At 44.2% G+C, this 461,373-nt stretch carries 368 protein-coding genes, 8 tRNA genes, 7 rRNA genes and 13 pseudogenes (2 of these 396 only partly in view); 217 read left to right on the forward strand and 179 right to left on the reverse strand.

What is annotated here, in order from left to right; all coding sequences use genetic code 11:
- On the forward strand, positions 1–916 hold the 3' portion of the coding sequence (locus tag ACZ5QV_RS05505) for a hypothetical protein (protein WP_464601585.1). Its footprint begins 1,037 nt before the window's first position; 916 of the gene's 1,953 nt are visible here — the last part of the coding sequence; its start codon lies off the left edge, out of view; its stop codon occupies positions 914–916.
- A gap of 283 nt (positions 917–1,199) precedes the next feature.
- On the opposite strand, the gene ACZ5QV_RS05510 is transcribed toward ACZ5QV_RS05505, so the two are convergent.
- Positions 1,200–4,694 carry a disaggregatase related repeat-containing protein gene (locus ACZ5QV_RS05510; RefSeq protein WP_464601586.1) on the reverse strand — a complete coding sequence of 1,165 codons (3,495 nt, stop codon included), beginning with the start codon at positions 4,692–4,694 and terminating at the stop codon, positions 1,200–1,202.
- Positions 4,695–5,549: 855 nt separating this feature from the next.
- Here ACZ5QV_RS05510 and ACZ5QV_RS05515 point away from each other — a divergent pair.
- A pseudogene (locus ACZ5QV_RS05515) lies at positions 5,550–5,788 on the forward strand (IS21 family transposase); the annotation flags it as partial.
- 290 nt (positions 5,789–6,078) lie between these two features.
- Here the strand turns inward: ACZ5QV_RS05515 and ACZ5QV_RS05520 are convergent.
- The 28 genes and pseudogenes from ACZ5QV_RS05520 to ACZ5QV_RS05655 form a co-directional block, all read right to left on the reverse strand.
- Positions 6,079–7,218 carry a glycosyltransferase family 4 protein gene (locus ACZ5QV_RS05520; protein WP_464601587.1) on the reverse strand — a complete coding sequence of 380 codons (1,140 nt, stop codon included), beginning with the start codon at positions 7,216–7,218 and terminating at the stop codon, positions 6,079–6,081.
- A complete protein-coding gene (locus ACZ5QV_RS05525) occupies positions 7,218–7,883 on the reverse strand; it encodes a PHP domain-containing protein (RefSeq protein WP_464601588.1) in 666 nt (221 codons plus the stop codon). Before ACZ5QV_RS05525 ends, ACZ5QV_RS05520 begins: the two co-directional genes overlap by 1 nt.
- Positions 7,883–9,046 (reverse strand): carboxylate--amine ligase, encoded by a 1,164-nt coding sequence (locus ACZ5QV_RS05530; RefSeq protein WP_464601589.1) that lies wholly within the window; start codon positions 9,044–9,046, stop codon positions 7,883–7,885. The genes ACZ5QV_RS05525 and ACZ5QV_RS05530 overlap by 1 nt, the downstream gene beginning before the upstream one ends.
- A complete protein-coding gene (locus ACZ5QV_RS05535; RefSeq protein WP_464601590.1) occupies positions 9,009–10,076 on the reverse strand; it encodes a polysaccharide deacetylase family protein in 1,068 nt (355 codons plus the stop codon). Before ACZ5QV_RS05535 ends, ACZ5QV_RS05530 begins: the two co-directional genes overlap by 38 nt.
- A gap of 36 nt (positions 10,077–10,112) precedes the next feature.
- On the reverse strand, positions 10,113–11,141 hold the full coding sequence (locus ACZ5QV_RS05540) for a DUF354 domain-containing protein (RefSeq protein WP_464601591.1): 1,029 nt from the start codon (positions 11,139–11,141) through the stop codon (positions 10,113–10,115).
- 5 nt (positions 11,142–11,146) lie between these two features.
- Positions 11,147–12,175, reverse strand: a complete 1,029-nt coding sequence (locus ACZ5QV_RS05545) for a GNAT family N-acetyltransferase (RefSeq protein WP_464601592.1) — start codon at positions 12,173–12,175, stop codon at positions 11,147–11,149.
- Complete coding sequence (locus ACZ5QV_RS05550) at positions 12,172–12,885, reverse strand: hypothetical protein (RefSeq protein WP_464601593.1); 714 nt, start codon at positions 12,883–12,885, stop codon at positions 12,172–12,174. Before ACZ5QV_RS05550 ends, ACZ5QV_RS05545 begins: the two co-directional genes overlap by 4 nt.
- 814 nt (positions 12,886–13,699) lie before the next feature.
- A complete protein-coding gene (locus ACZ5QV_RS05555; RefSeq protein WP_464601594.1) occupies positions 13,700–14,851 on the reverse strand; it encodes a glycosyltransferase family 4 protein in 1,152 nt (383 codons plus the stop codon).
- 656 nt (positions 14,852–15,507) lie between these two features.
- Positions 15,508–16,632, reverse strand: coding sequence for a glycosyltransferase (locus ACZ5QV_RS05560; RefSeq protein WP_464601595.1), 1,125 nt, complete (start codon positions 16,630–16,632; stop codon positions 15,508–15,510).
- Between the two features lie 114 nt (positions 16,633–16,746).
- Positions 16,747–18,630, reverse strand: a complete 1,884-nt coding sequence (locus ACZ5QV_RS05565; protein WP_464601596.1) for an asparagine synthetase B family protein — start codon at positions 18,628–18,630, stop codon at positions 16,747–16,749.
- A gap of 9 nt (positions 18,631–18,639) precedes the next feature.
- Positions 18,640–20,082 (reverse strand): MOP flippase family protein, encoded by a 1,443-nt coding sequence (locus tag ACZ5QV_RS05570; RefSeq protein WP_464601597.1) that lies wholly within the window; start codon positions 20,080–20,082, stop codon positions 18,640–18,642.
- A complete protein-coding gene (locus ACZ5QV_RS05575) occupies positions 20,079–20,270 on the reverse strand; it encodes an oligosaccharide flippase family protein (RefSeq protein WP_464601598.1) in 192 nt (63 codons plus the stop codon). Before ACZ5QV_RS05575 ends, ACZ5QV_RS05570 begins: the two co-directional genes overlap by 4 nt.
- Positions 20,271–20,459: 189 nt before the next feature.
- Entirely contained in the window at positions 20,460–21,113 is a 654-nt protein-coding gene (locus tag ACZ5QV_RS05580; RefSeq protein WP_464601599.1) for a class I SAM-dependent methyltransferase, read from the reverse strand.
- Between the two features lie 212 nt (positions 21,114–21,325).
- On the reverse strand, positions 21,326–22,024 hold the full coding sequence (locus ACZ5QV_RS05585) for an acyltransferase (protein WP_464601600.1): 699 nt from the start codon (positions 22,022–22,024) through the stop codon (positions 21,326–21,328).
- Entirely contained in the window at positions 22,011–23,306 is a 1,296-nt protein-coding gene (locus ACZ5QV_RS05590) for a DegT/DnrJ/EryC1/StrS family aminotransferase (protein WP_464601601.1), read from the reverse strand. The genes ACZ5QV_RS05585 and ACZ5QV_RS05590 overlap by 14 nt, the downstream gene beginning before the upstream one ends.
- Before the next feature lie 159 nt (positions 23,307–23,465).
- Positions 23,466–24,677, reverse strand: coding sequence for a DegT/DnrJ/EryC1/StrS family aminotransferase (locus ACZ5QV_RS05595; RefSeq protein ID WP_464601602.1), 1,212 nt, complete (start codon positions 24,675–24,677; stop codon positions 23,466–23,468).
- A 494-nt stretch (positions 24,678–25,171) separates the two neighbouring features.
- Positions 25,172–26,722 carry a DUF362 domain-containing protein gene (locus ACZ5QV_RS05600; RefSeq protein ID WP_464601603.1) on the reverse strand — a complete coding sequence of 517 codons (1,551 nt, stop codon included), beginning with the start codon at positions 26,720–26,722 and terminating at the stop codon, positions 25,172–25,174.
- A 186-nt stretch (positions 26,723–26,908) separates the two neighbouring features.
- Positions 26,909–28,381 carry an IS66 family transposase gene (gene tnpC, locus ACZ5QV_RS05605; RefSeq protein ID WP_464599339.1) on the reverse strand — a complete coding sequence of 491 codons (1,473 nt, stop codon included), beginning with the start codon at positions 28,379–28,381 and terminating at the stop codon, positions 26,909–26,911.
- A gap of 190 nt (positions 28,382–28,571) precedes the next feature.
- Positions 28,572–29,540: an NAD(+) synthase gene (gene nadE, locus ACZ5QV_RS05610; protein ID WP_464601604.1), complete on the reverse strand. Its 969-nt coding sequence runs from the start codon at positions 29,538–29,540 to the stop codon at positions 28,572–28,574.
- Between the two features lie 35 nt (positions 29,541–29,575).
- On the reverse strand, positions 29,576–30,886 hold the full coding sequence (gene iscB, locus ACZ5QV_RS05615) for an RNA-guided endonuclease IscB (RefSeq protein ID WP_464601605.1): 1,311 nt from the start codon (positions 30,884–30,886) through the stop codon (positions 29,576–29,578).
- 368 nt (positions 30,887–31,254) lie between these two features.
- Positions 31,255–32,274, reverse strand: coding sequence for an adenine nucleotide alpha hydrolase family protein (locus ACZ5QV_RS05620; RefSeq protein ID WP_464601606.1), 1,020 nt, complete (start codon positions 32,272–32,274; stop codon positions 31,255–31,257).
- The gene (locus ACZ5QV_RS05625; protein WP_464601607.1) at positions 32,255–33,733 is read right to left on the reverse strand and encodes a class I adenylate-forming enzyme family protein; all 1,479 of its coding nucleotides are present in this window, start codon (positions 33,731–33,733) and stop codon (positions 32,255–32,257) included. The genes ACZ5QV_RS05620 and ACZ5QV_RS05625 overlap by 20 nt, the downstream gene beginning before the upstream one ends.
- A gap of 5 nt (positions 33,734–33,738) precedes the next feature.
- Positions 33,739–33,984 (reverse strand): acyl carrier protein, encoded by a 246-nt coding sequence (locus tag ACZ5QV_RS05630; RefSeq protein ID WP_464601608.1) that lies wholly within the window; start codon positions 33,982–33,984, stop codon positions 33,739–33,741.
- A 135-nt stretch (positions 33,985–34,119) separates the two neighbouring features.
- Positions 34,120–34,248: pseudogene (locus ACZ5QV_RS05635) on the reverse strand (zinc ribbon domain-containing protein); the annotation flags it as partial.
- A gap of 719 nt (positions 34,249–34,967) precedes the next feature.
- Complete coding sequence (locus tag ACZ5QV_RS05640; protein WP_464601609.1) at positions 34,968–35,645, reverse strand: 4'-phosphopantetheinyl transferase family protein; 678 nt, start codon at positions 35,643–35,645, stop codon at positions 34,968–34,970.
- A gap of 72 nt (positions 35,646–35,717) precedes the next feature.
- Positions 35,718–35,990: pseudogene (locus tag ACZ5QV_RS05645) on the reverse strand (IS1634 family transposase); the annotation flags it as partial.
- 54 nt (positions 35,991–36,044) lie between these two features.
- Positions 36,045–36,266, reverse strand: coding sequence for a zinc ribbon domain-containing protein (locus tag ACZ5QV_RS05650; RefSeq protein WP_464601610.1), 222 nt, complete (start codon positions 36,264–36,266; stop codon positions 36,045–36,047).
- Entirely contained in the window at positions 36,224–36,373 is a 150-nt protein-coding gene (locus ACZ5QV_RS05655) for a zinc ribbon domain-containing protein (RefSeq protein WP_464601611.1), read from the reverse strand. The genes ACZ5QV_RS05650 and ACZ5QV_RS05655 overlap by 43 nt, the downstream gene beginning before the upstream one ends.
- A gap of 483 nt (positions 36,374–36,856) precedes the next feature.
- Between ACZ5QV_RS05655 and ACZ5QV_RS05660 the strand changes: the two genes are divergently transcribed.
- The 10 genes and pseudogenes from ACZ5QV_RS05660 (at position 36,857) to ACZ5QV_RS05705 (ending at position 47,487) form a co-directional block, all read left to right on the forward strand.
- Positions 36,857–37,144, forward strand: coding sequence for a hypothetical protein (locus tag ACZ5QV_RS05660; protein WP_464601612.1), 288 nt, complete (start codon positions 36,857–36,859; stop codon positions 37,142–37,144).
- Between the two features lie 250 nt (positions 37,145–37,394).
- Positions 37,395–38,312, forward strand: coding sequence for a hypothetical protein (locus ACZ5QV_RS05665; RefSeq protein ID WP_464601613.1), 918 nt, complete (start codon positions 37,395–37,397; stop codon positions 38,310–38,312).
- Between the two features lie 278 nt (positions 38,313–38,590).
- A complete protein-coding gene (locus ACZ5QV_RS05670; RefSeq protein ID WP_464601614.1) occupies positions 38,591–39,979 on the forward strand; it encodes a TIGR04279 domain-containing protein in 1,389 nt (462 codons plus the stop codon).
- Positions 39,980–40,680: 701 nt separating this feature from the next.
- Positions 40,681–41,901 (forward strand): RNA-guided endonuclease IscB, encoded by a 1,221-nt coding sequence (iscB, locus tag ACZ5QV_RS05675; RefSeq protein WP_464601615.1) that lies wholly within the window; start codon positions 40,681–40,683, stop codon positions 41,899–41,901.
- A gap of 184 nt (positions 41,902–42,085) precedes the next feature.
- Positions 42,086–42,574: a helix-turn-helix domain-containing protein gene (locus tag ACZ5QV_RS05680; protein WP_464600751.1), complete on the forward strand. Its 489-nt coding sequence runs from the start codon at positions 42,086–42,088 to the stop codon at positions 42,572–42,574.
- 23 nt (positions 42,575–42,597) lie between these two features.
- Positions 42,598–43,122, forward strand: a complete 525-nt coding sequence (locus ACZ5QV_RS05685; RefSeq protein WP_464602039.1) for an IS630 family transposase — start codon at positions 42,598–42,600, stop codon at positions 43,120–43,122.
- A gap of 56 nt (positions 43,123–43,178) precedes the next feature.
- Entirely contained in the window at positions 43,179–44,135 is a 957-nt protein-coding gene (gene rfbB, locus ACZ5QV_RS05690; RefSeq protein ID WP_464601616.1) for a dTDP-glucose 4,6-dehydratase, read from the forward strand.
- 17 nt (positions 44,136–44,152) lie between these two features.
- Positions 44,153–44,971: pseudogene (gene rfbD / locus ACZ5QV_RS05695) on the forward strand (dTDP-4-dehydrorhamnose reductase).
- 300 nt (positions 44,972–45,271) lie between these two features.
- Entirely contained in the window at positions 45,272–46,492 is a 1,221-nt protein-coding gene (iscB, locus tag ACZ5QV_RS05700) for an RNA-guided endonuclease IscB (RefSeq protein ID WP_464601617.1), read from the forward strand.
- Between the two features lie 248 nt (positions 46,493–46,740).
- Positions 46,741–47,487 carry a lysostaphin resistance A-like protein gene (locus ACZ5QV_RS05705; protein ID WP_464601618.1) on the forward strand — a complete coding sequence of 249 codons (747 nt, stop codon included), beginning with the start codon at positions 46,741–46,743 and terminating at the stop codon, positions 47,485–47,487.
- 17 nt (positions 47,488–47,504) lie between these two features.
- Here the strand turns inward: ACZ5QV_RS05705 and ACZ5QV_RS05710 are convergent, their stop codons facing one another.
- The gene (locus ACZ5QV_RS05710; protein WP_464601619.1) at positions 47,505–48,410 is read right to left on the reverse strand and encodes an NAD-dependent epimerase/dehydratase family protein; all 906 of its coding nucleotides are present in this window, start codon (positions 48,408–48,410) and stop codon (positions 47,505–47,507) included.
- Between the two features lie 174 nt (positions 48,411–48,584).
- Between ACZ5QV_RS05710 and ACZ5QV_RS05715 the strand changes: the two genes are divergently transcribed.
- The 11 genes and pseudogenes from ACZ5QV_RS05715 (at position 48,585) to ACZ5QV_RS05765 (ending at position 60,604) form a co-directional block, all read left to right on the forward strand.
- Positions 48,585–48,791, forward strand: a complete 207-nt coding sequence (locus tag ACZ5QV_RS05715; protein ID WP_464601620.1) for a hypothetical protein — start codon at positions 48,585–48,587, stop codon at positions 48,789–48,791.
- A gap of 634 nt (positions 48,792–49,425) precedes the next feature.
- Entirely contained in the window at positions 49,426–50,709 is a 1,284-nt protein-coding gene (locus ACZ5QV_RS05720; RefSeq protein WP_464601621.1) for a UDP-glucose dehydrogenase family protein, read from the forward strand.
- A gap of 404 nt (positions 50,710–51,113) precedes the next feature.
- The gene (locus ACZ5QV_RS05725; protein ID WP_464601622.1) at positions 51,114–51,803 is read left to right on the forward strand and encodes an archaellin/type IV pilin N-terminal domain-containing protein; all 690 of its coding nucleotides are present in this window, start codon (positions 51,114–51,116) and stop codon (positions 51,801–51,803) included.
- A 531-nt stretch (positions 51,804–52,334) separates the two neighbouring features.
- Complete coding sequence (locus ACZ5QV_RS05730) at positions 52,335–52,901, forward strand: FmdE family protein (protein ID WP_464601623.1); 567 nt, start codon at positions 52,335–52,337, stop codon at positions 52,899–52,901.
- Between the two features lie 12 nt (positions 52,902–52,913).
- Positions 52,914–53,957 (forward strand): annotated as a pseudogene (locus ACZ5QV_RS05735) (4Fe-4S binding protein); the annotation flags it as partial.
- Positions 53,958–53,959: 2 nt separating this feature from the next.
- The gene (locus ACZ5QV_RS05740; RefSeq protein WP_464601624.1) at positions 53,960–55,714 is read left to right on the forward strand and encodes a formylmethanofuran dehydrogenase subunit A; all 1,755 of its coding nucleotides are present in this window, start codon (positions 53,960–53,962) and stop codon (positions 55,712–55,714) included.
- Between the two features lie 4 nt (positions 55,715–55,718).
- Positions 55,719–56,528, forward strand: a complete 810-nt coding sequence (locus ACZ5QV_RS05745; RefSeq protein WP_464601625.1) for a formylmethanofuran dehydrogenase subunit C — start codon at positions 55,719–55,721, stop codon at positions 56,526–56,528.
- Between the two features lie 10 nt (positions 56,529–56,538).
- Positions 56,539–56,928 (forward strand): molybdopterin dinucleotide binding domain-containing protein, encoded by a 390-nt coding sequence (locus ACZ5QV_RS05750; RefSeq protein WP_464601626.1) that lies wholly within the window; start codon positions 56,539–56,541, stop codon positions 56,926–56,928.
- 2 nt (positions 56,929–56,930) lie between these two features.
- Positions 56,931–58,247 (forward strand): formylmethanofuran dehydrogenase subunit B, encoded by a 1,317-nt coding sequence (locus tag ACZ5QV_RS05755; protein ID WP_464601627.1) that lies wholly within the window; start codon positions 56,931–56,933, stop codon positions 58,245–58,247.
- A 726-nt stretch (positions 58,248–58,973) separates the two neighbouring features.
- Positions 58,974–59,936, forward strand: a complete 963-nt coding sequence (locus ACZ5QV_RS05760) for a hypothetical protein (RefSeq protein ID WP_464601628.1) — start codon at positions 58,974–58,976, stop codon at positions 59,934–59,936.
- The gene (locus ACZ5QV_RS05765) at positions 59,933–60,604 is read left to right on the forward strand and encodes a hypothetical protein (RefSeq protein ID WP_464601629.1); all 672 of its coding nucleotides are present in this window, start codon (positions 59,933–59,935) and stop codon (positions 60,602–60,604) included. Before ACZ5QV_RS05760 ends, ACZ5QV_RS05765 begins: the two co-directional genes overlap by 4 nt.
- A gap of 497 nt (positions 60,605–61,101) precedes the next feature.
- Here the strand turns inward: ACZ5QV_RS05765 and ACZ5QV_RS05770 are convergent, their stop codons facing one another.
- The 9 genes from ACZ5QV_RS05770 to iscB (ACZ5QV_RS05810) form a co-directional block, all read right to left on the reverse strand.
- A complete protein-coding gene (locus tag ACZ5QV_RS05770) occupies positions 61,102–61,935 on the reverse strand; it encodes a Rossmann-like domain-containing protein (protein ID WP_464601630.1) in 834 nt (277 codons plus the stop codon).
- A 375-nt stretch (positions 61,936–62,310) separates the two neighbouring features.
- The gene (locus ACZ5QV_RS05775; protein ID WP_464601631.1) at positions 62,311–63,102 is read right to left on the reverse strand and encodes a beta/alpha barrel domain-containing protein; all 792 of its coding nucleotides are present in this window, start codon (positions 63,100–63,102) and stop codon (positions 62,311–62,313) included.
- A gap of 281 nt (positions 63,103–63,383) precedes the next feature.
- Positions 63,384–64,508, reverse strand: coding sequence for an ATP-binding cassette domain-containing protein (locus ACZ5QV_RS05780; RefSeq protein ID WP_464601632.1), 1,125 nt, complete (start codon positions 64,506–64,508; stop codon positions 63,384–63,386).
- On the reverse strand, positions 64,505–65,296 hold the full coding sequence (locus ACZ5QV_RS05785) for an ABC transporter permease (protein WP_464601633.1): 792 nt from the start codon (positions 65,294–65,296) through the stop codon (positions 64,505–64,507). The genes ACZ5QV_RS05780 and ACZ5QV_RS05785 overlap by 4 nt, the downstream gene beginning before the upstream one ends.
- On the reverse strand, positions 65,284–66,129 hold the full coding sequence (gene modA / locus ACZ5QV_RS05790; RefSeq protein WP_464601634.1) for a molybdate ABC transporter substrate-binding protein: 846 nt from the start codon (positions 66,127–66,129) through the stop codon (positions 65,284–65,286). Before modA ends, ACZ5QV_RS05785 begins: the two co-directional genes overlap by 13 nt.
- Positions 66,130–66,362: 233 nt before the next feature.
- A complete protein-coding gene (locus tag ACZ5QV_RS05795; RefSeq protein ID WP_464601635.1) occupies positions 66,363–67,004 on the reverse strand; it encodes an NAD(P)H-dependent oxidoreductase in 642 nt (213 codons plus the stop codon).
- Positions 67,005–67,178: 174 nt separating this feature from the next.
- On the reverse strand, positions 67,179–67,754 hold the full coding sequence (locus tag ACZ5QV_RS05800; RefSeq protein WP_464601636.1) for a flavodoxin family protein: 576 nt from the start codon (positions 67,752–67,754) through the stop codon (positions 67,179–67,181).
- 58 nt (positions 67,755–67,812) lie between these two features.
- Entirely contained in the window at positions 67,813–68,064 is a 252-nt protein-coding gene (locus tag ACZ5QV_RS05805; protein WP_464601637.1) for a nitroreductase family protein, read from the reverse strand.
- Between the two features lie 44 nt (positions 68,065–68,108).
- Positions 68,109–69,410 carry an RNA-guided endonuclease IscB gene (gene iscB, locus ACZ5QV_RS05810; protein ID WP_464601638.1) on the reverse strand — a complete coding sequence of 434 codons (1,302 nt, stop codon included), beginning with the start codon at positions 69,408–69,410 and terminating at the stop codon, positions 68,109–68,111.
- Positions 69,411–69,884: 474 nt separating this feature from the next.
- On the opposite strand from iscB (ACZ5QV_RS05810), the gene ACZ5QV_RS05815 reads away from it, so the two are divergent.
- Positions 69,885–70,259 carry a winged helix-turn-helix transcriptional regulator gene (locus ACZ5QV_RS05815; protein ID WP_464601639.1) on the forward strand — a complete coding sequence of 125 codons (375 nt, stop codon included), beginning with the start codon at positions 69,885–69,887 and terminating at the stop codon, positions 70,257–70,259.
- Positions 70,260–70,681: 422 nt separating this feature from the next.
- On the opposite strand, the gene ACZ5QV_RS05820 is transcribed toward ACZ5QV_RS05815, so the two are convergent.
- Together ACZ5QV_RS05820 and ACZ5QV_RS05825 are read right to left on the reverse strand one after the other, a co-directional pair.
- A complete protein-coding gene (locus ACZ5QV_RS05820; protein ID WP_464601640.1) occupies positions 70,682–71,533 on the reverse strand; it encodes a DUF5803 family protein in 852 nt (283 codons plus the stop codon).
- Positions 71,534–71,734: 201 nt separating this feature from the next.
- Positions 71,735–71,989 (reverse strand): hypothetical protein, encoded by a 255-nt coding sequence (locus ACZ5QV_RS05825; RefSeq protein WP_464601641.1) that lies wholly within the window; start codon positions 71,987–71,989, stop codon positions 71,735–71,737.
- Between the two features lie 714 nt (positions 71,990–72,703).
- Here ACZ5QV_RS05825 and ACZ5QV_RS05830 point away from each other — a divergent pair.
- The 3 genes from ACZ5QV_RS05830 (at position 72,704) to iscB (ACZ5QV_RS05840) (ending at position 75,004) form a co-directional block, all read left to right on the forward strand.
- Positions 72,704–72,991 (forward strand): signal recognition particle protein Srp19, encoded by a 288-nt coding sequence (locus tag ACZ5QV_RS05830; protein ID WP_464602040.1) that lies wholly within the window; start codon positions 72,704–72,706, stop codon positions 72,989–72,991.
- Between the two features lie 166 nt (positions 72,992–73,157).
- Positions 73,158–73,439 carry a hypothetical protein gene (locus tag ACZ5QV_RS05835; RefSeq protein WP_464601642.1) on the forward strand — a complete coding sequence of 94 codons (282 nt, stop codon included), beginning with the start codon at positions 73,158–73,160 and terminating at the stop codon, positions 73,437–73,439.
- Positions 73,440–73,783: 344 nt separating this feature from the next.
- Positions 73,784–75,004, forward strand: coding sequence for an RNA-guided endonuclease IscB (iscB, locus tag ACZ5QV_RS05840; protein WP_464601643.1), 1,221 nt, complete (start codon positions 73,784–73,786; stop codon positions 75,002–75,004).
- A gap of 175 nt (positions 75,005–75,179) precedes the next feature.
- On the opposite strand, the pseudogene ACZ5QV_RS05845 reads toward iscB (ACZ5QV_RS05840), so the two are convergent.
- The 3 genes and pseudogenes from ACZ5QV_RS05845 to ACZ5QV_RS05855 all read right to left on the reverse strand — a co-directional run.
- Positions 75,180–75,506 (reverse strand): annotated as a pseudogene (locus tag ACZ5QV_RS05845) (ribonuclease P protein component 4); the annotation flags it as partial.
- A 48-nt stretch (positions 75,507–75,554) separates the two neighbouring features.
- Positions 75,555–76,214 (reverse strand): MBL fold metallo-hydrolase, encoded by a 660-nt coding sequence (locus tag ACZ5QV_RS05850; protein WP_464601644.1) that lies wholly within the window; start codon positions 76,212–76,214, stop codon positions 75,555–75,557.
- Between the two features lie 63 nt (positions 76,215–76,277).
- Positions 76,278–76,421 (reverse strand): helix-turn-helix domain-containing protein, encoded by a 144-nt coding sequence (locus tag ACZ5QV_RS05855; RefSeq protein ID WP_464601645.1) that lies wholly within the window; start codon positions 76,419–76,421, stop codon positions 76,278–76,280.
- A 172-nt stretch (positions 76,422–76,593) separates the two neighbouring features.
- On the opposite strand from ACZ5QV_RS05855, the gene tnpC (ACZ5QV_RS05860) reads away from it, so the two are divergent.
- The 4 genes from tnpC (ACZ5QV_RS05860) (at position 76,594) to ACZ5QV_RS05875 (ending at position 82,873) form a co-directional block, all read left to right on the forward strand.
- Positions 76,594–78,066 carry an IS66 family transposase gene (gene tnpC, locus ACZ5QV_RS05860; RefSeq protein WP_464599339.1) on the forward strand — a complete coding sequence of 491 codons (1,473 nt, stop codon included), beginning with the start codon at positions 76,594–76,596 and terminating at the stop codon, positions 78,064–78,066.
- 256 nt (positions 78,067–78,322) lie between these two features.
- Positions 78,323–80,674, forward strand: coding sequence for a hydrophobe/amphiphile efflux-3 (HAE3) family transporter (locus ACZ5QV_RS05865; RefSeq protein ID WP_464601646.1), 2,352 nt, complete (start codon positions 78,323–78,325; stop codon positions 80,672–80,674).
- Positions 80,674–81,819: a COG1361 S-layer family protein gene (locus ACZ5QV_RS05870; RefSeq protein WP_464601647.1), complete on the forward strand. Its 1,146-nt coding sequence runs from the start codon at positions 80,674–80,676 to the stop codon at positions 81,817–81,819. The genes ACZ5QV_RS05865 and ACZ5QV_RS05870 overlap by 1 nt, the downstream gene beginning before the upstream one ends.
- The gene (locus tag ACZ5QV_RS05875) at positions 81,812–82,873 is read left to right on the forward strand and encodes a COG1361 S-layer family protein (RefSeq protein WP_464601648.1); all 1,062 of its coding nucleotides are present in this window, start codon (positions 81,812–81,814) and stop codon (positions 82,871–82,873) included. The genes ACZ5QV_RS05870 and ACZ5QV_RS05875 overlap by 8 nt, the downstream gene beginning before the upstream one ends.
- A 197-nt stretch (positions 82,874–83,070) precedes the next feature.
- On the opposite strand, the gene ACZ5QV_RS05880 is transcribed toward ACZ5QV_RS05875, so the two are convergent.
- The 4 genes from ACZ5QV_RS05880 to wtpA all read right to left on the reverse strand — a co-directional run bounded on the left by ACZ5QV_RS05880 (position 83,071) and on the right by wtpA (position 87,305).
- On the reverse strand, positions 83,071–83,637 hold the full coding sequence (locus ACZ5QV_RS05880) for a TOBE domain-containing protein (RefSeq protein ID WP_464601649.1): 567 nt from the start codon (positions 83,635–83,637) through the stop codon (positions 83,071–83,073).
- 558 nt (positions 83,638–84,195) lie between these two features.
- Positions 84,196–85,251 (reverse strand): ATP-binding cassette domain-containing protein, encoded by a 1,056-nt coding sequence (locus ACZ5QV_RS05885; RefSeq protein WP_464601650.1) that lies wholly within the window; start codon positions 85,249–85,251, stop codon positions 84,196–84,198.
- Positions 85,238–85,993, reverse strand: a complete 756-nt coding sequence (locus ACZ5QV_RS05890) for an ABC transporter permease subunit (protein WP_464601651.1) — start codon at positions 85,991–85,993, stop codon at positions 85,238–85,240. The genes ACZ5QV_RS05885 and ACZ5QV_RS05890 overlap by 14 nt, the downstream gene beginning before the upstream one ends.
- Before the next feature lie 226 nt (positions 85,994–86,219).
- Positions 86,220–87,305, reverse strand: coding sequence for a tungstate ABC transporter substrate-binding protein WtpA (gene wtpA / locus ACZ5QV_RS05895; protein ID WP_464601652.1), 1,086 nt, complete (start codon positions 87,303–87,305; stop codon positions 86,220–86,222).
- Positions 87,306–87,777: 472 nt separating this feature from the next.
- Between wtpA and ACZ5QV_RS05900 the strand changes: the two genes are divergently transcribed.
- The gene (locus ACZ5QV_RS05900) at positions 87,778–89,709 is read left to right on the forward strand and encodes a sodium:solute symporter family protein (protein WP_464601653.1); all 1,932 of its coding nucleotides are present in this window, start codon (positions 87,778–87,780) and stop codon (positions 89,707–89,709) included.
- 128 nt (positions 89,710–89,837) lie between these two features.
- On the opposite strand, the gene ACZ5QV_RS05905 is transcribed toward ACZ5QV_RS05900, so the two are convergent.
- Positions 89,838–90,653 (reverse strand): sugar phosphate isomerase/epimerase family protein, encoded by an 816-nt coding sequence (locus ACZ5QV_RS05905; protein ID WP_464602041.1) that lies wholly within the window; start codon positions 90,651–90,653, stop codon positions 89,838–89,840.
- Between the two features lie 1,148 nt (positions 90,654–91,801).
- Between ACZ5QV_RS05905 and mtrE the strand changes: the two genes are divergently transcribed.
- From mtrE to ACZ5QV_RS05950, 9 genes are all read left to right on the forward strand, one after another.
- Positions 91,802–92,713: a tetrahydromethanopterin S-methyltransferase subunit E gene (mtrE, locus tag ACZ5QV_RS05910; RefSeq protein WP_464601654.1), complete on the forward strand. Its 912-nt coding sequence runs from the start codon at positions 91,802–91,804 to the stop codon at positions 92,711–92,713.
- Positions 92,713–93,438, forward strand: a complete 726-nt coding sequence (gene mtrD / locus ACZ5QV_RS05915; RefSeq protein WP_464602042.1) for a tetrahydromethanopterin S-methyltransferase subunit D — start codon at positions 92,713–92,715, stop codon at positions 93,436–93,438. Before mtrE ends, mtrD begins: the two co-directional genes overlap by 1 nt.
- 1 nt (position 93,439) lies before the next feature.
- On the forward strand, positions 93,440–94,249 hold the full coding sequence (gene mtrC / locus ACZ5QV_RS05920) for a tetrahydromethanopterin S-methyltransferase subunit MtrC (protein WP_464601655.1): 810 nt from the start codon (positions 93,440–93,442) through the stop codon (positions 94,247–94,249).
- Positions 94,246–94,572, forward strand: a complete 327-nt coding sequence (locus tag ACZ5QV_RS05925) for a tetrahydromethanopterin S-methyltransferase subunit B (RefSeq protein WP_464601656.1) — start codon at positions 94,246–94,248, stop codon at positions 94,570–94,572. The genes mtrC and ACZ5QV_RS05925 overlap by 4 nt, the downstream gene beginning before the upstream one ends.
- Before the next feature lies 1 nt (position 94,573).
- Positions 94,574–95,293: a tetrahydromethanopterin S-methyltransferase subunit A gene (mtrA, locus tag ACZ5QV_RS05930; RefSeq protein ID WP_464601657.1), complete on the forward strand. Its 720-nt coding sequence runs from the start codon at positions 94,574–94,576 to the stop codon at positions 95,291–95,293.
- A 6-nt stretch (positions 95,294–95,299) separates the two neighbouring features.
- The gene (locus ACZ5QV_RS05935; protein WP_464601658.1) at positions 95,300–95,527 is read left to right on the forward strand and encodes a tetrahydromethanopterin S-methyltransferase subunit F; all 228 of its coding nucleotides are present in this window, start codon (positions 95,300–95,302) and stop codon (positions 95,525–95,527) included.
- A gap of 9 nt (positions 95,528–95,536) precedes the next feature.
- Positions 95,537–95,755: a tetrahydromethanopterin S-methyltransferase subunit MtrG gene (mtrG, locus tag ACZ5QV_RS05940; RefSeq protein WP_464601659.1), complete on the forward strand. Its 219-nt coding sequence runs from the start codon at positions 95,537–95,539 to the stop codon at positions 95,753–95,755.
- A 14-nt stretch (positions 95,756–95,769) separates the two neighbouring features.
- Positions 95,770–96,720, forward strand: coding sequence for a tetrahydromethanopterin S-methyltransferase subunit H (gene mtrH / locus ACZ5QV_RS05945; RefSeq protein ID WP_464601660.1), 951 nt, complete (start codon positions 95,770–95,772; stop codon positions 96,718–96,720).
- 389 nt (positions 96,721–97,109) lie between these two features.
- Positions 97,110–98,279 carry a hypothetical protein gene (locus tag ACZ5QV_RS05950; RefSeq protein ID WP_464601661.1) on the forward strand — a complete coding sequence of 390 codons (1,170 nt, stop codon included), beginning with the start codon at positions 97,110–97,112 and terminating at the stop codon, positions 98,277–98,279.
- A 116-nt stretch (positions 98,280–98,395) separates the two neighbouring features.
- On the opposite strand, the gene ACZ5QV_RS05955 is transcribed toward ACZ5QV_RS05950, so the two are convergent.
- From ACZ5QV_RS05955 to ACZ5QV_RS05975, 5 genes are all read right to left on the reverse strand, one after another.
- Positions 98,396–99,907, reverse strand: coding sequence for an RtcB family protein (locus ACZ5QV_RS05955; protein WP_464601662.1), 1,512 nt, complete (start codon positions 99,905–99,907; stop codon positions 98,396–98,398).
- Positions 99,908–100,169: 262 nt separating this feature from the next.
- Entirely contained in the window at positions 100,170–100,616 is a 447-nt protein-coding gene (locus ACZ5QV_RS05960; RefSeq protein ID WP_464601663.1) for an archease, read from the reverse strand.
- A 313-nt stretch (positions 100,617–100,929) separates the two neighbouring features.
- Positions 100,930–101,541 carry an archaetidylinositol phosphate synthase gene (pgsA, locus tag ACZ5QV_RS05965; protein ID WP_464601664.1) on the reverse strand — a complete coding sequence of 204 codons (612 nt, stop codon included), beginning with the start codon at positions 101,539–101,541 and terminating at the stop codon, positions 100,930–100,932.
- A 190-nt stretch (positions 101,542–101,731) separates the two neighbouring features.
- A complete protein-coding gene (iscB, locus tag ACZ5QV_RS05970; protein WP_464601665.1) occupies positions 101,732–102,952 on the reverse strand; it encodes an RNA-guided endonuclease IscB in 1,221 nt (406 codons plus the stop codon).
- 456 nt (positions 102,953–103,408) lie between these two features.
- Entirely contained in the window at positions 103,409–103,987 is a 579-nt protein-coding gene (locus ACZ5QV_RS05975; RefSeq protein ID WP_464601666.1) for an aldolase, read from the reverse strand.
- 192 nt (positions 103,988–104,179) lie between these two features.
- Between ACZ5QV_RS05975 and ACZ5QV_RS05980 the strand changes: the two genes are divergently transcribed.
- Positions 104,180–104,253: transfer RNA gene (locus ACZ5QV_RS05980), tRNA-Thr, on the forward strand.
- Between the two features lie 174 nt (positions 104,254–104,427).
- Positions 104,428–104,940, forward strand: a complete 513-nt coding sequence (locus ACZ5QV_RS05985) for a metal-binding protein (RefSeq protein WP_464601667.1) — start codon at positions 104,428–104,430, stop codon at positions 104,938–104,940.
- A 290-nt stretch (positions 104,941–105,230) separates the two neighbouring features.
- Here the strand turns inward: ACZ5QV_RS05985 and ACZ5QV_RS05990 are convergent, their stop codons facing one another.
- The 9 genes and pseudogenes from ACZ5QV_RS05990 to larE all read right to left on the reverse strand — a co-directional run bounded on the left by ACZ5QV_RS05990 (position 105,231) and on the right by larE (position 115,118).
- Positions 105,231–106,463 carry an RNA-guided endonuclease InsQ/TnpB family protein gene (locus ACZ5QV_RS05990; RefSeq protein WP_464601668.1) on the reverse strand — a complete coding sequence of 411 codons (1,233 nt, stop codon included), beginning with the start codon at positions 106,461–106,463 and terminating at the stop codon, positions 105,231–105,233.
- 229 nt (positions 106,464–106,692) lie between these two features.
- A complete protein-coding gene (locus ACZ5QV_RS05995) occupies positions 106,693–108,663 on the reverse strand; it encodes a type II secretion system F family protein (RefSeq protein WP_464601669.1) in 1,971 nt (656 codons plus the stop codon).
- A gap of 9 nt (positions 108,664–108,672) precedes the next feature.
- A complete protein-coding gene (locus ACZ5QV_RS06000) occupies positions 108,673–110,367 on the reverse strand; it encodes a type II/IV secretion system ATPase subunit (RefSeq protein ID WP_464601670.1) in 1,695 nt (564 codons plus the stop codon).
- 17 nt (positions 110,368–110,384) lie between these two features.
- A pseudogene (locus tag ACZ5QV_RS06005) lies at positions 110,385–111,092 on the reverse strand (RAD55 family ATPase).
- A 152-nt stretch (positions 111,093–111,244) separates the two neighbouring features.
- Positions 111,245–112,429, reverse strand: coding sequence for a cysteine desulfurase (locus ACZ5QV_RS06010; protein WP_464602043.1), 1,185 nt, complete (start codon positions 112,427–112,429; stop codon positions 111,245–111,247).
- 41 nt (positions 112,430–112,470) lie between these two features.
- A complete protein-coding gene (locus ACZ5QV_RS06015; RefSeq protein ID WP_464601671.1) occupies positions 112,471–112,632 on the reverse strand; it encodes a hypothetical protein in 162 nt (53 codons plus the stop codon).
- Positions 112,633–112,903: 271 nt separating this feature from the next.
- Positions 112,904–113,440, reverse strand: coding sequence for a DUF531 family protein (locus ACZ5QV_RS06020; protein WP_464601672.1), 537 nt, complete (start codon positions 113,438–113,440; stop codon positions 112,904–112,906).
- A 362-nt stretch (positions 113,441–113,802) separates the two neighbouring features.
- Complete coding sequence (locus ACZ5QV_RS06025; protein ID WP_464601673.1) at positions 113,803–114,288, reverse strand: GNAT family N-acetyltransferase; 486 nt, start codon at positions 114,286–114,288, stop codon at positions 113,803–113,805.
- Positions 114,285–115,118, reverse strand: a complete 834-nt coding sequence (gene larE, locus ACZ5QV_RS06030) for an ATP-dependent sacrificial sulfur transferase LarE (protein ID WP_464601674.1) — start codon at positions 115,116–115,118, stop codon at positions 114,285–114,287. The genes ACZ5QV_RS06025 and larE overlap by 4 nt, the downstream gene beginning before the upstream one ends.
- Positions 115,119–115,892: 774 nt before the next feature.
- Here larE and iscB (ACZ5QV_RS06035) point away from each other — a divergent pair.
- Positions 115,893–117,314: an RNA-guided endonuclease IscB gene (gene iscB, locus ACZ5QV_RS06035; protein ID WP_464601675.1), complete on the forward strand. Its 1,422-nt coding sequence runs from the start codon at positions 115,893–115,895 to the stop codon at positions 117,312–117,314.
- 209 nt (positions 117,315–117,523) lie between these two features.
- Entirely contained in the window at positions 117,524–118,873 is a 1,350-nt protein-coding gene (gene glmM / locus ACZ5QV_RS06040; RefSeq protein WP_464601676.1) for a phosphoglucosamine mutase, read from the forward strand.
- 187 nt (positions 118,874–119,060) lie between these two features.
- Here the strand turns inward: glmM and ACZ5QV_RS06045 are convergent, their stop codons facing one another.
- The 3 genes and pseudogenes from ACZ5QV_RS06045 to ACZ5QV_RS06055 all read right to left on the reverse strand — a co-directional run bounded on the left by ACZ5QV_RS06045 (position 119,061) and on the right by ACZ5QV_RS06055 (position 121,733).
- Positions 119,061–119,282, reverse strand: coding sequence for a hypothetical protein (locus ACZ5QV_RS06045; protein ID WP_464601677.1), 222 nt, complete (start codon positions 119,280–119,282; stop codon positions 119,061–119,063).
- A 584-nt stretch (positions 119,283–119,866) separates the two neighbouring features.
- Positions 119,867–120,190: pseudogene (locus ACZ5QV_RS06050) on the reverse strand (sugar phosphate nucleotidyltransferase); the annotation flags it as partial.
- Between the two features lie 811 nt (positions 120,191–121,001).
- Entirely contained in the window at positions 121,002–121,733 is a 732-nt protein-coding gene (locus tag ACZ5QV_RS06055; RefSeq protein ID WP_464601678.1) for a glucose-6-phosphate isomerase family protein, read from the reverse strand.
- Between the two features lie 618 nt (positions 121,734–122,351).
- On the opposite strand from ACZ5QV_RS06055, the gene ACZ5QV_RS06060 reads away from it, so the two are divergent.
- Complete coding sequence (locus ACZ5QV_RS06060; protein ID WP_464601679.1) at positions 122,352–123,323, forward strand: Cdc6/Cdc18 family protein; 972 nt, start codon at positions 122,352–122,354, stop codon at positions 123,321–123,323.
- On the opposite strand, the gene tnpC (ACZ5QV_RS06065) is transcribed toward ACZ5QV_RS06060, so the two are convergent.
- The gene (gene tnpC / locus ACZ5QV_RS06065) at positions 123,315–124,877 is read right to left on the reverse strand and encodes an IS66 family transposase (protein WP_464599444.1); all 1,563 of its coding nucleotides are present in this window, start codon (positions 124,875–124,877) and stop codon (positions 123,315–123,317) included. The genes ACZ5QV_RS06060 and tnpC (ACZ5QV_RS06065) overlap by 9 nt on opposite strands.
- Positions 124,878–124,988: 111 nt before the next feature.
- On the opposite strand from tnpC (ACZ5QV_RS06065), the gene ACZ5QV_RS06070 reads away from it, so the two are divergent.
- The 19 genes from ACZ5QV_RS06070 (at position 124,989) to ACZ5QV_RS06160 (ending at position 143,925) form a co-directional block, all read left to right on the forward strand.
- The gene (locus ACZ5QV_RS06070; protein WP_464601680.1) at positions 124,989–125,318 is read left to right on the forward strand and encodes a hypothetical protein; all 330 of its coding nucleotides are present in this window, start codon (positions 124,989–124,991) and stop codon (positions 125,316–125,318) included.
- Between the two features lie 243 nt (positions 125,319–125,561).
- Positions 125,562–126,518: an NAD-dependent epimerase/dehydratase family protein gene (locus tag ACZ5QV_RS06075; protein ID WP_464601681.1), complete on the forward strand. Its 957-nt coding sequence runs from the start codon at positions 125,562–125,564 to the stop codon at positions 126,516–126,518.
- 732 nt (positions 126,519–127,250) lie between these two features.
- Positions 127,251–127,739: a helix-turn-helix domain-containing protein gene (locus ACZ5QV_RS06080; protein WP_464600751.1), complete on the forward strand. Its 489-nt coding sequence runs from the start codon at positions 127,251–127,253 to the stop codon at positions 127,737–127,739.
- 23 nt (positions 127,740–127,762) lie between these two features.
- Positions 127,763–128,287, forward strand: coding sequence for an IS630 family transposase (locus ACZ5QV_RS06085; RefSeq protein WP_464602039.1), 525 nt, complete (start codon positions 127,763–127,765; stop codon positions 128,285–128,287).
- A gap of 4 nt (positions 128,288–128,291) precedes the next feature.
- The gene (locus ACZ5QV_RS06090) at positions 128,292–128,468 is read left to right on the forward strand and encodes a hypothetical protein (protein ID WP_464601682.1); all 177 of its coding nucleotides are present in this window, start codon (positions 128,292–128,294) and stop codon (positions 128,466–128,468) included.
- 119 nt (positions 128,469–128,587) lie between these two features.
- Positions 128,588–129,769 carry an AAA family ATPase gene (locus ACZ5QV_RS06095; protein WP_464601683.1) on the forward strand — a complete coding sequence of 394 codons (1,182 nt, stop codon included), beginning with the start codon at positions 128,588–128,590 and terminating at the stop codon, positions 129,767–129,769.
- A gap of 109 nt (positions 129,770–129,878) precedes the next feature.
- Positions 129,879–130,352 (forward strand): hypothetical protein, encoded by a 474-nt coding sequence (locus tag ACZ5QV_RS06100; protein WP_464601684.1) that lies wholly within the window; start codon positions 129,879–129,881, stop codon positions 130,350–130,352.
- Between the two features lie 28 nt (positions 130,353–130,380).
- Positions 130,381–130,740, forward strand: coding sequence for a hypothetical protein (locus ACZ5QV_RS06105; RefSeq protein ID WP_464601685.1), 360 nt, complete (start codon positions 130,381–130,383; stop codon positions 130,738–130,740).
- A 315-nt stretch (positions 130,741–131,055) separates the two neighbouring features.
- Positions 131,056–131,445, forward strand: a complete 390-nt coding sequence (locus tag ACZ5QV_RS06110; RefSeq protein ID WP_464601686.1) for a GxxExxY protein — start codon at positions 131,056–131,058, stop codon at positions 131,443–131,445.
- 929 nt (positions 131,446–132,374) lie between these two features.
- A complete protein-coding gene (locus tag ACZ5QV_RS06115; RefSeq protein WP_464602044.1) occupies positions 132,375–133,235 on the forward strand; it encodes a mannose-1-phosphate guanylyltransferase in 861 nt (286 codons plus the stop codon).
- Between the two features lie 407 nt (positions 133,236–133,642).
- Complete coding sequence (wecB, locus tag ACZ5QV_RS06120; protein WP_464601687.1) at positions 133,643–134,710, forward strand: non-hydrolyzing UDP-N-acetylglucosamine 2-epimerase; 1,068 nt, start codon at positions 133,643–133,645, stop codon at positions 134,708–134,710.
- A 54-nt stretch (positions 134,711–134,764) separates the two neighbouring features.
- Positions 134,765–136,024 (forward strand): nucleotide sugar dehydrogenase, encoded by a 1,260-nt coding sequence (locus ACZ5QV_RS06125; RefSeq protein WP_464601688.1) that lies wholly within the window; start codon positions 134,765–134,767, stop codon positions 136,022–136,024.
- 11 nt (positions 136,025–136,035) lie between these two features.
- Positions 136,036–136,638, forward strand: a complete 603-nt coding sequence (gene rfbC / locus ACZ5QV_RS06130) for a dTDP-4-dehydrorhamnose 3,5-epimerase (RefSeq protein ID WP_464601689.1) — start codon at positions 136,036–136,038, stop codon at positions 136,636–136,638.
- A 13-nt stretch (positions 136,639–136,651) separates the two neighbouring features.
- Complete coding sequence (rfbB, locus tag ACZ5QV_RS06135) at positions 136,652–137,608, forward strand: dTDP-glucose 4,6-dehydratase (RefSeq protein ID WP_464601690.1); 957 nt, start codon at positions 136,652–136,654, stop codon at positions 137,606–137,608.
- Positions 137,581–138,390 carry a dTDP-4-dehydrorhamnose reductase gene (gene rfbD / locus ACZ5QV_RS06140; protein WP_464601691.1) on the forward strand — a complete coding sequence of 270 codons (810 nt, stop codon included), beginning with the start codon at positions 137,581–137,583 and terminating at the stop codon, positions 138,388–138,390. Before rfbB (ACZ5QV_RS06135) ends, rfbD (ACZ5QV_RS06140) begins: the two co-directional genes overlap by 28 nt.
- A complete protein-coding gene (locus ACZ5QV_RS06145; protein ID WP_464601692.1) occupies positions 138,387–139,115 on the forward strand; it encodes a sugar phosphate nucleotidyltransferase in 729 nt (242 codons plus the stop codon). Before rfbD (ACZ5QV_RS06140) ends, ACZ5QV_RS06145 begins: the two co-directional genes overlap by 4 nt.
- A 1,113-nt stretch (positions 139,116–140,228) precedes the next feature.
- The gene (locus ACZ5QV_RS06150) at positions 140,229–141,659 is read left to right on the forward strand and encodes a flippase (protein WP_464601693.1); all 1,431 of its coding nucleotides are present in this window, start codon (positions 140,229–140,231) and stop codon (positions 141,657–141,659) included.
- Between the two features lie 220 nt (positions 141,660–141,879).
- On the forward strand, positions 141,880–142,968 hold the full coding sequence (locus ACZ5QV_RS06155; protein ID WP_464601695.1) for a glycosyltransferase family protein: 1,089 nt from the start codon (positions 141,880–141,882) through the stop codon (positions 142,966–142,968).
- Positions 142,969–143,028: 60 nt separating this feature from the next.
- Positions 143,029–143,925: a glycosyltransferase family 2 protein gene (locus tag ACZ5QV_RS06160; protein ID WP_464601696.1), complete on the forward strand. Its 897-nt coding sequence runs from the start codon at positions 143,029–143,031 to the stop codon at positions 143,923–143,925.
- Here ACZ5QV_RS06160 and ACZ5QV_RS06165 read toward each other — a convergent pair.
- The 5 genes from ACZ5QV_RS06165 to ACZ5QV_RS06185 form a co-directional block, all read right to left on the reverse strand.
- A complete protein-coding gene (locus tag ACZ5QV_RS06165; protein WP_464601697.1) occupies positions 143,919–145,700 on the reverse strand; it encodes a DUF2206 domain-containing protein in 1,782 nt (593 codons plus the stop codon). The two genes, ACZ5QV_RS06160 and ACZ5QV_RS06165, sit on opposite strands and share 7 nt — an antisense overlap.
- 350 nt (positions 145,701–146,050) lie before the next feature.
- Entirely contained in the window at positions 146,051–147,373 is a 1,323-nt protein-coding gene (locus ACZ5QV_RS06170) for a glycosyltransferase (protein ID WP_464601698.1), read from the reverse strand.
- A 563-nt stretch (positions 147,374–147,936) separates the two neighbouring features.
- Positions 147,937–149,031, reverse strand: a complete 1,095-nt coding sequence (locus ACZ5QV_RS06175) for a glycosyltransferase family 4 protein (protein WP_464601699.1) — start codon at positions 149,029–149,031, stop codon at positions 147,937–147,939.
- A 112-nt stretch (positions 149,032–149,143) separates the two neighbouring features.
- Positions 149,144–150,268 carry a DUF1972 domain-containing protein gene (locus tag ACZ5QV_RS06180; protein ID WP_464601700.1) on the reverse strand — a complete coding sequence of 375 codons (1,125 nt, stop codon included), beginning with the start codon at positions 150,266–150,268 and terminating at the stop codon, positions 149,144–149,146.
- A 67-nt stretch (positions 150,269–150,335) separates the two neighbouring features.
- Positions 150,336–151,256, reverse strand: coding sequence for a glycosyltransferase family 2 protein (locus ACZ5QV_RS06185; protein WP_464601701.1), 921 nt, complete (start codon positions 151,254–151,256; stop codon positions 150,336–150,338).
- A gap of 273 nt (positions 151,257–151,529) precedes the next feature.
- On the opposite strand from ACZ5QV_RS06185, the gene ACZ5QV_RS06190 reads away from it, so the two are divergent.
- From ACZ5QV_RS06190 to ACZ5QV_RS06210, 5 genes are all read left to right on the forward strand, one after another.
- Positions 151,530–151,676, forward strand: coding sequence for a hypothetical protein (locus ACZ5QV_RS06190; protein WP_464601702.1), 147 nt, complete (start codon positions 151,530–151,532; stop codon positions 151,674–151,676).
- Between the two features lie 2,402 nt (positions 151,677–154,078).
- Positions 154,079–155,428: an RNA-guided endonuclease IscB gene (gene iscB / locus ACZ5QV_RS06195; protein WP_464601703.1), complete on the forward strand. Its 1,350-nt coding sequence runs from the start codon at positions 154,079–154,081 to the stop codon at positions 155,426–155,428.
- A 399-nt stretch (positions 155,429–155,827) separates the two neighbouring features.
- Entirely contained in the window at positions 155,828–156,067 is a 240-nt protein-coding gene (locus ACZ5QV_RS06200; protein ID WP_464601704.1) for a hypothetical protein, read from the forward strand.
- A gap of 348 nt (positions 156,068–156,415) precedes the next feature.
- A complete protein-coding gene (iscB, locus tag ACZ5QV_RS06205) occupies positions 156,416–157,765 on the forward strand; it encodes an RNA-guided endonuclease IscB (protein WP_464601705.1) in 1,350 nt (449 codons plus the stop codon).
- 127 nt (positions 157,766–157,892) lie between these two features.
- Positions 157,893–158,477 (forward strand): hypothetical protein, encoded by a 585-nt coding sequence (locus ACZ5QV_RS06210; RefSeq protein WP_464601706.1) that lies wholly within the window; start codon positions 157,893–157,895, stop codon positions 158,475–158,477.
- 491 nt (positions 158,478–158,968) lie between these two features.
- Here the strand turns inward: ACZ5QV_RS06210 and ACZ5QV_RS06215 are convergent, their stop codons facing one another.
- A complete protein-coding gene (locus ACZ5QV_RS06215) occupies positions 158,969–159,616 on the reverse strand; it encodes a hypothetical protein (protein WP_464601707.1) in 648 nt (215 codons plus the stop codon).
- 264 nt (positions 159,617–159,880) lie between these two features.
- Between ACZ5QV_RS06215 and ACZ5QV_RS06220 the strand changes: the two genes are divergently transcribed.
- From ACZ5QV_RS06220 to ACZ5QV_RS06235, 4 genes are all read left to right on the forward strand, one after another.
- Positions 159,881–160,792, forward strand: coding sequence for a DUF1616 domain-containing protein (locus ACZ5QV_RS06220; RefSeq protein ID WP_464601708.1), 912 nt, complete (start codon positions 159,881–159,883; stop codon positions 160,790–160,792).
- A 4-nt stretch (positions 160,793–160,796) separates the two neighbouring features.
- Complete coding sequence (locus ACZ5QV_RS06225; protein WP_464601709.1) at positions 160,797–161,684, forward strand: lysostaphin resistance A-like protein; 888 nt, start codon at positions 160,797–160,799, stop codon at positions 161,682–161,684.
- 422 nt (positions 161,685–162,106) lie between these two features.
- Positions 162,107–162,298: a hypothetical protein gene (locus tag ACZ5QV_RS06230; RefSeq protein WP_464601710.1), complete on the forward strand. Its 192-nt coding sequence runs from the start codon at positions 162,107–162,109 to the stop codon at positions 162,296–162,298.
- A 54-nt stretch (positions 162,299–162,352) separates the two neighbouring features.
- The gene (locus ACZ5QV_RS06235) at positions 162,353–162,628 is read left to right on the forward strand and encodes a hypothetical protein (protein WP_464601711.1); all 276 of its coding nucleotides are present in this window, start codon (positions 162,353–162,355) and stop codon (positions 162,626–162,628) included.
- Between the two features lie 578 nt (positions 162,629–163,206).
- Here ACZ5QV_RS06235 and ACZ5QV_RS06240 read toward each other — a convergent pair.
- A pseudogene (locus tag ACZ5QV_RS06240) lies at positions 163,207–163,335 on the reverse strand (zinc ribbon domain-containing protein); the annotation flags it as partial.
- A 297-nt stretch (positions 163,336–163,632) separates the two neighbouring features.
- Between ACZ5QV_RS06240 and ACZ5QV_RS06245 the strand changes: the two are divergent.
- The 9 genes from ACZ5QV_RS06245 (at position 163,633) to dapB (ending at position 174,227) form a co-directional block, all read left to right on the forward strand.
- Positions 163,633–164,886, forward strand: coding sequence for a hypothetical protein (locus ACZ5QV_RS06245; RefSeq protein WP_464601712.1), 1,254 nt, complete (start codon positions 163,633–163,635; stop codon positions 164,884–164,886).
- 681 nt (positions 164,887–165,567) lie between these two features.
- Complete coding sequence (locus ACZ5QV_RS06250) at positions 165,568–166,533, forward strand: hypothetical protein (RefSeq protein ID WP_464601713.1); 966 nt, start codon at positions 165,568–165,570, stop codon at positions 166,531–166,533.
- A 73-nt stretch (positions 166,534–166,606) separates the two neighbouring features.
- The gene (locus ACZ5QV_RS06255) at positions 166,607–169,483 is read left to right on the forward strand and encodes a TIGR04279 domain-containing protein (RefSeq protein ID WP_464601714.1); all 2,877 of its coding nucleotides are present in this window, start codon (positions 166,607–166,609) and stop codon (positions 169,481–169,483) included.
- A gap of 241 nt (positions 169,484–169,724) precedes the next feature.
- On the forward strand, positions 169,725–170,495 hold the full coding sequence (locus tag ACZ5QV_RS06260; protein ID WP_464601715.1) for a heparan-alpha-glucosaminide N-acetyltransferase: 771 nt from the start codon (positions 169,725–169,727) through the stop codon (positions 170,493–170,495).
- 285 nt (positions 170,496–170,780) lie between these two features.
- On the forward strand, positions 170,781–171,044 hold the full coding sequence (locus ACZ5QV_RS06265) for a hypothetical protein (RefSeq protein ID WP_464601716.1): 264 nt from the start codon (positions 170,781–170,783) through the stop codon (positions 171,042–171,044).
- A 663-nt stretch (positions 171,045–171,707) separates the two neighbouring features.
- Positions 171,708–172,004 (forward strand): hypothetical protein, encoded by a 297-nt coding sequence (locus tag ACZ5QV_RS06270; RefSeq protein WP_464601717.1) that lies wholly within the window; start codon positions 171,708–171,710, stop codon positions 172,002–172,004.
- 324 nt (positions 172,005–172,328) lie between these two features.
- Positions 172,329–172,526: a 30S ribosomal protein S17e gene (locus ACZ5QV_RS06275; RefSeq protein WP_464601718.1), complete on the forward strand. Its 198-nt coding sequence runs from the start codon at positions 172,329–172,331 to the stop codon at positions 172,524–172,526.
- A gap of 37 nt (positions 172,527–172,563) precedes the next feature.
- Entirely contained in the window at positions 172,564–173,439 is an 876-nt protein-coding gene (gene dapA / locus ACZ5QV_RS06280) for a 4-hydroxy-tetrahydrodipicolinate synthase (protein WP_464601719.1), read from the forward strand.
- On the forward strand, positions 173,436–174,227 hold the full coding sequence (gene dapB / locus ACZ5QV_RS06285) for a 4-hydroxy-tetrahydrodipicolinate reductase (RefSeq protein WP_464601720.1): 792 nt from the start codon (positions 173,436–173,438) through the stop codon (positions 174,225–174,227). The genes dapA and dapB overlap by 4 nt, the downstream gene beginning before the upstream one ends.
- A 154-nt stretch (positions 174,228–174,381) precedes the next feature.
- On the opposite strand, the gene ACZ5QV_RS06290 is transcribed toward dapB, so the two are convergent.
- The 5 genes from ACZ5QV_RS06290 to ACZ5QV_RS06310 all read right to left on the reverse strand — a co-directional run bounded on the left by ACZ5QV_RS06290 (position 174,382) and on the right by ACZ5QV_RS06310 (position 177,041).
- Positions 174,382–174,903 (reverse strand): hypothetical protein, encoded by a 522-nt coding sequence (locus ACZ5QV_RS06290; RefSeq protein ID WP_464601721.1) that lies wholly within the window; start codon positions 174,901–174,903, stop codon positions 174,382–174,384.
- 242 nt (positions 174,904–175,145) lie between these two features.
- Positions 175,146–175,541, reverse strand: coding sequence for a hypothetical protein (locus tag ACZ5QV_RS06295; RefSeq protein ID WP_464601722.1), 396 nt, complete (start codon positions 175,539–175,541; stop codon positions 175,146–175,148).
- 359 nt (positions 175,542–175,900) lie between these two features.
- Positions 175,901–176,404 carry a hypothetical protein gene (locus ACZ5QV_RS06300; protein WP_464601723.1) on the reverse strand — a complete coding sequence of 168 codons (504 nt, stop codon included), beginning with the start codon at positions 176,402–176,404 and terminating at the stop codon, positions 175,901–175,903.
- Positions 176,405–176,466: 62 nt separating this feature from the next.
- Entirely contained in the window at positions 176,467–176,796 is a 330-nt protein-coding gene (locus ACZ5QV_RS06305) for an ArsR/SmtB family transcription factor (protein ID WP_464601724.1), read from the reverse strand.
- A gap of 71 nt (positions 176,797–176,867) precedes the next feature.
- Entirely contained in the window at positions 176,868–177,041 is a 174-nt protein-coding gene (locus ACZ5QV_RS06310; protein WP_464601725.1) for a hypothetical protein, read from the reverse strand.
- Between the two features lie 412 nt (positions 177,042–177,453).
- On the opposite strand from ACZ5QV_RS06310, the gene ACZ5QV_RS06315 reads away from it, so the two are divergent.
- The 4 genes from ACZ5QV_RS06315 (at position 177,454) to ACZ5QV_RS06330 (ending at position 179,986) form a co-directional block, all read left to right on the forward strand.
- The gene (locus tag ACZ5QV_RS06315) at positions 177,454–177,909 is read left to right on the forward strand and encodes a hypothetical protein (protein WP_464601726.1); all 456 of its coding nucleotides are present in this window, start codon (positions 177,454–177,456) and stop codon (positions 177,907–177,909) included.
- A 33-nt stretch (positions 177,910–177,942) separates the two neighbouring features.
- Complete coding sequence (locus ACZ5QV_RS06320) at positions 177,943–178,551, forward strand: DUF1673 family protein (protein ID WP_464601727.1); 609 nt, start codon at positions 177,943–177,945, stop codon at positions 178,549–178,551.
- 79 nt (positions 178,552–178,630) lie between these two features.
- A complete protein-coding gene (locus ACZ5QV_RS06325) occupies positions 178,631–179,248 on the forward strand; it encodes a DUF1673 domain-containing protein (protein WP_464601728.1) in 618 nt (205 codons plus the stop codon).
- Positions 179,249–179,986 (forward strand): DUF1673 family protein, encoded by a 738-nt coding sequence (locus ACZ5QV_RS06330; RefSeq protein ID WP_464601729.1) that lies wholly within the window; start codon positions 179,249–179,251, stop codon positions 179,984–179,986.
- A gap of 36 nt (positions 179,987–180,022) precedes the next feature.
- Here ACZ5QV_RS06330 and ACZ5QV_RS06335 read toward each other — a convergent pair whose 3' ends face one another.
- The 3 genes from ACZ5QV_RS06335 to pyrB all read right to left on the reverse strand — a co-directional run bounded on the left by ACZ5QV_RS06335 (position 180,023) and on the right by pyrB (position 182,336).
- A complete protein-coding gene (locus tag ACZ5QV_RS06335; RefSeq protein WP_464601730.1) occupies positions 180,023–180,469 on the reverse strand; it encodes a DUF5788 family protein in 447 nt (148 codons plus the stop codon).
- Between the two features lie 473 nt (positions 180,470–180,942).
- Positions 180,943–181,413, reverse strand: coding sequence for an aspartate carbamoyltransferase regulatory subunit (gene pyrI, locus ACZ5QV_RS06340; protein WP_464601731.1), 471 nt, complete (start codon positions 181,411–181,413; stop codon positions 180,943–180,945).
- Complete coding sequence (pyrB, locus tag ACZ5QV_RS06345) at positions 181,410–182,336, reverse strand: aspartate carbamoyltransferase (protein ID WP_464601732.1); 927 nt, start codon at positions 182,334–182,336, stop codon at positions 181,410–181,412. Before pyrB ends, pyrI begins: the two co-directional genes overlap by 4 nt.
- A gap of 643 nt (positions 182,337–182,979) precedes the next feature.
- Between pyrB and ACZ5QV_RS06350 the strand changes: the two genes are divergently transcribed.
- Positions 182,980–183,939 carry a type IV pilin domain-containing protein gene (locus tag ACZ5QV_RS06350; protein ID WP_464601733.1) on the forward strand — a complete coding sequence of 320 codons (960 nt, stop codon included), beginning with the start codon at positions 182,980–182,982 and terminating at the stop codon, positions 183,937–183,939.
- 57 nt (positions 183,940–183,996) lie between these two features.
- On the opposite strand, the gene ACZ5QV_RS06355 is transcribed toward ACZ5QV_RS06350, so the two are convergent.
- Positions 183,997–184,491, reverse strand: a complete 495-nt coding sequence (locus ACZ5QV_RS06355) for a DUF5788 family protein (protein ID WP_464601734.1) — start codon at positions 184,489–184,491, stop codon at positions 183,997–183,999.
- Between the two features lie 956 nt (positions 184,492–185,447).
- On the opposite strand from ACZ5QV_RS06355, the gene iscB (ACZ5QV_RS06360) reads away from it, so the two are divergent.
- From iscB (ACZ5QV_RS06360) to ACZ5QV_RS06370, 3 genes are read left to right on the forward strand one after another with little or no spacing between them, the layout of a single operon-like run.
- Complete coding sequence (gene iscB / locus ACZ5QV_RS06360; protein WP_464601735.1) at positions 185,448–186,773, forward strand: RNA-guided endonuclease IscB; 1,326 nt, start codon at positions 185,448–185,450, stop codon at positions 186,771–186,773.
- A 16-nt stretch (positions 186,774–186,789) separates the two neighbouring features.
- Complete coding sequence (hxlA, locus tag ACZ5QV_RS06365; protein ID WP_464602045.1) at positions 186,790–188,061, forward strand: 3-hexulose-6-phosphate synthase; 1,272 nt, start codon at positions 186,790–186,792, stop codon at positions 188,059–188,061.
- 29 nt (positions 188,062–188,090) lie between these two features.
- Entirely contained in the window at positions 188,091–188,888 is a 798-nt protein-coding gene (locus ACZ5QV_RS06370; RefSeq protein ID WP_464601736.1) for an A24 family peptidase C-terminal domain-containing protein, read from the forward strand.
- Between the two features lie 315 nt (positions 188,889–189,203).
- Here ACZ5QV_RS06370 and ACZ5QV_RS06375 read toward each other — a convergent pair whose 3' ends face one another.
- The gene (locus ACZ5QV_RS06375) at positions 189,204–190,379 is read right to left on the reverse strand and encodes an RNA-guided endonuclease TnpB family protein (protein ID WP_464601737.1); all 1,176 of its coding nucleotides are present in this window, start codon (positions 190,377–190,379) and stop codon (positions 189,204–189,206) included.
- 212 nt (positions 190,380–190,591) lie between these two features.
- On the opposite strand from ACZ5QV_RS06375, the gene ACZ5QV_RS06380 reads away from it, so the two are divergent.
- Positions 190,592–190,918: a hypothetical protein gene (locus ACZ5QV_RS06380; RefSeq protein ID WP_464601738.1), complete on the forward strand. Its 327-nt coding sequence runs from the start codon at positions 190,592–190,594 to the stop codon at positions 190,916–190,918.
- Positions 190,919–190,970: 52 nt separating this feature from the next.
- Here ACZ5QV_RS06380 and recQ read toward each other — a convergent pair whose 3' ends face one another.
- From recQ to ACZ5QV_RS06395, 3 genes are all read right to left on the reverse strand, one after another.
- Entirely contained in the window at positions 190,971–193,619 is a 2,649-nt protein-coding gene (recQ, locus tag ACZ5QV_RS06385) for a DNA helicase RecQ (protein WP_464602046.1), read from the reverse strand.
- Positions 193,620–193,992: 373 nt separating this feature from the next.
- The gene (locus tag ACZ5QV_RS06390; RefSeq protein ID WP_464601739.1) at positions 193,993–194,565 is read right to left on the reverse strand and encodes a DUF1847 domain-containing protein; all 573 of its coding nucleotides are present in this window, start codon (positions 194,563–194,565) and stop codon (positions 193,993–193,995) included.
- Between the two features lie 394 nt (positions 194,566–194,959).
- Positions 194,960–195,553, reverse strand: a complete 594-nt coding sequence (locus ACZ5QV_RS06395; RefSeq protein ID WP_464601740.1) for a plasmid pRiA4b ORF-3 family protein — start codon at positions 195,551–195,553, stop codon at positions 194,960–194,962.
- Between the two features lie 510 nt (positions 195,554–196,063).
- Between ACZ5QV_RS06395 and guaA the strand changes: the two genes are divergently transcribed.
- The gene (gene guaA, locus ACZ5QV_RS06400; RefSeq protein ID WP_464601741.1) at positions 196,064–196,978 is read left to right on the forward strand and encodes a glutamine-hydrolyzing GMP synthase; all 915 of its coding nucleotides are present in this window, start codon (positions 196,064–196,066) and stop codon (positions 196,976–196,978) included.
- Between the two features lie 512 nt (positions 196,979–197,490).
- Positions 197,491–198,531, forward strand: coding sequence for an archaeosine biosynthesis radical SAM protein RaSEA (locus ACZ5QV_RS06405; protein ID WP_464601742.1), 1,041 nt, complete (start codon positions 197,491–197,493; stop codon positions 198,529–198,531).
- Positions 198,532–198,650: 119 nt separating this feature from the next.
- Here the strand turns inward: ACZ5QV_RS06405 and argB are convergent, their stop codons facing one another.
- Both argB and ACZ5QV_RS06415 read right to left on the reverse strand, forming a co-directional pair.
- Positions 198,651–199,547 (reverse strand): acetylglutamate kinase, encoded by an 897-nt coding sequence (gene argB, locus ACZ5QV_RS06410; RefSeq protein WP_464601743.1) that lies wholly within the window; start codon positions 199,545–199,547, stop codon positions 198,651–198,653.
- A gap of 270 nt (positions 199,548–199,817) precedes the next feature.
- Positions 199,818–200,102 (reverse strand): non-histone chromosomal MC1 family protein, encoded by a 285-nt coding sequence (locus ACZ5QV_RS06415; RefSeq protein ID WP_464601744.1) that lies wholly within the window; start codon positions 200,100–200,102, stop codon positions 199,818–199,820.
- Positions 200,103–200,844: 742 nt separating this feature from the next.
- On the opposite strand from ACZ5QV_RS06415, the gene mptA reads away from it, so the two are divergent.
- Entirely contained in the window at positions 200,845–201,810 is a 966-nt protein-coding gene (gene mptA / locus ACZ5QV_RS06420; RefSeq protein WP_464602047.1) for a GTP cyclohydrolase MptA, read from the forward strand.
- Positions 201,811–202,130: 320 nt separating this feature from the next.
- Positions 202,131–202,448 (forward strand): DUF2098 family protein, encoded by a 318-nt coding sequence (locus ACZ5QV_RS06425; protein ID WP_464601745.1) that lies wholly within the window; start codon positions 202,131–202,133, stop codon positions 202,446–202,448.
- A gap of 91 nt (positions 202,449–202,539) precedes the next feature.
- On the opposite strand, the gene ACZ5QV_RS06430 is transcribed toward ACZ5QV_RS06425, so the two are convergent.
- Positions 202,540–203,973 carry a methanogenesis marker 14 protein gene (locus tag ACZ5QV_RS06430; protein WP_464601746.1) on the reverse strand — a complete coding sequence of 478 codons (1,434 nt, stop codon included), beginning with the start codon at positions 203,971–203,973 and terminating at the stop codon, positions 202,540–202,542.
- Between the two features lie 489 nt (positions 203,974–204,462).
- Here ACZ5QV_RS06430 and ACZ5QV_RS06435 point away from each other — a divergent pair, with 489 nt between their 5' ends.
- Entirely contained in the window at positions 204,463–205,626 is a 1,164-nt protein-coding gene (locus tag ACZ5QV_RS06435; protein WP_464601747.1) for a Coenzyme F420 hydrogenase/dehydrogenase, beta subunit C-terminal domain, read from the forward strand.
- Between the two features lie 72 nt (positions 205,627–205,698).
- Here ACZ5QV_RS06435 and ACZ5QV_RS06440 read toward each other — a convergent pair whose 3' ends face one another.
- Both ACZ5QV_RS06440 and ACZ5QV_RS06445 read right to left on the reverse strand, forming a co-directional pair.
- The gene (locus ACZ5QV_RS06440) at positions 205,699–206,079 is read right to left on the reverse strand and encodes an OsmC family protein (RefSeq protein ID WP_464602048.1); all 381 of its coding nucleotides are present in this window, start codon (positions 206,077–206,079) and stop codon (positions 205,699–205,701) included.
- On the reverse strand, positions 206,076–206,333 hold the full coding sequence (locus tag ACZ5QV_RS06445) for a hypothetical protein (RefSeq protein WP_464601748.1): 258 nt from the start codon (positions 206,331–206,333) through the stop codon (positions 206,076–206,078). The genes ACZ5QV_RS06440 and ACZ5QV_RS06445 overlap by 4 nt, the downstream gene beginning before the upstream one ends.
- Before the next feature lie 376 nt (positions 206,334–206,709).
- Between ACZ5QV_RS06445 and gatC the strand changes: the two genes are divergently transcribed.
- Genes gatC through gatB form a run of 3 tightly spaced genes read left to right on the forward strand, consistent with a single transcriptional unit; the run spans position 206,710 to position 209,929 of the window.
- Positions 206,710–206,991, forward strand: a complete 282-nt coding sequence (gene gatC, locus ACZ5QV_RS06450) for an Asp-tRNA(Asn)/Glu-tRNA(Gln) amidotransferase subunit GatC (RefSeq protein ID WP_464601749.1) — start codon at positions 206,710–206,712, stop codon at positions 206,989–206,991.
- A gap of 16 nt (positions 206,992–207,007) precedes the next feature.
- Positions 207,008–208,441 carry an Asp-tRNA(Asn)/Glu-tRNA(Gln) amidotransferase subunit GatA gene (gatA, locus tag ACZ5QV_RS06455; RefSeq protein ID WP_464601750.1) on the forward strand — a complete coding sequence of 478 codons (1,434 nt, stop codon included), beginning with the start codon at positions 207,008–207,010 and terminating at the stop codon, positions 208,439–208,441.
- Complete coding sequence (gene gatB, locus ACZ5QV_RS06460; RefSeq protein WP_464601751.1) at positions 208,442–209,929, forward strand: Asp-tRNA(Asn)/Glu-tRNA(Gln) amidotransferase subunit GatB; 1,488 nt, start codon at positions 208,442–208,444, stop codon at positions 209,927–209,929. It begins immediately after the preceding gene.
- Between the two features lie 163 nt (positions 209,930–210,092).
- Here the strand turns inward: gatB and ACZ5QV_RS06465 are convergent, their stop codons facing one another.
- A complete protein-coding gene (locus ACZ5QV_RS06465; RefSeq protein WP_464601752.1) occupies positions 210,093–210,893 on the reverse strand; it encodes a nitrilase-related carbon-nitrogen hydrolase in 801 nt (266 codons plus the stop codon).
- Positions 210,894–211,178: 285 nt separating this feature from the next.
- Between ACZ5QV_RS06465 and ACZ5QV_RS06470 the strand changes: the two genes are divergently transcribed.
- The 12 genes from ACZ5QV_RS06470 to ACZ5QV_RS06525 all read left to right on the forward strand — a co-directional run bounded on the left by ACZ5QV_RS06470 (position 211,179) and on the right by ACZ5QV_RS06525 (position 224,733).
- A complete protein-coding gene (locus ACZ5QV_RS06470) occupies positions 211,179–211,907 on the forward strand; it encodes an ArsR/SmtB family transcription factor (RefSeq protein WP_464601753.1) in 729 nt (242 codons plus the stop codon).
- Positions 211,908–211,996: 89 nt separating this feature from the next.
- Positions 211,997–214,261: a CDC48 family AAA ATPase gene (locus tag ACZ5QV_RS06475; RefSeq protein WP_464601754.1), complete on the forward strand. Its 2,265-nt coding sequence runs from the start codon at positions 211,997–211,999 to the stop codon at positions 214,259–214,261.
- Positions 214,262–214,388: 127 nt separating this feature from the next.
- The gene (gene hsp20, locus ACZ5QV_RS06480) at positions 214,389–214,907 is read left to right on the forward strand and encodes an archaeal heat shock protein Hsp20 (protein ID WP_464601755.1); all 519 of its coding nucleotides are present in this window, start codon (positions 214,389–214,391) and stop codon (positions 214,905–214,907) included.
- A gap of 50 nt (positions 214,908–214,957) precedes the next feature.
- Positions 214,958–215,467, forward strand: a complete 510-nt coding sequence (locus tag ACZ5QV_RS06485) for an Hsp20/alpha crystallin family protein (RefSeq protein WP_464601756.1) — start codon at positions 214,958–214,960, stop codon at positions 215,465–215,467.
- Positions 215,468–216,621: 1,154 nt separating this feature from the next.
- Positions 216,622–219,021: a hydrogen gas-evolving membrane-bound hydrogenase subunit E gene (gene mbhE / locus ACZ5QV_RS06490; RefSeq protein ID WP_464601757.1), complete on the forward strand. Its 2,400-nt coding sequence runs from the start codon at positions 216,622–216,624 to the stop codon at positions 219,019–219,021.
- Entirely contained in the window at positions 219,018–219,470 is a 453-nt protein-coding gene (locus ACZ5QV_RS06495; RefSeq protein ID WP_464601758.1) for a monovalent cation/H+ antiporter subunit B, read from the forward strand. Before mbhE ends, ACZ5QV_RS06495 begins: the two co-directional genes overlap by 4 nt.
- The gene (locus ACZ5QV_RS06500) at positions 219,467–219,883 is read left to right on the forward strand and encodes an NADH-quinone oxidoreductase subunit K (protein ID WP_464601759.1); all 417 of its coding nucleotides are present in this window, start codon (positions 219,467–219,469) and stop codon (positions 219,881–219,883) included. The genes ACZ5QV_RS06495 and ACZ5QV_RS06500 overlap by 4 nt, the downstream gene beginning before the upstream one ends.
- Positions 219,880–221,448, forward strand: a complete 1,569-nt coding sequence (locus ACZ5QV_RS06505; RefSeq protein WP_464601760.1) for a proton-conducting transporter transmembrane domain-containing protein — start codon at positions 219,880–219,882, stop codon at positions 221,446–221,448. Before ACZ5QV_RS06500 ends, ACZ5QV_RS06505 begins: the two co-directional genes overlap by 4 nt.
- Entirely contained in the window at positions 221,445–221,942 is a 498-nt protein-coding gene (locus ACZ5QV_RS06510) for a Na+/H+ antiporter subunit E (RefSeq protein ID WP_464601761.1), read from the forward strand. The genes ACZ5QV_RS06505 and ACZ5QV_RS06510 overlap by 4 nt, the downstream gene beginning before the upstream one ends.
- On the forward strand, positions 221,939–222,211 hold the full coding sequence (locus ACZ5QV_RS06515; protein ID WP_464601762.1) for a cation:proton antiporter: 273 nt from the start codon (positions 221,939–221,941) through the stop codon (positions 222,209–222,211). Before ACZ5QV_RS06510 ends, ACZ5QV_RS06515 begins: the two co-directional genes overlap by 4 nt.
- Entirely contained in the window at positions 222,212–222,550 is a 339-nt protein-coding gene (gene mnhG / locus ACZ5QV_RS06520; protein ID WP_464601763.1) for a monovalent cation/H(+) antiporter subunit G, read from the forward strand. It abuts the gene before it with no gap.
- 227 nt (positions 222,551–222,777) lie between these two features.
- Complete coding sequence (locus tag ACZ5QV_RS06525) at positions 222,778–224,733, forward strand: hydantoinase/oxoprolinase family protein (protein WP_464601764.1); 1,956 nt, start codon at positions 222,778–222,780, stop codon at positions 224,731–224,733.
- Positions 224,734–224,806: 73 nt separating this feature from the next.
- Here the strand turns inward: ACZ5QV_RS06525 and mtaA are convergent, their stop codons facing one another.
- Positions 224,807–225,841: a methylcobamide:CoM methyltransferase MtaA gene (gene mtaA / locus ACZ5QV_RS06530; RefSeq protein WP_464601765.1), complete on the reverse strand. Its 1,035-nt coding sequence runs from the start codon at positions 225,839–225,841 to the stop codon at positions 224,807–224,809.
- Positions 225,842–226,115: 274 nt separating this feature from the next.
- Between mtaA and rbcL the strand changes: the two genes are divergently transcribed.
- The 4 genes from rbcL (at position 226,116) to ACZ5QV_RS06550 (ending at position 232,666) form a co-directional block, all read left to right on the forward strand.
- Entirely contained in the window at positions 226,116–227,396 is a 1,281-nt protein-coding gene (rbcL, locus tag ACZ5QV_RS06535; protein ID WP_464601766.1) for a type III ribulose-bisphosphate carboxylase, read from the forward strand.
- A 93-nt stretch (positions 227,397–227,489) separates the two neighbouring features.
- Positions 227,490–228,581, forward strand: a complete 1,092-nt coding sequence (locus ACZ5QV_RS06540; protein ID WP_464601767.1) for an L-threonylcarbamoyladenylate synthase — start codon at positions 227,490–227,492, stop codon at positions 228,579–228,581.
- Between the two features lie 92 nt (positions 228,582–228,673).
- The gene (locus ACZ5QV_RS06545; RefSeq protein ID WP_464601768.1) at positions 228,674–228,907 is read left to right on the forward strand and encodes a hypothetical protein; all 234 of its coding nucleotides are present in this window, start codon (positions 228,674–228,676) and stop codon (positions 228,905–228,907) included.
- Between the two features lie 312 nt (positions 228,908–229,219).
- Complete coding sequence (locus ACZ5QV_RS06550) at positions 229,220–232,666, forward strand: DNA polymerase II large subunit (protein WP_464601769.1); 3,447 nt, start codon at positions 229,220–229,222, stop codon at positions 232,664–232,666.
- Positions 232,667–232,836: 170 nt separating this feature from the next.
- Here the strand turns inward: ACZ5QV_RS06550 and mmp10 are convergent, their stop codons facing one another.
- Positions 232,837–234,075 (reverse strand): methyl coenzyme M reductase-arginine methyltransferase Mmp10, encoded by a 1,239-nt coding sequence (gene mmp10, locus ACZ5QV_RS06555; protein ID WP_464601770.1) that lies wholly within the window; start codon positions 234,073–234,075, stop codon positions 232,837–232,839.
- 435 nt (positions 234,076–234,510) lie between these two features.
- On the opposite strand from mmp10, the gene mcrB reads away from it, so the two are divergent.
- The 5 genes from mcrB to mcrA are packed head-to-tail and all read left to right on the forward strand — an operon-like array spanning position 234,511 to position 239,458.
- A complete protein-coding gene (gene mcrB / locus ACZ5QV_RS06560) occupies positions 234,511–235,815 on the forward strand; it encodes a coenzyme-B sulfoethylthiotransferase subunit beta (protein ID WP_464601771.1) in 1,305 nt (434 codons plus the stop codon).
- A 26-nt stretch (positions 235,816–235,841) separates the two neighbouring features.
- Entirely contained in the window at positions 235,842–236,354 is a 513-nt protein-coding gene (mcrD, locus tag ACZ5QV_RS06565; protein ID WP_464601772.1) for a methyl-coenzyme M reductase operon protein D, read from the forward strand.
- 6 nt (positions 236,355–236,360) lie between these two features.
- Positions 236,361–236,984: a methyl-coenzyme M reductase I operon protein C gene (mcrC, locus tag ACZ5QV_RS06570; RefSeq protein WP_464601773.1), complete on the forward strand. Its 624-nt coding sequence runs from the start codon at positions 236,361–236,363 to the stop codon at positions 236,982–236,984.
- Between the two features lies 1 nt (position 236,985).
- Positions 236,986–237,732, forward strand: a complete 747-nt coding sequence (gene mcrG, locus ACZ5QV_RS06575; RefSeq protein ID WP_464601774.1) for a coenzyme-B sulfoethylthiotransferase subunit gamma — start codon at positions 236,986–236,988, stop codon at positions 237,730–237,732.
- Positions 237,733–237,742: 10 nt separating this feature from the next.
- Entirely contained in the window at positions 237,743–239,458 is a 1,716-nt protein-coding gene (mcrA, locus tag ACZ5QV_RS06580; protein WP_464601775.1) for a coenzyme-B sulfoethylthiotransferase subunit alpha, read from the forward strand.
- 426 nt (positions 239,459–239,884) lie between these two features.
- Here mcrA and aroA read toward each other — a convergent pair whose 3' ends face one another.
- From aroA to ACZ5QV_RS06605, 5 genes are all read right to left on the reverse strand, one after another.
- Positions 239,885–241,180, reverse strand: a complete 1,296-nt coding sequence (gene aroA / locus ACZ5QV_RS06585) for a 3-phosphoshikimate 1-carboxyvinyltransferase (RefSeq protein WP_464601776.1) — start codon at positions 241,178–241,180, stop codon at positions 239,885–239,887.
- Positions 241,181–241,327: 147 nt separating this feature from the next.
- Positions 241,328–241,981 (reverse strand): thymidylate synthase, encoded by a 654-nt coding sequence (locus ACZ5QV_RS06590; RefSeq protein WP_464601777.1) that lies wholly within the window; start codon positions 241,979–241,981, stop codon positions 241,328–241,330.
- Positions 241,982–242,302: 321 nt separating this feature from the next.
- Positions 242,303–243,625, reverse strand: a complete 1,323-nt coding sequence (locus tag ACZ5QV_RS06595) for a methyl-coenzyme M reductase glutamine C-methyltransferase (protein ID WP_464601778.1) — start codon at positions 243,623–243,625, stop codon at positions 242,303–242,305.
- Positions 243,626–243,904: 279 nt separating this feature from the next.
- A complete protein-coding gene (gene htpX, locus ACZ5QV_RS06600) occupies positions 243,905–244,768 on the reverse strand; it encodes a zinc metalloprotease HtpX (protein WP_464601779.1) in 864 nt (287 codons plus the stop codon).
- A gap of 807 nt (positions 244,769–245,575) precedes the next feature.
- Complete coding sequence (locus ACZ5QV_RS06605; RefSeq protein WP_464601780.1) at positions 245,576–246,025, reverse strand: Panacea domain-containing protein; 450 nt, start codon at positions 246,023–246,025, stop codon at positions 245,576–245,578.
- A gap of 574 nt (positions 246,026–246,599) precedes the next feature.
- On the opposite strand from ACZ5QV_RS06605, the gene ACZ5QV_RS06610 reads away from it, so the two are divergent.
- Positions 246,600–247,721, forward strand: a complete 1,122-nt coding sequence (locus ACZ5QV_RS06610; protein ID WP_464602049.1) for an ATP-binding protein — start codon at positions 246,600–246,602, stop codon at positions 247,719–247,721.
- A 261-nt stretch (positions 247,722–247,982) separates the two neighbouring features.
- Here the strand turns inward: ACZ5QV_RS06610 and ACZ5QV_RS06615 are convergent, their stop codons facing one another.
- On the reverse strand, positions 247,983–249,161 hold the full coding sequence (locus ACZ5QV_RS06615; protein WP_464601781.1) for an RNA-guided endonuclease TnpB family protein: 1,179 nt from the start codon (positions 249,159–249,161) through the stop codon (positions 247,983–247,985).
- Between the two features lie 198 nt (positions 249,162–249,359).
- Between ACZ5QV_RS06615 and ACZ5QV_RS06620 the strand changes: the two genes are divergently transcribed.
- The gene (locus ACZ5QV_RS06620; RefSeq protein WP_464601782.1) at positions 249,360–250,529 is read left to right on the forward strand and encodes an AAA family ATPase; all 1,170 of its coding nucleotides are present in this window, start codon (positions 249,360–249,362) and stop codon (positions 250,527–250,529) included.
- Positions 250,530–250,550: 21 nt separating this feature from the next.
- On the forward strand, positions 250,551–251,147 hold the full coding sequence (locus ACZ5QV_RS06625) for an RloB family protein (RefSeq protein WP_464601783.1): 597 nt from the start codon (positions 250,551–250,553) through the stop codon (positions 251,145–251,147).
- Between the two features lie 119 nt (positions 251,148–251,266).
- On the opposite strand, the gene ACZ5QV_RS06630 is transcribed toward ACZ5QV_RS06625, so the two are convergent.
- From ACZ5QV_RS06630 to ACZ5QV_RS06645, 4 genes are all read right to left on the reverse strand, one after another.
- Complete coding sequence (locus ACZ5QV_RS06630; protein ID WP_464601784.1) at positions 251,267–251,641, reverse strand: hypothetical protein; 375 nt, start codon at positions 251,639–251,641, stop codon at positions 251,267–251,269.
- A gap of 108 nt (positions 251,642–251,749) precedes the next feature.
- Positions 251,750–252,232, reverse strand: a complete 483-nt coding sequence (locus ACZ5QV_RS06635; RefSeq protein ID WP_464601785.1) for a Zn-ribbon domain-containing protein — start codon at positions 252,230–252,232, stop codon at positions 251,750–251,752.
- A 220-nt stretch (positions 252,233–252,452) separates the two neighbouring features.
- Complete coding sequence (locus ACZ5QV_RS06640) at positions 252,453–253,127, reverse strand: phosphoribosyltransferase (protein ID WP_464601786.1); 675 nt, start codon at positions 253,125–253,127, stop codon at positions 252,453–252,455.
- A 20-nt stretch (positions 253,128–253,147) separates the two neighbouring features.
- A complete protein-coding gene (locus ACZ5QV_RS06645) occupies positions 253,148–253,321 on the reverse strand; it encodes a hypothetical protein (RefSeq protein ID WP_464601787.1) in 174 nt (57 codons plus the stop codon).
- Positions 253,322–253,625: 304 nt separating this feature from the next.
- Here ACZ5QV_RS06645 and ACZ5QV_RS06650 point away from each other — a divergent pair, with 304 nt between their 5' ends.
- The 7 genes from ACZ5QV_RS06650 to ACZ5QV_RS06680 all read left to right on the forward strand — a co-directional run bounded on the left by ACZ5QV_RS06650 (position 253,626) and on the right by ACZ5QV_RS06680 (position 257,939).
- A complete protein-coding gene (locus tag ACZ5QV_RS06650) occupies positions 253,626–254,411 on the forward strand; it encodes a helix-turn-helix transcriptional regulator (RefSeq protein WP_464601788.1) in 786 nt (261 codons plus the stop codon).
- A 186-nt stretch (positions 254,412–254,597) separates the two neighbouring features.
- A complete protein-coding gene (locus tag ACZ5QV_RS06655; RefSeq protein WP_464601789.1) occupies positions 254,598–255,419 on the forward strand; it encodes a protease inhibitor I42 family protein in 822 nt (273 codons plus the stop codon).
- A 534-nt stretch (positions 255,420–255,953) separates the two neighbouring features.
- Positions 255,954–256,028, forward strand: a tRNA-Met gene (locus ACZ5QV_RS06660).
- A gap of 93 nt (positions 256,029–256,121) precedes the next feature.
- Positions 256,122–256,196: transfer RNA gene (locus ACZ5QV_RS06665), tRNA-Met, on the forward strand.
- A gap of 93 nt (positions 256,197–256,289) precedes the next feature.
- Positions 256,290–256,364 (forward strand) — tRNA-Met (locus ACZ5QV_RS06670).
- A gap of 93 nt (positions 256,365–256,457) precedes the next feature.
- A tRNA-Met gene (locus ACZ5QV_RS06675) sits at positions 256,458–256,532 on the forward strand.
- 231 nt (positions 256,533–256,763) lie between these two features.
- On the forward strand, positions 256,764–257,939 hold the full coding sequence (locus ACZ5QV_RS06680) for an RNA-guided endonuclease TnpB family protein (RefSeq protein ID WP_464601790.1): 1,176 nt from the start codon (positions 256,764–256,766) through the stop codon (positions 257,937–257,939).
- Between the two features lie 296 nt (positions 257,940–258,235).
- On the opposite strand, the gene ACZ5QV_RS06685 is transcribed toward ACZ5QV_RS06680, so the two are convergent.
- The gene (locus tag ACZ5QV_RS06685; protein ID WP_464601791.1) at positions 258,236–258,376 is read right to left on the reverse strand and encodes a hypothetical protein; all 141 of its coding nucleotides are present in this window, start codon (positions 258,374–258,376) and stop codon (positions 258,236–258,238) included.
- A gap of 215 nt (positions 258,377–258,591) precedes the next feature.
- On the opposite strand from ACZ5QV_RS06685, the gene ACZ5QV_RS06690 reads away from it, so the two are divergent.
- Positions 258,592–260,364, forward strand: coding sequence for an IS1634 family transposase (locus ACZ5QV_RS06690; RefSeq protein WP_464600267.1), 1,773 nt, complete (start codon positions 258,592–258,594; stop codon positions 260,362–260,364).
- A gap of 173 nt (positions 260,365–260,537) precedes the next feature.
- Here the strand turns inward: ACZ5QV_RS06690 and ACZ5QV_RS06695 are convergent, their stop codons facing one another.
- The gene (locus ACZ5QV_RS06695; RefSeq protein ID WP_464601792.1) at positions 260,538–260,786 is read right to left on the reverse strand and encodes a hypothetical protein; all 249 of its coding nucleotides are present in this window, start codon (positions 260,784–260,786) and stop codon (positions 260,538–260,540) included.
- Positions 260,787–260,849: 63 nt separating this feature from the next.
- Positions 260,850–260,963 (reverse strand): annotated as a pseudogene (locus tag ACZ5QV_RS06700) (HNH endonuclease); the annotation flags it as partial.
- Between the two features lie 101 nt (positions 260,964–261,064).
- Between ACZ5QV_RS06700 and ACZ5QV_RS06705 the strand changes: the two are divergent.
- On the forward strand, positions 261,065–262,837 hold the full coding sequence (locus ACZ5QV_RS06705) for an IS1634 family transposase (protein ID WP_464600267.1): 1,773 nt from the start codon (positions 261,065–261,067) through the stop codon (positions 262,835–262,837).
- Between the two features lie 173 nt (positions 262,838–263,010).
- Here the strand turns inward: ACZ5QV_RS06705 and iscB (ACZ5QV_RS06710) are convergent, their stop codons facing one another.
- Entirely contained in the window at positions 263,011–263,658 is a 648-nt protein-coding gene (gene iscB / locus ACZ5QV_RS06710; RefSeq protein ID WP_464601793.1) for an RNA-guided endonuclease IscB, read from the reverse strand.
- A gap of 456 nt (positions 263,659–264,114) precedes the next feature.
- Here iscB (ACZ5QV_RS06710) and ACZ5QV_RS06715 point away from each other — a divergent pair, with 456 nt between their 5' ends.
- Positions 264,115–265,440 carry a signal recognition particle protein Srp54 gene (locus ACZ5QV_RS06715; protein WP_464601794.1) on the forward strand — a complete coding sequence of 442 codons (1,326 nt, stop codon included), beginning with the start codon at positions 264,115–264,117 and terminating at the stop codon, positions 265,438–265,440.
- Between the two features lie 93 nt (positions 265,441–265,533).
- Here the strand turns inward: ACZ5QV_RS06715 and ACZ5QV_RS06720 are convergent, their stop codons facing one another.
- Positions 265,534–266,103 carry a GMP synthase subunit A gene (locus ACZ5QV_RS06720; RefSeq protein ID WP_464601795.1) on the reverse strand — a complete coding sequence of 190 codons (570 nt, stop codon included), beginning with the start codon at positions 266,101–266,103 and terminating at the stop codon, positions 265,534–265,536.
- Positions 266,104–266,498: 395 nt separating this feature from the next.
- On the opposite strand from ACZ5QV_RS06720, the gene ACZ5QV_RS06725 reads away from it, so the two are divergent.
- The 7 genes from ACZ5QV_RS06725 to ACZ5QV_RS06755 all read left to right on the forward strand — a co-directional run bounded on the left by ACZ5QV_RS06725 (position 266,499) and on the right by ACZ5QV_RS06755 (position 276,255).
- Positions 266,499–267,296 carry a 2-amino-3,7-dideoxy-D-threo-hept-6-ulosonate synthase gene (locus ACZ5QV_RS06725; protein WP_464602050.1) on the forward strand — a complete coding sequence of 266 codons (798 nt, stop codon included), beginning with the start codon at positions 266,499–266,501 and terminating at the stop codon, positions 267,294–267,296.
- 66 nt (positions 267,297–267,362) lie between these two features.
- Positions 267,363–268,505: a 3-dehydroquinate synthase II gene (locus ACZ5QV_RS06730; protein WP_464601796.1), complete on the forward strand. Its 1,143-nt coding sequence runs from the start codon at positions 267,363–267,365 to the stop codon at positions 268,503–268,505.
- 27 nt (positions 268,506–268,532) lie between these two features.
- On the forward strand, positions 268,533–269,324 hold the full coding sequence (locus tag ACZ5QV_RS06735) for a type I 3-dehydroquinate dehydratase (protein ID WP_464601797.1): 792 nt from the start codon (positions 268,533–268,535) through the stop codon (positions 269,322–269,324).
- A 71-nt stretch (positions 269,325–269,395) separates the two neighbouring features.
- On the forward strand, positions 269,396–270,262 hold the full coding sequence (gene aroE / locus ACZ5QV_RS06740) for a shikimate dehydrogenase (protein ID WP_464601798.1): 867 nt from the start codon (positions 269,396–269,398) through the stop codon (positions 270,260–270,262).
- Between the two features lie 86 nt (positions 270,263–270,348).
- Positions 270,349–271,683 carry a prephenate dehydrogenase gene (locus tag ACZ5QV_RS06745; protein WP_464602051.1) on the forward strand — a complete coding sequence of 445 codons (1,335 nt, stop codon included), beginning with the start codon at positions 270,349–270,351 and terminating at the stop codon, positions 271,681–271,683.
- A gap of 196 nt (positions 271,684–271,879) precedes the next feature.
- Positions 271,880–273,583 (forward strand): HEAT repeat domain-containing protein, encoded by a 1,704-nt coding sequence (locus ACZ5QV_RS06750; RefSeq protein WP_464601799.1) that lies wholly within the window; start codon positions 271,880–271,882, stop codon positions 273,581–273,583.
- A 1,016-nt stretch (positions 273,584–274,599) separates the two neighbouring features.
- Positions 274,600–276,255 carry a HEAT repeat domain-containing protein gene (locus tag ACZ5QV_RS06755; protein ID WP_464601800.1) on the forward strand — a complete coding sequence of 552 codons (1,656 nt, stop codon included), beginning with the start codon at positions 274,600–274,602 and terminating at the stop codon, positions 276,253–276,255.
- 215 nt (positions 276,256–276,470) lie between these two features.
- Here ACZ5QV_RS06755 and tpiA read toward each other — a convergent pair whose 3' ends face one another.
- The 8 genes from tpiA to ACZ5QV_RS06795 form a co-directional block, all read right to left on the reverse strand.
- Complete coding sequence (tpiA, locus tag ACZ5QV_RS06760; RefSeq protein ID WP_464601801.1) at positions 276,471–277,139, reverse strand: triose-phosphate isomerase; 669 nt, start codon at positions 277,137–277,139, stop codon at positions 276,471–276,473.
- A 614-nt stretch (positions 277,140–277,753) separates the two neighbouring features.
- Positions 277,754–278,932, reverse strand: coding sequence for a bifunctional 5,6,7,8-tetrahydromethanopterin hydro-lyase/3-hexulose-6-phosphate synthase (locus tag ACZ5QV_RS06765; protein WP_464601802.1), 1,179 nt, complete (start codon positions 278,930–278,932; stop codon positions 277,754–277,756).
- Positions 278,933–279,399: 467 nt separating this feature from the next.
- Positions 279,400–280,014 carry an endonuclease III domain-containing protein gene (locus ACZ5QV_RS06770; RefSeq protein WP_464601803.1) on the reverse strand — a complete coding sequence of 205 codons (615 nt, stop codon included), beginning with the start codon at positions 280,012–280,014 and terminating at the stop codon, positions 279,400–279,402.
- Between the two features lie 153 nt (positions 280,015–280,167).
- Positions 280,168–280,239 (reverse strand) — tRNA-Cys (locus ACZ5QV_RS06775).
- A gap of 615 nt (positions 280,240–280,854) precedes the next feature.
- Positions 280,855–280,976: ribosomal RNA gene (gene rrf, locus ACZ5QV_RS06780) — 5S ribosomal RNA — on the reverse strand.
- A gap of 63 nt (positions 280,977–281,039) precedes the next feature.
- Positions 281,040–281,161: ribosomal RNA gene (rrf, locus tag ACZ5QV_RS06785) — 5S ribosomal RNA — on the reverse strand.
- An 83-nt stretch (positions 281,162–281,244) separates the two neighbouring features.
- A 23S ribosomal RNA gene (locus tag ACZ5QV_RS06790) occupies positions 281,245–284,157 on the reverse strand.
- A gap of 185 nt (positions 284,158–284,342) precedes the next feature.
- A 16S ribosomal RNA gene (locus tag ACZ5QV_RS06795) occupies positions 284,343–285,820 on the reverse strand.
- Positions 285,821–287,267: 1,447 nt separating this feature from the next.
- Between ACZ5QV_RS06795 and ACZ5QV_RS06800 the strand changes: the two genes are divergently transcribed.
- On the forward strand, positions 287,268–287,525 hold the full coding sequence (locus ACZ5QV_RS06800) for a hypothetical protein (protein ID WP_464601804.1): 258 nt from the start codon (positions 287,268–287,270) through the stop codon (positions 287,523–287,525).
- Between the two features lie 19 nt (positions 287,526–287,544).
- On the opposite strand, the gene rrf (ACZ5QV_RS06805) is transcribed toward ACZ5QV_RS06800, so the two are convergent.
- The 4 genes from rrf (ACZ5QV_RS06805) to ACZ5QV_RS06820 all read right to left on the reverse strand — a co-directional run bounded on the left by rrf (ACZ5QV_RS06805) (position 287,545) and on the right by ACZ5QV_RS06820 (position 292,424).
- A 5S ribosomal RNA gene (gene rrf / locus ACZ5QV_RS06805) occupies positions 287,545–287,666 on the reverse strand.
- Between the two features lie 83 nt (positions 287,667–287,749).
- Positions 287,750–290,661: ribosomal RNA gene (locus ACZ5QV_RS06810) — 23S ribosomal RNA — on the reverse strand.
- 125 nt (positions 290,662–290,786) lie between these two features.
- A tRNA-Ala gene (locus tag ACZ5QV_RS06815) sits at positions 290,787–290,858 on the reverse strand.
- 88 nt (positions 290,859–290,946) lie between these two features.
- Positions 290,947–292,424 (reverse strand): 16S ribosomal RNA (locus ACZ5QV_RS06820).
- Together the 16S, 23S and 5S rRNA genes with 1 tRNA gene alongside form the textbook arrangement of a ribosomal RNA operon.
- Positions 292,425–293,147: 723 nt before the next feature.
- Between ACZ5QV_RS06820 and ACZ5QV_RS06825 the strand changes: the two genes are divergently transcribed.
- The 4 genes from ACZ5QV_RS06825 to ACZ5QV_RS06840 all read left to right on the forward strand — a co-directional run bounded on the left by ACZ5QV_RS06825 (position 293,148) and on the right by ACZ5QV_RS06840 (position 298,411).
- Complete coding sequence (locus ACZ5QV_RS06825) at positions 293,148–294,683, forward strand: 2-isopropylmalate synthase (RefSeq protein WP_464601805.1); 1,536 nt, start codon at positions 293,148–293,150, stop codon at positions 294,681–294,683.
- A 125-nt stretch (positions 294,684–294,808) separates the two neighbouring features.
- The gene (locus ACZ5QV_RS06830; protein WP_464601806.1) at positions 294,809–295,567 is read left to right on the forward strand and encodes a TatD family hydrolase; all 759 of its coding nucleotides are present in this window, start codon (positions 294,809–294,811) and stop codon (positions 295,565–295,567) included.
- A gap of 76 nt (positions 295,568–295,643) precedes the next feature.
- Positions 295,644–296,288, forward strand: coding sequence for an MBL fold metallo-hydrolase (locus tag ACZ5QV_RS06835; RefSeq protein WP_464601807.1), 645 nt, complete (start codon positions 295,644–295,646; stop codon positions 296,286–296,288).
- A 320-nt stretch (positions 296,289–296,608) separates the two neighbouring features.
- Positions 296,609–298,411 (forward strand): YgiQ family radical SAM protein, encoded by a 1,803-nt coding sequence (locus ACZ5QV_RS06840; RefSeq protein ID WP_464602052.1) that lies wholly within the window; start codon positions 296,609–296,611, stop codon positions 298,409–298,411.
- 93 nt (positions 298,412–298,504) lie between these two features.
- Here the strand turns inward: ACZ5QV_RS06840 and ACZ5QV_RS06845 are convergent, their stop codons facing one another.
- The 3 genes from ACZ5QV_RS06845 to ACZ5QV_RS06855 all read right to left on the reverse strand — a co-directional run bounded on the left by ACZ5QV_RS06845 (position 298,505) and on the right by ACZ5QV_RS06855 (position 301,948).
- Entirely contained in the window at positions 298,505–298,765 is a 261-nt protein-coding gene (locus tag ACZ5QV_RS06845) for a hypothetical protein (RefSeq protein ID WP_464601808.1), read from the reverse strand.
- Positions 298,766–299,411: 646 nt separating this feature from the next.
- Positions 299,412–300,536, reverse strand: coding sequence for a (Fe-S)-binding protein (locus tag ACZ5QV_RS06850; RefSeq protein WP_464602053.1), 1,125 nt, complete (start codon positions 300,534–300,536; stop codon positions 299,412–299,414).
- A gap of 29 nt (positions 300,537–300,565) precedes the next feature.
- A complete protein-coding gene (locus tag ACZ5QV_RS06855; protein ID WP_464601809.1) occupies positions 300,566–301,948 on the reverse strand; it encodes an FAD-binding oxidoreductase in 1,383 nt (460 codons plus the stop codon).
- Between the two features lie 532 nt (positions 301,949–302,480).
- Here ACZ5QV_RS06855 and arcS point away from each other — a divergent pair.
- Both arcS and rimI read left to right on the forward strand, forming a co-directional pair.
- Complete coding sequence (arcS, locus tag ACZ5QV_RS06860) at positions 302,481–304,460, forward strand: archaeosine synthase subunit alpha (protein ID WP_464601810.1); 1,980 nt, start codon at positions 302,481–302,483, stop codon at positions 304,458–304,460.
- An 81-nt stretch (positions 304,461–304,541) separates the two neighbouring features.
- Positions 304,542–305,084: a ribosomal protein S18-alanine N-acetyltransferase gene (gene rimI / locus ACZ5QV_RS06865; RefSeq protein ID WP_464601811.1), complete on the forward strand. Its 543-nt coding sequence runs from the start codon at positions 304,542–304,544 to the stop codon at positions 305,082–305,084.
- On the opposite strand, the gene ACZ5QV_RS06870 is transcribed toward rimI, so the two are convergent.
- The 3 genes from ACZ5QV_RS06870 to ACZ5QV_RS06880 form a co-directional block, all read right to left on the reverse strand.
- Complete coding sequence (locus ACZ5QV_RS06870) at positions 305,068–305,346, reverse strand: UPF0058 family protein (RefSeq protein WP_464601812.1); 279 nt, start codon at positions 305,344–305,346, stop codon at positions 305,068–305,070. The two genes, rimI and ACZ5QV_RS06870, sit on opposite strands and share 17 nt — an antisense overlap.
- A 423-nt stretch (positions 305,347–305,769) precedes the next feature.
- The gene (gene dnaG, locus ACZ5QV_RS06875) at positions 305,770–307,398 is read right to left on the reverse strand and encodes a DNA primase DnaG (protein WP_464601813.1); all 1,629 of its coding nucleotides are present in this window, start codon (positions 307,396–307,398) and stop codon (positions 305,770–305,772) included.
- A 481-nt stretch (positions 307,399–307,879) separates the two neighbouring features.
- The gene (locus ACZ5QV_RS06880; RefSeq protein ID WP_464601814.1) at positions 307,880–308,194 is read right to left on the reverse strand and encodes a hypothetical protein; all 315 of its coding nucleotides are present in this window, start codon (positions 308,192–308,194) and stop codon (positions 307,880–307,882) included.
- Between the two features lie 957 nt (positions 308,195–309,151).
- Here ACZ5QV_RS06880 and ACZ5QV_RS06885 point away from each other — a divergent pair.
- From ACZ5QV_RS06885 to iscB (ACZ5QV_RS06895), 3 genes are all read left to right on the forward strand, one after another.
- Positions 309,152–310,531 carry an FAD-dependent oxidoreductase gene (locus ACZ5QV_RS06885; protein WP_464601815.1) on the forward strand — a complete coding sequence of 460 codons (1,380 nt, stop codon included), beginning with the start codon at positions 309,152–309,154 and terminating at the stop codon, positions 310,529–310,531.
- Positions 310,532–310,619: 88 nt separating this feature from the next.
- Entirely contained in the window at positions 310,620–311,645 is a 1,026-nt protein-coding gene (rtcA, locus tag ACZ5QV_RS06890) for an RNA 3'-terminal phosphate cyclase (protein ID WP_464601816.1), read from the forward strand.
- 285 nt (positions 311,646–311,930) lie between these two features.
- Entirely contained in the window at positions 311,931–313,166 is a 1,236-nt protein-coding gene (iscB, locus tag ACZ5QV_RS06895; protein WP_464601817.1) for an RNA-guided endonuclease IscB, read from the forward strand.
- Positions 313,167–313,293: 127 nt separating this feature from the next.
- On the opposite strand, the gene ACZ5QV_RS06900 is transcribed toward iscB (ACZ5QV_RS06895), so the two are convergent.
- On the reverse strand, positions 313,294–313,911 hold the full coding sequence (locus ACZ5QV_RS06900; protein ID WP_464601818.1) for an RNA 2'-phosphotransferase: 618 nt from the start codon (positions 313,909–313,911) through the stop codon (positions 313,294–313,296).
- A 552-nt stretch (positions 313,912–314,463) separates the two neighbouring features.
- Between ACZ5QV_RS06900 and ACZ5QV_RS06905 the strand changes: the two genes are divergently transcribed.
- The 8 genes from ACZ5QV_RS06905 (at position 314,464) to ACZ5QV_RS06940 (ending at position 324,134) form a co-directional block, all read left to right on the forward strand.
- A complete protein-coding gene (locus ACZ5QV_RS06905) occupies positions 314,464–315,918 on the forward strand; it encodes an OB-fold nucleic acid binding domain-containing protein (RefSeq protein ID WP_464601819.1) in 1,455 nt (484 codons plus the stop codon).
- Positions 315,919–316,187: 269 nt separating this feature from the next.
- Positions 316,188–317,960, forward strand: a complete 1,773-nt coding sequence (locus ACZ5QV_RS06910; protein ID WP_464600267.1) for an IS1634 family transposase — start codon at positions 316,188–316,190, stop codon at positions 317,958–317,960.
- 1,071 nt (positions 317,961–319,031) lie between these two features.
- Positions 319,032–319,652: a CBS domain-containing protein gene (locus ACZ5QV_RS06915; protein WP_464601820.1), complete on the forward strand. Its 621-nt coding sequence runs from the start codon at positions 319,032–319,034 to the stop codon at positions 319,650–319,652.
- Between the two features lie 254 nt (positions 319,653–319,906).
- The gene (locus ACZ5QV_RS06920; RefSeq protein ID WP_464601821.1) at positions 319,907–320,707 is read left to right on the forward strand and encodes a CBS domain-containing protein; all 801 of its coding nucleotides are present in this window, start codon (positions 319,907–319,909) and stop codon (positions 320,705–320,707) included.
- Positions 320,708–320,973: 266 nt separating this feature from the next.
- A complete protein-coding gene (locus ACZ5QV_RS06925; protein ID WP_464601822.1) occupies positions 320,974–321,978 on the forward strand; it encodes a CBS domain-containing protein in 1,005 nt (334 codons plus the stop codon).
- A 30-nt stretch (positions 321,979–322,008) separates the two neighbouring features.
- Positions 322,009–322,167 carry a hypothetical protein gene (locus ACZ5QV_RS06930; protein ID WP_464601823.1) on the forward strand — a complete coding sequence of 53 codons (159 nt, stop codon included), beginning with the start codon at positions 322,009–322,011 and terminating at the stop codon, positions 322,165–322,167.
- 18 nt (positions 322,168–322,185) lie between these two features.
- The gene (locus tag ACZ5QV_RS06935) at positions 322,186–323,049 is read left to right on the forward strand and encodes a CBS domain-containing protein (protein ID WP_464601824.1); all 864 of its coding nucleotides are present in this window, start codon (positions 322,186–322,188) and stop codon (positions 323,047–323,049) included.
- 308 nt (positions 323,050–323,357) lie between these two features.
- On the forward strand, positions 323,358–324,134 hold the full coding sequence (locus ACZ5QV_RS06940; RefSeq protein ID WP_464601825.1) for a CBS domain-containing protein: 777 nt from the start codon (positions 323,358–323,360) through the stop codon (positions 324,132–324,134).
- 122 nt (positions 324,135–324,256) lie between these two features.
- Here the strand turns inward: ACZ5QV_RS06940 and ACZ5QV_RS06945 are convergent, their stop codons facing one another.
- Complete coding sequence (locus ACZ5QV_RS06945; protein ID WP_464601826.1) at positions 324,257–325,051, reverse strand: TIGR00266 family protein; 795 nt, start codon at positions 325,049–325,051, stop codon at positions 324,257–324,259.
- A gap of 333 nt (positions 325,052–325,384) precedes the next feature.
- On the opposite strand from ACZ5QV_RS06945, the gene ACZ5QV_RS06950 reads away from it, so the two are divergent.
- From ACZ5QV_RS06950 to ACZ5QV_RS06975, 6 genes are all read left to right on the forward strand, one after another.
- Positions 325,385–326,650: an RNA ligase gene (locus tag ACZ5QV_RS06950; protein WP_464601827.1), complete on the forward strand. Its 1,266-nt coding sequence runs from the start codon at positions 325,385–325,387 to the stop codon at positions 326,648–326,650.
- 136 nt (positions 326,651–326,786) lie between these two features.
- Positions 326,787–327,377: an IS607 family transposase gene (locus tag ACZ5QV_RS06955; protein WP_464600711.1), complete on the forward strand. Its 591-nt coding sequence runs from the start codon at positions 326,787–326,789 to the stop codon at positions 327,375–327,377.
- A gap of 41 nt (positions 327,378–327,418) precedes the next feature.
- Positions 327,419–328,606: an RNA-guided endonuclease InsQ/TnpB family protein gene (locus ACZ5QV_RS06960; protein WP_464602054.1), complete on the forward strand. Its 1,188-nt coding sequence runs from the start codon at positions 327,419–327,421 to the stop codon at positions 328,604–328,606.
- A gap of 514 nt (positions 328,607–329,120) precedes the next feature.
- Positions 329,121–330,173 carry an EF-Tu/IF-2/RF-3 family GTPase gene (locus ACZ5QV_RS06965; protein WP_464601828.1) on the forward strand — a complete coding sequence of 351 codons (1,053 nt, stop codon included), beginning with the start codon at positions 329,121–329,123 and terminating at the stop codon, positions 330,171–330,173.
- Positions 330,174–330,494: 321 nt separating this feature from the next.
- Entirely contained in the window at positions 330,495–331,070 is a 576-nt protein-coding gene (locus ACZ5QV_RS06970; protein ID WP_464601829.1) for a gamma-glutamylcyclotransferase family protein, read from the forward strand.
- A 277-nt stretch (positions 331,071–331,347) separates the two neighbouring features.
- Positions 331,348–333,012: an IS1634 family transposase gene (locus ACZ5QV_RS06975; protein ID WP_464599431.1), complete on the forward strand. Its 1,665-nt coding sequence runs from the start codon at positions 331,348–331,350 to the stop codon at positions 333,010–333,012.
- 88 nt (positions 333,013–333,100) lie between these two features.
- On the opposite strand, the gene ACZ5QV_RS06980 is transcribed toward ACZ5QV_RS06975, so the two are convergent.
- From ACZ5QV_RS06980 to ACZ5QV_RS06995, 4 genes are all read right to left on the reverse strand, one after another.
- The gene (locus tag ACZ5QV_RS06980) at positions 333,101–333,874 is read right to left on the reverse strand and encodes a sugar phosphate isomerase/epimerase family protein (RefSeq protein ID WP_464601830.1); all 774 of its coding nucleotides are present in this window, start codon (positions 333,872–333,874) and stop codon (positions 333,101–333,103) included.
- Between the two features lie 158 nt (positions 333,875–334,032).
- Positions 334,033–334,578: an RNA-binding domain-containing protein gene (locus ACZ5QV_RS06985; protein ID WP_464601831.1), complete on the reverse strand. Its 546-nt coding sequence runs from the start codon at positions 334,576–334,578 to the stop codon at positions 334,033–334,035.
- Between the two features lie 118 nt (positions 334,579–334,696).
- On the reverse strand, positions 334,697–335,239 hold the full coding sequence (locus ACZ5QV_RS06990) for a dephospho-CoA kinase (RefSeq protein WP_464601832.1): 543 nt from the start codon (positions 335,237–335,239) through the stop codon (positions 334,697–334,699).
- A gap of 312 nt (positions 335,240–335,551) precedes the next feature.
- Positions 335,552–336,796, reverse strand: coding sequence for an ORC1-type DNA replication protein (locus tag ACZ5QV_RS06995; protein WP_464601833.1), 1,245 nt, complete (start codon positions 336,794–336,796; stop codon positions 335,552–335,554).
- Between the two features lie 1,089 nt (positions 336,797–337,885).
- On the opposite strand from ACZ5QV_RS06995, the gene putP reads away from it, so the two are divergent.
- A complete protein-coding gene (gene putP / locus ACZ5QV_RS07000; RefSeq protein WP_464601834.1) occupies positions 337,886–339,376 on the forward strand; it encodes a sodium/proline symporter PutP in 1,491 nt (496 codons plus the stop codon).
- A 250-nt stretch (positions 339,377–339,626) separates the two neighbouring features.
- Here the strand turns inward: putP and tnpC (ACZ5QV_RS07005) are convergent, their stop codons facing one another.
- Complete coding sequence (gene tnpC / locus ACZ5QV_RS07005) at positions 339,627–341,099, reverse strand: IS66 family transposase (RefSeq protein ID WP_464599339.1); 1,473 nt, start codon at positions 341,097–341,099, stop codon at positions 339,627–339,629.
- 821 nt (positions 341,100–341,920) lie between these two features.
- Between tnpC (ACZ5QV_RS07005) and mfnA the strand changes: the two genes are divergently transcribed.
- The 5 genes from mfnA to ACZ5QV_RS07030 all read left to right on the forward strand — a co-directional run bounded on the left by mfnA (position 341,921) and on the right by ACZ5QV_RS07030 (position 348,257).
- A complete protein-coding gene (gene mfnA, locus ACZ5QV_RS07010; protein ID WP_464601835.1) occupies positions 341,921–343,069 on the forward strand; it encodes a tyrosine decarboxylase MfnA in 1,149 nt (382 codons plus the stop codon).
- Between the two features lie 239 nt (positions 343,070–343,308).
- On the forward strand, positions 343,309–343,899 hold the full coding sequence (locus ACZ5QV_RS07015) for an IS607 family transposase (protein ID WP_464601836.1): 591 nt from the start codon (positions 343,309–343,311) through the stop codon (positions 343,897–343,899).
- Complete coding sequence (locus ACZ5QV_RS07020) at positions 343,899–345,128, forward strand: RNA-guided endonuclease InsQ/TnpB family protein (protein WP_464601837.1); 1,230 nt, start codon at positions 343,899–343,901, stop codon at positions 345,126–345,128. Before ACZ5QV_RS07015 ends, ACZ5QV_RS07020 begins: the two co-directional genes overlap by 1 nt.
- 166 nt (positions 345,129–345,294) lie before the next feature.
- Positions 345,295–346,389 carry a site-2 protease family protein gene (locus tag ACZ5QV_RS07025; RefSeq protein WP_464601838.1) on the forward strand — a complete coding sequence of 365 codons (1,095 nt, stop codon included), beginning with the start codon at positions 345,295–345,297 and terminating at the stop codon, positions 346,387–346,389.
- A 281-nt stretch (positions 346,390–346,670) separates the two neighbouring features.
- Complete coding sequence (locus ACZ5QV_RS07030; protein ID WP_464601839.1) at positions 346,671–348,257, forward strand: TraB/GumN family protein; 1,587 nt, start codon at positions 346,671–346,673, stop codon at positions 348,255–348,257.
- A 153-nt stretch (positions 348,258–348,410) separates the two neighbouring features.
- Here ACZ5QV_RS07030 and ACZ5QV_RS07035 read toward each other — a convergent pair whose 3' ends face one another.
- The 4 genes from ACZ5QV_RS07035 to ACZ5QV_RS07050 form a co-directional block, all read right to left on the reverse strand.
- On the reverse strand, positions 348,411–348,737 hold the full coding sequence (locus ACZ5QV_RS07035; RefSeq protein WP_464601840.1) for a DUF4405 domain-containing protein: 327 nt from the start codon (positions 348,735–348,737) through the stop codon (positions 348,411–348,413).
- 119 nt (positions 348,738–348,856) lie between these two features.
- Positions 348,857–349,750: a formylmethanofuran--tetrahydromethanopterin N-formyltransferase gene (gene fhcD, locus ACZ5QV_RS07040; RefSeq protein WP_464602055.1), complete on the reverse strand. Its 894-nt coding sequence runs from the start codon at positions 349,748–349,750 to the stop codon at positions 348,857–348,859.
- A 369-nt stretch (positions 349,751–350,119) separates the two neighbouring features.
- Positions 350,120–351,541, reverse strand: coding sequence for an RNA-guided endonuclease IscB (iscB, locus tag ACZ5QV_RS07045; RefSeq protein WP_464601841.1), 1,422 nt, complete (start codon positions 351,539–351,541; stop codon positions 350,120–350,122).
- Between the two features lie 144 nt (positions 351,542–351,685).
- Positions 351,686–352,036 (reverse strand): chemotaxis protein CheD, encoded by a 351-nt coding sequence (locus ACZ5QV_RS07050; RefSeq protein ID WP_464601842.1) that lies wholly within the window; start codon positions 352,034–352,036, stop codon positions 351,686–351,688.
- A gap of 41 nt (positions 352,037–352,077) precedes the next feature.
- Between ACZ5QV_RS07050 and ACZ5QV_RS07055 the strand changes: the two genes are divergently transcribed.
- The 5 genes from ACZ5QV_RS07055 to ACZ5QV_RS07075 all read left to right on the forward strand — a co-directional run bounded on the left by ACZ5QV_RS07055 (position 352,078) and on the right by ACZ5QV_RS07075 (position 357,019).
- Positions 352,078–353,427, forward strand: coding sequence for a GntP family permease (locus ACZ5QV_RS07055; RefSeq protein WP_464601843.1), 1,350 nt, complete (start codon positions 352,078–352,080; stop codon positions 353,425–353,427).
- 126 nt (positions 353,428–353,553) lie between these two features.
- A complete protein-coding gene (locus tag ACZ5QV_RS07060) occupies positions 353,554–353,979 on the forward strand; it encodes a metal-dependent transcriptional regulator (RefSeq protein WP_464601844.1) in 426 nt (141 codons plus the stop codon).
- Positions 353,980–354,158: 179 nt separating this feature from the next.
- Positions 354,159–355,226 carry a metal ABC transporter solute-binding protein, Zn/Mn family gene (locus ACZ5QV_RS07065; protein ID WP_464601845.1) on the forward strand — a complete coding sequence of 356 codons (1,068 nt, stop codon included), beginning with the start codon at positions 354,159–354,161 and terminating at the stop codon, positions 355,224–355,226.
- 25 nt (positions 355,227–355,251) lie between these two features.
- Positions 355,252–356,016, forward strand: coding sequence for a metal ABC transporter ATP-binding protein (locus ACZ5QV_RS07070; RefSeq protein ID WP_464601846.1), 765 nt, complete (start codon positions 355,252–355,254; stop codon positions 356,014–356,016).
- Positions 356,017–356,185: 169 nt separating this feature from the next.
- A complete protein-coding gene (locus ACZ5QV_RS07075) occupies positions 356,186–357,019 on the forward strand; it encodes a metal ABC transporter permease (RefSeq protein WP_464602056.1) in 834 nt (277 codons plus the stop codon).
- A 276-nt stretch (positions 357,020–357,295) separates the two neighbouring features.
- Here the strand turns inward: ACZ5QV_RS07075 and ACZ5QV_RS07080 are convergent, their stop codons facing one another.
- Both ACZ5QV_RS07080 and ACZ5QV_RS07085 read right to left on the reverse strand, forming a co-directional pair.
- The gene (locus ACZ5QV_RS07080; protein ID WP_464602057.1) at positions 357,296–357,580 is read right to left on the reverse strand and encodes a catalase-related domain-containing protein; all 285 of its coding nucleotides are present in this window, start codon (positions 357,578–357,580) and stop codon (positions 357,296–357,298) included.
- 18 nt (positions 357,581–357,598) lie between these two features.
- Positions 357,599–358,708, reverse strand: a pseudogene (locus ACZ5QV_RS07085) (catalase); the annotation flags it as partial.
- A gap of 656 nt (positions 358,709–359,364) precedes the next feature.
- On the opposite strand from ACZ5QV_RS07085, the gene ACZ5QV_RS07090 reads away from it, so the two are divergent.
- From ACZ5QV_RS07090 to ACZ5QV_RS07105, 4 genes are all read left to right on the forward strand, one after another.
- The gene (locus ACZ5QV_RS07090; protein ID WP_464601847.1) at positions 359,365–360,063 is read left to right on the forward strand and encodes a tetratricopeptide repeat protein; all 699 of its coding nucleotides are present in this window, start codon (positions 359,365–359,367) and stop codon (positions 360,061–360,063) included.
- Positions 360,064–360,394: 331 nt separating this feature from the next.
- On the forward strand, positions 360,395–361,180 hold the full coding sequence (locus ACZ5QV_RS07095) for a COG1361 family protein (protein WP_464601848.1): 786 nt from the start codon (positions 360,395–360,397) through the stop codon (positions 361,178–361,180).
- 180 nt (positions 361,181–361,360) lie between these two features.
- On the forward strand, positions 361,361–362,161 hold the full coding sequence (locus ACZ5QV_RS07100; protein ID WP_464601849.1) for a DUF7490 domain-containing protein: 801 nt from the start codon (positions 361,361–361,363) through the stop codon (positions 362,159–362,161).
- A gap of 34 nt (positions 362,162–362,195) precedes the next feature.
- Positions 362,196–362,543, forward strand: a complete 348-nt coding sequence (locus ACZ5QV_RS07105; RefSeq protein ID WP_464601850.1) for a hypothetical protein — start codon at positions 362,196–362,198, stop codon at positions 362,541–362,543.
- Positions 362,544–363,212: 669 nt separating this feature from the next.
- On the opposite strand, the gene ACZ5QV_RS07110 is transcribed toward ACZ5QV_RS07105, so the two are convergent.
- The 10 genes from ACZ5QV_RS07110 to ACZ5QV_RS07155 all read right to left on the reverse strand — a co-directional run bounded on the left by ACZ5QV_RS07110 (position 363,213) and on the right by ACZ5QV_RS07155 (position 374,039).
- Entirely contained in the window at positions 363,213–363,377 is a 165-nt protein-coding gene (locus ACZ5QV_RS07110; protein WP_464601851.1) for a hypothetical protein, read from the reverse strand.
- 35 nt (positions 363,378–363,412) lie between these two features.
- Positions 363,413–364,597, reverse strand: a complete 1,185-nt coding sequence (locus ACZ5QV_RS07115; RefSeq protein ID WP_464601852.1) for an SDH family Clp fold serine proteinase — start codon at positions 364,595–364,597, stop codon at positions 363,413–363,415.
- A 412-nt stretch (positions 364,598–365,009) separates the two neighbouring features.
- On the reverse strand, positions 365,010–366,311 hold the full coding sequence (gene iscB, locus ACZ5QV_RS07120; RefSeq protein ID WP_464601853.1) for an RNA-guided endonuclease IscB: 1,302 nt from the start codon (positions 366,309–366,311) through the stop codon (positions 365,010–365,012).
- Positions 366,312–366,648: 337 nt separating this feature from the next.
- On the reverse strand, positions 366,649–368,232 hold the full coding sequence (gene tnpC / locus ACZ5QV_RS07125; protein WP_464600643.1) for an IS66 family transposase: 1,584 nt from the start codon (positions 368,230–368,232) through the stop codon (positions 366,649–366,651).
- Between the two features lie 528 nt (positions 368,233–368,760).
- Complete coding sequence (locus ACZ5QV_RS07130; protein WP_464601854.1) at positions 368,761–369,651, reverse strand: thiamine pyrophosphate-dependent enzyme; 891 nt, start codon at positions 369,649–369,651, stop codon at positions 368,761–368,763.
- Positions 369,648–370,859, reverse strand: coding sequence for a pyruvate synthase subunit PorA (porA, locus tag ACZ5QV_RS07135; RefSeq protein ID WP_464601855.1), 1,212 nt, complete (start codon positions 370,857–370,859; stop codon positions 369,648–369,650). Before porA ends, ACZ5QV_RS07130 begins: the two co-directional genes overlap by 4 nt.
- A complete protein-coding gene (gene porD / locus ACZ5QV_RS07140; protein WP_464601856.1) occupies positions 370,859–371,122 on the reverse strand; it encodes a pyruvate synthase subunit PorD in 264 nt (87 codons plus the stop codon). The genes porA and porD overlap by 1 nt, the downstream gene beginning before the upstream one ends.
- On the reverse strand, positions 371,119–371,667 hold the full coding sequence (locus ACZ5QV_RS07145) for a pyruvate ferredoxin oxidoreductase subunit gamma (protein WP_464601857.1): 549 nt from the start codon (positions 371,665–371,667) through the stop codon (positions 371,119–371,121). Before ACZ5QV_RS07145 ends, porD begins: the two co-directional genes overlap by 4 nt.
- Before the next feature lie 573 nt (positions 371,668–372,240).
- Positions 372,241–373,305, reverse strand: a complete 1,065-nt coding sequence (locus ACZ5QV_RS07150) for a tRNA dihydrouridine synthase (protein ID WP_464601858.1) — start codon at positions 373,303–373,305, stop codon at positions 372,241–372,243.
- 164 nt (positions 373,306–373,469) lie between these two features.
- The gene (locus ACZ5QV_RS07155; protein ID WP_464601859.1) at positions 373,470–374,039 is read right to left on the reverse strand and encodes a S24/S26 family peptidase; all 570 of its coding nucleotides are present in this window, start codon (positions 374,037–374,039) and stop codon (positions 373,470–373,472) included.
- Between the two features lie 382 nt (positions 374,040–374,421).
- On the opposite strand from ACZ5QV_RS07155, the gene ACZ5QV_RS07160 reads away from it, so the two are divergent.
- The 5 genes from ACZ5QV_RS07160 to argS all read left to right on the forward strand — a co-directional run bounded on the left by ACZ5QV_RS07160 (position 374,422) and on the right by argS (position 382,681).
- Positions 374,422–375,600, forward strand: coding sequence for an RNA-guided endonuclease TnpB family protein (locus tag ACZ5QV_RS07160; protein ID WP_464601860.1), 1,179 nt, complete (start codon positions 374,422–374,424; stop codon positions 375,598–375,600).
- A gap of 291 nt (positions 375,601–375,891) precedes the next feature.
- Positions 375,892–377,793 carry a DNA-directed DNA polymerase II small subunit gene (locus tag ACZ5QV_RS07165; protein ID WP_464601861.1) on the forward strand — a complete coding sequence of 634 codons (1,902 nt, stop codon included), beginning with the start codon at positions 375,892–375,894 and terminating at the stop codon, positions 377,791–377,793.
- Between the two features lie 190 nt (positions 377,794–377,983).
- A complete protein-coding gene (gene twy1, locus ACZ5QV_RS07170) occupies positions 377,984–378,955 on the forward strand; it encodes a 4-demethylwyosine synthase TYW1 (protein WP_464602058.1) in 972 nt (323 codons plus the stop codon).
- Positions 378,956–379,612: 657 nt separating this feature from the next.
- Positions 379,613–380,860, forward strand: a complete 1,248-nt coding sequence (gene prf1, locus ACZ5QV_RS07175; protein WP_464601862.1) for a peptide chain release factor aRF-1 — start codon at positions 379,613–379,615, stop codon at positions 380,858–380,860.
- A 108-nt stretch (positions 380,861–380,968) separates the two neighbouring features.
- Positions 380,969–382,681 carry an arginine--tRNA ligase gene (argS, locus tag ACZ5QV_RS07180; protein ID WP_464601863.1) on the forward strand — a complete coding sequence of 571 codons (1,713 nt, stop codon included), beginning with the start codon at positions 380,969–380,971 and terminating at the stop codon, positions 382,679–382,681.
- 455 nt (positions 382,682–383,136) lie between these two features.
- Here the strand turns inward: argS and ACZ5QV_RS07185 are convergent, their stop codons facing one another.
- Positions 383,137–384,087 (reverse strand): DUF5655 domain-containing protein, encoded by a 951-nt coding sequence (locus ACZ5QV_RS07185; RefSeq protein WP_464601864.1) that lies wholly within the window; start codon positions 384,085–384,087, stop codon positions 383,137–383,139.
- Positions 384,088–384,559: 472 nt separating this feature from the next.
- Here ACZ5QV_RS07185 and ACZ5QV_RS07190 point away from each other — a divergent pair, with 472 nt between their 5' ends.
- Positions 384,560–385,072 (forward strand): DUF6398 domain-containing protein, encoded by a 513-nt coding sequence (locus ACZ5QV_RS07190; RefSeq protein WP_464601865.1) that lies wholly within the window; start codon positions 384,560–384,562, stop codon positions 385,070–385,072.
- Positions 385,073–385,082: 10 nt separating this feature from the next.
- Here the strand turns inward: ACZ5QV_RS07190 and ACZ5QV_RS07195 are convergent, their stop codons facing one another.
- Entirely contained in the window at positions 385,083–388,136 is a 3,054-nt protein-coding gene (locus ACZ5QV_RS07195) for a PAS domain S-box protein (protein ID WP_464601866.1), read from the reverse strand.
- 400 nt (positions 388,137–388,536) lie between these two features.
- On the opposite strand from ACZ5QV_RS07195, the gene ACZ5QV_RS07200 reads away from it, so the two are divergent.
- Positions 388,537–389,577 (forward strand): methionine synthase, encoded by a 1,041-nt coding sequence (locus tag ACZ5QV_RS07200; RefSeq protein ID WP_464601867.1) that lies wholly within the window; start codon positions 388,537–388,539, stop codon positions 389,575–389,577.
- A 236-nt stretch (positions 389,578–389,813) separates the two neighbouring features.
- On the opposite strand, the gene ACZ5QV_RS07205 is transcribed toward ACZ5QV_RS07200, so the two are convergent.
- Positions 389,814–390,023: a hypothetical protein gene (locus ACZ5QV_RS07205; protein WP_464601868.1), complete on the reverse strand. Its 210-nt coding sequence runs from the start codon at positions 390,021–390,023 to the stop codon at positions 389,814–389,816.
- A 28-nt stretch (positions 390,024–390,051) separates the two neighbouring features.
- Between ACZ5QV_RS07205 and ACZ5QV_RS07210 the strand changes: the two genes are divergently transcribed.
- Positions 390,052–391,086 carry a methionine synthase gene (locus tag ACZ5QV_RS07210; protein ID WP_464601869.1) on the forward strand — a complete coding sequence of 345 codons (1,035 nt, stop codon included), beginning with the start codon at positions 390,052–390,054 and terminating at the stop codon, positions 391,084–391,086.
- 50 nt (positions 391,087–391,136) lie between these two features.
- On the opposite strand, the gene ACZ5QV_RS07215 is transcribed toward ACZ5QV_RS07210, so the two are convergent.
- Together ACZ5QV_RS07215 and ACZ5QV_RS07220 are read right to left on the reverse strand one after the other, a co-directional pair.
- Positions 391,137–391,307, reverse strand: coding sequence for a ribbon-helix-helix domain-containing protein (locus tag ACZ5QV_RS07215; protein WP_464602059.1), 171 nt, complete (start codon positions 391,305–391,307; stop codon positions 391,137–391,139).
- Between the two features lie 361 nt (positions 391,308–391,668).
- Positions 391,669–391,745: transfer RNA gene (locus ACZ5QV_RS07220), tRNA-Lys, on the reverse strand.
- 430 nt (positions 391,746–392,175) lie between these two features.
- On the opposite strand from ACZ5QV_RS07220, the gene ACZ5QV_RS07225 reads away from it, so the two are divergent.
- The 5 genes from ACZ5QV_RS07225 (at position 392,176) to ACZ5QV_RS07245 (ending at position 394,329) form a co-directional block, all read left to right on the forward strand.
- Positions 392,176–392,382: a TRAM domain-containing protein gene (locus tag ACZ5QV_RS07225; protein WP_464601870.1), complete on the forward strand. Its 207-nt coding sequence runs from the start codon at positions 392,176–392,178 to the stop codon at positions 392,380–392,382.
- A gap of 29 nt (positions 392,383–392,411) precedes the next feature.
- Positions 392,412–392,627 carry a TRAM domain-containing protein gene (locus ACZ5QV_RS07230; RefSeq protein ID WP_464601871.1) on the forward strand — a complete coding sequence of 72 codons (216 nt, stop codon included), beginning with the start codon at positions 392,412–392,414 and terminating at the stop codon, positions 392,625–392,627.
- An 89-nt stretch (positions 392,628–392,716) separates the two neighbouring features.
- Entirely contained in the window at positions 392,717–392,923 is a 207-nt protein-coding gene (locus tag ACZ5QV_RS07235; RefSeq protein ID WP_464601872.1) for a TRAM domain-containing protein, read from the forward strand.
- A 50-nt stretch (positions 392,924–392,973) separates the two neighbouring features.
- Positions 392,974–393,180: a TRAM domain-containing protein gene (locus tag ACZ5QV_RS07240; RefSeq protein ID WP_464601873.1), complete on the forward strand. Its 207-nt coding sequence runs from the start codon at positions 392,974–392,976 to the stop codon at positions 393,178–393,180.
- A 333-nt stretch (positions 393,181–393,513) separates the two neighbouring features.
- On the forward strand, positions 393,514–394,329 hold the full coding sequence (locus ACZ5QV_RS07245; protein ID WP_464601874.1) for a bactofilin family protein: 816 nt from the start codon (positions 393,514–393,516) through the stop codon (positions 394,327–394,329).
- Positions 394,330–394,444: 115 nt separating this feature from the next.
- On the opposite strand, the gene ACZ5QV_RS07250 is transcribed toward ACZ5QV_RS07245, so the two are convergent.
- The 3 genes from ACZ5QV_RS07250 to ACZ5QV_RS07260 all read right to left on the reverse strand — a co-directional run bounded on the left by ACZ5QV_RS07250 (position 394,445) and on the right by ACZ5QV_RS07260 (position 397,248).
- A complete protein-coding gene (locus ACZ5QV_RS07250) occupies positions 394,445–395,215 on the reverse strand; it encodes an ABC transporter ATP-binding protein (RefSeq protein WP_464601875.1) in 771 nt (256 codons plus the stop codon).
- Positions 395,215–396,003 (reverse strand): ABC transporter permease, encoded by a 789-nt coding sequence (locus ACZ5QV_RS07255; protein ID WP_464601876.1) that lies wholly within the window; start codon positions 396,001–396,003, stop codon positions 395,215–395,217. The genes ACZ5QV_RS07250 and ACZ5QV_RS07255 overlap by 1 nt, the downstream gene beginning before the upstream one ends.
- A gap of 207 nt (positions 396,004–396,210) precedes the next feature.
- Complete coding sequence (locus tag ACZ5QV_RS07260) at positions 396,211–397,248, reverse strand: ABC transporter substrate-binding protein (protein WP_464601877.1); 1,038 nt, start codon at positions 397,246–397,248, stop codon at positions 396,211–396,213.
- Positions 397,249–397,578: 330 nt separating this feature from the next.
- Between ACZ5QV_RS07260 and ACZ5QV_RS07265 the strand changes: the two genes are divergently transcribed.
- Positions 397,579–398,100 carry a helix-turn-helix domain-containing protein gene (locus tag ACZ5QV_RS07265; RefSeq protein ID WP_464601878.1) on the forward strand — a complete coding sequence of 174 codons (522 nt, stop codon included), beginning with the start codon at positions 397,579–397,581 and terminating at the stop codon, positions 398,098–398,100.
- 81 nt (positions 398,101–398,181) lie between these two features.
- On the opposite strand, the gene ACZ5QV_RS07270 is transcribed toward ACZ5QV_RS07265, so the two are convergent.
- Positions 398,182–399,024 carry a hypothetical protein gene (locus ACZ5QV_RS07270; RefSeq protein ID WP_464601879.1) on the reverse strand — a complete coding sequence of 281 codons (843 nt, stop codon included), beginning with the start codon at positions 399,022–399,024 and terminating at the stop codon, positions 398,182–398,184.
- Positions 399,025–399,226: 202 nt separating this feature from the next.
- On the opposite strand from ACZ5QV_RS07270, the gene ACZ5QV_RS07275 reads away from it, so the two are divergent.
- A complete protein-coding gene (locus ACZ5QV_RS07275; protein WP_464599431.1) occupies positions 399,227–400,891 on the forward strand; it encodes an IS1634 family transposase in 1,665 nt (554 codons plus the stop codon).
- 17 nt (positions 400,892–400,908) lie between these two features.
- Here ACZ5QV_RS07275 and ACZ5QV_RS07280 read toward each other — a convergent pair whose 3' ends face one another.
- The 7 genes from ACZ5QV_RS07280 to ACZ5QV_RS07310 all read right to left on the reverse strand — a co-directional run bounded on the left by ACZ5QV_RS07280 (position 400,909) and on the right by ACZ5QV_RS07310 (position 414,585).
- Entirely contained in the window at positions 400,909–402,951 is a 2,043-nt protein-coding gene (locus ACZ5QV_RS07280) for an S-layer protein domain-containing protein (protein ID WP_464601880.1), read from the reverse strand.
- Between the two features lie 355 nt (positions 402,952–403,306).
- On the reverse strand, positions 403,307–407,386 hold the full coding sequence (locus tag ACZ5QV_RS07285) for an S-layer protein domain-containing protein (protein ID WP_464601881.1): 4,080 nt from the start codon (positions 407,384–407,386) through the stop codon (positions 403,307–403,309).
- Between the two features lie 187 nt (positions 407,387–407,573).
- A complete protein-coding gene (gene thiL / locus ACZ5QV_RS07290) occupies positions 407,574–408,587 on the reverse strand; it encodes a thiamine-phosphate kinase (RefSeq protein WP_464601882.1) in 1,014 nt (337 codons plus the stop codon).
- An 803-nt stretch (positions 408,588–409,390) separates the two neighbouring features.
- A complete protein-coding gene (locus tag ACZ5QV_RS07295) occupies positions 409,391–410,161 on the reverse strand; it encodes an anaerobic ribonucleoside-triphosphate reductase activating protein (RefSeq protein ID WP_464601883.1) in 771 nt (256 codons plus the stop codon).
- A gap of 85 nt (positions 410,162–410,246) precedes the next feature.
- Complete coding sequence (gene nrdD / locus ACZ5QV_RS07300; RefSeq protein WP_464602060.1) at positions 410,247–412,556, reverse strand: anaerobic ribonucleoside-triphosphate reductase; 2,310 nt, start codon at positions 412,554–412,556, stop codon at positions 410,247–410,249.
- Between the two features lie 150 nt (positions 412,557–412,706).
- Positions 412,707–412,958, reverse strand: coding sequence for a glutaredoxin family protein (locus tag ACZ5QV_RS07305; protein ID WP_464601884.1), 252 nt, complete (start codon positions 412,956–412,958; stop codon positions 412,707–412,709).
- Positions 412,959–414,438: 1,480 nt separating this feature from the next.
- The gene (locus ACZ5QV_RS07310; RefSeq protein WP_464601885.1) at positions 414,439–414,585 is read right to left on the reverse strand and encodes a hypothetical protein; all 147 of its coding nucleotides are present in this window, start codon (positions 414,583–414,585) and stop codon (positions 414,439–414,441) included.
- 384 nt (positions 414,586–414,969) lie between these two features.
- Here ACZ5QV_RS07310 and radB point away from each other — a divergent pair, with 384 nt between their 5' ends.
- On the forward strand, positions 414,970–415,566 hold the full coding sequence (gene radB / locus ACZ5QV_RS07315) for a DNA repair and recombination protein RadB (protein ID WP_464601886.1): 597 nt from the start codon (positions 414,970–414,972) through the stop codon (positions 415,564–415,566).
- Positions 415,567–415,642: 76 nt separating this feature from the next.
- On the opposite strand, the gene ACZ5QV_RS07320 is transcribed toward radB, so the two are convergent.
- Complete coding sequence (locus ACZ5QV_RS07320) at positions 415,643–416,746, reverse strand: inositol-3-phosphate synthase (protein ID WP_464601887.1); 1,104 nt, start codon at positions 416,744–416,746, stop codon at positions 415,643–415,645.
- 357 nt (positions 416,747–417,103) lie between these two features.
- Here ACZ5QV_RS07320 and ACZ5QV_RS07325 point away from each other — a divergent pair, with 357 nt between their 5' ends.
- The 9 genes from ACZ5QV_RS07325 to ACZ5QV_RS07365 all read left to right on the forward strand — a co-directional run bounded on the left by ACZ5QV_RS07325 (position 417,104) and on the right by ACZ5QV_RS07365 (position 432,640).
- Positions 417,104–418,123 (forward strand): S-methyl-5-thioribose-1-phosphate isomerase, encoded by a 1,020-nt coding sequence (locus ACZ5QV_RS07325; RefSeq protein ID WP_464601888.1) that lies wholly within the window; start codon positions 417,104–417,106, stop codon positions 418,121–418,123.
- A 433-nt stretch (positions 418,124–418,556) separates the two neighbouring features.
- Entirely contained in the window at positions 418,557–419,789 is a 1,233-nt protein-coding gene (locus ACZ5QV_RS07330; protein ID WP_464601889.1) for an RNA-guided endonuclease InsQ/TnpB family protein, read from the forward strand.
- 443 nt (positions 419,790–420,232) lie between these two features.
- Positions 420,233–420,400 (forward strand): preprotein translocase subunit Sec61beta, encoded by a 168-nt coding sequence (locus tag ACZ5QV_RS07335; RefSeq protein WP_464601890.1) that lies wholly within the window; start codon positions 420,233–420,235, stop codon positions 420,398–420,400.
- A gap of 30 nt (positions 420,401–420,430) precedes the next feature.
- On the forward strand, positions 420,431–421,450 hold the full coding sequence (locus ACZ5QV_RS07340) for an alpha/beta hydrolase family protein (RefSeq protein ID WP_464601891.1): 1,020 nt from the start codon (positions 420,431–420,433) through the stop codon (positions 421,448–421,450).
- Between the two features lie 220 nt (positions 421,451–421,670).
- Positions 421,671–422,855 carry an ATP-binding protein gene (locus tag ACZ5QV_RS07345; protein WP_464601892.1) on the forward strand — a complete coding sequence of 395 codons (1,185 nt, stop codon included), beginning with the start codon at positions 421,671–421,673 and terminating at the stop codon, positions 422,853–422,855.
- On the forward strand, positions 422,842–426,048 hold the full coding sequence (locus tag ACZ5QV_RS07350) for a tetratricopeptide repeat protein (RefSeq protein ID WP_464601893.1): 3,207 nt from the start codon (positions 422,842–422,844) through the stop codon (positions 426,046–426,048). Before ACZ5QV_RS07345 ends, ACZ5QV_RS07350 begins: the two co-directional genes overlap by 14 nt.
- Before the next feature lie 47 nt (positions 426,049–426,095).
- The gene (locus tag ACZ5QV_RS07355) at positions 426,096–428,213 is read left to right on the forward strand and encodes a MutS-related protein (RefSeq protein WP_464601894.1); all 2,118 of its coding nucleotides are present in this window, start codon (positions 426,096–426,098) and stop codon (positions 428,211–428,213) included.
- A 654-nt stretch (positions 428,214–428,867) separates the two neighbouring features.
- A complete protein-coding gene (gene ppk1 / locus ACZ5QV_RS07360; protein WP_464601895.1) occupies positions 428,868–430,997 on the forward strand; it encodes a polyphosphate kinase 1 in 2,130 nt (709 codons plus the stop codon).
- A gap of 26 nt (positions 430,998–431,023) precedes the next feature.
- The gene (locus ACZ5QV_RS07365; RefSeq protein WP_464601896.1) at positions 431,024–432,640 is read left to right on the forward strand and encodes a Ppx/GppA phosphatase family protein; all 1,617 of its coding nucleotides are present in this window, start codon (positions 431,024–431,026) and stop codon (positions 432,638–432,640) included.
- A gap of 115 nt (positions 432,641–432,755) precedes the next feature.
- Here the strand turns inward: ACZ5QV_RS07365 and ACZ5QV_RS07370 are convergent, their stop codons facing one another.
- Positions 432,756–435,602: a CYTH and CHAD domain-containing protein gene (locus ACZ5QV_RS07370; RefSeq protein ID WP_464601897.1), complete on the reverse strand. Its 2,847-nt coding sequence runs from the start codon at positions 435,600–435,602 to the stop codon at positions 432,756–432,758.
- A 239-nt stretch (positions 435,603–435,841) separates the two neighbouring features.
- Here ACZ5QV_RS07370 and ACZ5QV_RS07375 point away from each other — a divergent pair, with 239 nt between their 5' ends.
- Together ACZ5QV_RS07375 and ACZ5QV_RS07380 are read left to right on the forward strand one after the other, a co-directional pair.
- Entirely contained in the window at positions 435,842–436,948 is a 1,107-nt protein-coding gene (locus ACZ5QV_RS07375; protein ID WP_464602061.1) for an ORC1-type DNA replication protein, read from the forward strand.
- Positions 436,949–437,239: 291 nt separating this feature from the next.
- Positions 437,240–437,722, forward strand: coding sequence for a Cdc6/Cdc18 family protein (locus ACZ5QV_RS07380; RefSeq protein ID WP_464602062.1), 483 nt, complete (start codon positions 437,240–437,242; stop codon positions 437,720–437,722).
- A gap of 166 nt (positions 437,723–437,888) precedes the next feature.
- Here ACZ5QV_RS07380 and thsB read toward each other — a convergent pair whose 3' ends face one another.
- Positions 437,889–439,547, reverse strand: a complete 1,659-nt coding sequence (gene thsB, locus ACZ5QV_RS07385) for a thermosome subunit beta (protein ID WP_464601898.1) — start codon at positions 439,545–439,547, stop codon at positions 437,889–437,891.
- A 249-nt stretch (positions 439,548–439,796) separates the two neighbouring features.
- Between thsB and ACZ5QV_RS07390 the strand changes: the two are divergent.
- The 3 genes and pseudogenes from ACZ5QV_RS07390 to ACZ5QV_RS07400 all read left to right on the forward strand — a co-directional run.
- Positions 439,797–439,937, forward strand: a pseudogene (locus ACZ5QV_RS07390) (Hsp70 family protein); the annotation flags it as partial.
- Positions 439,938–440,354: 417 nt separating this feature from the next.
- A pseudogene (locus ACZ5QV_RS07395) lies at positions 440,355–441,062 on the forward strand (Hsp70 family protein).
- Between the two features lie 83 nt (positions 441,063–441,145).
- Positions 441,146–441,601: a DnaJ domain-containing protein gene (locus ACZ5QV_RS07400; protein ID WP_464601899.1), complete on the forward strand. Its 456-nt coding sequence runs from the start codon at positions 441,146–441,148 to the stop codon at positions 441,599–441,601.
- A gap of 528 nt (positions 441,602–442,129) precedes the next feature.
- On the opposite strand, the gene ACZ5QV_RS07405 is transcribed toward ACZ5QV_RS07400, so the two are convergent.
- The 5 genes from ACZ5QV_RS07405 to ACZ5QV_RS07425 all read right to left on the reverse strand — a co-directional run bounded on the left by ACZ5QV_RS07405 (position 442,130) and on the right by ACZ5QV_RS07425 (position 447,617).
- Positions 442,130–442,762: a DUF169 domain-containing protein gene (locus ACZ5QV_RS07405; RefSeq protein WP_464601900.1), complete on the reverse strand. Its 633-nt coding sequence runs from the start codon at positions 442,760–442,762 to the stop codon at positions 442,130–442,132.
- A gap of 48 nt (positions 442,763–442,810) precedes the next feature.
- Positions 442,811–444,430 carry an O-phosphoserine--tRNA ligase gene (gene sepS / locus ACZ5QV_RS07410; RefSeq protein WP_464601901.1) on the reverse strand — a complete coding sequence of 540 codons (1,620 nt, stop codon included), beginning with the start codon at positions 444,428–444,430 and terminating at the stop codon, positions 442,811–442,813.
- A 79-nt stretch (positions 444,431–444,509) separates the two neighbouring features.
- Positions 444,510–445,259, reverse strand: a complete 750-nt coding sequence (locus ACZ5QV_RS07415; RefSeq protein WP_464601902.1) for a translin family protein — start codon at positions 445,257–445,259, stop codon at positions 444,510–444,512.
- A 528-nt stretch (positions 445,260–445,787) separates the two neighbouring features.
- On the reverse strand, positions 445,788–446,060 hold the full coding sequence (locus ACZ5QV_RS07420; RefSeq protein ID WP_464601903.1) for a UPF0147 family protein: 273 nt from the start codon (positions 446,058–446,060) through the stop codon (positions 445,788–445,790).
- Between the two features lie 327 nt (positions 446,061–446,387).
- The gene (locus ACZ5QV_RS07425) at positions 446,388–447,617 is read right to left on the reverse strand and encodes an RNA-guided endonuclease InsQ/TnpB family protein (RefSeq protein WP_464601904.1); all 1,230 of its coding nucleotides are present in this window, start codon (positions 447,615–447,617) and stop codon (positions 446,388–446,390) included.
- Positions 447,618–447,901: 284 nt separating this feature from the next.
- Here ACZ5QV_RS07425 and ACZ5QV_RS07430 point away from each other — a divergent pair, with 284 nt between their 5' ends.
- Complete coding sequence (locus ACZ5QV_RS07430) at positions 447,902–448,534, forward strand: Sjogren's syndrome/scleroderma autoantigen 1 family protein (RefSeq protein ID WP_464601905.1); 633 nt, start codon at positions 447,902–447,904, stop codon at positions 448,532–448,534.
- Positions 448,535–448,556: 22 nt separating this feature from the next.
- Here the strand turns inward: ACZ5QV_RS07430 and ACZ5QV_RS07435 are convergent, their stop codons facing one another.
- The 4 genes from ACZ5QV_RS07435 to glyS form a co-directional block, all read right to left on the reverse strand.
- Positions 448,557–448,709, reverse strand: a complete 153-nt coding sequence (locus ACZ5QV_RS07435) for a hypothetical protein (protein WP_464601906.1) — start codon at positions 448,707–448,709, stop codon at positions 448,557–448,559.
- Between the two features lie 84 nt (positions 448,710–448,793).
- Positions 448,794–449,018 (reverse strand): hypothetical protein, encoded by a 225-nt coding sequence (locus ACZ5QV_RS07440; RefSeq protein ID WP_464601907.1) that lies wholly within the window; start codon positions 449,016–449,018, stop codon positions 448,794–448,796.
- 609 nt (positions 449,019–449,627) lie between these two features.
- Positions 449,628–452,039 (reverse strand): DEAD/DEAH box helicase, encoded by a 2,412-nt coding sequence (locus ACZ5QV_RS07445; RefSeq protein ID WP_464601908.1) that lies wholly within the window; start codon positions 452,037–452,039, stop codon positions 449,628–449,630.
- 592 nt (positions 452,040–452,631) lie between these two features.
- Positions 452,632–454,455, reverse strand: coding sequence for a glycine--tRNA ligase (glyS, locus tag ACZ5QV_RS07450; RefSeq protein WP_464601909.1), 1,824 nt, complete (start codon positions 454,453–454,455; stop codon positions 452,632–452,634).
- A gap of 367 nt (positions 454,456–454,822) precedes the next feature.
- On the opposite strand from glyS, the gene ACZ5QV_RS07455 reads away from it, so the two are divergent.
- From ACZ5QV_RS07455 to ACZ5QV_RS07480, 6 genes are all read left to right on the forward strand, one after another.
- Complete coding sequence (locus ACZ5QV_RS07455) at positions 454,823–456,694, forward strand: ATP-dependent nuclease (RefSeq protein WP_464601910.1); 1,872 nt, start codon at positions 454,823–454,825, stop codon at positions 456,692–456,694.
- On the forward strand, positions 456,695–458,356 hold the full coding sequence (locus ACZ5QV_RS07460; protein WP_464601911.1) for a UvrD-helicase domain-containing protein: 1,662 nt from the start codon (positions 456,695–456,697) through the stop codon (positions 458,354–458,356). It abuts the gene before it with no gap.
- Between the two features lie 36 nt (positions 458,357–458,392).
- Positions 458,393–458,806 carry a nucleotidyltransferase substrate binding protein gene (locus tag ACZ5QV_RS07465; RefSeq protein WP_464601912.1) on the forward strand — a complete coding sequence of 138 codons (414 nt, stop codon included), beginning with the start codon at positions 458,393–458,395 and terminating at the stop codon, positions 458,804–458,806.
- Positions 458,807–458,972: 166 nt separating this feature from the next.
- On the forward strand, positions 458,973–459,251 hold the full coding sequence (locus ACZ5QV_RS07470) for a nucleotidyltransferase family protein (protein WP_464601913.1): 279 nt from the start codon (positions 458,973–458,975) through the stop codon (positions 459,249–459,251).
- A 215-nt stretch (positions 459,252–459,466) separates the two neighbouring features.
- Positions 459,467–460,699, forward strand: a complete 1,233-nt coding sequence (locus tag ACZ5QV_RS07475; RefSeq protein ID WP_464601914.1) for an RNA-guided endonuclease InsQ/TnpB family protein — start codon at positions 459,467–459,469, stop codon at positions 460,697–460,699.
- A gap of 358 nt (positions 460,700–461,057) precedes the next feature.
- Positions 461,058–461,373, forward strand: partial view of a nucleotidyltransferase family protein gene (locus ACZ5QV_RS07480; RefSeq protein WP_464601915.1) — the 5' portion only. 5 nt of this gene lie beyond the right edge of the window; only the first 316 of its 321 coding nucleotides appear in the window; it begins with the start codon at positions 461,058–461,060; its stop codon lies off the right edge, out of view.

Genomic DNA, 461,373 nt, shown 5'->3' on the forward strand with positions numbered 1-461,373 from the left:
ATTTTTAGGAAGTATAACAAACATTACTATTATTTTCCTTCTACAGCACTGGTTTACATCTTTATATTCAAAAGATGGAAGGTCATTTTTTGATGTGATTGCTTCAACACTTATATTTTATCTAACCGAACATGCTGAAATATTAAACAGACCGGAAAGCTTTTCTGCGTATTCTACACTTCTTTCTCCATTCATAGAAAGATATGCAAATACACTGGGCCTATCAACACTGCTATTTTTTGCAATTATAGGGGGTCTATTCTGGTTTACCTCAGGATATATTTCTAAATTAAATTTTTCCTTTATGACCTGTATCATAGCCCTCTTATTCATAACGTTCATTTTTCCTTTTTTAGGAATAAGAAATATAATACCAAGTAGGTGGTTTGTGTTTGAATATTTCCTGTTAAGTATTATGGCAGCATTTTCAATCACTAAAATATTAGAGGTTTTAAAAAGAGATAATATTAAAAAAATATTTTTAGGATTTGTTTTTTTCATATTGGTTTTTTTTATGGTTTCAGACACCGTTTCAAATACAGATAGTCCCCTATGGTTAAAGGAATCAACAATTTCTACTACTTATACCCTGTCTGAAGTACAAGGGGGAGAAACATTATTACGTTTTTCAAATATATTGTGCACTGATAATAGATACGGGCCTGCCATATTAGTGTTTAATTCGGAACCCGGGGATTCATTTGCCGAATTAAAAGATGAAACTCTAAATAAAAATCAAACCGTTATCTGGAGAAATTACATGTTAGATAGGCCCATCCGTTATTTTACGAAATTAGAAGGCTATTATCAGCATATTGAAGTGAATAAAATTTTAGGCCCGAAATTTTTAGCCAAACTAAACAAAAACAATAAGATATATCAAAATGGAGAAATTAACGGATACTATATAATTTAATAGGAAGGGCATATCATTTTAAAAAATAAAAAATTTTACATGGTGTGATAATGGTTCTCTATGGTCAAAATACCAGAACCACGATAATCGTTATCACTAAAAAAGATAAAAATTCAGCGCAGAATGGGATTTTCTACTGCGCTGAGACCTATTTATTACATGCCGTACTGATATAATTTTTGAATTTTATCCGTTCCGACATTTACATTTTATTTGCGCATTCAATGTGTGGATGAAGCTTTAGTCATTTGCTTCATCCGGCCCTCTGATAAGGAACTTACATTTAAACTACGGTAATTGTAGTTTCTTCGGATTCAGTCAATTCCCCATCACTTACAGTGAATGTGAGTTTACAAACACCGACCTGCCCTTCTCTGGGAGTCCAGGAAAAGGATCCTGGATTGCCTTCAAGGTCAGGGACAGTGTATGACGCACCTGCAGGAATTCCTGTGATCGAGTATGTGAGCATGTCTCCATCTGCACCTGTAGCCTTTATATCAAAGGAAAGGGGGCTGCCCACTTCCCCGTTCTGGTTTTTGACTATGTCCAGCACAGGAGCGTTATTGCCTGCAGCATACTCCACATCCAGCTTTGGAACCTGCTCTTTATTACCTGCTTCACTGCTGTAGAAGGCAATATAGTTATCGTAGTTATTGTCTTCATTGCGGGCCTTTAGCAGGAAACCGGTGTTTTCGTAGCTTCCACTGACGTATTCATTTACAAGCTCGGTTACGTCCAGTTCATAGAAACTGTTTTCCGGAATGTCACTTCCCTTAATGGTCAAAGTCGCATAGGGTTCGCTTCCCTGGGCTACACCATTCTTATCAAACCAGTCCCCACCAGGGTTTGTCCAGGAGGTGCTGGCATCTCTGTTATTCCAGGTAACGGATTCAGGATCCCAGTCAAGAGGTCTGTATACATCTATCACCGTGTCCTGTGCCCTTGCCGTGTTTGAAGGATAATACCAGAACAGTGAGAGAGTTGCTTTATCGACCTCGTATTCTTCATATCCACTGAGATCGTACCATATGAGGTCTCTGTAACTTACTCCACTGGCTATATTTCCGATGTCGATATAGGGGCTACTTGAAATAACGTTGTCAGGGGAGGTATTTTTCAGACGGTTGTCGTACATACTGACAGGTACGGGAAGAGGACTTTCTCCAGATACAACGGTTATTGTTGCTCCCTTTGAATCAGTCAGTTCCCCATCACTTACCTCGAATGTTATATCGTATGAACCTTCAAGTCCTTTTTCAGGGATCCAGGCAAAGGCTCCGGTTTCACTATCCAGGCTTGCGCCGGTGGGCAGGTTCATTGCAGAATACGTCAGGTTGTCTCCATCGACATCCGCAGCTTTTATGCTAAAGGCAAGTTCGCTTCCTTCTTCTACGGTCTGGTCAGCAACAGTTTCCATTACAGGAGCATTATTATTTATTGAAGCATACTCCACAAAGAGCTTTGGAACCTGCTCTTTATTGCCTGCTTCGCTGCTGTAGAAGGCAATGTAGTTATCGTAGCTATTGTCTTTATTGCGGGCCTTTAGCAGGAAACCGGTGTTTTCGTATTTCCCATTGACGTATTCATTTACAAGTTCGGTTACGTCCAGTTCATAGTAGCTGTTGTCAGGGGTATCACTTCCCTTGATGGTCAGAGTCGCATAAGGTTCGCTTCCCTGGGCTACACCATTCTTATCAAACCAGTCCCCACCCGGGTTTGTCCAGGAGGTGCTGGCATCTCTGTTGTTCCAGGTAACGGATTCAGGGTCCCAATCAAGAGGCCTGTATAAATCTATCACCGTGTCCTGTGCCCTTGCCGTGTTTGAAGGATAATACCAGAACAGGGAGAGAGTTGCTTTATCGACCTCGTATTCTTCAGATCCACTGAGGTCGTACCATATGAGGTCTCTGTAACTTACTCCACTGGCAATATTTCCGATGTCGATATAGGGGCTGTTTGAGATGGTACTGTCAGGGGAGGATTCTTTCAGACGGTTGTCATACATATTGTCGGGAACAGGAAGAGGAGCTCCTTCCTCAACCACGGTTATGGTTGCTTCTTTTGAATCAGCCAGTTCCCCGTCGCTTACCTCAAATGTTACGTCGTATGAACCTGCAATTCCTTTTTCAGGGATCCAGGTGAACAATCCCGTTTTACTGTCAAGGCTTGCACCTGTGGGGATATTCGTTGCCGAATATGTAAGAAGGCTATCTCCATCAGCATCACTGGCCGTTACCGTGAAGGAAAGAGTTGACCCTTCTTCTACGGTCCGGTCCGGGATAGTGCTCATTACCGGCGCTCGGTTAACTTGCTGGCCAACTCCGGATTTGGAGGCATATTCTGTATTCCCATATGCGCCAATATTGATTCTATCTCCATTGTCTTCAGGCTCATTTGAATAGACTGAACTCTTGAACCCGGCGTCAATACCAGGAGACTTTACCGAATCAATAACCCAGGAATTGCCATTCCAGTAGCCAGCCGTGGATTTGAGGTGATAGTCGCTGTTTGTCCGGTCGACAAACTGGGGGTCTACATGTATATCACTTGCAGAAGGACTTGTTCCTTTGTAGTCTCCACCTGCATTGTTGTAAATGATGTTGTTGTATGACTCAAAAGTGTGGCCACTCAAAGAATTCCAGAGACCAGCTCCAGACCAACCGGTTCCTGAATGGGCTTTTGTGTTGGTGATAATATTATTTCTTACAATTGTATTGTACCCTGTACTTACAGGAGCATACTTTGGCCTATCAAGTATTGCATGAGATATGCCTGCTCCGTAATTTCCATCAATTACGTTGTTTTCAATTAGAGTATCGTAGTAACCATTGATCATAATTCCGCCAGGGAAATATGCTTTTGAGTGACTACCACAGTTAGTAATTATGTTGTGATGGATGTAAATACCAGTTGCTTTTTCTTTAGAATAAATAGAGGAGGCCCGTAATTCAAGCCAAATCCCGACATTGGTAGTATCATGGATATAATTATAGCTGATTTCTATATCAGTAGTGGGGGTGGGTTGAACCGAATCAATATCGATTCCTGCACCACCACCACCTTCTGCAAAAATTTCGTTGTGGTGGATTTTACCATGACTTGCCAGCTGCATTCTAAATGCAGAGTTTGTCTTTGTTCCCATTACATTGTCATAACACTCTAAATATGAACCTTTAAAAAAATAAACTCCATCATGTCCGATATTGGTTACAACGTTATTGTAAAATTTGACGTTTGAAGTAGAATCAGATTTGAAGGCATCGTTTAATCCATTCCGGAGAAGCATATCATGAATGGTTACATCTTTACAATTATTAAGAGTGATTAGATTATCATAAGCCGCCCCCGTAGGCAATGAGTTCCCTGCTTTGTTTCCGTCAATCACAAAACCTGAAATGGTAATATCATGAGTTCCAGAAGCCTTTTCTTGAATCATTGACTTTGTAATCTTAGGCCATCCTGCGTTGTTAACCAGCTTAAGAACGGCATTAGAATCACCGGTAAGGATTGTATTGCTACTGATGTAAACAGGATCACTTATTATGTAGGTAGCGGACCCTTTGAGATATACAGTTGTATACTGTGAATTTCCGGCTACAAGATTAAGAGCCTGGTTAATTTGTACCTGGTCACTGACTCCGTCACAGTTGAAGTCTCCACTTCCATCTCTTGCCACATAAACTACTGAGTTCTCTGATGTGGCGGCCAGAGCACTGGGTATGCCTGCGAAGAACAGGCAACCTATCATGAATAAAGTCCATAACTTCCGTTTTAGCATTAAATCACCTTGGGATTGGATAATCAAAGGAATTCTTAAATGAGTTATACAAACTGATGCATATATTTTTAACAGAATCCCTGCGAAAAGAAAAGAAAAGATCTAACGACGCATCGAGAACTTATTCCAAACTGTTCGTGGGTTTTTAGTTGGGTTTTGGGTTTTTAGTTGGGTTTTGGGTTTTTAGTTGGGTTTTGGGTTTTTAGTTGGGTTTTGGGTTTTTAGTTGGGTTTTGGGTTTTTAGTTGGGTTTTGGGTTTTTAGTTGGGTTTTGGGCTATGTAAACTTATTATACACATAGCCACCATTGCCAAAACTAATTTGAAGTTTCAATGATCCGATTGAAAGTCGGACGCACATCAAGCCATGTTTTTTAAAATTAAAACATATAAAAACTGCAAATGATTTACTTTTCCCTATTTTTGAGTCAATAGCTTCTGATTACTCGAAATCTGGCATAGCTATAACGTAGCCAGATTAACTCAGAGAATATATTCGTACTCTGTTTTTATTATATTCCCCAAGTTACTTTACATAGATAATCAATGATAGTATAAAATTGTTTTGGTTTCCCTTGATGAAATTAAGACAGTTTTGAGATGTTTCTAAGCTTTTTGCCCATTATTATAAATTATTTTGTTGAGCAGGAAAAATAATTTCGCCATTTAATCACCTGGTTTTTAAACCTTGTAATGGAAAAAGAAGAAGAAGAAGAAGAAGAAGAAGAAGCCCTCTTTCAGTCAGGTGCAAAACGCTATGATAGGAAGGTATCAACGGTGGTAAATAATTCCCCATTTTCGTCGGTTTAAAATTTCCCAGCTCCCCACCATTAAAGAAAGTTATAGGGTTGAGGATAATGCTGAAAATGGAGGATTGGTTAGTGATACGAGATTATAATTCACAAAACCTGAACATAAGCAAAATCGCCAGAAGAACAGGACATGATAGAAAAACGGTGAGAAAATATCTCAACAAGAGGGCTCCTGAACCCCTGAAACGTCCGATAAGACAAAGCAAACTTGATTTCTTCAAACCTTATATCCTCAAAAAGCTTAGTGAATACCCCTAACAATGGCTCGCCTCTTTCATGAAATTTAAGAAACGGGCTAGTGTTACGTCAACAATCAAACGTTGGATAATTGCAAACAATTGTAATTGATTTGATACGACATTTAATGAATGACAGAACACTAGAAGGGTGGGGAAACCATCGTTAACCTTAGTTCCCAAATTTTAAGCGCAGATTAGCATTATTACAACTCCAAGGTCTCAATGGATGCCTATTTTAAAATACAACCAAAAGAATAATGTGCTTAAATTTAAGCGCGCATGATTCGACATCAAGAGATATTTATGCGCTTAAAAATGCGGAATACAGGTTCTACTCAATTTGAAGAGGATACATAAATGTCATAAATCTCTTTTGTGATATTTTCCCATATAAACCGTTGGCCATAATTCCTTATATCTTTAGAGCACCATTTTTTTTCGAGCGCCAGTTCGATATTCTTAGCCAGATCTTTCGAATTACCAGGTTCAACAATCATACCGTAATCTTCAGAAACTATAATTTCCGGAATACCACCAACTTTTGTACCAACAAATGGTTTTCCACAACCCAAACATTCAAACATCACTGTCGGGTTTCCTTCATTCAAGCTTGGCAGCACAAAAATATCACATGCATTCATCCATAAGGGGATCTCATCATGAGGCCTGCCACCTACAAGCTTAATATAATCTTGAAGACCTGCGAACTTTAGTTGTGTTTTCAGCTTATTCTCTAATTTGCCCCCGCCTACAATATAACAAATAACATCCTTCCGTGTTTTTACAACATAATCCATAGCTTTAACTAAATATATATGCCCTTTGACCTCTTCCAGATTTCCTACAGTAAGAATTATTTTTTTGTCAGAAGGCAAACCTAACGACCGTCTGCATTCATATGGATCTAATGGATAAAAAAGATCTTCTCTGTATCCATTTGGAATAACTGTTACAGGCGTTTTTACATCCAATTTTTTGATGCATTCAAGATTACTGTTGCTTACTGTAATAATGGCATCAGCAGCATTGAGAACATATTCAATTTTGGATTTCCATTCATCGTCCTTAAAAGGTAATTCATAGATATCGTATCCATGAGCAGTAACTACAAAAGGCACACCGTACTTTTCTTTTAACTTCGCACCAACATATCCAGATGACCAGGTAAAATGAGAATGAATTAAATCAAATTTAAGATTATTTTTTTTAATAATTTGATCTACAATTTTAAAATGTTTCTCGCCGAGAGCTCTATAGCCTGGATCTGTAGGAATATATATAATGGGGGATTTGATGCAATTTATATTTAAAGGTTTATTAGTTACATCTATTAATTTTTCTGGGAACAACGAATAATACCTATGAAACCTAACTAACACATCAATATTTCCAAAATTTTCAGACATTGTTTCAAACTGATCTTTTACAAAAGTTAAGTAATGATTTGAAATAACAAGTAAGCTTTTTTTACTCATTATAATACCAACCTAACCATATGAATAGGTATTTTGTGGAATTTATATAACTTAATATCTTTTATAATATAGCTCATAACTTTCTGGTAATTTTTTGAATATGTGTATTGAATATATTTATGATGATCGAAAATCTTGTTAAAATCCATAATCGAGTTCCCTATTTCTGAATAAACGTGAGCATCACTGCCTGCCACAGGAGGTTTATTAAATTTTAAAGCAAGATCCAAGCTTTTTTGATTTTCATAAATGTTAGAACGCGAATTGAATGCCTCTATAAGATCTACTTTATCTGAAATCATTTCGATGTCTTTATGCCCTCGAAAAGGATGAGGAAATATGGAAATCCCACCTTGATCTTTTATTTCCTCGATTACTTCAAAAAAACTTCTGCTTTTTATTTCTTCATTTAAATTTAATCCAATTATATCCCCTAAATCGGTCTTTACTTCTTCTCCAATAAATACCTTGACCCCAATTTTTTTTTCATATTTTTTAGCATTAATGGATCCTTTTATTGTATTATGATCTGTAATAGAGATTACATCAAAGCCTAGTTTTCTACAAATTTTCATTATTTTTAAAGGCTCCATTATCGAGTCATAAGAATATTTTGAATGAATGTGGAAATCGGCTCTCAAGAATACACCCATAAATATTTTCATTACTTTAATTTCCCATGAGGAAACTTCTTTGCATCATTAAAAATCATTAATATAGAATATACTAAACCATAAATTAGCTGAAATACAAAAGGCAAGGGGTCTATCCAATAAAAGTTAGTTCTTGTATTTTGATCTATTTTCAAAAATTCACATAAATTTCCAAAAGAGAACTGAGACATTAATACTTTAAACTCATCTGGAAATAGCCACCGATACTTAATATATTTATATGCTGGAGTAGAACTAATATACTCATTAAAAGCCAGGTTGACTAAAATCTCTGGAACATTAACCCCAGATTCAATTGTCAAGTCCAAAGAGCCCCATAATTTAGGATTTATTTCTATCAATTTATAATCGTCTTCTTCAGCATCATACTTGAACTCTACCATTATTGGACCATTCCACTTTAGAGAATCACAAAGAACTTTTCCATAATTAAACAATCTTTCATCAAAATAAGATTCAGCTACAGCACTTGGCCCCCCAGTAATCGGAAACTCTTTAATTCTTTTATGTAAAAAATGTGCAATTAATTTTCCATCAGAATACACACCGTAAAAACCACATCCAAAACCTTTTATATACTCCTGGCAAATAATATTAGTTTTACTGAAATTTTTAAGATTTTTGAAGTTGCTTTCTAACTCCTGTTCATTGTTACAATATTTAACAACATTTCGAGAGTCGTCAGAGGATTTAATTACAACCGGAAACTTTGTTATTTTATGTAAATCAGCTTTATTGTGCAAAGTTATTGTTTCTGGGATAGGGACTCCAAGCTTTTTTGCGAAATCCATAGAGATATCTTTATTGTAGGCAACTTGCATTTTATCCCAATCAGGAACCATGACTTTTGTATATTTTGTGAATTCGTCTTTATATTTTGATACCGCAAGATAGCTTTTTAACCCAACCGGAATTAAAACGTCATACATTTCTTTCTTTAGTAGATGTATTAATTCTGTTGCGTAATCATCTGTATTATCAAGATTTGATTTTAGACGATAAGTCTTATTACAATATCTTGAATATGAACCAAGAGTAAACAAAGGATGATAAATACTGACGAGATCAATTAAATATTTATTAGATTTAAGTGACCTTAATACTGCTAAAGTATTTTTATTTAGACCGTCGGTTACTAAAACTTTTAGAACCATGTTCCCACCAATTGTATATTTCGTTTCCACTCGTAATCCAGGCATTCTTTTCATAACAATATTTTAATATTTTATCATAAAGTTTTGCCCAATGATTTCGACAAGGATAAGAAAAAACGTGATTATGCCATAATAAAGTAATAACTCCATTGTATTTTTCTACATTATCAATGAGTTCTTTTGCATATTTCCACGCATCACCATAAGATTTTGTAAAGTCAAATAAAGTAGTATCCATTATAACTAAAGGTATTTCTAAAATCCCAATTTCCTGATTCAAATTTAGATTATAAGGTACAAATGGATGACACATGCCGTTCCTGAACCCAACCATGTCACTGTATCCAAAAGTGGTGTCATATTTGAATCCGGCTTTTGATAGTAACTCCCAAGAATCAGGAATTTTAAATTTTAAATAGTGATTCCTATATCCAATCACACTTTTACCAAAAGCAGCTTCCAATCGTTTTTTTTCTTTTCTAATCTCTTCAAGGTCATTATAAGAATAATATCCCCCATGAAGTCCAACCTCCCATCCATTATCAGCAATAAATCCTAATTCACTTTCAATATCTTCAATATCATATCTAAACCGAAGTGGATCCTTTTCTGTAGCAATAAAATAAAAGGAAGATTTTGCATTGTATTTTTCTTCAAGATCTATAATTTGTTTAAAATTCAGAAAAGGAGAATACTTTTTTCCCCGCGTTCTCCACAAAACATGGGACTTAAATTCAGAAAAATTTAAACTTTTAATACAAGATAAAGAAGCGAGAAAGGAATGTATGGAAGTAGGATAAATAGCATCAATGTCGTGAGTTAAACATACCGCAAATTTTCTTCCGTCGGGATACTCGACTCCCATCCCATTTTTTACTAAATATTTTGAAACCTCGGGTTCTAAAACACATTTATCTTTACTGTTCGCATAAATAAAACGATCATGTTTATCCAATTTATTTGGAAAATACTCTTCATTCTTTGTAAATAAATCCCACATTTTGGGATTTTGTTTTAGTAACTCATACATAAATCTCATCCAAAATTGACTTCTGCTTAATATTATTCAAAATACAGGGTAATTTTCTATGAACTTAATCATGAATTTTGTTAAATCAATTTTTTCAGCCAACATATGCTCATTCTTCAGTTTCCACATCTTTTTGATATTAGGATTTTGAAGGATATTTATCGCTTTATTAAACGCTTCATCAGAATTTTTATAATTAAAGATTAAACCATATTTATTATCGAGTTCGATAAGATTGCCCATAGTTCCAACAAGAGACGAGACATAAATAGAAGGTGTACCTACTAAAGCACTTTCAACTGCAGTCGTGGCCCCTTCACCAACATATAAAGAAGCGTAGTAAAGTAGATCATGCAACTTTTCAGGAGAAACTTTTAGTTTATATTTATTTAATTCAGGTTCAAGTTTTCCTTCGGAAGTAATAAATACATGTCCATATTTTTCGAGCTCTGTTACAAACTTCACCTTATTTTTTATTCCATGTTCCCCGATATCATGACTTGCATCCCAGGAAACAAACCTTAAAACGGTGAATTTTTCATCCTCACATAAACCAAGTTCACCCAAAACTGCAGGATTTGGGATAAAATAATTAGGGTGTAGATATGCCAATTCATGATACCCATTATATTGAACCTGTTTTTTCCCCAGATTTTTTTTGAAACAAGAGGGTGTTAAAATCTTAGTTGTAAAAGGAACATAAAGCAAATGTTGTTCTTTACAGTGTTCAGTATCTTCAAATATAATACATTTTTTGCGAAGCAAAAATGAAACGTGAGCTGCACGGATTGAACCTACCCCTAAAAAAACATCCGGTTCAAAATTTTTTATTGCAGAGTACATCTTAAAATCAATTATTGGAATATTAATTAATTTTTCAATAAATGATTTACCATAACTTCCCAGATTCACGTAATCAAAGTTGTAGTTATTTAATAATTCAAAAGTGACATCTTTTTCTGTTGCAGTAATCAGTATTTCATGCCCATTTTTTTGCATATTCCATATGAAATTCTTGAACATATGAACATGCCCTGGATGATTTACATCCACAACGATCCTCATTATAATTACCCCAAATGTTGAAACACACCGTCGCTAAATTTTTTGTAGATAGAATGCGGCATTTTTTGAATAAACATTTTCGCCATTTGATACTTGATATTATTCCGATCCCCATTCAATGTAGTAGAATCAGCTGGATAATTACTGTAGTACAATTTTACTTCAGCGGCACCCCATCTCTTTTTAAAATTAATTAACCCAGTATTGTCATAAGAAGTTCGTCCAAAATCGTATTTTTTATATCCAGAAGCGCACGCATCTTCAATGCTTTTCCATATGAATGCATTATAAGGATGCAAATTCAAATAATCAGGATCAGAAGCTCCATACCCATAAAGAACAGTATCTTTAAAATATTCCATAACACCCCCTCCAATAATTTCACCACTATATTTTGAAACATATAATGATACATACTTACCTAAAATATCAAACATATTTTTAAAAAATATCCATGGATGGCAGGGTACCCCAAGCTCTTTTTTTGTTATATCATTGATATTGGAAAATTCTTTTAAAACATTTATGTCTTGTGTTGCTTCTACAATAACACCCGATTTATGGGCTTTCTTAATTGCCCACCTGACACTCCCTTTACTGAGTTTGGGCCATACATCGCTTGTATTAGGAGATAATTCAAGAATATAGGTTGAGAATGAATTGAGATGAAGAAATCGTTCATTGTCAACAAGTGATCTAATCTCAAGAGAATTGGATCTCGATTTTTCATACAGTCGAATTGCTTCTTCAATTAAATTTATTGAAGCATTATTATTACCCAAAGGGCCACAAATATGAGAAAATGGTGCAGAACACAATCTATTTCCAGTTAATTTGCTTTTAACATAAAATAAAGGCAAAAATCCGATAATATTTTCAGATTCGTCTCTTGCAAAGAGATATTTTGATTCGTAACTGAATGTTTTCTCCAAAAACGTTTTCCACTCAGGAGTGTGGTATATAGTAGCATTATCACAGACACTTAAAAAAGAGTTCCATTCAACTTCAGGGACTGAAGATACAATCTCTATCATTTCCTCACCAAAATCAAACCTTTTTTTACAAAATTGACCGCAAAGTCTATTCCAAAATATAAACTCCAATCAATAAATTTTAAAGACCATCTTTCAGGATGTGTCAGAATATAAAAATTAGCAAGCTCCCCTCTGCCAACCAATTCAATAAGTTCATCTGTCTTTTCAGTGGAGAAATATTCCGTTTTTCCTGGGATAAAATCCCTGAGATTATTATTTAGACCCCAATTTCTTCCTGTATCTGAAAAATAATTTAGTTCTTTTCCAGTAGAAAGATAAGCTTCCCCAATAATTCCGAAATCCCTGAAATTGTAAACTTTCCAGAGGTCCCTATTGTCATGTTTTGAAAGAGGGCAACCATGCATGCAGATGGTTTTTACATTACAGATGTTTCGAAATTCATTCAGGTGTTTTTCAAATAACTCTATGGCTTTTTTGTAATTTCCCCCGGTTTCACTCAAAACCTCGTAATGGTACCCGACCTCATGGCCAAGATAAGAAATTTCCTTTATGATTTCAGAATTGAAAACATTTTTTGTAGTTCTGAAATAATAAGTAGCTCTTATTCCAAGTTCATTTTCTAAATGTGCTGTTTTCAGGGAATTTTCAGGAATTCTGTCCACATCATGCCTGATCAATGCAAACTTTTCGGGTAATTTATCAGAACACAGATACTCGCTCATGGAAATTGTGCTGTAGTTTTTTGCCACAGCATTCGAAAGTTGCCGGAACTTATTAAATGTAAAATCAAAATTGGCAAAATTAAACACCTGATTCCCCCAAATCAAAGTCATAAAAATAAGTCTCAATTTTTAGAGCTTTTAAGTAGCCTGTACATGTATTACCCCTAAAATCGTTTGCTTATGATCCATTTTAAGAGAAACGATCATTTTCAGAATTAACATCGATGTGACAGAAAGCAATATGCCTCGAAGAGGCAAGACCTGAACAAATTGCAGCCTTAACACTTTTATTCAAGAAAATATCCATTCCCCCGTCTATAAAATCAATATTCAGCTTCCCTTATCATTGCCCTCTTTAAATTGTGTTCAGTACTCCAATAATCAACACATTTGATGGGGTAGCGTTCGATAGACATGCCCTCAAGGAAGAATTGGGCTCTTCGTCAGACTCTATAAATTAGGGGATTTTCACTTCAAGCCTGTATTTGTTTTTGTGATGGCTTCACACACAAAACAACGAAGAGCCAAGAATATTGTTATTACCCCAAAGAAATGACACCCAAAATAGCAGTCATTTATGATAAAATAAAAGGCCCCCCGACCACCTTCATGAATCAGTCATAAAGTAAATATAATTGATATTATAGTTTAAATAACGGTGGATTGGAATATAAACATTTAGACAATAAAAAAAAGAATAAAGATGATGATTAGAAATAATCAAGCAAGAACACTCACATTTGACCCCCTTTCAATTTTACCATCTAATTATGGTTCATTGATCATCGGTTAAAGATTTACATCCCTCCCCTCATACTCTTTTTTTATATTGACACATCATTTATTTACCATGTTGACTGTCTAATTGTTTTTTGCAAATGTCGAATACCCTTTCTGTTACACTACACCATCTGTGATTATTTAAAACATATCTGTATCCGCTGTCACCCATCTTCATTCTATAATTTTTATCATTCAGTAACTTCACAATATTCTTTGCTAAATCTTTGTGGTCTTCTGGATTTACTAAAAGTCCACCACTTGAATTTAAAAATAATTCAGAAACTCCTGAGATATTGCTTGCTACAACAGGCTTCTTACATGCAAAGTATTCATATATTTTTAAAGGAGATGCTTTTCTACTTGATATAAAAGGAGCAACACACATATCCGCACTATTTATATATAAAGGAATTTTACCATAAGGAACATTGCCAGTAAAAATGAAGTTATTCGACAATTTGAGTTCATTTACAAGTTGAATCAATGTGTCTTTCATTTCGCCACTGCCCACTACTAAAAAAGTTGTATTGGAAAACTCTTTTAAAACTAACGGAGCTGCGTGAATTAAATATTGTAAACCCTGCCATGAATTAAGAGAACCTACATAACAAATGTGATTATTATTTAGATCTAAATTTAGTTTTTTTCTACATGATTGGAGATCCATTGGTTTAAATAAATCTGCATTCACACCATTTTCTACCACAAATAATTTATTTTCAGGTAAATTATATTCATTGCTAATTGCTATCTTTACTGAATCGGCAACAACTATAATTTTATCCACTAATAGATATGTGATTGTTTCCAATTTTTTTAATATTTGACGTAAAGGTCCTTTGAACTTCATTTCATCTAAATACATTCCATTAACTTCGGTAATAGAAGGAATTTTAAATATACTGGAAAGAATTCCACCAACATTAAACGGATTATGTCTTTCATAAATAATATCTTGTTTTGATGTTAAAAGGATATAAGATCCTAAAAAAAATGAATAAATGGAAAATGAAATTAAGCTCAAAAACGGTACATTAATAAATTTTGCTTTTTTAAATAAGACATTATTATAACTCAAATTAATCTCACTTAGAGTAATTACTGTCATTGAATCAGAATATTTTGAAAAATTTTGTATAAATTCTCTTACATGGGTTGAAGAACCCCTGCTATCATTCAGATTTACTGCAGCTATATATAGAACATTCATAATTTCCCCCACTATTTATTATTTTGAACCGTAGTACTATTGAGCAATTGTATCCTTTTCAAATTGAGTGGAAAGTTCTTCACTTTAAACTCAATACGCTTTTTTCTCTAATGAGTTGATCCAGAGATGGCATCTCAAATGTATTGCTCACTTGATCAAAGAGATAATTATATCCTGCATTCCGCATTTTTAGGCGCATAAAGGCCTTCAGATATTGAATCATGTGCTTAAAATATAAGCCCATGGTTTTTTTGAATGAATTTCAAAATCGGCATCAATTGAGACTATATAATGCTTATATGCGCTCGTTTTGAAGATGGAGGCAATTTATCACGATTCCTCACTTAGCCGAAGATGTATGGAGTTACATACAAAAAGTACTCGGCGTAACAAAAACGATAGCTTGAAGACGAATATTCAATTGAAAATTGACTTCCCAAACTCAACATTTCCAACCTCATAATGACGCCATAGCCTTAAATTGTATTTATTCAAATGGAGGTGTCTGTATCAATCTTAAATAATGTCTATGGTGGTAAGTAATTTCTCAGTTTCAGCATGATTCTCAAGGATTGAAAATTGGGGAATTTTAATCCGCCGAAAATAGGGAATTCTTAACCGTCTTTGATATAGGTGAAAAATATGAATATGCTGAATCAGAATCTATCATATATATTCTCTAATTTCTCAACCTGCACCTTCAAGTCATACTCCTGTTCTACATGCTCCCTCCCAATTCGGCCCATTGAAACCCATAGTTCTGGATGCTCAACCAGATACTCAAGATGCTTTGCCAACGTCTCTACATCCTTCTCTGGAGCAAGTAGTGCACTTTTCCCATCAACCACTACCTCGGGAATATCCGCATGATAAGAGGAAATCACTGGCAGGCCTGTGGCCTGTGCCTCTAGTATTGATACCGGGGCACCCCCCTCAGTATCTCCATTTTGGGCAGTTATGCTAGGTAACATAAATATATGAGCACTTGCAGCCTCATTCAAAAAAATGTTATGTGGTTGATATCCAAGCAATGTAACTGAACTGGATATGCCTAGCTTTGATATCAAAGATTCTATCTGATTCCTCATAGGACCATCTCCAAGTATTCTCAATTGAATATCTGGATGATCTATTTTAACCTTTGAAAATGCCTGAATTGCGTAAGGGATTCCTTTTTTCTCTCTAAAACTCCCCGCAATCAATATTGTTATATTTCCATCTTTGGGAAATGTTCGTGGAGTAAAATTGAATATATTGAGGTCAACTCCCAGATGCTGAACAATGATCTTATTTTCAGGACATCCAAGTTTGATCAACTCCTTTTTCATATTGTTGCCTTCAGTGAGAAATAGGTTTCCTTCCTGGAACAGTCGATCATATCGTTTTTTCCAGTACGGTATTTTGGGGGTTTTAGAAACATCAAATCCGTAAAAAGTTGTTATCATGGGAAGATTCAGCTTCTTTTTCAATTTAAGATAGTTGTATCCTTCTGTACCAAAATGGGCATGGAGTAATTGAACATTATTTTCCCTTATTATATTTTCAAAATATCTGGTTGGGTATAATCCGGTACTTCTTATGTTTATTTTGTCAAATATTTTTAAAATAATATTGCGCTCTGGAATGGAACAAATGTTCTGCGTTGGGAACTTATCCAGGTTCATTGTGCTTTGTGCCATTACTAGCGGTTCATAACGTTTCAGATTTACTATCTGATTGTAGAGCCAGGGCTCGGTTAGGGGCAAATACTGCCTTCTTAAATGAGCTACAACTGGTTTCATAATTTCATCTCTTTTCTGCTACAATTAAACGCCATCAAATGATTTATTTTCCCAACTAACAAAATTTAGGAATTGCCACTTATTAAAGGGATACATATTTTCTTCAAAAAATATTCATAATTTATCTCCATCAATAAACATTCTATTGAACAATTCAAATGTTAAAAATAATCCAAGGATTTGAGCATTATTTGTTTTCCCCTTCATGTGATCATCTATGACTTTTTTGATAAAATCTGAGTTGAAATAACCTCTATTCATTGATTTTTCACTCAAAAGAGTACTGTATATATAATTTCGTAGCTCTTTGTTATCTCGCATCCAATTGTTATAATCCACATAACCTGTATTATCTTTAAACACCGGGGGCAAACTTATTTTTCGTAATAAGCTATTGGTTAAGAATCTACACCCACGGTATAACCTATATCCTCTTATAATGCTTTTAGATGTGCCTATAGGCATGCCTGTTTTTTGCCACGGAATCGATTTAAATGTTGCTGGGAAGAATTTAATAAGCATTTTATTATAAATATAACTGTTCAATCTGATTTTATTTGGTAGACTATACACAAATTCAATAAAATCATTATCAAAAAATGGTTTGCGGTTTTCGAGTTTTGTTTGAGCAGAAACCGTGCCCATTAAAGTGAATCTTCTCACTCTGTTGTTCAAAAAGAAATAATCACTATCTTCAGAATTTTTTACCTCTTGTTTGATCTCCTTCTCTATAGAATTCCAAGATGATGTGCACAAAATATCTGATATATGTGAATTATAGATCTCCTTTCCACATGTGGAGCCGATGTGACCATTATTCATTTTTAAAAAAACGTCATTTAAATGGTCATCAATGTTTTTTATATTCGCAAAGTCGTTTGAGAGATAACTTCCCCCAATAACAAGGTCTCCTGCAAATCCATTCAAAATTATGTCCGAATTTTCATTCATTCTATCAACTGCATCCCAGGTATGTTGATGAATTACATTTAAAGCCCCCTCTGTAATCCAAACTGTTTTTTCTATCCCTGAAAACCATTTTTCTGCAGTTATCTCTACAAAATGGTGCTTAGTCTTTAATATCTCTGAAACCCTCTTCGCTATTGTATAATCATCACACTCCTTCTTTCCAAATGTTAGAGTATGGATAGGAAGATGTTTTGAGTCTATTGCAGAAACAATTGCTCTGGAATCCAATCCTCCACTTAAAGTTACACAAATTTTTCCATTTCCCTGCATTCTTCTTTCTACTGCCTGAAGCCACAGTCTGCCTAATTCGTCTACTATTTTTTCTTCATCTATGACATCTATTTTTTTTATTTCACTCCAATTCCAGTACTGTTTTATTTCGCATTTTGCATTAGAATAAGTATATATGGAGGCTGGGGGCAGTAGTTTAATGCCTTCTATTAAGGTGTTATTTCCCAATAGATAGCCAAATGAAAAAAACTCTGCCATTGCTCCCAGATTGACCTCTCTTTTGAAACTTGCATCCTGTAAAATTGCCTTGATTTCAGAAGAAAATAAGAGATAATCATGTCTGTCACACAAATATAGTGGCTTTAATCCATATCTATCGTTGCAAATAATTAATTCATGACTATTGAAATCATAAATTGCAAACAGGAATATACCATTTAAATCTTTTATTTTTTCTGCAAAATTGGATTTATATTCTTCATAAAAATGTAGAATGAATTCCGGGTCATTATTAACAACAAATGTGTGGCCCTTTGAGATCAAATCTTCTTTTAAATCCCCGTAATCATAGATTTCCCCTTCCATCATTATACATAGATTTTTATTTTTATTGAATATTGGCTGTGTCTCAGGGTTTAAGATCCCCAAACTAACCCTTCCCATACCAATGTTTTTATCTAAAAATCGATTTGTTTCATACCAATCCTCGTACCTTATTATCTCACACATTTTTGGCAGAAGTTGTTCAATATCAAGTGCATGCCCCTGTTCTTTAATGATTCCTGTAAGTCCTGGCATATTATCACTTCATTTTCTCATATCAGTAATTAAAATTTTAATCTCACTAAAAAGGTCTTTTGTTATTATTCTCATTGCAAGTATGTACACGAGAACCCCCAAAATTATCGAACTTGCCAGCGAAAATATATCTAAATGATTGTATATACTTAGTTTTTGATATATCAATAGAGAAGTTATTACAAGTATCGAACCGGTTGTTGCAGGATATAATGCTTTAAAGTAATCAGAAAACTTCAAATTAATTAAATTATTTGCAACACTTTGAATAATTAGAAATAGTAAAAGTGACATAATAGTTATTGCCATTGCAACCCCTGTAATACCATACCTTATTCCTATTAAAATAGCTATAGGTAACACAATTGCTGTAAATACATTCCATTTGAACTGAATATCCGAGCGTCCTTTACTTAAGAATATAGAACCTACTGTTGTCACAACCGATTTTAGTGCTCCGGCGACACATAGGATTTGTAATGGCACTATCATAGGTGCCCATTTTTCCCCAAATACTATTGGAATAAAATCTGGAGCAACCATAATCAATCCGGAAAGCAAAGGAAAAGTGATTGTCGAAATGTACTTAATCACTTTTAGATACGCAGATCTTAACGTATCGTTATCATCCTGGATAATTGAAAATGCGGGAAAAGTAACGCTTGTAATAATGCTAGATATCCTTGTGAGAGGGAACGTTGACAATTGATATGCAAGAGTATAATGGCCCAAAGCTGTTGCACTCAATAATTTTCCTATTAAGAGATAATCAATATTTGAATCAATATAATTAAGAAAGCGAGAGCCCATTACATGTGCCCCGAAGCTGAACAATTCTTTGAAACTTGTTAAATCAAATGTCATTGATGGTCGCCATGTGCAAACTTTCCATAATAACACCACACGAATAAAGTTACTTAGAATTGTTCCAAAAACAAGGCTCCACACACCAAATCCAAGCAGTGCCAGGATTATTGAAAGTGCGCCAGACATGGCTGATGCACTAATTTCAGTAATTGCTATTTTTTTAAACTCAATGTCTTTTTGTAGTAATGATCTATGTACAACGCCACATGACCCAAATATAAAGCCTATTGACAAAACACTTACTACAGGTCCAACCTGGTCATTTTTGAAGAAATCCGCTATATACGGTGAGATAATTACTGTTGTTATGAATAAAATTATGCCCAACCCAAGACTAATCCAAAATGATGTTGATAGATGATTGTCATTTATACTTTTTTTCTGTATTATTGCAGCGCTCAAACCCAACTCGTTAATAGTTTTTACTAATCCTGTGAAGATTACTGCCATTCCAATAATGCCGAAGTCTTCTGGGAACAGTAAGCGAGCAAGTATAGTTATTACTACTAACTGGTATATTTGAGTTGAAAATTGGGATATCCCAGACCAGAATACTCCTCTTGTGACAGATTTAATTAAACTCATTTATTATACAACCCAGTTTTTTGTACTATTGCAGAACCTGTTCCCATATCATTAAATATGGCTACCAATCCCCTGAAGACAAGTGTCATCCCTAAAAGTCCAAAATCTTCTGGCAATAATAATCTGGCTAAAATAACGGATGTTGAGGTCTGTGTGCCTATCGTATGAACCGGGATATACCACTTCATTTGACACCGCCGATGTTTTTTTGTTCGAAAATAGTGGTTCGAAACACCATGGACAATCATAATTTATTCTAATCATAGATTGAAAGCATCAGGATGAGTATCTAAATTAGAATTGATTCCAAGCGATGCCAGTGGGCAAATAACTTTGGTGGAACCCCCCAATTCCATAAGTAATTTGTGTTTATGTAGTTATTTTTTTTTTGCTATCGTTGTATAACCTGCAGTATCAGATTCATTTCTATCAAATTTATCAAAGATTAAGGATAGTATTTGTACCAAAAAAAAGATAGGGGAAAGAAAATACTTTAAGTAGCTTGTTCCAAATCTTGTTAAATTGTAGTTAAATCTTAAGCCTGCCATTGTCCAATAACCAGAATTAGCCTTGATCTCAACTACTTCAAATCCATTTTTTTCAAGTAAGTAGTTTAAACCATATCTTGTATATCGATAATAATCAATTGGTGCTTCATGAACCCCCCACATGAACGGCGTAGTAAGGATTAAATATTTATCTATTTTAAGAATCCTATGTATTTCAGCTAACATTTTATTTGGTTCATTAATATGTTCAAGTACTTGAAAAGAGACAACCGTATCAAAAGAATTATTTTTAAAAGGTAATCTGCAACCATCCCCTAACACATCTATTTTGTTATTTATATGAAGTGTGTTTGGATGCTCGAACCCAATATAATTATTAACAAAAGAATTTAAAACTTCTAAATAAGGTTTTTTTCCACAACCTATATCAAGAAGATCCCCTTCAACGTAATCTAATGTGCAAAGCACAGATTGCAGATTAATTTTGTGTACTAACCAATTATGAGATAAAAATTTCTTCATTCTCAAAAACCTCAATCTTCTGTAACTATTCAGACTGGGGAAACAATATCATAGCCATCTCTAGTAAAATTTAATGAGCAAATTTTTCTGAACATATTTTATTAAATTGTTGGCGATTGATAACGTTTATTCCGATTCCACCGGTTGATTCTTGCGTTTATCTATTGCATTGAAATCAATATCAATAAACCGATTTTACATAGGCTGAATAATTACCAAAACTTCTTTTTTATTACTTTCACAGGATTGCCTGAAGCGATTACATCGGCTGGTATATTTTTATGTACCACTGAACCAGCCCCTATCCAACTATTTTTGCCTATTGTAACCCCTGGCAATAAAACTGAATTTAAACCTATTGCAGAATTGGATTCGAGAACTACTGGCCCTGAAATTAAAGCTTGTTCTTTTTGAGGGGACATTGAACTAAAATTATAATCATAATTATCTGAAAGGTCTAATAAATTTCTATAATGATGAGAAAATGAAAAAATTCTTGAACCTGCTGCAACACCTCCACCTATGTAAGTTCCCCCCATTCCAGATATAATAGTGAAAGCTGATATATGTATGTCATTCGCTATAATAAGTTCTCCTTCCTCCCCCGTATAATTTTTATTAGACTTCCGATATATTTTCCTTTCTCCTACCATTGGTTTCCCCGCTAGGAGAATTACATGCTTGTCGATCCAGGTGTTACTCCCAATTGAAATGTATTCAGGGTTTATGATTGAGACCCCCACATCAATTTTGACATTTTCCCCTAAATACTTCATTTTTTTTCTGTAGTAATTATATCGAAGTTTTTCCCCAAAAAATCCAGGTACATAAAAGATCGGAAACAAAATCAATTCATAAAAACTTTTTATCAAAAATTTTGAAAAAATAATCAATCTTTTATATTTTTTCATAATCTCGTAACACCTCTACAATGCGTTCCGCATCTGCAAATGATATATTTGAATGTGTGGGGAAGTTGACGTTGTGGCCTGCCATATATTCCGCTATAGGACAACAACCCCACTCATAATGAAGATTTTTTAGAATAGAGCCTTTAGGATGAATGGGATTGTTGAACCATTCACCTAATTCAATACCTTCACTATTAAATATATTTTTTAATTTTTTGCGATTGTTGACAATAAACCAGTATCTTATGTAAGAAGGTTTATATTTTACATCGTTACGCTCTGGAATTTTATATTTAAGTTTTTGCAATGATTCCCTGTAAAAATTAGCTAGTTTACGTCTATGATTTAAGTTGAATTCAATATTTTTTAATTGATTTAACCCAATTTGAGCCTGAATATTTGACAATCTAACAGGATATTGATCTGGTTTGTCTCCTCGTAATTCATCTTCAGTTGTAGATACAATAAAGAAATTAAATCGATTCAGGAAATATCCAAGATACTTTCCAATAAAAGCTATATATGGGGAATAAAGCACTTTATAAAGCACAATTTGTAAAGCTATTTTTCGTATAATTTTTTTATTATGAAATTCAGATTCCCCTTGAATTTTCTGTAATCTTAACGCAAGTTTCTCATCACTGGTTACTGCAAACCCGCCCATGCCTGTAGATATTAATTTGGATTGTTCGGTTGTAAAGTATGCTGCATCGCCAAATGTTCCTGCTTTTTTGCCATCATACTCAGCGCCTAATGCATGCGCACAATCTTCAACAATTTTTAAATTATATTTTTTTGCTATTTTTGTGATAGCATCCATGTTGCAGAATGTTCCAAAAGTATGTTGTGCGTAGATCATTTTAGTTTTAGATGTTATTTTTGTTTCAATTTTTTTGACATCTATATTTAATGTATCCGGTTCAATGTCTACATATACGGGTTTTGCTCCGCAATAAATTATTGAATTAGGAACTACCACACAAGTATAACCTGGAAGAATAACCTCATCACCTTCACTTATGCCTAAGGCTTTCAATATTGAATAAAATGCCATTCTTCCTGCACCAAAACTATAAGCGTATTGCACTCCTAAATATTTACTAACTTCTGATTCATACTTTTTTATGTATTTTCCTTCCACTATATTTCTTCCATTAAAAATTGAAACTAGAATAATCAAACATTCTTTCCATGTAATGGTCCCTGAACTAAATCGAATCTTTTTGGAACGTTTTCTTAAAATGCTACTTTTTAAATTTAGGAATTTAGTATTTTGTGGCATTCTTGTATCCTTCGTAAATTTGAGATAAACCTTTTTTCTACTCCAATCAATAGATCAAACCAGAATATACGGATAAATTTATCAGTTGCCAATACAACTGCAACAACCCCAAAGTTAATCTCTAATATAGGTTCCAGATATGCAAACCCACATGGATATTTATGTACACATTAAAATATAATTTTTATTTTGGAGGCCGTTTAAAATGATTTTGACTGATTCTATAACATTCTCCACGTCTTCATCTGTCAATTTTGCAGAGATTGGTATTGAAACCGTCCTCTCAGAAATCCACTCCGCATTTGGGAAGTCCCCAATTTTGTATCCAAATGCATTCTGGTAAAATGGATGTAAATGTAGAGCAACATAATGTACTCCAATACCAATATTCCGCTTTGTCATCATATCCAAAAAATCATCCCTACTTATTTTCAACCTTTCAATATCAAGCAAAAGAGTGTAGAGATGATATGCATGTTTTGTATCTGATTCAACAGGTGCGGGAGTGAACACTGGTAAATCTTTAAACGCCTCATTATACATATTCCAGATTTCCTGGCGCCTATTCCATTGATTATTCACTCTTGGAAGTTGATGAATACCAATAGCTGCCTGAAGATCCATCATATTGTACTTATATCCAGCATAGAGGACTTGATAATGTTTATATCCGGAATCGCCAAATCTTTTCCAGGCATCTTTGCTCATGCCGTGCAAAGCCATTATTTTTATTGTGCTGGCATATTCTTCATTATCCGTAATGGCCATTCCTCCTTCTCCAGTCACAATATTTTTTGTAACGTAAAAACTGAAACAGCCCAAATCTCCAAAAGTGCCTGCTTTTTTCCCATGATATTCAGTTTCAATCGCATGAGCACAGTCTTCTATAACTTTCAAATTATAACATTCTGCAATCTCCATAATTGCATCCATTTCACATGCACGGCCTGCAAAATGAACTGGAATAATTGCTTTTGTTCTGGGTGTGATCTTCCTCTTGATATCTTCTGGATCAATATTCATTGTATCTTTTTTACAATCCGCAAAAATCGGAATTCCCCCGGTATGAATTACGACATTAGCAGTAGAAGTAAAGGTCATTGTTGGTACAATTACTTCATCTCCAGGTTTGATTCCTATTGCAAGGAGGGAAAGATGCAAAGCGGCAGTACAGGAATTTAAGGCCATTGCGTATTTTGATCCTTTGTATTCTTTATACATTTCTTCAAACTTGTGTACCTTCGGACCTGTACCCAGCCAGCCAGATTTCATTGATGCAACTACTTCTTCGATTTCAGGTTGCTCTATTATGGGGCTTCCAAATACCAGAAAATCTTTTCGCATGTTTTCCCCCTCTTCTCTACCAAACATCCGTTCCAGTCGGGACTGTTCATAATTATATTAATTGAATAAATTGGTAGATCCGGCTTTATTTATATATATTTGATATTTATTGAAAATGTGGCGGTGGCTCTTCCCCCATTTTGCCATATATTAAATAGTCTTCATATCATTAAAATTATTCCATTCCCTCTATAAAATTGTACAAATTTAAGAAGTTGCCGGGTATCCTTTCAATCTGGAAGTTAACTACCCCACCTTCTATTCTTTGGCTTTCGAGGACGGGACCCCCTTCTTCCGCCTAAAAAGTTAAAAATTTACCTTCTTTGCTCTAAACGCAATGTAATAATCAAACAAAATTCGAAAAACCTTTTGACCTCATAGAAATAGACCCTACTCAACTATTTATGAAACATTCTATGAGGCTTATGAAAATTGTGAACCTAAAGGTTCTACGGCTCCATTAACCTGAAGCTAACTTTTTTTGTTTGCTGTTTTTAACTGTTTAATAAAAATGTATATTATTATATTTGATTATCAAGATCTATCGGATGATAATCTATATAGGTATAATTTTCTTGATCATTCCAAGATTCTGAAACTCCCAGTCCCAGATCAGCTGCATAAGATTGAACGAGACCTGTCGCCTGAGAACCTACTTCTCTTCTGATATAATCTACCATAACCGAGTCTGTTGCCACTGGATCAACTCCAAAGAAAAGAGTTTCTGGTGGTTTATTTCCAAATGAATTCCACAAAGTCGGTGGCCCGTAATTTATATCAGGATTACCCATTATCCCATCCCCCACAACTAACCTTGTTTTGTCTCTAAATACTGAATTATTATTAATATCTGCCAAAAGTTTTGCAAATGGCTCTGCTTTATGCACTGGAGAACTTCCCAGGGCATCAGCACTATAATACACACTTCCAAAATTATTTTTTAAGCTTGCCGTTACTCTTCCAACACTTGGCATTCCATGTCCTTTTAACTGAGGCATATTAATGATATAGGTTGCATTAACAAATACCTGAGCAGGTCTTATTTTTTCAGCGTATGTTGTGCTTGTTGATGCATATACCGAACTATCAGAAACATAACCAGTTATCGAAACATTTGGTCTTCCTTCAATATATGCTTCACAATTGTGATTTATATAATATTGCACTCCCTTATCAGAAATTCTTTCTCTAAACTGGTCATGCACCGGTCTTGATGGATCAGTTAACCATATTTTATCTGAGGGAACGTCAATGGACTTCAATCCTCTTATTACAGAATTTACAACTGCGGGATAATTAAGCATATTTTTATTTGAATCTTCATTAAGATACAACCCCTTAGAATAATCCTGATTATTATTAAAATTTAATTTTATTGCAACTGATTGTCCATCAGTATATGGAATTATCTTTCTCCACCCTTCTTGAGGAGATGTTGTTCCAGTCAATTCCATTATTCCGAGATCTACCATTTTATCTATTTCAGTTTGATTCATGTAGTTATTAGGATTTCCTTCTCCTTCCCATGTGGAGGAATTTGAATCATGAACCGTTACAACTCTATGAGTAGAAGGTAAATCATATGCAGAGGAGATTGTTGCATATTCACTTTGAGTTCCCAGTTCTACTTGCTCAGATTGGGAGAGATTCTTTCCATATATTCCAGATTCAATCGGTGGATTTATTGATGTATTATAATAATTAACTATTAAAAATACCCCAAATATAACAGCTATAATTATTATAGATAAAAAAAATCTTCTTAACAGAAAATCCTGGGTAAAAAACATTTTAATTTTTTTACCATATGTATATGAAAATAATATTGCAAATATATTTAGATTTGCAGCAGCAGCTCTTTGACAGGGATAAACAATTCTAGAAGGCTTTGGCCCTGACTTATATATCAACCAAAAAAGGCTTGCAAGAGCTATGAAAAAAAAACTGTTTTCAATTTTATACCAAAAATGCTTTATCCTATATTTTAAAGGAATTTGTTCAAAATGACTACAATTATGAAAATGAGATTTATCATTAGAATTATGAAAATGGTTATTTTTGTCCTCTTTCATATAGGTCGTCCACCATTACATAAGTGATATTTTAAAAATACTAAACTGGAGCTTATCTTAAAACTCAAAATTTGCTCCTTTAAATCTCTTAATTTGGATAAGTAATATGGATCTGATTCCAAAAAGTCGTTCTAAATTCCAAAATTCTTTGTAACTATTCAGCCTACTGATAAAAAAAGCATAGTTTCAGCTAATGTTGCAACTATCGGATAATAGCGGCGCTCCATTGAGCGCCGCTCGAATAGCATCCATGACATTCAAGCTATTCTTTCTAATAGTGGATATGTATCCCCGAATTCTGCAGAAAGCTACCGCTCCTTCGATGCTTCGGAAAGTTCCCGAAATCTTCTGTTGTAGCTTCATCATTCTGATGTCTCGCTCTGCTTGATTATTATCAAATGGAACTCTCAGGTCATTGAGGAATTTCAGAATCCTATCCTTGTATTTTATGAACCTATCAAGGAGATTCTTTGCTTTTGTTTGTGCTGGTCTTCCTCTTTTTTTAACCTGTTTTGAGAGGTCAGGAGGTGGATTTTCTTCAATTCCCTCTTTAATTATTTTATCGTATATTTCCTCGAATGCCCTGACTTTTATTGGATCTATTGGAATTTCCATTTCTCTGCATTCGTCGGTATATTTTTTTACTTCACTCAGAAGTTCATTTACTTTTTTAGCCCATTGCTGCTCAAAATTCTCTTCAACTCCAGTGAGGTCCCTCTTAAGATGAGCATTGCAGAGAGCATGTTCACATCCATATTTGTTGTATGATGCCCAACCATCATGAACTACTACCCCCTTGTATTCTGGAAGAAAACCCAAAGCATTCATTGCCTCTGATCCTCTTTTTGGATGTACAAAATAGTATGTCCACAGACTGTTTGAAACAACATGGAGCCACCATTTTGTCCCTAAAACCCTCATTCCTGTTTCATCACAATGTACAGAATAGGCTACCCGTAGATGTTCGAAAACAGCTTTTTCGAAAGGTTCCAATTTCTGGAATAATTCCTTTTCAGCTCTTTTTATGGTAGCAGGGCTGATACGTATTCCATAAAAGTCCTCTGACAAATCACAAATCCGTTTATAAGGAATCAATTGAAAGTTCCTTAAATATACAAGAGAGGATAAAAGGCGAGGTCCATATTGAATAGGGAATTTTATAGAGTCTGGAAAAGTACCTTTGTTTATTTTCCCACAGTGAGGGCATTTCTTGGACTCAGCACGATGTTCGGTAAATATGATGTTCACAGGAGGAATATCAGCTTCTTGCCTGCGTTCACAGTCCCGAACTTCAGTATCTTCAAGATCATGACCACAATTTTCACAGCAGTGAGGGGAATGAAATATTATATGGTCAGGATCCCCAACCATTTCGAAAGTACTTCCAGAATGACCTTTTTGACCACCAGGTTTTTTCCCACTTCTTGTGCGGCTACTCTTAGGTTTAGGTTTTTCATTCACAAAAACGTCAGTAGAAGGAGGTTTACTGCTGTTTTGGCTGTTTTGATTTAGACGAGCCTCTAAAACCCTTACACGTTCCTCAAGTTCAGCAATTTGAGAAGCCTGTTTCTCTATGATAGTCTCAAGTCTCTGAATTACAGCAACGACTGCTTCAGGGCCTTCTTCATAGATTTCAAGAATCTCTTCACGTGTAAGCATGATACTGAAGAGATAGAGTTATTTTATATGCAATTTTTCCTCGAAACGAGGAAAAATTGCCTTTGTTCAAAGTATGGCTGAATAGTTACAATTCTTTTTAAATTAATGAATCTAAATTTTGATTACTGAAAAGCATATATGCAGATAACTGGGAGGTAAATAGAAAAAGCTGCAACCTAAAAGCTATGGCTTAGCTGTCCAGAGAGTAGATAGGTGCGGCTGCCCTCACATATTCGGTAGTATCTTTTATTCTATCAATATGCTTTTGAGCCTTGCTGATGGTCTCTTCGGACAGACCGGTGTTCTGCTCAATTACTTCTACGGACAGCCGGTGTTCCAGGGCATACAGTAACTGGTCCATAGTATGAATGGGCATGCGCCAGTAGAAGTCCTCATCAGAGGTATAGTGGCTCCAGGTGTCAGCACTTGGCGGCCGCTTTATAATCTCTTCGTTGACATTGAGGTGTTTTGCCAGGGCATAGACCTGGGTCTTATAACAATCCGCCAGGGGTTCAATATCCACTCCTCCATCCCCGTATTTCACGAACTGTCCAAGAGCCATCTCTGTCTTGTTGGTTGTGCCACAAACGAGGTAATTCATTTTCTCAGCATACATATACTGGACCATCATTCTGGACCTCTGTTTGACGTTCTGCAGTCCGATCAGTTCCAGATAATCGCTTGCCTTCAACCTGTATTTTCCAACTGGTTCTCCGTCTTTTATCAACTGTATATACGGAACGTTTAACAGCCCCTGGTTAAGGAAATCAGGCAGTACCAGGGACGTTTTGTGGATCTCCGGGTCATATTCGGGGCAGGTCCTCTTTATAAGTCGGTTTTTCTTCTCATAGATATCAAGTGATTCCAGTACAGGAGAGATGGGAACCTCTTCATAAGACACACCAAGGCTTTCACAAATTCCTGCTCCAAGAGTTCTACTCGAAGGAGCCGATTCTTTTTCAGGAAGGAGCAGACCGTAAACATTATCCTTTCCAAGTTCCTGTATGGAAAGCATAAGAATTACGGCTGAATCGACACCTCCCGAAACTCCTATGATTACACCCTTTTTCTTGAAACCGGCCACATGGTCCCGGATAAAGCCCCTTAGCTCCATTGCAAGCTTTTCAATGTTTCCATTAAGTTTGTCTATTATTTGCATGATCTTGCCCCCACAATGGTTAGAAGATTCACGGATCAACAGGCAGGAAGCCCGGTTGCTTTAGCGCCGGGAGGAATGCCGTACTCATCTGCCGAATATTCGTAGCCATCTCCTCTCTGTACCACTTTGAAGTATTTTTTATTAATTCCCTGTGCAATTCTTTTTCCTTCCTTGTTTTTAATGTCAAAACTGCCCGATTTCCTACAAGCAACGGAGCCAAACCAGATCCCTTTGTACTTCCCTCCAGTTACAACAGCTTTGATTGTATCGCCAGTTTGAAATCCGAAAAAGGTTTTTTGCCGGGGCAAGTATGACCGTGGAAAGCCGTACTTATCGAGATTTGTTCTTTTGTACTGCCCTCTTCCCTTTGCTTTGATGTGCAGTACGCTCTTTGTTGCAAACTTGATTGTTTCTGGTGTGGATTCGCCTACAAAAACAGCATCAAAATGGTGATCCTTTTGAATTCCTGCTTTGATCCTGTTCATTTTCGTTCTTGCGCCTGTACCGCATTCTACAGGAAGGCCCGTTCTATTCAACACTTCAAAAACCTTCCATCTGGTAGCAGTTACAATCGCGGCATCTTTAAGTGGTTTTTTGACCAGTTCGTGTACTTCCGGATGTCCGAATTCTTCCGCCGTTCTGTTTCCTTTCTTCTGGTTGCATTCTCTGCAAGCTAAAGTTAGGTTAGAAATCCTGCTTGAGCCGTCTCTACTTTTAGGAATTATATGCTCAATTTCTAAAGGAACATTTTCAGCTCCGCAGTACACACATTTTCTACCGAATTTTTCAAGCAGGTATTCCCGGACCTCATAACCTTGCAGTTCTCCCTGCTGATACTCAATTCCACTTATCTCAGGGTTTTGCATGAGTTGAGTATCAAACTTGCAGTTCTCATAGGAAATATGTGTCAGTGGGCAGAGTTTCCTGAGCCTATCGGCCCAATTTCCTATGTTATCTACACGGCTTTGCAGGGATGGAGGCAGCCAGCCTTCCCTTCTTTTCCGGTTCATGAACCTCGGCTTTCTGTATCTGGTTTTGCGGTTTCTTCGGGTTCTCCTCATTGCTCTTCTGTCATCAAGTTTCGTTTTAATTCCTGTCCTGTGATGCAGTTGGGCCGTCCAGATTACCGTTGAACCTTTCAGGATAGCAAGGCCAGTATGTCGGCTACCATAGTCTATTTTGAGCCGAAATTCGGAATTGTCCTTAGACTCTTTCAGCTCTTTGAGTCGGATTGTAAAGGGATATTTTTTGTGAATAACCGCTTTTCCCGCTTTAAGCAGTTTTCTTGCAACTGCTTCGTGGCAGGGACTTAAAGACTCTTTGTTCTTGTTTAGTACGAATGCCATATTTGGATTTCTCCGCTCTTCTTTGGAAACGAATTTCCGCGGCAGGTAACGCAATTTTTAAATTGTCTCCCCTCGCCAATGTTGGAAATGCTTGTCAGGCGTAGTACACCGTCCCTACCTCCCAGGACTTTTAATACTACACGATAGAGCTGCAAACTGAGGAAGCATTCGCAGGTATCATGACATTTTCAACGTCGTCAATTAAGACTTAGGCTGGTCAACCAGGGCTTATACAAGCCCCACTGCTTCACAGGCTGTCCGACAATTACTATCAGTAATATCAAAATTCTGTTTTTTTCGATTTAAAGGCTTTATATACCTTCTTTTTTACCGGTTTTTGCCTGAAATTGAATTGTCGGACAGCTTCTTCAGCGTGGGGTAGTTGACCTGTAATTTAGATTCTTTGCAGCTTCATCTATAAGTGGTTGTGACAGTTCCTGATGAAGTTTTTCAAGCCCTACTTCCCTTGACATATCCCCGCTTCGGACAATTCCCGCTATGTCAAAGGCATATGGGTGGATCCCGTATTTTTTTAGGTGGTTATAACAGGCAAAAGAATTCAATTTGCAGTTGGTAGAATTGCTGTCATTGAGATCCGGAGGGGTCCATCCGATCTCCACAAGAGCCTCCAGTATTTTTTCTTCGTTGTAATCCCACAGACATAGTGGATGAAGCATCTTCGGCCCTTCCTCACCCATGCTTTCAACAACATCATTTTTTAGCAGGAATTTTTCATTCGTATCCTCAATGCCCATTTTTAGAAGTTGTTTCTCAAAAAGGTTCCTGGACCATCTTATGAAATTAGCTGTCAGAGGAATTATGGGATTGGGAGACTGCCCCGGGGTGAATGCAAAAATAATGAACGGTGCATCCTGAACAATAGCCTCTTCTATCAACTTTTGTTTGATGATACTGATACAGGTATTGCATATGTCGCTTGCTCTGTATTTGGCAAACTTCGGGAATGCATCACGGGATTCCGCAGCTTTTCGGAACGTTTCGTACAGGTTCTCCTTTTCCATCGTCAGTTTAAAATAATCAGATCCCGTGAGTTCACACATATTTTTCGCGTTTTCTACAGCGTTGTCAGATATGAACCCGTTATCAAACTGGACGGCCAGAACCTTCAGGAAAGGATATTCTTTATTGAGTTTGTGAAGCGTGTATGAAGAGTCCTTCCCCCCGGAAAGCGCAAAGATCACGTCGTACTTACCCCTGCCCCCGTATTCCTTGAAGAGTTCTTCCATTTTCGCCAGATATTTGCTCTTTTCCTGTGCAGAAAGAGGAACATACGTTTCGCAAAAATGACAGAGACCACTTTCCTCATTGATATCTATGCCTGGCATATCCGAGTCCAGAACACACTTTTTACACACAATTTTTGACATTTTTGTACTCCCTTATAATTGATCGATTGGATATTTTCCCATTCTCGCTTAATGGGAGACAGTCGATGAAAAGAATCTCTCTGGGACACAGGTACCCGGGCAAATTCTTCCGGCAGAATGAAAAAAGAGCTTCGACTTCTGTCCCTTCTTTTGGAATGACCATGAGGCTAATCGCAGTCCCCATAAACTCATGAGATACCGGTACGACAAAAACCCTGGAAACCTCAGTGTTATTTTCTATGTGTTTTTCAATTTCCCTCGGATTCACACGATGATCGCCTATTTTTATGAGATCATCTTTTCGGCCGAGCAGCCTGAAATAACCGTTGGGCAATTTCTGTGCCAGGTCCCCCGTGCACATCCACCCATTTATGAATTTCTTCTCAGTGGCGATCTCGTCGTCCAGGTAACCTAATAGAATATTCTCACCCCTGGCAACCAGTTCACCCCTGATATTTGGCCCTACCGGCCTGCTTTCATCATCGAATACATCAAGCATGACGCCGGGAATCGGCTTGCCTATTGTATCAACGAACCTGCCCACATCCTCTGGTGGCAGGTAGGCCAACCGTGCTGTGGCTTCAGTCTGGCCGTACATTGGCAGAATAACCGTACTGGGACTCAGCTCCCTTATCTCTTTCACGGTTAATGCATCCATTCCCCCACCTGCGGACGCGGCAATCCTGACATATTCAAATGCTTTTTTGAACCTTTCAGGATAGCGAAGGAGGATACGATAAGTGCTGGGTACCCCGTAGAATATGGTCACTCCTGATTCAATCAGGCTGTAAGTAGATCCTATGAAATTCATACTCCCTATTCTGACAGACCCCCCGGCAATCAGGTGGGAATCGATAATGGAATTCCCAAAAGCATGATGTGGGGATATAACCAGTGCTCCCTTATCATTGGTTGTTATGCCGAGTACCTCGATTATCGATTCTCCATTTGCTACCAGGTTTCGGTCACTTAACATGACTCCTTTTGGAGTATCTGTTGTGCCGGATGTGTACAGAACCAGCCTCAGGTCCGGATTGTTGTTCTCGGTTATGATCATTTTACGCAAGGTATTTACAAAAGTATCATTTGAAACAACAATTACGGTCCCAAAACGCTCAAAAAAGTCCTCACCATATTTTGAGTACTGTGCCTCTGTTGCAATTATGTTATTGACATGGGCATTATCAAGAATTTGTTCCAGACTGAATCTCGGCATTTCGATCGGGAGAGGTATTGCAATGTTAGCTGACCGGTATATTGCCATGAGAATCTTTATATATTGTATTCCGGACTCCGCCAGGATTGCAAATCTGCAATGCCTGAAGTCCCCCATGGACGAAGCAATAGCATCTATATCCTCATCGAGACAGGTGTAGGAGATGGAGTTTCTTCCATCTTCAAGAGCAATTTGAGTAGGTGTTTTTCTGGCGTATTCTGTGATATAAGCATCGATTCCCATATCTCTCACTTTGTCAGTTTGACAATTAGGTTAGTGATCCCCTGCAGTGAATCAAAGTTTTCCGGCGTCAGCTTATCCTCGGGAATTTCGAGGGTATATTTTTGACAGATATAGTCCATCAGTTCAAGAAGCCCGATTGAATCCATGATTCCGTTCTGTGTGAGAGAATCGTTATCTTTCAAATCAATGTTAGTTTCCATAAAAGAATTGTCTTTCAGATAACTAAGTATATCATTCTTTATAGGTTCCATTTGACCTTAACCCCCCCCATTCATATGGCAAGTGAACTACCCGCTAAATCTAAAGATTTAATGGGCTTCATGCTTCATACCCCGGCGCAAATTCTACTAGTTCACAGACCATCCCACCGTTCCAGTGGAGTATCTTTATGTGTTCGCAAGTGCAAACTTTTTAATGTTAATTACGGCGTTAATGTCCCTATCATGGAACGTCCTGCATTCAGGACATTTCCATCCCCTGACTTCTAAAGTGATATCAGGGTTATGGAATCCACAAGTTTATAAAACAACAGATTGTAGCGTATCGGTTCCAAAATAAAAGATAAAATCACGGATAAACGCTGATGGACAAGGATGACGTAAATCCGTGTTATCTGTGTCCATCTGTGGTTCTTCACGTTGACCCACAGGTCTATTTCAAAGTCCGAATTTGGGTATATAATTTGGAATCGCAGTAGTATACACTTTCATCTTGTTAACGCCCCCGTGAATTTAGCTTCCCCATAAATATTTGAGTAATCCCCATTAGTATTTATGTATTATCAATTATTTATAATGATTCCTTTATAAATTGTTAATATTGTCTATTGTATCGTTTGTCATATTGTTTCCCGTGTCAGTTATCCCACTTTCTGCATGTGTCTTTTCAATTTATACGATCATTTCTAAGAGCGTGTCTTAAAATTTAACTTGGTTCTACAACTGGGAAAGAACTTACTCATTTGAACTGAAATAAATGGCTTGAATTTTAAGACAGCCTCGAATCAGGCTGGCTATAGTCCAAGAAAAAAATCAAAATCATTCAAAATAATTTTAGAAGAGCTTGACATAAAGCAAGCATCATTATTCTCTTTCTTGAACCTGGGAAAATACCTGTAATTTCAACAAAAACGTTATCAATAGGATTATTCAGTCCTTAGGCCTGGACTAACAAAGTCGATGGATCACGAAAAACCATGCACCTTTGAAAGTCAAGTCATAGATAAGTTAAGTTCTCATCGACAGTCTATTTTCTGAAGACGATTTATATTAATCATATGTCGGTTGTCACCGGTAATTATAGTAAGTATATACATTTTGTCTATAATATGGCTTGAATGAAAGAGGTTGTTGAGGTTCAGTTCTTTGGTAAAAGTGGAAAAAACACTCTCATTTGAAAACTTGCAATATGCTTCATTTAGGGTCCATCTAGTTAAAATATCAAGATTGTTTTCGGATTTACCATTTTGCAAAGTTTCGTTGTGCAGGAATTTTGAAATTTTAGAAAGAGACCGCTTTTTCCTAAACTCAACATCAATCCCGACCTCAACCTTTGATACTGCAAGGGCAACAATATTTTCAGTATATGAGATGCAGAGATGTAACTCTTCATGGGAGTATGTATGGATTTTTCCATATTCATCCTTATACATGGATATGTCAGATACGTACTTTTCCTTAAGGAGCCGGCACAGGACACATTTCAGAACCATTCTGGAAACAATATATCTTTTTTTAAAATAAGCTGTTTTTAATCTCTCAAGATATTCCTTCTCAATGCCGTCCAGGTGTTCCGTATCTAATACACCATAGTCATCTAGATCAACCAGAAAAATAAGAACATCATTTTGTCCCCATAAGCGAGGTATATGCTCCAAAGAAATGAGTGGTATCTTTAAATCTTTAGTTTGCATACCAGTTCACAAGATATCTGCTACAAACCTAACTTCCGCATTTTTAGGCGCATAAATTCAATATTTTCAAAATATATTTTTGATCTTTTCAAGTTCCAAAAGTAAACTTTCTACTGTATAGTCCTTGACAATCTCTTTCTCTCTCATTGTGTTCAATAGCCTCATTCTCATTATGAGCCCGATGAAACAAACGAATAAGAATCCTTTTGTAGTCGAATCTTTTTTTGTATTAAGTGGAAGTGATTGGATGTCATTCTTCATCGTTTTGAATCATTTTTCAACAACATCCCTTTCTCTGTATATGGTAAGACATTCCATCCAATCAAAGTTTCGCACTCCTGAATATACACAATTTTATATAATTATATACACATAGGTAAGAAAGTACCACTTTCTCGTTTAATTTATTAGCACATTAATTCGGGATTTATTAAATCTCCAATATGCTATATACAAAGGCTTTTCTAAATTACCTTCATAGTCCGTGCAAGACAAAGGTAGTTCTTTTTTAGCTATATTTATGGCACTGTTGATATCTCTTGATAACATTGTACCACATGATTTGCATGTGAATGTTCTTATATCTGGAGATTTTTTTCCAGATCCCCACAAATACAACATTCTTTAGTTGTATGGTATTCATCGACTTTTATAAATAATTTACCACATTTTTCAGCGACCCACTTAATAACATTTATCAAAGTTCCGATATGGGTGTTATTTAACATTTCTTCTCATGTTTTTAAATGGTGCTACGTCAATGGATGGTGTATAATCACCAATTAAAATTTTATCATAATGCTTACAAAGATAATTTGCTATCGTGAACATGGCCAACTTAATCTGTTCTCGTCGCCTATGTTCGGCTCTTTTTAAAGCATTATTAGGACTTACGCAGTTGAACAAAAAGCCAGTGGCATGAAGCACCAAACTGTCTAAAGCACAATATTCATGACAAGCTCTTATGTGCTTGTTTTTACATCTCAAGTGCGTAACTCATAAACATTATCAGTACCCAAAAAAACCCCCAATAAAAAAATAAACACCTTCAACAAATTTAAGATTTAGCATTCTAGAATATACACTCAAAAGGGCAAGAAAAGGATAAGAAAAAAATAAAAGGGATTCAAGATTGCAGAAAACCACATGGATTTTAAAAAAGACCTGCAATATTGAATACAAGCACTGCACAGAAGCACACTACCAGCGGAATGATTCCCATATTTAAAGAACTGTCCAGAGCTTTTCCCCAAAACTTAGATCCTGAAAAGATCTCCTTGAATGAATACAGGGAAACCAATGCGATTACAACTATGGACCCATATTCAGCAAGACCTGGTGCAGCCATCATAGAAAGTGCACTCGAAGATATCGCACTGGACGAAATTATACTAGTTAACCTGCTAACCCCCCCTAGCAAGAATATTTTTCGTTTTTTATGTAAAAATACGCATAATAATATAAATAGATACCCAATAGAACTAATCGATAAAAAATGAGACGGATCTCAAAAAAGTAAGTAACCCAAAACAAACCCTTATTCAAAAAGCACAAAAATCATTCAGGAAGAGAAAATCCTCTTTAAGAATATTGCATAAGCAAAATCAAATAAAAGATGAGAAGCATAAAATCCAGTGGTTTAAATAATTAATTGAATTTTTAAATCATTGTATAGCAGTATAAAACCGGAAAACGGGGAGAAGAGGAAAAAGGCCTGAAATAAAACACTGGGCCTTAGGGGGAATTCCTTTGAAACTCATTATATTCACAGCCGGCAGGCAGGAGACTGTAAAAACACTAATATTTCTGCTCTTCATGTCCTTGCTGATAGCCCAGACGACTGCCCCTGCAGCCGCTGAAGTAACGGAATGGAAAATATCACCTGAAAATCCGATCGTTGGAGATACGATAATAATAAGGGGAGACGCAGACCCTGACGAAAAAACCAACATCCTGGTTTCCTTTGAAAATGAAGTTGGGGTTTCAGAGGGGAGCTACGAGTATCCGTTAAATGACGTAATAATTCCGGATGGATTTGATAATCGCTTTACAGTAGAGGCCAGGGGAGCGGAAGACCTGAAAGTAAGGGTAAAGATGCTCATCTGGATAACCATGAGTTCGGAAGCAAATGGGGGGACTGCTACCGTGTCTCAGTCCAGGGTACCTCCCGGCAAGTATCCGATAAGGATCGACGGAAAGGCAAAAGGATCAAGTGTGGACCTGAAAATTACAGCCTTTCAGAGGATAGAAGCTGATTCGGAAGGGAAACTAAGCTATAGATATAACACGAAGTCCATCCCCGCCGGCAAGTTCGAGATAAACCTGGGCGGGGTCACAAAAGAAATCACCTTAAAAGATACCCTTGTTTCTGTAGAATCCGTCACTGTAGAGGAAGAAACAAAGGAATTGATCACTCCACCGGTAGATCAGATTTCGACTCCAACTGCTCTCGATGAAAGCACTCCTGCAGAAAATGGATCAAACAAAGATGAAAACATCTTCAAAGATAAAATGAACCAGGAAACCCTCCCAGTGAATGTGGGCGCAAGCACCGTGGAAGCAGAAAGGAAAGAAGACAAAAAAGAAAACGTATATTATACGATAGGGGGAATTGCCGCAGGTTTGATTGTTCTCTTTTCATATTCAAGGATCAAAAAAACAGGATAAATATGAGGTAGATATAAAGAATTCACAACAGATTTCATTTTTTCAAGATTGTTTTCCCATAGGCACCCGGATCAGAAAATAACTTAGTGAAGGAATTATAATTAAATAAATATATATTGTAAAAGATTATATACCGCAAAAACCGACTATTAGACATATAATAAAGGAAGGGGGCAGTTAAAATTCCATAGGGGGTATGGAAGAAAAAAATCCGGGATACCTGGGAAATTCACATTCATGGGGGGTATTAATTGAAGAAAAGATCAGGGATATTGTTAATGATACTCTTGTTCCTGTTGTCCACAATCTCCTTACAATCAACAGCTTGCGCAGATGGAGATAATTACATCGCAACTGTAGAGAAAAATGGAGATTCAATTTATTTTGCAGACCACAGCGAGAGTGCAGAAGAGGGAAATTGGATATTTCTTGAGGGGGGCAAGGCGATCAGGCTTCCGGAGCCTTTCAGCTTCACTTATAATGGGGTAAATAAGGTGGAATCTTCGGGAGCAAGCCTTGAATTAAATGTTGAGAACTACACGGACTACTCACTGACGTATCCATACGCCACCCACTCGTTTTATACAATAAATGAGAACGTGGTAATGGACTTCAATGGGTCAAGTGCCTTCAAGGATCAGGAAGTCAAGATTTACCTTGTTGATATGGAAAGTATGGGCCTGAGTTCAATCTACGACGTTTTCAAGCTCATCAAAGGAGAAAATCAGGAAAGCTTTAAGGACATTTTTAACGACACCGTCGATTCATACGCACAGGTGGAAACTCTGGCTCTGGACGAAAACGGGGACATGTCCTCATCATTGGATCTCGGCACCCAGCCTGCGGGAATCCATGGGCTCTTCATCCTGCTCAACGACACCAGTGGGGAGAATAAGATAATTTCCATGACCTGCTTTGAGGTTTTGGAATATGACCTGGGAATCAAAGCCAGCGAGACCCTTGAGGAAGGCAATAACCTCGATATAAACCTGGGCCTTGAGGGTGCGGATGACGGGACTTTCACCTACGGGGCCGTGCTTATAAAGGAAAGCGCTTACTATGCAGAAATGGAGCTCAACTCCGACGGAACCCGGGCCGGAACGGATGTGATAATGAACGGAATTGATATAATTGAAGAATTTGAGATCAATTCTTCTAATTATAAGTCCAAACTTGGCAAAGACGAACTCCAGACCGAGATCCAGACCCTGATAGGAGAAGGCAACGGTACAATAACCGTAGGAGAAGAAAACCAATATAATCTCTCTCTGACCACCTTCGATCTGTCCGCAGATGACTACCTGCTCTTTGCTGGGGTCTACGAAAAAGGAAAAGGTCTTGTGGGTATAGATCAGAAAGAGCTGACGATTGAAACTGCAGGGGTTTCAGACCAAAGTTCAACTTCGAGTTTGAGCAGTGACTCCAGCCCATCAAATTCCAATAAATTAAAAATAATCTCGAAGAATGATGATGGCGCAGTTGAAGGTAAAGTCACCATGACAGCTCCGTCTTCTCAGAAAGAAGAATATGAAGTGTCCTATTCCGAAGCAAAAGGAATCGCCAACGATGTCCCGAAAGAAGGAATACCTAAAGAAATAATGGGTTTCGTTGTAGGTTTTGCAGCAATCCTCTTTGTCGGAATGACTACACTTAAGAAACTAAAGTGAAAAAAAAAAGGAAAAGCGGAAATGCTTTTAAGATCTCCGCTTTTCCGGTTTATAATTTAAGCGTAAACGAAATCTTCACTGACTTTATTTCTGCCTCCGTCCAGATGATTATGATTTCAGATGACTCTGGTTTGAGACTACTTTTTTAAACAGACCAAGATGCTCTATGAGAACCAAAGGTAACCTGATGCTGGTAAAAACATTTTAAAATGTCTTAGAGATTTTTATTTATATACAATATTTATAAACACTGTTTCCAAAGTCATATATTTTTCTTATGCCCTATCAAAATAACAAATACTACTTGGGAATGGCTTGGTGTTGAACTGTCCGCCGAAAGTCAATAACCCCTCCCTGCCTCCTCACGGAGTCATGTTAAACCGTAGGTTTAACAGGAGTTTCTAATCTTCGATTAGAAACATCGAGGAAGGGGCTTGCTTGTAAAAGCAAGTCCCGATTGACCAGATCACTGAATAGGAGTTTAATATAGTCAGTAGCCGATAGGAAAGAATATTATAGTTACCCTGGAATGCCGTCTCAGTTCCAGGCTCTAAGGGTTTAAGTTAAACAGTTCTGAGAGGTAGGAACAGTGCTTGCATCATACAAAACCTTTCCATATCAGATCGAGAGGAAGACGAATTCCGAACTTGACTCCACAAGTTCAGATACGCATAACCCTATTTAATTGGGAGTAATTACAAATGTTTGTATATGTACTGAACAAGAACGGAAACCCGCTTATGCCAACAAATCCCGCGAAAGCCAGGATTTTGTTAAAAACTAACAGGGCAAAAGTGATGAAAACCACTCCGTTCACAATCAAATTACTTTACGATAGTAAAGAATATACTCAGCCGATTATTGCAGGAATGGACACGGGATCAAAACATATTGGTTGTGCTGCTGTTTCCAATAATCAGGTAGTGTACCAGTCTGAAATTGAGATCAGAGATGACATCTCTAAAAAGATGAAAACTCGATCCAGTTATAGACGTACACGAAGAAGTAGAAAAACAAGATATCGACCAGCAAGATTCAACAACCGTCATAACTCCAAAAAATCTGGTAGAATAGCTCCGTCAATCCGCAGCAAGATCGAATCTCATCGAAGAGAAGAACACGTCGTTGAGTCCATTTTACCGATAACAAAATGGGTAGTCGAACTTGCATCATTTGATATTCACAAAATAACCAATCCTAATGTATCTGGAGCTGAATATCAAAATGGTCCAATGAAAAACCTGTATAACGCAAAAGCATACGTCCTGAACAGAGACGGATATACATGTCAGCATTGTAAAGGCAAATCAAAAGACCGTAAACTAGATTGTCATCATATTATATTCAGATCGAATCGTGGTACAGATACTCCTGATAATCTTATCACATTGTGTCGTACCTGCCACGACGAGTTACATGCAGGTAAATTTGAAATTACAGGATCTCCCTCCAAAACAAAACACGCGATTGAAATCGGGATTATTAAATCTCAACTTAAAAAGTCATCATGGGAATTCGACGAAACATTTGGATACGAGTCAAAATTCAAACGAGAACAAATACTAAAACTGCCGAAAACTCATTATAACGATGCCATTGCAATATGTTGTACTGACAATCAACATGTTCAACTGGATGATACGGTATATTTCAAAAGACATGTTAGTGCGGGAGATTACCAGCAAACCAAAGGCAAACGATCCGAAAAATCAATAACAACTGGTAAAATATTCGGAATTAGAAAATTCGACAAGATAAGAACTAAAAAAGGAGACGGATTCGTAAAGGGTCGAATGTCCAAAGGATACGGAGTATTGTGTGACATCAACTGGAACACGACAATTACAAGTGTCACCATCAAAAAGAACTGTATCCGACTAACTGCAAGATCGACAACACTTATTCAAATAATTAAAATTTAAACCAATTTGTCGCATTCATTTCCCATCTGCCCGCCTACGGCGGTCGTGTTAAACCGCAGGTTTAACAGGAGTTTCTAATCTTCGATTAGAAACATCGAGGAAGGAGTCTTCTACGACACGAGATAAATATACTCGTTCAGGATTATAAATCCGAATTATATGTAATGAATTCATATATACATCAATGAAAAAAGGACAACGACTTTACAGGATAAAACTCACCCCCGAAGAGAGGCAACAGTTACTGGAGTTAGAAAAAACAACAGCTAACAAGAAACCTTACAAAAGAATTTTGGCAATTAAAATGCTTGATGAAAACAAGAAAAACAAAGAAGTTGCCGAAAGTTTGTCTATTTGTATTGATACAATTACTGATTGGGTAGAGATTTATCGAAAAGATGGTATTGAAGGTTTAGTTAATTTTCAATATAAGGGAAGGCCTTCGAAGTTAAGCGCCGAGCAAATCTCAAAAATTAAAGAAGAGGTTAATAAAGGATCATTTGCTGTTGCAGCGGATATACAGCATTACATTGCGGAAAATTTTGGAGTGGAGTATAGTGTAAAATATATCTCAGAATTGGCAAAAAAAATAGGATTATCTTACAAAAAAACGAAATCAATTCCTGGGAAAGCACCATCAATAAACACTCAAAAAAAACGATACATGAAATAACAAATCTTCTTGAAAGCGATTCTATTGTATTGTTCTTTGATCCATGCCATATGATACATAATCTTGTACCTGCAAGAATGTGGCAACTAAGAGGAAGAAAAAGAACCATTAAGATGAAAACAAATACGGGAAGACGAAGAATTAGTATTCTTGGTGCTCTCGATATTCTGGATTTATCAGTAATATCAACAATTACAGAAGAAAATTGCAATTCGGAAAGAGTAGTGGAGTTTTTTGCAAAAATAAGAGACATTTATCCAGACAAAAAAATAGTCATAATATTGGATAATGCACGCTATAACCATGCAAAATTCACAACCAAGTATGCCGAATGGTACAATATTGAACTATATTTCTTGCCTCCATATTCACCGAATTTAAATATTATTGAAAGGTTGTGGCGGTTTACCAAAAAGGAATTGGTAAACAATAAATATTATGAAAATTTTGAGAAGTTTTCAGGTAAAGTTAAAAGTTTCTTTGAAAACATTAATCAATATGAATCTGAATTGAAACAATTATTGACACTAAAATTCGAAATAATATAACTGAGTGAGTATACAATGTAACTTCTTATAAACCGGGGAACAGAGGGGGATAATATTTGAGACTATTGGTAACCGGTGGTTGTGGATTCATAGGCAGTAATTTTATCCATCATATACTGAAAAAATATCCAGACTACCGGATAGTTAACCTCGATAAACTGACCTATGCCGGAAATCCGGAAAACCTTAGAAGCATCAGGGATAATCCGAATTACACTTTCATAAAAGGAGATATTTGCGATCCGGCAGTTGTCAAAAAGGCTATGAAAAATGCGGATTGTGTCGTCCACTTCGCAGCCGAAAGCCATGTAGACCGTTCAATAGAGGACGGCTCGATTTTTGTCAGGACGAACATGCTTGGCACAAATACACTTCTTCAGGCTGCACTTGAAAACGGAATCCGGAAGTTTGTACATATTTCCACCGATGAAGTTTATGGGAATAGGAGGGAAGGTTCATTTGTAGAAACGGATATCCTTTCCCCTTCAAGCCCCTATTCCTCAAGCAAAGCAGGTTCGGACCTCCTGGCCCTCTCATTTTACAGAACATACGGCCTGCCGGTGATAATTACCCGGTGTACGAATAACTTCGGGCCGTACCAGTACCCTGAAAAGCTTATTCCTTTTTTCACAAGTCTCCTCCTTGAGGATCAAAAAATCCCGGTGTACGGCACAGGTCAAAACATCAGAGACTGGATTGATGTCAAAGACCACTGCTCGGCAGTGGACTTAGTGCTCCATAAAGGAGAAGATGGAGAAATCTACAACATCGGGGGTGGAAATGAGCTTACAAATATCGACATAACCCATCGCCTGCTGAAATTACTTGAAAAAGATGAATCCCTGATAGAGTACGTGGAGGACAGAAAAGGCCATGATTTCAGATACTCCCTTGATTGCAGTAAGCTGGGGAAAATGGGATGGACCCCGGAATACAGTTTCGATGAAGCCCTTGAAAACACGGTCAAATGGTATGTTGAAAACAGATGGTGGTGGGAACCATTAAGACGCTGATCCTTGGTGCCGGCGGGATGCTGGGCCAGGATCTGGGCAGGGCTTTTCCCGAAGCGGTCAGGCTGACCCAAAAAGACCAGGAGCTCACAGACCGGACCAGGCTGATAGCAAGCCTCGTAAAAATAAAACCGGATGTTGTAATCAACAACGCAGTCTACACTGATGTGGAAGCCTGCGAGGATAAGAGGGATCTGGCCTTCCGGATCAATGGGCACGGCCCGGGGCACCTTGCAGAAGCCTGCGCCGGAACAGGAGCCACACTGGTGCATTTCAGCACGGACTATGTATTTGAAGGTTCTAAAAAAGAGTCTGTTGAATCCGATTTCCCGAATCCTATTAATGCATACGGGTAGTCAAAACTGCTCGGAGAAACAATAATCGCTGAGAACATGAGCGATTACAGGATAATAAGAACATCATGGCTTTTCGGGATTGGCGGAAATAATTTTGTTGAAACCATGTTGAAATTATCCGAAAAAATGGATGTGGTAAAGGTTGTAAACGACCAGTTTGGAAAACCCACCTGCGCTTTGGACCTTGCTAATAAAACAAGGGAAATCATAGGATTGCGGCTTGGAATTTACCACATCACAAACGAAGGGGCGTGTCCCTGGTATGAGTTTGCTTCTTCTATCATAGAAAATACATTTCCCTGTACCAGTGAAGAATTTCCAAAAAAAGCAAAAAGTCCGGAATATTTGGCTCTCCTGAACACAAAAACGAACCCTATGAGACACTGGAAACAAGCACTTAAAGATTACCTTCTGGAAAGAAAAAACGTGGGTGAGGTCTCCAGAATTCCAAAAAAGGAGACACCGTCAACTACCCCTCCCTAAAACCTTCGCCTTCAGGCTAAGATTTTAGAGTAAGGGGCTTGTTTCGGTAAGTCCCTGGTTGACCAGATCGCCAGTAAAGAGCTTTGTAATACTGGCAGCCGATACGAAAGAATATTATAGTTACCCTGGAATGCCGCCTCAGTTTCAGGCTCTAAGGATGCTGGTTAAACAGTCCTGAGAGGTAGGGACAGTGCTTGCATCATACAAACCTTTCAGTATCAGATCGAGAGGAAGCCGGATTTGGTGGGTTGACTCCACAGCCCCCAATACGCATAACTCCAAAAAATGGAGGTGAACTCTATGTTAGTTTACGTAAAAAACCAGAACGGAAAACCACTAATGCCCTGTAAACCTTCAAAAGCCAGAAAGCTTTTGAGGGAAGGTAAGGCAAAGGTTTTGAGAACTACACCATTTACGATTAAAATGCTTTTTGGAAGTAGTGGGTACACTCAGCCCGTGATAGCAGGCATAGACTCAGGCTCTAAAGTTGTTGGCTGTGCTGCTATTGCTAACGGAAAAGTACTCTATCAATCAGAAATTCAGTTAAGACAGGATATTTCTAAAAAGATGGATCAACGGAGGATGTACCGAAGAAACCGGAGAGGCCGGAAAACAAGGTACAGGCCCACAAGGTTCAATAATAGGGCAGCTTCGAGGAAAGAAGGAAGGCTAGCCCCTTCAATAAGAAGTAAGCTGGAATCTCACATCAGAGAAAAGAACTTTGTGGAATCCATCTTACCGGTTACGAAGTGGAAGGTCGAAACGGCTTCCTTTGACATTCACAAAATAACGAATCCGGAAGTTTCAGGTATTGAGTATCAGGAAGGTCTACTGAAGGATTTCTACAACGCCAGGGCTTTCGTACTGGACCGGGACGGGTACACATGCCAGCACTGTAAAGGTAAATCAAAGGATAAGCATTTGCAGTGTCACCACATCATTTTCAGGTCTGATGGAGGGCCCGATAATCCAGAGAACCTTATTACTTTATGCCGAACCTGCCACCAGGCCCTCCATGCCGGAGAGTTTGAGTTAAAGAAAAAGCAATCAAAAACAAAACATGCAACCGACATGGGAATTATCAAAAGCCAGCTTAAAAAATCAAGTTGGAACTTTGAAGAAACTTTTGGATATGAGACAAAGTTCAAAAGAGAGCAGTTTTTAAAGCTCCCTAAAACTCACTATAATGATGCTGTTGCCATCTGCTGCGAGGACGGACAAACGGTAAAGCTGGATAATACGGTTTACCATAAAAAACACGTTTCTGCCGGGGACTTCCAACAGACAAAAGGTGCTAGATCAGAAAAGAAGATTCCAACCGGTAAAATATATGGAATTAGAAAATTTGACCGTGTAAAAACAGTTAAAGGGGAAGGGTTTGTGAAGGGAAAAAGAGCCACAGGCTTCTTTTCCATTCAAGATATATTTGGCAATGTAATTTCAAACAGTGTCAATGTAAAGAAAAACTGTATTCGCCTCTGTGCGAGAACTACAACTTTAATCCAGGAGGTGAATGTTTGAACGCATTCCTCCCCCACCTGCCAGTTCCGCCAAAGCCGGAACTGTCGAGGAAGGGGTCTCCTGCTGAGGTAAGATGAATATTCAGGAGGGGGAAACACATGGAAAATCCTGAAATAAATAATCATAACCTTCAAACGCTAGAAGGCCAGGAAAAGAAAAATTTGGGGAACTCCCGGATAACTACCCTGGAAAAAAGGGGCTTCACCGGTGCAAGTAAATTAAAAATTTATTTGACCAGCATAAAGGGATTGATTGGAATACCAGTCATAGGCATTGCCTTTGCTGAATTGCTGATCTATTTCGGAAAAATAAAAGAAGCGATTTTCCTGCACGCAATCATACTTATAGTCCTTTCCCTCTCCGCCACGGTCATGAAAGACGAGCAGGTACAGAAAAGTTACCAGGCCCTGCTCCTGCTGCCCATCCTTCGCCTGGTCAACCTCTCAATGCCTGTCTTTTTTGACCTGGCTCTTTACTCCTTTGTATTCATCTACGCCCCCCTGGCAATCCCGGTAGCGATTGCTGCTAAGCATCAGAAAATGACCCGTGAAGAGATAGGCCTGATCTTCGACAAAAAACTGTGGCTCTATATGTCTCTTGCAATCCCACTGGGTTTCCTGCTGGGATTTGGGGAATACTCAACCATCCAGACAGGCTACCTGATCCCGGATCTCTCCCCCCTGAATCTTTTGAAACTCACAGTCGTGATGCTCTTCTTCGTGGGTTTGATTGAAGAAATAGTTTTCAGGGCGATGTTGCAAACAAGACTTGTAGAAGTCTTTGGCACATTGACAGGAATCTTTGTTGCAAGCCTCCTTTTCGGGTTCATGCACTCTGGTTATGGCACTCCATACGAAATGTTTTACACTTTTTTCGTGGGGCTTATCATAGGCATCATCTTCTATAAAACACGAAGTTTACCTTTTATTATAGTACTACACGGATTAGTAAACGTGTTTCTTTTCGGAGTCATACCTCATATGGGCCTGTCCTGAATCTGCCTGATTTAAGTTCACTTTTGGACCAGCAAATCCAGCAACCCTTCCTTCAATTCAATTTTCCCTTTCCACCAGCCGGAGATTTTCGAGACATCCGCCCTTGAGTCCCGGACATCTCCTGCCCTGGGCTCTGCATACACGATCTCGGAAGAAGAGCCTGTGGCTTCAAGAACCGTCTCCGCAAGTTCCCGGACAGTCAAGCTTTTTCCCATCGCAACATTAAAAAAGTCCCCGTCCCCATGCTCAAGGGCCGCTACATTTGCCTGGACCACATCGCGGACGTGCACAAAGTCCCGGGTCTGCCCCCCATCTCCATAGATCAAAAGATCTTTTCCAGCCTTTGCCCGCTCGCAAAAGATTGGAATTACGGCGGCATAGGGAGATTTTGGGTCCTGCCTGGCCCCATAGACGTTGAAGTAGCGCAGGCAGGTGGTCCGAAGTCCATGCTCCTCATAAAACATGCGGGCCAGGTACTCGGTGTCCAGTTTGGAAATCGCATAGGGGGAAGCAGGTTCTGGGTACATGCTCTCACGTTTTGGAAGTTCCGGGTTGTTTCCGTAAATGGCTGCTGAAGATGCGGTTACGAATTTCTCAACCCCCGCTGCAACACAGGCCTGCAACACATTCAGAGTCCCGAGGGTGTTTATCCTGAAAGCCTCGGCAGGTTTTTCGCAGCTTAAGGGCACGGACACAAGGGCAGCCTCATGAAAGACATAGTCAATGCCCAGAACCGCTTTTGAAACTGTTTTCTCATCGCAGATATCTCCTTCCAGGAACTCGATGTTTTTGTGGAGGGGTACGTTTTTCAGGTAACCTGTTTCAAAGTTATCCAGGATCCGGACCTGATGTCCTTCATTTACAAAATATTCTGCAAGATGGGACCCAATGAACCCGGCCCCTCCGGTAATCAGCACATTCATGCTTTGAGAAAAGAGCAGAGAGGGACATATAATTTTCCATAGTATCAGAAAGGTTGCAGGAAAAGGATGAAAAAAAATAGAAAGGGGTTCCACTCATAAAAATAATGTCATAGAATTTCTGAAATCTTTAATACAACGATTGCAGAAAACGCGAGCAAAAGAGGGATAACTCCCATGTTCAAAGAATTGTTGAGAGTCCTACTCCACAGAGTTGACACTGAAAGAACTTCTTTGGAGGAAAGAAGCAAGATCAACGCTATTGTAGCAATAACTCCAAATTCAGGACTTGAAAAAGCCATACCAGTTAGCCTAATAACTCCCCCTCAGATGTGTACTGTCCGCACAAATTTCCAATTTGTGAGATTTTGTAAAGGAGAATAAAATATTATATTAAAATTATATTAATTGGGGGGAATTACAGTTTCTTATATAACATTCTGAGATGTATTCCAACCCTGGTCAATTGTCCTGACCTGCAAATCACAGGACGCTCTTAATCTGAGCTAATGTCAACGACCCCACGCTAAAGAAGCTGTCCGACAATTCAATTTCAAGGCAAAAACAGGTGAAAAAAAGGTATATAAAGCCTTTAAATCAAAAAAGAAGACGTTATGACATTACTACCAGCAATTATTAGACAGTTTATAAAGCATTGGGGCTTTCTGCTGCGTTCCTGTAATCCCCAGCCTGAAGGATCAACTCTTAAATAATTAAACGAATTTTTTCGTGGAATGCCTCCATTAGTGACCCAGAAAACCACAACCCCTATTTTGAACTATCAGGCGAGAATAAGAGGGGAAAGGGATCTCTGTCCTCGACAGCCAAAGGTCGGCAGATCGGAATAGTTGACGACGGGGAAACATCTAAATACTATTTTTTAAAGTTGAGTGTAGGCACCATTCCAAAAAAAGGCAATAGAAGCCTCCCGGATAACAATCAATTAATTGCAGGTTCTCAAAAAGAGAAGCAAGCCTCAAAAACAAAGAGACCATACGTTCTTTACAGAGGGATAAAAATGAAAGTTTCAGTCATCGGTTCAGGTTATGTGGGTCTGGTTACGGCAACTTGTTTTGCCGACATAGGGCATGAAGTTGCCTGTGTGGACATCGACGAAAAAAAAGTAGAACTTATCAATGCGGGTGTTCCCCCGATCTACGAAGAGGGGCTTGAAGAACTGTTACGGAAATATGCAGGAAAAAAAATCCTTGCGACAACAGATTATGATTACGCAGTCCAGAATTCAGAAATTTCCTTTATCTGTGTGGGGACCCCGTCCGATGATGCCGGAAACATCAATCTCGCAATCGTAAAGGCCGCGGCCAGAAGCATAGGTCAGGCCCTAGCAAAAAAAGCGGGCTACCATGTGGTGGTCGTAAAGAGCACGGTTGTCCCGGAGACCACAGAAAAGGTTGTGCTCCCTATCCTTGAAGAAGCCTCAGGAAAAAAAGCGGGCCAGGACTTTGGGGTTGCCATGAACCCGGAATTCCTCCGGGAAGGAAAAGCCATCGAAGACTTCATGAACCCGGACAAGATCGTTGTGGGCGCCACTGACGAAAAGGCTGGAGAAGTCGTATCCGAACTCTACAGGCCCCTGGACTGTGAAATTACCCTCACAAACCCGAGGACCGCGGAGATGATCAAATACACAAACAACTCCTTCCTGGCGACCAAGATCTCCTTTGCAAACGAAATCGGAAACATCTGTAAGAAACTGGACATTGACACCCACGAGGTCATGCAGGCCATAGGAAAGGACTTCAGGATCTCCCCGGCCTTTCTGAATTCCGGGGCAGGTTTCGGGGGCTCATGTTTTCCCAAGGACGTAAAAGCCCTCATCGGCAAGGCAAAAGAAATCGGATACAAACCAACCCTCCTGGAATCCGTAATTTCAGTAAACGAGACCCAGCCCCTCATGATGACCGAGCTCCTCCGGAAAAAAATCGGAGATATCGAGGGGAAGAAAATCACAGTCCTCGGCCTGGCCTTCAAAAATGATACCGACGACATCCGGGAATCCAGGGCAATTCCAGTCATTGCCGAACTCCTCCGCCTCGGGGCAGAGGTTGCGGCTTACGACCCCCTGGCAGCCGAAAACATGAAAAAGGTCTTTCCTGCAATCGGCTACCACGAAAAAGCAAAAGCAGCTCTTGAAGGAGCCGAGGCCTGTCTGGTAATGACCGAGTGGGACGAGTTCAAAGAACTGGACTCCGAGTTTGAAGGGATGAAGGAAAAGGTTGTAATTGACGGCCGGCGGGTTATCAAAGCCAGAAATATCGATTACGAAGGCCTTTGCTGGTGAACGCCCCTAGCAAATTTCCTTTTTTTGATTGGGGCCGGGGAAAAGGAGCCTCACCAGTCAATAGATCGTAAATACTATCAAAAGTCTGCCACGAAATTGTTTCTTGCGGCTTTTGTTGTCCTCTTCTTCGGTATCCTCCCGGTCTTTATATATTATTTCCAGAGCCAAAGAGAACTCAGAAAGTCCAGGGAGATTTTTGAACTCGAAAAAGGATCTGTAGAGGGCCAGAAAAAGCAAAAGAAATCAAATTGCGTGCTCTGAATCTGCCCCAATATATTTCAATTTTCTTTTAAAGATGTTTCCGGTTTTAAAAATTATGTTTTTATGAAATAAGCAGCTATTCTGTTTTAATTCTTTTACATCAATCCTAACTTATTTATGAAATCATAATAAATTATTTTCTTATGGGGGCAGAAAAGCCAGGGTATTTAAAATCCAGAATTTCACTAAAAGCTTCTACGAAGGCTTTAAGTCCTTTGATTGGGACTATTTTTCTTTTACTGATAGTTGTGGTCTTTGCGGCCGCTGTAGCTGCGGGAGCTTTTGGCGTTTGTGGGTCTTTAGTGGCCGGAAACCTGGAGCCTATCGGGGCCTGTATAGAAATCGAGCTTGTGGAAGGGGGGTTTACCAATTTTGGGCACAATGACGAAAGAGCCAGATTCGATGAAAACCAGATAATCTTGGTGCATGGGGGAGGCACTTCCCTTTCATTTGAATCCACTTCTATCAAAATTAATGGTTATGGTAATTCGTATAGTGGCAACGTGAGTGAAGGGGATCAGGCCATAAAAGGAAACACGTTTGTCACCTACGCCGATCTGACTCCAACCGGGAAAAACGAAATCTATTGGAATAGTAATCAGCAGATGTTAGAGGACGGAGTCTGGACTGCTGGAGAACGTCTGGTTCTTAATGGAGAAAACAGTCCTGAAGGTGATGCATATACAAGCGTGCACGTAAAGGTTAACGAAACTGAGGACACCTCGGATAATTATGCTTTTAAGGCAGGCTCTGAAATTACTATAACTCTTGTTGACAGGGACAGGCGGGTTATGCTTGCCAAAGAAAAAGCCATTGTGGATATTGTACCCTGAGATCAACTCTTCCATTTTCCTGTCTGCCCCATCCTCTTTTTTTTTGATGTTTATTTACCAACGATAATTTTATAAAAGATCTCATTATACTATTCAAAAAGCAAAATCCATACCATGCGATATGTTTAACTGAACATAACAAAAATATTAACTACTAATAAGGTCTGGAAGTGTTCTGGCCTGTCCCCCCGATTCAGATGTATTTCCGCTTAAAGGAAAGGGCCTGCTTAAAAGTTTCTGCCGGATCAGGTCCCTGTTTCCAGCGTTTTGGGGAATTCCTTTCCCTTAAATAAAATGTCTTTCGGCTTCCTCCAGAAGATTTATCTTTGCTGGATGGGATATTTTCGAATGTTATGTTCAGGTTAACATAATTCAGTTGAAGAAATATATGTTCCGTTTTCCTGTCTGTCGGGTTGAAGCATACTGTATTTCTTTCGGATATGTTTAAGTAAACATATCGAGGGGGCCTGAAAAATACGAAAATCGGAATGAAAAGTTCATAATTTAATTTAAGAGTTTAAGAGGTATCGGATGGAATCAATTATTAAACAGATTGAGGACCCTGAACTGCTTTCCCAGATCGAGAGGCTTGTTCCTTTCCACGGCTATCTGAGCTCCGGGGCCTTCATAGGGCTTCAGATGTTCAACATTGCCAGAAAAGTGCTTGATGTCCGGGAAGGAGAGCGGATTTACGTGACCAGTGAGACTCGAAACTGTGTCCCTGACCCCTTCCAAATTCTTGGAGGGGCGACTGCGGGAAACAACCGGCTGAAAATCAAAGAACTTGGCAAGATGGCTGTCACCGTGAACAAGCGGGGGGCCGAGGATGAATCCGTTAAGGGAGTCCGCATCATTCTCGACGCTGAGAAAACAAAAGCGTATCCGAAACTGCATGCCTGGTACCTGAATACCGCAAAACTCCCTCACACGGAAGTCCTGCCCGAACTGCTGGCCGCAGGAGAATACGTCTACTCCTGGAAAATGGTCGAACTCGAGGTCCCGGTCAGGGCAAAAAAGCGCATTCAGCGCTGTGAAAAATGCGGTGAGATGTTCATTCGCTATAATAATGAGCTGCTGTGCGGCACATGTACAGAATAATGTAGAGAGGAATATAATATGCAAAAAGAACCGCAAGAGGCTGTCTTTTCCGAAAAGAAAGACAAGCAACTTGTTTACCTGCCTGAAAAATGCATCGGCTGCGGGACCTGCGTGCAGGCCTGCCCGAAAGGGGTCCTTTCAGTCGGAGCCGTGGGCGCTATTGCCCGGGGCTTGCTTGACGAGGCATTCCTGGAAATAAAAGGAGAGGAATGCCTGGTCTGCGGGATCTGCGCAAAAGTTTGTCCCACCGGAGCCCTTGAACTGAGACAGGAAGGAAAGTCCCTGAAGGACGATTCCTACATATCAGGAGCCTTAAAAGCGACAACCGTCTCGGAAGAAAACTGTGTTCACTGCGGACTCTGTGAGGAAATCTGTCCCCAGAACTGCATCACCGTGACTCGGGAACCTGCCGAAGACGGAAGCCTGAAACTGGTCGGCAAGACCGTTGTAGACACCGAAAATTGTGTCCACTGCGGCTGGTGCGCGGCCGTCTGTCCTGTGGATGCAATCAGCGTTGAAAAACCCTTTGAAGGCCGCTGGGAGTTTAAGGAAGACGTCTGCCAGACCTGTCATACCTGTATTGAGGTCTGTCCTGCAGGAGCTCTCTTCAACAAAGACTGGGAAGCCGGGGAAAGAGTGGCTAAAATCTCCCACAGGCCCGAGGCCTGTATCTACTGTGGGGCCTGTGCCGTAGCCTGTCCGGTGAACGCAATTGATGTCCGAAAGACCGCAATCCTGCCGGAAATGCAGAAGAAAGGCCCACTTGAGAAAAAGCTGATTGAGGTCCCTGCCCCCGAGGCTGCCCTCCGTACCAGACTGGAAACCAACGAGGCCGCCTGTCTGGGCTGTGGAAACTGCGTGATTGTCTGTCCCGTAAACGCGGCAGAAGACGCTGAACTTGCCGCAGGGCATCTGAATAACCTGGAAAACAAAGCCATCCTTGAAGTGAGAAACGGCAGGATCGGAGTCGTTGACCAGGCCCTCTGCGGCGGAGACGGGACCTGTGCCCTTATCTGTCCCGTGGATGCTATCCGGCTTGTGAAAAGGGAGGAGTAAAAATGGCAGGAACAATTGTAATCAAGAATGGACACGTCTTTGATCCCCTCAACGAGCTTAAGGGGGACGTCATGGATGTCTTCATCAGGGACGGTAAAGTCGTTAGGGAACTCTCCCCTGCCGATATGAAAGACGCGAAAGTAATCGACGCCAAAGGCAAGACCGTCATGCCCGGAGGGGTTGACTCTCACTCCCACGTTGCAGGTGCCAAGGTCAACGCTGGCCGGCAGATGAGACCTGAGGACCACTACAAGACCAATCGCCTAAAGACCGATATCACCCACTCGGGCTCAGGTTACACAGTCCCTTCCGTTTATAAGCAGGGCTACGACTACGCGACCATGGGCTATACCACGGTTTTCGAGGCAGCAGTCCCGCCTCTTGAGGCCCGCCACACCCACGAAGAGATGCGTGCAACTCCCCTGCTCGACATGGGCAGCTACCTTGTTCTGGGAAATAACTGGTTCCTCATGCGCTACCTCAAAGAAGGGGACTTTGAGAGGGCCGCGGCTTACGTTGCCTGGATGATGAAGACCCATAAGACCTACGGGATAAAATGTGTCAACCCGGCCGGAGTCGAGAACTGGGGCTGGGGCGAGAACATTAACAACCTGGACCAGGCCAACATTCACTTCGAAATGTCCCCCCGGGAAATGATCAAAGGCCTGGCTGAGGTCAACGAAATGCTTGGAATGCCCATGCCTCTGCACCTGCACGCAAACAACCTGGGCCACCCCGGCTGCTGTGAAATCACCAAGGAATCCCTGAAAATCCCGGCCTCGGTCAAGCCCAAACAGAAAATGGGCGTTGAATGGGCCGAGACAAAAATTGACCCTGCCAGGGATCGCTCAGTTTACCTCACTCATCTTATGTTCAACAGTTTCGCGGGTACAAGCTGGAGGGACTGCGAGTCCGGGGTAAAGGACATCGCCTCCTACATCAACAGCAAAGACCACGTGGTAATCGACAGTGGCTGTACCCCCTTTGGAGAAGCCACGGTCATGACCGGAGACGGGCCCGCAATCCACGACCTTTATACTCTTACCGGAAACAAATGGTCAAACGCCGATATTGAACTCGAATGCGGGTCCGGGGTGATTCCCTTTACCTACCTCAAGTCCAACCCCGTGCACAGTATGCAGTGGGCCATGGGTCTGGAAACTCTCCTCCTCATCAAGGACCCCTGGAAAACCATCATGACCACGGACAGCCCGAACGGCGGCCCCTTCACGAAGTATCCGGAAGTCATGACCTGGATCATGTCCGAAGCCTACAGGAAACAGACCTTCGGCGAATGCCACAAATGGGCCAACGACCGCACCGAACTCGGCGGCGTAAACCGGGAACTCTCCCTATATGACCTCGCAATCCTTACCAGGGCTAACCCTGCCAAGACCATAGGCATGGCCCACCGCAAAGGCTCCCTCGGAATCGGCGCGGACGGAGATGTTACTGTCTATGACCTGGACCCACAGACCCTTAACGCGAACAACTCTGAGGATCTCCTCCGGGCTTTCAGGCAGGCAGCCTACACCGTCAAGGGCGGAGAAATCGTTGCAAAGAGCGGAGAAATCGTGTCCGTGCCCGAAAAGCGCACCTACTACTCCGATGTGCATGTGGAAGACGAGCGGGAAAAGGAAATGCTGGCCGATGTACAGAAGTGGTTCAGGTACTACACGATAGGGTTCGCAAACTACCCGACCCCTTTAAAGTACCTCGAAAACCCGACTCCCATTCAGATAAACCAGGAGAGCTGAAGCCATGGAAGAGCTAATACTCACTCTTAAAAAAGAAATCGATATCAAAATTGAGGCAGACGTAATCACCCCCGACAACTTTGCCGGGAAAACTGTCGAAGAAATCAAAAACCTGTCTGTCTGGCAGGGCCCGAACTCTGTTCCCCTCTCCGAATTTTTCGAGGTCGAAGGGAAAACCGGAACGACTGCGGAAGAGACCCTAATCCGCATAATAGGCGAAGCCTACAGGGTAAAGCAGATCGGAGCCGAAATGAGCGCGGGCCGGATCGAGATTGAAGGTTCGGTCGGAATGCGCGTCGGAGCCGGCATGAAAGGCGGCGAGCTCGTGGTTTTCGGAGACGCGGATTCCTGGGCAGGTATGGAAATGGAAGGCGGACTCCTTCACATCAAAGGAAACGCAGAGGACCATGTGGGCTGTGCTTACCGTGGTTCCTGGCATGGCATGAAAGGCGGCCGCATCGTAATCGATGGCTCAGCCAGGCACCAGCTCGGAGGCGGCCTGGACGGCGGGGAAATCCTTGTAGGAGGCAGTGTCCAGCACTTCTGTGGGATCCACCAGAACGGCGGGCTTATCGCTGTAAAAGGCGGAGCCTACCGTGGCGTTGGTGTCGAAATGAAAGGTGGAACTATCGTTATCTGCGGCAAAATCGAGCGTTTTTCTCCGGGTTTTGAGTCCACGGGAATGGAATCAGGGCTCAGTTTCGGGGAACTCGAATACGAAGGCGAGTTCAAGAAGTTCACCGGGGACTACGCAATCAGCAAGCGGGCAAAAGGCGTGCTCTACGTGGGCGCTTCTGCAAACCCGGAACTCTGAGGTGAGAGGTATGGAAGTAATATTCATTACAGGAAGTACGATTGAAGAGGGCAGGCTTGCCAAAGGCGGAGATAAGCTTACTGACGAGTACCAGGTCGAATGCGCAGTCTGCTGGCTCTCTCCCGCTGATTTCGAGACGCTCGGCTCGCCCGAGAAGGTGAGGGTTACAAGCAGGGACAAAAAGCATTCGGTTGCTGTCCGGACAAAGTGCACGGACTCGGTCGAGCCCGGCCACGTCTTCATGCCGAGGGCCATCTGGTCAAACGTCGTCGTGGACCCAGATACCTTTTCCACGGGCTCCCCTCTCTACAAGGGAGCCCCCGTGGACGTTGAACCGACGGATGCTGAGGTGCTGAGCGCCAGGGATGTTGTTTTGAAAGTGTATGCCGGAGGGCAATAAAAATGTTGTATAAAAACATTGTCTGTCCGGTCTGTGGGGCCGCCTGCGACGATATCCAGGTCGAGCTCGGGGACGGGACAATAGAAGTTAAAAATGCATGTAGAATGGGCAGTGCCAAGTTCAAGGAGGTTGTAAGTACCCACAGAATCAGGCAGCCCTTAATGAAAGCCGAAGGCGAAAAGGAACTCAGTCCCGCCGACTGGGACGCGGCCCTTGAAAAGGCAGCCGATATTCTCTGCTCGGCCAAACGCCCCCTGCTCTTCATGGGCAGCGAGACCTCCTGTGAAGCTCATGAAGTAGGGCTCCATATCGGGGAATACCTGGGTGGAGTCGTGGACTCAAACGCCACGATCTGCCACGGTCCAACCGCCATGGGAATCCAGGAAGCAGGAAAAGTCGGAGCAACGGAAGGCCAGAAGAAAAACAGGGCCGACCTTTTGATTTACTGGGGCACAAACCCTCTTGAGTCCATGCCCCGCCAGATGTCGAGATACGCAGCTTTTCCGAGAGGTTACTGGACCAAAAAGGGCCGCTTTGATCGGAAGATCATAACCATCGATCCGAGAAAGACCCCGACCACAGAAGCCTCCGACCTGCACATCCAGCTCAAGCCCGGCTCGGACTACGAACTGGCAAGCGCTCTCCTGACCCTTCTGCACGGAAAAGAGCCCCACCCCTCAGTCGAGGAGATTACCGGGATTTCCATCTCCGTCATGAAGGAAATGCTTGAAATGATGAAGAGCTGCAAGTTCGGAGCCATTTCCGTGGGTCTTGGCCTTTCCTCTTCCATCGGAAAACACCGAAACGCCGAGATTGCCATGAAGCTTGTCCAGGAGCTGAACGACTTCACGAAGTTCACCCTCGGAGCCCTCAGAGGCCACTGCAACGTCGCAGGTTTCAACCAGGTTGCCTCCTTCCTCTACGGCTACCCCTTCGGGCTTGACTTCACCCGGGGCTACCCCCGCTACAATCCCGGAGAATTCACTACTGTGGACCTCCTCAGGGAAAGAGACGTGGACGCCGCCCTCGTGATGTGTGCCGACCTGGTCTGCCACATCCCGGCCGACTGTGCCTCTTACCTGGCCAACCTCCCTCTGGTCTGCCTAGACATCGCCCCCTGCCCGACAACCGTGGCCTCGGACGTCGTCCTCCCCGGAGTCATCGACGCCATGGAATGCGACGGGACCTTCTACAGGCTCGACGACGTGGCCGTCCACTTTGAGCCCTTCACGGACTCCCCTTTCACGTTCACGAAGAGCAACGAGGACACCCTCAAACAGCTCTTTGCGAAAATTAAAGCAAGAAAAGGAAAAAAGTAAGTAGATAAGTAAGCTGTTTGCTCCATCGCTGCCAATGAAGGAGCAATGCAGAAAAAAAGCAATCATCTATCGGAAAAAGAGGAAGGGTTTTTTAAGGCCCTTCCGCTTTCCGGTTTTTGGGTGCTGGATTTTTAGTCTTTTTTAGCTTTTTAGATTTTTGGAGCTTGTTTTCGGGTTTTTGAACTTCTGGGATTCCTGGTCCGGTTTTGGTTTTTTGAACTTTTGGGATTCCTGGTCCGGTTTTGGTTTTTTGACCTTTTAGGATTCCTAGTTCATTTTAGAGTAACTATTCACATATTAGAAATATTTCAACTGATGCCGAAAAAATGTTTATTACTTCGGGAGTGCGGAGAGTCACGAATATTCTGATCTTCAGGCCGGGGTGGCCGCACGCAATTTTTATTCATATATAGCTTTTCTGGCCAAAGTATCAAAGATCTGATCATAATTAAAGACTGGATATGAGCATGAAAACAGTCAGTTTGATGATCTGGATAGAAAATTTATATAGAGTAACCATAAAGTAATTCATGGAGTTCAAATGTACTTTCCACGATCACCTGAACTCCATAATATCTACCCTAAGAGGTATTATTATGTTAGCTTTGCGAATATTTAAGGCTTGCATGGTTCTGCCTCCGTGGACAACTAAACCGTGAGGTAAACGATATAATGTTACGAAATAGAAAAGTTGCCGTTAATATATTAATTACAGCAGTTTTGATCATGGACATACTGTTCATGCCAGTGGCATCTGCTTATGAAACTCCTGTATATAGTTGGAAGCTGAAAAATACGGTATATTATGGTGGAATAAATGCATATACAGCTGCTACTGTTGGCCGTTTTGAAGCACCATATATTCCTTCGAGGAACGCATATGAATACAATTACCGTATAACTGGTGTGGGAGAAACACGTACTTCTAGCGGGGGATCTACCGCAGCGTGCAGGATTCAGGCTGTTGAAATAAAAGAAGTAGAAAATAAGGCAAACCAGGCAATGTGGACCAGCACGGACTCACAGTACATAGGCGCATGGCCCAGACCTAACGGTAACAGCGCTTATTATGCAAATGTTGCCTATACAATATCTTCTATTGCAATCAGTTATATTAACTCTTATGCAAGTTTTGCTATTTCAGCGGCAACTCTTGTATCTTCTATGCTCAGTGGCTGTGATGAGGAATCCAACGGGGAAACGATACGGCGAGAGTGGGAATATGATCAAGATAAAACAGACGTTGGACATTTTTTCTGGTGGCTTAATGACATCAAGCCAGGTCAAACTGTTAAATTTTCTGTGGGGGACTACTTATTTGGTCCATCCTATGAAATAGTAGGTGTTAAATGGACATTTACGGTAACAGCTCCAAGTCGTGCACCAAGTGAAATGACTGAAGCAGAAAAGGAAAAGTACGGGATAGAAGTAATTCCTTTAAATCAACTGAAGGCGCGTTCCAGTGAGCTTAATCTCGCACCGGAAACAGTTGAAGAGTTGATTGAATATGGAGAACCTGTGTATGTTGCACACAACCCTCCTGTAGAAGTGGTTTCATGTGAACCTATTGATAAAGAAGAAGTAATCTCTAAACTTCTGGAAGGTGGTAAGCATTCAAGGGAGGAGTTGTTCGGTCCTGAAAATCCGTTTGGTAATAAAACAAATAAAAGTGAGGAATCTCTCTCTTGAAAAATAAACTCTGGACTGTTTTAATAGTTGCTATATCCCTTGCAACTATCTTATTTTTCTTTCACGAAGTTGATAATCGTTCCAATAATCCTTCTGTAAATAATTGTGGTGGATTTGACAGGAGGCCTGCCTCGCAAGTACTTTATGAAATATGCATGAATGATGGCGAGTTTCAAAATCTGACAAAAGGAAACTATGCAGCTGTAAATGCAGATGGAAATATCTTCAATGAATCAGGGGAATCCATAGCATATATCCGGGTCAACGGCTCGTATATTCACGAAGTAATTATTGAGATGCAAAATGGTACATTAAAAACCATTGGACCGGATAGCTCTCTGGAGGGTCTTTATAAGGAAGCTGATTTCCTTCAAGGGTCCGTAATATCCATTCATTCGCAAATCACTGGTGGAGAAATCTACGTGGTAGCTATAGATACACCAAATGGGACCGTGAAATCTATAGAGAAGGTGAGCGAGTTGCCTGAATGGACAGGAACTGAAGAAGTGGTTTCAGAAAATGAACCTGCTGATAAAGAAGAATTAATTTTCAAACTTGTGAACATAACTGGTTACTCCAGAGAAGAGTTGTTTGGTCCTGTAAATCCGTTTGGCAATAAATCAAACAAAAGGGAGGAATCTCTTATGAAGTGTATAACTATAGAGTAACTATAGAGCATGATTTTTGGAAAACGCCACCTGTAATTTGGCATGAAAGTCGGGCGTACTTTCATTTTTTGTGCCTATGATTCGGGAATTTCATGTGCGTTTTTTCTGGAAAATCCGGCCGACTTTGCGGCCTGTGAGAGCCCCAGTCTCTCATACATCAATCCAAAAAACCCGAGCCCTGTTCTGAAAAAAACCGTAACTATTCAGCCTATCAAAATCAGGCTATTGATTATGATTTTGACGAATTAGAGAAGTCTTATTACTAACTGAGATAATATGAAAAAACACAATCAACCACCAACAATTAAAGAAAAGGCATATGCTGAAATTTGCCCATTGAATCTTACTAAAGATGGCTATTGATGTTGTTTTGCCTAGGCTGAATAGTTACAAAAAACCTCAAAACCTCTGCCGGCCCTGAAAAACTCAAATCCAAAAAAGAAAGATGGAAGCCCACTGAAAGTGGCTTCCAAAAACCAAAAAGACGGGAAAATAATTCAGTTTTCTTTCCTGAAAGCCACCTTTTCTCCGCACCCGCGATGAAGTTTTTTGGTTCCTCCACCTTCGCTGAGCACGGTTAACATACCCTCCGTATTCGTAATCTTCGTGCCCATAAGGGCCGTAACCCCTCTCTCAAAGAAGGGCCTCGGGTAAAGTGGTGCACTCGGCCCGAGCAGTATAACCTCCCTTGCTTTTCCGGAAACCGCAAATTCAAGAAGCTCGTCCACGGTCCCGTTTGCAAGGGTGCTTGCACTCAGGATTACAACGTCCGAGGCAGGCAAAACTTCCCCGGCCTTTTCGGATGCCAGGATTTTGACCTTCGGGCTTTCAACTTCCCGCTTTTCAAGCACTGTCAGGCTCCCGGCCTTTTTCAAAATAGCCGGAACCAGAGGCTGGAAGTACCCCACCATCGAGACTCTGTCCCCAGGCCTGATAAGGTCCAGAACGTCCAGATCTGAAACCGGGAATGTTTTTTCCTTGTCCACGTATTCTGAATCCAGCAGCCGGTGAGCAAGAGCATTAGCAGCCGCTATCCCCACGGCCGCCTGAAGGGGGCCTTTTGATAAGGCCAGTTCGAGCACCTCGTCTACGGGGCTGCCTTTCAGTTTTCCCGCAAACCCCACGGCCGGACAGCCGGAAAATTCGTAAAGCGGAGTACAGTCCACGCCTCCCCAGCCGCCGGAAATTTTCACTCCCGTATAAGCCAGACCGATACGGACGTCTTCGGCCTTAATCTCTTCCAGAGCCGAGCCGAATTTTTCCCTGAGTTCTTTTACAAGGGTGGGTATGACCCTGTTTTCTTCAATTTCCTCTTTTTCCTGTTTCTCCACAGCTTCTATATTTTCCGGTATCGCAATCCCTCCTTTATAATTTAAAAATGAGTTTTATATATTTCAAATATTTTTGTTTACGATTCCTTAACCACCCGAATTCCGCTTCGGGATCACAGGAAATCGAAGATTTCCTGGGAGTTGCGATGAAATCGCAACAGCACGGGGTCCTTTTCGCTCGCTTTGCGAGCTCAAGAGGACTGAAAAACGCCGGAAAACCGTAATTGCCGTCTTCCGGGAGTTCTTTTTCCGTGTGTTCCGTGTGTTCCGTGGTTTGAATGCACACACCAAATGTTTTTGCCAACAAAAACACAATCTATATGGCTATGAATCAATTCACAAACTGAAAATCTGAAGTTATATTTTTTCCATTCCTCAGATTCTTTCAATCTTCGTTGTAAAGTCCAGCGGCTGGGCGTAGTAGGGGGCGGTTGTAACTATTATATCCACGTAAGGTGCGTATTCCGGAATTTTATCCGCTTTTATCCCACCAACGGCCAGTTCGAGTTTAGGGTTGAGTTTCTTGAGTTCGGGCCCAAGCTCCTGAAGTTCCTCAGGGGAAAGGTGGTCAAGAAGCATTATATCTGCCATCTCGGCGTACTTGAAAGCTTCTTCCCTTGACCTGGGTTCGATCTCAATCTTTTTCAGGGCCCGGAGTTTTCCCAGATCTCCTGCAACACCCAGGTGGTTCTGGCTGAGCTGTATAGAGTCACTGAGGGAATTTCTATGAACATCGGCTCCTCCGGCTCGGACGGCTTTTATCTCATATTTGCGGGCTCCAGGGTGGGTTTTTCTGCTCGTTGCTATCATCACATCCGGGTTTGCCTTCCGAGCCGTGTCTGCGAAAGAGGCCGCTTTTCCGGCGATTGCGCACATGATGGAAAGGAAGGTCTGGGAGACTCTCCACATCTTAAAGAGGGTTCTAAGATCCCCTTCGGCTTCAAAAATAGTGGCTTCAGGCTCAAACGGCTGGCCGTTTTCAAGGTAGGCGGTGACTTTCAGGCCTCTTTTTTCGTAATAGGCGGCCAGATCGTCCGTGCAGGCCGAGACTCCTGCTTCCCTGGACCTAATTTTAAGGGTTCCTTTTCCTTCAAGTTTCAGCAGGTCCGCGCTTTCGTCCTGATAGGGACAGTCTTCAAAAAAATACAGTTCAAAAAGGTCTATCATATTTTTTGTGTCTCCCTGGTTCTTAGGTCTAATATGATCTCAAATATTTTTGTTTACCATTTATTAACCACGGAACACACGGAAATACACAGAAACCGGCCTGATGGCCGGTGGATTACCGGGTTCCTAAAATAACTATATTCAAAAGCAACTCTGGATAAAACACCAGAGTAACCGTAATTGGCATATCCATACATTTTTTTTTCCGTGTGCTCCGTGTGTTCCGTGGTTTCTTTTTTCGAGATTATTTGGAATATTCTGAACCTGACTATAATCTCAGGTCATCGAATTATTTTGACATTTGCTGCCTTGAATATGGCATAAACTTCTTTCCCGGCTCCAAGGTCCATAAGCTCACAGGACGTGGGAGTTATCACGGCTCTGAGTTCGAGGCCAGAGGCTGCTCCTGTTCCTGTTTCAAGTTCCAGGTTTACGCTTACAAGATGCTCCTTTTTAACAAGCGTTTTCACCCTGCCCTTCAGCATATTCCGGGCCGAGCTTTCAAGAGCTCCTCCGGCCAGGATAATTTCCTCCGGCCGGATTGATATGCTGAGCTCTTCTCCGGGCTCTCCGGGGTCGCTGGAGTAAAGGGTCAGGGAATGTTCCGACCCGATCCCCGGTCCCAACCCCGGATTTTCTCCTCCTGTTTCAAGAACAGTCAAATTTCCTTCTCTGGACTGGACTCTGCCTTTAAGCAGGTTCGTGCCCAGAAATTCAGCCACGAAATCCGGGGACGGGCGCTTGAATACGGTTTCAGGTTCCCCTTCCTGCATGACCTCTCCGTTTCTTATGATAAGCACCCAATCGGCCAGGGCCCAGAGGTCATCAAAGTCGTGGGTAACATGCAGCACGGTGGTGCTGTACTCTTTGATTGTTTTTTTCAGGACTTCCCGCAGCCTCTCCTTTGTCCTCACGTCCAGAGCACTGAAAGGCTCGTCCAGGAGCAGGAGTTTGGGCCGAACGACCAGGCCTCTCGCAAGGGCCGTCCTCTGCTTTTCCCCGCCGCTCAGGGTGGTGGGTTTGCGGGCCAGGAGGTGGGTAATTTCCAGAAGACCTGCAATGCGCCCGACCTCTGCTTCGATCCGCTTTTTATCCTTCACTTTTTTCCGGAGGGCGTAGGCGATGTTCTCAAAGACCGTCATGTGGGGGAAAAGCACATGGTCCTGATAGACGATGCTGATTTGCCTCTTATCAGGCGTAAAGTCCGTAATGTCCCTGCCTTCCAGGAAAACCCGGCCTTTTTTCGGGCTGTAAAACCCTATGAGGGTTTCCAGCAGGAGAGATTTTCCACTGCCTGAGGGGCCGATTACAGCCACGTAATCTCCTTCTTCAGCCCTGAGACCAATATTTTTTAGCTCAAATCCTCCCACGTCAAGGTCCAGGCCCCGGACTTCTAGAAAACTCATTGAGTGGCTCCTTCAAAGTGCTCGAAACAGAGTATTGCGAAAAACGCTATTGCCATGAGCAGGACCCCGCTTGTGATGGCCATCTCCAGGTTTCCGTAGGAAATATTCAGGTAAAGGGTGACCGGCAGGACTTCGGTGTGCATGTAGGAACCCCCGGCCAGGATCAACACGGCCCCAAAGGCCCCGATACAGCGAGCAAAGCTTATGACGGTCGAGGCAAAGAGCCCGCCTTTGGCCATGGGGAGAGTCACGTTCCGGAAAGTCTCAAATTCCCCGTAGCCGAAACTTCGCGAGACCTGTTCGTAGCGGCGGTCGATGCTTTCGAAGGTGGAGTAAATGACCCGGACCGCATAAGGGAAGGCCACGAAAAACTGGGCCACGACTATTCCGAGTTTGCTGAATGGGACCCTTATTCCAAGCTCTTCGAGTCCCATTCCCAGTGGGGTCTGCCCGAAAAGAAGCAGGAGGGCAAGCCCCAGCACGAGTTCCGGAAAAGCCATGGGGAGCCCCAGGATGGCTTTTACCAGGCTTTTCCCGAAAAAATCGAAACGAGAAAGAGAGTAGGCCGTGGGGATTGAGAAAAACATGACTGAAAAGGTTGAAACGGAAGCCGTGAGCAGGGAGAGCTTCATGGAGTAGAGCATCTCTTCCGAGAGGAGGGCCTCAAGGAGTTCAGAAGGTTTTAAAATAAAGGGGAGGGTCCCCACAGCCAGGAAAAGCAGGCAGGTAAAAAAACAGGCTATGCCTGTGCTTACGTTCCTGAACGCGGAATGCCTCATGAACTGCATGGCTTAAAGCCCCATTTTTCCCAGGCTTCTCCGGCTTCCTCGCTTGCGATGTAAGTGTTAAAGGCCTCCGCGAGTTCAGGTTCTTCGGAGCAGGTCGAAACCGCGGTTGGAATGGTCTTGATTGTGTTTTGTTCGGCCGTGATGGGGACCGTTTCAAGCTTTCCGGAAGCTTCGCCCCAGTTTGCCATGTCCTCCCAGATAATGGTCGCGTCGGCCTGTTCGGTTACGATGTAGATAAGGAGCTGGTTTACGGTCGCGGTCCGGACAATTGTGTTATTCTCGACCCCGACCAGGATCCCGCAGTTTCCACAGATCTTTTCCGCAACTTTTCCTATTGCAGGGCCTTTTGGGTCTCCGAGAGCCAGTTTCAAACCGGGGTTTCCAAGGTCTTCAAGCCTGTTTATGTTTCCGGGATTTCCCTCAGGGACCGCGATTACGGGGACGTGCAACGTTAGGTTTGTGACGCTTTCGTTGAGCACGTAGTGCCGGCTCATGGCCTGTTCCGTGTAGTAGTAGGCCCCCGGGATGAAGACGTCACACTGCCCGGCTGCCAGGATGCCGAAGATTTCAGCACTTCCCCCGTACCGGACCTGGATGTCGGCTCCGGTCTCGTTTTCAAACTTAGCGACCAGTTCGTTCATGGGTTTTATCAGCCCGGCCCCGGCACAGACCGAAAGTTCTTTTCCTTCAAACGGTTTTGCCGGATTTTCCGATATCTGGTCTGAAGCCGGATTTTCCGAAACCGGGCTGGTAGAAGCTTTATCCGCACAGCCTGACCCGGCCGCCGTAATCAGCAGTAATAAAATTAAAGTAAATGTGCAGAGTTTTTTCATAGAGACACCTTCATAAATATGAGCTTTACTTCCGCAGTATGAGATTTAAGGGTTATGTTTGAAAATACATAACGGGTTATAAAGGTTTTTATAAAAATAAGAGTGTCTAAAAATTGAGAAATAATTAAGGAAATAATTTAATCAGTTATGTCAAAAAAGTATTTTCTTCAATCTTCTTTTTCAGCGAATGTTTTTATTAAAAATTTTAAAATGGCGTTTTTTGAGAACTTTTTTCAGAGTTTTAATAATTTTTGTCTGTACCTTTCAAGCTCTTCCGTGCCCTTCTCCCTGGAATAGCCGCTCGCCTCAAAGTTTATGTGGGAGGGCAGAACTTCCAGCCCCACGTATTCGAAGATGCAGTGCGTGATGTATTTAAAAAGTTCGTGAATATCCCCATGAGCCCCGCCTTTTGAGTACCATTCATCAGAGGCTCCCGTGCTCATGACAAGCATTGCGGCCTTTCCTTTCAAAAGTCCGGTTTCGTAGGCGCTCTGCGTGATCGGGTTAAAGGCAAAGCCCGGGGCAAAGACCCGGTCTATCCAGCCTTTCATGATTGCGGGCATGGAGGTGAAGTAGACCGGGAACTGGAAAATAAGGAGGTCGGCCCATTCCACTTTTTCCATTTCGGCCTTGATATCAGCCGAAAAGGCCCCTGTTTTTGAGGCGTGGATTGCTTCAAGGAAAGGCTTGAAGACCTCTGGCTTTTTTCGATCCGGGAAGTCTTCGGCGTCAAGGATGGCTTTGAATTTCATTGCATAGAGATCCGAGACTTTTACTTCGTGACCCTTTTCCTTCAGGGCGGAAAGGGCTGTATCTTTTAAGGCAGCGTTAAATGACGTTGGTTCTTGGTGCGCATAAACGTAAAGAACTTTCATATTCTCCCCCGAATAGAGATTGGTGTGGGGGTATAAAAGAGCACTGTGCAAGGCCGGTTTCCTCCCTGCAAAGTGATACGGTAAAAAAAGGTAGGTAGAGGTCCTGCAATTGTTGCAGGGAGACCGGGGTCCCTATGAAAAAGGTTCGAGAATCCTGCTTTCGTAGCTGGAAATTTAATCATTAAGTTTCTTCAAAAGCCAGGCCATATTCTGGCCCAGGGTTTCCATGGTCTGGATGCCTTCCTCATCTCCTTCAACGTCCCCCTCGGCGAGGCCTATTCCCATGTTCCAGTAGCTGGAGCCCGGAATAATCATCTGGGAGATGGTGAAGAGGTGGTTTATGGAGTCAAAGGCATGGATTGAGCCGGCCCTTCTGACTGCCACTACAGCTGCTCCCACTTTCCGCTTAAAAAGGGAATCATTTGCAATTGCGACCATTCCCGCCCGGTCGATCAGGGCTTTGAGTTCAGGAGTAAGGTCTGCAAAATATGTAGAGCTGGCCAGGATAATTCCGTCGGCTTCTACCATCTTTGCGATGCAGTCGTTGATTATGTCTTTGTCAATGACACATTTTTTGTCCTTATTCTCGAAACATTTCATGCAGGCTGTGCAGCCATGAATGCTTTTTCCGCCAAGTTGCACCATCTCAGTTTCTATTCCTTCCTTTTCGAGTTCCGAAAAAACATGCTCTATGAGCTTTGCTGTGTTCCCCTCTTTTCGTGGGCTTCCGTTAAATGCTACTACTTTCATTTTATTTTCCCTCCACTCTCTTATAAAAAATATTGATGTCTACTAAATAGCTGACGTTTTATTCTTTTCTCTCGCCGTACCTGTTATGATAGACTTTTTCTTCCCTGTAGCGGTCCTGTGGCTCCGCTTCTTGGGCAGGATATCCTATCGGGACAAAACCCAGGGGGATTACGTGTTCCGGCAGCCCAAACGCTTTTCTGAAACCCTCTACCCTGTCTTCCATGGGATAAATCCCGGTCCAGACCGCCCCCAGGCCCAGGGCATGGGCCGCAAGCAAAAGGTTCTGAGTTGCTGCCGAACAGTCCTGCATCCAGAACCCGGGGACTTTTTCCTGAGTTGTATCCCCACAAAAATTCAGGCAGGGAGCCCGGTTGCTTTAGCGCCGGGAGGAATGCCGCACTTCTCTGTTGAATATTCATAACCATCTGTCCTCTGTAATACTTTGAAGTATTTTTTATTAATTGAGATCCTTTTCCCCTCTTTGTTTTTGATGTCGAAACTACCCGATTTTCTACAAGCAACGGAACCAAACCATGTCCCTTTGTACTTGCCTTTGGGTACAACCGCCTTGACTGTATCGCCAGTTTGAAAACCAAAAAAGGTTTTTTGCCTGGGAAGGTATGAACGAGGAAAGCCGTACTTATCGAGATTTGTTCTTTTATACTGCCCTCTTCCTTTTGCTTTGATATGCAGGACGGTGTTTGTTGCAAAATTGATTTTTTCTGGAGTGGATTCCCCTATACAAATAGCATCAAAATGGTGATCTTTGGGTAGACCTATCTTGATTCTGTTCATTTTCGTCCTTGCACCTGTACCACATTCTACAGGAAGTCCTGTTTTAGTCAATGCCTCGAACACTTTCCATCGGGTGGCATTTATAATTGCAGCATCTTTAAGCGGTTTTTTGACTAAATCATATACTTCCGGGTGTCCAAATTCTTCTGCGGTTTTATTACCTTTTTCCTGGTTGCATTCTCTGCAAGCTAAGGTTAAGTTGGAAATTCTGTTTGAGCCCCCTCTACTTTTAGGAACGATGTGCTCAATCTCCAAAGGAACGTTTTCGGCTCCGCAGTAAACACATTTTCTACCAAACTTTTCAAGCAGGTATTCCCTTACCTCATACCCTTGAAGCTCTCCCTGCTGATACTCAATTCCGCTGATCTCCGGGTTTTGCATAAGTTGAGTGTCAAACTTGCAATTCTCATAGGAAATATGTGTCAAAGGACAGAGTTCTCTGAGCCTATTAGTCCAATTTTCGATGTTGTCAACACGGCTTTGCAGGGATGGAGGCAGCCAGCCTTCCCGCCTTTTACGGTTCATAAACCTTGGTTTTCGATAACGGGTTTTTCTATTTCTCCGGTTTCTTCGCATTGCTCTTCTGTCCTCAAGTTTTGTTTTAATTCCTGTTTTATGGTGCAGTTGGGCAGTCCAGATTACCGTTGAACCGTTTAGAATGGCCAGACCTGTATGGCGGCTTCCATAATCTATTTTCAACCGAAGTTCTGACTGATCTTTAGAATCCTTTAGCTCTTTAAGCCGGATTGTGAAAGGATACTTTTTGTGGATAACCGCTTGTCCTGATTTGAGCAGTTTTCTGGCAACCGCTTCATGGCAGGGACTTAACGGTTCTTTGTTTCTGTTCAGTACGAATATCATGCTGGATTTCTCCACTCTGCTCTGGAAACAAATTTCCGTAGCAGGTAACGCAGTTTTTGAAACTGTCTCCCCTCGCCAATGTTGGATATGCTTTTCATGTGTAACACACCGTTCCTACCTCTCAGAACTTTTAATGCTACACGATAGAGCTACAAACTGAGGAAGCATTCGTAGGTATCATGACATTTCCAACGTAGTCAATTAAGACTTAGGCTGGTCAACCAGGGCTTTTGCAAGCCCCACTGCTTTAGCGTGAGGTAGTTGACCTTGTATGAATCGCTTCTAATGTGTCCGTATTCTGGCCTCCTTTCGTATTGAATTTCTGTTGAATAGTAGAGGGGCTTCTTTTTGGGAACTTATTTTATACTTTTAGTTTAGATTTTTGTCTTCCACTTGCTTATTTGAAGCAACTATATTTATATACCATACAATCAACCAGGATACTTACTTACAAAAATGATAGCAAGGGAGTTTATGGTAAGCGAAGAAAAGAACCTTAACGGAAGAAACGGCAAGCAGTACCACTGTCCCGTGGAAGCGACCCTGGATGTTATTGGGGGAAAATGGAAACCTCTGATCCTCTGGGCTTTAAAGGAAGATACCCTGCGTTTTTCCAGGTTGCAGAAAAATCTGCATGGAGTGTCCCCTAAAATGCTCACAAAACAGCTTAGGGAACTTGAAGAAGATGGACTTGTACTGAGGTTCGTATATCCCGAGATCCCCCCAAAAGTAGAATATTCTCTTACATATTTTGGAAAAACCGTGATTCCTGTCCTGGAATCCCTTTGTGACTGGGGAAGTAAGTACCTGGGAAAGGTTTGCTTTTTGGGTGAAAAACCAGAAAGTTAACTATGTTAATTCAATTAAATTTAAAAGATATGGCCAATGTTTCAAAATAGCGTCAACTACCCCCCACTAAAGAAGCTGTCCGACAATTCAATTTCAAGGCAAAAACAGGTAAAAAAAAAGGCATATAAAGCCTTTAAATCGAAAAAAACGGAATTCCGATATTACTGATAGTAATTGTCGGACAGCCTGTAAAGCCCTGAGGCTTTCTGCTGCGTTCCTGTAATCCGACTTCTTTTTTCGTTTTTTGTGGGTGAAAAACTTTGATAGTCAGGCTCAAACAACAGTTTTTCAATACATGAAGGGCCGACTCATATTTTCTATTATTATAGGCCAGGCCATATATAGTTTTTACACATTGCATTTCTTATAGGCTTTACTATATACTGGTGGGCCTCGGGATGTGAGAATTTTTGAGCATAAATTCATTTCTTTCGCTTTTCCTGGCTTTTCATATATTCTTTTTCAAGTTCAAAGATCTCTCTGGACTTTCTGAGTTCTTTTTTGCTCCGGGAATAGTAGGTAAGGATCAGCAACATGCCAAAGAAGAGGGCAACAAAGGCCGCAAAAAACAATTTCGTGGCGGACGTCTTATAGTATTTCACCTGGATGAGCTCCTCTTTTTTCAGGTCCCTCCAGAAAACTACCTGTCTGCCTTTGGAATCGTGACTCAAAGAAAATGAGTCAGGCCTGGGAATCCCGAATAAACGGTTGCCTGTGACATAAACTTCCGGGAGGACCACCCTTACGAACTTTGAAGGAGGATTGGGAGTTATGAAATTCTGGCTGGTCGGGAGTTTCATGGTGTATGCGAGATAACCGGTTACAGGTTCATTGAAGACCACCCTTACGAACTTCTGGTTCTGTTTTGTTTCCTTCAGGAGAGTATAATTTACGTCCGAAACCTCGCTCAGGTTAGAAAACTCTCCAAAGGTCTCGACACTTACAGCCGTCCGGTTTGCAGGCCCCACAAGCAAGACCAGGTTTTCAATGAGTTTCTCGGTGGGACCGCCCCCGAGGTTCTCCATAGGAATGATCTCAAATTCACTGCTGTTTATAAGCTGGCTGACGACCCGGATCTGCTTTTCCTTTTCCAGGAGGTAGTAAGTTGTGACGTTTGCGGGCACATTGTGGGAATCAGGGTCCAGAAAAAGCCCGAACTCATACTCTGAAACATTAACGGTTTCATTCAGGACAAGCTCCTCGGTTTCTTCCATGCAGCCCCCCGCAAAGACTGCAAGCAGGAGACACAATACAAATATGGCTTTCTTTTTCATAAATCCGAACACCTTTTCCTCTGCGACGCAAAAACCGACATGTTCAGCCGGCACGACCCTATACCGTTGTCAACCTGAGGTAATCATAATTTCCCGAAAGGAAACACTGTCCTTTTTGATGACTCTGGCCTTTAGACTATACACACCTTTATTAATAAATTTCCCGCAAAATATTCTTCAGTCTCTGAAATTACCACTATATTACTCTCCAGCCCCGCCGGAATTAAGGCCTCTTTCCACCATGGCCCAATCAATCATTTTTATGTACTTTGCCTGAAGCTTTGAGACATAGAGGATATTTCCCTCGATCAGGACCTTCAGGTCCGAAGGTTTCGGGGAAGCGGCCCCAAGAGGAAGCAGCACCGGTCCCGCCGGAGATGTCGAAAGCCTGAAGTCCTGCCCGCTTTTCCGGATGTATGCTCTGACCTTTTCGTCTATTGCGAATCCCTGAATCATATAAGACACCTTCAGAGAGATAGTCTAAAAAATATATATAACTGCATGTTGTGGCCTGGAACATGGATGAAACGGAAATCCCAAACTGCGAGAATTACAATTCTCTGAGATAATTCAGAAAATTGAGTGAATTCAGAAAATTGAGTAAATTCAGAAAATTGAGTAAATTCAGAAAATTGAGTAAATTCAGAAAAAAGAAGAGGGCATAAGCCCTCACTTCCGGGGCAGTTGTGAACTACCCCTTCCTGCCTCCTTCGGAGTCGTGTTAAACCATAGGTTTAACAGGAGTTTCTAATTTTCAATTAGAAACATCGAGGAAGGGACTTCTTTCGAGTGTTCGAGTCACACAGGCATTGGCTCTAAGAGCTCAATACTCATCATCAAGCCTTTTTGTCGAAGATTACCGGAAAACACCGATAGCCCGTCCACAAGGCATTCTGGTATAGAAAACCTGCGTTTTCAAAATACCAAATAATACAAATTTCATCAATTCGTATTTGTTTATTACCTGTAATACAGGTTAAGAATTCGAGGAAGGAGTCTTCTGCGACACGAGATAAAACTCAGTACATATAATAGATATGGTGGTGAAATGTGGTGAAATGTGGACTACTTTCATCCCCCACCTGCCAGCCTACGGCTGTCGATGAAGGGTATTTTCCTCCTTAAGAGTTAAATTCCATGAAAACAATCTAAAAGTCAGATACCATGATGATGAAAGATAAGGGTAAACTTGTAATCTGGCCCACCTATATCGACCAGACAAGGTCCAGAAGCGAAGGCCGGATTGTCTCAAAGAAAAATTCCATAAAAGAACCAAAACTGCAAGAAATTAATAAAGTGGCCAAGGAACTGGGGCTTAACCCGGAAGTCGAAGCCGAAAAAGCTTATCCCAGGTTCTGGTGGGAGGTCAGCGGAAGGGTGCTTGTGGACGATAAGGGCCCGAAGTCCGTTATCGCAAAACAGATAGCTTCCGGTATAAAAAAGATGCGTTCAAGCTAAAAATAGCTTTTTTTCAGGACAGGGGTGGGGGTCTCCCCTCCATCCCGCCGGTCTGATAACCTATCAGTATTTTCAAAATGGACCTGCTTCCACATTAAAAATATATAATAAAAGGCAATATATTAAAAACAACATTTATAAGTACGCAGTAGAAAAAGAGGCAAACATGTCCAAAAACAAAAGAATACTCCCTGTTATAAACCGGCCCTCCTCAAAAAACCTGAACCCTACCCTTAAACAGGCGTCTAAAAATCCGAACCATGAAATCCAGCTCGGCTGTGGCTGCGGGTCCGCTTCCTGTGACGGTTGTGCGGGATCTCTCGGAGTAATAGCCGGATCCGAAAAAGAAGTCGTGTACCGTAAAGTTATAGTATTCTTCACGGTAGCAGCCGTGATAATCCTGGGGACCCTGGCAACAAAATGGATTTTAACAACGCTTTTAGGCTAAAATTAATATAATTCAGCTAAGAGCCGTCAATTACCCCTCCCTAAAATCTTAGCCTTCAGGCCAAGATTTTAGAGTAAGAGGCTTGTTTTGGCAAGTCCCTGGTTGACCAGATCGCCAGTAAGGAGCTTTGTAATACTGGCAGCCGATACGAAAGAATATTATAGTTACCCTGGAATGCCACCTCAGTTTCAGGCTCTAAGGATGCTGGTTAAACAGTCCTGAGAGGTAGGGACAGTGCTTGCATCATACAAACCTTTCAGTATCAGATCGAGAGGAAGTCGGATTTGGTGGGTTGACTCCATAGCCCCCAATACGCATAACTCCAAAAAATGGAGGTAAACTCTATGCTAGTTTACATAAAAAACCAGAACGGAAAACCACTAATGCCCTGTAAACCTTCAAAGGCCAGAAAACTTTTGAGGGAAGGTAAGGCAAAGGTTTTGAGAACTACACCATTTACGATTAAAATGCTTTTCGGAAGTAGTGGGTACACTCAGCCCGTGATAGCAGGCATAGACTCAGGCTCGAAAGTTGTTGGCTGTGCGGCTATTGCTAACGGAAAAGTACTCTATCAGTCAGAAATTCAATTAAGGCAAGATGTTTCTAAAAAGATGGATCAACGGAGGATGTACCGAAGAAACCGGAGAGGCCGGAAAACCCGGTACAGGCCCGCAAGGTTCAATAACAGAGCAGCTTCGAAGAGAGAAGGAAGGCTAGCCCCTTCAATCAGGAGTAAATTGGAATCTCACATCAGAGAAAAAAACTTTGTGGAATCCATCTTACCGGTTACAAAGTGGAAGGTCGAAACGGCTTCCTTTGACATTCACAAAATAACGAATCCGGAAGTTTCAGGTATTGAGTATCAAGAAGGTCCACTAAAGAATTTCTACAACGCCAGGGCTTTCGTACTGGATCGGGACGGGTACACATGCCAGCACTGCAAAGGTAAATCAAAGGATAAGCATTTACAGTGTCACCACATTATTTTCAGGACAAATGGAGGCCCTGACACTCCGGAAAACCTTATTACTTTATGCAAAACCTGTCACAAGGCCCTCCATGCAGGAGAGTTTGAGTTAAAGAAAAGAAGCTCAAAAACCAAACATGCAACCCACATGGGTATTATCAAAAGCCAGCTTAAAAAGTCAGATTGGGAGTTTGAGGAAAATTTTGGTTTTGAGACCAAGTTTAAGAGAGAACAGTTTTTAAAACTTCCAAAAACCCACTATAATGATGCTGTTGCTATCTGCTGCGAGGATGGGCAAACGGTAAAGCTGGATAATACGGTTTACTACAAAAAACACATCCCTGGAGGCGATTACCAGCAAACAAGGGGTAAGCGATCAGAGAAAAAAATCCCTACTGGAAAAGTGTTTGGCCTTAGGAAGTTCGATCTTGTAATAACAGAAAAAGGGACCGGTTTTATCAGGGGCAAAAGATCAACTGGATATTTCACGTTGTGTGATATTTTCGGTAACATGATAACTACAAGTGTCAATATTAAGAAAAACTGCATCAGATTAAGAGCAAGCAGTACAACTTTAATTCAGGCTGTGAATGTTTGAACGCATTCCTCCCCCACCTGCCAGTTTCGCCAAAGCCGGAACTGTCGAGGAAGGGGACCCCCCTGCTGCCTGAGCTGAAATAATACATTTAGTCATCCGCTTATCTTTTTTGAGTAGAAGGGGCCTCCACACCTTTCTCCTTTCCTTTTAAAACCCGCTCGTCGGATTTTTTAGCTTTAATAGGTTTGAAAGGGTAACGCATCTCCTTTCCGCAAGTTTCACAGGAGATTATGAGAATCCCGTCCTTTAACCTGTAACGGGCGTTCTTGCCCGGGACCAGGAAAGCGTAGCAGTGCTTGCAGATCCTTCTTTTGATATATCCAGGGGCCCTTATCCTGTTTCGCATGGAGATTCCGCGGATAAGCTGGACATAGCGCTTGCTTCGTTCGGGGTGCTCTCCAAACTCCTGTTCCGCCAGTTCGAAGAGGCGCCACATGCGCTGTGTTGCGAGTTCTCGCATCAGATTTTTCTGTTTTTTCTTTTTCCGGATGGCTCTTGACATCTGACCAGTCCTGTATTTTGCCTGTAAAGGGAACTTTCCTGAAAGAGGTCAGGAATCAAGTATAATCACTTCAATATCCGGGTTCTTGCTGTGGACAAGGGTTTTAAACCTTTTGGGATCCGCCGAGCCTTCAAGACTTCCGTAGTGCATGGGAATCACAACCTTCGGAGCGAGGACCCCGGCCGCAAGGGCAGCTCTCTCCTCATTCATTGTATACGTGCCCCCTATAGGTAAAAGGGCCACGTCAACCCTGAGTCCCCGCATCTCAGGAATGAAATCCGTATCCCCCGCGTGGTAGATCCGAAGACCTCCGAGCTCCACGATATACCCGACAGCTGTTCCCTTCGGATGATCGGGATTTTCAGGGGAGTACGCTGGCACGACTTCGATCTTGACCCCCTTTATCTCAAGCCCGTCGGCCAGGACGTCCCCTTCGGCAATTCTCCGGGCGTCTCCCCGGAAGTTCAGGGAACATGCCTCGGGAATCAGGGTCGTCGAATCAGACCTCCGGACCATTCGGATATCCGCGGGACTGCAGTGGTCGGGGAGCTCATGGGTTATCAGAAGGATATCGGCCCTGTCATCGAAATCCGGTTCTTCCGGAAGACGGTAGGGGTCAATGTAGATTTTTATTCCATCTCCTTCCAGTAAAAAACCGGCATGACCCAGCCAGTGAATAGTTACATCGTCAATTGTTACACTCTTCATCTTACCTCAGCTATCAGATGCTTTTTCAGTATTGACCATCTGAGGGCTTTATCCCTTATGAAATTAAATAAACTCGTTTTTGATCTTTCCGATTACCAGTTTAGGATCAACCGCCTGGTAGTGGGAGGGAGAACACTGCCTGATTTCCACATAGCCTTTTTTTGCAAGAGTTTTCAGAATGTCGTAAATCCTGGCCCTTGGCCTCATTTTCAGTAAGCTCCAGCCTCACAAGGTTGCGGATAAGTTGAGGATTTAGCTCCGGATTTGTTACCCCTAAAGTAACAATAAACGTAACTATTCAGCCATACTTTGAACAAAGGCAATTTTTCCTCGTTTCGAGGAAAAATTGCATATAAAATAACTCTATCTCTTCAGTATCATGCTTACACGTGAAGAGATTCTTGAAATCTATGAAGAAGGCCCTGAAGCAGTCGTTGCTGTAATTCAGAGACTTGAGACTATCATAGAGAAACAGGCTTCTCAAATTGCTGAACTTGAGGAACGTGTAAGGGTTTTAGAGGCTCGTCTAAATCAAAACAGCCAAAACAGCAGTAAACCTCCTTCTACTGACGTTTTTGTGAATGAAAAACCTAAACCTAAGAGTAGCCGCACAAGAAGTGGGAAAAAACCTGGTGGTCAAAAAGGTCATTCTGGAAGTACTTTCGAAATGGTTGGGGATCCTGACCATATAATATTTCATTCCCCTCACTGCTGTGAAAATTGTGGTCATGATCTTGAAGATACTGAAGTTCGGGACTGTGAACGCAGGCAAGAAGCTGATATTCCTCCTGTGAACATCATATTTACCGAACATCGTGCTGAGTCCAAGAAATGCCCTCACTGTGGGAAAATAAACAAAGGTACTTTTCCAGACTCTATAAAATTCCCTATTCAATATGGACCTCGCCTTTTATCCTCTCTTGTATATTTAAGGAACTTTCAATTGATTCCTTATAAACGGATTTGTGATTTGTCAGAGGACTTTTATGGAATACGTATCAGCCCTGCTACCATAAAAAGAGCTGAAAAGGAATTATTCCAGAAATTGGAACCTTTCGAAAAAGCTGTTTTCGAACATCTACGGGTAGCCTATTCTGTACATTGTGATGAAACAGGAATGAGGGTTTTAGGGACAAAATGGTGGCTCCATGTTGTTTCAAACAGTCTGTGGACATACTATTTTGTACATCCAAAAAGAGGATCAGAGGCAATGAATGCTTTGGGTTTTCTTCCAGAATACAAGGGGGTAGTAGTTCATGATGGTTGGGCATCATACAACAAATATGGATGTGAACATGCTCTCTGCAATGCTCATCTTAAGAGGGACCTCACTGGAGTTGAAGAGAATTTTGAGCAGCAATGGGCTAAAAAAGTAAATGAACTTCTGAGTGAAGTAAAAAAATATACCGACGAATGCAGAGAAATGGAAATTCCAATAGATCCAATAAAAGTCAGGGCATTCGAGGAAATATACGATAAAATAATTAAAGAGGGAATTGAAGAAAATCCACCTCCTGACCTCTCAAAACAGGTTAAAAAAAGAGGAAGACCAGCACAAACAAAAGCAAAGAATCTCCTTGATAGGTTCATAAAATACAAGGATAGGATTCTGAAATTCCTCAATGACCTGAGAGTTCCATTTGATAATAATCAAGCAGAGCGAGACATCAGAATGATGAAGCTACAACAGAAGATTTCGGGAACTTTCCGAAGCATCGAAGGAGCGGTAGCTTTCTGCAGAATTCGGGGATACATATCCACTATTAGAAAGAATAGCTTGAATGTCATGGATGCTATTCGAGCGGCGCTCAATGGAGCGCCGCTATTATCCGATAGTTGCAACATTAGCTGAAACTATGCTTTTTTTATCAGTAGGCTGAATAGTTACCAATAAACTTAAATGTTTTCTATCTATATCGAAGTATAAGAACATTATCAAAGAATGATATATTTTAAACGAAAAAAGAAAGAAGGAAATATAAAAACAGAAATAAAAAACAGAAATAAAAAACAGAAATAAAAAACAGAAATAAAAGGCAACTTTACAGACTCGAGGTTTCAACCCCAAACCAGGGGCCGCTGGAAAAAAGACATGAAGGAAATATGCAATGAAAAATATTTTTGAAAAACTGGGAATTTTTATTCAGAACAACCGCCTTACCATACTTCTGGTATTTTTCATCTTCATCTTCGTAGCAATGCAGGGCGCCCAGAAGATCGAAATGGCCTCTGGAACCGAAACCTTTGTCGGAAAAGATTCTCAGCTGTACCAGAACTACGACCACTTATACAAGAACATCTTCCAGACCGAAGCCATTGTGGTGATGGTGGAGGGAAACGATGTAAAAACATCGGAGCTTATGAAAGCCGTGGAGCGGCTTGAACAGCAGCTAGATTCCACGGAAGGGGTTATCGAAACCACAAACCCGGCTTCCATTATAAAGAACATAAACTACCAGACGAGCGGCAGGTATAGAATCCCTGACACGGACGAGGGAGTCAGAGCAATAATCGACGCCAACCCGGACGCTTTCGGGGCCCTCATGCCGGACGAGACGCACATGTTCGTCATGGCGGTAATAGCAGGCTCGACAACGGATGAAAAAAAGATAGATATCCTGCACGCAAGCGAAGAGGCCGTCACACTTTCAGCTTTTCCTCCCTCATACAACATCATAGTAACGGGCGACCCTGCCTTCGAGATTTCAATGAATAACGAAATGAACTCGAGTATGGGCCCTCTCCTCGGAATTTCCGCCATTTTTATGCTCATTGTGCTGAACCTGGTCTTCCGGCACGTCCGCTGGAAACTGCTCCCCCTCCCGGTTGTCCTCCTCGGACTAATCTATACCTTCGGAGCCATGGGTTTTCTGGAAATACCCCTCTCCATGGTATCCATGGCAGCTTTCCCGGTCCTGATAGGGCTGGGGATTGATTACGCCATACAGTTCCACAACAGGCTTGAAGAGGAACTGCAGAAAAACGGAAACCGGGGCCAGGCAGTCGTAAATACCGTAAAAAACACGGGTCCGGCTGTTATTGTCGCCCTCGGGATGACAGCCCTCGGTTTTGTGTCCCTTTTTACATCCACCGTACCCATGATCCAGGACTTCGGAAAACTCCTCCTGATCGGGATAATAATGTGTTACATCTCGGCCCTATTTGTCGGCGTTATCACCATAGCTCTTTTTGACCAGTTTTCGGATAAAAATCCGCTGACGAAGATGAAAAAGAGGCTGAGACCCATCGGGCTAAAAGCCGAAAAAGCCCCGGAAGGGAAAGAAAACGGCCAGAAAATCGAAAAGATGCTGGAGAAGCTCACAGACTTTACAATAAAATATAAAGTAGTTGTGCTCGGCATTGCGGGACTGCTCTGTATCGGAGGGATTTACGCCGACCAGTCCGTGGGAGTCCAGACCGACGTTCAGACCTTTGTCCCGCAGGACATGCCCACCCTTGTAGACCTGAAACACATGGATAGTATCATGGGGGGGGACGATGAACTCAACATCATCCTGAAGGTAAAGGACAGTGCTGACCCGGCAGTCCTGAAGTGGATAGACGAGTTTCAGGGGCATGAAATCAGCAACATAGGACACATCTACAGTTCATCAAGCATTGTTCCTCTCGTAAAGGAATTAAACGACGGGACAATCCCCGAAAGTTCACAGGAAATAGAGGCGATTTACGAAAAAATCCCGGCCTACAGGAAAGACAAGTACCTCTATGGCAAAAATATGCTCCTCCTGAACTTTAACATAGGAAACGCCGTGGCTGACATAAAGATAACAGGGATCGAAGAACTAACTGACATAGTAAGAGAAGATATCCGCTGGATGCAGGCCCCTCCAGGCACCACTGTCACGATTACGGGCAATAACGTGGTTTTCACAGAGGTCATCGGGGCCCTTACAAGCGGCCGGATAAAGATGACCTTCATCGGGCTTATCCTGGTCCTGGGAGGGCTTTTCGTAATTTACAGGGACTGGCTAAAAGCCCTTGCCCCTATCATCCCCATGTTCATAGTGATCGGCTGGTCCGGTGGAGTGATGCATTACCTGAACCTTGACTATAACCCCATGACCGCAACGCTTGGGGCCCTGATCCTCGGGGTCGGGTCCGAATACGCAATTCTCATGATGGAGCGTTACTTTGAAGAAAAAGAAGCGGGTGCAACCCCCCTCGAAGCCATCCACAAGGCAAGCACGAAAATCGGGACTGCAATTGTTGCCTCGGGGGCGACAACGGTCTTCGGTTTTTCAGCTCTGATGGCCTCCCCATTTGGCATTGTAAGCGACTTCGGAGTCGTGACGGTAATCGATGTCCTGCTTGCCCTGCTTGCCACCTTTATGGTATTCCCGCCCCTGATAGTTGTCCTGGACAGCTGGCGGGATAAAAGAAGAGGCATACAGGCCTTAGAAAAACAATCAAAAAAACATACTCAGGGGGCCGATATCTGATGAAAGAGCCCGGAAATCAAAAAGTACAGAAAATAATAAAAACCCTTGTTGCAGTCGCAGTTCTCCTTGCAGTCTTCTCCGTAACTGCATCTCCGACCCTTGCAGATGATGACGATGATGATGTGAATTTACTCATACTCGGCCACGAGTACACCGTAGATTATTACCGGAGTTACGGAGGACCTGAAATTCAGGCCTCCATTAGCGGAGACCCGGAATTCGAACGAGGCGAGCTTGCGGACCTTCAGGTAAAAATCGTAAACAAGGGTGTAATAGAAGGGTTCAAACGGTTGAATGTAAACCAGAGCCTCATTTCCGAATCATCGGAAGAACTCGTTGCCCTCGATGAAATGGAAGAAGAAAAAGACTGTACCATCGCCAGAGGTATCAAAGCAAGCCTGGTTTCGGAGAATGAATATATTGAGGTAGAAGCCACGACAAGTATCCGGAACCTTGAGGAGCTTGAAAGCGGACATACCGATACCCTAAGGTTTACGATCCGCATCGATGACGATATTCCGGCCGGGGATTACGAACTTAAACTTCCGTTGAGCTACGAATACCAGAGCAACGTCAAAACCGTAACCTCAAAAGCCATAAACCTTGGGCTTGCGGGCACGGACTTTACGAAGGAATACACAAAAAAAGAAACCGTACTTACTCTGCCCATCTCAATTAAAGAGGAGCCGATGTTTGAGGTTAGCAAAGTCTCCGGAAGCCTGCAGCAGGGAGAGACCACCGAGGTCCGGGTAAGCTACACAAACCTGGGGAAAACCTTTGCAGAAGACTCGATGGCCCGGATTATTGTGATGAGCCCCCTGAGCACTGGAAAATCAGTTATCAGGCTGGGGACAATCGGGCCCGGGGAGAGCAGGACCGCGACATTTAATATCTCGGCGGAAAGTGACGCAGTGGTGAAAAATTACGGAATTGACAGTGAAATAAGGTACATTGATGAAGACGGGGAAACAAAATTTTCCGAAAATTTAAAAGTGGGAACCCCCCTCGAACCTGCCGAAAAAAAGACAAGCGTGCTCGGTATATCGCTTATACTTATAATACTGATTGCTATTTACCAGACAGTAAACGTGTTCCGGAACAGGAAAAAATACAGTGATAATAAATTAGGTGATGATAATGAATAAAAAAGGAATTACCGCTGCGGTCACGGTTCTGCTCTTTCTGAGCCTTGCAGCCCTGCCCGTACAGGCAACTTTGCCCGATTACTTTGATTTTGGGGATAACTACTACACCGTATACGGAGGCCCGGACCTCAGTGCCACCCTGCTCGGAGATGACGAATTTTCCAGAGGGGACACGGTAACCTTAAAGATAGACGTGATGAACAAAGGCGTTATCACCGGTTTTGAATCTGAAACTGAAGTTGACAGCGGGGACGGAACCGCGGAAGCCGTACTTCAGTCTTCCGAAATGGGGTATGAATCCGAGGTTGTGACCGCAGTCGGAATTCTTGCCACCCTCACATCCGATGACCCCAATATAGAGGTAAAATCCGGAGCTCAGGAAGCAGGGACCCTGGAACAGGGAAAAGACACGAAAATTCCCCTGGAATTTACCATTGAAATTAATGAGGATGCTCCCGCGGACAGCTACCCCTTAACCCTTGACCTCACATACACATACCAGAACAACGTGCAGGTCAGCGGGGACGATTATGACAGTAGCACGGGCCTTGTAACAAATCAGGAAGTCGGGCTCTGGTACGAAAATAAGACCCAGACCCGGACCATAGAGGTCAGTGTCAAGAAAGAACCCTCCTTTGAGGTCACGGAAGTTAAGGGAGAACTCTACCCTGATACGGGCGGGATGCTCTACGTCACATTTAAGAATACCGGAGAAGACCCCGCAAGGGATGCGACCGTCAGGGTCAGCGCTGGCGATCCCTTCAGTACCACGGACGACCAGGCCTATCTCGGGACCCTGAACCCGGGAGAGAGTGCCGTTGCTGTCTTTGATATGGACGTGGACGAGGACGCAACCCCGAAGCTTTACTCCATAAACAGTGAAATCCTCTATGAGGACACGGACGGGCACGACCAGATCTCAGACAGCGTTAAAATCAATACGGAAGTCCTGCCCGCAGAAAAGAAATTGCCAGGGTACAGCGCGGTCACTGGAGTATCCTTCATGGTCCTTGCAGCCTGTCTGATGCTGTGGAGAAAGAAGAATCAGGCCTGAAGAAAAGTTAAGCAGGTCTGAATAAAAAAGGGACTAAAAACCCAAAAAAAGCAAAAGCAAAACGTGACCATTCAGTACATCCTGCCATCAGGAATGGATGAATGGTTACTATTACTTTTTTAATTCAGGGCTTTACAGCCTGGATGCTTGCTTACTTTTTTAATTCACTCGTCTGGGAGAAACTCGTGTAGAACAGCTTAAAGAGATTCTTTTTCTCCGGCTTCCTCAGATACGGCTTTTGCGATCATTACTTCCGTGGACTTGATTACGGCATAGACCCGGTCTCCGGGTTTTATATCGAGCTTATCCACTGCTTCTTCGGTGATGATGGAAGTCAGGACTGCGGGGTCGATTTCAATCGTGATTTTTGAGACCAGGTCTCCTTTCTTGACCTCGAGGACTTTGCCTGAGAGCCGGTTCCGGGCTGTTAGCTTGAATCCAATGTTTTCCCAGGCAGTCTCATCTCCTACGGCCTCATTTACAAGCTGCCTGCTCACCTCGTATTCCGCAAGGAGTTTTCGGCCCATATCCGTAAGAAAGGTCCCCTGGTTTTTTCCCCCTCGCACAGTCACAACGGCAGGCTCTTCCAGTCTTTCGTTCATCCTTTTCAGCATGAGCCAGGCATGTTTATAGGAAATGTCGAGCTTTTTGCAGGCTTTTCGAAGGGACCTTTCCTCGTCAATGGCTTTGAGCAAACTGGCTTTTCCGGCCCCCATAACGGGCTTGCCGTCTTCCGTAAACCAGAGCTTGGTTTTAGCTTTCAAGTGGATTCACCTTTATCCGGAAAATTTTGAAAAAAATAATGGAATGATTCAAATATAATATCAAGGATTTTTGTTACAAGAATTGATTATTTAGGGAAATGGGACTATACTCACCTAGTTTTATCGTTTGAAGTTCTCGATCAAAAATCACTAGCAAGAGGACTTTCAACCGCGGAAGACACGGAAGGACACGGAAACCGGCCTTCGGCACCCGAGTTCCGCTTCGGGATCACAGGAAATCGAAGATTTCCTGGGAGTTGCACTGCAAGTGCAACAGCACGGGGTCCTTTTCGGGAGCTACGCTCCCTCAAGAGGACGAAAAAATGCCAGCACAACCGTAATTATCGTCTTCCGGCCGTTCTTTTTCCGTGTGTTCCGTGTGTTCCGTGGTTTGAGTGCACACACCAAACGTCTCTACCAACAAAAACACAACCTGTATGAGTATAGAGCAGTTCCTTATATAAAATCTGGAAATTATATTTTAACCATCCCTATATCTAAACTCATAGATTATCTATCTTAACAGAATATTAGCTATCATGGCACAGGAAAGAGATTTTACCTTAGTACATGAACCGCAGAGACCTTGAACTGGGCAAACACCGGACTTCCCGGAGCAAGTCCCATCTCAACTGCCGACTGCCGGGTAACCAGCACGTTTAAGATAAAACCGCAGTCTACCTTCACCCGCACAAGCGCCCCCAGTTCCTGGATTCCGGCAACCGTACCCTTTACCGAATTCCTTATACTGGCATCGGACTGGGGGGAGCTTTTACTTAAAACTATGTTTTCCGGCCTCAGCCAGGCATGTACCGTTTCTCCGACTTCGGCAAAGGCTGCAGCTTCCAGGAGGAAACCGTTAGATTCAAGCCTGATAATTCCGGCTTCTTCCGAGACCACCTTCCCCTTAATAACGTTTTCAAAACCCACGAAGCCCGCAACCCTGGAGTCCAGAGGCTGGTCGAAAATCTCGTCAGGGGTCCCCACCTGCACAAGTTTACCGTCCATGACCACAGCTATCCGGTCGGCCATGATTCGGGCCTCGGTCTGGTCGTGGGTGATGTGGAGTACGGTAAGTTTTGTTTTTTTGTGGAGGGTGGCAAGCATTTCCCGGGCACTGTCCTGAGTCCTGGGGTCAAGGGCGCTTAAGGGCTCGTCCAGCATAAGGATGTGCGGGTCGGTCATAAGGGACCGCGCAAGGGCCACACGTTGCTGTTCTCCTCCGGAAAGGGTGAGGGGGTAGCGCTCCAGCAGGGGAGTTATCTGCAGGTAGTCCGTGATTTCCCGGATTTTTTCAGGAGCTTTTTTGAGCTTTTTCATCCGCATCCCGAACTCGATGTTTTTCTTCACGTTCATGTGAGGAAAAAGCGAATAGTTCTGGTAAACAAAGGCAAGACCCCGTTTTTCCGGAGGAAGGTCCGTAACGTCCCGACCGTCAATCAGGATTTTCCCGGAATCGGGCCTGTGAAAACCCGCGATAAGTTCCAGGATCAGGGTCTTTCCAGCCCCTGTGGGCCCGAGGATCACGAAATATTCCCCGTCCCGAATCGTCAGGTCCAGGTCTTCCAGGGCAAAGGTCTTCCATTTTCGAGAAAGGGACTTAATCTCTATCATATATGCTCCAGCCTGCGGAAAAGATGCGGATTACCAGGAATATGGAAAGGGTGATGAGGATCAGAAGGACCGCAATCGGCCTTGAAGCCGAGAGCCCGTAGGAGAGAAAACGGTCGTAGATAAGGGTGGGTCCGATCATGGGGTAATAGGCAATCATCACCACGGCCCCAAACTCACTGATGGCCCTCGCCCAGGTCATGACCGAGCCCACAAGCAGGTAGCGGGCCGAAAGAGGGAGAGTCACCAGGAAAAAGGTCTTCCAGAGGGGAGCCCCGAGGGACCTGGCCGCGTTTTCAAGCCTTGGGTCCACGCTCTTGAAGCCTTCCCGAGCCGAGTTGGTCAGGAAAGGCAGGGAAACAAAGAGCATAGCGACCACGATTCCTGGAAGAGCATCCCTGAACTGGATATAGCCCTCAAGGGGCCTCCCGATCAGACCCTGGGACCCGAAAACCGTAAGAAGGGCGATTCCCGCAACCGTATGCGGGACCACCACAGGCACGTCGATAATACTCTCAACAAGGCGTTTTCCCGGAAACTCGTGCCGTGCAAGGATGTAGCCGGTCGGGATCCCGAGGAGGAGGGCAAAGAGAGTTGCAAGAAAACCCGCATAAAGGGACAGGGAAATGGAGGCCAGGACTGACCTGTTATGCATGGCGGCCACAAGCCCCGGAAAATCGGAAAGGACCTGCCCTATGATCATGTTTGCAAGGGTCACGGTAATAAAAAGAAAAAGGATAAGCATCAGGAGGGAAAACCCCAGTTTAAGGGGGTCCGGAGCTTTGAATCGCTTTTTTATCTGATTAATATAAAATCCCTCCAGCGGTCGTTTTTGTATTTTTAAAAGAGTGATAAGAATATATATTTTACCAGGTATATTTTGTATTTACAGATTATATTATCCTGTACTTGTGGAAGGAGAGAGGATTTCCCCTCAACCATTTCACAAGCCGATAAATTCCAGGGATCAATCACTCGACAAAGACCTGGAGTTCGGCAGGCATTGCTTCTTTTCCGCCGACCTGGGCCGGGACGATTGGAGGCTGCCCGTTCTCAACAAAAATCTCCTGGCCGGTTTCCCCGAGGAGGAGCTTTACGAACTCAATACCTAGTTCGGGATTTTCGGCATTTTTAGGGACAGTTACCCCGTAAACAATTGGGGATCCGATAGCTATGGTTCCGCTTGCCATTTCGACCTGCACACGGCTGTAGTTATCCGCATAGTCGATGGAGCTGAGGTCAATGGCTTCGGGAAGTTCTATAAACTCAAAGCCGTGCTGGACCGCGACACTACGGTAGATGTAGAAGTAGTCGATTTCCCCGATTTCAAGGGCGGAGGAGAGGTCAACTTCCTTGCTTCTCATCATGATCTTTGAGTTATCGGGGTTGATTGATTCGGAATCAGGGACATGCACGGTGTAGGTCCCGTTTTCTTCCGTGCCTGTCATGCCGGTCAGATCCAGGATGAGGTCGTCATAGATTTTGTTGTCCCCGTAATAACTTTCGGCAAGCTGGGTTACCATCTGGGTGCGGTAGCCGCAGGGGTCGTCGTTGGGGTTGGAAAACCCGTAGTTTACGTCCGTTCTCCTGAGGATTTCGTACCAGTTGTCCGTGGTGATTTCGTCGCTGTACGCGCTCTCGTCCGTGTAGGCAATCACAATTCTGTTTCTTGCAAAGGCCGCGTACCAGTCCGCATACTCCGGCATCATCATGGAGGGGATAAGGGAATAATCCGCAGAGGCCAGGATATCGGCTGTTTTCCCGAGTTCGGTGATTTTTCTGACGCACTTTGCGCTGCCTTCAGCTTCCCGCTGGACGTCCACTCCGGGGTGCTGGGCTTCAAATTCGGCCTCAAGCTCAGCGAAAGGCACACCGAGGCTTCCCGCATGGAAGATCTTCAGGACAGCCTCTTCTCCGGCAGGAGCGGCTACTGATCCGTTTTCCTCTCCGGATGGGGCTTCTTCGTCGGAATCACCGACACATCCGAGCCCGGCAAACGTTATTGCGAAAATCAGGGCAATAACAATTACTCTAAAAAGTTGTATTTTGCTGGTCATAGTTATGCTTTCATGAACACAACGATTAATAAAGTTTTTGAAACTTATTAATTAATTTTACCTAAAAAACCCCTCTAAAGGAAAACTGAGAAAAGAAAGGGGGATCAAAAAAGGAAAAAAGGAATAAGGCAGGTAAAAAACAAAAAAAACAGAAAAGATTGATGAAACAAAGAAAAAAACTAGCATTAGCCCGTATAAAAAAATGATAAATATAAGTAAAAACTAAAGGATACTTTATTCAGGGTAGAAAACAGGGAAAATTGATGAATATATTGAGGATGCAATTTCATAATTGCTTAAAAAGATATATTAAAAAAGATGGTGTTGTTAGTTACCTGGCTTACTAAATTATTTATTCACTAAATTCTGCAATAATTCGGCAGATTTCTATATCTATTTATTATAAACTATAAAAAAGAAAAAAACAGGATATATCTATTTTAATATTGACTATTCCTGTCAGGTGTATTTTATGAATGGTTATGAGATGTTTCTGGCATTACTCACTGTCTATCTGGCCGGCCTTGTAGGTATCGGCTGGTATTTCAATAAAAAACAAAAATCGCTCACTGACTTCTGGCTTGCGGGCCGGCAGATCGGGCCGTCCGGGATCGGGTTTTCAGCTGCTGCATCCTGGATTACCGCAGGAGGAATCCTTGCGGTCATCGGGTTTTACATGCTGCAGGGCATGGGCTCTATCTGGGGTTTTGTGGCCCCCAACATAATCGCCCTCCTGCTCATAGCGTTGCTTGTGAAAAAGATCAAGAACCTGCCCGCAATAACCCAGCCGGAACTCCTTGAACAGCGTTACGGCAGTTCGATAAGGCTCCCGGTAGCCGTGATTATCAGCGTTGTCATGGTACTTTTTGCCGTAGCTGACGTCCAGGGGTTTGCCCTCGTTCTTCAGATATTTTACGGCCTTGACAAGATCTATGCCGTGGCCTTAATCGCGGTTGTGGTCTCAGTTTACGTGACCCTCGGGGGGCTTTCGGCAGTCATCTGGACCGATGTAATCCAGTTCAGCATCCTTGCCCTCTTTACCATTGCAATGGCCTTTGCCACCATGGGCGCGGTAAGTGACGGAGGAATGGGAGGCATGGCCCTCAGTAGCTCCGAACTTTTCGGGAACGTAGCCGCAGGCTGGTGGAACCCCTTTTCAATAGGACTGCCCATGATCCTTATCTTTATCCTGGCAATTATTCCGGGCTGGATTACGGAACAGGACCCCTGGCAGAAAGTATGGGCCGCAAGAGATGAAAAGGCCGCAAGAAATGGAATGCTTATAGGAGCCCTCATGATCCTGGTGGTCTTCGGGGCCTGTGCGGTAATCGCAATCGCACTTAACGCCATATACCCGGAGATTGCCGTGCTGGGCTTTCCCGCAGGCATGGCACTTGCTGAACCCGCTCTGTTGACCTTTATCACCGAACGCTTTGCAACATCTCCCTTCCTGATATCCCTCAGCGCAATCGGGCTTGCGGCAGCCGCTATGTCCAACGCCGACACCTTCGCAACCTCCGGCGGGTCCAACATCTCCAGGGACATCTACCAGAGATACATAAAACCGGACGCGACCATGAAAGAGATGCTGGCCGTAAACCGGGTAAGCGTACTCATAATCGTGCTCGGAGCCTGCGCGGGCACCTTCTACATCCAGGGAATCATCGACGCCATCCACATAGCAACCTTCATAACAAGCGCTTCCTACTTCTTCCCCCTCATGGGCGGGCTTTACTGGAAGCGGGCAACCAGAGAAGGGGCTCTTGCGGCCATGGTCATCGGGGGAGTGACCCAGGTCGCCCTTGTGGTGTTCGACCTTTCCCAAACAGCTCCGATGGCCCCCTCCTATCTTGAAACCGTCCATCCGGTCCTCATGGGACACGGGGTTATCGTTGGGATGGGACTGAGTGCTGTCGCCTTCTTCGGGGTGTCCCTTATGACCAGGCCCTCAAGCATGGTCAACCTCGCACCCTTCTTTGAAGAAGAAGCAAAGGCCCTTTCAAAGAGCGAAGCAGGAAAGATCAATGAAAAGGACCCCTTATACAGTGTTTTCCTCAAAAACATCAGAGAAAAGGTCACGGGAGAACGGGCCCACCTTCAGCTTGACCTCCGGGCCTCCGAAACCCTCAACTGGAACGATATCGTTGAAAAAATGAAACATAACCCTGTGTGGGTAGCTCCCACCGGTCCGGATTCCGTGTACAGGCTCACCCAGGGAGACATGCTCGCCTGCGTCTCCGTCTGCCGGGGCAGCAGTGACAGGGATATCTGGATCAAGGCCGAACCGAGGGTTGAGGCTATGAAAAGCCAGAAAAAAGAGCTTTTCACAGCCTACAGGGAGCTTAAGGATATCCTGAAGCAAGAAGGGGTTTCCCTGAACTTCCAGAACAGCGCCGGAAAGTAAAAAAATAAGGAAATAAGAAAATAAGAAAAATCAGATTAAAAGGCCGGGAATGCATCGAAAAACAGTAGGTAATATATGTGTCCGGCCTACCCTATTTTTTACTTTTTTTGAACTTAATTTTTTAAAACTTAATCAACGTTTTTTAACACGTTTTCCAGCAACTCTTTGCCCGTCCGTACATCTTCCAGAGAAAAGACTTCCAGATTATAGATCCCCCGGTAGTCCGGAATAAGGTTCAGGACCGAGTAGTCCACACAGCCCTTTCCGGGGGCTAGGTGCTCATCCCCATCATAAACAGGAGTTTTCTGCCCGCTGTTGTCGTGCAGGTGGACGTGGACGATGTGTTCTCCGAGAGCCCGGACAAAGGCTCCTAATTTTACAGAGTCTCCTCCGCAGGCAAGGTTGGCATGTCCGATATCAAAGGTTGCTTTCAGGTGATCCGAATCGACGGCATCGATTGCTCGCACAAGTTCCCCGGCCTCGCAGCAGAGGTTGTAGGGGTCCGTGCTTTCCTTGTTTTCAAGCCCAAGCAGGACCCCGTAGTCCTCTGCGGTGGAGGCAAGGGCCCTGAGGTTCTCGATCATTGAGGAAAAGGCCTTTTTCCGGTCGGGTCCGATCCGGCCGGGGTGAAGGACCACGACCGACGCCTCAATCCGATTTGCGAGAGAAATGGAATCTTCCATAAGCAGAAACTCCCTTTTTCCCATGCTGGCAGTGTCCACAAGCAGGGCTTTGGAATAGGTGGGAGTATCTGCAAAATAGGGGGCGTGGACCGTAGTTGCAAAACCGTATACAGAAAGCTCGTCAAGTATACTCTCCAGGCGGGAGGCCTGCAACCGATTTCCCTCGTATATGCCAAGTTTCGGGATATATAATTCTATAGAACTAACATGGCCTTTAAGTTCCGCTGGGGAAGCGGCAAAAGAAGAAGCTCCGAATATCACATGCAAAAAATAGATTCTTTAATATAATAATATTTTCTCCCTTCGGAACTTCATTATAGAGAATTTTGTTAGTAATTGATGAACATTTTCTGAAGGAATCAGGTATTTTAAAAATGAAAATGGTCTAAAGGTGATTATAAGGCATTTTAAGAGGCAAATATTATATAATTAGTATTATTAAGCCTTTTTATTAATAATATGACTTTTAAAAGGCATATAATGTATTTTTAAGGATTAAAATAGCGTTATAATTGTAATTAGATATTTTAATTGACTAATAGTATATAATGAGGGGGATTAAGTCTTTAAATGTGGGAAGAGAATCTAATGAGGGAGATCAGACCTTCCGGATTTTTGTAAGCAACCGGAAGGTCAATCCGCGGAATCTAAAGATTTAATGGGTTTCCTGCTGAATTTTATGAATGCGTTGCAAGGGGGGATGAATAAAGGGGAAATGTGCCGCATATGAGGAAGGTAATGCAGGCAGACATATACATAATTGCAAACTTTCTCTTAAATATAACAGATAGTATCTATTTATAATGAACATATTTTTATATAATTAAGTGTTACCGGAGGTAAATATAAACTAATTTATAATATATTTTAGAAGTAACTAACTGTTTTTATGATAAAATTGGTAGAAACCCTATAAATATCTAAAATATATTTATACTATTACTGCCAGACGAAATGATAGAAAGAGATTTAAAGATAAAAAGATAATTAAGTGTGTATTAATTAATATTAAGTGAATTTTATTAAAAAATGATGAGAAAAATAAGCTTCAGAAGGATATATATAAAAAAATAGTTGTAATAAAAGGTGAAATAAAAGTCAATAACATATCGTAATCTTTATATGATATTGAAAAGCGTGTAATTTGGTTTTTTATATATATTTTACATTTTTTCTCAAATGAACGGCATCTGTTCATATAAAAATGTTTGTATATAATATAAACATCGAATAATATTTTAAATACGCTAAAATTTCGAAAGGTTTATGAAGGATTTTCTCTAATCCAAAAAATAGCGCTAGTCATCATCATTTTTATTTGCAATGATATGGCAATAACTTTTGAAAAATATACGGCGTGTTTTTGATCCAGTTTATTAACATATTAATAAAATAAAGGAGGAAAAGGAATGGAACCACTCATAGGCATGGGGGTGCTGGCACTTATGGGCGTAGCTGCAACCATTGCAGGTGCCTCAGAAGACCTCGAATCCGATGTCGGGTCTCAGAGTAACCCGAACTCGCAGGTCCAGCTAGCTCCTCAGATGATGTTTCCGCATCGAATCTATAACAAAGCGGTCTCTGGTGAACCACCATCAAATGCACTTATGTGTGCAATAGGTGGAACCGTTGCCGTAGTATTCATGGATGTCTTCAGTCTGTCTCCGCTTTTCGCCCTGGTGATCGGAGCTCTCATTGCTGCATGTATCCATGGAACCTTTGCCGTTACATCTGTACTGGGAAGAACCGCCAGTCAGAAGCGTTTCAAACAGCCGGTCTACATGGATATCATCTTGACCCACACCCCGGTTATTATTGGATATGCGTTCATAACAACGTTCTGTATCCTGGTCATCTCGTACCTGTTAAACGCTGTCCTCGGACACCCCTTCCCCTTACCCCTACTTGCATTTATCTGGGGTATCACGGTGGGTGCCATCGGCTCGTCTACAGGTGATGTCCACTATGGGGCAGAGCGTGAATTCCAGCAGTTTGAATTCGGTTCAGGTCTGAACGCTTCAAACTCAGGAAACATTGTCCGTAAAGGTGAATCCGGACTCAGAAACGGGTATGATAACTCCTGGTTCTGTGCAAAGTTCGGCGGACCCGTAACTGGAATCGCCTTCGGAATGACTGTCTTCCTGGGAAGCTGGATAACCACTGTTTTTGACCCTGCAAGAGGCCTTGGCTGGATTTCTGTTGTTGCAGGTGCTATCATTGTTTCGATCTTAATTATATGGAACAGGATGATCGAAGTCGCTGCCCGCAAAGCCTTCGGACCATACAAGGAAGATAAGGTGGAAGAGGAGGTCGCAGCATGATTCTTGACGCTATTACAGCAAACATCCTCTGGATGGCCTTAATCGTTTTAGGTGGCGTTCTGATTTCCTGGAGCGTTCACTTTGTGCCTGTGGGGGGAGCTCCCGCAGCTATGGCCCAGGCAACAGGTATCGGAACCGGTACCGTGCAACTCGCGGCCGGAGCCGGACTTACCGGGCTTATCAGTGCCGGGTACATGATGGATGTGATAGACAATCTTCCTCTGATTTTAGCCTCGGGGACGATTGGCGCAATGATCATGATCTCTGTGACCATGATGGTCGGGACCTGGGTCTACGTTTACGGTGTGGGCTGTGTGCCTGCTTCCGCAAAGGTTAAGATTGACCCCCTGACCCATGACCGCCAGGACCTCTACGTATCCCAGGGTACTGAAGGCCACGGGCTTCCAACCGTCTGCTTCGTAAGTGGAGTAATCGGTGGTGGACTTGGTGGCTTCGGCGGATCCCTCATCTACTACGCTCTCATGAAAGTAGGTCTTGCCGTAACAACAGTGGGCCCGAACCTTGTAGGAGTCGTAGCCATATTCGCGGTAGGTATCTTCTTCGTAAACGCCGTTATTCCTTCTTACAACATCGGCGGTACAATCGAAGGGTTCCATGACCCGAAGTGGAAGAAGTGGCCAAAGGCGGTAATTTCTTCCTTCGTAGCAACGATTTTCTGTGCCCTTGTTGCAGTGATCGCAATTTCACAGCTCGGAGGTATCTAAAATGTCTGCAGGTGGAGCAGGAGAAGCTAAAAAAAGTTATTCTCCTGAATCAATTATGGGAATCGGCATCGCCGGCGGACTTATAGGCATTTACCTGGGTACATTTCTTTCACCTATAAACCCCGTGTTTTCCGCCTTTGGTGGAATAGGCGCTATCTGTGCCATTGTCTGGGGGGCTGACGCAGTCCGCCGTGTGGCAAGTTATGGGCTTGGTACCGGGGTTCCGTCCATCGGTATGATCGCTCTTGGTATGGGAATTGTGACCTCCCTTTTCGGACTTTCCGTAGGTGGGATCGCAGGTCCTATAGTAGCCTTTGTCGCTGCAGGCGTCATAGGCGCAATCATCGGTTTGCTTGCAAACAAGGTGATTGGCATGGGAATCCCCATCATGGAAAAAGCCATGGTGGAAATCGCAGGTGCAGGCAGTCTGGTAATTATCGGATTCAGCGTCGTGATTGCCGGAACTTTTGAATACGGATCTGTTATCGAATATGTGGTTGCTCCCGGATTCATCGCCATGATTTTTATCTTCGGTGGTATGGGAATCCTGCACCCCTTCAACGCAAACCTGGGACCTGACGAAAAGCAGGACAGGACTCTCATAGTGGCCGTTGAAAAGGGTGCCCTCGCTTTGGCAATTGCAGGGCTTGCATCCGCAATCAACGAAGGACTGCTGGCAGCTTTCGTGACATTCCTTATAGGTGTCATTATCTGGTATCTATCCTTCAGCAAGTACTTCGCATTCGTAGTAAGAGACGCACACAAAGTTGTTGGAAGCGGACTGCTGCCCACTGAGGAGGAACTGCAATGAGTATAATTCGTATAGCCCCCGAAGTCCATCTGGTTATGGACCCGGACACCGCGCTGGTGGCAGAGGAACGCGAAGACGTAATCGCCTACTCTATGGAGCCGGTCTTTGAGAGGTTGGATAAACTGGACGAGATTGCAGATGACCTTGTGAACTCTCTCTCACCCGATTTGCCCCTTTTGAACACCTGGCCAGGGCGTGAGAACACAGCCCACACAGCCGGGATTTACGGCAACTCCTTCTATGGACTCATCATAGGACTTGCTTTTTCCGGGCTGCTGGCTCTGATAATGTACATCAGGAGTTTAATGGCAGGGGTGATCTGAAATGGTAGACAAAAGAGAACCCGCCCCAGGATGGCCTATCCTGAAAGGTGAATATGAAGTAGGAGACGTAAAGGGCTGCGTTGCAGTTATCACCTGCGGATCCCACCTTCCCGGAAAGCCGGTCCTTGACGCAGGCGCTGCAGTTACAGGCTCCTGTAAGACCGAAAACCTCGGGGTTGAAAAGGTAGTTGCCCACATTATATCCAACCCGAACATCAGGTACCTCCTGGTTACCGGGGCAGAAGTGAAAGGACATATTACCGGTCAGGCAATGCTCAGCCTGCACGCAAACGGGGTAAAGGAAAACAGGATCGTAGGCGCAATCGGGGCTATCCCATATGTGGAAAACCTGAACGAGGAAATAGTTGCCCGCCTTCAGGCACAGATCGAGACCGTTGACATGCTTAACACCGAAGATATGGGTGTCATTACCGCTAAGGTAAGGGAACTTGTATCAAAGGATCCGGGTGCCTTCGATGCCGACCCACTGGTCCTGGAGATCAGCGAGGAAGGAGAAGGAGACGAAGACGTCGGTGTAGCAAGGCCTATTTCCGGTGAGATCGCAGTGATCCGCAGCCGGATAAAAGGTATGGAAGCCCGGATGATCGAGATCGGGAACTTAAACAAGTTCCACTCGGGTGTCCACGCCGGCAAGATCGAAGGGGCAATGATCGGTATGACCGTGACTATAGCCCTGCTCGGTTTGTTCCTATTGAGGTGATCAGAAATGGCAGAAGAAAAGGAATACGGCCAGGGAGTTCCCATGTCGCTCAACCCTATGATGGGACAGATTGACGCTGATGTGGAAAGCATTCGCTACAGAGCCCAGCTGATTGCAAGGAACCAGAAACTGGATTCCGGGGTCATGTCAACAGGATTTACCGGAGTTGCTGCAGGTTTCATCTTCGCACTGGTGATGGTAATCTTGCTTCCTTATATGCTGGGGACTTTCTGAGGTGACACTATGAGTGACGGAAGAGCTCCCAATGTGATCGTAGATCAGACTGACTATACTGAGGTCTTGAATAAACTCAACAGAATCGATGAGAAGACTGAGTTTGTCAGCAGTGAAGTTGCACAGAGAATTGGAAAGAAAATAGGAAGAGACATTGGAATCCTTTACGGGGCAGTAATTGGATTACTGCTCTTCGTAATTTACAGCTACATAACTTCAATATTCTGAAGTGAGGGATCAAAATGTTTAAATTTGACAAAAAGCAGGAAATCTTTGAGGTCGGTGGAGTCAAGTTCGGCGGCCAGCCGGGGGAAAACCCAACAGTTCTGGTAAGTACCATGTTCTATGCCCGGCACAAGATTGTGACCGATGAGGACAAGGGACTTTTCGACAGAGCCGCCGCAGAAACCCTCTGGAACACCCAGGTGGAACTGAGCGACGCTACAGGAAACCCCTATGTAAATCAGATCGTGGGAGAAACCCCTGAATCCATCAAGAAGTACATCGACTGGTTCCTTGAAATCGACAACAAGACTCCATTCCTGATCGACTCTTCGGCAGGAGAAGTCAGAGCCGCCGCAGCCCAGTACTGTACCGAAATCGGAGTGGCTGACAGGGCAATCCACAACTCGATCAACGCAAGTATCGAGCAGGACGAAATCGATGCCCTCACAGATAGTGGCGTCACAGCTTCAATCGTGCTGGCTTTCAACGCAACCGACCCCTCCGTCAAAGGAAAACTCGACCTCCTTGAAATCGGAGGTTCCGGACAGAGTGTTGGTATGCTCGAAATCGCCAAGCAGAGTGGCATTACCGTCCCCCTGATCGACGTGGCAGCAATGCCTCTCGGAGCAGGTTCAGGTGCAACCATCCGCTCAATCCCCACAATCAAGGCCAAGCTCGGCCTGCCTGTGGGCGGTGGATTCCACAACATGGCCTCGGCCTGGGACTGGCTAAGAAAGTTCAAGAAAACCCAGCCTGACCCGAAGTCCATCTACATGCCTACCGACATCGGGACAAACCTGGTGGCCCAGATCGCAGGTTCTGACTTCCTGCTCTACGGACCTATCGAGAACGTAGGGAAGGTCTTCCCGGCTGTCGCAATGGTCGACATCATGCTCGGAGAGACCGCAAAGGAACTCGACATCGAGATCCAGGACATCGATAACCACCCGGTTACCAGACTCACATAAGTACAACACGAAATTAAAACCGGATGCAAAACATCCTAAAAGCAAGCGGAGAAATCCCTTTGCTTTCCTTTTTGTTTTTATTTAGCTGGCAGTACTTCTTCTTTTTCTAAACGGTGTTTACGTATTTGATTCTTCAATTTCAGTATCTGCCTTACGTATTCTATTTTCAATTTCAGTATCTACCTGCTCTTTTTGCCCTATGTTCGCGATTGTACGATAAAACCATTTGAGCAGACTTCTCAAAACATAGTACTAAACAGAAAAATTTAATACTTAATAGTACTTTATTGAAAACAGTTAAAGATAGATTTAATAGTTTTAATAATTTTAATTTGTGAAATATATAATTAGAAATGATTTTTGAAAGATGATCGTCCGCACGTTGTGCGGTGGGTGCTAACATGCTGATCCGGAAAAATATATCTCTCGATGACAAATATTTAAAAAAATTACAACCTCTTTTGGATATCAATGATGGAAACCTGAGTGCGGCAATCCGGGATACCATCGCCCTCACAGATACTGCATTAGAATACCATGACAGTGTGGATGAGGCGATTAAATTTTTAAAAAAATCCGCAGTCAGTCAGGAAGAGAATGATTTCATCCCGAATGAAGAATATAGCCTTATAAGCAAAACCATCCTTGACTGGCTTTTCAGACATATCCGGGGCAGGATTGCAGACGAAGAACTGGTAAACGAACTCATCAATCCCTTCGAAGTTCATGACATGAAGGAATTTGAGGGACAGCTTAACAGAACATCTGAACAAAACCACTGGGGTGTAAGAGTTTCCCTCAGCTGTGAAGATATTCACAACCCGGAATCCGCCCAGATTTTGTTCTCAAACGCCACCCCCAATAGTAGAGAATTCTTCACTCAGCTTGTGGCCCTTTTTCTTGCAAAATGGAAACGGCTTGATGTTGAACACGTTTTCAGAAGAGCAAATTCAACACAGGTTTCTTTCAAGAAAAACCTCTCCGTTTCACCTCAGGAACTCATGCCCGGAATTCGCAAGCATTTCGGATATCTGGATATCGTATGCAGGGAAATCGACGATAACCCCGATTTCTGGATTCAGCTCATGTACACATATAACGTGGAACGGTACAACCTGGTGACCCTGCACAGGAGCCAGTTTGAGACTTTTGCCACTGGAGTGGCCCCTAACCCCGCAAAAATAGTAGAACGTCTGAGCAAGCGGTCCATAAGTGAGATGGAACTTGCAGATCTGCTTATTGTAGTAAAAAGGATGTACCTGGTGACCCAGCTCGTAAAGAACATAGAACTTTCTCTGGAACCCGGCAAAGAATCTGCCACAATCATCCATGACTTCAAGAACGAAAAGGTAATCTCAAACCTTGTGGACTATTTCTCACATATATTCATAGAAAACGGCGCAAAATTCACAGTTTCTTCCTACGCAAGCATGATCGTTTTCAGGTTCAACAAAGAAGGACCCGAAGTGAGTTCGGATTATTATGACCTTTCGGAACTTCAAGATTCAGAATTTCATAAAAATGACGAAAAGGGAGATGCCATAAACACCATTAATTGAGGAAAAAAATTTAAAATTTCGGAGGGAGAGTGAAGAAAATAACGGAAGAGGCCCTCCGGAAACCCCTTCCTCAGCTTATAGGCCTTTTTTTCATTTTATAACATTTCTTAATTCGTTTAACCTTTTGCAACTCCCAATGGTCTCACTCTTGCAATCTTCCTGGCAATCCCCAGTTCATGCACTACATTGACCACTTCACTGCTGGACTTGTACACCTCGGGGGCTTCCTCGGCAATAACAGACGGGCGTGTTGCCCTGACAGTGATACCCTGTGCCTCAAGTCTTTCCTTTACGTTCTCACCCCGGAACTCCTTTTTGGCATGAGACCTGCTCATGACCCTGCCGGCTCCGTGGCAGGCACTCCCGAAGGAAACATCCATCGCTGCCTCTGTCCCGCAGAGGATGTAGGAAGAGGTACCCATGCTGCCCGGAATAAGGACAGGCTGCCCCACGTCTCTGAAAGCCTGGGGGACCTCAGGATGCCCCGGAGGAAACGCCCTGGTCGCTCCTTTCCGGTGGACGTAGACTTCCTTTTTTTTGCCGTCAATTGTGTGTTTTTCAAGTTTTGCCACATTGTGGGCCACGTCGTAGAGGAGGTCCATACCCAGTTCATCCGAATCCATTCCGAAGACATTTTCGAAAACCTCCCTTGTCCAGTGGGTAATGACCTGGCGGTTTGCCCAGGCGTAGTTTGCAGCACAGAGCATTGCTCCGAAATAACTCTGGGCCTCATTTGACTGGGCCGGGGCACAGGCGAGCTGTTTGTCCGGAATTTGAATCCCGTACTTCTTCACGGCCTGCCCGAGGATCTTGAGATGGTCCGTACAGATCTGATGCCCGGCCCCACGGGAGCCACAGTGGACCATTATCGTTACCTGGCCCTCCTCAAGCCCGAAGACCGAAGCCACCTCAGGCTCATATATCTCCTCCACGCACTGGATTTCCAGGAAATGGTTCCCGCTTCCCAGAGTCCCTAACTGGGGTTTTCCCCGTTTCCGGGCTTTATCGCTTACCTCGGACAGGATTGCCCCTTCCAGAAAACCGTTCCCCTCACAGTGTTCCAGATCGGCCTCCACCCCGTACCCCGCTTCCACGGCCCATCTGGACCCGTGCAGGAAAGCGTCATCAAGTTCCGCATCCGAGGCCCGGATACGGCTCTTTGAACCCACCCCCGAGGGGATATTTTTAAAAAGCCCCTCAGTAAGCGCCTCTATATGGGGCATAACGTCTTCTTTCCGAAGATTTGTCTTGATCAGCCTGACCCCGCAATTGATATCAAAACCGACCCCTCCGGGGCTGATAATTCCTTCCTCCCGGTCAAAAGCCGCAACCCCGCCGATGGCAAACCCATAGCCCAGATGGGCGTCCGGCATTGCCATGGAATATTTCTGTATCCCGGGAAGGGTTGCCACGTTTGCGATCTGGTCAAGGGTATCCGGATCAATCCCCTCAAGCAACTTTTCAGACAGGAAAAGGCGCCCTGGGACCTTCATATCGGGGGTGTGCCCTACAGGGATTTCCCAGCTGTTTTCGGAAAGTTTCCGGACCCTGTCCCGCACACTCGTCAGCAGACTTTCCGGATCGGTTTCTTTTTCAGTATCCGTTTCAGTTTCAATTACTTCTGCCATGATTATTATTCACCGCACCTGTATTCCACAATATCTGATGTAAATGAGAAAACTCGGATTTGTATTTGTTATAATATATGCAGTATATGAGGGGAATATATAAAATAAAATAATCTAAAATAAAACAATCTAAAATATAATAATCTAAGATAAAATAACATAAAATGAAACCCACTTCAAATCCCCTTTAAATAAGGAGATCTCTTTTCCACCCCTCACAAGTTTTTGAACCAGGATATTTCCTGGTCTCTTGTTGTCCTGTTTATAGATCCACAACGACCTGAGCGACCCACCCATCGTCCTTTTTTTCAAGCATTAGCTGATTGTAGGTTACAGCTTTGATTTCAGTTTCAAATGGGTGGACTTCCGGATTGGAGGGTTCTCCAAAAGCCAGGCCCGATAAAGAATACTCTCCATCTTCTCCTTTTTCCTTTATTTCCAGCACCTGGAATTTCCAGAATATTATCTCGTCCACTTCAAAGAGAAAGAGCAGTTCGGAAAGCCAGTCCACGAGCAGGTATTCAAGGTCAGGGGAGCTAACATGGACCTCCTTTGCAATTTCCCCAGAGACCTTCCCGGTGTCAATAATAACGTTGAACATGGCAAGAGCCGCGTTTTCGAAGGTTTCCTCAAGGCTCCTGCCAAAGGCCCGAAACTTTGCGTCCGCAGTGTGTTCCAGGTACTCATACTTCTCGTTTTGGGGCGGCATAATCCAGTATTAGGTTTTGTCTTACATTAAGTTTATCGGCTGCGGGAAATGGAAAAAAGAAGAAAAAAAGAGGAGAAAGGTTTTCAGTCCTCTTGAGCTCGCGCAGCGAGCGAAACGGGGGTCTCCGTGTTGTTGTGATTGCATCGCAACTAAAAGAAAAATCAACGATTTTTCGGGTCCCGAAGCAGAACTCGGTTTTTTAGTCCTCTTGAGCTCGCGCAGCGAGTGAAAAGGACCCCGTGCTGTTGCGATTTCATCGCAACTCCCAGGAAATCATTGATTTCCTGTGATCCCGAAGCGGAATTCGGGTGGTTCAGCCAAGCCGGTCCCAGATATAGAAGATGCGCTGGAAGGCGGTTATGTGGCTGGTAACCGCAATCAGGATGATGGCCCAGCCCAGGATGGAGAACCCGGCGATTGATGCGGGATAGGCAAAGTTTGCGAAGGCTGAAAGCATGAGGACTACCAGCCTGTCGGCCCGCCCCATTATGCCGCCGTAGTACCTGCCGAGGTTCAGAGCCTGGGCCTGAGTCCCGAGGTAGCTTGTCAGGAGCACCCCCACAATTGCGATGACCCCTATTTGCCAGGGCACGTAGCCTGCAAAAAAGATGCCACAGATGATAAAGACGTCAGCGTAACGGTCAACGATATGGTCCAGGAAATCTCCTCGAAGGCTTGTCCTTCTGGACTTTCTCGCAACTTCCCCGTCCAGAGCGTCCAGAACTGAGTTCAAGACAACGAATATACCGGCAAGCAGGGCGAATTCTGGCCAGGGTCCGGAATAAAAAAAGCAAAGCCCTGCAAGGAAGGCGCATAAAAGTGAAACTAAGGACACGGTGTTAGGGGAAATATTATTGCGAACAAAGCTCTCAGCTATCGGTTCAATTACTTTTGAGGCAACAGGTCTCAGGGCATCAAATGTCATGGGTCTCGAAAGGGTTCTTGAATTTTGGGTTGGTTTTTACAGGTTGAAACAAAGGAGTTATACACAGCCTGGAAATTCTGGAAATTGCGGCTGTAATAGGATCCGATAAGTTTCAGCTCAGGCAGCAGGGGGGTCCCCATCCTCGACAGTTCCGGCTTTGGCGGAACTGGCAGGTGGGGGAGGAATGCGTTCAAACATTCACAGCCTGAATTAAAGTTGTACTGCTTGCTCTTAATCTGATGCAGTTTTTCTTAATATTGACACTTGTAGTTATCATGTTACCGAAAATATCACACAACGTGAAATATCCAGTTGATCTTTTGCCCCTGATAAAACCGGTCCCTTTTTCTGTTATTACAAGATCGAACTTCCTAAGGCCAAACACTTTCCCAGTAGGGATTTTTTTCTCTGATCGCTTACCCCTTGTTTGCTGGTAATCGCCTGCAGGGATGTGTTTTTTGTGGTAAACCGTATTATCCAGCTTTACCGTTTGCCCATCCTCGCAGCAGATAGCAACAGCATCATTATAGTGGGTTTTTGGAAGTTTTAAAAACTGTTCTCTCTTAAACTTGGTCTCAAAACCAAAATTTTCCTCAAACTCCCAATCTGACTTTTTAAGCTGGCTTTTGATAATACCCATGTGGGTTGCATGTTTGGTCTTCGATCTTCTTTTCTTTAGCTCAAACTCTCCTGCATGGAGGGCCTGGTGGCAGGTTCGGCATAAAGTAATAAGGTTCTCTGGAGTGTCAGGGCCTCCATTTGTCCTGAAAATAATGTGGTGACACTGCAAATGCTTATCCTTTGATTTACCTTTGCAGTGCTGGCATGTGTACCCGTCCCGGTCCAGTACGAAAGCCCTGGCGTTGTAGGCATCCTTCAGTGGACCTTCCTGATACTCAATACCTGAAACTTCCGGATTCGTTATTTTGTGAATGTCAAAGGAAGCCGTTTCGACCTTCCACTTTGTAACCGGTAAGATGGATTCCACAAAGTTTTTTTCTCTGATATGGGACTCCAGCTTACTCCTGATTGAAGGCGCAAGCCTTCCTTCTTTCCTCGAAGCTGCTCTGTTATTGAACCTTGCAGGCCTGTACCTTGTTTTTCGGGCTCTCCTGTTCCTCCGGTACATCCTCCGTTGATCCATCTTTTTAGAAACATCCTGCCTTAACTGAACTTCTGATTGATAGAGTACTTTTCCGTTAGCAATAGCCGCACAGCCAACAACTTTCGAGCCTGAGTCCATGCCTGCTATCACGGGCTGAGTGTACCCACTACTTCCGAAAAGCATTTTAATTGTAAAGGGTGTAGTTCTCAAAACCTTTGCCTTACCTTCCCTCAACAGTTTTCTGGCTTTCGAAGGTTTACAGGGCATTAGTGGTTTTCCGTTCTGGTTTTTAATGTAAACTAACATAGAGTTCACCTCCATTTTTTGGAGTTATGCGTATTGGGGGCTATGGAGTCAACTCACCAAATCCGACTTCCTCTCGATCTGATACTGAAAGGTTTGTATGATGCAAGCACTGTCCCTACCTCTCAGGACTGTTTAACCAGCATCCTTAGAGCCTGAAACTGAGGCGGCATTCCAGGGTAACTATAATATTCTTTCGTATCGGCTGCCAGTATTACAAAGCTCCTTACTGGCGATCTGGTCAACCAGGGACTTGCCGAAACAAGCCCCTTACTCTAAAATCTTAGCCTGAAGGCTAAGATTTTAGGGAGAGGTAGTTGACCAGATTTAGTTGCAACGTGCTATTGATATTTTTTAACTTATATGTTCTGCTTTTTGCCTTTTTTAATTTAGTCTGTATATATATTTACAGCCATTTTTAAAGATATTCCATAATATATCAGATTATTCTTTATTAATTCAACGAAGGGAAGGACCCCCGAACTCTGCAAGCTCATAGAGGTATTTTACCCGGCAGGAGTGTTCCAGTTGTGTGGTCACGACGTAGGCCTCACTCAGGGCCTTTCCGACGGCAAAGGTCCCGTGGCTGTAGACCACGGCTCCCCTGTGTTCCGAGAGAGCCTGAGCCGTGTTTTCCGCAAGTTCCCGGCTTCCTATTCCCCCCATAAGCACAGGGATTTCTCCCAGAAAATACTGCCCCTCGCTATCCACGGGCAGGATCGAGGTCTTCTCCGCCTTTTTTGCCCTGAGGGACTCCACCACCGAATAAGGGCAGTGGGCGTGAATGATCGCAAGGGCGGGCGTCCTCCTGTAAATTTCCCGGTGGACCACGCTTTCCGAAGAGGCTATCAGGTCCAGGGAAGAAGTCTCTTCGATTTCGACCTCGACCACGCTGTCCTCACTTATCTCGTCCAGCGCACTTCCACTCCGGGTAATGACCATTTTGTCCCCGGCCCGGACGCTGATGTTTCCGAAACTGGACTCCACAAGCCCGTGCTCTACCAGTTTTCGGCCGTATTTCGCAATTTCCTGCCACATTTTAATTCAGATATAGCGGAAGTACCGCATAAGGTTTGTGTTCGGGAACCAGGGGCCCTTCTCAGGCAGGAGCAAAGGAAAAAAGTCGAAAAAGTTTCATAAAATCTGCAGAAAAAAAGCACATTTTAAGAATCCTGCCATAAGGTTTATCTGTAAGTATTGTATTTAGATAAATCTGTTAGCTGTAATCGTGCCTCGTTGGCTCAGCCCGGTAGAGCGAGTGATTTGTAATCACTAGGTCGCGAGTTCAAATCTCGCACGAGGCTTAATTCTTTTTTTGTTTCATTTTTCATTTTCTGTTTTTTTTGTAAAATCTGCTATGCCGGGTGCTTTCCTGCTGTATTCTTATAAAATACTGAGAATTCAACAATGCACAAATTTAAAAAAGTTATACAATAAAAACAAAAATTTCCTCCAAGAACAAAACGGAGCCCCCATAAATGCCAAACGGAAAGACGCATAACAAAATAAACATAGCAGTCTTATTCCTTACCTTGATAGGACTGCACTCTCCTCTCTTCAGTACAACCCTTCCCTCCGAATACCTGAGCACCGCCTCCATAGCTATATTTTCATTTTCATTCCTCTTTGGAACCTACTACCTGAGCCCCGACCTGGACATCAAAAGCGACCCCTTCAAACGCTGGGGCCCTTTCCGGTATATCTGGTGGCCCTACCAGAAAATCTTCGGGCACAGGGGGATGCTGCATAACCCCATATTTGGCCCTCTTATCATAATACTCACTGTAGGGGTCGTATTTGTAGCCCCCGTGGTCGTAGCCCTGGACCTGAGTGCAAAAGAAGTCCCGCAGGAATTGCTCGTCGCGCTGTTTACAGGTATAGTGCTATCAATTGAAATTCACATCGTGGCCGACACAATCTCGACAAAGACAAAAAGGACTTCGACCAAGGTGAAGAAAAAACTGAACGGCTCGAAGCGCAGCAAAAAATAATTGAATTCGGGTAGGGGGAGTCCCCACCAGGCGAAATCTGACGTTTTCGTTAGCTAAGATACACCGCCGGGACGGCGGGACGAGCGTGTGGCCTCGTGGAGGTTGCTCCGGGGTATGAAGCAGGAAGTTTCACTGCTTTAGCGTGGGGTAGTTGACTGTTATGGCAACCATGAGCACCAGATCCAGTACCTCTGAAACGGCATTGCATTCCATTGTTAATTTTTTTCTGAAACCACGCAAAGCAGACAGCTTCAATCATCCGATCATGCTATGAAAAGTCCTAATTAGTATCACCAACTATTATGAATTTGTGATATAAACTGTTCTTTGTATAGTGGATTAACACTAACAGGGTGAAGCACAACACCCTCTATCCCCTCTGCAAAGGCATTAGGGACTGCTTTTCTAATCATGTTGTATGCTGCATTTACATCAGCATTAAGGAGAACTCCGGTAGCACTCCGGAAAAGTCCTCTTTTTACCCGTTTTCCAATATATTTGTCCCGGTGCTCCATTGGTTCATTATCAAGGAAAGAGCATTTGCTTGTATAGGATTCTTCGATCCGTTCAACCGAAATTCCAACCTCTCCAGCCTTGTACTCGACCATTGAAATAAGGGTACTGTGGGGGATCTGAGCAAAATTCGGATTATTTTTCTTGCCCATGTTGGTTTTCTGTTTCCAGAAAGGATTGCTTCCGATAATGATATTCTCCACGTTCATTTCCAGAGCATAGTTGATTATTGCCCTGCTCAGTTTGTGGAGTACGTCTTTAATCCGTGAGTTTCGTTTATGGGTAAGTACTTCTACACCCTTTCCGGTCTTTATCCCATGTTTCTCATAAGTGCTCTGGAGCTTTGCTTTCTGCTTGTTGTAAAACTGGTTTACTGACTTGGCAACCCCGCCCTTAACAATAATAGGATTTTCTCCAAAATTGTTTGCAATAGTTGCAAGGTTGACAACTCCAAGATCAATTCCCAGGACTCGACCGGAAGTAAGAGGTATGGGATCTTCGATTTCTTTTTCAAAAACAATTTCACAGGTGTATCCTGCGTGTTTTGGAATGATCCTGACTTCTCTCAAATTAGTATCATCAGGAAGTCTTGTCTGAATGGATAACGGAACTACTTTGGGAAACTTGAGCACCCCGTCTTTGATACTGACCTGCTGATTTGTAAAAATTAACAGGTATTCCCCGTTTTTTTCCAGGTACTTTGGAGGCTTTGGTTTGCCTGTGAAAAGTTCAGGATTCTTTTTGTAAGATTTTAAAGCTTCGAAAAAAGATTTCCAGTTACGGTCAAGTACTTTTAGAGTCTGTTGAGCAGATTTAGCAGGAAGCTCTTTGTAAGGCTCAGAGGACTTCACAAGCCCATAAAGTCTATTGTACCTGATCCATTTTCCGTTATTGAAGAACTCCTGTCTGATAATATAATCAGAGAAGTTATACAGGTTTTTGGATTTATGGCACAAATCCCCTATTTCCCTGGAATGAAACTGGATTTGCTCAACACGTTTAATTATCAATTTGGCTCGACCTCGATTTCTAATCTTTCTTCTTTTCTTTTACTTTAATGCTTCATGGAATAGCAATGGAGCATTGAAATTATTTCGTCAAATATTTCTGATGCTTAATGTATTTCTTGATACCTTTAGCAAATTGAGCACTTCTTTTGCTTTTATAGTGGATACAATATAATTTATTATGGATACTAATTATATCTATTGGGTACTTTTACGTACTATACGAATACAGTCATACGAATACATTGAACACAATATATGCGATAATCGCCATACTGGCACTGTACTTGAGACCAAGATACATTGACCCGTGCCCCATTTTCCCTGCAACCATCCCCGAACAAATGCCCTGGATGACTGAAGAATGATACATTAACATCGTGTACTCATTGACATCAAAAACCGTGTTCGCAACACCTCCGGAAGACTCTTTAAAAGCAACTGTTTCCGGGAAGAAATAAACACTGAGCACATAGACAATGAAGAGGAATACGGCAAAGGAAACGTAGATGGTGAATATGTAAATTACCATCTGTGAAGCCCGTTCTTTTTTCATTTTTTCATTGCTATTGAACTGCTCCGAGGTAATGTAAAGCACACTTTTCAGGTCACTTGTGGACTCGTTTGCCCTGATCAGGGTATGTAGGATCCTACTTGCGGTTGCGGTCCCTATACGTGATTCAAGTCTGAGGAGTGCCATCGAAATGGAGGTGCCCCAGGAGATGTCCTCCCTTACTTTTTTCATTTCTTCGCTTAGTACTCCCAACCTGGAGTCAGCCATCAACACCAGAGCGTTTGAGAGGTGAATGCCGGAAGCGTTCATGCTGGCAAGGTTTTTCAAAAAATCAGGCATCAGGTCATCAAACAGCCTTTTTTTCCGGTCACTAAATTCATAAAAAATAATGAATGGGGTCAGGACAATAAGTGCGAAGATTATCAGATGGTCATCAATCCAGGTGATGAATTCTATATTCAATGCACTTATATTTGCAAAGTGCGGGGGGAATCTCAGGGAAAAAGAATAGCTTTGGAAAAATGACTTATAGGAAAGATACGGGACATTGACAAGATACAGGATTCCCAGGGGTACACTCAACAGGAAGCTGTACTTCGGTTCAGTTATCATAAAAGCGAAGGGATTTAAAAGGACTTTCTTGAACCTGTTTATTTTTATGTAAGAATGTATCTTTTTTATAAGTTCATCATCATCCACTTCTGAAACCTTCTCGGGAATGTCCCTGAGATTCAGATGAGAGGAAGGAATGGAGTCCTTATCGGGGTTTAAGGAAAGATCTCCCATCGTATCCAGCAGCACGAGGTAGAGCAGGGTCGCCAGCGGGACGATTGCATAGATCAGCATGTAGAGTAACTGGTTTGAAGAGGGCCTGAGAAATTGAAGCACGATAAGCGTGGTCATTATAAAAAGAGGCCCCGCTACGAGCGCCGTAACATAGACTTCGGCCAGGACGTCAAGTCTCTGAAGGAAGTCCTTGTTTGCGTGTTCTGCAAGATCCTGGTACTGGGTGGTCTTGTTATTAAGGTATTCTTTGACGTTTCCGCTGCTTGAAACAAAGATCAGGCCATCCAGGAATTCCTTGAAGTTTTCCGAGGGGGTCCGGGCTTTTGCAGCTTCAATTGCGCTTAAGATATCTTTTCCCAGATAATCCATATCCCTGACAATACATTTGATTTCCTCGGCCGAATCCCCCAGGATAAGGGTATGATGGCTCAGGGACCGAAAAACGGCAAAAAGGGGCATTCCCCCCCTTGTAAGGGCATACATATAGGTAATTGCAGGGAGAAGGGATCTGTCGATACCGGATTTACGGACGTCTGCCTGGAAAAAAGGCAGGAGGTATGCAGAGGTAATAATGACCGCAAAAACAGTAAGAAACGATAAGAACCCGCTGAGACCTGCAAATATTTCAAGATACTCTACAGTTACCCCGGGCCGGAAGGACTCAATTAACAGACTGAGAGGGTTCGCGGGATTGGAAAAGGCCCTCCAGCCCAGAAGCCCCCCCGGCACAGCTACAAAAAGGCCCCCGAGGAGGGCGTAGAGGAGGGTGGAGGCAAGATATTGGGAAATAGTTATGGGATAGTGGGCCTGCTGGAGTTTTATCCTGAAGGAAGCAAAGCTGGCTCCCCTTCTGTGGAAGGCCTCCCCAAAGGCCCGGTATGCAAAACTGTCAAGAAAGCTCATAATAGTCCGTCAGGTCATTGTCGAGATCATATCTTGCAGGGTATCGTCTTCGATTTTTTCAAGTACGAGGTCAGGGCTGTCCTGGTAGACCTGTACCGTCAGGGAAACTTCCACATAGTTCCTCATGTTTTTCTCGGCCAGGTAGGCCAGTATCTTTTTTCGGTTATTGAGTTCCTGCTGGAGCTTCCATGAGTCCCAATTCCTTACGTACATGATCTCTTTTAAAATGTAGGAGTCGCCGACCTGGACAAAACGGTCTTCCTGGGGGTCCCAGCTAAAGAGTTCATTAATTCCCAGGTCTCCGGTTTCGGGGTCCACGTTCATGACTTCCACGATAGTCCTGGTCCTCCTTACCCTTTTATCAGCAATGTAGACCTGTTCCTGGATGGAAAGCACGTTCAGAGACTGGAGCATCACCTGCGGCACGTTTATCGGGTCATGCGTAAGCCTGTTAATGACGGTCTGGACATCTCCCGCATGCATGGTGGAGCTGGTGGCGTGGCCTGTTGACATTGCCTGGAAAAGAGTCAGGGCTTCTTCACCCCGGACCTCTCCCACTATAATATAATCAGGGCGCTGTCTGAGGGCCGCTTTCAGGAGGTCATACATTGAGACTTCACCCGTTTCATCGGCGGAAAAACCCTTTCTGGCAATACCGGAAATCCAGTTGCTGTGGTGGAGCATCAGTTCCCGCGTGTCTTCGATGGAAATGATTTTTGCCAGGGAAGGCATGAAAAGGGAGGTCGCGTTAAGTATGGAGGTCTTGCCGGAAGCTGTCCCTCCGGCAAAAAGGAGGTTGGAGCCCCCTTCAATGACAATCCAGAAATACGCAAGCATTTCCAGATCACAGGTGTTGAAGTTTATGAGATCGATTGCGGTAATCGGGTCTTTCCTGAATTTTCGTATGGTAAAGGAACTGCCCCTGGGGGTAATTTCCCTGCCGAGGATGGCTTGAAGCCTGGACCCGTCCGTCATGGTAGCATCGACTATGGGCTGGCTTACCGAGATGTGTTTGTTGTTTAACTGGCACATCTTGACAACAAGCGAGTCCAGTTCCTCTTCTTCAAAAGAGATATTGCTCGTTATGGTACGGTATGTGCTGTGATAAACAAAAATAGGGATTTCGACCCCGTCACAGGAGATATCTTCCAGATAAGGGTCATGGAGCAGAGGGTTTACTTTTTCATACCCAAGAAGGTTCCTTTTCAGGTAATAAATAATTCTGTGGATCGAAGAAACTGAAATTTCCGCCCTGTAGCGTTCAAAAAGAAAAAGAGAGCGGTCAACAAGAAAAATTTCTTTTTCCAATTTGGAATTCGTGTTATTAAGAATCAGTATATCCTGGAGATCCTCATATATCCGGTCAAGCAGCTCTTTCTCATATTTTGTCAGAGAAGGTTCTATCATCCGGTAATAGCTCATCCTTCGGTCTTTCAGGACTACGACAAAGGCAAAGGGTTCATCAACCCAGTACCTCTCAATTTCCTCAAAACCTTCCGGGACCTCAAAGCTGACAAGAGAGCCATCTATCTCAGGGTCATACTCCGGCATAGACCGGAGAGGCTTTTTCAAAAGATTTTGAGCTTTTTCAAGCAACCCTTTGACAAAAGTAGCAGGGCCTGAGGCAGGGCCTGAAGTATCACTGTTAGAATCTGTTTTTTCATGAAGAGAAATCTTCATCGATATATCTTTATATATATCCATAATATAAAAACTTTAAATTACTTTTCGATTCGTACTCCTGCCGAAGTGATCGAAAAGCCTACACTTTCAAGGGAAAGTTCCATCCCTCTCATTTTCGATACCCTGAGGAAACGGGCAAGTTTTTCTTTTTGCAGGACCTCCCTGTGGTACAGTTCGATCTTTCCGAAAACCAGGTAGTCGGCAAAACCCTGCATATTTTTGTGAGCCCGGTCATCCATAAGGAAAAGCGACGTACAACCGTAGTCTGCAAGGACATTTTACAGGGGGTCGAACTTCTTAAGGGGCTCTTCTCCCACACAGTTCCAGGATTTTGAAAGGGCTGCCAGGCTGTCATAGACCACGACTTCCACATCCCTTGAGAGCGTTTTCACGGTACCTATCCGGTCCTTTTCGACCAGTTCAAGCCCTTTTCCAAGGCGCGAAGCGTTCTGGGTTTCCTTAAGCCTGCTCTCAAAAACATTATCAACAAGCAGCTGGCCGGAGTTTATATAAGGGGCAAGGTCAAGCCCCAGGCAACTTGCCTGCTGGAGCACGTCGTCCAGCCGGGACCGGGTGAGGACAAGTAGCCCTTTTTTTCCGGCGGCACAGTTACTGTGCAGGAAATGGATTCCGAAAATCGTCTTTCCGGAGCCTGTTGGGCCTGTGAGAAGAATGCCTTTTCCTTTAGGGTAGCCGCCCCCCAGAAGAGGGTCAAGGCCTTCTATTCCACTCGTGATTCTTTCCATTATGGAATCCTCTTTTCAGGGTTTTTTCAGTAAAATATCTATTGGGGTAAATTATACAAATTATATCTGATATAATATATTAGTAATTACTATCATAATACTTTACCCGTCTTAAACAAATAAAGAAATATGTGGAGTTGCATAAAAAGGGATCATGCAACAAGGGCTTTCAGGTCTGAAACCGCCTCTATAAGGGCGTCTACCTCTTCTTCCGTGTTGTAAAGCGCAAAGGAGGCCCTTACAGTGCTGTCCACTTTCAGGAAGTTTATGGAAGGGATGGCGCAGTGGTGTCCGCTCCGGACACAGATTTTCCTGCTCTGGTCAAGGATGAGGGCAACGTCATGGGCATGGAGCCCGCGCACGTTGAAGGGAACGACCCCCGCCCTTTCGACCGGTCCGTAGACTTCGACATGTTCCATTTCCGAAAGTCTGGCCGCGGTTTCCCGTGCAAGCCGGGTTTCGTGTTTTTCAATCTCGAAAACCCCTATGGTTTCCACGTATTCCACGGCCCTTCCAAGCCCGATAACGCCGGGAATGTTAGGGGTCCCGGCTTCAAAACAGGCGGGAGAGGGTTCAAGCACGTAATCGAACCCATCGACCTCGGAGACCATTCCACCTCCAACAAAGACTTTTTCAAGCAGGTCCGGTTCTTTGATGTAAAGGACTCCGGTCCCCTGGGGCCCAAGCAGCCCTTTATGGCCAGCAGTCGCAAAAAAATCACAGCCAAGGGTAGAGACCTCAACGGGCATGTGCCCTGCGGACTGGGCCCCGTCAATCAGGACCTTAACGTCGTTCCTGTGAGCTATTTTCGTGATCCTGGCAACATCCTGGACCGAGCCGAAGACGTTTGAGACCTGAGTTATCGCTACGAGTTTTGTCCTGTCCGTAAGAGCTTTTTCAATAGATTCCGGATTGATCAGGCCTTCCGGCCCATCCGGCTTTACGATTGTTACCTCTACTCCTATCTTTTGCAGGCGCAGCCAGGGAAGGAGGTTTGAGTGGTGTTCGATCAGGGTCGTTACGATGTGATCTCCGGCTTCAAAAGGAAAACTGTTTGCGACCAGGTTGATCCCTTCGGTCGTGTTTTTTGTAAAGACGGTTTTAGAGGGTTCGGTCTTAAGAAAAGCGGCAACCGTTTCCCGGGCGTTTTCATACCGGGTTGTGGTCTCTCGGGCAAGGCGGTGGGCCCCTCTCCCATGATTTCCCGCGTACTCATAGAAATATTCGTTCATGGCCTCCACGGCAGGCACCGGGGTCTGGGTGGTTGCCGTGCTGTCCAGATACACGACCTTACTTAAAACAGGAAAGTCTTTGCGAACCGCGTGCACGTCATACATGCTGGGTTGTAAGGAGCAGGAATAAAAAAACATTGTGCAGGTTATTTACCCTGCATTCCGCCTATCATAAAGCGGTAAAGCTCAAGTTCATCTGAGTCAAGACTGTCGGTACAGCCTTTAACAACGGCGTGGCATTTGTTTTCAGGACTGTTTTTTGCCTTTCCACACCTTTGTATTCCAGTACTTCTATTTAATTTACTCATTAAATGCCTCCTGTCTCTCGGGGATCGCGCATCCATGGAGTAAGCAGGAAACAATGTTTTAAAAACGTCGGAACCCCACCTGAGCGCGATAAATAGAAACTATCCATTCCCACAGTTACCATACTAATAAGCTGTCATTATATATATTTGTTCCGGAAAAAACTTCATAATTAAAGAAGATTTTTTTTTAAAAAAAAAGAAAAATGTGTTTAAAAAAGCCAGGGTTTTTCTTTAAAAGAAAAAACAAGCATTTTATTCGAAGTACGCGAACTTATTTGTTCCTCTCCAGGTTTTCCATGAGTCCCCTGATAAGGGCCGGGATTGCCCCGATGGCCGTGCAGGTCTCAAAGGAGAGCCCTTTTGAGCTTATGTCCAGGTGATACTTTCCTCTTTCAAAAAGTTCTTTGGGAAGCCCTTTTCGGCCCAGGCCCACCAGGAAAAGAAAAGAGCGGTTATGTAAAGCTTCTTCGGCGATTTTCAGAGGGGTTACCTGTTTTTTCGGGGCCGGTTTTGAACTGGTGACGATAACTTCCCCGAACTGGGCCTGGAAACCTTTTTTTGGCAGGTCGAAAACCGAAAGCCTGTCAGTCTCGTAGAGGGTCTTGAGGTAGCTTCCCGATTCCCCAATTGTGGTCTTGTCCATCACAAAATTCACCAGTTCCTCGGGGGTCATTTTGAAAGGAAAATCAAAAAGAGCAAGGTGAAAACCAAAGGCGTGGCAGATGGGGGCAGCCCTTGCAATCGTCCGGTAATGCGCGTCCAGGATTTTTATCTTATCATAGGTGTTTACTATTCCGAGAGTGAGCATGAAGTCCCTCATTGCCTTCTTTCATAAAATAAGCTTTCGTTGCTGTGCCAGAATTCCGTCCCGGCATTCAACCCCGGCATTAATCCCAACTATATAGGAAATAGATTAAATCAGTTACTACATTTATATGAAGAAGCGTAAAACCCCTGAGTCTTTAGCTCAGGGGATATAAGCGTCAACTTTCCAATATAAGGTTTAATACCATAACGTTAATATATTAATAATATATTTTAATCTTACTCACTTTTGCGATAACCAAGCAAAAGTACACTTTAAATTAGTTAACACCGCCGGAACGGCGGGAAGGGCCTGTGGACTCGTGGAGGTTGCTCCAGGGTATGAAGCAGGAAGCCGGTCGGTCTTTAGCCGAGCGGTAGTTCACATCTCAGTAGCGTCTGCCCACAACTCTCAAAGTGTTCGCAGTTCGCGCAGTCTTCCCAGAGTCCGGATTTTACGGAAGCCGGAAGTTTTTCAAACCCTATTTTTTCAAAAAACCGGGGTGCAGTCGTCCTTACATAGAGTTCCCGGCCCGGGGACAGCTTTGAGATAAGGGCTTCTACGAGCCTGGCTCCTATCCCTTTTCCCCTCCGGTTCGGATGGACAGCGATGGTGTGGAGTTCCAAGAATTCCAGGCCTTCAAAACTGTTCGGGACCAGAGCGGCACAGCCGAGCACCCGGCCGTCCCTTTCGGCAAGCAGGAAATCTTCACATTCCAGCCCTTCCATATCAAGGAAATAGGTGAAAAGGAGTTTTTGAATCTCGGGCAGGTCTTTTTTTTCGGCCTTTCTTATTAGAATCTCGGGCATCTTCCTCAACCAGTTTTTTTCGGGCATTTTTCGGGCGTTCACTTTTCTTCCTGCTCTGCACTTATTTCCCGTATGTGGGGCTCGTCCAGACTCCCGCTCCGGAAGCCTTCGAGGTCCAGAGTTACGTAGTCAAATTCCAGTTTCTTGAGGCGCTCGGAAATCTGTATACTTTTCTCTAGAATAAGAGGGAACTCTTCCGGCGGGACCTCTATACGGGCGATGTTGGCGTGCAGCCTTACCCTTGCCTGTAAAAAGCCCAGGGAAAAGAGGTATTCTTCGGCCTTTTCAATTTTCTGGAGAGCCTGGGTGGTTATGGGCTGCCCGTAGGGGAAACGAGAGGCCAGACAGGCCATGGAAGGGCGGTGGGCGGCGGAGAGGGCGCGGCTTGAGGCGATTTCCCGGACCTCGTCTTTTGTGACCTCAAATTCCAGGAAGGGAGCAAGGACTTTATCCCCGGCTTCCAGCAGGGCCTGGTGTCCGGGCCGGTATCCCTTGATTTCCGAGGCGTTTGTGCCTTCAAGCACGACATTGTAACCTTCCTTCTTCGCAAACTCGATCAGGGTATTAAGGAGGGTTTTTTTACAGAAATAACACCTGTTAAGCGGATTTGCAGTAAAGTAAGACATGCCCAGGTGGGAAAATGGGAGTACCTTATGGGGAATCCCGAGCTCACAGGCCGTCTGTACAGCGGTATTGAGCTGCCTCCGGGGAAAGAGCGGAGAGTCGAGGGTCACGGCAAGGGCCCTGTCCCCGAGCACCTCATACGCAAGGGCCGCAAGGACGGTACTGTCAACCCCACCCGAAAAAGCGATAATTGCACTTTCTCTTGTTTTTATTGCATCCTTTATCTTCTGAAGCTTTGAGATAGCCATTAGTAACGGATTTTTACTAATAGCATATATGCATTTGCCAGCTCGTTCAGAGCCCGGGGTCCTGACAGCGTGTAAAAATTAAGGACCTGGGGCGCAAACTGATTAAATTCGGGGTGGGTTTAAGTTTGAAAAAATACATTATAAGTCAGATTCGGGAAAGCAGTCCGGAAATAACAATAACCCGGAAAAGGAAAAGGAACAAATGTTCCGGAAACCATTCCTTAGGAATGGGTCAAATATAAAATAAAGTATTTTTGTTTACCATTCCTTAACCACCCGAGTTTCGCTTCGGGATCACAGGAAATCGAAGATTTCCTGGGAGTTGCACTGCAAGTGCAACAGCACGAGGTCCTTTTCGGGAGCTATGCTCCCTCAAGAGGACGAAAAACGCCATAATAACCTTAAATATCGTCTTCCTGCCGTCTTTTTCCGTGTATTCCATGCCCGAGTTCCGCTTCGGGAGCACGGGTCTGTTTCACTCGTTTCACTCGCTCAAGCAGACTAAAATATTTTCCGTGTGTTCCGTGGTTTAAATGCACACACACCAAACATCCCCTCACACAAAAACACAACATGTATGAGTATGAAGTAAATCACAAAGTCAATTACCCCCCTAAAACCTTCGTCTGAGGACTCAGGTTTTTGAGGAGGGGGCTTGTTTCGACAAGTCCCTAGTTGAATAGCCTTTCGTTATACTGGTCATGATATTCGAGGATACTCCACACGTTCTCGGAGATTTCGATCTGGATTAAACATCCCTGAGAGGAAGGGGAAGTGTTCAGGTCATTAACAAGCCAGTATAACAGTGGCAATGTGGACCCACTCCAATCAAGGAGGACAAAACTTTTGAAGGTCTTTGTTATTAACAACAAAAAAGAACCATTGATGCCCACGTCACCCAGAAAAGCGAGAATATTGCTAAAAGAAGGACGTGCGGAAGTGGTACAAAGGAATCCTTTCACTATCAAACTTCTTTATCCTTCGGGAAAAAATACTCAGGAAATAACCCTAGGAATTGATACTGGGTTCCTTAACATAGGATTTTCGGCAGTTTCTGAAAAAGAAGAACTTATTTCAGGAGAGGTAAAACTTCTTGCTGGAATGCCAGAGCGAAACGATGAACGGAGAATGTACCGAAGAAACCGAAGAAACCAGATAAGACACAGGAAACCGGGGTACAACAAAAACACCAACAAAGAAGATTGGTTGGCTCCATCTATCAAACATAAGCTTGAAAGCCATATCAGATTAATAGAGGATCTTGCCGAAATCTTGCCCATAACAAAAATCGTTGTCGAGGTTGCGAACTTCGACATTCAAAAAATCAAAAATCCGGAAATTGAAGGCAAACAGTATCAGGAAGGGGAACAGGCAGGCTACGATAACGTTCGGGCCTATATTTTGCACAGAGACGGATACTCTTGCCAGAACCCGGAATGTAAAAACACATCAAAAAAGCCTTTGCTCCAGGTGCATCATATCCAGTACAGAAGTAACAGTGGTTCTGATCGGCCTGATAACCTGATCACACTTTGTAATAAGTGTCATACTCAAAAAAACCACAAAGGATTCCTTTTAACATGGAAACCAAAGGTAAGAGGCTTCAAAGATGCTACATTCATGAATATAGTACGTTGGAAGCTCATTGATATTTTAAAAGAAAAGTATGATGTTGAGCACACTTTCGGATATGTCACAAAAGCGAAAAGGTACGAGCTTAATCTTGAGAAAACTCATTCAACCGATGCATTCTGTATTGCTGGAGGGGGAACTCAGGCTCGATGTGCTCCCCGTGAAATACGACAAATAAGAAGAAATAACAGAAGCCTCTCGAAATTCTACGATGCGAAGTATATTGATTTGAGGGACGGCACTCAAAAAACCGGACAGGACTTAAATTCTGGAAGAACTACCAGAAACAAAAATCTTAACGGGGAAAATTTGAGAGTGTATAGGGGTAGGAAAACAAAGAAAGGAAGATACAGCATAAGGAAAAATCATTATCTAATTCAGCCAATGGATTTAGTTGAGTACGAAGGAGAGCTATATTATGTAGCTGGAGCACAAAATTACGGAAAGTATGTGAAACTTCGTGCCTCAGAAATTAAATCTTCCAAAGTAGTAAATATTCAAAAAGTTAAAATTGTAAAGTACGGCAAAGGATTCTGTTGGATTGACCAATCAGTACCACGTTAAAAAAAATATAGAATCCGGCCCCCGTAGTCTATACGCATTCATCTCCCACCTGCCAGTTCCGGCAAAGCCGGAACTGTCGAGGAAGGAGTCATCTGCTGTTTGAGATAAAACCTGAAGTTATATTTTCACCATTCCTTAGGATAAATCACACATTTGCATAACACTTTTACGGGCCTCTGGAAGCCTATCACCAGAAACGGAGCTTTTACATGAAATTATTTGGAACAAACGGAGTACGCGGAAATGCAAATAAGTATATAAGTCCCGAAATGGCAACCCGACTGGCAAAAAGCCTTGGGACTTATATGAAATCGGAAGGGACCGTGGCAATAGGCTGCGATACCAGAATATCGGGCCAGATGCTGAAATCCGCAGCAATTGCAGGAGCGCTTTCTGCGGGCCTGAAGGTTATTGATGTGGGAATGGGGCCCACCCCCTCCATCCAGTACTACGTCCGCGACTATGCTGATGCGGGGATAGTGATTACGGCATCCCATAACCCAAGAGAGGACAACGGGATCAAGCTGATTGCGGGCGACGGTTCGGAGTTTCCGAGAGACGGGGAAAGGGACATCGAGGAGATCTATTTTTCAGAGGAATACACCGTTGCCTCCTGGGAGAAAACCGGGGAGTTTACGACCGATCCGGGAGTAAACGATTACTACATAAAGAGTATAATCCGCGCCGTAGACGCTGAAATGATAAGGAAGCGAAGGTTCAAAGTGGTGGTTGATACGGGCTGTGGGGCCGGGGCCCTGACTCTTCCGTTCCTCCTCAGGAAACTGGGCTGTGAGGTCCTGACCCTGGGGGCCCAGGTAGACGGAACTTTTCCCTGGAGAAACCCCGAACCTCTGCCCGAGGCCCTGAGCGAACTTTCCGAGCTCGTGAAAAAGACCGGGGCCGATTTCGGGGCCGCGCACGACGGGGACGCGGACAGGATTGTTTTCATGGACGAAAACGGGGAGTTCGTAAATGAGGAAGTCCTGCTCGCCATGATGACACAGTATGTACTTGAAGGGAAAAAAGGCCCCATAGTCACTCCGGTAAGTTCTTCCCAGCGCATGGCCGATGTCGCGGCTGCCGCAGGTGTGGAGCTTCACTGGACCGCGGTGGGCTCCATAAACGTGGCCCGTAAGATGATGGAAATCGGGGCCGTCTTCGGAGGAGAAGGCAACGGCGGCCTGATCTTCCCTGATCACCAGTACTGCCGGGACGGGGGCATGGCCTGCGCCAAACTCCTGGAGATCCTGGCAAGCGGGAAAAAGGTCTCAGACCTCACAAAAAGCGTGCCTGTGTACTATAACGCAAAAACAAAGTTCCCCACAACAAACCCTGCAGCCACAATGGAAAAGGTAAAAGCTGAAGCCTTTGACCGGGACCTGAAACCCGACACTACCGACGGCGTAAAACTCTGCTTTGAGGATGGCTGGATCCTTATCCGTCCCTCGGGGACAGAGCCTATTTTCAGAATCTTCGCCGAGGCAAAGACTGAAGAAAGGGCAAAAGAACTTATGAACAGAGGCCTGGAAATGCTCAAAAAAGCCGAAGGTGCTGAATGATCCGGAGCTAAGGCCAAAAACAAAATCGTGGGAAAAAATCTCGGAAACTAACGAAAAATCACAGGAAAAAAGCCGGAAAAATTAACGGAAAAACTAACGGAAAAATAAATGTGGAAGTCTCCAGAAACCTGACCATCCACACTTTTTTTACTTTTTTACTCGTGTACCCCGTACACTCAAAAGAAACTCATTTTGAAAAAACCGGCTTCAATTTTTTTATTAAAGTGTAAAAGTTATACAGAACAAACACTGCTGCCGTGATCCAAAAAAGCAGCCAGGAAATGTTTGAAATGGTTCCAAGGCCCAGAACCCTGATTATCAATGTAATTGCCATTATAGCGCCCATGATGAGCTTGGGATCGGTTTTTTTGCCATTTTTCTGGCGGGGTTTTGTATTGAAAAGATCCATATTCCTGAAAATAACTTTAAAATATTAAATAGTTTTTTAATTTGAAAGATCAGAGTCCAATGTCCGGATTAACGGATTCGGAAAAATAGGACGTCATAATAGCACTAAATATTCATTTTACATGGTTATGATGTTATTTATTTAAAAAAACGTAGCAATAAGTTATAAATACATTGAATGCATTAATACCTTTGAAGATAGTACTAAGTGGTTGCCCGGAAGACGCCAGCACAGGAATATTTTCTGTGAGGGTTGTTGACCAGGGATAGTACTGTTGATTGCAAAAGAAAACTCTGGGATGAGCGCCTCCTTAATTAAGAAATATCATCCTGGAAAGCCACGCTATGAATTCTGTGGGTTCAGAGCAAAACCAGGAAATGGGAACTGCCAGCAAAAGCCTCCTAAATTAAAAAACAGTGTATTGAGACCGACAACTCCAGCCCGAAAAACATCCCGGCACCTGTGGGCTGGCACGTACTCCGGTCTCTTTCGACCTCCTTTCTTCCTGTCCGACAAATAATTTTTCTGCACTACCGGGTCAATTCCGGATCAATTTTTTCTGAGCAGGTATTTTTCAATGTTTTTCCATTTGACTCTTTCTGGCGGATTTAGTGGATGTTCCACCAGGAACGAGATATCCTGCACGAGCTTCAAAAGGTCGCTCTCCCCCTTCTGCGCGAGATGCATTCAAGTTCGGGAGAATCGTCAAAATAGTCCTCGATGGCTTGTTTTCCCCTCCCTGTAACAATGATCAGGTCTTAGATCCCCGAAGCTATGGCCTCTTCCACCACATACTGGATGACAGGCATATCAATAATCGGAAGAATTTCCTTTGGCATGGACTTGGTTGCCGGCAGGAAGCAAGTACCAAGGCCTGCGGCCGGGATGACTACTTTTTTCACACTCAAAACTGGACACACCATAAACTCTGAATAGCTGATAGTAAGGAATGGTTAAAATACAACTTAATAATTTATTGTAGGAACTGCTCTATACTGATACAGGTTGTGTTTTTGTTGGTAGAGACATTTGGTGTGTACACTCAAACCACGGAACACACGGAAAAAGAATGAAAGGAAGACGATATTTAAGGTTGCTCTGGTGTATTTTCGTCCTCTTTCAAGAATCCAGGAGTGTTTTTGAATCCGATTATATAAAGGACCAACGTACTCACCGGCCGAAGGCCGGTTTCCGTGTCCTTCCATCGCCCGAGTTCCGCTTCGGGAGCACGGGATCCGTTTCGCTCGCTGCGCGAACTCAAGCGGATTATAAACCTTATTTTGGAAAATTTTCTGTGTCTTTCCGTGTGTTCCGTGGTTAAGAGATCTTCTGACACTGATAATGGAAAGAAAACTTAAAACAACAAGATATAATGCTCAGTGCAGTTATCCGCTTAATTCTTGCTGTGGTTTTTGTTGGTAGAGACATTTGGTGTGTGCACTCAAACCACGGAACACACGGAATACACGGAAAAAGACGGCAGGAAGACGATATTTAAGGTTATTATGGCGTTTTTCGTCCTCTTGAGGGAGCATAGCTCCCGAAAAGGACCTCGTGCTGTTGCGATTGCATCGCAACTCCCAGGAAATCTTCGATTTCCTGTGATCCCGAAGCGAAACTCGGGAAGCGAAACTCGGGAAGCGGAACTCGGGAAGCGAAACTCGGGTGCCGAAGCGGATTTGACTCATTCCTAAATTGGAAAAATGAGGTCTTAAACTTTTACCCCTGGAACGCTTCGTTAAAAAGCCCCTCAAACGCCTGTGGCTCTTTCAAAAACCTGAGCTTTTCAAGATCGTTTACAAGCTCGTACATGTCTTCACCCACCGGAATACCGAACCCGGAAAGCTTTGCAGGCTTAAGGTAGCGGATTTCCGGAACTTCGGAATATCCGGAATTTGGCACAAATCCCTCTTCGAGCAGGTAGTAGGCCCCGCCCTTAAGTTCCCTCACTGGCTCATATATAGAAGAAAAATCAGTGCAGACCCAATTGGCCATTTTAAGGACCTCGTCGGATGCATTGATTGAGATGTGCCCGTAGTCCGGCGGGATAAGTACAATATCCCCCTTTTCAGCCTCGACAACAACCACATCCAGGACCTTCCCCCCTTCAGCCTTCTGCAAAAGATAGGTGGCTTTTCCCTCCAGCACCTGGTAGACCTCAGGATACGAGACCTCAGCCCCCGGAGCTTTCGGGTGGTAATGCCCTTTGGTTTTTATGAATTCTTTTCCCAGATGGGCAGGCGGGATAACTGTGATGTCATAACGGAGATGGGCTTCCCGCATAAGTTCAAGATCTGAGGAGGTCCTGGCAAGCTCCCGGTACATATAATAAAGTTCGAAGTTTTCTGTTGATTGGAGCCATTCCGAATCATAGATGACGTCTTTCATGTCTTCCAGCATTCTTATGTCCGGCACTCTGACGGTTTCCCCAAATTTTAACGCATGTTCCATCTTTTTACCCTCAAATTTCGGCCTGCTGGCCACAGTAGATTTCAGTTTGATCCCGGCAAACTTATTAAGTTTTTGAAAATCTATAGCTATGTATAATTATAATAATAGTATAAAGTTTCTTGGACTATTCGTTCAAAATATATACGATCGTGTCCATGAGTCATGGATTAAATCTGAAAAACAAGACAAGAAAATAATAACAAGTCTCATTGTTGAACAGTTGATTTTTGATTTTTTAATAAAAATAATTTTATTCTTGTGCACATCTGCGAAAAGTATGATGTATGTGTAAATCTAAAGTGGAAAATGGAGTTACTCTATCACTTTTAGAAATAGACTCCATTCGAAAAGTGTTAATTTGGAGTATGTGTGTGTAAATCTAAAGTGGAAAATGGAGTTACTCTATCACTTTTAGAAACAGACACCATTCGAAAAGTGTTAATTTGGAGTATGTGTGTGTAAATCTAAAGTGGAAAATTGAGTAACTGGCTCTACGAAGTAACGCCATTAGTATTACCAAATAAACGCTATGTGGATTAATTATGAAATTAATAGCATATATAACTATAGTAAGTTATAGAAATTAGCTTACATTTAGAAAACTTTATATTAAATGGGATGGTTATAAAGTGCAACTTAAATGGAAGTGGTGATATCATTAACCAAAGCTCACTATTCGGCGATCTGTCGTCACCTATATTTAAAGATCGGGGTGTTCTGGACGTTGGTTATATTCCAAGCGAAATAATCGAAAGAGACCAGCAAATCCAAGCAGTAGTTGATTTATTCATACCTATATTTAGTAACGGGAGACCAGAACATGCTATCATATATGGTGCTACAGGAAGTGGTAAGTCAGTTGTAGTAAAATTTGTATTAAATCAATTATTAGCGGAAGGTCACTCCCAAGTGAATTTACGATATATTGAAGTGTCGTGCAGAAAGCATAACACGATAACGAAAGTGTTGAGCCATATTCTACGGGCAGTCGGTTACCCTGGGCGAATCCCAAGCCGTGGGCTTGCGACTGGATATTACTATGATCTTCTTTTCGATTTTTTAAAACATGAAGGGTACTCTGTGACGATAATTTTCGATGAAATTGATTTTCTCAAAGACATCGATATTATCTATAATTTCTCACGCACCGGGGAATATGATGATTTAAATGACCGGCAATATATTCAAATTATAGGATTATCTAATACGGGCCAATTCATTAACATGCTCGATCCCCGAACGGAATCATCATTTCAGCACGAGCATATAATATTTAATGCATACAATAAATCACAACTTGAGGCTATTCTAAATGCAAGATTAGCTCTAGCGTTTCAGCCAGGGGTGGTTGAGGCCACAACTATCGAGTTATGTGCACAGAATGCCGAGGATGCTGGCGGAGATGCCAGGTTAGCAATTAAACTGCTTAAAATGGCTGGCACGAATTGTATCCAAACTAACTGTGATACTGTACAGCCTGGGCATATAACAATGGCTACTCATACCTTGAGTGAAGATGTTAGTTCAGAGTATATTCAAGGGTTAGTTGCTAATGACCGATTCTGCTTTTTGGGTATCTATTCAGGGTAAGGGTGGCACATTTTCAATCGCCGCATGAAGTGAACTTATAGTAGGTATATTATTCTTTATTAGTGTAGATATGTATCCCCTAATTCTAAAGAAAACATCTGCTCCATGGGGTTTCCTAAAATCTCCCGATATTTTTTGCTGAACTGTTATCATTCTGAGATCTCTTTCTGCTTGGTTGTTACTGAAAGGAACTCTTAGATCCGTAGCAAACCTCAAGATTTCTTTTTCATACTTTGAAAGTCTATCAAGGAGATTTTTTGCATCGCTCTGCGCTTTTCTTCCTCTTTTAACCCCATTGTCTTTCGAGATTTCAGGTGGAGGATTGTCCTCAAATCCTTTCATTAGTATTGACTGATACTTTTCTTTAAAGGTCTTGAGCGTATCTTCATCTATTTGTATGCCCTGTTTTCTGGCAAAGTCTGCGCATTTTTTAATTTCATATAGGAGATCAGACATCTCCTCAGCCCACACTTGCTTGAATATGTTATAAATGTCTTTAAGTTCTCTTTGAATGTGGACATTACATGCCGCATGTTCACATTTGTATTTAAAATAGGGTTTCCAGAAATCGTGGACTATAATTCCTCTATATTTAGGCAACACTCCCATTTTATTCATTGCTTTTGATCCTCGACTCCTATTATGGAAATAGTATGTATATTTTTTTGTAGAGATTAAATGGCAGTATTCCCCTTGACCACCAACGTCGATTCCAGTTTCATCACCATGGATGACATTTTCTTTTATCAGTTGCTTCTTGATGTGGTTTGTAGCACCTTTCAACTTGTGAAATAACTTATTTTCTGCCCTAATTATTGTACCAACGCTTATATCAAATCCAAAGGCATCTTTAAATAATTTCTTGATTCGGTCATAGGGAATCAATTGGTAGTTTCGGAGGTAAATTGCAATTGTTAAAACCATATTGCCATATTGGACAGGTTTTGTAATTGATTTCGGAAAAGCAGCTTTGTTTTTGCGGTTACAATAAGGACATTTTTTGATCTCAGCACGATGTTCGGTCACTTTACGCCTTACAATTATTTCAAATTCTTGTCTCTTCTCGTAATTTATAACTTCAATCTTCTCAATGTTACAACCACAATGTTCACATTTATGTAGCTTATAAATGATTGTTTTATCAGGATTTTTAATCATCCTTAATGTAGAACCAGGATGCCCTTTTTGGCCGCCAGGACGTCTAAAACTTCCTTTTTGTGAACCTTTTGATTGAGGTATTTTATCAGTAGAATTGTTAGTAGAGGGAAGTCGATTTCTTTTTTGGTTTTGGTTATTCTTTTTTAGGCGAGATTCTAACTCATTAAGTCTTTCTCGAAGTTCGGTGTTTTCGGATTCAAGATTTTCATATCGAGATTCAAGCTCTTCGTGTCGAGATCCAAGATCTTCATACCGAGATTCAAGCTCTTCGTGTCGAGATCCAAGATCTTCATACCGAGATCCAAGATCTTCATACCGAGACTCAAGATCCTCAATATATGAAACAATGGATTCAGGGTCTGAACGGCATTGAGTAAGAATCTCTTCACATTTCATAAACCTCATTCCAAAATCCGATGATTTTTATATTAATCTATATGAAAAAAGTAATTGTTGAGTTTATACGAAATATAAGTTAGAAACAGAGGTAGCTGAATAGATACCTTTTTGGCTATCATTAAAGCGCAGAAGCATTTCGATATTAAGTCGTCAGTTTCAACCGGAGATGTATATCGGGTGTATAGAGATATGTGTGAAATCGCAGGTATACATGTCAGTTCACTAGCAGCAGTATCGCAACGCATTAAAAAGTTAAATATGATTGGTGTAATCACGGCTAATTGTATGAGTAAAGGTCGCGGTGGCATGACTAGAGAAATTAGTATTAATGGTGACATTGATGCACTTGAATCTGCAATATACCGCGATGTAAAACTTGCACGATATGCTAGATATATCCCCAATCAAAAGAAGTTGTGCTCTCATAAATTATGGTAATGCTTTCGAACAAAGCTTTATTCCATTTTCCACTTTAGATTTACACATCCATCCTTAATCTGGTCGTGTCTGTGAACCATTGATCATGGTTGAAAAAACCGACATATTCAGCTTATTTAAACGCATTTATCAGAAGTCCTTCTATAACCAATTTTCAATGACTTACCCCCACGATCATATATACAAAATCATAAAATAAAAATAAAAGAATCCCTATTTCCCATAACAGGATATTGATTTTTCATGAACCCAGCCGCAGAAAAAATTCTTGTAACAGGAGGAGCCGGTTTTATTGGCAGCCACCTGGTTGACCGCCTGATGGACAAAGGATATGAAGTAACGGTTTTTGACAACCTCAGCTCCGGCAAGCTGGAGTTTATCGAGCAGCACCTCAAAAACCCGAACTTCAGCCTGATCGAAGGAGACCTGCTTGACACAGATGCGATTAACAAAGCCTGCAAAGGAATGGACTTCGTCTTCCACGTAGCCGCAAACCCGGACGTCAAACTGGGAGCCACGGACACGAAAGTCCATTTCGACCAGAACATAACCGCAACCTACAACCTCCTCGAAGCCCTGCGGATTAATAACGTCAAAAAGCTTGCATTCACCTCGACCTCCACGGTCTACGGGGACGCTAAAGTCATGCCCACCCCGGAAAGTTACGGTCCCCTCGTCCCGATCTCCCTCTACGGCGCTTCAAAACTGGCCTGTGAGGCCCTGATTACATCCTATTCTCACACCTTCGACATCCAGGCCTGGCTCTTCCGCTTCGCAAACATCGTTGGAGACCGGAGCACTCACGGAATCACTGTAGACTTTATCCGGAAACTTCAGGAAAACCCGGAAAAACTTGAAATCCTGGGGGACGGAAAGCAGGAAAAGTCCTATTTGCACGTCTCTGAGTGCGTGGACTCTATTCTTTTTGTGATAGAGAAGAGTGGGGAGGAAGTAAACATTTTTAATATCGGCTCTGAAGATACTGTCAGCGCAAGCGAGATTGGAAAAATCGTTGTTGAGGAAATGGGGCTTTCCGATGTGGAATTTACTTATACGGGTGGTTCGAGAGGCTGGAAAGGAGATGTTCCGAGAATGAGGCTCGGGGTTGAGAAATTCAAGGAGATTGGAGGGAGGCCCGTGTATTCTTCGGAGAGGAGCGTCAGGGAAACGGCCCGGAGTTTGCTTGATGCCGGAATATAATTCTTGTCTTTTTTTATAATTTAGTTGTGTGTGTCAGAGAAAAAAAACCACGGAACACACGGAACACACGGAAAAAAGATTGCAGGAAGACGGTATTAAGGTTGTTATGGCGTTTTTTAGTCCGCTTTTAAGAATCCAGAATTGTTTTTGAATTAGATTATATAAAGGTCCGACACACTCACCGGCCACAGGCCGGTTTCCGTGTCATTCCGTGCCTTTCCGTGGTTAAGAGATCTTCTGACACTGATAATGGAAAGAAAACTTAAAACAACAAGATATAATGCTCAGTGCAGCTATCCGCTTAATTCTTACTATGGTTTTTGGTGAGGAGCTGTTTGGTGTGTGACTCAAACCACGGAAAACACGGAAAAGCACGGAAAAAGAATGAATGGAAGACGGTATTAAGGTTGTTATGGCGTTTTTTAGTCTGCTTGAGCGTAGCGAAACGGACCCCGTGCTCCCGAAGCGGAACTCGGGTGCCGAAGCGGAACTCGGGTGCCGAAGCGGAACTCGGGTGCCGAAGCGGAACTCGGGCGACGGAAAAAGAACGGAAGGAAGACAGAAATGATGAGGTTGTCAACTACCCCTACCTGCCAGTTCCTCCAAAGCTGGAACTGTCGAGGAAAGAGTGTCCTGCTGGAGGAAAGATGAAAGCGTTCGGAGATATTTTTAAGATATACTCGTTCAGGATTATAAATCCGAATTATATGTAATGAATTCATATATACATCAATGAAAAAAGGACAACGACTTTACAGGATAAAACTCACCCCCGAAGAGAGGCAACAGTTACTGGAGTTAGAAAAAACAACAGCTAACAAGAAACCTTACAAAAGAATTTTGGCAATTAAAATGCTTGATGAAAACAAGAAAAACAAAGAAGTTGCCGAAAGTTTGTCTATTTGTATTGATACAATTACTGATTGGGTAGAGATTTATCGAAAAGATGGTATTGAAGGTTTAGTTAATTTTCAATATAAGGGAAGGCCTTCGAAGTTAAGCGCCGAGCAAATCTCAAAAATTAAAGAAGAGGTTAATAAAGGATCATTTGCTGTTGCAGCGGATATACAGCATTACATTGCGGAAAATTTTGGAGTGGAGTATAGTGTAAAATATATCTCAGAATTGGCAAAAAAAATAGGATTATCTTACAAAAAAACGAAATCAATTCCTGGGAAAGCACCATCAATAAACACTCAAAAAAAACGATACATGAAATAACAAATCTTCTTGAAAGCGATTCTATTGTATTGTTCTTTGATCCATGCCATATGATACATAATCTTGTACCTGCAAGAATGTGGCAACTAAGAGGAAGAAAAAGAACCATTAAGATGAAAACAAATACGGGAAGACGAAGAATTAGTATTCTTGGTGCTCTCGATATTCTGGATTTATCAGTAATATCAACAATTACAGAAGAAAATTGCAATTCGGAAAGAGTAGTGGAGTTTTTTGCAAAAATAAGAGACATTTATCCAGACAAAAAAATAGTCATAATATTGGATAATGCACGCTATAACCATGCAAAATTCACAACCAAGTATGCCGAATGGTACAATATTGAACTATATTTCTTGCCTCCATATTCACCGAATTTAAATATTATTGAAAGGTTGTGGCGGTTTACCAAAAAGGAATTGGTAAACAATAAATATTATGAAAATTTTGAGAAGTTTTCAGGTAAAGTTAAAAGTTTCTTTGAAAACATTAATCAATATGAATCTGAATTGAAACAATTATTGACACTAAAATTCGAAATAATATAACTGAGTGAGTATATATATAAGAACTGGCAAGATCTCTGATAGGGACATGGGTTTTTGCGAAAAACTCGACTGGCATCCAGTAGACGAATTGCCATTGAAGGAAGAATTCCTCTGTGAGCTCAGGAGGGCAAGGCAGGAATCACCTGAAAAAATGGGTTCGGTCTCGGAAATTTTCAAGTGATATGGATGCCATATGCTGCAGATAACCTCCCATGCATAGGCTGGCCAATATATAGGCCCCCCTATAAGAAAAATGAATTGTGATAACTATATATAGGCTGGCCTATAATACATGAAAGTATGAGCCGGCCTTTTATCTACGGAAAACCTGTTGAAAGCCCCTATTTTACGGACCGGGAAAAAGAATCAGGCCTGCTCCGGGCCGAAATCGGGAACCTGGTTGAGGAAACGTCCATAAACCTTGCGGTGCTGGGCCCGAGAAGGGTCGGAAAGACCTCTCTCCTAAAACACGTAATCCGGGAACTTGAGCCCGAAAAAAAAATTGTACCGCTTTTTATTGACTGCCTCTCGATGCCTTCAGTGCGGCGTTTTTCCGGGGTGCTTGCAGAGAGCGCCAAAACCGGCTACGTTGAAAAAACGGGGGATCGGGCCTACCTCAAAAAACTCCACGAACACTTGAAAAAAAGCGCTGTGGAACTTTTGTTAAAGCTCTCTGGCCTGGAGCTTTCCGTGGCCTCCTATCTCTCTATAAAAATAAGCCTGGAAGACCCCGGGACCGATGAGGCCCTTATTTTCGAGACCGCCCTGAACTACCTTGAGGAACTTGCAAAAAGCAGGGACGTGTATTTTGTCGTCTTTCTGGACGAGTTCGCCGAACTTGCGGAAAAGGGAGGAGAAAATTTCACAACGCTCCTGAGGACGGTTATCCAACAACAAAAAAGGGTAATGTACGTCTTTTCAAGCTCGGCCATAACCTACATGAACGACCTGGTTTACAGCAGTAAAAGTCCCTTTTACAGGCAGTTAAAACCCGTTTTTATAGGCCCTCTTCCCGAGGAGCACGCCAGACGCTTTATAAAAGAGAGGCTGGCCCTTGCAGGTTACTCCATAGAGGAGCAGGCCCTTAACACGATGATCGAAAAAAGCAACTCTCTTCCCGACTACGTCCAGCGCCTGGGCGACTCTCTCCTCGACACCGCAAAATCTTCCATGGTTACTGAACAGGATATTCTTGAGGCCTATGAGGAAATCTTTGTTACTCTTGACCCGACATTCAACCTTGTTTTTGCAAGACTTTCCGAAAACTCAAAAGTCTATGCTGATATTTTGATTTCAAGCGCAAAATACTCCCGGCCTTCCCGGATTGCAAAAGATGCCGGGCTGCTTGCGACGTCTCTTCCTTATTATATGTCTTATTTGCTTAACCTGGGCCTCGTCCGGAAAGAAAGTCCGGGGCGTTATGGGCTTGTAGATCCAATTTTCAGAGAGTGGATTGTAAGGAAGTTCATGCTGGAAGGCTGAAGGGACGCTCCAGAGGTGGTGGAGTTGAGAATTTTAAGGAGATTGGAGGCAGGCCCGTGTATTCTTCGGAGAGGAGCGTCAGGGAAACGGCCAAGAGTTTGGCTGATGCTTGAATATAATTATTGTCTTTTTTGATAATTTAGTTGTGTGTCAGAGAAAAAGAAACCACGGAACACACGGAAAAAGATTGTTAGGGGGAATAGAAGGTTTATCTTTTGTGATTATTTATCAGTGTGTGCCAGAGAAAAAAACCACGGAACACACGGAATACACGGAAAAAAATTGTTGGGGGAATAGAAGGTTTATCTTTTGTGATTATTTATCAGTGTGTGCCAGAGAAAAAAACCACGGAACACACGGAATACACGGAAAAAAAATTGTTGGGGGGAATAGAAGGTGTATCTTTTGTGATTATTTATCAGTGTATGCCAGAGAAAAAAACCACGGAACACACGGAATACACGGAAAAAAAATTGTTGGGGGAATAGAAGGTGTATCTTTTGTGATTATTTATCAGTGTGTGCCAGAGAAAAAAACCACGGAACACACGGAATACACGGAAAAAGATTGTTGGGGGGAATAGAAGGTGTATCTTTTGTGATTATTTATCAGTGTATGCCAGAGAAAAAAACCACGGAACATACGGAATACACGGAAAAAAAATTGTTGGGGGAATAGAAGGTGTATATTTTGTGATTATTTATCAGTGTGTGCCAGAGAAAAAAACCACGGAACACACGGAATACACGGAAAAAGATTGTTGGGAGAATAGAAGGTGTATCTTTTGTGATTATTTAGTATTGTGGGCCAGAGAAAAGGAAACCACGGAACACACGGAATACACGGAAAAAGATTGTTGGGAGAATAGAAGGTGTATCTTTTGTGATTATTTAGTATTGTGGGCCAGAGAAAAGGAAACCACGGAACACACGGAATACACGGAAAATATTTTAGTCTGCTTGAGCGAGTGAAACGAGCGAAACAGACCCCGTGCTCCCGAAGCGGAATTCGGGTGCCGAAGCGGAATTCGGGTGCCGAAGCGGAATTCGGGTGCCGAAGCGGAATTCGGGTGCCGAAGCGGAACTCGGGCATGGAACACACGGAAAAAAACAGCCAGTAGACGGCAATTAACCTTCCGGACATATGGCGTTTTTCAGTCCACTTTCAAACTATCTATATTAGAAAACTTTCTTAGAGCAATCCGGGTTGAGATCTTTTGATAGAAAGGTAAATATCAATTAAAATTAAACAGTTAGGGCAACAACTGTAGGAGATGGGGGATTTTTATGAACCGCAGGATGAAGATGTTGATTTACGAGAAAGAATCTTTCACAATACGTGGAGCTATTTTTGATGTTTACAAAGAAATGGGCAGTGGTTTTCTGGAGGCTGTCTATCAGGAATGTTTTGAAAAAGAACTGGGCAGACAAAATATTCCGTTTGTTTCTCAAAAAGAATTGAAACTGGCGTACAAGGGCGAAACACTTCAGCAAACATATAAACCTGATTTGATTTGTTATGACAAAATAATCGTAGAATTAAAAGCGGTTAAAGCAATTACACCAGAACACAAAGCACAGGTTTTTAATTATTTAAAGGCAGCTGGCTTGAAACTTGGAATAATTGCAAATTTTGGACACTTCCCGGGGGCAGAGGTTGAAAGAATTATTCTATGATCAAGTGAACTACCCCCACCTACCAGCCTTCGGTTGTCGAGGAGGGGTCTTCTGCTGCCGGAGGTAACGTAAGATCTAAGACTGAGTGCAAATTTCCGGTACTTTCTTTCCGTGTGGTCCGTGTGGTCCGTGGTTTAAAAGGTTTCCTGACACTGATTATAGAAAGAGAAAACCAAAAAAACAAGATATAAGACTGAGTGCAAATTTTCGGTACTTTCTTTCCGTGTGGTCCGTGTGGTCCGTGGTTTAAAAGGTTTCCTGACACTGATTATAGAAAGAGAGAAACCAAAACAACCAAAATATAAGACTGAGTGCAGATTCCCGGTACTTTCTTTCCATGCCCGAGTTTCGCTTCGGGAGCACGAGGTCCGTTTCGCTACGCTCAAGCAGACAAAAATATTCCGTGTGGTCCGTGTGGTCCGTGTGGTCCGTGGTTAAAAAGAGTTCCTGACACTGATTATAGAAAGAGAAAAAAAAGATATAAGACTGAGTGCAGATTCCCGGTACTTTCTTTCCGTGTGGTCCGTGTGGTCCGTGGTTAAAAAGAGTTCCTGACACTGATTATAGAAAGAGAAAAAAAAGATATAAGACTGAGTGCAGATTCCCGGTACTTTCTTTCCGTGTGGTCCGTGTGGTCCGTGGTTAAAAAGATTTCCGGACACTGATTATAGATAGAGAAAAACAAGATCTAAGGCTGAGTGCAAATTCCTGCTGAGTTTTTCATGAAACCTGAGATGCATTACCTAAGAATTCTCTTCATAACACAATTTATCTAAATAACTTTTTATACACCCTTACATATTATATCTCAGGCTAAATTATTTAACTAAAGAATAAGAATACTGTTTAATTAAATAAATAATCAAATATTCCACTTCATCCGAGTTCACCAAAAAAAACCACAGGGGCTGAAAAAGATAAAATCCATAATCCTCGCCGGCGGTTCCGGAACCCGCCTCTGGCCGTTAAGCCGCGAACAGTACCCGAAACAATTCTTAAAACTAACCCAAAACTCCCTCTTCCAGGACACCGTTCTCCGTTGCCTGAAACTCTCCGACATCTCCGAGATTTTCGTGGTGACAAACGAGCCCCAAAAATACTTCGTGCTCACCCAGGTTAAAGAACTTGGCTACACCCTCCCCGAGGAAAACGTCCTGGTAGAACCGGAAGGCAAGAACACCCTCCCAGCAATCGTCTACGGGATGAAGGAAATAGAAAACAGATTCGGAAAATCAGCCGTCGGGATCTATTCCTCAGACCACGTGCTCGACCCTGCCGCCATGCAGACAATCGCCGCAGCCGAGCCCCTGACCTCCGAGTACCTCGTAACCTTCGGAATCTCCCCGACCCATCCTCACACCGGCTATGGCTACGTCAAACCCGGCGAGCCCTTAAACTGCGGCTTCCGGGTCAAAGAATTCAGGGAAAAACCGGATCTTGCTTCCGCAAAGACCTACATCGAAGAAGGCTGCCTCTGGAATAGCGGGATGTTCCTCTTCGACACCGACCTCTTTTTTTCCGAATTAAGAGCCCACGCCCCTGAAACCTTCAAGGCCTTTTTTGAAGCCAACCCCCCTGAGAACTCTCATATTTCTGAAATTTCTGAAATTTACTCAAAACTCCCCAAACTTTCCATAGACTATGGCATAATGGAAAAGTCCGCAAAAGTTGCGGTCGTAAAGCTCGAACAGCGCTGGAACGACCTGGGCAACTTCTCCGCTCTCTACGAAGAATTCGAAAAAGACGAGTCCGGAAACTGCATTAACGCCTGCGACTCTTGTGTGGTTTGAAGATGAATACGGGAGAAAATGAAATTTATACTCACCAAGCTTTAAAATTCGGGATTTTTGCATCAAAATACAAGGCAAGTTTGAAGTTCTCGATCCAGAATCACTATCAAGAGAACTTTCAACCACGGAACACACGGAAGGACACGGAAACCGGCCTTCGGCCGGTGAGTACGTTGGTCCTTTATATCCTCTCATTCAAAAACAACTCTGTATTCTTGAAAGTGGACTGAAAAACGCCATCGCAACCTTAATACCGTCTTCCGGGCATTATTTTTCCGTGTGTTCCGTGTGTTCCGTGGTTTTGAATGCACACACCAAACAGCTCCTCACCAAAAAACACAGCAAGAATTAAACAGAGAACTGCCAATTACTTATAAAAATGCTTATAAAATGGAAACGTGAAATCCATGAAAATTGCAATCATCCTTGGCACCCGGCCCGAGATTATAAAAATGAGCCCTATTATCCGGGAATGTGAAAAACAGGGCATCGATTTCTATATTCTTCACACCGGTCAGCATTACAGCTACGATATGGACCGGATCTTTTTTGAGCAACTAAATCTCCCCCAGGCAAAGTACAATCTCGACGTAGGCTCAGGCAAACACGGGGAACAGACCGCAAAAATGCTTGCCCAAATCGAAGAAATCCTGCTTCAGGACACACCGGATGTGGTGCTTGTCCAGGGAGATACAAACACAGTCCTTGCAGGTGCCCTTGCAGCTTCCAAACTCCATATCAAAATAGGGCATGTGGAAGCAGGCCTCCGCTCCTTTGACAGAACAATGCCGGAAGAAACAAACCGGATCATGGCAGACCACATCTCCGATTACCTTTTTGCTCCCACCGAAACCTCAAGAAAGTACCTCTTAAACGAAGGCATTCCCGAGGAGAGAATCTTCGTTACCGGAAACACAATAGTGGATGCAGCTTACCAGAACCTGGAGATTGCAAAACAGAGCGACAATATTCTTGAAACCCTCGGGCTTCAGGAAAAAGAGTACTTCATAGCAACCGCCCACCGTGCTGAAAACGTGGATGATAAAATCCGTTTAAGTGGAATCCTGAACGGTTTTTCAAAGATCTATGCAGAATTCAAACTCCCAATAATTTTCCCGGCCCACCCGAGAACTGTTAAGATGATAAAAGAATTCGGGTTTGAAGTCCCGGAAGGCACCCACCTGATCGAACCTCTCGGCTACCTGGAATTCCTGCAACTTGAAAGCGGGGCAAAACTGATCCTTACGGACAGCGGCGGAGTTCAGGAAGAAAGCTGTATTTTGAAAGTCCCCTGCGTAACCCTGAGGGACAATACGGAAAGGCCCGAAACCGTTGATGTGGGTGCAAATGTGATTGCCGGAACCGGGGATAAAATCATAAGCAGCGCTCAAACCATGATCAAATCGGACCTTAACTGGCAAAACCCCTACGGCAACGGAAATGCCGGGGAACTTATCCTAAAAGAATTACAGTAACCGGAATTATTACTGAAACGGAAATCTTAATTATTTTTGAAAAAGGGTGTTAAAATGTCAAAAATCTGTGTGTTAGGACTGGGCTATATCGGACTTCCAACCTCTCTGTTGTTTGCAAACAACGGCCACGAGGTAGTTGGAGTAGATGTCAATAAACGTGTGGTTGAAATCCTGAAAAGCGGAAAAATGCCGTTTGAAGAAGAAGGTTTTCAGGAACTTCTTGACAGCGCCATAGAAAACAACTCATTCAGAGCCGAATCAATCGTTGAAGAAGCAGACGTCTTCCTGGTAGCTGTCCCTACTCCATTCGATACCGAAATGAGAATGGCAGACCTCAAATACGTAATTTCAGCCTGCGAAATGATTACCCCCTACCTTAGAAAAGGCAACCTCGTAATCATAGAGTCCACAATTCCTCCAAAGACCTGTGAAAAGCAGGTAAAACAAGTTCTGGAAAATTCCGGCCTAAAAGCCTCCGAAGATTTCTCCATATCCCACTGTCCTGAAAGAGCAATTCCGGGAAACACCCTGTACGAAATGGTCAACAACGACCGGGTAATCGGAGGAATTGACGATAAATCCACCGAACTCACAAGAGAATTATATTCCTCCTTCGTCAAAGGCAACTTACACATCACAAACAGCACAACCGCCGAAATGATCAAACTGATGGAAAACACTTTCAGAGATGTAAACATCGCCCTTGCAAACGAACTTACCCAGATCGCCGATGATTACGGCGTGGATGTCTGGGAAGCCATTGAGATTGCAAACAAGCACCCAAGAGTAAACATCCTGAAACCCGGCCCCGGCGTAGGCGGCCACTGCATTGCAATCGACCCCTGGTTCCTCACCGAAAACGCCAACAACAGCAGTCTGATCTTCATGTCCAGGCAAATCAACGACTCCATGCCCCAGTACGTTTTGAAGATGGTCAAGGAAATGCTTGCAGGGATTGAAAATCCAACAATTACTGTTTTTGGAGTTGCATATAAGGGAGATATTGGGGATACAAGAGCAACTCCGGCTAAGAAGTTTATCAAACTTGCAGAGAAGGAAGGATACAAGGTTAAGATTTATGATCCGTTTGTGAAGGAGTGGTGCTATCCGATTCTGGAATTGGAAGAAGCTGTAGAGGGAAGTGATTGTATTGTGGTTTTGACGGATCATTCAGAATTTAGGGAGATGGATCCAGGTGAGTTCTGTAGGAAGATGTCAAATTTGAATATTTTTGATACAAGGGATGTCATCTCTAAAAACTTATGGGATAAAAAGAGATTCTCTGTACAAACTATTGGAACAACTCATAATTGAAAGGAGGATACATGAAACTAATAAAAAACAAAATAGAAGACCTCTTTATACTGGAACCCAAAGTTTTTGCGGATGAACGGGGCTATTTTTTTGAAAGCTTTAACAAAAAGACACTTGATGATTTAATCGGGAAGGAATACAACTTCGTTCAGGACAATGAATCAAAATCCTCCTATGGTGTGGTTCGAGGACTCCATTACCAGTTAGAACCTTATTCCCAGGCTAAACTGGTAAGAGTATTACAGGGAACGGTCTATGACGTTGCTGTCGATCTTAGAAAGGGGTCCCCAACATTTGGAGAATGGGTAGGAGTTGAACTTTCTGCCGAAAATAAAAAACAATTTTTGATCCCAAAGGGTTTTGCTCATGGTTTTTCCGTTCTGAGCGAAACTGCGGTTTTTGCATACAAATGTGATGAATACTATTATCCCGAATCCGAAGGCGGTATCGTCTATAATGATCCAGGACTGAGTATTGACTGGAAAATAAAAGATGATGATATAGTATTATCAGACAAGGATAAAGTTCTGCCAGAATTGGAACATGCTAAAATGAATTTTCAATCTGATAATTCTTACTCAGTCTTAAACCCAACATTTTGTGTCAAAAACTAAAAAGGTGACAATTTTGAAACTACTGGTAACTGGTGGCTGTGGATTTATAGGCAGCAATTTTATTCGCCACATGATGAAAAAATACCCGGATTATCAAATAACAAATCTCGATAAATTAACCTATGCCGGGAATCCTGCTAACCTCAAAGACCTTGAAAACGATCCGAATTATTCTTTTGTTAAAGGAGACATTTGCGACCCGGATATTGTCAGCGAAGCAATGAAAGAAGTAGATTGTGTGGTTCATTTTGCAGCCGAAAGCCATGTGGACCGTTCAATTGAAGACGGCTCGGTTTTCATAAAAACTAATGTACTTGGTACAAACACCCTGCTTCAATGTGCTCTTGAGCATGAGCTCAAGAAATTTATCCACATCTCAACCGATGAAGTCTACGGCAGTATTAAAGAAGGCTCCTTCATTGAAACAGATATACTGAACCCTTCAAGCCCTTATTCCTCAAGCAAAGCTGGTTCAGACCTGCTTGCAATGTCATATTACACAACATACGGCCTGCCCTTATGCATAACCCGCTGCACCAATAACTTCGGCCCCTACCAGTATCCAGAAAAATTGATTCCTTTCTTCATCAGCAGATTAATGGAAGGAAAGAAAATCCCAGTCTACGGCACAGGCCTGAACATCCGGGACTGGATCCATGTCGAAGACCACTGTTCCGCAATAGACTTTGTCCTCCACAACGGCAGCAGCGGAGAAATCTACAACATAGATGGCGGAAGCGAACTTACAAACCTTGAAATCACCCACCGCCTTCTAAAAATGCTCGACAAAGACGAGTCCTCAATCGAATACGTCGAAGACAGAAAAGGCCACGATTTCCGATATTCCCTTGACGGCAACAAACTGGAAAAAATGGGCTGGAAACCAAAATATGATTTTGACACTGCTCTGGAACAGACAGTCGGGTGGTATGTCGAAAATAGATGGTGGTGGGAACCATTAAAACGCTGATTATCGGCGCCAATGGGATGCTTGGCTCAGACCTTTGCAAAGTGTTTCCCTATGCTGTGAAACTGACACATAAGGATCTTGACATTACAGACAGAGAGCAGGTTATTGAATCGATTCTGAAAATAAAACCTGATGTGGTCATAAACGCAGCTGCCTACACAAATGTGGATGGCTGTGAAGATAACCAGGAACTTGCATTTCAGGTCAACGGATACGGACCTGGATACATGGCAGAAGCCTGCGCCAAGGTGGGTGCAACACTTGTTCATTTCAGCACCGACTACGTTTTTGACGGCTCCAAAAAAGAGTATGTAGAGTCTGAGATCACAAATCCAATTAATGTATACGGGCACTCAAAACTTATCGGTGAAAGGAAGATCATCGAAAATATGGATGAATACAGAATCATAAGGATTTCCTGGCTTTTTGGAATACATGGGAAAAACTTTGTTGAAGCTATGCTGAGATTGTCTGGAGAAATGGATACTGTAAAGGTTATCAATGATCAATTTGGAAAACCTACCTATACAATGGATCTAGCCACTAAAATAAAAGAAATAATTGAACTTGACCCTGAAATTTATCATATTACAAATGATGGGATCTGTTCCTGGTACGAATTTGCGTCTTCTATTATCGATAATGTAACTCCCTGTAACAGTGAAGAATTCCCTAGAAGAGCAAAACGTCCTGAGTACTCAGTTCTTGTAAATACCAAAACCAAACCCATGAGGCACTGGAAAGAAGCACTTGAAGCTTATTTGAAGGAGAGAAGCACATGAAAGGAATAATACTCGCGGGCGGAACCGGAAGCCGACTTTACCCCCTTACCAAAGTTACAAACAAGCACCTCTTGCCAATTTACAACAAACCGATGATCTACTACCCCATCCAGACCCTGATCAATGCGGGTATCAAGGAAATAATGATCGTATCCGGAAGAGGTCACGCCGGGCACTTCCTCGAACTTCTGGGATCAGGTGTAGATTTTGGAGTGAGATTCACATATGAAATACAGGAAGAAGCAGGAGGCATTGCCCAAGCACTGGGATTGGCCGAAGATTTTGCGGATGGTGATAGTGTAACTGTCATTCTTGGAGATAATATATTCCAGAACGACATCAAAGAGGATGTCGAAAACTTCAATGGTGGTGCCAAGATTTTTCTAAAAGAAGTCACTGATGCTCACAGGTTTGGAGTAGCTGAACTGAAGGGTGAGAAAGTAATAGGGATTGAGGAAAAGCCAAAAATGCCAAAGACAAATTTTGCAGTTACAGGACTTTATATATATAACTCTGATGTTTTTGACGCAGTTAAAACACTCAATCCTTCTGGAAGAGGGGAACTTGAGATTACAGATGTAAACAATTACTACATAAAGAAAGGGGATATGGAGTATGGAGTTCTTGGAGGCTTCTGGAGTGATGCAGGGACTTTTGAGAGTTTAATAAGAGCCGGGATGTTAGTGCAGCAACATCAAAAAAAGGATCCAGTAGAAATTCGATAAAAATCAGAGGTTTATAGGAATCTTATATCCTTAGGAATGTTAAAAATATAACTTCAAATTTTATTTCGGGAATTGCTATCTATTCATACAGGTTGTGTTTTTGTTGATGGAGGCGTTTGGTGTGTGCATTCAAACCACGGAACACACGGAAAAAGAAAGGTCACAAGACGGCAAGTACGGTTGCTCTGGCGTTTTGTCCACAATGAATTTTGAATTGATTATTTAAAGTACCGGCGTGCTTACCGGCCATCAGGCTGGTTTCCGTGTCTTTCCGTATGTTCCGTGGTTAAGGAATGGTAAACAAAAATCCTTGATATTATTATTTGACCCATACCTTAGTTCCGCACTTATAGGCACATAGTCGTCTTTTGATGTTGAATTATGCACTTAATTTTAAGCACATCATCCTTTTGGTGTGATTTCAAAATCGTTATCAATCGAGATCATAGATTTGTATAAATGATTATATGCGCTTAAACCGGAGTTTATATTTTGTAGTATAAAGCTGCATCAAGTGACACATAATCCATATGGTTTAACAAAAAATTAATTATGTTGAGCAACAATTCAAAACAATTTAATATAAAAGCAAGAAACATGGAACTACTCAAATGAATGAGTGCATAACAAAAATAGCTAATTTCCTACCACATAGGGTCTAACACATAATCTCCATAACAAGATGCCATATAATGGTTTCTTTCTTATAGAAAGTACCAATCGACGAGCCAATTCAATATGTGGCAACGCCAAAATTGAACGAAACGAGTTTATAACTTAATTAATTTATTGTTAGGCTTAGGTAATATCCATAGTTACATCCCGATTTTCATGAGATCTTATAAACTCCGGTTAAAATTTTGGAACAAAGGTTAATATATAAAATGAAGAAAACGATGAGTCTTAAAATATCTAAAATAATAAATCTCTTTATGATGGCTTTTTTGCAAAGTTGCAACAAAAAACAATCCACAATTTGATCAAAAGTTAACATACTTTTGTTCAAGATAATGAATTGAAACATCTATGATGTGTTTAGCAGCTGATTTAAAACCTTTTGAGATCTGAGTAAGTTATTCAAAAACACTACAAAAATATAAATGAGGCACATCATTGAATACAGTTCAGAAAGTTACCAAAAACACTTTAGTATTACTCATAGCGCAGATCATTTCTATGATACTTGGCTTTGCTTACACTATATATATAGCCAGAGGAGTGGGTTCTGAAGGATTCGGAAAACTGAATTTTGCGCTTGCATTTACAGGAGTCTTTATTCTTTGTGCGGATTTAGGGTTAAACACGCTAATTACAAGGGACGTGTCACGCCAAAAATCTCAAGTTGGGATATATTTATGGAATGTTTTATTAATTAGATCATTTTTGTCCATTATTACTTTTGGACTTATCTCGATAATGGTAACTAGCCTTAACTATCCAGAGCAAACAATAAAAGTAGTACAATTGATCGCATTGTCTTCTATTTGCGTTAACTTCTCCGCAATGTTTCATGCAATATTCCAAGCTTTTGAGCAAATGGAGTATGTTTCCCTGAGTCAGATATTTTCGAGTTTATTAATGTATATTGGAATTATTATTGCCATTAAAAATGATCTCAATATTATTGATATCTCCATCATATATATTGCAGTCAGTGCAATTGTATTAGGAATTAATATTATTATTTACATATGGAAGTTTCCAGTATCAAAAGTAAAAATTGATTGGAATTTCTGGAAATATTTATTGAAAGAATCACTGCCATTCTGGGTAGCTACTTTTTTTGTGATAATATATTATCGAATAGATATTATAATGATTTCACTAATGAAAGATGATTCTGCCGTCGGGTGGTATTCTGCATCTTACAGATTGATAGATGCACTTAGTTCTGTTTCAGCTATTTTTACGATTGCGATGTTTCCGGTTTTTTCTAAATATTATATCAGTTCTAAAGACTCAATGAATCTGGCATTCCAAAAATCGTTAAAGTTTTTGATCCTTCTCGCAATACCTATTGGAATCGGAACAACCATACTTGCAGATCAAATCATTTATCTAATATATGGAACGGGTTATTCTCAATCAGTAATAGCTTTAAAAATACTTATTTGGGCTAGTGTACTGGGTCTTATTGATCTGGCCCCATGGACATTATTAAATTCAACAAATAATCAAAGAACTCTCATGATATATACATTTGTTGGAGTAGTTTTTAATATAACTTTTAATTATATGCTAATACCTTCAATGAGTTATGTAGGAGCAGCAATTTCAACTGTTGCCACTGAATTTATAGTTGGTCTATTTTTTATTTTTAGATTAAATAAAATAAACAAAAAATTATTCAATACAGTACCTACAACAATTGTAAAATCAATTATTTCAGGACTTTTAATGGGTATTTTCATACACAGTTTCAGTTCATATTCAATATTTTTATTGATTCCATTAGCAGTAATCATATACTTCATCTCATTCTTAGTGATCGGAGGATTTGAAAAAGATGATCTTAAGTTATTAAATCAGGTAATCAAAAGATAAGATTTGTTTTATCAAAATTGATATAATTGACATTATCACTATTAGGCAGGGGCACATATCTTTCAATAATTTTAAGGCGTTGATTGTCAAAATCACTTGTACATCGGAACTAACACGTGCTACAAAGAAAGATAGAAAGAAGATAGGAATCTGTAGATTTCGGGAAAAAAATCTCAACCGAATACATTTTGACAACCTAAAAACAAATGGTGAATGAAACATGAATAAAAAAATACTTTATTTCATGCACGTAGATTGGGACTGGATTAAACAAAGACCTCATTATATTGCCGAAGAATTATCTAAAAAATATGATACTCTTATTATGTATCCACACATGAAACGATCACATTTGACGAAAAACAAAAAGGATGATTTAAAATTAAGAGCGATTTTTCATGTCCCATTTCGAAACAGAATAGATCTGCTGAACACTATAGATAGATTACTTATAAAAAAATACATTGAATTTGTCTTGAAAATATACAAGCCGGATTACATATGGATCACATTTCCAGATTTATTCAAAGTTATTCCATTAGATCATAAATCTAAAATAATATATGATTGCATGGATGATGTTGGAGAATTTGATAATGATGAGTGTATAAAGTCTGAACTTATAAATTTAGAGATTAAACTTATACGGGACTCGTCGACTATTTTTGTATCCAGTGAAAATCTTATGCATATTATAAACAATCGAGAATATTGCAAATATAAGACTATACTAATTAGAAATGCCTTTGGTGGGAATAAGTTGAATATCGACTCACCGGATAAGTCAAAAATAAAAAAAAGTATATATAAAATATGTTATATTGGAACTGTGTCTTCATGGTTTGATTTTGATTCATTATATTTCTGTGTACAAAATATTGAAAATATAGAATTTCATATTATTGGGCCAGTTGATGTTAATAACAAGAATTGGTTCCATGATAGAATAATACTTCATGGGCCAGTAAATCATGATGAATTATACTCTTATATTAAAGAATTTGATTGCATGATTATGCCCTTTAGAGTTAATAAATTAGTTATGTCAGTGGACCCTGTAAAATTATATGAATATATTAACTATAATAAACCTATAATCTCAATATATTATAAAGAAATAGAGCGATTTTCAAAATACGTTTCATTTTATTCAACTAAAGAAGAGCTACTAAATGTTGTTAATGATATGATAAACACTGGATTCATTACTAAATATAATGAAAAGGAGCGCGAAGAATTATTAGATAATAACTCCTGGAAAATCAGAGCAAGTAAGATAGTAAGGTATTTAGAAAAGATAGATGTGTGAGGGCAGCAGTGTGACAAAACTTAGTTTTTTAATTCATTGTATTAATATGGGGGATCAAAAATGGATAATCCTAGAGTCAGCATTATAATCCTAAACTGGAATGGAAAAAAAGACACTATCGAATGCCTTGAGTCCCTAAAAAAGATAACATATCCAAATTATGAAGTGGTACTCGTAGATAATAGTTCAACTGATACATCTATTGAATGCTTAAATAAACTATATCCAGAAATAGAAATTATTGAGAATGAACAAAACCTTGGGTTTGCCGAAGGAAACAATGTTGCAATTAGAAAGATCATTGAAAGAGAAACAAGATACATATTATTGCTTAATAACGACACTGTAGTAGAGAGGGATTTTTTAAATGAAATGATAAAGATCGCAGAAAGTGACCGTAATATTGGTATTCTTGGACCAACGGTATATTATTATAATCAACCTAATAGAATTCAATCTGCAGGTGCGAAAATTAGATGGAATAAGGGCAAAGATTCTATATTAAGATATAATGAACTAGATACAGGAGAATATAACAAAATAACAGAAGTTGATTATGTAAGTGGTTGCGCTCTTCTTGCAAAAACCGAAGTTTTTAAAAAAGTAGGTGGTCTAAACAAAGATTATTTTGCATACTGGGAGGAAACCGATCTATGTGTTAGAGCTCATAAAATATCATACAAGGTGATCTATGTTCCAAAGGCAAAAATATGGCATAAAGGAGGTTCTACAAGTAAAAAAATAAATGGATTTACTCAATATCATATGACAAGAAATATGTTCTGGTTCATGAAACAACATGCCACTAGAAAACAATATCTTTCGTTTTTACTGTACTTTTTTGGATTTCAATTTTGGCTTTCGAGTGGTATATATATTGTATATCATAAAAACATAAATGCATTTCTTTCCCTCCTAAAAGGTACCATAGACGGAATTAAAAAAATTCATCAATAATAAACATGCGAACCACCGTTATCATAAACCTTATTTATATTAAAGATGAGATGTTCTAAACTGACTAATTCCCTTGTATGAATCTCCCCTTTTGTAATGTGAACCACTACTTCATTTTTCATTATGTTAAAAGTTCCAACATATAAATATAAATCTTTTCCAGAAAAGTCATCACTAAGCGGATGAAATTCGAATGTTCTCAATAAGCCCATTAACAATAAATGCCTATATTCGTCAGCGGAAAAAGAATCGCTTACTTTTACACTATTTAACCACTTAGCACCTGTAATTTCCCGATCATTATAATGAGGGCCATCCGCCATGATATTAAGTGAAATCGACCTGCAATCGTCATTTGCTAACTCGTAAACCCATCCTGAATTAAAAAGTAAGTATATCGATAAAAATACAGACAATAACTTAAAAGGATTTACTACAACTTGATTATCTCGGAATACCCTGATAGAGTTATTTATTGAATTAAAAAGAATTAAACCACCAATTACAAAAAACGGCGCTAAAAATATAAGCGATATTTGGTATAGTCTTGTCGTATTGAGTGAACTTGCAAAAAGTGGAACTACGATACCTGCAAGAAGTAATACATAATTCAGCTCACTAAATATTATATATTCGTTTTCAAATTTCATTTTTATTTTGCTTTGTTTTAACAATAAAGCAATTATCCCAATTGTAATAAATACTTGTGAAATTATGTGAAGATATTTGGTGATTTCATGCAACAAAGATCCTGTTTTGCTTGTTAATATATCTAATCCCTGTACATCTGTTGGATTAAATAAACTTATAATAGTATGGGTTACAATGTTTCTAAAAGTTAATACAAAGGTATTAAATGTATTAGCATTCGAGATATAAATATACCATGAAAAAATAATAATAAAAGATAGTGAAACAAATGTGGCCTTTGTAATATTTGTCATGTTTTGATGTTTTGGTAGTACATTAAAGTAGTGCAAAAGACATGTTGTAAAAAGTAAAAACAAAACAATAAAAGATAATCCGTAGTGTGATGTACCAAGTGAAAAGATAAAAGCGATTGATAATATTGAATGTTTCATTCTATTCATCTTATTATCAATCATTAAAAGCATCAATAAAACTAGAAATAATTCTGCAATTTCTTGTCTTGCCAAGGAGAGCATCTCAGTGTAGAAAGTAAATAGTGAAATAAAGAAGAAACATGCCAGAAATGCAATTTTATCATTTGTCTGCTTTTGATATACTCGGTATAAACCAAGAGGAACTAAAGAAAATAACAAAGGATAAATTATTTTAAATACCCATATTTGACTCATTCCGGAGATAATAGAAAAAATTGGTGCGAGTATCACAATGGAAAGCATAGCGTTTACAGGCAACGGAATTGTTGAGTCCCACAAGGAGTTTTCAATAACCAAATTTGAAATATGATACTCATTTTGAATATCCCATCCCGAGATATACATCGTAATCAAAGAAGTATGGAATAGAAGGGAAAGCGCAATTATAAAAATAGTAAGAGGATAATATTTTGATGGGATAAAATAATCAAATCCGATCAAAAGCACTATGATAGAAATTAAAAAAATAAGAAACATTAGAAGGGTATTTACAAAGTAAAAATTAACAAAATAAGTTCCGAATACCGCTAAAAAAAGAATTAAAATTAAAATTAAAAATGTTGGTGATAATATATCTTTAACATTAATAAAACTGGGATTTGAGAAATTTTGATCAATCTTATAACACAGAATGATTAAAATAAATTCCACTATACTTATCGTTATTATCAAAGGAAAAAGAGAAAAGGGTTTAGAAATATTAAAAAAGGGATAAACTGTGTTAATGAAAAAACCAATGAACATCAAAGTTGTAATACTCAATCCAACCGCATATAACAACGTCTCGATATTACCGAGATTATGTAATTTGAGACATCTCAAGATAATGATACCTGGTATGAATATGAGATAGATAAAAGTAATTAATGGCCTTAAGATTGGAATTTGTAAACCAATATAATCTAACCCTATAGTACCCCATGTCGCAAGTTGTATCATAGACACAACAATAAGGAACTTTTTAAAATGCCAATCGTTAATTTGAAGTATATTCTCGAGTCTCATTTTATAAACCCACTCAATAATATATCTAAAATCTCGACCCTTTTGTCCCACGAAAACTCAGGCACCAAGGTCTCTAAATCAAAGGTATTTTCAACATTATTACTTTTATACAGATTATAAATCATTGTTATACTTGAATATAAATCACCACAATTATTATCAACAATTATACCTCGATTTAGGTTCTCAATATAAGGCAATGCAGGATCATTTTCCTGTTCCTTTATCCACAGAAATGGTGTTTTACTAGCAACATAATCAAATAATTTCCCCGGGATTTGTAGTCCACCTTTATTACCAAAAGAAATCAACAAATTAGCCCCCTTCATGAGGGACAAAGATCTTTCATAAGATACAAAACCTCCAAATGAGATAATGTCCTCCAAATTTTCATTTTTAATTAGTTCTTTATATTTATTTCCTATTGACCCAACAAATATAACTTCAATATTTTTATTCAATTCAATGTTTTTCTGAATTAACTTCAAGCTCTCTAAAAAAGGGATTACATTTCTTATTGATGAAATCGTTCCTGCATACAATATTCTAAACTTTTCCGAATATTCTGGATCTATATTATTGAAAAAGGTATAATCAACCCCCATAGGGATAACTAAAATTTTATTGTCATCCATAAAAGTATAGTTCTTCAAATAATTTTGCTTTGTTTCTTCAGTAGTAACACATAACTTATTGACCTTATTTAAAATACATTTTTCCAACCACCAATCAATTAAAAATTTAATTTTACTAGATTGATCTTTGTATGTTGGTTCAAAGACCCAGGGGTCTCCAAAATCAGCAACCCAATTCAAGCCTCTTATTTTGTTGATTGTATAAGCCACTAAATGATTAACAGGACTCCCCGAAGATATTAAGATGTCATAATCATACTTTTTAGTAATTTTAATTCCACTTATAGTTGCAAACGGATACCAGTCAAATAGCAAAGAAATATTTATAAATTTAGAGATGAAATTTTGCATATTTTTGAGAGAAATTTTATTTAGGGTATATTTAGTATTAGATTGGGGATTATTATTGGAGGAAGATTTAAACATGTCATAATACATTTCACTTATTATTCCAGCATAAGTCCTAAATATTTCAATATTCGAAGGAATTTTATTGATGGAACAGAGACTTGCATAGGGAAGGTTCTTTGGAGGATTCAATGTCAAAACATTAAGATCCCATCCAAATTTATCAAGGCACTTTACTATATATTCAACTCTACGTGTATGAGAGTCATTCACTGGTGGGAAACTATTGGAAATTAGTAATATCTTTCCTTTTTTGATAGTCTTTATATTATCCATGATATCGAACAATCCTTATAAAACAAAAACAAATATTTCCATCATATTAATATTGATTCTGACTATAGCGAATACTTTAATATTTAGGACCCGCAACGAAATAACCTATACAATTTACCATTTATTGTAGCTTCAATTGAAGCCCTTGGCCCTGAAAATTAATCGGTTCAATTGGAAATATGCAGAAGTTGTTCTATGACGAGTCCTTAGACACAATAAGGATAAATTAATGCCCAACAATGTCAAAATAGAAGGGTTTCCCTCCATAAAATGACTCAGATGTACAGATCAAGGTCTCATTTGTGTGTTTCTACCGAAAGCAGGTTCTATGTTGTTGGATGATCTTGATAATAGAGGATATAGTTTATGAAATTCAGATTTTAAGATTTATACTGTAATCACTATAAATTGAATTATAGTCATTTACGCAAAGAATTACACTTGAAGTTGAACTGACCTATTTTCTAGTCCGAAGCATTGTGTTTCGAGTTCGTTATGAGAAATTAAGTGTGAATAGTTGCGTTCAAGACTATAGTCAAGAATATTTCAGATAAGAAATATATTTATTTAATATATCTTAACCTGATATATGTTCTTTCGTATTCTTCTGCTACCTGATCCCACGTTCTTATTTTATTGCTAAACGGTCCTACACATAATTCACTCTCATAAATATTTAGAATCAATTCTGCAACATCTCCTAGTTTTGGAGGATAATCTACACCCAAGCAGCCCTGTTCTTTAGTAAATTCTTCTAATGCTGTTCCATTTGTAACTATTGCTGGCGTCCCCATTGCTAAAGCTTCAGCTACAACAATTCCATATCCTTCTGATTTAGATAACAAAAGAAATACATCTGCATTTTTCATTTCTTCCATAACTTTAGAGCTAGGTAAAAATGGTTTCCATTCTATGTAATCATAAACTTTTAATTTTTTAGAGAGATTTATCAGATTTTTTTTATACTGCCCTTCGCCAACTATGGTCAACTTCACGTTTTGAATATTACGCAGATATATTAATTCATGTAAAGAATCGATAATATACTGAACTCCCTTATAATCTAAAAGATACCCAACATAAAGAAGTTTAATAAAATCCTTTTTGCTCTTTGCTTTAGAAATATCAATCAAATCAACCCCGTGAGGGATCACGATTATATTCGCACACTGCGTAATTTTATTGATGCTGTTTGCTTCATAATTTGAAACCGAAACAATCTGATTAGTGGACTTTAAAATTTTTGCACCTATGAATTTATTATAAAACTCCCCAAGTAATTTTCCTGCAAGTGTATTACGATTTAAAGGGTCATAATGACATGTAAAAACAAGAGGAACATTTATCTTTAGCACATTTTTTGTTGTGAATATAACTTCAGGGGAAAACAATGTATGATAACCATGAACATGGATAATATCTGGATTCAGTATTTTTATATTTTTTATTAAAAAAAAGAAGATTTCTGGGCTTAAATCATAAAAATAATGTCCAACTCTAGATTTAACTCGCAAAATCTTGAATCCATCATAGATTTCTTCAGAAAAAAGATTTGATGCATTAGGTTGAAGGACTGTTACACAATGATTTCTCTCGGTTAGATGTTTGGCAATTTCTCTAACCGTTTTATTGATCCCACCTGCAGCTGCAGTTTCCATATAATTAATTAGCAAAATATTCATAAAATCCCTATTTTAAAACCAATTAATGATATAAACAGTTAAATGCATAGTAGAAAATATAATAAGTGCTGAATTTTTGACTCTTGGTTTATTTCTGAAAAAGATAATCATACTCATCGGAAATTTTATTCCATGAGTAATTATCTACTACTTGTTTTTGTGAATCGTCTTTGAGTATTAAATATCTCCCAAAGTCAATTTCAATTTCTTCTATATGCTCACTTAAATCATTAGAATATTTAAAATAAAGTATGCTTTTATTGCCAACTTCTTTATTAAACTCATTATCGTGAGCAATTATAATGTTTTTCATAGCCATTGCTTCCAAAAGGGAAGGATTTGTACCACCAGCAGAATGACCATGAATATAAGCAAAACAATTTTGCCTCAACATATTTAATAAGTTTTTGTTGTATATTCCTTTAGTAAATATTACTCGATCATACCCATTTAACTCAGTTATGATTTCATCAATAGAAAGTTCATATTTTCGGCTTAAAAAATTACCAACAATTACTAATTTTTTTGTTGTGTTTGATAATAAAAAACCTTCAATTATAACATGGATATTATTTTCAGGTTCAAGCCTTGCTACTACCAAATAATAACTATTACTTTCAAGATCTGTGAAACTATTAACACCGTGGATCTCTTTTAATTTGGAGGGATTCCACAACTCAATTGGAGGCTGGTCAACACCATATGAAATGTATACAGCATTTATTCCATGTTTTAATTCGATGTATTTCTTAATTTCAACTGAATCAGCAATTATAACATCTGAGAAATGAACAGCAAATATTTCACTAAGATAAAGAATTAATTTCTCAAGTTTATTATATTTGTCCCTTTTCCATTCAATGCCATCCACATTAACAAAAAACTTTTTTCTAAATAATTTAGGGATAAAAAAGAAAAACCCTGCACCGTAACCCAACATGTAAATGTAATCACAAATAAAACAAGACTTAATTAAAGAATAAATATCATAAATTGTTTCATAGATAACTCTGCAAAAAGGTTTTAATGGGAAATAAAATAAATTGACTCCATTATATTTGGGGATCTTTGGGGTAGTTCCACCCTCACAGCTGACATAAATGTCATATCCTTTAGCAACAAGTCTTTTGCTAATTTCATCTACAAAAGTTTCAAAACCCCCATATTTTGCAGGAATTCCACGTGATCCAATAATTGCTATTTTTAAAACCATAAAATCACTTTAGCATATAGATTAAATAGAATATAAGAACATCCCGTAACTACTTGCTATCCATCATTCACATGCTTTTTGATTCCCTGATCAACCCGGCCATCGAATGAAGCATAATTCCTGTAAACGCCATAAAAGTCCCAATAATAGTCAGAACCATCATCAACATAGTAGGCCCAAAATTCAATTGGCCTCCAAGATAAAAAGTCTGCAAAAAACCCAGGCCCATATAAAGCCCTGTGACCCCAAAAATAATCCCGGGCACAGTAAAATAATAAAGAGGCCTGTTAAATTCCATATCCCTTAAAATCTTCAATAAAACTCCGAGTCCGTGCGAGATAGGATTTTCAGTAGAACAATCCACATCATACCGGGCCACAATCTCAACTTCCGTGATCCTCAACCCGGCTTTTCCCGCATCAGCGAGCATTTCACTTTCTATCGCCATGCCGTTTGCCTTGAAGCGGAAAACATCTTTTGTGGAAGCTGCAAAGGCCCGAAACCCGCTCTGGGAATCTGTCACATTGACCCCTGAATTCATGTTTGTGGCCTTATCGAGAACGGTCTGGCCGATTCGGCGATAGGCCGGAGTGTTTTCATCGTTTCCATTCAGGTAGCGGCTGCCGTTTACCATGTCGGCATCGCCTGCCAGGATTGGGGCCACGAGTTTTGGGATGTCGGAGGGGTTGTGCTGGCCGTCGGTGTCCATGGTGACAATCACGTCGGTTCCGATGGAGAAGGCGGCTTCAAAACCGGTTTTCAGGGCGCCACCTTTGCCGCTGTTCGTTTCGTGCACAATTACTTCGGCCCCGGCCAGTTTCGCGACCTCAGTTGTCCGGTCCGAGCTGCCGTCGTCTATGACGAGGACGCGGGTGGCGTACTTTTTCGTAAGGAGGACGACGCTGCCGATGGAGACTTCCTCGTTGAAGGCGGGGAGGAGAACAGTTACTCTAGGAGAGGGGTTTTCCAGGGCCAGCGCATTTTTCAAATTAGTACAACTCCATTTTTACTGGTATTGGGTTTTTTAAAAATACATTACAATAATTTTCTTGATATAGTCAGCCTGTTCACATATATAATTTTTACGATTACAATCAGTAGCAAGATATATAAAATTATTGATATATATAAAAAGAATTTAAAATGAGACGGAGTAGAATACGGAGGAGGTAACGTGATAATATAAAATCGGAGACAATATAGAGAAGAGGGCAGAAAACGGAAGCTTCTGCGTAAGATATTGATGCGAGAAAAGCAAAGAATGGAAAAGAAAATTGGGAAAAAGAAGAGCATGAAACGTATATTGCTCTTAAAGGGAAAGGGCTTTTCTCAGGGAGGCCTGGAAGGGGCACTGCCTGGTAGGAAATTCTTTCTGGAAACTTGCGGCGGGGGATATTTGGGAAATTGAGGGTTCCGGGCCGGGAGGGGAAGATTCCTTTGGGGTGAGCAGGAGAGGGTTTGGGATTTGCTTTGAGTAATCCGGCACCTGGAATATGGCTTGTGAAACTTCGAGGGGAGGCAGGGTTTATTGAGTTGGGGCATCCCGGAAAAACGGATACATGAAGAAAAAAGGGTAGAAAAAATAAAAATCAGACCTTATGTTGTTTGAAGTTTTCTAGCCAGAATCAGTGGCAAACGGACTTTAACCACGGAACACACGGAACACACGGAAAGAATTAGTCTGCTTGAGTGAGTGAAACGAGCGAAACAGACCCCGTGCTCCCGAAGCGGAACTCGGGCATGGAACACACGGAAAGAATTAAACAGAGAACTGAGATCAGCATCAGAACTTATGTCGGTTGAAGTTCTCGACCCAGAATCAGTGGCAAACGGACTTTAAACCACGGAACACACGGAACACACGGAAAGAATGTACTGGAAATTTGCACTTAGCGTTAGATCCTGGTTGTTTTAAGTTCTCGATCCAGAATCAGTTGCAAGCGGACTTTAACCACGGAACACACGGAACACACGGAAAGAATGTACTGGAAATTTGCACTTAGCGTTAGATCCTGGTTGTTTTAAGTTCTCGATCCAGAATCAGTTGCAAGCGGACTTTAACCACGGAACACACGGAACACACGGAAAGAATTAGTCTGCTTGAGTGAGTGAAACGAGCGAAACAGACCCCGTGCTCCCGAAGCGGAACTCGGGCATGGAACACACGGAAAGAATTAAACAGAGAACTGAGATCAGCATCAGAACTTATGTCGGTTGAAGTTCTCGACCCAGAATCAGTGTCATAAGAGCTCTTAACCACGGAAAAGCACGGAATGACACGGAAACCGGCCTTCGGCCGGTGAGTACGTTGGTCCATTATATACTCAGACTCAAATCCAATTCTGGATTCTTGAAAATAGACTAAAAAAGACCAGCACAACCGTAATAGCCGTCTACCGGCTGTTTTTTTCCGTGCATTTCCGTGTCCTTCCGTGGTTTGAATTTCCACACCAAACAGCACCTCACCAAAAACCACAGCAAGAATTAGACGGATAACTGCATTCAGAATTATACCTTATGTCGTTCCAAGTTATTTACCTAGAATCAGTGTCATAAGAGCTCTTAACCACGGAAAGGCACGGAATGACACGGAAACCGGCCTTCGGCCGGTGAGTACGTTGGTCCTTTATCTCATATCATTCAAAAACCACTCTGGATTCTTGAAAGTAAACTAAAAAACTCCCTAACAACCTTAATACCATCTTACGGCCATTCTTTTTCCGTGTGTTCCGTGTGTTCCGTGGTTTTTTTCCTTGACTCCTGAAAAATGGATTGAAAAAAGCCTGAACAACCGTACTTGTCGTCTCCCGGCATTCTTTTTCCGTGTGGTCCGTGTGGTCCGTGGTTTTTTTCCTTGACTCCTGAGAAATGAATAGAAAAAAGCCTGAACAACCGTACTTGTCGTCTCCCGGCATTCTTTTTCCGTGTGGTCCGTGTGGTCCGTGGTTTTTTTCCTTGACTCCTGAGAAATGAATAGAAAAAAGCCCGAACAACCGTACTTGTCATCTCCCGGCATTCTTTTTCCGTGCTTTTCCGTGCTTTTCCGTGGTTTGAATGCACACACCAAACAGATCCTCATCAAAAACAGCAGCAAAAATTAAGGGATCGTGTCCGTGAGTTACTGACAACCATAAGCATAAAAATCTCTATGCATTTTTCTTAAACACGGAGAATGTGCTTGTTTTTTCAGATTTAATATACGACTCAAGGACACGACCCACAACCAAAAATGGGAATGGAACTCTATCACATTTTGACGCAGACACCATTTCAAACATGTTAATTGGAGACACCAGTTTTGACGTGTTAATTGGTATGGTACGTAAAAGCACCCAATAGATATAACTAGTATCCATATTACATTATATAATATCTATCATAAATGTAAAAGAAGTGCTCAATCTGTCAAAGGTATCAAGAAATACATTAAGCATCAGAAATATTTGACGAAATAATTTCAATGCTTCATTGCTATTCCATGAAGCATTACAGTAAGTAAAGGTAAAGTAGGTGTACCATTGCCCTCTTCCAATAGGTCAACTACCTTGTTGTAAATCGTTATTTGCAACTGCTCGAGTCAACTACCCCCACCTGTCAGCCTCCGGCTGCCGAGGAAGGGGCTTGCTTCAGTAAGCCATAGTTGAATAGCCTTTCGTTACACTGGTCATGATATTCGTGGATACTCCACACGTTCACGGAGATTTCGACTTGGATTAAACATCCCTGAGAGGTAGGGGAAGTGTTCAGGTCATTAACAAGCCAGTATAACAGTGGCGATGTGGACCTACTCCAATTTAGGAGGACAAATTAATGAAGATATTTGTCAAAAATTCATACGATAAGCCCCTGATGCCAACAAGCCCTAGAAAAGCAAGAATATTGCTTAAAGCAGGTAAGGCAGAAGTGGTACAAAGAAATCCTTTTACAATCAAACTTTTATATCCAACTAATAACTACACTCAAAATGTGGTATTGGGAATTGACACCGGTTTTCTCAACATTGGTTTTTCAGCAGTCTCCGAAAAAGAAGAACTCATTTCAGGAGAGGTAAAACTTCTTGCTGGAATGCCAGAGCGAAACGAAGAGCGGAGAATGTACCGAGGAAACCGAAGAAACCAGATCAGACATCGGAAACCTGGGTACAACAAAAACACAAACAGAGAAGGCTGGTTAGCTCCATCTATCAGGCATAAGCTTGAAAGTCACATAAGAGTTATCGAGGATCTTTCTAAAATAATCCCAATAACTAAAATCGTTGTTGAAATAGCGAATTTTGACATACAAAAAATTAAAAATCCAGAAATCGAAGGCAAACAGTATCAGGAAGGTGAGCAAAAAGGATACGACAATATCCGGGCTTACATTCTACATCGGGACGGTTATAAGTGCCAGAACCCCGATTGTAAAAACAAAGCAAAACAGCCTTTGCTTCAGGTCCATCACATTCAATATAGAAGTAACAGTGGCTCAGATCGACCTGCCAACCTTATAACACTCTGCAATAAGTGCCACACTAAGAAAAACCACAAAGGATTTCTTTTAACATGGAAACCAAAAGTAAGAGGCTTCAAAGATGCAACATTTATGAATATAGTACGCTGGAAGCTTGTGGATATTTTAAAAGAAAAGTATGATGTTGAAGCAACTTACGGATACATAACAAAAGCCAGAAGATACGAGCTTAATCTTGAGAAAACCCATTCAACCGATGCTTTTTGTATTGCTGGAGGAAGCACTCAGGCTCGATCCGTGCCTCTCGAAATCCGGCAAATAAGAAGAAACAACAGGTCCCTTTCGAAATTTTACGATGCCAAATATATTGATTCACGGGATGGCACTCAGAAAACCGGACAGGAATTGAATTCTGGAAGAACCACCAGAAACAAAAACCTTAATGGAGAAAATCTAAGGACTTTCAGGCTCAGAAAGACAAAGAAAGGAAGGTATAGCATAAGGAAAAAACGCTATCATATTCAACCTATGGATTTAGTTGAGTACGAAGGACGTTTGTATTATGTTATAGGAGCACAAAATTACGGAAAATACGTGAAACTTCGGGACTCAGAAAACAAATCAGGTAAAGTAGTAAATATTCAAAAAGTCAAAATTGTGAAATATGGAAAAGGGCTTTGTTGGATTGATCCTTCAGTACCCTGTTGAAACCGGCCCCTGTAGTCTTGACGCATTCATCTCCCACCTGTCAGCCTCCGGCTGTCGAGGAAGGAGGCTCCTGCTGAGACAGTTGAAACCTGATAATCAGTATCTTTCGGCTCCTTTTTTTCTACGCTGGATAGATACAAAAATTTTAACAAAATAGGGGGAATCAATACAAAATGTATTTATGGATATATTATGTATAGCGATAATATATAATGGGCCCCACATCATGAATATATGAGAATAGTTTATATGCAGTTGTCGTTGATAAGCTCAATACAACCATTACATAATGATTAACCCTCCAAGATGTAGAGTCAATTAGACAATTTGACAAATTAATTATATATTTGTGTACATCTGGAGGATATCGGATGAATTTGCTAAACGGAGGACACTATAATGTCATTAGCAAATAAAGCTCAAATCAATCAATATGAAATACGGCAGCGCAATTTTCTCGCCAGAGTTGCAAGAGAAGCCTCCAATAATGCGAGAGAAAATGCACTTAGTCAGGGAAGGTCGGTAACGATACAACAAGGCGAATCTATTGTCAAATTGCATCCAGACGGAAAAACCGACATTATCCAAAAAATAAAGAAAAGTTCAGTAATTCCTGAAAAAAGAAGATACTGTTTATGAAACGCATGAGGGTATTTGCAGGTCCAAACGGGTCTGGCAAAACAACATTGGTTAATCAGTTTATCAAAGAAAAACATAGACTGATTAATCCTCTCCGTCACGTCAACTACCCCTCCCTAAAACCTTCGCCTAATGGCTCAGGTTTTTGAGGAAGGGGCTTGTTTCGACAAGTCCCTGGTTGAATAGCCTTTCGTTATACTGGTCATGATATTCGAGGATACTCCACACGTTCTCGGAGATTTCGATCTGGATTAAACATCCCTGAGAGGAAGGGGAAGTGTTCAGGTCATTAACAAGCCAGTATAACAGTGGCGATGTGGACCCACTCCAATCAAGGAGGACAAATCTATGAAAATATTTGTCATCAATATACACAACGAGCCATTAATGCCCACGACCCCGAGGAAAGCAAGAATATTACTTAAATCAGGTGGGGCAAAAGTGGTACAAAGGAATCCTTTCACTATCAAACTTCTTTATCATTCGGGAAAAAATACTCAGGAAATAACCCTGGGAATCGATACTGGGTTCCTTAACATAGGATTTTCGGCAGTTTCCGAAAAAGAAGAACTTATTTCAGGAGAGGTAAAACTTCTTGCTGGAATGCCAGAGCGAAACGATGAACGGAGAATGTACCGAGGAAACCGAAGAAACCAGATAAGACACAGGAAACCGGGGTACAACAAAAACACCAACAAAGAAGGTTGGTTGGCTCCATCTATCAAGCATAAGCTTGAAAGCCATATTAGATTAATAGAGGATCTTGCCGAAATCTTACCCATTACAAAAATCGTTGTCGAGGTTGCGAACTTCGACATTCAAAAAATCAAAAATCCGGAAATTGAAGGCAAACAGTATCAGGAAGGGGAACAGGCAGGCTACGATAACGTTCGGGCTTATATTTTGCACAGAGACGGATACTCTTGCCAGAACCCGGACTGCAAAAACAAATCAAAACAGCCTTTGCTCCAGGTGCATCATATCCAGTACAGAAGTAACAGTGGTTCTGATCGGCCTGAGAACCTTATCACACTTTGCAATAAGTGTCATACTCAAAAAAACCACAAAGGATTCCTTTTAACATGGAAACCAAAGGTAAGAGGCTTCAAAGATGCTACATTCATGAATATGGTACGCTGGAAGCTCGTGGATATTTTAAAAGAAAAGTATGATGTTGAACACACTTTCGGATATGTCACAAAAGCGAAAAGGTACGAGCTTAATCTTGAGAAAACTCATTCAACCGATGCTTTCTGTATTGCTGGAGGGGAAACTCAGGCTCGATGTGCTCCCCATGAAATACTACAAATAAGAAGAAATAACAGAAGCCTCTCGAAATTCTACGATGCGCAGTATATTGATTTGAGGGACGGCACTCAAAAAACCGGACAGGAATTAAATTCTGGAAGAACTACCAGAAACAAAAATCTTAACGGGGAAAATTTGAGAGTGTATAGGGGTAGGAAAACAAAGAAAGGAAGGTACAGCATAAGGAAAAATCATTATCCAATTCAGCCAATGGATTTAGTTGAGTACGAAGGAGAGCTATATTATGTAGCTGGAGCACAAAATTACGGAAAGTATGTGAAACTTCGAGCCTCAGCAATTAAATCATCCAAAGTAGTAAATATTCAAAAAGTTAAAATTGTAAAGTACGGCAAAGGATTCTGTTGGATTGACCAATCAGTACCACGTTAAAAAAATATAGAATCCGGCCCCCGTAGTCTCGACGCATTCATCTCCCACCTGCCAGTTCCGCCAAAGCCGGAACTGTCGAGGAAGGAGTCTTCTGCTGTTTGAGATAAATCCTGATGATCTCAATTCGATGGATTTGATTGATTTCAACTACTTTGGATTAAATGTTGATGAAAACGATTTTAGAGATTTTATTTCTCAGTCTCCATTTTACGACAACATCAAGATTGACATCAAAGATGTCAAAATTAATAACAATTGTTTTAACATAACAAAAAGAAGTTCATATATGGGTGCAATGTTGGCTGATTATCTACGGCATTGTTATATAAACTCAAAAGAGACCTCGTTTTCATATGAAACTGTTCTTTCACATTCATCAAAAATAGATTTTCTTAAAAAAGCAAATAGTTGTGGATGGCAAGTATATTTATATTTCGTAAGTACGGTAGATTCTTGTATCAATTGCGGTCGTGTGGAAGAAAGAGTGTTAAAGGGAGAACATGATGTTCCCCATGATAAAATTCAGGGTCGATACACGCGGTCACATGACAATTTATTTGCTGCTTTACAACATTGCAGAAGAGCATACATTTTTGACAATTCAATACAGATGCAATTAATCGCTGAAAAAAAGCCAAATAATTCATTGATATTATCAAATGGAGAGTCTATCCCAGCATGGTTAGATGAATGTGTATTATCAAAAATTTGAGGAATCCCCCTCTAAAACACAAATTACTGTTTATTTTAAAAATCGGGCCGTGCCCGTGAGTCATTGATCATGAGTGCGAAAACAGACACATTCAGCTTGATTATGCATATTTTCGGAAAGTTCTTCTGCAACCGGTTTTCAATGATTGAGCCCCACGACCGATTTTTGAAAGTGGACTGAAAAAAGCCAGAACAACCTTAATACCGTCTTCTGGCCGTTCTTTTTCCGTGTGTTCCATGCCTGAGTTCCGCTACCCGAGTTCCGCTACCCGAGTTCCGCTACCCGAGTTCCGCTACCCGAGTTCCGCTTCGGGAGCACGGGGTCCGTTTCGCTACGCTCAAGCAGACTGAAAAACGCCAGAACAACCTTAATACCGTATTCCGGCATTCTTTTTCCGTGCTTTTCCGTGTCATTCCGTGGTTGAAACACACACACCAAACAGCTCCACCCAAAAAAACACAGCAAGGATTAACAGAGAACTGCACTCAGCATTATATCCTGAGACTTCTGATCACAAAAACCAGAACAACCTTAATACCGTATTCCGGCATTCTTTTTCCGTGTGGTCCGTGTGTTCCGTGGTTTTTTTCCAGCACTCCTGAGAAATGGATTGAAAAACGCCATAACAACCTTAATACCGTCTCCCTGCATTCTTTTTCCGTGTGGTCCGTGTGTTCCGTGGTTTTTTTCCTTGACTCCTGAGAAATGAGTAGAAAAAAGCCCGAACAACCGTACTTGTCATCTTCCAGCCATTCTTTTTCCGTGTGGTCCGTGGTTTTTTTCCAGCACTCCTGAGAAATGAATAGAAAAAAGCCCGAACAACCGTACTTGCCATCTTCCGGCATTCTTTTTCCGTGTGTTCCGTGTGTTCCGTGGTTTTTTTCCTTGACTCCTGAGAAATGAATAGAAAAAAGCCCGAACAACCTTAATACCGTCTTCCGGCATTCTTTTTCCGTGCTTTTCCGTGTCATTCCGTGGTTTTTTTCCCATACTCCTGAAAGTAAACTAAAAAACGCCAGAGCAACCTTAATACCGTCTTCAGGCATTCTTTTTTCGTGAATTTCCGTGGTTTTTTTCCTTGACTCCTGAAAAATGGATTGAAAAAAGCCCGAACAACCGTACTTGTCGTCTTCCTGCATTCTTTTTCCGTGCTTTTCCGTGAATTTCCGTGGTTTGAATGTACACACCAAAAACTTCACAAACACAAAACACAAAAACCTTTAAACATACAAAAGCTTTATAGCGCTCTCCATATAAAATAAAAAGAAATTTCAGAAAACAGGCCCAAAAAGGAAACCCGCCCTCTCAAGAAACCCCTAAAAAACCAAAAATTAAGAAAATAACTTAATAAAACCCGGCAAAAATATAATAACCATTAAAAATCTTTTAATCAACGAGGGCAAATGACAGGAAACAGAAAAATTCCATCGGACCTGCTGGGCGTTGTGTGCCTGGTACTTTTAACTGATCTCTTCGTGCTCGTTCCGGGCCTGAACGAAACATTCATAAGAACAGCCCTGGGCCTGCCCATGGTTTTGTTCCTTCCGGGCTACGCGCTTATTGCGGCTCTCTTTGCCGCGGAAAAAGACCTGGACGGAATAGAAAGGATAGCGCTCTCCTTCGGGCTGAGCATTGCCGTGGTACCTCTCATAGGACTCGCCCTCAACTACACGCCCTGGGGAATCAGGCTTATTCCAATCCTCGTATGCCTCTCGGTCTTCACCCTTGTCATGTGCGGGATAGCTTTCTGGAGACGGGAAAACATGCCGGAGGGGGAAGAATCTTTCGAGGTGTCCTTTACTTCCTACTGGCTGGCCTTAAAGGCCGAGGTCCTGGAAAAGCCCGAGTCGAAAACCGACAAAATCCTTACAATTATCCTGATTTTATCCATTCTGGCCTCGGTCATGACCCTCGTCTACGTAATCGTTACCCCGAAGGAAGGAGAGCACTTCACGGAGTTCTACATCCTCGGGCCCGGCGGGATGGCGGACGACTACCCGACGCACTACGCGCCCGGGGAGAGCGGGACCGTGATTGTGGGGGTTGTGAACCACGAGTACCGGGTCCTGAACTATACCCTGGACCTGAGGCTTGAAAACGTCTCGCTGGAAATTCCCGGAGACCGGGCCGTCATAAACCTCGCGCATAACGAGACCTGGGAGCGGACACTGGACATTACGCCTCCCTTTGAGGGAACTGACATGAAACTTGAGTTCCTGCTCTTCAACGATACCGAGAAAAACGAGTCTTACCGCGACCTGCACCTCTGGATAAACGTGACGGACGCGGAGGACGGAAAAAACGGATTGATTTAAATTGATGGAAACTGAAAACCCAAACCTTACGGGTGGCAGCAGGGAACTTAAGGTTCCTGAAAATGTGGCAGAGCTTCCGGGGAAGGAAACCGAAAAGGAAACGGAAACAAAAAGCAAAAAGCTGGACTTTCAGAACAAAAAGGTCCTTGCCGGGATTCCCATCCTCTTTATCGCCCTTGCGGAAATTCTCCTCTATGCCGGAAAGGCCGGGGCTGCGACCTGGGTCCATATCGGGACCATCATTGCACTCACCCTTTCAACCATGCTTGTAAAAGACCGGCAGATGAACAGGATACATCAGGCTCTGACACTGCTGCCCGTCCTCCGCCTGGTCAACCTCTCGATGCCCGTCTTCTTTGACGTTACGCTCTACTCTTTTATATTCATCTACGGGCCTCTCGCAATCCCTGTGGCTGTGGCCGCAAGGGCTCAGGAATTTACCTGGAAACAGATGGGGATGGTCTTCAATAAAAAGACATGGACCTACCTGCTTCTCGCAGTTCCCCTGGGTTTCCTGCTCGGGTACGGAGAATATTCCACCATCCACGTGGGTTATTTGATCCCTGACCTTTCTTTCCTGAACGTCCTGAAACTCACAATTATAATGGTCTTCTTCGTGGGGCTCATAGAAGAGGTAATCTTCAGGTCGATCCTGCAAACCAGGCTTGAGGAGAGCTTTGGGCTGAAAAACGGAATGATTGTCGCAAGTCTCCTGTTCGGGCTTATGCACTCGGGCTATGGAACTCCTTATGAAATGTTATACACGGCCGGGGTCGGACTTTTCATGGGCTATACCTTTCAGAAAACCAGAAGTCTTCCTTTTATCACGGTGATTCACGGTTTCGTAAACGTCTTCCTTTTCGGAATAATCCCACACGTCCTGTCCGCATGAACCTTTTTTTGAGTCTCGGATTACCTCAAAACCTTTTTTTAATCACAGAAACCACGGAAGTATCCGCTAAGGCAGGACAGTTTCCAAAACATCTTTTTTTGAGTTAAGGAATGGGTCAAATATAATATCAAGTATTTTTGTTTACCATTTATTAACCACGGAAGACACGGAAAACGGCCTGCGGCCGGTGAGTAAGTTGGATCTTTATGCAATAGGATTCAAAAAATACCCTGGATTCCCCGAGTTCCGCTTAGGGAGCACAGGAAATCGAAGATTTCCTGGGAGTTGCACTGCAAGTGCAACAGCACGGTGTCCGTTTCGCTCGCTTTGCGAGCTCAAGCGGACTAAAAAACGCCAGAACAACCTTAAATATCGTATTCCTGCCGTATTTTTCCGTGTATTCCGTGTGTTCCGTGGTTTGAATGCACACACCAAACACACTCACACAAAAACACACCCTGTATGAATATAGAGCAATTCCCAAAATAAAATTTGAAGTTATATTTTTACCATTCCTAAAGCCTCATCCGTCTGCCACGGGAATGGTAAACCCGAATGGAAAAAGCCAGGAAAACAGGAAAAAAAAGAGTTATGGGGGGTATTTCCCACAGTAAACTGCGGGAGATTAAAAAAGAACGGACCACAAAAATTAGAGGATTTCTACAACCTTGAAGACGACAATTCCACAGAAAGCAAACAACATCGGAAGGATTGCTAGATTAAATGAACTGTTCAGGGATTTATTCCATTTATCAGATGCTGAAAGGACCTCTTTCAGAGAAAGGAGCAAAATCAACCCGACCACTGCCGTAGCTCCGTATTGTGGAAGCCCGGGGCTTGTTAGCATGGACATGGCGCTTGAAGACATAGCGCTTGAAGACATAGCGCTGGAAACCGCACTTGATGAGATTATACTTAACAACATGAAATATACACCACCTTGATACAGGAAACTGCTTACATAACATAAATATTAGAAATGTTCACTTTAAGACAACAGTAAATTAATATAAATTGTAGATATAAAAACATTTTGGTAGTCTGGGAATATATTTATTTACAGAATTGGGAGATAATTACAACAATTTTTCAGATAGTGGAAAATAGAAGGAACATAAAACTATATAAAGATTTCTAAGATAATAAGAGGATTTGTTTTTATTATCGACATTTCGACCCCCTGCCAATAGGGGAAAATAATTCATGTATATTGGTTATTTAATTGATACGAAATCAACTAAATTTCACATTTGTACCATGGATTTGTACAGAAATGCCAGAAATCGAAATGTGGGTTATTAATGTATATGATAAAAAAGAAAACCGACATCATTAGTCAGTTATTATAAGTGAACTACCCCCACCTGTCAGCCTTCGGCTGTCGTGTTAAACCATAGGTTTAACAGGAGTTTCTAATTTTCAATTAGAAACATCGAGGACGGGACCCCCCCTGCTTCGTTCCCCGGAGTAATCTCCACAAGTCCACAGGCTCTTCCCGCAGTTCCGGTGGTGTCTCTTTAATTTAGATCGCAAGTGCAAACTTTTTAATATTTATAGCTACGTTTATGTTCCTATCGTGTTCGGTTTCACATTCTGGACATTTCCAGCTTCTAACATCTAATGTTATTTCCTTATTGTGGAATCCACATACTAATGGGCGTCAATCGAAGCTACAATAAATGGTAAATTGCATAGGTTATTTCGTTGCAGGTCCTTACACAGGAAATCCCACAAATATTCAATTTGTACGGTCACAAAAAGAGTGCAATAACTATTTTCTCGGCCCTCTGAATTCCGTTAAATATGTAATTTGGAGCAAAAGGGACGAAAAAACACATATATAATTTTAACATAGATAAATAATAATTCATAAAGTTAAATCCGACCCCGAGTTTCACTGGCCGGTAAACAGAGGTTACGGATAAAAAAGTAAAATGGAGTTATTTTTGTGAAAAGAAAAATAAAAAACAGCTTCAGGCAAAAATCAGCCCTGAACCTGCTAATAATAGTTTTAGCCCTTTTCCTGACTGTGCTCGCCCCCCCCGCTGCCGCGGAAATCAACTGGGATGTTTCGCCCACACACCCTGCCGTGGGGGATATTCTGGTTATAAGCGGTACGGCAGCTCCAAACGAGAAAATCAACGCTCAGGTCTCGTTTGAAAAAGAGATCCCGGTATCAAGGGGAAGGTATATGTACGTCATTGACGGGGTGGAAATACCTGAAGGAAAAAATATCTTTACCGTAAGGGCCGAAGGCGTAAATGACCTGAACGTAAGAGTAAAAACAAATGTATGGGTCACCTTAAGCACCGACGCAAACAATGGAATTGCAAGCATATCCCAGTCAAGCGTCCCGCCCGGCACATACAAAGCCAAAATAGATGGAACGGCTCAGAGCGGGAAGTCCAGCGTTGACCTTAAAATCACAGCTTCCCAGCCAATAAACGCAGGACCTGATGGTAATTTCATATACAGTTACAACACATCATCAATACCCGAAGGCAATTTTACAATCGTAATCGAGAATTGCATGCGGACAATTACCCTCAGTCCCGAAAAGAAAGTCCTGTTATTAAGTTTTGACCCCTCAATAGCCTCGCTATGTGAAAACCTGACATTAGAAACCGAAATCATTGCAAATACATTCCCCTACGGTCTTGAAAACTGCACACTGAATGTGGAAATCGAAGACCCCGAAATTGCGGAAATAATAGCCGTAACCTTCCCCGAATGGGCAGACGGCAGCAGTTCCGAACTGCCTGCATCTTCAGTTAGTATGACATGCCTTGATACCTCCAAAAAGATAGAAAGCGGAGCGGAAAACATCGTTCTTGGAAACCTCGCCCTGTTTGGGAAAAAGGCCGGAAAAACAAATATCTCAATAACGGTTACGGAAATGACCGATGACTGGGGAGATCCAATAAAAACGATTGTCCTTGAAGGCAGCCTGGAAGTTAGCTCTGCTACAAGTCTGACACCTCTGCCAGGCTACGAAAACCCCCCTCTTGACCTGAACGAGGACGGGATATACGAAGACGTAACCGGAAATGGAATTTTTAATTTTATAGACCTGCAGCAATATTTCTATAACATCTTATGGATGGTTGAGAATTACCCGGCCGAAAAATTTGACTTTAACGGGAATGAGAGAATCGATTTCAACGACCTGATCAGGATGCTCTTTACAATGTATAATAGATGAAAAAAGATAACGTCCCAAACCTGCTTTTTTACTGGCAGGGGACATACTTTATTTTTACCTCCGGTAGCAGAAGCCCCCCTCCTCGATGTTTCTAATTGAAAATTAGAAACTCCTGTTAAACCTATGGTTTAACACGACAGCTGAAGGCTGGCCGGTGGGGAGATACATTCAGAGAAAGAATTAATAAAAGTATATATAAGATTATATTAATATTATTACAACGTTGAAAAATATTTGATATAATACTGAGTTCATATATCCTATATTCGGCAGGTAGACATTAAAATATGAGTATTATTCTTGATGGCGTTTTTGAAATAATACTCATAATTAAACATGTTCAGTATGGTTTACATATATCCCAAATATTGATTCATATATAAATAAGGGTTCATGTATAGGATTGTATATATTGGACGTTATTTTTATTATGTGGCAAAAAACGGTATTGAGATTAATTATCTCGGATCTACAGAGTACCTGCCGAAAGCAGTATATATTTTCCAAAAATGTATACATTAACCTACATTTTGACCCCCTGCCAGTATGGGATAATAATTTCTCCAATTGTAAAATTCAGATTAGTTTTGATACAGCTTATAAATAGCATATTTACACCATGAATTTGTACAAGAATGCCATAAATCGAAATGTGAATTGGCTTTAATAAAGGAGTTTTTTATGACACATGGAGTAAAGTTGAAGGATTGTAAAAAAACAATACACCCGGCAATCCTTTTCATATCATTCATACTTTTGGCAATTTATCTGATCACCCCCGCCTCCGCGGAAATCAACTGGGAAGTCTCTCCTGAAAACCCAAGAATTGGGGACACTCTCATCATAAGAGGCAACGCATCCCCCGAGGAAAGAGTTCCAGCGGAAGTTTTTTTTGAAAAAGAAGTCCCTGTTTCAAGAAACAAATACCAGTTAGTGATCGAAGAAGTGTACATCCCTGAAGGAGAAGACAACCTGTTCACTGTAAAAGCCGAAGGCGTAAATAACCTGAACGTAAGGGCAAAAAAGTTCATAACCGTCACCCTGAGTAAAGATGCCACAAACGGTATTGCCACAATCTCCCAGGGGCATGTACCCCACTGGATTTATAAAGTTACGATTGACGGAACGGCCCAGAGCGAAAAGACTGCGGTGGACATTAAGGTCACAGCCTTCCAGAAAATAGTCGCCGAATCAGATGGGTCCTTCAAATTCGAATACGAAACTTCTTCGATGCCAGCAGGAGATTTCTATATAAAAATCGGAGGAATACAAAAAACGATTACCCTGCAAAACGAGGATGAAACGAGTTCTGATTCAGGATCGATAACTGGATCAACACCTGAAATAATACATGAACAAATACCTGAACCAACGCTCACCCCAGATATTACATCTGCAAAACCCGTTTCTGAAATAGATGAAAACAGGACAGTTTCAGAGGAATCCCCTCAGGAATCCTCAGATGAAGAAGGAATAGTATTCGAAGTAAGAAAAACAGAAACAAATTCATCAAAAGATAATGAGGTTGAAGAAAAAAACAATAATACCAGCCCCGTACCCGAACCGGCCCGGACCCCTGCAATAGGGGCATTAGGAGTCGTTTTGATGCTGATAATAATATTCTATTCAGGAATAAAGAGAAACTGAGGAAAGTTCATCACACAGGATTAAAGTGAAAAACAAAATAAAAAATAGAAAAATATAAAGAAGGTGCACCGTTTTGAAAATAAATAAATCTCCATTAATATTACTTGTAATCATCATATCTTCCATACTTACAGCAGGTTATGCTGCAGGAGATGCCGACCCTGCATACGTCGTGCAGATCGAACTCAAGGAAGATAACCTGAGCATTGCGGACAAATACAACGACCCGGAATATGGAAACTGGATCGCCTTAAGTGGGGGAGACCCTTTTCCCCTTCCCGACCCCCTCGTATTCTCCTACCAGGGAAAAAATCAGCTAAAATATAATAATATAAGCGCAAAGCTGAACATTGAAGAATCGCCGAAAGGTGATTATAACAAAGTACTTACCTATCCGTATTCCACCCATCAAATGTACACCAACGTAATCGGCAAAAATGTCGTGGAAATGGATTTCAAGGGAGAAACGGCTTTTGCAAACAAAGCGGTTAACGTATACGTTGTAAAAATTGATACGGACAACATTTCCAGTTCAATCAGTGATTTGAAAAACGAAAATGCAAATGACCTTCCCGAAGTTTTCGAAAAGAATTTCGGAGAGGGCGACTACAAAAAACAGGACGGAACACTGGACGAAAACGGGGATATCCACCTGGAATTCAGCGGCCTGAACTCAGGGCATTACGGAATCTTTGTTTTCCTTGATACCACAGACAGAAAAGAATCCTTAATGCTTTCTGCCACTGCCTTTGAAGTACTCCAGTACGACTCAACTCTGGAAACCCCCCTGGCAGTCATGCCCGAAGGAATTTACGGCTTAATTGACTGTAATTTTGAGATAGCCGGGCCTGAGGCATCATACACCTATGTAGCCCTTCTGGTAAACAATAGTGAATACAATTCCAGAATCAACCTCGGATCAAACGGGACCAGAGCCGGGACAAACCTGTCAATGAACGGGGCCAGACTTTATGAAAATTCCGAACTTCTGGACACAGGCATTGAGAACCTGCTCGATATGGTGGAAAAAATCGCAGGTTCCCACGCAAGCGTTGTGAAGAAAGATCCGGCATCCGGGGAAAAAGGGAACAGCACACTCATCACATTTGGTTCCGACGGATATCCTGAAGGTCATTACACCATTTTCATAGCAGCCGCAAAATCAAAGGACGACCTGATTGAAAAAGGAATTCCTGCCTTTGCGACCAGCCAGATCTACTTTACATACGACCTTGCGTTTTCAGACCTCGCCCCAAGAGAAAATCCGAAGTCAATCCCTGGAGAAGAGCAGATCTTCTATATCCTGACAACCAAAGACTGCGACTCTCCCGAATCAATAAAGTGGTACCTGGACGGAGTATGGGTTAAGGACGGAAATACCGAATATGAAGACGAATATATGGTGATCGCAGAGCAGGGAACACACTATGTAAAAGTGGAAGCAAAGAGTGGAAGCGAAACCATCGAACACACCTGGACCTGGAAAGTAGATTACCCGGTAGAGGCTGATTTCCTGCCAAACGAAACTTCCGGCTACGCCCCATTAACAGTAAAGTTCGAAGATAAGTCCATAAACAGCAGTTCTTGGGCCTGGGACTTCGGAGACGGAGAAAAATCGACAGAACAGAGTCCCGTACACACATACAGTGAAGCCGAAAATTACACGGTAACACTCAACGCCGGCAACGGGTGCTGGGCAGACGAAAAGATTGCATACATACAGGTAAACGAAGCCCCTGTACCTGTTGCGGAATTTGAGGCAAACCTGACGGAAGGATACGCACCCCTCACAGTCAACTTCACGGACCTCAGTTCAAACAACCCGACCTCCTGGGCCTGGGACTTTGACGGGGACGGGGCAATTGATTCGACGGTACAGAACCCGACCCATAATTACACCAGCCCAGGAGTCTACACTGTAAGCCTGAAGGTCGTCAACGACTACGGAGAAAATACCTTTACGGAACCGGCTTATATCCACGTAACAGACGTTGCGGCCCCTATAGCCAGCTTCACTGTAACCCCATATTCAGGATATGTTTCCCTGGAAGTTAATTTCACTGATACCTCCACAGGAGCAACTTCCTGGTTCTGGGACTTCGGAGACGGAGAAAACTCCACGGAAATAAACCCTGTACACACCTATGATACTAAGGGGATCTACACCGTTTGCCTGAATGTGAGCAACGGATACGGCTGGGATGTATACTCAGACACCATCACTGTTACCGTAAAGTCCAACGGTGGGAGCAGCGGTGGTAATTCAGGAGGTACCGGAGGAGGAGTGGTTTCGGGAGAGCCCAATACAAACGTTAAACAGAAAGAAATGGCACAGGTCTACGTCTCTGCAGGTACGACCACAAAAATGATCCTCACGGACGAAACAAACGATGTTACGTACGTGGCCTTCATTTCTGAAACCAATGCAGGAAAGGCTGTCATAAAGGTAGAAGTCCTTAATGGCAAACATTCCCAAGCTTCAAAAGATCCTGAAGAGGAAGTCTACAGGAACCTGAATATTGAAATAAGCAAAGGCATAGGCAAAAAGATAGAAAGCGGAACAGTAGGCTTCAAGGTCTCAAAGCAATGGCTGGCTGAAAATAATATTAACCTGGACACCATCGTCCTCCAGCACTACGTAGACGGAGAATGGGTTAACTGCCTGACAACGAAGACAGGAGAAGAAGAAGAGAACTTCTGCTTCGAAGCTGAAGTTAGCAGTTTCTCCCCCTTCGCCATAACCGGCGAGAAACAGAGTATAGAAATAAGTCCGATTCCGGAAGAGACTCCGGGAAAGACCGCTGATAAGCCAGAGACCAGAAGTGACGAAATAAAACCATCTGATACGGGAGAAGAGAAAAAGCCAGGAAGCATTCCGGGCTTCACATCCCTTGTCGGCTTCGTTGCCGTGCTCCTGACAGGCATGGTCTTGCTGAGAAGAAATAAATGAAATCAAAAAAGTAATAAAATAAATAAATAGATAAATAAATAAATAAATAAATAAATAAATAAATAAATAAATAAATAAATAAATAAATAAATAAATAAATAAAAAATGAAAAGCAGAGAGAATCTCGCACCTCTGCTTTTTTTCTATTTTTACAGAGCGGGAAGAGAGTGTTGCTCTAAAACATGTTTTTTATAAACCTTCGCTCATATTGAGAGTATGTTTAGATACCGGAGCATTTTAGATGGATTCAAAAGCAGAACGTTTCTGGGAAATCGATTTTTTTCGTGGGCTTGCAGTCCTGCTGATGCTAGCCTATCATTTCCTCTACGACCTCGATTTTTTCAGACTCTTTGAGCTGTCCATGAACTCGGGTCCTCTCCTGTATATGGGAAGAAGTTCGGCCGTCCTCTTTATCCTTCTTTCCGGAATCGCTCTTTCTATCAGTTATTCAAGACCGGAAAAAAAGGAAGTGTCCAGGAAAAAAGGATTCCAGAAATACCTGAAACGGGGCCTGAAACTCTTTACTCTGGGCCTCCTCCTGACGGCCGTAACCCGGATTTTTATGGAGGAGCGTTACATTGTCTTCGGAATCCTGCATTTTTTCGGGGTTGCGTCTATTCTTGTCTACCCCTGGCTCCCCCTGAAAAAAGGAAGCTTTTTTCCGGGACTTCTTTCCGGCCTATTTTTCATCCTGGGAGGACTTTTCCTCAAGGAGAGGACTTTCGGGTTTTCAGCTCTGCTCTGGCTTGGCTTCCAGCCCGAAGCTTTCAGGAGCCTGGACTATTTTCCGATATTCCCCTGGTTCGGGGTGCTCCTGCTAGGCCTCTACCTGGGAAAAATCCTCTACCCTGAGAGCCACAGGCTGTTTAATTTTCCGGACCTCTCCGGAATCCGGGCAGTGAAGTATTTTTGTGCGCTTGGAAAACATTCCCTTTTCATTTATTTTATCCATCAGCCGTTTTTTCTTGCAGCCCTCTACCTCGGTGGGCTCCTGGACCCGTATCTGATTTGATAAACCTGAGATGAAAATTTAGAAAATACGCATAAATAGATTCCAGTCCAACATAAGCTGAGAAAGACAATTATAAGCTAAGAAAGCCTGAGAACTGCCTGAACGAAAGATCGGGGGATCATTACGGAGTTTCTCGGGCACGGGGGAATAATTCTGTATCCTGGCTCAAGACCACTTACCTTATCAGACTTTTCACTTCTGTTACAGTTTCTATCATTTCTGATTCTGCTCTACGCTCTTGCAAAGAAAAAAGATAGCCTGAGCCTGCACGGCCGGGTTGCAAGAATGGCGTTTATTCTGGCCCTGCCTGCGGTATTTTACATGTTTTATTCAGCGGGTCGGGGCCTGGCCCTTCCCTACTGGGGCTGGCTCCTTACCCTCCACAGGCTCATCGGAAGCCTGACCCTTGTCTTCGGACTGCTTTTTGTCACCAATCGTTGGAAGTGGAAAGGGAAAAAGTACATGGACGCGGGATTTATCTGCTGGTTTGGCGCCCTGGTCCTCGGGGTCCTCGTGTATATGATACTGTTCGGCCTTCTTTCCCCCTGATTCATTTTTTGACTTCCCTAACTCTTTTTGATTACTCTAACTCTTTTTTGCATCAGGTTTTTTTCAATATTGCAATCCGGAGATTCTGGTCCAAAACCGTCTGATATTATATATTTATATATAGCAGGGGGATCATCTAAAAAAAGTGATTAGATCAGGCCCGGATTGCTAAGGAATAGGTCAAATATAATATCAAGTATTTTTGTTTACTATTTATTAACCACGGAAGACACGAAAACCGGCATGCGGCCGGTGAGTAAGTTGGATCTTTATGAAATAGGACTCAAAAACAACCCAAGATTCTTAAAAGAGAACTAAAAAATACCGGAAAAACCGTAATTGTCGTCTTCCTGCATTTTTTTTCCGTGTATTCCATGCCCGAGTTCCGCTTAGGGATCACAGGAAATCGAAGATTTCCTGGGAGTTGCACTGCAAGTGCAACAGCACGGGTCTGTTTCACTCGTTTCACTCGCTCAAGCAGACTGAAATATTTTCCGTGTATTCCGTGTGTTCCGTGTGTTCCGTGGTTTGAATGACACACCAAAAACCCCTCTCACACAAAAACACAACATGTATGAGTATGAAGCAACTCCATAAATAAAACACGAAGTTATATTTTCACCATTCCCAAGCAACCCGGGGCCTGACTAAGAGGAGAAGAAAATGTATCAGGAAATTGCAATGTTTGCCTATTTTGTGGTCCTCTTTTTGACCCTCCGAGACGTCCGGATATTTAAACGGACCAGGTACAGGTCCTACCGGAAAGGGGCCCTCAAAGGCCTTGCAGCTTCGTCTTTGATCCTGCTCGGAGCACTTATTACAGAGGTAAAACCGGACCTTGGCCTCCTTATCGTGCTGCTCGGGCTCTTCATAAACCGTAAAGGGATCCGGGAAAAGGTCTTTAAAAATGCAGGGACTCTGGACAGGTTTCTGGGGAAAACCGATTATCTTAAGAAATGATAGGGAACCGAAAATCTTTTTTACCCCAAAAGCTATAAGTCCCAAGTTACCTATTGATCGACAAAATTATTAAGTAATAATATTTTTAAACCCTGTTTCGATTAGAATCCGTAAATCAGCATTATGAGCCACTTTAACTGAAAAATCGGCTCTGACTGCCTCCCGGGTTTTTGAATTTCCAAATTCATAAGAAATAGGATATCAAAATCAAACTAATAACTAACTAAAGGCCTTATCTGACCGGGGCCTTTAACAAATTATAACAAAACAATTAATTATAACTAAACAATTAATTATAAGTAAAAAATTAAAGAGGAAATTACTATGGGAAATATTAGACATACCAACATCAAGAGAACCGCATTCCGCCTGATAGAAAACTACGGAAACGTCTTTACCGGAGACTTTGAAACCAACAAGGCCCTCGTCACCAAGTACACGACCATCGAGAGCAAGGTCATAAGGAACAGAGTAGCAGGATACGTCTCAAGAAAGGTCGCCCGCGCAAAACCCCTCAGGTAAGCAGTTCTGCAACAAGAAGAACTCAGGTGGGGATCTAATGTTTCAAGGAGCAATGCCGGCCCTGATCACTCCTTTCACGAAAGATGACAGGATTGACAGAGAAGGTTTCGAGAGAAATATCGAATTTGTCGAGAAAGGTGGAGTTTCCGGAATTGTCCCCAGTGGGACAACCGGGGAAGCTGCAACCCTTTCCGTGGCCGAACATGAGGAAGTAATCAATATCGTCGTAAACTGCGCAAAGGTGCCGGTGATTGCGGGAACAGGCTCGAACAACACAGGTGAAGCCCTCATGTTCACCAAACATGCCGCGGACGCCGGGGTAGATGGGGTACTCCTTATTTCCCCCTACTACAATAAACCGAACCCTGCGGGCCTGATAGCGCATTATTCCAAAATCGCTACGGCCGTGGACATCCCTATTATCCTCTATAACGTCCCGTCCCGGACAGGGCAGGACGTGCCTGTGGAGGTAATTGCCGAGCTTGCGAAAATCGAGAACATCATCGGGATCAAGGAAGCAAGCGGCAGTGTGGACAAGGTTACCCGGATCCTGGAAAACACCGTTGACGAAGACTTCGTGGTGTTTTCGGGAGAAGACGGCCTGACCCTTCCCATCCTTTCAGTGGGAGGAAGCGGAGTCATCTCGGTTGCCGCAAACATCGTACCCGAGAGGATGTCGAGACTTGTGGAAGCCGGGCTTAAAGGAGATATGGAAACCGCAAGAAAACTTCATTATGAGGTCGCCCCCCTGATCCGTGCTCTCTTCTCCGAAACAAACCCGATCCCCGTAAAGAAGGCCACCGAACTGATAGGGCTTGCGAGCGGGCACCTGAGGCTCCCTCTTGCTCCCCTGGCTGACGCTAACACCGAAATGATTGCAGAAGAACTCAGAAAACTGGGGGTCCTGGAATGATCAACGCAGCCGTAATAGGGGCCTGTGGGCGCATGGGGGCCCTGATTGTGGAAACCATCACAAACTCCCCCGAGATGCAGCTTTCCGCAGCCTTTGACCTCAACAACGTGGGCAAAGACGCCGGGGAAATGGCCCGCATAAGCCCTCTCGGAATTGAAATCTCGGACATAAAGGACATTGAACACGTCCTCAAAAAAACCGAAACAGATGTCCTGATAGACTTTACCATCGCAGGCGCAACCGTGGTTAACGCGCCCGTAGTTGCAGGCTGCGGGGTCAACCTGATCATAGGGACAACCGGCCTCACTCCGGAACAGCGGGCCTTAATCGACGGAGCTATCCTGAAAAACGGGGTCAAAGCCGTAATCTCCCCTAACTATTCCGTGGGTGTAAACGTCTTTTTCAAGATCATTCAGGAAGCCGCAAAGTACCTCTCGGACTACGACATAGAGATCATTGAGGCCCACCACAACCAGAAGAAGGACGCCCCAAGCGGGACAGCCCTTCGGGCAGCCGACGTGATCAGTGAAGCCGTGGGTGGCAAGGAATACGTCTACGGAAGAGAAGGCATAGCCCCCCGTGCTAAAGAAATAGGAATCCACGCCGTGCGCGGCGGGGACATCACCGGAGACCACACCGTGCTCTTTGCTGGGAACTCCGAAAGGATCGAGATCAAACACATGGCCCACTCTCGCCAGATCTTTGTAAATGGAGCCGTCCGGGCAGCGGCCTGGGTCTGCGCACAGGAGCCTGGGATTTATTCCATGGAAGATGTGCTGGGCCTCTGAGTCCGGAAGTTCAAATTTTACTTTTTTTGAAAAACAGGAAGGTAACCTCCTCTCAATTTCAGGAGGGAGCCCTTTTTTCCATATTTTACTGTGTTTCCATATTTTACTGTGTTTGCATAGTTTTGCATTTACTTATTTTCCATGAGAATTCAACTCATTCTCCTTTACTGAAAGTGAACCCGGAACTCAGGTTTTCAACCCTGTCCGCAAGAAGCACATCCCCTTTTATACCGAATTTTTTACCCCCACGCCATTTCCCCATGATTTTGAGCCGGTCGCCTTTCGAAACCAGGCAGGCCCCGTGATACAGGACAACTGTCTTCCCTCCCTCATACGTTATGGAGAATATACTCTCATGTATGCCGGATACCCTGCCAATCACAACAAAAAGAGGCACCCCGAAGAAGAGACCAGGCTTTTCGTAAACCCTTGAATCAGCCAGGGCCCCGCATTCGGGCTCTGAAAATACAGCTTCCCCATCACTTTTATCAGGCCGGGAAGTAGAGTCCGCAGGCAGCAAAAAAAGAAACAGCACAATCGCAATAGACAGAATCATAGCCGCCGCGATAATCCCCCAGAGGAGCTGGGCCACAAAATAAGAGTACACCAGTGTAATTATAATCAGAATAACCGCTGTACCGGCTGTGAGAAGAAAAATTCCTGGTTTTTTGTTCAAGATCAATCCTCCTTAAGATCGCAGAAAAAGAAACAGCACAAGTGCAATAGATAGAATCATAGCCGCCGCGATAATCCCCCAGAGGAGCTGGGCCATAAAATAAGAGTACACCAATATAATTATAATCAGAATGACCACGGTACTGGCTGTAAGAAGAAAAATTCCAGATTTTTTGTTCAAGATCCGTCCTCCTTAAGATTTAACACTTTTTTACCTCCATTTTCTTAAGCTTTAAGTTAGCCTTAAGTTAGAAGAGTATTTCCGCAAGCTTTGCGGGGAATTTCCGGCAGGCCTACCGGAAAAAACGGCCCTCCCCTTAAAGGGAAGTTCACGGAGATTCGAGAAGATGATAGCTCCCTCACCCCGTTTCCCCTGTGCCAAAAGGATTTTGCCATCAGCTTTTCCAGAGCCGGTTTTTGCTCCGAAAGTTCACCTTCCCGGGCTCCGTAGAAAACGATGAAATAATTGTCTCTACCCTCAAAAAAAGGCCTTTCGTAAACCAGGAAATACCCGGAAATATTTTCCCCTTTGTAGCCTGTGGCGTTGAAAAACACAGGGGTATTTATCGCCCATCCGTATTCCTCGACCTCTTCACTCAGGTCAAACTCCTCTACGAAAATCCGGCCTTTTTCCTGCAAGAAATTATACAGAATTTTTTCCCCTTTGATTCACTGGCCTGAGAGTAGAGTCGGATGCCTCTGACCCACTTATTTTAAAATTATTAATTCAGGATTAATTTTTTACTCCATTACAATATAATTTATTTTAATATAACTTTTCTGGCCAGATCATCAAACTATCAGCAAAATGAAAGAGAAATGCGATACCTTCAGACCCCTGCAAGGCAGGGTTCCTGGAAATACTACCAGGGCCCTTGGAAGGAAAAAAATTGAAAATTAATATTTTTATAGCGAACCCCCAAAAACTCATAAAAAATTTACAGTGGGGCAGGAACTTATAAACGGCCTGGATATTATGCCCTTGCTTCAGGGACCTTTCACGACACGGCAAACACAAGCCCTGAACTCAGGTTTTCAATCTTCCCCGCAATAACGACATACCCCCAAACCCCCAGCTTTTTTCCGCAGTACCATTCCCCCTGGATGCGAAGCCGGTCCTCTTTTGAGATGAGACAAAGACCGTGGTAGAGCACAGGAATGGTTTTCCCCTCATGTTCTACGGAAAATACACTTTCATATTTGCTGCTAATACCTCCAAAAACAATGAAAATAGGAAGTCCGAGAAAGTACGAAGGGCGTTCATAGGTCCTGGAGTCTACCGTAGCCCTAACATCACTCTCGAATGTTTCGTCCTCCTCTGCCTTTTTTTTCTTCGCCTTTTCAGCTTTTGAGTCCAGTGGATCGATAAGTAGCAGAGAGATAAGAAATACCGCTATAATGCCTGCAGACCCAAGGGTCCAGTCGTTTACCAGATACAGAATCGGGAAAGCAGCCACAACCGAGATCCCAATAACCAGAAGCATTTTTTCTATTTTATTCAAGTATTTAACCCCTTTTGTTTCAAAAAATCCCGGTCAAAAAATCAGGAACTATTCCAGCCCGATCAGAAGGGCAAACTCGGAAAAGCGAGCGCAAATGCAGGACCGTAAAGGACTGCTGAAAAATAGACTTTTATCTTCCTCCCTTTCTGGCTCCACCTGAACTCCGCAACCCGGATAAGGTCGGTATCAAGCAGGGTGTCAAGATGGTACTGGAGAGTATTGAGCCTGAGCTTCAGCCTTCCCGCAAGTTCGCTTGCGGATATGTTTCCGGAATCGAGGAGCTGCAAAATCCTGATCGAAGTTTCGTTAGAGAGGGCCTGTATGAGTTTTCTGGATTCCCCGGAGAGGGGCAGGACTTTCAGTGTATCTTCTAAATTGATCTTCTCATGCATCCGAAACCTCCTCTTTACCATGATTTTCCATTCTAATTCAATTTTGAAAAGATCCGGAAATTATTAAAGCCTCAATCCGTTCTTTCTTCAAAAAAGGCATAATATGGATCATTTCTTTTTAATGCAAGGTAATAGAAAACTGCCCCCATGGGATTTCCAAGAATTAAAAGAAACCAGAAGAGCTTTTCAAGCCTGTTTCCCGAAGGGAAACGTATTAAAGGCCTCTTGAAGCAGTCAAGCAACATTTTAAGCCAGAAAGCCAGGATAAAGCTAATAATCAGGATAAAAAGGCCCAATAATATGAAGGCCAGAATGCTAATAAGTATAAAGGCCAGATACTGTGATGTTTCTGCTTCCATCTTAACCAGGACCTGTTCCTGTAAAGTGTTCTGCAAAATTTTCTGTAAAGATTACTATAAAGTTTTCTGTAGACAACGTGCCGAAAAATTATCCATCAGTTCGTAATCTATATTCCCCTGTGTCCAACAGTTAGAATTACTTTGTATATACCTTTTCTGGCCAGATCATCAAACTATCATAAGAAAAAGCCGGGAAAAAAGCCGGAAATAGAAAACATATTTGAATTTTTCCGTGAACTGTGGGGAGAAATACCCGAAAACGGGAAAATATAAGTAGTCAACATACAGATGTTTACACATGTTCCTTCCGGCAGGAGAAAAACAGTTTAAATTCTGGGTCCTACGCCGAAGCGGACTCCCGAACATCAATATCGCAAAGCAGTTCGGGATTTCCAGGCAGGCCGTATCCAGAGCACTTCTCAGCATGGATAAGCGTATTGAAGAAACCCTGCTTGAAATGGCCCGGGCAAACCGGATAGAGGTGGAAAGGGTAAATCCGAAAAAGGGAGTTCTTTTCGGGCGCTCGATTCCCTTCAAAGCCAGCGCAATCATCTTTATCTCGGCCAAACACGGGGTGCAAGTCTGGTACGAACATGAGGGGGACTGCGGGTCATGCGAGCGGTACAGGGAATGCATTGAACTGCTCTGGGACTTTGCGGAGGAGATGCAGATAAAACTCAGGAGCTCCGAGGACCCCACTAAAATTGCGGATGAGTTGTTCGGGAAATTGAAGGAGATGACGGAAAAAGCCTGAGTTCAGGCAGGAAAGGTCCGGGAAGGGTAAACGATGAATGTATTTACAAAGAGTGTAAGGAAACTTATGGGCTGGTGCCCGAATATAGGTGCTATGGAATCCAGAAAAGCAGTGCAATTCGATGACCTGATGGTAAGTGTGTCCGGTAGTGCTGGAGAATCAACTTGCACCACACCGGGATGGTGGAACAAATATCGCAACAGGATTCTATTGAACTCACTAATTCTCACGCTGCTGGCTATTGGATTTTTTATTGCAGAGGGAAAAAACAGATTGGACGTATTTATTATAGGTATAATCTCAGGTTTGGTATTCAGCCTGTTTACATGGATAACCGAATGGCGCAGACTCAACAAAGCTGCTGCAGGAGGGGTCGGAAGGTTGCAGGTAGTCAGGAAACAGATGTCAGTTAACTCCCTGATTGCAATTGGATTCATAGTTGGTGTCTTCATCTTCAATTATTTCGCTGTAAAGACTGGCAACCCCATTAGAGAGATGTATGCATTTTTATCAGGTTTCATTTTATTTGTCTGGACCCAGTACTTTGAAGTGGTTTACTGGGAGCGGAAAAATAAGAAGACATTGATTGTAGAGAAGGCATCTTTTTACGCGGTGGATGCTGAAGCCGGGGGAAGCAGATGAGAATTCATACGAAAAGCGAAGGCGGATCCAGAACAATAAATCCCAGAGACGTATACCCTGAAGGGAAGAGGGAACTGGAATGACCGGGACAGGAGAATTCATCAAAAAACTAATGGGATGGTGCCCGAATGCAAAAGTCCCTGAAACCCAACATCCCATCTTTCCTGAATATTTTGGTGCAAATACCCGGGCCAGAGGAAAAGACTCCGGAAATCCGGCAAATCCTGGCTGGTTTCGGAAACTGAGCAGCAAGTTCCTCCTGGTTGATTCTTTTCTTACACTTGTATATCTCCTTGTAATAGCCCAATTGGGTGTGAATTTAGCGTTTTTTCTTGCCGGGTCATTCGTTTCCGTAACGTTTTTCATTTTTGCCTGGAAGAAGCAAATGCAAAGCTACGACGCTCTTGCACAAAAACTCTTTCTTGATTATTCAGGCAAAAAAAACCTGTATAGACGACTGTTTCGAATAATAACTTTAATATTTTATACCGTACTTTTGTTCTGGATTTTTGCGGGAGGTCCGGAGAAGAGTTTTCTTATGAAAGAGACCCTGTCTTTCTTTGCAGGCGGGCTTGTCTCCCTGTGGACTGGTTATCTTCAGATACTGTACTGGGAGACGAAAAATCATAAAACGATCTATTTAAACAAAAGTTACGGAACGTGGAAGAAATCATATATCATTCGGGAGAGAAAATAAATGCCCGATAAGATTTTTGTTTTTGATCAGATCAGAAGGTTAATGGGCTGGTGTCCGGCCTGCAAGAAAAAAGAAGCAGGAAACGAGCAACCCTTCTGTTTTGCAAACCAGACCACAGTTTCCGGAAAAAAGAAGGAAGTAGGCGTCTGGCCGGATTTCCAGACCTCAAACGTGACATTTCCCGCAAACACCACTCTCTTCACCTTAGGCCTCGTAACAGGAATAAACCTGCTCCTGACCCAAAATTATTTGGAAAACTTTTACCACTTTCTGGCCGGACTCTTGCTGTTTAATGCCCTTTGTTTCTGCTTTGTCATAAAGACCTTCAGCGCCGCAGTCCTGGTGGACGACAGAGGGGTGCATTTGCAGGGTTTCAGGCTGAAGGAACTTGAAATCCCTTATAAGGAGATTGAAGCTGTACCGGAACACAAATCAAAAAAGCGTTCAAAGAAAGCCTCCATAGCCCTGCGGGGCCTGGGAACTCTTGGTTTTTGCGGAGGCTTTGCGTACATGGCCCTGACCAGCGAATGGAGAGAAGCAATGTTTATAGCCTCTCTTGGCCCCTTCCTTCTTTTCCTTCTGGCAAAGCAAAAAGCCCTGTACCAGGATCAGGATACGCAGCTGTATATCAAAACCCGGCATAAAAAATGGTATGAGTTGTCCTTTTATTATTCGGTCCTTACGGATGAAGCTTCGGCCAAAAAAATAAAGGCCGAAATCGAAAAGCACCTGAAATGAGCTGAAGAATTTTCCGGCAGGGATATTTAACTGATTTTAATTTTTTGTGCTTTTGATAAACTGCTGCCAGCGTTTCTCGTCGACCATATTCTGCGTTTTCAGGAGTTTTTTGATGTCTTCTTCCTTTTTCCCGGGCCCCTTTTCAATTATATCTTTAAACTCCATTGCCGCCCGCAAAAGCCCGACAGCCTCCTCAAAAAGTTCCTGGGCCTCGGCCCCTGTGAGTTCTTCGGACTCCAGCATATCCTCGTTTGCCTTTGCCCCGGCCCTGAGTTTGGGAATAAGGTAACGGATTTCAGTTGCCTCTTCAGGTTCAAGGGATTCTTTTTCCCCGAGGGCCTTAAGCATCTCCTGCAACCTGTACTCCGTTCCGTCGAGCTCCACCGTTTCCGGGACTTTTTTTCCGGCCCACGCAAAATCACTTCTAAGGCTCCAGAGCAGCTTTTTGCGCTCCTGCTCGTTGATTAATTCGTTATCTTCCATTTCCATATCCTTCCGGTCCTGTGAAATAGGTTTAATCCCTGAGAATTTCGATCAATTTTTAATAGTTCTCCTTAGGAATGAGTCAAATATAATATCAAGTATTTTTGTTTACCATTTCTTAACCACGGAACACACGGAAGGACACGGAAACCGGCCTGATGGCCGGTGAGTACGCCGGTCCTTTAAATATCGATTAAGAACCTACTGTGAACAAAACGCCAGAGCAACCTTAAATATCGTCTTCCGGGATTCTTTTTCCGTGTGTTCCGTGTGTTCCGTGGTTTGAATGCACATACAAGACATTTCCATTAACAAAAATATAACCTGTGTGGGTATAAAATGATTCCCTACCTGAAAATATGAAGTTATATTTTCACCATTCCTTAGCTTAATTATTCTTTTCTATAAGACTTCAACAAAGTACCTAAAACAATCAGACCGAAGGAGAAAACACTACCTTCCGAAAACAAAAATTAAAGCAAATGCCTGGCAATGTTTTCAGAAATTACGTGTCCACAGTAGAGGCAGCGGAGAACGACCCCGCCTTTTTTGGACTGGATCACGGAAAATTTGGACTTTATGGGTTCAGTACTGTTGGAGATGCAATTAGGATTGAGGCAGCTTACCACACCTTCTACGTAAGAAGGAAGGACAACCTTCTTTTTCTGGACCACCTCAAAATCGCGGATGATGTTGATTGTGGCATTCGGGGCGATTAGGGAAATCCGGTTCAGTTCCTCGACATTGAGTTCCCGGCCTTCGATTTTCATCACATCCTTCCGGCCTTTTGAGCCGGGGGCGTTCATGACAAAACTGACAGGGCCCTGACAGGCCGAAGTGATCCCCAGAATGTGTAGTACGTTTAAAGCCTGGCCGGACAGGATGTGGTCGATTACCGTTCCGTTTTCGATTGCCTGGATCTTAAGGTTTCTTTTTTCCATCATTCAATCGCCCCCGTGACCAGGGCAAGCAGAGCCATCCGGGTCGGGACTCCATAGAAAGCCTGTTCAAAGTAGCGGGCATGTGGAGTGGAATCAACATCAGGCTCGATCTCGTTCACCCGTGGGAGAGGGTGCAGCACCTTCAGGTCAGGCCGTGCGGCTTTCAAAAGCTCAGCGTCTATCCTGAGGCGGTCGGCAACCCTCAAATATTCCTCGGGATTCGGGAAGCGTTCCCTCTGGACCCGGGTCATGTAGAGGACCTCGATGTCCCCGATTACCTCCTCAAAGGAGTCAGTTTCCCTGACCTTGATGTTTAGCTTTTTCATGTCCCTGACAATCTCGGAAGGCATCCGGAGTTCTGGAGGTGAAACAAAGGTCATTTCCGCTCCATAGAGAGAAAGGGCATAGCAGAGGGAATGAACCGTACGCCCGTACTTCAGGTCCCCGGCCATGGCAATCTTCAAACCCTCAAGGTGGCTTTCCCTGCGGATGGTGTAGAGGTCAAGGAAAGTCTGGGTCGGGTGGTGTACGGAGCCGTCTCCCCCGTTAATTATGGGTACGCTTGAAAACTCCGAAGCCATACGTCCGGCCCCGTCTGTCGGATGGCGAATAACGATTACATCTGCATACCCGCTAATCACGCGAATGGTGTCGGCAAGGTTTTCCCCTTTCATGACCGAACTTGCCTCCACGGACCCCAGGTTGATAATTTTCCCTCCAAGCCTGTGGATCGCGGTCTCAAAAGAGAGCCGGGTCCGGGTACTTGGTTCAAAAAAAAGAAGCGCTACGACCTTTCCGTCCAGCAAACTGGACTTTTCCAGGCCTCTTGCCACGGGCTCAAGCTTTTTCGCGGTATCGAGCACAAAGTCGATTTCCTCCCGCGAGAAATCTTTCATAGATATGATATTCCGATTTTTGAATGACATCCGATCTTTTAAAGGGGGGGTCTGAGATTTAACTTTTGCTCCACTGGCTTGTGCCTCTGCAAAAAACGAAATTGGACAGAGGAGATAATAAATAAAAGAAGAAGAAAATTACAACTTCCAGAGGCCGGAATTTAATTCCTGAAGCCCCCATGCGTCAACTACCCCTCCCTAAAACCTTCGCCTAACGGCTCAGGTTTTTGAGGAAGGGGCTTGCTTCGGTAAGCCCTAGTTGAATAGCCTTTCGTTATACTGGTCATGATATTCGAGGATACTCCACACGTTCTCGGAGATTTCGATTTGGATTAAACATCCCTGAGAGGTAGGGGAAGTGTTCAGGTCATTAACAAGCCAGTATAACAGTGGCGATGTGGACCCACTCCTGCAAAGGAGGACAAAACATAAGGTCACTGTCAAACAACATTAAGGTCCCCTGTTAAACAAAAAATGGGGGCCTTAGTCTCGACGCATTCATGTCCCACCTGCCAGTTCCTCCAAAGCCGGAACTGTCGAGGAAGGAGTCTTCTGCTGTTTGAGATAAAAATATAAATAGTAAACTCCTTGAAGATATACTATACAAACCAGTTAAACTCTTCAAAGTTTCAATTTTCAAATATCCCCAAAACCCCAACCTCCCGGTGGAAGTATGCCCTGCCCCCTTATTTTGAGAAATGAGAAAGCCCTGAGTCCTTTAATCGGGACCGTAATTGCCCTCGCAATTGTTGTAATTCTTGCAGCCACCATAGGGGCCGCTGTCTTTGGAGACGGCCTCGGAGGCTCTACAAAAAGTGGCCCAATGACCAATCTGGAAATCAGCGAAATCGATACCCACGCCCTCAAACTCGAACACCTCGGGGGAGACCCAATCAATTTCAGCAAAAACCTCAAGATCCACTTTTATCACGAGGGTACGGATTACGAACTCAGCTACCCTGACCAAATGGAACTTTTACAGGCCGGAGACACAAAAACCCTCAGCATCTCGGACATAGCAGAACTCGAACCCGGGGACCGGGCCACGGTCACGATCGTGGACGAAGACAGCCAGAGCTTGATCTATAAAAACATAATAACCTTCGCAAACGAACACCAGATAGGCCAGGGAGAATACGCCAGCATCGAGGATCTTGAAATCGAGCTCAGAAAATGGGTTGATGATGATGAATCCGGGTTATACATCATGTTCTATAACCCCACAGAGAAGAATTTTTCATTTGGAGAAGAAGCCTCTGATTCAACCTGCGAAATAACGTCATCAGGATATACTTTTGAACTGAGGACTACTTGGTTATTTGACACTCTCTTTAAAAAAGACTATAGTGATGATGAGTCATACACTCATAAAGACATTTACCATTTTGGAAGATATAAAGATGAACCCAATGGTGGCAAGGGAGTGGAACCCAATGATGATATTAATGATAATGAAATTCAGAAAATTATTGAAGGTAAATCATCCCCAATAATGGTTCATATACACATAAAGGGCCACGATGGTATACCTGAGCAGGACATCTTGAAACAGTACTCTGCTGCCGTCAGTTATACCCATAAACCCACAGATAACAATGGAAACAACGGGGCCTATGACCATACCTGTGTGTGAACCATTCCCATTTACCATTTTCGAAGAAACCTGAAATTTCAAAAAAAAGGGAAGTCTTCACCCTCTTATCTCTTTCAAAAACTTAACCCATCTTTTGGCATCTGCCACTTTATTTTGAGTAAGCAGCCGCTGAAATTGCTCTCGCTTCTCTCCAGAACCCTCAGACTCTATATCCTTCAGCTCCGTTATAGCACGCAAGAGGCCGGCCGTTTCTTTGAACAGTTCATTTGCCTCTTCGCTGGTCAAAGAACTTTCCTTGAGTTTCTGCTCGTCTTCCCCTTCTTTTTTAGAAATTAGAGTGATGCAGTCGTCAATCTGGTTTTTATCGGCTTCGCTTAAGGGATCTTTGTTAACCAGTTCCCAGACCTGCTCGTGCAACCTGCACTTTTTCCCTCCAAGTTCCACCTCATAGGGGATGATCTTGCCCAGCCAGCCCAGGCGGGAATGAAGCCCGGCAAGCAGGTGCTGGCGTTCCTCTTCAGTTATATAATCTTCCGGCTCCTCTTCTGCAACCCCTATTTCCTGTTCTAAAAACCCCGATTTGTGTTTCATTATCTAATCCTCTATTTTAATCGGGGGGTTTTCAATATAAAGATAAAGGTTTTCTATGGAATGGCTGAAAAATAACTTCATATTTTCAGTTTGGGAATTGCTTCATACTTATACATGTTGTGTTTTTGTGAGAGGCGGTGTTTGGTGTGGGCATTCAAACCACGGAACACACGGAACACACGGAAAATATTTTAGTCTGCTTGAGCGAGTGAAACGAGCGAAACAGACTCCGTGCTGTTGCACTTACAGTGCAACTCCCAGTAAATCTTCGATTTACTGTGATCCCGAAGCGGAACTCGGGCATGGAACACACGGATAAAAAAGGCAGGAGGACGGCAATTACAATTGCTCTGGCGTTTTTCCCACAATGGTTTTTGAACTTATTATATAAAATCCAACTTACTCACCGGCCATCAGGCCGGTTTTTGTGTCCTTCCGTGTCTTTCCGTGGTTAAGGAATGGTAAACAAAAATATTTGATAGTATATTTGACTCATTCTTATGTCTTTTCAGGAAAACAGGCGCGAAGATAGAAAGAGTTTAGTAGCTTCAAACGACATTCTAAATAGAGATTCTATTATAAATATTAAGTAAAGTTATCCTAAAAAATGTAAAAATCATAAAAACAGCCGGGACAAACAGGCTTTGCATTCAAAGCATCCCTCTGGCCCCGGCCTTCTTTATACCTGAGGTCAACGACCCGCCACTAAAGTGACGGGCATGTAATGTGCCCTGGTTGACCAGCCTGAGTCTTAATTGACTACGTTGGAAATGTCATGATACCTACAAATGCTTCCTCAGTTTGTAGCTCTATCGTGTAGTATTAAAAGTCCTGAGAGGTAGGGACGGTGTGCTACACATGACAAGCATATCCAACATTGGCGAGGGGAGACAGTTTCAAAAACTGCGTTACCTGCTGCGGAAATTCGTTTCCAGAGCAGAGTGGAGAAATCCAGTATGATATTCGTACTGAACAAAAACAAAGAGCCCTTAAGTCCCTGCCACGAAGCGGTTGCAAGAAAACTGCTCAAATCAGGAAAAGCGGTTATCCACAAAAAATATCCATTTACAATTAGACTCAAAGAGCTGAAAGAGTCTAAAGATAAATCAGAACTTAGGCTGAAGATAGATTACGGAAGCCGCCATACAGGTCTTGCCATACTGAAAGGCTCAAAGGTTGTTTGGGCAGCACAGTTGCATCACAAAACCGGCATAAAAAAGAACATGGATAGCAGAAGATCAATGCGAAGAACACGGCGAAATCGAAACACCCGTTATCGAAAACCGAGGTTCATGAACCGGAAAAGGTGGGAAGGCTGGTTACCTCCGTCCCTGCAAAGCCGTGTGGACAACATAGAAAATTGGGTCAAAAAGCTCAGGAAACTCTGCCCTTTGACACACATTTCCTATGAAAACTGCAAGTTTGATACCCAGCTTATGCAAAACCCCGAGATCAGCGGAATCGAGTATCAACAGGGAGAGTTGCAGGGGTATGAGATCAGGGAATACCTGCTTGAAAAGTTTGGTAGAAAATGTGTTTACTGTGGAGCTGAAAACGTTCCGTTGGAGATTGAACACATCATTCCTAAAAGCAGGGGAGGCTCAGACAGAGTTTCTAACCTTACTCTGGCTTGCAGAGAATGTAACCAGAAGAAGGGAAATAAAACAGCGGAAGAATTTGGGCATCCGGAAGTATATAATTTAGTCAAAAAGCCGCTTAAAGATGCCGCAATTGTAACTGCTACCCGATGGAAAGTGTTTGAGATATTGAATAAAACAGGCCTTCCTGTGGAATGTGGAACTGGCGCAAGGACAAAAATGAACAGAATCAAGGCTGGAATGCCGAAAGATCACCATTTTGATGCTATTTGTGTGGGCCAATCAACTCCTAAAACAATCAATTTTGCAACAAATAGTGTTTTGCATATCAAGGCAAAAGGAAGAGGTTCTTTTTGCAGAACAAATCTCGATAAATACGGGTTCCCGAGAGGGTATTTAAGCAGACAAAAAAGTTTTTTCGGATTTCAAACCGGAGATGTTATCAAAGCCGTGGTTCCGAAAGGCAAATACAGAGGAAACTGGTGTGGAGCGGCTGCCTGTAGAAAAAATGGTTATTTTGACATTAAAAACAAAGAAGGAATAAGAATTGCACAGGGTATTAATCATAAATATTGTAAGGTGTTGAATCGAATGGATGGATATAAATATACTATAGAATGTCTGAAAGTTGACGGCATTCCTCTCGTGACTGAAGTCACGAGCATCCTGCCTGAGAGGTCGTGATAAAATCGTTGCTATAATTCAGGTCGCACTTGACCTTCTGGAACTGGACCGCGCGGTAGAGATTGCAAGAGAAGCTCTGGCCGGTGGAGTTGACTGGATTGAGGTGGGAACCCCCCTAATAAAAAGCGAAGGCATGGACTCCATCCGTGTAATAAAGAATAACTTCCCGGACCGGACCGTGCTTGCGGACATGAAGACAATGGACACGGGAGCCATCGAGGTTGAGATGGCCGCAAAGGCAGGGGCTGACGTCGTGATCATCCTCGGGGGCGCAGACGACTCCACCATCCTGGACGCTATCCGCTCGGGCCACAAGTACGGGGTCCGGATAATGGCAGACCTTATAGCTGTCCCCGATCCCTTGAAAAGGGCAAAGGAAGTCGAGGCCCTCGGGGTGGACTACATAAACGTGCACATAGGTATCGACCAGCAGATGATGGGCATGGACCCCATCCACACTCTTGAAGAAATTTCCAAAGAAGTCAGCATACAGATCGCGGCCGCAGGAGGGCTTGACGCAGAACTTTCTGTCAGGGCCGTCCAGGCAGGGGCCGCGATTGCAATCGTCGGCGGAAACATAGCAAGGTCCGACAACGTCACCGCAGCCGCAAAACTGGTCAGGGAGAGCGTGGACGCCCCCGAGTCCGTTGTGATCAGGGAAAAGGGCAGCCTCGACGAGGAGATCAGGGAACTTCTCATGACGGTTTCAACTCCAAACATCTCGGACGCCATCCACAGGAAAGGGACAATGAAAGGCATCCACCCCCTTGTAAAGGGCAAGAAAATGGTAGGGACTGCGGTCACGGTCCAGACCTTTGCCGGAGACTGGGCAAAGCCCGTGGAAGCAATTGATATCGCAAAAGCCGGAGACGTCATAGTCATCTATAACGGAAGCAGCGACGTTGCCCCCTGGGGCGGGCTTGCGACCTACAGCTGTCTGAATAAAGGAATTGCCGGAGTCGTAATCGACGGGGCCGCAAGAGACATTGAAGACATCGAGGAAATAAAACTCCCGGTCTTTACAAGCAACGTCGTTCCAAACGCCGGGGACCCCAAAGGATTCGGAGAAATAAATGCCGAAATCACCTGCGGAAACCAGACCGTAAAGCCAGGAGACTACATAGTCGGAGACGACAACGGCGTGGTCGTAATCCCCAAAGAAAGAGCCTACGAAATTGCAAGAAGAGCAAAAGAAGTCAACAAGACCGAACAGAGACTTTACGATGAAATCAAACGAGGAGGCACCCTTTCAGAACTCCTTGAACTTAAAAAATGGGAAAAAAGGTAAAAACCGGGAAAAAGAGATAATAAAAGGAAATGCAGGGCCTTATTGAAATCCTGAAACTCGCAGCCTGTTTGCCTTTTTTGCTCTATGCCAGCTATGCGGACCTGAAGAGCAGAAGAGTTTCAAACCGGGTCTGGAAATTCATGATTGCTAGCCTTTCCATATTCGTGCTTTACGAAGCCGGGTACGGAGGGAGCCCTTATATAATTCAACTCTCTTTTTCTTTTCTTTTCATTTTTGCCCTGACCTACCTCTTTTTTCTCCTCGGGGGCTTCGGAGGGGCAGACGCAAAAGCCCTTATCGTGCTCTCCTTTCTTATCTCGGTTTATCCGGAAGTCCGGTTCCAGGCTCACAGTTACCCTCTGCTCGGGATCCCTTTCCACGGGCTCTTTGCCTTTACAGTCTTTGAAAACGCCCTCCTGCTTACAGCCTTCGTCCCCCTGGGAATCCTCTGTTACAACCTCCTGCATTTTTCCCGCAAAATGCTCAGGCAGCCTTTCTACATGCTCATAGCCTACCGGGTCAACATAGCCGGCTTAAGGCCACTGGTCGAAAAAGGCAGGCATATCCGGCTTATCGAACGTTTTCAATTTGAAGAAGGAGAACTGAGGCCCAGGTTTGCGGGAAGCGGAATAACCATTTCCCCCTGCATCCTTTCAAGGCTTGAGGCGCACAGAAAAGATGGTCACCTTGAAGAAGGGGTCTGGATAATGCCAGGTCTCCCATTCATTGTTTCGATAAGCGCGGGTTTTGTCACTGCCATTGTGATGGGAGACCCGGTCTGGTACCTGATCCTGAAAATTTCCGGGCAGTGGCCCTTTCTGATATGAAAAGTTTTTGTAGTTCTTTTTTTTAAACAAATTTGCCGGATTTTTACGGGGCGTACTGTATAAAAAAATAAACTGAAATAGTAGAAGGAATAATAAGAAATATAAAAATTAAGGAAGTTATTTGTACATGTAAAAAATAATACAATGTAGAGTAAATTAACGTAAAGGTACGACACCGGGGGAAAAAGGTGATTAGGGCCAGTATTTGGAAAAGTGAACTACCCCACGCTAAAGCAGTGGGGCTTCCTGCTTCATTCCCCGGAGCAGTCTCCACGGATCCACAGGCTCTTCCCGCCGTTCCGGCGGTGTCTTAATTTAGATCGCAAGTGCAAACTTTTTGATATTTATAGCTGCGTTTATGTCCCTATCGTGTTCTGTTTCACATTCTGGACATTTCCAGCTTCTAACATCTAATGTTATTTCCTTATTGTGAAACCCGCAGACACTACAATTTTTAGTAGAAGGTTCCCACTGGCCTATACGGATTACGGTTTTCCCTATCTTTTTGGCCTTGTACTCCAACTTACTCACAAAACCCCCCCACGCAGCGTCACTTATAGCCTGTGCAAGTTTATGGTTCTTCTTCATGCCAGCAATGTTTAACGATTCTACCGCTACAGCTTGGTTCTCGCTTATAAGGTCATTACTAACCTTGTGCTGAAAATCGTTTCTTTGATTGCTTATCTTTTCATGAATATTCGCAAGTTTTTGTACTGCTTTCCTTCGGTTCTTTGAACCTTTTACCTTCTTGCTTACTCTTCTTTGAAGGGTTTTGAGCCTTTTAAGAGAATTTTTAAGAAATCTTGGGTTCTCTATCTTTTCCCCGGTGGAAGTTATTGCAAAATCTTTTAGCCCCACATCTACGCCTATTGTAGTACTTTCAGAATACTCTTGAACTTCTGGATATTCTTCTCCGTCTTCGGTTAAGATGCTTACGTAGTACTTACCAGTAGGCGTTCTTCGGACTGTTGCCGTTTTAAAAAACTTCGAATTTAAGTCCTTTTCTATTATGGTATCTCCGTCTAATATCGTTTTTTCAATGAGGTTATCCATAATTTCAGGACTTAATAGTTCCCTATGAATATTAATTTTCATCCATCCAATTCCGGGAAAAAATATCTTTGAGGAAGTGAGATTAATCTTGTATCTTTGCGAAACCTTGAATGATTGTTTAATGTCTTTTTTTGATTTCCTTTGGGGAAATCCGTTCTGGCCTTTGAAAAATCTGGAATATGCGTCATCAAGGTTCCTTCTGGCCTGCTGCAATGACTGTGAATTGACTTCTTTAAGCCACGGATATATTTCTTTGAGAACAGGAATGTATTTTTCAAGTTCTGTCAAAGATATATTTATTCTAAATTTGTCATAAAAAAGTTGTTTGTACTCCAAAAGCTTGTTATAGATGAATCTGGAACACCCTATGTGCTTTTCAATTAGCGTTCTTTGTTCATCATTTTCCGGATAAATCCGGTACACAAGCCCCTGTTTCATGCAAACTACTATATATCATTAATAGTATATAATTACACTCTTTTACAGTTAAATGTATTTAAACCGGCCCCTGTAGGCTCGACGCATTCATCCCCACGCTAAAGCCTTGGGGCTTTCTGCTGCGTCTCTGTAAAGATGCGATTAGCTCGGCTGTGATTTTCTGGGATGCTATGGTAACTGTCATGCTTATATCTTTTTTGGCAGGAGGGGCAATGCTGGGAGAAAATTTTGAGAATGTGGTAAAATCAGATTCCTCAAACCTGAGAGTAAGCATATCTGACTCAAGGACCCTTATGCTTGAACATATATGCGGAGATTCCATAAGTTTCACAGAAGACACTAAAGTATACATTTGCTTCAAGGATGAAAAACTGGAGCTCACCTCCGACTACGGCAGTCCCATTCTGAAAGTGGGGGGCTTAAAAAAATTTACACTACCTGAAGGGGTAAAACTCGGAGAAGGAGATCTGGCAGTTCTAAAGATCGTTGATGAAAAGCGAAAGAAAGAGATTTACAGCAAAAAAATCCGTCTTCCCTGAAACACGGGCAGGAATACAGAAAAAAAACCGGACCTTAAGAAGTCCGGGTCCCTCAGGACTGCATAAGGAAAAGCGCCCTTACCAGCCTGATTTCCTCTTCCGAACAGCTCCCTTTCATATTTTCCAGGAGACGGGAATGGAGTTCAGTTTCGATTTCTTCAATCGCCTTTTTTATTCTCTGCTGTTTTCCCGGGCTTACAAGCCCGTCAATATCTTCAACCTTTCCGGAAAAGATCAATTTTTCAAGCTGTTTGCATACGGTTTCAGGGTTCAGGCCGTTGAGGTCCGCAATTTCGTAGATTCCCAGCCTCTGTTTGGAGAGAGAAAGGGTTTTTTCAAGGGAGTGCTCTGTCCCGAAAGAACGGCCGGGCAATTTTTGTCCTCTATAAGCTTTCTTCCTGTCAGTCCGGGCCTCCTGAGAAGGAACGTGGGAAGGGGACCCCCCTGTCTCCGGGCCGGCACTCCAGTCCTGGATACTTGTGGCCAGATATCTCCGGTTTATTTTAGGAAGAGAGCGGGACCTTTCAATATCCTCCACACCGGCATTTCCCGAAACAGAGACTTCAGGGACAGTTTCATCCCCTTTTTCTATTCCAGAAGTCCCTTTTTCTATTCCAGAAGTCCCTGTTTCTATTCCAGAAGTCCCTGTTTCTATTCCTGAAGTTTCAGCACCAGGCCCGTAGTCCCTGAGGTAATTTGCGATTTCCTGAAGAAAATCGTCCCCGTATTTGCGGAGCTTATGGTCTCCGACCCCTGTAATTACATGGAACTCCTCCCTGCTCCCGGGCAGCTTTTCTGCCATTTCCCGAAGGCTTGTGTCGGAAAAGATGATGTAAGGAGGCAGGTTCTTCTTTACGGCAATCTGTTTTCTGAGCGTTCTTAACCTTTCGAAAAGAATGGGACCAGCTTCGGGCTTTATCTGCCGCGGAGTGGCCCGAACGACAGGTTTCGGAGTATCCCCGGAGAAGGGAATAGGGAGGTCTCCGGCCTTCGACAGTCGTTTACTGACCCCGGGTGTTGTTTCAGGCTGCTCTGGAGAAACCGGGGAGTCCGGGCCGGAATTTTCAGTTCCATTGCCTCCAAAATTGTTGGAGTTTGTGGAATTTGCGGAGTTTGCGGAATTTTCAGGCAGCTCAGGATTTACAGGATCCATCCCGTCTTCATCGAGCATATAATCGGGAGGACACGCAAGTTCCACCCTTTCCTTTCCCCGAAGGATCTCTCTACTTCTGGCATTGAGTTTCAGGAGGGGATAGCGGGCCCCCTGGACCTCCAGGATTCCGGAATTGGCCATTTCACTGGCAAGGGCTTTCCACTGTTCTTTTGAAAATTCCCTGCCGCTCCCGTGGGATTTTAACCTTTCATGCCGGTTTGCCTTTATCTTTTTGTTCCTGGACCCTGCAAGGACATCAATCACGTAATTTGTCCCGAAGCGCTGGTTGAGTTCCTGGACGCAGGTAATCATTTTCTTTGCGGCCTCAGTCCCGTCAAAGGTCGCCTTCGGGCGCAGGCAGGTGTCGCAGTTTCCGCAGTTTCCCGAAAAGGAATCCCCGAAGTACTCGAGCAGGACTGCCCTCCTGCACTGCCTGCTCTGACAGTAGGCCACCATCTGCCGGAGCTGGACAAGTGCGAGATCTTTTTCCTTTTGATTGCTCTTTTGCTGAATAAAATACTCAATCCTGAAACGGTCCCCCCGGCTGAAAAAAAGGATGCATTCACAGGGCCCGCCGTCCCGGCCTCCACGCCCCGTTTCCTGATAGTAGCTTTCCAGATTACTGGGAAGGTCATAGTGGATTACAAAACGGACGTTGGACTTGTCGATCCCCATTCCGAATGCGATTGTAGCAACAATGATGTCCACGTCGTCACTCAGGAACCTGTCCTGGTTTCTGGCCCTTTCAGTATCTTTCAGGCCCGCGTGGTAGGGGAGAGCCCGGAAACCCGCCCGGGTCAGTTTCGAGGCCAGAGACTCCACATTGTTCCGGCTCTGGCAGTAGATGATCCCGGCATCCCCCCTGTGCCGGCGCAGGTAATCACGAATCTCGGAAAAGGTATCTTTTTTGGGCCTGATTTCATAGTAAAGGTTTTGCCGGTTGAAACTGGCCACATAAGGGCCTTTTTCAGGGTCAATGGAAAGCTTGAGCTGCGAGACAATGTCTTTTTTAACTCTTTCCGTGGCTGTTGCCGTAAGCGCAATTACCGGTACGTCCGAAAACCCTCTGGAAGAATCCCTCAAAAGTTTCAGTTTCCTGTACTCGGGTCGGAAGTCGTGCCCCCATTCCGAGATACAGTGGGCCTCGTCGATTGCAAAAAGGCTGACCTTGCCCCGCTTCAGGAGAGAAAGGGTCGAGGGCATCATCAGGCGTTCAGGGGCAACGTAGAGGACCTTGATCCGGTTTTCAAGAAAAGCATCTTTAACGTCCCGGATTTCCCGGGGACCCATGCTGCTGTTCATGCAGGCCGCAGCAATCCCGCTTGCCTCAAGTCCGTCCACCTGGTCCTTCATGAGGGATATAAGGGGCGAAACAACAACCGTAACCCCCTCCTGCAAAAGAGCCGGGAGCTGGAAACAGAGGGACTTGCCCCCGCCTGTGGGCATGAGGACAAAGGCGTCTTTTCGGTCCAGGACGTCATTGATGATATTTTCCTGCAGGGGCCGGAAGGAGGTGTAGCCAAAATACTGCTGAAGCGCCCCGTACATACGGGCCGTGCGGGAAGTGCGGGAAGTTTCGGAAACTTCAGAAGATAAGGAATCAGGCCTCTCTTCACCCTCTTTTAAAAACTCGTAATCCAAAAACTCTTTTTCATCAATGTCATCTGCCAGATTCATATTATCCCTGTTTAGCCGCCTGGAAAAAAATTATGGAAAGGAATAAGAAAGCGACCAGATAAGCCTTTTTTCCATTTAGGAATGATTATAGCGCTGTCATATTTTAATGCTCATCGTATTTAAGTTGTGAGAGCAGGGCGAAAGTATTAAGAAATTAAAAAACCCATTCCTGCCTCCCACTTTTACCTATAATTTCCACACCACCACTTTTCCAATTCACCCCACTTTTCCTATTAATTTCATTTCAGTCATCAATCCCAAAGCGTTTTTTCAGGTAGTAACCGGAATAAAGCGCTCCCACCGGGTTATGGGCCAGCACCCGGTCCTTGACCACGAAGGTTGTCACGGGAGCTTTGGAGTTCTGCGTAAAGAGGATGTCGTGCCCGATGCAGAGCCCGAGAATGAGGTTCAGTTCCGTTTCCTTTTTGTTCAGGGCTTCAGCCTGCCCCAGGGGGTTACAGGTGGCTTCAAACCCTTTCCCGTAAAGCTTTTCAAGCCCGAACTTTTCCTTGTCAAGCCCGCAGACCTTGCAGCAGACCGAATAGACTTCAAAGTCCCTGGCAAGGATTTTGTGGAGAATTTTTGCCTCTTTTTGAAACCCTATGCAAAAGGCAATCCCGAGTCTCCGGTACCCCATTTTCTGTGCATAGAGGATGATTTCCTCAAGCCGGGTCTTTTGCATGTAGTAACGGGCCTCGATTTCGGCCGAGGCCTGCATGGATTTGAGGGCCTCGCCCTCATAGCAGATTTCTTCCGTAAAATCGGTGCAGTCCTTTCCCGTATAACAGTTTTTTTCTTCGCAGAGGGCGCATTTCATGGTTAGATCTCCAGTGGAAATAAGGGGCTCTAAATATCTTTGAAAATAAATGTTTAGACTGTATAGAAGAGAAAGAGGAAGCGAAAGATGATAAATATAACTGAAACAGCAGAGGTCTCCTTCCTCGATGTTTCTAATCAAAGATTAGAAACTCCTGTTAAACCTGCGGTTTAACACGACAGCCGAAGGCTGACAGGTGGGGGTAGTTCACTTGATTGACCGGGCCATTCAAAAAATCAGATTCAAAAAAAATCCGGTTCCGGGACGGAGAATGTGCTGAAACCCGACCGGAAAGATTCTAAAATAAATATAAAAATAAGATTTCAGAAACGGGATTTGAGTATATTTATTTAAAATTGTAGGTCCCCCAGGGACGTCCACCCGCTTTTTTTGCTTAAGAAAATACTACCTCTTCCGGGTCAAAGTGCTCAGGATCAAAATCCTCTCCCAGCCACTCAAGGGTCTCCTCATAATCTTCATGCTCCGAGTCCTTCAGAATCTCAAGCAGGTCTTCATAACCCCAGATCCCACCGCTGTCCTCAGGGATTGCGGCCCTCTTTCCCGCCGTGCAGATGGGATACTTCACCCCTTCTTTTACCGGACGGACCCTTTCGAAGCGGATCTTTACCTGAAGGTCATCTCCGAAATCATATGTGTACACAGCAAGCTTGTTTTCGGGCGAAAAATAATCGGCAATTTTCACTTTATTTTCCAGCTTAAGCGGGTGTTCATAGCTGTCCTCAAACCCCTCCACAGGAGTGCCTATATTCTCAAGTTTGTGTGTTTTAGGGTTCCAGATTTCAAACTCGTGCAGATGGTACCCATCCCATTCCATTGTGGCCTGGATTACCAGATGAAGATCTTTGAAAGTATAATTTTCCGGCACCTGGACCCGCCTCCAGATCTGAGGGACGATGCCTACCTGAGCAAACTTGAATTGATAAACCTGTTCTGGCTGTTTTGAAAGCTTTTCGGACTGCTTTGCCATAATATCACCTTAAATTGAATCTGAAAGACCTGATATTTCAATTTATGGGCCCGGATCCTTTCTCCCCTTCCATTTCTCCTAAGAAGAATGGACAGGGTTTTTACCCGGATGACCCACTTTTTACGCAGGGGAGAAAAATATTGAGTGAAGAAATGAAGAGAGTATTAAAAAAATTGAAAAAAGTAATTGTTAGAAACTAAAAATAATCTTACCGGTCAGTAAGTTACTGGCGAGTAAGATATAGATAAGAGTCTTTGCTGAGAAGTACTGAGTTTTCCAGATACCAGATACCAGACACACCATTCTGAATCCGGATATTTTCAGTCTATTTCTTCAAAAGAAGTTTCAAGAGGAAACCACTTTTGATCCCCCTATACCTTTAAATATCAAAACCCCCATGCACTGACACATATATCCCAATTATAAATAATAAAATCCTGCTACTTTTACATTCACCAATTCACAATCATCATTTCTCAACGGAAATATTCATTCAGAAGGAGCACTTCAATGGTAAAAACCGAGAAATTCATTCCAAAAGCAATTGAAAGGATCAAAAACGAGATTGAAGGCCGGGCCATAATCGCTCTGTCGGGCGGTGTGGACAGTTCAGTTTGTGCGGAGCTGGCCTACCGGGCTATCGGGGAAAGGCTGTACCCGATTTACATTGATACCGGACTCATGAGAAAGGGAGAAACCGAGAAGATCGCTCACATATTTTCCCACATGAACCTGGATATCGTACATGCGAAAGACAGGTTTATGGGAGCCCTTAAAGGAGTTACGGACCCTGAGGAGAAGAGAAAGGCCATCGGAGAGACTTTTATACGGGTCTTTGAGGAAGAGGCAAGGAAGCTTCAGGCCGAGTATCTGATCCAGGGGACCATTTATCCGGACAAGATCGAGTCCGAGGGCGGGATCAAGTCCCACCACAACGTGGGAGGGCTTCCCACAGACATCGAGTTCAAGAAAATCGTGGAGCCTATCGACGAGCTTTACAAGGACGAGGTCAGAGAAGTTGCCTGGGCCCTTGAGATGCCCGAGGAAATCTGCGAGAGGATGCCTTTCCCCGGACCGGGGCTTGCCGTGCGGGTGCTCGGGGAAGTTACCGAGGAGAAAGTCGAAGCTGTCCGTGAGGCCAACGCCATTGTGGAAGAAGAACTGCTTGACCGCTTCTGCCCCTGGCAGACCTATGCCGCGATAATCGGCAAAGGGACCGGGGTCAAGGGCGATGTGCGGGCCTACGGCTGGATCGTGGCGGTAAGAGCTGTCGGGTCGAGAGACGGGATGACCGCGGACGTTATTGAAGTCCCCTGGGATGTCCTCAAACTCCTCCAGTCCAGGATTACCTCCGAGATCCCCAGCGTCGTCAGGGTTGTCTACGACATCACCCCAAAGCCGCCGGCGACCATCGAGTTCGAGTGAAACCCCGAGAGAGGTTTCAAATAATTTTTTTTAGGAATGAATCAAATATAATATCAAGTATTTTTGTTTACCATTTCTTAACCACGGAAAAGCACGGAACAGGACACGGAAACCGGCCTGATGGCCGGTGAGTAACTTGGATCTTTATAAAATAGGATTCAAAAACGCTCCTAGATTCTTGAAAGAGGACTAAAAAATACCAGAGAAAACGTAATTGCCGTCTTCCCCGAGTTCCGCTTCGGGAGCACGGGGTCCTTTTCGCTCGCTTTGCGAGCTCAAGAGGACTAAACAACACCAGAACAACCGTAATTGCCGTCTTCCTGCATTCTTTTTCCGTGTGTTCCGTGTGTTCCGTGGTTTGAATGCACACACCAAAAGTCGCCACTAACAAAAACACAACCTGTATGAGTATAAACCAATTCCCAAAATAAAACCTGAAGTTATATTTTTACCATTCCTTATCAGAAAATTATAACAGTAATATTTTAGTAGAAAGAGAGGTTTTTACGGCCATGTCCCTGAACAAAGACGTACTCAAAATCCGGGAAAGACAGAGGATAAAACCCTCGTCCTCGGACTATCCGGCAGCAAGCTGGACCGGCGAGGACCTTGTAGAAGGGGTCCGGACAAAGACCCTGACGATGATCTTCAAGAGCGCAGGCTGCTACTGGGGAAAAGTTGGGGGCTGCACCATGTGCGGCTTTGTCTACGAATGTGCAACTACCCCACCGACCCTTGAAAACTATAAGTCCCAGCTTGAAAAAGCAATGAAAAAGGCCGGGGATTTTCCGGAGTTCATGGTCAAGATCTTCACTTCCGGGAGTTTCCTCGATGAAAATGAGGTATTCCCCGAAGCCAGAGATACCATCCTGGAGACGCTTGCAAACGATCCCAGAGTAGTCAAGGTGCTTGTGGAGACCCGCCCCGAGATAGTAAGCAAGGAAAACGTAGAGGCCTGCCTCGATGTCCTGAAGGAAAAGCCTTTCGAACTTGCCTTCGGGCTTGAGACCAGTTCGGACCGTATCAGGAAAGACTCCATCAACAAAGGGTTCACCTTCAAGCAGTTTGTCCAGGCAGCCGAAATCGCAAAAGAACACGGGGTAACGGTAAAGACCTACCTCCTTTTAAAGCCCCTCTTCCTCTCCGAAAAGCAGGCCTTAGAAGACATCCTGCGCTCCATAGACGACGCAGTCCCCTATTCGGACACCGTTTCCATAAACCTCTGCAACGTCCAGAAAGGCACCCTTGTCGAGGCCTACTGGGAAAAAAAGCAGTACAGGCCCCCCTGGCTCTGGAGCATCGTCGAAATTCTCAAACGGGCAAAAGAAAAATATCCGGACCTCCCCATCATGTCCGACCCTGTGGGTGCGGGCGCAAAGCGCGGCCCTCGCAACTGCAAAGAGTGCAGTCATGAGGTTGCGGATACCCTCCGGGACTTTTCCATAAGTCAGGACCCGGCAGACCTGGATAAAGTAAACTGTGAGTGCAAAGAGCTCTGGAAAAAGGTTCTTGAGATCGATGACTTTACTTATGGGGCCCCGATTTTAGAATAAAATATAAGATAAAAAGTCGTATATGGCAGGAAAAATCCTGCCGATACACTTTAAAAATATTACTATTTTTTAATATATAGAATTTATTAATTTATTTATATATTTAGTTATTTATTTCCTTACAGCCCGGAGTCAGGCCCGTAGATCATGGTCCCGACCCCGCCGTCCGTGAAGAGTTCAAGGAGCATGGAATGGGAAACGCTTCCGTTTATGATGTGAGCCTTTTTGACTCCGCTTTCCACAGCCACGGCCGCGCTTTTGATTTTCGGGATCATCCCGCCGTTGATAATCCCCTCGGCAATCAGGGAATCCACATCCTCAAGCCTGATCCGGGAGATCCGGCTGGCAGGATCGTTTAAGTCCCTGAGAAGCCCGGAGACATCTGTCAAGAGGACAAGTTTTTTGGCCCGAAGAGCTGCGGCAAGGTCTCCTGCCACGGTATCAGCATTGATGTTGAGGGCATTTCCCGCGGTGTCCACTGCAATCGGGGAAATTACCGGAATATAACCTTTATCGAGCACGATATTCAGGATATCAGGATTGATGACCTCACTTTCCCCCACCCAGCCAATATCGACCTCGGTTTCCACGCCTTTGACCATAACCTTCTGGAGAGCTTTCTTGCAGGCCAGGATCATCCGGCCATCGTGGCCCGTAAGCCCAATCCCTTTGCCCCCGCACTGCCCAATCAAAGACACGATTTTGGTGTTGATGTTTCCCACCAGGACCATGCGGGCTATTTCAAGAGTCTCGTCGTCCGTAATCCTGAGCCCATCAATGAACTCGGGTTTTTTGCCCATGCGCTGCATCTTTTCCGTAATCTCGGGCCCTCCCCCATGCACGATTACGGGCCTGATCCCCACGAAACGCAGGAGGACGATGTCCTTGATTATGTCTTCCATGATCTGAACATTGACCATGGCATTTCCTCCGACCTTGATTACCATGACCGAGTCAAAGAACTCCTGCATGTAAGGAAGGGCCTCAATGAGCACATTCTCTCTCTTTAACGACATGAATTGGAAATCAGAACTGATGTTATTAAACTTAATCGTTGAAGGCAAACAACCATTAGAAAAATAAGATCGAGATAAAAAAGTGGAAGAAGAAAAAGTAGAAGAAGAATCTCCAAGCTCTCTAAAAAAGTTAATACATTTCAAAAAGCAAACCAGGGAAGTCTTGAAAAGCCCCGCTTCCCGAGCTTGAACCCGTCCCTGTTTCTCCGGTATCGAATTTAAAATAAAAAGAATAAAACCCAGAACACCGGGTTTATAAAATAATGAAAATTACTCAATTTTTTCGATTTTTTCTTTCTTGACAAAAGGTTTGCTGATATTCTCAGGCATCCAGTCGGGTCTGTTTTTAGGGGCTTCTACAAATTCTTTCCATGCCTTGAAAACGTGCACCTTCTTTGTCCCTCTTTCTCTGAGGCGGATGATTTCAGGCTGATCTTTGGTCCCGGTAGCCCGGTTAGCGGCTTTGAGGGCGGCCTGTCTTGGCTGCTTTCCGGTGAATACTCCGTGTTCATTATCATTTTCGTCTCGTAAAACAAAATTTCTTGTGTTGGACATAAAGGTCACCTCGCAAGTTATTGCTAGACACAGATTACATTTTAAAGTATATAAAGTCTTTCTTCAAGAAGTGGGCTGTAGATATTGTTTTACTCAAAATTTGCCAGATTTTACAGGCCCAATATAACCGGAATTTTTTTATATCATTGTTTGAATAGGAAAATATTTAAATATTTATGATCTGTGAAAATCGTAGTTAATTGAAGTTTCCGGAAGCGGGATCCATCTTTATCAAAAAAACGCATTGTTGTTTATTTCATCAGACCGGAAGAGGGCTCCCCTTTCTCGATGCCAGAGTCAACGGAGAAGAGGAGTTCATGTAGGTTTCTATCAACATTTTGAAATAGGAGCTACAATCTCCTGGAATTAACAACCATAGAAACCCAGGACTTTAGCCATGGAAGCAGCCACCGGACATAAGCGCTTATGGTTATTATATTTTTGAGTAAAAATGAAATTATGTAAAAAAAGATATAATATATAATATCGCATTATAAAGGGATTATTATAATATAAGTATAAAAAAATGTGGCCAAAAAATTATAAAAAGATTATTATAATAGAAAACGTTTTAATAAAGCTTAAACCGAACCTTCACAGAAATATTATATAATTGTTAATACGATTGCTTTGAAACTTTAGCAAAATCACAAGGCGTTGTAAAAATTACATCCTATTTATTATATAAATACTTATAACACGTTATCATTTAACACAGTATCATTTTATGGATATGGTAAACATGGAAAGCTGTATATTCAACCTCCCGGATGTTCAGGCTGGAAAACCGAGCGTCCCCATTAACCTCACGCGAGTTGGGGTAACGAACGTAAAAAAACTCATTGAAATCAAAAGGAAAGATAAGCGCCCTATAGTGCTGATTTCAACCTTTGATGTTTTTGTAGACCTCCCCTCCGACCGGAAGGGTGCAAACCTCTCCCGCAACTTCGAAGCTGTCAATGAGATTCTGGAAAAAATCCTCAGCATGCCGGTATACGAAATCGAGCAGCTCTGCAGCGATATTGCACACAACCTGCTTGGCCGTCACGAATACGCGAACCAGGCCGAAGTCCGGATGAAAAGCGAATACATGGTAAAGCGCAAGTCTCCCGCCACGGGCATTGACTGTCAGGAAGTCGTAAACATCTTCGCTGAGGCCTCGGCCGTAAGGGGAACGGGAGATACCGGCTACTTCGACGTGAAAAAGCTCATCGGTGCGGAAGTTGTAGGGATTACCGCCTGCCCCTGTGCCCAAGAAATCATGCGGGACAAGGCAGCAACCGAACTTGCCAACCTCGGGATTGAAAAAGAAAAGATCCTCACGTTTCTGGAAAGAGTCCCCATGGCAACCCACAACCAGAGGGGAAGGGGAATCGTCTCAATCAAGGTGGCCCATGATTTCGATGTGTCCCTGGAAAGTATTATCAACATAATCGAGCGCTCCATGAGTTCCAGTGTCTACGAGGTCCTGAAACGCGCCGACGAAAAGATGGTTGTAGAAAACGCCCATCGGAACCCCAAGTTTGTGGAAGACTGCGTAAGGACCATGGCGGATAATATCGTAAAGGAGTTCTCGGAACTCCCCGACGACGCAGTGATCACAATCAAGCAGATCAACGAAGAAAGTATCCACAGGCACAACGCCTTTGCAGAAAGGGTGGCCCTTATGGGAGAACTCAGGAAAGAAATTAACAACCCCGATCAGTAAGCTCAATCAGTAAGCTCAATCAGTAACCCCGATCAGTAAGCTCGGGCTAAACTATGGGATTTTCTGCCTGAAGAGATGTGAAAATATTTCACTTCCCTTCTACTTTTTTAGAATTAGTTTCAAACCCGGAAGGAACCGAACCTTTGGGGTCATAAGAGCCTCCTGGATTCCTACACCCTTTCCGAAATTGTGGCCACAAAAAAGGGCCGCATAAACTTTATAACAGGATTAATACAACCTATAAGCAGTTAATTCTGATAAACAGCGGACTTACAGGGTACGGAAAAAGCGTAAACTCTGAAGGCCTCCGAGGTGAGAGCATGGCTGATACTGAAGTGATTACGGCCGTTAGTCGAAACAAAAAACCCATCAAAACCGGGGATGTTGTCAAATACCTCAACAGCGACACCATAAGCCGCGTAGCCGAGATAGAAGAAAAGGAAGACGGCATTTGGGTCCTGCTTGAAGAGACCAACCTCTGGTACAGAGGGGAAGCCCTTGAACTGACTGACGTCAAAATCAAAGAAAAGAAAGAAAAGAAAGAATTAAAAGCTGAAGACATTAAACAAAAGCTGGAAAGGGTAAAGGACCTCGACTTAAGCGCATTCGATACCGTAACTGGTGGAGGAGCGGGTTAATTCCCTTACCCCACCTTTTGCCTGCTGCCCAGCAGATTTTTGCATTCTATTTTTGATATTTTGAATTACTTATTCTGGATTACTTTTTGAATTACTTGTTTTGAAGCTTCATCCGCTGCCCGAGGATACATTTTCCTCCATGCCTGCCCCCCATGGGGTGCAACGGAGACCCGAGGGAGTTCATGCAGCGAGCCATGACGGAAGCGCCCCGGGCAAGCCCGTCGTCCACAAAGACCACACGTTCGTCTATTTTTGGGGCGATTCCCATTTCATCAAGGCATTTGAGAATCAAGCCGGGCTTGTTACCGGTAATTCCGGCCCTGCCTGTGATCCCGATAGTTGTGTCCTCAAAGACCAGACCCGCATCTTTTGCAACCTTAACAAGCCTGCATACGACGTCTGCCATGACCTCGTCAATGACGGCCGTCATGACCTGCAGCCCTTGATTCTTGCAGATATCCATGCCTATAAGTGTGAGTTTGCCCATATCGGACCCGTTTTCGCCCACATCGCACCCGATAAGCACGACTCCGACTTCATCGGCTCCTTCGGAGCTGACCGGCACACTCCCGTATCGGGTCCTGTTCCTGGGAACCTTTTCTATGATAATAAGCTCTGAGATTTTCGTTGCGTATTCCAGTATAACCTTTTTCTTCAGTTTCAGGGTCAGGAAAGAAGGTGATTTATTGTCTTTCAGAACGTCAAGGGCAGTTCCCTGTTTTGAATCCACTAACTTTGAACCCCGGATGATAGCGTCCGGAATAGCTCCCGCATACCCGCAGAAGTTCCCGATGGTCTTTGCATAGGGCAGGTCAGGGCTCGTGATCCGGCCGTCCAGGGTTGTTCCGAAGTCGATCGAAATGCAGGGGTTTCTGAAATCAACGTCAGTCAATTTGGCAGCTTCCTTAATTCCGGCCATTGCAAGTTCCCCTTCCATTTCGTTTGCCACAATCTCGACTCCTGTGGACCCTATGGGGGGCAGCACCCCGGCCACGGCCCCATCAAAAATGACCTTTTCCAGTTTGCTGTATTTCTGGAACTTCTTCGGGATATTGGAAAGAGACATAGGGGGAGTCATGTTTTTCGGGGGAACCCCTGCAATCAGGCAGCCTTCCGCAAGAGCCTTTACAAATTCTCCGACCTCTTCGGGAGAATCAAAACCCGCCACTACACCCGTTGAACGCACCACGAAATGGAGGTCGGTTTTAATGTCAAGACTGGCCTTTTCTACGGACTCGATCAGGGCATTACGCACCAGTTCCGAAATGGCGTCCCGGGTAAGTTTCACGCCCGTAAGGGTCCTTCCGAACACGACCTCTCCGGGTTTTGGTTCCCGGACGTCCCTTGTCATTTTCACGACCTTGTTGATGATATGGGTCGTTCCCGTATCCATGTTGGTCGCAGTCAGGATGCACTTGGTAGTGGTGTTTCCCACCTCCACGGAAGCAACAATGAAAAAAGGCTTTGCTTTCAGGTCAATAAGACGGACCTCGGGAGATTCGGAAATTCTCGGTTTTAGAGCCATTTTTACAACCTTCTTAGTTATTAGAAATCAATTTGTGATATTTAATTAAGGAAAATGATTTAAGGCCTTCTTTAAGCAGGAGAAAGCCCTGATAAAAACAGGCCAAAAAGAGATAAGGCCTGCTCCGGCTTCCGGAATAAGAGCTGAACAAGAAGATAATTTGTTTGAAGTTATGAGGAGATATTAAACGGAGCCTATAATAATGTTTGCAAAATACGGGACCCGGTATTTAGCCGCAGAATGCAGACCATATATCATGCAAATTTATCCTTATACGGGAATTATGAGAGGGTTTAACCCCCAAAACGGACAGTATGGTATATAACAGCCCGAATAACTATAAAGGATATAAGTATAAAAATATAATACAATATATAATATGTTTCATTATAATGCAAATCTTAAAGCCAGAGAGCAACTATCCCTGGAAACGCAGACCCGAATATTTCCCCGGAGCTTTTCAGATTAAATCTGTAACGGAGGCTTTTGATGCCAGTCGATCCAATATGCAAGAAAATTGTACCCGACGATACTGAATACGTTTTGGACTACGGGGGAAAAAACTATTATTTTTGCAGTCCCGAGTGTAAAAATAAGTTTGACACTCTTGAGAAAAGCGTGATAAGACTTAAAAGAAACCTCAGTGAAAAGGAAAAAATATCGTTTGGAAAACTCAAAAGGGACATCATCAATCCAGGGATCTGCACCCTCTGCGGGGCCTGTGCGGCAAGCTGCGAACATATCACAATAGAAGACGAAAAACCCAAACTCGTGGGCCCCTGCAAAGCCTGCGGAGTTTGTTATTACCAGTGCCCTCGCACCATTACCACGGAAGAGGGGCTTATAGGAAACATCCGCTACGCCTACGCCGCCCGCTCGGCCCTGCCGGAATTAAAAGGCCAGGACGGGGGAGTGGTAACAGCTCTCCTGCTTTACCTTCTGGACGAGGGCCTGATTGACGGGGCCGTGGTCACGAGAAAATCCAGGGAACAGCCCTGGAAACCCGTTCCAATCGTTGCGAAAACGACGGAGGAGGTCCTGCTAACGGGAGGCAGCATCTACTCCCACAGCATGACCCTTGAAGCCCTGATGAGCGCAATCAAGCAGGGGATGAACAGCGTCGCTTTTGTGGGGACCGGCTGCAACATCGATGCCGTAACGAAAATGCAGAAAAGTACCCACGGCTTCCTTCACCTCTTCATGCGGGCAAAGATCCTTAAACTGGGGCTCTTTTGCATGGACAGCTTTTCCTACGAGGGGATTAAAACTGTCCTGGAAAGCAAGGATGTGAGGCTCGAAGATATTGAGGCCATGAAGATCAGAAAAGGAAAATTCGAGGTCGGCCTGAAAACCGGGGAAGAAAAGAGTTTCGAACTCAGCGACTTTGACGAATACCGGAGTTCTTCCTGCAAGTTCTGCACGGACCTGACCGCCGAAAATGCCGATATTTCCTTCGGAGGGGTGGGAAGCCCCCCGGGCTGGACAACCGTCCTTACCCGCTCAGCCCTTGGCTACGAGATCTTCAACGAGGCTGTGGACAGTGGATACATAGAGGCCAGAGACCTGTCCAGAAAAGAGATGGGAAGGGTCCTGAACCTCGCGAAGATGAAAAAGGTCCAGATGTACGGCCTGCACATGAGGAAAAATATCTGAAAGATTACGTTTCCTGGTGCTTTCCCAAACCGGTATGCAAAATAAGAGTACCGGCTCACAACCCGTTTAACCTTATTCAATCAGGAAATTTTCAGCATCCATTACATGTCCAACCAGGGCATTTTTGAGGTCTGAGTCCTGTTCAATCAGGCCGGATTCAGATCCTTTTTTCATGAAAACAATTTCAGGAATAATCTCGGTGGCTAAACAATAATAGCATGGACAACGTTCCTTTGTTATCCTGTAAAATCTATCAATTTCTTCCGGGTTCATATCCGAGTCTACTATTACTTCAAATTTGATATTTTCATAGATAGGGCTTGCATCAGATTTTTCAATACCGTAGCTTGCATGCAGATTCATGTCTGCCTTGACCTTCACCTTAAATTCATTGAGAACAATGCCTTCCATTGCGGTCCATTTGGCAAAGGTGGCTGCAAAACAGGATGCTATCCCATAAAGGCCGTACTGAACCGGATTTGGCGCAGTGCCCCCCCTCCCAAACTCAGGGTCTCATCTGACCGGATCAGGACCTCTCCTCCTCTTTCTGTACCTATTTTTGCAGAAAACTGAGGAGTACCCTTCCCGGTTTCACCTGTAAACCATTCCCCTTCAAATTCAACTATTTTTTTGGCCTTTGAAGGATCTTTCTGGACTTTATCAAGAGTTTCATTGAAATTATCCAAATCCACATTGTTTATGATCAACTTTTCACCTCGTACCTTCAATTAATCAAACCAATGAACCATCAGCATTTATGAAAAATATTAAAAAATTTGTTTGCACCCCCCAAAATAAAAAACTTTGATAAGATGAGACAGTCAAACATATAAATATTTTAAAGTAAGTGATATAAAAAGATTTCTATTGTTTCTTGTATATTACCTAAAAATCCAAAAAAGTCTCAAAAATGCAAACAGAAAACCCCTTTGAAGCAACTCAGATCCGGCCCGGAGCCTAACTATTGGGAAAACGGCAATTGATGGGAGAAGAGCAAGAATATATATTTATTTCATGAACTGTTTTTATAATGCAGTCTCAAGAGCACACAGTTCATAATTATTCTATTTTTGAGGGACATTCATGATCACGAAAGAAGACGTAGAACACATCGGATGGCTTGCCCGAATTGAGATCAGCGAGCAGGAAAAGGCCGAATATATGGAAAAACTTAACTCAGTATTGGACTACTTCGGCCAGCTCGACGAGGTGGCAACAGATGACGTTCCTCCTACCTACCATGTGATTGACCTCCACAATGTATTCAGAGAGGACGTGGTAGAAGAATCCCTTTCGCAGGATGAGGTACTCGCGAACACCGAGCACAAGCAGGAAGGGACCTTTAAGGTCCCGAGAATCGGGTGAGGAGGAATCGGATTACATGACAGCAAAATGGATGAGCGTTGCGGAAATAAAGCAGAAGCTCGAGGAAAGTTCAGCCGAAGAGGTCACAGCCGGCTATCTTGAAGCAATCGAAAAGAGCAGGATCAACGGCTACGTTACGGTTTCGGGAAGAGCCCTTGAAAAGGCAAAGAAGATCGATTCCGAGGGGCACGAAGGCCCGCTTGCGGGAGTGCCTATCGCAATCAAGGACAACATCTCTGTTAAGGGCCTGCCTAACAGCTGCGGCTCAAAGATGCTTGAAAACTATGTCCCACCCTTCAACGCCCACGTTATTGAAAAACTGACAGATGCAGGGGCCGTAATCCTTGGAAAGACCAACATGGACGAGTTCGCCATGGGTTCCTCGACCGAGAGCAGCTACTTCGGGCCCGCCTTAAACCCCTGGGACCTTGAAAGGGTACCCGGTGGATCTTCGGGAGGCAGTGCCGCAGTCGTTGCCGCAGGCGAGGCTCCTTTTGCCCTCGGCTCGGACACCGGCGGATCAATTCGCTGTCCGGCTTCCTTCTGTGGAGTTGTGGGGCTCAAGCCCACCTATGGTGCGGTTTCGAGATACGGAGCCGTGGCCTACGCAAATTCACTCGAACAGATCGGCCCCCTTGCAAACAACGTGACCGATATCGCGGTTTTGATGGACGTGATCGCGGGCCACGATGCCAGAGATTCGACCTCGATTCAGGAGGCAAAACCTGACTACCAGGCAGCCCTTACGGATGATATCAAAGGCCTGAAAATCGGAGTCCCTGAAGAATACTTTGGGGAAGGAATCAGTCCAGGTGTAGAAAAAACAGTATGGGACGCAATCCACCGCTGTGAGGATCTGGGAGCTTCCTGGGAAATGGTCTCCATGCCGCATACAAAGTACGCCCTTGCTTCCTACTACATCATCGCCATGAGTGAGGCCTCCTCAAACCTCGCCCGCTTTGACGGGACAAGGTACGGCTTCAGGGCAGCTGGTGAAACCTGGCATTCCCTTATCTCAAAGACCCGGGCGGAAGGGTTCGGAGCCGAGGTTAAGCGCAGAATCCTTATCGGGACCTACGCGCTTTCCGCGGGCTACCATGACAAGTACTACCTCAAGGCCCTGAAGGTCAGGACCCTTGTAAAGCAGGACTTCGACAGGGCTCTTTCGAAAGTGGACGTGCTCATGTCCCCGACGATGCCAAACCCGGCCTTTAAGATCGGGGAAAAGATCGAAGACCCGCTTGCTCTTTACCTCTCGGACGTAAACACGGTGCCTATCAACCTGGCCGGGGTCCCTTCCATGTCTGTGCCCTGTGGCTTTACGGACGGGCTTCCGGTCGGACTTCAGCTCATAGGCAAACCCTTTGACGAGCCGACCCTGCTCCGGACCGCCTATACGTTTGAGCAGAATACGGATTATCATAACAAAAGACCCCCGGAGGTGGCTTAAATGGTGTACGAGAACCCTGACGGCGTGATGATAGGGCTTGAGATCCACATCCAGCTCAACAAGCTCAAAAGCAAGATGTTCTGCGGTTGTTCGACCGCCTACCACAACGCGGAACCCAACACCCATACCTGCCCGGTCTGCCTGGGCCTGCCCGGGGCCCTGCCGGTCCTGAACAAAGAAGTTGTGAAGGCCGCAATCAAGGTAGGACTTGCCCTTGAAGGGGAAATTGCGGAAGAGACGCAGTTTCACAGGAAGAACTATTTCTATCCTGACCTCCCCAGGGGTTTCCAGACGACTCAATACGATTTCCCCATCGTGAACAAAGGGAAGGTAAGGATCGAGGGCGAAGACGGAGAATTTGAGGTGAACCTCTGGAGAGCCCATATGGAAGATGACCCCGGAAGGCTGGTGCACATCGGAAGCATCGAAAATTCCAAAGGAGTCATGATCAACTACAACAGGTCAGGTATGCCCCTGATCGAGACCGTTACAGCCCCTGAAATGAGGAGCCCGAAGGAGGCCAGGCGTTTCCTGGACAAGTTCAGGAACATTCTTGAGTACCTGGACGTTTTTGACGGGAACCTTGAAGGCGCAATGCGTATGGACGCCAACGTCTCGATAAGAGGCGGTACCAGAGTTGAAGTCAAGAACATTTCCTCCCACAAAGGTGTGGAAAAAGCCCTCCTCTACGAGATCATGCGCCAGAAAAACGTGATTCGCCGGGGCGGCAAAATCGTGCAGGAGACCCGCCACTTCGACGAAGCAAGAGGCGTTACCCTGTCCATGAGGACCAAAGAAGAGGCCGAAGACTACCGCTACTTCCGCGAACCTGATTTGGTACCCATTCGCGTGGCCGACTGGATCCCTGAAATAAGGAAAAACATGCCTGAGCTTCCGGACGCAAAACGGGCCCGTTTCCTGGAACAGTACGGAATTGCGGATATGCACGCAAAGGCCCTGACCTCAAGCATCCTGCTTGCGGACTTCTATGAAGGAGTTTGTGGAAAAGGCGCTGACCCGAAGACCGCAGCCACCTGGACTGCTGATGTCCTGCTAGGGGAACTGAACTACCGTGACCTGGTTGTGGCATCCTATGACGGCCAGGTCCTTGGTTGCATCAACGACAAGGACCACGAAATTGGCAATTTCTTCAAAGTCGCGGACCTGGTCGAACTGATTGCCCTCTTTGCGGACGGAAAAATTAGTGATCAGAGTGCCGTGGAAGTTATCAGGACCGTGCTCGACTCCGAAGAGGAAAAGACCCCCACGAAAATTGTCGAGGAAAATGGCCTTTTCAAAGCCGAGGACGACCTGGTAACGAAAGCCGTTTCCGAAGCCATTACCGAAAATGAGGCCGCTGTCAAGGACTACCTTGGAGGGGCTGAAAAGTCCCTTAACTTCCTGGTGGGCCAGGTCATGAAAAAGACAAAAGGCACAGCCGACGCAAAAACGGCCCGCGAGCTGCTTGTAAAGGAACTTAAAGGCTGAAAAGCTGAAAGGCTAAAAAGCTGAAAGGCTAAAAAGGTCTTAGTAAGCGTAATCTAAAGAAAAAGGCTTAATCCTGGTCGGGTTAAGCTTTTTACTTTTTTTATTTTTTGTGGATTTATCTTCCAAATTTTTGAAGCTTTACATCGCCCGGAAAAATATCAATTCAGTAAAGCTCCGGCCGCCGGTCTCCAAAAATCGAGCTTGTTTCCCTGACTTCCCTTGCCCTCTCAAGATCGATTTCTCCCAGAAGGACAGCTTCCTCTTTTCCGGCCTCTGCCAGTATGTTTCCCCAGGCATCGGCCATAAAGGATTTTCCAAAATAAGTAGAATACCGGTCCTTTCCAGTCCGGTTGCAGGCAATGCAGGGGAGCTGGTTTTCCATTGCCCTTGCAAGAGTTAGAGTCCGCCAGGGGTAGCCGAAAAAGTCCGGAATTTCCGAAACCGAGACCAGAAGATCAGCCCCCTCAAGGGTAAGTTTTCGGGCAATTTCCGGGAAGCGGATTTCATAGCAGACGATGAGCCCGATTGAGAGCCCGCGTTTTTCCAGTTTAATGGGAGCTATCAGGTTTCCGGGAATAAAGTGCTCTTTTTCCTGGCCGTAGAGGTGGGTTTTCCTGTGAGTGCCGGCCAGTTTTCCGGAATCGATACAAAAGCCGAGGTTGTAGCAGGAGGGAGCCTGTCTTTTTTCAGCGGGGCCGGAACAGTCTGCCCTTTCCAGAATTGATCCCACGAGAATACAGTTGTTTTCTTTTGAAAAGCCGAGAAGGGATTCAAACATTGGGCCGGACAGGGGTTCGGCAAGTTCTTCTATCTGGCCGTAACAAAAACCGGTTGAGAAAACTTCCGGAAAAACGATCATTTCTGCACCTTCGGAGACCGCAACTTCGGCCAGGGAGAGGGCACGCTCAAAATTTTCCTGTTTTGAGCAGAGAGAAATGTCCATCTGGATGCAGGCAATTTTCATGAGTAATACTTTCTGGAAAGTGTTATAACTTTGATTGGAGAATTCGATCAAACATTTTAAGATTTTTAGCAGTGATTCACCAGTGAATTTGTAGCTTTTTTTCAGGAAAGATCCGGCGCCACAAACTTTGTATATTCTTTTTAGATATATAGAAATTTTTATATATAATCACTACTAACTTTTAGTTACTAACCTGTAGGTACTGTATTTTCCATACTACAGTAAGGATACTAATATATTACAGTCAACCCGGATACCCTTACTAAAATCAAACCGAGGAAAAACATGGACCCGGCAAAATTACTTGACATCCTGGGGAACGAAAACCGAAGGAAGATCATCCAGCTCCTTGCAAACCGACCCTGCTACGTAAGTGAGATTTCAGGTCGGCTGGGGGTTGGGCCAAAAGTGGTTATCAATCACCTGAGTCTGCTTGAGCAGGCCGGACTGATAGAGTTCAGCGTGGATGAACAGCGGCGCAAGTATTTCAATATCGCAAATAACATGCGACTTGAAGTGTCGGTCTCCCCTTACTCATATTCTGTTTCCCTGCATGACATCCTGCTTGATTCCGGGACAGAAAAAAAGTTTGCAGGAAAAAAGGGGGCTGAAACCATGGAAACCACGGAAAAGGCCCGAGTTCCGGAGTCAGCATCTCTTTTCCTTGACCTGAACGTCAGGTTAAAGGAAATGAAAAAGCAGCAGGAAGAACTTACCCGGATGCAACAGAAACTCCAGGCCGAGTACACGGAGCTCATGGACCTCTGCTTCGATTCCATCGAAGCCGTTACCAGAGGGGGGGAGGGGTCCCCGGTCGAATGCGAGATCCTTTTCGGGCTTCTGAAAGGAGAACTAACCGCAGCCTCCCTCTGTTATCAGTTAAGGCTACACCCGAGTATCATAAATTCAAACCTGCTGGACCTCGCAGAAAGGGGTTTTATAGAATACACTATAAAGAATAACCAGCAGTATTGGAAAATCCGGGAAAAAGGTAAGGAAAGCGAGATTGAATGAGGGGATTTGAGAATCTGATCTAAAACTGTTCATTGTCTGAATATATATTTTCATAAAGTTCATTTTGCGAAAATTGTGAGTTGAGTTGCATGAGTGAGGAAATAACTTTGAGGGTTGCCGAGGCTTATCATAAAGACGTGGGACGTGGGATTGCCAGGATTGATACCCACCTCATGGAACGTATGGGTCTCGTAAGTGGAGATGTCGTCGAACTTGAGGGCAAAGCCAAAGCCTATGCCCTTGTCTGGCCCAACCTGAAACATGACCAGGAAAACATGATTCGTATGGACGGGAACCTGCGCAGTAACGCGAAGGTCGGGATTGATGAAAGGGTAATAGTCCAGAAAATCGAGACAAAACATGCCCAGCGGGTGACCCTTGCTCCCTCCCAGCCGGTCCGCCAGCTTGTGGGAGGAGCCCTTTACATCAAGAGGATCATTGAAGACAGGCCCCTTTCCCGAGGGCAGACGGTCAGGATCGAGACAGTAAACAAACCTTATACTTTCGTTGTGGCATCAACCCGGCCTGCCGGGCCTGTGGTGGTTACCAAGGATACCGAGATTGTCTTCAAAAAGTCGATAGAGGAAATCCAACCCATGGAAGGGGTTTCCTACGAAGACATCGGGGGTCTGAAACGGGAGATCAAACTTGTTAGGGAAATGATTGAGCTGCCTCTCCGGCACCCGGAACTTTTCCAGAAACTCGGGATCGAGCCTCCCAAAGGGGTGCTCCTGCATGGGCCCCCTGGAACCGGAAAGACAATGATCGCAAGGGCTGTTGCAGGTGAGACCGACGCCAATTTCGTCACCATCAGCGGGCCTGAAATCGTCTCCAAGTACTACGGGGAAAGTGAGCAGAAACTCCGCCAAATCTTTGAGGATGCCGAGCGGGATGCTCCCTCCATCATCTTTATTGACGAAATCGATTCCATCGCTCCCAAGCGAGAAGAAGTCACCGGGGAAATGGAGCGGCGCGTGGTCGCCCAACTCCTCTCCCTCATGGACGGGCTCAAGTCCAGGGGTGAGGTGGTTGTGATTGCCGCAACCAACCGGCCCAATTCCATTGACGAGGCACTTCGCCGCGGCGGCAGGTTTGATCGGGAAATCGAAATAGGCATCCCGGACCGAAACGGGAGGAAGCAGATTTTGCTCATCCACACTCGGGGCATGCCCCTTGAGGGAGATGTGGACCTTGGAGTTATTGCCGACGTTACCCACGGCTTTGTGGGCGCAGACCTCTCCTCCCTCTGTAAGGAAGCCGCCATGCATGCGCTTCGCAGGATCACCCCAGAAATCGATATCGAAGAAGAAGAAATTCCGGCTGAGGTTATGGATAAGCTGGTGGTCGAAAAAGGGGACTTCCAGGAAGCCCTGAAAAACATTGAACCCTCTGCCATGCGGGAGGTCTTTGTGGAAGTCCCGCATGTGGCCTGGGAAGATGTCGGCGGGCTTGAGAAGGCAAAGCAGGAATTGATCGAAGCCGTGGAGTGGCCGCTGCACTACCCTGAGCTTTTCACAGCCGTTCACGTAAAGCCCCCGAGAGGCATCCTGCTCTTCGGGCCTCCGGGTACGGGCAAGACCATGCTCGCAAAGGCTATTGCGAGTGAAAGCGAGGCTAATTTCATAAGCATAAAAGGGCCCGAGCTGCTCAGCAAATACGTGGGCGAGTCCGAACGGGCAATCCGGGAGACTTTCCGGAAAGCAAAACAGGCGGCTCCGACTGTGGTCTTCTTTGACGAGATAGACTCCATTGCCCCCCTGAGGTCCGGGGTTTCGGACACCCACGTCTCCGAGCGGGTGGTAAGCCAGATCCTGACCGAACTTGACGGAGTTGAGGAACTCAAAGACGTGGTCATCGTGGCCGCAACCAACCGGCCGGATATAGTGGATCCTGCTCTCCTCAGGCCCGGGCGATTCGATAGGCTAATATACATAAGGCCTCCTGATAGGGCGAGCCGGAAAAAAATTTTTGAAATCCACCTTAAAGAAAAACCCCTTGCAGAGGACGTGGACATTTCCAGGCTTGCAGAAAAAACCGAAAGCTATGTGGGTGCGGATATCGAAGGGATTTGCAGAGAAGCCGCAATGCTTGCTCTTCGGGAGATCGTATCTCCGGGACTCAGCCGGAAACAAATCGAAGACAAGGCGAAGGACGTAAAACTCACTTCAAAGCATTTTGAAAGGGCCATTTTGCGGGTAAAACCCACCACTTCCGGAGAGACCCTGAAGGCTTACGAGAAAAGTTCTGAAATGTTTGCAAAATACTCTCAGGATTCTGAATCTGAGGAGCCGGTTGAAGAGCAGGCTGAAGAAGAGCCTCTCTCCGGTACGGAAGAATCAACTATCCCTTGCTAAAACATTGCGTTACCTGTTTCAAAAGCAGAGTGGAAAAATCCAAACTTGGAACGGGATGCCGTAAAGTTGCCGGCATTCCTCCTTTGATTAAAATCACGGGCATCCTGCCTGATGGATCGTGAAAACCATGGTGGACAGAAAAAGGAGAAGTTTCTTTGACGATATCTTCGGGGGCAATCCCTTTGAAGATATGGAGGAAATCTTCGAGCGCTTCAGCAGGTCCGGGAGAATAAACCTGGACAATCTTGAAAACCAGCCTTTCGTATACGGCTTTTCCTTAACTCATCGTCCCGGGACAGCTCCCGAGATCCGGGAGTTCGGGAACCTCCCCACTCTTGACCCGGTAGAGGGGGAAGTTTACTATCCGGACATGCGAAGACCCCTTATCGATGTGCTGGAAACTGAGGATAAGGTGCATGTAATTGCGGAAATACCGGGTGTAAAAAAAGAAAATATTCAACTGAACGCAACAGATTTAATACTTGAACTCGAAACGTTAAAGGGGAATCCAAAATATTCCGAACGTGTGGAATTGCCCGTAAAGGTGGACCCCCTGAGTGCAAAAGCCACTTATAAAAACGGTGTGCTTGAAATAATTTTTAAACGACTTGGATCCGATTCTCGGACTTCAATTAATATCGAATAAGCCAACTTTCAATTCATCTTGAAGTTCCGGGTAATTTAAACATAGAGGTAATGATTTTGGGCGCAAAAAAAAGAAAGGAGTTCTTTGAAGGTTTCGGTCCCGAGATTTTCGATAACATCGAGGAAATGATAAAGGACCTTATGGATGATTTTGGTGAATCCGTACCTTTTGTATACGGTTTTTCCATAGTCCACCGCCCCGGGGAAGATCCTGAAATCCGGGAATTTGGAAATTTTCCGGATTCCGAATATAACCCCCCTGAAGAGGCCGATTTTTCCCCCGAAGAAAATAACTCTTTAATCGATGTCTTTGAAGACGATGAGACTGTCCATGTACTTGGGGAATTCCCCGAAGCCAGAAAGGAATCCATTAAGCTGTGTGCAACAGCTCAGGTCCTTGAAATAAAAGTTTTAGATCCCTTAAATGAGTATTCGGAAACCGTGGAACTGCCAGTTCTTGTGGAGCCCGGGAGTGCAAAGGCTAATTACAAGAACGGTGTACTTGAGGTTATCTTCAAAAAGCAACCTGAAGTGGCTCCAAAATCCATCGATGTCAATTAACCCCCCCTAAAATCTTAGCCTTCAGGCTAAGATTTTAGAGTAAGGGGCTTGTTTCGACAAGTCCCTAGTTGAATAGCCTTTCGTTATACTGGTCATGATATTCGAGAATACTCCACACGTTCTCGGAGATTTCGATCTGGATTAAACATCCCTGAGAGGAAGGGGAAGTGTTCAGGTCATTAACAAGCCAGAATAACAGTGGCGATGTGGACCCACTCCTGCAAAGGAGGACAGAACTATTAAGGTCACTGTCAAACAACATTAAGGTCTCCTGTTAAACAAAAAAACCAGGGACCCCCTCATGGCCTGTGGACTGCGGACCTGCGGAGTTTTTCCCGGGATATGATGCAAGAAGCCCACGACTTCCGTCGTGTGGCCGTTTACCTTCTTTCTTTTACTTTTCTTTACTTACTTACACATTTTCTTTGCATTCTTTCGTTTTCTTTCATTACCGTCCCGTTTTTTCCTCCTTTCTCTTCTTCCTTATATTCTTTCTCATTTTCTTCTCCATTTTTTTTAATAATTCTTCATATTTTTTATTAATTTGTTCTCTGTTTTTCTTCCGTTATTCTTTTATTTTCTTTTCCCCCGGTTTAATCATTATATTGTCTTTCTTTTTTGGCGGAGAGGTATATCTATTTTTATTTAAAATTTTATGTAGTTGAACAAAAAAACAGTAACATAAAACGCCAAACTGTCTAAATCTAGTTATTTATTATAAGGCCTTACATGCCTGGTTTCACTTCTTAAGTGCGTAATTCCTATCTGTTATTGTACATGAAGCGCAGAACTATTGAAATGAAGTGCAAGATCGGTTAATCGTTGTATATAATTAATTTTTTCGGATATTTTGTATAATCTGCAGGGTTGATAGATAGCACTGTTAATCCGGGTATTTTTTCCAGAATTTTTTCCGCAATTATGACTGAAAAATAGTTTGCTTGATAGTGAAGAGGCTTTCAATAAAAACCGAAACATTTTTACTATATGACAAAAGACTATACGCTGAAGAAAATGTAAGATTACTTAATATCTTTATTTTCTCTGTGGATTAATTAAGGATTGAATTTTTTTATAATTACTGCTTTTCATACCTGACTGCAGTACAATTGACTATCTATAATAAACAATTCCAGAGGTTGGGTTGATGATTTATGGATCCATCTAACGCGATATTAATAGCTGTCTTTTTACCATTTATATTCGCATGGACATTACCTTTGTTATATAAAGTATTTAAACAGCATATAGGCTGGATTTCTGCAGGTATTGCATTTATCTGTTTTGTGCTGAATACTCAGGTAATTCCATATGCGATGGCGGGAAATCCCATAAAACAGTCTTGGGAATGGTTACCTTCCGCAGGTCTTTCTTTTGATATTTATGGGGACGGTTTAGCCGTCCTTCTGGCCTTAATCGTTTCAGGCATTGGTGTTATCATCATGGCCTATTCAAACGGTTATATGTCCACAAAGGAAGACCTGCCAAGGTATTACCAGTGGCTCTTACTCTTTATGGGATCCATGCTGGGCGTGGCCTATACGGATAACACGATCCAGATGTTTGTTTTTTGGGAACTGACTAGTATCACCTCGTTCATGCTCATTGGATACTGGAGAGAACGACCAGAATCCATATACGGTGCAACCAAAGCTCTGCTGGTGACGGCCGGAGGCGGTCTCTTCATGTTCGCGGGTTTCCTGCTGCTTAGAATAGCTTCAGGGACCTACGGAATCTCGGAGATCGCCGGGAGTACAGAACTCCTCGCAAACGTCCACGGCAGTGAGCTCTACGTTGCAACCCTGGTCCTGATCTTTATCGGGGCTGCTTCCAAATCGGCTCAGGGGCCATTTTTTATATGGCTCCCGAACGCCATGGAAGCTCCGACTCCTGTGAGTGCTTTCCTGCACTCGGCCACAATGGTCAAGGCTGGAGTCTACCTGGTTGCAAGGTTGCACCCCATCCTCTCGGGAACCCCCGAGTGGCTGATGCTGGTTTCAGGGACCGGAATGATCACCATGGTCCTGGCGGGCTTTGTGGCCTTCCGGCAGACTGACATCAAGGGAATTCTGGCCTACTCGACTATAAGTCAGTTAGCCTACCTGATGACCATGTACGGGTACAGCACGGCCGAAAATCCGGGGCTGGGATTCGCTGCGGCGACCTTCCACATGTTGAACCACTCCACCTTCAAAGCCACGCTCTTCCTTGTGGCAGGTATAGTGGCGCATGAGACGGCAACCCGAGATATACGAAAACTTGGTGGTTTGCGAAAAGAGATGCCAAAAACCTTCATAATAGCTGTGATTGCAGCCGCATCGATGGCTGGTGTACCTCCCCTCAACGGGTTCCTCAGCAAGGAAATGTTCTATGAGACCTCGCTTGAAATCGGGCAGGAGGTCGGCGGACCCTGGGCAGTAATCTTCCCGGTCGTCGCGGTGATGGGTGGGGTGTTAACCCTTATGTATTCCATCAGGCTTATAGACGGAATTTTCCTGGGGGAAAGGACCAAGGATCCGGATATCCCGCATCATGTGCACGAAGCTCCCTGGGTCATGCTTGCTCCGGCGTTTGTCCTGATTGGTTTGATCTTCTTTTTCGGGCTTTATCCGAAATTCCCGATCGAGACTCTGATCCAGCCGGCTTACAGCGGGCTTGTTCCGGGTGCTGCGCACCTGCACATAAAACTCTGGCATGGAATAACAACTCCATTCCTGATGACTGTCGCAACCTTTGCAATCGGTATCATACTATACAGGTTCTATGATGGAATCGCGGCCTGGGAAAACAGTTTCGCAGCCAAGTATCCCTGGATCGGTGTGAACTACTACTACGACTGGACCGTGAACAACGCCAGAGACGTAACTCACAAAATCTCAGCGGTCTTCCAGCCAGGGCCAATAGGACCTTACATCAAAGCCTCGTTGCTTTTCATGTTCTTTTTGGCTATGGTTCCGATCTACCACTTCCACATCTCTCTCGGAAGCATTCTCCCTTCGGGTATGAACTTTAATGCGCAGCCCTACGAAATTGTGCTCTATGCCCTTATGATTGTGGCAGCACTGGGTGCTATGATTATCCCGAGATACCTGCCGGCAGTCATCTCTCTTTCGGCTCTGGGTTTCCTAGTATCCCTGCTATACATGTATCTCAAGGCTCCTGACCTTGCTATGACCCAGGTCTGTGTGGAAACGCTTTCCACCATTATCTTTATCCTGGTAATTATGAAGTTGCCTCAGAAGTTCAAGGAGCCCATGCCGGCGGGCAAGGTCATGCTAAACCTTCTAATTTCGGGTGCTGTAGGCTTTGCTGTCTTTGCCATCATGGTCAATGCAAATGTTGGAATGCTTGGTTCGTTTGAGTCCTTCTCTCAGTACTTCATTGAGAAGAGTATGGCGATGACCGGTGGACTAAACGTTGTAAACGTGATAGTCGTGGACTTCAGAGGGTACGATACCATTGGAGAAATCTCAGTTCTTTCCCTGGCAGCTCTGGGTGTATATAACCTGATCATGAGCAGAGCCGGAGGAAACGAGGGAGGTGAAGACGAATGACCACGGTAATAACCAAAACAGTCGCAAAGATCTGTTTAATGGTGGACATGCTCTACTCAATCGACCTCCTGCTTATCGGAGGTAACCGACCGGGCGGAGGTTTCATCGGTGGTGTGCTCTGTGCGTGCGGAATCGGACTCATCTATGTGGCATACGGATACGAAGATATCAAAAAAATCTGGAATCCTGACTGGCATTCCTGGTTCGGATACGGCTTGCTTTTTGCAAGCATCACGGCAACAGCTCCTTTACTTGCGGGCCACAACTATTTCAGAAGTGCATTTGATTTAAGGCCAATAGAATTAATGGGCATGGAAGTGGGCGAGCTTGAACTGGTCTCCTCCATGTTTTTTGACCTTGGAGTCTACTTCGTGGTGGTCGGAGGCCTGCTGTTCATTGTTACAAAAGTAGGCACTGATAAAGTAAAAGATCCGGAGGGTAGACGATGAATAATACTCTGCTCGCACTTACAGTCTCTCTGTTATTCGGAATGGGAACCTTCCTGATCCTTCGAAGAGACATAATGAAAGTTATCATCGGTTTTGGGATTGTATCTCATGCCGTAAATCTCTATATTGTTGCAAGTGGGGTCTTCACAGAAGGTACGCTTGTACCAATCCTTGAACACGGGGAAGTAGTTGATCAGGGCCTGATTTTCAACGATAATCTGGCAGCCGGAATAGTGGGGCCAATTACAACAACTCCTTATACCGCGTTTGTAGATCCACTTGTTCAGGCCCTTGTGCTCACAGCCATTGTGATCGGGCTTGCGACAACCGCCTTTATCCTGACTCTTGCATACCGTATCTATGAAGAATATGGGACTACCGATGTTCAGGAACTCAGGAGGCTTTGGGGATGAGTTTTCTAATAGAGCACCTTCCCATACTCCTGATAGCCATTCCTCTGGCAATGGCTCCGGCAACGATACTGACAAAAGCATATCCGGGTTTTCAAAAGATTCTGGATATTGTGGTGAGCCTTTCTTTACTGGCTTTAAGTGGCCTTTTGCTTTCCACGGTCTGGGATGGCGGAATTACGGTTTATGAGGTGGGAGAATTCGGAAAGTACGGGATCGTGCTTGTGGCCGACCTCCTGAGCTCCTCGATGGTGGTACTGAACTGCTTGATCGGGTGTATGGGGCTGATTTACTCCTATGATTATATCGAAAGTAAATCCCTTAACCTCACTTACCACTCCCTGTACAACCTTATGCTTGCAGGTATCAACGGGATCTTCCTGACAGGGGATATCTTCAACCTGTTTGTCTTCTTCGAAATCATGTTGCTCTCTTCGGGAGCTCTGATCGTTGCAAACGAAACTTCAACGGTTACGAAGATCTCGGATAAGATGGAAGCTACTATGAAGTACATTGTCCTGAACATGCTCGGGTCAAACGTGATGCTGATTGCAGTGGCTTCACTTTACGCTTCCATTGGTTCCCTGAACATGGCTGACATTGCACTCAAGATCCAGATTCTTGCGGATGCGGGGACCATGCCCTGGCACATATATGCCATAGGCCTGCTCTTCATCATTGTATTCGGTGGAAAGGCGGCAGTTTTCCCTCTGCATTACTGGCTTCCTGATGTGCACCCCACAGCTCCGTCCCCTATCAGCGCAATGCTGAGTGGGGTGATCATCAAGATCGGAGCTTATGGTATATTGAGAATTCTCTTCGTGATTTTTGCTCCTCTCAAAGGGGTCTTTGGTCCAATCATCCTTGTGATGGCTTTAATCACCATAGGACTTGGAGCAACTGCAGCCATCGGGCAAAACGATGTCAAACGTTTGCTTGCTTATTCCAGTGTATCTCAGATAGGATACGTTTTCCTGGGTTTCGGAATGGGAGCAATTGCATACGATGCAGGTGAGATTGCAGGTTCGGTGCTAATCATTGCAGCGTCCTTTGTCTATCTGGTAAACCACGCCCTTGCAAAGAGTATGTTATTCCTTACCTCAGGTGGAATTATCCACAAAGCCGGAACCAGAGATATGCGCAAGATGGGAGGGATGGTTGACAGCTCTCCTGCAATGACCGCGACTTTCCTTGTGGGGGCCATGTCCATCGGGGGTGTGCCTCCTATGGGTGGTTTTATCTCCAAGTTCGTGCTCTTTGATGCAGGTCTGAAATCACAGTTCTACATTCCCATAGGAATAGCCCTTATATTTGCAATCTTTACTCTGTTCTACATGTTCAGAGGCTGGATCTTTATCTTCTGGGGTGCAAGGGACCCTCAATACGGAGAATATTCCCATCACAATTTGTCCCCACTGATGGTAGGGCCTATCGTGGTTCTGGCAGTTCTTGTGTTTGTCCTGGGGATATATGCAGAGCCTCTACTGGGCATTGCAAATACCATTGCATTGCAGATCATGGATCCGAATCCCTATATTGATGCAGTCTTAACGAGGGTGATTCGATGAAGCGTCGTTTGATTACTTACATGGCTCTCCCTGTAATCTGGTGTATGGTCAGTGGGCGTATCTCTATCGGCAGCATTTTCCTGGGTTTGCTTTTCGGAGCTGTGGTCGTCCAGCCATTTTCTAAACTTTACAGACTGGACGAGGTAATAACTCCCACAGGAGACTGGCTTTCCAAGATCCCCAAGAAGATCGTGTACTTTTATGTGCTGATCAAGGAGATCATAAAGGCAAACATCATGGTCGCAAAGATTATTCTCCAGCCTACGATCAACATCAAACCTGGAATCATAAGGGTTCCTATCAGGACCAAAACCAATATCGGAATTACGGCTATTGCAAATACCATTACCCTGACTCCCGGAACGCTCACGGTGGATATTTCTGACGATCAGACAGCACTTTTCGTGCATTCAATCGATGCAACCGATCCCCAAGGCATCCGGGATTCCATCCGGGACGACCTTGAACACTATGTACTGGAGGCATTCGAATGATTTCACTGGTAGATGCGGATTTCCTGGCACTGGTCGTGCTTGTAGTCGCAACAGCCCCCTGTATTTACAGGGTACTGTACGGGCCGACTTTACCTGACAGGCTTGCGGCAGAAGATGCGATGGGTAACGCCCTGGTTGTGATTTTCGGACTTTACGCCTACCGTGAAAGTTCGATCTTCCTCATGGATGTTGCCATGCTCCTTGCGATCATCTCCTTTGTGGGGACGGTTGTCGTGGCAAAGTATCTTGATAAAGGGGAGGTGCTCTAAATGGTAGACGTGTTTGAAATCCTGAGTATTGCCTGCCTGGTCATAGGAATCATCTTCCTTTCTTTGGGCATGATCGGCCTTTTGCGTCTGCCTGATGTTTACAACAGGCTACACGCAACCACCAAGATCGGAACCCTCGGAGCTTTCGGGGTCCTCTTAAGTATCATGATCCAGGAAGGTCTATCTCCAATGGGAATAAAGGCCCTTACAGTCGGGCTTTTTATCCTCCTGACCTCTCCGATTTCCGGACACATGATCGGCAGAGCGGCCTACAAAATGGGAGTCGATCTCTGTGACGCCAGCATTCTGGATGAATATAAAGGCGAAAGAAAAGATTAAAAAGAGTAATTATTCAGGAAAGGGTGTGTTTTCAAACACATTCTTTTTTTTTGTTTTTAGATTTTAAGTCTCATCGATTGTTTTCTGTTTTTTCGATTTTTTTCCTTTTATATATTTACCTCTTCTATTATTTCATACCCCTCCGTATTTTACATCCCTCTGACTTTTCTGACCCTTAAAAAGTCCCGACGGTTATGTTATATTTCTTTGTAAATAAATAATGACTTATGAATTTTGGTTTAGGAATTGATACCGGAGGTACATATACCGATGCTGTGATCATGGACCTTTCAAGCGGGGCCATTCTTGATTCAAATAAAACGCTAACAACACATTCCAACCTGCTTGCGGGGATAGAATGCGTAATTGCGGGCCTGGATGAGGAGTATCTGGAATCAGTCAGGCTTGTCTCGGTTTCCACAACTCTTGCGACGAACTCGACTCTGGAAGGGAAAGGCTATCCTGCGGGCCTGGTCCTGGCCGGTTATTCTGTCAACGGGGAGGTCCCGGCCAGGGAAGTGGTGACGGTGGACGGGGGGCATGATTCGAAGGGAAATGAAATCTGCCGGCTGGACCTGGAAAGCGTGGAGAATTTTGTCAATAGCAAGAAAGGAGGGCTCTTTTCCTTTGCCGTGTCTTCTTATTTTGCCATACGGAACCCTGAACACGAACTTGCCGTAAAAGATACGATCCGGCGCCTGACCGGTAAACCCGTGGTCTGCGGGCATGAGCTTTCCCTGGACCTCGGGGCCTACGAAAGGGCAGTCACAGCGGCCTTAAACGCCCGCCTAATCCCGATAAACTCCCGGTTTATACGGGCCGTCCTCTCCGTAATGAAAGCCAGAAATATCACTGCCCCTCTTATGGTCATGAAATGTGACGGGTCTCTGGCCCGGATCGAAGCCGCGCTTGAAAAACCGGTGGAGTCTATCTTTTCAGGTCCTGCAGCAAGTCTTGTGGGGGCCGCTCATCTCAGCGGGCTCAAGACCTGTGTGGCGGTGGACGTCGGGGGGACAAGCACAGATGTGGCTCTTATCGAGGACGGGGTCCCGGAAATCAGTGAAAACGGGGCCACGGTCGGAAACTGGAAGACCATGGTCAGGGCTGTCCGGGTCCATACCTCGGCCATGGGAGGAGACAGCCATGTCCGGGTGCAGAAAAAACTCTCAATCGGGCCCAACAGGGTAATTCCCCTCTGCCATGCGGCTTCCACCTATCCCGGCTTTTCGGACAAACTCCGGCAGGCAGAAACCATGTCGGACCGTATCCTGGACGATATTGTCCAGCCCACGGCTTTCTTTATCAGGAACGGGACCCCGGATTCTGTAGAGGACCTCGAATCTCTCAATTATTCTATTGAATTCGAACTGGACGATTACGAACGCCACGTCTTTGAGATTATTGGATATGAACCGCTCTCGGTGTTCGAAATTTCGGATAAAGCAGGAAAACACCCCCTTCACCTTGTAAGGGCCCTGCGCTCCCTTATTCAGAAAAGGTGCATCTGCCACATAGGATTTACCCCGACGGATGCCCTCCATGTTCTGGGAGAGTATGAAGCCTGGGACAGTTCGGCTTCCATACAGGGGGCAAAACTTCTTGGCGGCTACCTGGGGCTGGACGAGGAAAACTTTTCCAGGGAAATAAAGCGAACTTTTGCAAAGAACATCGCTCTGGACCTGCTGAGTCTTCTTGCAAAGGATTCCAGTCGCGAGGCTCTGGAAAAACTGATGGATAATTCCCGCTTTACCCGGTTTAAAATCACGGTCCCGGTGGTGATGATAGGGGCACCTGTACGGGCTTATATATCCGAACTCCTGGAGTTTATAGATGCGGATATACGGGTCCCGGAGCATCATGAGGTGGGAAATGCCATAGGTGCCCTTGTAGGAAACATCATCAAGAGAACTGAGATACTTATCCGGCCCGCAGAATTCGGAACTGACAGCTATCATGTGTTTTCGGAAAAAGAAAGGATAGTTGTGGAAGGGCATTCCGAAGCCGTGGACTGCGGGCTCGAACTCATTGAAAAACTGGTTTTTGGGCACATGGATGAGTACGGACTTCTGAAGGAACAGGTCCGTTTCGACCTCGAACGAAAGGACCTGAACCCCGGTTACGGGGGCTCGAAGGAGACCCGTCTTCAGGGCCTCGGGGTTGGAAGTCTGCTGAAAATGGCATAAACGAAAAAACGGCATCCCTATTTTTTTACCGGGACCTCCTCCTTCCTCCCCTTTCTTCCTTTTTCTTAACCACTCACTTTTTTTCGCTGTAATATTCGTTTCTTGCCTCGACCAGGGCCCTCAGGTTTTCAGTCGGAGTAAGGGGGGCAATTCCGCAGCCGGGGGCCAGGATCCGGACCCCTCCTTCAAGGCAGCTTTTAGCTTCGGCCTTTACCTCCTCGGGAGTTCCGGAGAGCAGGGTGGAAGCCGTGGCGACGTTTCCTATAAGGATCGCTCTTTTTCCAAGTTTTTCGTTTGCACTTTTCAGGTCCCGAACCTTTTCTTCCACGCTGATGCCTGCAAAGCCGCATTCTGAGAGGGTCTTCAAAAAAGGGGTGGCATCTCCGCACATATGTATTATTTTAATTCCCTCTACTTCTCTGCAGAACTTTTCATACACCGGTTTTATAAAGTTCTCGAAGAGATCAGGGCTCAGCAGTTCCGGGCTTGAGACTCCGTCCGGCATACAGACGGCGTCGGCCCCGGATTCAAAGAGGGCGTTTGCATACTCGATTACGACTTCCGTATTCATGGTGAGGCATTCCCTGACATAAGCGGGGTCTTTCAGGAGATATTTCATATAATTATCTCCTATCAGTTTGGTTGTAATGGAAGCCGGACTTTCAATGCCTGCAATCAGCGGCAGGGTCTCTCCTGTTTTTGCTTTGAGTATCCGGCCTGCCTCAAGGACCGTGGGAATTCTTCTCCTGTTAAGCAGGTCTTTTGGAATTTCTGGTACCCTTTTTTCGGTTGCCAGGGGATGGGATACCACGTAAGGTTGAAGTGCCTGTGTGCCTTCACTAACTTCACACCCCATGGCCTCGGAAAGTACTGTTACACAGTAAGGGTACCTTGCGGCTTCCAGGCCCATGATTTCGTGAGCTGCAAGAGCCAGAGTCGCCATTTTTTCGGGGTTGCTGTGGGCCTCGGGCCAGAAAGCGCCTGTTTTTTGCATCAGCTCAACGGTCCCGGTCTGGGTTACGGAAAGCACGGGGACTTTTTCCCCCGGATCAGGTCCTTTCCCCAGCAACGTGTCCAGAAATCTATCTTTCAGGTTTGATTTGTTCATCATCCTCCGGCAGGAAATACCTTCCTCCACACTTCCGAGCTGTTAGATATGGAATATGAAGGGAGAGTTATTAATGTGGCTCCTTTGTGTGTTTTTTGTAGTCCTGATACATATTTATAATTATTACATTTTATATTTTTTCTTTTGCATCGTTCTTCTTGTATCTTTTTTCTTTCCTCGTTCTGTATCACTTTTGCTGAACAAATTTTTATCTAGGTTCAGGCCCTTGGTTTGATTAGATAATTGTTATTTTATCTCATCAGGAGAAAACAGAATGCGCAGGGATTATGTAGATCCGGGTTACAGCCCGAAAGCCACAGACCTGGTCTGTGAATTCCATATCGAACCCGCTTACGGGATCGGTTTTGAAGAAGTGAGCACCCATATGGCCGGGGAAAGTTCGATTGATTCCTGGTCCGAGATTTCCACCCTGAGTCCAGAGCTTGCAGAGAAATTAAAACCCCACGTCTTTTACCTTGACGAGGCTTCGCAGACCGTGCGGGTGGCCTACTCAGAAGACCTTTTTGAGCTTTGTTCGGTCCCCCAGGTCCTGAGTGCGGTTGCGGGAAACATTTTCAGCATGAAAATCGTGAAGAACCTGAGGCTTCAGGATATCGCTTTTCCGGCTTCCATGCTTCAAGAGTTCAAAGGACCTAATTTCGGCCTGCCGGGAGTCAGGGATATCGTAGGAATTCGAGACCGGCCCCTTGTGGGCACCATCGTTAAACCCAAGGTGGGCCTGACCTCCGAGCTACACGCCGAGGTTGCCTACAACGCTTTTGCCGGGGGCTGCGACCTTGTCAAGGATGACGAGAACCTGACGGACCAGAAATTTAACAGATTCGAGAAACGGGCAGAACTTACTTTGAAAGGCGCCCAAAAAGCTGAAGCTGAGACCGGAGAGAGAAAGCTCTACCTCTGCAATATCACGGCTCCCACCTGTGAGGAGATGCTGAGAAGACTTGGGGTCTTAAAAGAGCTCGGGGCCAGTTATGCGATGATCGATATCGTCCCCACGGGCTGGACCGCACTTCAGACTCTCCGGGATGCGGCCGCAGATGCGGGACTTGCGCTTCATGCCCATCGCTGCATGCACTCGGCTTTCACGCGGGACCCGAGGCACGGGCTCAGTATGCTGGTTGTTGCCAAACTCTGCCGTCTGATAGGGCTTGACCAGCTCCATATCGGGACGGTTGTAGGAAAGATGCACGGGGAAAAGGCCGAGGTGCTTGCCCTCAGGGACGAGTGTGTCCTTGAGAAAGTGCCCGCAGATGAGGACCAGCATGTGCTCGAACAGGCCTGGGGAGGGCTCAAACCAATGTTCCCCGTGGCCTCGGGTGGACTTGCCCCGACAATGATCCCCGAACTCTACAGGATTTTCGGAAAGGACGTTATAATGCAGTTCGGAGGTGGGATCCACGCTCACCCCCTGGGCACGAAAGCGGGTGCAACAGCTTGCAGGCAGGCCCTTGAAGCAAGTATGCAGGGCTTCAGCCTTGAAGAATACGCGAAGGGCCGGAAAGAACTCGAGGCAGCAGTCAAAAAGTGGGCCTGAAACTTCTGGAAAGCCTGGCCTGAAAAATTGACCTGAAAAATTGACCTGAAAAATTGACCTGAATAATTGGTCTGATGCCGGAGTTTGTTTCAATTGACTTCAAAAAACGGAAAAAAGACCCGGTTCTTCCGGGTAAACAATGAGAACTTCGAGGCTGTCCTTATCGAAGCCTCGGAAGTCATAAGGAAAGGTGGTACAGTCGCCTTTCCCACGGAAACCGTCTACGGGCTCGGAGCCGACGGCCTGGACCCCGAGGCTGTAAAAAATATTTTTGAGGCCAAAAACCGGCATCCAGGAAATCCCCTGAGTCTCCTTGTCCATTCAAGGGAAGATGTTGAAAGGGTCAGTAGAAACATCCCCGAAAAGGCCCTGCAACTAATGGACGCTTTCTGGCCAGGCCCCCTGACCCTTGTGCTTGAAAAGGCCGATATCGTCCCCCCGATCACTTCCGGGAATTTATCCACAATCGGGGTCCGAATGCCTGACAACCCGGTCCCGCTGGAACTTATCAGGAGGGCGGGAGTCCCGCTTGCAGCCCCGAGTGCCAACCTTTCGGGTCGCCCAAGCCCGAGTAACGCAGCCCATGTCAGAGCCGACCTTGAAGGCAGGGTGGACATAATAATAGACGGTGGACCTGTCGAAATCGGGCTGGAGTCCACGGTAGTTGATATGACTGCCCCTATCCCCACTGTGCTCAGGCCAGGAGCCATAGGGTTTGAAGAACTCGAAAGCGTTGTCGGAGAGCTGAGAACTGGTTTTCAAGACTCGGAAGAAGTTGAAGCGGGTTTTGAAAAACAGGCCGGGCAAAAATACGGGCACTATACCCCTGAAACCCCCGTTATCCTCGTCGAAGGGGCAGAAGGGGCCGTTTCCCGGAAAATCGGAGAACTCGTCCGGACTTTTCTTGAGGATGGGAAAACGGCGGGGCTGCTCCTGAGTGAGGAAAGTTCCGCGAGCCTTTCTGCCGGGCTTTCGGAATCTGAAGTCCCGGCAGACCTGCGTTTTGTGCTGGGTCCTGCAAAAAAGCCTGTGGAAGCTGCAAAAAGACTCTTTGAAGGACTCCGGGCCCTGGATGAAAAAAAACCCGGGGTTATAATAGCTGATGGATCTTTCAGGCTCGAAGGGCCGGGAAGAGCTCTCCTGAACAGGCTCAGGGAAGCTGCATCTACAAGGTTTGAGGTCTGAATTCTGAATTTTGTTCAGGATACGCTCTATATAATACTGCACCGGGTATATTTTGAACACCATTCAGGCCCGGAAAATCAGGAGATATTTTTATGAATGCGGAAAAAAAGGAAAACCTGGAAAAAATGAGGGTTTATAAACAAACCCTTGAGAAAAACAAAAAAGTAAACAGAATTAATCTCATTGTCCTGGCCGCGGGCATTGTCCTTTCGGTCCTTGGGCTGAAAATCGGGGACTACCTGCTCTGGGCAGGGGTTTTTGTTTTCATCACCACGATATTCTCCAGCCTCTTTGCAAGATGGTCCATGCAAAAAATGCATCGTTGAGGACTAAAGCTTAAGCAGGGTGGTTTGTGTGTGCATTCAAATTAAAAGCATGGAAAAGAATGCATGAAGACTTCATTTAATGTTGCCCTGGTGTTTTTTCGTCCTCTTGAGCTCGCACAGCGAGCGAAAAGGACCCCGTGCTCCCGAAGCGGAACTCGGGTGCCGAAGCGGAACTCGGGTGCCGAAGCGGAACTCGGGTGCCGAAGCGGAACTCGGGAGATGGAACTCGGGTGGCAAAGGTTTAAAGCAGGGTATGTAGTGGGAGAACTATCACATTTATGATAATAATATTGAGTAAAAGGACTGTCCTATATGAGTGAAATAATAGCAAGCGATGAAACGATGGCATATTTTAATGAACTTGAAAGCAGGCTAAAAGCTGCCATTGAGCTTGCTAACCGGGCGCGTGCGAACGGGGGGGACCCGAAGCCCTATGTGGAGATCCCACTGGCCAAAGACCTTGCAGATAGGGTTGAGAACCTTATCGGGGTTGCCGGGGTTGCGGACAAGATCCGGGAGCTCGAGGACATAATGACCAGGGAAGAGTCAGCTCTCGAAATCGGGAGGATGGTCGCCGAGGGGGAAGTCGGAGATTTTCCGACCAAAAAGGACGCTGTGGAAGCCGCAATTCGGATCTCTATGGCCACATTGACCGAAGGGGTTGTGGCGGCTCCCCTTGAGGGGATCGACAAAGTCGAAATCGGGAAAAATGATGATGGTTCGGAATACATCAAGATCTTTTACTCGGGGCCCATAAGGAGTGCCGGAGGAACAGCTCAGGCCCTTTCCGTGCTTGTGGGAGATTACGTCCGGAGGGGTATCGGTATTGACCGGTACAAACCCAGACCCGAGGAAGTTGAGCGTTACGTGGAAGAGGTCCTTATTTACAAAAGGGTCGCAAGCTTGCAGTACACACCTTCGGAAGAAGAAATCCGTCTGATTGTCCGGAACTGCCCGGTCTGCATTGACGGGGACCCGACGGAGGCCGCCGAGGTGGAAGGACACAGGGACCTTGAAAGAATTGCAACCAACCGGGTGCGGGGGGGGATGTGTTTGGTGCTTGCGGAAGGCCTGGCCCTGAAGGCCCCCAAGGTCAAAAAGCACGTCGATAAACTGAAGATGGACGGCTGGGACTGGCTTGACACGCTTATCGGGGGAGCCAAAGAGGGAGACGAGGACACGGACGAAAAATCCGCGATCAAGCCCAAGGACAAGTATATCCGGGACCTGATCGCAGGAAGGCCCGTTTTTTCCCATCCCTCAAGGCCGGGAGGGTTCAGGCTCCGCTACGGGCGTTCCCGCAATACTTCCTTTGCAGCTGCCGGGATTAACCCCGCGACCATGGTCATTGTTGACGATTTTATTGCAAACGGGACCCAGCTTAAGGTTGAACGACCCGGAAAAGCCGCGGCAATGGCGGCAGTGGACTCGATCGAGGGGCCAACGGTCAGGCTCAGATCCGGGGACCTGGTCAGGATAGATGATATAGATGAGGCCTACAAACTCCGGCCCCAGGTCGAGGTGATCGTGGACATGGGAGAGATCCTGATCAATTACGGGGATTTCCTGGAAAACAACCATCCTCTCATGCCTTCTCCTTACGTTTTTGAGTGGTGGCTTTATGATTATGAAGCTGCCTGTCCTGCCGGGACCTCCTCCGTTTCGTTTGAGGAATTGCAAAACCCTTCGAGGGAGCTTGCCCTCAGGCTCTGCCAGGACTTTAAAGTGCCGTTGCATCCTAAATTTACCTATCTCTGGCACGACCTTACCCTAGAGGAATTTGCAGCCCTCCGAAAATTCGTGGCCGAAAACGGGAGTTATTCGAAAACTGAAGACGTTCTGGCTCTTCCCCTGATGGCCTCAAAGGCCGAAGGGATAAAAGAGCTTCTTGAAAATATACTTGTGCTGCACAGGGTCCGGGAAGGCAGGGTCCTTATAGGGGATGCTTCTCCTTTCCTCCTCTGTCTTGGGCTTGATTTGGGAGATTCGGAAAATTCGGAACTTTCACTAAGGCCTCTTCCCGAGGTTGGGGACGTGGTCGAGGCCGTGAACCTCCTGAGCGGGCTGAAGGTTTACCCGAGGGCCCCTTCGAGGATCGGGGCAAGGATGGGCAGGCCGGAAAAGTCGAACCTGCGTAAGATGTCTCCTGCGGCCCAGGTCCTTTTTCCCATAGCAAACACGGGGGGGACTACCAGGAACCTGGTCGCGTCCGCTAATTATACGTCATCCCTGAACGGTAATATCGGGGAAATCGAGGTCGAGCTCGGGCGGCGCTATTGCCCGGCTTGCAGGAAGGATTCGCATTTCTGGCGCTGTGACTGCGGGGAATATACTGTACCCCGGTTTTCCTGTACCCGCTGCAAAATCGAGGTCCAAGGCGATGTCTGTCCCAGATGCGGGCGGAAACCCAGTTCTGTCGAAAACGTGAAACTGGACTTTCGTTCGATTTACAAGAAGGCCTTTGAAAATATAGGAGAGCGGGAAAAGCTGGATATGATCAAGGGAGTGAAACGGCTCATGAACGGGCAGATGACTCCCGAACCTCTTGAAAAGGGACTGTTGCGGGCAAAACATAACGTTTTCACTTTCAAGGACGGGACGATCCGCTATGATATGTCGGATATCCCGCTTACGCATATAAGGGCTGATGAGATCGGGGTTTCGGTCGAGAAACTCCGGGAACTGGGGTACGAGGAGGACTTCCACGGAATGCCTCTGGAAAGAGCAGACCAGATAGTCTGCTTGAAGGTGCAGGATGTCCTTATTTCTTATGACGGGGCGAGGTATATGCTTCGGGTGGCCCAGTATGTGGATGACCTCCTGGTGAAGTATTATAAGGTAGAGCCTTACTACCGGGCCGAGAGTATAGAGGAACTGGTGGGGGTTCTTGTGATGGGGCTTGCCCCCCACACTTCCGCAGGGGTGCTGGGCAGGATTATCGGGTTTACACGTTCGTCGGTAGGCTATGCTCACCCTTTTTTCCATGCTTCCAAACGGCGGAACTGCGACGGGGACGAGGATTGTCTCATGCTCCTTATGGACGGGATCCTGAACTTTTCCCGTTCCTACCTGCCCGATAAAAGAGGGGGGAAAATGGATGCTCCTCTGGTGCTTACGACCCGGATCGACCCGAAGCAGATCGATAAGGAAGCCCACAATATCGATGTCAATGCCCGTTATCCTCTGGAGTTTTACAGGGCATCCGAGAAATTCACAAACCCGACCGAACTTGAGAAGCTGATGGACCTTGTAAGTAGCAGGCTCGGGACCCCGGACCAGTACGAGCACTTCATGTTTACCCATGATACCTCGGATATTTCCGCAGGGCCCCTGATGTCTTCCTATAAGACCCTCGGAAGCATGATCGAAAAAATGGAGGCCCAGCTTTCCCTGGCCAATAAGATCCGGGCCGTGGATGCCCCGGACGTTGCGGAAAGGGTGCTCAAATCCCATTTCCTGCCCGACCTCATGGGAAATCTGAGGGCTTTTTCAAAACAGAAGGTTCGCTGCGTGAAGTGCGGGGAAAAGTTCAGGCGACCTCCCCTTTCCGGGGCCTGTCCTAAATGCGGGGGAAACGTTATTTTAACCGTGCATGAGGGGTCGGTCCGGAAGTACCTTGAAGTTTCAAAAGAAGTGGCTGTAAAGTACGGGGTCTCAAGTTATACGCAGCAGAGGATCGAACTTCTGGACCGGGATATAAAGTCCCTTTTTGAAAACCATAAAGTCAAACAGATGGGACTTTCGGATTTCATGTCCTGATCTTTTCCGCAGTCTTCTGTCAATAATCCCTTAGTTAAGACTCATAGTTTTTCTGCTGAAGTTTTACAAAAGAAATTTTATATGAGTTCCAGATGCTCAAACCGGAAATTGCAGGAGGGCTCTATTATATGTATCCTCCACCCTGTTCCCTGCTTCCGGCTATGTGCTCCTCATTCCTTCAACGGCATTCCGAGGGCGTTTATCTGCTGGATGAGTTCCGTGAAGTTTTCGATTTCGAGGGCCAGGACTTCTTCTTTTGTCATGCCTATGGACATTTCCCCGTCAACGGAAAGGCAGTCGGGACCCCTTCTTACCAGCCTGTCGCATCCGTCTCTTTGCAGGGCTTCTTTCAGTTCCCGGTCGTGCACAAAGGCCCGGCCCGGGATGAAGGCGGTTTCTTTTACTTCCGAGAGGTCCAGAGCCTGGAAGTCTTCAAGAGTAATAAGGCACCCAATATCTTTTTTCAGGGGGACCACGTTTACAGTGCCCCCAAGGGCTTCGAAGATTTCTCTGAGCCTCGGGGCTGCCACCTGTCCTGTGATGACCGTTGCCTCTTTTGTTACGGGGGGAAGTTTTGCAAGGGCTTCGGGCTCGTTCCTTATTGCGAATGGGGAGCCTATGAGGGGGTCTTCGAGAGGGGTCCCGGTTATGCGCATGGAGGGGTGAGCCGCTGCAGATTTTCTCACGAGTTCGGTGAATTCGGAAACTGTATGGGAAATTATGCCTTTCATGACCGGAGCATTGTTCAGGATCAGCCCGTTTTCCCTTTCGTTTGCAAAACGCATGAGTATGGCTCCTTTGGCTCCCATGGCTTCGAGGTCACTTAGGGTATTTTCCAGGACCAGCCCGTCGTTTGCTCCGGGGATGATCACGATTGCTCCATAGACCTCACAATGGGCGCAAAAGTCTTTCAGGACCTGGAGGGAGGCTTCGGGTTCCGGGTCTTTCATGTATTCGGCCCGCAGAGCGGGGTCCGTTGCAAAAACGGTGAAGCTGACTTCGGATACTCCTTTCTCTATGTAAAAGAGGGCGTCATCGGGCTTTCTGAAACCTTTTCCACTTGTGTAACCCAGGTGAATGGGGGTTTCGAACTGGGAAAGGAAAGCCACGAGTTTTTTCAGTTCAGGGTAGCAGCTCACATCTCCTCCCCCACTGATTGTGAACTTTTTTATCTCATCCGTTGCAAAACAGAGTTTCTGGGAGGTGTCTTCAAGAACCATCTGCAGGGGTTTAAAACCTGAGTAGGACTCTTTTACACTGCGAGTGCAGTAGTCACCCCCTTTTTTAAAAGGCAGACAGTATTTGCATCCCAGGGGGGGTATCTCTTTTACTTTTTTAAAATAGCAGTATGTGCAAAAACCCCGACAATCGATACCGGGATTTCCGCCTACATCGATAACAACTTCCATATTAAGCTTTTGTATTCTGGAAATACTACTAAACCTTTTTGGTATGATGTCATTATTTGCAAAGATACTATATAAAAAAAGATATTAACTAATCCATTTACTTAAAAAAAAAAATTACTTATTATTTCGACATTGTATTCTTTATTTTAAAAGATGTTGAAATATAGGAAGTCATTTGATACGGTTTTTTTATATATTATAAAATTTATTTTGTCAAATTGCACCAATACTTTTTTAAAAATATACAATTGAATATATATAAGAAAACACAAAAGATTTAAGTACCTTACAAGCGAATGAGATTTCATTGGGAAAGTGGACACTAAAAAAAACAACGCGGTACTTGATCTGTCGGGGTGCGTTTGTGCACTGACTGAAGTTGTGTGACCAGTCCCATACAGTTGATTTTTAAAATGAATTAAGGAGGAAATTAAAGTGTCTGACACAGTAGACATCTACGATGACAGAGGAAAACTTCTTGAGAGCAATGTCGACATTCTCAAGCTTGCTCCAACAAGAAACGTAGCAATCCAAAAAATCATCACGGACACCAAGAGGTCCGCTGCAATTAGCCTCTCAGGAATCCAGAATGCCCTTGCAACCGGTAGAATGGGTGGAAAAGGCCGCCAGATCTTAGGCCGTGGACTCAACTACGATATTCTGGGAAATGCAGAAGCAATCGCAGAAAATGTAAAGAAACTGGTCCAGGTGGACGAAGGCGACGACACCAACGTAAAGTTACTTCCTGGTGGAAAGCAGCTTCTCGTCCAGAGCCCTAAGTCCAGAATCATTGCCGGTGCAGACTATGCAGCAGCACAGACTGTTTCCGCAGCAGCCGTCACCCAGGTCATTCTCGACATGTTCGACACCGACATGTATGATGCCATGATCGTCAAGTCAGCTGTTTGGGGTAGCTACCCACAGACCATGGATCTTGCAGGTGGACAGGTCAAGACAATTCTTGACATTCCCCAGAAGAACGAAGGTCTCGGTTTCTCCCTCAGGAACGTTATGGCAAACCACGTTGCAGCCATCACCGACAAGCGTGCAATTAACGCTGCAGCTCTCTCCTCAATCTACGAACAGAGTGGTGTATTCGAGATGGGCGGCGCAGTCGGTATGTTCGAGAGGCACCAGCTCCTCGGGCTTGCATGCCAGGGTCTCAACGCCAACAACATCGTCTATGACACCGTAAAGGAAAACGGTAAGGACGGTACCATTGGTTCCGTACTCCAGTCCATCGTCGGTCGGGCAATTGAAGACAACGTCATTTCCGTTGACAAGACCGCACCTTCCGGATACAACTTCTACAAGGCAAACGATGTCGCAATGTGGAACGCATACGCAGCAGCCGGTACCCTCGCAGCCACTCTCGTGAACTGTGGTGCAGGCCGTGCAGCTCAGAACGTTTCATCTACTCTTCTCTACTTCAACGATATGGTCGAGAAAGAGACCGGTCTCCCAGGCTGTGACTACGGTAAGGTCCAGGGTGTAGCAGTCGGGTTCTCCTTCTTCAGTCACTCTATATATGGTGGTGGCGGACCAGGTGTCTTCAACGGTAACCACGTCGTAACCAGGCACTCCAGAGGCTTCGCAATTCCATGTGTATGCGCTGCTGTGTCCCTTGATGCAGGTACCCAGATGTTCACAATCGAAGCAACATCCGGCCTGATCGGAGACGTGTTCGGAACGATCGAGGAATTCAACAAGCCTATCAAGGCTGTCGCGGAAGCGCTTTAAATATAAAATGTAACCAGGTCTAAAAGATGTCTGACTCTGCTGTAAACACGAAAATTCCTCTTCAAATTGAAATCTTTCCCAGTAGAATTCTCTCTCCGCAAACGGCTCAGAAACTCCTGTCTGAAGTGTACAAGGTTGATGGGCTTATAAGAGTGATGATCCAGGGGCAAAGACTTCCCACTGTAGTGGGATACGGCCCAGGGACCGGGGAAAAGGTTGAACACCCTCAAAGAAAGGTCATTGAGGTCGAGGGTCAGCTCATAGAGCTGAAGGTCAACGTCGGAAGGCTCAGGCTGGAAGTCGCTGATGTAGAAGCCAAGGAAAAGCTCCGGGAAATCTGTGACAGGGTGTTTCCTTTTCCCTATGAGTTCAGGGAAGGGCACTTTATGAAAAAGAAATCCACGGTTACTGACTATGCCAAACTTGGTCCGAATGCGGACCCTACATTACTTGGTATGGTTGACCCGAAATCCGGGGACTATAATAATCTCATCTTCATTGACAAGAAAGAAGAAAAGGAATCTGAAGATGAAGAGTGATGTGCTATGATGTTTGATCGGGATACACAGGTTGTGGACTGCCGCTGCGGTATGGGCCTTGGTAAAGGAGGGGGACTTGCCCAGCGTGGAACCCTTTCGGAAGCCGGGCGTGCCGATGTGGTGGCCATTGCAATGAGCCCCGGACAGCGCCATATCACAAAACCTGTCTGCGAAATCACGTATGGGATGCGAAAAGAAAACATCCAGGTAAGTGTGCTTGTGCTCTATTCGGGGACGGGAATTCCCGAGTCCGGGATGAGGACCGGGGTTTTTTTCATTGACCCGAAGGAAATCGCACAGATTCAAATGCACAAGTTAGCCGTGATTCATCTTGGAAACATTAAGGATCATGTTGTCAAAAAGGCCAGGGAAATCCTGAGTCAGGCTGACATCCCGGCAATCGTAGTCAGTCAGATCCCGGTGGATTTTGAGGATTTTGCCGAAGCAGGGGTAAAGACGAGGTTGGTGATGCCTCGGGATGAAGATATCCGGACGAAAGGAATTGTCATGGATATGGTAAATGGAGTTACCAGAGGTGATTCCTGTCCCAGGGATAAACTTAATCTGATCGTGAAATACGTGAAATCTAATTTAGACCAGTTAGAAGATAATAATAAAGGAGTTGTATAAGATGGTATACAATCCACAGTACTACCCAGGCGCAACATCAGTTGCAGCTAACAGGAGAAAGCACATCTCCGGAGATCTCGAAAAACTTCGAGAAATCTCTGACGAAGACTTAACCGCAATTCTCGGGCACCGTGCCCCAGGAAGCGATTACCCAAGCACTCACCCCCCACTTGCTGAGATGGGTGAGCCAGAATGCTCTGTCCGTGAACTGGTGGAAGCCACTCCCGGTGCAAAGCAAGGAGACAGGGTCCGATACGTACAGTTTACTGATTCAATGTACAACGCTCCGGCAACTCCATACTTCAGGTCCTACTTCGCAGCAAACAACTTCAGAGGTGTGGACCCAGGTACTCTTTCCGGTCGTCAGATCGTTGAGGCTCGTGAGAGAGACATGGAACAGTGCGCAAAGGTTCAGCTGGAAACAGAAATGAGCTGCCCTGCACTTTCCGGTATGCGTGGCGCAACCGTGCACGGTCACTCTGTCCGTCTCCAGGAAGATGGTGTCATGTTCGATATGCTCGACAGGAGAAGACTCGAGAACGGCACCATCATCATGGACAAGGACCAGGTCTCAATTCCACTCGACAGAAAGGTAGACCTCGGCAAGCCTATGTCCGAAGAGGAAGCCGCAAAGAGGACTACCATCTACCGTGTGGACAACGTGGCATTCAGAGGCGACAAAGAAGTCGTTGAATGGGTACACAGAGTGTTCGACCAGAGAACCAAATACGGATTCCAGCCACAGTGAGGTGAGCAAGATGGCAGCAGATATTTTCGCGAAGTTCAGAAAATCATTGGAAGTTAAGTTCGCAGAGGAATACGGTACAAACCAGCAGGGTGGCACAGACATCGAAGCTAAGGCCAAGGACTTCCTCAGATTAGGTCCTACACAGAGCCCAAGAAAAGTTGAGATGATAGCCGCTGGTAAGGAAATCGCCGCAAAGAGGGGTATTGCTGGATACAACCCCATGATGCACACCGGTGCACCTCTCGGACAGCGCGCAATTACTCCTTACACCATTTCCGGTACCGACATGGTAGTAGATCCTGATGACCTGCACTACGTCAACAACGCTGCAATGCAGCAGATGTGGGATGACATCAGAAGGACCTGTATCGTCGGGCTTGACATGGCTCACGAGACTCTCGAGAAGAGACTCGGTAAGGAAGTCACTCCTGAAACCATCAACCACTACCTTGAGACTCTCAACCACGCAATGCCCGGTGGAGCAGTTGTCCAGGAAATGATGGTCGAGACCCACCCCTCCCTTGTTGATGACTGTTACGTCAAGATCTTCACCGGTGACGACGACCTTGCTGATGAAATCGACAAGCAGTTCCTCATCAACATCAACGACGAGTTCTCCGAGGAACAGGCCACACAGCTCAAGGCCTCAATCGGCAAGACCTCCTGGCAGGCAGTCCACATCCCAACAGTCGTCAGCAGATGTACTGATGGTGGTCAGACCTCCAGATGGGCAGCCATGCAGATCGGTATGTCTTTCATCTCCGCATACAACATGTGCGCTGGTGAAGCAGCAGTTGCTGACCTGTCCTTCTCTGCAAAGCACGCATCCCTGGTTTCCATGGGTGAAATGCTCCCTGCAAGACGTGCAAGAAGCCCCAACGAGCCCGGTGGACTTTCCTTCGGTCACCTCTCAGACATCATCCAGACCAGCCGTGTCGATGCAGAAGACCCAGCACACGTTTCCCTTGAGGTAGTCGGTGCAGGATGTATGCTCTACGACCAGATCTGGCTCGGATCCTACATGTCCGGTGGTGTCGGTTTCACCCAGTATGCAACCGCAGCATACACCGATGATATCCTCGACAACAACACCTACTACGACGTTGACTACATCAACGACAAGTACGACGGTGCAGCAAACGTAGGCACTGACAACAAGGTCAAGGCCAGCCTCGAGGTAATCAAGGATATTGCTACCGAATCCACACTCTACGGTATCGAGACCTACGAGAACTTCCCAACAGCCCTTGAAGACCACTTTGGTGGATCCCAGAGAGCAACAGTCCTTGCCGCAGCATCCGGTGTCGCAGCCTCTATTGCAACCGGAAACGCCAACGCAGGTCTTTCCGGCTGGTACCTTTCCATGTACCTCCACAAGGAAGCCTGGGGCCGCCTCGGATTCTTCGGATTCGATCTTCAGGACCAGTGTGGTGCAACCAACATCTGTACCTATCAGGGCGACGAAGGTCTTCCAGACGAACTCCGTGGGCCAAACTACCCCAACTACGCCATGAATGTGGGTCACCAGGGTGGATACGCAGGTATCGCTCAGGCAGCACACGCAGGACGTGGAGACGCATTCACCGTCAACCCACTCCTCAAGATCTGTTTCGCAGACAACCTTTTGCCCTTCGACTTCACAGCACCAAGAAGAGAATTCGGTCGCGGCGCACTCAGAGAATTCGTGCCTGCTGGTGAGAGATCTCTCATCATTCCAGCAAAGTAAATTCAATAGATTAAGTACCGTCGAGAATAGGCCTTTTCTGGCCTATTCTTTGTCCCTTTTTTTGATACCCGAGTTTCACTTCCCGAGTTTCGCTTCGGGAGCACGAGGTCCTTTTCGTTCGCTCCGCTCACTCAAGAGGACTGAAATCCGAGTTTTGATACTCACTCAAACGGATTAAAAACCGTAAATCGTTTATCTCTGTCGTTCTTTTTTCCGTGGTTTTTCTGACCTTTCCATGGTTTGAGCTATTTGTTTTTCAGGATACTGGCAAGACTTTTTTGGATGCGGAAAATATGAAACGAATCCGGGGCAGGGGCTAAAGGCTCCGCTCAGGGGCAATGAATTTAAAAAAAAGAATAGCCACAGTCTGAAACTGTGGTTTGTATTTGCTACCTGAATTTTTTCTTTTTCTTGTCTGGTTTTTGCTTAGCCTTCTTCTGAAATCTTTTCGATTTCGGCCCCGAGGGTGTCCATATCTTTGAAAAAGTCAGGGTAGGATACTGATACGGATTCCGCGCTGTCGATTGTTACATCTCCTGCGACCAGGCCTGCGACGGTCAGGGCCATTACTATCCTGTGGTCGTGCCAGCCGTTTACTTCGACTCCGCCCTGGAGGGTTCCGCCTGTGATTACCAGGCCGTCTTTTTCTTCTTTTACTTTGACGCCCAATTTGGGAAGCTCTATCGCAAGGGCGTGCAGGCGATCGGTTTCTTTGTAGCGGACGTGTTCGGCGTTTTCTATCCGGGTTGTGCCTTCGGCGAGGGCGGCCAGGACCGCAATGGTGGGCACAAGGTCAGGAGTTGCCCCGGCATCGAAAGTGATCCCTTTAAGGGGTTTTCCTCCTCTGACAGTGACGATTCCGGCTTTTTTGTCCCAGGTGATGTCTGAGCCCATGCTTTCCAGGATCTCTATTATTGCCATGTCTCCCTGTTTTGAGGGGAAGAGGTTCCGGACTGTGAGTTCGGAGTCGGTCAGGGCAGCGGCCGCAAGCACGTAGGAGGCTGAGGAAAAGTCTCCGGGGACGGTGTATTCCCCGAGGCTGTATTTCTGCTTTGAGGGGATGATGAATTTGATGCTGTTGTTCTCATCCTCATGAATTTTTCCCCCGGCGAGTTCGAGGATTTCGAGAGTCATGTCCACGTAGGGCCTGGACTTCATTTCCCCTATTATCGAAAGGGTTGTGCTGGTCTCTGCAAGGGGGCAGGCGATAAGGAGGGCCGAGATGAACTGGGAACTGATGGAGCCGTCGATTTTGACGATGGCCCCATCGAGTCCTCCTTTGACTACAAGAGGAGCCTTGCTATTTCCACGGGTGGAGCAGGCTTTGACATTGAGTTTTTTCAGGACATCCAGCAGAGGGCCGTTTGGTCGGGTGCGAAGGGAGGAGTCTCCCGTAAGCACCGTAACCCCGTTCGTAAGTGCCGAGATTGCTGTCATGAAGCGAAGCGTTGTGCCTGAGTTTGCGACATCGATCACATCGTCAGGGACTTTTGGTTTTCCTTCCACACCCCGGATGTAGAGCGTCTCTCCCTGCTTTTCAATGACTGCCCCGAACATCTCGCAGGCCCGGACGGTTGCAAGGGTATCGGCTGAAAGGAGAGGCCTGTGGATTTTGGCGTCTCTGGAGAGGGCTGCGAAGGTGATTGCCCTGTGGGTGTAGCTTTTCGAGGGGGGGGCAAAGACATCCCCATGAAGGGATGACTGTTTTATTGTAATGTGCATTTTTAACAGGCCTCCTTTTAATGTGATTTTTTTAAGTTATTTTTCAAATTACTTTTTAACTTATTTCTGTGTGTTTAGACGGGTTTTTCCCCCATTTTCTTCCGGTTTTGGTACTTCTTCAAGAATTTTTCCCCGGAGTTTTAAGATTCAACGGACACCTTTTACAATGTTTTCCACCTGGTCCCAGTCGTGGTCGTAGACGTGGGCTGAGATGCTGACCGTGGTAATTTTTCCGGGTTTTATTCCGATTCTTTCAGCCACGTACTCAAGCAGCCTTGAAAGTCCGTAGAGGTTTGCGGGGTAGGCCCCTCCGAAGTCATGGCTCCGGAAAAGGGTTGTGAGGTGGACTTTTCCGTCTCTTATTTTGAAGTCGTCAAGGATCATACAGGGAACCTCGTCTACCTTCGTGTCCACAGTCGGGATCCAGGTAACGGCTGTTGCCCGGCGAGAGGTCCTGTTATTTTTCAGCTTCTCGATTACGTATTCAATCTGGTCAATTTCCTCGTTCCAGTTACGTAAACGCTGCCCGTAAGTGTACTCGAAGTCCTGGGCGTTTTCGCCTGAGATTAACTGTTTGGCATATTCTTCAAGTCTTTCCTCGTTCCAGGCCGTGTCTTCAGGGATGCGGGCCGTGTAGGGGTCTTCGATTACCACCATTAAGTCCATAAACTCCCTGATCTGGCTTCCCCGTTCATCGGTGATTACCTGCCCGTGGTTCCAGATGACATTGAGCCCGCGGTACCATGCATCAGAGATGTTTTTTGCCCTGATTATCCTGCCAATCTCAAACTTGTTTTCCATAGAAACTACCCATGATCTAAATTTCAGGCTAAAATAGGATTGTGTATTATAATAATATTTTATTTATAAAAATCTTCTTCAAATCGAAAGGTCCTGAATATATTAAGCCTTATCTCATATATTTACATTGTCACTGGCTTCAAGAGCTGTGTTTTTGTTCCTTCAGGTCCAGCTCTTTTGGAGAGATGTTATCCTGTTTACAGGGGTTTGTGACTTACCATGTTTCTTGCTAACATATAGCACACTTACCTTAAAAGAATATCGGATAGAGGGCCAGTTCCTAGCGATGAAAAATAATAAAAAAGTAGATTAAATGATTTCTCATTCAGTAACCCGGTTATACCGGAAGAGCAGGTCTGTTGCCGTCCTGACGTTTGCTCCGTCCTGGTGGACTGAGTCGAGGTAGGAAGTAAAGACCTCGTCTGTTATTACATGGAGAGCCGGTTTGAACATGTCGGCATGCATTTGCAATTCAAAGGAACGGGCCTCGGCTTCGGTTAGTTTGAGGCTTTTGTAGTTTCCTGTGTGGGGCATGTAGACCGGGTTTTTCTCTTTGGGGGTTTCGAGGACGAGTTTTGCGAGAGGGGTTCCGGGTATTGGTTCGGCGATGGAGATGAAGGCATCATCAAAGCCCAATTCGGCTACAAGGTCCAGGGTTGCTTCAAAGTCCTCTGTGGTCTCTCCAGGATAGCCGACTATAAAACTCCCGGCAACTTTCAGCCCATGTTTTCTGCAAGCGTTTACCGCTTCTCTGGCCTGGTCCACAGTAACTCCTTTTCCCATCTTTTGCAGGATACGGTCGCTTCCGGACTCGATCCCGAAAAAAATCCAGCCAATTGTGTATTTCCGGACCGCCTGGAGGATCCTGTCGCTGATACAATCGACCCGGATGTCGGGACAGGAGACGTTTTCCCGGCCCATCACTTCTGCTATTTGGGCAAGGAGTTCAATGAAAGCTTCCTCGTTTATCTTGCCGTTTCTGTACTGAAAGAGCGAGCCTGTCCCTCCGGAGATTGAAAGTTTTCGGGCTCCTTTTTCTTTGAAGGCCCGGACCTCTTCCACGACCTCTTCCACGGTCCTGCTCCGGATTTCATGCCCGAAAAAACGGGGGACCTGACAGAAGGTGCAGGAGCCGGTGCAGCCCCTGTGGGTTTCGATGTAGGCGCTTGCTCCCCGGATATTTTCCCGGAAAATGTCTTTTGGGATTAAGGGAAGCGGCCGTGGGGAAACCGATGCCGGAGGAGCCGCAGGTGTGCGGATGATCTCTCCTCCCTCCCTGAGCAGGGCAAGCCCCGGGATTTCTTCCAGGGGTTCGCCTGCAGCAAGCCGGCAGACGGCCTCTTCTCCTTCCCCTACACAGACAGCGTCAAGTTCAGGGAGTTCCCCGAGCACGATTTCAGGGTAGGCGGAAACGGCTCCCCCGGCATAGCACTTCCCTCCGGAGGCTGTGTGACGTTTCACAAATTCTTTTATGTCATTCCGGAGGAGGTGCTGGGTCGAAAAGAGACTTAGCATCACTGTTTTTGCTCCACAGGCATCAGGCTTTTTGCTTATCGTAACCTGGTGGCCGGAATCCCGAAGGACCCCGCCTATGAACATCGCACCGTATGTGTATATATCGGGAGAGATTACCGTTATCTGCATTTTACCAACCTTGAAAAGAAAGACCTGATTTTTTTCCGATTCCCGGCCTTTTATTAAATATATAGTTAATAGAAATAGATGAAGTTAATGAGTAATACTTTATAAATATGCCTATTTTTTATAAAAATGAAATATATCTATATACATATATAATTATTAAAGCAAAATCGAAAAAGGGGTGCAACATATAGAATAATATTCATGAGATTTTAAGAGAAAAAATGTTTAAAAGATAGAATATTTAAGGGGATATAATTTTATTTCAAAAAAAAGAGGGAATTAAACCCTCATTGCTCTGAGCTTTCTTACTCTTTCTTCGGTTGGGGGGTGAGTCCTGAAGAGGGACTGGAGCCCGGTTCCCTTCAGCGGGTTTACGATGAACATGTGGGCGGTGTTTTCTTTGGCCTGCACATCCCTGACACTTGGCCTGTAGTTTGAGTTTCCGGATTCGAGTTTTTCAAGGGCGTCTGCAAGGGCCCAGGGTTTTTTGCACATCTTTGCCCCTTCTTCGTCCGCTGCAAATTCCCTTGAGCGGGAGATTGCAAGTTGTATGATGGTTGCTGCAAGTGGAGCAACGACTGCCATCACGATAAAGCCTACAATATTGTTCCCGCCGTCGTCATCCCGGCCTCCGAAGCCGCCAAAGATTGCAGCCCAGCGGGCCCAGGAGGCGAGCATCGTGATAACGCCCGCAATGGTTGCAGCTATGGCGCTTATGAGAGTGTCTCTGTGTTTTACGTGGGACAGCTCGTGGGCCAGCACCCCTTCGAGCTCTTCATTAGATAGGATATTAAGAATTCCTGTGGTCACTGCCACAGCCGCATGTTTCGGGTCTCTACCCGTCGCAAAGGCGTTTGGCATCCCGGACTCAACGATATAAACCTTGGGTCTAGGAAGTCTTCCCTTCATCGCAAGGTCGCTTACGATCCTGTGCAGGTTAGGCGATTCGGCTGCAGACACCTCCCGCGCCTTGTACATCTTAAGCACGATCTTGTCGCTGTACCAGTAGCTCCCAAAATTCATAACAATTGCAAATAGGAACGCAATTATCATTCCGCCCGTACCTCCGACATATTTCCCGATAAGGACCAGGAGGCCTGTTAGGGAAGCGAGCAGAACTGTTGTTTTAAGCATGTTCTTCATGATCTATCACACGACATCTTTCCAGGCTTCAATAAAGGGGCCCGGGTTTTCAGTCTTTTAATTTTGTTTTCTGAATTGATTTGTATAAGTTTGATCAGATGTAATCAAGTGTATGTATTCTTGCTACATATATATATTTTTTATGCAAAATCTTATTGGATGGCACAAATGGGTTATTTTTCTTTATATATTGGCCTTAAAATGCCTTTGTAATAGAGGATGCAGGTTAATTTGTTTCGGAAACGAGGAATTTTATTCTTTATCCCTTTTTTGGTGGTCTATTTGTATCCTGCATTCCGCATTTTTAGGCGCATAAAGGTCTCCTGATATTGAATCATATGCTTAAAATATAAGCACATTATTTTTTGACTGAATTTCAAAATCGGCATCAATTGAGACCATATAATGCTTGTATGCGCTCAAAATATGGGAACTAAGGTTTGTATTCGGTTGATATTATTTTAAATAACCAAAGTGGGGTCTTTAGCTCCCTTTTTCCATTTTTTGCTGTGGCCTAAATCAACCTGCACCCGGAATTAAAAAACATAAGCATAAGACATATTGGACATTTGATCATGAAAACATCAACCATGTAACACTGGAAGACCAGACAAGGAAAAAATATGATAAATGTGATTAAGATTGGTATCAAAAGAATGTGAGATGTATTAGTATAAAAATATAATATGAATTGTATATAAATTTGTTGTCAGATTTTTTTAATAAAGAAATGGGTTAAATTTTGCGGAGTTTAGGTATACAAAAATAATTCTAGAATTTCAGATAAATAACCGTGATTTGACATTTTTAGTAATTCTGCAAGTCAACGTATATTGAGTGGTAGTATTTCTTCATTGTCTCAGGATTAATAATATTACTGAAAGCCTCAGACTCTTCCAATCTGGCCATTGCTTCTTTCCAGGGTTCTTCGTCATGTGTAAGCATTTCTAACTGGTGACCACTGAATCCCCCATAGGTATCATAAATAATTTCTAAAAATTCTTCAGTGTCATCATCGAAACGAGACGCTTCAGTTTGTCCAGGGATTGGGGCATCTCCATGCTTTTTGTATTCCTGCCATATCTCCTGAGATATTGGACCATGTACCCATGCTTCAAAAGAATCATTTTCAACAAATTTATAATCATATAATGCATAATGCCAGGCAACCGCATAATAACAAAGTTTTTGTAGCTTCTTATGGGGCATGCTTTCTTTGCTTAAAAACCACTTAGTAAGCTCCTTGATGTTGTGCATCCTGTTCCCTCTGATCTATAAAATAAGAATAATGTCTTTAATAGTGCCTTATCACTTATCTATACTTTGCGGTTTTTTTTCAAAAATTTAGATTGTTTGCATATTCTAAACTTCATTTTGACATGGTCTTCTATATCAGACCATATATCCACAAAATTGGTCTTCTATACAAGACTAGTTTTTAAGTAAAATAGTATCTTATACAAGACCATGGGCAAAAAAGAGTTCTTCAAATTTCTCATAAAGGAATTTCATGAAAGGTCTCTTCCTGAGATATATCCCCGTTCTTTTGAAATTCCGGAGATCCGGAAGGTTGTGAGTCTCATAGGGGCCAGGCGGATTGGAAAGACTTCTTATTTTTATCGTATCTATTCAGCGTACCAAAAAGCAGCCGATTGATACTGATTATCATGTTTCAAAGGTATCGAATTACCAACTTACGTAAAACCGAAAAACGCAATCAATAGCCAACAATTTCATAATATGAGATATGATGATTTTGGTCGTTTCATATTTAAGAAGATGCCTATTGATATTGTTTTTCTTACGCTGAATAGTTACTTTTTATCAGCTAATAGGCGAGCTTGAAAAAAGTGTGGGCCGGGAACGGATTCTTTACATCAATTTCGAAGATGAGCGAATCCTGCCTCTCAATGCCAGAGACCTGAACGCCCTCCTTGAAGCCTATTACGAGCTTTATCCCGAATATCTGGGAAGCCTAATTTACCTCTTTTTTGATGAGGTTCAGAACGTTGAGGGCTGGGAGCTTTTTGTGCGGAGGCTCTATGACAGGGGAGACCTCAAAATTTTCCTTACCGGGTCGAGTTCGAAAATGCTTTCAAAGGAGATCGCAACCAGCCTTCGGGGAAGAACTCTTGCTTTTTATCTCTATCCCCTGGATTTTACGGAATATCTGTCTTTCAGAGAGGTTGAGCCGGTTAGGGATTTTGAGTATTCCGGACAGCGGTTTGAGCTCAAAAAGTTATTTGAGGAATTCCTCTATGAAGGAGGATTTCCTGAAGTCGTGCTCGAAGGACCCGAACTCAAACAGAAAATTTTGCAGGATTATTTTGAAATGATTATTTACAGGGACCTGGTGGAGCGTTTTTCCATCCGAAATACAGGCCTTCTCAAGGCTCTCGCCAAATACCTGATAACCAATATAGGCACCCCTTTCAGTGTGACCGCCTACCATAAAAGGGTAAAACAGGAGCAAGCAGTCTCAAAATCCACTCTTCTTGAGTACCTCTCCCACCTTGAAGACATCAACTTTATCTACCTTGTCCCCTTTTTCAGTTACTCTCTAAATAAACAGGCACTGAATCCGAAAAAGGTCTACTGCATCGATAACGGGCTCCGAAACGCCGTGGCCTTCACCTTTTCAAAAGACGAGGGCAGACTCGCTGAAAACCTGGTCTTCCTCGAACTCAAGCGCAGGGGAAAGGAGGTCTATTACTGGAAAAATAAAGGGGAAGTCGATTTTGTCATAAAGGAAAAGGACAACTCTCTGATTGCCATAAACGTCTCGTACACCGACAATATTGAGGAGAGGGAATGGCGGGCCCTTGAAGAGTTTTCTGCATCCGAAGAATTCGGAAAATATGTGAAAGAGCTTGTCCTGCTAACAAAGGATACCGAAAAAGTGGAAAATAAAATAAGGTACGTGCCTTTGTGGAAGTGGCTGCTTTCTGCATGAGTGTTCAAGGATATAATGCAAAAAAATTGCAAAAATTTCCTTATAATTCCTTATTTTTCCTCAATAGCCTCAATAATTTGCAGAAAAATTGCAAATATTGGGTATATTTATAAACCTGCAATTCCTATTTCAAATTATGATAGTGAACTACCCCCACCTGTCAGCCTTCGGCTGCCGAGGAAGGGGCTTCCTGCTTCGTACCCCGGAGCAATCTCCACGAGTCCACAGGCTCTTCCCGCCGTTCCGGCGGTGTTCCTTTAATTAATTTGCAAGCGCAAACTTTTTGATGTTAATTGCAGCGTTAATATCCCTATCATGGAACGTTTTGCATTCCGGGCATTCCCATTCCCTGACATCTAAAGTTATATTAGGATTACGGAACCCGCAAATGTTACAAGTTTTTGTCGAAGGCTCAAACATTCCTATTTTTAAGAGGGTTTTCCCTACCCTCTCCGCCTTGTACTCTAACATTCTAACAAAAGAACCCCACGAAACACTACTGATCGCTTTTGCAAGTTTATGGTTCTTTCGCATCCCTTCAATGTTCAGCGTCTCCACTGCAATGGCTGCTTGGCTTTCGCAGACTATTTTTGAAGACTGTTTTTGCTGAAAATCCGTTCTTTGGTTTGCGATTTTTTCGTGTTGCCTTGCAAGTTTTCTTACTGCTTTTCTTCGGTTATTGGAACCTTTAACTTTCCTGCTGACTCTTCTTTGAAGTACTTTGAGGCGTTTTTCTGAGTTTTGCAAGTGTTTAGGATTCTCTATCTTTTCCCCATTTGACAGGATCGCAAAGTCCTTGAGCCCCAAGTCAATTCCAATAGTTGTATCCTCTGAATATTCAACCTTTTCCGGTGCTGCTGTTCCGTCTTCCGTTAGGATGCTTACGTGGTATTTCCCCGAAGATTTTTTTGAAACAGTTGCAGTTCTGAAAAAGTCATTATTCAGATCTTTTTCGATTATAAGATCCCCATCTAAATCTTTGTAAGTAATGCAATTTTCCATTATCTCAGGCGTTAAAAAATCCCTGTGTAACTTGATTTTAACCCATCCAATTTTTGGAAAAAATATTTTGGATGTAGTCAGATTAATCTTGTATGCCTGAGTTACCTGAAAAGATTGATTAGGATCGTTTTTTGACTTGAATTGTGGGTACCCTCTGCCATGCTCAAACATATTATTGAATGCAGTGAAAAGGTTGTCTCGTGCTGCTTGAAGAGACTGAGAATTAACATCTTTTAGCCAAAGACGATAAGTAGTTTTAAGTACTGTAAGATACTTAGAAAGTTGTTTTTTTGAGGGACTTGCTCTAAACTTATTGTACATTTCCGTTTTAATACTGAGAAAGTTATTATACACGAAACGGCAAGCTCCGAAGTGCTCTGCAAGAGCTATTTCTTGATCCTTTGTTGGATATAGCCGGAAAAGATTTCCCTGTTTCATGCAAACTCATATATATCTTTAATAATATTTGAAAGTACTTATTGACAGTTTAATTTATTTAAACCGGCCCCAGTAGCCCCTACGCATTCACCTCCCACCTGCCAGCCTTCGGCTGTCGAGGAAGGAGTCCTCTGCTATTTCAAGATAGAATATTCAGTTGAAAATTTCCTTTCTTTTAAAGAGAGGGTAACTTTGAGTATGGACTCAGATTCAGGTAAAAAAATTCCTCAAAATTTAATTGAAGTTTTAGATAATGAGAGGCTCCTCAAATCGGTTGTTATTTACGGGGCCAATTCATCGGGGAAATCGAACCTTATAAAGGCCATTTTATTTATGAGGAATATGGTCACCAATTCTCATAATTTTAATGTGGACACCGGGATTCCTATAACTCCATTTAAACTGGATGAAAGCTGCAGGAAAAGCCCGAGCCATTTTGAGATGAAGTTCATTCACGAAAATAAAACATACAGATATGGCTTTTCCTGTAATTCAAAGAGAATTGTTGATGAATATCTGTATGAAATCTTAAAAAGTAAAGAAAAGCCTGTATTCGAGAGGAAGAATTCCGAAAATTTCGGGTTTTCAGTGGATGAAAAACAGCAGGAACTGATAAAATCCCAGACTATTGAAAACACCCTTTACCTTTCAAGAGCTACGCAACTGGGTTATGATAAGACTAGAAAAGTCTATGAATTTTTCACCAATAACCTGGTTGTCAATATTGGTCCGGGGTGGAATTCCTACACTTTGAAGAAAATAACTGAAAACTCTTCGTTTAAAAAAAAGATCATTGAGATTCTGAAAAAAGCTGATTTTGGCGGCATTGAAAACATTAAAATTAAAAAAGAAAAAGTTCCCGGAAAAGAGTTTAAGATTGATCTTTTTGGTGGTGAACCTTTCGAAAGCAGGGATGTTCTTGATGATAGATATGATGTTAAAATAATGCACAGGACAGAGAAAAATAAAATTATTTATTTCGATTTGAGTGAGGAATCCAGTGGAACGATAAAGACTCTTATGATCCTTGGGCCGCTCCTCGACATAATGGAAGCCGGTAAAGTCGTATTCATTGATGAACTTGAACTTAGTCTCCATCCGGAAATCACGAGGATGCTTGTAAGGCTTTTCAACAGTAAACTGAATAAAAATGCTCAGTTAATTTTCACGACCCACGACACCACTCTCCTTGATAACGAACTTTTCAGAAGGGACCAGGTCTATTTCTGTTCGAAAGAGCCAAACAGTTTTACGAAACTGAGTTCTCTGCTTGACTACGATATAAGGCAGGAAACAGATTTCGAAAGGGCCTACCTGAACGGCAGAGTCGGTGGAGTCCCCATTATTGATGAAACACTGTTTTTATGAAAAGTTTTCGGGGACTTTGACATGGTCAGGCAAAATGGAAAAAAACCGGTTACTACCGCCTGGATTTTCTGCGAAGGCGAAAAAACGGAATACTACTACTTCGGTAAACTGAGGGCGGCGCAGAGACTTGGAAGATTGAGGCTTAAGATTACTCCCTCCGAAAACAAGGATCCTGTGGGTCTGGTAAACTATGCTGCGGAATTCAAAAAACACAGGAGGGACTATCTTCCGGGAGATTTGATTTTCTGTGTTTTTGACAGGGACAATAACTCAAATCAGGCCCTTGACAGAGCAAAGAAACTCGCAAAAGATTCTGGCATGGAGTTGATTTTCTCAAACCCCTGCTTTGAATACTGGATACTCTCACATTTTGAATATAATCCTCAAGCCATTGAAAAAGGTCTTCTGAAAAAGAAACTGGACAAATGTTTTGGAAAATACCTGAAAAATGACTCCGAAATCTACGCAAAAAGCCGGGACAAAATCGACAACGCAATCGTCAACTCTAAAAAAGTGTTTGAAAATCATATTTCTAACAATGTGGAACTTTTCAGCAGGGAAAGCAATCCTTCAACGCTTGTTTTCGCGTTTGTTGAAAAAATTAATGAGTTTAAGTAAATGGGCTTCCCTGGGGAGATACCCTTTTCTGAAACTCTTTTTCCTTCAAAAACGAGGGGCTTCTATTTTGCATTATCATATGGCCAATCCGTCCCTGGCCAGCTCTTTTAAAAGCCCCCCTATATCCGTATTTCCTCCGAAATCGACGTAAATGAGTCCTTTACCTGCCCCAGTTTATCACCTTCTTCAGCCCCGGTTTCCTTTTCCAAATCCTCACTTTCGGTCGGGTTCGGTTTATTTTCATAATTTCCAGGAGTATCCATTTCCCAGTATATCTCTGAACTTTTAGTAACTCCGGGACTTCTGTAAAACCCTTTGACTTTTTTATTCTTCTTTATATCATAGTATTCATAGTCCGGTGAATGCGTATAGGAGGACGAGATAAGTCCATACTCTTTTCCGGCTTCGACATAGGCTATTTTATCGAAGCTGTCCAGTTCTCCTCTGGTTCCTTCCGTGCCCGTACAGTCAACATAAACCCGGCCTTTGTCCACGGTTTCGAATGCATTAATAATAAGGCTACCTTCTTTATCCTAGTGAATTAGCCCCACCTGCCAGTCCCTCCAAAGTCGGAACTGTCGAGGAAGGAGAACTCTGCTGTTTCAGTTTGATTTATTTTCCCCTTTCCCTTTCCCTTTTTTATTATCTTTCTGAATCTTGAAAACCGAAGGCAGGTGCAGGGCATAAGAGCCTTCTTCCTTAATAGCCATCACAAGTTCCTCCCGCTCAAAAAGGGAAGTTAGGTTCAGTTCATAGGATCCCGGCCCGAGGATACGTACGGATTCAACTCTCTCTTCATCTACTTCAACCAGAGTGTTTATTCCTTCCCCTAAGCCATCCCCCATACTTTCTTGAGAATTTTCTTCCGAGGCAAGGGCTTCATCGATATTCTTAACAACTTCATCCAGCTGGGAACAAGGATCAGACCTCTTTTCCTTTAAAACCGGCCGGGCTTTACTTTCAGGAGCTGTGTCTTCCTTTCTTACATACAGAAATTTATTCCATCCGCAATTCGGACAGCCTTTCAGTATGACGGCATCCCCATTTTCAAAAAGGGTTCCGCATTTGGTACATCTATGGGGCATTAGTTCACCGCTTAAAAATAAATATGAATTAAAATAAATATAGCACATGATATTTACTGTTTGCTTCCGGTCCGATTTCCAGAGAGATCCTCATTTTTAATTTTCAAGCGGAAATGGGGGTCGTTGACTTCTGCTAATTTATAGAAAACGTATCTAATGAAATAAGTTTAGGGTTATGTAGAGCAAAAGTATTTCGCAGAAGTTTTGCCGAAATTCTGCCTCATAAAAGTTTCCAGTACCTTTTTTCCCCCATGAATTTGGAACTGACCTTTCCCACCCGTTCCATTTCTTCAAGGATCTCAATGAACCTGCCAGGCTGGGCAATTTCAAAAGCGACCGGGTGGAGGGAATGGTTTGTGAAGAGCACGGACTTGAGGGACTCAAGGTCCCATTTTCCAGAAGGATCCGTTTTCATACACTTGCCAAGGATGCTGATCATATCCTCCATGAAGTTCCAGGGATAGACTATCCAGACCCATTCCTCAAGGATTTCCCCTATATATTTGGGCTCTATTTTCGAACAACTGAGGTACTGGAGAGAGGCCGTCCTGACCTCTGCCGGCTTCATGGTCTCGATATAGGTTTTTGCGCTGAGCATACTTCCCCCGGTATCCACGATGTCATCCACGATGAGCACTCTTTTACCCTCCACGACCTCCTCAGAGATGGGGTACCTGATATGTGGCTGCCCCGTATTGATGGCCACAGTTCCCACATAGTGTTCGATTTTCAGGCTTGTAAGATCGTCAAGCCCCAGAAAATCACAGAGCACACGCCCCGCAAACCATCCGCCTCTGGCCAGGGCAATGATAACTTCAGGCTCGTATCCCGAAAGCTTGATTTCTTTTGATATGTTCCTGCATAGATTATAGATGTAATCCCAGTTTGTAAGCACACACCTGAAGGATTCCGTGATTAAGCCCTCCTTTTTATCTTAACCCAGGGCGGGATTGGAAAATGCCATATGAATTCCCACACTTCCGGCCTGCTAAATGAATTTCTGCCAGCCTTTGGAAACGCCAGCACTTTTAGCATGAAGTCCCTTAATACGTTAATGCCCAATTCATGCAGCCTGTATCCAGCTGACATATTCCACCGATACACCTTCCCTGTACAGCCGGAGAAGAGAGCCAGAAGCCTCTATGAATAAAGAAACACATATTCATTATACCTTTTATACAATTCAGGTCCATAGCACTTTAAGGTTTCTTATTTTGTCAACTACCCATGACTAAAGAGGCGGTCCGACAATTCAATTTCAGAGCAAAAACATGCAAAAAAAAAGGAATAAAAAGCCTTTAAATCGAAAAAAAAGGAATTTAGATATTACTGAAAGTAATTACAGAACAATCTGCAAAGTCACGGGCATCCTGCCTGAAGGATCGTGTAAATAATGGAAAAAGAACTGATAGACCTCCTTTTCCTATCCAGAAAAAGAAAAGACCTTTTGATGTTACTGAAGGATGGGGACAGGAATATCGATGAAATAAAAAGCCTTCTTCCTTTTAAACCGACCGCCCTGCTCCCCCAGCTCAAAAAACTGAAAGATGAGGAACTGGTGCTTCATGAAGGAAAAAATTACAGGCTTTCGATGATAGGAAAAATCCTGGTCGAAAAGATGGAGCCTTTGCTTGATATTCTGGACGTTATCGAGGAAAACGAAGAATTCTGGCAGGAACGAAACCTTGAGGAGGTCCCTATTTCCCTCTTGCATCGGCTAAACGAACTGAAACCCTATACCCTGGTGGAGCCTAACTCAAACAATATCTTCGATCTGCCGAAAGTATTTATAGAAAACCTCTCAAAATCAAAACAGATCTTCTCCATGTTAACGTATTTTCACCCACAATTCCCTTCAATCCTCCTGGACAACAGAAATGAAGATACTGAAATAACCCTTATTGTAACGGAAACCCTTTTTAAAAGGGTTAAAAAAGACTTTAAAAAAGAACTGGATCACTTTTTTGTTCAGAAAAAAAGAAAACTCTTTGTTTGCGATGACAGCATAAAAATTGCGATGATCACCAGTACGGAAAGGTTCATGTTTGCAGGTTTCTTTGGCCAGAACAATACGTTTGACCAGAAGAACATACTGAGTTTCGAACCGGCCGCTCTCCGGTGGGCCGGGGACCTTCTCCTGCACTACAAAAAAGATGCCAGAGAGATCCCCGAAATCTGAAATTTCGGAAACTGGGATACCTGAAAAATAAATTTCCAAAACAGGATTCCTGAAAAAGGAGGACAAAACTGCAAACGGAACCCCATTTAAAGTAAAAGCTAAATCCAAACAGGAGTATTTTCTCATTAGAAACCGGAAGGGGATTCCAGCAGAAATCAAAAAGGGATCCCTTGCGAGGCGGAAAAGATGAAAAAAAATCATGTGGAAAATAAAAAATCATTGAGATTCCTGAAGCTTCTGGCGGCCCTGTTGCTGATAGCTTCTGTGACGTTATCGGGCTGTGTTGATGAGAGAAGTGTGGAAGATCCGGAGGAGCCGGATACCCCTGCAAACGGAAACCTAGACCAGGAGGAAAGGCCTGTCGGAGAATACGAATACGGGACCGTATCCGTTGAAAGCATAGATATCTACATCATGGAGTCCTTTCCGGTCCAGGTCAGTGTTGAGGTAAACGGCTATTTCCCGGACGGCTGCACGGAACTTAAAGCAATAAGAACCGAAAGATTTAGAAACACCTTTGAGGTCAATATCAGCACAAAGAGGCCAAAAGACACAATCTGCACCCAGACAATAGTGCCTTTCACGAAGATGGTTCCCCTAGACGTCTTCGGGCTTAGGGCAGGTAGCTATAATGTCAGCGTAAATGGGATAACGGACTCATTCGAACTTGGGGTGGACAATATACCGGACGGAGAAACTTTTACAGAAGCCGACAACGGAAAGACCGTGAGCCTTGAAAAAGGGGACGTCTTTACCCTGGAGCTTCCTGAAAACCCTTCAACGGGATATTCCTGGGAACTTGGAATAAACATGGGCCTCGACTTTTTGGAAGATGGATATATTCAGGACGACGCCCCTCAAGAAATGGTAGGAGTAGGCGGGACTCATTTCTGGATAATAAAGGCAGATTCCAGCGGGTCACAGGAGATAAACGCGGTGTACAAACAGTTCTGGGAAGAAGAGACAGGGAATGAAGAGCGCTTCGAGCTCACAATTGAAGTCGTCTGAACTTTTTAGTGATCGAAGCTAAAGAATGAGTCAAATATAATATCAAGTATTTTTGATTACCATTCCTTAACCACGGAAAAGCACGGAAGGGCACGGAAGGGCACGGAAACCGGCCTGATGGCCGGTGAGTACGCCGGGACTTTAAATAATCGATTCAAAAACTACGGTGGACAAAACGTCAGAAAAACCGTAATTGGCGTCTTCTGGGATTCATTTTTCCGTGTGTTCCGTGGTTTGAATGCACACACAAAACGCCTCCATTAACAGGAGTTTCTAATTTTCAATTAGAAACGTCGAGGAAGGAGTCTTTTGCTATCTGAGATAAACCTCACAGCGCACCTCCAGTGGCCCCCACAAAAAAGGCATTTTGTCATTAGCATAATCCGAACCTTCAAAGATCAAATCGGTATCTTTAATAATCAATATCCGAAAAAAAGAGAGGGACTACAGAGAAAAGGCGAAAACTATTTAAGTGATGGTAATGATGTTGACTTCGTTGTTTTAAAGGAAAACATACCCTAAAACAAGCTCCGTAGCGGGGTGGGGTAGCCAGGAGATCCCGACGGGCTCATAACCCGTAGACCGATGGTTCGAATCCATCCCCCGCTATAAGAAATATATTTTCAGTATAAAAACAGGATAGTGAAATTAAGTTCACTATTTTACAGAATTAAAGAAAATTTACCCTTAAAAAAACTCCGTAGCGGGGTGGGGTAGCCAGGAGATCCCGACGGGCTCATAACCCGTAGACCGATGGTTCGAATCCATCCCCCGCTATAAAAAATATATTTTCAGTATAAAAACAGGATAGTGAGATTAAGTTTACTATTTTGCAGAATTAAAGAAAATTTACCCTTAAAAAAACTCCGTAGCGGGGTGGGGTAGCCAGGAGATCCCGACGGGCTCATAACCCGTAGACCGATGGTTCGAATCCATCCCCCGCTATAAAAAATATATTTTCAGTATAAAAACAGGATAGTGAGATTAAGTTTACTATTTTGCAGAATTAAAGAAAATTTACCCTTAAAAAAACTCCGTAGCGGGGTGGGGTAGCCAGGAGATCCCGACGGGCTCATAACCCGTAGACCGATGGTTCGAATCCATCCCCCGCTATAAAGAATATGTTTTATCAACTGTTTTTATCAACTGTTTTTATCAACTGTTTTTATCAACTGTTTTCTAAACCTTTTTTGTAGCACCTGTTTTTCATCTTACAGAAACGCAGCAGAAAGCCCCAAGGCTTTAGCGTGGGGATGAATGCGTCGAGCCTACAGGGGCCGGTTTAAACAGGTTCGGCTGTAAAAAAGTATATTTATATAAGATTGATTATATATACTGGTTTGCATGAAAAAGGGGCTTGTGTACCGGATCTATCCGGCAAATGATGAACAAAAAATCCTAATTGAAAAGCATATAGGGTGTTCCAGATTTATCTATAACAAGCTTCTTGAGTATAAACAAATTTATTATGACAAATTTAGGATAAATATATCTTTGACGGAACTTGAAAAATACATTCCTGTTCTCAAAGAAATATATCCGTGGTTGAAGGAAGTCAATTCACAGTCATTGCAACAAGCCAGAAGGAACCTGCAAGATGCATATACAAGATTTTTCAAAGGCCAAAATGGATTCCCACAAAGGAAATCAAAAAAAGACACTAAACAATCATTCAAGGTGCCCCAACGGTACAAGATTAATCTCACTTCCTCAGAGATATTTTTTCCCGGAATTGGATGGATGAAAATTAAAATCCATCGGGAACTATTAAGTCCTGAAATTATGGATAACCTCATTGAAAAAACGCTAGTCAATGGGGAAACCATAATAGAACAGAACTTAAATTCAAAGTTTTTTAGAACGGCAACAGTTCGAAGAACGCCTACTGGTAAGTACTACGTAAGCATCTTAACTGAGGACGGAGAAGAATATCCAGAAGTTCAAGAATATTCTGAAAGTACTACAATAGGGGTAGATGTAGGGCTAAAAGATTTTGCAATAACTTCCATCGGGGAAAAGATAGAGAACCCAAGATTTCTTAAAAATTCTCTTAAAAGGCTCAAAACCCTTCAAAGAAGAGTAAGCAGGAAGGTAAAAGGTTCAAAGAACCGAAGGAAAGCAGTACAAAAACTTGCAATAATTCATGAAAAAATAAGCAATCAAAGAAACGATTTTCAGCACAAGGTTAGTAATGACCTTATAAGCGAGAACCAAGCTGTAGCGGTAGAATCGTTAAACATTGCTGGCATGAAGAAGAACCATAAACTTGCACAGGCTATAAGTGACGCTGCGTGGGGGGGTTTTGTGAGTAAGTTGGAGTACAAAGCCAAAAAGATAGGGAAAACAGTAATCCGTATAGGCCAGTGGGAACCTTCTACTAAAAATTGTAGTGTCTGCGGGTTCCACAATAAGGAAATAACATTAGATGTTAGAAACTGGAAATGTCCAGAATGTGGAACCGAGCACGATAGGGACATAAATGCAGCTATAAATATTAAAAAGTTCGCACTTGCGATCTAAATTAAAGATACACCTCCGGGACGGAGGGAAGAGCCTGTGGACTCGTGGAGGTTGCTCCGGGGTATGAAGCAGGAAGCCCCACTGCTTTAGCGTGGGGTAGTTCACTATGAGTTATGCATTTGAGATGTAAAACCAAGCACATGAGAGCTTGTCAAGAATATTATGTCTTAGACAGTTTGGTGCTTCATGCTACTGGTTTTTTTGTTCAACTGCATAAGTCCTACTTACCTCAGTAGGAGACCCCTTCCTCAACATTTCCGGCCTTGCCGGAACTGGCAGGTGGGGGAAGAATGCGTTCAAACATTCACCGCCTGGATTAAAGTTGTAGTTCTCGCACAGAGGCGAATACAGTTTTTCTTTACATTGACACTGTTTGATATCACATTGCCAAATATATCTTGAATGGCAAAGAAGCCGATGGCTCTTTTTCCCTTCACAAACCCTTCCCCCTTAACTGTTTTTACATGATCAAATTTTCTAATCCCGTATATTTTACCGGTTGGAATCTTTTTTTCTGATCTAGCACTCGTATTTCGACCCCACCCTTCAATAAAACATAATTTCTTTTTTAAATAAGTATTTTGAGCTCCCCTTCATAACAATTTATTAAATAAGAAACGATTTTTATAAAACGTGATTGATATATATTCACATGATGAATAAATCACTTCCACTTCTTAATAAAATACAAGCGATATCTTCTATGGAAGTGGACTACAACTGTAATAACATTTCAAAACACTTGAATGCAAATGAATTTCCACAGACAAAAACGACCCCATTTACAGTTATGGCCTCCAAAAATTATTTGGATAAAATGAATTTTGAATCCATTATCAATGACAATATTCGATGGGATCAAGATCAGTGGAGAATTTCTCCAGGAACACTTGCATTGAGTATAGTGTTAACTCCTTTTTTTCGAACAGATAAACGATATCCTTTGTGCAGTGTCGAAGAAATTGTTGAATTCATGGATTCTAAACTCGTTTTTGGTAAGGAATATCCCAATTTTTACTTCAATGATGATTGTTTAGGCTTGCTGTTGGATCGAATTCACGAAGCAGGGTGTTCTAGCCTTTTCAGCATGATTGTATTGCAAACTTTTGTAAAATTCAAAATTCCTTTTGATAATGTATTTCATGCGGATACTACTTCCCACGTTTGCTATGGGGATTATAAGGCATGTGAACAGGAAAATTATGAAGGCCTGAAAGTCACTTACGGCCATAGCAAAGCTCATCGTTCTGATAAAAAACAAATAATGAGTGGTATGATCACAGATTCTTCAGGATTTCCTCTTTATACAGAAGCACTTGATGGAAATACTGCTGACATTGTTTGGATCCCAAATGCAATACGCAATTTTAGAAAATTCTTTGGTAAAATGTGTGATGAATCAATATTCATAGCAGATTGTAAGCTGATCAGTAAAAACAATTTTAAAATTCTTTATGATAAAACAAATCCAATCACTTTTATTTCCAGGTGTCCAGAAAAATTCAGTGCAAGACTTGCAGAAAAGACAATAAATGAAGCTTATTCTCAGAATAAATGGAAATACATAGGGGCCTGCTGTGAAGATGAAGAATCAAAAAGAGCAATGGAGTATGAAGCACAGAGTTTTAATAAAATTGCTCATGAAAAAGAGTGTCGTGTGATTGTTTATAGGGACATCGGTGACAATGAAAAGATAGTTTATGAGATTAAAAAACAAAGGGAAATAATTGAAGCAGATATAAAGAAGAATTTTAAAGACCCTTATTCCTGTGAACCAGATGCACAGAAAGAAATTGATGAGTTCATTAAAAAATATAAAAACTCATTATTCAATATCAAATTCGAAATCCAGGAAGAAACAATTATAAAAAGACCAAGGGGAAGGCCATCAAAGAGTCAAGAAATATTTGAAATCATCAGTAAATTCCATGTAAAACTCAAAAGCCTTGAACAAAACAAAGAAAAAGTGGAAAAACGCAAGCGATCATTGGAAACGGTAGTACTGATTACAAATGTTCTACCCAAAACAAAAAATGATAAAAAAATCTTTCAGTTATATAAAGGTCAATATGTCGTTGAGACTAATTTTGAAGAATTGAAAAAACCTTCTATGTTTTACAGTATATTTCTGAAAAAACCAGAGCGTATTGAAGCATTGCTGATGCTGCTGCATGTTTCCTTGTTAGTAAGGGTACTTATGAGGATTATTGCAAGAAATAATTTGAAAACCGAAAAAGACCCTCTTCGTATCGATTTTGGCAGGAATATCCTGAAAAATCCTACCGCTGAAAAATTATTGAGGTTACTTTCCTTTCATAATGTTATCACTATGGGTGGGAAACATATAGTTTTTGCAAAAAACGGTAAAGTCGATCACTTGCAAAAGTTGCTACGGCTATTGGGATTGAATCTTGAACCTGGATGATCTTATTAAATCAAAAGGGATAAAAGGTTAAACCTAAGTAAACTTGTAGCGGTAGCTATACGTTTTTTGCTGACAATTTGGTTAATGAAGGACGAAAATATAACTATTTTGATAAGTTGAACTACTGGATTAACCAGAAAGTATGGTTATTGGATCAATATTAAGTGGAAAAATCAAGGGTGGGTCGAAATGTAAGTAGCACCATTTGTCTGCTTGTATTCCCCGGCTGAAACGTGTTTTTTGTAGTAAACCGTATTATCCAGCTTTACCGTTTGCCCGTCCTCGCAGCAGATAGCAACAGCATCATTATAGTGGGTTTTAGGGAGTTTTAAAAACTGTTCTCTCTTAAACTTGGTCTCAAAACCAAAATTTTCCTCAAACTCCCAATCTGACATTTTAAGCTGGCTTTTGATAATACCCATGTGGGTTGCATGTTTGGTTTTCGCTCTTCTTTTCTTTAGCTCAAACTCTCCTGCATGGAGGGCCTGGTGGCAGGTTCGGCATAAAGTACTAAGGTTCTCTGGAGTGTCAGGGCCTCCATTTGTCCTGAAAATAATGTGGTGACACTGTAAACTCGTATTTCGACCCCACCCTTCAATAAAACATAATTTCTTTTTTAAATAAGTATTTTGAGCTCCCCTTCATAACAATTTATTAAATAAGAAACGATTTTTATAAAACGTGATTGATATATATTCACATGATGAATAAATCACTTCCACTTCTTAATAAAATACAAGCGATATCTTCTATGGAAGTGGACTACAACTGTAATAACATTTCAAAACACTTGAATGCAAATGAATTTCCACAGACAAAAACGACCCCATTTACAGTTATGGCCTCCAAAAATTATTTGGATAAAATGAATTTTGAATCCATTATCAATGACAATATTCGATGGGATCAAGATCAGTGGAGAATTTCTCCAGGAACACTTGCATTGAGTATAGTGTTAACTCCTTTTTTTCGAACAGATAAACGATATCCTTTGTGCAGTGTCGAAGAAATTGTTGAATTCATGGATTCTAAACTCGTTTTTGGTAAGGAATATCCCAATTTTTACTTCAATGATGATTGTTTAGGCTTGCTGTTGGATCGAATTCACGAAGCAGGGTGTTCTAGCCTTTTCAGCATGATTGTATTGCAAACTTTTGTAAAATTCAAAATTCCTTTTGATAATGTATTTCATGCGGATACTACTTCCCACGTTTGCTATGGGGATTATAAGGCATGTGAACAGGAAAATTATGAAGGCCTGAAAGTCACTTACGGCCATAGCAAAGCTCATCGTTCTGATAAAAAACAAATAATGAGTGGTATGATCACAGATTCTTCAGGATTTCCTCTTTATACAGAAGCACTTGATGGAAATACTGCTGACATTGTTTGGATCCCAAATGCAATACGCAATTTTAGAAAATTCTTTGGTAAAATGTGTGATGAATCAATATTCATAGCAGATTGTAAGCTGATCAGTAAAAACAATTTTAAAATTCTTTATGATAAAACAAATCCAATCACTTTTATTTCCAGGTGTCCAGAAAAATTCAGTGCAAGACTTGCAGAAAAGACAATAAATGAAGCTTATTCTCAGAATAAATGGAAATACATAGGGGCCTGCTGTGAAGATGAAGAATCAAAAAGAGCAATGGAGTATGAAGCACAGAGTTTTAATAAAATTGCTCATGAAAAAGAGTGTCGTGTGATTGTTTATAGGGACATCGGTGACAATGAAAAGATAGTTTATGAGATTAAAAAACAAAGGGAAATAATTGAAGCAGATATAAAGAAGAATTTTAAAGACCCTTATTCCTGTGAACCAGATGCACAGAAAGAAATTGATGAGTTCATTAAAAAATATAAAAACTCATTATTCAATATCAAATTCGAAATCCAGGAAGAAACAATTATAAAAAGACCAAGGGGAAGGCCATCAAAGAGTCAAGAAATATTTGAAATCATCAGTAAATTCCATGTAAAACTCAAAAGCCTTGAACAAAACAAAGAAAAAGTGGAAAAACGCAAGCGATCATTGGAAACGGTAGTACTGATTACAAATGTTCTACCCAAAACAAAAAATGATAAAAAAATCTTTCAGTTATATAAAGGTCAATATGTCGTTGAGACTAATTTTGAAGAATTGAAAAAACCTTCTATGTTTTACAGTATATTTCTGAAAAAACCAGAGCGTATTGAAGCATTGCTGATGCTGCTGCATGTTTCCTTGTTAGTAAGGGTACTTATGAGGATTATTGCAAGAAATAATTTGAAAACCGAAAAAGACCCTCTTCGTATCGATTTTGGCAGGAATATCCTGAAAAATCCTACCGCTGAAAAATTATTGAGGTTACTTTCCTTTCATAATGTTATCACTATGGGTGGGAAACATATAGTTTTTGCAAAAAACGGTAAAGTCGATCACTTGCAAAAGTTGCTACGGCTATTGGGATTGAATCTTGAACCTGGATGATCTTATTAAATCAAAAGGGATAAAAGGTTAAACCTAAGTAAACTTGTAGCGGTAGCTATACGTTTTTTGCTGACAATTTGGTTAATGAAGGACGAAAATATAACTATTTTGATAAGTTGAACTACTGGATTAACCAGAAAGTATGGTTATTGGATCAATATTAAGTGGAAAAATCAAGGGTGGGTCGAAATGTAAGGTAAATGCTTATCCTTTGATTTACCTTTGCAGTGCTGGCATGTGTACCCGTCCCGGTCCAGTACGAAAGCCCTGGCGTTGTAGGCATCCTTCAGTGGACCTTCCTGATACTCAATACCTGAAACTTCCGGATTCGTTATTTTGTGAATGTCAAAGGAAGCCGTTTCGACCTTCCACTTCGTAACCGGTAAGATGGATTCCACAAAGTTCTTTTCTCTGATGTGAGATTCCAACTTACTCCTTATTGAAGGGGCTAGCCTTCCTTCTTTCCTCGAAGCTGCCCTATTATTGAACCTTGCAGGCCTGTACCGGGTTTTCCGGCCTCTCCGGTTTCTTCGGTACATTTCCCTTTGATCCATCTTTTTAGAAACATCTTGCCTTAATTGAATTTCTGACTGATAAACTACCTTTCCGTTAGCAATAGCCGCACAGCCAACAAATTTAGAACCGGAATCGATTCCTCCAATGACAGGCTGAGTGTACTCTTTACTTTCGTAAAGTAACTTGATTGTGAAGGGTGTGGTTCGGACCACTTTTGCCTTACCGGTTTTTAGCAAAATTCTGGCTTTTGCCGGATTGGTGGGCATGAGTGGGTTTCCGTTCCTGTTTAGCACAAATACAAACATTTGTAATTACTCCTAATTGAATAGGGTTATACGTACCCGAAATTATGGAGCCAATCCCGGAATTCGTCTTCCTCTCGATCAGATATGGAAAGGTTTGTATGATGCAAGCACTGTCCCTACCACTCAGGACTGTTTAACCGACATCCTTAGAGCCTGAAACTGAGGCGGCATTCCAGGGTAACTAACTTCTTTCCTATCGTTTGCCAATTTTGCAAAGCTCCTAAACTGGCGATCTGATCAACCAGGGACTTGCCGAAACAAGCCTCTTCCTCAAAAACCGGAGCCGTTAGGTGAAGGTTTTAGGGAGGGGTAGTTGACAGCATAATTGTGTCTGAGATCCTTGATGCATTGAAAAGTTTAATTATAAAGGATCACTTTCTAACACATGATTAAACACTAAAAGCGTATTTCATCCAATTCATTCTTATTTGAAAAACTGTAAAGGACGATATTCTCATGGTAATGGATAAACTCGGGGATTCCCTGCAGGGGGCGCTCAAAAAGCTTGTGCACGCGGGCAGGATTGACGAGCGCACCGTCAATGAAGTAGTAAAGGACATCCAGAGGGCGCTTCTTCAGGCAGATGTCAACGTTAAGCTGGTCATGGGGATGCCCAAGAACATCAAAGACCGGGCAATGAAAGAAGACCCCCCTGGAGGCATGAACCCACGGGAACATGTGATCCGCATCGTTTACCAGGAACTGATGGAGATCATCGGGGCGGGAGCAGAAATTCATCTCAAGCCCCAGACCATCATGATGGTGGGGCTCCAGGGGAGTGGAAAGACCACAAGCACTGCTAAACTTGCCCGTTTCTTCCAGAAAAAAGGGTTAAAACCCGCGGTGATTGCCGCCGACACTTTCCGGCCCGGGGCCCACAAGCAGTTGAAGACCCTTTCCGAAAAACTCAACGTGGCTTTCTATGGGGAAGAGGGAAATTCTGATGCCGTCGAAATTGTCAGAAACGGACTCAAGGCCCTCGATAAATACGACGTGAAAATCGTGGACACGGCCGGGCGTCATGCACTTGAGGCCGACCTTATCGACGAGATGGAACGGATCAACGCAATAGCAAAGCCTGACCACAAGTTCATGGTAATGGACGCCGCAATCGGGCAGCAGGCAAGCCAGCAGGCTCATGCCTTCAACAACTCGGTGGGAATCACAGGCGTCATCATCACAAAACTTGACGGGACCGCAAAAGGTGGCGGGGCCCTTTCAGCCGTTTCCGAGACTAAAGCCCCGATTGCCTTTATAGGGCTTGGAGAAACCCCGGAAGACTTCGAGAAATTCGAAGCCGACAGGTTCATCTCAAGACTCCTCGGGATGGGAGACATCAAGAGCCTGATGGAAAAGGCCGAGGAGAGCCTGAGCGAGGAAGACGTGGACGTCGATGCCCTGATGCAGGGGCACTTCACCCTCAAGGACATGTACAAACAGCTCGAAGCCATGAATAAAATGGGCCCCCTCAAACAGATCATGCAGATGCTCCCCATGGGAATGGCAGGCGGCATGAAGGTCTCGGACGAGATGTTCAGGGAAACGGGCGATAAACTCAAACACTACAGGATCGTCATGGACTCCATGACCGAAGCCGAGATGCTTGACCCGAAGATCATAGGCGGGATGAGGATCAAGAGGATTTCAAGGGGATCGGGCTGCCCTCCGGAAGAGGTCAGGGAACTTTTGAAGTACCATAAAACAATGCAGACCGCCCTGAAAGGGTTAAAAGGCGGGAAATTCAATCTCCAAAAAATGATGAAAAAGAGAATGGGGATGTGAAAATCCCCTTAGCTTTTTTTAACCGGCTTTTACCGATATTTTAACACGTTTTCGAGTTTTTAACCTGAGTATTCAAGGGATTTTTTAACAGTCTCAGTACTGCTCGCAGACCTCAAAGAAGTTCGTGAACAGTTCTTCACCTTTTTCCGTATGCGAAACCTCGGGGTGCCACTGGACTCCATATATTGGTTTAGTGGGATGACGCATGGCCTCGATTTCACATACCTCCGAACGGGCGAGGTGGATGAAGCCTTCAGGGAGGGTGACCACTTCATCGGCATGGGAGGCCCAGACCGAGATTTTCGGGCCTATGCCTTTGAGTATGTCATCTTCTTCAAGGATCTCAACCTCGATTGCAGCATAGCCGCCTTTTTGCCCGACCCGGGTCTCTCCCCCACAGGCGAGAGCAATTGCCTGGTGTCCAAGGCAGATTCCCAGGAGGGGGCGGTCGATTTGCTTAACATAGTCAAAACATAGGCCTGCCCGCACCATATCGGGGCCTCCACTGAGGATAATCCCGTCAGGTTCCTCCGCAAGGAGGGCCTCAATGGGGGTCGTGTTCGGGAGGATCTTTGTCTCCATGTCGAGATCCCGGACAGCCCGGTGGATGAGGTGGCAAAATTGTCCGTAATTGTTTATAACAAGAATTTTCAGTTCTCTCATACTACTTCCGTATCCTGAACTTTTACTGCTTTAAATTGCTCAAACTCAGTCAACTGCCCTTCCCTGCCATTTCCGTCAAAGCCGGAACGAGCAAGGAAGGAAAATCCTGATAAATGATTTGAGCTTTACTTATTTTACATCTATGCCGGTTTTATCCTATTTTAACTATCTCTTATCTTTTTATTTATAGGAGTTAAAAATGAAGTAGGGGAGGAAAAGAATATAATGGGCATGGTTGTACAGGAGAGTACATTAATACACATTGAAAGACATCCGGATAAAACGGCAGGCTGTAAAGGGCAGCATAACTTTAAATATAAGTTGCGTGCTACTATGTGACACACTAGCATAGTAAATATCCGGGACAGAACCCCGGAAGCAAAAGAGGGAGCATGATGTCAGAAATTGGCAAAAAAATCCGCATAGAAAGACTGATGAACCGGGACAGCAGAAACATGGTCATAATTCCCATGGACCATGGAATGTCCGACGGGCCCATTGAAGGGCTGATCAACATTACCGATACCGTAAACAGGGTATCAGAAGGCGGGGCAAACGCCGTCCTCATGCAGAAGGGTATGGTAAAATACGGGCACAGGGGATACGGGCACGACATAGGGTTGATTGTCCACATAAGCGCATCCTCGTCTCTGAGTCCGGACCCCAATGCCAAGGTGCAGGTTTGCACTGTGGAAGAAGTGATAAAAATGGGTGCGGACTCCGTTTCCATGCACGTCAACGTGGGATCGGAAACCGAGAGTTCCCAGCTTGAACAGCTCGGGGCCATTGCCAGGGACTGCACGGAATGGGGCATGCCTCTGCTCGCCATGATGTACCCCAGAGGAAAAAAGGTCACAAACCCCTACGACCCCCAGATGGTGGCCCATGCCGCCAGGATAGGAGCCGAACTCGGGGCTGACATTATAAAAACCGTCTACACCGGAGACGTGGACAGTTTCAAAACCGTGGTCCAGGGCTGTCCCGTGCCCGTGATTATCGCGGGAGGTCCGAAAACCGAGAGTGACCGGGGATTCCTGGAAATGATCGATGAGGCAATAGAAGCCGGGGCAAGAGGAGTTGCTATCGGAAGAAATGTCTTCCAGCACAGGACTCCCGTCAAACTTACCAGGGCAATAACCGAGATTGTGCACGGCAGAAAATCCGTAGACGAGGCCCTCGAACAGCTGGAATAAGACCCTGATGAAGCCCGGGTAAAACAGGGCAAAAACAGGATAAAGACAAAAATGGAGTGTTGATTTTTGGAAAAGAAAAGCGTCTGGATAAAGGCCGATGAAGGCGACTGGGAAGAGAAAAAGGACAGGATTACCACAGGTCTTGAATCCGGGGCTGACTTTGTGCTCGTAAACGCAAAAGAAGTCGAAAAGGTCCGGGAACTCGGGAACATAAAGGTAGCCGCCTTTGCCAATGAAAAGGATTCCGGAGCCAACGTCACGGTAATCGGGAAGCGGGGAGAAGGAGACGGGACAAAACCTTTGCCCTCCGAACTCGCAGGCTCTTCCGACATCAACGCCGCGCTCTTCCTGACGGATAAAGGCCTTTCGATCGGGGGCTACGTCCTTATAAAAGACCGGCACTACGAACACTTTGCCGCAGAACTCGGGAAAAACTGTGACTACCTGCTGGTCGCAGCCACGGACTGGAAGGTCATCCCTCTGGAAAACCTGATAGCTGAACTGCAGCAGCAGAAAGTTAAGATTATTTTCGGGGTAAAAAGCGCGGAAGAAGCAAAGATTGCCCTCCAGACCCTGGAAGTCGGGGCAGACGGCGTCTTACTGGACAGCTCGGACCCGGACGAGATCAAAAAGACAATCAGGGCCGCAAGAGAAATGGACAGCGTAAAGACTGAACTTGAAACCGGCACCATTACCCGGGTCAAACCCCTGGGCATGGGAGACCGGGTCTGCGTGGACACCTGTAACCTCATGCAACCAGGGGAAGGAATGCTGATAGGCTCTCAGGCAAGTGGCATGTTCCTCGTAAATTCCGAGTCCGAAGACAGCCCCTACGTTGCCGCAAGGCCTTTCAGGGTAAACGCCGGGGCCGTTCATTCTTATATTAAGATTGGGGAAAAGACCCGGTACCTCTCCGAACTCCAGACTGGAGACGAGGTTACAATCATAAACTCGATGGGAAAGCAACGGGAAGGCATTGTCGGAAGGGTCAAGATCGAAAGCCGCCCCCTCATGTTGATCGAGGCAAAGGTGGGAGACCGGACAGTAAGCGCAGTCCTGCAAAACGCCGAGACCATAAAGCTGGTCGGAAAAGATGGAACCCCAATATCGGTTGCAAAACTCAAGGAAGGGGACAAGGTCCTGGTCCGACTTGAGGAAGGGGCCAGGCATTTCGGAAAGAAGATCGAGGAAACGATCATAGAAAAGTAACTATCCTTCGTAATTTATCCTTCAGCCATGCTATCTATAGGACCCCTTGACCTGAAAACAAAAGCCGCAGTTGTGGCAACGATTGGCGAAAAGCCCCTGGAAACCGCAAAAAAAGCGGCTTCTCTCGGAGCCGACGTCCTGGAACTCCGGCTGGACCTTGCCGGAATAAAAACTCCGGAAGCCGCAGCCGGGATAATAGGGAAGCTAAAATCGGAAACCGGCCTCCCATTGCTCGTAACCAACCGCTCCCCCGAAGAAGGCGGAAAATGGGAAGGAAGTGAAGGGGAACGAATAGGCCTCCTGAAGGCCCTGCTTTTCTCAGAGGAGAAGGGAAAAGGGGACTCTGCTCCCGGCCTCAGCCCCTCCTCTGCCTCTCTCGATGCTGTGGACATAGAACTTTCTGCCGAAAAAACGCTTAGGGATGAGCTCATTAGGGCCACAAAGGATCAGGGAAAAACCGTAATCATATCCTATCACGATTTTTCAAAAACGCCCACAGTTCAGGAAATGAAGAAAATTCTCGAAAAAGCTTTCCACGCCGGAGCCAATATCGCCAAGCTTGCGGTCATGCCGCTGTCCGGAGAGGACGTCCTTTCCCTGCTGCGGGTAACCCTTGAGGCCCGGAATGAAAACAGACCCGTCTGCACCATCGCAATGGGAGAACTCGGAAAACACACCAGAGTCATCGCTCCCTTTTACGGCTCCTTGCTAACCTATGCCTCTGTGGAGAAAGCCGCAGCTCCCGGACAGCTCAGGGTGGATAGAGTAAAAACAGCAATGGAGTTTCTTGGCGTAACCGGGGAAAACAACCGGAAATAAGAAGACATCACAAGAAGATCTGGCGGAAAACTGGACAAACAAGAAAAAAAAAAATTGAAAAGGTGACGCTGATGGAAAAGATATTCGGGGTATTCGGGGACCCCATAGGGCATTCCCTCTCCCCGCTTATGCACAACGCCGCTTTTTCGGCTCTTGCTATGGACTGCAGCTACCACGCTTTCAGGGTCCGGCCGGAAAAGCTGGAACAGGCAGTCCTGGGAGCCGAAGCCATGGGTTTCAGGGGAGTCAATCTGACCGTACCCCTGAAGGAAAAAGCCCTGGAACTTGACTGCATCGAACCCGATTCCCTCGCTAAAAAAATAGGGGCTGTAAACACCCTGGTTTTCCGGGAAGAAGGTGAAGATGAAAGAGAAGGGAAAGGAAAAATAAGGGGTTACAACACCGACGGACTCGGGGCAAAGCAGGCCCTTCTTGATTATGCAGTGGAAATTGAGGGGTCTAAAGTATTGATTGTAGGAGCGGGAGGCGCTGCCCGGGCTATAGGTTTCCAGTTTGTCGAGGACGGGGCCGAAGTTATAATCGCGAACCGGACGGAAAAGAAGGCATTTGAGCTTGCAGGGGATATAGCGGGAGCCCTGCCGGAAGGAAAAATCCGGGGAACAGGCCTTTCAGACCTGGATAAACTCGTCAGGGAAGCCGACGTCCTGATTAACGCCACGACTCTGGGGATGCATCCCAACATAAACGCAAGTATTGTGGATGCCGGAGCCCTGCACCCGGACCTTGCTGTTTTTGATATTGTCTACAACCCCCTGCAAACAAAGCTCCTGAAAGACGCGGAGGCAGCAGGGGCAAAAGCCGTGAGCGGGGTCATGATGCTGGTCTACCAGGGCGCAGAAGCTTTCCGGCTCTGGACAGGGGTTGAGCCCCCTGTGGAACTTATGAAAAAGACGGTGCTGGAGGGCCTGGGGACTTGAAGCAAGCTTCAGCCCCGGAAGCTTTCCGGAAAACCCGGACCCTACAAGGGAAAAAAAAAGTCCTGATCCTCGGCGGCACTGGGGAAATGGGGCAGTGGTTTACCCCTTTTTTCAGGGAAGAAGGGTACGAGGTCACGGTCTGGGGAAAAGGGGGCAAGGCGGAAATTGCCGAAAGGCTGGGAGTCCCCTATGCCTCCGACCTTGACGCCGCAATTCCCGAAAGCGACATCGTGATCGTTTCCGTCCCTATCAGCGTAACTGAAGAAACAATTGCAGAAACCGCCCCGAAGATGAAAGAGGGCAGCCTCCTCATGGACCTGACCTCGACCAAGGTGAGGCCTGTTGAGGCCATGAAAAAATTCGCCCCGGAAGGGGTGGAGATCCTTGGCACGCACCCCATGTTCGGGCCCACGATCCCCTGTATCCGGGGGCAGACCGTGATCCTTGTGCCGGTGGAAGGCCGTTCTGGAAAATGGTTTCCGGAAATAAAGGAACTTTTCGAGAGAAAAGGGGCCCATGTCCAGGTCACGACTGCGGCCGAACACGACCGTCTGGTCTCTGTCGTGCAGGGACTTACTCATTTTGCCTATATCAGCATAGGGACGACCGTCGAGAAACTCGGCTTTGATGTGAAAAGATCCAGGAAATTCGTAAGCCCGGTCTACGACATAATGCTTGATTTCGTGGGGAGGATTCTCGGGCAGAACCCTTACCTCTACGCCCTCATCCAGATGGAAAACCCGGCCGTGCTCGATGTGCACGAAGCTTTCATTTCGGAGTGTGAAAGACTCTCGGGCCTTGTAAGGGCCCACGACCTAGAAGGTTTTGCGGGAGCCATGAAAGCCGCATCGAGGCACTACGGAGACACGGCCCACGCCCTTCGCCGCTCGGACAAACTGATCAACACCAGGATTGCCGAATCCGAAACCCTTCTGAACTCCATCGGAAAAACTTGCGGTTTTTACCATGTGTATTCCGGAAAAACCCATGTGGGAGTGCTTGAAAAAGTAAATCCGGACGAGGTTATTCTCTCAAAGCTGCCCTCAAAGGGCACGGCCCCGAAAACCAAACAGAGACCTCTCGAGCTCAAGCTTGAAAACCTCCGCTTCCTTTCCAGAGAAGAACTCAGGGCCTGGAGAAAAGAGAATTTGCAGCACACAAAAAGGGACCTTTCGGTTCTGATCCCCCCTGGAGCCAAGCCTGAAGTTATCCTGCGGGTGATTGCCGGAAACAGCTACCTTGCAGCCGCTGAAATCAATGACATTTACCCCGAGGTGCCGGGAACGACCATGTCCGGCGTGACCTTCCGGATAACGGTGCTCGGAGACTGTGAGACTGATGAGATAGAGGAAGAGATTACAGCCCTTCTCTGCGGCCTGGGCTGCCGGGTCAGGGAAAAAAAACCTGGGCTTGCAGCCTGAACCGACTTCGGGACAGTTAGAGCTCCGAAAAACAGTTCTCTGCCTGCCCGGAGCACAGAATTCTATTTTCAACTTTTTTTATTCTGAAGGACTTTTCAGGACTCGATCAGAAAAATAAAAGTATGTGGGCAGGATAGTACAGATAATGTCTATTCAAAAAAAAGCAGACATATTTTTAAAAAAATAGAGGAATCCTATGACAGAAAGAAAAACAAAGATAGCCCTTTTGTTTTTACTACTCATTTTAATTGGGTCAGGGTCCGGCTGTATCGGTTCTGATAAAGGTTCTGCCAGCGTAGACCAGGAAGTAAACCAGATCAGTCCTGAGACCCGCAACGCAAACGAAAGCGGAGTAGAAACCGAAATAAACGAAAGCGGAGTGAAAAATGGGATTAACGAAACTAACGTAAGTGAAGAATCTGTAGAAAACATAACAGAGACACTTATCGATTCTCTGGAAAACGGCGACTCCGAAACCCGGCTGCAAGCAATAGAAGCCCTCGGGGAATACAGGGAACCTGAAGTTGTGCAGGCCCTTGTCCGGGTACTGAACGACGAGGATGAAAAACTTCAGCTCAGTGCCGTTCAGGTCCTCGGGAAAATCGGGGCCCCCTCCGCTGCAGATGTCCTGATTGAAGAGCTTGAAAACGGAGATTTCAATAGCTACACTCTGCTGGCCCTCATAGAAACGGGCGACGAAAGGGCTTCCGATGTGATTAGCCAGAGCCTGAGGGAAAGAAAAGAGACTACAGTACAAACCGATGCTGGTACGGGAAATGAAGCAGGGAAGGAAATCTCGGAAGAGATGGCCCTTGCGGTGGAAGCCCGGGAAAAAGCCCTGAGAAAACAGATAGTAGAAGAGCTTGAGGAAGAAGATGAATATGGAGATGAAGCTCTTATTCAGGCATTAAATGCCGAAATGCAGGACACGCAAACATACACTTATATCGCTGTTTTTGAAAGGGAGTGGCTGGGTATTGCCGGAGATAACGAAACCGAAGAACTGCTCCTGGCCCTGAAAAGTGAACACGGCTGCATAAGAATCGCCGCCGCCCTGGCCCTTGGGGAAATGAAAGAAGAGAGAGCGGTGGACAAACTCCTGCAGGTCCTGGGACAGGACTACGCCGTGGTTAGGAGCGGTGTGGCCATTTCCCTCGGGAAAATCGGGGATGAAAGGGCAGTGGAAAGACTGCTGCAGGAACTGAAGCACAGTGGAAACGAATGGACAAGAAGCTGTGCTGCCCTGGCCCTCGGAGAAATCGGAAATGAAAGAGCCGTAAACCTCCTGATCCAGAGGCTGCACGACGCGGAAATGGACGTCCGGTACAGTTCGATCCTGGCCCTCGGCCTTATAGGCGATGAAAAGGCTGTGGACCCCCTGCTTGAAATCCTTGAAGTAGATGAGAACACTGAGACAAAGGATCCCATGAAAACAGATACAGGGATCCGCAAGAATACCGTTATTGCCCTGGGAGAAATCAGGAGTAACAGGTCCGAAGAAACCCTGATCAAAATCCTGAATGACGAAGAGGAAAAGGAGGAGATCAGAACAGCCTCTGCAAAAGCTCTTGGAAAAATAGACACTTCAGGAGCTGTAAAGGCCCTTGTTTCAGTTGTGGAAGATCAAAAAGCGGATCAGGATATCAGGACCGCAGCTTTACTGGCCCTCGGGGAAACCGACGACAGAGAGGCGGCAGAAGTCCTTCTCAAATATCTGGACGACGCAAAACTGGGGACGAGCGCAGAAAAAGCCCTTATAGACATGAGTGAAGCTGCCGTAGAACCTTTGATCGAAGTTCTGGAAAGCGGAGATGAGGAAGCCAGAACCGGGGCGGCCCTTTTGCTCATAGAAATAGGAGATGAGCGAGCGATAGAGCCCCTCATAGAAGCATTTAGCTGATAGGTCAGCTACCCAAGCTTTTAGGTTTTCTGGCTTTAACTGGAAAATTATTTTTCATATGGGGAGAGGCGGGGCTTCTTGGGTCAGAAAGCCATTTTTTAATCAATCGCCTCCGCCTCTTCGGTAAAAAAATTGAGAGCTGAAACCCGGGAGCCTCCCCACACACTCACCCAACCTTCCGATTGTGGTAAAGAAGCCCCCTTATTCAGAAGTTCAAAATGCCCGAAAATGACTTTTTTCCAGCATGAAAACCTGACAGATTTTTAATTATTTCAGGGCCTGAAACAATTAAGGAATGAGTCAAATATAATACACATTTCGACCCCCTGCCAATATGTGAGTATAATATCAAGTATTTTTGTTTACCATTCCTTAACCACGGAAAAGCACGTAAGGACAAGGAAACCGGCCTGATGGCCGGTGAGTAAGTTGGATCTTTATGGAATAAGATTCAAAAAATACCCTGGATTCTTTAAAAAGGACTAAAAAATGCTGGAAAAACCGTAATTGCCGTCTTCCCCGAGTTTCGCTTCGGCACCCGAGTTTCGCTTCGGCACCCGAGTTTCGCTTCGGCACCCGAGTTTCGCTTCGGGAGCACGAGGTCCTTTTCGGGAGCTACGCTCCCTCAAGAGGACTAAATTAATATCGTCTTCCTGCCGTCTTTTTCCGTGTCTTCCGTGTCTTCCGTGTCTTCCGTGTGTTCCGTGTGTTCCGTGGTTTGAATGCACACACACCAAACACCTTCTTACACAAAAACACAACATGTATGAGTATGAAACAACTCCCAAAATAAAACCTGAAGTTAGATTTTCACCATTCCTAACCTTTCCAAACCCCCCAACCGAACAGACTGTGTTCTCTTTTGTGCGGCTCCCCTCAGCCTGAAACCATTGACCCCCCCAAAACCCTCAGAAACTCTTACCCTGCTTCCCGGCGAAATAAAAATATTTAAAGAAGACATTACATAGTTAATGTAAAAAAATAAAAAATGGAGTTTCAAAAGGTAGGGGAATCATATGGAAGAAAGAAAAACAAAAATAGTCTTTTTGTTTTTGCTGTTCATTTTAATAGGTTTCGTATCCGGTTATACAGTTGCGAATAAAGGCTCTGCCAGAGCAGATCAGGAAGTAACCCAGAATATAACGGGAATAAACGAAACAAATACAAGTGAAGATCCCGGAGAAAAGATAAAAAAAACGCTTATCATGGACCTGGAAAGCAACAACTCCGAAACCCGGATACAGGCAATAGAAGCACTGGGGGAATATGAAGATCCCGAAGTTGTAGAAGCACTGATCCGGCTACTGGATGAGAATGATGAAGAAATTCAACGAAGTTCTGTTCAGGCTCTGGGAAAAATCGGGAAACCTGCTGCAGACACCTTGATTGAAAAAATAAACAATGAAACATTCAACAATGAAACATTCAACGGCTACACATTGATAGCACTCATTGAAACCGGAGACGAAAGGACGAAAGGAGTTCTTAGCACTACCTTTAAGGAAAGAAAAGAGACCACAAACCAGTCTACCCTGGAACCCGAAGAAGGGAAGGAGATATCGGAAGAAATGGCCTTTGCTCTGGACGAGACGGAAAAAATCCTGAAAAAGCAAATCGCAGAGGAGCTTGAGGAAGAAGACGAAGAAAAGCTCGATGTCCTCATCCAGGCCCTGAATTCCGAAGACCAGGATGCCGGTATATACGCTGAAATCGCCCTCCAAGGAATGGACAATTCCGGGGCATCCGGTGAAAACACAACCGAACAACTGATTCATGCCCTGGATAGTGGAGACGGCCACGTCAGAATGGCTGCGGCCCTGGCCCTGGGAGAAATGAAAGAAACAGGGGTAGTTGACAAAATGTGTAATATAATGGATAAAGACTACCCCCTGATAAGGAGTGGTGTGGCCCTTTCCCTGGGAGAAATCGGAGATGAAAGGGCCGTGGAAAAACTGATGAAAGAATTAAAGTACAGCGACAGTGGAATTGTCAGGAGCTGTGCTGCCCTGGCCCTGGGAAAACCTGGAAATGAAAAAGCCCTGGAAATAATGGTCAAAAGACTTCATGATACAAAAAAGGATGTTAGAATCAGTGTGATCCTGGCTTTCGGGTGTATAGGGGACGAAAAGGCTGTAGAGCCCCTTCTTGAAATCCTTGAAATCAATGAAGATTCAGGGATATGTGATCCCATGAATACGAACAGTGATATCCGCAAGAGTGCTGTTGTTGCCCTGGGAGAACTCAGAGACAGAAAAGCTGAAAAAATCCTGATTCTGCTCCTGAATGATGAAGATGAAAAAACTAAGATAAGAACGGCTTCTGCAAGAGCACTTGGAAAAATAGGGACTCCTGAAGCAGTAAAAGCTCTCGTCTCGGTTGTTGAGGGTAAAAGAGAAGACAGGGAAATCAGGACCACTGCGGTACAGGCCCTCGAAAAAACTGATGACAGAAAGGTGGCAGAGACCTTTCTCAAATACGTAAATGATGAAAAAATAGGAACGGCCATAAAAGAGAGCCTTGTAAAAATGGGGGATGTTGCAGTCGAGCCCCTTATAGAAGCTCTGGAAAGCGGAGATGAGGAAATCAAAAACGAGGCGGCACTTTTGCTCATAAAAATAGGAGATGAGCGAGCGATAGAGCCCCTCATAGAAGCGTTTAGCGACGAATACTGAACAACTCTGCGTGAACTACCCCCACCTGTCAGCCTTCGGCTGTCGTGTTAAACCGCAGGTTTAACAGGAGTTTCTAATCTTCGATTAGAAACATCGAGGAAAGGGACTTCTGCTGTCTGAGTTAAAAAGAAGTCAAGTGCCCCCGTTCATTCAGAAAAAAGTAAAAAATTAGGTCCGGACCAGTCAGGAAAGGCCTGAACCGGACCGTAACAACATCAGACCAGGCTGATCAGGTCTTCAAGGGCCGCTTTAGGGTCTTCGGCTTTCACGATTCCGGAAGCCAGCAGGACTCCAACGGCCCCGAGGTCCAGAGCAGCTCTCAGGTCTTCTCCTTTTGAAATGCCAGCCCCGCAGAGGACTTTCACGCCGGGCTTTAGCGCGGCAACAGCTTCGACCGAGCCGCTTACAACTTCGGGATCGGCTTTTGAAACCGGGATTCCCGTCCCGATCAGTTCGGGTGGCTCGATTGCCACATAGTCCGGCCCAAGTATGGCGGCTGCGGCCGTGGTCAGGACGTTGTTTGTGCAGATTACGGTCCTGAGTCCGAACTCTTTTGCGGCCTTTAAGGAAGCCTCGATCTCCGCGAGGGTCAGGCGTTTTTCCGAGTGGTTGAGAAGAGTGCCGACAGCTCCAGCGTCTTTTATACACTGCCCGAATATGTGGCCCGTAAAACTCCCTGCCCCGATCCCATCAAGGTGCTGGGAGAAAACCGGGATTTCCACTTCCGATGCAACCCTGTGGATGTCAGGGAGCTGGGGGGCGACTGCAATCTCGATTCCTGACTCTTCTGATACGGCTTTGCAGGCCTCTGCAATTTTAACCGCACCCTGACCTGTACCCTGGAGGTAGGTCTTGTAATTGAGTAAAATAAACGGTGAACCCATAAACTATCCCCTTTTAAAAATGTTAGAATGGGAACTGCCCCCACCTGCCAGCCATCGGCTGTCGTGTTAAACCATAGGTTTAACAGGAGTTTCTAATTTTCAATTAGAAACATCGAGGGAGGGGACTTCCCACCTGTTTGTTAAAAATATCAGGAAAATGAAAATGAAAACGAAAGGGCAAAGGTCCCGCGGGACCCGGGCCGGTTTGATTGATCTAAGGTTTATCTCAGACAGCAGAAGACTCCTTCCTCGACAGTTCCGACTTTGGAGGAACTGGCAGGTGGAAGATGAATGCGTCGAGACTAAGGCCCCCATTTTTTGTTTAACAGGGGACCTTAATGTTGTTTGACAGTGACCTTATGTTCTGTCCTCCTTTGCAGGAGTGGGTCCACATCGCCACTGTTATACTGGCTTGTTAATGACCTGAACACTTCCCCTACCTCTCAGGGATGTTTAATCCAAATCGAAATCTCCGAGAACGTGTGGAGTATCCTCGAATATCATGACCAGTATAACGAAAGGCTATTTAACTAGGGCTTACCGAAGCAAGCCCCTTACTCTAAAATTTTAGCCTGAGGGCTAAGATTTTAGGGAGGGGTAGTTGACACTGAAGCTCAGAAGTCGGTCATGACCCTGAACTGGTCAATTTCCGGCTTATTCAGCTTGTTGATGAACTGCTCTGCGGCTTCCCTGATGTTCTTTGAACCCGCAATGGCTCTTCCGACCACAAGGATATCGGCCCCCTGGCTGAGGGCAAGTTCGACCTTGTCAAGTCTGACGCCGCCTGCGACTGCCACAAAGGACTTTGGAGCGACTGCCTTGATGTCGTTGATGTTACCCCAGAGGTGCTCGGAGTCTTCGATGTCGATTCCGCGGTGGAGTTCAATGACGTCAGGCATTTCGTCAAGCTGCTTGAGGACGGAGATGGGGTCCGGCTGGTTAAGGGTGTCCATGACGGCGTAGATGCCGGTCTTGTGGGCTTCCTCGATGAGCTTATTGATGGTGTTGATCGGAGCGAGGGCAGAGACCACGACTGCGTCTCCGGCGGCGTCTGCGACCATCCTGGCTTCGAGGTTTCCGGTATCCAGGGTCTTGAGGTCAGCCACGATGAAGGCGTCAGGCCTGACTTCCCTGATCTTTGAGATTACGTCCATACCGTAGCGCTTGATAAGAGGCGTGCCGGCTTCGATGATGACGTGATCGTTCTGGGGGATCTGGGAAATTGCGGCCAGCACGAAGGGCAGGTTCGGGTTGTCAAAGGCGACCTGGAGGTATGGAGCATCCCAGAGTCTGGCGACCTTGAAGCCCATGATGGCATGGGTGGACTTGTTGCTTTCCTCGAGCACGGTGTCGATGTCCGGGAAACCGATAAGGGCACGCTTGAGGGCGAGCTTTGTCGCGCCGTAGTTGTACCTGTAGATCTTGCTGTAGTCTTCGGCTGAGGGGTCAATGAAGACGCTTGCAACGACAACAAGGTTTTCAGTCTGGTCCTTGGGGATTAAACCTTCCTCAACGGCGTCTGCGACCGCCTTTGCGACCGCGGCCTGGGCGGGCCCGAAGATCTTGGCTGCCTGTTCCATGTTCTTTACCGTGACCTTCGGGATGATAAGGGTCGAAGGTTTGGTTGGAAGATTCGGCCTGATCACGGACAGAAGCGGGGTGTGCCCCATGGAAAGCTGAGTCATTCCCGTTGCAAAGGCCTGGCCCACTGGGCCTTCCTTATCTCCAATCATTAAGTCCACATGGGCAAGTTCGGAACCCTGCCCCATTAATGCTTCTCCAATCTGAAACATGTTTAACCTCGTAAAAGTCCTAATATGATTTTTAATGATTTAATTGTGATTTTTGATGTTTTGAGGGCTCTTGTATTTGAAGAGCCATATAATCGTGATTTTGTGGCTTTAAGCCCGAATAATTTACATTAAATACAAATACTGTAACTGCAACTAAGCAAATACCACATGGGTCCCCCTGTTTGTCAGGCCCGCTTTCGGGATGAACGCCGGGTTTTTCTGCATCAATGCCAGCCTGATATAAATAATCTCTTGTCGATCAGGAAAACTTCTCACGGCCGGACCACTCACTTTCTGAATAAGGAAAGACCTGGCCCGGGAAATTTTTATATTTCTGAGAGAACAAGCACCTGAGAGAACAAGCGCCTGAGAGAACAAGTTTCAGAGAGCAAGCTTCAGAGAACAGGCTTCAAAGAGATTCTTCAACGAGCACTCTTCAAAGAAGACCAGCTCCCGGAAAGCTAAAATCAGCGAAGGATTTTCGGGCAGATGTCGTTCAAAACGCAGATTTCACACCTGGGAGAAATGGGTCGGCAGATGTTTTGTCCCAGTTTGACGAGCAGGAGGTTTATGTGCTTCCAGTAGCATTTCGGAAAGATTATCATCAGTTCATTTTCAGTAGCTTCCGGAGTCCTTGTCTCTATCAGCCCCAGCCTGTTGGAGATCCTGTGGACGTGGGTATCCACCGCAAGGGCGTCTTTTAAGAAAGCATGAGCCAGCACGCAGTTTGCGGTCTTTCTTCCGACCCCGGGCAGACTCAGGAGAGCTTCCATGTCATCCGGGACCTTTCCGTCGTATTTTTCAAGCAGTATGCGGGAAATTTCCTGAATCCTGCCAGCCTTGACCCTGTAGAAACCCACTCCTTTTATCAGGACCTCGAGTTCCTTAAGATCTGCCCGGAGCATTTCCTCGGGGGTGGAAAACTTTTCAAAGAGCTTGCGAGCTGTGGGGTAGGTTACCTCGTCCCTGGTCCTGTGAGACATGACCGTAGAAATCAATACGAAAAAAGGGTCTCTTGATCCGTCGGTGTAGCCCTCGGGGTAGAGTTCGAAGAGTCGCTTCATGAGTTCCTCAATGTCCATGAAGCAGAACTAAAAAACCACTGTATATTAAAATGTGACCCAGCAACAGGGACGGAATTAAAAGAAAAATTAAAAATAAAGTATAAAAATATGGAGAACAATCGAAAATAAAATAACAATTATTTAGAAAAATTTATATTAAAAAAAAAGGTAAGCCAAGATCCGGATTCGAACCGGAATGGTATCGCTCTGCAGGCGATTGCGTAGCCGCTCCGCCATCTTGGCATGATGTAATCCCTAGAAGAGTACTAATAATATATAAACTTTTAGCTTGAAATCGAGTTTTCAAATTCGCAAACAATGTTGAAATTGCAGAAAGAGTTAAAGCGGCCGCCCTCCAGAGAAGTTGCAGACCTATTCAAAGCCCTCACCCGGTCTGAAAAAGAAGTTCCATACCACGGAAACCGGCTTTGATGCTTGTTAGTAGGCGGGCCTTAAAAGCTACCATAGTTTCAAATTTTTATGTTTAAATCATGAAAAGAACGGCCTGACGGCCAGCGAGGATGCCAGGACCTGAAAGTATTTTTTCAAAAAACCGGGCCGGAAATGAGTATATCGAAACAGCGTATTCCGAGCCCTAGTTTCCCGCGAAGCGGGGGGCGCCCTTCAAGGAAAACAGAACGGCTCCCCGGTAAAAAAAGGAAACGAAACAAAAAAAACAGATGCTGAAAAGCAAAAGATACGACAAACAAAAGATACGACAAACAAAAAGTCGCCTGCCATAAAAATGAAATAAGTATGGGAAAACAACACAAAGAAGTATGGAAAAACAAAACGAAAAAAACAAAGCTCTTAAGAAAAAATATCAGAGAAAAGTTAGAATGAATTAGATTAAGGTGAGTATGGCAGCGATCCAAACTTCCCGAAGGCTCGCGCACTTCAGTACAATAGAGAACGTGGGCAGGCTTATCTTCTGTGTTCGGGATGGGTACAGGAGTACCCCTGCCGCTATGGCCGCCAGACTCAAGCTGTGAACGTGAATCTTGTGAATGTAATTGAAATAATAATGAATTATATTAAGGTGAGTATGGCAGCGATCCAAACTTCCCGAAGGCTCGCGCACTTCAGTACAATAGAGAACGTGGGCAGGCTTATCTTCTGTGTTCGGGATGGGTACAGGAGTACCCCTGCCGCTATGGCCGCCAGACTCAACCTGTAAAATGGATTGGATTTTACGAAAGATGAATCATGTATATTGGTACTGCATTTTGGATTTCGCCTGGACCTGGAAAAAGCAACGGAACGAATGTTTAGTAAACGCGGACTTAACACCTCGTTGCCTTGGTGCGCACATCCCGTTTCTATCAAACCGGTCTTTTACCGGGATTCTTAAAAAGGTCTCTTTTTAGGCGGGATTTCGAGCTTAGATGCATTCAGCTCTTATTCCGTGGCGCGTAGCTGCCCGGCGATGCCTTGTCAGACAACCGGTACACCAGAGGCGCCGTTGCTCTGTTCCTCTCGTACTAAAAGCAACTTACCCTCAGACCTTGAACACCTCTAGTAGATAGTAACCGACCTGTCTCACGACGGTCTAAACCCAGCTCACGATCTCCTTTAATAGGCGAACAACCTCACCCTTGGCTGCTGCTGCACAGCCAGGATGGAAAGAACCGACATCGAGGTAGCAAGCTGCCGGGTCGATATGTACTCTTGCCGGCAACGACACAATTATCCCCAGGGTAACTTTTCTGTCATTTTTGGCCCCCACCAAGGAGGCTCAAAAGTTCGCTAGAACCGACTTTCGTCTCGTCAACCACTGCTATGCTGATTAACGTCAGGCTGACTTATGCTCTTGCACTCTTCAGCGAGTTTCCGACCCGCTTGAGTCAACCATTGCGCGCCCTTGATATCTTTTCAAGGGCGTCCCGCCCCAGGCAAACTGCCCACCTATCGGGGTCCTCCTCGCGGAGTTAGGGTCGTAATTTCGGAAGGGTAGTGTCCCAATTGTGACTCCACGAATGCTGGCGCACCCGCTTCGACGTCTCCTACCTACACTGTACATCCAAAATCACAACACAACGACAGGCTGCAGTAAAGCTCCATGGGGTCTTCACTTCCCCCTAGAGGTCTCTAGACTTTGCACTAGAATGTAAGCTTCACCGGACTCCAGTTAGGGACAGTAGGGCTCTCATTGATCCATTCATGCAAGTCGCCAATTAAGCGACAAGGTACTACGCTACCTTAAGAGGGTCATAGTTACCCCCGCTGTTTACGGGCCCTTCTTCCCGTTGAACCGGGGTTTCAGGTACCCGCACTGAGCAGGATTCAGAGATTGTACTAGCCCTTACGGGTTTGCAATCTCCTATGTTGATATTAGACAGTTAGAGCCCCCTGGTCACTGCGACCTGCTGTTCTCACAGCAGGCACTCCTTCTCCCGAAGTTACGGAGCTAATTTGCCGAATTCCCTTAACTGAATTGATCCGACACGCCTTAGCCTTTTCAGCTAGGGGCACCTGTGTCAGTTCTCGGTACGGACATTTAACCGCCCTTTTCACGGGTTCCGGGGTGAAGCTGACTTTCGCCATAACACATTCGCCCGCTTCTCGCCATTACGGCTCTCCACGGGATTCGGTGCTTGGACGGCGCGACAACGCCGCTCAACCTGCCCCAAAACGTCAGGCACTTGGTGTTAAATGGTACAGGAATATTAACCTGTTTCCCTTTCGGCGTACTCGAATTACGATACGTCTTAGGACCGACTAACCCTCGGCTGACGAACATTGCCGAGGAAACCTGGCCCCTTCGGCGGTAAGGATTCTCACCTTACTTTGCTGCTACTATTACCAGGATTTTCGTTTGTGAACGGTCCACAGGACTTCACAGCCCTGCTTCTGCCCGAACACAACGCCTTCCTACGAGATTACCTTACGGTACTCCGTGGTATCGGTGGTCGACTTGAGCCCCGTCAATTTTCGGGGCCCCAAACCTCGACTGGTGAGCTGTTACGCACTCTTTAAAGGGTAGCTGCTTCTGAGCTAACCTTCCAGCTGTCTTGGGCTTGGGACGCCCTTTAGAGTTAACACTTAGTCGACACTTGGGGACCTTAACCACGGGCTGGGTTGTCTCCCTTACGGACTACAAGCTTACCCCAGCAGTCCGGACTCCGGTCTTCTTAGATGACGGTGGGTTCGGAGTTTGACAAGCGAGTGAGGGATTTCTCCCCCGGGATCGCCAATCAGTGCTCTACTCCACCGACGGTCTCCAACCAGGTCATGCTGCGACATGTTTCGGAAGGAACCAGCTGATGCCGGGCTAGATTAGCATTTCACTCCGAGACGCAGGTCACACGAATGATTTGCAGATCAATACCGCTTGCGGTCCTCCACGTAGCTTTCGCCACGCTTCAACCTGCCCACGCCTAGATCGCCCGGCTTCGGGTCGTATCCCGATGACTCCACGCACTTGTATACGCCGTGCCTCACCCCAAAGGGGTTGCGCACATGTTGCTTTCGCTTCGGCTGCCCAATTAAAAGGTTAGCCATCGCCATCAAGATACACTCCCTGGCCCGTTCTTCAAAACGTAAGATATGACATCGGCAGTGATACTCGTACTGCAGCCTCACGGCTGTTTCCTTCGTATCAAAGATCCTTGCACGCCATATCGTTCTATCACCACCAGGTTTCAGGCACTTTGCACCTCCCTTCTCGGGGTACTTTTCAGCTTTCGGTCACCCTACTATTTCGCTATCGGTCTCAAGGAGTATTTAGTTTTGGAGGTTGGTGACCCCCAAATTCCCGCGCGATATCCAACGCACGGTACTCAGGGACTTGCTCCCATCCGTTAACATACATCTACGTGACTATCACACTCTACGGTCTGCCGTTTCAGGCAAGTTTGATTTCGTTGAAGGATTTTTGAGCAGCCCTATAACACCACATGTCCCCGAAGGGATTCGGTTTGAACTGTGCCGCTTTCACTCGCCGTTACTTACGGCATCTCAATTGATTTCTCTTCCTGCCCCTACTGAGATGTTTCAATTCGGGGCGTTCCCGATCATTACTGATCACTAGGAGAGGTCTCATTCGGAAATCTCGGGTTCAAAGGTTCCTTGCACCTAGCCCGAGCTTATCGCAGCTTGGCACGTCCTTCATCAGCTCTTGAGCCGAGCCATCCACCTGGAGGCATAATACCGGATACTTTAACCAGATCCAGTAAGCGTCCAAAATACAGCACCTATACATGATTTCACACACCCCCGATAGTGGGAACTTCAGGGATAATCCATCCTTCCCCGACAAATTGCTTTGTCGGGTGCATTTTTGAGAAATGTAATGGGATATTGGATCTGTTGGTTTTACGGCTTCTGATCGGTGGCTTCTTTTGCTTAGGAGGTGATCCAGCCGCAGATTCCCCTACGGCTACCTTGTTACGACTTAACCCCCCTTGCGAAATTCAGGTTCGAACACGACACGATGTTCGTGCCCTCACCCATACCTCACTCGGGTGGTTTGACGGGCGGTGTGTGCAAGGAGCAGGGACGTATTCACCGCGCTATGTTGAAACGCGATTACTACGGATTCCAGCTTCATGAGGGCGAGTTACAGCCCTCAATCCGAACTAGGGACAGGTTTGTGAGATTGCCAACCCCTTTCGGGGAAGGGACCCATTGTCCTGACCATTGTAGCCCGCGTGTAGCCCGGGAGATTCGGGGCATACTGACCTACCGTAGCCCGCGCCTTCCTCTGATTTAACATCAGCGGTCCCCACAGGGTACCCATCATTCCGGAGAATATGCTGGTAACAGTGGGCACGGGTCTCGCTCGTTGCCTGACTTAACAGGATGCTTCACAGTACGAACTGGCGACGGCCATGCACCTCCTCTCAGCGATTCAGGTAAAGTCTTTAGCTTGACCTACATATTGCTGTCGCCCCCGGTGAGTTTTCCGGCGTTGAGTCCAATTAAACCGCAGGCTCCACCCGTTGTTGTGCTCCCCCGCCAATTCCTTTAAGTTTCAGCCTTGCGGCCGTACTTCCCAGGTGGCTCGCTTCACGGCTTCCCTGCGGCACCAAACACGGTCGCACCGTGCCTGACACCTAGCGAGCATCGTTTACGGCTGGGACTACCCGGGTATCTAATCCGGTTCGTGCCCCCAGCTTTCGTCCCTCACCGTCGAACCCGTTCTGGTAAGACGCCTTCGCCACAGGTGGTCTCACAGGGATTACAAGATTTCACTCCTACCCCTGTAGTACCTCTTACCTCTCCCGGTTCCAAGTCTAGCAGTATCCCCCGATAGCCTACCAGTTAAGCTGGCAGATTTCCCGGAGGACTGACTAAACCGGCTACGGACCCTTTAGACCCAATAATAACGATCACCACTCGGGCCGCCGGTGTTACCGCGGCGGCTGGCACCGGTCTTGCCCGGCCCTTGCTAACACGTGCAATTTAAGCACATGGACAGCCAACAATTGTTGCTGGCACTCGGTGTCCCCTTATCACGGTTGCCCGCATTGTAAAGTTTTCGCGCCTGCTGCGCCCCGTAGGGCCTGGATTCATGTCTCAGAATCCATCTCCGGGCTCTTGCTCTCACAACCCGTACCCGTCGTAGGCTAGCAGGTACATTACACCCGCTACTACCTGATAGGCCGCAGACCCATCCTTGGGCGGACGAATCCATTTCAACCATAAAGCATTCCAGCATATACGGTTTATCCGGAATTATCCCCAGTTTCCCGGGGTTATGCCGGTCCCAAGGGCAGGTTATCCACGTGTTACTGAGCAGTACGCCATGTTCACGAAGAACATATGACTCGCATGGCTTAGGCGAACACCGATAGCAGTGACCTCTGGCAGGATCAACCAGAATTTTGTATTGCACACTTAAAGGAAAATTGTTGATGCGGAAAAACAGTGTTTTATTCGAAAAACACTTTCTTGCACTAAGATGGCCTGATTCGACCAATCCAAATTGATAGATAGAATACCTACCGATCAGAATTAACCGAACCAACAGATCCAATGTCGGACAGAAAAAGCTCCTGTCCCCATCACATGATAAAATTGATGAGTAAATATTAGATCACACTTGATGTGTGAGGAATTCTATACATATCATTTCTGGTATATAAAGGTTTTCATTGAACAATTTTCCACATTATGAATCCGAGCAAAAGTTATTTTGCTGGCACACATGAGTCATTTGCCCACCCGATCACTTCGGATCAGGGAACCAATACATATTAGTATTGGTATATATAGGTTTTCATTGAACAATTTTCCACATTATGAATCCGAGCAAAAGTTATTTTGCTGGCACACATGAGTCATTTGCCCACCAGATCACTTCGGATCAGGGAACCAATACATATTAGTATTGGTATATATAGGTTTTCATTGAACAATTTTCCACATTATGAATCCGAGCAAAAGTTATTTTGCTGGCACACATGAGTCATTTGCCCACCCAATCACTTCGGATCAGGGAACCAATACATATTAGTATTGGTATATATAGGTTTTCATTGAACAATTTTCCACATTATGAATCCGAGCAAAAGTTATTTTGCTGGCACACATGAGTCATTTGCCCACCCGATCACTTCGGATCAGGGAACCAATACATATCAGTTTTAATATATAAAGATATTCATCAGAGGATTTTATCAGATTTAAAATCCAGGCAAAAGTTATCTTGCTGGCACAGGGAATTATTAGCTCACCTGATCGTTCCGGCCTTTTTTGATCTTCATTTCCAAAAACTGGGCAGAAAAATATAGAATTAGATTATTCCGGACTAGGGATTTCCACGAAGTGGAGAACGCACCCTGTTAGAGAAAGGAACGACGCCCTGGAAACAGAAAACGTAAAACAGAAAACGTAAAACAAAAAACACCTCCCCGTAAAGCAGAAGAAAAGAAACAAAAGACAGAGCTGGAAACTACTATCGAAAAAGAGAATTCCAGCCACGGTTTCCCGCGAAGCGGAGGACACGCCATTACCAAAAAAACTTAAAAGACAGCCAATCAGGAGAAGAAAAGAAACAAAAGACAGGCCATAGGTCAAATGGAAGAATGTCAAAACAACGTATTCCGGGTTCCAGGTTCTCGCGAAGCGGAAGGAAGCACTCCTCAGGAAAAACAGAACGGCCCCGAAAAGAAAAAACGAAACCGAAAAAAGGCCCGGAAAAAATATAGAAACAAATTATCCAGACCAGGGATTCCCACGAAGCGGAGGGCACGCCCCGCCAGTGAAACTTAAAGAGCAGCCAGTAGGGAAGAGAAAGAAATGAAACAAAAAACAGGCCACAGGTCAAATTGGAAGATATCAAATTAGATTATTCCAGACCAAGGATTCCCACGAAGCGGAGGGCGCCCCCCCGGAAAAGAAACGAAACAAAAAAAACAGGTGCTGAAAAGCAAAAGATACGAAAGAAATATGAAAAAACAACACAAAGAAGTATAGAAAAACAAAACAAAACAAAAATAGAAAAACAAAACAAAACAAAACAAAACAAAACAAAACAAAACAAAAAAACAAAAGCTCTTAAGAAAAAGTATCAGAGAAAAGTTTGAATGAATTATATTAAGGTGAGTATGGCAGCGATCCAAACTTCCCGAAGGCTCGCGCACTTCAGTACAATAGAGAACGTGGGCAGGCTTATCTTCTGTGTTCGGGATGGGTACAGGAGTACCCCTGCCGCTATGGCCGCCAGACTCAACTTGTAAAATGGATTGGATTTTACGAAAGATGAATCATGTATATTGGCACTGCATTTTGGATTTCGCCTGGACCTGGAAAAAGCAACGGAACGAATGTTTAGTAAACGCGGACTTAACACCTCGTTGCCTTGGTGCGCACATCCCGTTTCTATCAAACCGGTCTTTTACCGGGATTCTTAAAAAGGTCTCTTTTTAGGCGGGATTTCGAGCTTAGATGCATTCAGCTCTTATTCCGTGGCGCGTAGCTGCCCGGCGATGCCTTGTCAGACAACCGGTACACCAGAGGCGCCGTTGCTCTGTTCCTCTCGTACTAAAAGCAACTTACCCTCAGACCTTGAACACCTCTAGTAGATAGTAACCGACCTGTCTCACGACGGTCTAAACCCAGCTCACGATCTCCTTTAATAGGCGAACAACCTCACCCTTGGCTGCTGCTGCACAGCCAGGATGGAAAGAACCGACATCGAGGTAGCAAGCTGCCGGGTCGATATGTACTCTTGCCGGCAACGACACAATTATCCCCAGGGTAACTTTTCTGTCATTTTTGGCCCCCACCAAGGAGGCTCAAAAGTTCGCTAGAACCGACTTTCGTCTCGTCAACCACTGCTATGCTGATTAACGTCAGGCTGACTTATGCTCTTGCACTCTTCAGCGAGTTTCCGACCCGCTTGAGTCAACCATTGCGCGCCCTTGATATCTTTTCAAGGGCGTCCCGCCCCAGGCAAACTGCCCACCTATCGGGGTCCTCCTCGCGGAGTTAGGGTCGTAATTTCGGAAGGGTAGTGTCCCAATTGTGACTCCACGAATGCTGGCGCACCCGCTTCGACGTCTCCTACCTACACTGTACATCCAAAATCACAACACAACGACAGGCTGCAGTAAAGCTCCATGGGGTCTTCACTTCCCCCTAGAGGTCTCTAGACTTTGCACTAGAATGTAAGCTTCACCGGACTCCAGTTAGGGACAGTAGGGCTCTCATTGATCCATTCATGCAAGTCGCCAATTAAGCGACAAGGTACTACGCTACCTTAAGAGGGTCATAGTTACCCCCGCTGTTTACGGGCCCTTCTTCCCGTTGAACCGGGGTTTCAGGTACCCGCACTGAGCAGGATTCAGAGATTGTACTAGCCCTTACGGGTTTGCAATCTCCTATGTTGATATTAGACAGTTAGAGCCCCCTGGTCACTGCGACCTGCTGTTCTCACAGCAGGCACTCCTTCTCCCGAAGTTACGGAGCTAATTTGCCGAATTCCCTTAACTGAATTGATCCGACACGCCTTAGCCTTTTCAGCTAGGGGCACCTGTGTCAGTTCTCGGTACGGACATTTAACCGCCCTTTTCACGGGTTCCGGGGTGAAGCTGACTTTCGCCATAACACATTCGCCCGCTTCTCGCCATTACGGCTCTCCACGGGATTCGGTGCTTGGACGGCGCGACAACGCCGCTCAACCTGCCCCAAAACGTCAGGCACTTGGTGTTAAATGGTACAGGAATATTAACCTGTTTCCCTTTCGGCGTACTCGAATTACGATACGTCTTAGGACCGACTAACCCTCGGCTGACGAACATTGCCGAGGAAACCTGGCCCCTTCGGCGGTAAGGATTCTCACCTTACTTTGCTGCTACTATTACCAGGATTTTCGTTTGTGAACGGTCCACAGGACTTCACAGCCCTGCTTCTGCCCGAACACAACGCCTTCCTACGAGATTACCTTACGGTACTCCGTGGTATCGGTGGTCGACTTGAGCCCCGTCAATTTTCGGGGCCCCAAACCTCGACTGGTGAGCTGTTACGCACTCTTTAAAGGGTAGCTGCTTCTGAGCTAACCTTCCAGCTGTCTTGGGCTTGGGACGCCCTTTAGAGTTAACACTTAGTCGACACTTGGGGACCTTAACCACGGGCTGGGTTGTCTCCCTTACGGACTACAAGCTTACCCCAGCAGTCCGGACTCCGGTCTTCTTAGATGACGGTGGGTTCGGAGTTTGACAAGCGAGTGAGGGATTTCTCCCCCGGGATCGCCAATCAGTGCTCTACTCCACCGACGGTCTCCAACCAGGTCATGCTGCGACATGTTTCGGAAGGAACCAGCTGATGCCGGGCTAGATTAGCATTTCACTCCGAGACGCAGGTCACACGAATGATTTGCAGATCAATACCGCTTGCGGTCCTCCACGTAGCTTTCGCCACGCTTCAACCTGCCCACGCCTAGATCGCCCGGCTTCGGGTCGTATCCCGATGACTCCACGCACTTGTATACGCCGTGCCTCACCCCGAAGGGTTGCGCACATGTTGCTTTCGCTTCGGCTGCCCAATTAAAAGGTTAGCCATCGCCATCAAGATACACTCCCTGGCCCGTTCTTCAAAACGTAAGATATGACATCGGCAGTGATACTCGTACTGCAGCCTCACGGCTGTTTCCTTCGTATCAAAGATCCTTGCACGCCATATCGTTCTATCACCACCAGGTTTCAGGCACTTTGCACCTCCCTTCTCGGGGTACTTTTCAGCTTTCGGTCACCCTACTATTTCGCTATCGGTCTCAAGGAGTATTTAGTTTTGGAGGTTGGTGACCCCCAAATTCCCGCGCGATATCCAACGCACGGTACTCAGGGACTTGCTCCCATCCGTTAACATACATCTACGTGACTATCACACTCTACGGTCTGCCGTTTCAGGCAAGTTTGATTTCGTTGAAGGATTTTTGAGCAGCCCTATAACACCACATGTCCCCGAAGGGATTCGGTTTGAACTGTGCCGCTTTCACTCGCCGTTACTTACGGCATCTCAATTGATTTCTCTTCCTGCCCCTACTGAGATGTTTCAATTCGGGGCGTTCCCGATCATTACTGATCACTAGGAGAGGTCTCATTCGGAAATCTCGGGTTCAAAGGTTCCTTGCACCTAGCCCGAGCTTATCGCAGCTTGGCACGTCCTTCATCAGCTCTTGAGCCGAGCCATCCACCTGGAGGCATAATACCGGATACTTTAACCAGATCCAGTAAGCGTCCAAAATACAGCACCTATACATGATATCATATGCTCCTGAAGTGGGTACTTCAGAAACAATCCATCCTTCCCCGACAAATTGCTTTGTCGGGTGCACTAGTAATGAATGGACTTGCTGGGATTCGAACCCAGGGCCTCTGCCTTGCAAAGGCAGCGATCTCCCACTGATCTACAAGCCCGCGGAGACCGGGACGAAATCCCAGAATCCCGAGAAAAAAAATTGGATCTGTTGGTTTTACGGCTTCTGATCGGTGGCTTCTTTTGCTTAGGAGGTGATCCAGCCGCAGATTCCCCTACGGCTACCTTGTTACGACTTAACCCCCCTTGCGAAATTCAGGTTCGAACACGACACGATGTTCGTGCCCTCACCCATACCTCACTCGGGTGGTTTGACGGGCGGTGTGTGCAAGGAGCAGGGACGTATTCACCGCGCTATGTTGAAACGCGATTACTACGGATTCCAGCTTCATGAGGGCGAGTTACAGCCCTCAATCCGAACTAGGGACAGGTTTGTGAGATTGCCAACCCCTTTCGGGGAAGGGACCCATTGTCCTGACCATTGTAGCCCGCGTGTAGCCCGGGAGATTCGGGGCATACTGACCTACCGTAGCCCGCGCCTTCCTCTGATTTAACATCAGCGGTCCCCACAGGGTACCCATCATTCCGGAGAATATGCTGGTAACAGTGGGCACGGGTCTCGCTCGTTGCCTGACTTAACAGGATGCTTCACAGTACGAACTGGCGACGGCCATGCACCTCCTCTCAGCGATTCAGGTAAAGTCTTTAGCTTGACCTACATATTGCTGTCGCCCCCGGTGAGTTTTCCGGCGTTGAGTCCAATTAAACCGCAGGCTCCACCCGTTGTTGTGCTCCCCCGCCAATTCCTTTAAGTTTCAGCCTTGCGGCCGTACTCCCCAGGTGGCTCGCTTCACGGCTTCCCTGCGGCACCAAACACGGTCGCACCGTGCCTGACACCTAGCGAGCATCGTTTACGGCTGGGACTACCCGGGTATCTAATCCGGTTCGTGCCCCCAGCTTTCGTCCCTCACCGTCGAACCCGTTCTGGTAAGACGCCTTCGCCACAGGTGGTCTCACAGGGATTACAAGATTTCACTCCTACCCCTGTAGTACCTCTTACCTCTCCCGGTTCCAAGTCTAGCAGTATCCCCCGATAGCCTACCAGTTAAGCTGGCAGATTTCCCGGAGGACTGACTAAACCGGCTACGGACCCTTTAGACCCAATAATAACGATCACCACTCGGGCCGCCGGTGTTACCGCGGCGGCTGGCACCGGTCTTGCCCGGCCCTTGCTAACACGTGCAATTTAAGCACATGGACAGCCAACAATTGTTGCTGGCACTCGGTGTCCCCTTATCACGGTTGCCCGCATTGTAAAGTTTTCGCGCCTGCTGCGCCCCGTAGGGCCTGGATTCATGTCTCAGAATCCATCTCCGGGCTCTTGCTCTCACAACCCGTACCCGTCGTAGGCTAGCAGGTACATTACACCCGCTACTACCTGATAGGCCGCAGACCCATCCTTGGGCGGACGAATCCATTTCAACCATAAAGCATTCCAGCATATACGGTTTATCCGGAATTATCCCCAGTTTCCCGGGGTTATGCCGGTCCCAAGGGCAGGTTATCCACGTGTTACTGAGCAGTACGCCATGTTCACGAAGAACATATGACTCGCATGGCTTAGGCGAACACCGATAGCAGTGACCTCTGGCAGGATCAACCAGAATTTTGTATCGCACACTTAAAGGAAAATTGTTGATGCGGAAAAACAGTGTTTTATTCGAAAAACACTTTCTTGCACTAAGATGGCCTGATTCGACCAATCCAAATTGATAGATAGAATACCTACCGATCAGAATTAACCGAACCAACAGATCCAATGTCGGACAAAAAAAACTCCTGTCCCCATGAAATGATAATAGAGATTTTGTACCCACACACATTAGCTGCATGTGAGGGATTCCGTAAGAGAACCACATCATATATAAAGCTTTTCATTTATGAAAAGATATTGATGTGCACCTTGCTGGCATCCTCGTATGATAAGAATTCAAAAGAGATACTTCCGAACTCAATGACTTACATAGATTTGTACCCACACACATTAGCTGCATGTAAGGGATTTCATAAAAGAACCACATCATATATAAAGCTTCCCATTTACGAAAAGATTTCGATGTGTGCCTTGCTGGCATCCTCATATGATAAGAATTCAAAAGCGATACTTTCGAACTCCATGATTTGGATCGAATATTAATATATCATTTTTCAGATAGCTTCAGAGGATTGCCGATCCACAGTACTCCAAGAAGCAACCCTAAAATGACACACCTGACATATATAGTTATTGGTTATAAGCCCCTGAAACATTTAAGAAAAATTTGTTTAATAGATGAGACATGCTGTTTTATATAGCAAGAATGAACATCCTTGTAGTGGTTATATGTCTATTGAAACAGAAAGAAGGGATCGATTTTTACATCGATTCTCTGAAAAATAAGAAGATTAGCGTTTTTGACACGACACTCCGTGACGGAGAACAAACCCCGGGCGTATCGCTCACTTCTGAGCAGAAGCTGGATATTGCTTACCAGCTGGACAAACTTGGGGTGGATATAATGGAAGCCGGATTCCCCATATCTTCCGAAGGAGATAAAGAATCCGTAAAATCGATATCAAATGCCGGGCTGGACTCGGTTGTCTGCGGGCTTTCCCGTGTACTGAAAAAAGATATCGACGCCTGTTTTGAAAGTGATGTTGGACTGGTGCATACCTTCGTCCCGACCTCGGACGTACAGCGGATCCACACTATAAGAAAAAGCCGGGAAGAAGTAATCGAACTGGCTGTGGATGCCGTCGAGTACATCAAAGATCACGGACTCAAATGTATGTTTTCCGCAATGGATGCCACGAGGACCGAGCCATCTTATCTCATAGAAGTCTTCAAAGCCGTTCAGGAAGCCGGATGTGATATCATCAACGTGCCTGACACAGTGGGAGTAATGGCTCCCTCAGGGATGTACAGGATGGTAAAAGACATTGCAGCCGAGATCACGATTCCCATCGACGTGCACTGTCACAATGACTTCGGGCTTGCGGTCGCAAACAGCCTTATGGCTGTGGAAGCCGGCGCATCCCAGGTCCAGGTGACAATAAACGGAATTGGAGAACGGGCCGGAAACGCCGACCTCTCCCAGACCGTTATGGGACTTACGGCAATCTACGGAGCAGAGTCAAACATCCGGACCGAATACCTGGTCGAGACCTCAAAACTTGTTGAAAACTACAGCGGAATCAGGCTCCCGCCAAACACCCCGGTTGTGGGCCAGAACGCCTTTTCCCACGAGTCCGGGATTCACAGCCAAGGAGTCCTGGAAAAGTCCGACACCTTTGAGCCGGGTATCATGACTCCGGAAATGGTCGGACACAAACGGCGCATCGTCCTTGGAAAGCACACAGGTAAACATGCAGTCAAGCAGTCTCTCGACTCTGCAGGAATAAAAACCTCGGACCCTCAGCTCGAAGAAATCGTTTGCAAGATCAAAGACATCGCAAACAGAGGCAAACAGATCACCGACGCCGACCTCTATGCGGTTGCCTCGGCAGTCCTCGGGAAAGCCAGTTCCGAAGAAGAACTGATCAAACTCAAAGAGGTTTCCGTAATGACCGGAAACCGAGTAACCCCTACCGCCGTGGTCAAAGCAATAATAGAAGGACGGGAAGTGGTTGCCGCAAACACGGGTGTGGGCCCTGTGGACGCGGCCCTCAAAGCCGTGCGTGATATCCTGGGCGAACAAAACCACTTCAAACTTCAGGAGTTCAGGATCGATGCCATCACGGGTGGGTCCAATGCCCTTGCTGACGTATACATAGGCCTTGAAAACGAGAATGGTAGAATTATAACAGCCAGATCTGCAAACCCTGACATTGTCATGGCCTCCGTGGAAGCCCTGGTAAACGCCATGAACCTGCTTTATAAGAAATGAGGCAGCCGAAAAGCAAAAGCTGAAAGGCAAAAGCTGAAGAACAGTCAACTACCCCTGAGCTAAATACTCTAAAAACTCAGGGGTTTTCGCTGTATTCTTATAAAATGCGAGGGAATACAGCACCCATGCCTTACCCAATCATTGATTCTCACTGTCATCTAGATTTTCCTAAATTCAACAGCGATAGAGACGAAGTCATCGAGCGGGCCCGCAAAGCCGGGGTCGTCGGCATGATAAACTCCGGGATCTCGATAAAAGGCAACCTTATGAGCCTGGAACTTGCAGAAAAACACGAAGACATCCACGCATGCCTCGGCCTGAGCCCGGACCTCGGGAGGACGGGAAGCGAGGAAGAAATCAACGCCGTGCTAGCCCAGATCGAAGCAAACGCGGACAGGGCTGTGGGAATAGGGGAAGCGGGCCTTGATTATAAGGACTGCAAAACCGGGGAAGAAAAGACCAGGCAAGAAGCATCTTTCAAAAAAGTAATCGAGCTTGCAAATGAGTTTAAAAAGCCCCTGGTCGTGCACGCAAGGCAGGCCGAGCCCGAAGTGCTGGCCCTTGTCCGAGGCCTCGATACGGTTGTATACCACTGCTACAGCGGAGCGGTTGAGACCATGAAAGAAATAGTGGACGCAGGCTACTACATTTCCCTGGCAACCCTTGTCTGTTTTTCAAAACACCACCAAAAACTCGCGGCTGAAGTGCCCCTAGAAAACCTGCTTCTTGAAACCGATAGCCCGTACCTGTCCCCACGCAGGGGAAGAAACGAACCGGCTTATGTTGCGGACTCAATCCCGGTTATTGCAGAAATAAAGGAAACTGACCCGGCAGACATTGCAAATGCGGCCACAAAGAATACACGCAGGGTTTTTAAAATTTAATGCTTTTTTAAACCTGACGAATTTTAAAAATCAATTAAAAACCTGAAAGTTAAAACCTGAAAATGGAGAAAAAACCGTGGAAGTCCAGTACATATGCCCCACAGCTTACGATTCCAGCGTATATCTTGTAAACAGGAAGATCCTGATAGACGCAGGCATGAACGGAAACCTGGTCCTCAGGGAACTGGAAAAATACATCAAAATAAGCGACCTTGAACTCATCATCCTTACCCACTGTCACCACGACCATGCTGCCGGAGCCGCTGAAATCGTGGAAAAAAGCGGAGCCAGAGTGGGTATCCATAAAGCTGACTTCGAAGCCGTAAACGATGACCGCTTAAGCGTGGCATTTCTTTTCGGGGAAAGGGCTCCCACCGTAAAGCCCAACATTAGCTATGAGGAAGGAGACAGAATCCCTATTGGAAACGGAGAAGTCCTGGAGGTCATCCACACCCCGGGCCACTCCAGAGGCAGTATCTGCCTTTACGAACCCGTTTCAAAGAGCCTTTTTTCCGGAGACACCGTTTTTGCCGGAGGGGGAACCGGAAGAACGGACTTTGACGGCTGCGAACCCGAAAAGATGCTCGGATCCGTGGAAAAGCTCACGAAACTTGACGTGAAAAAACTCTACCCCGGACACGGAGGCCCCACGGACAGCGACGGGAACGACCAGGTCATGGCCTCCTACCGGATGTTAAAAGCAATGAGCGGTATTTTTTGAAAAGTAGACGAGAAGGAAAAAAGCAGAAAGAAAAGAGAGAAAGAAGAAAGCAACAGAGAAAGAGAAAAACGGAAAGAGAGAACACAAGCATGACCGAACCAGCGAGAAAGCCAGAAAAAAAACCAGAGAAAAAATTTCACAGGAAACCCGAAACCCCTGCTTCAGGTAAAGTAAGAGAAACAGGGAAAACACCGGAGACAAGAAGATCAGAAAACAAGCAAAAAAGAGAAAGCTCCGGAAGAAAAAATAAAACCGGCAAAAAAGGGAAGGGAAAACAGGGAAAACGTCCTGCCTGGATCCCAGCCTCAAAATTCCTGCCCATGAGCCTGGAGGACGCAAAAGCCCGGGGCTGGGAAGAGTTTGACATTATCCTGGTAAGCGGAGACGCCTACGTGGACCAATCCAGCTTTGGGACCGCGATTATCGGCAGGGTCCTGGAAGACGCGGGCTTCAGGGTCGGAATCATTACTCAGCCCCGCTGGGACTCTCCTGAGGACTTCAAGAAACTGGGGCAGCCAAAACTCTTTTTTTCCGTAAGCGCGGGCAACACGGACTCCATGGTCAGTAACCTGACCGCGGGCCTGAAACCCAGAGAAAAGGATGTCTACTCCCCGGGAGGAAAAACGGGCCTCCGCCCCAACAGAACGGCCATCATCTACTCAAACCGAATAAAAGAAGCCTACCCGGATGCCTCCATAGTGCTCGGGGGAATCGAAGCCTCCCTGCGGCGTTTTGCCCACTACGACTATCTCTCGAATAAGGTAAGGCAATCCATCCTGGCCGATGCCCCTGCCTCTCTCCTGGTCTACGGTATGGGAGAACTCCAGATTGTAGAAATCGCGAAACGGCTGCAGGCCGGGGAAGATATCAGGGAACTCCGGGAAATCCCGGGCACGGCCTGGAAAATGGAGGTTAAGGAATGGAAGATAAAAAAGGCTGAAAACGACCCCTTCATCGAAGATGTCGTGGAAATCCCCTCCTTTTCCGAGGTCTCCGCCGACAAAACAGCCTTTGCAAAAGCCTTCCGCATGTACTTTATGGAGCAGAACCCGGTCACTGGAAAAGCCGTGGTCCAGCCCCACCCGAAAACCGTAATCGTGCAGAACCGGCCAATGCAGCCCCTGAACACAGAGGAACTCGACCATGTTTACGAACTTCCATTCACGGGTGAGACTCACCCCTCTTACAGGGAAGCCGTGCCTGCCCTGGAGATGGTAAAGTTCTCCCTGACCACACACAGAGGCTGCTTCGGAGGCTGCTCTTTCTGTTCCATCACCCAGCACCAGGGCCGCATGATAGCGAGCCGAAGTCTGGAGTCGGTCCTCAGGGAGGCCGAAAAACTCACGGAAAAACCGGACTTTCGGGGCATCATCAACGGGGTCGGCGGCCCCACGGCCAATATGTACGGCATGGAATGCAAGACCTGGGAGAAAAAAGGGGCCTGCCTTGACAAATCCTGCCTCCACCCCGGAGTCTGCAAAAGCCTGGATACAAGCCATAAAAAACTGCTCGAACTCCTCCGTGAGCTCCGCGACCTGCCCGGAGTCAAAAAAGTCTTTACGGGCTACGGGGTCCGCTACGACCTGGCCCTCAAAGACGAAGAGTATCTGGAAGAACTCTGCGAACATCACATCAGCGGACAGCTCAGGATCGCGCCCGAACATTTCTCAAAAGAGGTTACGGCCACAATGCACAAACCGGGAAGGGAAGTCTACGAGACTTTCTGTGAAAAGTTCAAAGTGCTCAACAAAAAGTTTGGGAAGAAACAGTACATAGTAAACTACCTCATGTCCAGCCACCCGGGCTGTACCCTCAAAGACATGATAGAGATGGCCGAATACATGCGCGACTGCGGTGGTTACACCGAACAGGTGCAGGACTTTACCCCGACTCCCATGACGGTTTCAACCTGCATGTATTACACGGGCCTTGACCCCTTCACCGGAAAGCCGGTCTTTGTCGCCCATGGAAAGAAAGAAAAAGCAATGCAGCGAGCCCTCATGCATTACAAGAGCCCCGCAAACTACGAACTTGTGTATGAGGCCCTGGAAAAAGCAGACAGGCTTGACCTTGTGGGAAACGCCTGGAACTGTTTGATAAGGAGAAAAAGAGGATTACAATGAGCTTGAATTTCCGGAGCACCATACCCAAACTTCAAAGAATTGTGAGAAGTTTCGGATATATGCTGCCCCGGGAGCTTAAACTTTATTTTTGCTTCAGGCCCCGTGACAATCTATCACGAAATCGTGCAATTTTCCACTCACTGCCCCGCAAGAAGCATAAAAGGGTTTTTCATTGACCTTAATAGTCAGATTCTTTTCTCCATCCCAGTTAAAGTGAGCTTTAACCCCGTGTCCTTCAATATCTCCGGAATTTCCAGATGGAATTTTCATTCCATAACCTTCAAGTTTTTTCTTCATACAGTTAAATACGGCCGGGGTTACATTATGGAAAGTAACCGCTTCACATCCACCCATATTTTTATCCCTCCTTATTCTTTATCTCAGACAGCAGAAGACTCCTCCCTCAACAGTTCCGACTTTGGAGGAACTGGCAGGTGGGAGATGAATGCGTCGAGACTAAGGCCCCCATTTTTTGTTTAACAGGGGACCTTAATGTTGTTTGACAGTGACCTTATGTTCTGTCCCCCTTTGCAGGTGTGGGTACACATCGCCACTGTTATACTGGCTTGTTAATGACCTGAACACTTCCCCTACCTCTCAGGGATGTTTAATCCAAATAGAAATCTCCGAGAACGTGTGGATTATCCTCGAATATCATGACCAGTATAACGAAAGGCTATTCAACTAGGGCTTACCGAAGCAAGCCACTTACTCTAAAATATTAGCCTAAAGGCTAAGATTTTAGGTAGGGGTAGTTGACATATTCTTAGATTTAGATGTTTAGCTTTGTAACCAATTAAATTTAATTAAAAAGCTCATTACATCAAACTGCAAAGTCCTGAATAAGACCTTTCAGGACATACACCAAACATATACAAAATAAGAAAGAAGCAGGTAGTATAAAAAAATTATGGAAATATCCGGATAATTTAAGCTCGAGGGGTCAAAAAACGGAGATGGTAAAAACCATCCCGAAATAAAAAAAACCAAACCGTTAAATTTACTCCAGGGCCAGGGCCACAAGCTCGATCAAATCGAGAACTTCAATATCCCCACCTGCGTCTCTGAGGTTTCGCACGCAGAGCGGGCAGGAAGTGACCAGGTAGTCCACGTCCTCGGGCAGGTCCTCAAGCCTCTTTTTCGCAAGGTCCAGGGAGATTTCGGGATAGCCTATCCTGACTCCGCCCCCACCCCCGCAGCAGCGGGAGTTTTCCCGGATGTTTTTCATTTCTTTGAGTTCGCAGATGGCCTGGATGACTTTGCGCGGCTCGTCATAGATCTTGTTGAGCCGACCCAGGTGGCAGGGGTCGTGATAGCTCACGGTCAGGTCAAGCTTTTTCAGATGAAGTTCCTCAAGGTGCTCGGCCAGGAATTCCGGGACGCTTATTACCCTGAACTCGTCCGGGTAGTCATTTTTGAGGGTAGTGTAGCAGCCGGCACAGCCTGTAATAATTGTGTGAGCTCCGGTTTTCCGAACCGCTTCAAGGTTATGCTCCATGAGCTTTTCGGCACTCTCCAGAAAACCTGTCCTCAGGAGAGGAGAGGCACAGCACTGCTCGTCCTCCAGAAGGGTTACTCCAAATTTTTTGAGGACCTCAAAGGTCTTTTTCGCAAACTCGGGATAGCGGTAGGAGTCAAAGCAGCCCACGAAATAAACATAGTCAGCCTTTTCAGGAATATCGGCACGTTCGGCTTCGGAAAGCCAGTGCAACCTGTCCTTTGTTTCCCCGAAGGAGTTTCCGAATTCCGTAAGGGTGGCGTTAAGTTTTGCCTGGCCCTCACCCACGATGCCCTGTTTCACAAGTTCGGCCCGGGCGGCTTCCACGACTTTAGGGGGGTTTGCCCCGGCAGGGCATTTTTCGGCACAGATCCCGCAGGTCGTGCAGGTGGAAAGGCTTGAGAGAACATCGGAATCAGGAACCCGGCCTTCAAGCAGGCTCTTGATAATAAGCATACGGCCCCTGGTGTTGGCCGATTCCCAGCCCACTGCCTCAAAAACCGGACAGACCGAACGGCAGGTCCCACACTGCACACATTTGTAAACAGACCGGGGGTCCACATTAAATGGCTGGGGCTGGTTTTTGCCCTGTTCTTCAATATTGTTAACTGTTTTTACCTGCTTCATTTCCTTTTTTTTACCGTTTTCCATGGTTATCACAACCCCATTTTCCCGGGATTCAAAATCCCTTTCGGGTCGAGAGCTTTCTTTATCGCGCGCATGACATCAAGAGCCGGGCCCCACTGGAGCTCCATATACTGACCCCTGGCCGCACCCACGCCGTGTTCGGAGCTTACGGTCCCGCCAAGTTCAATTGCCGTCCTGTGGATTTTGTCGGCCGCTCCATTCAGACGAGTCCATTCATCCTCGTTCAGGACATCAATGAAAAGCGCTACATGGAGGTTTCCGTCCCCGATGTGCCCGTATTTCATGGCCGGGAGGTCAAATTCCTCGGAGATTTCCTGCACCTTTTCAAGGAGTTTCGGGATTTGCTTCATGGGGACCCCGACATCTTCTCCAACGTAGATCCGGCTCTTGGTTGGATCAAGGCGAGAAACTGCGGCTCCGACAAGTTTCCTGGCCGCCCAGATGTCAGCCATTTCTTTTTCACTTTCCGCGAGCTTGATTGTGAGGGCAAGCCCGGAACAGACTTCTATTACCTGTTCTGCGGCTTCCTGAGCCGAATTCTCCGTCCCGTCCACCTCAAAAAGGATGACGTCTCCTTCTACAGGAAGCACAAGGTTCGGATCGTAGCGTTTCAGGACCTTGAGGGAAACCCGGTCCAGGATCTCGCAGGCCGAGGGGACTACCCCGCTCGAAAAAGTCTTGACGACCGCCTTTCCCGCAAGTTCGGCACTTTCAAAGGCTGCAATGACCAGTTTCCGGATTTTGGGGAGAGGGGCTATTTTCAGGCTCGCTTTTGTGATGATCCCGAGAGTGCCTTCCGAACCTATCATAAGCTGGGTCAGGTCATAGCCTGCCGCAGACTTGAGCATCCTGGAACCGGTATGGATGACCTTTCCGTCCGCAAGCACGACTTCCATGTCCCGGACGTAGTTCCTGGTGGTCCCGTACTTAACACAGCGCATTCCGCTTGCATTGTAGGCAATCATGCCTCCGATTGTACACATTGCGGAACTTGCCGGATTGGGGGGGAAAAAGAAACCCAGAGGCTTCAAAGCTTCGTTAAGTTTGTCCTGAATGACCCCGGGCTCCACCACTACCTGGATGTTGTCAATATCAAGTTCGACTATCCGGTTCATCCCTGACATGTCAAGGACGATTCCCCCCTTAACAGGCACGGCTCCACCCGCAAGCCCGGTCCCTGCACCCCTTACGGTCACCGGGATTTCACGGTCATAGGCCAGCCTGACAATCCGGCTGACCTCTTCGGTATTAAGGGGACGCAGCACATAATCAGGCAGACCCCTGACCTGAGAAGCATCAGAAGAGTAACAGTAAAGTTCCGAAGGAGAGACGGAAACACGTTTCCCCACGATCTCTCGAAGTTCATCAATTACGGCGGCATTTACGGTCATTATAAACCTCAATGAAAAATTAAGAGTTTTCCAGGATATATAATATTACAAGAGTATTATAAGATCATCTTACCTCAGCAGGAGACCCCTTCCTCAAAAACCTGAGCCGTTAGGCGAAGGCTTTAGGTGGGGGTAGTTGACTATCAGAGTGTTGTAATAATACCGTAATAATATAAATAATATGTTATAAAATGTATTTTAAGATAATAAAAAGACGTCCTTATCGATTATTATTATCAGGTATTGTTATCAGGTGCCCGAAAGAACACCCTGATCTGCCTGAAACCCGGCAAACTATATGAAAAGAAACTCTTAAAAACATATTTTTTAAAAATGTTCATTACTAAAAATTAATCTCCACACAAAACAAAATTTAGAGACATTATTTCTGAAATATTCAAGCAATTAATAATATATAAGATATACTCCTCCTCATCAGCAGGCAACACTCCCCTAAAGACCAGGCTCGTCAAAATCCCACAGAAAAGAACAGGGCAAGGCTTTAATCGGGACAGGCATATGAGGAAGAGTAATGACACGGTACTTTGAGGTAGAACAAAGAGACGGAGCCGCCAGAGTAGGGAAACTTCTTTTATCCCCGGAAATCCGGACACCCTGCATACTGCACACGGCCGAACTGGGCAAACTTGATGAGCTGGAAAGCACGGAGAAGACTTTTCCCATTGTGGATGCAGGCAGCCTCTGGACGGAGGCCCCGGAAGTCCTGAAAGCAAAACTCAGGCAGGTCCGGGAAAAGGCCGGCGAAAAGACCCTTATAATCCTTCCCCACCAGGCGTATCCCCCGGCAACCCCTGAGGATTCGAGGGGAAAAACCCGACTTCCTGAAACGGAACTTGCGGGGGCCGTGGGGGCGGTCCTTCGGCCGGGAGCGGAAGAAATCCCAAAAAGTGACCTTTACATAATGGAAGGAGCGGGAAGCCTGGAAAACAACGCCCGGAAATTTCTGGAAGACCTGCTCGACCTGAAAGCCCGTATCCCCCCGGATACCGCTCTCTATACCCCGAACCTGGCCCTTCCGGAAAACGCAGCCATGCTTATCTACCTCGGGGTCGATGTCCTGGACGACACCCGGACGGAGCTGGCGGCCTATTCCGATATTTACCTCACGGCTGCGGGCAGCTTTTACCTTGATGCCCTGCAGGAGTTTCCCTGCCGCTGCTGCGCCTGTGCGCCCATGACTCCCGAAAAGGCAAAAGCCCTCCCGAAGCATGAACGTGCAGAACTGCTTGCGGCCCATAACAAAAACGCCCTGGAAGCCGAACTGGCCCTTGCCAGGGAAAAAATCAGGGCCGGAAATCTCAGGGAATATGTGGAAGGGCAGTGCAGAACCAGGCCCTGGCTTACGGCCCTCCTGAGGCTTGCGGATTTCGAACAGGGTTACCTCGAAGAAAAGACTACGACGTACCGGAAGAACACGCTTATAGCAAATACCTCCGAGTCCCTTACAAGAGTCGAGGTCAGGAGATTTGCCCAAAGGGTACAGGAAAGGTATACTCCGCCTGAGCTTGACATCCTCCTGCTTTTGCCCTGTGCCGCAAAAAAGCCCTATTCCATTTCCCAGTCCCACCAGAAATTCATCCATGCGCTTGGCAAGTACAAGAAATACGTTCACGAAGTTATCATCACCTCTCCCCTGGGAATCGTACCCAGAGAACTCGAACTGACCTACCCTGCGGCCCACTATGACGTGGCCGTTACAGGACACTGGGATGAGGAAGAGAAAAACTGGGTCTCGGGTTGCCTTGAAAACTACCTTGAAAAACACAGCTACGGAGCAGTCGTGGCCCACCTAGAAGGAGCATACAGAGAAGTCTGTGAGCGGGCCGCAGAAAAACTCGGGATCGAGGTCATCTATACTTCCACCGGGAGCCCGACTTCCAGAGAATCCCTTTCAACCCTGAAAACGGCTGTTGAAACCCTCTGTACTTCCGAAGGTCAGGTCTGGAAAAGCCGGAATGTGGAAAAGGCAAAATACGACTTTGTAAAGGGTATTTTAGCCTATCAATTCGGGGAAGTTTCAGAGCTCCTTTTCGAGGAAGGGGAGGAGAAAACCCTAGAGATCCCGGAAAATGCAGAAAATACTGAAAAAACCGATAAAATAGAAAACGTAGAGAAAGCGGAAAACGCAAAGAAAATAGAGAACAAGAACCTTAACGTAAAGGGCCGCTTCCCGAAATATCATCTTTTTTCAAAGAAAACACAGCTTGCGACCCTGGTCCCGCAGTACGGGACACTCGCCCTGAGCCTGGAAGGGGTGGAGCTGATGGTATCAGGGGGAAAATACCTGGTAAAGATTGATGATTTTCTCCCGAAAGGTTCCATCCTTGCCCCGGGAGTGATTGCGGCTGACCCCGAAATCAGGCCAAACGACGAAGTGATTGTGCTCGGGAAAAAGGCCCTCTGTGTGGGAAGAGCCCTTATGAGCGGACCGGAAATGGAAAAAGCCACCAGAGGGGCGGCCGTATCCCTGAGGCATGTTAAAAAACTTTGAAGGAGATGAGGCGTTTTAGCCCTTAACTATATAAAGCCTTTTCAAAGAAGTAATTAAAAAGTAGGTACATATAGTATAAGCATGGCAGAACCCAGGATAAGGCACTTTTCACCGGAAGACTTTCAGGAAATCGTGGAAATTGAAATGGAGGCTTTCTCGGAACACAACCCCCTCCTCTATATGAATTTCTATGAATCCGTAGGGGATGGGTTTCTTGTTGCTGAAGAAAGTGAAAAAGTTGTGGGTTTTGTGGTAGGATACCGTTCCGCGGAAAACGAGGGACATATTTTTTCCCTTGGAGTGAAGGAAAAATACAGGGGATTGGGGATTGGGACTTCTCTGGTCTATGCCATATGTGATATGTTCGCCGCAAACGGGCTCAGATATGCAAGGCTGGAAGTGAGGGTGAGCAATGAAAAGGCCCAAAAACTGTACCGCTCCATAGGCTTTATACCCTGCTGGACCGAAAAAAAATATTATATTGATGGGGAAGACGGACTGGTTATGAAAATGCATCTACACCCGTACCGTCTTTTAATATCAAAAAAAAGATATTTGGAAGAGTATGTTCATAAAGATAGAATGATCCCTTCCTTTCCGGGCCGATTCAGTTATGGCCCATAAGCTTGAAGACGGAATTCATATTTTCACGCATCTGGGGGGATGTGTCTTCAAAGAGGGGTTTTTCCCTGGACATCAGGTGTGCGAGCTCTCCGCCAAGAATGAAGATAGCACGTTTATGGTCGGCTTTGCTCCGATGGATGTGCACAGGGCTTATGGATAAAGCCTTGTATTCATCGAAGTCGTCTACCACTCCATGTTTTTCGAAATACCTCTTCATCTGGGCCATATATGTGTGCAGTTGTATGAGTTCTTCCTTGTGCATAGCGAACAGACCTACAATTTTACAAGATCAATAAAATATTAGCCAGACTCCAATAAAAGAATTGCCCGTGGAAGCTGGTTTCCTTGTTAAAGTATAAAGAGTTTGTCATATATTGTTTATAATAAATCGTGACTAATTTGAGCAATCAGTGTGAAGTTATCTGAAATAGTGTGAAAATATGATAAATCGTGGTGTTACACCTTAATCAATGCAAAAATCTGCAAAATAATAAAAGGATAGTGCAAGCACGTACCAACATTTTCATTAAATAAGAAATGAATAAAAAAGAAGAGAAGCCCAGAAAACCAACGTGTATCCGACTTTTACATGGCCCCTCAATTAAAAATTTAAAAGATAGAAAGTAATGAAAAATTTAAAACAGTTTACGGGCACAAAAAATAAAAAAGTTGAAGCCAGTAAAGCTCAGAGCATGCTGGCAGTCAACACTTCAAGGCTGATGGGGATTTTGGTAAGGTTACCGATTTTGACCCCAACAAGTTTTTTAATATCATTGCTTGAGGCAATATCAACCAGCCTCTGGGTAATTACCCCATCAAAGACCACACTGTCCACGTTATCCCTGTAAGTTTTGAGTTTGCTGGCAAGGTCACGGACCGCAATTTCCTCTAAAATTTTGTCTTCCGGGTCCAGAATCCTGGCACTGAGAGTCCCTTTCAGGGCTTCGGCATGGGGCTTGAACCTGGCACTTTCAGGAGAAACGGGCCTTTCAGAAAAAACTGATCTTTCAGAAGAAACGGGTCTTTCAGAAGAAACGGGTCTTTCGGAAGAAACGGGCCTTTCAGAAAAAACGGGTCTTTCAGAAGAAAACGGCCTTTTAAGAGCTGGTTTTACGGCCTCTTCAAAAGCAGGCTTCCGGCCTGGGGTTTTCTCCGCAGGTGGGTGAACTCGACGGGCGGCTCTGACAGGGACGATTGCAGCGGGGCGCTTAACCTCAACCCTGGGCTTCAAAGGAACCTTTACGGAGATCTGATCTTCGACAGCCTCCTGAACAGGAGCGGAGACTTCCTCTGCTTCCAGCCCGACTCCGAGTTTCTTGGGCAGGCGGTGGACCTTTATCCTTTTATGAAACTTCTTCTCCACAGCCCTAGGGACGATCCCCACTCCAGCCCCGGCCTCGACCCTGACCTCAGGAGAAGAAACCCTCAAATTCTTGCGGCTGGAGACACGTTCCACGGGAGCTATTTTGGACCCTTCGGCTTCCCTTATCCCGTACTTTTCAATGATCTGTTCCACCGGAATCTTCCGACGAAGCGCCCGGATGATTTCTTTCTGGACGAGGTCCTCCACACATTTCCCGTCCGGGGCCCTGGACACATAGTCAATGTCCGCGACCTGCAGGAGTTCCCGGATAATGAGTTCTCCTCCCCGGTCCCCGTCTGTAAAGGCGGTAACGGTTTTCTTCTTTGTAAGTTCAGCGACCTCAGGGGGAACGTTGGTCCCACCAACACAGATGGTGTTCTTTATGCCGTAGCGGAGAAGGGTCAGTATATCGGCCCTGCCCTCCACGATTATCATGGCATCCGAGTTTATGACACTGGGCCCACAGGGAATTCTGGACTTACCGTAGTAAGTCATCTCGTCAATTCGAACCGACTGTCGGACCTCCTCGGCCAGTTCCTGAGACTCGGGCACGGAGTCATCAAACATCTTGGTGAAGATAAGCTTGGCCCGCTCAATGATTCTTTTACGCTTTACGGCCCTTACGTCCTCGATCTGGAAGACCTCAATTTTAGCCGTGCAGGGCCCAACTCTGTCGATGGTTTCAAGAGATGCCGCAAGAATGGAAGTCTCAACCTTGTCCAGGCTGGACGGGACAAAGATGTTCCCCCTGGTTTTGCCCCCTTTGGCGGTCACCATAACTTCAATTCTGCCGATTCTGCCTGTTTTTTGCAGATCGCGCAGGTCTAGATCTGCCCCAAGCAACCCCTCGGTCTGCCCGAAAATGGCCCCGACTATGTCAGGCCTTTCAATGACCCCATCAGCATTAATTTTAGAACGAATGATGTATTTTGTTGTATCCGTATTTTGCATGTGAATACTCCTTGAATTCATTGTGGATAATTATTGTAAAGTTCCGAAATTACCGGAAAAGTTTCATAATAACCTGCTTCCGGCTTATAGTAAAAGCCCATCAGGAATGGTCCATCAGAAATTATAGTCTTCTCTACGAAGATCCGTACAACTCAAGCCATGCAAAAATAGTAGAAATCAATCATCCTCAACAGACAGGAAACTCACATATGGACTTTTGGGAGACACCGAAAACCAAACATCTTTTCAAGACGATGTCTTTATGGCGACAGATTTCCTGTCCTCCACTAGCGGTATGTACATGTTCGAAAGCCCGGTCAGCTTTCACAAAGTTATTGATTGAAACCAATTTATTCCGCCTTTCAGCCGGATTCAGGCCTATAACAGGAAGGCTCAACTTAAAGTAGAGATATATTCGACTCTTTCCAGCCCGGTAAACAGAAAGTACGCCTGCAACAGGTACTTTCCCATCCGTAACTGCTCAGTCCACAGCAAAGTCTCCGATGCCTGCTGCAATGGTATCAACTATAGTGGTATCGATTATAGTGTTATCGACTATAGTGGTATCGATTATAGTGTTATCGACTATAGTGGTATCGACTATAGTGGTATCAACTACAATGGTGTCGATTGCACTTAAACCAGCAGCCTGACAGTTTAAACCTGTCCAGGTTGAAACATCTGCCTGATCAGGATAACCTGTGATCAGGATGGAACTACTTGGACTGCAGCGTTTCACGGATTTAATGCGCTTGCCTGAGAGAATACTATCTACTATCTCAATGAACCCTGCCAAAGACTCTGACCAGTTTATTCAGAGTCACTAAAGCAGTTGAGTGCTAAATCATTCAACCAAATCATTCAATGTTGATACCAAACTTTCCAAAAAGCCCTGAAGGGGGTATTTTCAGAAGATAGGAATCTGCCGGAGCTTCCATACCCAGTAAATACTAAAAGTCCTTTAATTTATGCGATAAACCTGTAAATAATCACATGGATGATAGGTAAATTAAAACAGGCACCAACTGGCCTGCCTTTTCTACTACTTTAGGTGACTTTTTTAGGTGATTTTTAAATTTATAGTTACATTGAATAACGTGTTGAAACCACGTGCTGTGAATTTGTTATAAAGATTTCTAATAGATTTGCATTAGCTTGCTTTTCTTTTAAAGCTGTGTTTGTTTAATCTTTAAAGATCTTTAAGGATCCTGTAGGTGTGAATTGATGATACTATAATTCGTGATGGATTCATGATGTGAGCTGACAAAACAACCTTTTCCGCCTTTAGAAATTCTGGCGCTTCTCAGAGGTCTGTTTGTCAAAGAGTTTAAGATCATAAGGATAAGGATTACAGGATTTAAGAACTTTGTGGTTATCTGAAAAGCCCCGGGTTTCAAAATTACCCCGGATTCCAAGAACCCACGGGACAGCCCAACTTTCAAAAAACAGCCGTATCCCGGATCCAAAAAGCCCGGAGACAGCAGATGAGAAAGGGAGAAAACAGAACAAATCAAATTGCATGCGGTCACCCCACCCTAAAAAAGCTGTCCGACAATTCAATATCAGAGCAAAAACAGGTAAAAAAAGGAATATAAAGCCTTTAAATCGAAAAAGAAGGATTTCAGATATTACGGACAATAATTGTTGGACAGGGATATTATTGACAGTAATTGTCAGACAGCCTGTGAACTCACGGGTATTCACCTACCCCTGCACCCAACTGTAATAAGCCCGAAACCCAATAGTGAAAAGTATGGACTCCGCTTCAAAAAAAGTAGTTATTATAGGAGGAGGGGCCGCCGGAATGGCTGCAGCCACCAGAATCCGGCGCCACAGCTCCTTCGAAGTAACGGTGATCTCAAGAGATTCCCACACCGCTTACAGTCACTGCGGTATTCCCTTTGTCTTCGGGGGAGAAATAGAAAGTTTTGAAAAACTGGTGGTCAGACCCCCCGAATTTTTCAGGCGAATGGGAATAGAGGTGGTCCTGAATACGGAAGTCCGGGAAATCGACCTGGCTTCAAATACCGTCCGGGCCGGGGGCAGGACGTATCCCTTTGATAAGCTGATAATCACAACCGGAAGTGCCCCTTTCATTCCGGAAACCGGAGACAAAAACGTGGTCCCTTATGGAATATTCACCCTCCGGAGCCTCGAAGACGGGATGAGAATAGAAAAGGCCCTCGAAAAAGCCAAATCCCTTTGCGTCATTGGCGGGGGGACTATCGGAGTGGAATGCGCCGTTGCCGCAGCAAAGCGAGGGGTCGAAACCCTGCTTGTAAGCAGAAGTGAAAATATCCTTTCCTGGCAGCTTGACAGCGACATGGCCGAAATTGTCAGGCAGCAGCTTGAAGCCCAGGGAATAGGGGTAATAACGGGAGAAAACGTAATTTTCCCGGCCGATTTCCGGAAGGAAAAGGCCCTGTATATAGGGAAAAACAAAGAAATGAGTTTTCCCGTGGACCTTGTGCTTCTGGCAAGCGGGGCAAAACCCGAAACCGCTCTTGCCAGGGACGCGGGCCTCGAAATCGGAAAGTCCGGGGGAATAGTCGTCAACGAGTACATGCAGGTGAGAGCCGGAAATATTTTTCTCCCCGATGTGTATGCGGGAGGGGAATGCGCGGAAATCAGGGATTTCATAACCGGGGAAGCAAAGATAAGCCAATTAGGCAGCACCGCGCGCCGGATGGCCGATGTCCTTGCGGACAACATCTGCGGAAAAGAGGGGCCTGTGTTGACCTTCGGACCCGTGCTTGACCCCTGGGTAGCCGTTGCGGCAGACCTGCAGTTCGGGGGGGTAGGACTTACCGAAAGGCAGGCAAAAAAACACAGGATAAAACTTATTACGGGACAGTCGATAGGGTCCACCCGGGCCTCCTACTATCCGGGAAAAAAGAAAGTTTTTATAAAACTCCTCTTTCAGGGAGAATACCTGGAAGGAGCACAGGTTGTGGGAGGAGAGGGAGTAAAAGAGAGAATCGATGCCCTTTCCCTTGCAATCAGAAAAAGGAGCACGGTCCGGGAACTCCTGGAACTGGAAACCTGCTATGCTCCTCCCGTATCATCTTTAATGGATCCGCTCTACCACGCCATAAGGTCCGCGTTTAAAAAGATGAAAGGAAAATTACGATGATAGAGATCGAAAAATTACGATGATAAAGATCGAAAAATCACAATGATAGAGATCGAGAAATTACGATGATAGAGATCAGGAAAGCACGATGATAGAGATCGACGGAAGCTACGGGGAAGGGGGAGGACAGGTTGTCAGGACTGCTGTGGCCCTTTCCGCCGTCACCGGGAAAGCGGTGAAGCTTAAGAATATAAGGAAGAACCGGCCCAACCCAGGGCTGAAGGCCCAGCACCTCAGGTTCCTTGAAACCGCAGCCAGGATTTGCAACGCCCGGGTCTCAGGCCTGGCTCTGGGTTCCACTGAACTTTCCTTTTTTCCAGTGGAAATCGAGGGCAAAGACTATAGGATTGATATAGGGACCGCAGGCAGCATTTCCCTCCTGCTCCAGGGCCTTATGCCTGCCCTGCCCTTTGCAAAAGAAGAGGTGAAACTTAGAGTCAGGGGAGGCACAGACGTGGCCTGGTCTCCAAGCATCGATTACCTGCAGCATGTAACCCTGAAAGCTCTCCGGAAAATGGGCTACGTCTGCAAGCTTGAACTGCACGAACGCGGCTATTACCCAAAAGGGGGAGGAGAGGTAAAAGCTTCTTTCAAACCCTGCAAACTGCGGGGCTTTCACTTCCAAAAGGAAGACGAAAATAAAAAAGAAGAAACCGTCCAGGGATTATCCCATTCCTCAAAACTGCCCACTTACGTGGCCGAAAGGCAGGCTGAGGCTGCAAAGACCCGGCTCCTGGAAGCAGGCTTTGCTTCGAAAATCAAAAGCGAAAGCTCAAACTATTTTTCAACGGGCAGCGGGATTAGCCTCTGGACAGGTTTTTTCGGGGGGAGCTCCCTCGGAAAACCCGGACTTCCGGCAGAGAAAGTGGGTAGAAAAGCTGCAGAGGAGATCCTCCCGGAAATCACATCGGATGCCTCCGTGGACATCCACCTGGCCGACCAGCTCATCCCCTACATGGCCCTTGCGGGGGACAGCTCTTATACGGTGAGGGAACTTTCTCTTCACACAAAGACCAATATGTGGGTCACGGAACAGTTCCTTGACGTGGAGTTTAGAGTCAAAAAAACAGAAAGTGGCTTTGAAGTTTCAGTGGAGTCAACTACCCCCACCTAAAACCTTCGCCTAACGGCTCAGGTTTTTGAGGAAGGGGCTTGTTTCGGCAAGTCCCTGGTTGACCAGATCACCAGTAAGGAGCTTTGTAATACTGGCAGCCGATACGAAAGAATATTATAGTTACCCTGGAATGCCGCCTCAGTTTCAGGCTCTAAGGATGCTGGTTAAACAGTCCTGAGAGGTAAGGACAGTGCTTGCATCATACAAACCTTTCAGTATCAGATCGAGAGGAAGTCGGATTTGGTGGGTTGACTCCATAGCCCCCAATACGCATAACTCCAAAAAATGGAGGTAAACTCTATACTAGTTTACATTAAAAACCAGAACGGAAAACCACTAATGCCCTGTAAACCCTCAAAGGCCAGAAAACTTTTGAGGAAAGGTAAAGCAAAGGTTTTGAGAACTACACCATTTACGATTAAACTGCTTTTCGGAAGTAGTGGGTACACTCAGCCCGTGATAGCAGGCATAGACTCAGGCTCGAAAGTTGTTGGCTGTGCTGCTATTGCTAACGGAAAGGTAGTGTACCAATCAGAAATTCAGTTAAGACAGGATGTTTCTAAAAAGATGGATCAACGGAGGATGTACCGGAGGACCCGAAGAGGTCGGAAAACAAGGTACAGGCCTGCAAGGTTCAATAACAGAGCAGCTTCGAGGAAAGAAGGAAGGCTAGCCCCTTCAATCAGGAGTAAGCTGGAGTCCCATATCAGAGAAAAAAACTTTGTGGAATCCATCTTACCGGTTACAAAATGGAAGGTCGAAACGGCTTCCTTTGACATTCACAAAATAACGAATCCGGAAGTTTCAGGTATTGAGTATCAGGAAGGTCCACTGAAGGATGCCTACAACGCCAGGGCTTTCGTACTGGATCGGGACGGGTACACATGCCAGCACTGCAAAGGTAAATCAAAGGATAAGCATTTGCAGTGTCACCACATAATTTTCAGGACAAATGGAGGCCCCGATACTCCAGAGAACCTTATTACTTTATGCAAAACCTGTCACCAGGCCCTCCATGCAGGAGAGTTTGAGTTAAAGAAAAGGAGCTCAAAAACCAAACATGCAACCCACATGGGTATTATCAAAAGCCAGCTTAAAAAGTCAGATTGGGAGTTTGAGGAAAATTTTGGTTTTGAGACCAAGTTTAAGATAGAACAGTTTTTAAAACTTCCAAAAACCCACTATAATGATGCTGTTGCTATCTGCTGCGAGGATGGGCAAACGGTAAAGTTGGATAATACGGTTTACTACAAAAAACACATCCCTGAAGGCGATTACCAGCAAACAAGGGGTAAGCGATCAGAGAAAAAAATCCCTACTGGAAAAGTGTTTGGCCTTAGGAAGTTCGATCTTGTAATAACAGAAAAAGGGACCGGTTTTATCAGGGGCAAAAGATCAACTGGATATTTCACGTTGTGTGATATTTTCGGTAACATGATAACTACAAGTGTCAATATTAAGAAAAACTGCATTAGATTAAGAGCAAGCAGTACAACTTTAATTCAGGCTGTGAATGTTTGAACGCATTCCTCCCCCACCTGCCAGTTTCGCCAAAGCCGGAACTGTCGAGGAAGGGGGCTCCTGCTGCCTGAGCCAAAAAAGGATGAGAGCCTTTAAGTTCGAAAAAATAAATAATTTAAAAAAAAGTTCAGAGTTGCAGAAGGTACTCAGGCGGGACCTTTTCCGCGAGCACGATATAGTCGTTTACATGCATGAGGGGAAGTCCTTCTTTCTTTACACCTATGGCATCGATTTTCAGGATGATCGGGTTGTCTGTGTGGACTGAGGCCACCTCATTTGCCTTTTCAAAAGATGTGCTCAGGTGTACGTAACGCTGCCTGACCGGATTGATCCCGTTTTCGAGCAGCATGTCAACCTCTTCGGGGCTTGCCCCGTAGTAAACATATGGCAGGTCGCTTTCCTCGTAGTCCAGGTTTACATTAACGGAATGCCCGTAGCGAGCCCTGATCCTTAACCTGTCCAGCTCGTATCTCCCTTTTTCGTCGGATTCCACAAGAGCATAAAGGTGTTCCTTTCGAAGCCACCTGTACCTTTTTATCAAAAGGTCACAGAAATCGTTAAGATCCACCCAGCCGCAGGGATCTATTTTCACCCCGGCCGAATCGGGGAAATGCCTGAGGGTGCCCGAAACAAAACGCCCGAGTTTTTCCTCCCGGGAATCATCCAGCACATACCTGCCCGGACTTTTGCACTGCGGGCAGACTCCACCCCTAAAGTAGCCGTGCTCCTTGCATTTCCGAATCATGTTATCCACTACATATGAAAGCTTACTATAAATATGCTATGAAAAGTTTTAACAAACTAGAAGGAAGGAGTCTTCTGCTGTCTGAGATAAAAAGCATGGAAAGTACATTCGCCATGTTTGAAAGGAACTGTATATTGTTGATCCACATTCAGAAAAACATGAACATGATAATTATTATATCTTCTATCCGATATCAGACCGGACCCGGGTCTTCCTCCTCCGGTAATCTTTAGTATTACGGCCTTCATATTAACTGAAAATAGCTTCAATTGTAATTTAATTCAATTGTAAGGGTAAATAACTTATTAAAAATAAGATTGATGATACAATAATTGACTATCTTAAATCATCCATGCAGACTTTTGAAAATTGACCCACTTATTAAACATTTATCGCTTAATTAAGCCTCACTGATTTATCCATCTCTTCATACATACCGCACGGAAAAACCGATAGTACTTTTCCGCGCTTAAAATATTCGTTATTCGTATTAGAATTCGTATTAGAATTCGTATTAGATATTTCATATTACAACATTTCGAAGGGAGTATCATGACAGACATTGACGCAATCTATGAAAAACTGAGCAGTATCATCAGCAAAGAGGATTTCCTGGAACGCCTTCAGCAGAAGGTGGAAAGTATGGGAGGACTCTGTGACGAAACAATGGCCGCAATGATGGTCGCAAGCGAGCTGGGAGTCTCTTATGAAAACCGGCAGCCCCTGAAAATCAAAGATATCACGGCCGAGAGCGGAAACGTCAGCTTTGTTGCAAAAGTCGTCACCGTTTTCGATATAAGAGAATTTACCCGAAATGATGGGACCACAGGAAGGGTCGGAAACCTTATTGTGGGAGACGAGACCGGGAAAATCCGCCTGACCCTCTGGGACAACATGGCTGACCACATAAAGGAGGGGAGAGCCCAGCCCGGGCAGAATATCCAGGTCAGTGGGTTTGTCAAACAGGGCTATTCCGGGATCGAGGTCCATATAGGAAACAACGGAGTCCTGACCGAAAGCCTGGAAGAAGTTGAGCTTACAACGGAAAGCCAGAAGATAGCTGATATAAAAGATGGTATGGGAGACCTGAACATTAAGGGGAAGGTCCTTGAACTCTCAGACGTCCGGACGTTCCAGCGAAAAGACGGGACCGAAGGAAAGGTCGGAAACCTGCTCCTCGGAGATGAAACAGGCAATATCAGGGTAACCCTCTGGGACGAGAAAACCGATTTCCTGAACGAATCGGATTATGGAGACACGGTTGAGGTCATAAACGGCTACTCCCGGGAAAACGCTTTCAGCCAGAAGGTGGAGCTTCAGATAGGAAACCAGGGAATGATAAAAAAAAGCGAAAGTGAAATCGAGTACAAAGAGACCTTTACCCCAATTGCGGATATCACGGCCAGCCTGGATAATGCCAATATCTCAGGGCGAGTGCTCGATATTTCAGAGGTCCGTACCTTTGAAAAGAAAGACGGGAGCCCGGGCAGGGTCGGAAACCTCCTGGTAGGAGACGAGACCGGGAAGATCAGAGTAACCCTCTGGGACGAGAAAAGCGATTTTCTGGCAGAGACCGATTTTGACGAAACCATCGAGGTCATACACGCCTACGCCCGGGAAAACAACTACAACCAGCAGGTCGAATTGAACCTCGGGGCCCGCGGGATGATCCGAAAAAGTGAGAAGGCCGTCGAGTATAAGGAACAGTTTACCCCCATTTCCAGCATCATCCCCGGAGAAAGCTACTCCGTCCGGGGAAAAGTATCAGACCTGGGAGAACTCAGGGAATTCGAAAAGGAAGACGGGACAGGAAACGTGGTTGCTAACCTTGAAATAGAAGACGGGACAGGAAAAATCCGCGTGACTCTCTGGGGAGAACAAGCCTATGTGATAGAGGAACTGGACATTGATTCCGAAATCCAGATCATAGACGCCTACTCCAAATACGGCCTTAACGAAGAAATAGAACTGAGTGTGGGAAACAGGAGCAGAGTACTTATTCTCTAATTTCCCCTTATTTTCCTGTTTTTCTTTTTATACTCACTCAGTTTTAAAATTCTGAATTTTTGCATCAAAATGCAAGGCAATACCCCAATATAATTCTGAAAATCAAACTTGTATCAATATACCTGCGTCGTTTGAAGTTCTCCTCGTATTTCGACCCCACCCTTCAATAAAACATAATTTCTTTTTTAAATAAGTATTTTGAGCTCCCCTTCATAACAATTTATTAAATAAGAAACGATTTTTATAAAACGTGATTGATATATATTCACATGATGAATAAATCACTTCCACTTCTTAATAAAATACAAGCGATATCTTCTATGGAAGTGGACTACAACTGTAATAACATTTCAAAACACTTGAATGCAAATGAATTTCCACAGACAAAAACGACCCCATTTACAGTTATGGCCTCCAAAAATTATTTGGATAAAATGAATTTTGAATCCATTATCAATGACAATATTCGATGGGATCAAGATCAGTGGAGAATTTCTCCAGGAACACTTGCATTGAGTATAGTGTTAACTCCTTTTTTTCGAACAGATAAACGATATCCTTTGTGCAGTGTCGAAGAAATTGTTGAATTCATGGATTCTAAACTCGTTTTTGGTAAGGAATATCCCAATTTTTACTTCAATGATGATTGTTTAGGCTTGCTGTTGGATCGAATTCACGAAGCAGGGTGTTCTAGCCTTTTCAGCATGATTGTATTGCAAACTTTTGTAAAATTCAAAATTCCTTTTGATAATGTATTTCATGCGGATACTACTTCCCACGTTTGCTATGGGGATTATAAGGCATGTGAACAGGAAAATTATGAAGGCCTGAAAGTCACTTACGGCCATAGCAAAGCTCATCGTTCTGATAAAAAACAAATAATGAGTGGTATGATCACAGATTCTTCAGGATTTCCTCTTTATACAGAAGCACTTGATGGAAATACTGCTGACATTGTTTGGATCCCAAATGCAATACGCAATTTTAGAAAATTCTTTGGTAAAATGTGTGATGAATCAATATTCATAGCAGATTGTAAGCTGATCAGTAAAAACAATTTTAAAATTCTTTATGATAAAACAAATCCAATCACTTTTATTTCCAGGTGTCCAGAAAAATTCAGTGCAAGACTTGCAGAAAAGACAATAAATGAAGCTTATTCTCAGAATAAATGGAAATACATAGGGGCCTGCTGTGAAGATGAAGAATCAAAAAGAGCAATGGAGTATGAAGCACAGAGTTTTAATAAAATTGCTCATGAAAAAGAGTGTCGTGTGATTGTTTATAGGGACATCGGTGACAATGAAAAGATAGTTTATGAGATTAAAAAACAAAGGGAAATAATTGAAGCAGATATAAAGAAGAATTTTAAAGACCCTTATTCCTGTGAACCAGATGCACAGAAAGAAATTGATGAGTTCATTAAAAAATATAAAAACTCATTATTCAATATCAAATTCGAAATCCAGGAAGAAACAATTATAAAAAGACCAAGGGGAAGGCCATCAAAGAGTCAAGAAATATTTGAAATCATCAGTAAATTCCATGTAAAACTCAAAAGCCTTGAACAAAACAAAGAAAAAGTGGAAAAACGCAAGCGATCATTGGAAACGGTAGTACTGATTACAAATGTTCTACCCAAAACAAAAAATGATAAAAAAATCTTTCAGTTATATAAAGGTCAATATGTCGTTGAGACTAATTTTGAAGAATTGAAAAAACCTTCTATGTTTTACAGTATATTTCTGAAAAAACCAGAGCGTATTGAAGCATTGCTGATGCTGCTGCATGTTTCCTTGTTAGTAAGGGTACTTATGAGGATTATTGCAAGAAATAATTTGAAAACCGAAAAAGACCCTCTTCGTATCGATTTTGGCAGGAATATCCTGAAAAATCCTACCGCTGAAAAATTATTGAGGTTACTTTCCTTTCATAATGTTATCACTATGGGTGGGAAACATATAGTTTTTGCAAAAAACGGTAAAGTCGATCACTTGCAAAAGTTGCTACGGCTATTGGGATTGAATCTTGAACCTGGATGATCTTATTAAATCAAAAGGGATAAAAGGTTAAACCTAAGTAAACTTGTAGCGGTAGCTATACGTTTTTTGCTGACAATTTGGTTAATGAAGGACGAAAATATAACTATTTTGATAAGTTGAACTACTGGATTAACCAGAAAGTATGGTTATTGGATCAATATTAAGTGGAAAAATCAAGGGTGGGTCGAAATGTAAGTTCTCCATTCAAAATCAATGGCAAAAGAGCTTTCAACCACGGAACACACGGAAACCGGCCTGATGGCCGGTGAGTATGCCGGGACTTTAAATAATCGATTCAAAATCGACTGTGGACAAAAAACCAGAGCAACCTTAAATGGCGTCTTCCTGCATTTTTTTCCGTGCTTTTCCGTGACTTTCCGTGGTTTGAATGCACACACCAAATGCTTCCACCAACAAAAATACAATTCTGAATTTTTGCATCAAAATACAAGGCAACACCCCAACATAATTCTGAAAACCAAACCTGTATGAGTATATTTCCTTTTATTTCCCTTTTTTTTCCTTGTTTTTACCTTCATTCTAAATGTAATAATAAATAATGTAGTTTCCAGTGGAAATCGAGGGGTTCAGGCAATACTTATTGATTTTTTACTAATTGTATAGAACCGTTTCTGCAAAATCACTTTTAAAAATAGAATTTAGGGATAAAAACACCCCTTCAATAACAGATGAAAAATATAAAATAATTCAGATAATTTCCAGTCGAAATAAAGGGGTTCGAAAAGATTTACCCTTAATTCCTAGTTATAAAATACAAAGAAAAGAAATGCCGTTATAATTATGTACCATTGAACCGTATATCTTGATATTAAGAAAACCCGATCGCGAGCCACTCAGGTATTTCTAAAGATTAAAAATAAAAACGTGTTGAGGGGCAGGCAAACTCGGTTTTATTTTACATTAATTTGGGGAAAATTCAAAAACATTTAAACGGGACCTCTGAAACAAGAGGCTCTGGTCTAAATTGGAGAAGTTGGGCAAAAAACCTCTTTCAGCCTTGCGCTTCAAAAAGCATTTATGACAAGATGGGAACAGGGGGTTTGAGAGTCAGTGGCGGTTGACCCTGGTAAGGAAATGGAAACTGACATCCAGATAAAAGAAATGGAGACAGAAATGTCGGTTTCGGAAATAATGAACGAAACAGTAATCACGATGGATATTAACGCGGAAATTCCAGTCATCGCCAGGGAAATGGTCAAGCAGGATGTTGGAAGCGTGATTATTACCAGTGATGGAAAAGCTATGGGCATAATAACAGAAAGAGACCTTGTGCGCGATATCATCACCAAAGACAAAAAACCAGGTCGGGTACATGCAAGCAAAATCCTTTCCTCTCCTCTCGTAACCGTAAAGCCCGGCACAAATATAATAGAAGCCTCCAAGCTGATGCTGAAGTCCGATATAAAGAGACTTCCCGTCATGGAAAATGGGGACATTGTGGGGATTGTATCCAATACGGACATCCTCGTGGTAACCCCCGGCCTGAGCACCATCTTGAAAGACCTGATAGAAATGAACCGGGAAACCCTGCTCGTTTCAAACGAGGAAATCAGTAAGGATTTCAACAGCGGGATCTGTGAACTCTGTGGTTACTATTCCGAAGATCTGGAAACGCTAGAAGGCCGGCTTTTATGCCAGAGCTGCAGGGATTCCGAGGGTTACTACGATTAATATAACAAATTTTCAATTTTTAAAACAGGTGTCCGAGAGTGGCAACACTGGCTGCACCTGTTGAAATATTATTTAATAGATATTCAGCAAGGCGGCATCTACTGGAATATGAATTGGAATATGATCTCGTAAACTGCCTGGTTGAAACCGTCGAAGTACACAAATCTGTAAACCAGACAACATGGAAAAGGGATCAATAATAAGGGACTTGCTGCTTCAAGCCCGGATTGATCTGCCTGAAGGATTGTGAACAGATGAGAGTCAACGAAATTATGTCAGAAGGGCCTGTGTGTGTGAAAGAAGGGGATTTTGTCACCCACGCCCGCCAGTTGATGCGCGACCATTACCTGCGTGGAGTGGTTGTCACCGACGAAGCCAACCGGCTGGTGGGGATGTTGAGCGATCAGGATATCATGAGGGTTACAGCCACCCGTTCCAATGTCACGGTCCGGGGCTACGCGCGGGAATGCCCGACGATTACCCCGGATATGGAATTGGAAAAATCCGCAAAACTGATGCTGGAAGCAAAAATAAACAGGGCTCCCGTGGTCATGTCCACAACGGACCAGACAGTTATTGGAGTGCTGAGCAATGTAGACCTATTAAAAAATATGAAGCTTCCCGGAAACGCTCCGAAGACCGTAGATGAAATCATGAACCAAAAAGTAGAGACCTGCCACCCAGACGACAGGGTCGCAACAGTCTGGACTTACATGCTCGAATCGGACTGTACCGGCATCCCTGTGGTTTCCGAAAAGGGAGAACTTATGGGGATGATAACGCGAAGAGATATCCTGAAATCAGGTACTATAAGGATCGGGGCCGAAGACTCCCATGGTCCCAGGGTAAATGAAAGCTCCAAGATTGAGAAGATCATGTCAACTCCGGCTTATACCCTGAATGAAGATGATTCCGTGGAAAAGGCCGTGGGGATGATTTTACACTATGATATAGGGAGGATAACCGTCATCAACGGTAAAAAAATAAGTGGAATTATTGACAGGCAGGACCTTTTAAAAGTTTTTATAAACGAAGGAGTCCGCATAACCCAGTAAAAATTTCTGGAAAAAGCAAGGTTTTGGAAGCTCTATGAGGAAAATACAGACAGGTCTCACACAAAAAGGTTATAATGGTCAACTAATATAATTAATAATGATTATAGACTCATAAAAAGAAAGAAGTTATTAGAAAAACATCAAGAAAAAAAATTGAACAATTTAAAAAATTCGAAAAGTTCGAAAAGTTCCGGTAAATTTCAGAAAGAACTCCATTCCAGAAGAAAGCCTTCAAAAAAGGAAAATTTGATGGCAACTCAAAATCGGTGGTACAATTGAACAAAAATAAGACACTTGCGTCAACCGAAAAAATGAAAGTTCAGGCTAAACTGAACAAAGTGGATCGAGGAGTACTGAGAAAAGACCCGAGGATGATAAACAGCACAGTTACGATGGATAAAGGGCCTGTGGATTTCAAATCCCGCATCTCGGAGCATGGAGGGCACATACTTGCGCTTTCAACAAGAGACGTGTTTACACTTCCGCCCACTGCAAGCATCATGGAAGCAATCAAAGCCATGACGGAAAGGAAATTCAGGCGTGTGCCGATTACTGATGCCGGCACGAAACGGCTGGAGGGCATTGTCTCATCCGTGGACATTATCGATTTTCTTGGGGGAGGAAGCAAAAATCTGCTCATCGAAAAGCGCCATAAAGGCAACCTGATGGCTGCGATAAACGAAGACCTGAAGGAGATAATGGACTACGACGTGACGTTCGTATACGATAATGCAAACTTTTCTGAAGCTCTCAAAATCATGCTTGAGAAGAATAGGGGGGGGCTTCCGGTCTTGAATGAAGAAAAACAGCTTGTAGCCATCTTTACCGAAAGAAATGCAGTGGAAATGATGAAGGGGCTTGTGACAAACCTGACAGTTGAAGACTACATGACCAGGAATGTGACAATGGCAACAACGGATACAACAATCGGCCAGGCTGCAAAGACCATGGTCAAAAATGGGATTCGAAGGTTGCCCGTGGTCAAAGATGGGATTTTTGCGGGGATGGTCACGGCATCGGATATCGTACATTTCATCGGAGGAGGGGACGCTTTCGAGAAACTGGTAACGGGGAACATACATGAGGCTTTTGACCAGCCGGTGGGGTCCATTGTCTCCAGGAACCTTATATGGACAGGCCCGGAAACGAATATGGGAATGGCCCTGGAAATCATGCTTGAGAAAAAAATAGGTTCACTTCCGATCCTGGAAGCAGGCATTATGCGCGGGATCATAACCGAAAGGGATTTCCTGAGGTCTTTTGAGCTGTAAAGAATATTGCTTTGTTGCAAAGAAAATGCTTTGTTAAGCAGACTTGCGGCATCCCTCTGGAAAAAAGGAACGGAAACTTCGAAAATTTGTTTTATGGGGATAGGGTATAAAAGCGGATTTTTATTTGAAAAAAGTAAGAAGTTCAGGAGAAATCCAAAAACTATAATTATTGATGCCTATATACTATAAAAATGGAGGAGGTATTTCATGACCGTCGCAGACATCATGAGTTCACCTGTATATGTAGTAACCACAGATGAACCCGTGTCTCATGCAAGAAACCTGATGTTGAAGCATAAGATCAGTACGTTGCTTGTCCTGGACAAAGGCAAGATGGTTGGAATAGTCACAAAATCCGATATCAGTAACCGTCTGGCCCAGGCAGAACCTCTCTGGAGGAGACGCCCCATAGACCAGATACCAATCAAACTGATGATGACCGAATCCGTGATCACGATCTATCCAGAAGCGTCAATTTCCCAGGCAGTTGCCCTTATGTTCGAAAATGGCGTACATGACATCCCTGTAATGAAGAACGATATTGTGGGAATTGTCACCAGGACAGATATTGTAAAGCATGTGGCCGAACAGGCTGAAGATATAGATATGAAAGTTTCCAGCCTGATGACAGAAGATGTTGTCTTTGTTCACAAACACCATACCATCAACCACATAATAGACGAAATGAACAAAAACGAAATCGAGAGGGTTATTGTCAAAAACGACCTTGGGAAAGCTGTAGGGGTTGTCTCCAGAAGGGAACTGGCCTTCAACCAGATCACTGACTATGAAGGCAAACTTTCCACAAAAAACATAAAGATGGCCAGAAAACCCACATCGGGAGCCCAAAAAACCTACAGGTACATAAAAGAGGTACCTCTCATCGCCGAAGACATCATGAATTCCCCGGTGCCCCTGCTCAATATCGAAGAAAACGTAAAGGAAGCCGCGAAAAAAATGATTGAAGAAAACCTGACAGCCCTGTCGATTACAAATGGAGAAGAAATTGTGGGAATAATCAGCAGAACTGACATAATGAAAGCTGTCGGCAACCCCGCGCTAAAGCTTTGAGCCCTGTAAACAAGCTGCTTACCGGCCTACGTCTTCGCTGGATGTGTTAAACACCTTCAAATGCTTCCTCAGTTTGTAGCTCTATCGTACAATATAGAAATCCTGAGAAACTGGGGCGGCGTGCTACACATAACAAGCATATCCAGCATTGACCTGGGGAAATAGTTTTAAAAACTACGTTACCTGCTACGGGAACTTGTTTCAAAAGCAGAGTGGAGAAATCCAAACGTGGAACGAATGCCAGAAAGTCGCGGCATTCCACCCACAACCAAAGTCGCAGGCATCCTGCCTGAGGAGTCGTGAATTGCATGCAAGTTAAAGACATAATGGTACAGCCACAGAAGATTGATAAGTCAGATACCATTTCTCACGCCCTTGACCTTATGGAGAAAAAGAACACAAAGCGCCTGATGGTAGTCCACAACGACAACCTGCTAGGGGTACTTACCATGAGGAGTCTGACAAAAGAACTTGGCACACGAAAAAAACTGAGCAAGCCCGCATCCTCATTGCACGTTGCAACAGCCGTATCCGACAACTACACAAAGGTCCTGCCGGACACTGATGTCAGCGATGCCCTTACCCTGATGAAAAAGAAGGGAGGAGTGATCATTGTCAGCAACAACGGGGACCCCCTGGGCTGGGTCACCCCGCAGGAACTCCTTAAGGCCAGCGACCTCAACGGTTTTGCCGGGGAAATCATGCAAAAGACCCCCATAACCGTTAGCCCCTCCGACCGCGTAAGCCACGCAAGACACCTGCTCCTCGACAACGACGTGGGAAGGTTGCCGGTTATTGAAAACAACAAGCTCGCAGGAATTGTCGCGGAAGATGACATCGCACTTGCCATGCGCTCCTTCAGAGATCTGGTCGCAGGAAACCAGCAGGACTCCAGGATCAAAAACCTTCTGGTCTCGGACATCATGACAAGAAGTGTAATCAGCGTATACACCAACACCCCTCTCGAAGAGGTAGTCAAAACCATGCTGGAAAATGACCTGGGCGGAGTCCCGGTCCTCAACCTTGAAGAGGAAATGGTAGGCTTCCTTACGAGAAGGAACATCATAAATTCAATTAAGGAGTGAAAAGGGCTTAAAAAAGACTTCCTGCCCTAAAAGGGCAGGATTTTACTACTTTTCAAAAACATTTGATAGTGATTTTTAAGGGATTTTAGAGTTACTGGTTTTTAAGAGGGATTTTGGGGGAATTAATCCCCATCCCCACTGATAAGATCGCCAAGAATGTTCCCTCCAAACCCTGCGGCTCCTCTGCTTTCACCACGCTGCTTGTAGCCGGAAGCGGCAACAATCCTGTCAGCAAGCCTGGAGAAAGGAAGACTCTGCAGGTACACAAGCCCCGGCCCCCGAAGGGTAGCCAGGAAAAGCCCTTCCCCACCAAAGAGGGCGTTTTTAAATCCTCCGACCATCTCGATGTTGTAGTCCACACTTTCGGAAAAGGCAGCAAGACAGCCTGTGTCCACGCGCAGGGTCTCTCCCGGAGCAAGGTTTTTCTTGACAACAGTCCCGCCCACATGGACGAAAGCCATGCCCTGTCCTTGAAGCCTCTGGAGGATGAAACCTTCTCCCCCGAAGATGCCTGCCCCGAGCTTGCGTGTAAGGGCCACTTCAACCTCTATACCCTTTGCCGCACAGAGGAAGGCGTCTTTCTGGCAGAGGAAACGACCTCCAAGTTCGGAAAGGTCGAGGGGGATTACCTTTCCGGGATAGGGAGCCCCGAAGGCAACATGCCCTTTACCACGCCCGTTGTGAGTGAAGTTGGTGATAAAAAAACTTTCGCCCGTAAGCTTCCTCTTAAGACCTTTTCCAAGCCCTTTCAGGAGGCCACCCCCGCTCGCACCTGTTGAGGTCTCCATTTCGATTCCGGCCTCCATGTACATCATCGCCCCGGCCTCGGCCCGGACTGATTCCCCGGGATCGAGTTCAACTTCAACAATCTGCATATCGTCGCCAATAATCTTGTAATCAATAACATCTACTGCCATTTGACTGTCTCCGCCTTTTATTTCAAATCTTTATTTCAAATATTTATTTCAAATATTTATTTCAGATCTTTATTTCAGATCTTTATTTCAGATCTTTATTTCAGATCTTTATTTCAGATCTTTATTTCAGATCTTTATGGAATGTAAACCGTTCAGGTAACATTCTTTTCACTGAGACATATGATGAGTTCAATACTTAAAAAGATAATTCACAAATTGGGGACATTAATTCACAGATTGGAGACGTTAATTCACAAATTTAGAGGATTAACTCACAGACAGGAAAAGGACAACGTATTTCAAGCCCGGGGGCAGATAAATGAAGGGGAAAACATGAAGCAAGAGAGGAACGACAAAGAGGAAAATAATAGAGAGAAAAGTAAGAAAAATGGGCCTGAAAGAGAAAAAAGTGAGGAAAAAAGGCCTGAGAAAGTAAAAACTAACGTTTATAATGATCCGCAATTTGTAGCAAGCCTGGCCGAATATCTGGACCTGTCGGAAGAAAAGATCGAGCACCTTTTTGAAAAAAAATACCTGGCCCGGAACTGGGGAAAATACGAAGACCTGCTTCGTTTCGATAAGGAAGTTTCCCATATAGAACGGGGGACAGTCATTTATGAAAGGGATGGAACTTTTGAAATGGTCCTGGGTTTTCCCAAGATCCGGAGGGCCATGGTACTCTATCCCACTCTCAAAGAACAATTCTCTCAAATCAAAACCCTGGCCGTGGAAGAAAAAATGAACGGCTATAACGTCCGGGTTGCAAAAATAAAGGGAGAAGTCCTCGCCATCACCCGCAGCGGTTACATTTGTCCCTACACAACAGAAAGGGCAAGGATAAAACTTAACCTGAAGTTTTTTGACGACTACCCGGAGCTCGTGCTCTACGGGGAAATGGTGGGCCCTGACAACCCATATGTTCCCAAAGCTATCTACGAGGTCAGCTCCATAGAATTTTTCATCTTTGACGTCCGGGAGAAAACCACCGGAAAACCCCTGTCTCTGGCCCGGAGGAGGGAACTTTTAGAAACCTACGGCTTCCTGCAGGTAAGGCTTTTCGGGGAGTTTTCCCTGGAAAAGGCCCCGGAAGAAATTAAGAAAATTATCCTGAACCTTGGGGAAGTCGAACATGAGGGAGTGGTCATCAAGGACCCTGAAATGCTGCTTCCGTCCATCAAATACACCTCCTCCCAGAGCAACTGCTCGGACCTCCGGCACGCTTTCTTTTTTTACTACGAAACCGGCAGAGACTATATGCTTTCCAGAATCGTGCGCGAGGGTTTCCAGGCTGTGGAATGGGATGAAAGAGAAGAAGATTTTGAAAAACGCTGCATGCAACTGGGGAAAAGTATCCTGGGCCCCCTGAAGGGGGCACTCCGGGACGTGAAAGAAAAAAGACGCCTCTTTGATGAGGTCAGGATCAGGGTCAGCGACCTGGAAACGGCTCGCAGGTTCGAAGAATACCTCAAACGGCTCGGAGTCGATGCCATCTTCGAAGAGCCGCAACCTGTTGGAGAGGAGTTTTTGGTAGTGATTAAGAAAATGAATAAGAGTACCCACGACAAAACCGAGGCGATGTGGAAAGGAGAACTCTGGTAAAGCCACTTACCCCTTTGTCTGCTCCCACCTGTCTATTCCCACCTGTGTTTCCCAAAAAGAAATATATCACAGTATAGTACTCAAAAGTATCCATTAATTATAAATAGCATCAATATTATATTACACATTATATATTATGAAAGCGAAAGAGGTACTCCAGCTATTGAAAGTATCGAGAAATACTTTAAGCATCTACGTTAAGCAAGGAAAAATAAGAGTTACCAAACTGCACAACGGTTACTATGATTACAATGAGGACGATGTTTACAAATTATTCAACAAAAACGTAATGAGGAAAACCGTTATATATGGACGAGTTTCAACCTCTAAACAAAAAAAAGACCTGGAAAACCAGATAGAAATGCTGAAGAGTTGGGCTTTCAATTCAGGCCATCGAATTGACGAAGTGTACTCTGATGTTGCATCTGGAATCTCTTTCGAGAAAAGGAAAGATTTTTTCAAGATGCTTGATAAGATCCTGAATCACGAAGTTGAATTTTTGATAATTGCCTATAAAGACAGGTTAAGCAGAGTCGGGTTTGAACTGTTCTCTCACCTGTTTGCACGTTTTGGCACTCAAATAATAGTGGTGTCTGAAATAGGCAATAAGAAGCTTGATTCTGAAGAAATATTTGATGAAATTATTTCAATGCTCCATTGCTATTCCATGAAACATTACAGTAAAAGAAGAGATAAACGCCTGGAGATAGAGGTCGAATCAAAGTGATGGTTAAACGTGTTGAGCAAATCTAGTTTCATTCCAGGGAAATAGGGGATTTGTGCCATAAATCCAAAAACCTGTATAACTTCTCTGATTATATTATCAGACAGGAGTTCTTCAATAACGGAAAATGGATCCGGTACAATAAACTTTATGGGCTTGTGAAGTCCTCTGAGCCTTACAAAGAGCTTCCTGCTAAATCTGCTCAACAGACTCTAAAAGTACTTGACCGTAACTGGAAATCTTTTTTCGAAGCTTTAAAATCTTACAAAAAGAATCCAGAACTTTTCACAGGCAAACCAAAGCCTCCAAAGTACCTGGAAAAAAACGGGGAATACCTGTTAATTTTTACAAATCAGCAGGTCAGTATCAAAGACGGAGTACTCAAGTTTCCCAAAGTAGTGCCGTTATCCATCCAGACAAGACTTCCTGATGATACTAATTTGAAAGAAGTCAGGATCATTCCAAAACACGCAGGATACACCTGTGAAATTGTTTTTGAAAAGGAAATCGAAGACCCCATACCTCTCAATTCCGGTCGAGTCCTGGGAATTGATCTTGGAGTTGTCAACCTCGTAACCATTGGAAACAATTTTGGAGAAAATCCAATTATTGTTAAGGGCGGGGTTGCCAAGTCAGTAAACCAGTTTTACAACAAGCAGAAAGCAAAGCTCCAGAGCACTTATGAGAAGCATGGAATCAAAACAGGAAAGAGTGTAGAAGTACTGACCCATAAAAGAAACTCAAGGATTAAAGACGTACTCCACAAACTGAGCAGGGCAATAATCAACTATTCTCTGGAAATGAACGTGGAGAAAATTATTATCGGAAGCAACCCTTTCTGGAAACAGAAAGTCAACATGGGTAAGAAAAATAACCAGAATTTTGCTCAAATCCCTCACAGTACCCTTATTTCAATGGTCGAATACAAGGCTGGAGAGGTTGGAATTTCGGTTGAACGGATCGAAGAGTCCTATACAAGCAAATGCTCTTTCCTTGATAATGAGCTAATGGAACACCATGAAGAATATCTCGGAAAACGGGTCAAAAGAGGGCTTTTCCGAAGTGCCACGGGAGTTCTTCTTAACGCTGATGTCAATGCAGCATATAATATGATTAGAAAAGCAATCCCTAATGCCTTTGCAGAGGGGATAGAGGGTGTTGTGCTTCACCCTGTTAGTGTTAATCCACTATACAAAGAACAGTTTATATCACAAATTCATAATAGTTGGTGATACTAATTAGGACTTTTCATAGCATACCAATACCAAAGACTGATAACTACAATACCTGATCTATTTATACTCACCCAGCTTTAAAATTCAGAATTTTGAAGTTTTCTATCCAAAATCACTATCAAGAGGATTTCCAACCACGGAAAACACGGAAAGACACGGAAACCGGCCTACGGCCGGTGAGTACGCCGGGACTTTAAATACCTGAGTTCCGCTTCGGGATCACAGGAAATCAAAGATTTCCTGGGAGTTGCACTGCAAGTGCAACAGCACGGTGTCCTTTTCGGGAGCTCCACTCAAGCGGACTGAAAAAACGCCAGAACAACCTTAATTGCCGTCTTCCTGCATTCTTTTTTCCGCGTGTTCCGTGTGTTCCGTGGTTTGAATGCACACACCAAACACCTCCACCAACAAAAACACAACCTTTACGAGTATAGAGCACTTCCCGAAATAAAATCTGAACTTATATTTTCACCATTCCTTAGCAGATAATTTACAAGATAAGGGACCCACCATGACAAATATCGCGATAATCGGAACCGAACGGAGCGGAAGGACCACTCTGGCCGCAAACCTCGGTAAAAAAGGTACACATTCGGATATCACCCTCTTCAACAACGATAAGGAAAGCCGAACAATGGTTTTCGTGGATGCGCACAGCTACCCGAAGTCCCTGAAATCCCTGATTACGGCCCTGAACGTCTCCGACATAGCAATCCTCTGCATCCCCCCCGAGGGCCTGGACGCCCATACAGGAGAGTGTATAATTGCCCTTGACCTCCTGGGTTTCAAGCGCGGGATCATTGCCCTCACGAAATCCGACACAACCCACATGTACGCAATCGATGAGCTGAAGGGTAAACTCAAAAAGATCAGCAAAGGCACAATCCTGGAAAACTGGGAATACGTGTCTCTGAACACGGACAAGAGCGCAAAGAACGCTTTTGAGGGTGTGGACGACTTAAAAGCCCTGATAAATACCCTCGCCGAAGAAATCGAAGCCGAGCAGAAAGAAATGGACGAACTCCCCGTCCGTGTCCTTATTGACCACGCCTTCAACGTAACCGGAAAAGGTTGCGTGGCCCTCGGAGTCGTCAGCCAGGGCACACTGAACGAGAAAGATAAAATCAAGATCTTCCCCCTTGACAGGGACATCGAAATCCGCTCCATCCAGTGCCACGATGTGGATGTGAAAAGTGCCCCAACAGGCAAAAGGGTCGGGCTGCGCCTGAAAAATGTTCAGGAAAAGGACATTGAGAGAGGCTTTATCATCGCCGATAAGGAAAACGTGACCACGGACTATACCCTGGAATGCAGCATCTCAAAGTTCACGAAGAAAATTGAGCTTGCAAGCGTTCTTCACCTCTTCGTGGGCCTCCAGTCCGAACCCGTGCGGGTGGAAAAGATCCTGATCGACGGAAAAGAAGTTCAAGAAGCTTTACCCGGCAGAACCTGCACCCTTGAACTTTCCGGAACCAAAAAGGTCGCCTACGGCAAAGAGGACCGTTTCCTGCTCGCAAACCTGGACCTGTCCCAGCGTTTTGTGGCCTACGGCTATTCTAAATAATTTCAGGCTCAAAAAAATTGGTCGTCCACTTATCCAGAATCACTATCAAGAGGACTTTCAACCACGGAACACACGGAAAGACACGGAAACCGGCCTGTGGCCGGTGAGTAACCTGGATCTTTATATAATAGAATTCAAAAACACTCCCAGATCTTAAAAAAGGACTAAAAATACCAGAAAAACCGTAATTGCCGTCTTCCCCGAGTTCCGCTTCGGGAGCATGGTGTCCGTTTCGCTACGCTCAAGCGGACTTAAAACCGTAATTGCCGTCTTCCTGCCTTTTTTTTCTGTGTGTTCCGTGTGTTCCGTGTGTTCCGTGGTTTGAATGCCCACGCCAAACACCACCTCACACAAAAACACGAGCTGTATGAAAATGAAGCAATTCCCGAACTGAAATATAAGGGGAAGCCCATGAAAACTGAGCGAGAAAACAAGACTGTAGAAGATAAAAAGCTCGATGGGTCCGTTTTTCATAAAAACATGTGCTGGCAGCGCTCCTACGAAAAACCCGCAGAAAATGAGATGATAATGGCCCTCTACGGCTCTCTCCGGGATGGGCTCGACAACAGCCGGCGCTTTGACCTGCCTGAAAAATCGGAGTTTCTGGGAACGGCATGGGTTGAGGGTTACACCCTCTATTCCCTGGGAGCCTACCCAGCCGTCTATCCGGAAGAAGGGGCTTCCGTACTTGTGGAAGTCCGGAAGTTTTCAGGAAAAAAGCAGATGGAAATCGCAAAATCCATTGACTACATGGAGCTTTTCGGAGGCTACCACAGGGAATACGTGGACCTTGAAATTGAAGGACGGAAACTCAAGGGTATCATTTATGTTTACGATGATGAACCCCGAACTGAAAAAATAGAGAGCGGGGACTGGGTTGAGTATATGGAAAATTAAGAGAACACAGGGCTTCTTTAAAAATTAAAAGGGTTGCGGACTTATTAAAAATTATTGAACCTCCGAGATTCAAGAATTTAGTTGAAAATTTGGAAAGATTAGACTCAGCTTTCAAAGAAGAGCTATTTTTGCCTTGATTTGCCACAAAAATCAGTGGCAAGGAAGATCCGTTAAAAAAAATATTTGTAAGGCCTAAGTTCTAAATTACATTTAAAAAGCCTATTGTATCTGTTTTTTGAAGAAATATCTTTATATACGTAGAACCTAAATTTATATCATGGTTTTTTTAAAACAGAAAATAATCAACGGTAAAAAATACTGGTATATTATTAAAACTGGCAGAATTGATGGAAAAGTGAAAACTATATTTCAGATATATTTAGGCAATGCCGAAAAAATATTTGAAATGAAAAAACAGAGTGAATCATTGCCCTACATGAAACTGAAATCTTTTGAGTACGGCAAACTTGCCGCACTTCTTCATGTGAATGAAGAGCTTGGATTCGTTGACATAGTGAACAAGCACACTATGAAAAAATCAATCGATGGTTTAAGTGTCGGAGAGTATCTTTTACTTGATATAGTGGGGAAATCTCATGGAGTTTTAAGTGAAAACGGTATTGGGGAATGGTTCAAAAAATCGGCCTTATCTTTTAAGTGGAAATTCCCTCATAAATTAAATTGTCAGAATTTTTTGAATCATATGAATTACATTGATTCCGACACAATGAAAAATATTGAAGACGATTTGTGCCGAGTTCTCATCGAAAAAGGACTAACCCCTTCAGTACTGTTTGTGGATGAATCAAACTGGTTCACTTATGCTACCAATTATGATGAAAAAAGTGAATTGCTTCATAAAGGGTATAACAAAAAGCATCGTAAAGACAAAAATCAGGTATCTGTAGCGCTGGCTGCTAATGATTACAACTTACCTTTTATTCACGAGACATATCCAGGAAATGTGCATGATTCAGAGGAATTTTCAGGTCTGGTTGACAAAATAGTAAACCGTCTAACCGAATTGAATATTTGTTCGGAAGACCTTGTTCTTGTTTTTGATAAGGGAAACAATTCAAAGGACAACATTGAAAAAGCAACTTCAAAGATGAATTTTGTAGGGGCTGTAAAAGCAAATCAGGCAGATGATCTTCTTGAAGTGCCATTATCTAAATATCAATTTTTATATGAAAGCTCAGAAGGCCACAAAATTTATGGCTATCGGACAAAGCATCAGTTTTACGGGACAGAATTTACAACAGTAATTACTTTCAATGAAGGAACTCACAAACTTCAAAAAAGAACTTGTGAGTCAAATATGTCAAAAATAACTGAGAATCTGGAAGACCTACAGAGGAGACTGGAAAGCAACAGAGGAAAAGCAAGAAACAGGAGCAGTGTAGAAAAAGAGGTTGCAGACATTATTATCAAAAAATACAGAAGTATGGTGAAATATGAAATTACTGATGCTCCTGAAGGTAAGAAAAAACCTCAGTTAAAGTTCTGGATTGACGAAGAGAATAAAAATAAGCGCGAAAATTCATTAGGAAAAAATATACTATTTACAGATAAGCACCGTTGGCACACTAAAAAAATTGTGCAAACATACAACAATAAAGGCGCTATAGAGGATGATTTTAAGCTATTGAATGATCACCTGCTTGTCCCTGTGGGACCGGTGTACCACCACAAAGATGAAAATATCAAAGTTCACGTATTTCTGTCTATAATTGGCTTACTTTTCTACAGATATTTAGCCTGGGAGACAAAGAGATATGGTCTTTCTATGAGAAGACTAATTGAAAATTTGTCCGAAATTAGGCTGGCAGTTATCCAGGATAAAGAATCAAATAAGTGTAATATTATTCTGGAAGAGATGAGTACAAAGCAAGCATCATTATTTTCTTTCTTGAACTTGGGTAATTACCTGCCACCCCAATAAAAACGTCATCAGTAGGATTATTCATTCCTTAGGCCCACACAAACAAAGCCGCTTGATAACGGAAAAACATGCATCTTTGAAAGTAAAGTTAGAGTTTCTTTAAAAACTCCAGACTTTTGACCCCTTCTTCAACCGAACTCATTTCATTTACAAAGATTCCCCTGTAATCCGAGAGTTTTTCCAGAACCGATTTCCAGTCCACAGTGCCATCCCCAAGAGGCAAGTGTTCGTCCCGCTCACCTCCGTTGTCGTGGATGTGCACGTGGGAAATCCGGCCCCCGAGGACTTCTAGAAACTCGTCCGTGAGTCCGACCGTGTTGGCGTGGCCCACATCGAAGGTGAAGCCCACGTTGTGGCTGCCTATAGCTTCGAGCATCTCGCTCATTTCTTCCGGGTATTTCCCGAAAATTTTCGGGTAATCCGGCATGTTTTCAACGGCTATGAGGATTCCGAAATCCGCGGCAAATTCACAGAGTTCTCGGAGGGATGCAAGGTTGGTCCGGCAGGCCTCATGCGGAACCTGGGCTCCATAGGGGGAAAGGTAACCGGGATGCACCACAGCCAAGTTGACAAAATCCGAGGCCAGGGTAAGGTACTGTTTCATCTGTCTGAGGACTTCCCCCCGGATGGAAGGGTTCAGGCCCGCCAGGTTCATGTCCGAGAAGGGCAGGTGGAGGGTCAGTTCAAGGCTGGTGGTCTCGTAGATATTTCGGACCTGCTGCAGGGTCCTGCTGTCCAGGCACTGGGAGCCTTCCTGCACGATTTCCCAGCCAGTGTACCCGTGGTCCTCAAGTTCGTAGGCCCAGGAAAAAGGGTCCTCAACAACTGCGCGTGATGAAAAACTGATGCGTTTTAACTGCATGAAAGATCGGCCTCATCCATGTAAAAATAAGGAAGTAATATGGAATTTTGAGTTGTAGAGTTAATTTTACGGGAATTTTGATTTGGAGTTATTAAAGTTAATTTTAGCGGGAACTCTGATATAGTTATGGAAAAAAAGATGAGCCGGAAAATAAGATTTCAGGCCCCTTCCACGTAATCCATACCAACTTCAATAATGGGCTTTCCGTCCTCCGTGAGAGGCAACAACCACTCAGAAAGCCTTTCCATTTCAGGAAAAGACTCCGCAGTTATGTGTACCTCAATGGAGTCCAGAGGTTTCACTTCAGGAGGGAAGCTTGCAAACCCAACAAAAGCGACCTGTTTGTCCAGTAAAAATTTAACAGACCGCCCGTCCATCGAAAGCCCTTTGTTAAAGGCTTTTTTGCGTACGCTATCTATAATACTCTCTACCCGGAAAATCCTGTGAAGGGTGTTGAGAAGTTCAATGCCCCCTTCTCCACTAAGCCGGTAAATGGGACCTGTATATTTTCCGGACTCGGCAGCCTCTGAAACTTCAGAATTTTCAGAAATCCCAGAAGGCTCGGAAACCCCGGAAGGCTCGGAAACCCCGGAAGGTTCAGAAATGTTGATATCAATGCCCTCAAACATCCTGGAAATTGCCAGGGAAACTTTTTCAGGGTCCTCTGTGGGATAAACGGAAGCTGAAACCTCAATATGTATCATGAATTATTTCCCCTTATTTTATTCGGTTTTATTTTCTCCGGAATTTTCTCCAGAATTATTATCGGAATTATTATCGGAATTATTATCGAAATTATTATCGGAATTATCTCCGGGAGCTTCACGAATAATTTTTAATAATTGCAATCATGGCCTTTCTGAAAGTCTCCAGGGTGCAATTGTTTTCAATTTTCACATTGGAAGCTTCGATGGCTTCACCCATGCCCCAGCCAAGTTCACGTTCATCGCGCTTTTGAAGGCCTTCGATACTGTTCATGTCATCACTTCTGCCTCTTTTCTGCACTCTTTCGAAGCGGGTCTCAAGAGGAGCGTGAATAGAGATGAGGAGAAAACCTTCTCCGAACTCTTTTCTGAAGTACTCAACTTCAGCAATCCCGCGGACGCCGTCCACGACCACAAGTTCCGCACCTGTTTCCCGGATTTGGGAGACGCAGCGCCTGGAAATGGCATCCATACCCTCGCATTTCCGAAGGTCTGTTGCGACTTTCCCGGTATTGGAATCGGTGGGTTCAAGCCCACGCTTCAGTACTTCCTTCCGGATCACATCTCCCATAATAATAACAGGGACCCCCATCTCAGCAGCGATCCTGGAAGCTTCGGATTTCCCCGAGGCCGGCATACCTACAAAAGCTATGATTTTCATCGTAAAAACCCTTTGAAATATTGTGAATGAAAAATATTGTGATTATGAAAATGAATGAACGTGACTGAAATGTCCTTTTCTGGCCAGACTACACGATCAAGACACCGGATTATATATATTTTTTTCCAGAAAGCCGGAAAAAAAGACAGCTGATCGGAAAAAGCAAGCTGTAGAAAAGGAGTCAAAAAAAGTCAACTACCCTTGAGATAAGACCCGGAGATTTCCTGCTGAGGTTTTATCCCCAGCAGAAGACCCCTGATTTTAAAATCGGATTTTAGGGGAAAAGGGTAATTGACGAAGATCTGAGCAAATTCAAATGAACATCTTGCCAAACATGGAAGACTTAAAGTCTACAAGAGGCTTTAACCTGTAATCTTCAAGAAGTACTCTGCGTGTGTTTTCCACGGGAACGCTGAGGGAAATTTCCTTGGTCCTGCCGTAACGGCCTTTGCTTACCACAACGGCGTTGACGATTCCCAACATGTCAAGCTCGGACATGAGGTCCGTTACCCTCCTCTGGGTCAGGATGTCCATATCGATATGATGGCAGAGCTGCCTGTAGACGTTGTACATCTCTCCCGTTGTTATGTTCTTGCTCTCTTTCCCACGGTTCCGGAGCAGTATAATACTGTAGAGCACGAGCTTGGACTGGGAGGGCAAAGTCCGGACGACTTCCACGACCCGGTCAACTTCGATCTTTTCCTGGGCCTGGCGCACGTGTTCTTCAAGCACCTGGGACTCGTTTTCCCGTTCTGCGATTTCCCCTGAAACTCTCAGGAGGTCAAGGGCACGCCGGGCATCCCCGTGTTCCTGAGCTGCAAAAGCGGAACAGAGCGGGATTACCATTTCCCCGAGCACAGCATCATTATACGCCATTTTTGCTCTCTGTTTGAGGATGTCGCTGATCTGTTCGGCGTCATAGGGCGGAAAAATAAGTTCTTCTTCTCCAAGCGAACTCTTGACCCTGGGGTCCAGGAATTCCGTGAATTTGAGGTCGTTCGAGACCCCTATCATGCTGACCTTGGCATGTTTCAGGTCCGTGTTTATGCGAGAGAGGTTGTAGAGAACGTCGTCACCTTTCTTAATAAGTTTATCAATTTCGTCCAGAATAATAATAACGACCTGGTCCCTCGCGTCAATCGCTTCCTTGAATTTCGTGAAGACCTGGTCCGTGGGCCAGCCGGTCATAGGGACCTCTTCTTCAAAGTGCCGGGCAAGGTTTGCAAGCAACCGGTACTGAGTATCGATGACCTCGCAGTTGATGTAAACCACCGAGCACAGGAGCGATTTGTCTTCACTTACCCTTTCAAGTTCTTTCCCTACATAGCGGGTCACGGCAGTTTTCCCTGTCCCTGTCTTTCCATAAATCAGGACATTTGAAGGAGTCTCCCCTCTCAGAGCTGAAACAAGGATAGTGGCAAGGCTGCTGATCTGCTCGTTCCGGTGGAGCAGGAGGTCGGGGGTATAGGAGGGCCGGAGGACTTCTTTATTTTTAAAAATCGAATGGCCGTCCAGTAATTTTTCGAACAGGCCATCTAAAGATTGGGCTTTCATCATAATGATCCTCTGAAATTAACAAAACTAATATATAAATTTACATGAAACAGGCAGAAGGCCCCATTACTTCAGCATGGGGAGCAATAAATTAGATTATAGAGGGGGATAGAAATTATCGTGATACGATCTAAATTCCTTTCGAATAAGACCATTTATCTTTAAATTGAATTGAATTTTTTGGATAGTCCGGGATTGGTCTTTTGAACAGAAGTAAACTGCACCCTTCCTTCGGAGTCGAGAAAAAAAATCTTTCCGGCTGCGGAGATAAAAGACAGGAAGGACACAAACATTCAAAGATATAACAAGAAATCCTCCCGGATCCAGGCATTTCTGGACATATTCAAAACCATCCGGGCATATCTGTTTATCCATTTGAGCAAAATATTATTTGAATACCAGCACTACAAAAATCTGATTTGAGACCAGATCTGCAGTAGATGCAATGGAAGTACACCTAATTAATGGTTATGGTGAAAACCCCTTTATTTCTAATGGAAATTTTTTATAACCGGACAATCGATCAAAAAAACGGCACCCTGCAAAAACATAAATTAAAAAATTAAAATCAAGAAAGCTGTATATGATAATCAAATAGAAAATAACCCCCCTTTTTCCAATGGAGAATTCTAAAAAACTTTTAACCCCTTTATTTCCACTGAAAAGATAAAAATACTATATAAAAAATGTATTTGATAAAAATAATAATATGAGTTTCTGATAACAAATACTTATTAATAATTATTATAAAATTCAGATTGATCCTAAAAACGTCCGAATTTTTCAGAATAATTCCTGCATTATCTGACAGTTATTATTTTATAAGTTGTGCCAGGTATAATCAAAAAAGTATATAAATGATAGATTTTTTTCAAAAAATTTATAAAAAAGATAAGAATATAAGGAAACAAAGATTTCAATCAGGATTCTGAAAAAAATAGATAAAAAATTTAAACTCAAAATTTAAAACGCAAAACTCAAAAACAAAAATTAAGAAGTCAAAAACAAAAATTAAGAAGTCAAAAACAAAAATTAAGAAGTCAAAAACAAAAATTCAAAACATAAAAAAAGCTACAAAAATGGAGACAATTGATGGCATCTAACGACCTTAACATTATGTTTGTTTTTATGATTTATCTGCTCTTCATGATCTCCATCGGAGCTCTCTATTATAGAAGAACAGAGAACCTTTCCGATTATATTCTTGGAGGAAGAAAATTAAATAGCTGGGTCACGGCCTTAAGTTCCCAGGCTTCGGATATGAGCGGATGGCTGCTCCTGGGCCTGCCCGGATATGCATATCTGTCGGGTATGGAATCCATATGGATCGCTATCGGGCTTGGTGTCGGGACCTATCTTAACTGGAAATTTGTCGCAAAAAAACTGAGGCAGTACACCCAGATTGCAGGGGACGCTATCACAATCCCGGTTTTCTTTGAAAACAGGTTCAGGGACAAGTCCCATGCTCTCCGTATCATATCAGCTCTCCTGATCCTTATGTTCTTCCTGATCTACACCTCATCCGGGCTCGTTGCGGGCGGGAAGCTCTTTAACACTGTATTTGGAATCCCCTACCAGCAGGCCCTCCTGATGGGAGCACTTGTAATTGTTACCTATACCTTCCTCGGAGGGTTCATGGCTGTCTGCTGGACTGATTTCTTCCAGGGCCTGCTCATGATAATAGCAATTGTGGCCGTGCCCCTTGCAGCCATAAAAGGTATGGGAGACTTCCCCACAACTGTGGAGCTAATAAAAAGTATCGACCCCCAGATGATGAACCCCTGGACCACAATCGGAGGAGGCTCAATTCCCCTGATAGTACTTGTCTCAAATCTGGCCTGGGGTTTCGGTTACTTCGGGATGCCGCACGTCCTGGTCCGGTTCATGGCCATCGAGTCTGCTGATAAAATTAAGCAGGCCAGGACCATTGCCATGGTCTGGGTAACAATTGCCCTGATCTTTTCAGTCGGTATGGGAATTGTGGGAAGAGCCTATCTGCACCCCGAATTCCTCGCAGGAGCCGAAAGTGAAACCGTTTTCATGGTTCTGATAAACCAGATGTTCCCACCCCTTATAGCAGGAATTTTCCTCGCTGCAATCCTCGCCGCTATCATGAGTACAGCCGACTCCCAGCTCCTGGTCGCAGCCTCGGCTTTCACGGAAGATATCTACAGGATCCTCTTTAACAAGAATGCAAGTGAAATGGAACTTGTATGGCTCGGCAGATTTGCAGTCATCGCAATCTCCCTCATTGCCTACCTGATTGCCAGAGATCCTGCAAACTCTGTCATGGGCCTGGTCTCCTACGCCTGGGCAGGTTTCGGAGCCGCCTTCGGACCCATTATCCTCTTTTCCCTCTTCTGGAAAAGGACCACCAAAAACGCGGCCCTTGGAGGAATGGTTGCTGGAGGCTTAATGGTCATCATCTGGAAACAACTCTCCGGTGGAATCTTCGACCTCTACGAAATCGTACCGGGCTTCATCCTCTCCTGCATTGTGATCTACACAATCAGCATAATGGACAAAGAAGGCCCGTCCAAAGAAGTCCAGAAAGAGTTCGACCAGGTACACAGACTTGATTAAAGGCTGATTCTCAAGAAAAGAGGTTTGAAAACTCCACTGAAACCATCAAAACAAGAACGAACATATTATCTGTGAGGCATCAAAGAAAAAATATGATTCCTTTAAAGCTTCACAGATTTAATTAATTTTTCGATTCTATTTTTGTTATTTTGATTATTCTATCAAACCAAAGAGCTCAGATTACAGAACTCAGATTACAAACCTAAAATTATAGGTAACTATTCAGCCTACTGATAAAAAAAGCATAGTTTCAGCTAATGTTGCAACTATCGGATAATAGCGGCGCTCCATTGAGCGCCGCTCGAATAGCATCCATGACATTCAAGCTATTCTTTCTAATAGTGGATATGTATCCCCGAATTCTGCAGAAAGCTACCGCTCCTTCGATGCTTCGGAAAGTTCCCGAAATCTTCTGTTGTAGCTTCATCATTCTGATGTCTCGCTCTGCTTGATTATTATCAAATGGAACTCTCAGGTCATTGAGGAATTTCAGAATCCTATCCTTGTATTTTATGAACCTATCAAGGAGATTCTTTGCTTTTGTTTGTGCTGGTCTTCCTCTTTTTTTAACCTGTTTTGAGAGGTCAGGAGGTGGATTTTCTTCAATTCCCTCTTTAATTATTTTATCGTATATTTCCTCGAATGCCCTGACTTTTATTGGATCTATTGGAATTTCCATTTCTCTGCATTCGTCGGTATATTTTTTTACTTCACTCAGAAGTTCATTTACTTTTTTAGCCCATTGCTGCTCAAAATTCTCTTCAACTCCAGTGAGGTCCCTCTTAAGATGAGCATTGCAGAGAGCATGTTCACATCCATATTTGTTGTATGATGCCCAACCATCATGAACTACTACCCCCTTGTATTCTGGAAGAAAACCCAAAGCATTCATTGCCTCTGATCCTCTTTTTGGATGTACAAAATAGTATGTCCACAGACTGTTTGAAACAACATGGAGCCACCATTTTGTCCCTAAAACCCTCATTCCTGTTTCATCACAATGTACAGAATAGGCTACCCGTAGATGTTCGAAAACAGCTTTTTCGAAAGGTTCCAATTTCTGGAATAATTCCTTTTCAGCTCTTTTTATGGTAGCAGGGCTGATACGTATTCCATAAAAGTCCTCTGACAAATCACAAATCCGTTTATAAGGAATCAATTGAAAGTTCCTTAAATATACAAGAGAGGATAAAAGGCGAGGTCCATATTGAATAGGGAATTTTATAGAGTCTGGAAAAGTACCTTTGTTTATTTTCCCACAGTGAGGGCATTTCTTGGACTCAGCACGATGTTCGGTAAATATGATGTTCACAGGAGGAATATCAGCTTCTTGCCTGCGTTCACAGTCCCGAACTTCAGTATCTTCAAGATCATGACCACAATTTTCACAGCAGTGAGGGGAATGAAATATTATATGGTCAGGATCCCCAACCATTTCGAAAGTACTTCCAGAATGACCTTTTTGACCACCAGGTTTTTTCCCACTTCTTGTGCGGCTACTCTTAGGTTTAGGTTTTTCATTCACAAAAACGTCAGTAGAAGGAGGTTTACTGCTGTTTTGGCTGTTTTGATTTAGACGAGCCTCTAAAACCCTTACACGTTCCTCAAGTTCAGCAATTTGAGAAGCCTGTTTCTCTATGATAGTCTCAAGTCTCTGAATTACAGCAACGACTGCTTCAGGGCCTTCTTCATAGATTTCAAGAATCTCTTCACGTGTAAGCATGATACTGAAGAGATAGAGTTATTTTATATGCAATTTTTCCTCGAAACGAGGAAAAATTGCCTTTGTTCAAAGTATGGCTGAATAGTTACAATTATAGACCTAAACTTGCAAATTTGAAGTTGCAGTCGAAAACGAATTAAATATAAAGTGTCTAACAAATAGAACAAAATTCTAATTTTTTTAAATTCGATAAGAAAAAGAGAAAAACTGATTTGTTTTCATACACCCCTTCATTTCCACTGGAAAGTATATATACACACCCGGGCCCCCCTGTTTCTACTGGAGTGGACTTCTCGTTTGGGGTAACAAAATAAAACATAGTTTTATTTGTTATGGTAACAAAACAATGTTGTTATGTTATTCAATTAATAGTATATATAGCTTGTTATGAATACGCTTATTTACTAAAATAGAATTGAAATAATTAAATAAGATATCGAAAATTATTTTAAATCTGGAGAAGTCTTTTTTTTTCCACCGGAACCGAAAAGGCGTTCCAGTGGAAATAAGGGGGTGGGGGTACCATCCCTCCAGTCATTCAATAGAATTTCATTCATTTTTATTCATAATTTATAACTTTTTTAAAAATTAACTTGAATATATTTTGATAATTCTCTATCTTTTTTAAAATCTTATCTTCGGATGCACCATCTTCCTGACTCTATGACTTAATCTGACTCTATGACTTAATCTGACTCTTCTATCTCTGACTCTATCTCTGATTCTATTATACTTCAGATCAAATATCAAATATCTCAAATCCTATTTCGGCTGGATTAATCCATAAGTCTTTTAAATAGAATTGTTTTTACCTTATCCTAATGAATGAGCAGGGCCTTTCTGAAAAAAAGATATTTTCCCTATTGAAAGGGGCAAAGTCTGAAGATACGGATTATTACAGGGTTTTGAGTTCAATGTGTACGCATCCTCACAGGATAGCGTCAGAAGCTCACAGGCTGTTTATTGAAGCTAACCTTGGGGACCTCGGGCTCTTTTCGGGCACTCACGGCCTTGAAAATGAGGTCATAAAGATGCTCGGGGAACTCCTTCATGCGCCTCAAGCCTGCGGCTATCTGACAACAGGAGGCACGGAATCCAATATCCAGGCAGTCAGGGCAATGAAGAACCTGGGTGTTGCCCGCAGGCCTTACATTAAAAATCCCAATATCGTGGTCCCAGAGTCCGCTCACTTTTCCTTTGACAAGGTTGCCAACATGCTAGAGGTCGAAGTCAGAAGAGCTGCACTTACCCCGGAGTTTCAGGTTGACATAACTTCCATGGAAAAACTGATCGATGAAGAGAGTGTGGGGCTTGTGGGGATAGCCGGGAATACAGAGTTCGGACAGGTGGACCCGATCGAAAAAATCTCGGAACTGGCTCTTGAAAGAGGACTTTTCCTGCATATCGATGCGGCCTTCGGAGGCTTTGTGCTCCCATTTATGGAAAAAACTTATCCATTTGATTTCGCTGTCAAAGGAGTAAGTTCAATTGCAATCGACCCCCACAAAATGGGCCTGTCCACAATTCCCTCTGGAGCTCTGCTGGCCAGGACCCCCGACTTCCTGGACTGCCTCAGGGTCAACACTCCCTACCTTACCACAAAGACGCAGTCCACCCTCACAGGCACCCGAAGCGGCGGCGCCGCCGTGGCCACCTATGCCGTAATGAAACATCTCGGCCGGGAAGGCTATCGAAAAACAGTGGAATACTGCATGGATCTCACCAGAGCTCTTATAAATGGTGCCAGGGAAATCGATATCGAACCCCTGCTTGACCCTATAATGAACGTCGCCACTCTTGTAGTCCCGGAACCTGACAAAGTCCGGGAAATCCTTCTTGATAAATTCGGCTGGCATGTCTCAATCACCCGAAAGCCCAGGGCCCTAAGACTCGTACTGATGCCGCATACCACACCTGAAGATATAGATGAATTTTTGAAGGATCTGAAAACAGTTGTTGAAGGGCTTTGATAAGGCCGTTCTTACTCATTCATCCTTTTTATTTTCTCATTTTTATTTTTTAAATCTAACACTTTATGCCGGTTTTTGTTGTTTTTTCGAATTAATGAAATCTCGCAATAAATATCTATAGAGTTATTTTTAAAATAATATGTAGATATATTATATTGAGGCATTCTTAAAATAATATAGTACGAAAAAGTATCCACTAATTATAAATAGAACCCATATTATATTACACATTGTATACTATGAAAGCGAAAGAGGTACTCCAGCTATTGAAAGTATCGAGAAATACTTTAAGCATCTACGTTAAGCAAGGAAAAATAAGAGTTACCAAACTGCACAACGGTTACTATGATTACAATGAGGACGATGTTTACAAATTATTCAACAAAAACGTAATGAGAAAAACCGTTATATATGGACGAGTTTCAACCTCTAAACAAAAAAAAGACCTGGAAAACCAGATAGAAATGCTGAAGAGTTGGGCTTTCAATTCAGGCCATCGAATTGACGAAGTGTACTCTGATGTTGCATCTGGAATCTCTTTCGAGAAAAGGAAAGATTTTTTCAAGATGCTTGATAAGATCCTGAATCACGAAGTTGAATTTTTGATAATTGCCTATAAAGACAGGTTAAGCAGAGTCGGGTTTGAACTGTTCTCTCACCTGTTTGCACGTTTTGGCACTCAAATAATAGTGGTGTCTGAAATAGGCAATAAGAAGCTTGATTCTGAAGAAATATTTGATGAAATTATTTCAATGCTCCATTGCTATTCCATGAAACATAACAGTAAAAGAAGAGATAAACGCCTGGAGATAGAGGTCGAATCAAAGTGATGGTTAAACGTGTTGAGCAAATACAATTTCGTTCCAATGAAATTGGTGATTTGTGCCATAAAGCCAAAAACCTGTATAACTTTGCAAGCTACATAGTTAGACAGGAGTTTTTCAAAAACAAGAAATGGATAAGGTACAAGAAACTCTACAAACTCGTAAAGGATTCGGAGCCTTACAAAGAGCTTCCGGCCCAAACTGCTCAACAGACTCTAAAAGTGCTTGACAGTAACTGGAAATCTTTTTTTGAAGCTATGAAAGCTTTCAAAAAGAATCCTGAACTTTTCACAGGAAAACCGAAACTCCCTTACTACAAAGAAAAAGATGGAGAGTTCCTGTTAGTTTTTACCAATCAGCAGGTCAGGATTAAAGACGGAAAACTCAAGTTTCCCAGAGTAGTTCCATTGTCCATCCAGACAAGACTTTCTGATGATATAAATTTAAGAGAAGTCAGGATCATTCCAAAACACGTAGGGTACACCTGTGAAATCGTTTTTGAAACCGAAATAGAAGAACCTGAACCCATTAATTCTGGAAGAATCCTGGGAATTGACCTGGGAGTTGTCAACCTCGTAACCATTGGAAACAATTGTGGTGAAGTTCCAATTATTGTTAAGGGCGGAGTTGCCAAGTCCGTAAACCAGTTTTACAACAAAGAAAGAGCAAAGTTCCAGAGCATTTATGAGTCCCACGGGCTCAAAACCGGTAAGAAAATAGAAGTCCTTACCCACAAACGAAACTCAAGGATTAAAGACACACTTCACAAACTGAGCAGGGCAATAATAGACTATGCTCAGGAGATGAAAGTGGAGAAAATTGTCATAGGAAGTAACCCGTTCTGGAAACAAAAATCCAACATGGGCAAGAAAAACAATCAGAAGTTTGTTCAAATTCCCCACAGTACTCTTATTTCAATGGTCGAGTACAAGGCCGGGGAAGTTGGAATTTCAGTTGAAAGGATCGAAGAGTCCTATACAAGCAAATGCTCTTTCCTTGATAATGAACCAATGGAGCACCGGGACAAATATCTTGGAAAACGGGTAAAAAGAGGACTTTTCCGGAGTGCTGCCGGAGTTCTCCTTAATGCTGATGTAAATGCAGCATACAACATGATTAGAAAAGCAGTCCCTAATGCCTTTGCAGAGGGGATAGAGGGTGTTGTGCTTCACCCTGTTAGTGTTAATCCACTATACAAAGAACAGTTTATACCACAAATTCATGATTGTTTGTGATACTAATTAGAACTTTTCATAGCATTGCGGGTATATTGTGTGAGACAAGTATAATCTCAATACAGTATAGTACATAATTTATAAATATTATTATATATTATCAGAGTTATATTTCTTATCGTTATTGTCGAATTATTGAATATTACTATGAGGGGGCATTTACTTCATGAAATCTTCATTCAAAATCGGGACTATAATGGGTATACCGATCGAGCTGCACGTCACCTTTCTTTTGATATTGCCTGTGTTTGCGTACGTATTCGCAAGCTCTCCGAATCCCTATGGTTTTCTGGAGGTCATGCCCGTTACAACGAGATACACGCTTTCAACTCTGACCGCGTTGCTGCTCTTTGTATCCATTCTGCTGCATGAGCTTGGGCATTCTTATCTGGCAAAGCGCTACGGAGTAACCATTAACAGTATTACCCTCTTTCTTTTTGGGGGGGTCTCGTCCATGGAGGAGATGCCGAGAAATCCGTCTCAGGAAGCAAAGATGGCTTTTGCAGGGCCTTTTGTAAGCCTTATTATTGGAGTAGTATGTCTTTTTGTGTACGGGAACTTCATATCCCCTGCTCCGGAACTTGTGGCTAATCCGGCTTTTAAGGTCATCTGGATTCTCGGGGTCATGAACGTGGTACTCGGGCTTTTCAACCTGTTGCCAGCTTTTCCAATGGACGGGGGCAGGGTGCTCCGTTCCCTCTATGCCCGGAAGATGCCTTACATCAAGGCCACCCAGAGCGCGGCCGCAGTAGGAAAGTTTTTTGCCATCCTCCTGGCGATTTTCGGAATCCTGGCCGGGCTCCTCTGGTTTCCTTTGATAGCCCTTTTCATTTATGTGGGGGCAACGGAAGAAGAGCGTTCCACCCTGGCCTCCGTGACCCTTGAAACCGTGGCTGTCCGAGACATTATGACAAAAGAAGTGATTTCCGTTCACCCTTCCATGAGCGTGGAAGACCTGGTCCACTTCATGTTTGAAAACAAGCACATGGGCTATCCGGTAATGGAGGGCGGTTTCCTCAAAGGGATTGTGAGTTTTACCGACGTTCGGAAGGTGTCTCCCCTTGAGCGGCCGGTCCTGCTTGTCAGGGATATCATGACAAAAGACATCTTATCCGTCCCTTCTTCCGCTCAGTCTCACGAAGCCCTGAAGTTTATTTCTGGAAGGAATATCGGACGGGTTCTCGTCATTGACGATGGATCTCTTGTAGGGATACTTTCAAGGACAGATCTCGTAAGGACTCTGCAATTGATGAGTGAATGAGATCCTATGAGTGAGGTGTTATTGTAAGATTGAGGGATGTTATTGTAAGAAACTATAAATGTCTGAGGGTTAATTATCAATAACTAGAGGCTGGAGAGGCCCTGTTCAAGAACAATTAGATTATTCTAAGGATGTATATTTTCAAAATATTCTCAAATGAGCGGCAACTGGTGGGGCTTAATTATTTTCAAGTTCACTTTAACATTCTATATATTTTTGAACACCAATCTTTTGAGTTCCCATATTTTATAAATACTGCTGCAATAAAAGAGAGACTGATAATGGATAAATTAATGGATAAATCCAGTGTAACAGATTCACAGGCTGAGACTCCAGATTACAATTTACAAAGTTCCTCACAGGACCCGGCTTATTCCGTAGAGGAACTCGTCACTGAGTCCACGGAAGAAGACGCCTGCGTGCTAAAGTCCGGGGCATCTGATTCTTTTTCTTCTGAGGTCGAGTTAACTGAGATCTCGTTGTCGGAGTCTTCGGCAGAGTCCGAATCCGAAACAAAAAAGGTGCAGGACACCAGTTCCGGTTCTGCAGCGGCAGACCTTTCTATTTTTTCTTCAGAAGGAGTTTCTTCTGAACATTCCGCTGCCGTTTCATCTAAAAGTTCTTCTTCAGAACTTGCGGGCCCTGGTTTGCCTGAGGGTCTTTTAGAGAAAAGACCTGCAAAAATTGTCCTTGTAGGAACAGCCCACGTCTCCGAAAAAAGTGTGACTGAGGTCAGGGATACTATCAGGAGATTGAAACCTGATGTTGTCGCAGTCGAGCTCTGCCGGGGCCGCTACAATGCCCTGAAAGGAAATGTACAGGAGGCTCAGGTCCCTATAAAGGATATATTGAGTGAAGGGAAGATGTCTTTTTACCTTGTACACTGGCTTCTTTCTTACATACAAAAAAAGATTGGGAAAGACATGGGCGTCAAGCCAGGCGCGGAAATGATCTCCGCAATTGAGGAAGCCGAAGCCTCGGGTGCGAGGGTTGCCCTGATCGACCGGGATATCCAGATTACCCTGCAGCGTTTCTGGGGAAAAATGAAATTCCTGGAAAAGCTCAAGATGACCGGTTCCCTTCTGGGTGGCCTTATCGGGATCGGAAAAGGGATGGACATCGATATGGAGACCATCACGGATCAGGATGTGGTGACGTCCCTTGTAAGTGAACTCAGGGAACTTGCCCCGACTGCGGCCGAGGTCCTGATCGATGAAAGGGACGCCTACCTTGCGGGCAGCCTTCTGAGGACTGTCGGAGGCGGAGGTAAGACAATTGTTGCGGTAATTGGGGCAGGGCACAGGCAGGGGGTTATGAAATACCTGCAGAACCCGAAGACAATCCCCCCTCTGGGCAGCCTTGTCGAGATCCCGAAAAAACGCTTCGGGGCCGCAAAAATAATAGGGTTCGGAATCGTTGGTCTCGCCCTTGCGACCTTTTTGCTCATGCTGCTTTCCGGCACTCCCCTCAAACTCCTTTTCATCGCCTTCGGCTGGTGGTTTTTGATAAATGGGGTCTTAAGTGCAGGAGGGGCCCTGCTTGCAGGCGGTCATCCCTACTCCGTCATAACCGCCTTCTTTGTGGCCTGGCTGACCTCTCTTAACCCAATGATAGCCGCCGGCTGGTTCGCGGGTCTCATGGAAGCAAAACAGCGCAACCCCACAACTGAAGACATCAAGGCCCTTGTCGGAATCGAGAACTTCAGAGATATGCTGAAAAATAAGTTTATGCGCGTCCTTCTGGTCGCAAGTTTCGCAAACATAGGCAGCATCATCGGGACCTTTCTGGGGGTTCATATTATGCTAAAGGTCACCGGCCTTGATCCCGTGGAAATAATCACTGCGGGTTTCGGTGCGCTGGGGCTCTAAAGGGATTTTGTGGAGTGTTTCCAGTTTTTCGGAGTATTCCTGAAATACTTCCCGAAAATACTTTCCTAAAATACTTTCCTAAAATACTTTCCTAAAATACTTTCCTTAATATTTTTATCCCTGAGAAATTTCAGGGAATTTTTTTCTGAGTAATCAGTGGGTTTGTTCAGGGAATTTTTTTTCATCCCTATCGCAACTCTCCTGTTTTTTCTTTTCTTTTTTGAAGAGATTTCCTGTGATACAGAAAATCCATTTCCAGTGAAGGGCCAGGTGGAGAATCAGAAGAAACGTCATCAGGATTGCGGATTTATTATGGATCCAGGTCCAGGTCGCTTTTGTCAGGCCCATATACACGACGTACCTGCCGTGTGGGACTCCCGAAGGTATGAAAAAATACATGTAAAACCCCGCAAAGGCAACGACAAGAAACAGGAGCATCAGACCCATGTCCACGATATAATTGACTTTTGTTCGGTTCACTATCCGACTTCCATTTTAACAGTTTTATTTTTTTAAAAAAAGAATCTGTCTTGAAAGGTCAAAATTTAAAATAAAATAAAAATATAAAATATAAAAAAATAAAAGAAAAAAATGTGAGCTTAGAAAAGCTCGTGCAGTTTGATATGGTACTTCCCGAGTTTTCCACCGTAGTTTCCGGCGGAGATCTTTTTGATGCCGGGGACGGTCACAGCGGCCTCGATTCCGATTTTCATGGCCTTTTTGACGGCTTCTTCGTTAACTCCGTTGATGACGAGTTCGTAAACTGCGTTTACGTCGGCCGGAATTTCCGTGCCTTCTACTCTATCCTTGATGGAGGGGCAGAACTTTTCGTTTGCTGTGGCCTTCATGAATTTGTAGTTGTTTGCTCCGGACTTGGAACCGCTTGCTACAATTCCACCAGGGAAGGGGGTGATTGTGCCTTCAAGTTCTCCGATTGCATCCACTGCGGCTTCGGCTGCGGTAAGGGCGCTCATCTGGGAGTCCCCGAAAATGAAGAAGTTACCGCCTGCGACTCCGTCCACGCCTCCGAAGTTTTCTTCGGCCAGGAAGTCTCCTTCCATGATGGGGATCTTAAAGACCTTGCGGCCCGCAATTTCGGTTTCGGATTCCATGCCGTCGGCAAAGAACTTGAGTTTGAAGCCCACGTTAAACTGCTTTTCAGCCTCAGGAAGTCCGTTGAAGACCGCGGTTGTGGGGGCGGTCAGCACACACTGCCCGATCCTTTCGAGGAGCTGCTCGTCCAGGGCCTTGTACCCGAAGGTGCAGATAAGGATGTAGACGCCAGGTCTGCCATCAGGGGTTTCGCTGGGGCTTGCAAACCTCTCGATTCCTGCCTCTGCCGGGCACATGATGACTGAAGTCCCAAAGCCCGTGGCTTCCGTGGCTGCAATCTGAGCCCAGCGCTTTGTGACTGCGGTTATAAGGACCCGGGAAACCTTGATCGAAAACGCTTCTGCATATGTATCTTCAATTTCTACGCCGTTTAGTTCTATAAAAATCCCTCTGTATTGATTATTTTTTATTTTTATTTTGACTTACATCTTTGATTTCGACTTATATAAGATATGCCCGTTTCTTCAACTCACTCCCGCAGGAGCCCTCTTACTCTAAAACCAGAGGTTTTAAGAAAGGGTAGTTAACGTTAAGATATACTCATTTTCTTAATGTCTATTATGTTATTTATATTTAATAACTGATTTTTTGAAATTTTTCCCTTTTGGAACTTTCTCCCCTGGCCCCTATATTCAAATTTCTTTATCTCAAACAGCAGAAGACTCCTTCCTCGACAGTTCCGGCTTTGCCGGAACTGGCAGGTGGGAGATGAATGCGTATAAACTACGGGGGCCGGATTCGATATTTTTTTAACGTGGTACTGATTGGTCAATCCAACAGAATCCTTTGCCGTACTTTACAATTGTAACTTTTTGAATATTTACTACTTTGGACGATTTAATTTCTGAGGCTCGAAGTTTCACATACTTTCCGTAATTTTGTGCTCCAGCTACATAATATAGCTCTCCTTCGTACTCAACTAAATCCATTGGCTGAATTGGATAATGATTTTTCCTTATGCTGTACCTTCCTTTCTTTGTTTTCCTACCCCTATACACTCTCAAATTTTCCCCGTTAAGAGTTTTGTTTCTGGTAGTTCTTCCAGAATTTAAGTCCTGTCCGGTTTTTTGAGTGCCGTCCCTCAAATCAATATACTGCGCATCGTAGAACTTCGAAAGACTCCTGTTATTTCTTCTTATTTGTAGTATTTCATGGGGAGAACATCGAGTCTGAGTTTCCCCTCCAGCAATACAAAAAGCATCGGTTGAATGAGTCTTCTCAAGATTAAGCTCGTACCTTTTTGCTTTTGTGACATATCCGAAAGTGTGCTCAACATCATACTTTTCTTTTAAAATATCAATGAGCTTCCAGCGTACTATATTCATGAATGTAGCATCTTTGAAGCCTCTAACCTTTGGTTTCCATGTTAAAAGGAACCCTTTGTGGTTTTTTTGAGTATGACACTTATTACAAAGTGTGATCAGGTTCTCAGGCCGATCAGAACCACTGTTACTTCTGTACTGGATATGATGCACCTGGAGCAAAGGCTGTTTTGATGTGTTTTTGCAGTCCGGGTTCTGGCAAGAGTATCCGTCTCTGTGCAAAATATAGGCCCGAACGTTATCGTAGCCTGCCTGTTCCCCTTCCTGATACTGTTTGCCTTCGATTTCCGGATTTTTGATTTTTTGAATGTCGAAGTTCGCAACCTCGACAACGATTTTTGTTATGGGCAAGATTTCGGCAAGATCCTCTATTAATCTGATATGGCTTTCAAGCTTATGCTTGATAGATGGAGCCAACCAATCTTCTTTGTTGGTGTTTTTGTTGTAACCCGGTTTCCTGTGTCTTATCTGGTTTCTTCGGTTTCCTCGGTACATTCTCCGCTCTTCGTTTCGCTCTGGCATTCCAGCAAGAAGTTTTACCTCTCCTGAAATAAGTTCTTCTTTTTCGGAAACTGCCGAAAATCCTATGTTAAGGAACCCACTATCGATTCCCAGGGTTATGTCCTGAGTATTTTTTCCCGAATGATAAAGAAGTTTGATAGTGAATGGATTCCTTTGTACCACTTCCGCACGTCCTTCTTTTAACAATATTCTCGCTTTTCTGGGTGACGTGGGCATCAATGGTTCTTTTTTGTTGTTAATAACAAAGACCTTCAAAAGTTTTGTCCTCCTTTGCAGGAGTGGGTCCACATCGCCACTGTTATACTGGCTTGTTAATAACCTGAACACTTCCCCTTCCTCTCAGGGATGTTTAATCCAGATCGAAATCTCCGAGAACGTGTGGAGTATCCTCGAATATCATGACCAGTATAACGAAAGGCTATTCAACCAGGGACTTGTCAAAACAAGCCCCTTCCTCAAAAACCTGAGCCGTTAGGCGAAGGTTTTAGGTGGGGGTAGTTGACTACCTTTGAATGCACTCTTTACCAGGAGAGTACCTGTGGAAGTATCGAAGATTATTGTGCGCCCGTAATTTTTTCCTGTGTCTTCTGCAACAATGGGGATACCCAGGTCTTTAAAGCTCTGTTTTACACTTTTTACATTCCTTTCCCCGATGTTAAGTGATGAATTTGCGAACATACTTGCACCCCCTACAATTTTTGCTTTGAATCTTCTTTTTGCAGCCCCTTCTTTTCTGACTTCTTCTATGAGGTGCTCGATTCCCGAATCGGCAAATTTTACGGGGTTGTCCTTTAGTCTGACCTGCTTTATGCCTGGAAGCATGAATATATTTTTATACAGTGAAGCCTTTTCGGGGGTAAATAATGAATCCGATCCTTGTATTCCTTTTTGCCCTTCTGCTCATTCTGCTCATGACAGCGAAGTTCAGGCTTCACCCTTTTTTGAGCCTGGTTTCGGTTTCCATCCTCACAGGGGTCCTTGCAGGTGAACCCCTGGGTGCGGTAGAAGCTGTTTCCACTGGCATGGGTCGGGTATTTTCCCATTTTGCCATAATCATTAGCTGTGGGAGCATTATCGGGCTCGTGCTTGAGAAGACCGGAGGCACGGCCGTGATTGCCGAAGATATGGTTCGTTTTTCCAGAAAGCCCCTGCTGGGTCTGAATATTCTGGGTTTCATCTTTGCCGTGCCTGTAATGTGCTGCATCCTTGCCTACGTTATTTTTGTGCCGATCTCAAGAGAAGTCGCGTCCAGGCTTGACATCCCCCCTGTTTCCACTGCAACTGCCCTGGCGCTCGGGACCCTCGCCTCCTTTAACCTCGTTTATCCTTCTCCGGTTATACTTTCAGCAGCAGAAGAGCTTTCCGCAGACATTGGCATCCTGGTCATATTCGGCTTTTTTATTGCAGTACTCACCTCGATTACCGGCTGGCTTTATGCAAAAACGTTTATCGAGAGCCGGATTGAAGGGTCTGGCAGGCCGAAAGACACCGAAAAAACCAGAAGTTTCGAGAAATCCAATACTTCTATTTCCTCCCCTTCTTCTAAAAAAAGTTCAAAATTTGAGGGGGGACCTGAAAAACGAATTTCCGGAAGGCTCACGGCCTATATGCCGGTTTTTTTCCCGTTACTTTTGATTCTCCTTAAAGCCGTTTATGTGCATCCTGTTTTGATCTTTTTCGGAGACCCCAATATAGCCCTTTTGACAGGCGTTTCACTCTCCATTTTTTCCGCAAGGAAACTTGGAATTGAAGCCCTGAGGGCCCTTATAGAAAAAGCAGTCAGACGAAGTGGGGTTGTGCTCCTTGACCTCTGCGGGGGAGGAGCCCTTGGGGCCACGCTTGCCATGACAGGGGCAGGCCAGGCCCTCGGACAGCTTTTCCTGGAGCTGAACCTTCCTTCCATTTTCGTACCCTTCCTGGTTGCCGCCTCTCTTCAGAGTGTGCAGGGCTCAAGGGTCGTAACCATGCTTGTTGCTCCTTCCCTTATGATACCCCTTTTACCGGAACTCGGGCTTCCCGTGGAAATCCTTATCCTGGCCATGGCCTCCGGCACTTTTCTGGTCTCCCATGTCAACGATCCTTTTTTCTGGATTTTCGGGGAACTGGCGGAACTGGAACCGGGCCAGGTTTTAAGGACCTATACCTTCGGGGGAATTTTGATGGGGTTTGTGAGTTTTCTGCTGGTCTGCGGGGCGTACGTCCTGTTTTACTGAGATTTTATTGAGATTTTACTGAGATTTTACTGAAATTTTTGTAATGTCCAAAATACTCTCAATAAGTTGGTATATGACCAAATTCCACAAAAACAATAAATACTGCTTTTTTGTATATGCATGTACATGGAAGAGATGACGGGCCTTGAACTTTCGCCAAGAAAAGCGGATTACCTGAAGTTCATCCTGGAAAAAGGGCAGACAGTAAAGACGACCGAAGTTTCCACCAGCTTCAATGTGGATCCCTCCACCACAAGCAAGGCCCTGAACGAACTTGCCTCCGCAGGTTATCTGGACCACGTCCCGTATAAAGGTGTCAATTTAACGGAAAAGGGACGGACTTATGCGGAATTCCTTACCCGGAGGCATAGGATACTCGGCCTTCTTTTGAGCCATTACGGTTTTTCCTCAGACGAAGCCTGCCGGGAAGTTTCGCACTTTGAGGCCTATGTTTCGAAGGGGGCGATTGATAAGATCTGCGAGGCAATGGGACACCCTATGGTCGGGATCTGTGGGGAAATAAAACACGACAGATGTTTTCATGAATATTGATTTTTTGCACATGTACTTCAGAACAGCTTATTCAAAATCAAATGGCTTAATACAGAAAATCGTGTGCATTGGACAGCTTTAACTAATTTGGGTATATGCCAAATAATACTCTAAAATTTGTGTACATACCAAACAAATATTTGCGCTTATACGTTTAATCGGTTGATGGGATTGGAGAAATGAGTTTGAAAACATTATCATTTATGGGGCTTCTGGTTTTCGGTCTGGTGCTTTTCTGCAGCGGTTGTACTGAAACGGGCCAGGATCAGGGAAGTGATTTCGGAGCCTTAAACGGAAGCATTACAGGCGAAGGAGTGGGAAATGAAGGAATAGAAATCGAAGGAATGGGAATTGAAGGAATGCGAGGAGACATAGAAACCACAGAAACCGATGGTAAAATTTTTGTGGCCGTAAGTGTGCCGCCGCAGTCTGAGTTTGTTAAAGCGATTGGGGGCGACAGGGTCGAAACGATTGTCATGATCCCACCCGGGGCAAGCCCCGCCACCCATGAGCCCACCCCAGGCCAGCTCAGGGATATAAGTAAGGCCCGGATGTACGCTATCGCAGGGTCCGGGCTGGCATTTGAGGAAGTCTGGCTGGACAAACTTGAGGCCGTCAACGGGGACATGCTGGTCGTGGACTGCTCGAAAGGAATCACGCTCAGGGACATGGAGGCCCATTTCCATGATGCGGAAGATGGGGTCGAAGATGGGGCCGAAGAAGGTGCCGAAGAAGGTGCCGAAGCAGAGTACGAACATGTCGGAAATGATCCTCACATCTGGAATTCTCCTGTTAACGCAAAGTTGATGGTTGAGAATATTTACCAGGGGCTCGTGCAGATCGACCCTGAAAATGAAACCTACTACAGGCAGAACATGGACGTTTACCTGTCCCGACTTGATGCCCTGGACGCAAAGATCAGAACAGATCTTGAAGGCCGGGAGAACAGGACTTTTATGGTTTTCCATCCCTCCTGGGGGTATTTTGCCGATGAGTACGACCTGACAATGCTCCCGATTGAAATCGAGGGAAAGGAACCAAGTGTGAAGGACCTTGCACGTATGGTGGACCTTGCTAAGGAAAAGGGTATCAGGGTAATCTTCATCCAGGCCCAGTTCAGTACCCGGAGTGCCAAAGCCGTGGCCGAGGAGATAGGCGGGGAAGTGGTTGTAGTGGACCCCCTGGCCTCGAATTATCTTGAAAATATGGAAGAGGTTTCCGGGATTTTCGCCCGGAACCTTGCCTGATACCGTGAAAAAAAAGGTTGTTAAAATGACAGAAAGAAAGGCTGTTGAAATTAAGGATGTCTGGGTACGTTATGGAAACCAGATTATTCTGGAAGCCGTAAACCTTGACCTGGACAAACCCGAGGGGCTTCTTGGGATAATCGGGCCGAATGGGGGTGGCAAGACCACTTTTTTGAAAGTGTTGCTTGGGCTTCTGGAACCTTACAGGGGCAGTGTGAAGCTTTTCGGGAAAACCCCTGAGAAGAGCAGGGAACTCATAGGCTATGTCCCTCAGTACAAACGTTTTGATTATGATTTCCCGATCAGCGTCTGGGAAGTGGTCCTGACCGGCCGGATGAGCCATGCGGGTTTTCTGAAGCGTTACAGTCAGGAGGATAAGGATGCTGCAAGTGAGGCTCTGAAAACCATTGAGATGCTGGAGTTTAAGGATCGGCAGATAGGCCAGCTTTCGGGTGGGCAGCGGCAGAGGGTGCTTATTGCCCGGGCGCTTGCCTCCCATCCCAAACTTCTCCTCCTGGACGAGCCTGACTCCGGCCTGGACCCTCACATGCAGGACGAACTCTACCGCCTTCTGGGTCGGCTCAAAAAAGACATGGCAATTGTCATGGTCACCCACGATCTGAGTGCGGTCTCCATCTATGTGGATAAGATCGCCTGCCTGAACCGAAAACTGCACTACCACAACTCAAAAGAAATTCCGGTTAAAGACCTGGAAGCCACCTACCAGTGCCCGGTCGAGCTGATCGCCCACGGGATCCCTCATAGAGTCCTGGGGCAGCATAAAGATTGAAATAATATTCACTAAGTTGACCGAAAAACGAATTGAAGAACGAGTCGAAAAACGAGTCGAAAAACGAGTCGAAAAACGAATCGAAGAACGAGTCGAAAAACGAATCGAAGAACGAGTCGAAAAACGAATCGAAGAACGAGTCGAAAAACGCATCAGGAGAATTGTCCGTATGCTTGAGCTCTTGCAGTACAGTTTCATTCAGAACGCCCTCGCAGCCTCAGTCCTTGCAAGCATAGCTTGTGGGATTATAGGTGTTTATGTGGTGGTAAAGAAAATCGTGTTTATCAGTGGGGGGATAGCCCACGCCTCTTTCGGTGGAATTGGGCTTGGCTACTATCTCGGGATAAATCCCATGTACGGAGTCCTCCCTTTCAGCCTGCTCTCAGCCCTGGTCATGGGCACGGTGAGCAAAAAATCAAAAATTCCGGAAGATAGTGTAATCGGTATCCTCTGGTCCTTCGGGATGGCAATCGGCATCATCCTGGTCAACCTGACCCCGGGCTATGCCCCTGACCTTATGACCTATCTTTTTGGAAACATACTGACCGTCCCCCGTTTGGATATCTACCTGATGTTGGGGCTTGATGTTGTTATCCTGGGCACGGTTTGCCTCTTTTACAAGGAGTTTCTGGCGCTTTGTTTTGACGAGGAGTTCACAACCGTTCAGGGCTTCCCAACCCAGAAACTCTACCTCCTCCTGCTCTGTATTATCGCCCTCACAATCGTGGTCCTTATCAAGGTCGTGGGGATCATCCTGGTAATCGCCCTCCTGACAATCCCTGCCACCCTGAGCCGCCAATTTACCCATAACCTGAAGAAGATGATGCTGATCTCAACCGTATTCGGAGGCCTTGTCAGTATTGCAGGAATCGGCCTTTCCTACCTCTTTGACCTCCCCTCGGGGGCCACGATTATCCTTGTGCTGAGTCTGGTGTACGGGCTTGTGAATTTTGGAAAGGAAATGCTTGAGAGAAAAGGCTCTGATTCTGGTTTTAAGAGTTGAAACGTTCCCCGTATAACAGTGGGAACTTTCTACAATATATAAATGTCAGCAAAAGAGACGCCAAAAAAAGAAGAGAAACGAAAAGATATAAGAAACGAAAAGGGTCCGGGCTTTCAAAGCCCGGGCCTGAGCCCGAAACTCGATCCCGAAGTTTTTGGTCTTGGCTCGCTTCATTTCCATATTTATTTATTTATTTATTTATTTATTTATTTATTTATTTATTTATTTATTTATTTATTTATTTATTTATTCACTATATTCATTCACTTTTTTTACTCAGGGTGCTGCCATCTGTGGCTTGATTCCCAGCCCTTTCGCGACTCCTTCCTCGTACGCCGGGTCTGCCTTATACAGATAGGGTACCATCCTTTCCTGGATAAAGCGGGGAGTTTTTCCGAGGCTGTCAACCACGGCGTTTATCAGGCTTTCTTTCTGCTTTTTGTTCATCAGGCGGAAGAGGTTTCCGGGCTGCACAAAGTCGTCGTCCGTGAGGATCTGTTTATAGCGGTCGGCATCTCCTGAAATTTTGAGGGGTGGCTCCCGGTACGAGGGATCTTCCACAGGCCCTCCGAAGCTGTTGGGCTCGTAGACGACGGAGCCTTTCCCGTTATCGTCGAAACGCATCAGGCCGTCCCTCTGGTAGGTATTCACTTTTGTTTTCGGGCGGTTGATCGGGAGCAGTTCGTAGTTTGCTCCGAGCCTGTAGCGGTGAGCGTCGTTGTAGGAGATCAGCCGGGCCTGGAGCATTTTATCGGGCAAGGCTCCAATTCCCGGTACCAGGTTGGCCGGAGAAAAGGCCCCCTGTTCGACTTCCGCAAAGTAGTTGGATGGGTTTCGGTTAAGCTCCAGGATCCCGACGTCCATTACCGGATAGTCCTCATGAGGCCAGACCTTGGTCAGGTCAAAGGGGTTCCAGCGGTAGCTGTCGGCCTCCTCCTCGGGCATGATCTGGACCTGCATTTTCCATTGCGGGAATTCTTTCTTCTCGATTGAGTCGTAGAGATCCCTTATGGCCCAGTCCGTGTCCTGTCCGCAGATTTCGGCCGCCTCTTCCGGCTTGAAGTTTTCGATCCCCTGCACGGTCTTGAAGTGGAATTTCACCCAGAAGCGCTCGTTGTCGGCACTTATGAAGCTGAAGGTATGGCTCCCGTACCCGTTCATGTGCCTGTATCCTTTCGGAATCCCCCTCTCGGACATGAGAATCGATACCTAGTGCAGGCTTTCCGGGTTGAGGGACCAGAAGTCCCACCACATGGTGTCGGACCGGAGGTGGTTGTCAGGCTCCCGTTTCTGGCTCCGTATAAAGTCCATGAACTTGAGCGGGTCCCGCACGAAGAAGACCGGGGTGTTGTTTCCGGTCATGTCCCAGTTTCCTTCCTCGGTGTAGAACTTGACCGCAAACCCCCTCACGTCCCGCACGGTATCCGGGTAGCCGCTCTCCCCCGCAACCAGTGAGAAGCGTGCGAAAACGTCGGTCTGTTTCCCGACCTCGGAAAAGATCTTTGCCCGGGTATAGCGGGATATGTCGTTCGTAACCGTAAACGTCCCGTGGGCCCCGGCTCCCTTGGCGTGGACCACCCGCTCGGGAATCCTTTCCCGGTTGAAGTGCGCCATTTTCTCAAAAAGATGGATGTCCTGGGCCAGGAGCGGCCCCCTCTGGCCTGCGGTTACTGAGGTCTGGTTATCCTCTACAGGCCTCCCTTATGCGGTTGTCAGGGTTTCTGTTCCCTTTTTGGCTGTTTTCTGCATTAAATTCATAATTTTTCCCCACTCGATTTTTGTAATTCGAGTTTTACAGATGTTTGTAGTCAGGTGGCAAAATTCTCTAACTAATTTCCAAAGAAGATTTAAACCACGGAAGACACGGAAGGACACGGAAAAAGAATGACTGGAAGACGCCATTTACGGTTGCTCTGGCGTTTTATTCGAGGTGATTTTCTGAATTTGATTTTTTAAGAATCCGGCTATCCGTGTTTTTCTGTGGTTACGAGACCCGATATGAGTTAGTTAAGAACATTGCTTTCTTGACTATATTTTCAGAGGCGGAACCCTGTTAATAGAGATATTTTTCGGCAGACTTTCAGAATCTATTCAGCTTTTTCCCTGAAAACACCTGAAACGTCGATAATACCCGAAAATCCCTTTTTTAAAGGCCCCCACCCGAAATTTCGTTTTTTCAGATATGATTGTTATTCAGTTATTATTATGGATCTCTATTTTATAGAACTTGCTGCTATGATCTTTTTTCAGAAACAGTTTGACATATCATGATAACATACCATGATGACGTATTCTCATTGACGTATTCATGAAATTTAATTCATTTTCTCAGGTAAGGAATTTAAATGCATACAGATACACCAGAAAAATCAGCCCCCCTTGAAGATCCCTTCAAATTAGTAGAACAGGCCGCTGCTCAGTACAGGCAGGAGAATTTTGAAACCGCCCTCGATCTCCTCGTCAGAGCCGAAACTCTCGCCCGGGAAACAGAAAGGCCCGAGGCCCTCGTCGTTATCTTCAGCATGGCCGGAAACGTTTTTTCAGGCATGGGGGAACTCGAAAGAGCCCTCCTCTATTTTGAAAAATCCCTTGAAATCATAAAGGCATTTGAGGCCGAAGAAGCAGAGGCCGAAGAAGAGTGTGGAGTGGAACACGAGGACGGAGTAGAGTGTGAAGAGAAACACGAGGTCGGAGTAGAGTGTGAAGAGAAACACGAGGCTGGAGTAGAGTGTGAAGAGGAATCAGAGCTTGAGTCCATTTTTATTGAATGGTCAGCTTCAAACGAGGGCAAAATTGGAAATCTCCTTTTCAGAATGGGGCGGTCGGAAGAAGCTGAAAAGAGGTTAAAATTGTCCCTTGAACTTTATGAAACGCTGCTTGAAGCCGAGCCGGAAGATGTGCAGTTGCTTTCTACATCGGCTAAAATAAGGGACATTTTGGGGAATTTGCTTTCGGAAAAAGGGCGTGAGGATGAGGCCTGTGTCTATTATACGGATGCAGCCGATATTCGCAGAGATTTAAGAAAAGGTGGGGCTGAAGAATAAAAGAAAGTTTCAATTTTTATATTCTACTAATCTTATTTGTAGCAACAGTTATAAGCATATATGTAGAATATCGTATGTCTACAAATGATTATTAAGAAACAAAGTCTCGATGTACTGTGTTTGTCCAGATTTTAATTTTTGAGCTTTGGGTCATGTGGCTCAGATTTTTGAATAGCGGTTTAATTCTGGAAATACCGGATTTTCCGGGGTTATTTTTGCATTTATTTTAATTCGGTCCCTTTAAATTGACCTGAAACGGTTGGACAATGCGCAGGAACAATATCCATGTTCGAAATCCTAAAATGTATTTGAAATTAGAGGATGTAATAATATGAAGAAAGTCCTGGCTTTAGTATTACTCGTTTCAGCAATCCTTGCATCTGGCTGCGTATCGACTACAGAGGCTCCGGTAGGTCCGGAAGACCTGATTGTGAGTACGGAACCCCTGGTTATCAAGGAGTTCCAGGAACAGGATGTTTCCGTAATTGTGTTCAACAACAACAGTAAGCTTGCGATTGATTCGGTATCCATAAGTTCTTTTGACCCCTTTACGATTGTCGGCCCCGGCTCTATGGTGAATATCCCGGCAGGCAAGCAGGCTACCCTTAATTTCAAGGTTATGGCGCCCGCTTTAGGTGTTGAGAATAGCTCGGTGCTGGTCCTGTCCTATGCTTCGGGTATCGATGAAGAGGAAAAGCCCATAATCAGGACGAAGGCCGTGCCTGTCGAGACTGTTGTCCTGTCCGATGCGAGGCTGCAGTTCGTCGGCTTTGCCGAAAGCATGGAGAAGCTGCGCGTACCTCCTCCGGTCTCTACCTGGGCGGTGGAAAGAGGTGGGAACGTTACGGTAACTTTCTCGGTTAAAAATCAAGGGCAGTCTACCATTTCGAGGGAGTCTACATACGTTCTGGTTGACATCGAAAACAAGATGATCGGGGACAATGCGAGCTTTAACATCAACCAGTCAATGGCAAAGGGTGGCACGTCCTATACCCGGGGCCTGGAGCTTCCGATTATGAAAGACGCTCCCAATGGGGAGACTAATGTATATGTAAATCTGTACGAAGGGGAGTATCTTCTCGATTTCCAGACCCTCGTGCTTAAAGTGAAATTGTGAAAGGGCCTGGTTTCTATGGGATTCGGAGTTCCAAGAAAATCTAAAAAATCCCATTTTTTATTTTTTATTGGATTTTTTATCAGCGTCTTCCTTGTTTTCTCAATCTCTTCAGGCTGTGTTGAGAAGCCCGGTGGCGTATTCAGAGATTATGAGGAGATTTTTATTCAGGACGTGGATGTCATGTCCATTCCACGAGGAGAGGGCACCCTTCTGACGGTCACCCCTTATGTCCGGAATGACCAGAACACTGACAGTTCGATGCTTTTAGTTAAAGTCAAGGTCATTGATCAGGAAACCCGGCTGGTTGTGGCAGAAAAGGACCAGGACCTGGGGTACATCAAAGCCCGGTCCCTGGCCTATAATAGTGTGTCTCTGGAGGTTGCAGAACCCGGGAATTATGAGGTCGAAGTCCAGCTCTTCGGGGACGGCAAACTTCTTGCCGCAGAGAGCAGCTTCGTTACCGTAAAGCCTCCTATTTCCGCTGACCAGCCGGCTGATATCCAGCTTACCGACATGAACCTTGTAATTGCCCAGTTCACTGATAGGGATGTAAAGGCTGTTGTGGATATTTCTCCCGGGGTTTATAACCAGGGCGGGGATTCAAAAGCTCTGACCCTGGTGGTCACCGCAAGGACAGATCCCTATACCGCATACACCGAAAGTGACGAGATCGGGATTGTCGAAGGTTCGGGCCAGCTCAGGGGCCATGTGCGTTTTGTGCTCCCAAGAAGAGTTGAATACACCTTTTCGGTTACTGTGGAAGAAAACGGTCGGGAAATTCTCTCATCCGAAGTCCCCGAGCCGATAAGAATGGATAAGATCGAGCGGCACGTTACAAAGAATTACGCGCTTGTGGAAGAAGGCAGGCCTGTTGAAGAAGAAGCCCCGGCAGAAGGAGAAACAAATACTCCAGGTTTCGAGGGTTCGATGCTGTTTACAGTTCTCCTGCTGGCAGCCGGCATCATAAACAGAAAAAGATGAAGTGTAAAAAAGATGGGAAGTGAGGGGGTTCTGTGTGGTTGAGGAGGAAAATAATCTCTGCATTGAGGCTGAGACTAAGGGTATGGATATGGATATGAATAAGGATAAGGGCCGTCCCGTGACAGGATCCAGAAAAACGAGACAGGAGGATGCACCGGACAATAGCGATGCATCGTTTAAAAAACTCGTGAATGCAGCCTTGCTGCTTGTCATTGTGGCCCTGGTTTTCATCGCTCTGTTTTCCTTTTTCTTCAGTATGAATGAAGCGATAATTGCCCTTTTCCATCCAAGGTACCAGGCCCTCATGCAGGCTATCTTCAGTTTGATAGTCCTGGTTCTGGGGGTTTACATGATCCGGGTCTTACTTTTAAGTAAACGCTGACTACAGAACCGTTATGACCCTTACTTTCTCATTTTTGGCTAAAATGAGGGGCAGTCTGGGTAATTTGCTCTCGGAAAAAGGGCGGGAAGATGAGGCCTGTGTCTATTATACGGAGGCGGCCGATATTCGGAGAGATTTGAGAAAAAGTGGGGCTGAATAATAAAGGGGCAAAGGGCTAAATCACTTATTATCAATTGGAAATTCTCTGATGGTATAGTTTAGGTGGACGTTGAAAATTGGGAATATTTTTGATATAGTAGGGTGTTTACAGACCAGCAATTCCCGTTATATTATAAATGAATACATATGTGAAGGTTTAATTCTCTGATATTTTGTAATCACTTTATGAACTTAATTCCTTTGTTTTTTTTGTTTAATGAAACAAAACGACAAGTGACCTTATAGTTTCAAACCCATTGGATTAAAACGATAAAAGAAAGCGGGAATTGCTGGTAACTCACAAGAAATAGCGAAATCCTTCTTTGTATGCCGAAATTGCATTCATAGAGTGAATTTCATTTGTCTTCGGTTAAGATACGAATTGTTACGAACGTGTTATTTTTATCGTAATTTCCATCAACTATCAAATTGGAAATCGATATGCAGTTAGAACACGAGTAGTCAATTTAGGGTAAGCTAAATCCTTAACCGAATCCAAATGGAGTGAATTTAGCTAATTCCATAATAGTATAATTCTTCGTAAAATTCGGTCTCCTCTTTTACTCTTGTATAGGATAAGGAACTCGTTTCAATAGGAGCATATTCCCCTTCCTTTACACGTTTTAGAAATGTAAACATGTCAACTTCTTTATTTTCATTTCGATTTTGTTCCATTTGCTACCTCCTATAAAGTATCTATTTCCTTTAAATCAGTATAGTATTTTTTTTCCTATTTGATTTTCTATATCGTTTTTGATTCCACTTAAATCTATTTCAAATCCGCATTCACACAATAATTTGTTGTTGGGTGGAAAGGATTTAAATCCTCTTTTTTTGAAATCTTCGTCTATTTTATGGTTGTCAATAAACTTAGCGTATAGATTATAAGCTTTACCACATTGTTCGCAGTCGATTTTTGTTTCAACTACTTCTGCTTTTTGAACTATATTTTTTGGAATTTGTGGTGGAGTTTTTATTGGAGTTGCGTTTCTAAACAGTTTCTCGTCAGCAGTAGCAAATATTTTGTATGTGCTTGTAGTGTTAAATAGCATTTTTATAATTGTCTGAATTCTATAAACAATGTCTGATAATTCCTGATCATCATCTATATTTTTAGTTTTCAATCCTATATCTTCCAAATCTTTAATTTTAAGTGAACGGCCGTGACTTCTCCATTTGCCGTGATTTATTAAGTCTGATGCAATTTCTTTGGCTCTTTGTAGCTTCATCTCTTTTGTGACTTTTAATCCCTTAGTTTCTGTTTCATTCCAATCTTTGAATTTATATTCTGCAAGCCAATCGACAACCAGATCTTCGGCATATTTTAAGCTGTGTTCTACTGCTCCCAATTCGCCAGGACTTATTTGTGCTATCATTGTAGCATCGAAAGGATTCAATCGTCCTTCTTTTTCTGCGATTTTCTGTTTACTTTTTACCCATTCCATATAATCATAAGCTGAAATAGTAGATCTTCCAATCCTCATTTGAGCATCTATAGGACCAAGACTACCGCTTTGGGTCATCAAAATTTCATTTCCTGAAAGAACGATTATGGTTCCTGCACTTTTTGCTTCACCTGACACCACAAAATTAACGCAATTAAATTTACTTCTTAAACATCTTACAATTTCTTCGGCAGCTTCGCCGCTTCCTCCAGGAGTTTCAATATAAAAATCGAGATTGTCACGGTCAACACTCCTTAAACTGTCTAAAAGAGTGTAGTAATCGTCCATATTTAGTGAAATATCAGGTATGGTTGGCTTACAAATTGCACTTGCATATACAATTAAGTAAGTATTCATTTTTTCATTATATGATTTTATGAGTTTGAGAAGTTCTGTTTCAAGTTCGTGTGCACCCATTCTTTTTTCAATATATTCACTCATTAAACCCATGTCTGAAATCCTCATTTACGATTTATTATTCGAAATCTTACACTTCCTCACTATTTATGTCTTGTTATTTCTTTTTTTAGCTCAGGCCGCGCCGTAGACGCGTGACCAAAAAATTCAAAATACGCTATTACTATTACCCCTTCTCCTCAAAAATCAGCTAATTCTAAAAAAGGACCCTGTAAAACCAGAAACCAAAACAGCAAAAAAAACCAAAAAGAGAACCCATAAAAACAGAACCCAAAAAAAAGAAAACAAAAAGCATCTAATTCTAAAAACCGGCCCCTGTAGTCTCGACACATTCATCCCCTGAGCTGAAGACTCAGGGGTTTTCTGCTGTGTTCTTAAAAAAGTAATTATCTTAAAATTTAGTACGGAAATTAGGAGTATGTATATTACCTATTTCCACAAAAATTCAGGCAGGGAGCCCGGTTGCTTTAGCGCCGGGAGGAATGCCGCACTTCTCTGTCGAATATTCATAACCATCTGTCCTCTGTAATACTTTGAAGTATTTTTTATTAATAGAGATCCTTTTCCCCTCTTTGTTTTTGATGTCGAAACTACCCGATTTTCTACAAGCAACGGAACCAAACCATGTCCCTTTGTACTTGCCTTTGGGTACAACCGCCTTGACTGTATCGCCAGTTTGAAAACCAAAAAAGGTTTTTTGCCTGGGAAGGTATGAACGAGGAAAGCCGTACTTATCGAGATTTGTTCTTTTATACTGCCCTCTTCCTTTTGCTTTGATATGCAGGACGTTGTTTGTTGCAAAATTGATTTTTTCTGGAGTGGATTCTCCTATACAAATAGCATCGAAATGATGATCTTTTGGCAGCTCTGCCCTGATCCTGTTCATTTTAGTTCTTGCACCCGTACCGCATTCTACAGGAAGGCCCGTTCTCGTCAAGACTTCAAAAACTTTCCATCTGGTAGCATTTACAATCGCAGCATCTTTAAGCGGTTTTTTGGCCAGGTTATGCACTTCCGGATGTCCGAATTCTTCCGCCGTTCTGTTTCCTTTCTTCTGGTTGCATTTTCTACAAGCCAATGTTAAATTGGAGACTCTGTTTGAGCCTCCTCTGATTTTAGGAATAATATGCTCAATTTGTAAAGGAACATTTTCAGCTCCGCAGTACACACATTTTCTACCAAATTTTTCAAGCAGGTATTCCCGGACCTCATAACCTTGCAGCTCTCCCTGCTGATACTCAATTCCACTTATCTCAGGGTTTTGCATGAGTTGAGTATCAAACTTGCAGTTTTCATAGGAAATATGAGTCAAAGGGCAGAGTGTCCTGAGCCTATCTGCCCAATTTCCTATGTTATCTACACGGCTTTGCAGGGATGGAGGCAGCCAGCCTTCCCGCCTTTTCCGGTTCAGAAACCTCGGTTTTCTGTATCTGGTTTTGCGGTTTCTTCGGTTTCTCCTCATTGCTCTTCTGCTATCCATATTCTTTTTTATGCTTGTTTTGTGGTGCAACTGTGCAACCCAGACAACATTTGAACCTTTCAGAATAGCAAGACCCGTGTGACGGCTTCCGTAATCTATTTTCAGTCTAAAAGCCGAATTGTCCTTAGACTCTTTCAGCTCTTTGAGTCGAATTGTAAAGGGATATTTTTTGTGAATAACCGCTTTTCCCGCTTTAAGCAGTTTTCTTGCAACTGCTTCATGGCAGGGACTTAACGGCTCTTTGTTTTTGTTAAGTATAAATATCATGCTGGATTTCTCCTCTCTGCGCTGGAAACAAATTTCCATAGCAGGTAACGCAATTTTTAAATTGTCTCCCCTCGCCAATGTTGGAAACGCTTGTCATGCGTAGCACACCGTCCCTACCTCTCAGGACTTTTAATACTACACGATAGAGCTGCAAACTGAGGAAGCATTCGCAGGTATCATGACATTTCTAACGTAGTCAATTAAGACTTAGGCTGGTCAACTAGGGCTTATACAAGCCCCACTGCTTCAGCGTGGGGTAGTTGACTGGAGATCAATAACAAGGTACGGGTTATTTTCAAAATTGATTGAAATCTTGTTTTAAAATAAACGTATCTATTCAGGGTAAGGGTGGCACATTTTCAATCGCCGCATGAAGTGAACTTATAGTAGGTATATTATTCTTTATTAGTGTAGATATGTATCCCCTAATTCTAAAGAAAACATCTGCTCCATGGGGTTTCCTAAAATCTCCCGATATTTTTTGCTGAACTGTTATCATTCTGAGATCTCTTTCTGCTTGGTTGTTACTGAAAGGAACTCTTAGATCCGTAGCAAACCTCAAGATTTCTTTTTCATACTTTGAAAGTCTATCAAGGAGATTTTTTGCATCGCTCTGCGCTTTTCTTCCTCTTTTAACCCCATTGTCTTTCGAGATTTCAGGTGGAGGATTGTCCTCAAATCCTTTCATTAGTATTGACTGATACTTTTCTTTAAAGGTCTTGAGCGTATCTTCATCTATTTGTATGCCCTGTTTTCTGGCAAAGTCTGCGCATTTTTTAATTTCATATAGGAGATCAGACATCTCCTCAGCCCACACTTGCTTGAATATGTTATAAATGTCTTTAAGTTCTCTTTGAATGTGGACATTACATGCCGCATGTTCACATTTGTATTTAAAATAGGGTTTCCAGAAATCGTGGACTATAATTCCTCTATATTTAGGCAACACTCCCATTTTATTCATTGCTTTTGATCCTCGACTCCTATTATGGAAATAGTATGTATATTTTTTTGTAGAGATTAAATGGCAGTATTCCCCTTGACCACCAACGTCGATTCCAGTTTCATCACCATGGATGACATTTTCTTTTATCAGTTGCTTCTTGATGTGGTTTGTAGCACCTTTCAACTTGTGAAATAACTTATTTTCTGCCCTAATTATTGTACCAACGCTTATATCAAATCCAAAGGCATCTTTAAATAATTTCTTGATTCGGTCATAGGGAATCAATTGGTAGTTTCGGAGGTAAATTGCAATTGTTAAAACCATATTGCCATATTGGACAGGTTTTGTAATTGATTTCGGAAAAGCAGCTTTGTTTTTGCGGTTACAATAAGGACATTTTTTGATCTCAGCACGATGTTCGGTCACTTTACGCCTTACAATTATTTCAAATTCTTGTCTCTTCTCGTAATTTATAACTTCAATCTTCTCAATGTTACAACCACAATGTTCACATTTATGTAGCTTATAAATGATTGTTTTATCAGGATTTTTAATCATCCTTAATGTAGAACCAGGATGCCCTTTTTGGCCGCCAGGACGTCTAAAACTTCCTTTTTGTGAACCTTTTGATTGAGGTATTTTATCAGTAGAATTGTTAGTAGAGGGAAGTCGATTTCTTTTTTGGTTTTGGTTATTCTTTTTTAGGCGAGATTCTAACTCATTAAGTCTTTCTCGAAGTTCGGTGTTTTCGGATTCAAGATTTTCATATCGAGATTCAAGCTCTTCGTGTCGAGATCCAAGATCTTCATACCGAGATTCAAGCTCTTCGTGTCGAGATCCAAGATCTTCATACCGAGATCCAAGATCTTCATACCGAGATCCAAGATCTTCATACCGAGACTCAAGATCCTCAATATATGAAACAATGGATTCAGGGTCTGAACGGCATTGAGTAAGAATCTCTTCACATTTCATAAACCTCATTCCAAAATCCGATGATTTTTATATTAATCTATATGAAAAAAGTAATTGTTGAGTTTATACGAAATATAAGTTAGAAACAGAGGTAGCTGAATAGATACAAATAAAAAATAAACTTTAATTAATTATATCTATTATAAAATTAATAACTTAATTACATGGCGTTTAAGGTAACACGCTAATGGCGTATATTTTTAGAGCCCAAAATTAATTTTCCGCTTTACCGATGCGTTTCTCCAGTGGAAATAGGTAATATATACCCTTAATCATAAGTCAATAACCCCCCACTAAAGTGGGAGGCTTGTTTCGGCAAGCCTTGATTGACCAGCTTAAGTCTTAATTGACTACGTTGGATATGTGGTCGTGTCCTTGAGTCGTAGATTAAATCTGAAAAAACAAGCACATTCCCCGTGTTTAGGAAAAATACATAGAGATTCTTATGCTTATGGTTGTCAGTAACTCACGGACACGAGTAAAAAACAGAACTTAAAAAAAAAGAAAAAAAAAGAAAAACTTCAGTTTTTACTGAAGTTCGTAGTATTCAATGTTCCAGTCCGCGATAGCCTGGATTTTTACAATTTCTTCGTCGCCGCCTTCCATGGTGAAGAGGTGTTTGAACCGCTTCTGGGCCCTGAGGTATTCCTCGACGGGTTTGGGGTTCTTGACCTTCTTGGACTGGGTGACTATGCCGTCTTCCATCTCGTACATGGGCCAGAGACAGGTCTGGACTGCGAGTTTGGCGATTTCGATTGTCTTGGAACCATCAAAACCCCAGCCTGTGGGACAGGGGGCGTGGGCGTGGATGTAGGTTGGGCCCTCGGTTTCGGTGGCTTTCTTGACCTTGCGGATCATGTCCCTGGGGTAGCCGATTGAGGTTGTGGCTATGTAGGGGGAGCCGTGGGCGGCCATGATTGCGGGCATGTTTTTCTTCGGGCGCGGGTTTCCGAAGGAGACTTTGCCTGCGGGGCTTGTTGTTGTTGAGGCGTCAAAGGGGGTTCCGGAACTTCTCTGGACCCCTGTGTTCATGTAGGCCTCGTTGTCAATGCAGACGTAGGTCATGTCATGGCCCCGCCCGAAAGCGCCTGAAAGGGAGCGGATCCCGATGTCCATGGTCGAGCCGTCTCCGCCGACTCCTATAACTTTTGTATCTCCCTTGCGGCCGAGGGCCTTGAGAGCAGCTTCAACACCTGAAGCCACAGCTGGGCCGTTTTCGAAGAGGGAATGAATCCAGGGAACTTCCCATGCGCTTTCCGGGAAGGGTGTGGTCATGACTTCCAGGCAGCCGGTCGGGTTCACAATAATACAGTCCGGGCCTGAACCCATGAGCATGAACTTTGCGGCAAGGGCGTCACAGCAGCCTGCACAGCCCCTGTGCCCGGGAGAAAGGTAGGTTTTTGGTGCGACTTTGCTCATATCAATTCCTCCCTGACATCAACAAACTGGCTTTCGATCTTGATACCGGATGTAGCAACCCCTTTTGCTTCCTCGATGATCTTTGCAATGGTTTCCATGCGGATATCACGTCCACCGTGGCCGAGCGTGTAGCCGATGATCGGAATGTCACATCTGGCATTGTACATACAGGACTTGGTCTCCGTAAAGAGGGCGCCTTCATTGGTCCCTATGGAGATGTTCTTGTCGAGCACTGCAACCACAGCTGCGTCCTTGATGGCTTTCCTGATCTGTTCCTTCGGGAAGGGTCTGAAAGCCCTGACCTTCAGGACTCCGACTTTCTCGCCGCGGGCTCTGTACTCGTCCACAACTTCCTTGATGGTCCCGATGATCGAGCCCATGGACATGAGGATGACCTCAGCGTCATCGGTTCTGTACTCATCGATAAGCCCGCCGTGGAACCTGCCGAAGATTTCTCCGAATTCCTTTGCTGCGGCCTCGATTTTTGGAAGCGCTTTTTGCATTGCCTGTTCCTGCAGGTACCTGAACTCCTCATAGGTGTCCGGAGCCGCAAAGGCTCCGAAGCTCATCGGATTTTTCGGATCAAGCACGTGTTCGGGCTCGTAGGCTGGCAGGTACTCGTCGGTCAGTTCCTGCTCCAGAAGGACGACGGGTTCGTAAACGTGAGAGAGGATGAAACCGTCCATACAGGCCAGGCCAGGCAGGCGGATGTCTTCGTCTTCCGCGACCTTGAAGATCTGGGGAAGCATGTCCGCAGACTCCTGAACGTCCTCAGCGTAGAGTTGCATCCATCCTGTGTCTCTTTCGGAGATTGAGTCCTGATGGTCGTTCCAGATGTTAATTGGAGCCCCAAGCGCCCGGTTTGCCACCGTCATGATGATGGGAAATCTCATTCCTGCGGCGTTGAAGAGCACCTCGTGCATGAGCGCAAGTCCCTGGGAAGTGGTTGCGGAGTAGGTCCTCGCTCCCACGGCTGATGCTCCCACAAGGGCCGAGATTGCCGAGAACTCGGATTCCACATTGATGTACTCGCAGTTCGGGATTTCCCCGTCAGCCATAAACTGGGAGAGGTCCTCCACGATATGGGTCTGAGGGGTGATAGGGTATGCGGAAATAACGTTTGGCTTGCAGATCTTTGCGGCGTGGGCGACAGCGTAGGAACCTTCCTCAACCACCATTTTACCCTTGTCTTTAATGTTTACCGCCATTATTTTTCCTCCAGAACCATTTCAATCGCGTCTGCAGGGCATTCGTTTGCGCAGATGCCACAGCCCTTGCAGTAATCGTAATCGTACACGAAAAAGCCATCTTTTCCCCCCGGGTGGACCGACATGTCAGGGCAGACGATTTCGCACAGGCCACATTTGGTGCACTTCTCATAAATGTAGACCGGCCGGAAAGATCTCCAGCTTCCGGTCTTGTTTACCAGTGTAGAACCTGCCTCGCAGACTCCTCCATTTGTGATCTTCATGCTAGTTTCCTCTTGATCCTTTCAAAGGCTTCCTGGATGGCTTCCGCGTTCTTTTCGCCCACCTTGCCGCTGAAACGCCCTTTTACGGCCGCTTTGATGGACTCCACTTCCACTTCCCCGGTGGCGCCCGCAAAGGCCCCGAGCAGGATTGTGTTAACAATAGGTCGCCCAATGATTTCCATTGCAACCTTAGTTGCGTCCACGGTCATGACCTTTGCTTTTGTGTCGAGCTTGAGGTTTTCAGCCGTTTCCTTTGTATTGATGATGATTATTCCATCGTCCTTTATCCCGCTTGCAACGTCCACGGTTTCAAGCAGAGTTGCGTCCTGGACAATTACGTAATCCGGCGTATAGATCTGGCTTCTGAGCCTGATTGGGCTGTCACTGACTCTGGTAAAGGCCTGCACAGGGGCTCCCCTGCGCTCTACCCCGAAAGCAGGGAAGGCCTGGCTGAATTTTCCGTCCGCAAAGGCTGCAACAGACAGAAGTTCGGCTGCAGTGACAGAACCCTGGCCGCCTCGGCCGTGTATCCTGATTTCTTTCATCTGAGATCTCCTTTTAGCGCAATTTTATATTAATTTTATATTAATTTTATATTAATTTTATATTAATTTTATATTAATTTTATGTGAATTTTATGTGAATTTTATGTGAATTTTATGTGAATTTTATGTGAATTTTATGTGAATTTCTAATTTGATTTGTGCGGTTGTATCTGTTTTTGAGATTAGCTTAAGGATTATGGGGTTGAATCAATTTTGAAACTCTTTTTAAAGTTATGATGGATTAATTTCAAAATTTATTAAAATGATTTCTGAATCTTTTTAACCCGTTTGTTAACCTCTTTTAATTAATATAAAATTATTATAAGTGTATGTTTTGGGTGTTATGTACGTATTTAATCTTTTATATTAACACTGTTTGGCATCCCAATATTTCATGGATAATAATGTAGATTATTATTAGTTTTTCGGTGAAGCCTTAAAATACACAGGAATATATTTCAGACTTATTATTATTTTTCAAAAAAATATGTGTGATTATATCAGAGTTAACCTTATCTATTGAGCCTGTTTTCTTGTTTTTTGTTTTATTAACAATTTCCATTTATCAAAATATTAAACTTTTTGACACTGGTCCTTTGAGGAAGCTTTCATCAGCTCAATTATAGACTCAGAGTCTTTCAAATTATTTATTCTTTCCCGAATATGCCGTGAGCCGCATATACCCTTTGTAAACCAGTGTGCATGTATTTTGAGGTTTATGGAATCAAGAAGGTCATATTTTTTCAGCAGGGTCACGTAAGCTTCAAAGTCTCTGAACTGCCGGTTTTGGAGGTCTGCTGCTTCAAAGTGTCTTCCTGTCTCCGGGTATTCTCCTGTCTCCAGGTATTCTCCTGTCTCCGGGTATTCTCCTGTCTCCAGGTATTCTCCTGTCTCCAGGTATTCTCCTGTTTTCAGGTAATGTCGGATCCTCCGGAAGATAAAAGGGTTTCCCATTGCAGCTCTCCCTATCATCAGGCCGTCGCAGCCTGTGAATTCCAGAATCTCAGCCGCTGACTTTTCGTCCTTTATATCCCCGTTTGCGATAACAGGGATGGAAAGCTCCTCCTTGATTGCCTTTATGAGGGTCGGGTTTGAGTTTCCGGCATACATCTGCGCCGCCGTCCTCCCGTGCACGGTCAGGGCTGAGGCCCCGGCTTTTTCGACCAGGTGGGCTATTTCAAGGGTCTTTTCCTCACTTTCAAGGAGGCGGATCTTTGCGCTGATCGGTGTCCTCTCTCCCAGACTATCCGAAAGCTCTTTTATGATCTCATAGATCCGATCAGGCCTTTCCAGAAGAGCCGAGCCGCAGCCCGTTGCCCGAATGCGTCTTGCGGGGCAGCCCAGGTTCACGTCAATCACGGCAGGCCTGTACTCCTCCTCCACAAAAAGAGCCGCGTCCCTCAGGGTCTCCGGCTTGGTCCCTACAAGCTGGACCCCGAAGGCCCCCTCCTCCGGACAACTCAGCCCCTTGAGTATGGATTTGCGGTTTTCATTGACCAGGGCGTCCTCATTTATCATTTCCGTGTACGTAAAATCGGCCCCGTGCTCTTTACATAGCAGCCTGAAAGCCAGGTTGGTCACGTCTGCCATGGGGGCGAGAAAAAGGTTTCCGGATAATCTGGTGCTTCCTATTTTCATTTTTTTGCCGTTTTATTTCTATTTTCGGATAAAAGTGGGAAATTCGGGTAAAATCTATAAACTCAGTTAAAATCTATAAACTCAGTTAAAATCCGTAAAATCAGTTAAAATCCGGGATTAAGGAAAGGAAGAGGGGAAATTTAAGGTTAATTCCCCTTAAATGTTTATTTTCCTGAAAAAAGCAGTCTTATATGTCCCAGGTAAGGAATCCTGTATTTTGCAATTCCTATAATCCATTCATCTTTTATCGGGGTATGATAGCTTATCTTCCATTCCTGATCGAATTGGTTGTTGTTGTCCCCTTTCGTTATATAGCCCGAGTGAGGTGCAGCAGGTCCGTTTTCCCACATGGGTTCCCCGGCTTCCACGTGGTACATGGCTCTATGGATAATTGGCGTTACGCCCTCCTGTCCATAGGGTTTGTAGAGAATCACATGCCCATATTCCCCGAAGGATGTATAACCTGAATTTTCCCTTCCTGCTTCGTTGGTGATCAGGTCTACCCGGTCGAAACTTTTAATGAATATTATGTCTCCTTTCTGCATATGCGGTTCCATACTTCCGGATTCCACGGCAACCATAGGCGTCCAGAGCCCGAAGACCATTTTGGACAGGACCATGAAAGCCAGAAGGAAGGCCACTACTGAAAGGAGGTCTTTTCCAAGGGATACCAGAAAACTATCCTCTTCCTGTATATTGCTCTGGTTTTTACTTTTTAAGTTTGTTGAGGTCATACTTTACCTCTGTATGGAAAAAAATCTATTTTTTTACCTTTCGATTCATGATTTCTTTTAATCACATTTTATATTATTTATATTATATATATGTCGATGTTTCCCTCTTTGTCCCCTATACTTTGCCTTTTAACTTATTTGTATCCCTCAGTTATCAATCGTTTTTTTTTGGATTCTTGTTATTTTATCTCAGACAGCAGAAGACTCCTTCCTCGATGTTTCTAATCGAAGATTAGAAACTCCTGTTAAACCTGCGGTTTAACACGACAGCCGAAGGCTGGCAGGTGGGTGATGAATGCGTAGGGGCTACAGGGGCCGGTTTTAATAAGTTGTACTGTCAATAAGTACTTCTAAATAATATTAAATATATATAGGGGTTTGCATGAAACAGGGAAATCTTTTCCGGCTATATCCAACAAAGGAACAAGAAATATCACTTGCTCAACACTTCGGAGCTTGCCGTTTCGTGTATAATAATCTACTAAATATTAAAAAAGAAATGTATAAGAGGTTTAGGACAAGTCCTACAAAAAAGCAACTTTCTAGGTATATCACAGTACTTAAAAATACTTATAGGGATTGGCTAAAGGACGTTAATTCTCAGTCTCTTCAAGCTGCAAGAGATAACCTTTTCACAGCCTTTAATAATATGTTTGAGCATGGGCGGGGATACCCACAATTTAAGTCAAAAAACGATCCTGATCAATCCTTTCAGGTAACTCAGCATTATAAGATTAATCTCACAAGGTCCAGAATATTTTTCCCGAAAATCGGGTGGGTAAAAGTCAAGTTACATAGAGACTTTCTAACACCTGAACTAATGAAAAATAGTGTTGCCTACACTGATTTAGACGGGGACCTGATAATCGAAAAAGATATGAACAAAGACTTTTTCAGAACTGCGACTGTTTCAAGAAAATCTTCGGGAAAATACCATGTAAGCATCCTAACGGAAGACGGAATAGCAGCACCGGAAAAGGTTGAATATTCAGAGGATACAACTATTGGAATTGACCTGGGACTCAAGGACTTTGCGATCCTGTCAAATGGGGAAAAAATAGAGAACCCCAAACACTTGCAAAACTCAGAAAAACGCCTAAAGGTACTTCAAAGAAGAGTAAGCAGGAAAGTTAAAGGTTCCAATAACCGAAGAAAAGCAGTAAGAAAACTTGCAAGGCAACACGAAAAAATCGCAAACCAAAGAATGGATTTTCAGCAAAAACAGTCTTCAAAAATAGTCTGCGAAAGCCAAGCAGCCATAGCCGTGGAGACACTGAACATTGAAGGGATGCGAAAGAACCACAAACTTGCAAAAGCGATAAGTAGTGTTTCATGGGGTTCTTTTGTTAGAATGTTAGAGTACAAGGCCGAGAGGGTAGGGAAAACCCTCTTAAAAATAGGAATGTTTGAGCCTTCGACAAAGACCTGTAGTGTTTGCGGATTCCGTAATCCTGATATAACATTAAGTATCCGTGAATGGGAATGCCCGGAATGCAAAACGTTCCATGATAGGGATATTAACGCTGCAATTAACATCAAAAAGTTTGCACTTGCAAATTAATTAAAGGAACACCGCCGGAACGGCGGGAAGAGCCTGTGGACTCATGGAGATTGCTCCGGGGTACGAAGCAGGAAGCCCCTTCCTCGATGTTTCTAATCGAAGATTAGAAACTCCTGTTAAACCTGTGGTTTAACACGACAGCCGAAGGCTGATAGGTGGGGGTAGTTCACTCCCTCAGTTTTTGTCTTGTTAATTTTTATATATTGAGATTCTTGTTAAGCGAAATCCTATTATTCGAAACATTCTTCACTTTAAAATCAGATATATTGTAGCCTAAATAAGGTCAATCCCATGGAAGACATTGAAGTAATAAAAGCGTTCTCAGAAGCCGGATATCAGGTAAGTCCGGAAGCAGTTGAAATTATCAGGTCGAGTAATTCCCCTATAGCTCTGGTTGAATCCGTCCTTTCAACCGTTGATGAATCGGTTTTTGTGATCCAGCCTGAACACATTGCCGGGTATGGGCAGACTGCAGAAAATCTCGACTTTAATGAATGCGCCGGGTTTCAAAGTTTTCCCGCTTCAAATGAGCTGCATAAATCTGATTTTTTGAGCCCTGAAAATGCTTTTACGAAACAGCCTGTTTCCAATGAGGTACAAAGTCTGGTTTCAGATCAGATTTCTTCAGACCCGATTTCAGATCAGGTTTCTTCCTTCAAAGTTTCGCATCCTATTTCTTCAAATCTTATTTCTTCAAATCCTATCTCTTCAAATCCTATCTCTTCAAATCCTATCTCTTCAAATCCTATCTCTTCAAATCCTATCTCTTCAAATCCTATCTCTTCAAATCCTATCTCTTCAAATCCTATCTCTTCAAATCCCATCTCTTTAGCTCCTATTTCTCCAGATCCTATATTTTCAGACCCTTTTTCTTCAGGCCCTGTTTCCAGGTCTTCTGTTCCCTTTGGCATCGGGACCGAAAATTCTCTCTTTAAGGGAAAAACCCTGAGCCAGAATCCTGTAAATGTCCTTATGGACGTGACTGGCCAGTCCTCCTGTGTGGGAGAGTACATGCAGTTTGTCCAGTATTTCAGGGACAGGTACAGCAGGCTCTCTGAGATCATCAGGGGTCGCCTCAATGCCCGACCCATGGAAAGCCTCAAAGGCCGGAGTTTCCGGCGGGGGAGTGACAGCAAGTCCGAGGAGATCTCTATCATAGGGATGGTCTCCGAAATAAGCAACACAAACAACGGGCACAAAATCCTTTCCCTGGAAGACCCTACAGGCTCCTTTTCCGTGCTTATCAGGAACAGCGAAAAAGACCTTTTCGAAATGGCCTCTCGTGTCCTTTTAGATGAGGTCATAGGGGTCACGGGCAAGGTCACCAAAGACGGCAACCTCATGATTGCCTCGAAACTAACCCAGCCTGATGTCCCCAATGGGGCTTTGCGGAGGACCGGAGCGAAGGGAAAAGCGGTCCTGATCTCGGACGTGCATGTGGGGAGCTGCCAGTTCCTGGAGGAGCCCTGGCTTGACTTCCTGACTTTCCTGAAAGGGGAATCGGATTCTGAAGCTCTCCGATTGATTGCAAAAGAGGTCCGCTATCTGGTGATTGCTGGTGACCTTGTGGATGGGGTGGGGATTTACCCTGACCAGGAAAAGGAACTTGAGATCGAGGACGTCTATGACCAGTACAGGAAAGCTGCGGGGTACCTCAGGGAAGTTCCCGAGCATATAAGGATCATTCTGAGCCCCGGAAACCACGACACCGTCCGCCAAGCCGAACCTCAGCCTGCTCTTCCCAACAAGGTCCGGGCCTATTTCCCTTCCAACGTGACTTTCGTTGGGAACCCCGCCCTTGTGGACCTCGATGGGGTGCAGATCCTCATCTACCACGGACGCTCTATTGATGACCTGGTGGCGTCCATCCCCGGGATCACCTACCAGGAACCTGCCGGGGCCATGCTTGAGATGATTAAACGCAGGCATCTGGCTCCCACTTACGGGAGCCGGGTTTCCATTTCTCCGGAAAAAATGGACTACTTCGTAATCGATCCGGTCCCCGACATCATACACACGGGGCACGTCCACACCGTGGGAATCCAGCGCTACAAAAACGTCCTCTTGATAAATTCCGGGACCTGGCAGGGCCAGACGGATTTCCAGAAACGTGTAAACCTCATGCCCATGCCTGCAAAGGTTCCTGTGGTGGACCTGGCAGACCTCGGGGTCACGCTTCTCGACTTCGAGTAATCTTCAAATAATTTTCGAATAATTTTCGAATAATCTTCAAATAATCTTCGAATAAATAATATTAAGTTTGTTAAGTCCCCTATCTCTTCAATAATTTACAAACCATCTACTTTCAGTAACTTTTGGAATCGCTTTCTCCAAAATTATTTTATGAATCTTATATATAATACGAAGGTTTAATATGTCGGAAATGTCTCCTGAAAACCCGAAGCAAGAGAAAACTTCTCTTCCCTTTGATATCCCTGATTTCGCAACCCTCCTGAAAAAACAGGGTTATGCTCTCGCGGGCCACCACTCCGCAGTTAAGACCTGTCTCTGGCTCAAAAAAGCCATGAACGACGAGGGTTTTTGCTACAAAGGCAAATTTTACGGGGTCGCGTCCCACCGCTGCCTCCAGATGACCCCAACTCTTCTCTGCAACCAGAGCTGCCTTTTCTGCTGGCGCCCTACGGAAGTTCCGGTCCCGGCTCCCGAAGAATGGGATTCGCCTGCGGAAATCGTGGAAAAAAGCATTGAGTGCCAGCGCAAGCTCATCACAGGCTTTGGAGGGTCCCCAAACGCTCTCCGGGAACGCTGGCTTGAGGGCAATGAGCCCAATAATGTGGCCATCTCCCTGTCGGGGGAGCCTACGATGTATCCCTATCTTCCCGAACTTATTGAGGAGTACGAAAAGCGGGACTTTACGACCTTCCTGGTTACAAACGGCACGATTCCCGAAATGGTTGCAAAAGTTTTCCCCGACCAGTTCTACATGAGTCTGGACGCTCCCGACTTTGAGACCTACCTGAAAGTCTGCCAGCCGAAGTCTCCCGGGCTCTGGGAGAAAATTTCCGAGTCTCTGGTCCTCCTTAAGGAAAAATCTTCAAGGACAGTCATCAGGATAACTCTGGTCAAAGGGTTCAATATGTTCAACCCGGCAGGCTATGCCGAACTCATAAAAAAAGCCTCTCCGGACTTTGTTGAGATCAAGGCCTACATGCACCTCGGTTTTTCCCGGTTGCGTCTGGAAAGAGATGCCATGCCCGCCCATGCGGAGGTCCTGGAGTTTTCGAAGGAACTTGCAAAACATCTGGATTATAAAGTGGCAGACGAGTCTGAAATCAGCCGTGTGGTGCTGCTCTCAAAGGACGGGAAGAAGTCCCCTGTCAGGAAAAAACAGTAAGATTCCGGGAATTTGTTCGAGTTTTTTTCTTTATATAATTTTTTCTTTTTTTATATTTTTTACAAGATATATCAGTATTCGGGTTTTTGGATAGAAATAAATATAAGCTCCAGTTTCAATAAGGGTATAACCATATAGAGCAGGCTGACCTTAATTTGATCTTTAACCTTTCTTGAGATTCGAAACTCAATTCATGGAACAACGGCTGAGTATAATATGTTTCATATCTAGCGCTACACTCGAAATGCGGAAAAATCTTGCTTCATGCATTTCATACGCGATATTTTTTAGCGGTATGGTTTACAGGCTGGCTTTCGTGAAGGCTTTCACCTGTTCATGCTGTGCTTTTTCGTATTCGAAGCGGTTTTTTATCCTGTTCTGGGATATAGGAGCATAATAATCAAATGGCTCACTGCTCCTCTGTAGGCTTTGACTGCTTTTGCGAGATTTCCTGATTAATACACCAGGTTTTATGAGTAGCCGCATGTTGCCGACTTAATGGATAACTGAATAATTAATTAAACAAATTAATTAGTTAAACAAATACTGAGTAACGGACTTAATAATTTTAATATAACTGATTAGTAAGTCATGGACTCAATTATTTTCATATAACTGATCTCCTATATAGATCATTTTCACCGGGGTATTTCTGATATGGTTGAACAATCCGCACATGAAAAATATGAATTCAAAAAGAAACTTGAAGGTCTCAGGGATAAAAAAGGGAGAAGTACCGAATTGATTTCCCTCTACATCCCTCATGACAAGCAGATCTCGGACGTAACAAACCAGTTGAAAGACGAACACGGACAGGCCTCAAACATCAAGTCAAAGCTTACGAGGACAAACGTGCAGGGGGCCATCGAGTCTCTCCTATCGAGGCTCAGGTATCTTAACAAAGTGCCCGAAAACGGGATCGTCTATTTCACTGGAGCCGTGGACATCGGGGCCAATAAGACCAGTATGGAAAGCGAGTCAATGGTTCCGCCAGATCCCCTTATCACCTACAAGTACCACTGTGACTCGACCTTTTATCTGGAAACTCTGGAGGATATGCTCAAGGACAAGCGTACTTTCGGGCTCCTGGTTATGGACCGAAGGGAAGCAACGATAGGTATGCTTATCGGGAAAAAGATCGAGTACTTCCGCCGTCTGACTTCCACGGTCCCGGGCAAGCAGAGGAAAGGTGGACAAAGTGCACACCGTTTTCAGCAGTTAAGGCTCATTGCGATCCATGATTTCTATAAGAGGATTGGGAATGCTGCAAGTGATGTCTATCTTACGGTGGACCACAAGGACTTTAATGGAATCCTTATAGGCGGGCCTTCTCCCACGAAAGAAGAGTTCTTTTCCGGGAATTTCCTGCACCATGAACTTCAGAGAAAGATCCTGGGGCTTTTTGATGCCGGGTATACCGACGAGTCCGGGCTCCTGGAACTCGTGAATAACGCCACGGAGAAGCTTCAGGACCTTGAACTGACCGAGCAGAAAATGTCGGTCAGGGCTTTCTTTGATGAGCTTATTTCCGATTCAGGAAAGGCAGCCTACGGGGAAGACCAGGTCAGGGCAAACCTCGAAATCGGGGCTGTGGATGTTCTGCTGCTCTCCGAAGACCTGAGGGCCGAGCGGATCACAACGAAATGCAGTGTCTGCGGCTACGAAAGCAAGCGCACCAGAAAATGGAAACCCGGAGAAACAGCGCCTACGGCTGGAAACTGCCCTACATGTGGCTCTTCCCTCGATGTTATCGATGTTACGGATATTGTGGACGAGTTTTCCGAACTCTGTGACCAGAGCGGGACAAAGGTATCCTTTGTGTCCACAGACTTTGATGAAGGGACCCAGCTCATGACCGCTTTTGGCGGGATTGCCGCAATCCTGAGGTACAATTCCGGGATCTGAGCTATTCAGCCAGCCCCAAAGGTTTAATAATTTCTATAAGTATTCGCAGGTATTCTCAGATATTTACAAATATTCACACATATTCAAAGATATTCACAGGTGATTTTTTTGTTTTTGGAATTCAAAGCTCAGGTCGAATCCGTTTTAATGGATACGATTCACAGTGCCGGGTTTGAACTCGAGGCCTCTGACCTCCACCTCGAACCTTCCCCCCATGCCGATATTGCAAGCAGGGTTGCTTTTAAGCTGGCTTCCCTGCAAAAACAAAACCCGAAGGCTCTTGCGGCCCGTCTCGCCTCGGAGCTTAAAATCCCCGAGGGCTCTTATATTGGAGACGTGAAGGCTGTTGGCCCCTACATCAACTTCCAGGCGAACAGGGCCTACATTGACAGGACCGTGGCTGAAATCCGGGAAAAGCAGGAAAAGTTCGGGTCAGGCTCTCCAAAGAACAGGATCCTCCTTGAGCACACCTCGGCAAACCCCAACGGCCCCCTGCATGTGGGGCATATAAGAAATTCGATTATAGGAGACACCCTTGCCCGGATCTTAAGGCGGGCAGGCCATGAAGTGGAGGTCCAGTACTACGTAAACGATATGGGGCGCCAGATTGCAGTCGTCTCCTGGGCCTGCGAGCGTTTCGAGCTGGACCGCTCCAGAAAGTCGGACTCCGCTATTGCCGAGGTCTATATCAAGGCCAATGCCGAGCTCGTAGCCCATCCTGAATACGTGGAGGCAATCGATTCCCTCATGAAAAAGGTGGAAGCCGGAGATACTGAAACCATTGACCGTTTTGATACTGCGGTTTCCCTTGCGGTTGACGGGATTAAGGATACTCTGCTCCGCATGAACGTGATCCATGATAAATTTGTCAAGGAATCAACCTTCCTGAAGTCCGGGGCCGTGCACGACATCGTCGAGCGGATCAAAACCACGGGTCGGACGGATATTGATAAAGGGGCTCTCGTCGTGGACCTTTCGGACTACGGGTTTGAAAAGACTCTCGTTATCCAGCGTTCGAACGGGACCTCGCTTTATACGACAAGGGACCTGGCTTACCACGAGTGGAAAGCTGAGCTTGCGGACCGGGTAATTGACATTTTCGGGGCCGACCACAAGCTTATCTCGGGCCAGCTCAGGGCCACTTTGAATTCAATTGGGATTCAGGAGCCCGAGGTTGTTATCTTCGAGTTTGTCTCCCTTCCGGAAGGTTCCATGAGCACCAGGAGGGGCCAGTTCATAAGCGCCGACGACCTTTTCGATCAGGTAACGGCGGCGGCCTTCGAGGAAGTCGATAAGCGTCGCAGTGACATCTCCGAAGAGTCCAAGCGTGAGATTGCCAATATGGTTGGAATGGGAGCCGTGCGTTTTGATATCGTCAAGGTCTCCCCTGAAAAGTCTACGGTCTTCAACTGGAAAGAGGCCCTTGATTTCGAGAAGCAGAGCGCTCCCTATATACAGTACTCTCATGCGAGAGCCTGCAGCATCCTTTCCAAAGCCATAGAAGAAGGAGCCTGGGAAGGGCCGGAGTCCGAAATTGATTCTTCTCTTCTGGTTGAACCTTCGGAAATCGACCTCATCAAGAAGATGGCGGCCTTTGACAGTGTAATCGACCACTGCGCCCGGGAACTCAGACCCCACACCCTCGCAATCTACGCCCGGGAACTTGCGGACACTTTCAACCAGTTCTACCGTTTCGTACCCGTGCTAATTGCCGAGGACGAAAAGATCAGGGCCGCAAGGCTTACCCTTGTGGACTGCGCAAGGATAGTAATTGCAAACGCTCTTGATACCCTGGGGATCGGGGCCCCTGAATCAATGTAAGAAGAAAGAGTTTTTCTCTTTTCCTTTTCTTTTTTTTTTGGCTAAGGAATGGTGAAAATATAACTTCATGTTTTATTTAGGGAGTTGCTTCATACTCATGCATGTTGTGTTTTTGTGTGAGGGGGTGTTTGGTGTGTGTGCATTCAAACCACGGAACACACGGAATACACGGAAAAATACGGCAGGAAGACGATATTTAAGGTTGCTCTGGCGTTTTATAGTAATCTTTAAAGAATCAAGGGTATTTTTTGAATCCTATTGCATAAAGATCCAACTTACTCACCGGCCAAAGGTCGGTTTCCGCGTGTCCCGTGGTTGAAAGTCCTCTTGCTAGTGATTTTTGATCGAGAACTTCAAATGATAAACTTGGGTGAGTATAGTTCCATTTACCTAAATAATCATTCTTGTTAACAAAAATACTTGATATTATATTTGACTCATTCCTAAGTGTTACGTTAATTGTTGTCGTAACTTTGCTGAATAAGATTTTCTGCTTTTTTCAAATCTTCATCTGAACTTATGATGATTTCCAGATCCCCTGTCCCGAAGTGTCCTATGTTTCTCACGTCTCTGGTAAACCTGTCTTCTAGTGCAACCTGATCCGGATCTACCTTAACATATACAAGGATGTTTCTTGTCTGTGGGTGCACTTCTACACAAGCAAAATTTCTCATTCTTTTGAAGGCAACGTAATTCTTGAGTACTTTAATCTGCACATCATCACCTAATGCTTCGATGAATGATTTCAAAGCTTCATAACGGTCTTGAATTTTCGTGTTTGATTGTTCGAGGTATTCAGTAACTGTTTTTCCATTCCACTTTTTTGTTTTACCTTGCGTTCCTTCGCTTTCTCCAATTACTTGAGTTTTTGTTTTTCCGGATATGGCGGGGACATTTTGGGGGTTTGTTGCACTTATAAGGTCTAATAGGAGAAGATCATCCTCATATTTTTGGTAGCGAATGAGCTCGATATTACGGTTTATTTGCTGTACTGCGTGAACGTCGTATTTTGTGAAATCACCCGCAATGCAGACTAAGCGTGGGTTGCTCCAATCAATTCCATTAGCAGTTTCAGCATTTATGTTTTCCATCACTCTTATCTGGAATTCAGCTTTATGATCCAGGAGCCAATCGAGATAGAATAATCCCTGATTGATTACATTCTCGTTTAAAGCTCTCTTGTATTCAATTATCACAGGAGAGTTGTTTTCATCAATACCCAATGTATCAATTCTTCCCCTATGGGTTTTTCCAGTTGAATATTCACTTGCGAGGAATTTAATTCCCAGCAGTGTAGCGAGGTTTTTTTCCATGTAGTTCTGGAGAGATTTTTCTAAAGCAACCGACGATCCCTTTAATTCTCTGGCTGTTTCTCCATTAATTTTAAAAATACGAGTATCGCTCATGCCTTTTATCCTCTTTCTTAATCATCTTTACAAGTTTGACACTTTGTATTTTATAAGGAAGCATGTTAAATAAATATAATTATTTCATTTTCTATGATCAGACATACCTGCTTTATGACATCGTGGAGAACGCAGTCTTCATTGAAACCGCCGAAAAGTTTTTCCGTAAATTTCTGAAATGAATTTACAAAAACAAACGATAGTAGTAAAAGTAGTGATAATTGAAAAGATTGAAAAGACATTTGCGGAAAGTGAGTTCGTCAATTATAATTGATGCTTTTCCGGGTTCTGTTCATCTGGTGAAAAGCCTGAAAAACTTTATTTACTTTTAGGAAAAAAATCGAAAGGAAAAAACACCTGATAGGGGAAGGCCGCATCTTGCTGGAACTGGTTTACCTTGTTAATAATTAACTATTTATCCATCTCATCCAATTATTAATCCAATAATCAGGTACAAAGGAGTCTCCCGAATATGAGTGATAAAGAACTTGTTAAAAAGAAGAGAGACGCTCTCATTGAGCTTACTGACGACTTTGCAGACCAACACCTCAATGAAGAATATAAAATGTTGTGCCGGAAGTTGATCAACAAAATGGGCCGAAAAAGACAGGTGCCTTTTCTTTCAGGGAGGATGGATATCTGGGCGGCTTCAGTGGTCTACGCACTCGGGAAGATCAATTTCCTCTTTGATAAGAAGTCTAAACCCTACGTAAGTGCCCTCGATCTCTGTGATTATTTCGGGGTAAAGAAGAGTACCACATCCCAGAAAGCAAAGCAGATCCTAGACATGTTTAAAATCGGATATTTTGATTCGGAATTTTCTACAAAAAGTGTGTCCGAAAGAAGCCCTTTCAATGACCTTGTAATGGTAAATGGGTTAATTGTCTCGAAGTCGGCCCTTCGGGCAGCTATCGAAAGAGAGTTCAATAAACCTGAAGAAGAATCCGATTTAAAGGAAAACGATTTAGAAAGTAAGGGGGAGTAAATCCTCTTCCTCACCCAAGATCTCTGAACTTAATCCTGTATTTTGTACCTTTTGCTTCCTCTTCAAGTTCGATACTGCCTTCCAGCTGGTCTACGAGGGTGTTTACGAGTTGCAGACCCAGGGAATCCGTGTTTCTGAAATCAAATCCTTCCGGCAGGCCTGTCCCGTTATCCGAAAAGACGAGGGTGTATTCCTCATCTTCTGTTTTTGAAAGCCTGATTTTGATTTCCTTTATTTCGGCTCCTTCCGGAAAAGCGTGTTTCAAGGTGTTTGAGACCAGTTCATTGATAAGAATCCCGAGGGGAATTGAGGTATCAATCCCTAAAAAGACCCTGTACACATCCAGCTTCATGTTCAGCCCTTTGCTTTTGACCGCATAGGTGCTGACCAGTTCACCCGTCAGTCTTTCAAGATAGGTTGCAAAGTCAATTTTTTCCTTATTTCCATTCCTATTCCCGTTCTGGTCCTTGTACAGTTCCTCGTGGATAATGGACATTGAGATTATACGGTTCTGGCTTTCTCTGAAAGCCTCCAGAACCTTCGGGTCATCGAACTTATCGGCCTGAAGTTCGAGGAGTGAAGAGATTACCTGCAGGTTATTCTTGACCCGGTGGTGGATTTCCTTTTTGCGCATTTCTTCGACTTTCTTGAGTTTTTTTTCTGCAACTTTTTGCTCGGTGATGTCGTAAATTGAACCCTGGATTATTGAAGGTGTCCCGCTCTCATCACAGATATTCTGGATAATTTCATGGACCCAGCGTATTTCCCCATCCCTATGCCGGATGCGGCATTCCCATTCTTCTATATAGTTCGGGACTGAGCCGAGTTCTCTACCGTTTTCATCAAGAAAGAGCCGGTCCTCAGGCTCAACAAGCTGCTCCCAACGAATTTTTTCGGAAAGGAATTCTTCGGGGCTGTACCCTGTAATTTTTTCTACATCCCCTCCCATGAATAAGGGCTTACAATTCATATCCAGGCGGTAGGCAATCCCTTTGAAATTTTGAATAAATGAGCGGTAGCGTTCCTCACTTTCCTGTAATTTCTTCTCGGAAAGTTTTCTCTCGCTTATGTCTTTGTGCACCCCGATTGACCTGTATATCTTCCCGGTTTCATCTTTCAGGAAGACCCCGATGTCTTCCACATAATAATAGCTCCCGTTTTTCCTTCTAAGCCTGTATTCATTCCAGAATTTCTCTTTTCCCTGATTCTGGAATTCTTTAAACCTTTTAATTACCCTTTTTCGGTCGTCCGGGTGTATGTGCTCCCACCAGACCCCCACGTTAAAATTCCGGAATTCTTCGGGGCTGTATCCCGTAATTTCCTCAATTGCCCCGGTCCAGTTTATCCGGCTCTCCGAGAGGTTCATGTCATATATGATTTGTCCTGTCTGTTCTGACGCGACGCGGAATCTTTCATCACTTTTCTGCAGGGCTTTTTCAGTTTCTTTGCGGTCCGTAATATCATGGGCAGTGCCAATTATCCTTAGCAGTTTTCTTTCTGAATTTCGGAAGACACGGCCTTTCATGGAGAAATCGCGAATAGAACCGTCAGGCCGGATAACCCTGTGTTCGAGCTCATAGATATCGGTTTTATCCTCCAGTACCTTTTGTACTGCTTCCTGCATTCGCTGATTATCTTCTGAACTCATTATTTTATTTGAAAGTTCTTTCAGGCCTTCATATGTCTGGTTGAATTCTTTCCGGGATATACCTACCAGGTGAAAGAGGTTATCGTCCCAGGTCATGGTATTGCTGTTCAAGTCCCATTCCCAGATCCCCATTTTTGTGGCCTCAAGGGCCAGATCGAGTCGCTTTTTTGCTTCAGAGAGTTCTTCCGTTCTCTCTTTTAATTCCTTCTCTGCTTTCTTTCTTTTAGTGATATCCGTTATCACACCTATGATCCCGGTCACCTTTCCGGAACTGTCTGTGTATGTGGTTTTGGTGAATATACCGCTTCTTTCTAGGCCATCCGAACACTTAAATTCGGCCTCGTAATCCTGGCTTCCTCCCTGCTGGAGAAGCAATTCATCGTTCCGGCTGTACACTTCTATAATTTTTTCATTCAGCCTGTGCTGGTGTGACAGGAAAGTAGTTCCTATAAGCTCTTCCTTTGGAAGCCCTATAATAAAGTTTGCGAACTTCTCATTGCAGGTTATATATACTCCGTTTCTGTCCCTTTGAAAAACCGGGTTTGGGATATTGTCCAGCAGGGTTTCAAGAAAGTTTACATTGTTTACAAGGGTTTCTTCAGTTCGCTTGAGCTCGCTTATATCCGTCATCACACCCGCAATACCGGCCACTTTCCCGGTCGCTTCCTTATAGGCGGCTTTGGTGAATAAAAAATTTCTTTTTACACCGTCCGAACACTGAAGTTCGGTTTCGTAATTCTGGCTTCCTCCCTCCCGGAAAAGCAATTTATTGTCCCGGTGATACATTTCTATAATTTTCTCATTCAGCCTGTGCTGGTGTGACAGAAAAGAAGTTCCGAAAACCTGCTCTTTTGGAAGCCCCAGTATTAGGCCGGCGAAGCTTTCATTGCAACTTATATAAACTCCGTTCCTGTCCCTTTGAAAAACCGGACTTGGGATGTTGTCCTGCAAAGTTTCAAGAAAGCTTATATTATTCAGGAGAGCCTCTTCGGCCTTCTTGCGCTCGGTTACATCCTGCATTACCCCTACAAGGATTGTGGCTTCATCTTTCCCGTCTTTGAAGGTGTTTCGGGTAACAACAAAATCTCTGGTTTCTCCGTCAGCGCACCTGAACTTATCTTCATATGTATTGCTTTTCCCTTCTCTGAGCATTCCCATGTCCAGTTTGTGGAACTCCAGAGCTTCGGGCAGGTCAGTAAACAGCTCTAAAAATGTATTCCCGATAATCTCTTCTTTTGGAAGCCCTATGATCTCTTTTGAAAAAGCTTCGTTGCAGCCCAGATACCTGCCTTCCTGATTCTTGTAATAGATAGGTGCTGGAATGGTGTTTATCAGGGCTTCCAGAAACTCTACGCTGTGCGTGTATTCTTTTTCGGAATTTTCTGCTTCAGCATTTAAAGAGCTCTCCAATATCATGAGCCCTTCTTCTTTTGTTTCTTTGCTCCTGAATCCCTGAATAACTGTAATAATAACCACTCCCACACTTTTTTATTTTCTATACTTTTAGAGGTTCTCACAATATATTTAAATTTTTTCTTTCTGTTGAAGATAGGACATACATTTTTGCGAGAGGCAGTTTTAAAAAAGATACAATAGGCATCATCAAAAAAATTGGAATTTGTATGAATGTTTTGAGTCAGGTCCTCAGCAAAAAAAACCGCTGCATTTTTATCAAATAACTCTTTAATTTTTTTCGTAAGTATGGTGGGAAAATCCGTGTTTTTTCAGGTATAATATAGATATTTTAGACTCTGCTCCTGCAGCAATCCGGACAATTCCAATACTTATAATACGTTAGACTTCCCTAAATCAGGACATGCAGAAAATTATCTTTAATGACGGAGGTAGCTTACCCCTTCCCCAGGGTGTAACAAGGGAATGGGTAAAGGCCGCAGCCGAAAACCGAAACGAGGATGACAAGCTTTTCCCGCTTATTCAGGAGGCTTTCCTAAAAAAAATCGAGCTTGGAGTACACGTCCCGACTTACCCCCAGTTCAGGGACATGATAGGGCAGTTCCTTGATATCATGAAGGACGAAAAGAAATGTTACGAGCCCTATATCGTAAAAGAAGAGCATGCGAAGATCCTTGAACTGGAAATCATCGACGAGGTCGCAAAGCTTTACAGGGAAGAACATGGGGGCCCCTCTCCTGACATCCGGATCTGCGTGGCAGGGCCTACCGATCTTTACATGCAGGCTTTCGGGGAAACGGCTTTCCGGGACGTCTACCACTACCTGGCTATGGACGTTGACCGCTTTATCCAGCAGGCCTTCAAAACCGTAAAACACTGCAGAATAGCACTTGTGGCTCTGGACGAGCCGAGTCTGGGGATGAACAACAGGATCCAGTTCTTTGACCCTGATATCGTCTCCGCCCTTACCGTGGCCTCCTCCTATGCCCGACAGCAGGGGGCCGATGTGGAAATTCACCTGCACTCCCCTCTGAAATACGATCTTGTCTGTGAGACCCCCATCAACGTGATAGGGTTTGAGTATGCAGCCACCCCTTCCTACCTGGAACTCCTCGATAGGAATGTCCTTGAGGCCTCGAATACCTATGTCCGGCCGGGGGTTGCAAGAACGGACATCTCCAGCCTTATCGGTATCATAAATGAAGAGTATGGGGTCAACGCCTGGAAAGAGCCTGCTTATATGCAGAAAATAGTGACCGAGATGGAAACCCCTGGGGTCATCCGGAAGCGGCTTGAAAAAGTCTGTGCGGAACTCGGAGACCGGGTCAAATACGCAGGGCCGGACTGCGGGCTTGCTTTCTGGCCGGACCGGGAACTTGCGTTTAAACTGCTTGAGAACACGGCACAGGGAATTAATGCTTTCAATAACGAAAATCAGGCTTGAATCGGAGCTAAATCGGAACTAAGGAATGAGTCAAATATAATATCAAGTATTTTTGTTTACCATTTCTTAACCACGGAACACACGGAAGGACACGGAAACCGGCCTGATGGCTGGTGAGTACGCCGGGACTTTAAATACCTGAGTTCCGCTTCGGCACCCGAGTTTCGCTTCGGGAGCACGAGGTCCGTTTCGCTCGCTTCGCTCACTCAAGCGGACTGAAAAACTCCAGAACAACCTTAATTGGTGTCTTCCGGGATTCTTTTTCCGTGTGTTCCGTGTGTTCCGTGGTTTGAATGCACACACAAGACATTTCCATTAACAAAAATATAACCTGTGTGGGTGTAAAGTGATACCCTACCTGAAAATATGAAGTTATTTTTCAGCCATTCTTTAACTGGTTCCCAGGGTGTATATATATTTATATAGTTTTTTTTTCCGATAATCATAAATCCTATACATGTAAACTAGGTTCATATGAGCGAAATACTCTTTGATGATATCGGGAGCTATCCCCTTCCTGAAAACGTAAGCAAAGACTGGGTTAAAAAAGCTTTCAGGGATAGGGACGAGGACGAAAAGCTTTTTACGGTAATCAATGACGCTTTCCAGCAGAAAATTGATGCAGGGGTGGACATTCCGACCTATCCTCAGTATCAGGACATGAACGAGCAGTTCCTGAGGGTGATCCGGGACGAAAGTTGCTGTGATGGACCCTTTGACGTGAAGCTCGAATGCGCCGGGATTGAGGAACTCGAGGCCATCGAGACTGTTGCAAAGGCTTACAGGGAAAAATACGGGGAGACTTTGAAGACCAGGATCTGTGTAACCGGCCCGACCGAACTTTACCTCAAGGAATTTGGGGGCAGTACTTATACGGACATCTATGCCCTTTTTGCAAAAAGTGTGAATAAATTCGTCAGGCAGGCCATGAAGTCTGCAAAAAACTTTAAAATCACTACGGTCTCTCTTGACGAACCGAGCATTGGCTTAAACCCTGAACTCTCTTTTGGGGAAGAGGACATCATCTTGGCCCTGACCGAGGCTTCAAGGGCCGCGAGCAAGTGGGGAGCTGATGTGGAAATTCACCTGCATTCTGCCCTTTACTTCAACCTTGCCTGCCAGACCCCCACAATCAATGTGGTCGGGGTCGAGTCGGCAGGGACACCTTCTTACCTGGACCTGCTTGATAAAAAAGTCTTTGAGGACACGGACACTTTCATGAGGCTCGGGATCGCAAGGACAGATATCTATGGCCTTGCAGGGGGTCTGAATGAAAAATACAACACGAATGTCTGGAAAGAGCCGCAGTACCTCCACGAAATCGTCACGGAACTGGAAACTCCGCAGGTTATCACAAAGAGACTAAGACTTGCCTACAGGCGTTTTGGAAACCTGATAAAATACGCGGGCCCTGACTGCGGGCTTGGTTCCTGGCCGAACCAGAAAATAGCCTTCATGCTACTTTCCAACGTGGCACAGGGTATCAAAGATTTTGAGGAACGCCTTTAACTTTACAGGCGGGAAGAAGGGGTCCCCTATATTTCCCGTTTCTTATTTTCTCATTTGTTTAATCTTCCGTGTCTCATATCAACTTCATCCATCATATCCAGCAATTTACGAATGGCCGTACGAATGGCATCTGATTGGGTGACAAATTTTTTATTATCTCCCACATGCTTGTTCAGGTCATGCAGAAGTTCCTGAGGGATTTCAACACTTACTTTTGGCATCATCTCTCTCTCTTCGCTAATGTATTTCAGCTTTTTTGTCTGCCCGGGGAAGAAATGGGTAATGGATTTTGCCGGAGCCAGGACAAATCTGGAATATCTGAAGAATGATCTGGAAAAAATAGATTGGATTAAGTTATAAGAACTGAAGTTTAAAATAACCGAAGTTTAAAATAACCGAAGTTTAAAATAACCGAAGTTTAAAATAACCGAAGTTTAAAATAACCGAAGTTTAAAATAACCGAAGTTTAAAATAACCGAAGTTTAAAAGAACCGAAATTTAAAAGAACCGAAATTTAAAAAACCCGAAGTTTAAAAGAAAAAGAGTTTAAAAACAGATCTAAATAATAGATAAGAGATAGTATGGCGGGCCCGAAGGGATTTGAACCCTCGGCCTACGGATTAAGAGTCCGTCGCTCTGCCTGACTAAGCTACGGGCCCACACTTTTTCTCGCTAGTGAACGAATCTCATAACGTATATCTAATATTTATACTTTTCGGATGGGTGGGTGTTTTGGCTCTATATATTCTAAACACTATATGAATAAATAATAACATGTGTCAATAAAATTAACTAAGTTCTATTTATTTTTGGTTTTTCAGTCATTTTTTGCAGTGTTGACTGCTCCTTTCTATAAACCCTCAATTTTATAATAAGTGGTTTGAAAGAATAGCTTTATATACAAGTTTGGCTGTATATGTCAAATAATTAACTTATCTGAAGCTCTGCTAGGGATCATATATACAGGAGTTGAAGGCGTACTTTATGAATCAGATTTTTCTAGTTTGGTTTTCTCAAGTACTGTTTTGATGCTTTTCTGATTTTTATGGAGCTTTCCAAGTTGATTAATTAATTTAAAGGAATGGTTTTATGTTTAGAGATGAAAATCGCTCTGTACCCGTCGAAGAAGGCGAGGTTTATGACGTAACAATTCAGGACATTGCCCGCCAGGGCGACGGTATTGCGCGTATTGAAGGTTTTGTAGTCTTTGTCCCCGGTACCAGTGTTGGTGACGAAGTTCAGATCAAGGTTGAAAGAGTGCTCCCTAAGTTTGCATTTGGAAGCCTTGTTGAATAAATTTAAATGAAGTTCGTAGTAACTAAGGAATGATTTTAATGTTTAAAGATGATAGTCGTCTCGTCCCTGTCGAAGAAGGCGAAGTTTACGATGTAACAATTCAGGACGTTGCCCGCCAGGGAGACGGAATTGCCCGTATTGAAGGTTTTGTAATTTTTGTTCCGGGTACAAAGGTCGGAGATGAAGTCCAGATCAAGGTCGAAAGAGTGCTCCCTAAGTTTGCATTTGGAAGCCTCGTTGAATAATTTTGAACTTGTGTCTTAAATATTCATTAAATATTCATTAAATATTCATTAAATATTCATAATAACTTATAATTATAGGAATGGTTTTAATGTTCAGAGATGACAGTCAGTCTGCACCCGTCGAAGAAGGCGAGGTTTATGACGTAACAATTCAGGATATTGCCCGTCAGGGCGACGGTATTGCACGCATTGAAGGCTTTGTAATTTTTGTTCCGGGTGCAAAGGTCGGAGATGAAGTTCAGATCAAGGTCGAAAGAGTGCTCCCTAAGTTTGCATTTGCAAGCCTTGTCGAATAATTTTGAACTTTTGTTCAAAATATTCATAATCAATTAAAGGAATGATTTTGATGTTCAGAGATGACAGTCAGTCTGCACCCCTCGAAGAAGGAGAGGTTTACGACGTAACAATCCAGGACATTGCCCGCCAGGGAGACGGAATTGCCCGTATTGAAGGCTTTGTAATTTTTGTCCCAGGTACGAAGGTCGATGACGAAGTCCGGATTAAAATCGAAAGGGTACTTCCAAAGTACGCTTTTGCCAGCCTGGTTGAATAAACTGGCTGATCATACTAAATAAAAGTAATAAGACTGAAAAATTGTTTTCTATATAATTTTTCAGTCTTTTCTACTGTTTTTATCTTTTTCTGTTAGATTGTTTTTCTTTTGGTTTCCTGTTTTTTTCAGTTTTTCATGCTTCAAATTCTTTTTCTCCACTCTTTTTCGATTAAGGCCCATTTTCGAAATATCCGGGAGGGCATTCGATGCTCTTATATAATAGAGAAATAAACATAGTTTCTAAGTTTTCTATCTAACAAAGTTTTTTTACAATTTATACTTATACAGGTCCTCGCATCGCAAAACCCTGGGCCTAAGCTCCGGAGTGATCTGATGAATAGGCGTTTTATTAAATATCATCCCAAGTCCAATACCTATGTGATTAAAAAAAGGGCCTATTTTGATGAAGACCTTGTGCTTGCCGGTAACGTAATAGTGGGTCAGGAAGTAAATTTCTGGAAAGACTTGAAGGTCAAAGGGAAACTTGATCTGGGGCGAGGGTCTGTGGTCCGGGGTAATGTAAAAGCCGAAAATGCTCTTCTATGTAGCGGAACGAGGGTTCTTGGAAGGCTGGATGTAAGCTCCGATTTGCTTCTCCTCGACAACGCAAAAGTCAGAGCTGCATACTGTAAGGGGGATGTCCTAGTACGCCCGGGTTGTTTCATGGGGTTCATAAAGGCGGAAGGGACTCTCGAGCTTATAGGAAAGGTTAAAATCAGGGATGTTGAGCCGATGACAAAGGTTATCGTGCGAGCCGAAGAAATATCCCGGGACATGTCCGAAGACACGTTTGAATATCAGTCCGAAGAAATATCCCGGGACATGTCCGAAGACATGTTTGAATATCAGTCCGAAGAAATATCCCGGGACATGTCCGAAGATTTGTCTCAGGATCTGTTTGAGGATATGTGTGGAGATATTCCTGAAAATATTTCTGAAGAAAATCTGGATAAGGACAAGCTCTGGTATATTTCTGAAGAAAATCTGGTCGAAGCTAAAACCGGAGATATTTCTGGGGACATGTTAGAGGATATGTCCGAAGATATTTTTGAAGAAATTATTGGTGAGGCCAAGCCCTGGTATATTTCTGAGGATACTGTTGAAAATATCTCTTCAGATAGAGCCCGGAACAGGGTAAATGAAGTGTGAGCCTTTAGCAATTTAAATTCCTTTTTTTCCAATTTAAAGGCTTTAGATTCTTTATTTTTTACCTGTTTTTGCCCTGAAATTGAATTGTCGGACAGCTTCTAAAGCCTTGGGGCTTTTACTGTGTTCCTGTAAATCTATCTTCTTCCAGCAGTTTCAGTACATGGTCCCTTAAACGGTTGGCTTCCGGGCTTGTCCGGCTCCGGGGCCTTGGAAGGTCCACTTTTATTATCTCTTTTACCCTGCCGGGCCTGGCGCTCATGACCACTATCCGGTCCGAGAGGAAGACCGCTTCATCCACACTGTGGGTTACAAAGAGGAAGGTTACGTGTTTCTGTTCCCAGATTTTCAGGAGTTCATCCTGGAGAACGTTTCGGGTCTGGGCATCCAGGGCCCCGAAAGGCTCATCCATTAAAAGAACCTCGGGTTCGTTTGCAAGGGCCCTTGCAATCGCCGCCCTCTGCTGCATGCCCCCCGAGAGTTCATGGGGGTAGCTCTTTTTGAACTGTTCCAGGCCCACAAGCTCCAGATATTTTTCAACTCTCTTCCGAGCTTCGCTTTTACCGATCCCCTGCATCTCAAGCCCGAAGGTGATATTATCGATTACCGTCCTCCAGGGAAAGAGGGAGTACTGCTGAAAGACCATACCCCGTTTGGGGTCCGGGTCCGTGGTCTTTTCCCCATTCAGGAGGATCTCTCCCGAACTCAGGGTCTCAAGCCCTGCTGCAATCCGGAGAAGAGTTGTCTTTCCGCAGCCGGAGGGGCCGAGGATGCAGACGAATTCCCCGTCTTCGACCTCAAAACTGATGTCTTCCAGGGCTTCGGTCTCTGACCCATCTTCTCTTTTCTGAAAGGTACGTGAAACGTTTTTAACACTTACTCTGCCCATTATACCACAGTCCCTGCTTTCCATTTAAGGAGTTTTGCGTCCACATAGTACCTGAAAGAAACATCAATGAAAAGCCCGAGAAATCCAAGGAGAAGCATATACATAAGTACTAAATTCATTCTGTGAAGGTGAAAACTCTGCCAGAGTTGGTACCCGAGCCCGTCCCCGCTGACCCCGAACATTTCGGCAGCGACCAGGCACATCCAGCCCACACCCATGGCGATCCTGATCCCTGCGATAATGGAGGGCATCGCCGAGGGAAGGGCAACGTAGCGGATAAGGTCCCGGTCCTTCGTGCAACCGAGGACCTTTGCGGCTTCAACATGAATTCTGGGTATATTCTTAAAGCCGGTATAGGTATTGATAATAATCGGGAAAACCATCCCCACGAAAACAACAAAACCCGCGGCCATATGGGTGAGCCCGAACCAGGCCATGGCAAAAGGAATCCAGGCCAGAGGGGGGATCGGACGGAGGACCTCAATGATCGGTTCAACGGCTCTACTTGTTTTTTTGAACCAGCCCATGGAAATTCCCAGGGGAATGCCTATTAAAAACGCTGCTACAATGCCTATCCCAAAATGCAGCAAACTTACCAGGAGGTCATTGAAAATGTTTCCGCTTTCTACAACGGAATAAAAAGATAGAGCTACATCATAAAAACTTGGAAGTTTTAATTTATTCTGCACAATCAAGTCCGCTGTAAGCTGCCAGAGAACAACAACAGATAGAACTGAAAGTACTTCAACGCTTTTTTGACGTAAAGTTTTTATGAATTCAAAGTTCATGACTACTCTAATAGTATTACTTCTTTTTTATCTTTCCGGAGGGTCCTTTCTTTCCGGACATTTCTCTTCTATTCTCTCTTCTATTCTCTGAAAAAATTCTGAAAAAAATAAGGTCCAATATGCCCTTTTCTGGACATCTGGGCCTTCTGTTTCGGTCTATATTGACTTATGCACACGGAGATGGTTTTTCTCCAGTATCAAGGTTTTTTACTCAACTGCTGCCTCATAGAAGCTTGTGTTAAAGATTTCTTCCTTTGTCAGAGGTTTCTGGATGTAGCCGAGCTCATACTGGACCTGGGCGTACTGGACGGTAGAGTCCGCAATGAATTCAGGGTCTGCAATCCAGGCTCCGTCCCAGTCTGTAAGGGATTTCTCGACCTTTTCAACTTCCCAGTTGGTCCAGTTTGCAAAAGTCTGAGCAGCTTCGTCCTGGTTTTCTTTGTTATATTCAGTTGCCCTGACATGAGTCTTTACGATCTGTTCAACGATTTCAGGGTGTTCCCGGATAAGTTCTCCGCTTGCGACAAGCACACAGCAGGCGTGGTTTGCTTGCATCTCTCCCGAGGCCACGATGGAGCGTCCGTTTCCTTCACTCTCGATGATTGCAGGAGCTGGGTGGGGGAGGAAGGCCGCATCAACGCTTTCGGACGAAATGGCACTTATGGCTTCTCCGGGCCCCATTCCTCTTATATCCACGTCCTTTTCGGGATCAAGCCCGTTTTCGCTCAACCAGGTCCGGAGCAGGGTGTCCTGGATGGTGCCCGGCGGGAAGGTGGCAATTTTTAGGCCCTTCAGATCTTCGGGGCTACTGTAATCAAATTCTGGCCTGAGGATCAGATTCGAGCCCTGAATCTGGACTGCGGCAACGATTCTCGCGTCAAGGCCCTGGCCCAGAGCCGTGAGTACGGGGGCTGCTCCCACATAGGCTATGTCGAGCTGATCCGTAAGCATGGCCTGCATCTCAGGGGCTCCTGTGGGAAACTCATGTTCCTCGATTTCCTTTATCCCGAAGGGGGCCAGGTCCTCTTCCCACCAGCCTTTATCTTTGGCTGTCATGTATGCGATCTGGTGCGTGCTCGGCTGGTAGCCCACCCTGAGGGTTTCAGGGCCCGGAGCAGGGACGGCTTCTGTGCCTTCATCGACTCCGCTATCTCCGGCTCCGTTCTCGTCTTCGGAAACACATCCGGATACGAAGGCTGCTGAGATTAACAGTACAATAATGATCAGTATAGCTGTTTTCTTCAAAAGCTCACCTCGATAACTTCCATTTTCTTTGAACTTCTACTTTTTACACTTTCAGGTCCACTCTTAATTAAAGAGAGAAGCTGACCTGAAATTTTTAAAAAGAAATCTTAATTATCCTTAAAATATTTTCTTCGTGGCACCGGGATGTGCCAGTATGTAATAATATTCTCAATAATTCTATTATTCGTTAGAGTTTGCTATATATAGTTTCTCAAATTATTCAAAATTTAACCTATATGTATTAATACATCTATGAATATTTCTCAATAAGGAAGGAATTAACCTTTAAATATAATATTTACCTGAAATTATTTAAGAGGATGTGTTTTTATGAACGCTGCAGATAAAGTGATTAAAGCTGCATTTGAATCCGACGCGATGTTCCAGAAAATCCTTTCTGAGGTAATTAAGGAAGATCTGAACCTTACCGCCGTTGATTTTGCCAAACAGGCAAACATCCCCCCGAGCACCCTGTACAAGATCCTATCCGGAAACAGGGACCCCAACATCAAGACTCTACGCCAGATCATAAGGACTATCCGGGAACTCAGGGAGTCTGAAAGCGGAGAGTTTATCGCCGTAATCGCAGCCCGAACTGTACTTGACAATATCGTGGAGACAAAGAAAAAGATCGCAGGTCGACTGGTTACCATCAGGGAATACTCGGCCACCTCTATGGAAGAAGCGATCATTGCGGCCGTACGCGCCGAAAAAGATGGAGCAAAGGCCCTGGTCTGCGCCCCCATCGTCAGCCCGACCGTGGAAAAAATCCTGAACATCCCGGTTACTACCATCATTCCGAAGGATAGTCTGATGGACGCAATCGAGCTTGCACTCAAAAAAATGGACTGAGATCCGGAACTTTGCGGGATTATTTAGTATTTTTCCCTTTCCGAATTCTCTTTTCCTTTTCGGAGTTTTTCTCCCTTCTTTTTACACTTCCTCAGCTTCTTGCCATTGATATATTATTTCCTGCAACCTCTCAGTTGTGATTTCCACGCCTGTTTCCGGGGCCGCTTCATTGTTCAGCCAGCAGTATATCGCTTCCTGAAGCTCAGTTGTGCTTATTTTTTCACCCTCTTCGGAGGTCGGGGAAATCCAGGGGTTCCAGGAAGAGTTCTCGTCCTGCGCTTTTAGAGTGATTGTTTTTGAATTCCCTCCGAGTTTTATCTGATATTCTCCGGGGGGGAGGTAGGAGGTATTATAGCTTATATTGAAATTTCCTGAGGAGTCGGACCTTACTGTTTCAGAGGCGGTGAATTTTAGGGTAACGTTTTCAGTTCCGTTTTCAGCCTGGCCGTCTATACGGATTTTATCGTAAGTCCACGAGGGTACATGCCCCTGGGAAATGATGGCAACACCGTCTGTGGCATCGTTAAATATGGAGATCCATATTAATTTTTTTACCCTTACATTCAGGTCCTGAACCCCTTCGGCTCTTGCGGTAAAAAGATTGTTCTCTCCTTTCGGGATCTTTACTTCCTCTATCTCGTAATAATATTTTCCTTCTACCACAGGTACTTCTTTTTCAAGGGATATTTCCAGTCCAGCAGTTTCATCAGGAGAGGCAGTGCCGCTAAGGATAATTGTATCTCCTGCTACCGGGTTTTTGGGAGATATTTTCCATTCTATTTCGGTGTTTTCTTTAATGTATTCTACAAAAGGATAGAATCTCAGGACATCTCCTTCAATGGAATCGGCAACCTTGAACTCAAAGTTTTCTATGATACCGATTCTTTCCCCCTTTTCGAGGCTAATATCGTCCTCATTTCTCATTATGATGCCAGCTTTGCTGACACTTTTACTCAGCTTTCAAAGAAGAGCTATTTTTGCCTTGATTTGCCACAAAAATCAGTGGCAAGGAAGATCCGTTAAAAAAAATATTTGTAAGGCCTAAGTTCTAAATTACATTTAAAAAGCCTATTGTATCTGTTTTTTGAAGAAATATCTTTATATACGTAGAACCTAAATTTATATCATGGTTTTTTTAAAACAGAAAATAATCAACGGTAAAAAATACTGGTATATTATTAAAACTGGCAGAATTGATGGAAAAGTGAAAACTATATTTCAGATATATTTAGGCAATGCCGAAAAAATATTTGAAATGAAAAAACAGAGTGAATCATTGCCCTACATGAAACTGAAATCTTTTGAGTACGGCAAACTTGCCGCACTTCTTCATGTGAATGAAGAGCTTGGATTCGTTGACATAGTGAACAAGCACACTATGAAAAAATCAATCGATGGTTTAAGTGTCGGAGAGTATCTTTTACTTGATATAGTGGGGAAATCTCATGGAGTTTTAAGTGAAAACGGTATTGGGGAATGGTTCAAAAAATCGGCCTTATCTTTTAAGTGGAAATTCCCTCATAAATTAAATTGTCAGAATTTTTTGAATCATATGAATTACATTGATTCCGACACAATGAAAAATATTGAAGACGATTTGTGCCGAGTTCTCATCGAAAAAGGACTAACCCCTTCAGTACTGTTTGTGGATGAATCAAACTGGTTCACTTATGCTACCAATTATGATGAAAAAAGTGAATTGCTTCATAAAGGGTATAACAAAAAGCATCGTAAAGACAAAAATCAGGTATCTGTAGCGCTGGCTGCTAATGATTACAACTTACCTTTTATTCACGAGACATATCCAGGAAATGTGCATGATTCAGAGGAATTTTCAGGTCTGGTTGACAAAATAGTAAACCGTCTAACCGAATTGAATATTTGTTCGGAAGACCTTGTTCTTGTTTTTGATAAGGGAAACAATTCAAAGGACAACATTGAAAAAGCAACTTCAAAGATGAATTTTGTAGGGGCTGTAAAAGCAAATCAGGCAGATGATCTTCTTGAAGTGCCATTATCTAAATATCAATTTTTATATGAAAGCTCAGAAGGCCACAAAATTTATGGCTATCGGACAAAGCATCAGTTTTACGGGACAGAATTTACAACAGTAATTACTTTCAATGAAGGAACTCACAAACTTCAAAAAAGAACTTGTGAGTCAAATATGTCAAAAATAACTGAGAATCTGGAAGACCTACAGAGGAGACTGGAAAGCAACAGAGGAAAAGCAAGAAACAGGAGCAGTGTAGAAAAAGAGGTTGCAGACATTATTATCAAAAAATACAGAAGTATGGTGAAATATGAAATTACTGATGCTCCTGAAGGTAAGAAAAAACCTCAGTTAAAGTTCTGGATTGACGAAGAGAATAAAAATAAGCGCGAAAATTCATTAGGAAAAAATATACTATTTACAGATAAGCACCGTTGGCACACTAAAAAAATTGTGCAAACATACAACAATAAAGGCGCTATAGAGGATGATTTTAAGCTATTGAATGATCACCTGCTTGTCCCTGTGGGACCGGTGTACCACCACAAAGATGAAAATATCAAAGTTCACGTATTTCTGTCTATAATTGGCTTACTTTTCTACAGATATTTAGCCTGGGAGACAAAGAGATATGGTCTTTCTATGAGAAGACTAATTGAAAATTTGTCCGAAATTAGGCTGGCAGTTATCCAGGATAAAGAATCAAATAAGTGTAATATTATTCTGGAAGAGATGAGTACAAAGCAAGCATCATTATTTTCTTTCTTGAACTTGGGTAATTACCTGCCACCCCAATAAAAACGTCATCAGTAGGATTATTCATTCCTTAGGCCCACACAAACAAAGCCGCTTGATAACGGAAAAACATGCATCTTTGAAAGTAAAGTTTTAATTTCCATTTCCCCGAAATTATCTCCTACCCTTAATTCTATATAATCATCAGAAATTTGGAATATACCCTCAATGAAAGCACCACTGGTCTCCTGTCCGGCAAAGACAGTCCCGAAATGGACAATAATCTGAGGGATATTTTCCGCATCTCCCATGTCGTTTTCGTAAACGTAGGTTTCACCTGAAGCAAGGAAGGCATCTTCCACTGCATCTCCGTCCTTTTGGAGCTGCACCCAGACCGTGTCTCCGTTGATGTCTACTTCCTGGATTTCCAGAGCGTATCCTTCTTCAAGGACAAGGGTTGAGCCCGAGTAAATAGACCTGTTTTCATAGCTGTTGATCAAAACTTTACTGAGTATACCTTCAGAAAGGAGGTTTACGTCACTGTCTATAAAGGTCGTGTTATCCTCGCTAAAGCCCGCAAAGAAATCTTTTCCCATGAAACCGATTACCTGGAATTCACCCCAGTCATCATACTCGAACTCAACCTGGTCGGCGGTGATGGTATAAATCAGGTTATTTTCAGGGATTTCGTTTCCACTAAGGTCCGTTATCTCAAAAGTTTCGGTCCCGACACCCTCATCTATATCGTAATAAAAACCTTCGAAATTAAGGGGGTCCCACCTGATAGTCTGTTTCCCCTCTTCATCGTAAACGGTCCCACGCAGCTCATAGATCCCGGCTTTGGACATGTCCTGAACAGGAGCAAACCTGAGGGCATCGTCATCAGCAACTTGGATCTTGATCTTGCCCATGAGATCGATTATATCGCCTTTTTCGAGATTGATGTCATCTTCGTTCTCCATTTTTATCTTCGTAGAAGACATGGAGCTTACTTCCATTTCTCCGAAAATGTCCCCTGCGTTAATTTCAATGCAGTTATCCGATATCTGGAAAATCCCTTCCACGAATACGGCGCTGTTCTCCTGTTCTGCAAAGACAGTCCCGAAATGGGCAATGATAATAGGCACGTCTTCGGCATCTCCGAGGTCTGTTTCATAGACAAAATCGCTCCCTGAGGAAAGGAACTGGTCCTCCACAACGTCTCCGTCCTTTTCAAGCTGTACCCAGACGGTATCTCCGTTTACGTTAGATTCCACGATGTTCAGGGAATATCCGTCTTCAAGGACAAGGGTAGAACCTTGATGGACGGATTTATTTTCATCACTGTCGGTAAGCACCCTGGAAAGGATCCCTTCATGGATTAAGCTGACATCATCATCCACAGGTTCCGTGCGATCGTCTTCATATCCCGCAAAGTACTTCTCTCCCAGAAAGCCGATTACCTGATAGGAACCCCAGTCCCTGTATTCGAAATCAGTCTCAATTGGCACTGTGCTGTAAACCAGGTCGTTTTCCTCAATGTTCCCATCAGAAATGCCGCTGATAGTCATACTTTCGGAACCGAGGCCAGAGTTCAGGTCATAGAAGAAACCGGAGTAACTCAGGTAGTCCCAGGTGTAATCATCACTCAGGCCCGCATTTTCATCCCAGATCCTGCTGCCTCTGTAGTAGTATTCTGAATAAATGCGGAGAGTCCAGGCCCTCTCAACGGTTTCTGAATTCTTTACGGCCTCGGCCCGGATTTCGTATATGCTCGGTGGATACGCTGCCGTTTCCAGGAGAAATGAGGAGTAGCCCGAGCTTTCTTCCGTTTTTTCAAGGGCACCGTTTACGTACCAGTTGATTGTACAGGCCTGGTTTGCGGCGATCGAAAATTCGATAAGTCCGGTTTGGTTCCCACCTATTTCGATTTCATTCCATGCGGGGGTGAAGCTATCTATTGAGAGAGCTTCCGTCGCCAGGATTCTGTAATTGCTCAGGGAATTAACAAGAGGGTAGCCGTCTCCTTCTTCAATGGCGCCGCTGTAAACCTCTATTTGGGGAGCTGCGCCCGCAGAATTCAAGCAGAGTATCAGTATGAGAATTGCCGTAAGCAGGGGAAAAATACTTTTACTTTTGAGCATCCGAACACCTTTTCATAAGTTAATATAATTTTTTAGAATTGAGAATTCTATCTTGAAATAATTGAAAAGCAGAAATATCTCGAAAGACATGATCTCTTATAATTCTCCACTATTTTTGTATATATGGGTTTATAATTTTTGCTTCTTTTCAGGCCTTTTTTCAGGATCTGCAAAAATCCTCAATTCCTTATTTCGAGTCATTAAAGGTTCGAAAAATCAGAAAAAGAGCAGGAAGGACGAGAAAATAAGAAAAAAAAAAGACGTAAATAATTTAAAAAATAGGAAAAACCCCACGTTTCCGGCTGCGTGGAGTTTTTCCCTTTTCTGTATTCAATTTTCTACAGTTTTTGACAGCTTACTCTTTTGGTTTCTTTCCGGTAAGTTCCGCTATCTTTTCCTGCAGGTCTGCCACGGTCATGCCACCTTTGGTGAACATGTAGGCAGCTCCTCCTCCCACCAGGAGGATTAGGGTTAAAAGGGCGTAGAGAAGGACCGAGGTCTTCTTGGTAACCTCGTATGTGGTGGTCTGGTCTCCGGCCTCAATAGTGTAGCTACCTGGCACTTCTTCTGCGTGGAGGAAGGTAACGGTCGTGCTTTCCCCGATTCCGAGGGAAACCATCTGTGAATCTACGAAGCTTCCGTTCACACGGAGTTCGACCTCGGTCTCGCCTGCTGCGTTTCCGGTGTTTTCCACAGCAATCGAAATCTCTGCTTCCTTTTCGGCCTTTATTTCGATGGGGGCCACAAGGTTGGAGTAAACAAAAATCGCCTCAAGGGCCTTTACGTTAAAGTTGATGTCCTGATCGAGGAAGCCTTCCTTAACGGCAGTGATTGAAATCCTTCCGGGGGTCGATGCGGTGTAGGAAATGGTTCCATCCGAATCGGTCTTGCCCAGAATTTCCCCGTTTATGGAAACATTTGCATCTTCAATCGCATCTCCTCCGATGGCCTTAAGGACCTCAATAGTAACCCTTTCTCCTTCGTAGGCCGTCTCAGGGGAGACGCTGATGCTCATCTCTTCCTTCTGCTCAAGGACTTCCATATTCTTGTTTGCGGTGGTGTAGCCATCCTTTACGGCTGTAACCTTGAAGTCTCCTGTTGTGGTTGAGGTGTAAGAAAGGATCCCGTCTTCATCGGTTTTCCCTATGGATTTCCCGTCGAGCTTCACGGTCACGTCTTCCACGGCCTTGTCGTCAGCGGTAACTTCGATTTCAATTTCCTCATCCACAAAGATCTCGTCAGGCACACTGATCTTCAGTTCCCGGCTTGCAGATCCACTACCTTCGGTTTCGACTTCAACAAAGGGGTAGAACCTGAGAGTATCATCATCGGCAACTTTGAACTTGACGTTACCCATGAGGTCAATGGTGTCGTCTTCTCCAAGGTCTATATTGTCATCGTTTGTCATGACGATTTCATCATCGCCGATGCTGTCTACTTCCATTTCTCCGAAGGTGTCTCCATTTTCGATTTCTATGTAATCGTCGGAAACCTGGAATATACCTTCCACGAATACTGCACTGGTTTCCTGTCCTGCAAAGACAGTTCCGAAGTGGACGATAATCAGGGGCACGTCTTCAGCGTCGCCCAGTTCGCCTTCGTAAACGTAGTCTTCACCTGATGCAAGGAAGGCGTCTTCCACGTCATCTCCGTCCTTTTGGAGCTGCACCCAGACAGTTTCACCGTTGATATCGACTTCCTGGATTTCCAGAGAGTATCCTTCCTCAAGCACAAGGGCCGAGCCGGAGTACATTGATTCCTTATCGTCACTGTCGGCCAGGACTTTGGAGAGGTAACCGTCGCCAAGAATGCTTACATCGTCATCGATTTCCCCGTTGACCGCACCTTCAGGATAGCCTGCAAAGTACTTCTCTGCCATGAAGCCTATGACCGTAAAATTACCCCAGTCTGAATTTTCAAATTCGACTTCATTTGTTTCCGTCCTGTACTCTAGGCCGCCATCATCGATATCCCTGCCGTCAACGTCAAACTTATCTTCATCTACAACAAGGCTTTCAGTCCCAAGGCCCTCATCGATGTCATAGTAGAAGCCTTCAAAGTTCAGAGGAGTCCATTCGGGAGCTACCTCGCTTTTATCTTTGTCAAACACCGTTCCCCTGAGTTCGTAGGTCCCGGCTTCGGACATTTCCACGATAGGGGCAAAACGAAGGACATCATCATCGGCATCGGCAACGATTATCTGGAGTTTACCCATGATGTCAATGGTGTCGCCTTTTTTAAGTGAGATGGAGTCCTCGTTTTCCATTTTAATCAGGTCACTGCTGATTTGATCTACTTCCATCTCTCCGAAGCTGTCTCCACTTTCGATTTCGATATAATTGTCCGAAATCTGGAAAATCCCTTCAACGAATACCGCACTGGTCTCCTGTCCGGCAAAGACGGTCCCGAAATGGGCAATGATGATGGGTACGTCCTCGGCGTCTCCGAGATCTGCCTCATAGATGAAATCGTCCCCTGAACCAAGGAACTGGTCTTCCACAACGTCTCCGTCCTTTTCGAGCTGGACCCATACCTGGTCCCCGTTTACGTCAACTTCCACGATGTTCAGGGAATATCCATCTTCAAGGACAAGGTCCGAGCCTGAATAGATGGATTCCTTATCGTCACTGTCGGTGAGCACCTTGGCGAGTACCCCTTCATCAATTAAGTTCGCGTCCAGGTCTTCATTCCCGACAGTAGTTTTATTTTCATCATCGCCACTGTCGATATACCCCGCAAAGTACTTCTCTGCCATGAAGCCGATGACCTGATATTTGCCCCAGCTACCGTATTCAAAATCAGTAGGTATCGGGCTTGTTTCGTAAACAAGATTCCCATCCTCGATGGTTCTGCTCACGTCTCCACTATCACCATCAAGCGTGATTGTCATGGTTTCGGCGCCTTCCCCGGAGTCCAGGTCATAATAGAAGCCCGAGTAACTCTGAGGAGTCCAGATGTACACATTTGAAAGGCCGGCCCCATCTTCCCAGATCCTGTTTCCAGTTGAGTAATATTTGGAGCGGACCTGAAGAGTCCATTTTATCGTCCTAGATGAATATGTTCCGTTGGGGTCACTTACTTCTGCGGTAATATTGTACTCCCCGGAAGTTGCGTCTTCATAGGTAAATGAGGAAAAATTCACATTATCTTCATTTGCGTCATCCTGAGAATCTCCATCAACAAACCATTCGATATTGAAGATATTATCACTCGACACATTAAATGTCTGGGATTCTCCTTCGGAAATTTCCACATTGCCTTCAGCTGGATTTTCTGTAATATTTAGAGATTTTTGTGATACCGTCCATTTCCAGGTATAATCATCAGTCTCTGTTCCGTTCTGGGCTACAACCTTTACCTCGTGTTCCCCTACCGCTGCACTATTGTTTTCATACGTGTGTTCTGTAACATCATTTTTTGAATCTACTTCCACGCCGTCTATAAACCATGTTATGTTTGAAATTTGGTTTGTTTCAATGCTGAAGGTCTGATTCTCTTTGAAATTAGATTCTGGATCATTATCGGGTTGCGGGTTCTGGATGCTTAACTCAGGTTTACTCTCTTCTTTCACTGTCCATTTCCAGGTATAATCATCAGTCTCTGTTCCGTTCTGGGCTACGACCTTTACCTCGTGTTCCCCTACCGCTGCACTATTGTTTTCATACGTGTGTTCTGTAACATCATTTTTTGAATCTACTTCCACGCCGTCTATAAACCATGTTATGTTTGAAATTTGGTTTGTTTCAATGCTGAAGGTCTGATTCACTTTGAAATTAGATTCTGGATCATTATCGGGTTGCGGGTTCTGGATGCTTAACTCAGGTTTACTCTCTTCTTTCACTGTCCATTTCCAGGTATAATCATCAGTCTCTGTTCCGTTCTGGGCTACGACCTTTACCTCGTGTTCCCCTACCGCTGCACTATTGTTTTCATACGTGTGTTCTGTAACATCATTTTTTGAATCTACTTCTGTGCCATCTATAGACCAAATTATATCAGCTGCTTTATTTGTTTTAATACTGAATGTTTGTGAAATATTCTCTTCTGATGTTGGATCTGTATTTGGATCAATAGAATCTGAGAGAATTTTTAATGGTTCTACATCTGGATTTACATTCAGAGTCCAGACCCTTTCGGGACCGATTTCGTTCAGGATGGCTTTTATTGTATAGGATCCCGGAGTACTTGTTATCTCAGAAGTTATTTTGTATTCACTACTGCTTACATTACTTTCTGTTTTCTTTGTTAAATCATCAACTGTCCATGTGACATTGGCATCTTCATCTAGGGAGATAGAAAGTGTCATTTCGCCATTTTGGTTTAATGTTAATTCCTGATCTTCAGTTGGGTCTACTATGGTAGCCGCCATCGCAAGCCCGCAGAACAAGCCCAGCAACAGGAGTCCTGCTAGTAGTTTATTAGTGTGAATTTTCATATCCTAACCTTCTAAATATTATATTATCTTTAAAAAACTGTTTCTAATTTATTAATATTTTCTTTCTTTATATATGCAGTTTATTTTTTCTGATGAATTGCAGGTAATCGTAATTAATTTATCATTAAATCCGTAACTGGAGTTTTGAATTTAGAGGGTTTTATAACGGTTGGGTTTTCCCCGTTTTTTAATTCCCCGCAGCCTTTAACTGCTGGTATCCTTTTTGCTCAATCCGGGCCGTTTCGCCATCGGGCCGTTCGAGCAGGATTCCTTCTTCTTCATTTGTTGTTTTCCCTATGATTCTCAACTTACATATATCTTGTACTTTTGTCAGGTGTTCGGACCTGACTGTAAAAAGAAGTTCGAAGTCTCCCCCGGTGTAGAGGGCCAGGTTGAGCAGTTCGTCGGGATCAGGGGCAAAAGCTCTGACCTCTTCCTCAATCGGGAAGGCTTCTTCTTTTATCATGAAACCTACCCGGCTGGCTTTTCCGAGGTCGTGCAGGGACATGGCGAGGCCGTCGCTTGTATCCATCATGGAGGTGACGGCGCCCGAAGCTGCGAGTTTTTGGGCTTCTTTCGTGCGGGGGACGGGTTCGAGGAGGAATTTCAAAAACTTTTCGCTTGCTTCTCTCTTTGTCAGGAGGGCTTCAAGGGCCGCCCCGGCAGAGCCAGTGTAACCTGTTACGCAGACCAGATCTCCGGGCTTTGCGCCGCTTCTGGAAAGGACCTGACTTTTTTTTGCTTTTCCGAGGGCTGTTCCCGTAATTGTAAGCTCGGTGTGGGTATCGATGTCGCCCCCAATCACTGACGTTTCGCAGAACTCAGCGCAGGCTTTCATGCCTTTTGCAAGTTCTTCCACAAAGGCAATTTCCGTATCCACAGGCATCCCGATTGCCATCAAAAGGCCGATGGGGCGGGCGCCCATGGCGGCTATATCGCTCAGGTTCACAGCCGCGGACATCCAGCCTATCTGCCAGGGGCTCATCTCTTCAGGAAAATCCGTTGTCCTGTGCAGCATATCCGTGGTAGCGACCAGGCAGTCTTCCCCGCCAAGGTCAAGCACGGCACAGTCGTCGCTTCCCGCACCTCTGAGGACTTCGCCTGAGGCAGGAGATTTAAAGATTTCGCAGAGGCAGGAAATCAGGGCTCTTTCTCCGATTGAAGAGACTTTATCGGGAATGGAAGCTTTGTTTTTTACCATGGGAAACAGCTCCGAAACTTTGTTTAAAAAGGTGTAAAAGGCAGACTATAACTAAAGTGAACTGAATTTTTATCTGTCCGATTCCTTATCTAACTTTTGTAACCTTTGAGGTAACATCTAAAGCTTAAAATATTGAAGTTGAGAATAAATTAGGGTTTGTTGTCCAGAGGTCTATAAAACTTTTGTAAACTTCAAATCAATTTGAACTTATTCCAGAGCACTCTTTCCACAAAATCCCACTCCTCTCAATTTCTCTTCTTTTCATATTTTTTGGCTCTTCGCCATTCCCTATGGGTATAACGAATCTTAACTCAAAGAAGGGGCTGTTTTTGTGGTGGTTATACACACAAAACAGTGAAGAGCCTATTTTTTTGCTCAGGCGCGTCTGCGACGCGGGACAAAAAAGATGGAAGACGCCTATTAAGGAATGAGTCAAATATAATATCAAGTATTTTTGTTTACCATTTCTTAACCACGGAACACACGGAACACACGGAAACCGACCTGATGGCCGGTGAGTACTTTGGACCTTTATATAATTTGATTCAAAAACAAATCTGGATTCTTGAAAGCGGACTAAAAAACGCCAGCCCAACCTTCAATAGCGTCTTCAGGCATTCTTTTTTCCGTGTATTCCGTGTGTTCCGTGGTTTGAGTGCACACACCAAACGTCTCTACCAACAAAAACACAACCTGTATGAGTATAAAGCAATTCCCTAAATAAAATATGAAGTTATATTTTCACGATTCCTTAGGGCTTTCATGCCAAATAATTAAAAAAAGAGAATATGAAAAGAAGGGCCTCAGACGATTTCTTCTCCTTCTTCCATCGTCCTGATCCTCACGTTTTTCAGGAAATTCTTTGCCACGCCTGCAAGGCCTAACATCTCTTCCCTGTCCAGGAAAGAGCGGTCTCGAAGGCTTTCCTGCATAGCGTGTTCCGGCTGACCCTGCTGGAGCACGTAGCTTAGATCCACGTTTTTGACGTTTTCGGAAATCCATGCCGCAATCCGGGAAATTTCAGCTTCGCTCCCTATAAAGTCCCGGATAACTGTCGTCCGAAGTTCCAGGTCAGTCCCGCCTGAATCTACATTTGCTATTGTTTTTGCAACGGCTGTCGCGATTTCTTCAGGGCTCTTTTTGACCGCTGCATACGTCCCGTACCCTGCAACTTTTCCGTAGAGACCGGGGTCATCGAGCGGGGCCTTTACATCAATGAAGAACTTGTCCACGAGGTTTCGTTTGATAAGTTCCTCAACTCTTTCCGGGTAACAGCCGTTTGTGTGAATCCCGACAAAAAATCCCTTTTCCTTTGCAAATTCCGCCAGAGGGATGATTGCCGCCTGCATAAGGGGTTCTCCTCCCGAAAATACAACGGCGCTTACAAAAGGCCGGGACTTCTCAATCTCTTTTTTTACGAAATCAAGGTCAACCGGATTTGGCTCGTCCAGGTAAGGGTGGTTATGGCAATAAGGGCAGCGCAGGGGGCAGCCTCTTAAAAAAATAGTGACTGCTGCCTTTCCTGTCCAGTCCACGGTGGAAATGGGGACTGTGCCCCCGTAATTTACTTTCATATGAATCTTCTATTTTTAATTTTTTTAATTTTTTAATTCCATTTCTCTATTTTTTACTTTTTCTTAAATATTTTTAAATATTTTTTCAAAGCCCTCTCTGAGTGTAGCGTTTCCGGTCCATAAGTTCCTGCTTCTTGCCCTCGTTCCAGCCGTCCACGTCCTGGAGGTAGCCCGTGATCCTTGAAAGGTAATTCACGTTTTCTGAGCCGCACTTTGGACATTTGTCCAGAAGGCCCGAAGCCACGTAGCCCCCGTCCTTACAGACCGTCATGTCTCGGGTGAAGGCAAAGTAACCTGTCTGGGTGTTCTTTGCGATATGCATGGCTATTTCCTGAAGCCCGTCAGGATCGGGTTTTCCTTCCCCTAGCCAGATGTGCAGTATGTTTCCGCCGTCCACGATGGGGAAGAAGGTATGCTCGTAGTTGATCCGGTCCGCAAGGGAGATGTTGGCTCCGGGTGGGATATGGGTCCCGTTGGTGTAGTAGACGGGCAGGTCATGGGTTTTCCGGAGGTCCTTCTTTGCGGCTTCCACGTCTCCCTGGACGGTTGCTTCGGCCTTTTCGGCATACTCTATGTGCAGGAGGTCGGAGACCGCAAAGCGCTGGGCCGTGGTTTCGGCAGGCGTCCTTGCAAGGGCAATTTCCATACCGGTTTCCTCAGCAAGTTTCTGGGCGTGCATCTTCATCTCGAACATGGCCCGGATAGCGAGCTTGTAGGCCTCAGGAGACTCGTGCATCTGGTAGCCGGTATGGTGCTGCACCATCTCGTTGATCCCGATAACACCTATGGTATAAACAAGGCTCTCAAAGTCCACTGCAATGGCCCCTTTTTCTCCTGTGTTCGGGTCCTTTGGCCGCTGGGAGGCAAAGGGAATCCTGTTTTTCTCAATGAGCTGGTTCATCCATTTCCTTTTGATCCTGAAGATATCCATGCACCTGTTCATCAGGGACTTAAGTTCAGTGAAGAGCTTTTCATCATCATGTTCTGCTTTGTAGGCTGCCCGGGGGCAATTTAAGGACATAACCATCCAGGAACCCATGGAAAAGTGTTTGCCATCCTTAAAGTAGAGCTTATCGTCAAAATCCACATCATCAGTCGGGTTTGAGGAAAACTGGTATGCGCAACATTGATAGCACGAAATACCCTCTCCTGCTCCTCTGTATTCCGGAAGCTGGTTGTCAAAGTACGGGGTTCCGAATTTGGCGGCCAGTTCGAAGGTCTTCCTGTAGAGTTCTTTATAGGTCGGGATGTCGGGATGCTCTCTGTTGAATTCCTCGTTTTCTTCCATGAAATCCGGTTCAATGGAGATTTCGGGTTTCGGGAAACTGAAAGGTTTTCCCCAGGCATCGCCCTCAAGCATCACGTCCATGATGGCCTTGAAGCCGAGTCTGACTTCCTTTTCAAACTCTCCGTAGGTCCGAAGAGGGGCCTGTTCCCCATTCCAGACCTTACCCATGGCCACTATAGGCTTGTCTTTCCAGAGTTTCGGAACACCCGGAGAGAGCTGCACGGAGGAGAAAACCGTCTGACCGCCTCGGGCACACATCATCTGCATCATCTCGTAGACGAACATCTGCATGAGCTGCCTGAGCTCTTTTTCCGTCTTGCCCTCAAGGTAGGGGGCCAGGAAGGTCAAGAAGTTGTAAAAGCCCTGTCCACCCGCGAAATTTGTTTGGGCCGAGCCCATGGCTTTCACCGCGTGGAGGAAGGCCACCTCGGCGTTTTTGGCAGGCTTTGCCACACTTGACTGGGCTCCCACCCCGTCAGGCATGAGACCGTAGTAAAAGAAATAGCGGAGATCCCAATCCTGGCAGAAGGGTCTTGTCCCCATATATTCCAGGTCGTGGATATGGAAATCCCCGTTCAGGTGGAGGTCTGCGAGGTCCTTGGGGATGAGGAGGAGGTTTTGCTCCTTTGACATCTTGTCGGCTTTTCGTTTGTGGGAAGTCTCGGCGTTGTTGAGCTGATTTGCGTTGTCTTTTGCTCCAAAGCCGAATCCGGTGTCGATTTCGTAGGCGTCGTAAACAGAGGTCCCAACCCTCGTCATAATATTTCTCCACTCCACATGGCCTTTTTCAAGGAGGATAGTGTTCACGATTTCCCGGATTAAGGGGCCTGAGAGGAAGTTGATGTTCATCCCGCGGATGAGTTTTTCAGCATCTTTTGAAATCTCCTGGGCTTCTTCTTTTGTGGCGGCGGGTTTATTGTAGAAGATCTCACTGAGTTTGGTCTCCTTAAGAAGCTGGTTTACGATGACGCTCCGGTCCCAGTTAACAATAAAGCCGTCAGTGGTTCTCACTTTGGGCAGGGGGGAAAGGGACAGCCCGTCAAGCGTCTTTTGTACTGCCTGGGAATCTGATAAGCCTGCCTTGGAGTGGGTTGTGTCCTTGTTCATTTTGCTCACCTTTAGCGGGTTGTAGGATGGCTGGTCCTCAGATAGGGTGTTTTCTTCATTCATTTAAATCATCTTTAATCTTTATTTTCGTTTTTCACTTTCTATTTTAATTTGCTGGCTTTCTTCTCTGGCGGGAGGTTTGGCCCGTTTTTACAGGATACTCTGTAATTTTTCGGGATCTACATCGTCCCCTGCGAAGATTTCTTTGTGAGTTATAAAAGTAGAGTCTATCTGTAAAACAGGAGCTGTTGCCGTGAATACTCCATTAAACCGGAGTTCGGTGAGGGCCTCGGGGGTGCCCATATCGGCGATTTCAAAAGAGATGTTGTTTGTTTCCAGGAACTTTTTTAATTTGTTGCATTTAGGACAGTATTCGGTTGTATAGACCACTATTTTTGACATTTTCCGGACCCTCTGTATTATATTATAAAATATTCCGTAATATTCTGTAACGTTTAATACTTATTTGATTTATCTCTACTGTTTTGGGGGTGAGCAGGGCGTAAAAACGCATCATGCAAAAAAAACAAACTCCCTTTAATCTATATATTATTTGTAAAGTTTTATTTCTAATATTTGTAAGTATTTGTAAATGTTGGTGGAATTTTCTTCTTCAACTACACCTTTTTAATGTTCATATCCGCAGTCTTAAAACAGGGTATTTAGTCGTCGAAACGCACTCCTTTTGTCCTTTTAATGGTTACGTTTCTTTTGTCTTCTGGCATGTGAACCTTGTGCTTCTGGTGCAGGTGTCCTGAATGTATTTGAGCTTATTAATGCTTTTTCATTCAACTGGATACAACCCTGCCCGGTTTATTATCAACTCTGATAACAAGGTCTTATGTGCGTGTTTTCTACTTTATTGCGGCCCCTGTTCCCGGTATATTTCCAGCCCACTGATCCGGGTTATCTTGGTTTTTTAGGAAGGCCCGCGGGGGCATGTGAGAGTGGTGACTCTGTTGTTTTCATTCAAGAAACCTTCGGCCTCTTTGGGGGGACTGTCCTGAGCTTGCAAAAAATGTTATATCACTGGTCTGTTATTACACTGTGTGAACTGTAAAAAAGTGGTGTAACGCATAAAGGCAATAAGTCATATAAAAATCATTAAGAGGCCTGAAATTTGCTCCAAGTGGATCTTTGAGACAAAGTTCTACAGGCCCCATAACAGAGGTTATTTTTTACCTACTTTAGTTTGCTTGATATTGATTTTTTGATTTATCACATTAACATTACAATCCGAAATATTTATATGTTGAAATGTGGTTGCTGTCGAATGTAGGTTCTTAGATTTGAAATCAGAGGTATACATATTAAGAAGTGTGTTAATGACTGATAATATAGCTACTACAATCGTTATGGTTTCTGGGAATATGTTTTCTGTTATCATTGAAGTTTATCTCCATTTGTATATGGTAGTTACTAAACGATGCCAAAATGGAGGATTTAGAGCAAACTGTATTTAAAATGTTAATAAGAACTAATTTATATGTTACAATTGTTTGCTATATTGCTATATGTTTTAGGCTAGTTGCCCTAAATCCACTTTAAATATAAGAGATCCTGGTACGATCTCTTTATATTATTTTCTTTTTTAATATTCCTCCATTTGTAATTTCTTGCATTTCGGACAGTATTCAGTTGTATGACAGTATTCAGTTGTATGGCAGTATTCAGTTGTATAGACCACTATTTTTGACATTTTCCGGATCCTCTGTATTATATTATAATGCATTCAATTTATTTATACTGTCTGGGGGATGAGCAGGGCGTAAAAACGCATCAGACAACAAAACAAAATTCCTTTCATCTATATATTATTTGTAATTTTTTATTTCTAATATTTGTAAGTATTTGTAAATATTGGTGGAATTTTCTTCTTCAACTACACCTTTTTAATGTCCGCATCCTCAGTCTTAAAACAGGGTATTTCGTCGTCGAAACGCACCCCTTTTGTCCTCTTAATGGTTACGTTTCTTCTGTCTTCTGGCATGTGGACACTGTGCTTCTGGTGCAGATGTCCTGAATGCATTTGAGCTTATTAATGCTTTTTCATTCCAGCTCTGGATACAATTGTTCTGTTTGTTACCGTCCCTGATAACTAAGTCTTTCATGCCTATTTTTCTTTTATTGCGACCCCTATACCAGGATTATTTTCAGACCCCTGAAAGGGGGAATCTAGGTTTTTGAGGAAGGCCTGCGAGGGGCATGTGATAGAGTTTACTCTGTTGTTTTCATTCATCAATCCTTCGGCCTCTTTGGGGGACTGTCCTGAGCTTGCAAAAAATGTTATATCACTGGTCTCTTATTACTCTGTGTGAACTGTAAAAAAGAGGTGTAAAGCATAGATACATTACTGGCTTCCGGATGCGAACCGCTCGATAGTCTGCTTGAAGGCGGTTTTGAAAAAGGGATCGTGACCCAGGTTTATGGGATTGCGGGCAGTGGAAAGACCAATATCTGCATCCAGCTTGCCGTTGAATGTGTCAGGCAGGGCCAGAAGGTTATTTACATCGATACCGAAGGCCTTTCTCCTCTCCGCTTCAAGCAAATAGCTGGTGAAAACGCCAAAGAGATTGCCCGGAGTGTCATCATCTACGAGCCATTGAGTTTTGAAGAGCAGTACGCGGCCGTAAAAGAGATAGAAAAAATCGCCGGGGAAAACATAGGCCTTGTGGTTCTGGATTCGGCAACTTCCTTTTACAGGTTCGAGCTCGAAGACGAGGAATCAGGGATCAGGGGCCGCAGGGAACTTGCGAACCAGATCGGCTTTTTGCACGCCCTTGCCCGAAAGCACGGTTTTGTCGTGCTCATAACGAATCAGGTTTATTCCAATATCAATTCAGGAGGGGTCCGTCCTCTGGGGGGAACTTCCCTTGAACATATCTCAAAGACCATCCTCCAGTTCGAGCGTATCGGGGAAGGGCTCAGGCGTGCGATCATGATCAAGCACCGGTCAAGGCCGGAAGGTTCAAGCTGCGATTTCAGGATTACCGGGGATGGCCTTCGCTGAGTTTCCGGCCCGAGGTCGGTTTTTAACCTGTTTTTTCATCTTTTCCCGGTGTCCGAAAGGGCTTTAAGTTTTAGCTTTAACGTTCTCGTTTTCCCGCTATGAACTCCTCGGTCCTCTGGTAGGCTTCGGTATCAGGGTACTGGACGGCCGGGTGTTTCATGAAGTAAGATGAGGGAGAGTACAGGACCCCGCCGATTCCTCGGTCCAGCGCAAGTTTGCAGCAGCGTACGGCATCGATAACCACGCCTGCGGAGTTCGGGGAATCTTCCACCGAGAGCCGGAGTTCCAGGTTCATGGGCACGTCCCCAAAGAGCCGGCCTTCCATCCGGAGAAAGCAGACCTTATTGTCCTTCTGCCAGGCCACGTAGTCACTCGGCCCGATATGGATGTTTTCCTCGTCAAGCTCTTTTGAGAGCACGGACTGGACCGCCCGGGTCTTGGATTCTCGCTTGGAAACCAGCCGGTCCCGGTCCAGCATGTTCAGAAAATCGGTGTTTCCTCCCGTATTTAGCTGGTAGGTCCGGTCCAGCCTGACCCCCCGCTTTTCAAAGAGGTCGGCCAGGATCCTGTGGGTGATGGTGGCCCCGAGCTGGGCTTTTATATCGTCTCCTATAATGGGCAGGTTTTTCTCTTCAAAGCGCTTTGCCCATTCCGGGTCACTGGCTATGAAAACCGGCATGTTGTTTATGAACCCCACACCAGCTTCCAGAGCGCATTCCGCATAGAAGCGCACGGCCTGTTCGGACCCTACCGGCATGTAGTTAAGCAGCATCTCGGCTCCTGAGGCCTTCAGTTCTTTTACGATATCTTCCTTTGTGGCCTCGGCCCCCTCCGCCGGGACAAAGGTGTATTTCTCAGCATATTTTTTCATATGCTCCGAGACCCCGTCCAGGAGCTGGCCCATCTTCACTTTAACGTCCGTGGGAGGGATGTCAGGGCAGAAAACCTGTGTACAGTTCGGGGGGGCAAAGATGGCTTCTGCAACGTCCTTTCCAACCTTACGGGCATCAATGTCAAAAGCAGCCACAACTTCGATGTCCCAGGGCCTGTATCCCCCGAGGTCCCTGTGCATCAACCCGATGGTTTCTCTTTCTTCCCCATTTTTATAATACTCAATTCCCTGTATCAAAGAGCTTGCACAGTTCCCAATTCCTGTGATTGCTATTTTTATTTTCCCCATTAACAATTACCCCCCTGAATGCCCTGAATGCCCTGATTCCCCTTATTAAGAACCATGAGTGATTCATTTCGCTTAATTCAAAAATTCCAGCAGAAATTCCCTGAGTTTAGCTCAGGTAATTGACAATTTAATTATCTTTTATTTCTGGAAAAAATCTTATACCTTCTGTTATTTATGAAATCACTCTATAAATCCATTTGCTCTGAACTTAGTATTTATATTGCTCCATATTGTTCCCGGTTGTATAGGTAAAAAGATTTTCAGGACCTGAACACATCCGGGTCAGCTAACCGAATAGTTTTTTATTAAATCACGGTCTTTTTAGGGCAGATTCGACAGGTCGGAGAAATGAGTTTTATGAGGACAATAGACTGGAACGATGAGTCCAATTCCGTTGTGATGGTGGACCAAACCCTGCTCCCTAAAGAGTATAAGGTAATTGAGTGCAAGACTTTAAGTTCCCTTTGCGAGGCCATTCAGGCTCTCCGCGTGCGGGGGGCCCCTGCCCTTGGGGCGGCCGGAGCTTACGGGATTGCCCTGGCTTCTTTCCTGAGTGGGGCAAAGGATATGGAGGCCCTGCAGCGGGACATGCAGATTGCGGGAAAGGCCTTAAAATCAACCCGGCCGACTGCCATTAATCTGGGCTGGGGCGTGGACCGGGTCTTAAAAGCCGTTTCGGATGCCTATGATGTAAAAGGGGTTCGGGATATTGCCCTTTCCGAAGCTAAGGCCATAGCCGACGAGGATGTTGCGACCAACAAAAAAATAGGGGCCTTTGGGGCGAAACTCCTAGAGGACGGGGATACCGTACTCACTCACTGCAACGCCGGCAGACTGGCCTGTGTGGACTGGGGAACAGCCCTTGGGGTTGTGCGTTCTGCGGTCGCAGAGGGAAAGGATATTAAGGTTATCGCCTGCGAGACCCGGCCTCTCAACCAGGGCAGCAGGATCACCACCTGGGAACTTATGGAAGACAAGATCCCGGTTAGCCTTATCACGGACTCCATGGCAGGCTCGGTGATGCGCCTAGGCCATGTGAACAAGGTAATCGTGGGGGCCGACCGGATCACTCAGGATGCCGTCTTTAACAAAATCGGGACCTATACCCACTCCGTGCTCGCAAGGGAACATGAAATCCCTTTCTATGTGGCGGCCCCGGTCTCGACCTTTGACTTTGAGGGCTGGGAGGGCAGCGTTAAAATCGAGATGAGAAACCCGGATGAATTGCGCTTCTTCGGCTCCGAGCAAATCGCCCCGAAAGACGTGCCTGTCTACAACCCGGCGTTTGATACGACTCCAATGGAAAACGTGAGCGGGATTATCACGGAGCGGGGAGTGTTTTACCCTCCGTTTTTGCTGGACGAGGTACGAATCTGAAAATACCGAAGAGTCGCGAGGTTTAAAATACCGGAAAACTGTGAGGCTGAAAATGCCGAAATTCTGAAGTTTCATGTCAATACCCCCCATTTCCTGTGGAAACCCGTACTTCTTAGATACGTTTCATTTTTTGGATGTGGGGGCCGACTGGAGCTCAATCTGAGGCAACCTGAGGCAACCTGAGGCATTTTCCCCACACTGTGCAGAATTCCGTATAGTACGTAAAAGCACCCAATAGATATTATTAGTATCCAGATTCTATTATATAATATCCACCATAAATGCAAAAAAAGTGCTCAATCTGCTAAAGGTATCAAGAAATACATTAAGCATCAGAAATATTTGACGAAATAATTTCAATGCTTCATTATTATTCTGTGAAACATTATAGCAAAAGAAAAGAAAAAAGGTTAGAAATCGAGGTCGAGCCAAATTGATAATTAAACGTGTTGAGCAAATCCAGTTTCATTCCAGGGAAATAGGGGATTTGTGCCATAAGTCCAAAAACCTGTACAATTTCTCTGATTATATTATCAGACAGGAGTTCTTCAATAAAGGAAAATGGATCAGGTACAATAAACTTTATGGGCTTGTGAAGGCCTCTGAGCCTTACAAAGAGCTTCCTGCTAAATCTGCTCAACAGACTCTGAAAGTACTTGACCGTAACTGGAAATCTTTTTTCGAAGCTTTAAAATCTTACAAAAAGAATCCTGAACTTTTCACAGGCAAACCAAAGCCTCCAAAGTACCTGGAAAAAAACGGGGAATACCTGTTAATTTTTACAAATCAACAGGTCAGGATCAAAGACGGGGTGCTCAAGTTTCCCAAAGTAGTTCCGTTATCCATCCAGACAAGACTTCCTGATGATACTAATTTGAGAGAAGTCAGGATCATTCCAAAACACGCAGGATACACCTGTGAAATTGTTTTTGAAAAGGAAATCGAAGATCTCATACCTCTTACTTCCGGTCGAGTCCTGGGAATTGATCTTGGAGTTGTCAACCTTGCAACTATTGCAAACAATTTTGGAGAAAACCCAATTATTGTTAAGGGCGGGGTTGCCAAGTCAGTAAACCAGTTTTACAACAAGCAGAAAGCAAAGCTCCAGAGTACTTATGAGAAACATGGGATAAAGACCGGAAAGGGTGTAGAAGTACTTACCCATAAACGAAACTCACGGATTAAAGACGTACTCCACAAACTGAGCAGGGCAATAATCAACTATGCTCTGGAAATGAACGTGGAGAATATCATTATCGGAAGCAACCCTTTCTGGAAACAGAAAACCAACATGGGCAAGAAAAATAATCAGAATTTTGCTCAGATCCCCCACAGTACCCTTATTTCAATGGTCGAGTACAAGGCTGGAGAGGTTGGAATTTCGGTTGAACGGATCGAAGAGTCCTATACAAGCAAATGCTCTTTCCTTGATAATGAGCTAATGGAACACCATGAAGAATATCTCGGAAAACGGGTCAAAAGAGGGCTTTTCCGAAGTGCCACGGGAGTTCTTCTTAACGCTGATGTCAATGCAGCATATAATATGATTAGAAAAGCAATCCCTAATGCCTTTGCAGAGGGGATAGAGGGGGTTGTGCTTCACCCTGTTAGTGTTAATCCACTATACAAAGAACAGTTTATATCACAAATTCATAATAGTTTGTGATACTAATTAGGACTTTTCATAGCATTTCCTGCATTTCCTGTGTTTTTTGATCGGGTTTATATATCAGAAATGTAAATTATCAGGTAGCTATTAATTTATAGAAAGCAGCGTAAAACTCCCGAGTCTTTAGCTCAGGGGATATAAGCGTTCACTTTACAATATAAGGTTTAATACCATAACGTTAACATATTAATAATATATTTTAATCTTACTCACTTTTGCGATCGCACAAATTGAATATTTGTGGGATTTCCAGTGTAACTGGAAAATAACCAAGCAAAAGTATACTTTAAATTAGTTAACACCGCCGGAACGGCGGGAAGGGCCTGTGGACTCGTGGAGGTTGCTCTAGGGTATGAAGCAGGAAGCCGGTCGGTCTTTAACCGAGTGGTAGTTCACTTAATTCGAGCTAATTTGATTTGATAATTACAGGTGTTTTATTCATGGCTAAAAGACAAGGTTCCGGACTTCAATCCTCCGCAGGGCTTATGCGGTACTACGAAGCAGACAAAAATGCAATTCAGGTCCAGCCAAAGTCCGTTTTGATCGCGGGCGCTATCGTGGGTTTGGCGGTATTGTTCTTAAGCGCGGTAAACGGCTACTGGCCATAAACTGTTTTTCCTTTTCGGGTGGCCTCTCTTTTGAGCAAATCCGGTTCCGGGAAGAATAAAGGGAAAAAGACCGGACACGCTTTCTCGGGAGAGCTTCGCCCTTCCAAAAGCACTGTTTTTTTTCTCGGTTTTCTTCTCTTACTCGTTGGAGCCTTCGGAGTCCTGTACAACCCCGCAAATGCCGAAAATGGAGACTCAAGCGAGCCCTGGGCTGTTTCTGAAGAGGGTATCCTTTCGCTATCTCCCCGGGATGAGCCCGTCTTTTCCGCGGTTGTGATTAAGGACGTGTATTCCGCAGGCGGCTCCGATACCCTGAAGCTGCTAACTTTCGAGAGCCTGGATACGGAAATGGGGGCCCTGTTAAGGATTCCCGGAACCACTGATTCGGAAAATCCGAATTCCACGGCTTCTTCCCCGGGTGTACCTGGCCTGGTTTTGCTGCCCGGAGCCGGGGTTTCCAAAGAGGGGGAACAGCGTCTGGCAATGGAACTCTCCTCTCTCGGCTATGCGAGTCTGGCCCTTGACCAGCGCAATTATGGGGCAGTAAACCCCGAAGTTGACCTCGACCTCTACAAAGCGGGCCTGGATCCTCTGGAATACCAAATGGTCTACGATGTCCTGAAAGCCGCAGACGCCCTTGCGGCTCAGCCGGAAGTGGACCCTGAAAAAATCGCAATTATAGGAGAGAGCAACGGGGGCAGGTTTGCACTCATTGCCCCGGCCCTTGAGCCTTCCCTGAGAGGTGCTGTGGGAATCAGCACCTGCGGGTATGGATTCTCGGGGCTTAATCCGGAAAGAGCAGGCGGCCCGGAAGCTTACCGTTTTTACCGTTCAATAGATCCGGACACCTACCTTGCGGCTATCCCGCCCGCAAAATTGGTGATGCTGCATTCCTTCAATGATACCGTAATTGACTATGAGCTGGCCCTCCGCACCTTTGATGCGGCAGTAGAGCCAAAGGCAATGTACAGCGTGAGCGAGGCCACACACGGCTACACGGCTTCCATGAAACCTTATCTAGAAAAAGAGCTGGCCGTCATTTTTTCCTGATTTTTTTCGGTCTTCTTTTCAGGTTCTTTTTCAGGAATTTTTTCCGGTTTTTTGCACTTTTATTTCTAATTTATTCAGAATGACTCCCCCGTTCTTTTCAGCATCTTTTTTACATTTTTATAAATTTACGATTTATAAAATATAACCATATTGTTACATAACAAAATTGATATATAACAATTCTGTTATGTATAAGCTATAGTAAATTTGAGTGATCCCCATGATGCCTGTAGGAAACCCTGCGATAGGAGAAGACTTTTTTGACCGTGAACAGGAAATCAAACAAATATTGCTGGCATTAAAAAAGGATAACGTGCTCCTTGCCGCGCCGAGAAGATTTGGAAAAACTTCGATTATGCGCAGGTTAGAAAAGGAGCTGTTTGGTGGCGATAACGTTGTTATTTTCCTTGATGTGGAAAGTGTATATTCACCCCAGGAATTTTTATCTGAAATCATTATGGGTTTAACTGATGTTAAAATTCTCAATAATAAATCGGGCATCTTTTCTAAAATTAAAAAACTTTTCAAAATAGTTCAGGATAATGTGGAAGAAATAGGGGTTTCTGCCGTATTCAAAGCCAAACTCAGGAGAAGTATTGAGGAAGGTTTAAAAGAAAACTGGACAGACAAATCCAATGCCGTGTTTCACATAATCAATACAAGTGATGTGAATCTCCATTTTATTTTTGATGAGTTTCCAATTGCCATTAAAAATATGGATGAATCCGATGCCAGAATGTTTTTATTGTGGTTCCGGAAGGTGCGGCAGACCTGTACTAATGTTCGTTTCATTGTGGGGGGTTCTGTAAGTGTTGAGCGTGTTTTAAGAGATGTTGGGGGGGACAGCGTCATAAACGATTTTAAGAAAATAAGAGTTGATGGCTTTAATAGAGATGTCACGCTTCAGCTTATCCAAAAAGTTTTTAAAAATATGGACTGGGAATACACCCTATCAGCAGGAAATAAAATACTTGATTGTGTAGGTGAGTCCTATATTCCTTATTTTGTTGCAATTATGCTCAGTGCTATATCGGACGAACAGATTACCACAGGCAGGGAAGTTAATGACATTTTGATTGAGGATGTCTATAACAGCCGCATTCTTGGAAGCAAATGTAAAAATTATTTTGATCCTTATTTCAATAGACTTAAAATGTTTTACGATAAAATGGATGAAAAGGCAGCAAGGGCTATACTGGGGAAAGTTTCATGTGTTGAAAACTATCCTCTTGCACTCGCTTTTGACATTTTTCAGAAAGAAACAGGCTCTCAGGACCGTGAGCATTTTTTAGACCTGATCTCTGACCTGGAAAATGATTTTTACATCAATAGCAATGGTGGCCAGCTTAATTTCTATTCAAAAATACTAAAGGATTGGTGGAGGATTTTCCATGGGAACTTCTAACAGTAGAGTCTCCAACAACAGTATTTCTAACAATTCCGCTTCTAACAGTAGAGTCGTCAACAACTTCGTTTTTAACAGTTCTGCATCCAACATTCCCAGGGATGTCACAATCTACAGATATTCTCCGGAAAATATTCCTTATGATGTTTTGAAAAACATCTTTGTTGGAAGAGACGACCTTTTTGAAAGAATATTTAATGAACTGGAAGGCGCTGGAAAAAACAAAACCCCGAGATTTTATTTGATAGTGGGTTCAAGGGGAATAGGGAAATCTCATTTTTTAACTTTGATGTATCATGAAGTGGAACAAAAATTGAGCTCTCTGTACATTCCTATTAAATTTGCGGAAGAAGAATATTCAATGTATCGTGCCTCTGATTTTTTCCTAAGGATTCTGGAAGAGCAGGTGCCGGCCGAAGTCCCGGCTATTTTATCCCTTAAAAATGAAGATGACATTCTTTATGCCTGTCTGGACCAGCTTAAGGAGATTTCAAAAAAGGAAAATAAAACCTATCTTGTTTTTGTTGAGAATTTACACGAAGTATTCCGGCAATTCGAGGCAAAAGAAGTCCAGAAATTAAGGTCTATTTTCCAGAAATATGACCTTTTTTCAATGCTGGCATCTTCTCCTATTATTTTTCCCGGCGTTGCTGACCACGAGGAGCCTTTTTACAATTTTTTCCGAATTCAGCACCTGAGGGAACTTTCCCTCGATGAAATAAAGCTCCTGCTTAAGAAAATCTCTGAAATAGAAGGGAACAAAGAATTTCTGGAGAATTTCAAAAAATATGAATCAAGAATAGAAGGAATAGCGCACCTTACCGGTGGAAGCCCCCGGCTCATTCTCTTTTTCTATGAGTTGATCTCCAGAGATAATTTCGAAGATATAGAAAAGGTATTTTTCAAAATCCTGGATGAACACACCCCCTACTATCAGGAGATCTTTCAGCTCCTGACCGGCCAGCGCAGGCTGATCTTCGATACCCTCATTTCCTCGGAGTCTCCCCTTACCCCAAAACAGATCTCTGAAAAATCCAGACTTGGGGGTTCTACCGTCATAACACAGCTTCGGAGGCTTGAAAAAGACGGCTACGTCCTCTCAAGGCCCGCCGGGAGGGAAACTTATTATGAGGTACGAGAAAGGCTTTTCCGACTCTGGAGGGATATGAGGCAGCCTTTTGGAAGAAATCGAATTTCCGTTTTTCTGGAGTTCCTGAAACTCTGGTATACCTCTGATGAACAAAAAGAGCTTTTTGATAAAAAGTTCCACCTTTTAGAATCCGGCAACAAAGAAGTTCTAAAGGATCTCTGCTACTATGTTGATGTCTTGCCGAATAAGTACAGGACAGATGCTCTTATGAAGCTCACTCCTAAAATGATAGAACTTGGGGAATGGGAAGAAGCTGATTCTGACATCCAAAAATTAAAAGAGATTGCATCTCAAAACTTAGACATAGATCTTAGTGCAAAATCTTTGATATTTGAAATTCTTTCCAATTATAAATATGACCCAGAGGTTCTTAGAGCATTTAAAAATGCTTTAAAATTCGGTACAAATGATTATTCTGATCTTTTGAATTCTGGACACGTTACAATATATCAGGAATTAATAAAGGCATTAGATCAGGTTTTGGAATTTAATTCCGAAGATATATTTTCGTTATCAAAAAAAGGGTTTCTTTTAAATTTACTGGAGAAATATGAAGAAGCTATTGAAGTCTTTGATAAGGTTTTGGAACTTAGTCCTGATCATAAATTTTCGTTATCAAGAAAAGGATCTGCTTTAAATTCACTGAAGAAATACGAAGAAGCTATTGAAGTCTTTGACAAGGTTTTGGAACTTAGTCCTAATGATTATTTATCGTTATTTGAAAAAGGGTCTGCTTTAAACTCACTGGAAAAATACGAGGAAGCTATTGAAGTTTTTGACAAGGTTTTGGAACTCAGTCTTTATTATAAATTATCATTGTCAATGAAAGGATCTGCTTTAAACTCACTGGGGGAATACGAAGAAGCTATTGAAGTTTTTGACAAGGTTTTGGAACTAAATCCTGATCATGAATATTCGTTATCAGAAAAAGGGTTTGCTTTAAACTCACTGGAGAAATACGAGGAAGCTATTGAAGTCTTTGACAAAGCTTTAGAACTTAGTCCTGATGATAAATATTCGTTATCAAAAAAAGGATCCGCTTTAAACTCACTGGGAAAATACGAAGAGGCTATTGAAGTCTTTGACACAGTTTTGGCACTTAATCCTGATGATGGATTTTCGTTATCAGGAAAAGGGTTTGCTTTAAACTTACTGAACAAATACGAAGACGCTATTGAACTCTTTGACACAGTTTTGGCACTTAGTCCTGATGAGACATTTTCGTTGTCAATGAAAGGGTCTGCTTTGAACTCACTGGAAAAATACGAAGAGGCTATTGAAGTTTTTGACAAAGCTTTGGCACTTAGTCCTGATAATAAATTTTCGTCGTCAATGAAAGGGTTTGCTTTAAACTCACTGAAGAAATACAACGAAGCTATTGAAGTTTTTGACGAAGCTTTAGAACTTAGTCCTGATGATGAATTTTTGTTATCAAGAAAAGGGTTTGCTTTAAACTCACTGGAGAAATACGAAGAAGCTATTGAAGTTTTTATCAAAGTTAAAAGCATAGATGGAAATGTAATTCTTAAAATTGAAAACATTTTCAGTTTGATTGAATCCTATATCTCACTTGATAAAATTACGGAAGCTATTGCTGAAATTGAGTCAATAAAAGATAATATTTCATGCCAGCTCCCTGAACATATTGAAAACTTTATTGGCCTTTGCTGGAAGATCATTTTTAAAGAATTAAAAATTGGAAACCTTGGAAGCGGCAAGAAGCTAATAAAATCCATTTTTGATCTGGAATCAAAAATCGAAAAAGAGATATTTGAAGCTTCTATGATGAACTTCTTCAAAACAGTGGTTGATTGCGGTGAGCTTGAATTTCTTAAAGTAGCTATCGATGAGATTATAGATGTCAAGGGCGATAATTATCCTGCACTCATCAGACCACTGGTCAAAGCTGTTGAAATTATAGACACAAAGGATGTCAGGAAATACTATAAGCTTCAAGTTGAAGAAAGGGAAATTGTGGCCGATATCGTTCGAAAACTCTCAGATTCTGAAGACCTGCTACCAGCAGAATTTGGAAGGAAATAACTTCCTTCTCCCTGTACAATTAAAAAGAATCAGGAAACGTTTTTCCCATGAATTCAGGTGAAAAAATAGTAAGTTTGCGCGAACTTCCCGGGGTAGGGGAGCAGGTGGCCGGAAAGCTTGTCGGACACTTCGGGAGCGAAGAGGTCGCCCTTGCGAAAATCCTTGAAGGGGACATCGCAGCTCTTGCCGGGATCAATGGGGTAAGCCAGCACTTTGCCCTTTCTCTTGTAAGGGATGCAAAGGCCAGGGCCGAAGGGGTCTCAATATCCGGGTTTTTAAAGACGAAAGAAGCCCTTGAACTTTATTCGCGCCTCCTCCGGCTCATCCAGGGCTTTGCCCACACCTCCCATGCCCGGGAGAAACTGAGCCTTTTTTATCCATACCCTTCGGCCCGGAAAGACCTGATAGAACAGAGGAGGGCTTTTCTTTCTCCCTATCTGAAAATTGCCGGAGCCCTTGCCGGGGAGCCTGAGTTTTCCGCCCTCCTCTCAAAAGTCGGGCAGCTCAAGCCTGTTTCCGGGACTTTGAGGGTGCGGGACCGGGTTATCCTTTCCTCGGACTTGGAAGCTGTTTCGGTTCTTAAAGAAAAATTCGGAGGGCTGCTCCCGGTTCAGGTCGCGGAAAGCCTTTCGGAGTTCGTGGACCTTGCCCGGGGCTACTCGCATGTAATTGTTTTTGACGACACATACCTTGGCTTTGACCTTCCGGCCGGGCTCGAACCTGAGTTTTTCAAGAACCTTGAAAGGGTGGAACTCTGGCAGGTCGTGCCTGAAAAGGAACTTGCTTTTTTTGGCCGGAACCTGGACTGTATACAGGCTTGCCTGAGAGTACTCTCCACCCTCCGGGCCCGGGGGTTTGACTTTTTTGAAGAAGCTGGATTGGAGGACGCGGAAAAACTTGAGGGCCTGCTTGGACAGCTCGGGCCTGAGGGGAAGCTTGCGGAAGGGCTTGACCCCGAACTTGACAGACTCGAAGGCGCTCTTTCGGGCCTTGATCATTCCCTCAGCTCCTTCCTGGAAGCCACAAATCTGAGACTTGCTAAAGCCCTTGAGGAAAGTTCCGTCACTCTCAAAGGTCAGGACCTCCTGCGGCTTGCGAGCGGGGGCCTGGAAATAAGGGACCTGCTTACAGGGGAGATTCACGCCGTCTATGCCCGGGAAGTGGCGACGCTAACGGAAGAACTTTCGGAAAAGCTGGGGCTTGAAAGCGCTGAGAAACTGCTGCTAGAAGATCTTTTCCCGGCAGAAATCACTTATCCCCTCGTGTTTGATTCAAGGGTGCTCCAGCTTTTGAAACAGGCCCTGGCCCGTAAACTTGAACAGGCAAAACTTGTCCGGAAAAGGGGACTTGCAAAGGCCCTTTTCACTTATCGGCCTGCCGTTGAAATTCTGGTAAGGTCAGTCATGGAGTTTGACCTCGGCTTTTCTGCAGGCTGTTTTGCCCGGCATTTCGGACTTTTTCTGCCCAAACTGATTGGAGCGACAGGGCTCGGGCTTGAGGCCGGAGAAAATCTTTTTCTGAAGGAAAAATACGGGAAGGTGAGCCCTGTCAGTTATTCCGTCGGAAAAACGAGTCTTTCCCCGAAAGGCAGGGAGGAGAGAGTCGTGCTCCTGAGCGGGGTAAATTCCGGAGGCAAGACCTCCCTCCTCGAATTGCTTGCCCAGTGCGTTATCCTGGGAAACATGGGCTTTCCGGTCCCTGCCACGGCCCTCGAACTCGGGCCCGTGGACGAGCTTTACTACTTCGGAAAATCAAAAGGGACCCTGGACGCGGGAGCCTTTGAGACCACCCTCAAACAGTTTTCCGTACTTTCCGAAAGCTCATGCAAGCTGGTACTTGCCGACGAACTCGAATCCATCACCGAACCCGGAGCTTCTGCCAGGATTATTGCGGGTATTCTGGAGTTTTTGGTCCGGGACGAAAGAAGTCTCGGGGTTTTCGTATCCCACCTTTCGGAACTGATCCTTGAGAATACGGAAGCTGAACTGCGAGTGGACGGCATTGAAGCAAAAGGGCTTGATTCCCGGCTCGAACTGATCGTGGACAGAAACCCTGTCTACAACCATGTGGCAAAAAGCACACCTGAACTGATTGTAGAACGCCTGTTAAGGAAAACTTCCGGAAAAAAGAGGGAGTTTTACGAACTGCTGCGGAATAAATTTTGAACTGATCCCGGAACTTCCATTAAATTTATCCACATTTCTGATCTATATACCTATTTAGATCGGCTGGATATTTTTGATTTACCGGGGCTTCGTTTTTTCTATTTAGCCGTTTTCTGATTTTTTTTTATTTAGTGCTTCTTATGCCCTCTGTTTTTTCATATCTTTTTCTTCCATTCCGGTAAAGTTATAAATCTTTATTTCTATATATGGTATATAGTAGTTTAATTTCTACCAGATTGCAGGCAAATTTGCTGCATTTTCAGGCAAAAATAGTATATAGGTGTCAGTAGTTAACTCATTTCCGGTAAAGAAATTCTGGCAGACATATTCCATAATTAAGGGTTGTTTCCACAGAGCAGCATGTTTTTTATTGTCTGGCTGCTAAAATAATGTTTCAACCCTTTCTTTAACTTTGCAGTTCATTGCTTCTTTAGTTGGCGTAAATGTTTATAATGTATATTACATATTATATACAGAAGATATATACATCAGGTTTATGTTTCAAAAACGATATTCTCAATTCAGCCCTTTCCGTCTTTACGATTCGCCCTGCTTAAACAAATAATCCAAAATACCAGACTCTTTAAAATTTTAATTAGTGTGTGATCAACAATGGAGTGGAACTTTCCCAATCAGTGCTCAGATTCTGACAAATTGGTTCTGGATAATTCTGACGCTGTGCCCTCTGAGCTTTCCGGCGTCCCTGACCTCAGTGACCCGCGCCTCTATGTGGACCGGGAGTACAGCTGGCTACAGTTTAATAAAAGAGTGCTTGAAGAGGCTTTTGATGAACGCAACCCCTTACTTGAAAGGGTCAAGTTTCTTTCCATATTTTCGAGCAACCTTGATGAATTTTTCATGGTAAGGGTCTCCGGCACTCAAAAAAAGATAGATGAAGGAACGGCAAAAAGCCTGCCTGACGCAGGTGCTTCCGAACAACTCCGGCTTGTCAGAAAGGAAGTCCTGGACCAGCTTATAAGCTTTGACCGCTGCTGGAACGAGCTGCTTCAGCCGGGCCTTCAGGAAGAGGAAATCAAGGTAATCAACTACTTTGACCTCTCGGGTAAAGAAAGGGAACGGCTCAGGACCTACTTTGAGGATAATCTTTTTCCTGTTCTCACCCCCCTTGGCTTTGATGCGGGGCACCCTTTCCCGCACATCTCCAACCTGAGCCTTAACCTCGCTGTGCTCATAAGCGACCCCAGGTTCGGGGAACGGTTCGCGAGGTTGAAAATCCCTCCCATGTTTCCCAGGCTCATCCCGGTCCTGGAAAACGGGAAGCTTTTTTACACCCCCCTGGATGAACTTCAAAAAGGAAAGTTCGTCTGGGTCGAACAGGTCATCGCCGCAAACCTTGACCTCCTTTTCCCGGGGCAGAAGATCCTGGGAGCCTATCCTTTCCGTATAACCCGGGATGCAGACCTCGGGTTTGACGAGGACGGGGACAAGGACCTCCTGACAGCGGTGCAGCAGCGGGTTGGACGAAATTATTTCGGTTCCGTAATCCGGCTGGAAACCGACAATACCATGCCTGAAAGTGTGGTAAAACTGCTTCTCGAAAACCTTAAGCTTTCCCCTTGCCTGCTCTTCAAGTCCGCAGCTCCCCTCGGGCTATCCAGCATCATAAAAATCGCAAAGCTCGACCGTCCGGAACTCAAGTACGAACCTTTTGAGTCCTTGCAGCCTCCCTACATTGCAGGCAAAGACATTTTTTCCGTTCTCAGGAAAAGGGACGTCCTGCTTTACCATCCCTATGACAGCTTTGACTCGGTCATTGATTTCGTGGAGCAGGCCGCAGAAGACCCTGAAGTGCTGGCAATTAAGATGACTCTCTACCGGGTGGATGACAACTCCAGGCTGATCCAGGGCCTTATGAAGGCCGCTGACCGGAACAAACAGGTTGCGGTCCTGGTGGAACTCAAGGCCCGATTTGACGAGGAAAATAATATAGGCTGGGCCCGGGAACTTGAAAAGAAAGGGGTCCATGTGGCCTATGGTTTTCCAGGCCTCAAGACTCATGCGAAGATGTGCCTGGTCGTGCGGGCGGAGTCCGATGGGCTACGCTATTATGTGCACATGAGTACGGGCAATTACAACGCCGTAACTGCAAATCTTTACACGGACTTCGGCTACCTGACGGGCGATTATTTCATAGGTAAAGATGTTTCTGACCTCTTTAATGCTCTTACTGGCTACTCCAGTAAAGATCATTACACAAAGCTGCTCGTGGCCCCGCAGAGCCTGAGACACCAGATCCTTGAGCGTATCCGCAGGGAAATCGACATGCACGGAAAAGAAGGAAACGGGCACCTTATTTTCAAGATGAATTCTCTGGTGGACTACCAGTGCATCAGAGAACTGTACCGGGCTTCTCAGGCCGGAGTGAAGGTCGATCTCCAGGTCCGCGGTGTCTGCTGTCTCAGGCCCGGCATATACGGGCTCAGTGAAAACATCAGCGTGACCTCGATTGTCGGCAGGTTCCTGGAACATCCCAGAGTCTATTACTTCAGGAACGGGGGCAATGAAGAGGCCTTCATGGGCAGTGCGGACCTCATGCCTCGCAACCTGGACAACAGGGTAGAGGCCCTCTTCCCGGTGGCTTCGGCATACGTCCCCCTGGTTCGGGACGTTATCCTGGGAACTCACCTGAGGGACAATATAAAAGCTCGCCGCATTCTCCCGAACGGAAGGTCCGAGCGTATCTACCCCGAACCCGATGCTGAAGAACTCGATTCTCAGCTCTGGATGCTGGAAAACCGGGGGGCCTGGGACCTTGAGGCCTAAGGGTTTCCTATTAAGGTGGATATTTTATGGCTGATGAAGAAACCGTCATAAGGTCGGAAACAGAGATTGATAGAGCTTCCGAAGGCAGGGTTGCCGGCTTCATAGACATCGGGACCAATTCGGTCCGCCTGCTTCTCGTCTATATTGATAAGAATGGTTCCTTCCGTTTTCTGAACAAACAGAAAGAAGCCGTAAGGCTCGGAGATAAGGAGTTTATTGACAGGATCCTTCAGCCTGTGGCCATGCAGAGGGCGGTCATAGTCTGTAAAAAGTTTGTGGAACTTGCCAGGGCATACGGAGCAGTGGAGCTCATAGCGGTTGCCACCTCCGCAACCCGGGATGCCAGCAACAAGGTCCAGTTCCTGGAACTGCTCAAAAACGAGGCCAAACTTGAGGTCTGCACGATCTCGGGGGTCGAGGAAGCCCGCCTGATCTACCTGGGGGTTTCAAGCGGGCTGAGGCTCGGGGATTCAAAGGATCTTTTTATTGATATCGGGGGCGGGAGTACTGAGATTTCCGTGGGGGACCAGGAAAAATATTATTATCTGAATTCCCTGAACCTCGGGGCCATCCGCCTGACAAATATGTTCCTGCCTAATGAAACGGGTCCCGTTTCCCATGAACGCTATATGATGATAAAGGCCCATGTCAAAAAGGCAGCGGCATCTACTATAAAGGCGCTTGCCGACCACAGGATTGATTGTGCGGTAGGAAGTTCGGGGACCATTGAAAACCTGGGGAAAATAGCCTTTGTTCATATGCAGAAAGAGTACCGGAAAAACCCTGAGCTTCTGGAGTACGAGGACCTTCAAAAAATCGTGACGGAACTCTGCTCCCTTCCTCTAGAAGAAAGAAGGAAGTTTCCGGGGATAAATTCCCAGAGAGCCGACATTATCATTGCCGGAGCCGCTATCCTCGAGACCCTGATGGAAGAGCTCGGGCTTTCCGAAATCCGGGTCAGTAAAAGGGGGCTCAGGGAAGGTCTCCTCGAAGATTACCTTTCAAAGAGTGACTTCTCGGACATGATGGCCCAGCTCTCGGTTCGGAAACGGAGCGTGATGCAACTCGGGCTTACCTGTCACTTTGATGAGGAACACTCCTATACCGTGGCCCGGCTTGCCCTGGAACTCTTTGACGGTGCCCGGGACATGGGGATTTATGCCTTCAGGGAAGAAGAGCGGGAATTGCTGGAATACGCCTCCCTCCTGCACGATATAGGAATGTTTCTTTCTTACGATAGGCACCATGCCCACGCTTACCATATTATCAGGGAAAGCAAGCTTTCCGGCTTCAAGCCCGAAGAAATCGAGGTTATTGCCAACCTTGCTTATTTTCACAGAAAGGCCAGCGGGATAAAAAAGCAGCACCCTCAGTTTGAAGGCCTTAAAAAAAGTTCAGTGAATAGCATTCGTTCCCTGAGCGCCTTTCTTCGTATTGCCGAGGGCCTGGACCGTTCCCGCGCCGGGATTATCAGCCATGTCCGCTTTTACATAGCTTCTACCGATTCAGTTGTGCTCGAAATGCACGCCCGGAAAGAGTGCCAGCTTGAACTCTGGGAAGTGGAAAAACAGGGCACGTTTTTCAAAAAAATTTTTGGGTACAGCCTGAGCTGCAAAGTCATTTTTGATCCTGAGCTGCAGTAAATGGCATATCCCCTGCGTTCTTTCTTCCGTGTGCGTGTGCGTGTGCGTGTGCTTCCGAGCTTTCCGTACTTCAAATTTTCGTTTGAGATTAGTTAGAGAATTTTGCTTCCTGATTCTAATAAAGGTTCTCAAGCGCCTTTTCGATCCTCTGTCTGAATTCTCTGCTCTGGCTCTTTGCCCAGGCCTCAGGGAAACTGTCAAGCAGGGAATTAAGTTCCTTTTCTCTGTATTCCAGGTAGGCTTCCACTCCTTCTCTGCCTTTAATTACCTTTTTTAAGGCTGTTTTTTCGCTTTTGGGGAGAGGAGAGGGAGAGGGAGATGGTGAAAGTAGGGGCCCCCAGGTTCCGGTTCTGAGATATGAGTTCAGGAGCTCGATTGCCACGGCCGCATCGTGGATGTCTCCCAGCAGGTCCTGCAGGCCTTTAAATTCTTTGATTGTGCTTTTTGTTTCCTCCCCGAGTACCTGTTCAAAGAACTCAAAGGTATAGCGGAACCCCTTGGCTGCGATCCTGAGTCTGTGCAGCTTCTCAATTGAGACGTAAGGTCCCTCTACCCATTCAGCGTAGGCGGAGATTTTCGCAAAGCGGGAATAGGCTACGGAGGGCAGGACGTTCCTTACCCTGTGGGGTAATGCATCATGTTTTGCCGTGCCCGTGGGAAGTCTCCCGGCTCCGGGGACGGCCAGGAATGCTGCAAAATCTTTTTTGAAACGGGCGTATTTTTCACTGTCCAGGTAAGTAAGCATTGTTTTTCTGGCCTTTTCCCGCTCTTTCTCAAGGGCCTCAAAAAGGGGGTCAAGAGCCTGCTCCTGCCCGGCGGGAAGGTTTTCCAGGTAATGTTTTGCCTTTTCCAGGAAAACATCCTGGTCCCGGACGCCGCCGAGGGCCCGGAGGGTTGTGCGAAGCCCTTTCAGGTGGGGTTTTAATTCTTCGGGGTCTAGGTAATCTTCAAAAATTTCGGAGGCGGCCCACATCCTCCGGATGGCAACCCGCATGTCGTGCAGTTCTTCAATATCGTCCCCTTTTCTGCTTCCTTTTTCATGGGCAAGCATCTTTCCGAGCTGGTAGGAGAAGATCCTGCGGGCAACTTTGGCCATTGAATCTTCAGGTCTGATAATTACTTTTTTGCTGACAGTTCCTTTTTTGAGGCTTTTATCTTTTACCCCGGTTTTATCCCCTTCCCTTTTTTCCTTTCCTTTTTCCCCTCCTTTTTTTTCTCCACCTTTCTCTCCTTTTTCTCCGTTTTCTTTTTCCCCGTTTTCTTTTTCTCCTTCTTCACTTTCGGAATCTCTATCTTCTTCTATTTCGGTTTCAGGCGGTTTTTTTATGGGTGTAATCCCGATCTTCGTTTCAAAAAGATATTCCCAGAATTCTTTTCTTTTTTCTATCCTTTTTGCAGCTTTTCCAGCCCCTAATCCCGAAAGTTCTATTTCCAGTCCCTCTTCGAGCTGTCGGATTTTTCCAAGCTGGACAGAGGACGCAGGCTTTCCACTTTCCTCCTCTTCCTCAAGGAGAGCTGCAATCCGTATGAAGGCCGCAAGCACCAGGGCCCTGTTCTGGAAGCCTGGGGAAAGTCTGAGATGGGATTCTTCCAGGGCGTTTTTCAGGGTTTTTTCATTTATTCCGGGGGCCTGAAGGTCCAGGACCAGAGCGAGCAGGCGGAGTGTCCTGATGTCAAGACCTTTTGGGGGGCGGGAAAGGATGATTTCTTTTCCAAGCCTGGTCTTATCTTTCTTCGAGACGCTGCTTCCTATATCGTGCAGGAGAGCCGCAAGTTCAAGCAGTTTTCTTTCCTCGGCTCCCAGACCGTGGTAGGGGAAAAGGCCGTCAAAAAGCTTGAGGGCCCGGGCCTTCACCCTGAGAGCTTTTTCTTTGTCCGTCCCGTAGAGTTCCAGCAGGGTTTCCGGGGAAGTCCCTACCTCTTCCTTTCCTCTCTTTTTCTCCCCTATCGCTTCCTCATTTTTTTCTTCCTCTCCTCTCTCTTCCTCTCCTCTCTCTTCCTTTCCTCTCTCTTCCTTTCCTGTCTTCCACTCTCTTTTTCCTTCGGCATTTTCCCTTTCTGCCCAGGCCTGGACCGGGTTTTTTCCATGGGGCTGGAAATGGATTTTTCGGGCTGCGTTTTCGTTTCGGACAAAGGGGAAGATGGAAAGCCTTTCTGTTTCAAACTTTGAGAGGAAAACATTGATTTCAGTTTCCGGAACTTTCTGGGAAAGGCTGATTTCGGCTCCTGCCCGGCCCCGGTCGTGGGCGAGGAGAATTCTTGCCCATTTTCCATAGATGTTCCTGTGGGGTTCAAGCTGGGTACAGAAAGCCCGTTCTGCGGGACTCAGGACGGTTTCTTCCCCAAGGCCTTCCCTGAAGAGCAGGGCCCGCTCGAATTTGGAATAGGAACCCGGCTCAAGCTGGAAGGTCTGACGCAGAAAATCTGCAATCACACTCAGGTCCTCTTCCGTCCCCCCCTCTTTGAGTTCCACCTCCAGTTCCAGATAGGACTGTTTCCGGGCTTCGCTTTTCAGCTCTACCCTATCAAGGGCAAGTTCGGCAACATGTCGCCCGCCCATTTCCATCTGCCTGAAAAGCCTTTCCTGTTTGAGTTTTATGAGGGGGCGCAGTTCAGTGTCTCCGACCATCTCAAAAATCCTGTTCCGAACCGAAGCTTCGGAGCACTCGAGTAGCGGCATCCCGGCCGGGAGAAACCCCACATATTCCTCCCTTTTATGTCTGCCACCCTCAAAACCATCCAGGCTTTTTATAGTCACCCAATGCCCTTTTTCTCCAATGGTTTTCCGGAGTCGGAGATAATACCCTGAAGCTGTTATCTCCTGGTCTTCGGTATCCAGAAAGGTGTCCTCTATCTGCTGGAGTTTGCCCACGGAAAGGGCATAATTTCCAAAACTGTCAAGAGCTTCCAGTTCCCGAAAGCTTTCTTCATCTTTTATTAAGAATTTTGCTTCAATTTCCATCTTACCGTTATTTTATAAAGCACCTGTAAAATATACCTACCGCAGCTTCAATCTCCATGCAATTTCAATTTCTATCTTTTCTTTAAACCTTCAAAACTATATTGAAATATATTTAATCAGGTACCTCTTATATATCTTGTATCTGTACTGTATTACATCCAATCTGTCTACATTTCTGCCTTCCCGTCAACCCCTGTTTCAATATATGGATGGAGCACCTGCCTTTGATTGATAATAATATGCTACTCTGGGACGAGACTCTTTTTAAGGATCTTGAAGTGCTTGAACCGGACTACCTGCCGGACTATTTTCCCCACAGGGACACACAGTTAAACACGCTCAGGTTTGCGATCAGGCCTGCACTTCGGGGCATGAGGCCGGTAAACTGCCTGCTCGTGGGGCCTCCAGGCACCGGAAAAACCAGTGCTGTCATGAAGGTTTTCAGGGAAATCGAGGCCCACACGAAAAACGTGGTGACCGTGAAGATCAACTGCCAGATCGACTCGACGCGCTTTGCGGTCGTTTCCCGGATCTACAAAAAAATGTTTGGGATTTCTCCTCCTACTTCCGGGGTGGCGTTCAGAAAACTTTTTGAAACCATTGTGGACTCCCTTATTTCTTCCGAAAAAGTGCTGCTTGTGGCTCTCGACGACCTTAACTACCTCTGCTACGAAGGCCACGCAAATGAGGTCATGTATTCGCTTCTGCGGGCCCATGAACAGTTTCCGGGGGTCCGGATAGGGGTTTTAGGGATTCTGAATGATGCTTCGGACCTCTACAAGCTTGATGCCCGGGTCAACTCCGTGTTTTTGCCCGAAGAAATCTCTTTTTCTCACTACGAATACTCTGAAATTCAGGATATCCTGGGGGACAGGGCAAAATATGGTTTTTACCCGAAAGTTGTCCCGGAAGAAGTCCTGAAACTGGTCGTCTCATACGTGGAAAGGACAGGTGACCTCCGGGTCGGAATCGATCTTCTGAAACGCTCGGGCCTGAACGCCGAGTTTCGGGGCAGTCGCACGGTTTCTGTGGCTGATGTTGAAAAAGCCTATGAATCCTCCAAAATTCTGCACCTCTGCAGGGGCATAAACAACCTTTCAGCCTCTGAAAAAACCCTGCTCAAACTGGTGGCAAAAACCGGGGAAATCCAGGCAGGAGAACTCTATAAGGACTTTCATGAATCAACGGACCTGGGCTATACCCGTTTTTACGGAATGGTCAACAAACTCCAGTCCTTAAATTATGTGGACGCAGACTTTTCAGGCAAAGGACAGAGAGGCAGGACCCGCATCATAAAACCGGGGTTTGAAGCCGCAGATATACTGAAATGTCTTGAGAAAAGCTGATTTTCAGAAAAAGTCGGAAAATATACCAGTTTTAAGGAATATTCAGAAATAGTTTACTTTTTAGATAATTCAGAAACAGGTCATAGATGAGATCACAAAATCAGGTTTTTAGACATGTTAGTCTGCTTGAGTGAGCAAAGCGAACGAAACGGACCCCGTGCTCCCGAAGCGGAACTCGGGATTCTGAACGACGCGTCAGATCTCTACAAGCTTGATGCCCGGGTCAACTCCGTGTTTTTGCCCTAAGAAATCTCCTTTTCTCACTACGAGTACTCTGAAATTAAGGACATCCTGGGGGACAGGGCAAAGTACGGTTTTTACCCAAAGGTTGTCCCGGAAGAAGTCCTGAAACTGGTCGTATCATACGTGGAAAGGACCGGGGACCTCCGGGTCGGAATCGATCTTCTGAAACGCTCGGGCCTGAACGCCGAGTTTCGGGGCAGTTGCACGGTTTCTGTTGCTGACGTTGAAAAAGCCTATGAATCCTCCAAAATTCTGCACCTCTGCAGGGGCATAAACAACCTTTCAGCCTCTGAAAAAACTCTGCTCAAACTGGTGGCAAAAACCGGGGAAATCCAGGCAGGAGAACTCTATAAGGACTTTCATGAATCAACGGACCTGGGCTATACCCGTTTTTACGGAATGGTCAACAAACTCCAGTCCTTAAATTATGTGGACGCAGACTTTTCAGGCAAAGGACAGAGAGGCAGGACCCGCATCATAAAACCGGGGTTCGAAGCCGAAGATATATTGAAATGTCTTGAAAAAAGCTGATTTTCAGAAAAAGTCGGAAAAAGGGCTGACTTGAAGAAAAATTCTAGAACATATCCGGCTTTAAGGAAAATTCTAGAACAGATCGGAACTGTATGAAAATATCGTAAGAAGGGCAGTGTAAAAACTGCCCCTTCTTTTTTTCTATTGTGTTATTCAGAATTCGTATTCACATCATTGGAGGCATTCCGCCCATACCGCCCATTCCTGGAGGCATTCCTGGGGGCATTCCGCCTTCAGGACCTGCGGGTGCGCGGGTGGATGCGATGATGTCGTCGATCCTGAGGATCATGACTGCGGATTCGGTTGCAGCGTTTATGACCTGAGTCTTAACTCTGAGGGGTTCGACAACGAAGCACTCCCACATGTCAACGACTTTGCCTTCGAAGACATTGAGACCTGCGGTCTTTATGCCCTTCTCGTGCTGGGAACGCAGTTCCATGAGCATGTCGATGGGGTCGAGTCCTGCGTTTTCTGCAAGGGTTCTCGGGATGACCTCGAGGGCTTCGGCGTAGGCCTTGACTGCGAGCTGTTCTCTGCCTTCAAGGGTTGCTGCGTATTCCTGGAGCCTGAGTGCGACTTCGACTTCCGGAGAGCCGCCGCCTGCAACGAGCTTTCCGTCTTCGATTGAAACACCAACGACGCGCATTGCGTCTTCAAGGGCGCTGTCGATACTGTCCACAACGTGCTCGGTGCCGCCGCGGAGGAGGATGGTCACTGCTCTGGGGTTGTCACAGCCGGTGATGAAGGTCAGACTGTCTCCACTGATTTTCTTCTCTTCTACCAGTTCTGCATGACCGAGGTCTTCGGGGGTGGTCTCGTCCAGGTTGGTGATGAGCTTTCCACCGGTTGCGCGGGCGAGTTTTTCCATGTCGCTCTTCTTGACTCTGCGCACTGCAAAGATACCTGCCTTTGCCATGTAGTGCTGGGCAAGGTCTTCGACGCCTTTCTGGCAGAAGACTACATTTGCCCCGCTGTTTATGACCTTGCCCACGATATCCTTGAGCATTTTCTCTTCCTGGTCCAGGAAGGACTGGAGCTGGTCAGGGGAGGTAATGGAGATTTCTGCGTCCACTTCGGTATCCTTGAGCTCGATTGCGGTATTGAGGAGGAGGATTTTTGCGTCCTTGACCTTTTCAGGCATGTTGGTGTGGACTCTTTCCTTGTCCAGGATCATTCCACTGATAAGTGCGGAGTCTTCGACCCTTCCGCCGACTTTCTTGATGACATTGATGTTTTCCATGTCAACGGTATTCTTTCCGTCTTCGTTTGTGTCTACAACGCTTGTGACTGCAGCAACGGAGATTTCGGAGAGGAGTCTCTTTGAGGACTCTGCGCCTTTACCGGTCATGGCGGTTTCGGCAATGCTGATCAGGAGTTCCTTGTCGGACATCTCGACTTTCATGGCAAGGGATTCCAGAACTTCGATTGCCTTTACGGCGGCCAGTCTGTATCCTGAGGCGATGATAGTGGGGTGGATTTCCTGCTCGATTAAATCCTCAGCTTTCTTTAAGAGTTCTCCTGCAACCACAGCTGCACTGGTGGTTCCGTCTCCAACTTCCTCGTCCTGGGTCTTGGCGACTTCAACGACCATCTTTGCTGCGGGGTGTTCGATGTCCATTTCCTTGAGGATGGTTGCTCCGTCGTTTGTGATGACCACGTCACCCATGCCGTCCACGAGCATCTTGTCCATGCCCTTGGGGCCGAGAGTGGTCCTGACTGCCTCAGCAACTGCCTTTGCGGCCATGATGTTGTTGCTCTGAGCGTCTCTTCCTCTGGTTCTCTTGCTTCCTTCTCTTAAAATGAAAATTGGTTGTCCTGCTGCCATGTATTTGAACCTCCATTACCGTGAAATTGATTGAGTTGTAGCTCTCTGAATTGAAAACGCATTTTAAATGTTTGTACTTCTATATAAAACCATCCTATAGACTAAAACAGAGTAAAAAGACTCTCAAATGTAAATTTCTATCCTTATTTACCGCTCTGCATCAGTTTAAAATAAATCAAGATTCATATTACAAAACTTATATAGAAAAATTAATCTCATTTGTCTTCTAATGGAACTGTGGGGGATACTATGGAAAATACCGGAACTAAAGTACTTGGTATCGATCTCGGGACCACAAATTCCTGTATTGCATTAATAGAACTTGGTGAGCCAAAAATAATTCTGAATTCTGAGGGGCAAAGGCTTACACCTTCTGTTGTCGGGTTTTCAGCTATCCAGTTTTGACTATAAACGTATGCAAACGAAGGTTTAATATTTTTACATTTTGCAATAAATATTATTTATACTGATTTTTTCTGTTTGGGAAGCGTCGGAAAAGTACAAGATTATCCAAACATTGACTTATTTATTCATCGTTAATAAATTTAATAATTTCATATGATGCCGATTTGCGGAGTTGAGTTCCATGACTGTGTGAATTTATTTGCCGATTCCAGACCTTTCAGACGTTTTCAATTACAAGAAAAAACAACAATCACTTGTCTTATAATTTCAAACTTTCTGGATGTGGGGTGATAAAATAAGGAGATAGTTCCTGTTAATTCCTTTCATCCGTTTAGTGACTTTTTAAAAAATTTGGTGTCATAATTCCTTTCATTCTTTCGCTGTCAATATTCAAAACGTGAATTGCTGAATATCCCCTACCTTTTTGAGGATAAAAAACTGGAACTGGAAATAAGCCGGGAACAGTTTGAAGCAATGATTGAGGAAATGCTCAAAAAAACGGTATCAATTATGGAAAAAGCTCTGGAAGACTCAAAACTTTCAGTCCGGGACATTGATGACGTAATTCTTGTTGGAGGTTCTACCAGAATTCCTGCTGTGGTGAAACTGGTGGAAGATTCCATGGGGGAAAAGGTGCTTCAGAACATTGACCCTGACGAAGTCGTGGCAATGGGAGCGGCCTTACAGGCGGAGATTCTCGGAAATGAATTCCTGAAAGCATCAGGAAGGGCTTAAGAGCCCGATTTTTTGCTCCTTGACGTAACGCCCCTGACCCTTGGCTTTGAGACCGTGGGGGATTTTGCGGTGCCCATAATTCCCAGGAACATGACGATCCCTGCAAAAAATAGCAAAATATTTACAACACATTATGATAATCAGGAAGTCGTGAGGGGAAAAATTCTTCAGGGAGAAGAAGAGGCCGCGTCCAGGAATGTGATGCTGGGGATGCTCATTCTTAAAAATATCCCGCCTGCTTCGAAAGGGGTCCCGAGGATAGAAGTCACCTTTGATATAGATGTCAACGGCCTGATAAACGCCACGGCCAGAGATCTTGATACCGGCAACCTTCAGACCGTTTCCATCGAGAGGCCTCCGGAACTCAATGATTAACGGACTCAATAGCTCAAAAATTTTTGGGTTATGGCTGAGTGGACTGAGTGGACTGAGTGGATTGAGTGGATTGAGTGGATTAAGTGGAATTTCAGGAGGAAAAAGCAATGAATTACTATGAGTTGCTGGGGGTTTCCTGGAACGCAGGCGCTGAAGAACTCGAAGAAAGGTATCATGAGCTTGCAAAGAAATATCATCCGGATAAATGCAAAGCTCCTGATGCCCAGGAAATCTTCATAAGAATCAAGGAAGCTTACGAAACCCTTTATGATCCTCAAAAAAGAAACGTATACGAAGCGTCCCTATCTTCTGACGGGGTATTTGAAAAACTTTCCAGAGATAAAGTTTCAGCTGGATCTTCTTCCGTTTCCTCTGTTTCTTCCGTTTCTCCTGTTTCTTCCGTTTCTCCTGTTTCTTCCGTTTCTCCTGTTTCTTCCAATTCTCCCCTTGCCTCCGGGGATTCTTCCGGTTTTTCTCCGGATTCCCGGAGTCCTGTCCCGTTTTCTCCCGATACTCAGTGTTCTCCCCCGACTTATTAACTTTCTTTTGTTCCCGTAGGGGGCTATTATTCAGGCAACCCGGGTCCTTTCAGGTCAAGTATTGTTTCTTATGCCCCTTTCAGGTCTTCTCTTACTTTTCAAGGTTCTACCCTGCCTTTTTCTATTTCCAGGGACCCTCCGGAATGGCTTAAAAACGCAATATGTAAAAACAGTCCGGGAGCCATTCAGTTTAAAAACGGTTCCTATAAGGAGGGGCTGCTCAGCCCCCTTAAGCCTTCATGGAAATTAATGATCAGGAAAAAATTAAAGCTGATCTGAGAAAAAAAGTACGTGGTCTTCCGGTCCGTTTTATTTTAGGAAAGCTATGTAAGTACTGTATTATTCTTATTTTGATTTTACTGGCCTTGATGTTCATTTTACCCTCTACCGGGGCAGCGGAATCTCCTTACCTTGAGAGATTCGAAATCGTAATTGAATCTCTAAAATCCTTTTCCACTTAAGAAAATATACCGATTTCCGGATCCGTGATTTCCGGATCTGTGATTCCGGGTTTCTGCTTTCTTTTCCTTAAGCTTTGGTCGCAGGAAGTTTAGAAAGCCCTTCTTCAATGCTTTCCACTTTTTCAAAAGCAATTCCCAGGGGGAGTTCCGTGTCACTATAGCCGCTGTGCTTGCGGGAGCCCTTGCAGCCAAAGGATAGTCCCAGGCCGTTTTCAAGAGCAAGAGCGGTGCAGTCTCCGCAAATGGAGGCCGCGCCTATCGTATCCACCTCGACTCTGGCTCCTTCCGCGTACGCAAAAGCCTGCACCACCCGCATGGCTCTTTCAGGCTTCAGGAAGAGTATGAGCACATCGAATTTTCCCCGATTTTCGGAGAGTGGCTCGATTCTCATAAAAGAGTATTTCCTGGCAATTCTCGGAAGCCCCACAGCTGCTTTTTCAGCAGTTTCAAGGTCCCGGTACCTTCCGGATTTCAAATAATATTCCGAGGGAGGTAGATCGGAAAGCCCCAGCACGTAGGCCCCTGCCGAGCAACGCTGGCCTGAGACCCGAAAGGTCTCCCCGGCCCTGGCCTTCCGGACCAGTTCGCAGAAAAGGAGGGTTGAGGGTTTTGCCTCCTTTTCCCCTGCTTCAAAGCTTATGCAAACTGGCTCTCCAATCTCCATAAGCCGGTTGATTTCCGGAAATCTTGAAGGTTGCATGCTCTCCTTTTTTTACTTTTTTTCTATATCTCTACCTTTACGTTTGCCTTATTCGAACTCTGCTTTAACCGTGGTAAAGATCGGGCCTCTGATATCGATCTTCTTATTCCCGCTCGTGATGTAACGCTGGGTCAGGGGCTTTATCTTCAGGTTTACTTCAGAAGGCACCTTGACGATCCTGACCCTGCTTATGTGTTCGGACTCCCCGGCTTTTGCAGCTTCTTCGATTTCAGTGGCAGCCTGAGAGGCAAAAGCGTCTATGAAGCGGATGCCTGTCCGTGCGGAGTGATTCTCAAAGGCCTTTTTCCATTTCTTGTTCTGCGGAAGCCCCAGGATATCCCCTTCGTAGGCCAGTACCTCATTGAAAGCTGCGGGTCCGCAGAGTTTCGTGTCATCCTCAGGCTCGATTACGGAAACTTTTACCTTACGGCCAGAGATTTCTCCTTCCCAGGCCAGAAACTCGCAGGGGCTGGGCTCGCTTCCGTGAAGCTCGCACTGGGTGGCAATCGCAGCCGCAATCCTCCGGCCCTCGGGAGTTTCCGGGACTTTGTCCACGTAGACCTGCTTTGCAATTTCGTTGTCTTTCATTTCCCATTCACAGTACTGGGGGATCTGAGGATAGCTCAGGGAGCGGATATCCGGGGCATCGTGGAGTATCATGGCCAGGCGCTCGACCCCGAGCCCCAGATTCATCGCCGGGCAGGGAATGCCGTATTCCGCAAGGGCGATCGGGGAATAAATTCCGAAGGTTGCAACCTCGATCCAGCCGTCCGAGTACTTGGAGTTCGAACCGACAAGTTTTGGATGGTAGGCAAAGACCTCGATCTGGGTATCGGGCACGTAGTACTTGCTTCTTTTCTCGTCCGGCCTGAAGATGAACTTCTCAAAACCAAACTGGGAGAGCAGCCCTTCGGCCACGGCTTTTCCATGGTCCACAGTCACGTCCTCGTCCATGATCACACAGGAGGCTGAGTAATAGGTCATGAGCCTGGAGGCGTCTTCCTGCTGTTCTCTCCTGAAACAGCGGTCCACCGAGAAGAAATGGAAAGGAGGCTCTTCTCGTTCAAGCAGGGCCCCAAGCGAGATGAACCAGCCGCTGGTCATGTGGCTCCTGAGGGTTTTTCCGGCCGACTGGGGGACAAGTTCTTTGAATTCAGGGAAAACCTGGTCGATCATTTCCGCGACAAGGGCATCCGAGACCCCGAGAGAGGCCGAGATTTCAGGCACAAGGTCGTCTCCTTCGACCGTTCCTTTCTTGTATGAGTGGAGGACTTTCCTTATCCCATCAATTCCCTCGTCATCGATATCTCCCAGGATTTCTCTTATCCTGGCAATCCTCTCGTCAGAAATCCCCACGTTCGGGCGGGGAAGGCCTGCGAGGTAAAAACAGCGGTCCAGTACGGCCAGGGCTTCGCTTCCGAACTGTTTGTGGACTTCCCGCTCGTCCACGATGAGCGGGTTCATCATTTCACTGAAACCCATGCGTAGATAGGCTTCCCTGAGGCGCTGGATGGTGTCATAGACCGGGTGGACCTTTCCGTAAGTGAGGGTGATCCGCGGGTAGCGCTCATTTAAAAGGGGTGTTTTTATGAGGTTTTTGCCTTCGTTCCAGGCCAGGTCAAAGTTTTCTTTTGCTTCTTTTTTTATCTTCTCGGGATCGAATCTCATGGGTACCATCCTGTGATTTCAATAATTGTGAAAATTCTGTTATGATTAAGCTTTCTGCTAGTTAAACGACCGCTTTCTTTCAGTCCGGCCCGCTTCCTGTCAGCCGGTGCTCCAATTCCCGCATTGCTGCCTCAAGTTTTTTTTGCTGGATGGCGTTTGTCAGGTCCCCCCGGGTCTTTTCCACAAGGCTGCGAGCTACATCGGTTTTTCTCCTCAGCCCGTGCGTTATGGCATCCGGGTAATCGAAGTCCAGAAGAACCGCATGGATATTTTCCATAATCCCTAAAAACACTTCGGCTTTTTCCACGTCTCCCCGCCGGATAAGGTCCAGAATATGCCTTCTGAGTTCCCCCGCAACATCTCCAAGGCCGTTAAGGTAAGCCGCGTATCCCATCCCGAGGGTTTCAGGGGTTGGGATTGGTCCGGGTCCTGTTTTTTTCCCAGACTCCTCTTTTACTTCAGGTCCCGTTTTTTCTCCGCTTTCTACATTTCTTTCCGGACCTGTTTTTTCTCCGGTTCCCGCTTCCTCTCGGAGCAACTCGTAGAGGATTGAAGCCTCGGCAAACTCCTGCTGGGCATGGTCTACAAAGCCTGCATGATAGATATCGGCATGTTTTTCGAAGATGTCTTCAAGCCTCAAAAGAGCTTTTCCGGCTTCTTCGATTCTTCCGGCCGCTTTTTCAAAATCCTGCCCGTGGAGGGCGAAAGTAGCGGTCCTGCATTCCCGGACAACCTGGCGGGAGATTTTAAGCCCCTCTTCCCTAACTCCGTCCTTTTCTTCAAAATTTTCCCTGATCCGGGCCGAGATTTCCCTTAGCATATTTTCCATTACCCCCTGATGAATACCTCAGTGAATTTTTGTTAATAACTGATTAACAGAAAGCCTGTTTGTTAAAACTTTCCGGAACTTATCCGGATGCTTCCCGGTGTTAAATCTCCGATATATATTATTTCTATCGGTATCTTCTTTTTTGGCATCCCCTTTTTTTAAATGATACGTCCGGTTCCGGCTCGTCGAGTTTTTCCCCGGGTTCTCAAAAAAAAAGTTTCGATATATGAATTCTCAGGCCTGAATGTGGATTCCTCTTCCATCTTCACCCGGTAGAAAAAAAAGTTTTGGTATAAGAGCCCCTGAGGGCTACAATACGCAGGCTAAAAGGTGGTTATTTCAAGCATCCCTGTTAGTTCTGTTTTCAGAATGAGTTGATTTCAAATTTTATCATCAGGGATAAGCAAAAACTTATGTCAGCCCGTTTCAGATCTCAAAGCTTCTGTTTTTTTGTGAGAATGAAATCGAGTACGGACTTTAATCTTTTGTTTTTGAAATAATGGTTTTAAGGAATAAGTTCTGTTTTTTTTAATCGTCCACGGGGATTGTTTCAAGCTGGCTGGAGAGGTTCCATACGAGGGTTCTTGTGTGAAGAGGAAGGTTTGGGTCGTTGCTTATGTCCTCAAGAATTGAGATGCTGGATGCAGCTCTCAGGAATACGGGCTCGGATTTATTGTTCAGGATACTTATCATTTCGTTTACTGAACGCCTTATATTTCTTGGAACTGAGGAGTCGCTTGTTATACTATCTAAAACCTGAAGACACTGTCTCATAACTTCTGCTGGATCAACTGATGACATTCAAATCACCTTCAGTGATTGATTCTTTTTAATAGTTGATTATAATGTAAAATTAGTATTAGCTAATTTAATGTAAGATAGGTTTGTTATATAAAATCTTATCGGTGACCCCTTACAGAAAGCCGGACCTGCTCCCTCTTCAGCCCTCCTTTTGTCATAAAACCTTAGCAGGAAACTCCATTGCTTTAACGTGGGGTAGTTGAGCTTGAGGGGTGGTTAGCTCCGAGGAAGCAATCTCATTTTGGACAAGGTAGTTTCATAAGACAGAAGTTTTCTTATAACACTGCAGAACAGGTGTTGTTATGCTATGAAAAGCTCTAATTAGTATCACAAACAATCATGAATTTGTGATATAAACTGTTCTTTGTATAGTGGGTTAACACTAACAGGGTGAAGCACAACACCCTCTATCCCCTCTGCAAAGGCATTAGGGACTGCTTTTCTAATCATGTTGTATGCTGCATTTACATCAGCATTAAGGAGAACTCCGGCAGCACTCCGGAAAAGTCCTCTTTTTACCCGTTTTCCAAGATATTTGTCCCGGTGCTCCATTGGTTCATTATCAAGGAAAGAGCATTTGCTTGTATAGGACTCTTCGATCCTTTCAACTGAAATTCCAACTTTCTCGGCCTTGTACTCGACCATTGAAATAAGAGTACTGTGGGGAATCTGAGCAAACTTCTGGTTATTTTTTTTGCCCATGTTGGATTTTTGTTTCCAGAACGGGTTACTTCCGATGACAATTTTTTCCACTTTCATCTCCTGAGCATAGTCTATTATTGCCCTGCTCAGTTTGTGAAGTGTGTCTTTAATCCTTGAGTTTCGTTTGTGGGTAAGGACTTCTATTTTCTTACCGGTTTTGAGCCCGTGGGACTCATAAATGCTCTGGAGCTTTGCTCTTTCTTTGTTGTAAAACTGGTTTACGGACTTGGCAACTCCGCCCTTAACAATAATTGGAACTTCACCAAAATTGTTTCCAATGGTTACGAGGTTGACAACTCCCAGGTCAATTCCCAGGATTCTTCCAGAATTAATGGGTTCAGGTTCTTTTATTTCGGTTTCAAAAACGATTTCACAGGTGTACCCTACGTGTTTTGGAATGATCCTGACTTCTCTTAAATTTATATTATCAGAAAGTCTTGTCTGGATGGACAATGGAACTACTCTGGGAAACTTGAGTTTTCCGTCTTTAATCCTGACCTGCTGATTGGTAAAAACTAACAGGAACTCTCCATCTTTTTCTTTGTAGTAAGGGGGTTTCGGTTTTCCTGTGAAAAGTTCAGGATTCTTTTTGAAAGCTTTCATAGCTTCAAAAAAAGATTTCCAGTTACTGTCAAGCACTTTTAGAGTCTGTTGAGCAGTTTGGGCCGGAAGCTCTTTGTAAGGCTCCGAATCCTTTACGAGTTTATAGAGTTTCTTGTACCTTATCCATTTCTTGTTTTTGAAAAACTCCTGTCTAACTATGTAGGTTGCAAAGTTATACAGGTTTTTGGATTTATGGCACAAATCACCAATTTCATCGGAACGAAATTGTATTTGCTCAACACGCTTAACCATCACTTTGATTCGACCCCAACTTTATACTATATTCTCCTTTTTTGCTATAATGCTTGTGGAATAGCAGTGAAGTATTGAAATTATCTCATCAAATTTAACTCTGATTTCTCCTTGTTTTACGTACATGGTGTAACGTTATCCTTGTGATTTTAAGAAAGCTTAGAACTCACTCAGCTTATATGTAACACAAGATATAATATTACTTGTATATTATATATGATTATTATATGGAATTGGGCACTATATGGTACCTATATATCTGTGCAAGAGGAAGGTCTTGATATATGGACTCTGAAAAAGATAAAAAGGTAAAAAGAATTGCTCGTTTCCTGGAACTCGGGGGGACAATGCTTGCCGAGCACTGCAATAACTGCGGCGCTCCGAAGTTTCGTTATCAGGGCAGAGTAATCTGTCCTATATGTGATGTCCAGGAGGAAGAAGAAGAAAAAAGGGTGGAAGAAGTAAAGGAAATTCCGGTCTCTCCAGAAAAAACTCCGGTCTCTCCCCAAAACCCCCCGGTTTCCGGGCCTGCACCCGAAAGCCAGCCCGTTTCCGCCTCTAACTCCAAAACCGGAAGTTCTGCGGGGGCAGCTCCCGAAAAAGAACCCTGGTTTGCGAAAAAAGAGGGACCTCATGTGGGGGTCAGGGAAACAGTAGAGGAAGCCTTCTCCAAAAGTGAGGCAGCTTCCATGAAAAAGGATGTGAGAAAAGCCGAAATAACTTCTCTTTCCGAAACCCTTCCTGAAACCCTTTCCGAATCCGGATGGGCAGGTAAGGAGCTTGAAGTCCTGCTCTTTAGAAAATTAATCGGTATTGCAGATTCCTTGCAGGAAGAAAAGGATCCGCGAAGGATTGATGAGGATTTTGGGCTGATTGAGAAAGGGTTGACTCTCATTGAACGCTTAAAGAAAATTTAAGCCAATTTGAGGGACAGTTGATTTAACTTACTCTTTTTTCTTTCCCTTTCTTTTCCCTTTTTTTTCTCCATTTTTCCTTTCTCCATTTTTCTCTACTTTTTTCTGCTTTCTCTCCTATTTTCTGCCCTGACTTACCGGCTGATGGTATGAAGAAAAAATCTGTTTTTTCATGCATTTTTTCCCTTCTTTGAATACAGTCTCTCTTCCCCGATTTATTTATGTCTGCTGATATCGTTTTTTCTTTTTTTCCTCAGGTATTTTATAGCTTCATTTTTATATCCTCTTCATAATTTATACAGGTTATATATACTGTTATATATTTTACTTCTTTTATTATTTTATAATCTCCATGATTAATCATCATGGTTATGATTTCTATTTTCAAATGTTGTTTTCCCCATATCTGAGGGATGAATCTCATGGTTTTTTGGAAAATAAGTTTTTTCGGTACTGGAGGAGGGTCTATTTTTGATTTTTTTTTCAAATTATCTTCCGCTTTTACATAAAAGTCCCTATCTATTACTATTTATCATTACAATAAAAACCGGTTTTTCCAAAAACCCTCTCAATAGGGGGTTTCTATTTGTCACGATTTATCGTAAATTTATTTTAGGTGTCTTTATATTTAAGAACAAACAGTCTTTATTTTGAGAGGTGATGAAGCATGGATAATTTGTCCAGCGATCTGGTCTCATATCTGTTTATTTTTTTGGGCCTGATTTGCGGATTGCTTTTCCTATTTCCTATAGGGTGGGCAATTTTCCTCTTTTGTGTACTAACGGAACAGGGAAATACTGTGTTCGGATACCACATAAAAAAGAAACACGCAATTTTAAAAAAGAGTTAACCAGCCGTCACTTTTCCTTTTAAAGTAACGGCTGCTTTCAAACAGTCCGGCTTTGCAGGCCTCCGGCCCGCACTAAAATTTTCGCGGTCTGCCTGTGGTTCTATCCTGCTTTACGCCAGCGGGATTGAATTTTCGCAGGTCCCGGATTTCCTGCAATCTCCAGAACCCGGGCTATTTTTTAATTTTTTTGATTAACAGTTTTGATTAACAGTTTTGATTTTTTGATGTTTTATCTTTTCAGAGACTTCAAGCTTTATACTGTGTCTTCACGACTTCCAGAATCCTGGCCGCGGTCTTTGGCCCGATCATCTTTACTTTTTTCAGTTCATCCTGGTCCGCTCGCATGATAGCCTCCACGGTCCCGAAATGCAAAAGCAGGTTCCTGGCCGCTTTCGGGCCTATGTCCGAGATCGAGGATACCAGGTACTCCTGCTGCTCCGCAAGGGTTCCGGTAGACTTTTTCCCGTGTGGGTTGATCTCTTTTTTTTCCTTGACCTGTTCGCGTTTCGCAAGTATTTTCAAAATAGAGGCCGTCTCCTCTTCGTCCCGGGAGTAGAGGATCGATATCCCGAAATCGAGTGCAATGGATGCCAGGGCTCCGTAGATGGCGTTGGGAGAAAGCTGCCTGGCCGTAAAGAGTTCATTCCCTTCGATTATAAGGACAGGTTTTCCATAGGTCCGGGCCAGATCCGAGAGCTGGGCAAAAAGGTTGCGTTTCCCGCCGATAAGTGAACTTGCAAAGTCATCCGTGCGCTTTCTCTCAACCGCCACCCGGTCGCTAACAACGTAATCGCCAACCTCAAGAGCCGCAAAACTGAGTTCCATACCCAGCCGGTCCAGGGCTCTTGCAACCCCGCTCTTGGTTTCCCGGTGGTCCACGACCACCCTCAGGCTGCCCTCTTCCCCTGCTTTGGGTGAAACTTTGAAATCTCCCAGGGTCCTTTGCTTTTCTAGGCTTTCTTCTTTTCCGGTAACTCCCTCTCCGGTAAATCTTTCTCCAGTAATCTCCTCTCCGGCAATTATCTCCCCAGTAATCTCCTCTCCGGTCCCATCTTCAAACGCCATGAGTTCCGGTGCTTCAAACGCCGGTCCTTTTTTCGGGCCCAGGGTTTCCTGCAGGCCCTGCATACTGTTCAGCATCCTTTTTTCCTTGTTCTTGCTGCTCCAGTAATAGGCCTCGTCCCTCGTCCCCTTTGTAACAAGCACGATAACCCTTCCCCTGCGTTGCCTGCCGGTCCTGCCTTTCCTCTGTATACTCCGGATCTCCGAGGGGATGGGCTCGTAAAAAAGCACCAGGTCCGTTGAAGGGATGTCCAGCCCCTCTTCCGCAACGGAGGTTGCCACAAGGACGTTGTATTCCCCTGCCCTGAACTTATCTAGGATTTCCACCTGTTTCTTCTGGGAAAGCCCCTTGTCTTTATAACGGGAACTTTGCCCCACGAAGCGGGCCGGGGAAATTCCCGGAAGTTCGGCCAGGGCTGCTACCACCATCTCGGCCGTGTCCCTGTAATTTGTAAAAACAATTACCCTTGAGTCAGGGTTGCCCTCAAGCTGGTCGGCCACTATATCCTGCGTGCACTTGAGTTTCGGGTGTTCGGTCCCGAAATCTTTCAGGGAATGGATCACCTCATGCATATAGGGATCTCCCATAAGCCTTCGGGAAGCCTTGCTTGCTCCTCTTGAAGAGGCCTCAGCTTCCAGTTTTTCCAGATACTTTTTGAGGGCTATAAACCCCTGAGTCTCCACTAATTCCACGGCGTGGTTTATCTTCATGACCTCGGCAACCACGGAGATAGCTGTAAAAACGGCCGGGTTTCCCCCTTCCCGGAGTTCGCCCTGAAGCCGTTTTTGCAGGTCCAGAAGGTCTGTTTTGGACACGTACTTCCCGCGCCCGGCCGAAAAGCCCAGTTCCTCGACTTTTGCCAGACGTTCTTCCACGATCTTCTCAAGTTCGTCCCGGATTTTTCCCATTTCCTCCGGGAGCACGAGCTTCACCCATTCGATGTCCTTCTCATGCACATAGGGCTTAACGTCTCTGTCCTGCTCGGTCTTCACGGCCACGTTTTCAATGTGCAGGGCCTCGCAGACCTCGGAGATCTTTTCGTTGGTGCTGCCCGGACTTGCGGTTATCCCCAGGATGTGGGGCTCTTTTGCGGTTTCAAAGTACTTTTCCGCAATGAATGTATAAGCATAATTCCCGACAGCCCTGTGCGCCTCGTCAAAGGTTATATGGGTGACGTCTTCAAGGCTGATCCGTTTTGTCAGGATGTCGTTTTCTATCACCTGCGGGGTGGCGATGATCAGTTTTCCCCTCTCCCAGAGTTCCTTCCGCTTTGCAGGGGCCAGACTTCCCGTAAAGGTCAGGACCTCCTCTTCCGGCAGGTTCATGACCCTTTTGAAAAAAGAAGCGTGCTGCTCGACAAGCGGCTTTGTCGGGGACAGGAGCAGGGCCTTTCCCCCGAAACGCTGGAGCCGCGAGGCAATGACAAAAAGGGCTATGATGGTTTTTCCCAGGCCCGTCGGAAGCACGACCAGGCTCGGGCCCCCAAGGGCTCTTCCGGCTAAATTCAACTGATAAAGCCTCTGCTGCACGGTATCGGGTTTTATAAGGGGGTGCTTGATACAGGAAACCCCGTCAATAAAGAAATTGTCGCTCATTATGTAGCCCCTTTTTAGTTCTGTTTTATAGGAATGGTAACAATAAAAGTTTAGATTTCTGCTTAGGAATGGCCGAAAAATAACTTCATATTTTCAGTTAGTGAATCACTTTATACTCATACAGTTTATATTTCTATGTTAAGTGATGTTTGGTGTGGGCATTCAAACCACGGAACACACGGAATACACGGAAAAAGAAAGGCCGGAAGACGGCAATTATGGTTGTTCTGGCATTTTTAAGTCCTTTTTCAAGAATCCAGGAGCGTTTTTGAATCCTATTATATAAAAATCCAGCTTATTCACCGGCCGAAGGCCGGTTTCCGTGTCTTTCCGTGCTTTTCCGTGGTTAAGGAATGGTAAACAAAAATAATTGATAGTATATCTCACTCATTCCTTATTCCAATCTATAAAAAAAGTTACAGATAATAAAAAGTTTTGCCGCATGTTTGCAAGCTTTTCCTGCGGCCTCAAAAATTAGCCTGCATGTATTGATTCTAAAATCTGATAATAAACCACGGATAAACACAGATGACTTTAATCCGTGTTTATCCGTGTCCATCTCTGGTTCTTTAAGTTGACATGCAGGTAGATTTCAGAAGTTAAAGGACTCGCCTGCGGATTCGAAACTCCTGTCTTTGTAGATCATTTCGTAAAGCACGTCCTCGATTCCCTCGACCGGGGCCCGGATCTGTCGCATGGAGTCCCTGTCTCTGATGGTGACGGTTTTGTCTTCCAGAGAGGCGTAGTCCACGGTGACGGAGTAGGGGGTCCCGATTTCGTCGTTTCTCCGGTAGCGGCGTCCGATGGTCCCGGAATCGTCGTAGGCGACCAGAAGGTTCTTTTCCCTGAGCTTTGCCATGATTTCCTTTGCGGGGGCTACGAGTTCCTTCCGGGTCATGAGTGGAAGGACTGCCACCTGGACCGGGGCAACTGCACTTGAAAAGCGCATTACAATCCGGGTCGCTTCTTCGGCTTCGCCCTCTGCTTCGACTGCACTCTCTGCGTTTTCTTTGTTTGCTTCCCCGGCCCCTTTAAGCCCGGACTCGGCTGCCTTTGCGGCCACGTCTTCTTCTTCAAAGGCGTGTTCCATGGCCCCGTAGAAGATCCTGTCAATCCCGTAGGAAGGTTCGATTACGTGAGGAATGACGGTTTCCCCGCTGACCTTTACGGTTTCTTCCGCAAAGCCCACCATGTCGGAGCTGATCGTGATTTCCTCGCCGTCCACGGAAATTTTGATCTCGTCCCTGGAAATTTCTTCTCTGGAGAGGGCTTTGAGGGCCTCGGAAACGACCTTTGCCTTCCCTTTAAATACAGGCCCGAGTTTGCCCATGTTTGGCTTCACAACAAAGCTTGTGACCATTTTGGGCTCAGGGTATTCCACGTAGACCGCAAGTTCGGTCTTGCTGACCCTTGCGTGAGCTTTCAGGTCGTAGTCGGTCCTGTCAGCGATTCCCACAGTCTCGACCCAGCCGAAGCGGTCCATTTCAATTTCAGCGTCCCAGCAGTCGATGGCGTAGTGGGCCATCTCTTTTTTCAGGTGCTGTCTGAACCTGAGTCTTGTCGGGTCTACCCCGATCTTGGTCAGAAACTCGTTTGTGAGGGCGATGTTGTAGCCCAGAAACTCGTGAGCAATGATTCCCTTTTCGACTGCTTCCCGGACGGTCATCCGCATGGATTCGCCCTTCTCCTGCCCTTCCTGAGAGTAGAGGGTAAGTTCTTTGTCTGCAAAACGCTCGAAGTTCGGGTGGCTCTTATTCCGGGGATCGGTAAAGATCTCACACTCGGCCTGGGTAAATTCCCGAAGGCGGATTACGCCCTGACGGGGAGCAATTTCGTTTCTGTAAGACTTTCCGATCTGCACAGCCCCGAAAGGCAGTTTTTCCCTGTAGAAGCGGGACAGCCTCTGGAAGTCCACGAACATCCCCTGAGCCGTCTCAGGCCTGAGATAACCCTGTCTACCGGTCCCGGGCCCGATTGTGGTCTTGAACATCAGGTTAAATTCGTAGGCGTCTTTAAATTCCCCGCCACATTCAGGACAGGTGATTCCATTTTCCTTAATAACCTGCGTGAGCTGCTCCGCATTCAAAGTCCCGGCCGCAGCCATAATGTTCTCCACAAGGTGATCGGCCCGGAAGGCTTCCCCGCATTCCTTGCATTCACAGAGAGGGTCCGAAAATCCTCCCACATGCCCCGAGGCCACAAAGACGTCCTCGATCCCGATTGTGGGGCACTCGATTTCCATAAAGCCTTCCTGAATTACGTAAAACTCCCTCCAGATCTGCTCGATCCTGCGCTTCAACGTGCAGCCGAGGGGCCCGTAATCGTAAAAACCCCGGCTTCCGCCGTACAGTTCAAAAGAGTTCCAGAGAAAGCCGCGCCTCTTGGCCAGCTCGATTACCTGCTCGTACTTGTCCATTGTATGAATCCTCGTAAAATTGATTTGGGGATATCGGATAATTGTAAACTTTTGATTTATCTGAAATATTAGATGGATAATAGCTTTATCATATTAAATTTGCACTGCTCTGAGACAGGTTGAGGATTATGACATGTGATCGTGGAGTTTTTTTATATATATTTGAATCTTCCTGAGTGAGAAACTCTTTAAAATAATCAAGGCTTCTAAATTAAGTTCAAAATCATTTCTTTGGAATTTATCAAATCTGTGCATTTTTCAATACATTTATATTTTAGATATGATCTTTTTTATTGAGTTTGTAACTATTACTTTCTGCAATTATATTTGTTGGTTTATTTTTAACTTTCAGGTAGTGTGAATTTTCATGTATATTTCAAATCTAAAAATTAAAAATTATAGGAACTTACTTGATTTCGAAATTAATTTGAATCCTTTTACAGTAATAATTGGAGAGAATAATTCTGGCAAGACTAATTTACTAAATGCTTTAGGGTTGATATTTAGCAGTGAGATTGCTTTTTTCAAAAAAAGAGTACTAGAAGTAGATGATATTCACTACAAATCAATTTATAATTTTAAAAAAGCTGTTGCAGACTTATCTATTCCTCCTGAAAAAATAGAATTTCCTGAAGTAAAGATAGAAGTGACAATGAAGGATTTTAATTCTGATCAAGAAGCAGTTGTTGCAGATTGGTTTATTGATCAAGAATTAACGGAGTCTAAATTAACATATGTTTTTGCTAGCAGGGATCCTAAAAAGAATGAATGGATTAAAAAGAAAAGACAATTCTTGGAGAAGATCCCGGAAACAGAATCTGAATCGAGTACTGATTTTTTGCAGAAGAAAATAGACATGATAGATTTTCCAATAAAAAGCTATGATTATATTATTTATGGTGGATTGGACGAATCAAAACAGGCTGATGGATATTTTTTGAGAATGCTTAAAATGGAATATTTAGATGCCTTGAGAGATGCAAAAAGAGAATTGGTTGCAAGTGGAGATTATAGACTCTTATATAAAATTTTAAACAATCGAGATGAAGAAAAATTTGCAGACATAAAACAAGAATTAAATTCTTTTGATCAGGCAATAAAAAAAAGTGCTGAATTGAAAAATATAAGGTCCGACATTGAAAAATATCTTGATAAGATCTCATTATATGACGATTCTGAGAGTAATTGCATTAATTTTCAGTTTTCTTCTATTGAAATCTCTGAATTACTAAAGAAATTAAGTTTAATCTATGGTAGTGATCCTGTCAACGTGGAAAGAAACGGAATGGGAAGAAACAATCTTCTTTATATTTCAATAATTATTTCTCACCTTTATACTAATTCTTTACAGAACGACAATATCTTCTTTAAATTAATAGGAATCGAAGAACCTGAGTCACACTTACATCCTCATTTACAGGAGCATATGGGGAAAAATTTCCAGTCAGAAGTTGATGACTCTAAACAAATAATTGTGACTTCTCATTCTACTCATATTATAAGTAAATTAGATTTAGATAACTTGGTTGTTTTGTATAAAGGTAGTAACGGTGATATTCAAAATCATTATGTTTTATCCAATTTTGGATCAACTGCTGAAGAAAGAAAAACAATTAGATATTTAAAGAAATATCTAGATGCAACAAATTCAACGTTGTTTTTTTCAAGAAAAATAATACTTGTGGAAGGGATAGCTGAACAATTACTTATTCCTGTATTTTTTAAGAAAATTTATGGAAAAACGATAGAGAAAGTTAGATGCAATGTAGTAAATGTAAATGGGCTTGCTTTCAAGAATTATTTAGAGATTATAAAAAACGGTTACTTTGTTAAATGTATAGTGTTAACGGACAGTGATACGGGTACTAAAATAGAAAACAGAGCTGCTGACCTCCGGAAAAAATACAGTGATTGCCCTTTTATATGTATAAACAATACAGAAGAGCCTACTTTTGAAAAAGATCTTCTCAAGTTTAATTCAAAAGGCGTAGGAAAAGAATTATTAATCAAGGCTTTTGAAGAGACAAGACCTAAACTAGGTAAAGAATTCAGGAAGCACTTAGGGGATCCTGTTGTTGATATAAAGTTTTTTTTGCAATATTTTTTTGAAAAGATAGAGGATTATAAAGCAGAGTTCGCGTATAATCTTGTTGATATCTTAAATAGTGATTTAGAAGTCGAATTTAATGTTCCCCCTTACATTACAAATTCTTTCTGTTTTCTTATGGAGGATCAGTAAATGAGTGATCCTTGTAGGCTTTGCAAACTAACTCTAGCGGGGCCAGGTGCTGGAAAAACAACTAAAATGATAGATGCTGTAGAGAGTTGCATTTCAAATCTAGATTCGAATCGTCATATTGCAGTGATAACTTACACAAATGAGGCTACCAAAGAGATTCAAAGCAAACTCAAAGGTAGAATTGAAATCCCCAATAATCTATTTATTGGGACTATCCATAGTTTTCTTATAAAATTTATTTTTGAGCCTTATGCTCATATTTTTGATATAACAAATGTTGATAAATTTTATATAGATAAAATCGAGCTAAACCCTGAGCATAAAGAGAGTCTGTATAATAAATATAAATATAATGCTGCTAAAGCCATAGAAAAAAATACTACCATCAAAAGAGCAGAAGAGGTATTGGGATCTGGATTTGTTATATATGATCAAATATTGGAAAAAGCACACAGTTTAATTTTAAATGAAAAAATACGTTCCATTGTTGCGAATAGATTACAATATATTTTCGTAGATGAATATCAAGATTCTAGGTTTTATCAACATGACATTTTAATGAAAATTTTCCTTGAGGAAAAAACTTCTATTTACGCTATTGGGGATCCAATGCAAAGTATATTTTATTTTTCATATGGAACTAGTCAATTAAAGAATGAACCAATTCCTAAAAGCTATGATCAACTACCTATCAATGCATTGAAAAACTTGTGTAATGAAAAAGAAGGGACAAATGAAGGGTTCAGTTGTTTGATTTCAGAGGAAAACTACAGATCTCGTCCAAATATTGTGACGTTTATTAATAATTTTAATATTATATTTCATCAAAAATCGGTGCGAAAAGACAATTGTGTTCCTGTAGTATTTATAAATGAAATCAACATTGAGAGATTGATTGAGACATTTTTGAATCTAAAAGAAAAGTATAATATTAGAGATGAAGCAGATGAAGTAAATTGTAGAATTAACAGTCTTTTTTTATCTTGGAAATGGAATTGCTTTGAAGAAGTAGGTCAAAAGTTTGAGATATCGAGAATTTCAAACGATGATTGTAATTCCAATCTGTTATTTAGAGAAACTTTAAGATGCATTCTTGGAATGATTGGAAAGAGCAAAAAACAATTAAATGCGGATTTTGGAATCAATGAAATTATGCTAAGAAAATTTGTTTTCAAAGTCTTGAACGATATTCTATCAGATACTCATCTCCTAAAAGATATTTCCACTATACAAAGTAACATCATACAAGAATTCGTTGAAGAATTTGATATAGATCGTACTGAACTAAAAATAAACCAAAGCTTATGTTTTACAGAATCATTAAAAAAAATTTTGGGGAATAGTGTGCCACAAAGCTGTAATGAATACTACTATTCTACAATCCATAGTGCTAAAGGATTGGAAGCTGGATCTGTATTAATTATTGCTGAAAATAAAAAATTATTGAATAAATGGTTATCAACAAATGAAAATGATTTTAAAAGGCATGATGGTGACAATTATAGACTTGGTTTTGTTGGATTTAGTAGGGCACGAAACTTTTTATGCATTGGATGTTTAGAAAATATTTTCCCAGATTTTGAGAACAGATTGAGTAATCTTAATGTTCTAATCGAGCCTCCATTGAATAAGCCTCAAAAAACATTTGATGATTTTTTTTAGGTAAATTTTAAAAAATAATTAGTAAATATATAACTCGTGCAAAACCTGAACCTCAAAACCAAAACCGCAACAAAATCCCTAACCTCCTTCCAAGAGATCCTCTTGGAACCCAACTCTCCAATCATCCGTGATGCAGCTTTACTCAGGTTCGAACAGAGCGTCGAAATATTCTGGAGACTCCTGAAAAACTACCTCTGCGTTCATGAAGGCCTTTTATGTGAGTCGCCCGGGTCCTGTATGAGAACAGCTTTTAAAGTCGGCCTCATGTCCGAAGCTGAAATGGTGCAAGCCATTAAAATAATTGAGAAGAGGGAAGAAATTGAGAATATTACTAAGAATGTTAACTTTGAGGAAGTCGCAGAAGAAATCTACCACCAGATAGGAGATTACTGGAAACTGATGGATTCGGTTTGCAGGCGGGTTATTGAAAATCTGGGTTCTGAAACCTGACCTGTTTTTTTTTGATTTTCGATTTTTAAAATTAGGCGGCGGCCGTTCAGTTCTTTTATGTTCCTCGGGTTTTTCCTGCTCGGGACAAAACAGATCGAAGACAGTCAGTTATCCCTGCCCCGTTTTTCAGGACAAATATTTAAAGGCTTGAGGTTGAGTATTAAGCATGGATGCTGTCGTGACCTTGAAGGAACACGAGAAAATAATCAGGCGGAAATTCTCTGTTAAGAAAATCGGAGTCTTTGGATCTTTTGCTAGAGGTGAAGAAAAGGAAAGCAGTGACCTCGATGTTCTTGTCGTTTTTGAAGAAGGGAAGAAAACATTCGATAATTACATGGATCTGAAATTTTATCTTGAAGACCTTTTTGGCCGGGAAGTTGATCTGGTTGTCGAAAGTGCACTTAAGCAGCAACTGAAGGACATCATAATGCGGGAAGTTGTATAGTACGTAATAGCACCCAATAGATATAATTAGTATCAATATTACATTATATAATATCCACTATATATGCAAAAGAAGTGCTCAATCTGCTAAAGGTATCAAGAAATACATTAAGCATCAGAAATATTTGACGAAATAATTTCAATGCTTCATTATTATTCTGTGAAACATTATAGCAAAAGAAAAGAAAAAAGGTTAGAAATCGAGGTCGAGCCAAATTGATAATTAAACGTGTTGAGCAAATCCAGTTTCATTCCAGGGAAATAGGGGATTTGTGCCATAAGTCCAAAAACCTGTACAATTTCTCTGATTATATTATCAGACAGGAGTTCTTCAATAACGGAAAATGGATCAGGTACAATAAACTTTATGGGCTTGTGAAGTCCTCTGAGCCTTACAAAGAACTTCCTGCTAAATCTGCTCAACAGACTCTAAAAGTACTTGACCGTAACTGGAAATCTTTTTTCGAAGCTTTAAAATCTTACAAAAAGAATCCTGAACTTTTCACAGGCAAACCAAAGCCTCCAAAGTACCTGGAAAAAAACGGGGAATACCTGTTAATTTTTACAAATCAACAGGTCAGGATCAAAGACGGAGTGCTCAAGTTTCCCAAAGTAGTTCCGTTATCCATTCAGACAAGACTTCCTGATGATACTAATTTGAGAGAAGTCAGGATCATTCCAAAACACGCAGGATACACCTGTGAAATTGTTTTTGAAAAGGAAATCGAAGACCCCATACCTCTCAATTCCGGTCGAGTCCTGGGAATTGATCTTGGAGTTGTCAACCTCGTAACCATTGGAAACAATTTTGGAGAAAATCCAATTATTGTTAAGGGCGGGGTTGCCAAGTCAGTAAACCAGTTTTACAACAAGCAGAAAGCAAAGCTCCAGAGCACTTATGAGAAGCATGGAATCAAGACCGGAAAGGGTGTAGAAGTACTTACCCATAAACGAAACTCACGGATTAAAGACGTACTCCACAAACTGAGCAGGGCAATAATCAACTATGCTCTGGAAATGAACGTGGAGAATATCATTATCGGAAGCAACCCTTTCTGGAAACAGAAAACCAACATGGGCAAGAAAAATAATCAGAATTTTGCTCAGATCCCTCACAGTACCTTTATTTCAATGGTCGAGTACAAGGCTGGAGAGGTTGGAATTTCGGTTGAACGGATCGAAGAGTCCTATACAAGCAAATGCTCTTTCCTTGATAATGAGCTAATGGAACACCATGAAGAATATCTCGGAAAACGGGTCAAAAGAGGGCTTTTCCGAAGTGCCACGGGAGTTCTTCTTAACGCTGATGTCAATGCAGCATATAATATGATTAGAAAAGCAATCCCTAATGCCTTTGCAGAGGGGATAGAGGGTGTTGTGCTTCACCCTGTTAGTGTTAATCCACTATACAAAGAACAGTTTATATCACAAATTCATAATAGTTTGTGATACTAATTAGGACTTTTCATAGCATATGCCTGAGAGAATTATTTATTTTTATTTCTGGTTTTTTCCTGCTCCAGCCTAACCCCTCTGGACAAAACAGGCCGAAAAAGCAGCCAGTTATCCCTGCCCCGTTTTTCAGGACAAATATTTAAAGGCTTGAGGTTGAGTATTGGTCGTCTAGTGCTGCATGGTTGATGTTTTCCGGTTCAAGTATCCAATGTGTCTTTTGCTTGTGTTTTTTGACTCCTGGTGCAGGTTGATTCCGGCCGCAGCAAAAAATTAAAAAATGGGGCTTAAGGCTCCATTCTGATTATTTAAAACAATATCAACCGAATACAAATGGACCACCTGAGTATTAAACATGGCAAAAAAGAGTCAGGTCACACTCTCCGGGGATGCTACAAAGTTCATGGATATTTTACGTGAGCATTTAGCGGAACTTACCCGGAAGTACAGGGTCAGTTATCTTGGGATTTTCGGGTCCTATGTCAGAGGAGAACAGGGGCCTGAAAGCGACCTTGATATTCTGGTGGAATTTGAAGAGGCCCCCGGTTTTTTTGAGTTTGTCCGGCTTGAGGACTATTTGAGTGAAGTTCTGGGTGTTAAAGTCGATCTCGTGATGAAATCGGCCCTTAAGTCTGCCATTGGAAAACATATTCTTGAAGAAGTTGTGGAAG

The organism is Methanosarcina baltica (assembly GCF_055394095.1).

Excerpts from the sequence above, each read along its gene's own strand:
- ACZ5QV_RS05510 (WP_464601586.1), bottom strand. The coding sequence starts at position 4,694 with ATGCTAAAACGGAAGTTATGGACTTTATTCATGATAGGTTGCCTGTTC.
- ACZ5QV_RS05520 (WP_464601587.1), bottom strand. The coding sequence starts at position 7,218 with ATGAGTAAAAAAAGCTTACTTGTTATTTCAAATCATTACTTAACTTTT.
- ACZ5QV_RS05525 (WP_464601588.1), bottom strand. The coding sequence starts at position 7,883 with ATGAAAATATTTATGGGTGTATTCTTGAGAGCCGATTTCCACATTCAT.
- ACZ5QV_RS05530 (WP_464601589.1), bottom strand. The coding sequence starts at position 9,046 with ATGGTTCTAAAAGTTTTAGTAACCGACGGTCTAAATAAAAATACTTTA.
- ACZ5QV_RS05535 (WP_464601590.1), bottom strand. The coding sequence starts at position 10,076 with ATGTATGAGTTACTAAAACAAAATCCCAAAATGTGGGATTTATTTACA.
- ACZ5QV_RS05540 (WP_464601591.1), bottom strand. The coding sequence starts at position 11,141 with ATGAGGATCGTTGTGGATGTAAATCATCCAGGGCATGTTCATATGTTC.
- ACZ5QV_RS05545 (WP_464601592.1), bottom strand. The coding sequence starts at position 12,175 with ATGATAGAGATTGTATCTTCAGTCCCTGAAGTTGAATGGAACTCTTTT.
- ACZ5QV_RS05555 (WP_464601594.1), bottom strand. The coding sequence starts at position 14,851 with ATGAATGTTCTATATATAGCTGCAGTAAATCTGAATGATAGCAGGGGT.
- ACZ5QV_RS05560 (WP_464601595.1), bottom strand. The coding sequence starts at position 16,632 with ATGAAACCAGTTGTAGCTCATTTAAGAAGGCAGTATTTGCCCCTAACC.
- ACZ5QV_RS05565 (WP_464601596.1), bottom strand. The coding sequence starts at position 18,630 with ATGCCAGGACTTACAGGAATCATTAAAGAACAGGGGCATGCACTTGAT.
- ACZ5QV_RS05570 (WP_464601597.1), bottom strand. The coding sequence starts at position 20,082 with ATGAGTTTAATTAAATCTGTCACAAGAGGAGTATTCTGGTCTGGGATA.
- ACZ5QV_RS05575 (WP_464601598.1), bottom strand. The coding sequence starts at position 20,270 with ATGAAGTGGTATATCCCGGTTCATACGATAGGCACACAGACCTCAACA.
- ACZ5QV_RS05580 (WP_464601599.1), bottom strand. The coding sequence starts at position 21,113 with ATGAAGAAATTTTTATCTCATAATTGGTTAGTACACAAAATTAATCTG.
- ACZ5QV_RS05585 (WP_464601600.1), bottom strand. The coding sequence starts at position 22,024 with ATGAAAAAATATAAAAGATTGATTATTTTTTCAAAATTTTTGATAAAA.
- ACZ5QV_RS05590 (WP_464601601.1), bottom strand. The coding sequence starts at position 23,306 with ATGCCACAAAATACTAAATTCCTAAATTTAAAAAGTAGCATTTTAAGA.
- ACZ5QV_RS05595 (WP_464601602.1), bottom strand. The coding sequence starts at position 24,677 with ATGTTTGGTAGAGAAGAGGGGGAAAACATGCGAAAAGATTTTCTGGTA.
- ACZ5QV_RS05600 (WP_464601603.1), bottom strand. The coding sequence starts at position 26,722 with ATGAAAGAGGACAAAAATAACCATTTTCATAATTCTAATGATAAATCT.
- tnpC (WP_464599339.1), bottom strand. The coding sequence starts at position 28,381 with ATGCTTACACGTGAAGAGATTCTTGAAATCTATGAAGAAGGCCCTGAA.
- nadE (WP_464601604.1), bottom strand. The coding sequence starts at position 29,540 with ATGCAAATAATAGACAAACTTAATGGAAACATTGAAAAGCTTGCAATG.
- iscB (WP_464601605.1), bottom strand. The coding sequence starts at position 30,886 with ATGGCATTCGTACTAAACAAGAACAAAGAGTCTTTAAGTCCCTGCCAC.
- ACZ5QV_RS05620 (WP_464601606.1), bottom strand. The coding sequence starts at position 32,274 with ATGTCAAAAATTGTGTGTAAAAAGTGTGTTCTGGACTCGGATATGCCA.
- ACZ5QV_RS05625 (WP_464601607.1), bottom strand. The coding sequence starts at position 33,733 with ATGGGAATCGATGCTTATATCACAGAATACGCCAGAAAAACACCTACT.
- ACZ5QV_RS05630 (WP_464601608.1), bottom strand. The coding sequence starts at position 33,984 with ATGGAACCTATAAAGAATGATATACTTAGTTATCTGAAAGACAATTCT.
- ACZ5QV_RS05640 (WP_464601609.1), bottom strand. The coding sequence starts at position 35,645 with ATGCAAACTAAAGATTTAAAGATACCACTCATTTCTTTGGAGCATATA.
- ACZ5QV_RS05650 (WP_464601610.1), bottom strand. The coding sequence starts at position 36,266 with ATGTTGTATTTGTGGGGATCTGGAAAAAAATCTCCAGATATAAGAACA.
- ACZ5QV_RS05655 (WP_464601611.1), bottom strand. The coding sequence starts at position 36,373 with ATGTTAAATAACACCCATATCGGAACTTTGATAAATGTTATTAAGTGG.
- ACZ5QV_RS05660 (WP_464601612.1), top strand. The coding sequence starts at position 36,857 with ATGATTCCCATATTTAAAGAACTGTCCAGAGCTTTTCCCCAAAACTTA.
- ACZ5QV_RS05670 (WP_464601614.1), top strand. The coding sequence starts at position 38,591 with ATGATACTCTTGTTCCTGTTGTCCACAATCTCCTTACAATCAACAGCT.
- iscB (WP_464601615.1), top strand. The coding sequence starts at position 40,681 with ATGTTTGTATATGTACTGAACAAGAACGGAAACCCGCTTATGCCAACA.
- ACZ5QV_RS05680 (WP_464600751.1), top strand. The coding sequence starts at position 42,086 with ATGAAAAAAGGACAACGACTTTACAGGATAAAACTCACCCCCGAAGAG.
- iscB (WP_464601617.1), top strand. The coding sequence starts at position 45,272 with ATGTTAGTTTACGTAAAAAACCAGAACGGAAAACCACTAATGCCCTGT.
- ACZ5QV_RS05710 (WP_464601619.1), bottom strand. The coding sequence starts at position 48,410 with ATGAATGTGCTGATTACCGGAGGGGCCGGGTTCATTGGGTCCCATCTT.
- ACZ5QV_RS05715 (WP_464601620.1), top strand. The coding sequence starts at position 48,585 with ATGTTCAAAGAATTGTTGAGAGTCCTACTCCACAGAGTTGACACTGAA.
- ACZ5QV_RS05720 (WP_464601621.1), top strand. The coding sequence starts at position 49,426 with ATGAAAGTTTCAGTCATCGGTTCAGGTTATGTGGGTCTGGTTACGGCA.
- ACZ5QV_RS05725 (WP_464601622.1), top strand. The coding sequence starts at position 51,114 with ATGGGGGCAGAAAAGCCAGGGTATTTAAAATCCAGAATTTCACTAAAA.
- ACZ5QV_RS05730 (WP_464601623.1), top strand. The coding sequence starts at position 52,335 with ATGGAATCAATTATTAAACAGATTGAGGACCCTGAACTGCTTTCCCAG.
- ACZ5QV_RS05740 (WP_464601624.1), top strand. The coding sequence starts at position 53,960 with ATGGCAGGAACAATTGTAATCAAGAATGGACACGTCTTTGATCCCCTC.
- ACZ5QV_RS05745 (WP_464601625.1), top strand. The coding sequence starts at position 55,719 with ATGGAAGAGCTAATACTCACTCTTAAAAAAGAAATCGATATCAAAATT.
- ACZ5QV_RS05750 (WP_464601626.1), top strand. The coding sequence starts at position 56,539 with ATGGAAGTAATATTCATTACAGGAAGTACGATTGAAGAGGGCAGGCTT.
- ACZ5QV_RS05755 (WP_464601627.1), top strand. The coding sequence starts at position 56,931 with ATGTTGTATAAAAACATTGTCTGTCCGGTCTGTGGGGCCGCCTGCGAC.
- ACZ5QV_RS05760 (WP_464601628.1), top strand. The coding sequence starts at position 58,974 with ATGGACATACTGTTCATGCCAGTGGCATCTGCTTATGAAACTCCTGTA.
- ACZ5QV_RS05775 (WP_464601631.1), bottom strand. The coding sequence starts at position 63,102 with ATGATAGACCTTTTTGAACTGTATTTTTTTGAAGACTGTCCCTATCAG.
- ACZ5QV_RS05780 (WP_464601632.1), bottom strand. The coding sequence starts at position 64,508 with ATGAGTTTTCTAGAAGTCCGGGGCCTGGACCTTGACGTGGGAGGATTT.
- ACZ5QV_RS05785 (WP_464601633.1), bottom strand. The coding sequence starts at position 65,296 with ATGCAGTTCATGAGGCATTCCGCGTTCAGGAACGTAAGCACAGGCATA.
- modA (WP_464601634.1), bottom strand. The coding sequence starts at position 66,129 with ATGAAAAAACTCTGCACATTTACTTTAATTTTATTACTGCTGATTACG.
- ACZ5QV_RS05795 (WP_464601635.1), bottom strand. The coding sequence starts at position 67,004 with ATGAAAGTTCTTTACGTTTATGCGCACCAAGAACCAACGTCATTTAAC.
- ACZ5QV_RS05800 (WP_464601636.1), bottom strand. The coding sequence starts at position 67,754 with ATGAAAGTAGTAGCATTTAACGGAAGCCCACGAAAAGAGGGGAACACA.
- ACZ5QV_RS05805 (WP_464601637.1), bottom strand. The coding sequence starts at position 68,064 with ATGCAGGACTGTTCGGCAGCAACTCAGAACCTTTTGCTTGCGGCCCAT.
- iscB (WP_464601638.1), bottom strand. The coding sequence starts at position 69,410 with ATGATATTCGTACTGAACAGAAACAAAGAACCGTTAAGTCCCTGCCAT.
- ACZ5QV_RS05815 (WP_464601639.1), top strand. The coding sequence starts at position 69,885 with ATGGTAAGCGAAGAAAAGAACCTTAACGGAAGAAACGGCAAGCAGTAC.
- ACZ5QV_RS05820 (WP_464601640.1), bottom strand. The coding sequence starts at position 71,533 with ATGAAAAAGAAAGCCATATTTGTATTGTGTCTCCTGCTTGCAGTCTTT.
- ACZ5QV_RS05825 (WP_464601641.1), bottom strand. The coding sequence starts at position 71,989 with ATGATTCAGGGATTCGCAATAGACGAAAAGGTCAGAGCATACATCCGG.
- ACZ5QV_RS05830 (WP_464602040.1), top strand. The coding sequence starts at position 72,704 with ATGAAAGATAAGGGTAAACTTGTAATCTGGCCCACCTATATCGACCAG.
- ACZ5QV_RS05835 (WP_464601642.1), top strand. The coding sequence starts at position 73,158 with ATGTCCAAAAACAAAAGAATACTCCCTGTTATAAACCGGCCCTCCTCA.
- iscB (WP_464601643.1), top strand. The coding sequence starts at position 73,784 with ATGCTAGTTTACATAAAAAACCAGAACGGAAAACCACTAATGCCCTGT.
- ACZ5QV_RS05850 (WP_464601644.1), bottom strand. The coding sequence starts at position 76,214 with ATGAAGAGTGTAACAATTGACGATGTAACTATTCACTGGCTGGGTCAT.
- ACZ5QV_RS05855 (WP_464601645.1), bottom strand. The coding sequence starts at position 76,421 with ATGAGGCCAAGGGCCAGGATTTACGACATTCTGAAAACTCTTGCAAAA.
- tnpC (WP_464599339.1), top strand. The coding sequence starts at position 76,594 with ATGCTTACACGTGAAGAGATTCTTGAAATCTATGAAGAAGGCCCTGAA.
- ACZ5QV_RS05865 (WP_464601646.1), top strand. The coding sequence starts at position 78,323 with ATGAAAAATATTTTTGAAAAACTGGGAATTTTTATTCAGAACAACCGC.
- ACZ5QV_RS05870 (WP_464601647.1), top strand. The coding sequence starts at position 80,674 with ATGAAAGAGCCCGGAAATCAAAAAGTACAGAAAATAATAAAAACCCTT.
- ACZ5QV_RS05875 (WP_464601648.1), top strand. The coding sequence starts at position 81,812 with ATGAATAAAAAAGGAATTACCGCTGCGGTCACGGTTCTGCTCTTTCTG.
- ACZ5QV_RS05885 (WP_464601650.1), bottom strand. The coding sequence starts at position 85,251 with ATGATAGAGATTAAGTCCCTTTCTCGAAAATGGAAGACCTTTGCCCTG.
- ACZ5QV_RS05890 (WP_464601651.1), bottom strand. The coding sequence starts at position 85,993 with ATGCTTATCCTTTTTCTTTTTATTACCGTGACCCTTGCAAACATGATC.
- wtpA (WP_464601652.1), bottom strand. The coding sequence starts at position 87,305 with ATGACCAGCAAAATACAACTTTTTAGAGTAATTGTTATTGCCCTGATT.
- ACZ5QV_RS05900 (WP_464601653.1), top strand. The coding sequence starts at position 87,778 with ATGAATGGTTATGAGATGTTTCTGGCATTACTCACTGTCTATCTGGCC.
- mtrE (WP_464601654.1), top strand. The coding sequence starts at position 91,802 with ATGGAACCACTCATAGGCATGGGGGTGCTGGCACTTATGGGCGTAGCT.
- mtrC (WP_464601655.1), top strand. The coding sequence starts at position 93,440 with ATGTCTGCAGGTGGAGCAGGAGAAGCTAAAAAAAGTTATTCTCCTGAA.
- ACZ5QV_RS05925 (WP_464601656.1), top strand. The coding sequence starts at position 94,246 with ATGAGTATAATTCGTATAGCCCCCGAAGTCCATCTGGTTATGGACCCG.
- mtrA (WP_464601657.1), top strand. The coding sequence starts at position 94,574 with ATGGTAGACAAAAGAGAACCCGCCCCAGGATGGCCTATCCTGAAAGGT.
- ACZ5QV_RS05935 (WP_464601658.1), top strand. The coding sequence starts at position 95,300 with ATGGCAGAAGAAAAGGAATACGGCCAGGGAGTTCCCATGTCGCTCAAC.
- mtrG (WP_464601659.1), top strand. The coding sequence starts at position 95,537 with ATGAGTGACGGAAGAGCTCCCAATGTGATCGTAGATCAGACTGACTAT.
- mtrH (WP_464601660.1), top strand. The coding sequence starts at position 95,770 with ATGTTTAAATTTGACAAAAAGCAGGAAATCTTTGAGGTCGGTGGAGTC.
- ACZ5QV_RS05955 (WP_464601662.1), bottom strand. The coding sequence starts at position 99,907 with ATGGCAGAAGTAATTGAAACTGAAACGGATACTGAAAAAGAAACCGAT.
- ACZ5QV_RS05960 (WP_464601663.1), bottom strand. The coding sequence starts at position 100,616 with ATGCCGCCCCAAAACGAGAAGTATGAGTACCTGGAACACACTGCGGAC.
- pgsA (WP_464601664.1), bottom strand. The coding sequence starts at position 101,541 with ATGACATTTGATGCCCTGAGACCTGTTGCCTCAAAAGTAATTGAACCG.
- iscB (WP_464601665.1), bottom strand. The coding sequence starts at position 102,952 with ATGTTAGTTTACATTAAAAACCAGAACGGAAAACCACTAATGCCCTGT.
- ACZ5QV_RS05975 (WP_464601666.1), bottom strand. The coding sequence starts at position 103,987 with ATGTGGCAGGAAATTGCGAAATACGGCCGAAAACTGGTAGAGCACGGG.
- ACZ5QV_RS05985 (WP_464601667.1), top strand. The coding sequence starts at position 104,428 with ATGCCAAACGGAAAGACGCATAACAAAATAAACATAGCAGTCTTATTC.
- ACZ5QV_RS05995 (WP_464601669.1), bottom strand. The coding sequence starts at position 108,663 with ATGAGCTTTCTTGACAGTTTTGCATACCGGGCCTTTGGGGAGGCCTTC.
- ACZ5QV_RS06000 (WP_464601670.1), bottom strand. The coding sequence starts at position 110,367 with ATGGATATATATAAAGATATATCGATGAAGATTTCTCTTCATGAAAAA.
- ACZ5QV_RS06010 (WP_464602043.1), bottom strand. The coding sequence starts at position 112,429 with ATGTATGACGTGCACGCGGTTCGCAAAGACTTTCCTGTTTTAAGTAAG.
- ACZ5QV_RS06015 (WP_464601671.1), bottom strand. The coding sequence starts at position 112,632 with ATGAGTAAATTAAATAGAAGTACTGGAATACAAAGGTGTGGAAAGGCA.
- ACZ5QV_RS06020 (WP_464601672.1), bottom strand. The coding sequence starts at position 113,440 with ATGCTCACTCTCGGAATAGTAAACACCTATGATAAGATAAAAATCCTG.
- larE (WP_464601674.1), bottom strand. The coding sequence starts at position 115,118 with ATGGCTATCTCAAAGCTTCAGAAGATAAAGGATGCAATAAAAACAAGA.
- glmM (WP_464601676.1), top strand. The coding sequence starts at position 117,524 with ATGAAATTATTTGGAACAAACGGAGTACGCGGAAATGCAAATAAGTAT.
- ACZ5QV_RS06045 (WP_464601677.1), bottom strand. The coding sequence starts at position 119,282 with ATGGATCTTTTCAATACAAAACCCCGCCAGAAAAATGGCAAAAAAACC.
- ACZ5QV_RS06055 (WP_464601678.1), bottom strand. The coding sequence starts at position 121,733 with ATGGAACATGCGTTAAAATTTGGGGAAACCGTCAGAGTGCCGGACATA.
- ACZ5QV_RS06060 (WP_464601679.1), top strand. The coding sequence starts at position 122,352 with ATGGTTATAAAGTGCAACTTAAATGGAAGTGGTGATATCATTAACCAA.
- tnpC (WP_464599444.1), bottom strand. The coding sequence starts at position 124,877 with ATGAAATGTGAAGAGATTCTTACTCAATGCCGTTCAGACCCTGAATCC.
- ACZ5QV_RS06075 (WP_464601681.1), top strand. The coding sequence starts at position 125,562 with ATGAACCCAGCCGCAGAAAAAATTCTTGTAACAGGAGGAGCCGGTTTT.
- ACZ5QV_RS06080 (WP_464600751.1), top strand. The coding sequence starts at position 127,251 with ATGAAAAAAGGACAACGACTTTACAGGATAAAACTCACCCCCGAAGAG.
- ACZ5QV_RS06095 (WP_464601683.1), top strand. The coding sequence starts at position 128,588 with ATGAGCCGGCCTTTTATCTACGGAAAACCTGTTGAAAGCCCCTATTTT.
- ACZ5QV_RS06110 (WP_464601686.1), top strand. The coding sequence starts at position 131,056 with ATGAACCGCAGGATGAAGATGTTGATTTACGAGAAAGAATCTTTCACA.
- wecB (WP_464601687.1), top strand. The coding sequence starts at position 133,643 with ATGAAAATTGCAATCATCCTTGGCACCCGGCCCGAGATTATAAAAATG.
- ACZ5QV_RS06125 (WP_464601688.1), top strand. The coding sequence starts at position 134,765 with ATGTCAAAAATCTGTGTGTTAGGACTGGGCTATATCGGACTTCCAACC.
- rfbC (WP_464601689.1), top strand. The coding sequence starts at position 136,036 with ATGAAACTAATAAAAAACAAAATAGAAGACCTCTTTATACTGGAACCC.
- rfbD (WP_464601691.1), top strand. The coding sequence starts at position 137,581 with ATGGTGGTGGGAACCATTAAAACGCTGATTATCGGCGCCAATGGGATG.
- ACZ5QV_RS06145 (WP_464601692.1), top strand. The coding sequence starts at position 138,387 with ATGAAAGGAATAATACTCGCGGGCGGAACCGGAAGCCGACTTTACCCC.
- ACZ5QV_RS06155 (WP_464601695.1), top strand. The coding sequence starts at position 141,880 with ATGAATAAAAAAATACTTTATTTCATGCACGTAGATTGGGACTGGATT.
- ACZ5QV_RS06160 (WP_464601696.1), top strand. The coding sequence starts at position 143,029 with ATGGATAATCCTAGAGTCAGCATTATAATCCTAAACTGGAATGGAAAA.
- ACZ5QV_RS06170 (WP_464601698.1), bottom strand. The coding sequence starts at position 147,373 with ATGGATAATATAAAGACTATCAAAAAAGGAAAGATATTACTAATTTCC.
- ACZ5QV_RS06175 (WP_464601699.1), bottom strand. The coding sequence starts at position 149,031 with ATGGAAACTGCAGCTGCAGGTGGGATCAATAAAACGGTTAGAGAAATT.
- ACZ5QV_RS06180 (WP_464601700.1), bottom strand. The coding sequence starts at position 150,268 with ATGGTTTTAAAAATAGCAATTATTGGATCACGTGGAATTCCTGCAAAA.
- ACZ5QV_RS06190 (WP_464601702.1), top strand. The coding sequence starts at position 151,530 with ATGGAAAAGAAAATTGGGAAAAAGAAGAGCATGAAACGTATATTGCTC.
- iscB (WP_464601703.1), top strand. The coding sequence starts at position 154,079 with ATGAAGATATTTGTCAAAAATTCATACGATAAGCCCCTGATGCCAACA.
- ACZ5QV_RS06200 (WP_464601704.1), top strand. The coding sequence starts at position 155,828 with ATGTCATTAGCAAATAAAGCTCAAATCAATCAATATGAAATACGGCAG.
- iscB (WP_464601705.1), top strand. The coding sequence starts at position 156,416 with ATGAAAATATTTGTCATCAATATACACAACGAGCCATTAATGCCCACG.
- ACZ5QV_RS06210 (WP_464601706.1), top strand. The coding sequence starts at position 157,893 with ATGGATTTGATTGATTTCAACTACTTTGGATTAAATGTTGATGAAAAC.
- ACZ5QV_RS06215 (WP_464601707.1), bottom strand. The coding sequence starts at position 159,616 with ATGCAGGAAGACGACAAGTACGGTTGTTCGGGCTTTTTTCAATCCATT.
- ACZ5QV_RS06220 (WP_464601708.1), top strand. The coding sequence starts at position 159,881 with ATGACAGGAAACAGAAAAATTCCATCGGACCTGCTGGGCGTTGTGTGC.
- ACZ5QV_RS06225 (WP_464601709.1), top strand. The coding sequence starts at position 160,797 with ATGGAAACTGAAAACCCAAACCTTACGGGTGGCAGCAGGGAACTTAAG.
- ACZ5QV_RS06230 (WP_464601710.1), top strand. The coding sequence starts at position 162,107 with ATGCACACACCAAACACACTCACACAAAAACACACCCTGTATGAATAT.
- ACZ5QV_RS06250 (WP_464601713.1), top strand. The coding sequence starts at position 165,568 with ATGACACATGGAGTAAAGTTGAAGGATTGTAAAAAAACAATACACCCG.
- ACZ5QV_RS06260 (WP_464601715.1), top strand. The coding sequence starts at position 169,725 with ATGGATTCAAAAGCAGAACGTTTCTGGGAAATCGATTTTTTTCGTGGG.
- ACZ5QV_RS06265 (WP_464601716.1), top strand. The coding sequence starts at position 170,781 with ATGGCGTTTATTCTGGCCCTGCCTGCGGTATTTTACATGTTTTATTCA.
- ACZ5QV_RS06270 (WP_464601717.1), top strand. The coding sequence starts at position 171,708 with ATGTATCAGGAAATTGCAATGTTTGCCTATTTTGTGGTCCTCTTTTTG.
- ACZ5QV_RS06275 (WP_464601718.1), top strand. The coding sequence starts at position 172,329 with ATGGGAAATATTAGACATACCAACATCAAGAGAACCGCATTCCGCCTG.
- dapA (WP_464601719.1), top strand. The coding sequence starts at position 172,564 with ATGTTTCAAGGAGCAATGCCGGCCCTGATCACTCCTTTCACGAAAGAT.
- dapB (WP_464601720.1), top strand. The coding sequence starts at position 173,436 with ATGATCAACGCAGCCGTAATAGGGGCCTGTGGGCGCATGGGGGCCCTG.
- ACZ5QV_RS06305 (WP_464601724.1), bottom strand. The coding sequence starts at position 176,796 with ATGCATGAGAAGATCAATTTAGAAGATACACTGAAAGTCCTGCCCCTC.
- ACZ5QV_RS06310 (WP_464601725.1), bottom strand. The coding sequence starts at position 177,041 with ATGTTGCTTGACTGCTTCAAGAGGCCTTTAATACGTTTCCCTTCGGGA.
- ACZ5QV_RS06315 (WP_464601726.1), top strand. The coding sequence starts at position 177,454 with ATGTTCCTTCCGGCAGGAGAAAAACAGTTTAAATTCTGGGTCCTACGC.
- ACZ5QV_RS06320 (WP_464601727.1), top strand. The coding sequence starts at position 177,943 with ATGAATGTATTTACAAAGAGTGTAAGGAAACTTATGGGCTGGTGCCCG.
- ACZ5QV_RS06325 (WP_464601728.1), top strand. The coding sequence starts at position 178,631 with ATGACCGGGACAGGAGAATTCATCAAAAAACTAATGGGATGGTGCCCG.
- ACZ5QV_RS06330 (WP_464601729.1), top strand. The coding sequence starts at position 179,249 with ATGCCCGATAAGATTTTTGTTTTTGATCAGATCAGAAGGTTAATGGGC.
- ACZ5QV_RS06335 (WP_464601730.1), bottom strand. The coding sequence starts at position 180,469 with ATGGAAGATAACGAATTAATCAACGAGCAGGAGCGCAAAAAGCTGCTC.
- pyrI (WP_464601731.1), bottom strand. The coding sequence starts at position 181,413 with ATGATGGAAAAAAGAAACCTTAAGATCCAGGCAATCGAAAACGGAACG.
- pyrB (WP_464601732.1), bottom strand. The coding sequence starts at position 182,336 with ATGTCATTCAAAAATCGGAATATCATATCTATGAAAGATTTCTCGCGG.
- ACZ5QV_RS06350 (WP_464601733.1), top strand. The coding sequence starts at position 182,980 with ATGCCCTGCCCCCTTATTTTGAGAAATGAGAAAGCCCTGAGTCCTTTA.
- ACZ5QV_RS06355 (WP_464601734.1), bottom strand. The coding sequence starts at position 184,491 with ATGAAACACAAATCGGGGTTTTTAGAACAGGAAATAGGGGTTGCAGAA.
- iscB (WP_464601735.1), top strand. The coding sequence starts at position 185,448 with ATGATATTCGTACTGAACAAAAACAAAGAGCCCTTAAGTCCCTGCCAC.
- ACZ5QV_RS06370 (WP_464601736.1), top strand. The coding sequence starts at position 188,091 with ATGCAGGGCCTTATTGAAATCCTGAAACTCGCAGCCTGTTTGCCTTTT.
- ACZ5QV_RS06375 (WP_464601737.1), bottom strand. The coding sequence starts at position 190,379 with ATGAAACAGGGGCTTGTGTACCGGATTTATCCGGAAAATGATGAACAA.
- ACZ5QV_RS06380 (WP_464601738.1), top strand. The coding sequence starts at position 190,592 with ATGCTGGGAGAAAATTTTGAGAATGTGGTAAAATCAGATTCCTCAAAC.
- recQ (WP_464602046.1), bottom strand. The coding sequence starts at position 193,619 with ATGTACGGGGCGCTTCAGCAGTATTTTGGCTACACCTCCTTCCGGCCC.
- ACZ5QV_RS06390 (WP_464601739.1), bottom strand. The coding sequence starts at position 194,565 with ATGAAATGCGCCCTCTGCGAAGAAAAAAACTGTTATACGGGAAAGGAC.
- ACZ5QV_RS06395 (WP_464601740.1), bottom strand. The coding sequence starts at position 195,553 with ATGGCAAAGCAGTCCGAAAAGCTTTCAAAACAGCCAGAACAGGTTTAT.
- guaA (WP_464601741.1), top strand. The coding sequence starts at position 196,064 with ATGGTAAAAACCGAGAAATTCATTCCAAAAGCAATTGAAAGGATCAAA.
- ACZ5QV_RS06405 (WP_464601742.1), top strand. The coding sequence starts at position 197,491 with ATGTCCCTGAACAAAGACGTACTCAAAATCCGGGAAAGACAGAGGATA.
- argB (WP_464601743.1), bottom strand. The coding sequence starts at position 199,547 with ATGTCGTTAAAGAGAGAGAATGTGCTCATTGAGGCCCTTCCTTACATG.
- ACZ5QV_RS06415 (WP_464601744.1), bottom strand. The coding sequence starts at position 200,102 with ATGTCCAACACAAGAAATTTTGTTTTACGAGACGAAAATGATAATGAA.
- mptA (WP_464602047.1), top strand. The coding sequence starts at position 200,845 with ATGGAAAGCTGTATATTCAACCTCCCGGATGTTCAGGCTGGAAAACCG.
- ACZ5QV_RS06425 (WP_464601745.1), top strand. The coding sequence starts at position 202,131 with ATGGCTGATACTGAAGTGATTACGGCCGTTAGTCGAAACAAAAAACCC.
- ACZ5QV_RS06430 (WP_464601746.1), bottom strand. The coding sequence starts at position 203,973 with ATGGCTCTAAAACCGAGAATTTCCGAATCTCCCGAGGTCCGTCTTATT.
- ACZ5QV_RS06435 (WP_464601747.1), top strand. The coding sequence starts at position 204,463 with ATGCCAGTCGATCCAATATGCAAGAAAATTGTACCCGACGATACTGAA.
- gatC (WP_464601749.1), top strand. The coding sequence starts at position 206,710 with ATGATCACGAAAGAAGACGTAGAACACATCGGATGGCTTGCCCGAATT.
- gatA (WP_464601750.1), top strand. The coding sequence starts at position 207,008 with ATGACAGCAAAATGGATGAGCGTTGCGGAAATAAAGCAGAAGCTCGAG.
- gatB (WP_464601751.1), top strand. The coding sequence starts at position 208,442 with ATGGTGTACGAGAACCCTGACGGCGTGATGATAGGGCTTGAGATCCAC.
- ACZ5QV_RS06465 (WP_464601752.1), bottom strand. The coding sequence starts at position 210,893 with ATGAAAATTGCCTGCATCCAGATGGACATTTCTCTCTGCTCAAAACAG.
- ACZ5QV_RS06470 (WP_464601753.1), top strand. The coding sequence starts at position 211,179 with ATGGACCCGGCAAAATTACTTGACATCCTGGGGAACGAAAACCGAAGG.
- ACZ5QV_RS06475 (WP_464601754.1), top strand. The coding sequence starts at position 211,997 with ATGAGTGAGGAAATAACTTTGAGGGTTGCCGAGGCTTATCATAAAGAC.
- hsp20 (WP_464601755.1), top strand. The coding sequence starts at position 214,389 with ATGGTGGACAGAAAAAGGAGAAGTTTCTTTGACGATATCTTCGGGGGC.
- ACZ5QV_RS06485 (WP_464601756.1), top strand. The coding sequence starts at position 214,958 with ATGATTTTGGGCGCAAAAAAAAGAAAGGAGTTCTTTGAAGGTTTCGGT.
- mbhE (WP_464601757.1), top strand. The coding sequence starts at position 216,622 with ATGGATCCATCTAACGCGATATTAATAGCTGTCTTTTTACCATTTATA.
- ACZ5QV_RS06495 (WP_464601758.1), top strand. The coding sequence starts at position 219,018 with ATGACCACGGTAATAACCAAAACAGTCGCAAAGATCTGTTTAATGGTG.
- ACZ5QV_RS06500 (WP_464601759.1), top strand. The coding sequence starts at position 219,467 with ATGAATAATACTCTGCTCGCACTTACAGTCTCTCTGTTATTCGGAATG.
- ACZ5QV_RS06505 (WP_464601760.1), top strand. The coding sequence starts at position 219,880 with ATGAGTTTTCTAATAGAGCACCTTCCCATACTCCTGATAGCCATTCCT.
- ACZ5QV_RS06510 (WP_464601761.1), top strand. The coding sequence starts at position 221,445 with ATGAAGCGTCGTTTGATTACTTACATGGCTCTCCCTGTAATCTGGTGT.
- ACZ5QV_RS06515 (WP_464601762.1), top strand. The coding sequence starts at position 221,939 with ATGATTTCACTGGTAGATGCGGATTTCCTGGCACTGGTCGTGCTTGTA.
- mnhG (WP_464601763.1), top strand. The coding sequence starts at position 222,212 with ATGGTAGACGTGTTTGAAATCCTGAGTATTGCCTGCCTGGTCATAGGA.
- ACZ5QV_RS06525 (WP_464601764.1), top strand. The coding sequence starts at position 222,778 with ATGAATTTTGGTTTAGGAATTGATACCGGAGGTACATATACCGATGCT.
- mtaA (WP_464601765.1), bottom strand. The coding sequence starts at position 225,841 with ATGAACAAATCAAACCTGAAAGATAGATTTCTGGACACGTTGCTGGGG.
- rbcL (WP_464601766.1), top strand. The coding sequence starts at position 226,116 with ATGCGCAGGGATTATGTAGATCCGGGTTACAGCCCGAAAGCCACAGAC.
- ACZ5QV_RS06545 (WP_464601768.1), top strand. The coding sequence starts at position 228,674 with ATGAATGCGGAAAAAAAGGAAAACCTGGAAAAAATGAGGGTTTATAAA.
- ACZ5QV_RS06550 (WP_464601769.1), top strand. The coding sequence starts at position 229,220 with ATGAGTGAAATAATAGCAAGCGATGAAACGATGGCATATTTTAATGAA.
- mmp10 (WP_464601770.1), bottom strand. The coding sequence starts at position 234,075 with ATGGAAGTTGTTATCGATGTAGGCGGAAATCCCGGTATCGATTGTCGG.
- mcrD (WP_464601772.1), top strand. The coding sequence starts at position 235,842 with ATGTCTGACTCTGCTGTAAACACGAAAATTCCTCTTCAAATTGAAATC.
- mcrC (WP_464601773.1), top strand. The coding sequence starts at position 236,361 with ATGATGTTTGATCGGGATACACAGGTTGTGGACTGCCGCTGCGGTATG.
- mcrG (WP_464601774.1), top strand. The coding sequence starts at position 236,986 with ATGGTATACAATCCACAGTACTACCCAGGCGCAACATCAGTTGCAGCT.
- mcrA (WP_464601775.1), top strand. The coding sequence starts at position 237,743 with ATGGCAGCAGATATTTTCGCGAAGTTCAGAAAATCATTGGAAGTTAAG.
- aroA (WP_464601776.1), bottom strand. The coding sequence starts at position 241,180 with ATGCACATTACAATAAAACAGTCATCCCTTCATGGGGATGTCTTTGCC.
- ACZ5QV_RS06590 (WP_464601777.1), bottom strand. The coding sequence starts at position 241,981 with ATGGAAAACAAGTTTGAGATTGGCAGGATAATCAGGGCAAAAAACATC.
- ACZ5QV_RS06595 (WP_464601778.1), bottom strand. The coding sequence starts at position 243,625 with ATGCAGATAACGGTAATCTCTCCCGATATATACACATACGGTGCGATG.
- htpX (WP_464601779.1), bottom strand. The coding sequence starts at position 244,768 with ATGAAGAACATGCTTAAAACAACAGTTCTGCTCGCTTCCCTAACAGGC.
- ACZ5QV_RS06605 (WP_464601780.1), bottom strand. The coding sequence starts at position 246,025 with ATGCACAACATCAAGGAGCTTACTAAGTGGTTTTTAAGCAAAGAAAGC.
- ACZ5QV_RS06615 (WP_464601781.1), bottom strand. The coding sequence starts at position 249,161 with ATGAAACAGGGAAATCTTTTCCGGCTATATCCAACAAAGGATCAAGAA.
- ACZ5QV_RS06620 (WP_464601782.1), top strand. The coding sequence starts at position 249,360 with ATGGACTCAGATTCAGGTAAAAAAATTCCTCAAAATTTAATTGAAGTT.
- ACZ5QV_RS06625 (WP_464601783.1), top strand. The coding sequence starts at position 250,551 with ATGGTCAGGCAAAATGGAAAAAAACCGGTTACTACCGCCTGGATTTTC.
- ACZ5QV_RS06635 (WP_464601785.1), bottom strand. The coding sequence starts at position 252,232 with ATGCCCCATAGATGTACCAAATGCGGAACCCTTTTTGAAAATGGGGAT.
- ACZ5QV_RS06645 (WP_464601787.1), bottom strand. The coding sequence starts at position 253,321 with ATGTCAGCTGGATACAGGCTGCATGAATTGGGCATTAACGTATTAAGG.
- ACZ5QV_RS06650 (WP_464601788.1), top strand. The coding sequence starts at position 253,626 with ATGGAAAAAGAACTGATAGACCTCCTTTTCCTATCCAGAAAAAGAAAA.
- ACZ5QV_RS06655 (WP_464601789.1), top strand. The coding sequence starts at position 254,598 with ATGAAAAAAAATCATGTGGAAAATAAAAAATCATTGAGATTCCTGAAG.
- ACZ5QV_RS06680 (WP_464601790.1), top strand. The coding sequence starts at position 256,764 with ATGAAAAAGGGGCTTGTGTACCGGATCTATCCGGCAAATGATGAACAA.
- ACZ5QV_RS06690 (WP_464600267.1), top strand. The coding sequence starts at position 258,592 with ATGATGAATAAATCACTTCCACTTCTTAATAAAATACAAGCGATATCT.
- ACZ5QV_RS06695 (WP_464601792.1), bottom strand. The coding sequence starts at position 260,786 with ATGGGTATTATCAAAAGCCAGCTTAAAATGTCAGATTGGGAGTTTGAG.
- ACZ5QV_RS06705 (WP_464600267.1), top strand. The coding sequence starts at position 261,065 with ATGATGAATAAATCACTTCCACTTCTTAATAAAATACAAGCGATATCT.
- iscB (WP_464601793.1), bottom strand. The coding sequence starts at position 263,658 with ATGTTTGTATTTGTGCTAAACAGGAACGGAAACCCACTCATGCCCACC.
- ACZ5QV_RS06715 (WP_464601794.1), top strand. The coding sequence starts at position 264,115 with ATGGTAATGGATAAACTCGGGGATTCCCTGCAGGGGGCGCTCAAAAAG.
- ACZ5QV_RS06720 (WP_464601795.1), bottom strand. The coding sequence starts at position 266,103 with ATGAGAGAACTGAAAATTCTTGTTATAAACAATTACGGACAATTTTGC.
- ACZ5QV_RS06725 (WP_464602050.1), top strand. The coding sequence starts at position 266,499 with ATGTCAGAAATTGGCAAAAAAATCCGCATAGAAAGACTGATGAACCGG.
- ACZ5QV_RS06735 (WP_464601797.1), top strand. The coding sequence starts at position 268,533 with ATGCTATCTATAGGACCCCTTGACCTGAAAACAAAAGCCGCAGTTGTG.
- aroE (WP_464601798.1), top strand. The coding sequence starts at position 269,396 with ATGGAAAAGATATTCGGGGTATTCGGGGACCCCATAGGGCATTCCCTC.
- ACZ5QV_RS06745 (WP_464602051.1), top strand. The coding sequence starts at position 270,349 with ATGGGGCAGTGGTTTACCCCTTTTTTCAGGGAAGAAGGGTACGAGGTC.
- ACZ5QV_RS06750 (WP_464601799.1), top strand. The coding sequence starts at position 271,880 with ATGACAGAAAGAAAAACAAAGATAGCCCTTTTGTTTTTACTACTCATT.
- ACZ5QV_RS06755 (WP_464601800.1), top strand. The coding sequence starts at position 274,600 with ATGGAAGAAAGAAAAACAAAAATAGTCTTTTTGTTTTTGCTGTTCATT.
- tpiA (WP_464601801.1), bottom strand. The coding sequence starts at position 277,139 with ATGGGTTCACCGTTTATTTTACTCAATTACAAGACCTACCTCCAGGGT.
- ACZ5QV_RS06765 (WP_464601802.1), bottom strand. The coding sequence starts at position 278,932 with ATGTTTCAGATTGGAGAAGCATTAATGGGGCAGGGTTCCGAACTTGCC.
- ACZ5QV_RS06770 (WP_464601803.1), bottom strand. The coding sequence starts at position 280,014 with ATGGACATTGAGGAACTCATGAAGCGACTCTTCGAACTCTACCCCGAG.
- ACZ5QV_RS06830 (WP_464601806.1), top strand. The coding sequence starts at position 294,809 with ATGCCTTACCCAATCATTGATTCTCACTGTCATCTAGATTTTCCTAAA.
- ACZ5QV_RS06840 (WP_464602052.1), top strand. The coding sequence starts at position 296,609 with ATGAGCCTGGAGGACGCAAAAGCCCGGGGCTGGGAAGAGTTTGACATT.
- ACZ5QV_RS06845 (WP_464601808.1), bottom strand. The coding sequence starts at position 298,765 with ATGGGTGGATGTGAAGCGGTTACTTTCCATAATGTAACCCCGGCCGTA.
- ACZ5QV_RS06850 (WP_464602053.1), bottom strand. The coding sequence starts at position 300,536 with ATGAAGCAGGTAAAAACAGTTAACAATATTGAAGAACAGGGCAAAAAC.
- ACZ5QV_RS06855 (WP_464601809.1), bottom strand. The coding sequence starts at position 301,948 with ATGACCGTAAATGCCGCCGTAATTGATGAACTTCGAGAGATCGTGGGG.
- arcS (WP_464601810.1), top strand. The coding sequence starts at position 302,481 with ATGACACGGTACTTTGAGGTAGAACAAAGAGACGGAGCCGCCAGAGTA.
- rimI (WP_464601811.1), top strand. The coding sequence starts at position 304,542 with ATGGCAGAACCCAGGATAAGGCACTTTTCACCGGAAGACTTTCAGGAA.
- ACZ5QV_RS06870 (WP_464601812.1), bottom strand. The coding sequence starts at position 305,346 with ATGCACAAGGAAGAACTCATACAACTGCACACATATATGGCCCAGATG.
- dnaG (WP_464601813.1), bottom strand. The coding sequence starts at position 307,398 with ATGCAAAATACGGATACAACAAAATACATCATTCGTTCTAAAATTAAT.
- ACZ5QV_RS06885 (WP_464601815.1), top strand. The coding sequence starts at position 309,152 with ATGGACTCCGCTTCAAAAAAAGTAGTTATTATAGGAGGAGGGGCCGCC.
- rtcA (WP_464601816.1), top strand. The coding sequence starts at position 310,620 with ATGATAGAGATCGACGGAAGCTACGGGGAAGGGGGAGGACAGGTTGTC.
- iscB (WP_464601817.1), top strand. The coding sequence starts at position 311,931 with ATGGAGGTAAACTCTATACTAGTTTACATTAAAAACCAGAACGGAAAA.
- ACZ5QV_RS06900 (WP_464601818.1), bottom strand. The coding sequence starts at position 313,911 with ATGATTCGGAAATGCAAGGAGCACGGCTACTTTAGGGGTGGAGTCTGC.
- ACZ5QV_RS06905 (WP_464601819.1), top strand. The coding sequence starts at position 314,464 with ATGACAGACATTGACGCAATCTATGAAAAACTGAGCAGTATCATCAGC.
- ACZ5QV_RS06910 (WP_464600267.1), top strand. The coding sequence starts at position 316,188 with ATGATGAATAAATCACTTCCACTTCTTAATAAAATACAAGCGATATCT.
- ACZ5QV_RS06920 (WP_464601821.1), top strand. The coding sequence starts at position 319,907 with ATGAGAGTCAACGAAATTATGTCAGAAGGGCCTGTGTGTGTGAAAGAA.
- ACZ5QV_RS06935 (WP_464601824.1), top strand. The coding sequence starts at position 322,186 with ATGACCGTCGCAGACATCATGAGTTCACCTGTATATGTAGTAACCACA.
- ACZ5QV_RS06940 (WP_464601825.1), top strand. The coding sequence starts at position 323,358 with ATGCAAGTTAAAGACATAATGGTACAGCCACAGAAGATTGATAAGTCA.
- ACZ5QV_RS06945 (WP_464601826.1), bottom strand. The coding sequence starts at position 325,051 with ATGGCAGTAGATGTTATTGATTACAAGATTATTGGCGACGATATGCAG.
- ACZ5QV_RS06950 (WP_464601827.1), top strand. The coding sequence starts at position 325,385 with ATGAAGCAAGAGAGGAACGACAAAGAGGAAAATAATAGAGAGAAAAGT.
- ACZ5QV_RS06955 (WP_464600711.1), top strand. The coding sequence starts at position 326,787 with ATGAAAGCGAAAGAGGTACTCCAGCTATTGAAAGTATCGAGAAATACT.
- ACZ5QV_RS06965 (WP_464601828.1), top strand. The coding sequence starts at position 329,121 with ATGACAAATATCGCGATAATCGGAACCGAACGGAGCGGAAGGACCACT.
- ACZ5QV_RS06975 (WP_464599431.1), top strand. The coding sequence starts at position 331,348 with ATGGTTTTTTTAAAACAGAAAATAATCAACGGTAAAAAATACTGGTAT.
- ACZ5QV_RS06980 (WP_464601830.1), bottom strand. The coding sequence starts at position 333,874 with ATGCAGTTAAAACGCATCAGTTTTTCATCACGCGCAGTTGTTGAGGAC.
- ACZ5QV_RS06985 (WP_464601831.1), bottom strand. The coding sequence starts at position 334,578 with ATGATACATATTGAGGTTTCAGCTTCCGTTTATCCCACAGAGGACCCT.
- ACZ5QV_RS06990 (WP_464601832.1), bottom strand. The coding sequence starts at position 335,239 with ATGAAAATCATAGCTTTTGTAGGTATGCCGGCCTCGGGGAAATCCGAA.
- ACZ5QV_RS06995 (WP_464601833.1), bottom strand. The coding sequence starts at position 336,796 with ATGATGAAAGCCCAATCTTTAGATGGCCTGTTCGAAAAATTACTGGAC.
- putP (WP_464601834.1), top strand. The coding sequence starts at position 337,886 with ATGGCATCTAACGACCTTAACATTATGTTTGTTTTTATGATTTATCTG.
- tnpC (WP_464599339.1), bottom strand. The coding sequence starts at position 341,099 with ATGCTTACACGTGAAGAGATTCTTGAAATCTATGAAGAAGGCCCTGAA.
- mfnA (WP_464601835.1), top strand. The coding sequence starts at position 341,921 with ATGAATGAGCAGGGCCTTTCTGAAAAAAAGATATTTTCCCTATTGAAA.
- ACZ5QV_RS07015 (WP_464601836.1), top strand. The coding sequence starts at position 343,309 with ATGAAAGCGAAAGAGGTACTCCAGCTATTGAAAGTATCGAGAAATACT.
- ACZ5QV_RS07020 (WP_464601837.1), top strand. The coding sequence starts at position 343,899 with ATGGTTAAACGTGTTGAGCAAATACAATTTCGTTCCAATGAAATTGGT.
- ACZ5QV_RS07025 (WP_464601838.1), top strand. The coding sequence starts at position 345,295 with ATGAAATCTTCATTCAAAATCGGGACTATAATGGGTATACCGATCGAG.
- ACZ5QV_RS07030 (WP_464601839.1), top strand. The coding sequence starts at position 346,671 with ATGGATAAATTAATGGATAAATCCAGTGTAACAGATTCACAGGCTGAG.
- ACZ5QV_RS07050 (WP_464601842.1), bottom strand. The coding sequence starts at position 352,036 with ATGCTTCCAGGCATAAAGCAGGTCAGACTAAAGGACAACCCCGTAAAA.
- ACZ5QV_RS07055 (WP_464601843.1), top strand. The coding sequence starts at position 352,078 with ATGAATCCGATCCTTGTATTCCTTTTTGCCCTTCTGCTCATTCTGCTC.
- ACZ5QV_RS07060 (WP_464601844.1), top strand. The coding sequence starts at position 353,554 with ATGGAAGAGATGACGGGCCTTGAACTTTCGCCAAGAAAAGCGGATTAC.
- ACZ5QV_RS07065 (WP_464601845.1), top strand. The coding sequence starts at position 354,159 with ATGAGTTTGAAAACATTATCATTTATGGGGCTTCTGGTTTTCGGTCTG.
- ACZ5QV_RS07070 (WP_464601846.1), top strand. The coding sequence starts at position 355,252 with ATGACAGAAAGAAAGGCTGTTGAAATTAAGGATGTCTGGGTACGTTAT.
- ACZ5QV_RS07075 (WP_464602056.1), top strand. The coding sequence starts at position 356,186 with ATGCTTGAGCTCTTGCAGTACAGTTTCATTCAGAACGCCCTCGCAGCC.
- ACZ5QV_RS07090 (WP_464601847.1), top strand. The coding sequence starts at position 359,365 with ATGCATACAGATACACCAGAAAAATCAGCCCCCCTTGAAGATCCCTTC.
- ACZ5QV_RS07095 (WP_464601848.1), top strand. The coding sequence starts at position 360,395 with ATGAAGAAAGTCCTGGCTTTAGTATTACTCGTTTCAGCAATCCTTGCA.
- ACZ5QV_RS07100 (WP_464601849.1), top strand. The coding sequence starts at position 361,361 with ATGTCCATTCCACGAGGAGAGGGCACCCTTCTGACGGTCACCCCTTAT.
- ACZ5QV_RS07110 (WP_464601851.1), bottom strand. The coding sequence starts at position 363,377 with ATGGAACAAAATCGAAATGAAAATAAAGAAGTTGACATGTTTACATTT.
- ACZ5QV_RS07115 (WP_464601852.1), bottom strand. The coding sequence starts at position 364,597 with ATGGGTTTAATGAGTGAATATATTGAAAAAAGAATGGGTGCACACGAA.
- iscB (WP_464601853.1), bottom strand. The coding sequence starts at position 366,311 with ATGATATTTATACTTAACAAAAACAAAGAGCCGTTAAGTCCCTGCCAT.
- tnpC (WP_464600643.1), bottom strand. The coding sequence starts at position 368,232 with ATGAAATGTGAAGAGATTCTTACTCAATGCCGTTCAGACCCTGAATCC.
- ACZ5QV_RS07130 (WP_464601854.1), bottom strand. The coding sequence starts at position 369,651 with ATGAGCAAAGTCGCACCAAAAACCTACCTTTCTCCCGGGCACAGGGGC.
- porA (WP_464601855.1), bottom strand. The coding sequence starts at position 370,859 with ATGGCGGTAAACATTAAAGACAAGGGTAAAATGGTGGTTGAGGAAGGT.
- porD (WP_464601856.1), bottom strand. The coding sequence starts at position 371,122 with ATGAAGATCACAAATGGAGGAGTCTGCGAGGCAGGTTCTACACTGGTA.
- ACZ5QV_RS07145 (WP_464601857.1), bottom strand. The coding sequence starts at position 371,667 with ATGAAAGAAATCAGGATACACGGCCGAGGCGGCCAGGGTTCTGTCACT.
- ACZ5QV_RS07150 (WP_464601858.1), bottom strand. The coding sequence starts at position 373,305 with ATGAAAATAGGAAGCACCAGATTATCCGGAAACCTTTTTCTCGCCCCC.
- ACZ5QV_RS07155 (WP_464601859.1), bottom strand. The coding sequence starts at position 374,039 with ATGACCTCAACAAACTTAAAAAGTAAAAACCAGAGCAATATACAGGAA.
- ACZ5QV_RS07160 (WP_464601860.1), top strand. The coding sequence starts at position 374,422 with ATGAAACAGGGAAATCTTTTCCGGCTATATCCAACAAAGGAACAAGAA.
- ACZ5QV_RS07165 (WP_464601861.1), top strand. The coding sequence starts at position 375,892 with ATGGAAGACATTGAAGTAATAAAAGCGTTCTCAGAAGCCGGATATCAG.
- twy1 (WP_464602058.1), top strand. The coding sequence starts at position 377,984 with ATGTCTCCTGAAAACCCGAAGCAAGAGAAAACTTCTCTTCCCTTTGAT.
- prf1 (WP_464601862.1), top strand. The coding sequence starts at position 379,613 with ATGGTTGAACAATCCGCACATGAAAAATATGAATTCAAAAAGAAACTT.
- ACZ5QV_RS07185 (WP_464601864.1), bottom strand. The coding sequence starts at position 384,087 with ATGAGCGATACTCGTATTTTTAAAATTAATGGAGAAACAGCCAGAGAA.
- ACZ5QV_RS07190 (WP_464601865.1), top strand. The coding sequence starts at position 384,560 with ATGAGTGATAAAGAACTTGTTAAAAAGAAGAGAGACGCTCTCATTGAG.
- ACZ5QV_RS07195 (WP_464601866.1), bottom strand. The coding sequence starts at position 388,136 with ATGATATTGGAGAGCTCTTTAAATGCTGAAGCAGAAAATTCCGAAAAA.
- ACZ5QV_RS07200 (WP_464601867.1), top strand. The coding sequence starts at position 388,537 with ATGCAGAAAATTATCTTTAATGACGGAGGTAGCTTACCCCTTCCCCAG.
- ACZ5QV_RS07205 (WP_464601868.1), bottom strand. The coding sequence starts at position 390,023 with ATGATTATCGGAAAAAAAAACTATATAAATATATATACACCCTGGGAA.
- ACZ5QV_RS07210 (WP_464601869.1), top strand. The coding sequence starts at position 390,052 with ATGAGCGAAATACTCTTTGATGATATCGGGAGCTATCCCCTTCCTGAA.
- ACZ5QV_RS07215 (WP_464602059.1), bottom strand. The coding sequence starts at position 391,307 with ATGCCAAAAGTAAGTGTTGAAATCCCTCAGGAACTTCTGCATGACCTG.
- ACZ5QV_RS07225 (WP_464601870.1), top strand. The coding sequence starts at position 392,176 with ATGTTTAGAGATGAAAATCGCTCTGTACCCGTCGAAGAAGGCGAGGTT.
- ACZ5QV_RS07230 (WP_464601871.1), top strand. The coding sequence starts at position 392,412 with ATGATTTTAATGTTTAAAGATGATAGTCGTCTCGTCCCTGTCGAAGAA.
- ACZ5QV_RS07235 (WP_464601872.1), top strand. The coding sequence starts at position 392,717 with ATGTTCAGAGATGACAGTCAGTCTGCACCCGTCGAAGAAGGCGAGGTT.
- ACZ5QV_RS07240 (WP_464601873.1), top strand. The coding sequence starts at position 392,974 with ATGTTCAGAGATGACAGTCAGTCTGCACCCCTCGAAGAAGGAGAGGTT.
- ACZ5QV_RS07245 (WP_464601874.1), top strand. The coding sequence starts at position 393,514 with ATGAATAGGCGTTTTATTAAATATCATCCCAAGTCCAATACCTATGTG.
- ACZ5QV_RS07250 (WP_464601875.1), bottom strand. The coding sequence starts at position 395,215 with ATGGGCAGAGTAAGTGTTAAAAACGTTTCACGTACCTTTCAGAAAAGA.
- ACZ5QV_RS07255 (WP_464601876.1), bottom strand. The coding sequence starts at position 396,003 with ATGAACTTTGAATTCATAAAAACTTTACGTCAAAAAAGCGTTGAAGTA.
- ACZ5QV_RS07265 (WP_464601878.1), top strand. The coding sequence starts at position 397,579 with ATGAACGCTGCAGATAAAGTGATTAAAGCTGCATTTGAATCCGACGCG.
- ACZ5QV_RS07270 (WP_464601879.1), bottom strand. The coding sequence starts at position 399,024 with ATGAGAAATGAGGACGATATTAGCCTCGAAAAGGGGGAAAGAATCGGT.
- ACZ5QV_RS07275 (WP_464599431.1), top strand. The coding sequence starts at position 399,227 with ATGGTTTTTTTAAAACAGAAAATAATCAACGGTAAAAAATACTGGTAT.
- ACZ5QV_RS07280 (WP_464601880.1), bottom strand. The coding sequence starts at position 402,951 with ATGCTCAAAAGTAAAAGTATTTTTCCCCTGCTTACGGCAATTCTCATA.
- ACZ5QV_RS07285 (WP_464601881.1), bottom strand. The coding sequence starts at position 407,386 with ATGAAAATTCACACTAATAAACTACTAGCAGGACTCCTGTTGCTGGGC.
- thiL (WP_464601882.1), bottom strand. The coding sequence starts at position 408,587 with ATGGTAAAAAACAAAGCTTCCATTCCCGATAAAGTCTCTTCAATCGGA.
- ACZ5QV_RS07295 (WP_464601883.1), bottom strand. The coding sequence starts at position 410,161 with ATGAAAGTAAATTACGGGGGCACAGTCCCCATTTCCACCGTGGACTGG.
- nrdD (WP_464602060.1), bottom strand. The coding sequence starts at position 412,556 with ATGAACAAGGACACAACCCACTCCAAGGCAGGCTTATCAGATTCCCAG.
- ACZ5QV_RS07305 (WP_464601884.1), bottom strand. The coding sequence starts at position 412,958 with ATGTCAAAAATAGTGGTCTATACAACCGAATACTGTCCTAAATGCAAC.
- ACZ5QV_RS07310 (WP_464601885.1), bottom strand. The coding sequence starts at position 414,585 with ATGCATTCAGGACATCTGCACCAGAAGCACAGTGTCCACATGCCAGAA.
- ACZ5QV_RS07320 (WP_464601887.1), bottom strand. The coding sequence starts at position 416,746 with ATGGGGAAAATAAAAATAGCAATCACAGGAATTGGGAACTGTGCAAGC.
- ACZ5QV_RS07325 (WP_464601888.1), top strand. The coding sequence starts at position 417,104 with ATGAGGACAATAGACTGGAACGATGAGTCCAATTCCGTTGTGATGGTG.
- ACZ5QV_RS07335 (WP_464601890.1), top strand. The coding sequence starts at position 420,233 with ATGGCTAAAAGACAAGGTTCCGGACTTCAATCCTCCGCAGGGCTTATG.
- ACZ5QV_RS07345 (WP_464601892.1), top strand. The coding sequence starts at position 421,671 with ATGATGCCTGTAGGAAACCCTGCGATAGGAGAAGACTTTTTTGACCGT.
- ACZ5QV_RS07350 (WP_464601893.1), top strand. The coding sequence starts at position 422,842 with ATGGGAACTTCTAACAGTAGAGTCTCCAACAACAGTATTTCTAACAAT.
- ACZ5QV_RS07355 (WP_464601894.1), top strand. The coding sequence starts at position 426,096 with ATGAATTCAGGTGAAAAAATAGTAAGTTTGCGCGAACTTCCCGGGGTA.
- ACZ5QV_RS07365 (WP_464601896.1), top strand. The coding sequence starts at position 431,024 with ATGGCTGATGAAGAAACCGTCATAAGGTCGGAAACAGAGATTGATAGA.
- ACZ5QV_RS07370 (WP_464601897.1), bottom strand. The coding sequence starts at position 435,602 with ATGGAAATTGAAGCAAAATTCTTAATAAAAGATGAAGAAAGCTTTCGG.
- ACZ5QV_RS07375 (WP_464602061.1), top strand. The coding sequence starts at position 435,842 with ATGCTACTCTGGGACGAGACTCTTTTTAAGGATCTTGAAGTGCTTGAA.
- thsB (WP_464601898.1), bottom strand. The coding sequence starts at position 439,547 with ATGGCAGCAGGACAACCAATTTTCATTTTAAGAGAAGGAAGCAAGAGA.
- ACZ5QV_RS07405 (WP_464601900.1), bottom strand. The coding sequence starts at position 442,762 with ATGCAACCTTCAAGATTTCCGGAAATCAACCGGCTTATGGAGATTGGA.
- sepS (WP_464601901.1), bottom strand. The coding sequence starts at position 444,430 with ATGAGATTCGATCCCGAGAAGATAAAAAAAGAAGCAAAAGAAAACTTT.
- ACZ5QV_RS07415 (WP_464601902.1), bottom strand. The coding sequence starts at position 445,259 with ATGGAAAATATGCTAAGGGAAATCTCGGCCCGGATCAGGGAAAATTTT.
- ACZ5QV_RS07420 (WP_464601903.1), bottom strand. The coding sequence starts at position 446,060 with ATGTCATCAGTTGATCCAGCAGAAGTTATGAGACAGTGTCTTCAGGTT.
- ACZ5QV_RS07425 (WP_464601904.1), bottom strand. The coding sequence starts at position 447,617 with ATGGTTAAGCGTGTTGAGCAAATACAATTTCGTTCCGATGAAATTGGT.
- ACZ5QV_RS07430 (WP_464601905.1), top strand. The coding sequence starts at position 447,902 with ATGGACTCTGAAAAAGATAAAAAGGTAAAAAGAATTGCTCGTTTCCTG.
- ACZ5QV_RS07435 (WP_464601906.1), bottom strand. The coding sequence starts at position 448,709 with ATGCATGAAAAAACAGATTTTTTCTTCATACCATCAGCCGGTAAGTCA.
- ACZ5QV_RS07445 (WP_464601908.1), bottom strand. The coding sequence starts at position 452,039 with ATGAGCGACAATTTCTTTATTGACGGGGTTTCCTGTATCAAGCACCCC.
- glyS (WP_464601909.1), bottom strand. The coding sequence starts at position 454,455 with ATGGACAAGTACGAGCAGGTAATCGAGCTGGCCAAGAGGCGCGGCTTT.
- ACZ5QV_RS07455 (WP_464601910.1), top strand. The coding sequence starts at position 454,823 with ATGTATATTTCAAATCTAAAAATTAAAAATTATAGGAACTTACTTGAT.
- ACZ5QV_RS07460 (WP_464601911.1), top strand. The coding sequence starts at position 456,695 with ATGAGTGATCCTTGTAGGCTTTGCAAACTAACTCTAGCGGGGCCAGGT.
- ACZ5QV_RS07470 (WP_464601913.1), top strand. The coding sequence starts at position 458,973 with ATGGATGCTGTCGTGACCTTGAAGGAACACGAGAAAATAATCAGGCGG.